The organism is Achromobacter sp. HNDS-1 (genome assembly GCF_040084795.1).
GTDB lineage: Bacteria > Pseudomonadota > Gammaproteobacteria > Burkholderiales > Burkholderiaceae_B > Achromobacter > Achromobacter ruhlandii.
Genome location: NZ_CP157584.1, coordinates 3,327,690 through 3,778,532 on the forward strand (window position 1 = coordinate 3,327,690; position 450,843 = coordinate 3,778,532).

A 450,843-nucleotide genomic window follows, 5' to 3' on the forward strand; every position below is an offset into this window, starting at 1 on the left:
GCGCGCCGGGGCCTGGCCCTGGCCGGCCTGCAGCACGTTGCCCATGATGACTTCTTCGATCTGCTCCGGCTTGAGGCCGGCGCGTTCGACGGCCGCCTTGATGGCGACCGAGCCCAGCTCGTGCGCGGCCAGGCCGGACAGGCTGCCGAGCATGCCGCCCATGGGCGTGCGGGCGACGGAAACGATAACGATGGGATCTGACATGACTAGCTCCTGTGAGGGTCGGGACAGCGTGTTTTATGCGGTGGCGCCAGCGGGTGCCGGACGCAGCCGTCTGTCCGTATCGTAAGGGAAAAATTCTTCGATCCGGCCTTGCGCCACGTGGGCGCGACAGGCCTGCCACCATTCCGGTTCCAGCAGGTCGGCATGGTGGCGCAGGAAGGCGCCGCGCACACGCGCGTCGCCCAGCAGGAAGCGGCCGAATTCCTCCGGAAAGACGTCGTTCGGTCCGACGGCATACCAGGGTTCGGAGGCCATTTCCGCTTCCTCGTTGGGGGCGGGAGGAATCCGTCGGAAATTCATTTCGGTCATGCGCTGGATTTCGTCGTAGTCGTAGAACACGACCCGGCCCAGCCGCGTCACGCCGAAGTTCTTGTAGAGCATGTCGCCGGGGAAGATGTTGGCGGCGGCCAGCTGGCGGATGGCGTCGCCGTATTCGCGCACGGCCGGCTCCAGCAGCGCGTCCGGCGCCTGGCTCAGGTACAGGTTCAGCGGCGTCATGCGCCGTTCGATGTAGACGTGGCGGATGACCACCGTGTCCCCGGTTTCTTCGATCAGGCTGGGCACCAGGCGCCGCAGTTCGTCTAGCAGCCGCGGCGCGAAGCGGGCGCGCGGCAGCGCCACCTGCGAGTATTCCCAGGTGTCGGCCATGCGGCCGACGCGATCGTGCAGCTTGACCATCTGGTACTTGCGCCGCACGGTGGCGTGGTCCATGCCGTCTTTGTCGATATGGTCCTTGATCAGCTTGAACACGTAGGGATAGGACGGCAGCGTGAACACGCACATCACCATGCCCTTGATGCCGGGCGCGATGTCGAAGGCGTCGCGCGAATGCGCCAGGTGGTGCAGGAAATCGCGATAGAACAGCGTCTTGCCCTGCTTCTGCAGGCCGATCATGGTGTACAGCTCGGCCTTGGGCTTGCGCGGCAAGAGGCTGGCCAGGAAGTTGACCACCGCGGCGGGCGTCTCCATGTCCACCAGGAAATACGCGCGCGTGAAGCTGAACAGCGTGCTCAGGTCGTCCGCGCCCAGCAGCAGCGCGTCCAGGTTCACCTGCCCGGCCGGGTTGCGCGTGAGCGCCACGGCGAAGGGGTAGACGGTGCCCTGGTTGATCAGGCGGCCGACGATGTAGGCGCCCTTGTTGCGAAAGAACAGCGAACCCAGCGCATGCACCTGGCAGTCGCTGGCGATGCGGCGGCCGACGTGGCGCGGCAATTGCCGGCGCAGCTGGCCGATGGCGGCGCGCGCCAGCAGGCGGGTGTCGCGCGGCAGGTCCTCGAACGGCAGCGCCAGGCCGAAGTCGGCCACCATGCGGATGAGGCTTTTGTGCAGGCCCTCGGTCACCGGGTAGTAGACCCGGTACGACGGCATGCGGCTGTCCAGGTAGTCGGTGGCTACGGCCGGCCGCACGAACAGGAAATCGTTGTGGAAATAGTCGCGGTGCAGCAGCCGGCACGACACCGAATTGAAGAACGTCTCGGCGCATTCGGGCTGGCGGTGCTCGCCCAGCAGGCCGACGAATTCCTGCTTGATCTGCTGCCAGTAGGCGGTCTGCGCATCTGTCAGCGCGGCGCCCGCGGCGCCGTTCGCGCCGTTGGGGGCATGGGCGCCGACCGCGCCCTCGGGCCGGCCGCGCAGCACGCCTTCGAGCTGGCTGGCGCATTCGCGCACCCGCATGTCGTAGTACTCGATGCGCTCGCGCGACAGGTGCTGGATGCCGTGCCAGTCGCCCGATTCGAACAGCGCCTTGGCGCGCTGCGCGCTGTAGCGGAACAGCGCGTAGTGGCGGTCGAAGCCGGCCAGGATGCGGCGCGCGACGTCCAGCGGCGAGGGGCCCCGGACGGGCGCCTGCTCGATGTGCTGGACGTCGGACGTGCGGATCATGGCAAACGACTTCCGGGGGGACTCAGGCCGTCTCGGCGAACAGCTCGCGGCCGATCAGCATGCGGCGGATCTCGCTGGTGCCGGCGCCGATTTCGTACAGCTTGGCGTCGCGCCACAGGCGGCCCACCGGGTATTCGTTGATGTAGCCGTTGCCGCCCAGGATCTGCACGCCCTCGCCGGCCATCCAGGTGGCCTTCTCGGCGGTGTACAGGATCAGCGCGGCGCAGTCCTTGCGCACTTGGCGCACGTGCTCGGCGCCGAGGCGGTCGAGGTTCTTGCCGACCTGGTAGCAGAAGGCGCGGCTGGCCTGCAGCGTGGTGTACAGGTCCGCCACCTTGCCCTGGATCAGCTGGAATTCGCCGATGGCCTGGCCGAACTGCTTGCGGTCATGGATATACGGCACCACCACGTCCATCACGGCCTGCATGATGCCGACCGGGCCGCCCGACAGCACGGCGCGCTCGTAGTCCAGTCCGCTCATCAGCACCTTGACGCCGCCGTTGACCTGGCCCAGCACGTTTTCCTCGGGGATCTCGCAGTCCTGGAACACCAGTTCGCCGGTGTGGCTGCCGCGCATGCCGAGCTTATCCAGCTTCTGCGCCACCGAGAAACCCTTGAAGCCCTTTTCCACCAGGAACGCGGTGATGCCGCGCTGGTGCGCCTCGGGGTCGGTCTTGGCGTAGACCACCAGGGTGTCGGCGTCGGGGCCGTTGGTGATCCACATCTTGGAGCCGTTCAGCACGTAGCGGTCGCCCTTCTTGTCGGCGCGCAGCTTCATGCTGACCACGTCCGAGCCGGCGCCCGGTTCGCTCATGGCCAGCGCGCCGATGTGTTCGCCGGAAATCAGCTTGGGCAGGTACTTGGCCTTCTGGGCGGGGGTGCCGTTGCGGTTGATCTGGTTGACGCACAGGTTGGAGTGCGCGCCATAGGACAGGCCGATCGAGGCGCTGGCGCGGGAAATTTCCTCCATCGCCACCATGTGGGCCAGGTAGCCCATGTTGGCGCCGCCGTATTCCTCGCTGGCCGTCATGCCCAGCACGCCCAGGTCGCCAAACTTGCGCCAGAGGTCCATGGGGAACTGGTCGCTGCGGTCGACTTCGGCCGCGCGCGGCGCGATCTCGGCCTGCGCGAAAGTGCGCACCGCGTCGCGCAGCATGTCCAGGTCTTCGCCCAGATCGAAGTTCAGGCCAGGAAGGTTCATCGCTGTCTCCGTGATAGTGGGTACTTACATTCTTATGGGCGCCTGCGATCGCGCCGGATCCCGCCGCGTGGCCCCATGATGCGCTGATCGACGCTGGCTACGCAATGATGCAGCGCAAATATTACGTTTACGTAAACGTAAATATGAGTCGGGTTTTCCCTAGGCAAATGTTTGCGTCCACGGGAAGCGCCCTGGGTACTATTCCCCGGGTCCTTGAAACTTCAAATTTTGTTACGGAGTCAGCGGTGTCCGACCTGGCCAATCTTGACGATATCGTGGCGCTGCGGCGCGATCTGCACGCCCATCCCGAGCTCTGCTACGAAGAGCACCGCACCGCCAAGGTGGTGGCCGACGCCCTGCGCGGCTGGGGCATCGAGACCCACACCGGCATCGCCAAGACCGGCGTGGTCGGCGTCATCAAGCGCGGCGCTTCCGACCGCGCCATCATGTTGCGCGCCGACATGGACGCCCTGCCGATGCAGGAAGAGAACCAGTTCGAACACCGTTCGCGCCACGACGGCAAGATGCATGGCTGCGGCCATGACGGCCACACCGCCATGCTGTTGGCCGCCGCGCGCCACCTGCAACAGCAAGGCGGTTTCGACGGCACGGTCTATTTCTGCTTCCAGCCGGCCGAGGAAGGCGGCGCCGGCGGCCGCGCCATGATCCAGGACGGCCTGTTCGACCGCTTCCCCTGCGAGGCCGTGTTCGGCATGCACAACTGGCCCGGCCTGGAGGCCGGCTCGTTCGGCGTCTGCGCCGGCCCGATGATGGCGTCCGCCAACGGCTTCAAGATCACCGTGCGCGGCAAGGGCGGCCACGCCGCCGCGCCGCACGATTGCGCCGACCCGGTGCCGGCGCTGTTCGCCATCGGCCAGTCGCTGCAGACCATCCTGACCCGCAGCAAGCGCCCGCTGGACGCCGCCGTGCTGTCCATCACCCAGGTGCAGGCCGGCGGCAGCGTCATCAACGTGATCCCGGGCAGCGCCTGGCTGGGCGGCTCGGTGCGCGCCTACAGCACCGACGTGGTCGACCTGATCGAGCGCCGCATGCACGAGATCGCCGGCAGCATTGCCGCCGCCCATGGCTGCGAGGCCGAGGTCTATTTCGAGCGCCGCTATCCGGCGCTGATCAACACGCCGGCCGAAACCGCGTTCTGCATGGAGGTCATGCGCGAGGTGGCCGGCGCCGACCACGCCCGCGTGATCGAGCCGGTGATGGCCTCGGAGGACTTCGCCTTTCTGTTGCAGGCCAAGCCCGGCTGCTACGTGTTCCTGGGCAACGGCGATGGCGACCACCGCATGGCCGGCCACGGCCTGGGCCCGTGCATGCTGCACAACACCAGCTACGACTTCAACGACGCCCTGATCGCGCCGGGCGCGAGCTACTGGGTGCGGCTGACGCAGCGCTACCTGGCCGGCTGATTCACGCGCGGCCGTCGCGACGCGCGTGTCGCCTTCGCGGTGACTGCCTTTGTCGCCACCACAAGTTTTCCTTTTGCCTTACCCGTTTCACGCATTACCTCACGCAGTGCTACGCAACACCACAAGGAAGCTATGAAAAAGAAGATGCTGTTCACGGCCGCGGGGGCGGCCCTGGCGATCATGACGGGCGGCGCCGCGCTGGCGCAGGGCTGGCCCGCCAAGCCCATCACCCTGGTCGTGCCCTACACCGCCGGCGGCAGCGCCGACGCGATCGGGCGCCGCCTGGGCGACGTGCTGCGCAAGGAGACCAACGCCACCGTCATCGTCGAAAACAAGCCCGGCGCGGGCGCCTCGGTCGGCACCGACTTCGTGGCGCGCGCCCAGCCGGACGGCGCCACCCTGCTGCTGGCTTCCACCAGCCCGCTGACCATCTTCCCGCACCTGGCCAAGACCAACTACGACCCGATGAAGGACCTGACGCCGGTGGCCAGCGTGGCCGTGGCGCCCGTGGCCATCGTCGCCACCAAGGCCCTGCCGGTGAAGGACTTCGCCGGCCTGATCGACTACGCCAAGTCGCACCCGGACGGCGTGCGCTACGGCACGCCGGGCCAGGGCACCGTGGCCCACATCGGCATGGCGGCGCTGACCACGCAGACCGGCACCAGGATGCTGCACGTGCCCTACCGCGGCAACAGCCAGGCGCTGACCGACGGCCTGGGCGGCGTGGTCGAACTGCTGGTGGTCAACACCGACGTGGTGCTGCCGCACGTGGCCAGCGGCGCGCTCAAACCGCTGGCGGTGATGGCGCCCGAGCGCCTGGCCGCCTGGCCCGACGTGCCCACCATGGCCGAACTGAAGCTGCCGCAGGCGCAGTACTACTCGAACTTCGGCATCTTCGCGCCGGCCAACCTGCCGCCGGCGGTGTCGGGTCCGCTGCAGGCCGCGCTGGCCAAGGCCGTGGCCAGCGCCGAGTTCAAGGACCTGCTGACCAAGTCCTACCTGCAGCCGGGCACCGCGTCCGGCGACGCCTTCGCCAAGCAGGTGCAGGCCGAGTTCGCCAACAACGCCCGCATCATCAAGGAAGGCAACATCAAGGCGGAATGACGCCGGCGCCGCGCATCCCGGCCGGGATGCCGCGCAGGCAATGCAAAGCGCGCTCCACGGGGAGCGCGCTTTTTCATTTTCGGAGAGGCGGGCCGGCGTCGCGCCGCGTGAGTCGGACCCGCCACCGCGCGCTGGCCCGTCGTGCGCCCACGCGCCTTCGCGGCAATCGGTCAGGCCGTCTTGGGCCCGAACATGATCACCAGCATGCCGGCCAGGCACAGCCCCACGCCGACATAATCGCTGACGCTGGGCCGCACGCCATCGACCGCCCACAGCCACAGCAGCGCCATGCCGATGTACACGCCGCCGTAGGCCGCATACACGCGTCCCGACGCGGTCGGGTGCAGCGTCAGCAGCCAGGCGAACAGCGCCAGGCTGACGGCGGCTGGCGCCAGCAGCCAGATGGAATGACCGCGGCGCAACCACAGGTACGGCAGGTAGCAGCCGATGATCTCGGCCAGCGCGGTCAGGACGAACAGCGCGAAGGTTTGCAGCATCGCCATGTCAGGCGCTTCAGGCTCGTTGCTGCGCCAGCAGCTCGCGGCACTGGCGTTCCTGCACCGCGATCTCCTGCAGCGTATCCTCGATGTCGCGGCGCTGCTGTTCCAGCGTGGCCCGGTGCTGGGCCAGCACCGCCAGGTACTGGCGCAACTGCACCTCGGTGTCGCCGGGGCCGTCGTACATGTCGATCAGCGTCAGGATCTCCGACAACTGCAGGCCCAGGCGCTTGCCGCGCAGGGCCAGCTTCAGGCGCGTGCGGTCGCGCGGCCCGAAGATGCGGTTGCGGCCCTCGCGCGCCGGGCTGACGATCCCCTGGTCTTCATAGAAGCGGATCGTGCGGGGCGTGACGTCGAACTCGCGGGCGAGCTCGGAGATGGTCCAGGTTGACGGGGACATGCGACGTGTGGCAGTTTACGTAAACGTAAATTATGATGACTTGACGCGATCGTCAAGCGTGGAGAGCGAGGCAATGAACCCCAACGAACAGAAGCTGCAGTATCCCTGGGCCGATTTCCAGCCCGAAGCCGGCCGCGCCCACCCGGTGGCCGAGGGCGTCAAGTGGATCCGCATGCCGCTGCCGTTCGCGCTGGATCATATCAATCTCTGGCTGCTGCGCGATCGCATCGACGGCCGCGACGGCTGGACCATCGTCGACTGCGGCATCTCGCGCGACGAGGTCAAGACGCTGTGGGAACAGGTGTTCGAGAACGAACTGGACGGCCTGCCGGTGCTGCGCGTCATCGTCACCCACATGCACCCCGACCACATCGGCCTGGCCCACTGGCTCTGTGAACGCTGGGACGCGCGGCTGTGGATGACCATGACCGACTTCATGGTCGCGTCGCTGTGGTCGTCGCGCCGCAATGACGCCGGCGCCGGTCCCGGGGGCCAGTCGGCCGTCGACCACTTCGCCCGCCACGGCCTGACCGATCCGGACGCGCAGGAACAGATCCGCCAGCGCGCCAACTACTTCCCCAACCTGGTGCCGGCCGTGCCGTCGCGCTACACGCGCATCATGCATGGCGACGCGGTGCGCATCGGCGCGCACGACTGGCGCGTCATCGTCGGCTACGGCCACGCGCCCGAGCACGCCTCACTGCATTCGCCCGACCTGGGCGTGCTGATCTCCGGTGACATGGTGCTGCCGCGCATCTCCACCAACGTCAGTGTGTTCGACTACGAGCCCGACGCCAACCCGCTGCCGCTGTACCTGCGCTCGCTCGACGGCTACGCCGACGTGCCGCGCGACACGCTGGTGCTGCCGTCGCATGGCCGGCCTTTCAAGGGCCTGCACGAGCGCATCGCGCAGCAGCACGAGCATCACCGCGACCGTCTGGCCGAAGTGTTGGAGGCCTGTAAGGCCGGACCGCAATCGACCTCCGACATCGTGCCGGTGCTGTTCAAGCGCAAGCTCGACCTGCACCAGCTGACCTTCGCCATGGGCGAGGCGCTGGCGCACCTGCATGCGCTGTACTTCGAAGGCAAGCTGACGCGCGGCACAGGCGCGGACGGCATCGTGCGCTTCAAGGCGGCCTGACGCCGCTCCCAGCCACGTTGCGCGGCGGCGTCCCGCGGGCGCGATCCGGCGCGCGTGGCTGCGCCGGGGCGGCCCTTGCCAGGCTCGCGCCGGCCGGCGGCCTTAGCGCGTGGCCGTCGCCAGCCGCACGGCCAGCCCCACGAACACCAGCGCCGCGACGCGGTTGAGCCAGCGCTTGGCCGTGACCGAGCGCTGCAGCAGTTCGCCGAACGCGCCCGAGAAGAAGGCGATGGCGCCGAACACCAGCAGCGTGGCCAGCATGAACACCGCGCCCAGTTGCACCGTCTGCCAGCCCACCGAACCCAGTTTGGGCGAGGTGAACTGCGGCAGGAAGGCGAAGAAGAACAGCAGCACCTTAGGATTGGTCAGGTTCATGACGATGCCGCGCCGGTACAGCGCGGAGGTCTTCATCGGCTCGGGCCGCTGGCCGTCCTCGGCATGCACCGGCGCCCGCAGGATCTGCCACGCCAGGTAGGCCAGATACGCCGCGCCCGCCAGTTTCAGCGCCGTGAAGGCCACAGGGGAAGCCGCGAACACGGCGGCCAGCCCCAGCGCCACGGCGGCGGTGTGGCCCAGCAGCCCGGTGCACAGCCCCAGCACCACGAACAGCCCGGCCTTGCGGCCCCAGATGGCCGATTGCATCAGCACGAACAGGTTGTCGGGCCCGGGCGTGAGGGCCAGCAATACGGCAATGCCGAAGAACGCGATCAGGGAATCGAGGGGCAGCATGGGGTCTCGCCAGGGTCGGGCGGCGCCTTGCGCGCCGGCAATCAAGTGGCATCATACGAGGAAACCAAGGAGACACCATGTCCGCCGTACCCGAATCCGCCGCCGCGCGCCCCGACGCCGCGCTCGAAGACTGGCTGCGCGCGCGCCACAGTTGCCGCGCCTTCCTGCCCGAGCCGGTGCCGCGCGCCACCATCGAGCGCATCCTGACGCTGGCGCAGCGCACCGCGTCCTGGTGCAACTGCCAGCCGTGGCAGGTGACGGTGGCCTCGGGCGACGGCGCGCGGCGCCTGAGCCGGGCCCTGGTGGAACGCGCCGGGCAAGCGGGCTTCACGCCCGACTTCCCGTTCCCGCGCGAGTACCGGGGCGACTACCTGGCGCGGCGCCGCGAGTCGGGCTTCCAGTTGTATGGGGCCGTGGGCGTGGCGCGCGGCGACCGCGAGGCCTACCGGCGGCAGGAACTGCGCAACTTCCAGTTGTTCGACGCGCCGCACGTGGCCATCATCACCACCGACGAGGCGCTGGGCGAATACGGCGCCATCGACTGCGGCGGCTATGTCGCCAATTTCCTGCTGGCGGCGCAGGCCAACGGCGTGGCCACGGTGGCCCAGGCCTCGCTGGCGATGTATCCCGAGGTGCTGCGCGAACAGCTCGGCATCGGCTCCGAGCGGCGCGTGGTCTGCGCCATCTCGTTCGGCTATGCCGATACCGCGCATCCGGCCAACAGCTATCGCACCAGCCGCGCCGACCTGGACGCGGCGGTGCGCTGGATCGACTGACCCGGATCGGGGGCGCGACAGCCGCGCGCGTTCCTGCTACGGTTCGGGTTCTCCCAATACGCACGCATTCCCTCTTGAAGATGGCTACCAAACACATCGATACGGTTCTGCAGCACGCGGGCACCGCCCCGTTCAACCCCGAGACGGGCACGGCCCCGGTGCCGCTGCCGCCGATGCGGGCCAGCACGGTGCGCTTCGAGAACCTGGCGGCCCTGGAAAAGGCCCAGCGCAGCAAGGCCGCCGGCGGCCGCGCCACCACCTATGGCCGCATGGGCATGGACACGCACGCGGCGCTGGAGCAGGTTTTCGCGCAGCTCGAAGGCGGCACCCACGCGTATCTGGCGCCGTCGGGCCTGTCGGCCATGACGATGGTGATGCTGGCGCTGTGCTCGGCCGGCGACCACGCGCTGATCTCCGATTGCGTCTACGGCCCGATGCGCGAGCTCGACGATGCCGTGCTCAAGCGCATGAACATCGCCGTCACCTACTTCGCCGCCGGCGAGGACCTGGACGCGCTGGTGCAGCCCAACACCAAGCTGCTGTACGTGGAATCGCCCGGCTCGCTGCTGTTCGAGATGCTCGACATGGGCGCCATGGCCGCCATCGCGCAACGCCACGGCCTGGTGCTGGCTACCGACAACACCTGGGGTTCGGGCTACATCTACCGGCCGCTGACGCTGGGCGCGCAGGTGTCGGTCATCGCCGGCACCAAGTACGTGGGCGGCCATTCCGACCTGATGCTGGGCGCGGTCGTCACCAATGACGAGGCGATTGCCAAGAAGCTGAACCGCACCCAGTACGCCATGGGCTACTCCATCAGCGCCGACGATGCCTGGCTGGCGCTGCGCGGCGTGCGCACCATGCCGATCCGCATGGCGCAGCACGCGCGCCACGCGCTGCAGGTCTGCGAATTCTTCAAGCAGCGCCCCGAGACCGTGCGCCTGTTCCACCCGGCCTGGCCGCAGGATCCGGGCCATGCGCTGTGGCAGCGCGACTGCACCGGTTCGAACGGCATGCTGTCGGTCGAGCTGCGCCTGTCGCCGGCGGCCGCGCGGGTGTTCGTCGACGAACTGGAACTGTTCGGTATCGGTTTCTCGTGGGGCGGCTACGAAAGCCTGGTGCAACTGGTGTCGCCCAAGGACCTGTCGCACCATCGCTATTGGGGCGAGGGCGACAACGCGCTGGTGCGCCTGCATATCGGCCTGGAGTCGCCGCAGGACATCATCGCCGACCTGACCCAGGCGCTGGAGAAGGCCGCGGCGGTCAAGGGCTGACCCGGGCGTGACCGCCGGCCGGGCCCGGCCGGCGCGCCAGCCCCACCCGCCCCGCCCGGTATGAAGGCCGGCGCAAGGCCCGTGCGGCAAGGCGCCGCCGTATGTCAGGCGTTGGCGCGGATCCACGCGCCGATGCGCGCGGCGATGTCGTCGCTGTTGTCGTCCATCATCGGCATGTGCGAATTGCCGCGGATACCCATGTCGGCCAGTCGCCAGCGGGTAACGCGGCCGCCCCGTGCCGCCAACTGGTCGGCGTAGGCCTGCCCGGCGGCATCCAGCCTGGCCCATAGCGGCGTGGCGTCGAGATAGTCGCCATAGACGAACAGAAAGGGCTTGCCCGCCACCGCCGCCGCGTTCACTTCCGCCGAGAACCCCGACGGCTCGATGCCGATGACCCCGCGCACCAGTTCCGGCCGCGCCTGCAGCGCGCGGTAGGCCACTTCGCCGCCATGGCTGTGCGCCAGCACCAGGCACGGGCCGATGCGTTCCAGCGCGGCGCACAAGCCCGCCAGCGCCGCATCGTTGTTGCCCAGCCAGCGCGGCACGGCGTGGCGGATGAAATCGTCGAAGGCCGCCAGCGGAAAGCGCTGGCCGTCGAAGGCGCGGCGCTGCGCGTAGTCCTCGGCGCGGCCCAAGCGGAACAGCGACCAGCTTTCCTCGGCGTTGCGCACGATCGGCGCATCGGGCCAGACCTCCTCGAACGGCGTCCAGCCGGCGCGGCCGCGCTCGACGTTGTCGACCACGTAGACCGCGTGGCCCTGCCGCACGAAATGCTGCAGCCAGCCATGCCGGCCGTCCGGCGTCTGTTCCCACATCGCGCCGGTCATGCCGCCGCCGTGCAGCAGCACCAGCGGCAGCGGATGGCGGCGTTCGGCCGGGATGAAGTACTGCACGTACGCCTGTTCGACGTGGTACAGCCCGTTGGGGTCGTACGTCAGCGAGGCGGTCTTGGTGAAGGCGATCTCGCGCACCGGGCGGCCGCTGATATGCGCCTGCCGCCCGCCCGCGTAGAAGCTGCCGAAATCGGCAAGCGCCAGGGGGCCTACTTCTTGACCAGCGGACATTGGCTTTCCGACAGGGGCCAGGCGAGCGAGTCGCCGGGAATGGTGCGCACGATGTTGTAGTAGTCCCAGGGCGCCTTGGACTGGTCGGGCGATTTCACCTGTGCCAGCATCATGTCGCGCACCACCAGGCCGTCTTCGCGAATGCGCGCGTTCAGGCTGAACGGGTCGTCGATCGGCATCGACTTCATCTTCGCCATCACCGCGTCCGAATCGGTGGTGCCGGCCGCCTGCACCGCGCGCAGGTAGTGGCGCACCGAGCTGTACACGCCGGCCTGCAGGAAGGTGGGCGGGCGGCCCAGGCGGGCTTCGAACTTTTTGGTGAAGGCGCGCGTGCCGTCGTTCATGTCCCAATAGGACGGCACCGTCAGGTAGGTGTGCTGCGCGGCCTGCAATCCCAGGCTGTGCACGTCGGTCAGCAGCAACAGCATTGCCGCCAGCTTCTGGCCGCCGCTGGCGATGCCGAATTCGGCCGCCTGCTTGATCGCCGAGATGGTGTCGCCGCCGGCGTTGGCGACGGCGATGATCTGCGCCTTGGAGGCCTGCGCCTGCAGCAGGAACGAGGCGAAGTCCGAGGCGTTGAGCGGGTGGAACACCGTGCCCACCACTTCGCCGCCGTTGGCCTTGACCACGGTCTCGGTGTCGGCGGCCAGTTGCTTGCCGAAGGCGTAATCGGACGCCAGGATGAACCAGCGCTTGTTGCCTTCCTTGACCACGGCGGTGGCGGTGCCGCGCGACAGCGCGTAGGTGGTGTAGGTCCATTGCACGCCATAGGGCGAGCATTGCGCCTGCGTCAGCGCGGTGGTGCCGGGGCTGGAGAACAGCACCAGCTTCTTCTTTTCGCGCGCGATGCCCTGCACCGCCAGCGCCACCGACGAATTGGGCACGTCCACCACCACGTCGACGCCGTCGGTGTCGTACCACTTGCGCACCATGCCGCTGCCGATGTCGGGCCGGTGCTGGTGGTCGCCCGATACTAGCGCCACGGGCTTGCCGAGCACGCTGCCGCCCAGTTCCTCGATCGCCAGGCGCGCGGCCTCGACCGAGCCGCGCCCGGTGGCATCGGCGGTGACGCCGGCCATGTCGGTCAGGACGCCGATCTTCACGCCGTCGGCGTCATTGGCTTGCGCTGAAAGGCCGGCCAGCGCCAGGCTCACGCCCAGCGCCGCGCGGCGCAGGAATTGCTGTCTCATCTTCCACCCCTTGTAGGCCGCGCGTGGCGGCGAATAATTATGGGAGGAAGTGTATATCGCGGCGGGCGCTTTGCCGCGTCCGCGCGCCTTGGGGATGACCCCATGAAAAACGCCCCGGCCAACTGAACTGCCCCGAAAGCTGGATATTGGCCAACGTCCGGATCAGAACCGGTATGCCACGGTCGCCTGGACCGCCTGCGATTGCGTGGCACCACCGTAGCGGCCGTAGTAGCCGATCTGGCCACTCCAGGACGCTCCGCTTGAGAAGGCTAATCCCGCCGTTGCCAGCAGCGTATCGGCGGCTGCCTGCGGCATGGTTTGGGCGAAGCTGCCGGCCATGTCACGCACGTGCGCCCGAACCTCGCGGGTGTCGTGGTTGAACTCATGTTCCCAGGCTAGGCCGCCGTAGGGTTGCCACAGATAGTCGCCTTGCCGCAGATCGGCTTGCAGACGCAGGCCCAGTGTGGATGCGAGCGAACGCCGTTGTTGTTCATGATAGTTCATGCTGGTTGCGGTGCGTCCGCCATCGCGCGATTCGTTGTAGCCCCGCACGCTGACGTTCTGCAAGGTGACGCCGGCCGATGGCGTCAGGGTGAATACGCCTGCGTGCCAGTCATACTGGGTCAGCATGGACAAGGCCGACGCCATGCCGGTGGTCGAACCTTCCTCGCGCAGACGGGCGGAGCCGATGGAAAAGTCGCGCGACACATTGCGATAGCTCAGGTAGCCGGCGCTACCTATCAACGCCGTCGACCAATCGCCCAGGCGATAGCGCGCATAGGCGGACACCTGCGTCTGGCCCAGGCGGAACGATCCCGCATCCTGGCCAAGCGTGGCATTGTGCTGGATTTGCGCCGCATTCACGCCAAGCGTCCAGTGCTGGCCGACGCCACCGTCCACGCCCATGGACAGAAGGTCCATCTGGTTGCCCAGTCCGGGTTTCCAGATGCCGTCATCGCGCCGACGGTCGTTGACATGCTGGTACGAGGCGTAAGTTTGCACTGCCGATGAGTCATCGCGGTTGCGCAAGCGCGTCTCGATGACTTGCAGGCCGCTTCGCGTGCCGGCCAGCGGCGCCTCGGCGAGCAGACCGATGCGCGCGGGTGCTTGCAGTACCGACAATGCATAGTCAGCAATGAACTCATGTCCGATGCCGCTGGGGTGGATGTCGTCAGCGAACAGATAGGTACGGTTTGCGCCTGGTTCCACCAGTGTGCTGGTGTTGCACCAGATGGCGCTGACCTTGCCGCAGGCAGGCTCGGTGACATTGCGCAGGCCGTAGCGTGCCGGTCGGTCGATCAGTTCGTCTAGCATGGCGCGAGCATCCAGCATGACGAGGTTGCCTTTGTAGTCCGCCAGTTGACTGTTGAGCGAGTCATTGAAGCGGGCAGTCATGTAGCTCATCAAATTGCGGGTATCGGTCGGGAAGGCGAGAGCCCGAGGCGTGCGGCCGATGTCCGGCAGGTTCAAGGCGAGTACGGTTCCGGCGCCGGCACTGCCCAGGCGTTGGATCTGGGCGGCCACTTCGGCACCGGAAAGGCTGGAGAGGCCGAGCACTTGTTCGATCGCTTGCGCCTGTGTCTCGGACGAGATCAACATGTCCCTGTGCGTGGTCAGCGTTTCGATCAAATCGTTCGCGCCGGCCCATACCGTGTACAGACCTGTGCTGCGCAGGCCTGAAGGCCGTTGCAGGATGAAGCTGATTTGCTCCTTTACAGAGGGAATAAGGAAGTGAAGGGGCGGTGTGGCGAGACCCAGGAAGTTTGTTGATGGAAAGTCATATGTGACGCTTTGTGTTGCACGCGCGCCGCCCCAGGCCTGGTTGTTGCCTCCATCTCCCGCCGCTCTCCAGGCGTTGATATTGTCGCCGCCGAGTTTGGTGGCTAGGTGGAATGCCCAGGTTGGATCGGGGTTCGTTGTATGGGCAGACTGTATCTGATCGCCTTTCAGGGCAAGAATGACATTGGCAACGGTCGATGCAGACGTCAGGCGTGACAATGGAGATGCGAGATCGTAGGCGGCCAAGGAAGAAGATATTCTGCTGGTTGCCGTAGCGCGTATTTGAGGCATGGCTTTTTCAACCGCCCAATCTAATAAGCCGGGGACATTGATTATGCGCTTCCAATCACCCATCCATTTACTAATGGCAGCGGCGAGCGGCGCCTTTGCCGCAACGATCGTCTCTTCGAATTTCTTGGCAATTAGCGAAGCGATTTGTGGCGGCAGGGTGCTACGCAGGGACTCCGTGAACGGCGTTCCGTCAGGACCGAGGATCTTGTCCGCGGTGAAAGCCCGGGACGTCATCGCGCCGCTGTCCGTGAGTGAGTCCCCGAAGAAAATGACTTCATCGTAAGGCGAGGCCTGAGCCTGGACCCCGGTAGTCAAGACGATCACCGATGCGGCAACGGCCGCTAACGCCGGTCGCCGTTGCTTCGAGCGAATTTGTTCAGCCATATTGGAAGTCTCCTATGAATTTTCTTATGCAGCACCCAATTTCCGATGAGCGCTGAGGCTTTCGGAATGGGCCGTCGTAATGGTTTTCGATCGACCGTGGATGCGCCGTTTTGCCGTGAATTTGAAATTGATACGGCGTTTGTTTTCGACGCCAAATTAATCAAACTTCTTTTAAAACATTGAATGAAAATTGATTAATGTTGGCGTTCATAAAATCTATCACTCGCAAAACCAGCACGGGTTTCGAGGGAGAAAATCCGGAATCATCTGAGGGTGGTTACCCTTACTGGCGTGAGCGGCCGCGCTCAGCGGAGGGAACGGCATCAGCCAAAGAACACGCTCTATGCCTGGATCGAAGCGGAAAGGATCCAAGCGCTTGTTGGAAAGCGTAGGTGGTTCAAGGATCGAGCCAGGCGCATGGGCTGGAACGACTGCTGTGCGGCCGGGTTGTTTCGCAGCACGTTCTACTTTCAGTGCTTGAAGGCGCAGGGGCCTGTACAACGGTGAGATCGTGGCCTACGAGACCAGCCGTCGGTCGGTGTTCAACCTTGTGAAGTCACTCAAGGACCTGCCTGGACAATGTCGCCAAGGAAAGCTCCTTCGGCGCGCTCAAGGTCGGGTTCTTCCGCATGAACCGCTTCGAGAGCGTCGACCCATTGCAAGCCGGCACCAGGCAGTACATCCATTACTACATTCAATCACGACAGCATCAAGCACAAGCCAAAAGGCCTGAGTTCGGTGCAATACCGAGCTCAGGCCTTCGGGCTTTGGCTTTGACTGTCCAACGTCCCGGGGCAGTTCACTGCCGCGAGGCGTCTCGCTGTCAGGCGCGGCGGGGAATTACTTGCCGCGGGCCATCGGGATCAGCTTGTTCACTTCCTGCAGGGCGCCTTCGTAGCTGTTGCCCGCCATGACCGGCGAGGTCATGAACTTGCCGCCGACGGCGAACGACGGCGTGCCTTCGATGCGATAGGCTTCGGCCAGCTGGTTGGCGCGCTGGACCTGGGTCTGCACGCTGAACGAATCGAACACCGAGTCGAACTTGGCGCGGTCCACGCCCTGCGCGGCGGCCCACTCGCCCATGGCCTTCTTGTCGATCAGGCGCTTGTGCTCGCCGTGGATGGCGGTGAAGACCTTGGCGTGCAGGTCGGGGCGATCCAGGGCCACCAGGGTGTAGTACAGCTGTTGCAGCGGCTTCATGCCGGCGTTGAAGGCGATCGGCACCTGCTTGAGCACGACGTCGTCGGGCTTGGTCTTGGCCCAGTCCTCGACCATGGGTTCCATGGCGGCGCAGTGCGGGCAGGTGTAGGCGAAGAATTCCAGGACCTCGATCTTGCCCGGGGTATCCGACGGCAGCGGCGGATTGATCGGCACATAGGCCTGGGTGCCCTGGGCGTGGCTGACCGGGCTGAAGAACGCGGTGGCGGTCAGCGCGGCGGCTGCCAGGATGCGGATGAGCTTGGGGGACAGCATGATGGGGTGAGGTTCCTGAACAAAGAGGTTACAGACAGGGCCAGGCCCGGATTAGTTCAATCAAAAACCATGATGCGGGCGCCGTGTTACTGGCGCACCACCGCCGTTTCGATCTTGTTTTCGCCCAGGCGGCCGCGGGCGCGGTTCATGTCGTCCAGGCGGGCGAACGGACCGACGCGCACACGGTTGATCGGCTTGCCGTTGACCTCGGCTTTCTGCACCGCCACCGGCAGGCCCAGCAGGATGATGCGGGCCTTGAGCGATTCGGCGTCGTCCTGGCCCCGGAAGGCGCCAGCCTGCAGGTAGTACGAGCCATTGGCCGAAGCGGTCGGGGCGGCGCTGGCGACCGGCGCCTTGGCCGCGGGGGCCGGGGTCGGCGCCACCTTGGCGATGGGCGTGGGCGGCGCGCTGGCGGCCGGCGCGGGGGCGGCCGCGGGCGTGTTGTTGGAGGTCGGCAGGGTGGCGATCAGCGCGCCCAGGTCGTCCGACTTGCCCGCCGGCGCGGTGCCGCCCGCGCCCGGCAGCGGCGCGGGCGCCGTGGCGGTCGGGCCGGTGGGCGGGGAGCCCGCCGCGCCGTCGCGGCCGTACAGGCCGGCGTTGGGATCCGGCGCCTGGCGCGGATCGGGCAGCTTGCCGGCGTCGCCCTGGCGGGTGGCGCGATCGACAAAGGGCACGGGCGCCTTGGTGACGTAGAACGCCACGACGGCGGCGACGATCAAGCCGAGGAGCAATCCGGCCAGCGCCCCGTACAGGGTGCTGCCGCTTTCGCCGGACCGGCGGGTGGGTTTGCGCTTGGTGGCCATGTACCGATGTTACATCCGCTCGGGGGCGGACACGCCCAACAGCGCCAGGCCGTTGGCCAGCACCTGGCGCGTGGTCGCGGCCAGGCGCAGGCGCGCCAGCTTGAGCGCGGTGTCGTCGACCAGCACGCGCTCGGCGTTGTACCAGCCGTGGAAGTCCGCGGCGCAGTCGCGCAGCCAGAAGGCGATGTGGTGCGGGGCCAGTTCCTGGGCGGCCAGCGCCACCACGTGGGGGAACTCGGCCAGGCGCTGCATCAGCGCGAATTCGCTGGGGGCGGTCAGCAGGGACGCGTCGGCAGCGGCCACGTCGGCCGCGGGCATGCCGGCGTTGTTGATCACCGAGCAGATGCGCGCGTGGGCGTACTGGATGTAATAGACCGGGTTCTCGTCGCTCTTGGACAGGGCCAGGTCGACGTCGAACACGAATTCGGTATCGGCGCGGCGCTGGATCAGGAAGTAGCGCACGGCGTCGCGGCCGACCCAGTCGATCAGGTCGCGCATGGTGACGTAGCTGCCGGCGCGCTTGGAGATCTTGACCTCCTGGCCGCCGCGCATCACCTTGACCATCTTGTGCAGCACGTAGGACGGGTAGTCCTTGGGAATGCCCTCTTCCAGCGCCTGCAGGCCGGCGCGCACGCGCGCCACGGTGCCGTGGTGGTCGCTGCCCTGGATGTTCACGGCGCGGTGGAAGCCGCGTTCCCACTTGGCCTTGTGGTAGGCCACGTCCGGCACGAAATAGGTGTATCCGCCCTCGCTCTTGCGCATGACGCGGTCTTTGTCGTCGCCCGTGCCCAGCTCGGTGGTGCGCAGCCACAGCGCGCCGCCTTCTTCATAGGTATGGCCGCCGGCGATCAGCGCCTTGACGGTGGCCTCGACCCGGCCCGAGGTGTACAGCGAGCTTTCCAGGTAATAGTTGTCGAACTTCAGCCCGAACGCCTGCAGGTCCAGGTCCTGCTCGCGGCGCAGGTAGGCCACGGCGAAGGCGCGGATGTCTTCCAGGCTGTCGATGTTGCCGGTGGCGGTGACGGGCTCGCCGTCCGAGGCCTGGATGGTCTTGCCGGCCTGGAAGTCGCGGGCGATGTCCAGGATGTAGTCGCCCTTGTAGCCGTCGGCGGGCCACTCGGGCGAGTCGGTCGTCAGGCCGCGGGCGCGCGCCTGCACGCTGATGGCCAGGTTCTCGATCTGGTTGCCGGCGTCGTTGTAATAGAACTCGCGGGTCACATCCCAGCCGATGGCGTCGTACAGGCGGCACAGGGCGTCGCCCAGGGCGGCCTGGCGGGCGTGGCCGACGTGCAGCGGGCCGGTGGGGTTGGCGGACACGAATTCCACCAGGATCTTCTCGCCGCTGCGGGCGGCGCGGCCGAAGGCCTCGCCCTGTTCGGCCACGGCCGTGATGACGGCCTGGCGGGCGGCGGCGGTGACGCGCAGGTTGATGAAGCCGGGACCGGCGATTTCCGCGCTTTCGACCAGGTCGCGGGCGCCCGGCAGGGCCAGCAGGGCCTCGACGATGGCCTGGGCCAGTTCACGCGGATTGCGCTTGGCCGGCTTGGCCAGCTGCATGGCCACGTTGGTGGCGACGTCGCCGTGGGCGGCGACCTTGGGGCGCTCCAGCAGCACGTTGGCTCGGGCCGCATCGGCCTGGGCATCGGGCAGGCTCTGCGCGACGGCGGCCTGGATCAGGGAGATAAGCTGTTTTTGTTGCTCGGGGAGCATGGGCGTCTGGAGAAGTTCTGGGTGGGTGACGAGGGCGGCGGGCCGTGGGCTCGCGCGCGGCGCCAGGGGGGCGGGATCGGCCGGCTGGCGGGCCTCGGGGGCATGACCGCGCGAGGCGCCGGATTCTCGGCCGCTGCGGATCCTGCCGTCACGGGAATCTCCTGAATCATAGCTTGATTTGGCGGCCGTTACCGCGCGGGGGCGCGGCCGGCCGGGCCGCCCGCCGACCCTCGCCCGGGGGCGCCAGTTGGCATCCCCAGGGTGTTGCGGTAGTGTATTGAGGGTATTCAATCCGTAGGAGACCGGAATATGCTGATTACGTTTCACTCCAAGGTCGTGGCCGAAGTCCTGATGCTCACCGACCACGCCGGCGTCCTGCTGCAAGCCGCGGGCAAGTCCTTTGGCGACAAGATCCCCGAGCGCGGCGTGTTCACCGTCGACCAGCTCGGTCCGGCCATCCAGGGTATCGAACGGGCCATTGAAGAATCCCAGGGCAATCCCGCCGAGGACGAGGAAGACGAGGACAAGCCGGCGGTGGCGCCCATGGCGCGCGCGGTCGGCCTGAAGGAGCGCGCCTTCCCGCTGCTGGACATGATGCGCCAGTCGCAGGCCGCCGGCGCCGAGGTCACCTGGGAAGTGTCGCGCGGCTGGTAAGCCAATGTCGCCGGACGGACAATCTGCCCGGCGTTTTTTGCCTACCCTTTGCGGCTGACGCCATTTCAAGGAATCCCCGCCATGCGCAGCGACATCACCATCGTTTTCGACACCCGGCGCTCGCTGGACCTGTCGGCCAACGTCGAACCCAGCCCGCAGCGCCAGAACGACGCCCGCGACTGGTTCGACGGCGCCTGGGAAACCCTGGGCTGTGAACCCCTGCGCCCCAGCGGCAAGGTGCTGCTGCTGGACAAGGTGCTGGGCGTGGCCGACGCGCTCGGCTACGACATCCTGTCCACCGACGCCAAGGAAGCCCGCGAGTTCGCCGAGCACCTGGCGCTGGCGCTGGAACGCCCGCGCATCACGGTGGACCTGCCCGGCCTGACGGTCGGTTACTGACCGCCTGGCCGCGCCAACGAAAAGACCCCGCGCGGTGCGGGGTCTTTTGCTTTCCAGGGAAGGCTCAGCGGATGCCGGCGCGCATGAACGATTGCACGAACTGGCGCTGGAACAGCAGGAAGGCAATCAGCAGCGGCGCCGCCGACATCAGCGTGGCGGCGGTGATCACCGACCAGTCGATGCCCTGGTCGGTCGACGAGAACACCTGCAGGCCCACCGTCAGCGGCCGCGATTCCACCGAGTTGGTGATGATCAGCGGCCACAGGAAGTTGTTCCAGTGGTGGCTGACCGACACCAGCCCGTAGGCCACGTAGATCGGCTTGGCCAGCGGCACGTAGACCTTCCACAGCACCTGCAGCGCGTTGGCGCCTTCCATGCGCGCGGCCTCCTCCAATTCGCGCGGCACCGTCTTGAAGGTCTGGCGCAGCAGGAAGATGCCGAAGGCCGAGGCGAAGTACGGCAGGCCGATGGCGAACACCGTGTCGCGGATGCCGAGCTGGCTCATGGAGCGGTAGTTCTCCACCAGCAGCACGTCCGGCATGATCATCAGCTGCAGCAGCACCAGCATGAAGACGAAGTCGCGGCCGCGGAACTCGAAGCGCGCGAAGGCGTAGCCGGCCAGCGTCGACAGCACCAGCTGCGCCGCCAGCACCATCGTCACCAGCAAAAACGTGTTGGCGAAGTAGCGCGGGAACGGCGCGGCCTGCCAGGCCCGCGCGAAGTTGTCGAGCGTGAGCGGCGCGAACAGGTCGAAGCGGGTGGCGTAGGCCGGCGGGTGAAACGCCGCCCACACGGCATACGCCAGCGGCAGGATCCACAACAGGCCAAGCGCCCACGCGCCCAGGGTATCGAGCTTGTCTTTCATTGGTAGTGCGTCCTGCGGTCCAGCCAGCGGAACTTGACCAGCGCCGTCAGCGCCAGCACCACCAGCAGCACGACGGTCAGCGTCGCGGCGTAGGCGGTGTCCCAGAAGCTGAAGCCGACCTGGTAGATGTAGTACAGCAGCAGCGTGCTGGCGTTGTCGGGCCCGCCGCGGGTCATGACCACTACGTGGTCCACCAGCCGGAAGGCGTTGATCAGCGCATTGATCAGCACGAACAGCGTCGTCGGCATCAACAGCGGCCACAGCACGCGCCGGAAGTACTGCCAGCGTGAGGCCCCTTCCAGCATCGCCGCCTCGCGCAGCGACGGCGACACCGTCTGCAGCGCGGCCAGGTAGAAGATCATGAAGAAGCCGGATTCCTTCCACACCGTCACCAGCATCAGCGCCGGCAGCGCGGTTTCGCGGTTGCCGAGCCAGTTGGGACCTGGCGAGCCGAACAACTGCATCACCTGCGCGATCAGGCCGTACTGCGGGGTGTAGAAGAACAGCCAGATATTGGCCACCGCCACCATCGGCAGCACCGTCGGCGTGAAGTACGCCATGCGCAGGAAACCGCGCCCGCGCAGGTTGCGGTTGACCCACAGCGCCATGACCAGCGCGATGCCGATCGAGGTCGGGATGGTGCCCAGGGCGAACCACAGGTTGTTCCAGAGCGATTGCCAGAACACCGGGTCGTCGCGCATGACGGCGTAGTTGTCCAGCCCGACGAAGCGGGCCGGGCGCGCGCCCTTGGGAGTGGAATAGAAGCTGTGCCAGAGCGTCGCCAGCGCCGGGTAATGCGTGAACGCGGCGAGCAGCACGATGGCTGGCAGCAACAGCAGCCAGCCATAAAGCGCATTCAAGGAGCGGCTCATCGTGCTTGCGGATTTACTTGTAGGAACGCAGTATGCGGTCGGCTTCGCGCTGGGCGTCGGTCAGCGCCTGCTGCGGCGTCTTCGAACCCGTCAGCGCCGCCTGCAGGGCGTCGTTCAGGGTCTTGGTGACGCGCTGGTTCTCGTGGGTCGAAAATTCGGCCACGCTCACCTGCAGCTGGTCGCGCGCCACGGCGGCGGCCGGCACATCCTGCGCGTACTTCTTCATCTTCTCGGTCTGCCAGGCGGCCGGCGTCACGGCCACGTAGCCGGTGGCGATGCTCCAGTCGGCGGCGCGCTCGGGCGTGGTGGCCCACTGCGCGAACTTGAGCGCGGCCTGCTGTTGTTCAGGCGTGCCGCTCTTGAAGATGTAGAAGTTGCCGCCGCCGGTCGGGCTGCCCCCGCGCTTTTGCTGCGGCATCATCGCCACGCCGAACGGGAAGTCGGCGTTCTTGCGGATGTTGGTCAGGTTGCCGGTGGTGGTCCAGATGATGGCGGCCTTCTTTTCCAGGAAGTCCTTGGGCGTGGTGCCCCAGTCGATCGTGCCGGTCGGCATGACCTTGTGCTTGGCCGACAGGTCGCGCCAGAACTGCGCGGCCTCGACCACGGCGGGCTTGTCCAGGTAGACCTCGTTGCCGGCCTCGTTCATCAGGATCGCGCCGTTGGGCGTGGTCAGGGCCTGGAACAGCCAGTAGGCGAAGGCGCCGCCCGACGGGATCTCGATGCCCCACTGGGTGGTGTTGCCGCTGGCGTCCTGCTTGGTCAGTTTCTTGCCGTACTCGACCAGCTCGGCCCAGGTGGCCGGCGCGCGCTCGGGATCCAGGCCGGCGGCCTTGAACAGATCCTTGTTGTAGTACATCACGATGGTCGAGCGCTGGAACGGCACGCCCCAGGTGTGGCCGCCGGTGCGGCTGTTCTGCATGAAGGCGTCGTAGAAGCCGCCCAGCCACTGCTTGTCGGCGTCGCTTTTGGCCAGCGAGTCGATCGGCACGATGGCGTCTTCGTCGATCAGCGTGAACATGTCGGTCGACAGCAGCACGGCCAGTTGCGGCGGCGTGCCGCCCTTCAGGGCGGTCAGCGCCTTGGCGATCGAGTCCTGGTACGAGCCGGCGTAGATCGGCTTGATCTTGATGCCGGGGTTTTCCTTTTCGAAGTCCGTCACCATGTCATCGACGATCTTGGTGATCGGGCCGCCCACGGCGACCGGATAGTAGAACTCCACTTCGACGGGCTTTTGCTGCGCCTGCGCGGGCAGCGACAGGCAGGCGGCGGCAAGGCTGGCGGCCAGGGTCTTGAGTACGATGCGTCGCATGATTGCGTTTCCTTTCCTGTGGATTGGGCGTCTTCAGCGCCCGACGGTGTCGATGACCGCCGAGTCGGCGGCAAAGAAATGCTGTTGTTCGGCCGGCCACGACAGGCGCAGCGCCTCGCCGGCGCGGGCTCGCAGGTGGCCGCCCACGCGCACCGCCACGCCGCCGCTGTCGCCGATCCGGCAGACCACGATGGAATCGGCGCCGAAGTACTCCACGCTTTCCACCGTGGCGGCGATGCCGTCGCTGTCGATGCGGATGTGCTCGGGGCGCACGCCCAGCTTGGCGGCGCCCTCCGGCGCGCCGGCGATGGCCGGACCGTGGGTGCCGGCGATCACCGTGGCGCCCTGGAGCGGCATCAGGTTGATCAGGTTCATGGGCGGCGTGCCGATGAAGCGCGCCGCGAATTCGCTGGCCGGACGGGCGTACAGGCCGTCCGGCGTGTCGTGCTGTTCGATCTGGCCGCCGCGCAGCAGCACTACCTGGTCGGCCATGCTCATGGCCTCGGTCTGGTCGTGCGTGACGTACACCATGGTGATGCCCAGGTCCTGCTGCAAGGCGCGGATCTCGCGCCGCATCTCATGGCGCAGCTGCGCGTCCAGGTTGGACAGCGGCTCGTCCATCAGGCACACCGGCGCCTCCGAAATCACCGCGCGGCCCAGCGCCACGCGCTGCTGCTGGCCACCGGACAGTTGCGACGGCTTGCGGTCCAGCAGGTGCCCCAGGCCCAGCAGCGAAGCCACGCGTTGCAGGCGGCGGTCGTAGTCGCGCGCCGGTTCCTTGCGCACCTTCAGGCCGAACAGAATGTTCTCGCGCACCGACAGGTGCGGAAACAGCGCGTACGACTGGAACACCATGGAAATGCGGCGCTTGGCCGGCGGCAAGTGGGTGACGTCGCGGTCGCCGATGCGGATGGTGCCGGACGTGGGCGTGTCGAGCCCGGCGATCATGCGCAGGGTGGTCGACTTGCCGCAGCCCGACGGGCCCAGCAGCACGGTGAAGCTGCCGGCCGGCACGGTGAAGCTGACGCCGTGGATCGCGGCCGCGCCGCCGTATTGCTTGGTGAGGTTATCCAGAACGATGGATGACATGCTGTCTCTTGGATCTAGTTTTCTGATCCGTCTGCGGCGCGTGCGATGAAAACCTTTTCATTGTGCAGCGCAAACATGACGGAGATATGGCAGGGCATAGTGTTTGTAATCGAGATCGGGGGCTCAGGCGAAGGGATAGGGCCCGGGGTATTCCCCAATCACGGCGTGGTGGGTGACCAGCGCGCCATCGTGCCACCAGTGCAACTGGTAGCCCGGCGGCTCCATGATGTATTGCAGCGTCGGTCGGGGCCCCAGCTCCAGCGCCAACTGGTGCGCGGTGCCGGGACAGGTCGAGGCAATGGTGCCGCCGAAGCGGCGGAAGATGGTGCGGTGCAGGTGGCCGCACAGCACGCGCTCGACGCGCGGATAGCGCGCCACGATGCGTTCAAGTTCCGCGCCGCCCGCCAGCAGGCCGATGTCGTCCATGTGCTCGATGCCGGTCTGGAACGGCGGGTGATGCATCAGCACCAGCGTCGGCCGGTCGGGTTGCTCGGCCAGGCGCGCGGCCAGCCAGCCCAGGCGTTCGTCGCACAGCTCGCCGTGGCTCTTCATCGGCACCACCGTGTCCAGCGCCAGCAGGCGCAGCGGATACGTTTCCACCGCGTACTGGATGAACGGCCCCTGGCCTTGCAGGTAGCCGTGGTCGGGGAAGGCGGCGCGCAATTGCGCGCGGTCATCGTGGTTGCCGGGCAGCAGGAAATAAGGAATTTCAAGCGCCTGCAACTGCTCGCGCAGCGCCTGGTATTCATGCGGACGGCCCAGGTCCGTCAGGTCGCCCGTGATCAGCACGCAGTCGGGCCGCGGCGTCAGCGCGTTGAGCGCGCGCACCGCCGGGCCGAGGAAGGCGGCCGGGTCGATGATGCCGTAGGCCTTGTCGCCCGGGGTGCGCATGTGCAGGTCGGTAATCTGTGCGATGAGCATGACGCGTGTCTCGATCGTTATTTTTGTGGATGAAGTTCAGCGGCGCACCGGCGCCGCGGTGCCGCCGACCACGATGCAGTGCGGCAGGCGATTGGATTGGGGCGGCTGGCCGTGGATCTGCGCCAGCAGGTTGGAGCAGGCGGCCTGGCCGATGCCGTCGCTGGGTTGCGCCACCGTGGTCAGCGGCGGCGTCAGCAAGGCGCCGAAGCGCATGCCGTCGAAGCCGCAGACGGAAATATCGGACGGAACCGAAAGACCCAACGCCACCAGATCGGCAATCACCGCGGTAGCCAGCAGGTCGTTGGAGCAGAACAGCGCCGTCGGCGCCTGCTTGCCGCGCAATGCGGACTTGAGCGCATCGGCGTCGCTGCCGGTGTGCGAACCCATGGCGATGTGCTGGATCGGTTCCAGGCCCAGCTTCTTGGCGCAGGCGCGCGCGCCCGACAGGCGGCGGCGGGCACGATCCGATGCCGTCAGCGGGCCGGTCACGATGGCGATGCGCCGATGCCCCAGCGCCGCCAGGTGCGAGACCATGTCGATGGCGGCGGCGCGGTTGTCGACCGAGGCATAGGGGTGGTCGGTGGATTCGTTGTAGACCAGCACGTAGGGCATGCCGGCGCTGTCCAGGTCGTCCAGCGTGGCGCTGCGGGCCGCGTCGGCCACCGTCAGGATCAGGCCATCGACCTGGTGGTCGATCAGGCCCTGGACCGCGGCCGATTCCACCGCCGGGTCATAGCCGGTGGCGGTCAGCATCACGCTGTAGCCGGACTCGCGGGCGCGCCGTTCGGCGCCCTCGAAGCACTCGGCGAATACCGGATTGGACAGCGTCGGCAGAATCAATCCGATCGTGCGCGTGCTGCCCGAACGCAGGCTGCGGCCGACGCGATTGGGCCGGAAGCCCGCGCGCTTGGCGATGGCGCGGATGTGCGCCAGCGTATCCGGATGGACGATTTCGGGCTGGTTGAACGCGCGCGAAACCGTGGCGGGGGAAACCCCCGCCTTACGGGCCACTTCGATGATGGAAAAGCGGGGCGATGCGCGCGACGCCATGGCTACATTGCTGCCGGTTTGCTGAAAACGTTTTCATCTTACAAGACAAATATGACCTTTGTGTTGCACCCGTTTGCGCTATGCTGATAACAACGCAACAACATAAGGCCAAGGCGCGACGCGGCTCGAAATCCCTGTGAAAACGCGGTTTTTTCAGTGGTTTTCCCAATTGACGCGGCGCGCACAATGGCTGGGTTTGTCATGATTGGCACGCACCATCGGGCGCGCCGTATCCGGACAAACCCCAGGTCAAGGGGACCGGGTGCGGAAGTCAGTACCGCGCATCTCGCGCGGCTCCGGGAAAGAGGAAAGGATCATGTCTACTGCCTTAAACAGACTTGGCGCGCTTGACGCGGCGCGCAAGCTGCAACGGCGCGAATTGACCGCGGTGCAATTGGTGCGCGCCTGCTTTGCGCGCATCGAACAACGCGAAAACACCATCCATGCCTGGACGGCGCTGCAAAAGCAGGCTGCCCTGGACCACGCGGAAATGCTGGACCGCAGCCCGCTGCGCGGCCCGCTGCATGGGCTGCCGATCGGCGTCAAGGACCTGTTCGACACCGTCGACCTGCCCACCCGCTACGGATCTCCCATCTACGAGCGCCACCATCCCGGGCTGGATGCGGCCGCCGTGGCGCTGTGCCGCCATGCCGGCGCCATCGTGATCGGCAAGACCGTCACCACCGAATTCGCCACCTACCAGGCCGGCCCGACGCGCAATCCGCGCAACGAGGCCTACACCCCCGGCGGCTCCTCCAGCGGCTCGGCCGCGGCGGTGGCCGACGACATGGTGCCGTTCGCGCTGGGCTCGCAGACCGCGGGCTCCATCATCCGCCCCGCTTCGTATTGCGGCATCGTCGGCTACAAGCCCACGTTCGGCGCGATCCCTCGCGCCGGCGTGAAGAGCCTGGCCGAATCGCTCGACACCGTGGGCGGCTTTGCCCGCTCGGTGCCGGACGTGGCCCTGTTCGCTTCGGTCCTGATGCGCGATCCGCGCCTGCTGAACCTGAGCTACGACGCCAAGCCACGCATCGGCATGTACCGCAGCCTGCAATGGCGTCACGCCCAGTCCGAAACCAAGGAAGCCTTCGCCCAGGCCGCCGCCACGCTGTCGCGCGCGGGCGCCCATGTCGAAGAGGTGCCGCTGCCGCCCGAGCATTGCATGCTGGTGCAACTGCACGCGGACATCATGGCGTTCGAATCGTCGCAGTCGCTGGCCTACGAACGGCTGGAACACGCCGCGCAACTCAGCCCGAAGATCCAGGCAATCCTCGAGGCCGGCGCGCAGATCTCCGCCGAACAGCACATCAACAACCTGGCGCGCGCCGCCGAATCGCGCGCGCGGGTGGATGGCTGGTTCGACAAGTACGACGTGCTGCTGGCGCCCGCGGCCAGCGGCGAGGCGCCGTTCGCCGACCTCGGCACGGGCGATCCGCAGTTCTCGCGCGCCTGGACGCTGTTCGGCCTGCCGTGCCTGAACCTCCCGTTCGCCACCGGCCCGCAGGGCCTGCCGGTGGGCCTGCAACTGATCGGCAAGCGCCACGATGACCACCGCACCCTCGCGATCGCCGCCTGGGTCCACGAGCGGCTGCTGGCCGCGCGCGAACCCGACATCGGCGCTTCCGACATGTGGCCGCGCGGTTGACCCGACCCGCTGCGCCTGTCGTGGCGCGGTCGAATGCGTCGCGCAAAAGAAGAAAGCCCGCCGGATAAAGGCGGGCTTTGTTTGTGCGGAGCGGCTTCACCGTAAGAAGCGCGCGGGGGACGCGGCGGCGGTAACCGCCACGCCCGCGGCCTGGCGGCGGATCACGCGGCCTCGGCGGCTTCCTGTTCGGTGGTGACGGCGCCGGCGTTGATGTGGCGGTTCACCGCGCTCAGCACGGCCTGGAACGAGGCCGTCACGATGTCGCGGTCGATGCCCACGCCGAAGCCCGTGCTCGAATCGCCTACGCGCAGTTCCACGTAGGAGGCGGCGCGGGTGTCGGTGCCGGTGCCGATGGCATGCTCGTGGTAGTCCATGATGCGCACCGGCACGTCCAGCGCGGCCACGAAGGCCGAGATGGCGCCATCGCCCTTGCCCGTCACCACGCGGCGTTCGCCGTTGTATTCGAGTTCGGCCTCGATGCTGAAGTGCTGGCCTTCGCCGGCCGACGGATTGCCGTCGATGCGGTGACGCACCAGTTTCCACGGGGCCTTCTGTTCCAGGTACTCGCGGTTGAAGATGGTGTGCACGTCGTCGGCGGTGACTTCGCGGCCGGTCTCGTCGGTGACGCGCTGGATGGCGCGGCTGAATTCGATCTGCAGGCGGCGCGGCAACACCAGGCCGTGTTCCTGTTCGAGCAGGTACGACACGCCGCCCTTGCCCGACTGGCTGTTGACGCGGATCACGGCGTCGTAGCTGCGGCCGAGGTCGGCCGGGTCGATCGGCAGGTACGGCACTTCCCAGACGGCGTCCGGCTGTTGCTGCGCGAAGCCCTTCTTGATGGCGTCCTGGTGCGAACCGGAGAAGGCCGTGAAGACCAGGTCGCCGGCATACGGGTGGCGTGGGTGCACGGGCAACTGGTTGCAGTACTCGGCGCAGCGGCGCACTTCGTCGATGTCCGAGAAGTCCAGGCCCGGGTGCACGCCCTGGGTGTAGAGGTTCAAGGCCAGCGTGACCAGGTCGACGTTGCCGGTGCGCTCGCCGCTGCCGAACAGGCAGCCTTCGATGCGGTCGGCGCCGGCCATCACGGCGAATTCGGCGGCGGCCACGGCGGTGCCGCGGTCATTGTGCGGGTGCACGCTCAGGACGATGCTGTCGCGGCGCGCCAGGTTCTTGTGCATCCACTCGATCTGGTCGGCGTACATGTTCGGCGTGGTGGCCTCGATGGTGGCGGGCAGGTTCAGCACCATCTTGCAGTCCGGCGTGGGCTCCCATACGTCGGCCACGGCGTTCGAGACTTCCAGCGCGAATTCGGGTTCGGTCGTGCTGAAGACTTCGGGCGAGTACTGGTAGCGCCACTTGGTTTCCGGGTGCTTGGCCATGTACTGCTTGACCAGGCGCGTGCCGGTCGTGGCGATGTTCTTGATTTCGTCCTTGGTCATGTTGAACACGACCTTGCGGAACGCCGGGGCGCAGGCGTTGTACAGGTGGACGATGGCCTGCTTGGCGCCGGCGGCCGATTCCACCGTGCGGCTGATCAGGTCTTCACGCGACTGCGTCAGCACGATGATGGTGACGTCGTCGGGGATGCGCTTTTCGTCGATGAGCTTGCGCACGAAATCGAAGTCGGTCTGCGAGGCCGACGGGAAACCCACTTCGATTTCCTTGAAGCCGATCTTGACCAGCTGTTCGAAGAAGCGGAGCTTGCGCTCGACGCTCATCGGTTCGATCAGGGCCTGGTTGCCGTCGCGCAGGTCGGTGCTCATCCAGATCGGCGGCTGCGTGATGCGGCGGCTGGGCCAGGTGCGCTCGGAAAAGTCGCGAGTGAACGGCGTGAAGGGGACGTATTTGGCGGCGGGGTTGGCAAGCATCATCACTACACCTCGATCGGTTTCTTGTGAATCCCGGGATCGGTTTCCTCGGCCGGCATGCGGCCGGATGGCGGCCTGGTGCCAGGGTTGGCCGCATTCGCGCGGCGCAAGATTCAGTTTTGAAAAAGGGAAATCGCGTGTGGCAAGCGTGGCTGCCGAGCTACCACGGGGACACTAGGCCCGGCAACCGATCGGTAGGTATAGCGATAGCGCGATGAAGGCGGTGCGAGCGCGCAGGCCGGCAACCGGAGCGGCGGAGCGTCCGGTGGCAATCGCGAGGGAGGTGCGGTAAGCGGCCATAGGTTGCTAGTCAAACATACTTTTGCGGACAGCGCAATCGGAAAGGCGATAAAAAAAGCCGGGGACGGATCCGTCCCCGGCGTGTTCGGCGCCTGCGGCCATCGATCGCGCGAAAGATCCCGCGAAAGATCGCGCGAAAGGCTCGGCAGGCGCGTGGCCGACGCCCGGGGCCCTTTCGCCCTGGGGCGATTGCCGAATGGCGCGGCAGGCGTGAAGGGCGCGACAGGCGTTATTGCGTCTGCATGTGCCCGTTCTTGACCACCTGGCCCAGGCGCTCGCGCTCGCTCTTGGCGAACTCGACGAAGCTGGCGCGCGAACCGCCGCCCGGCTCGATGCTGCTCTGGCGCAGCGCGTCCTGCACTTCCTTGGTCTGCAGCGATTGCTCGACGGCGGCGTTCATCTTGTCGAGCACGTCGGCGGGCGTGCCGGCGGGCGCGTACAGGCCGGCCCAGTGGCCGATGCGGATGGCGGGGAAGCCCAGTTCGGCGGTGGTGGGGATGTCCGGCGCGCTGGCCATGCGCTTGTCCCAGGTGGTGGCCAGGGCCTTGAGCTTGCCGCTTTGCACCAGCGGCAGCGTGACGATGCTGGCTTCCGAGGTGGCGTCGACCTGCTTGCCGATCACCGCGGTCACGCCTTCCGAGCCGCTCTTGTAGGCGATCGGTTCGACCGGCAGGCCGGTGGCTTCCTTGACCATCTCGGCCACGAAGTGCGGCGTGCTGCCGTTGCCGGCGGTCGAGAACGTGATACGGTCGGTCTTGGCCTGCTTGGCGCGTTCGACGAAGTCCTTCAGGTCCTTGGCCGGGTTCGACGGGTTGGCCACGATCACCGACGGCGTGATCGACAGCAGCGCGACCGGGGTCAGTTCTTCATCCTTGTAGGGCTGGTCCGAGCGGATCAGGCTGTTGGTGACCGTGCCGTTGCTGCCCACCAGGTAGGTGTAGCCGTCGGCCGCGCTGCGCGCGACGTGCGCGGCGCCGACCACGCCGCCGGCGCCGGGGCGGTTTTCGACGATGACGGGTTGGTTCAGGGTCGTGCCCACCGCCTTGGCGATGATGCGGGCGACCAGGTCGTTGGCGCCGCCGGCGCTGAAGGGCGCGACGAAGGTGATGGGTTTGTCGGGCCAGGCGGCGGATGCCGGGGCGGCGACGAAGGCGGCCGAGCAGGCCAGCAGAAGGCCGGCGGCATACCGGACGGGGGTACGGAACATGTAAAGCAACTCCAGGGGGCCGGCCGCGCATCCGACTGGTCTCTGCAGTCGGCTTGGTCTGGTTCTAAAGGTGCGCGGCCCGCGGTTGCGCGAGCCTGGAGGGGCAGTATAGGGGAGCCCGGCTGGCAGGGGACTGAAACAAACAGGCCGCCTGACGGCGGCCTGCAAGGATCGGACGAACGGCGATGCGCGCCGTTCAGCGGGCGGGGCCGCCGATGCGCGGCTCGATGTAACGTTGTTCGCGGGAATCGCGGCGGTCGTCGTCGCGGCCGTCACGCGATGGCCGGGCGGCCTTGCCGTCGAGGATCTCGGCCTGTTCGGCCACCATGGCGATCTTGCCGATGCGGTTGTGGCGGATTTCCGACAGCGAGCGATGCAGGTCGCCGACGGTGAAGGGTTCTTCGCGGTCGCCCCAGGTCCAGCGCAGCACGCCCAGGGATTCGTCCGACAGTTGCGGCGCCAGGTCGGCCAGCACGCCCGTGCCGACCGGCGTGGCGCGGCCCGAAGCCAGGCTGGCCGACAGCCAGGCGCGCAGGATGAAGAAGACGATCAGGGTCCAGATGCCGGCCACGACCCACCAGATGTACGGGTTGACCTTCTGCACCATGTCCATGGTGGGCTGGCCGAGCGAATGCAGGAATTCGTAGTTGACGCGCTTGCCGAAATCCAGGATCCAGGAGGCGGCGAGATACCAGACGATCACGGCGACGGCGATCACGATCGCGCGCACGAGAAGCCTGGGAAGCGCCAGTTTGAGCAGGGTCTGGCCGATAAGACGGCAATCCTGGCGAACGCGTGCGGGCGAAGTCTGATTCATCATGCAAAATATTGTACCTATGACCCGTCCTATTTTAGAACTGCGGCCCGGTCAGCATCTGACGCTGACCCCTCAACTGCAGCAATCCATCCGGTTGCTGCAGCTGTCCACGCTCGAGCTCGAGGCGGAAATCTCGCAAGTGCTCGCGGACAATCCGTTGCTGGAACGCGACGATGAACCCTCCTCGGTCGAGACCCAGGCCGAATCCGAGCGTGAATCATCGGTGCAGGACGACGAACCCGCGCCCGAACGCGACACGCCGGTGGAGGAGATGCCGGGGTCGGGCGGCGTCTATCCCGATGACGATTCCAGCATGCCCGAGGCGGCCCGGCCCGATACCCTGCGCGAACACCTGCTGGGCCAGCTGGTGCTGACGCGCGCGGCGCCGCGCGATGCCGCGCTGACCGCGCTGCTGATCGACGAATTGGACGAGAACGGCTATCTGGGCTCGCCGCTGGAGGAAATCCTGGGCTGGCTGCCGGCCGAGATGGAGCCGGACCTGGATGAGCTGCGCGCGGCCTTGTCGCTGTTGCAGTCGTTCGACCCGCCGGGCATCGGCGCGCGCGACATGGCCGATTGCCTGCTGTTGCAACTGCGCAACCCCGACCCGGCGCGACTGCCGGAGGCCGCCGACCCGAAGGTGCTGGCCTGTGCTCGTCAGGTCTGCGCCCAGCATCTTGCGCTGCTGGCCACGGGCAACACCGCCAAGCTGTGCGCGGCCACGGGTTGTGACGAGGCGACGCTGCGCGCCGCCCATTCCCTGATCCTGCGCCTGGAGCCGCGTCCGGGCCGCGCCTGGACGGTGCCGGCGGCGGACTACGCCGTGCCCGACGTCATCGTGCGCAAGACGCGCCGCGGTTGGCAGGTGACGCTCAACAGCGCGGCCGTGCCGCGGCTGCAGATCAACGGGCTGTACGCGCAGATGCTGGGCAACCAGAAGGAGTCCGCCCACGCCGGCCTGCAGTCGCAGTTGCAGCAGGCCAAGTGGATGATCCGCAACGTCGAGCAGCGCTTCGACACCATCCTGCGCGTGGCCCAGGCCATCGTCGATCGCCAGACCGCCTTCTTCAGCCAGGGGCCGGCGGCCATGCGGCCGCTCATCCTGAAGGACATCGCGGGCGAACTGGGCCTGCACGAGTCCACGATTTCACGCGCCACGACACAGAAGTACATGCTCACTCCGTTTGGCACGTTGGAACTCAAGCGCTTCTTCGGGACAGGGGTGTCGACCGATGGCGGCGACGCCACCTCGGCCACGGCGGTGCAGACCTTCATCCGCCAGATGGTGGCCGAGGAGAACCGCGCCAAGCCACTGTCGGACAGCCAGATCATGGAAAAACTGGCCGACCAGGGCATCGTCATCGCCCGCCGCACCGTGGCCAAATACCGCGAGGCGCTGCGGATTGCGCCAGCGGCATTGCGCAAGGCGCAGGCTGCCGCGCGATGAAATAAGGGACGTTTCTTCGCAAAAATGTCCCTTATTTCAACAAGTTAGAAGATCGCGTGGTTGCAAATTATTTACGCTGAGTACTTGCCATTGCATGAACAAATGCCGATAATTATTCTCATGTACATTTGCGTATGTAATGCCATCACCGAACGCCAAGTCCGCGCCAGCGTGGACGCGGGCGCGACGTCGCTTTCCGACCTGCAGTTCGAGCTGGGCGTGGCCACGTGCTGCGGCTGCTGCGCGGCCACCGCCGCCGAATACCTGCCGGGCGGCCGCTGCTCCAGCGTGTGCGATGTGCGCTCGATCGCCGTTCCGGTCAACCCGCCGGCCACCATGGCCGAGCCGGGCGCGTCCGCGGCGAACAGCAGCTATCCGGTCATCCAGGTCGCCGTCGCCTGAGCGGCATCGCCACCTGCCACGGCTTGCAGGCCCAGCCCTGCAAGCCGTTGTGTTTCCGTTTCACAAAAATCCCTGATCATTCCCGCCAATTGGCGCACTGGCTCGCGTGCCGGTTCCGACAGGCATAGCGCCAGTTCGGACGGCGGCACCGCCGGCAGCATGTCGTCGACCAGCCGATGGCCGGCTGCGATGCAGCGGCGTTCCAGCAAGGCCACCCCCAATCCTCCCGCCAGCGCGGCCTGGATTCCCATGAGGTTGGGACTTTCGTAAGCGATGCGCCAGCGCCGTCCTGCGCGTTCCAGTGCATGGATGGCGCGGTTGCGGTAGATGCAGCCCTGCGGAAAGGCCACCAGCGGCACCGGTTCGGTGCTGGCGGGAAGCGCGTGCGAGCCGGCGATCCAGTGCAGGTGTTCCGACCAGGTCGTCAGCGCCGGACCGGCGCCGGGTTCGCGCTTGAGCAACGCCAGATCGAGGTCGCCGCGTTCCAGGCCGCGCGTCAGGGCCACGGTCAGGTCGCAGCGCACCGACAGCCTGACCGCCGGCCGGGCGCGGGCGAACTGCGCCACGATGGCCGTCAGCGTGTCCGCCGCGAAATCGTCGGGGATGCCCAGCCGGATCACCTCCACCCGCTTGCGGCCGCTGACCGCTTCGCGCACCTCGCTGGACAGCGCCAGCATGCGCCGCGCATAGCCCAGCAGACGCTCGCCGTCCTCGGTCAGGTGGACCTGGCGGCCTTCGCGCACGAACAGCGTGCATTCGAGCGTTTCCTCCAGCTTGCGGATCTGCTGACTCACGGTGGACTGGCTGCGGTGCACCCGTTCGCCGGCGCGGGTGAAGCCGCCCGCGTCGACGACAGAGACGAAGCTGTGCAATAGATCGAGATCGAGCATGGGAGGCGCCTTTGCATCGGTTTTTCAAATACTTTTGATCCAAATAAAGCGTTTGTCAATGGATAGGGCCGCGCCCAGAATGGGCTCCTCTTCCTTTGCCCGGACCTGCTGCCATGAAGGCGTCATCGACTTTGCCCGCCACCGCCCTGCCCACAGACGCGCCAATGGGGGTGGCCTGGGCGCCCATTGCGGCGTTCTGTTTTCTGTGGAGTTCGGCGTTCGCGGCGGCCAAGATCGCGGTGCGCGACTGCCCGCCGCTGACCCTGCTGACCATCCGCTTCCTGATCGCCGGGGCCCTGATGCTGGGCGTGGCGGCGGCCAGCGGCCGGTGGTCGCGGCCCAGCGCCCGCGATCTGGCGGCGCTGGTGCTGCTGGGGGTGTTGAACAACGGGGCCTACCTGGGCCTGAGCTGGAGCGGCATGACGACCGTGTCGTCCGCGTTCACGGCGGTGCTGATCAGCACCAATCCGCTGCTGATCGGGGTGCTGGCCGGGCCCGTGCTGGGCGAGCGGCTGGGCTGGCGCAAGATGCTCGGGCTGTGCCTGGGCCTGGCGGGCGTGGCGCTGGTGCTGCGCTCGCGGCTGTCGGGCATGCAGGAGGATCTGTATGGCACCCTGCTGGTGACGGGCGGCCTGGTGGCGCTGGTGGCGGGCACGCTGCTCTACAAACGCCTCAAGCCGTCGACGGGACTGTGGATGGCGACGGGCATCCAGTCGCTGGCCGGCGCGGTGGCGCTGATGCCGGTGGCGCTGCTGCACGAGAGCATTGGTGACGCGCGCATGACGGCCAGCCTGTTCTGGAGCATGGCCTACATGATCGTGGCGGTGTCCATCGGCGGCTATTACCTGTGGTTCATGATCCTTGGACGCGCCAGCGCCACCGCGGCCAGCGCACTGCATTTCCTGATGCCGCCGCTGGGCCTGCTGTTCGGCTGGGTGGTACTGCGCGAGTCGGTGTCGTGGCTCGACCTGCTGGGCATCGTGCCGATCGCGTTCGGTATCTGGCTGGCGACGCGGCGCGCCGCCTAGGCGAGGACAGCGCGCGCGTCACGCGTGCCGAGGCCGGGACGTGCGCCTGGCGCGGGGGCTCGCGCGGTGGCCAGGGTTGGGTCTGCACATCGCGGCTTGATGTCGGAACGGTCTGATAGATTCATGGCGTCATCGCGGCATTCACGCGGTGCGGCGCGCATGAAATGCCACGGTGAATGCGCCACCCGTGTCCGCGCAGGCCGCGAAACCGCGATGCGCCGCCTGCGGGACATCGCGCATGCATACTCATTCTCATTCGTCTGTCGCTTTCTTGTAGCGCTCGTAAAGCGGTTTACCAAATGCGCGCCAAGGCTAGTCGCGGCCCCGCGGCCGATGTTAGTCTGCCGGGGTTGCGTACTCGCGGCATCGTGCGCTTCTTGTCGCGATGCAGTGCGCGTCGCGCCTGACTGCAAGGAGTCCATCATGAAAGGCGATAAAACCGTCATCCAATTCTTGAACAAGCAGCTGACCAACGAGCTGACGGCGATCAACCAATACTTCCTGCATGCGCGCATGTTGAACCACTGGGGTTTCGACAAGCTGGGCAAGCACGAATACGAAGAATCCATCGGCGAAATGAAGCATGCGGATCGCCTGATCGCGCGCATCTTCATGCTCGACGGCCTGCCCAACCTGCAGGACCTGCACAAGCTGCTGATCGGCGAGGACGTGCCGGAACTGCTGGCCTGTGACCTGAAGCTGGAGCAAGGCGCCCAGGCCACCGTCAAGGAAGCCATCGCCTATTGCGAATCGGTGCGCGACTACGTGTCGCGCGATCTGTTCCAGGACATCCTGGACGATACCGAAGAGCACATCGACTATCTGGAAACCCAGATCGACCTGATCGACAAGGTCGGCCTGCAAAACTACCTGCAAAGCCAGATGTCCGTGCCCGATTGATCCATCGGCCCGGCATGAAAATGGCGCCCCTCGGGGCGCCATTTCTTTTGGTGACCGCGCGTGGCGCGATCCGGGCGAGGCGGCCTATTGCGGGCGCGCCGGGCATTCGGCCATCGTGCCCCAGGCCCGGTTGGGACCACAGTACTTGTTGCGGGCTGCCCACGAGCACGAGGGGCGCTCGAAGAAGCCTTGCGTGGCACAGTGGGCCAGTTCGCGCTTGAGCGCGTCCTGCCAGCCGGGCGCGCCGGGCGCGGGCGACGAATTGGGCGGGGGCGGCGCCTGCACCATCTGGGTGTTGCCATAGCCGGCAGCCTGTTGACCCGGGGCCTGGCCCTGGCCGCCATTGACGGCGGCGCCGGTGCCCGGCGCCTGCAGGTCCAGCGTGCTGACGTCGGAGCCGCCTTGCGGCAGCGGCACTTGCGAGGCGGCGGCGATTTCGCGGGCCTGTTCCTGGCTGATGCGTTCGCGCGAGATTTTCACGGCCGGATCGCTGACGGTGTCGAACAGCGAGACGGTGTTGATGGCCCATTCGCGGTCGGCGGGCTTGTCGGGCACGCCGAGCGTGCCGTCGATGCGCGGCTGCGGCGGCTGGGCCACGTAGGGACGCCCGTTGGCGTCGAGCACGGGCTGCTGCGACGCGGCCGCATCCTGGCCGGGCGCAGGCGCGGCGGGCGGCGCATGCGCCACCAGCCAATCACCCAGTTGAATGCCGCCCCAGGCCGACGCGCCAAGCGCCAGCAGGAGCGTTGCGAATAATAAACGCCAAGACATTGCTACCCTCATCTGCCGTGCGGTACCCGAACGGGTCTACGCCTTGTCTCCGAAGACCTTGCCGCCGTGCTCCCGCATGGCGTGGAATTTCACATCCGGATACAGTTCCTCGGCCACGCGCAACTGCGCGGGGGAACTGATCAAAAACGCCGCCGCATCGACCACATCATAGGCGATATGGGCGGCATTGGCATCCATGAACTTGCGCAGCGCCTTGGGGTTATCAGAAGTAATCCAACGTGCCATTGTGTAGCGCGAAGGCATCATCCGGGCGTCCACGCCGTACTCGGTCTTGAGGCGGTGCGCGACCACTTCAAACTGCAGCTGGCCGACCGCGCCCAGCAGCAGCGAGCCGCCGGCGGCCTCGGGGCGGAACACCTGGATGGCGCCCTCTTCGCCCAACTGCGTCAGGCCGGTGCGCAACTGCTTGGTGCGCAGCGGGTCCTTCACTTCGACGGCCTGGAACAGTTCCGGCGCGAAGAACGGCAGGCCGGTGAATTGCAGCGTTTCGCCTTCGGTCAGCACGTCGCCCAGTTGCAGCACGCCGTGGTTGGGAATACCGATCACGTCGCCGGCATAGGCCTCGTCCAGCAGTTCGCGGCGTTGCGACAGGAACGACACCACGTTGTTGGGGCGCATTTCCTTGTTGGTGCGCGCGACCTTCAGGCGCATGCCGCGCTCGAAGCGGCCGGAGCTCACGCGCACGAAGGCGACGCGGTCGCGGTGGGCCGGATCCATGTTGGCCTGCACCTTGAACACGACGCCGGTGAACTTGGGTTCCTCGGGCTGCACTTCGCGTTGCAGCGCGACGCGCGGGCCGGGGGGCGGGGCCTGCTCGACCAGCGCGTCCAGCACTTCCTGCACGCCGAAGTTGTTGATGGCCGAGCCAAAGAACACCGGGGTCTGCTTGCCGGCCAGGAATTGATCGCGGTCGAACGCGGGCGCGGCTTCGTTGATCAGCTCGATCTCGCCGCTGGCCTGGTCGAAGGCCGAGCCGAAGCGGCGCGCGATCTCGGGGTTGCTCAGGCCTTCGATGAAGTCGTCGTTGTCGGAACGGCGCTCCTGGCCGGGGCGGAACACGCGCATGCGGTCGCGGCGGATGTCGAACACGCCGCCGAAGGCCTTGCCCATGCCCACCGGCCACGAGAACGGCACGGCGTCCATGCCCAGGTGGCCTTCGATTTCCGACAGCAGCTCGAGCGGCTCGCGCACTTCACGGTCCATCTTGTTGATGAACGTGATGATGGGCGTGTTGCGCGCGCGGCAGACCTGCAGCAGGCGGATGGTCTGCGGCTCGACGCCGTTGGCGGCGTCGATCACCATCAGCGCGGCGTCGACCGCCGTCAGCACGCGGTAGGTGTCTTCCGAGAAGTCCTGGTGGCCCGGGGTGTCGAGCAGGTTGATGACGCAGTCGCGGTATTCCATCTGCATCACCGACGACGCCACCGAAATGCCGCGCTGCTTTTCGATTTCCATCCAGTCGGACGAGGCGTGGCGCGAGGCCTTGCGCGCCTTGACGCTGCCGGCGATCTGGATCGCGCCTGCGAACAGCAGCAGCTTTTCGGTCAGCGTGGTCTTGCCCGCGTCAGGGTGGGAAATGATGGCGAAGGTACGGCGCCGCGCTACTTCTTGTGGGATGTTCATGATCGGAGGATTCAACCTGACGCCGCGGCCTGGGCCCGGCGCGGTCCGGTATCGTGCATCGAAACAAGCGGGGCACGCGCCGTTGCCGGCGCATGCCCCGCGCGTGGAAATTCAGGAATGGCGGCGGAACGACGCCAGGAACACGCCGGCCAGGATGAACAGCGAACCGAAGGTGCGGTTCATCCAGCGGATGTGCTTGGCATCGCGCAGCAGGCGCAGCACGCGCGCCGCCAGCAGCGTGTACACGCCCATCGCCACCAGGTCGGTGAACGCCAGCGTGCCGGCCAGCGCCGCGTACTGCGGCGTCAGCGGCAAGGCGGTGTCGACGAACTGCGGCACCACGGCCAGCAGGAACACCGTGCCCTTGGGGTTCATGGTGTTGATCAGGAAGCCGCGCATCACCAGCTCGCGGATCGAGGCCTGCTTGGGATCGCCGGCATCGACCGCGACCGGCGCGGCGTCGGTGCGGATCTGGCGCACGCCCAGGTAGATCAGGTAGGCGACGCCGAGGTACTTGACCACGTTGAAGGCCATCTCGGAGGTGGCCAGCACCGCGCCCAGGCCGACCGCGACCACCACGAACTGGAACAGGATGCCCAGGATCAGGCCGGCCGTGTTCCAGTAGCCGCGGGCAAAGCCGTACTTCAGTCCGGAGGACATCGCGGAGATGGCCCCCGCGCCAGGCGAGAACGAAATGGCCCAGGAGGCCAGGAAGAACGTCAACCAGGTGGAAAGAGGCATGATGGCGCGGGTCCGTGGGTCGCAGTAACAGAAATGCCGCTGATATTACTTGGAGAGCAGCGCCGCGCGCGGGCCGCCGGCCGGGCGGCCGCCGTTGCCGCTGCCGGCGGGACGGGCGCTGCCTTCGGGGCGGCGGTGGTTCTGCTGCGGGCGGGCGTCGCCCCGGCCGGCGTGGGCCGGACGGTCGGACGGCTTGCCGTCGCGCTGGCCCTGGCCGCCGCGGTTGTCGCCGCCGGCACGGGCCGGCGCCGGGGCGCGGCCGCCGTTGGCGTTGCGCGGCGCGGCGTTGGCCGGGCGCGAACGGGGCGCGCCGGCGTTGCCGCCGCGGCCGCCGTTACGGCCGCCGCCGCCACGCGGCTGGCGCGAGTCTTCGTCGCGTTCCTGGCGTTCGAAGGCGGCGGCGCTGGTGGCGGGCGGGGTCCAGTCGGCCACCGGCTTGCGCTCGATGGTCTTCTTGATCAGGCGCTCGATGTCCTTGAGCAGCTTGATTTCGCTGTTGTCCACCAGCGAGACCGCGGCGCCGGTGGCGCCGGCGCGGCCGGTGCGGCCGATGCGGTGCACGTAGTCTTCCGGCACGTTGGGCAGTTCGAAGTTCACCACCTGGGGCAACTGGTCGATGTCCAGGCCGCGGGCGGCGATGTCGGTGGCCACCAGCACCGTCACGGTGCCGTCCTTGAAGCCGGCCAGCGCGCGGGTGCGGGCCGACTGGCTCTTGTTGCCGTGGATCGCGGCGGCGGTCAGGCCGTCCTTGACCAGCTTTTCGGCCAGGCGGTTGGCGCCGTGCTTGGTGCGCGTGAACACCAGCACCTGGTGCCAGCCGCTTTCGCGGATGATGTGGCTGATGAGGTCGCGCTTGTGGTGCTGTTCGACCAGGTGCACCGTCTGGGTGACCAGTTCGGTGGCGGTGTTGCGCGGGGTGACCGAGACTTCGCCCGGGTTGTTCAGCACGCCGCGCGCCAGCGAACGGATCTCATCCGAGAAGGTGGCCGAGAACAGCAGGTTCTGGCGCTGCTTGGGCAGCAGGGCCAGGATCTTGCGGATGTCGCGGATGAAGCCCATGTCCAGCATGCGGTCGGCTTCGTCCAGCACCAGGATCTCGACGCCGGACAGGTCGACCGTCTTCTGGCCGCAGTGGTCCAGCAGGCGGCCGGGAGTGGCCACCAGGATGTCCAGCGGCTTGCGCAGGGCGGAGATCTGGGGGTTGATGTTGACGCCGCCGAACATCACCATGGACGTCAGCGAGGTGTGCTTGCCGTAGGTCTGCACCGATTCGGCCACCTGCGCGGTCAGTTCGCGCGTCGGCGTCAGGATCAGGCAGCGCGGGCGGCCGGCCTTGCGGGCTTCCGGCTTGCGCTGCATCAGCAGATGAAGGATGGGCAGCGTGAAGCCGGCGGTCTTGCCGGTGCCGGTCTGGGCGGCGGCCAGCAGGTCGCCGCCCTTGAGGACCTGCGGAATCGCCTGGGCCTGGATGGGGGTGGGCGCGGTGTAGCCGGTATCGGCAATGGCGCGCAACAGGGAATCGGCCAGCCCGAGGTCGGCGAAAGAGGAAGAGGTAGTCAAAACAACTCCAGCGGCAGCCCGTCGCTCAAGTTGAGAGACTCCAATCCAGGCGGACGAATAAGGAGAAAAGGGAAGCGCCCCTGAGGGCGAAGCTTGGCGGCGAAGTGCCTAGCGGACGCGTGCGGATTGGCAAAGCACGCGAAGCGATTGTAGCCGATGCGGCGCTGCGGCACGCATGGGCCGCCGGGCATGGTATTGCAGGGTAACAATTTGCATAACAATCGCACGAAATTAGTGTAATCCCTAGGCTGCCCTCCCTATAATCCGTCGGCTTACCTCCACCAAAAGAATCAAGGGTTGCTATGAAAAAGGCGGCAATAGCGGGTCTGGTCGTTGCACTGGGCGCAATCTGGACCGGCACGGCCTGGTACACCGGCCAGAAGGCCGAGGCGTTCGTCAAGCAGTCGATCGAAGACGGCAACGTCGAACTGCGCAAATTCGGTGAAAAGTGGGGCGTGACGCCCGTGATCGAACTGATGTCGTTCGAGCGCGGCGTGTTCTCGTCGACCGAGCGCTATCGCGTCAAGTTCACCCTGCCCGCCAAGGATGGCAAGCCGGCGGAGGAGCGCGAGCTGCAGTTCGTCGAACACCTGTCGCACGGCCCCTTCCCGTTCTCGAACCTGGCCTCGGGCAAGCTGGCTCCGGCCATGGTCGCGAGCCGCTTCCAGATCGAGGAAACCCCGGCGATCAAGGGCTGGTTCACGGCCACCAAGGGCGCCACGCCGCTGTCCGGCGCCTATAGCGTCAGCTACGGCAAGCAGGTCACCGGCAGCTTCAATCTGGCGCCGGCCGAAGCCTCCAGCAACCAGACCAAGCTGACCTTCTCCGGCATGACCGGCGATGTCGACTTCGACACCAACACCAAGCATGGCGTCCTGGCGCTCAAGAGCGACAGCCTGGCGCTGGACGGTCCGGCCGGCGAGAGCGATATCGTCGGCATGGCGGTCAAGGGCATCACGCTCAACAGCGACCTGACGCCGGGCAAGAGCGATATGGCCATGGGCAGCCAGAAGCTGGTCTTCAAGGAATGGACCATCACGTCCAAGACCCAGCCGCCGGTGCTGTTCAAGGACACCAGCATCGCCGTGGACCTGGCCGAGGCCGACACCGGCGTGAACGCCAAGATGGTGCTGGATTTCGGCATGATCAATGTCCGGGAAAAGGACATGGCGGGCCTGCAGCTGGCCATCGGCATGAAGAACATGGACCCCAAGGCGCTCAAGGCGCTGAATGACGTCTATGAGGCGTCCTCGCGCCGCATGATGCAAAGCGGCGACGACGAAGCCAAGCCCGAGTTCACGCCCGAAGAGCAGCAGATCCTGAAGACCAACGTCGAACTGCTGCTGGCCGGCAATCCCAGCCTGTCGGTGTCGCCGCTGCAGGTGCGCACCGCCAACGGCACCTCGACCTTCAACCTGGACGTGGACCTGGCCAAGCCGGCCTCGACCGACAAGCCGGCCAGCGATGTGGCCATGGAAGCCATCCGCAAGCTCAACGCCAAGCTGGTGCTGTCCAAGGCCAATCTGGCCGACCTGATGGCGATCGAGCCGCAGATGCGTGGCGTGCCGGCCGACCGCGCGGCCCAGACCGCCAAGGGCCAGGCCGAAATGGTCGGCACCATGGCGGTGGCGATGGGCGTGGCCAAGGCGGAAAACGACAACATCGTTTCCTACCTGAACTACGCCGACGGCCAGGTCGACTTCAATGGCAAGAAGATGCCGCTGCAGCAGTTCGTGATGATGGTCATGAGCGGCGCGATGGGCGGCATGCGCTGAGGCGCGGACGACACCCTGGCGCCGGCATGATGCCGGCGCCCAATGCGGGCTGCGGCGCCATCGGGCGTGGCAGCCCGTTTTTCATGCGCGGCGTATGCTTGCGGAGCCGGCCCATGGGGGGCCGCACGGATGCGGGGGCGGGACGGACATCATGCGGAAATGGGTAGCGGCGGGTTGCACCGCGCTGGCGTTGGGCGTTATCTGGACGGGGACGGCCTGGTACACCGGCAGGCAGCTGGAGACCGGCATGGCGCAGTTGGCCGAAAGCGCCGCCGAACAGGCGCGGCTGATCGGCGCGAAGCTGGGCGAAACGCTGTCGTTCGAGCAGCTGTCGTACGAACGCGGCGTCTTCACGTCGCGGGGGCGCTACCGCCTGAAGGCGACGCCGTCGCCCAAGGACGGCCCCGGCGCGGCAGGGCGCGATTTCGAGGTGGTGGTGCGCCTGGACCACGGCCCCTTCCCCCTGTATCGCCTGGCGCGCGGACAGCTGTTCCCGGCGATGGTGGCGGCCCGCGCCGACCTGGCGCAGACGCCGTCGGTCGAAACCTGGTTCATGGCAGCCGGGGGCGCCGTGCCCATGACCGCCGAGGCCGTGGCGGGCTATGGCCGCGACATCCGCGCCACGCTGGAACTGGCGCCGGTCGAGCGCGCGCGCGACGAGTCGCGCTTCAGCTTTTCGGGCCTGACGCTCGAGGCCGACGTGGCCGCCGGCGGCAGGCACGCCGCGGTGGACATCCGCGCCGACCGCGCCGACCTGTTCGAACCCTACACCGAGGACGGTCAGCGCCATACGCGCCGCCTGGCCATGCGCGATCTGGCGATCAGGTACGACGCGAGCCGCGCCGCCGATGAGGCGGGGACTGCGGCTACCCGCGCGAACCTCAAGCAATGGACCATCGAGATCGACGGCGAACCGGTCACGCTGCGCGATGTCGCCGTGACCGCCGACGCCAGGGGCGCCGAGAGCGCGATGAACGCCAAGCTGGCCGTGCAGGTCGCGGGCATCGACACGCGGGCTGGCCAGGCGGCCAACCTGCGCCTGGCCGCCGAGGCGCGCAACTTCGACATCGTGTCGTTCCGCGCATTCCAGGCGTCGGTGGAGGCGACCCGAGGGAACGCCAGCCTGGGCGACAAGATGGTGGGCGTGGGCCACCTGATGAAGTTCCTGCTGGCCCAGCCGGGCTTTTCGCTGTCGCCGCTGCAGGTGGATACCGCCAACGGTTCCGCGACCCTGCGGCTGGATCTCGACCTGAGCGCGCCCACGCTGTGGAACCACTCGCCCGGCGCGGTCGTCAAGGAAACCGTGCGCAAGCTCGATGCGCGGATGTCGGTGCCGGTCGTCAGCCTGGCCGACCTGATCGCGGTGCGGATGCAGGCCGAGGGCATGCCCGAGGCCGCCGCGCGCGAGGCGGCTGGCCGGCGGGCCGACGAGATGCGCGATCGCTTCCTGCGCGGCCAGTGGGGGCGCCTGGAGGACGGCAAGCTGGTCGCGAGCCTGAACTATGAGGGCGGCCAGGTGGACCTCAATGGCGAACGCATGCCGGTCGAGAGTTTCCTGAGCTGGCTGATGGCGCGTGGCGTGAAGTAAGGCGCCGGCGCGCGTTGCCGTTCAGGCCGGCAACGCGCCGGCCATGACTTCGCCATTGCGTAGCACCGCCACATGGAAGCGCTTGTCGGCGGCCCGCATGATGTCCTCGGTGGGGTCGCCGCGCACCAGCAGCAGGTCCGCCACGGCGCCCGCCTCCACCACGCCGTGACCGGCCATGCCCATCAGGTCATGGCCGCGCGAGGTGGCGGCAATCAGGGCGTCGACCGGCGTCATGCCGAATTCCACCATGTAGGCCAACTCCATCGCGTTCTCGCCATGCAGGTTGAACGGCGTGCCGGCATCCGTGCCCAGCGCGATGCGCCCTCCCGCCTTGTAGTACATCTGGATCGATTCGCGATGGCGCTGCTCCACCGCGCGCGCCTTTTCCACGGCATAGGCGGGAATGCCGTTGTCGGCGTTGGCGACGATGTTGCGCACGGCCGCGATGGTCGGCACCAGGTAGGTTTCGGCCGCCAGCATTTCCTCCAGGCACTGTTCGTCCATGAAGATGCCGTGCTCGATCGAGTCGATGCCGGCGCGCACCGCGTTCAGGATGCCCTGCGTGCCTTGCGCATGGCTGGCGGTGCTCTTGCGAAAGCGCTTGGCTTCGTGCACGCCCGCCTTCATTTCGTCGAAGCTGTAGTGCGCATCCATCGGGCTCACGCCCGGCGTCATGACGCCGCCGGTGGCCATGATCTTGACCAGGTCGCAACCGGCGTGGACCTGCTCGCGCACGGCCTTGACCACCTCTTCGCAGCCGTCGGCGACACGGCCGATGCGGTTGCCGTGGCCCCCCGTCATGCAGATGATGCGGCCCGAGGCCTTGATGGTCGGGCCCGGGAACACGCCGCGCGCGATGGCGTCGCGCACGCCGAACTCCAGGTAGTCCTTGCCGCCGCAATCGCGCAGCGCCGTGAAGCCGCCGCGCAGCGCGGCCTGCGCGTTCTCCAGCGCGGTCAGCGTAATCTGGGCCGGGCCTTGTTTCGACATCTGTGTCTGCGGGTCGGCGCCGCCGGTGTAGACCAGGTGCACGTGGCAGTCGGCCATGCCGGGCATCAGCGTCATGCCCGTGGTGTCGATGCGCCGCCCGGCGAAGCCGTTGAATTCGGCGGCCGGCGCCACCCGCGTGACCTGCTTGCCCTCGACCAGCACGCCATGGCCCGGCAGCATTGCGCCATGTCCGTCGAACACCTTGCCGCCGATGAACAGGGTCTGTGGCAACGCACTCATGTCTCGCTCCTTGTCGTGTGGGTGGGGCTCAGCCTTCCACCTCCAGTCCCTCGCGGGACATGGATTGCAAGCGGGGCATCAGCCCCAGCAGGTGCTGGCTGTAGGGATGTTGCGGATGCTCGAACAGCGCCTCGGTGTCCGCCACCTCCAGCAGTTCGCCGTAGCGCATCACGCCGACGCGGTCGCACATCTGGCGGATCACGGGCAGGTCGTGGCTGATGAACAGCATCGTCAGGCCCAGCTGTTCCTGCAGGTCCTTGAGCAGGTTCAGGATCTGCGCCTGGATCGACACGTCCAGCGCCGAGGTCGGTTCGTCGCAGATCAGAAAACGCGGCCGCGTGGCCAGCGCCCGCGCGATGCAGATGCGCTGGCGCTGGCCGCCGGAAAACTCGTGCGGGAAGCGCTCGGCGGCGCGCTCGCCCAGCCCGACCACGTCGAGCAGGTCCGCCACCACGCGGCGCGTCTCGGCCTCGCTGGCCGCCAGCTTGTGGAAGCGGATCGGCTCGGCCACGATGTCCAGCACGCGCATGCGCGGATTGAGCGACGAGAACGGATCCTGGAAGATCATCTGGATCTGGCGCCGGAACGGGTTGAGCTGCTTTTCGCCCTTGAGCGCGGTCAGGTCGGTGCCGCCGAACGTGACCGAACCGCCGCTGGGCGTGTACAGGCCCGAGATCAGCCGCGCCACGGTCGACTTGCCCGAGCCGGATTCGCCCACCAGGCCGAATACCTCGCCTTCGCCGATCGAGAAGTTGACGCGCTTGACGGCATCCAGCGTGCGCTGGTTGCGCTTGAACAAGGCGCTCTTGAGCACGAAGCGCATGCTCAGGTCCCGGACCTGCACCAGCGGGCCTTCGCCGCGTGCGCCGAAGTCGCGCCGCTGGCCGAGCCAGTGCGTGGCCAGGTCGAGCGGCTGGGCCGGCGTCTTGACGTCCTCGATGTAGGTGACCAGCGGAAAGCGCTTGAGCTTGATGTCCGGGCGCGGCACGGCCGAGATCAGGCTGCGGGTGTAGGGATGATCGGGATCGCCCAGGATCTTGGCGGTGGGGCCCTGCTCGACCAGCTTGCCGTGGTACAGCACCGCCACCCGGTCGGTGACGTCCGCGATCACGCCCATGTCGTGGGTGATGATGATCATGCCGACCTGTTCCTGGCGGCAGAGCTTTTTCAGCAGCTCCAGGATCTGCGCCTGGATCGACACGTCGAGCGCGGTGGTGGGTTCGTCGGCAATGATGACCTCGGGTTCGCAGCACAGCGCCAGCGCGATCACCACGCGCTGCCGCATGCCGCCCGAGAACTGGTGCGGATACTGTTGAACGCGCAGCTCGGGCTGGTCGATGCCGACCTGCGCCAGCAATTGCACCGCGCGCTGCCTGGCCTGGTCGTGCGTCAGGTCCAGGTGCACCAGCATGGTTTCGACCAGCTGGCTTTCCACGGTCTGCAGCGGGTCGAGCGAGGTCAGCGGATCCTGGAAGATCATGCCGATGCGGCGTCCGCGCACCTTGCGCTTCTGCGCCGGGGTAAGGGTGTCGATGCGTTCGCCGTCGAGCAGCACCGCGCCGCCGGCCAGGCGGCCGGGCGCTTCGAGCAGGCCGATCACGGCGTTGCCGATGGTCGACTTGCCGGCGCCGGACTCGCCAACCACGCCCAGGATCTCGCCTTTCTCCAGCGACAGCGACACGCCGTCCACCGCCACCAGCGTGCCGCGGCGGCTTGGGAATTCAATGCGGATGTCTTCGATGTTCAACAGGGCCATGGCATCCTCAGCGCAGCTTGGGGTTGAGCGCGTCGCGCAGCCAGTCGCCCAGCAGGTTGACCGACAGCACCAGCGCGACCAGCGCGATGCCGGGGAAGATCGAGATCCACCACATGCCCGAGAACAGATAGCTGTTGCCGATGCGGATCAGCGTGCCCAGCGACGGCGCGGTGGGCGGCACGCCCACGCCCAGGAACGACAGCGTGGCTTCGGTGATGATGGCGATCGCCAGGTGGATGGTGGCGATCACCAGCACCGGTCCCATGACGTTGGGCAGGATGTGGCGGCGCAGGATGGTGACCGGGCCGATGCCGATCAGCCTTGCCGCCTGCACGTATTCCTTGTTGCGTTCCACCAGCGTCGAGCCGCGCACGGTGCGGGCATACTGGACCCAGCCCGAGATGCCGATGGCGAAGATCAGCACGTACAGGGCCAGCTGGTCGTGCATGTCGCGCGGCAGCAGGCCGCGCGCCACGCCGTCGATCAGCAGCGCCACCAGGATGGCGGGGAACGATAGCTGAACGTCGGCGATGCGCATGATGAAACTGTCGACGCGGCCGCCGGCGTAGCCGCTGATGAGACCCAGCGTGACGCCCAGCACCATCGAGAACAGCACCGAGGCGAAGCCTACCAGCAGCGACACGCGCGAGCCATACAGCACGGCCGAGAGGATGTCGCGGCCCTGGTCATCGGTGCCGAGCAGGAAGTCGGGGCTGCCGCCCTCCTGCCACGCTGGCGGGGTGTTGGCGTCCATGATGTTCAGGGAAGCCAGGTCGAAGGGGTTGTGCGGCGCGATCACCGGCGCGAACAGCGCGCCCAGCAGGATGGCCAATGTGACCACGGCGGCGATGATGGCGCCGGGCGAGCGCTTGAAGCTGTGCCAGAGGTCGCTGTCGGCGGCGCGCGCGAAGAAGGGAGCGATGCGGGCGTTCATGAGGCGGTTCCCTTATTTGCTCTGCACGCGCAGGCGCGGGTCGACGGCGAAATACAGCAGATCGACCACCAGGTTGATGACGACGAACATGAAGGCGATCAGCACCAGGTAGGCGGCCATCACCGGGATGTCCACCATGCTGATGGCCTGGATGAACAGCAGGCCCATGCCGGGCCACTGGAACACCGTCTCGGTGATGATGGCGAAGGCGATGATGGAGCCCAGTTGCAGGCCGGTGATGGTAATGACCGGCACCATGGTGTTCTTGAGCGCATGGCGGAAATTGATCAGCCGCTCCGGCAGGCCGCGGGCGCGCGCGAACTTGATGAAGTCGGCGCGCAGCACTTCCAGCATCTCGGCGCGCACCAGCCGCATGATCAGGGTCATCTGGAACAGCGCCAGCGTGATGGCCGGCATGATCAGCGCCAGCAGGCCGGATTTGGTCAGAAAGCCCGTGGTCCACCAGCCCAGCCCGACCACGTCGCCGCGCCCGAAGCTGGGCAGCCATCGCAACTGCACGCCGAAGAACAGGATCAGCAGGATGCCGATGAGGAAGGTGGGCAGCGAGATGCCGGCCAGCGAGATCGCCATGAAGGTCTTGGACAGCACGCCGTGGCGCTTGAGCGCGGTGTAGATGCCCATGGGGATGCCGAGCGCCAGCGCCATCACGGCGGAGACGAACGACAGCTCCAGCGTGGCCGGCAGGCGTTCTTCGAGCAGTTCGCTGACCGGCCGGCGGTGGCGGTAGGAAATGCCGAAGTCGCCGCGCACCGCGTTGGCGACGAAATGCGCGTACTGCACCACGAAGGGATCGTTCAGGCCCAACTGTTCACGCAGCTGTTCGCGCTGTTCGGGCGTGGTGTCCTGCCCCACCATGCTGGCGATCGGGTCGCCGACATACCGGAACATGGAGAACGCGATCAGCGCCACCGTCAACATCACCAGCACCGACTGGATCAGCCGCTGCGCAATAAAGGAAAGCATGGTTGGATGCCCTCTTGGTCGGATAACGCCGGGCCGCGCGTTGCCGGTCGCGGCAAGCGGGGCTGGGCCGGGCGCGCCCGGACGGCTGGCGCCGTCGCGGGGGTCGCATCAAACACGGCGCCGTGCACGCCCTGCGGCGTGGCGCGGCGCCCGGGGACTACGGCAGGACCACGTCGCGCAGGTCGAGCACGTCGTCGGCGCGCTGGATGACCTTGATGTTGTCCTTCACGCCCCACGACATCGGCTGCTGGTGCAGCGGCAGGTAGCCGAAGTCGCTGCGCACGATGCCGAAGGCTTCCTTGATCATCGCGTTGCGCTTGGCCTGGTCGGTCTCGACGCCGATCTTGGCGGTGAGGTCATCGACCTTCTTGTTGCAGTAGCCGCCCAGGTTGAACTGGCCCGCCGCCGTCTTGGCGTCGCGGCACGCGGCCAGGTTCAGCAGCGTGTTGTGCGCGTCCGTCGAGCTGGGCGTCCATCCGAGCATGTACATGCTGGTCTGGTTGCCGGCCTGCAGCAGGATCTTGCCGAAGTACTTGGACTTGGTCTGCGCCAGCAGGTTGATCTTGATGCCGACGCGCGCCAGCATGCCGGCCACCGCCTGGCAGACCTTTTCGTCATTGACGTAGCGGTCGTTGGGGCAGTCCATGGTGACGGTGAAGCCCTTCGGGTAGCCGGCCTCGGCCAGCAGCTTCTTGGCGCGTTCCGGGTCCGGTTTGTAGGGCGCGCCGAACGATTCGTCGTAGCCGTTGATGGCGGTGGCGATCAGCGAACCCAGCGGCTTGGCGGCGTTGCGCATGATCTTTTCATTGATGGCCTTGGTGTCCACGGCCAGCACCACCGCTTCGCGCACCTTCGGGTCCTTGAAGGGGTTCTTGCCCTTCACGTCCGAGAACAGCAGTTCGTCGCGGTCCTGGTCCATGCCGATGAAGATGGCGCGGGCCTCGGGCGCGGTCAGCGGCTTGACGCCCTTGGCGTCTTCCAGGCGCTTCCAGTCCTGCACCGGCACCGGCTGCACCAGGTCCATCTCGCCGGAGATCAGCGCGGCCACGCGCGTGGCTTCCTGCGTGATCGGCTGGAAGATGACCTCATCGACGTTGGTCTTGATGTTCTTGTTCCAGTAGCCGTCGTAGCGCTTGAGCACGGTCTTTACGTCCGGCTGGCGCGACACCAGCATGAAGGGGCCGGTGCCGTTGGCGTTGAGGTTGGCGTAGTTGCCCTGGTTGTCGCCCTTGACGTTGGTGGCTTCGGTGGTCTTGTTCTTTTCCGACCACGACTTGCTCATGATGTAGAGGAACACCCATTCGCGCGGCAGGATCGGGTTGGGCGTGGGGGTGGTGACCTCGATGGTGTAGTCGTCGATCTTCTTGATGTCGGAGGCCTTGGCGCCGTAGCCCTTCATGTCGGAGCCCGGCGTCAGGCTGCGCTTCCAGGAGAAGATCACGTCATCGGCGGTGAACGGCGAGCCGTCGTGGAACTTCACGCCCTTGCGCAGCTTGAAGACCCATTTGGTGGGCTCCGGGTTTTCCCAGCTCTCGGCCAGCAGCGGCGTCAGTTTCAGGTTGCCGTCATAGCCGGCCAGCGTTTCGTAGATGTTGCCCTGGAAGCCCAGCGTGAAGGTTTCGTTCAGCGCCATCGGGTCCATCGACGTGGCGTCGCCCTGGTATGACCAATGGAAGGTCTTGGCGGCCGCGCCGGCGCTGAATGCCAATGAGGCAGTCAGCGCAGCCGCCAGCGCCGCTTGTTTCAGGTGGGGGAAAGTACGCATAGCCCTCATGCTCCGTAATGCGCGGATAGCGCGACAGAAGTGATAGGGCCCTGGCCCCACGGGGAGCCGGGGCATGGCGTTGCTGCTTACGACGAAAGGCGGTTCACGGTAGATCCAACCCCTTGTGATTGTCATGGCGGGATGGACCGCACCGATGCAGAACGAATCTTATAGATCGATTCGTTTAAGCGTCAATCGGTTTGGATTGGGGTTAGTACTTGCTTGCTTCGCGTTGCGAATGGTGGGTTTGGCGCGCCATCGGACGGCCGGCCTCAGGCCCTGGGCGCGGGATCGGCGGCCAGGGTCCGCGCCAATTCGCGCACGATCTGCTTGCGCCGTTCGCTGTCTTCATGGCCCTTGGCCAGCGCCGACCATTCGGGCCGGCTGCGCGCTTCCTTCAGGACCTCGGGCAAGGGGCCGCGGCGCAGCGCCTCGTCGTCGGGACGGTCGAGCCGCAGCGGCGCGCGGGCGGCGTGGCCGCGGCGTTCCAGTGCGTCGATCAGCTGCCGCTGGCGCAGCGCCAACAGGCGCAGCACCGCGTCGTCGACGCTGATCTCGCGCCAGCCGCGCAGTTTGCCGGCAACGCGTTTGCCAAGCTTTTCCACGCCCTGCCACAGTCCGCCGGCGGCGGCCCCGATCAGCATGCCGGTGCCCAGGCTGAGGCCGGCGCTGAGCAGGTCCACCGCCGCGCCGGCCATGGCGCCGGCCGCGGCGCCCATGCCGACCTGCACGCCCATGTCCTTGAGGGCCTGAGGGTGGAACAGGTCCATGCCCCAGCGTTCGCCTTGCAGCGGCAACGCATCATCGTCGTAATCCGACGCGCGGAAGTTGTACAGCGCCAGCAACGCGGTGACGCAGGCCTGCTCGCGCTGGCGCACTTGCTCACGCAGTTGCCGCGCCGCGGCCGCCAGCGCGGCTTCGTCGCTGGCGCTGGCGATATGCAGCGCGGCGACATCGACCAGCAGGTCGGCCAGCAGTTCGCAGGCGGCGGCGTGGCGCTCGCGGCGTTGGCGCGCCAGATTGTCGGCCAGGCGCGCCAAGGTGTCGGCGTGGCGGTCCAGCAGCACGCCGAGCTTGGCATACAGCTGTTGTTCGCCATCGAGCGGCGGCGCGACGGTATCGAACTCGACGGCGGCGTGCAGGCCCAGCCGCGCCAGCGCCTCGCGCCACTCGGCGGCGCGATGCGCTGGCGCATTGACGAAATTCAGCACCGGCAGCAAGGGCCGGCCGCAGGCCGCCAGGATGGCGAGTTCGTCGCGATGCTTGCCCAGCACCGGATCGCGCGCATCGATCACGTACAGCGCGGCGTCGCAGTCCAGCATCTTCTTCAGGACTCGGGCTTCCTGCTCGTAGCGGCCGTGCGCTTCGGGCGTGTCGAGAAAGCGCCGGATCCGGGCCGGCCCGTCCAGCCGCTCGCCCGGCGCTTCCAGCCGTTCCAGGTATTCGAGCAGCGCGATGCTGTCTTCCATGCCGGGCGTGTCGAACCATTCCAGCACGGCGCGCCCGTCGAGCCGCAGGCGCGCGCCCTCGACGTGGCGGGTGGTGCCGGGCTGGTCGGCGACCTCGCCGAAACGGGTATCGCGGGTCAGCGTTCGCAGCAGCGAGGTCTTGCCGGTGTTGGTGTGGCCCACCACCGCAATGTTGATGAGGCGTTCAGTCATGGCCGTGCTCCAACCACGCCAGCGCGGCGCCTTGGGCGCCAATGACGGCCTGGGCATCCATTCCCAGGGCCGCCAGCCGCTCGCGCCAGAGCGGTTCGCGCGTGTCCGCGCCGGCCGGCGCCAGCAACCAAACCCGGGTCAGCGCGGCATGCGCGGCCAGCTCGGCGATCAGCGCCAGCGTGCCGCGATCGGGCGTCTGGCGCGCGTCGCAGGCGATCACGAGGCGCGAGGCGGCCGCGCGCGACAGCGCATCGAGCAGCTGATTGCGCTGCTCGCGGGTATCCAGCGTGCCCGCCATGCGGACCGAGGCGGGCAGGTCGGGCGGCGGCCAGGACAGGTCCGCGGGCAGTTCCAGGCCCAGCAGCACGGGCTGGCCCCCCAGGCCCTGCGGCGCCGATGAGGCCACGCGGGGCTGATGCAGCGGGTCGACCGGACGATCGATGCCGGTGGACTGCGCGGGCGGATCGAGCCGGTCGCGCAAGGCGGCATGGCCAGCCAGCGTGGGATCGATGGCGATGGCGCGCAGCGCGCGCCGGGCGGCGGCCATGCAGGCGAGCCAGGCCGCCAGCCGAGGCAGGATGCCGTAGGTCACCAGCACGCCGATCAACCATAGCGACCATTGCACCTGGGCATCGGCGGCCAGGGCCTGGCTGCCGTCGCTGGCCCGCACCATGGCGGCGTCGGGCAGCGGAAAGCCCAGTTGCGCCGGCAGCCAGCCCATGGCGTGCGTCAACCAGACAAAGGTGTCGGGCGCCAGCAGCGTGGTGGCCCAGACGAAGCGGTAGCTGGCGGTGGTCAGCAGCGCCAGCAGGGTGGCCAGCGCCGCGCCCAGCCCGGCCAGCCAGAGGCCATGGCTGACCGAACCGAACAGCCAGCGCAACGCGCCGGCGCGGCCGAGCAGGTTGAGGAACGCCTGCGGCACCAGGGCGCCGTCGGGGCCGCGGGCCAGCTTGCGCGTCGCCCAGAGCCAGAGCCGTCCCAATGGCGTCATGGCCGCCGGCCGCAGCAGGAAGCTGGCCAGCCACAGCAGGAAGGTGATGGCGTGCAGGCCCAGCAGCGCGCCCAGCGCCCACAGCACATTGACCGGACGGCTGCCGTCGCCCAGGGCGCCGGCGGCCACGCCAGCGCCCGACAGCAGGGCCAGCAGCACCAGCACGACCAGCACGGCGGCGGCGCTGCGGCGCCAGCCGTCGACCAGCGGCGTCAACTGCTCGCGTTGCGCCAGCAATTGGGCGCGGGCCAGGATGCGTTGCGGCAGGGGGACGTCGAGCTGGCGCACCTGGCGCACCACGCCGCTGTCTTCCAGCGGTCCCCAGTGCGCTTCGCGCAATCGGACCAGTTCGGCCAGCCAATGGGCGCGCAGCGGCGTCTGGCCGGCGGCATCGAGGGGGATGGAAACGTCGCGGGAAGTCGGCGATGGCATCGCGGGCGGGGCAGGCGATCAGGCCGCGAAGGGCGATGCGCCATTGTAGACCGCGCGGCCCGCGCGCTTACTGCCGGCGGTGGGCGGCGCGGTACTGGCCGGGCGTGACGCCGATGGCGTCGCGGAACACCCGCGACAGGTGGCTGGCGTTGCCGAAGCCGGCCGCCTGCGCGACGCCGGCCAGATCGCCCCTGCCGCTGGCCAGCAGGCCGCGCGCGTGGGCCAGGCGCCGGGCGCGGACCCAGGCGTGCGGCGGCTCGCCGAACGAGGTGTGGAACATGCGGGCGAAGTGGTAAGTGGACAGCGCCGCCACGCCGGCCAACTGGTCCAGCGTCAGGGGCTCGGCGAGGTGCGCGTCGATGTAGTCCATGATCCGACGCCGCACCGCCGGCGCCAGGCCGCCGCGCGCGGGCGTCGCGGCCTTGCGCGACACGCCCTGGCGCAACAGGTGGTGCAGCACCGTCTCGGCCGCGCTGCTGGCCGCCAGGCGGTCGGCGGGCGCGTTCCAGTCGGTGTCCAGCAGGGCCCGGCAGACATCGGTCAGCGAGGCGTCATGGATATAGGTGCGGTCGCGCAGTTCCAGCGCACGCGGTTCGCAGTCGAGCCGCAGCACGGCCTCGCGCGCCAGGCGTTCGGGCGCGATGTACAGGTGCAGGAAATGCACCGTGTCGTTCATGCACCAGCGCGAATGGTGTTCGGCGGGCAGCACGCAGAACTTGCCGGCGCCGCCATGCAGCGGATTGCCGATCCGGAATGATTTCTCGCCGCCATGCAGGTAAAGCGACAGCGTGTGGTGTCCGGGCGTGTCATAGCCCAGCGTTTCGTGGGCGCTACGGCCCCACTGCGAAATGGCGATGCCATCGCCCAGCGAAGCGGCCCGTGCCAGCGTCGCACTGGACGCGGACAGCGTGCGAAAAACGGAGAAGTCGGACGGAGCCGAAGCGGTGGTGCCCATGGAACCGAAATGCTACTGCGATCCCCGCGCGCGTGGCAGGCGCAGGTGCGGAAAAACCGCAAGAACCGGCAATTTTTCCGTCCGCGGCAGGCGCAGACTGGGCGCCGGAGCCCGCGATTTTCGCGGTCCTGGATGTCATGTCCTTTTTGGCCCTGCCGAGCGTCCCAAAGTGAATCTCTTCCTGTATTTCCTGACCGTCATCATCTGGGGCACCACCTGGATCGCCATCAAGCTGCAGCTTGGGGTCGTGGCGATTCCCGTGTCCATCTTCTACCGTTTCGCGCTGGCCGGCCTGGTGCTGTTCGCCGCGTTGCTGCTGACCCGCAAACTGCAGCGCCTGGATCGTCGCGGGCACCTGTTATGCCTGGGCCAGGGGCTGTGCCTGTTCTGCCTGAATTTCCTCTGCTTCTACACGGCCACGCAGTGGATTCCCAGTGGCCTGGTATCGGTGGTGTTTTCCGCCGCCACGCTGTGGAACGCGTTGAACGCGCGGCTGTGGTTCGGTACGCGGATCGCGCCGCGCGTCATGGTCGCTGGCGCGGTGGGCTTTTCCGGGCTGGTGTTGCTGTTCTGGCCCGAGCTGTCCGGCCAGGAGGCCAGCCACGAGACGTTGCTCGGGCTGGGCTTCGCGTTGCTGGGCACGTTCTGTTTTTCCACCGGCAACATGCTGTCGTCGCTGCAGCAGCGCGCCGGCATCCGGCCGCTGACGGGCAACGCCTACAGCATGCTGTACGGTGCCGCGGTGTTGCTGGCCGGTTGCGCGGCGGCAGGCGTGCCGTTCCGCTTCGATACCTCGTCGGCCTATGTCGGCGCCCTGCTCTACCTGGCGATTCCCGGATCGGTCATTGGCTTCACCGCCTACCTCACGCTGGTCGGGCGCATGGGCCCGGCGCGCGCCGCCTACTGCACGGTGCTGTTTCCGGTGGTGGCGCTGAGCGTGTCCACCTTCGCCGAGGGCTACCAGTGGACGCCGGCCGCGCTGCTGGGCCTGGGGCTGGTGATGTTCGGCAACCTGCTGGTCTTCACCAGGTGGTCGCCGTTCACGCGGCGGTTGGCGGCATAGGGATCAACGCGCTTGCCGCGCCAGGGTGCGCAAGGCATCGAGCAGGCGCTCGATCTCGTCGTCGCGGGTCAGGTAGCTGACCGAGGCGCGCGCGATCTGCGCCAGGCCGCGCGCCTGCATGTCGAGCGGCGTGTACGGCACGCCGTTGCTGCCGATAGTGATGCCTTGCGCCGCCAGGGCGCGTTGGACGGCGCCGGCTTCCAGTCCGGCAAGATTGAACGACACCAGGCCGGAGCGTTCGCGGCCCTGGTCCAGCACCTCGATGCCGTCGATCGCGGTCAGTCCGGCGCGCAAGGCTTGCGCCACCGTATCGATGCGCGCGCGGATGGCGTCCAGCCCGATATCGAGCGCCTCGCGCAACGCATTGGCCAGGCCGGCGCGCAACGCCAGCGAGGCTTCGGCCGATTCGAAGCGCGCCGCGTCGCCGCGCAGTTGCGGCTGGCCATCGGCGCCCAGCGGCGCGGAATAGGTGTCGACGAAGGCAGGCGCCAAGCGCGGCAGGAAATCACGCCGCACATACAGCAGGCCGGTGCCACGCGGGCCGCGCAAGGCCTTGCGGCCGGCGCCGCTGAGCACGTCGCAGCCTACCTCGGCCACGTCCACCGGCAATTGCCCCACCGCTTGCGCCGCGTCGATGAAATACGGCACGCCGGCCGCGCGCGTGACGCGGCCGATGGCGGCGGCCGGGTTGATCAGGCCGCCATTGGCGGGCAGCCAGGTCAGGGCCACCAGCCGCACCCGTTCGTCCAGCATGGCCTGGAGCGCGGCCGGATCGACACAGCCGCTGTCGTCCGACGGAATTGTCTCGATCGAGGCGCCGGTGTGTTGCGTGGCCAGCCGCATGGCAGCGAGATTGCCGCCCCATTCATGGCGGCCCACCAGGATGCGATCGCCGTCACGCCAAGGCCCGAGCGCCGCGAACGCCGCGCCCCAACCGGGCGAGTTGCCGCCGGTCAGGGCGATTTCGTCGGGTTGGGCATTGAGCAGGCGCGCGGCCAGTTGGCGCGCCTGGTCGGTCTGCGCGCGCGCGGCGACACCCGCTTCCATCGGCCCTTGTTCGGCTTCGCGCCGCAGGTGGGCCAGAATGGCCTCGAGCGTGGCCGTGGACGGCAGCGACGCGCCGGCATGGTTGAAGTGGACGGTGGTGCGCGTGCCGGGCGCGGCGGCGCGCAACGCGTCGAGGGCGGCGGGTGTCAGGATGGGGGCGGTCATGGCGATTCCAGGAAGGGCGCGCCGGGCGTGGCCCGGCGCCAGAGGGGCATCAGGCGGGCGTGAGGGCGACGACCGCTTCCACTTCCACCGCCACGCCCTGCGGCAGCGAGGCCACGCCGACCGCGCTGCGCGCGTGGCGGCCGGCGTCGCCGAACACTTCCACCATCAGGTCCGACGCGCCGTTGGCGACCGCGCTCTGGCGGTTGAAATCCGGCGTGCTGGCGACGAACACGCCCAAGCGCACCACCCGTGCCACGCGGTCGAGACGGTCGCCGGTGGCGGCGGCGATCTGCGCCAGGAGGCCCAGCGCCGACAGGCGCGCGGCGGCGACGCCGTCGGCCTCGGAGACCTGGTTGCCCAGCTGGCCCAGGAATGCCGGCTTGCCCCCCGTCCGTGAAATCTGGCCGGAGATGTACAGCAGGTTGCCCTCCTGGACGAAGGGAACGTAATTGGCGGCGGGCGCGGCCGCCGCTTCCAGCGCAAGGCCGAGTTCGGCCACGCGGCCGGAGATCGTACGGGTCATGGGGTCACCTGTGAAATGGACGAGGGAATAAGTGATTCCCATGCTATCGGCGCGCGCGGCGCCTGACCAATCAATTCTTGCGCACTACGTATGAGCAAAAGTAATGCGTCAATCGGCGGCCGCGGCCCGCGCCAGCCATGCGTGGAAGGCCTGCGCGGTGGCATCGGCTTTGCCGCGCGGGCTGACGAACCACCAGCCGATGCGCGGATCGTCCAGCGCCGTGCCGGGCAGCGCTTCCACCAGGGCGCCGCTGGCCAGTTGCGCGGCGATCAGGCGGTGGCGGCCCATGGCAATGCCCTGTCCCGCCAGCGCCGCCTCCACCACGATGTTGTAGTCGTGCAGGTGCACTGTCTGGGCCCGGCCCAGGTCCAGTCCATGCTGGCGGGCCCAGGCATCCCACTCGAACGGCAACTGCGCGTGCGAGACCAGCAAGGGGTAGCGCAACAGGTCCGCCGGCACGCGCGGGCGCCGCCGTCCCGCCACCAGCGCGGGCGCGCACACCACCGACAGCCGTTCCGGCATCAGGCGCCGTGCCCGCAGGCCCGGCCAGGTGCCGCGGCCATAACGTATGGCCACGTCCACTTCGCCCGCCGCCACGTCGGCCAGCCCGATCGCCGGCAGCAGCTGCAGGTCGATGTCCGGATGCGTGGCGGCGAAGTCCGGCAGGCGCGGCGCCAGCCAGCGGGTGGCGAACGAGGCCAGCAGGCCGACCCGCAGCGTGCGTCGCGCGACGGTCGGCGCGCGGATCGCATCCGTACCCTGGCGCAGCAGCTCGAAAGCGGCGTGGACCCGCTCGTAATAGGCCTGCCCGGCCGGCGTCAGCGCCACCGCGCGGGTCCGGCGTTCGAACAGCGGCACGCCCAGCTCGGTTTCCAGCCGCTGGATATGGTGGCTGATGGCGCTTTGCGTGACGAACAGTTCCTCGCCCGCCAGGCTGAAGCTCAGGCGCCGGGCGGCCGCCTCAAAGGCGCGCAGCGAGACCAGGGCGGGCAGGGAGCGGTGGGAACGCATGAGGCGGGTATGGGAGGCCTGAAACCGGGGGAGCCCCCATTCTCGCAAATCAGGCGCGGGCGTGGAAACGGTTCAGCGCGGCTGGGCGGTGATCGGCGTGCTGCGCAGGATTTCGTGCCGCACGATCTGCAGCGCCTGGACATGCGGCGGCTGGTCAACGGGGATTTCCCAGGCGCGGGCCGCAAACGGCGACGCCGGATCGAGCAGCCTGAAGGCCAGGTCCGTCAGCAGGTAGGACGCCGTGGCCCGGGTGTCGCGTTGTGTTTGCGTCGGCCAGCCGGTCAGGTCGCCGGTTTCGCAGATCCAGAGAATCGCGTTGACCGCATCGGCCTGATGGGCCTTCATTACCGCGACTTCCGGCAGCGCCCGCGAGGCATCGCGAACCAGCCAGGGCATGCCCTGCAACAGGCCGAACACAAGTTCAAAGGCGGTGGTCGAGTCGACGTTCTTCGTACGTTGGGGCATGCGCGGATCCAGGCTGGGACCAAGGCTTTGGCGATGATTCAACCGCAATCGTAAAACCTTTCGGCCGCGTATCCGGGCCCTTGTCAGCGCTTGAAGGGGTGATCGCGTCCGAGTTCGCGCGTGCCGCAAGCCCCGGGCGCGGGACCCTGCCCTGATGCGCGGCCCCAGATGCAAAAGGCCCGCAACCAGGTTGCGGGCCTTTCAGTACTGCATTCTTTGGCTCCCCGAGCTGGGCTCGAACCAGCGACCTGCGGATTAACAGTCCGTCGCTCTACCGACTGAGCTATCGGGGAACAGGTAGAGGGGGCGAATTATGCACAAATTTCGCGGGGAATGCAAAACGGCCCGGATGACCGCAGGGGTTATGACGGTTGGGCGTCAGGGCGATCCCTTATCATGGCAACCAGAAGGTTCGCGACCTCTCACGTTTTTTCCGGATTTCATACATGTCTTCGTTCGACATCCAATTGTTGCTTACCGCCCTGGTAAGCGTGCTGGTGCTGGTCGCACTCATTGTCTCGCGCATCCGCATGCATCCGCTGCTGGCGCTGCTGATCGTGTCCATCGGCGTCGGTTTCGCCACCGGCATGGAGCCCACCGCCATCGTCAAGAACCTGACCGACGGCGCGGGCAAGACTCTGGGCGCGGTGGGCGTGGTGATCGCGCTGGGCGCCATGCTCGGCAAGATCCTGGCGGATTCGGGCACCACCGAGCGGCTGGCCAATGCGATCCTGGCCCGCACCTCGCCTCGCCTGATTCCGTGGACCATGACGCTGGTGGCGTTCATCATCGGCATCCCGATGTTCTTCGAAGTGGGCCTGGTGGTGATGCTGCCGCTGATCTTCAGCGTGGCCCGCAAGCTGGAAGGCCAGGAACGCTTCAAGGGCTCGGCCTACGTGTACGTGGGGGTGCCGGTGATCTCGGCCCTGGCCGCCATGCACGGCATGGTGCCGCCCCATCCTGGCCCGCTGACGGCGATCGCGAGCCTGAAGACCACGGTCGGGCCGACCATGATCTACGGTTTTCTCGCGGCCCTGCCCGCCATGATCCTGGGCGGCCCGCTGTACGGCGCCTTCATCGCCCCGCGCATGACGACCCGCCCGGACGAAGCGCTGCTTGAGCAATTCACCGCCGTCCGCGCGGCCGATGCCGGCCATTCGGTGCCCGGCGTCGGCCTGGGCGTGCTGGCGGCCCTGCTGCCGGCGTTGCTGATGCTGCTGCACGCGGTGGCCGAGATGCTGTTGCCCAAGGCCTCGCCCCTGATGCACGTGGCGGCCTTCCTGGGCAATCCGTTGGTGGCCATGCTGCTGGGCGTGCTGTTCGCGGCCGTGGCGCTGGTGCTGGCGCGGGGCGGCGACGCCGAGAAACTGCGCGACGCGCTCGGCAAGAGCCTCAAGCCCATTGCCGGCATCATGCTGATCATCGCCGGCGGCGGCGCCTTCCAGCAGGTGCTGACCAGCGCCAAGGTCGGCGACGCCATCGTCCACCTGACCCACCAGTTCGCATTTCCGCCGCTGGTGCTGGGCTGGCTGATCGCCATGCTGCTGTCGGTGTCCACCGGCTCGGCCACCGTCGGCATCGTCGGCGCCGCCGGCCTGCTGGCGCCGCTGGCCGGCGCCGATCCCTCGCTGAACCTGCCGCTGCTGGCGCTGTCGATCGGCTGCGGTTCGCTGTTCTTCAACTACGCCAATCACGCCGGTTTCTGGATGGTGAAGGAATCGTTCGGCATGACCATGGGCGAGGCCACCAAGACGATCTCGGTGGTGCAGTCCATCGTGTCGGTGGCCGGCCTGGTCATGGTGCTGTTGTTCAACATGCTGCCGGCGCTGGGGTGAGCCGCGGCACGGGCGGGCCGGAACGCGGCCGCTGCCTGCGTGCAAGGAAACGCAAAAAAACGGCCGAATGGCCGTTTTTTTGTCGGCTGCACGCCGGAACTCCATTAGACAACGCGCAAGCGCGGGAAAATCAGGTCTTCGATAGCAACAGCCGGATGCCGGCATAGGCGAAGGCCGCAGACAGAATGCCCTCTATCCAGCGCCGTGATCTCTGGTAGGCCCGCACCATCAGCGGCGTGGAAAACACCACCGCGTATCCACCGAACACGAAAAGGCCGAGCGCGGCGCAACCCATGACGATGGCGGGGAACGTATAGGAGGGCGAGTCGGCGCGCAGGCCGAGCGACATGATGGCAATCCAGGCCAGCACGGCCTTCGGATTGGTCAGGTGCAACAGGACGCCGCGGCGATAGAGTTGCCATGCGTTCGCGGTCGCGCCGCCAGCCTCGGGCGCGGGGCGCCGCGGGGCGAGCGCCGAGCGGGCCGCCTTGCAGGCTAGATAGAGCAGATACAGGCCGCCGGCGACCTTGATGATGAACAGGGCTTCGGCATAGCTCGCCAGGATCGCCGAAACGCCCGTGGCCGCGAGGACCGCCCAGAACAGGCTGCCCGTCGTGACGCCAAGCGCCAGGGCCAGCGCCGATGCCCGGCCCTGGCTCATTGCCACGCCCATGATGGCCATGTTGCTCGGCCCGGGACTCGCCGTGGCGATCAGATAGGTCGCGTAAACCAGCAGCAGCTGGTACAGGTGTTCGGGCGCCATTGGCATCAGGGATTCACCCTGCCGGTAGTTGACGTCTCGGCGTCCTGGACGATATCGCCTCGATAGACGAGGTGGATCTTGTTGCCGTCGGGGTCGCGCAGGTAGGCGCCATAGTAGCCGTTGCCATAGTGGGGGCGCGGGCCCGGAGCCCCCTCGTCCACGCCTCCCGCGGCAAGCCCGAGGGCATGCGCGTGCCTCACCGCCTGCTCGTCGGGGGCGAGGAACGCCACCATGCTGCCGTTACCCGCGGAGCAGGGCTTTCCATCAAACGGCGCGTATGCGTAGAACCGAGGCAGCGTGGCGCCGGGAACCACCCAGCAGAGCGATGCCGGCCCGCCGTCGGGTGTGACCTGCCGTTGGCGCAGGCCAAGGGGTGCGAGGATCGCATCGTAGAAAACCGAGGCGCGGGCCAGATCGCTGACGCCGACCGTGATGTGACTGAACATGGATCTGCATTTCCCCAATCAAGTGCTTCACAGGCAAGCGATCCTCGCTGCCATGGCCCATCGTGTTACCGCGGCGTTCGGCCCTGTGCGCGGGACCGGGACAAGTATAGCCACGCCGGACTGGCCGGATGGCCGCACTTTCATCGAATCGATCATTTACCGGTGGCACGGCACGCGACGCAATCGCGTGATTGGCGAACTGGGACGTTCGGCCTGACCTTGTGCGCTGAGGGAGGATCCCGGGGGATGCTGATGGTGCCGGTGAAAGGAATCGAACCCTCGACCTTCTCATTACAAGTGAGCTGCTCTACCAACTGAGCTACACCGGCACGGCGCGCCCGGGGGGGGGGGGCACGCGCAGGGACTGCATTGTAATGAAAAAAGGAGATTCTTTCCGGCTCCTGGCGCGCATGCAGGACGGGTGCGGGATCGTCATGCCTGCCGGGTAGCCGTGGCGCAGCGCCGCCTGGCTTCCCAGCCGTGCAGGCGTTCGGCGCGCAGGGCGCGCCACAATTCGTCCGAGCAGAAATAGCCGCTGATGCCGCTGTGCGCAGAGGCCGGCCTGACACCGAATTGGCGCGGCAGCCGCCAGAAGCAGCGGTTCGCGATGGCGGCCTGGTCCAGCACCAGCGGCGTGCCCTTGAGGAACGAGAAGCCGGCGCTGATTTCGTAGCCGGCCCGGCCCATGCCCTTGGAGAATTCGGTCTTTTCGATGATCACGGCGTCGACGCGGGGCGGGCACAGCAGCAGGTGGTAGGTGCGGAAGGGCCGGCTCTTGCGGCCCGGGAGCATGGTTTCGACGTCGATCGGCAGGAAGCGATGCGTATCGGGCTCCAGCGTTTCCATCAGGTGGCGCACCCTCGCGCTGACCACGAACGGCCCGTCTTCCCAACCCAGGATCGCGGGCGCGCGGCTGGCGCCGCGCAGCGTGAGGCGGATCTGTCGCGGGACCTGTGCCAGATCCTCTTCGGACAGGCCGTCGAACAGGCACAGCTTGGCGAGCAATTGGCGGTCGATCTGCGGGACGAATTGCGTCGACGGGCCGCCGGCGGGTGGCATTCCGATCAGGTACGGCATGGGTCTGTGGCGGCTCCTGGCGGGCCGGGCGGTGCGTTGCGCGCGGACAGCGGGCCCGGGTTCAGGCGTATGAGACCGGATTACGGCGATATTTGCAAATGATACGCACTATCGTTACAGGTTTCAAAGCCACCGCGTCGGGTCCGCTCCGGCCCGGATCCGCGGCCGCGAGGCGGCTATGGCGCGGGGTTGGCCGCGAGCCAGTCGCGGGCCGGGCCATGGCCGCGCTCGGCCGCCGCCTGCATCAGCTGGCGCCCCATGGCGGCATCCTGCGGCACGCCCCAGCCCCGCAGATACAGCTCGGCCAGGTTGCCGAGCGCCTGCGGGTTGCCCTGCCGGGCGGATAGTTCATACCAGCGGGCCGCCTCGGCGTAGTCGCGGGGCACGCCAAGCCCCGCGGCGTAGATGTGGCCCAGGTAGAGTTTGCCGAGATCGTCGTTGCCGTCGGCGGCCTGCCGGTATAGCCGCGCCGCCTCGGCGTAGTCCTGGGTCACGCCCTGCCCGGTGCGATACAGGTCGCCCAGTCCCACATAGGCCTGCGTACCGCCCTGCGCTGCCGCCAACCGGTACAGGCGCAGTGCCTCGGCGTCGTCCTGGCGCACGCCCCAGCCGCGCGCGTAGAGCACGGCAAGATTGGTCTGGGCGTTCATGTGGCCCTGCTCGGCGGCAAGGCGATACAGGCTCGCCGCCGCGGCCGGATCCTGTGGGACGCCGCGCCCTTCGATATGGAGATCGCCCAGGTTGGCCTGGCCCGCGCTGCTGCCACGATCGGCGGCGTAACGGAACAGCCGGGCGGCCTCGGCATCGTCGCGCGCCGCGCCCATGCCGTGCAGCGAGAGCAGACCCAGTCCGACATGGGCGGGAACGTCACCCTGCGCGACGGCCCGCCGGAACCACCCTGCCGCTTGCGGCAGGTCTTGCGCCAGGCCGGCCACGAGGCTGTGCTCGCTGGCGTAGATGAAACCAAGCAGCGCCTGGGCCCGGGCATTGCCCGATTCCGCCAGCGCGCGATAGTCGGCCAGTGGCGCCGCGTTGGCCAGCCGGGCCAGCATGTCGTTGTGCATGGCCACCCATTGCGCGTGCGTCACGGCGTCGAGCGCGGCCCGCGCCGTGGCGCTGTCCGCGGCGTTGGCGGCGGGCGCCGGCCGCGGGGAGGCCTGCGCCATGACGGCGGGAGGAAGGCCTCCCGCCAGCGCCACGCAAAGCCATGCGGTCGGGAGGTGTCTCATCGTTCTCTCCGATCAGGGCGGACATCGAAAACGGACGGAAATGCCTGTCGCGCCCCGCCGTCCGCCCGGCGGGGCGAGGACGATGAGGGACGAAGAAACGCCCCTCGGGAGGGGCGTGCAAGATCGGCCAGGTGGCGCCGGCGCGACTGGCCGGAGCGGTGCGCGGGGATGGCCTGTCGGTTCAAGAGAGCCCGGTCCCCGCGCGGCGCGTCATTTGACGATTGTCAGGCGCGGGCGCTTGGGTTCGTCGTCGCCGCCATCGTCACCCGGCGCGGTGTCCGCGTCGGCTTCGGTCGTGGCCAGGTCGGACGCGCCCGGCGTACCCGGGGCCGGCGGTTCGTAGGGCTGCACTTCGAAGCCCATGCCGGCGCCGGTTTCGCGCGCATAGATGGCGCTGACGGCGCCCACCGGCACGTAGACGTTTTCGGTCACGCCGCTGAAGCGGGCCTGGAATTCGATGAATTCGTTGCCCAGCACCAGGCGGTTGGTGGCCAGCGTGCCCACGTTCAGGGTGATCTGGCCGTCGCGCACGTGGGCGACGGGCACCATGGTGTGCTCGTCGACCTGCACGGTGATGTACGGCGTGTAGCCGTTATCGGTGCACCATTCGTGCAGCGCGCGGATCAGATACGGTTTGGTCGAAGTTTCACCCATCACGCAACAGCCTTAGCGACGCATCACTTTTTCCGAAGGCGTCAGCGCTTCGATGTAGGCCGGGCGCGAGAAGATGCGTTCGGCGTACTTTTGCAGCGGAGCCGCGTTCTTGGGCAGTTCGATGCCGTAGTGGTCCAGGCGCCACAGCAGCGGGGCCACGGCCACGTCGAGCATGGAGAATTCCTCGCCCAGCATGTACTTGTTCTTGAGCAGCATCGGGGCCAGCTGGGCCAGGCGGTCGCGGATGTTCTGGCGGGCGTTGGCCAGCTTCTTCTCGTCGGGCTTGGCGCTGCGGTCTTCCAGCGTCGAGACGTGGACGAACAGCTCTTTCTCGAAGTTGTACAGGAACAGGCGGGTGCGCGCGCGCATGACCGGGTCGGCCGGCATGAGCTGCGGGTGCGGGAAGCGCTCGTCGATGTACTCGTTGATGATGTTCGACTCGTACAGGACCAGGTCGCGCTCGACCAGAATGGGCACTTGACCGTACGGATTCATCACCGAGATGTCTTCGGGCTTGTTGTACAGGTCGATGTCGCGGATCTCGAAATCCATGCCCTTTTCGAACAACACGAAGCGGCAGCGTTGCGAAAACGGACACGTGGTTCCGGAATAGAGCACCATCATGGCGAAAAATCCTTTATGAAAAACGAAAGGCCAGCGCCCTAATCTAGCAGGCGCTGGCCCCGATTGCCAGGCGGGGGGTAGGCATACAGCCCTAACCCGCCATTATCCACCCTGGAGAAAATGGGGGCGGATAAGCCTGGCGGGGCGTTGCGGTTAGCGCACGTGTTTCCAGTAAGAGGCGTTCAGGCGCCACATCACCAGGAAGAACAAGAGCAGGAACAACATGACACCGACGCCCAACTGGACGCGGAAAGTCTGGACGGGCTCGGCCATCCAGGACATGAACGCGGTCAGGTCGGCGACGTCGTTGTCGTATGTTGCGGTTTGGGCCGGGTTGGCGGCCTTGAATTTGGCCTCGAAGGTGGCATGGCCGTGGTAGCTGGCTACCGGCTCGGCCTTGACCGTGGCAAAACCTTGCGCATCGTACACCGTCGTGACCCGTTCCCACGACTTCGGCGCGCCGTCCTTGCCTTCGACCTCGTGCATCGCCACCGTGGTCAGCTCGCGCGGACCCTGCCGTTCCCACAGCGCGTGCGGCATGCCGACGGCCGGGAACACCAGGTTGTTCCAGCCCGTGGCACGCGAGGTGTCGCGGTAGAACGTGCGCAGGTAGGTGTAGATGTAGTCGGAACCCGAGGGGCCGGCGTTGACGGATTTGGCGCGCGCGATCACGGACAGGTCCGGGGGCGTGGTGCCAAACCACTTCTTGGCGTCCTTGGGCGTCATGGCGACATTCATCATGTCGCCGACCTTCTCGCCGGTGAACAGCAGGCTTTCCTTGATTTGCTGGTCGGTCAGGCCAATGTCCTTGAGCTTGTTGTAGCGCATCGACGATGCGCTGTGACAGTTCAGGCAGTAGTTGACGAACAGCTTGGCGCCGTTTTGCAGCGACGCCATGTCGTTGACGCGGTAAGGCGCCTTGTCCAGCGGATAGCCGCCCTCGGCGGCGAACGTGGCGGTACACGTGAGCAGCATCAACGCCACGGCACCAATCAGCTTCTTGATCATGGTCAGTCCGTTATTTTCGTGGGGCTCAGTGGGCGTGGAACGTCACGCGGTCAGGCACTTTCTTGAAAGTGCCCAGGCGGCTCCAGACCGGCATCAGGAAGAAGAATGCCAGGTACAGCAGCGTGCCGATCTGCGACGTGATGTTCAACGGCGGACTGGGCGGCTGCGTACCGATGTAGCCGAGCACCAGGAAGTTGACCATGAAGATGCCGTAGATCCACTTGTGCCAGGTGGGGCGGTAGCGGATCGACTTGACCGGGGAATGGTCCAGCCACGGCAGGAAGAACAGGATGACCACGGTGCCGCCCATGGCGACCACGCCCCAGAACTTGGCGTCGATCACGCGCAGCAGCACGGCCACGACGATCAGGATGCCGGGCACGGCGATGCGCATGAAGCCCTTCAGGTTGCTCTTGACGAGCAGCGCGATGGCGCCCAGCACCGAAGCGCCGGCCAGCACCCACGTGAACTCGTCGGTGGTGGCGCGCAGCATCGAGTAGAACGGCGTGAAGTACCAGACCGGGGCGATGTGCGGCGGCGTCTTGAGCGAGTCGGCCGGGATGAAGTTGTTGAACTCCAGGAAGTACCCGCCCATTTCCGGCGCGAAGAACACGATGAAGGCGAACACCAGCAGGAAGCCCGCGACGCCGACCAGGTCGTGCACCGTGTAGAACGGATGGAACGGAATGCCGTCCTTCGGGCGACCGTACTTGTCCTTCGGGCCTTCCTTGATCTCGATGCCGTCCGGGTTGTTCGAGCCGACTTCGTGCAACGCCACCAGGTGGGCCGCCACCAGGCCCACCAGCACCAGCGGAATGGCGATGACGTGGAAGGCGAAGAAGCGGTTCAGCGTGGCGTCGGAGACGACGTAGTCGCCGCGGATCCAGATCGACAGCTCGGGGCCGATGAACGGGATGGCCGCGAACAGGTTCACGATCACCTGTGCGCCCCAGTAGGACATCTGGCCCCACGGCAGGAGGTAGCCGAAGAATGCTTCGGCCATCAGACAGAGGAAGATCGCGACGCCGAAGATCCAGACCAGTTCACGCGGCTTGCGGTACGAGCCGTAGAGCAGGCCGCGCAGCATGTGCAGGTAGACGACGACGAAGAACATCGAGGCGCCGGTCGAGTGCATGTAGCGCACCAGCCAGCCCCACGGGACTTCGCGCATGATGTATTCGACGGATTGGAACGCGCGTTCGGCGTCCGGCTTGTAGTGCATGACCAGGAAGATGCCGGTCACGATCTGCAGCACCAGCACCAACAGCGCCAGTGAGCCGAAGAAATACCAGAAGTTGAAGTTTTTCGGTGCGTAGTATTCGGACAGATGCGCTTTCCAGGTGGAGGTCACCGGGAAGCGCCGATCCAGCCAGCCCAACAGGCCTGTCGTCTCGACGGTTTTCTCGCCAGCCATGTAACGGCTCCTTCTCTAATACGTGGCGTATTTGTTTTACTTACGTAATTCGGGAAAAAAGCGCGACGCGAGCGTCAGGCCTTGTTGTCTTCATCGACGCCCACGATGATGCGGGAGTCGGTGAGATACTGGTACGGCGGGACTTCGAGATTATCGGGAGCGGGCTTGTTCTTGTAGACCCGGCCTGCCAGGTCGAACGTGGAGCCGTGGCACGGACAGAGGAATCCGCCTTGCCAGGAGGCGCCCATGCCGCCACCGCCGCCCGTTTCGAAGTGCGAGGTGGGCGAACAGCCCAGATGAGTACAGATGCCAACACAGACGAAGATCTCGGGCTTGCGCGAGCGACCTTCGTTTTCTGCGTATTTGGGAGTGAAGCCGGGGCGTTTGGATTGAGGGTCCGCCAGGAGCGCGTCCTGGGTCTTGAGGCCGGCGATCTGTTCAGGAGACCGGTGGATGATCCAGACCGGCTTGCCACGCCATTCCACGGTTTTCATGGTGCCGACCGGGATATCGCCGATGTCGACTTCGACGGGGGCGCCGGCCGCGCGGGCTTTTTCAGAAGGGGAAAACGTGCTCACAAGCGGTATTGCCGTTGCGACACCTGCTACGCCACCCACAGCACAGGCGGTGGTTACCCAGAAACGTCGCGAAGGATCGGGCGGCAGATTTGGATCAACCGCACCGTCATCATCATGCACCAGCGTATCCTGACTCATCTTCCTATCCTTGTTGATGCGCCCGCTCTACGAGTAGCATCACTTCTGCGGCATCGGCTTCGCGGGAATATGTAACAACATAGCAACCGCGTATTATAGCGCCAGCCTACTGGTGGGCGTATCACGAAGGGAGTGCTTTTATGAGCAAAGCGACTGGTTTCGTCAAAGAATTCCGAGATTTCGCTGTCAAAGGCAATGCGGTTGATTTGGCGGTTGGTGTGATCATCGGCGCGGCATTCGGGAAGATTGTCGACTCGCTGGTCAAGGATATCGTCATGCCGCTGGTGAACTTCGTGCTTGGCGGATCCGTCGATTTTTCGAACAAGTTCCTGGTGCTGTCGATGCCGGCCGGTTACAACGGGCCGATGACGTATGCCGATCTGACCAAGGCGGGGGCCAACGTTTTCGCCTGGGGGAACTTCGTCACGATCATCATCAACTTCGTGTTGCTGGCGTTTGTGATCTTCTGGATGGTGAAGGCGATCTACAAGGCGCGCACCAAGGCCGAGGAAGCGCCGGCCCCGGCCGCTCCGGCCGCGACGCCCGAGGATGTGGCGTTGTTGCGCGAGATTCGGGATTTGCTGAAGAAGCAGCCTTGAGGTGAATGGAAGAGCGCCCTGCGGGGCGCTTTTTTATTGGTTCAGTGGGGTTGTTTGCTTGCGGGGGGGGCTTCGTAGGCCGCCCGGCGCGGGTGGTCGCGGGCGGGGCGCGCCTGCGATTGCGGTCCGGAGCGTTCGCTCCGGACTGCCCCGAGCTCAACCTCGTTGCCGCCTGCCGGCGGCTGCCTTCGGTTTCCGCCGGGCGCATCTGACGGCGCGCCCCGCCCGCGACCACCCGCGCCGGGCTACCGGTTTCGAGGTTTCATGCGCTGCTGGACCGAGGGGGCATGGGAGAGGCTTGGGTTGCCCGCCACAACCGGCTGCGCGGGCAGCCGGTTGTGGCATACGTGCTTCTGGGGAGTGGTAGGGGGTGCGCTGCGCGCTGGCGGTGAGTGTCGCGGGTGGCCCGGCGGCGTTCAGACGCTGCGTGGCTGCGGGTGGGCGAGTACGCGCACGGATCAGCGTTGCGGCCATACCCTTTCGTTGCCGTTACACCGGGTTGTCCAGGTCCACGAATTCCACCTTGATGCCGAAGCGCTCGGCCACGGCCTGGCCCAGGGCCTGGACGCCGTAGCGTTCGGTGGCGTGGTGGCCGGCGCCGAGGAAGGCGACGCCGGTTTCCTGCGCCAGGTGGAAGGTGGATTCGGAGGCTTCGCCGGTGATGTAGGCGGTGGCGCCGGCGTCGATGGCGTCGGCGAGCATGCCCTGGGCGCCGCCGGTGCACCAGGCGATGCGGGCGACGGGCTGGTCGGGGTTGCCGACGACCAGGGGCTGACGGCCCAGGCGTTGCTGGATGCGGGCGGCGAGCTGGCCGAGCGTGGCGACGTCGGGGGCGGTGCCGAGCCAGACCAGGTTGTCGGGGCCACAGGTGCGCGGGGCGCCGTCGTCGCGGCGTTCGGGTTCGAGGCCGAGGACGCGGGCCAGCTGGGCGTTGTTGCCCAGGGTGGGATGGGCGTCCAGGGGCAGGTGGTAGGCGAAAAGGTTGAGGTCATTTTTCAGCGCCAGCGCCATGCGGGTGCGGCGCGTGCCGATGACGCGGCGGTCCTCGTTGCGCCACATCCAGCCGTGGTGGACCAGCACCGCGTCGGCGCCGCGTTCGACGGCGATGCGCAACAGCGCTTCGCTGGCGGTGACACCGGTGATAATGTGTCCGACTTCGGATCGGCCTTCCACCTGCAGCCCGTTGGGGCAGTAGTCCTTGAAACGGGCGGCTTGCAGGGTGTCGTCCAGCCAGGCGGCCAGGACGTGGGAGTCCACTTTACTCATTGCTAGTCCTATCAGAAACATGCGCCGATATTGGCTGATCTTCGCTCAGGCCGTCACGGTCTGCCTGGCTATTCTATTCGTCGTCACCACCTTGCGGCCGGATCTGCTGCGGCTGGTCGGGCCGGACGCCGCGCCGGCGGCGACGCCGCAGGCGGTCCAGGCCCCCGCCAGGCCGCTGGCGGGGGCGGTGTCCTATGCCGATGGGGTGGCGCGCGCCGCGCCGTCGGTGGTCAACGTCTACACCACCAAGCACGTGGATGTGCCGCTGGTGCCGCTGCCGGACGATCCGATCCTGCGCCAGCTGTTCGGCCAGGTGCCGGGCGTGAGCCGGCGGCAGGCCAGCACCAGCCTGGGCTCGGGCGTGGTGGTCAATCATGATGGCTACGTGCTGACCAATTATCACGTGGTGCAAGCCGCGGATGCCATCGAGGTGGCGCTGGCGGACGGGCGCAAGGACTCGGCCAAGGTGGTGGGGGCGGACCCGGACACCGACCTGGCGGTGCTGAAACTGGCGACGCTGCGCAACCTGCCGGCGGCCACGCTGGCGCCGGACCGCGGCCTGCGGGTGGGCGATGTGGTGCTGGCCATCGGCAATCCATTCGGCGTGGGGCAGACCACCACACAGGGGATCGTGTCGGCGCTGGGCCGCAACGGGCTGGGCCTGAATACGTACGAGAACTTCATCCAGACCGATGCCGCGATCAATCCGGGCAATTCGGGCGGCGCGCTGGTGGACGCGCAGGGCAACCTGGTGGGCATCAACACGGCCATCTATTCCGAGTCGGGCGGCTCGATGGGCATCGGTTTCGCCACGCCGATCGACATCGCGCGCAAGGTAATGGACGAGATCGTCAAGACCGGCGGCGTCAAGCGCGGCTGGCTGGGGGTGGAGCCGCAGGACCTGACGCCGGAGCTGGCGCGCGCCTTCCAGATGGACCGCGAAGTCCGCGGCGTGATCATCGCCGGCGTGCTGCGCGACGGGCCCGCCGCCAAGGGCGGCCTGCGGGTTGGCGACATCGTGCAGACGGTGAATGGCAAACCGATGATGGATACTTCCGGGCTGCTGGCCGCGATCGCGCAGTTGACGCCGGGCCAGCGCGCGACGCTGGGCGTGCTGCGTGGCGGCAAGGTGACCGAGGTGACGGTGATGGTGGGAACGCGGCCGGGGCTGCCGCGCTAACGGCGCTGCCGCGCTACGGGACCGCAGGGCTTCGGGATAGCAGGGCTAACGGGACTGCCGAGACGGCCCGGGACGACGTGGCCGGCATGGAGTGTCGAGCACCAGGCGCACGACCTGCAGCACGCGCTTGCGGGTGGTTTCGGGTTGGTGCCGCAGCAGCGCGCAGATTTCGGCGCAATAGGCATCGGTTCGTTCTTCTTCGCGCGGCTCGGGCATGGCGGCGGCCTGCGCCACCATGCCATCGGCCAGCCAGGGGACCTGCGTATCCAGCGCCCGCGCCAGCCGTTGCAGCGTGGCGCGGGTGGGCGCGTAGTGTTCATCGCGGGTAAGGATGCGGTGGATGCAGGACTGCGGCACGCCGGAGATGCGGGCAAGCTGGTTCTGGCTTTTGATGCCGCGCCACCGCATCAGGGTGCGCAGGCGTAGGGCGAGCGACATGGCTGCAATGTAAGTTTGCAGTCACCACCGGACAAGCGGAAACGGTCCGTTTATGCAATGACAACGGGGCCCGCAAGGGGCCCCGTCAGGATCGGCAACGAGGGTTCAGTGGCGCTCGGTCAGCGAGCCGTCGTTCACGGCTTCGTCGGCGCCGGGCTTGGGCGTGACCATGCGCGCGCAGATCAGTCCCAGCTCGTACAGCAGGCACAGCGGCACCGCCAGCATGAACTGGCTGACTACGTCGGGCGGCGTCACCACCGCGGCGATGATGAAGGCGCCGACCACCACGTAGCCGCGCGCGCTCTTGAGCTTGGACAGTTCCACCACGCCCATGCGCACCAGCAGCACCACGGCCACCGGCACCTCGAAGGTGATGCCGAACGCCATGAACATGGTCATGACGAAGCTCAGGTAGGCCTCGATGTCCGGCGCCGGCGTGATCGATTGCGGCGCGAAGGTGGCGATGAAGTGGAAGACCGTGCGGAACACCACGAAATAGCAGAACGCCATGCCCGCGATGAACAGCAGCGTGCTGGAGATGATGAGCGGCAGCGCCAGGCGCTTCTCGTGCTTGTACAGGCCGGGCGCGACGAAGGCCCAGGCCTGGTACAGCACCACCGGCAACGCGACGATGAAGGCGGCCATCATGGTGACCTTGACCGGCACCATGAAGGGCGTGATGACGCCGGTGGCGATCATGCGGGTGCCTTGCGGCAGCGAGGCCAGCATGGGCTGGGCCAGCACGTCGTAGATGGCGGACGCGCCGGGGTAGATGAACAGGATGATGAACACCGCCACCACCGCGCCGACGGCGCGCAGCAGGCGGGTGCGCAGTTCGACCAGGTGGGAGATGAAGCTTTCCTGCTGGCCGTCTTCTTGGGAGGCGTCCTGGGTCACGTTGTCGTTCCGGAGGGCGTGGCGGGCTTGTTGGCCGGCGGGGTCTCGCTGGCGGCCGGGACGCCGGGCGCCGGCGCCGGTTGCGGGGCGGGCTCGGGCTGGGCGGCCGGCGCGGCGGCGGGCGGATCCAGGTCCAGGCTCAGGTTCGGGTTGGGCGGCGCGATGGTGCGCGGCGGCTCGGCCGGCTGGGCCGCGTGCGGCGTCATCAGCGGTTCGGCCGACGCGGCGGGCGCGGCGCCGGCGCCAGCCGTATTGGCGGGCGCGGCGTGCGGGTCGGCGGCGGCGGTGGTTTCGGCGCCGACCGTCAGCGCGGGCTTGCCGCTGGCTTCGCGGGCGACTTCGTCGAGTTCGGCGCGGAATTGCTGCACCGGCTCCTGCAAGGCGTTGTGGGTATCGTTCAGCGACTGGTGCACATCCTGTGCCGCGGTCTCCATTTCGCTCTTGAATTTGCGCAGCTCGTCCAGCTCGATCTCGCGCTGGATATCGGATTTCACGTCATTGACGTAACGCTGCGCGCGGCCCAGCAGGTGGCCGACCGTGCGGGCGACCTTGGGCAGGCGTTCGGGGCCGATGACGATCAGCGCGACGACGCCGATCACCATCAGTTCAGTGAGGCTGACATCAAACATTCGACGGCCGCTCGGGAATTGAGGCTATGAGGGCCGGCCGGTGCAGGCCGGGCCCGGGGGCGCGCAGGCGCTCAGGAGTTGGACTTTTCCTTGGCCTGCACGTCGATGGTGTCGCCGGCCACGCGCTGCTGGGCGATGGGTTCGGCCGGCTTGTCGCTGTTGGCATCCTTCATGCCTTCCTTGAAGCCCTTGACGGCGCCGCCCAGGTCCGAGCCGATGTTGCGCAGTTTCTTGGTGCCGAAGATCAGCGCCACAATGACCAGAACGACCAGCCAATGCCAAATGCTAAAGCTACCCATGATGGTTCTCCGTATTACGCAGTGGGGGCCATGCGCCCTTTCCAGGGTCGCTGACCGCCGATGATGTGGAAATGCAGATGCGGGACTTCCTGGCCGCCTTCGACGCCAGAATTGATCATGATGCGAAACCCGCCATCAGGGCCCGGGGTGCAACCGTTTTCAGCGGCAAGCCGCGGCGCCAATGCCATCATTCTACCCAACCAACCTGCGTCCTCGGCCGTAATATCCTGCATGGATGTGACATGACGTCGAGGGATCAGCAATAAATGCACCGGCGCGGCCGGGTTGATATCGTGGAATGCAACAAAGTCCTCGTCCTCGTAGACCTTCTTGGACGGGATCTCGCCGGCGGCGATCTTGCAGAAAATACAGTTGGCGCTCATTTTTCCGGTTCCGTGTCAGTCCTGGGGACGGCTGGCCTTCTCGGCCAGGCCCGACAGCCCTTCGCGGCGGGCCAGTTCGGCCAGCACGTCGTCGGGGCGCAGGTTGAAGTGCGTCAGCGCCACCAGGCAATGAAACCACAGGTCGGCGGTTTCGCTGACGATGCGTTCGGGCACGCCGTCCTTGGCGGCCATGACCAGCTCGGTGGCTTCCTCGCCGATCTTCTTGAGGAAGGCGTCGGGGCCCTTGGACAGCAGCTTGGCCGCGTACGAGGCCTTGGGATCGCCGCCATTCTCGGGGCGGCGGGTCTCCAGCGTGTCGGCGATGCGGGCCAGGACGTCGTGGGCGGTCGGGGGCGAGTCGGTCATTTGTAGATCAGTTCGGGGTCTTTCAGCACCGGGTCCACGGTAACCCAGGCGGCCTGGTCGGTCTGCCCTTCCAGGCGGCGGTAGAAGCAGCTGGCGCGGCCCGTGTGGCAGGCGATGCCGCCTTCCTGGTGCACCTTGAGCAGCACCACGTCGCCGTCGCAGTCCAGGCGCAGCTCGTGCACCTGCTGCACGTGGCCGGATTCCTCGCCCTTGCGCCACAGGCGCTGGCGCGAGCGCGACCAGTACACCGCGCGGCCGGTGGCGGCGGTCTCGGCCAGCGATTCGCGGTTCATCCAGGCCACCATCATGATCTGGCCGTTGTCGGCGTCCTGCGCGATGGCGGGGATCAGGCCGTTCTCGTCGAAGACGACGTCGGCCATCCAGCTGGGTTCGTTGCTCATCGTCATATCCTTACTTCGATGCCCTGCTCGGCCATGAAGCGCTTGCATTCCCCGACCGTGTGCTGGCCGAAGTGGAAGATGCTGGCGGCCAGCACGGCGCTGGCGCGGCCGGTGGTGACGCCGTCGGCCAGGTGCTGCAGGGTGCCGACGCCGCCCGAGGCGATGACCGGCACCGGCACGGCATCCGACACGGTGCGGGTCAGTTCCAGGTCGAAGCCGGATTTGGTGCCGTCGCGGTCCATGCTGGTCAGCAGGATCTCGCCGGCGCCGTAGGCGGCCATGCGGCGGGCCCAGGCCACGGCGTCCAGGCCGGTGGCCTTGCGGCCGCCGTGGGTGAAGACTTCCCAGCGCGGCGCTTCGCCCGCGGCCGAGACCCGGCGCGCGTCGATCGCCACCACCACGCACTGCGAGCCGTGGTAGTCGGAGGCCGCGCGCACCAGTTCCGGATTGGCCACGGCGGCGCTGTTGATGCTGATCTTGTCGGCGCCGGCGTTCAGCAGGCGCTGGATGTCGGACACCTGGCGCACGCCGCCGCCCACCGTCAGGGGGATGAAGACCTGCGAGGCGACCTGCTCGATGATGGGCAGGATCAGGTCGCGGCCATCGCTGGTGGCGGTGATGTCCAGGAAGGTGAGCTCGTCGGCGCCCTGCTCGTTGTAGCGGCGGGCGATCTCGACGGGGTCGCCGGCGTCGGCCAGGTTGACGAAGTTGACGCCCTTGACGACCCGGCCGGCGGTGACGTCAAGGCAGGGAATGATGCGGCGGGTCAGCGCGCTCTGGGCGGGCGCGCCCGCCCCGGAGGTACTGCTGGAGGTGGTCATTTGGCCAATTCGTCGGCGCGGGCCTGCGCCGCCTGGAAGTTGAGCGTGCCTTCGTAGATGCTGCGGCCCAGGATGGCGCCTTCGACGCCCTCTTCCTCGACGGCGCACAGCGCCTCGATGTCCTGGATGCCGGCGATGCCGCCCGAGGCGTACACGGGGATGCGCACGTGCTGCGCCAGGCGCACGGTGGCCTCGACGTTCACGCCCGACAGCATGCCGTCGCGGCCGATGTCGGTATAGATGATGGCTTCGCAGCCGTAGTCCTCGAACTTCTTGGCCAGGTCGAGCACGTCGTGGCGGGTCAGCTTGCTCCAGCCGTCGGTGGCGATCTTGCCGTCGCGGGCGTCCAGGCCGACGATGATCTGGCCGGGGAAGGCACCGCAGGCGTCCTGCAGGAAGCCCGGGTTCTTGACCGCGGCGGTGCCGATGATCACGTAGGAGATGCCGGCGTCGAGGTAGCGCTCGATGGTGTCGAGGTCGCGGATGCCGCCGCCGATCTGGACGGGGATGTCGTCGCCGACGGCGTCCAGGATGGCCTTGATGGGCGCTTCGTTCTTCGGTTTGCCGGCGACGGCGCCGTTCAGGTCGACCAGGTGCAGGCGGCGGGCGCCCTGTTCGAGCCATTTGGAGGCCATGGAGGCGGGGTCTTCGGAGAACACCGTTGCATCGTCCAGGTCGCCCTGGCGCAGACGCACGCAGCGTCCGTCTTTGAGATCGATGGCGGGGATCAGCAGCATGGTGGGCAGCGGGAAAATATGGGGTTGAACGGGCTGGCGCGCGTCGGCCGGATCGGCTTACGGCTGCCAGTCTACAAAATTGCGATACAGGCGCAAACCGTGCTCGGCGCTCTTCTCGGGGTGGAACTGCACCGCGAAAATGTTAGCTGCCGCCACCGCGCAGGTAAAGGCGACGCCATAATCGGTTTCACCAACGGTCAGGCTCGTATCGGCCGGGTCGGCGTAATAACTATGGACGAAATAGAAATGCGTGTCGTCCGGAATGCCGTCCCAGATAGGGTGAGAGCGCGTCTGGCGCACTTTGTTCCATCCCATGTGCGGGACTTTCAGGCGTTCAGGGCGGACATCGACCGGGCCGGCCGTGCCGGTGTCGGCCTCGCAGGCCGCGTCGTCGGCCGCGACCGGGTCGGCGAAGCGCGGACCGGCAAAGCGGCGCACCACGCCGGGGAACAGGCCCAGGCACGGGGTGGCGCCCTCTTCGCTGGAATCGAACAGCATCTGTTCGCCCACGCAGACGCCCAGCAGCGGCTTGGCGCGGGCGGCCTTGACGACCGCTTCGCGCAGGCCGGATTCGTTCAGGGTGCGCATGCAGTCGGCCATGGCGCCCTGGCCCGGGAACACCACGCGGTCGGCCGCGTCGATTTCATGGGGCTGGTTGCAGATGCGGATGTCCGCGTCCGGGGCGGCGTACTTGAGCGCGCGCGCGACGGAGTGGAAGTTGCCCATTCCGTAGTCGACGATGGCGATAGTGGTCACTTCGGTTTACCTGATGCGTGGCGGGAGGTCGCGCAGCTTACAGCACGCCCTTGGTCGAGGGGACGACGTCGCCCATGCGCGGGTCGACTTCGATGGCCATGCGCAGCGCGCGGCCACAGGCCTTGAAGACCGTTTCGCATTGGTGGTGGGCGTTGGTGCCGCGCAGGTTGTCGATGTGCAGGGTGATTAGCGCGTGGTTGACCAGGCCCTGGAAGAATTCGCGCGTCAGGTCGACGTCGAAGGCGCCGATGTGCGAACGGGTGAACGGGATGTGGTATTCCAGGCCGGGACGGCCGGAGAAATCGACCACCACGCGCGACAGCGCCTCGTCCAGCGGCACGTAGGCGTGGCCGTAGCGGCGCAGGCCGGCCTTGGTGCCGACCGCCTTGGCGATGGCCATGCCCAGCGTGATGCCCACGTCTTCCACCGTGTGATGCGCATCGATGTGCAGGTCGCCCTCGGCCTTGATGTCGAGGTCGATCAGGCCGTGGCGCGCGATCTGGTCCAGCATGTGGTCCAGGAAGGGCACGCCCGTGTCGATCGTCTGCTTGCCGGTGCCATCCAGGTTGATGGCCACGCGGATGCGGGTTTCGTTGGTGTTGCGGGTGATCTCTGCGGTACGCATGTCAGGACTCGATTAGGCACTCAGGATGTCTTGCAGTGCCGATAGCAAAGCGGCGTTCTCGTCCGGGGAACCTACCGAGATGCGGAGGCAGCCGGCCAGGAGCGGATGGGCGTTGGAGAAGTTTCGAACCAATATTTTGCGCTGTTTCAGGGCAAGATGCACGGCGTTGCCGTCCAGCTTGCCGGAAAAGCGGGCGAGGACGAAGTTGGCGGCGGACGGGAATACCCTGACGCCGGGCAGCGCCGCCAGGGCCGCGGCCAGCGGCTCGCGGTCGGCGCGCAGGCGGGCGGCCTGCTGGTCCAGCACCGGCTTGTGGCGCAGCACGGTCAGCAGCGCGGCCTGGGTCAGCACGTCCAGGTTGTAGGGCGGACGCACCTTGTCCAACTCTGCGACCCAGTCGGGATGGCCGGCCAGGTAGCCGAAGCGCAGGCCCGCCAGGCCGATCTTGGACACCGTGCGCATCACCACCACGTTGGGCGCGTCCAGCAGGCGCGGCATCCAGCTGCGGTCGGTGAAGGGCTGGTAGGCCTCGTCCACCACCACCAGGCCGGGGGCGGCTGCGATGATGGCGGCCATGTCGGCGTCCGACCAGGCGCCGCCGGTGGGGTTGTTGGGCACCGCCAGGAACACCACCTTGGGCTGGTGCTCGCGGATCGCCGCCAGCATCGCCGGAAGATCCAGGGACAGATCTTCCGTGAGCGGCACGCCGACGAAGCGGGCGTGGTCGAAGCGCGCCGCCATGTCGAAATAGACGAACGACGGCCACGGCGCCAGCACCACCTCGCCCGGGTTGCAGCAGGCCTGCACCACGATGTGGATCAACTCGTCCGAGCCGTTGCCGAACAGCACGCCGGCGTCAGCCGGCACGCCGAAGGCCGCTTTCACGGCCTGGCGCAGTTCGGACAGGTCGGCGGCCGGGTAGCGGTTCAGCGGCGTATCGCGCAGCACCCGGGCCAGGTCGTCGCGCACCGCCTCGGGCAGTTCGTAGGGCGATTCCATCGCATCCAGCTTGATGCAGCCTTCGGCGTGCGCCACCTGATACGCGGTCAGTTCACGGATATCGGGCCGGATGGTGCCGGCGATGCGGCCGGCGACCTCGCTCATGGCTGGTCGATCCGGTACTGGGCGCTGGCGGCGTGGGCCTGCAGGCCTTCGCCCAGCGCCAGTTCGGCGGCGATGCGGCCGAGTGTCTGGGCGCCCTGGTGCGAAACCTGGATCAGGCTGGAGCGCTTCTGGAAGTCATAGACGCCCAGCGGCGACGAGAAACGGGCCGTGCGCGAGGTCGGCAGCACGTGGTTGGGGCCGGCGCAGTAATCGCCCAGGGCCTCCGAACTGAAACGGCCCATGAAGATGGCGCCGGCGTGGCGGATCCTGGCGGTCCAGATTTCCGGTTGCTCGGTGGAGATCTCCAGGTGTTCCGGGGCGATGTCGTTGGCGATGCGGCAGGCTTCGTCCAGGTCGCGCACCTGGATCAGCGCGCCGCGGTTGGCCAGGCTGGTGCGCAGGATGTCGGCGCGCGGCATGGTCGGCAGCAGGCGCGCGATGGCGGCCTCGACCTCGGCGATGAAGGCGGCGTCCGGGCACAGCAGGATGGACTGGGCCAGTTCATCGTGCTCGGCCTGCGAGAACAGGTCCATGGCGATCCAGTCGGCCGGCGTCTTGCCGTCGCAGATCACCAGGATTTCGCTGGGGCCGGCGATCATGTCGATGCCGACCACGCCGAACACGCGGCGCTTGGCGGCGGCCACGTAGGCGTTGCCCGGGCCGACGATCTTGTCCACGGCCGGCACGGTGGCGGTGCCGTAGGCCAGCGCGCCGACGGCCTGCGCGCCGCCGATGGCGAACACGCGGTCGACGCCGCTGATGGCGGCGGCGGCCAGCACGATCGGGTTGCGCGCGCCGTCTGGCGTGGGCGTGACCATGACCAGTTCCTGCACGCCGGCGACCTTGGCCGGGATGGCGTTCATCAGCACGGACGACGGATACGCGGCCTTGCCGCCCGGCACGTACAGGCCGACGCGGTCCAGCGGCGTGACCTGCTGGCCCAGCACCGTGCCGTCGGCTTCGGTGTAGGTCCAGGTCTCGGCGCGCTGGCGTTCGTGGTAGCGGCGCACGCGCTCGGCGGCGGCCTGCAGCGCGTCGCGCTGGGCGGCCGGCAGCGCCGCCAGGGCCGCATGCCAGTCGGCCTTGGGAATTTCCAGCGTGTCCGCGGACGCGTGCGGCATGCGGTCGAAGCGCTGGGTGTATTCCACCAGCGCGGCGTCGCCGCGGGCGAGCACGTCGGCCAGGATGCCGGCGGCGGCGCGGTCGATGGACTCGTCCTCGGTGGCCTCGAAGGCCAGCAGCTTGGACAGGGCGGATGCGAATCCGGGATCGCGGGAGTCGAGACGATTGATCAGGGCCATGGCGTTCAGGCGGGTGGCGGTCGCCGCGCGGGGGCGGCGAGCCGGTTTCAGGCGTTGCGGGAAGCGGCGCGCTCGAAGGCGTCCAGCAGCGGTTGCAGGCGTTCGCCGCGGGTCTTCAGCGCGGCCTGGTTGACGATCAGGCGCGAGGAGATCGGCATGATGTCCTCGACCGCGACCAGGTTGTTGGCGCGCAGCGTGCCGCCGGTCGACACCAGGTCCACGATGCAGTCGGCCAGGCCCACCAGCGGCGCCAGTTCCATCGAACCATACAGCTTGATGATGTCGACGTATACACCCTTGGAGGCGAAGTGTTCACGGGCTGACTGCACGTACTTGGTGGCCACGCGCAGGCGCGCGCCCTGGTGCACCGCGGCTTCGTAGTCGAAGCCGTTGCGCACGGCCACGGCCAGGCGGCACTTGGCGATGTTCAGGTCGATCGGCTGGTACAGGCCGCCGGGCTGCTGCGCGGCGTGCTCGATCAGCACGTCCTTGCCGGCGATGCCGAGGTCGGCCGCGCCGTACTGCACGTAGGTCGGCACGTCGGAAGCGCGCACGATGATCAGGCGCAGGCCGGGATCGCTGGTCGGCAGGATCAGCTTGCGCGAGCTTTCCGGGTTCTCGGGCACCTCGATGCCGGCTTCCGCCAGCAGAGGCATGGTTTCTTCGAAGATGCGCCCTTTGGACAGAGCCAGGGTCAGGGGGGGGAGCGGGGCATTGCTCATGCCGATTCCTTACCGCTAGTGCGTTCAACGACGCGTTGAATATTGGCGCCCAGGGCGCGCAGCTTGACTTCCATCCGATCGTAGCCGCGATCCAGATGGTAGATGCGGTCGACCAGCGTGTCGCCATCGGCGGCCAGGCCGGCGATCACCAGGCTGGCCGAGGCCCGCAGGTCGGTGGCCATCACGGTCGCGCCCGACAGGCGGGCGATGCCGCGGACGACGGCGGTGTGGCCGTCGATGTCGATGTCCGCGCCCATGCGGCGCAGTTCCTGCACGTGCATGTAGCGGTTCTCGAAAATCGTTTCGACGATGACCGAGGTGCCCTCGGCCACGGTGTTCAGGGTCATCAGCTGGGCCTGCATGTCGGTGGCGAAGCCCGGGTATTCATGCGTCCGGAAGCCCACGGCCTTGGGGCGTTTCGACATGGCGCCGCGGATCCAGTCGGGGCCGGTCTCGATGGTCAGGCCGGCCTCGGCCAGCTTGTCGAGCGTGGCGCCGAGGATGCCGGCATCGGTGTTGCGCAGCACGATGTCGCCGCCGGCCGCGCCCACGGCGCACAGGAAGGTGCCGGCCTCGATGCGGTCGGAGATCACGCGGTGTTCCGCGCCGTGCAGGCGCTCGACGCCGTCGATCACGATGCGGTCGGTGCCGTGGCCCTGGATGCGGGCGCCCATCTTGATGAGCAGTTCGGCCAGGTCGACGACCTCGGGCTCGCGCGCGGCGTTTTCCAGCACGGTGCGGCCTTCGGCCAGCACCGCGGCCATCAGCAGATTCTCGGTGCCGGTGACGGTGACCATGTCGGTGCGGATCGAGGCGCCCTTCAGGCGTTTGGCGCGCGCCACCACGAAGCCGTGCTCGATGCTGATGTCGGCGCCCAGGGCGGCCAGGCCCTTGATGTGCTGGTCCACCGGCCGCTGGCCGATGGTGCAGCCGCCCGGCAGGCTGACGCGGGCTTCGCCGAAGCGCGCCACCAGCGGGCCCAGCACCAGGATCGAGGCGCGCATGGTCTTGACCAGGTCGTACGGCGCTTCAAGGCTGTCGACGCGGTCGGCCTGCAGGGTCACGATGCCGTCGTTGGCGCGTTCGGCGCGCACGCCCATGCGCCCCAAGAGGCGCAGCATGGTGGCGGTGTCATTCAGGTGCGGCACGTTGGCGATGGTCAGCGGGTCCGCCGTCAGCAGGCCGGCGCACAGGATCGGCAGGGCCGAGTTCTTGGCGCCGGAGATGGTGACTTCGCCGTGCAGGCGCGCACCGCCGGTAATGCGTAGCTTGTCCATGGTTACTTGCCCGCCTGGGCGTATTCGGCGGGGGTCAGGGTGCGCATCGACAAGGCGTGGATCTCGGCCTTCATGCGGTCGCCCAGCGCCGCGTAGACCAGTTGGTGGCGCTGGATCAGGCGCTTGCCTTCGAAGGCCGTGCTGACGATGACCGCGTCGAAATGCGAGCCGTCGCCCTGTACGTCGAGGTGTTCACAGGGCAGGCCGTCCGCGATGTATTGGCGGACTTGCGCGGGAGTGGGAAGCATGGACGTCAGTTCCTGAGTTTGTAGCCGCTGGCCAGGAGCCGCAGCGCATAGATCGAAAGCGCGAGGAACACCCCCGTCACCACCGCCAGGCTGCGCCAGGGGGAGACGTCCGACACCGAGAAGAATCCGTAGCGGAAACCGTCGATGGTGTAGAAGATGGGGTTCCAGTGGGACACGCCCTGCCAGAAGGCCGGGAGCGTGTGGATGGAATAGAACACGCCGGACAGGAAGGTGGCCGGCATGATGAGGAAGTTCTGGAACGCCGCCAGCTGGTCGAATTTCTCGGACCACAGGCCGGCGATCAGGCCCAGCACGCCCATGATGCCGCAGGCCAGCACCGCGAACACCAGCAGCCACAGCGGGTTGGACGGCACCAGCGAGACGAAGAACAGCGCCACCACCCACACGCACAGGCCCACGGCCAGGCCGCGCACCACGGCCGCCAGCACGTAGGCGGCGAAGATGTCGCGGTGCGACAGCGGCGGCAGCAGCATGAACACCAGGTTGCCGGTGATGCGGCTCTGGATCAGTGACGACGACGGGTTGGCGAAGGCGTTTTGCAGCATGCTCATCATCATGAGCCCGGGGATCAGGAACGCGGTGTACGGCACGCTGCCGTAGACCATGACGCGTCCTTCCAGCACGTGGGCGAACACCAGCAGGTACAGCAGCGCGGTGATGACGGGCGCGGCGATGGTCTGGAAGCTGACCTTCCAGAAGCGCAGCAATTCCTTGCGCAGCAGGGTCGGAAAGCCCGAGCCCGCGTCCAGGCGGGGCTGCACCAGCGGCTGGCTGGCATTGGCGGCGGGCTGCGTCATTGCGGAATCTCTTCGGGTTGCGGAGCGTCGTCCTGGTGCATGATGCGCACGAAGGCGTCCTCGAGGTCGACGCCGCCGACGCGGGCCAGCAGCGCCTGGGTGGTGTCCAGCGCCACGATGCGCCCGCCCTTGAGCATGGCGATGCGGCCGCACAGGGCTTCCGCTTCTTCCAGGTAGTGGGTGGTCAGCATGATGGTGTGGCCGGCCTTGTTCAGGCGCGAGATGAATTCCCACAGGGTGCGGCGCAGGTCGACGTCGACGCCGGCGGTGGGCTCGTCCAGCACGATCACCGGCGGGCGGTGCACCAGCGCCTGCGCCACCAGCACGCGGCGCTTCATGCCGCCGGACAGCGCGCGCATGTTCGAGTTGGCCTTGTCGGCCAGGCCCAGGTTGAAGAGGATCTCGTCGATCCAGTCGTCGTTCTTGCGCAGGCCGAAGTAGCCCGACTGGATGCGCAGCGTCTCGCGCACGGTGAAGAACGGGTCGTAGACCAGTTCCTGGGGCACGACGCCCAGTGCCCGCCGTGCCGACTTGTAGTCGGCCACGACGTCGTAGCCACAGACGGTGGCGCGGCCGGCGGTGGCGTGCGCCAGTCCGGCCAGGATGGAAATCAGGGTGGTCTTGCCGGCGCCGTTGGGGCCGAGCAGGCCGAAGAACTCGCCGTGCTCGATGTTCAGGCTGACATTGTCCAGCGCCTGGAAGCCGGCGCCAGGCGCGCGCCCGGTGAGCCTGCCCCAGCCGCTGCGGCGCGGCGAGTAGATTTTGGAGACGTTCTCAAGACTGACGGCAGACATGACGGCGGCGAGGGTGCCCGGCAAAGAGCGAATTGATCATTATATAAGCGCCCCGTTACGCGAGGCGCCGATAGCCCCGGCGGCCGTGGGGGCGTGGCGCGATGGTCTGTCCCCAAAAATGACAGGCCCGGCGGACCGCAGGGGCGCGCCGGGCCGGGACAAGCCGGACGGGATCGTTACTTGTTGCGCTGGTTCAGCGCCTGGATCAGGCCGTCGATGCCGTTCTGGTTGATCTGCTGGGCGAACTGGTTGCGGTAGTTCTCGATCAGCCAGATGCCTTCGACGTTCATGTCGTAGATCTTCCAGCCCTGGGGCGTCTTTTCCAGGCGGTAGTCGACGCCGACCGGCTGGCCGTTGGGCTGGCTGATGAGCGTGCGCACGACCGCGTCGTCGGCCTTGGGGTCGCCGCGGAACGGCAGGGCCGTAATGGTGGTGCCGGACGTGACGCGGGTCAGCGCGCCGCTGTAGGTGCGCACCAGGGTGCCGCGGAAGGCGTCGGCCAGCGCCGTCTTCTGCTGCTCGGTGGCCTGGCGCCAGTAGCGCCCGGCGGCCAGGCGCGTGGTCTTCTGGAAGTTGACGTAGGGCAGGATGTGCTCGTTCACGACTTGGTTGATGCGGGCCGTGTTGCCGGCCTTGACGGCGCCGTCGGCCTTCAGGACGTCCAGCGCCTCATTGGCGGCGGCCAGCACGAACTCGTTGGGCGTGCCGTTCGCATTGGGTTGCGCCTGCACGGCGGGCGTTGCCGCCAGTCCCAGCAGCCCGGCAAAGGCCAGGCGTTGGAGCAGGGGGAAAAAAGAAAACCGCATGGAAACTCCTTGCTGTACTGAAATCGCAATCCGACAGCTTACTTGGTTGCGGGGTTGGCGACCGGAGCGGGCGCGCCCTTGGCCTTGGCGGCGTCGTCCTCGTCGTCTTCGTAGTTGGGCAGGCTGGATTCGTCATCCACGCGCTGGCCGGCGACCATGGCGGCGCGGCGCTGCAGGTAGGCATCGCGCACGAAGCTGTACGGATCCAGCGCGACGCGGTCGACGGTGTCGGTGGCGTTGAGCAGGCTGGCGCGGGTATCGACCACTTCCAGGCCCCACAGCGAGTTGCGCAGCGCCACGTTGTCGATGGCGCTCACGCCCATGTAGCCGTGCATGCGGCCCTGCCAGTCGCCAACCAGGCCGACGCCGTCGCGCACGCTGGCCGAACCGAAGAACGGCAGCACCAGGTACGGGCCCTGGCCGAAGCCCCACACGCCCAGCGTGGTGCCGAAGTCGTTGGGGATCTTGCGCGCGCCATTGGCCGAGGCGACGTCGAAGCAGCCGCCCACGCCCATGGTGGTGTTGAACAGGAAGCGGCCGAGCGTATTGACGAAGTCGTGGCCGCGGCCCTGCAGGAAGCTGTTGGTGCCCGACCAGAGGTCGCCGACGTTGCTGAAGATGTTGTGCACGCAGCTGCGCACCGGTTCCGGCGTGACGTAGGTGTAGGCCTGCGCCACCGGCTTGAAGACGGCGCGGTCGACGGTGTCGTTGAACTTGTAGACGCCGCGGTTGAAGCCTTCCCAGGGATCGCGCGGATCCGGGTGTTGCGGCGCGGCGCAACCCGCCATCAGCGCGCCGGCGGCGGCCACGGTGGCGATTCGGGAGAGAGCTTTCTTGTTCATGATCAGGGCATCCCTATCAACAGATTTGTATTCTTATTGCAGCGTGCGTCAAGCGTCCGATTGTTGCCGGGGGTGACGCATCCTCTTTAATTTGCCGGGGCTTTCGTTTCCGGCGCGCCAGCCGCGTTCGAGCCTTCTTTTTCCGCCGAGCCATACAGGAACTTGCTGATCAGCTGTTCCAGCACCACGGCGCTCTGGGTATAGCGGATCTTGCCGCCGTCGGCCAGGTTGTCCTCTTCGCTGCCCGGGGTCAGGCCCAGGTACTGCTCGCCCAGCAGGCCGGACGTCAGGATCGCCGCGGACGAGTCCTTGGGGAACTGGTAGGCGGTTTCCAGGTTGATCGCGACGACGGCCTGGAAGGTCTTGTCGTCAAAGGAAATCTTGGCGATCCGGCCCACCACGACCCCGGCGCTTTTCACCGGGGCGCGCACCTTGAGGCCGCCTACGTTATCGAAATTGGCCGTCAGCGTATAGGTGGGCGCGAAAGAAAAGGTGCTCAAGTTGCCGGCGCGCAACGCCAGGAACGCCAGCGCGGCCGCGCCCAGCAAGACGAACAGGCCTACCCAGAAATCGGTTTTTTCACGAGACATGATCGATCCGTAATCAGTTTCCAAACATCAAGGCGGTCAGCAGGAAGTCCAGCCCCAGCACCGCCAGCGAACCCACCACGACCGTGCGGGTGGTGGCGCGGGCGACGCCTTCGGGCGTGGGCTTGGCCTGCCAGCCTTCGTAAAGCGCCACCAGCGTCACCGTGACACCGAACACCAGGCTCTTGATGACGCCGTTGACGACGTCGTTCCAGACATCCACGCCGCCCTGCATCTGCGACCAGAAGGCGCCGGCGTCCACGCCGATCATCAGCACCCCGACCACCCAGCCGCCCAGGATGCCCACCATGGAGAACACGGCGGCCAGAATCGGCATGGCGATGATGCCGCCCCACAGGCGCGGCACCAGCACGCGGCGCATCGGGTCGACCGCCATGACTTCCATGGCCGACAGTTGCTCGCCGGCCTTCATCAGCCCGATCTCGGCGGTCAGCGACGTGCCGGCGCGGCCGGCGAACAGCAGCGCCGTCACCACCGGCCCCAGTTCGCGCACCAGCGACAGCGCCACCAGCAGGCCGAGCGATTCCTCGGCGCCATAGCGGTTCAGCGTGTAGTAGCCCTGCAGGCCCAGCACGAAACCCACGAACATGCCGGACACGGCGATGATCAGCAGCGAGTAGTTGCCGATGAAATGGATCTGCTGCGACACCAGCCGCGGCCGCGACAGGGCGATGCCGCTGCGCGCCAGCATGGCGCCGAAGAAACGGGTGAAGTAGCCGATGCCGGCGATGCGGGTGCGCACCCAGCCGCCCAGCGCGCCGATGGCGTTGTTGGATCCGCTCATGCCTTGCGCCCTTGTTGTTGCGAAAGCCACTTCTGGAAAGCCGGCGTTTCGGGATACTGGAACGCGACCGGGCCGTCGGGTTCGCCCTTGAGGAACTGCTGCACGTACGGGTCCTGCGACGCCGACAGGCTGTCGGGCGTGCCGGCGGCCTTGAGCTGGCCCTGACCGACCAGGTAGACCTGGTCGGCGATCGCGAACGATTCGTGCACGTCGTGGGTGATCAGCACCGAGGCGCAGCCCAGGCGGTCGGCCAGGTTGCGGATCAGGCGGGCGGTGATGCCCAGCGAGATCGGATCGAGCCCGGCGAAGGGTTCATCGTACAGGATCAGTTCGGGTTCCAGCACCACCGCGCGGGCCAGCGCCACCCGGCGCGACATGCCGCCGGAGATCTCGGCCACCTTCAGGTGGGCGGCGGCGCGCAGGCCGACGGCGTCGAGCTTGTCCAGCACGCGGGCGGTGATCTCGGGTTCGGCCAGCTGGGTGTGTTCGCGCAGCGGGAAGGCGACGTTCTCGAATACGTTCAGGTCGGTGAACAGCGCGCCCTGCTGGAACAGCACGCCCATGCGCTTGCGCAGCGATTGCAGTTCGGCGGGCGTGGCGCGGGCGATGTCCTGGCCGAACGCCAGCACGGTGCCCTGCTGCGCCGTGAGCTGGCCGGTGGCGGCCCGCAGCAGCGTGGTCTTGCCCGAGCCCGAGCCGCCCATGATGGCGACCACCTGGCCCGGACGCGCTTCCATGGAAATGTCGCGCAAGACGGTGAAATCACCGTAGCCTAGCGCCACACCTTCCAGGCGCAGGGCGAATTCCGAGGTGCTGCGGGTTTGATCGGGCATGGGCAACAAAAGGGTGTTTCGGTGGCGGATGCCCCGCCGCCACGCTCATGCGCGGGCGGGGAACCGGCCGGCGCGAGCGAGGCGGGCTGCGTCGGGAAGCGCCCTGTTACTCATAAGCCGGGGACGTGAAAAGACCCGTCGTACCCGGCGGCGAGGGGCCATTGTAGCCCGATGAATTGTCACCGCAGTGGGATATGGCTGTCCGTGGAACAGTGTTTTCGCCTGGGGGAACAATCCGGGGACGCTCCGGATCCTCTCCGGGAAGGCCGGGCGTCAGCCCCGGCCGCGCGCGGCGGCGGTCTCGCGCGCCAGCCGCGCCACCAGCGCGGCCGTGCTTTCGCGCCGGGCGAGCGGCGCGCCCTGGCCGGCCCATAGCGACAGGACGGCGATGTTGCCGGCCTTGCCGCCCGCCGTGCGCATGGGGCGGGTCAGCGCGTTCTGCAACGGGTACGGCAGGATATCGTCCGATAGTTGGTCGGCGTCGCGCATGAAGGCATTCACGATGCCGCGCGCCGGCCGGCCGGAAAAGGCCCGGGTGATGCGCGATTGTTCCGGCCGGGACGCCGGCAGTGCCGCCTTGTAGGCATCGCCGATGCCGGCTTCGTCCGTGGCCAGGAAGGCCGTCCCCATTTGTGCGGCATCCGCGCCCAGGGTCAGCGCGGCGGCGATGCCGCGGCCATCCATGATGCCGCCGGAGGCGATCACCGGGATCGACACCGCGTCGGCCACCTGGGGCACCAGGGCCATGGTGCCGATCAGCGAATGCTCGAAATCGTCCAGGAAGGTGCCGCGATGTCCGCCCGCCTCGGCCCCCTGGGCCACGACGGCGTCGACGCCGTCCTGCTCCAGGGCCACGGCTTCGCGCACGGTGGTGGCGGTGCCGACCGTCAGGATGCCCAGTTCGCGGCAGCGCGCCAGCACGTCCGCCGGCAGGCGGCCGAAGGTGAAACTCAGGACCGCCGGTTTCACGCGCAGCACGGCCTCGATCTGGCCGGGCAGCGGGTCGGCCTGCGGGCCGGGCGCGACGGGCGCTGGCAGGCCCAGCTGGGCGTGGTAGCGCGCCAGCAGCGCCAGCATGCGGCTGGCGTCGCCCTGGTACGGTTGCTCGGGCACCGCCGCGAACAGGTTGATGCCGAACGCCCGGTCGGTGCGCGCGCGGATCCCGGCGGCCGCCGTCTCGATCTGCTCGGGCGTCAGGTAGGCCGCGCCCAGCGAACCCAGGACACCCGCCTTGGAGGCCTCCGACACCAGTTCCACCGTCGTCGCGCCGCCCGCCATGGGCGCCTGGATGATGGGGTGGTCAAGCTTGAGCAGATCGGAAAGGCGGGATGTCATGGGGAAACCTCCTGGTTGGCTTATTGCAGCTGGATGTTTCCAGCCTGGATGACGTGCGCCCACTTGGCCGTTTCGCTCTTGATGAAGGCGCCGAATTCCTCGGGCGTGCCGCCGCCGGCCTGGCTGCCGGTGTCGGCGATGGCCTTCTGCACGTCGGGTTCCTTCAGGATGCGGTTGAACTCGGCATTGAGCTTGGCGATGATGGGCGCGGGGGTCCCGGCGGGAGCGACGATGCCCTGCCAGTTGTACGACTCGAAGCCCGGCAGGCCGGATTCGGCCATGGTCGGCACGTCCGGCAGCACCGCGAGGCGCTTGGCGGAGGTCACCGCGATCGGGTGGATCTTCTGGCCCTGGATGGCCGGCAGCGCCGAGTAGCCCATCTCGAACATCATCGAGATATGGCCGCCCATCAGGTCGGTCGCGGCCAGGCTGCCGCCTTTGTAGGGGACGTGCACGATGTCGATCTTGGCCTGCTCGCGGAACATCTCGCCGGACAGGTGATGGGCGCCGCCCACGCCGGACGAGCCGAACGACAGCTTGCCCGGCTGCTTCTTGGCCATGGCGATCAGGTCGGCCAGGGTCTTGACCGGCAGTTCGTTGTTCACGCTCAGCACCAGCGGGCTGTTCTCGATCAGGATGACCGGCGCCAGATCCTTTTGCGGGTTGTACGGCATGTCCTTCATCAGCGACGGGTTGACCGCCATCGGCGCCAGGTTGCCGGTGCCGATGGTGTAGCCGTCGGGCGCCGCCTTGGCGATCAGGTTGGTGCCGACCACGCCGCCCGCGCCCGCCTTGTTCTCGACCACGATCGGCTGGCCCAGCGATTCGCCCAGCTTGCGCGCCAGCAGGCGCACGCGGGTATCGGCAAAGCCGCCCGGGGCGTAGGGCACGATCATGGTGATGGGCTTGGCGGGCCAGTCGGCGGCCTGGGCGTGGGCGGTGCCGCTCAGGGCGGCAAAGGCGGCCAGGGCGGCGACCAGGGGGCGTAGCGATTTCATGCTGGGTGACTCCTCTTTCTCTTAATGTGATGGTTCCCGGGAACCGATCGCATTATGCCCAGCGTTGCCGCCCGTGGTGCTGATTTTCCCCAAGCGCCAGGCCGACAGCGCCAGCAATGCCGCGCCTGCCGCCAGCACTTGCGGCAGCGTGGCGCCCCAGCGCGCGGTGGCGGAGGCCAGCAGCGGCCCCACGATCTGGCCGGCGGCGAAGGCCGAGGTCATGACGGCCGCGGCGCGCGGCGCGGCATTGCCGGCCAGCCGCTGCGCCACCAGCATGCCCGATTGCGTGATGACCATGAAGGTGCCGCCCACCAGCAGCGCGGCGACGATGATCGCGGCGATGTCGTGCCATAGCGCCACCGCCAGCATGCCCAGCGCCATCAGCGCCTGCGCGCCGCGCCACACCGACTTGTCGTCGCGGGCCTGCGCCACGCGCGGCGCCACCAGGCAGGAGAGCGCGGCGGCCAGGCCGAACAGCGGCCAGGCCCAGCCGAACACCGCGGGATCGGGGATGATCTCGCGCGCCATGGCGGGCAGGAAGGTGGCGGGAATGATGTAGCCGGCGCCGAACACGCCGTAATGCAGCGCCAGGCGGCCGATGCCTGGCGGCAGGCGCCCGGGCGCGGGCGCGGCGGCCAGGTGGCGGGCCGGCCCGGGGCGCTTCAGCCCGGGCCAGGCCAGGGCCGACAGCAGCAGCGCCAGCGCGCCCAGCGCGATCCAGTTTGCGTTGGCGCCGGCGCCGGCGGCCATCAACCCCAGGCAGGCCAGGCCGGTCAGCGCGATGCCCGCGCCGACGCCGGCGTAGGTGATGGCCGACACCGCTGGCGCGCGCGGGTCGCCCGGGGTGACCGCGCGCGACGCGGCCACGCAGATGAAGGCGCTGGCGCTGCCATAGCCCGCCGCCAGCCGCAGCAGGCTCCAGGCCAGGACGCCGTGGAATGCCGGCATGGCCAGCGTCAGGACGGCCACGGCCAGCAGGCTGATGGCCAGCATGACGCGCGGATGGCGCGGCGGCCGCACCGCCGCCGCCAGCGCGCCCAGCAGGTAACCCGCGTAATTGGCCGACGCCAACCAACTGCCCTGAGCCAACGACAAGCCGGCTTCCTGCGCCATCAACGGCCAGACCGGCGTGAAGGCGAAGCGGCCGATGCCCATGGCGGCGGCCAGCGCCAGCGCGGCCGGCAAGGCCAGGCTGAGGGCGCCGCGCGGGGGCGCGGGATCGGGGTGGGCGGCTATTGACATGGCTCCCACTCTACGGCTGTACTAATATCTTGAATAGTGAATTATTCAGAACATGAGTTCTTGAAATGAGAAACTTAGACCTCGACGCGCTGCAGATCTTCAAGGCGGTGGCCGACCACGGCGGTGTGGCGCGCGCCGCGGCCCACTTGAACCGGGTGCAGTCGAATGTCTCGACCCGCCTCAAGCAGCTGGAAGCGACGCTGGAGGCGCCGCTGTTCCGTCGCCAGAACCGGCGCCTGGTGCTGTCGGAACAGGGGCGCGTGCTGCTGTCCTACGCCGACCGCATGCTGCGCCTGTCGGCCGAGGCCCAGGCGGCCGTGCGCGACGGCGCGCCGCAGGGCCTGCTGCGCATCGGCACCATGGAAAGCACGGCCGCGGCGCGCCTGCCCCCTATCCTGGCGGCGTATCACGCGGCCTGGCCGAAGGTGCGGATCGAACTGGTCACGGGCACGTCGGGCGCGTTGGCGGCCATGGTGCGCAACTACGAGATCGAGGCCGCCTTCGTGGCGCAGCCCTTCGACGCGCAGGGTCTGGCGCAGCAACCGGCTTTCGAGGAAGAACTGGCGCTGATCTCGCCGCTGGCCTGGCCCGAGATCCGTGGCCCCAAAGACGTCGGCGATCGCAGTGTCATCGCGTTCGCGGCGGGCTGCTCGTACCGCCGCATCCTGGAATCCTGGTTCGGCCAGGAAGGCGTGGCGCCGGGCAAGGTGATGGAATTCGCGTCGTACCACGCCATCGTCGCGTGCGTGGCGGCAGGCTCGGGCGTGGCGATCGTGCCGCGCTCGGTGCTGGCGCTGCTGGGCGCGGAGCCGTCGCTGCGCGTAACGCCGCTGGCTGGCAGGCATGGCCGCGCGCAGACGCGATTGATCTGGCGCGCGGACGACGAAACGCCTGCATTGCAGGCGTTGCGGCAGCTACTGGCGCAGCGGCGCCAGTAGCCGATGGGGCGTGGGTATCAGAAGCGGTAGCCGACGCCCAGCGTGGCGACCCACGGGTTGATGCGGGCGGTGCCGATGTGTTCGCCGTTGAGCTTCACCTTGGACTTGATGTCGATGTAGCGGATGTCGGCGTTCATGAACCAGCGTTCGCTGATCTTGATGTCCGCGCCCAGTTGCGCGGCCACGCCCCAGGAATCGCCCATCTTCAGGTCGGAACCCTTGAGCGCGCCTTCGGCCTTGGTGTCGAAGAACTTGGTGTAGTTGATGCCGACGCCGATGTAGGGCTGCACCATGCTGTCGGGCAGGATGTGCCATTGCAGGCTGAGGGTCGGCGGCAATTGCTTGCTGGAGCCGATCTTGCCCAGGCCGCTGCCGCGCACGTCGTGCTGGAACGGCCAGGCGCCCAGCAGTTCGATGCCGATGTTGCGCGTGGCCATGTAGGCCAGCGTGAAGCTGGGGCGCACGTTGTTGTTGGCGTCGAGCTTGACGGTGCCATCGAGCACCGTGCCGTTGTTGGACGCGGGGCGTACCTGGGTCGCGCCGACCCGGAGCAGGATGTCGCCGGCTTCGTGGGCATGGGCGGGGGCGGCAAGCATCAGGGGGGCGCCGCAGGCAGTGGCCAGGGCAAGGGCGCGCAGGCGCCGAGACATCGCGAACATTTTCCTCTCTCCGTGTATTGCATGAATGCAGGCATTCAGGTTCGCAGAGGCGGGAAAAGCGGGCCTTGACGTGTATCAAGCGGCAACGCGGCGCGTGGTAGCGGCGCCACAACTACGTACGAATCGGACTCAACGCAAGTTGTCGGTGCCGCGCGGCACGGCATAGGCGTGGCGGAAATAATCGCGCACCGCGCGCATCGGGCCGGTGATGTCCGCGCCCTTGCGCCACGCCAGCCCCACGTTCATCGGCGGAATCGGGTCCTTCAACTGGATGGTCTCGATGCGCCGGCCTTCCAGCGACCACGGCCGATAGACCATGTCCGACAGCACCGCCACGCCGCCGCCGTTGGCCACCATGCTGCGCACCGCTTCCACCGACGAAGTGCGCAGGCGCACGTCGGGGCGGAACGGCGTCTCGCTCCAGTACCGCAGCGCGGTGTGCGCGGCCTCGTCGACGGTCAGCATGATGAATGGTTCATGCGCCACGTCTTCCAGCGTGACGGTGTCGCGCGCCAGCAGCGGATGGCGCGCCGGCACCCACAGCCGCCGCGGCGAACCGAAGAAGTGCTCGACCGCCAGTTCCGGGTTCACCACGTTCGAGGTCAGCAGCACCGCCATGTCGTAGCGGTGCGCGATCAGGCCTTCCTCGATGGCGTTGCGGTTGAGCTCGTGCAGCTGGATGTCCAGGTTGGGATAAAGCTGCGACAGGCGCTGCAGGTGGTACGGCAGGAAGTAGCCGATCACGGTATAGGACGCCGCCAGCAGCAGGCGCCCGCTCTCGCGCCCGTCGGCGCTGGGCATGCGCAGCGCCTCGTCGACCGACGACAGGATGTTGTAGGCGTGGTTGAGGAAGCCGCGCCCGGTCTCGGTCAGCGCCACGCCGCTGGCGCTGCGCTGGAACAGCGGCGAGCCCACGATCTCTTCCAGTTCGCGGATGGCGGTGGTGACGGCGGATTGCGAGATCGCCAACTGGATCGCCGCCTGCGAGATCTGCCCGAGTTCGGCGGCCGCGACGAAATATTTGAGCTGCCGGAGGGTAAGCGACATGGCGGCAATATCTGATTAATAGATAGTCAGCCACCAGAATATCTGTTTATCCGCGCCATGGGGGTGCGCCGAATCTCAGGGAAATCCCTGAAATTTCATAGGAATCCGGTAATCGCCCTGATTTGGTGCGCAACGCGGGGCATCAAAAATTCAGATAACCATTGATCCGAAAAAAGAACTTTTTATCCCCCGGGCGCTTCGCTACTGTGCAGGCATTGCACGGGCCACCGGCCCGCAAACGGAAGGAGATCCTGTTTCATGAGCAAGGCGACGATAGACCTGAACTCCGATATGGGCGAGGGCTTTGGTTCCTGGAAGATCGGCGATGACGTGGACGACGCCATCATGCCGCTGATCAGCTCGGCCAACATCGCCACCGGCTTTCACGCCGGCGATCCCAACATCATGAACCGCACCGTGGTGATGGCGCGCGAGCATGGCATCGGCATCGGCGCGCATCCCGGCTTTCGCGACCTGGTCGGCTTCGGTCGCCGCGACCTGAACGAGAACGCCGAGGGCCTGGTCAACGACATCGTCTACCAGGTCGGCGCGCTGCGCGAATTCGCCCGCCTCTATGGCCTGCGGCTGCAGCACGTCAAGCCGCATGGCGCGCTCTACATGCGCGCCGCGCGCGACGAAACCCTGTCGCGCCGCCTGGTGCAGACGCTGCGCGACCTGGAGCCCACGCTGATGCTGTATTGCATGGAGAACTCGCTGACCTGCAAGGTGGCGCGCGAGCTGGGCCTGCCGGTGGTGCGCGAGTTCTACGCGGACCGCGACTACGACGCCAGCGGCTCGATCGTGTTCACGCGCTACACCCAGGCGCTCGATCCGGAGCAGGTGGCCGACAAGGTGCTGCGCGCGTGCACCGACGGCAAGGTGCGCACCGTGGACGGCCGCGACATTCCAATCGGCTTCGACTCCGTCTGCATCCACAGCGACACCCCCGGCGCGCTGGCGCTGGTGCAGGCCACCCGCGCCCGCCTGGAGGCGCACGGCATCCGCATCGCGCCGCCGCGGCTGTCCTGATCCGTCCATCATTCCCATACATTCCAAGGAGAAAACCCATGTCGCAGCAAGAAATCCAGAGCCCCCTGCCCGGCACCTTCTATCGCCGTCCCAGTCCCGACGCCGCGCCGTTCGTCGAGGTGGGTGCCGCCATCCAGCCCGGCGACGTGGTCGGCATCGTCGAGGTGATGAAGCAGTTCAACCAGATCGAGGCCGAGATCGGCGGCGTGGTCGCCGAGATCCTGGTGGCCGACGGCGACCCGGTCGAACCCGGCCAGGCGCTGCTGCGGATCGAGGGCTGAGGCATGGGCGTGCATTCCTTCTACCGGCCGCGCCGCATCCACACCCTGCTGGTCGCCAACCGCGGCGAGATCGCGCTGCGCGTGATCCGCGCCGCGCGCGAACTCGGCATGCGCACGGTGGCGGTCTACAGCGACGCCGACCGCGACGCCCTGGCGGTGCGCCTGGCGGACGCGGCGGTGCACATCGGACCGGCGCACGCCACGCGCAGCTATCTGAACGCCGAGGCCCTGCTGGCGGCGGCGCGCGACAGCGGCGCCGACGCGATCCATCCGGGCTATGGCTTCCTGGCCGAGAACGCCGACTTCTCGCAGGCCGTGACCGACGCCGGCCTGGTGTTCGTCGGGCCCGATGCCCGCACCATCCGCGGCATGGGCGACAAGGCCGCGGCGCGCGCCTGCGCCAAGGCGGCGGGCGTGCCCACCGTGCCGGGCAGCGAGGGCGTGGTCGGCTCGCTGGACGAGGCCCTGAGCCACGCGGCGCAGATCGGTTATCCCCTGATGATCAAGGCGAGTGCCGGCGGCGGCGGACGCGGCATCCGCGTGGCGGCCGACGAGGCGCAGCTGCGCGAGGCCATCCCGATGGCCCAGGCCGAGGCGCGCGCCGCGTTCGGCGATGGCGGCGTTTACCTGGAGCGCTACCTGCCGCGCGCCCGCCATATCGAGGTGCAGGTGCTGGGCGACGGCGAGCGCGCGGTGCACCTGTTCGAGCGCGAATGCTCGCTGCAGCGCCGCCGCCAGAAGGTGTTCGAGGAAGCGCCGTCGCCGGCGCTGAGCCCCGCGCTGCGCCAGGCGCTGTGCGAATCGGCGCTGCGCCTGACCGAATCGGTGGGCTATCGCGGCGCCGGCACGCTGGAATACCTGTACGACGAGGCCCGCGGCGAGTTCTACTTCATCGAGATGAACACGCGTATCCAGGTCGAGCATCCCATCACCGAGGCCATCACCGGCATCGACCTGGTGCGCGAGATGCTGCGCATCGCCGACGGCGAGCCGCTGCGTTTCAAGCAAGCGGACATCGTCATGCGCGGCGCCGCCATCGAATGCCGCCTGAACGCCGAAGACCCGGCGCGCAACTTCGCGCCCGGCCCCGGCACCGTGTCGCACGTGCGCTGGCCGGCCGGTCCGGGCGTGCGCATCGACTCGATGGTGTATGCCGGCAGCGTGGTGCCGCCCTACTACGATTCGCTGCTGGCCAAGTTGATCGTATGGGACGAGGACCGCGACGCCGCGCTGGCGCGGATGGCGCGCGCGCTGGATGAAACCGAATTCGAAGGCGTGCCGTCGACGCTGGCCCTGCACCGCGCCCTGGTGGCCGATGCGGGCGTGCTGGCCGGCGACTATCACACCAACTATCTGGAAAGCTGGATGCAGCAGCGGGAGGGGACCCAATGACGGTGCGCTACACCCATGGCGGCGATGAATTCATCTTCGCCGAGATCAGCGAATCGATGTCGCTGGCGGCGTTCTTCAAGGGCATGGCGATCACGCGCGCGCTGCGCGAACGCGCCGTGCCCGGCGTCAGCGAGATCTGCCCGGCCAACGCTTCGTACCAGATCCGCTACGACCCCGAGCAGGTCGCGCCCGAGGCCATGCTGGCCATCCTGCGCGAGATCGAGGCCACCATCGATCTGGACAACCTGCGGCTCGACACCCGCGTCATCCAGGTGCCGGTGCTCTACAACGACCCCTGGACCCACGAGACGCTGATGCGCTTTCGCGAGCGCCATCAGGACCCGGACTCGACCGACCTGGAATACGCGGCGCGCATCAACGGCTTTGCCGATACCGATGCATTCATCGCCGCGCATTCCAGCGCGCCGTGGTTCGTGTCGATGGTCGGCTTCGTGGCCGGGCTGCCGTTCATGTTCCAGATGGTCGAACGTGAACGCCAGCTGGAAGTGCCCAAGTACCTGCGGCCGCGCACCGACACGCCCAAGCACACGGTGGGACATGGCGGTTGCTTCGCCTGCATCTATTCCGTGCGCGGCGCGGGCGGCTACCAGATGTTCGGCGTGACGCCCGCGCCGATCTTCGAGCCCGCGCAGCGCCAGGCGCACCTGCGCGACTCGATGGTGTTCTTCCGTCCCGGGGACATCGTCAAGTTCAAGCCGATCAGCCGCGCCGAGTACGACGCCGCGGTGGCGCGGGTCGAGGCCGGCACCTTCCAGCTCGACATCCGTCCCGTGTCGTTCTCGCTGTCCGAATTCATGGCGGCGCCCGACCAGTACAACGCCCGCCTTCTGGAGACGCTCCATGTCGCATGACGAACCGCTCATCGAAGTAATCAAGCCCGGGCTGGCGACGTCGGTCCAGGATCGTGGCCGCCAGGGCTACTACCACCTGGGCATTCCGCCCTCGGGCGCGCTGGACCAGTACGCGCTGGCCGCCGCCAATCTGCTGGTGGGCAATCCCGAGGACGCGGCGGTGCTGGAATGCACGCTGATGGGCCCCGAATTGCGCTTCACCCGCGCCGCGGTGATTGCCGTCACCGGCGCCACCATGACGCCCAAGATCGATGGCCAGGCACAGGCCTGCAACACCGCGCTGGCGGTGCCGGCCGGCGCCCGGCTGTCGTTCGATTTCGTGCAGGCAGGCGCGCGCGCCTGCCTGGCGATCGCCGGCGGGATCGACGTGCCCGAGGTGCTGGGGAGCCGTTCGACCTACACGCTGGGCGCCATTGGCGGCTTCGAGGGCCGCCGCCTGCAGGCCGGCGACCGCCTGCGCGTGGGCGCGCCGCGCCCCGGGACGCGGGTCGGCCGCGCGCTGCCGGCGGCGCTCGCCAGCGAGTGTCCCAAGGAACAGGTGCTGCGCGTGGTGCCGGGCCTGTACGACCATCGCCTGATGCCGGAATCGGCCGCCTCGTTCTACGAGGACGCCTGGAGCGTGACCTCGGAAGCCGACCGCATCGGCTACCGCTACAAGAAGGGCCGCGCGCTGAAGTTCCAGCCGCGCGAACAGCCGTTCGGCGCTGGCGCCGATCCGTCCAACATCGTCGACGCCTGCTATCCCATTGGTTCGATCCAGGTGCCGGCGGGGGTGGAACCCATCATCCTGCATCGCGATGCCGTGTCCGGCGGCGGCTACGCCATGATCGGCACCGTGATCAGCGCGGATCTCGACAAGGTCGGCCAGATGCAGCCCAACCAGCAGGCCCGCTTCGAGCGGGTCACGTTGGAGACGGCCTTGCAGGCCCGCAAGGACTACCGCGCCCGCCTCGAGCGGCTGCGCGCCGCCCTGGGCTGATCCCCGCCCCGCTTTCCCGTTGATTGCTGTTTTCCTTCCGGCCCGTTCCGACGGGCCGGACGGGCGCGCTCGCGCCTGTGCATTTAAGTCTCACACGCTGCACGCCGTACCCGTCCGCATTCCGCGGTTCTTCAGCACGTCAGGAGAGCCTCCATGGCCAACCTTGCTTCCAGCTCCTCGTCCTCCGACCGGGACACTTCCCTAGCCACCGTGGCCGATGCCGATCGCATGGGCCGATTCCCGCTCACCATGGCCTGGTGGGCCGTGTGCAGCGCCATCTTCTACATCGTGGTCGGCGCCACGCTGGCGCTCAACTACGGCGCCCGCAACGCCATCATCGGCATGGTGCTGTCGGTGATTTCCTATGGCCTGATCAACGCCGTGATCTCGCGTTACGCCATCCGCACCGGCCAGTCGGTGGCGCTGTTCTCTCGCAGCGTGTTCGGCACCTCGGGCGCGGCGCTGGCCACCCTGATCTTCTTTGCCACCGCCATCTACTACGCCGTGTTCGAGGGCTCGGTGATGGCGGTCGCCGCGCACCACATGTTTCCGGCCGTGCCCTATTGGGCCTTCGCGCTGCTGGTGGTCGTCTACAGCGTGCTGCTGATCTTCGGCAGCGTGCAGCGCTGGCTCGACAAGTTCAACGGCGTGCTGCTGCCGTTCTACCTGGGCGGCCTGCTGCTGGCGGTGGCGCTGGCCACGCGCGAGTACGGCTACAGCGACGCCTGGCTGGCGTTCGGCCCGGCCGGCGGGCCGGTGGCGGGCGGCTGGTGGGACGCCTACGTGTACTACATGGGCGTGTGGATCCTGATGATGTTCACCTTCGACTACGCGCGCTTCGGCCGTCGCGAAGACGCGCGCTACCACGGCCGCTACAACTTCGGCATGCCGTTCTACCTGGTGACCTTCCTGCTCAACGGCGTGGCCGGCATCTACCTGGTCGCCATCATTCCCGGCGACGGCGCCCTGAGCGAGGTGTCGGTAGTGCTGGCGCTGCTCAAGCTGATGGGGCTGGGCGGCCTGTTCTTCGTCTGGGTGACGCAGACCCGCATCAATACCGCCAACTACTACCTGGCCACCATCAACATGCAGGCCTTCTTCGCGCGCTTCGGCCAGGCGCGCCTGTCCAAGGCCGCCTGGGCGGTGATCGTGGGCGCGGTGTCATACGCGCTGATGCTGTTCGACGTGTTCGCCTATCTGCTGCAGGCGCTGGCCTACCAGGGCATCTTCGTGGTGGCGTGGGTCGCCGTGGCGCTGGTGCACATCCTGGCGGTGGACGAAGCCGCGCCGGCGCCAGGCGGGGGCAGCGCCTACAACCGCCGCGGCCTGGGCGCCTGGTTCGCGGGCGCGGCCAGCGGCCTGGTGCTGATGCACCTGAACGGTATCGCCGCGACCTTCGCGGCGCCGGCCAGCTTTGTGGTGGCGGGCGCGGTGTACTGGCTGGGGCAGGCGGCGGTCTCGGGGCCGCGCATGCAGCGCGGCGGCGCCTAGCCGCGCGGCGTCCGGCGCTGGTTGGGGCGCCGGCTCAGGCCAGCGCGGCCAGGAATACGAGCGCGCCCAATGCCAGCATCAGAAACGGGCTGACGCGGGTATAGACCAGCGCCAGCGTGGAAGCCGCGGCCATGCCCCAGGCCCAGGCGCCGCCTTCGGCGGCCCGCAGTACCGTGCACGACGAGGCCAGGATCATGCCGGCGGCCACCGGCACCAGGCCCGCCTCGATGGCGCGGACGCAGGTGGCGTGGCGGTAGCGCGCCCAGACCCGCGCCAGCGCGTAGATCAGCAGCGAGCAGGGCAGGAAGATCGCGATCGAGGCGGCCATCGCGCCCAGCCACCCGCCCACCTGCCAGCCGATCAGCGTCACCAGCAGTGACGCCGGGCCCGGCGTGATGCGGGACAACGCAAAGTAATCCAGGAACTGCGATTCGCTGATCCAGCCATAGCTGTCCACCGCCTGGCGGTGGATGTCGGGCAGGATGCTCTGGCCGCCTCCGACCGTCAGGAAGGACAGCGGCGTGAACACCGAGAACAGGTCGTGCAGCGTGGCCAGGTCCATGGTTGCCGCTCCCGGCGCCGCAGTCGCGCGTAGGCGATGCCGATCGACAGGGGCGCCATCGCGCCCACCACCCACAGCAGCGGCAGGCGCAGCAGGAAGATGGCGGCGAAGGTCACGCCCATGACGGCGGCCGGCACCCAGCCCTGCAACGCGCGCCGGGCGGCGCGCAGGCCGGTCTGCAGCGACACCCCGACCGCCGCCGCCGCCACGCCCGCCATGGCCACGTGCAGGCCCTGCGACTGCGCCATGCTGGTGGCGAACAGCGCGGCCGCGCCGATCGCCACCAGCATGGGCGGCACGGTGATGCCCAGTCCGCCCAGCAGCGCGCCGGCGCCGCCGCGCAGGCGAAAGCCGATCCAGATGGCCAGGTTCACCACGTTCACCCCCGGGAACGACTGCGCCAGCGCCAGGCCGCTGAGGAAATCGGCTTCGGACAGCCAGCGCCGCTGCTGCACGAATTCGCGCATCATCCAGCCGCTCAGGCCGCCGCCGAAGCTGGTCAGGCCGACCTTGGCGAAGGCCAGGAAAATCTGCGGCAGTGTCGGCGGGGCGGCAACGGCGGGGTCAGCGGAGGACATGGCAGGCAGCGCGATGGGGCGATGACCGCATCTTACGCAATGCGAAATGTCGGCTGGCTGAAAGAATTTCGCCGCCGAGCACGACGTGCCGGGCGGCGAAAGCGGGGGCCGGTCGGTGACCGGCGCGGCAGCGCGGCGCGCTCAGCGCGGCAAGTCGCTCGACCCCATCAGGTAGGCGTCCACCGAGCGCGCGCACTGGCGGCCTTCGCGGATGGCCCAGACCACCAGCGACTGGCCGCGACGCATGTCGCCGGCGGTGAAGACCTTTTCCACGTTGGTGCGGTAGTCGTCGGTGTTGGCGCGCACGTTGCCGCGCGCGTCGCGGTCGACGCCGAAGGCATCCAGCACGGCCTGCACCGGCGACACGAAGCCCATGGCCAGCAGCACCAGGTCGGCCTTGATCTCGAATTCCGAGCCCTCGACCTCGCGCATCTTCATCTGGCCGGTCGATTCATCCTTGAACCACTCGACGCGGGCGCCGACCAGCTTCTCGACCTTGCCGTTGCTGCCCTTGAGCAGCTTGGTGGTCACCGACCAGTCGCGTTCGCAGCCTTCCTCGTGCGAGGACGAGGTGCGCATCTTCAGCGGCCAGTAGGGCCAGGTCATGGCCTTGTTCTCGGACTCGGGCGGCTGCGGCAGCAGTTCGAACTGGGTGACCGAGGCGGCGCCATGGCGGTTGCTGGTGCCGACGCAGTCGGAACCGGTGTCGCCGCCGCCGATCACCACCACGTGCTTGCCCTTGGCCAGCGTCTGGTTGGTGAGGCGGTCGCCCGCCACGGCCTTGTTCTGCTGGCGCAGGAAGTCCATGGCGAAATAGACGCCCGACAGCTCGCGGCCCGGCACCGGCAGGTCGCGCGGGGTTTCCGAACCGCCGCTCATCACCACGGCGTCGAATTCGGCCAGCAGCGAGTCGGGGGTGCGCACGGTCAGGCCGTCGGCCACCGGGTCGGACGGGTTGCCGACGTAGGTGGAGGGCGCGAATTCCACGCCTTCGGCTTCCATCTGCGAGATGCGGCGGTCGATCTGGTGCTTTTCCAGCTTGAAGTCGGGGATGCCGTAGCGCAGCAGCCCGCCGATGCGGTCGCTCTTCTCGAACAGCGTCACCGAGTGGCCGGCGCGCGCCAGTTGCTGCGCGCAGGCCAGGCCGGCGGGGCCGGAGCCCACCACGGCGACCTTCTTGCCGGTCTTGCGCGCCGGCACTTGCGGCGTCACCCAGCCCTCGGCCCAGCCCTTATCGATGATGGCGTGCTCGATGGACTTGATGCCCACGGCGTCGCTGTTGATGTTCAAGGTACAGGCGGCCTCGCACGGCGCCGGGCAGATGCGGCCGGTGAATTCCGGGAAGTTGTTGGTGGAGTGCAGCACGTCCAGCGCGCGGCGCCAGTCCTGCTTGTACACCAGGTCATTCCAGTCGGGGATGATGTTGTTGACCGGGCAGCCGTTGTTGCAGAACGGGATGCCGCAGTCCATGCAGCGCGCCGCCTGCTGCTTGGCCTGGTCGTCGGTCAGGTGCAGCACGAATTCGCGCCAGTTCTTCAGCCGCTTCTGCGGGGCCTCGGCGGCCTCCTGCAGGCGCTGGTATTCCATAAAGCCGGTAATCTTTCCCATGGTATCCCTCACGCAGCCAGTTGTTGCGGGTTGGCTGCACGCCACATTTCACCCAATGCGCGGCGGTAGTCCGTCGGCATGACCTTTACGAATTTGCCGCGCGAGGCTTCCCAGTCGCCCAGGATTTCGCGGGCGCGGAAGCTGCCGGTGTAGCGGAAGTGGTCTTCCACCAGGCGGCGCAGGATGGCTTCATCCGTCTCGCGCTCGCCGCCGCGCTGCGCGCTGTGCCAGACGTCGATGTTGTTCTGGGCCTGCTGTTCCGCGTGCGGCAGCACGGCTTCCAGTTCGACCATCGACAGGTTGGCGCGCTGCTTGAGCGTGCGTTCCGGATCCCACACATAGGCCACGCCGCCCGACATGCCGGCGGCGAAGTTGCGGCCGGTGGCGCCCAGCACCACCACGGTGCCGCCCGTCATGTATTCGCAGCCGTGGTCGCCGGTGCCTTCCACGACCGTGGCGGCGCCCGAGTTGCGCACCGCGAAGCGTTCGCCGGCCACGCCGTTGAAGAAGGCCTCGCCCGCCAGCGCGCCGTACAGGACGGTATTGCCGGCGATGATGTGGTCGGGGCCGAAGCCGCGGAAGTCATTGGGCGAGCGCACGATGATGCGGCCGCCCGACAGGCCCTTGCCGACGTAGTCGTTGCCTTCGCCCACCAGGTCCATGGTGATGCCATGGGCCAGGAACGCGCCGAAACTCTGGCCGGCGGTGCCGTTGCACTGGATGTGGATGGTGTCGTCCGGCAGGCCGTCGTGGCCGTAGCGCGCGGCCACGGCGCCCGACAGCATGGCGCCGATGGTGCGGTTGCGGTTGCGCACCGGCACGATGAACGAGACCTTCTCGCCGCGCTCCAGCGCCGGCTTGCTGCGTTCGATCAACTGGTGATCGAGCGCGCCGGCCAGGCCGTGATCCTGTTCTTCGGTCTGGCGCACTTCGGCGTCGGACTGCGTCTGGTGGAACACGCGGGTGAAGTCCAGGCCCTGCGCCTTCCAGTGCTCGACGCCCGAGCGCATGTCCAGCAGGTCGGCGCGGCCGATCAGGTCGTCGAACTTGCGGATGCCCAGCTGGGCCATGATCTCGCGCACTTCCTCGGCAATGAAGAAGAAGAAGTTGACGACGTGCTCGGGCTTGCCCTGGAACTTCTTGCGCAGCACCGGATCCTGCGTGGCCACGCCCACCGGGCAGGTGTTCAGGTGGCACTTGCGCATCATGATGCAGCCTTCGACAACCAGCGGCGCCGTGGCGAAACCGAATTCGTCCGCGCCCAGCAGCGCGCCGATGACGACGTCGCGGCCGGTCTTCATCTGGCCGTCGGCCTGCACGCGGATGCGGCTGCGCAGACGGTTCAGCACCAGCGTCTGCTGGGTTTCAGCCAGGCCCAGTTCCCAGGGCGTGCCGACGTGCTTGATGGACGAGACCGGCGAGGCGCCCGTGCCGCCGTCATGGCCGGCGATCACGACGTGGTCGGCCTTGGCCTTGGCCACGCCCGCGGCCACCGTGCCGACGCCGACTTCCGACACCAGCTTGACCGAGATCGAGGCCTTGGCGTTGACGTTCTTCAGGTCGTGGATCAGCTGCGCCAGGTCTTCGATCGAGTAGATGTCGTGGTGCGGCGGCGGCGAGATCAGGCCCACGCCCGGCACCGAGTAGCGCAGCTTGGCGATGTATTCGGAGACCTTGTGGCCGGGCAACTGGCCGCCTTCGCCGGGCTTGGCGCCCTGCGCCATCTTGATCTGGATCTGGTCGGCCGACGACAGATACTCGGCGGTGACGCCGAAGCGGCCGGAGGCCACCTGCTTGATCTTCGAGCGCAGCGAGTCGCCCTTCTTGAGCGCGACGTCGGCTTCGATGCGATCGGAACCGAGCACCGAGGCCAGCGTGTCGCCGTCCTTGATGGTGCTGCGGCCTTCGCGCATTTCGGCGCGGTAGCGCAGTTCGTCTTCGCCGCCTTCGCCGGTGTTGGACTTGCCGCCGATGCGGTTCATGGCCACGGCCAGCACCGAGTGGGCCTCGGTCGAGATCGAGCCCAGCGACATGGCGCCGGTGGCGAAGCGCTTGACGATGTCCTTGGCCGGCTCGACGTCATCGAGCGGGATGGCGCGCGACGGATCGAAGCGGAACTCGAACAGACCACGCAGCGTCATGTGACGGCGGCTCTGGTCGTTGATGATCTGCGCGTACTCCTTGTACGTGCGGTAGTTGTTGGCGCGCGAGGCATGCTGCAGCTTGGCGATGGAGTCGGGCGTCCACATGTGCTCTTCGCCCCGCACGCGGTAGGCGTACTCGCCGCCCGCTTCGAGGTCGTTCGCCAGGACCGGGTCGCTGCCGAAGGCGGCGCGGTGCTGGCGCAGCGCTTCCTCGGCCACCTGGAAGATGCCGATGCCTTCGATGTTGGAGGCGGTGCCGGTGAAGTACTTGTTCACCAGGCTGCTCTGCAGGCCGACCGCTTCGAAGATCTGGGCGCCGGTGTAGGACATGTAGGTGGAGATGCCCATCTTGGACATCACCTTGTTCAGGCCCTTGCCGATCGCCTTGATGAAGTTCTTGACGGCCTTTTCCGGGTCGCTCATCTTGCCCAGCGATTCCAGCGCCAGGTAGGGGTGGATGGCTTCGGCGCCATAGCCGCCGAGCAGCGCGAAGTGGTGCACTTCGCGGGCCGATCCGGTTTCCACCACCAGGCCGGTGTTGGTGCGCAGGCCGGCGCGGATCAGGTGCTGGTGCACCGCCGAGGTGGCCAGCAGCGCCGGAATCGCCACGCGCTCGCTGTCGACCAGGCGGTCCGACACGATCAGGATGTTGTAGCCGCTTTGCACGGCGTCCACGGCGCGCGCGCACAGCGCGGCCACGCGGGCTTCGATGCCCTCGGGACCCCAGGCGGCCGGGTAGGTGATGTCCAGCTCGAAGCTGCGGAATTTCTTGCCCGTCACCTGCTCGATGTCGCGGATCTGCGCCATGGCGGCGAAGTCCAGCACCGGCTGCGACACTTCCAGGCGCAGCGGCGGGTTGACGTTGTTGATGTCCAGCAGGTTGGGCTTGGGGCCGATGAACGACACCAGCGACATCACCATCTGCTCGCGGATCGGGTCGATCGGCGGGTTGGTGACCTGGGCGAACAGCTGGCGGAAATAGTTGTAGAACGGCTTGGCGCGGTCGGACAGCACGGCCAGCGGGGCGTCGTTGCCCATCGAGCCGATCACTTCCTCGCCGGTCGAGGCCATGGGTTCCAGGATGAACTTGTAGTCTTCCTGGGTCCAGCCGAAGGCCTGCTGGCGATCCAGCAGCGACACCGAAGATTGCGTGGCGACGGCGGCCTGGCGCGGGGCCGGCAGCGATTCCAGCTTGATCTGCAGGCGTTCGATCCACTGGCGGTACGGACGGCTGTTGGCCAGTTGCAGCTTGATCTCGGCGTCGTCGATGATGCGGCCCTGTTCCAGGTCGATCAGGAACATCTTGCCCGGCTGCAGGCGCCACTTCTTGACGATGCGGTTCTCGGGGATCGACAGGGTGCCGGCTTCCGAGGCCAGGATGACCATGTCGTCGTCGGTCACCAGGTAGCGCGCCGGGCGCAGGCCATTGCGGTCGAGCGTGGCGCCGATCTGGCGGCCGTCGGTGAACGCGACCGCGGCGGGGCCGTCCCACGGCTCCATCATGGCGGCGTGGTATTCATAGAAAGCGCGGCGGCTTTCGTCCATCTGCGTGTGCTGTTCCCAGGCTTCCGGGATCATCATCATCATGGCGTGGGCCAGCGAGTAGCCCGAGTTCACCAGCAGTTCCAGGCAGTTGTCGAACGTGGCGGTGTCCGACTGGCCTTCATAGACGATGGGGTAGAGCTTTTTCAGGTCGTCGCCCAGCACGGCCGACTGCATCATGCCTTCGCGGGCGCGCAGCCAGTTGAAGTTGCCCTTGACCGTGTTGATTTCGCCGTTGTGGGCGATCATGCGGTACGGGTGGGCCAGCGGCCAGGCCGGGAAGGTGTTGGTCGAGAAGCGTTGGTGCACCAGCGCCAGCGCCGACACGGTGCGCGGATCGGCCAGGTCGCGGTAGTAGCGGCCGACCTGGTCGGCCAGCAGCAGGCCCTTGTAGACCACGGTGCGCACCGAAGCCGAGGGCACGAAGTATTCCTTGCCGTGCGCCAGATGCATGTTCTGGATGGCGTGGCTGGCGGTCTTGCGGATCACGTACAGCTTGCGTTCGAGCGCGTCGGGCACCATCACATCGGCGCCGCGGCCGATGAACAGCTGGCGGATCACGGGTTCGCAGTCGCGCACGGTGGGCGACATGGGCATGTCGACGTCCACGGGCACGTTGCGCCAGCCCAGCACGACCTGGCCCTCGGCGCGCACCGAGCGCTCCAGTTCCTGTTCGCAGGCCAGGCGCGAGGCGGTTTCCTTGGGCAGGAACACCATGGCCACGCCGTATTCGCCGGGCGGCGGCAGGGTGATGCCGTGCTGGGCGAACTCGTCGCGGTAGAGCGTGTCGGGGATCTGGATCAGGATGCCGGCGCCGTCGCCCATCAGCTTGTCCGCGCCCACCGCGCCGCGGTGATCGAGGTTTTCCAGGATCTTCAGGCCCTGCTGGATGATGGCGTGGCTTTTCTTGCCCTTGATGTGCGCCACGAAGCCCACGCCACAGGCGTCATGCTCGTTGTTGGGGTGGTACAGGCCCTGGGCCGGCGGCAGGCCGATGCGGCTGGCATCGATCGGGGTCGCCTTGGGGGTGGGACAGGATTCGTTCGGGGTGATTTGGGGCATGGCGCGCTCCGCAGTAAGACTGCGTTCTAATGTTGCAGTGCAGGAACGGACAATACCCCCGCGCGCAGTAGGGTGCAATAGGAATATAAGGGGTGCGACCCTAAATAATACGCCGCACCATCATAGAGCATTAATATGGGGACAAAACAACGGCCGCGCCAATAAAGGCTCTCCCGGTGGCGTAGTGTGGGGGTCGGGTGCCGAGGGTAGTGAAACCCCTATTTTTCCTGTTTTGTGTCCCCATTTATTTTGATGTTTTTTGGCTGATCGAGTAACGCTCGCCCGCAGGCGCCGGCCGTGCCATCACCTCGCGCAGGCTCGCGCGAAGCGGGCATGAAAAAAGCGCCCGAAGGCGCTCTGTCAGGAAGTGGAGCCGGGGTTGCCGGTCCCGGAGCCAGTACCGGGCCCATTGCCAGGGCTGGTCGGCGCCGGCGATGGGGCCGGTGAGGGGGGAGCCGCCTGATCGGTGTCGGCCGTGGCCGGCGCGGCGGGCTTCTTGCGCGGGCGTCCGCGCTGGCCAGGGGCCACGCGCCGGCTGGCGGTGTGGGCCAGGCTGGCGATGAAGCTCGGGCCGCCCAGCGCCCATTGGCCCGAGACGGCTTGATCAATGCGCTGGGTTTCCTCGCGCGACAGGCCGTCCTGCAGGCGCTTGCGATAGTTGGCCTGGCGGTCGAACGGCGTATTGCCGCAGGCCCAGTAGTCGGCGTGGTCGGACTGCCACTGCGCCGGAGCGGCGGTGGTGTTGCCGGTATGGCTGGAGGCCGACGACCAGGGCCAGGAATCGGGGTCTTGGGAAGCGCCGCTACGCACCGGGTAGGTTTCCAGCCAGACCAGCGCCGGCAGCACCCACGCGCCGGGCTCGAGCAGGGCCGAGCGGTAGCGGCCGGCGAACACGCGGCCGCCCCGCAGGCGCGCGGCCAGGTTGCGGCCCAGCGTCTGCATCAGGCGCGGCAGGCCTTCCTCGTCGGCCGGGGTGGCCAGCAGCAGGATGCGGTCGTTGGCCAGCAGCCAGCCGTGCACCGACACCCGATGGCGCTGGGCGGATTCGCCCAGCCACGCGGCCAGTTGGTTGAGGATATCGGCCGGGGCGGGCTGGGACGGCGCCGCCAGCGGCTGAATGAAGTTGGCCTGCACCAGTTGGGGCAGCCCAGGGGCGTACAGACGGGGCAGACGGGCCATAGTGTCAGGGCTTGCGCTTCCAGAAGAACGGGTTGTCTTCTCTCACGTATATAAATAGTGCCACGGTGGACGCTGGTCAAGCCCCGTGATCACAATATGGGCACGGAATCGATACTTTTTGTGGGAAGGACTCCGTTTCGGGCAGGTTAACATTCGGCGACGGATCGTCGTAACGTGGATATACCCTAATCCCGCCCGAATTTTCTTCACTTTCAGACCCGGAGACCCCCGCCATGCCCGCCGCCCTGGAACTCATTTCCCAGCATCGCTGTTTCGGGGGCTCGCAGCGCTATTACCGCCACGAGTCGGCCGAGATCGGCCTGCCGATGCGATTTTCCGTGTTCGTGCCGCCGCAGGCCGAACAGGGCAAGGTGCCGGTGCTGTTCTACCTGGCCGGCCTGACCTGCACCGAGGAAACCTTCATGATCAAGGCGGGTGCCCAGCGCCTGGCCGCCGAGCTGGGGGTGATGCTGGTGGCGCCCGACACCAGCCCGCGGGGGGCCAACGTGCCCGGCGAAGATGAAAGCTGGGACCTGGGCACCGGCGCCGGTTTCTACCTGGACGCCACCACCGGCCCGTGGCGCGCCCATTACCGCATGGACAGCTACGTGACGCGCGAGCTGCACGCCCTCGTTACCAGCGCCCTGCCCGGCGACGCCGACCGGGTCGGCATCTTCGGGCATTCGATGGGCGGCCACGGCGCGCTGGTGCTGGCGCTGCGCAACCCGGGCAAGTACCGCTCGGTCTCGGCCTTTGCCCCGATCGCGGCGCCCAGCCTGTGCCCTTGGGGCAAGAAGGCGTTCGGCGCCTACCTGGGCGACAACCCCGACGATTGGGCCGCCTACGACGCCTCGGCGCTGATGCGCGGCCTGCGCCAGCCGTTTCCGGCAGGCATCCTGGTCGACCAGGGCACGGCCGACCAGTTCCTGGCCGAGCAGTTGTATCCCGAGGTATTCGAGGCCGCCTGCGCCACCGCCGGCCAGCCGCTGGAACTGCGCCGCCAGGATGGTTACGACCATGGCTATTACTTCATCTCGACGTTTATCGAGGATCACATCCGGTTTCACGTCGAACGGCTTGGAAAACCGGCCGCCTGACGCCCCGCTTCTATACTGGGCGGCCTGTCGTGGCAGGCCCGGTGCCCGGCCACGGCGTTCCCTGCATAGGATCGCCTGATTTGATCAACGGAATCGCTCCCTTCGTCTGGATCCTGCTGGCCGCGGTGATCGTGTTCCTGCCGGGCCTGGCGATGCTGCTGGGCCGGGGCGGCCCGCGCGACGAGCGCGGCCGGCGGACCTTCCAGTTCCGCCCGGTGCGGCGCCTGTTCGGCCTGATGCTGTTGCTGCTGGGCGGCGTGTCGGGGCTGCTGGCCCTGTCGCTGGTGCAATTCTTCCGCTTGACCACCGACGAGCCCGTGGCCCGTATCGAGGTGCGCCAGCAGGCCGAGGGCCAATACCAGGTCAACGCCACCGCGCCCGGGGTCGGCGCCAAGCAATATGTGCTGTACGGAGACCAATGGCAGATCGACGCTCGCGTGGTGCGCTGGCGCCTGCCCGCCCTGATGGCCGGCGCGCCGCCGCTGTACCGCCTGGAACGCCTGTCCGGCCGCTATAGCGACGCCGCGCGCGAAGCCACGGCCACGCGCTCGGTCCATGCCCTGGATGACTGGCCGGCGCCTGACCTGGGCTCGCTCAAGCAGAGTTTCCCGAACTGGTTCCCCTTCGTCGATGTCCAATTCGGCAGCGCGGCCTACATGCCGCTGTTCGACGGCGCCAAGTACCAGGTGTTCATGGATCCCCGCGGCGCGCTGTTCGTGCGCCCGGACGGCGAAGCCACCGCGGCGGGATTGAAGCGCCTGGGGTGGTAGCCAGCGGCGTCCAGCTCCGTGGCGGACCCGCCCGGCGAAGGCGGCATAGCCCTGGGAACAAGTCGGAAATTAAAATGGGGTCGCATTGCGTGGAGGAAACTTTGACGCGCCGCAATAGTCGAATTAGCACTCCCTTTACTAGAGTGCTAACATCGAATCCATGTCTTTACCCCTTCGCCTTCCGGAGACCGCCGCAATGAAGCAACCCAGTACCTCGTTGGCCACGTCCGGCAACGCCCTGGCGTTGGCCATCGCCAATCCGGGCGCGCTCGGCACCATCGACGCCTACATCTCGGCCGTGAACCGCCTGCCGGTCCTGTCGGCCGAACGTGAAACCGAACTCGGTCGCCGCCTGCGCGACAGCGAAGACCTGGGCGCCGCGCGCGAACTGGTGCTGTCGCACCTGCGCCTGGTGGTGTCGGTGGCGCGCCAGTACCTGGGCTATGGATTGCCCCACGCCGACCTGATCCAGGAAGGCAACGTCGGCCTGATGAAGGCCGTCAAGCGGTTCGACCCCGAGCGCGGCGTGCGCCTGGTGTCGTTCGCCGTGCACTGGATCAAGGCCGAGATCCACGAATACATCATCCGCAACTGGCGCCTGGTCAAGGTGGCCACCACCAAGGCGCAGCGCAAGCTGTTCTTCAACCTGCGCAGCATGCGCCCGGACGGCCAGACGCTGGATCCGGAACAGGTGGACCACATCGCGCGCGAACTCAACGTGCGCCGCGAAGACGTCAGCGAAATGGAAGTGCGTCTGTCCGGCCGCGACATGTCGCTCGAGAACCAGGACGACGATGACGACAGCTACGCGCCCATCGCCTACCTGTCCGACGAAGGCCGCCAGGAACCGACCCGCGTGCTGGAGCGCGCCGCCCGCGACCAGTTGCAGAGCTCGGGTCTGTCGAGCGCGCTGGAAGCGCTCGACCCGCGTTCGCGCCGCATCGTCGAGGCCCGTTGGTTGCAGGACGACGGTGGCGCCACGCTGCACGAACTGGCGCAGGAATTCGGCGTGTCGGCCGAACGCATCCGCCAGATCGAGGCCGCCGCGTTGAAGAAGATGCGTGGCAACCTGGCCGCCTGAATCTCCCCGCCGCAAGCATGCACAGGGCCGCGAATTCGCGGCCCTTTTTCTTGCGACGGCCGCATGGCGGCCGGATTGGACGTCGAGGCGGGGTTATCCTGGCGCGCCAATAAATTGATACAAATTCGCCTCGAATTAACGCGCAATTTCAGAAACTTAATGAAGTTCGGGCCGCCTAACTTCACGTAGACCGCGAACTTCGGTTAGCAGTCTTGTCATCCGTCTCGGCTTCTCCTCTTTCCCCTCCCCTATGAGACGGATGCTTGCGGGGCACCACGCATATGGTGCCCCGTTTTTTATTGCGCGCGCGCAACGCGCGCGGCCGGTTCAGGCCGCCTGCGCACTGTCCGGCCCGGCCTGCGCCGCCTGCCACAGCGCGTCCTGCACGCGTCGCACGCCGGTCGCCATGGAGCCGTCCTGGTAGAGCTTGATCCAGCGGTAGCCGGGCGCGAGGTTGTCGACCACATGCTTGCCGTCGCGGATGCTGAACTGGAAGCAGGTGGACGGCGTGGCCAGCAGGCGCAAGTTGTGGCGGCGGCGATCGAATTCGTGGTGCACATGGCCCCACAGCAGTACCCGCACCTGCGGCCAGCGGGTCAACCGCTTGAACAGCGCCTGCGGGTTGTCGATCATCATCGAGTCGTGCCAGTGGCTGTCGATCTGCATCGGGTTGTGGTGCATGGCCAGCAGCGTATGGCGTCCCGGGGCTTCGGCCAGGGCAGCCTCCAGCATGTCCAGTTCGCTGTCGGGCAGGTGGCCGGCGTTCGAGCCGGGCACCGTGGTGTCCAGCGAGATCACGCGCCAGGCGCCGACGTCGCTCACCGGCGTCGACCATTCGGGCAGTTCCTGGCGCATCGCGGACGGCAGGTCGTGGTTGCCGGGCAGGCAGCGGATGCGGGCGCGCTCCAGCGCGGGCGCGGCCTCCAGCAGCGCGGCCAGGCGTCGGTAGGCGGCGGGTTCCCCATCCTGGGACAGGTCTCCGGTGGCCAGGAGCAGGTCGGGGTGCTTGCCGTCGGCTTCGATCTGGCGCAGCACGGCACGCAGGCTGGCGTCGGTATTGACGCCCAGCATCACGGTGTCGGGCTCGCCGAACAGATGGCAATCGGTCAATTGGACAAGCATGGCCGGGGCATCGTTGCGCCGGGCCAGGGTGTGGACGCGTGCCAAGTGCGGCTCCTGCGAAGTTTCTGCACGGCCCCCTACCTTACCGAAAAATCGCGTCGCGGCGCGTATCGCGTGGCCCGATCGGGGTAACGAAACGTGCGTCCGAACAATCTGTTCGCCGGAATCGACCGGAAAACCCGCTATTCTTGTCGAACTTCTCACAAGCTTCATGATCGGGACGCGGCGCTATCCATGGATGTAGGTTTTCTCGTATTCGGCCTGGCCGGGCTGTTGACCCTGGTGTGCTTCATGCCGCCGCTGGCTGGTCGCCTCAAGCTGCCGTACTCGGTGCTGCTGGCGATCGTCGGCTGCCTGCTGGGCATCATCGTGCACGTCCATGGCTGGGCGCCGAGCTGGATCGGCGATTTCCTCGACTCGCTGGAACGATTCGAGATTTCCTCCGAGACCTTCCTGATGGTGTTCCTGCCGGTGCTGCTGTTCGAGACCGCGCTGTCCATGAACGTGCGGCGCCTGATGGACGACATCGGCCCGATCCTGATGATGGCGATCGTGGCCGTGGTGGTGTGCACCGTGGTGGTGGGCGTGACGCTGAACGCGATCTCGCCCTATGGCCTGGTGGTCTGCCTGCTGCTGGGCGCCATCGTGGCGACCACCGATCCGGTGGCGGTGGTGGGCATCTTCCGCGAGGTGGGCGCGCCCAAGCGCCTGACCACGCTGGTGGAAGGCGAAAGCCTGTTCAACGACGCCGCGTCCATCGCCTTGTACTCGGTGCTGCTGGCGGTGCTGGGCGGCCATGGCGAGTTGACGGCCAGCGGCATCTTCAATGATTTCATCGTGCACTTCATCGGCGGCGGCATCGCCGGTTTCGCCATGGGGCGCCTGGCCTGTTTCCTGTTCGCCTGGCTGCGCGGCTTTCCCACGGCCGAGATCACGCTGACGCTGACGCTGGCCTATCTGTCCTTCTTCATCTCCGAGCACTACCTGAACGTGTCGGGCGTGGTCGCCACGGTGATCGCCGGCCTGGTGGTGGGGTCGACCGGCCGCACCCGCATGTCGCCCACCACCTTCGAGTACCTGTCGAGCGCCTGGGAACAATTCGGCTTCTGGGCCAACTCCCTCATCTTCCTGTTCGCGGCCATGCTGATCCCCAAGCTGATGGCGGCGGCCGACTGGCAGGAACTGGTGCTGGTGGCGGTGGTGTTCGTGGCGACGCTGGTGGCGCGGGCCATCGTGGTGTTCGGGCTGCTGCCGTTGCTGGGGCTGACCAAGTTGGGCACCAAGGTCAGCAATCCCTACAAGGTGGTGATGCTATGGGGGGGCCTGCGCGGCGCGGTGTCGCTGGCGCTGGCGCTGGCCGTGACCGAGCAGACCGGCGTGGCCGAAGAGGCGCGCCAGTTCATCGCGGTGGCCACCACCGGCTTCGTGCTGCTGACGCTGTTCGTCAATGGCATCAGCCTGCGCCCGCTGATCCGCATGCTGGGGCTGAACCAGCTGTCGCCGGTCGAGCGCACCATCCGCAACCAGGCGCTGGCGGTGGCGCTGGAGGACCTGCAGGGCAAGACCGAGGAAGTGGCCAAGACCGAGCACATCGGCAGCGAGGTGCGCGACCGCATCCGCGCGGTGTTCGACGCCAGCCTGACCAGCGTGCACGACGGCCAGGTCAGCCAGATGAGCGACGAGCAGCGCGTGGCCGTCGGGCTGGCGATCGTGGCGCAGCGCGAGGAGGAAATGTTCTTCGACATCCTCAAGGCGCAGATCGTCGACTGGCGCATGGCGGAAACGCTGCTGGCGCGGGCCGAACGGCTGGAGGACGCGATCCGCATGGGCGGGGTGCCGGGCTTCGAGCGCGCCATCGTCGCCGACGTGCGCTATTCCACCGGCTTCCGGCTGGCCCTGCGGGTGCACTACCTGTTCGGTTTCCAGGGCTGGCTGGCGCGCGAACTGGGCCAGCGTTTCGCCAACCTGATGAGCAAGCGGTCGGTGGCGCAGCGCCTGATCGTGTTCGCGCGCGAACAGATTACGCCGCTGCTGGGCGAGACCGCCACACAGCGCATCGTGGCGCTGCACCAGCGCCGCCTGGACCTGATCGAGAACGCCATGCAGGCGCTGAACCTGCAATATCCGTCGTACGCGCAGTGGTTGCAGGAAAGCTATCTGGGCCGGGTGGCGCGCGAGCTGGAGCGGATCCGCTACCGCGACATGCTGGAACAGTTCCTGATCAGCGGCGAGGTCTACGCCGACCTGATGGCGCAGTTGAAGAGCCGCTGGGCGCACATCGACACGCATCCGCCGCTGGACATCGAGATGAGCGCGGCCGACCTGATCAAGCGCGTGCCGCTGTTCGAGGGGTTGTCGGCCGATTCGCTGCGCGCCATCAGCAAACTGCTCAAACCGCGCCTGTCGTTGCCCGACCAGCGCGTGCTGACCAAGGGCCGGCATGGCGAAGAGATGTGTTTCGTGGCGTCGGGCGCGGTGGCGGTGCACCTGCCGGACAACACCATGATCGAGCTGGGCAGCGGCGAGTTCTTCGGCGAACTCGGGCTGTTGGGCGAACAGCAGATCGCGCCCGAGGTGACCTCGCTGGGCTACAGCAAGCTGCTGATGCTGTCATCGCGCGATTTCCATGCCCTGCTGGCGCGCGACGAACATCTGCGCGAGCGCATCCAGGTGGTGGCCAAGCAGCGCCTGCGCGCCATCGAGGTGTGGAAGCAGTTCTCGCAGGCCAATGCGGCGCAGGCGCAGGCGCCCGTCCAGGCGCCGGTGCCCTCGCCGGCGCAGGCGGCGGAAGCGGCCGAGGCCGCGGGCGCCGACAGCGAGCTGGATACGCGGGCGGTGCAGGCGCTGCGGGCGGCCGAACCGGGCGCGCCCCGCGCGTCCGAGGCACGGCCGGCCGTGCCGCAGCAGGTCGAGACCCATGTCGCCACGCCGCGGCAGGTCGAGACGCAGCCGGCCGAAACGCCGTCGGCCACGCCGCGGCAGGTCGAGACGCGCCAGGTTGAAACGCGTGAATCGGACGCGGCGCCGGGGGGCGCCAGCGCCTGACGGCGGGCGGCGCGCCGGTTCAGATTTCGCCGGCCGCGCGGCGCCGCATGATGTCTTCGAGGATCACCAGCGCCGCTTCCAGCGTGAATTCGCCTTCGGCCACGCGGCGCACGACCGTGTCGACGTCGGCCGCGTCGATTTCCATGACTTCGCCATCGCGGTTCGCCGGCCGGGCGTCGGCCGCCAGCACACAGGTGCTGGTGAGCACGTCCTCGACCTGGTAGCCCTCGGGCAGCCGGCGATGGATGCGCAGGATGGTGCGCAGCGGCGTGCGCTGCGTCAGGTCCGGCGCGTCCAGGCCGGCTTCCTCCCCGCATTCGCGCACCAGGGCGGTTTCCAGGGATTCACCGCTGCCGGCCAGTCCGCCCACCAGGGTGTCCCACATGCCGGGGTCGGTGGACTTGCTGAGCGCGCGCCGGGCGATCCAGATGCGGCCGTCCGGGGTCCAGGCGTTCAGGTGCACGGCCTTGGTCAGCAGGCCCAGCGGCCGCACCGCGGCGCGCTCGATGACGCCCAGCGCGGCATCGCCATCCAGCACGTCCAGCAGTTCATCGCGCCAGCCGCGCAGGCAGTTGGCTTGGCGCAACAGTTGCGCGACCTGTTCGAGCGCCGCGTCCAGGGCCGCGCCGGGCGACAGCCTCGCGCCGATGTGCAAGGCGTCGGCATCGGACTCGATATGGGCGGCGCCCTGCAAGGCATCGCAGGCGGCATGCGTGGCCCAGCCGCAGCGGCGCCCCGCTATATAGAGCGCGTGCGCGCCAACCGGGGCGGGCTCCTGGGCCCGTGCGCTCAGGGCGGCATACAGATCGGACAACTGTTTGGGCATCGTGAGGCGGTGTTAATAAGACTGTCCGCGATTTTATGCCACCCCTGTTTACCCTGGGTCGTGAACGAACGCGCGCAGATGGGGGCGGGCGGTATGAATTCAAGAGCACAAACTTACATCCATTTGCGCGTCCGCTATAATCCGCCAGTTTCTTTGTGATTTCGAGTGGGAACGCGGGGGCCGCTCTATCTCCCCCTGCCTAACCCTGCCATCTAATAATTGCGCGTAGTCCTGTTGCAGTGACATCCGTGCCAACAGGCGACAAGGGCCCTCGCGCCGTGTTTCGAGGTAAGCATGAAGAAGTGGAGAGGGATACTGGGCGCTTGTGCGCTGCTGATTGGCAGCGCGGCCATTGCCCAGGTGCAAGACATGCCCGGCGGCCCGAAGGTCAATCAGCTGAACCTGCATGAAGGCGTTACGCAGATCACGCGTGATGTCATGTGGTTGCACTGGCTACTGCTCACGATCTGTATTGTGATTTTCGTGGGCGTCTTCGGAGTGATGTTCTACTCCATCTGGGCGCACCGGAAATCCCGCGGACACAAGGCCGCGACCTTCCACGAACACCTCGGCGTGGAAGTGGCCTGGACGGTCATCCCCTTCATCATCGTCATCGCCATGGCGCTGCCGGCCACCAAGACGGTCGTCGCCATGAAAGACACTTCCAGCGCCGACCTGACCATCAAGGTCACCGGCTACCAGTGGAAGTGGGGCTACGAATACCTCGACGGCCCCGCCGCTGGCGTCAAGTTCCTCGCCACCCTGTCCACGCCGCGCGCCCAGATCGAAGGCCGCGAGCCCAAGGGCCAGTTCTACCTGATGGAAACGGACAACCACATGGTGGTGCCCGTGGACAAGAAGGTGCGCGTCGTCCTGACCGCCGCCGACGTCATCCACTCCTGGATGATCCCGGACTTCGGCGTCAAGCAGGACGCGATCCCCGGTTTCCTGCGCGACGCCTGGTTCCGCGCCGAAAAGCCCGGTATCTACCGTGGCCAGTGCGCCGAACTGTGCGGCAAGGACCACGCCTTCATGCCCATCGTCGTGGAAGTCCTGGCGCAAGCGGACTACGATAAGTGGGTTGAGGACCAAAAGAAGAAGATGGCGGCAAACGCCGACGATCCCAATAAAGAGTGGACGGAAGCCGAACTGGTTGCCCGTGGCGAGAAGGTCTTCGCCGCCAATTGCGTGGCCTGTCACCAGGCCAACGGCAAGGGCATCCCGGGCAGCTTCCCCGCCCTCGATGGAGACAAGGTTGTGCTGGGCCCGAAAGCCGCCCAGATCAACACCGTGCTGAAGGGCAAGCCCGGAACCGCCATGGCGGCGTTCGGTCCCCAGCTCAATGATGTCGAGATCGCCGCGGTCATCAGCTATACGCGCCATGCCTGGAGCAACGCCGGCAAGGGGCAGGACCCGACAGTGATGCCGAAGGACGTGGCGGCCGCGCGTTGATCGCGCCCGCTTCCCAACGCAGAGCTGGTTCCGTTTAGTCAGAGATACCCTGCCGGTTCCGTGGAACGGAGCCGGCACTCAGCAGGAAGGAGTCCATCATGAGCAGCGTCACTGTAGACCACGTGTCGCCGGGCCACGGCCACGGTCACGATGACCACCACCACGCCACCCCCACCGGCTGGCGCCGCTGGCTTTTCGCCACCAACCACAAAGACATCGGGACGATGTATCTCATCTTCTCGTTCGTCATGCTGCTCGAAGGCGGCACGCTGGCGCTGCTGCTGCGTACCGAGCTGTTCGAGCCGGGCCTGCAGTTCTTCCGCCCCGAACTGTTCAACCAGTTCACCACCATGCACGGCCTGATCATGGTGTTCGGCGCCATCATGCCGGCGTTCGTGGGCTTCGCGAACTGGATGATCCCGATGCAGATCGGCGCGTCCGACATGGCCTTCGCCCGCATGAACAACTTCAGCTTCTGGCTGCTGCCGGTAGCCGCGATCATGCTGACGGCCTCGTTCTTCGTGCCGGGCGGCGCCACCGCCGCCGGCTGGACGCTGTACGCGCCGCTGTCGCTGCAGATGGGTCCGGGCATGGACCTGGCCATCTTCGCCATGCACATCATGGGCGCGTCCTCGATCATGGGCGCCATCAACATCATCGTGACCGTGCTGAACATGCGCGCGCCGGGCATGACGCTGATGAAGATGCCGCTGTTCTGCTGGACCTGGCTGATCACCGCGTTCCTGCTGCTTGCCGTGATGCCGGTGCTGGCCGCCGCCATCACCATGGTGCTGACCGACCGCCACTTCGGCACCGGCTTCTTCAACGCCGCCGCCGGCGGCGACCCGGTGCTGTACCAGCACGTGTTCTGGTTCTTCGGGCACCCCGAGGTCTACATCATGATCCTGCCGGCGTTCGGTATCGTGTCGGCCATCGTGCCCGCGTTCGCCCGCAAGAAGCTGTTCGGCTACGCCTCGATGGTGTATGCCACCGCCTCGATCGCCGTGCTGTCGTTCATCGTCTGGGCCCACCACATGTTCACGACGGGCATGCCGGTGACCGGCCAGCTGTATTTCATGTACGCCACCATGCTCATCTCCATCCCGACCGGGGTGAAGGTGTTCAACTGGGTCGCCACCATGTGGCGCGGCTCGATGACGTTCGAGACGCCGATGCTGTTCTCGATCGGCTTCATCTTCGTGTTCACCATGGGCGGCTTCACCGGCCTGATCCTGTCGGTGGCGCCGATCGACATCCAGGTTCACGACACGTATTACGTGGTGGCCCACTTCCACTACGTGCTGGTGGCCGGCTCGCTGTTCGCGCTGTTCGCCGGCACCTACTACTGGCTGCCCAAGTGGACCGGCCGCATGTACAGCGAAAAGCTGGGCAAGCTGCATTTCTGGTCGACGCTGATCTCGTTCAACGTGACCTTCTTCCCGATGCACTTCCTGGGCCTGGCCGGCATGCCGCGCCGCTATGCCGACTACGCCGCGCAGTTCACGACGTTCCACCAGATCGCCACCATTGGCGCCTTCTGGTTCGGCCTGTCGCAGCTGATCTTCCTGTGGGCGGTGCTGCGCTGCTACATGGGCAAGGGCGAGAAGGCCACCGCCAAGCCGTGGGAAGGCGCCGAAGGCCTGGAATGGACGGTGCCGTCGCCCGCCCCGTTCCACACTTTCGAAACGCCGCCCGAAGTCAAGTGAGCGCCGATTCCAACCCCGCAACAGGCAGCATGGCAATGACCCCCGAGCAGCGCCGACGCAACAAGATCGCAGGACTGATTCTGCTGGTATTCGTCATTGCCGTGTTCGCCTGGACCGTGTTCCGCGGTTCGGCGTTGTTGACGGGCAAGGCCATCGGCGGCTAGCGAACCATGAGCGACGACCTGCGTGAATCCGCCCAGCGCAAGCTGAGTTTTCTTCAGACGATGAAGGCGGTGGCGTGGGGGTTTTTCGGCGTCCGCAAGGGCGCGGGCTACCGCGAGGACAGCGCCAGGCTCAATCCCGTGCACGTGATCGTGGCGGGACTGTTGGCGGCGGCGATCTTCGTGACCGTGCTGGTGTTAATTGTGCGTTGGGCGGTTTCCAGCCTGACTTGAATCACTTAATTCTATAAATCAGTACCAGGGAGAAAGCCATGAGTGCAAGCCACTCGGTTCAAGGTAAAGAGGCACCCTATTACTACGTGCCCGCCGATTCGGGGCATCCCGTGCGCACGGCGGTGGCGCTGCTGCTCATGGGCCTGGGCGCCGCCGGCTGGATCAACGGCGTGAGCTGGGCCAAGTGGTCGGTGCTGGCCGGCTTCATCGCGCTGATCGTGGTGCTGTACTACTGGTTCGGCGACGCCATCCAGGAATCCGAGGCCGGCATGAACAGCAAGCGCATCGACGGGTCGTACCGTTGGGGCATGAGCTGGTTCATCTTCTCGGAAGTGATGTTCTTCGCGGCGTTCTTCGGCGCCCTGTGGTACGTGCGCACCATCACCACGCCGTGGCTGGGCGACATGGACCACCGCCTGATGCTGTGGCCCGATTTCCAGGCGGTGTGGCCCAACTTCGGCCCGGCCGGCGTGGTCGAGCACTTCCAGACCGTGGGCCCCTTCTGGCTGCCGACGATCAACACCGCGCTGCTGCTGAGCTCGGGCGTGACGCTGACCATCGCCCACCACGCGCTGCGCGAGAACCATCGCGGCAAGACCATGTTCTGGCTGGCCGCCACGGTCATCCTGGGTTTCATCTTCGTGGCCTGCCAGGCCGCCGAATACCACCATGCGTACACCGAGCTGAACCTGAAGTTCAATTCGGGCGCCTACGGTTCGCTGTTCTATATGCTGACCGGCTTCCACGGCTTTCACGTGATCCTGGGCGCCACGATGCTGACGGTCATCCTGATCCGCCTGATGCGCGGCCATTTCCGGCCCGATCACCACTTCGGCTTCGAAGGCGCCGCCTGGTACTGGCACTTCGTGGACGTGGTGTGGCTGGGCCTGTACCTGTTCGTCTACTGGTTCTGAGGCGCGAGCCCGGCGCTGCCGGGCCGGCGGCTGGACGGGGCGAGGCTGGCGGGCCGCCGGGAAACCGGCGCCGCGGGCCTCGCCCTTCGCTCGACGGCGGTCCGTGTTCCAATAGGCGGCTGGACGCGCGCCGGGAACCGGCGGCCAGCGGGGCTATCTAAGCCCGGTGCTTTCGATCCAGCCCATGTGGTGGGCGAACAGCACGAACAGAAACAGGGCCACCGACAGGCCGATGCGCACCGTCAGCGCGTTGACCGTGCGGTTGGTGCTGCCTTTGTCCCGCATCAGGTAGACCAGGGCGGATGCCAGACTGGCCAGGATACCGATGAAGGCCAGTACGACGAAAACGCGCATGATGGTCTCCGGACAAAATCGATTGATTCAATACAGATGGCCCGACCGCATTCAACCCGCTACACGGTAGCCGCTTTGCTCCTGCTGGGGATCGCCGTGGTGATCCTGGCCTCGCTGGGCCAATGGCAACTGCGGCGGGCCGACGAGCGACGCGACATTCTGGCGGCTATCGAGGCCGGCCGCAAGCAAGCGCCGCTGGTGCTGGCGCCGTCAACCGCGCCGGCCGACCTGAAGCCGTGGCGCGTGGCGCAGGCCAGCGGCACCTGGCTGCCTGAATTCAGTGTACTGCTGGACAACCGCAACCACGATGGCAAGCCGGGCTACTGGCTGGCCACGCCGCTGCTGCTGGATGCGGAAAAGCGCACGGCGGTGCTGGTGCTGCGCGGCTGGCTGCCGCGGGTGATCCAGGGCCAGGGCGCTCCGGTGCTGCCCGCCGCGCCTGAAGGCGTACAGACCATCAAGGGCGAGCTGTCGCCGCGCGTGCCGCGCATGTTCGAGCTGTGGTCGCTGGGCGGCCAGGACGCCTCCAGCCTGCCTGCCACGCTGCCGGCGCCCGGCGGCGTCGTGCCGCAGGTGCAGAACCTGCCGCTGGAGGCCTACGCAAAGGCCACCGGACTGACCCTGCTGCCCACGGTGGTGAGCCAGTTTGGCCTGGGCGAGGACGACGGGCTGGTGCACGACTGGCCGCAGCCGTCGGTGAATTTCCAGCAGAACACGATCTACGCGGTAGAGTGGTTCTCTTTTGCCTTGTTCGCCGCGATTGCGTGGCTGGTGGTGCTGGGGGGCGCCATCAAGCGCATGCGCCAACGCGCGGCCAACGACCCGGCGGCCTGAACGGCGGCCTTCCCGACAACAGGATTTCGAATCAACGTGGCTCGCGACATGACTGCTTCCCAACCCGCCCGGCGCTCGCTGACGCCGATGGTGCTGGTGTTCCTGTGCACGCTGGCGCCGATCGTGGCGGCCTTCGTGGTCTATATGAACCCGCAATGGTGGCCGGCCGACGCCAGCAACTACGGCCGGCTGGTCGAACCGCAGCGGCCCGTCCCCGCGCCCGAGGCGCTCAAGCTGACCACGCTGGACGGCAAGCCGTTCGACCTGCAGAGCCTGAAGGGCAAGTGGCTGCTGGTCGCGGCCGACGGCGCGGCCTGCCCGGAAAGCTGCGCCCGCAAGCTCTACATCACCCGCAATACCCACGCCAGCCAGGGCAAGAACGTCGATCGCCTGGCGCGCGTCTGGTTTATCACCGACGACGGCCCGGTGCCGGACAAGGTGTTGGAGGCCTACCAGGGCACGATCATGCTGCGCGCCGATCCGGACCAGCTGGCGCGCTTCCTGCTGGCGCGCGACGCCGCGGCCGGCCAGCCCGGCCTGGCGCAGCCGATCTGGGTGATCGATCCCCTGGGCAACCTGATGATGCAGTATCCCGCCGACGCCGACGGCGTGAAGGTGCGCAAGGACATCAGCAAGCTGGTCTATAACTCGCGCATCGGTTGAATCGGTATTTCGTTGATTTCCATGGAACGCATCAAAGCGCGGTATCGCAAACTCGTCTTCTTCACCTGGTTCCTGACGCTGGACCTGATCATGTTCGGCGCCTTCGTGCGCCTGACGGACTCGGGCCTGGGCTGCCCGGACTGGCCCGGCTGCTACGGCAGCGTCACGCCGCTGGGGGCGATGGGCGATATCCACGAGGCCTCGCAGGCCATGCCGTTCGGGCCGGTGACCTTGTCCAAGGCCTGGATCGAGATGATCCACCGCTACGTCGGCTCGATCCTGGGCATGCTGATCATCGGCATCGTCTACATGGCCTGGCGCTACCGCCGCGAACTGGGCCGCTCGCCGGCCCTGGCGGTGACGACGCTGGTGGCCGTGTGCGTGCAGGGCGCGTTCGGCGCCTGGACCGTGACCCACAAGCTGATGCCCGCCGTGGTCACGGCGCACCTGGTGTTCGGCCTGTCGGTGCTGGCGCTGATGACCTGGCTGTCGGCGCGCGAACGCCCGCACCATGCGGTGGCCGCCGCGGCGCGGCGCTTCAAGCCCTGGGTGATCGGCGGCTTCGTGCTGCTGCTGATCCAGGTGACGCTGGGCGGCTGGGTCAGCACCAACTACGCGGCGCTGGCCTGCATGGATTTCCCCATGTGCCACGGCAAGTGGGTGCCGGACATGGACTTCCATGGCGGCTATTCCATCATCCGCGGGCTGGGCGAACTGCCGTCCGGGGAAATGATTTCGCAGCCGGCGCTGACGGCGATCCACTGGGTGCACCGCAATTTCGCCTTCGTCGTGTTTGCCTACCTGGGCGTGCTGGCCTGGCGCCTGCGGGCCGACCGCGGCCTGCGGGGACCGGCCACGCTCATGCTGGCGCTGCTGGGCGCCCAGTTGCTGACCGGCCTGACGACGATCTTCTTCCAGTGGCCTTTGTTGATCGCGGTGTTGCACAATGGCGGGGCCGCCGGCCTGACGCTGGCCGCGGTGGTCCTGATGGTGCGCCTGTCCACCGCGGGCGGGGCGCCGGCCGGGGGCTACGGCCCCAATTCGGTGCGCGTTTAAAATAGGGTGCATGATGACCAGTCTTGCCGCTCCCCAATCCGGATTGCTCCGCCAGTATTTCGTTCTCACCAAGCCGCGCGTCACCCAATTGGCGGTGTTCTGCGCGGTGATCGGCATGTTCCTGGCCGTGCCGGGCGTGCCGGACATGCGTCGCGTGCTGTTCGGCACCCTTGGCATCTGGCTGCTGGCCGCGGCCGCCTTCGCCATCAACTGCCTGATCGAGCAGGAAGTCGACGCCCGCATGCTGCGCACGGCGCGGCGCGCCACCGCGCGCGGCACCATTTCCGCCTTCCAGGTGCTGAGCCTGTCGGGCCTGCTGGGCGGCGCCGGCATGTTCGTGCTGTACACGCTGGTCAACCCGCTGACCATGTGGCTGACCTTCGCCACCTTCGTCGGTTACGCGGTCATCTACACCGTCATCCTGAAGCCGCGCACGCCGCAGAACATCGTCATCGGCGGCCTGTCGGGCGCCATGCCGCCGGCGCTGGGCTGGGCGGCGGTGGCCGATTCCGTGCCGGCCGAGGCCTGGCTGCTGGTGCTGATCATCTTCATCTGGACGCCGCCGCATTTCTGGGCGCTGGCCCTGTATCGCAACCATGACTACGTCAAGGCCGGCCTGCCGATGCTGCCGGTGACGCATGGCCAGCAGTTCACCCGCCTGCAGATCCTGCTCTACAGCATCGCGCTGGTCGCCACCACGCTGCTGCCCACCGCGATCCGCATGAGCGGCGCGCTGTACCTGGCGTCGGCGCTGGTGCTGGGCGGCATGTTCGTGTCGTACGCCTGGCGGCTGTACCGCAACTACAGCGACGAGCTGGCGCGCAGCATGTTCCGTTTTTCCATTCTCTACCTGGCGCTGCTGTTCGGCGCCCTGCTGGTGGACCACTGGGTCGCGCTGATCTGACCCCCTGGAGAGAGTCGATGTCCGTATTTTCCGCCAGCCGGCGCCTGGCCCTGCGCCTGGCCACGGCCGCCGCGTTCACCGCCGCCCTGGCCGCCTGCGGCGACAATGCGCCCCAATTCAAGGGCAGCGACATCAGCGGCACCCAGCTGGGCCGCGGCCTGGAGCTGTCCGACTACAACGGCAAGACGCGTACGTTGCAGGACTTCGCCGGCAAGGCGGTGGTGGTGTTCTTCGGTTTCACGCAATGCCCGGACGTCTGCCCGACGTCGCTGGCCGAACTGACCGAAGTGATGAAGAAGCTGGGCCCGGACGCCGACCGCGTCCAGGTGCTGCTGATCACGGTGGATCCCGAGCGTGACACGCCGGAAGTGCTCAAGCAATACGTAACCGCGTTCGACCCGCGTTTTCTGGGTTTGACCGGCACGCCGGACCAGGTGAAGAAGGCGGCGGCCTCGTTCAAGGCCTATTACGCCAAGGCGCCGACCAAGGACGGCAACTACACCATGGACCACACCGCGGCCTTCTACCTGCTGGACGGCAAGGGTGAATCGCGGGTGCTGGCCAACAACAACATCGGGGTCGATGCCCTGGTGCACGACATCCAGGTCCTGCTCAAGGGCTGAACCAGCGGCCAGGGGCCGCGCCCGGCGCGGTTTTCAGGCGCCGCCGGCGGCGACCCAGCCCGCCAGCGCGGCGCGCGCCTTGTCGCCGAGTTCCCCGGCCGGGATTTCGCGGCGGTGCGACATGATCATCAAGGCATAGGGCGCCGCCAGCGCGGCCGCCTCGGGGCACAGGCGGGATTCGTCGCCGGTCGAGGGCGAGAGATTGCGCCAATAGTTGATGGCCGCTTCGATCTGAGGCATGGTGATGACATTCATGGTCCTATTTTCCACGAATGGCGCGGCCTGTCCAACCGCACGCGTGCAGCAATGAAGCGTCACCATCGCAACATGCCGAAACCGCATCCGGGTGCTATACCACTGCCGGTTAGTAACGATGGAGCATCGTCATGAATTATCCCGCCCCTACCGAATCTCCCCGCCGTGGCCTGCATCCCCTGTTCGCGGCCGCCGCCATTGCCGTGATCGTCATGTGCTCGGTCGGCGTGGCCGCCGTGATGGGCTGGCTGCCGACGCCGTCAGCCACGCCGCACCCCGAGGATCCGGCGCTGGTCCAGGCCGGTCCCGAGGGCGCCAACCTGGCCCCGGCCCAGCCCGGAGCCCCCGGCCAGCCGCAGGCGCCGGCCGCGCGACCGCCGGCGGCCCAGGCCCAGGCTCCCGCCCAGGCGCAGGGCCGGCCAGCGCCCGCGCCGGCGCCGGCCGCGCAGGCCTGCCGCACTTGCGGCGTGGTGGAAACCATTCGCCAGGTGCCGGTCAAGGACAATAGCGACCACCTGGTCGGCACTATCGCCGGCGGCGTCGCCGGGGGCGTGGTCGGCAACCAGTTTGGCGGCGGCAACGGCAAGACGGCGCTGACCGTGCTGGGCGCGGTGGGCGGCGCTTTGGCAGGCCGTGAAGTTGAGCGTAATATCAGGCAGCAACAAACGGTGACGCACTACGAGCTCACGGTACGCATGAACGACGGCAGCACGCGCCAGTTCCGCAGCGCGCAGCCGTTCGCCTTTGCGTCCGGCGACCACGTGCGCGTGGAGAATAATCAGCTGCTGCCGGGATGACCGTGCCGGCCGGCAGCGTTTTGGGATCTATGGGAAGACAGGAATGAGCGATCAACACACCAACCCGTTCGTCCTGCCCGGCATGGGCCAGAATTCCGACCTGTCGGGCAACCCGCTGCTGGCCAGCATGGAAATGATGCGCCAGGCCTGGGCAGGCCTGACCGGGCCGGGCGGGCTGGCGAGCAGCCTGCCGATGGCGCCGCCCATGAACCTGGAAGACCTGGATCGCCGTATCGCCGAGCTGCGTTCGGTGGAGAACTGGCTGCGCATGAACCTGTCGATGCTGTCCAGCACGATCCAGGGCATGGAAGTGCAGCGCTCCACCATCAGCACGCTGCGCGCGTTTGTCGATTCGGCCGCCAACCTGGACCTGGGCGCGGTGCGCGACAGCGGCGCGGCGTCGCCGCTGGAAGTGGTGCTGGGCCTGAAGCCGGCCCCGGCCGCCAAGAGCGCGCCGAAAGGCGCGTCGCAAGATTCGGCGGGCGCGGCGCAGGCCGAGGCCAAGGCGTCCGAGGCCGAAGGCGGCGATGCCCGTGCCCAGCCCGGCATGAGCGAGCAGATGGGCGCGGCGGCGCAGTCGGCCTCCAAGGCCTGGTGGGACCTGCTGCAACAGCAGTTCAACCAGATCGCGGCGGCCACGGCCGCATCGATGCCGGGCAGCCAGCCTGCCCCCGCGGCCGACAAACCCAAGGCCAAGCCGGGCGGGCCGCAGGCCGCGGCCGCCCCGGCGGCCAAGGCCGCCAAGACGGTCGCCAAGCCCGCCCGCAAGGCCGCGCGCAAACCGGCCGCCAAGGCGGCCGCCAAGAACAGCGGGCCTGCTGACGGCAAGCCCTGATATTTTCAATCCAGTCCCGGACCGTCGGACGGCGGTTGCGGGCGCATTCACATACCGGAACCTATGCTCAATGTAGTGATTCTCGCAGCCGGACTCGGCAAGCGCATGCAGTCCGATCTGCCCAAGGTGCTGCACACCCTGGCCGGCAAACCCATGCTGGCGCACGTGCTGGACAGCGCCCGCCAGCTCGAGCCGGCCCGTATCATCGTGGTGGTCGGCCATGGCGCCGACCGCGTCAAGCAGGCTTTCGCGGGCCAGGACGACCTGCAATTCGCGTTGCAGCAACCGCAGCAAGGCACCGGCCACGCGGTCCAGCAGGCCGTGCCGCTGCTGCGCGAGGGCGACGGCAAGGACGACGTGACCCTGGTGCTGTACGGCGACGTGCCGCTGGTGCAGCCCGAGACGTTGCGCCGCCTGCTGCAGGCGCGCGGCGCTGGCGCCGCGGTGCTGACCGAAGTGCTGGCCGATTCCACCGGCTACGGCCGCATCGTGCGCGACGCCGCCGGCAACGTCTGCCGCATCGTCGAGCACAAGGATGCCTCCGAGGCCGAACGCGCCATCAAGGAAGTGAACACCGGCATCCTGGCCGCGCCGACCGCGCGGCTCAAGGACTGGCTCTCGCGCATCGACAACAACAACGCCCAGGGCGAGTACTACCTGACCGACGTGGTCGGCCTGGCCGTGGTGGACGGCGTGCCGGTGGGCGCGGCCCAGCCGGGGGCATCGTGGGAGACGCTGGGCGTGAACAGCCGCGTGCAGCAGGCCGAACTGGAGCGCCGCTGGCAGGGCGAGCAGGCGCGTCGCCAGCTCGAGGCCGGCGTGACGCTGGCCGATCCCGCCCGTTTTGACGTGCGCGGCACGCTGACCTGCGGCCGCGACGTGTTCATCGACGTGGGCTGCGTGTTCGAGGGCCAGGTGACGCTGGCCGACGGCGTGCGCGTCGGCCCCCATTGTGTGCTGCGCGATGTGAGCATCGGCGCGGGCACGCAGATCGAGGCCTTCAGCCATCTGCAACAGGCCCAGGTGGGCGGCGATGCGCGCATCGGCCCGTATGCCCGCCTGCGGCCGGGCGCCGAGCTGGGCGACCGCACCCATGTGGGCAACTTCGTCGAGATCAAGAAGAGCGTGCTGGGCGCCGACAGCAAGGCCAACCACCTGGCCTACATCGGCGACGCCGACATCGGCGCGCGCGTGAACGTGGGCGCGGGCACCATCACCTGCAACTACGACGGCGTCAACAAGCACCGCACCGTGATCGAGGACGACGCCTTCATCGGTTCGGACACGCAACTGGTGGCCCCGGTGCGCGTGGGCCGCGGCGCCACGCTGGGCGCGGGCACCACCCTGACCCGCGACGCGCCGGCCGACAAGCTGACGGTGTCGCGCGGCAAGCAGGTCACTGTCGACGGTTGGCAACGGCCGGTCAAGAAGTCGTGACCGGGCCGGCGTCCCAGGCGGCGGCGGGCAGCGCCAAGCCCGCCGCCGCCGACGGCCTGCCGGCGCCGCGCCGCTACTGGGCGGCCGCGACCGTGATGACGGGCATCAGCCTGTCAGTGCTGGACACCACCATTGCCAACGTCGCCCTGCCGACCATCGCGGCCGATCTGAACGCCTCGCCGGCACAGGCGGTGTGGGTGGTCAATGCCTACAACCTGGCGGTGGTGATGATGCTGCTGCCGTTGTCGGCCCTGGCCGAGCGCATCGGCTTTCGCCGCATGTTCACCTTCGGGTTGATGCTGTTCACGCTGGCCTCGCTGGGGTGCGCGCTGGCCGGCACGCTGGCGCAGCTGACGGCGGCGCGCGTGTTCCAGGGCGTGGGCGCGGCGACGCTGATGTGCCTGTTTGGCGGCCTGGTGCGCAACATCTATCCGCTCAAGATGCTGGGGCGCGGCATCAGCATCAACGCCACCACGGTGGCGGTGATGTCGGTGCTGGGTCCCACCATCGGCTCGGCGATCCTGTCGGTGGCGCCGTGGCCGTGGATCTTCGCGGTCAACCTGCCCATTTGCGTGCTGGCCATGTTCGGCCTGCGCCACCTGCCGGAAGTGCCGCGCAACGATGTGCGGCTGGACGGGATCAGCGCGCTGCTGTGCATGGCGACGCTGGGCGTGTTCATTTCCGGCGTCGACATGATGGGCGAGGACCTGCTGCGCGGCATCGGTCTGGTGGCGATCGCGGCGGTGGCCGGCCTGGTGCTCGTGCGCCGCGCCAGCCGCCAGCCCGCGCCGCTGGTGCCGGTGGACCTGCTGCGCATCCGGCCGCTGGCGTTCGCGGTGGGGGCGTCGGCCTGCACCTTCGCGGCGCAGATGGCCTCGTATGTGTCGCTGCCCTTCTATTTCCAGCAGGTGCTGGGCCGGCCCTACCTTGAGGTGGGCATGCTGATGGGCGCCTGGCCGGTGGGCACGGCCCTGATCGCGCCGCTGGCCGGACGCCTGTCGGACCGCTATTCCGCCGCCACCCTGAGCGGCATCGGCGCGGCCACCATGGTGGCCGGCATGCTGTGGCTGGCGGCGCTGCCGGCCGCGGTGGGCAACGTGCCCATCATTGCCGGCATGTTCGTGGCCGGCGTGGGCTTCGGTTTCTTCCAGACGCCGAACAACCGCGCCATGCTGTCGGCGGCGCCGCGCGCCCGCAGCGGTGCCGCGGGCGGCCTGCAGGCCACCACCCGGGTGTTCGGGCAGAGCTTCGGCACCGCGCTGGTGGCGATCGCCTTCAGCGTCAGCGCGGCGCATGGCCCGGGGCTGGCGCTGGTGCTGGGCACGATCTGCGCCGGCCTGGCGGTGGTGGTGAACACGGTGCGCTTCAGCAAGCTGCGGGCGCCCTAGCGCGTAGCGGCCGCCGCGCGCCGGGCGGCCGGCCCGCCCTTCTATAATGGCCACCGGCGCCGGGGCGGGATGTCCCGGCGCGATGATTACCTATTCTTAAGGCGTTCAGGCATGAAAATCACGGTCGTGGGTACCGGTTACGTAGGGTTGGTGTCGGGAGCGTGCCTGGCCGACATGGGCAACGACGTCATGTGCCTGGACGTGGACGCGGCCAAGATCGCCCTGCTGCGCCAGGGTGGCATCCCCATCTACGAGCCCGGCCTGGAAGACCTGGTGCGGCGCAACGTGCAGGCCGGCCGCCTGCATTTCACCGACGACGTGGCCCAGAGCGTGGCCTTCGGCGACGTGCAGTTCATCGCCGTGGGCACACCGCCCGGCGAGGACGGCTCGGCCGACCTGAAATACGTGCTGGCCGCGGCCCGCAACATTGCCCGCCATATGACCAGCCGCAAGCTGATCGTGGACAAGTCCACCGTGCCGGTCGGCACCGCCGACAAGGTGCGCGCCGCGGTGGCCGAGGAATTGGCCAGGCGCGGCGTCGAGGTACCGTTCAGCGTCGCCTCCAACCCGGAATTCCTGAAGGAAGGCGCGGCGATCAACGACTTCATGAGCCCGGACCGGGTCATCGTCGGTGCCGACGACGACTACACCATCGGCGTCATGCGCCGCATCTACGAGCCGTTCCAGCGCACCCACGATCGCCTGATGGTGATGGACGTGCGCTCGGCCGAGCTGACCAAGTACGCCGCCAACGCCATGCTGGCCACCCGCATCTCGTTCATGAACGAGATGGCCAACCTGGCCGAAGCGTTGGGCGCCGACATCGAGCAGGTGCGCCGCGGCATCGGCGCCGATCCGCGCATCGGCTATCACTTCCTGTATCCGGGCGCCGGCTATGGCGGCTCGTGTTTCCCCAAGGACGTGCAGGCGCTGGTCAACACCGCCGCCGAGAATGCGTTGCCGATGCGCGTCATCGAGGCGGCCGAGGCCGCTAACCACGCGCAGAAGTTCCGCCTGTCGGAAAAGCTGGTGGCTCGCTATGGCGAGGACCTGAGCGGCCGCAGGATCGCGCTGTGGGGCCTGTCGTTCAAGCCCAACACCGATGACATGCGCGAGGCGCCCAGCCTGACCGTGATCGCCGAGCTGACGCGCCGCGGCGCCACCGTGCGCGCCTACGATCCGGTGGCCATGCACGAGGCCGCCCGCGTCCTCGACGGCAAGCCCGGCGTGAGCTTCGCCACCGACATGTACGACGCGCTGGACGGCGCCGACGCGCTGCTGATCGCCACCGAGTGGAAAGTCTTCCGCGCGCCCGACTTCGACCGCGTCAAGGCCCTGCTCAAGACCCCGCTCATCATCGACGGCCGCAACCTCTACACGCCGGCCGACGTGCGCGCGCAGGGCTTCGAGTACTCGGGCATCGGCCGCGCATGAAGATCCTGCAGCTCAACTTCGAAAAGGGTTGGCGCGGGGGCGAACGCCAGACGCTGTACTGCATGCGCGCGTTCCGCAACGCCGGCCACCAGGTCGAAGTGCTATGCCGCGAAGGCGGCCCGCTGGCCGAGCGCGTGCGCCAGGAGGGCTTCGTGGCGCACACCGTCCGCAACGTGCCGGCGCAGCTGGCGTTCCTGGCGCGCGCGGGCAGCGGCTACGACATCATCCACGCCCAGACCGCCAACACCGTCACCTGGGCGGTGCTGACCAAGTGGCTGCACCGGCGCCCGGTGGCGTTTTCACGGCGCACCTCGTTCGTGGTCAAGCCCAACGAGGAATGGAAGACCGGCTTCAAGTGGCGCCACACCGACCTGTTCGTGGCGATCAGCGACATGGCGGCCAGCGAGCCGCGGCGCCTGGGGCTGGACCCGGTCATCATCCGCAGCGCGGTCGAGCCGCACCAGATCAACCAGGAGAACGTCGCCGCGCTGGTGCGCGAGTTCGATCTGGAAGGCAAGACGGTCATGGCCACGTCGGCCGCGCTGATCCGCGACAAGGACCCGGTGACGCTGGTGCGCGCGGTGGCCGAACTGGCCAGGACGCGGCGCGATTTCGTCTTCCTGCATTTCGGCGCCGGCGGCGACCGCGAACAGCAGGCGCGCGACGAGGCGCGCGCGCTGGGCGTCGAGGACATCTACCGTTTCGCGGGCTTTCGCAAGGGCGTCGAGGATTTCTACAGCATCCTCGACGTGTTCGTCATGAGTTCCGAGGAAGAGGCGCTGGGCAGCAGCGTGCTGGACGCCTTCCTGCAGCGGGTGCCGGTGGTGTCCACCGACGCTGGCGGCTTGAAGGAAAGCCTGGCCGACGGGCGCGGCGTGCTGTGCGCGGTGGCCGATTTCCATGCCATGGCCCAGGGCATGGCGCGTTGCCTGGACGATGCCGCGTTCCGCCAGGAGATCACCGACCGCGCCTATGACTACGTGCGCGACGAGCACGACGTGCAGAAGATGGGCAATCGTTATCTGGCGCAGTTCGAGCGGTTGCTGGCGGCCCGCTGAGGCGCGTCGCTATGGCGTCCGCACGTCGATGCGGGTCTCGAACTTGGCGCGGTGCACCGAGAAGAACGTGCGCACGTTGCGCACGTTGGCGTGCGCGGTGAAGGCGCGGTGCGCCAGCGCGTGATAGGCGGGCATGTCCCGGACCTGCGCGATCACCACGAAATCCGGCCCCGGCGACACGCGGTAGCACTGCAGCACCGCCGGTTCCGCCAACATGATCTGTTCGAAGGCGTCCAGGCTTTCTGCCGCCTGCACGTCCAGCGTGATCTCGACGATGGCGGTCAGCGTGCTGCCCAGCTTCCCGGCCGCCAGGATGGCCACCTGGCGCGCGATCACCCCTTCTTCCACCAGGCGCCGCACCCGCCGCAGGCAGGTCGGCGGCGAAGCGTGCACGCGCGCGGCCAGCTCCTGGTTGGTCAGCGAGTTGTCGTCCTGCAGCTGTTCCAGGATGCGCAGGTCCAGATCGTCCAATTCCGGCAGGGTGATCGACTGGTTTTGCATGATTAATTCATGAATGGATGATTGGTGAAATATTATTTAATCACAAATATGTAAGTGAATAAACTGTCAAATATACGCAGATAAAGAAATCAAATTTCTTGTGGCTGCGCGCACAATGCGTTCCGTACTCGAACTTTCCGGAGTCTCTCCTATGTGCGGCATTGTTGGCGCCGTCGCCCAGCGCGACATCACCCCGATCCTGGTCGAAGGCCTGAAGCGGCTGGAATACCGCGGCTATGACTCCTGCGGCGTCGCCGTGTACGCCGACGGCCACCTGCGCCGCACGCGCAGCACCCAGCGCGTGGCCGAGCTGGCCGAGCAGGTCGCGCAGGACAAGGTGCAAGGTTTCACCGGCATCGCCCATACCCGCTGGGCCACCCACGGCGTGCCGGCCACGCACAACGCCCACCCGCATTTCTCGCATCTGGGCAACGACGAGCCGCGCATCGCGCTGGTGCACAACGGCATCATCGAGAACCACGACGAACTGCGCGCCGAGCTGCAGGCCGTGGGCTACGTCTTCGAAAGCCAGACCGACACCGAAGTGATCGCGCATCTGGTCAACCACCTGTACGCCGGCGACCTGTTCGAAGCCGTGCAGAACGCCGTGCGCCGCCTGCATGGCGCCTACGCCATCGCCGTGTTCTGCCGCGACGAGCCGCACCGCGTGGTCGGCGCGCGCCAGGGCTCGCCGCTGGTGGTGGGCGTGGGGCAGAACGAGAACTTCCTGGCCTCGGACGCGCTGGCGCTGGCCGGCACGACCGACCAGATCATCTACCTGGAAGACGGCGACGTCGTCGACCTGCAGCTGTCGCGCGTCTGGATCGTGGACGCCAACGGCAAGAACGTGGAACGCCAGGTGCACACGGTGCAGGTGCATACCGGCGCGGCCGAACTCGGCCCCTACCGCCACTACATGCAGAAGGAGATCTTCGAGCAGCCGCGCGCCGTGGGCGACACGCTGCAGGACATCGAGGCCATCACGCCCGAACTGTTCGGCGACGACGCCTACAAGATCTTCAAGGACATCGATTCGTTGCTGATCCTGGCCTGCGGCACCAGCTATTACGCCGGCCTGACCGCCAAGTATTGGATCGAATCGATCGCCAAGATCCCCGTGGCCGTCGAAATCGCCAGCGAATACCGCTACCGCGACAGCGTGCCGAATCCGCGCTCGCTGGTGGTGACGATCTCGCAGTCGGGCGAGACCGCCGACACCCTGGCCGCGCTCAAGCACGCCCGTTCGCTGGGCATGGAAAACACGCTGACCATCTGCAACGTGTCCACCAGCGCCATGGTGCGCGAGTGCAAGCTGTCGTACATCACGCGTGCTGGCGTCGAAATCGGCGTGGCCTCGACCAAGGCTTTCACCACGCAGTTGACCGCGCTGTTCCTCTTGACGCTGGCGCTGGCGCAGGTGCGCGGCCGCCTGACCGACGAGCAGGAGGCAGAACACCTGAAGGCGCTGCGCCACCTGCCCGTGGCCATCGGCTCGGTGCTGGCGCTGGAACCGCAGATCATGGCCTGGGCCGACCGCTTTGCCTCGAAGGAAAACGCGCTGTTCCTGGGCCGCGGCATGCATTACCCGATCGCGCTGGAAGGCGCGCTCAAGCTCAAGGAAATCAGCTACATCCACGCCGAGGCCTATCCGGCCGGCGAACTCAAGCACGGCCCGCTGGCCCTGGTGACCGAGCACATGCCCGTGGTCACCATCGCGCCCAAGGACGAGCTGCTGGAAAAGCTGAAGTCCAACATGCAGGAAGTGCGCGCGCGCGGCGGCGAGCTGTATGTGTTCGCCGACGCCGACAGCAAGATCCAGAGCGCCGAAGGCATGCACGTGATCCGCATGCCCGAGCACTACGGCAAGCTGTCGCCGATCCTGCACACGGTGCCGCTGCAGCTGCTGTCGTACCACACGGCCTGCGCCCGTGGGACCGATGTGGACAAGCCGCGCAACCTGGCCAAGAGCGTGACGGTGGAGTGATATCGCGGCGTGGGCTTGGGGCCGCCGCCGTGGCGGCCCTTTCCATTGCCGGGCGGCGCCGACCCGAGCCGGCCCCGGCGGCTAGTCGATAATCGGGACGTGCGCGGCGGCAGTTCTCGGCAAGTCGCCGCTCAACCTCGGATCTCTCTGCACTTCCACGCGGATTGCGTAGGGTTTGAAGCCCGCTTTCATGTAGAAGCGCAGGGCCGAGGGATGGTCGTAGGTGCAGGTGTGGACCCACATCCGGCTGATGGGCCGCGCCCAGGCCAGTTCTACCGCCTTGCTCATCAGCGCGCGGCCGACACCCCGGCCCGTGCAGTCCGCGGTGAGCCCCAGGAACGCCAACTCGCATTCCCCTTCCGTGCGGAAGTCCAACTCCAGAATGCCAACGTCCCCGAGTCCGTTCCGGACAATGTGGATGTCGACGTCGGGGTGCGCCAGGATGGAGGCCAGCTCGCCGTCTTCCATGAAAAGGCGCGAAAACCACAGCCAGTCGGCCCCGACCTTGCGGAACAGCGCGCGGTAGGCATCCAGGCCGATTTCGGCAACCGGGGCCAGCTCGAAACCTTGGGGCAAGGAAGCGCCGGGCAAGTTGGGCCTGGACAGCATTTCGAGGTCGGTGACGACACTGGCAATGTGTCCGCGGGGGATGGCGGTGTAGCCGATGGGAATGGGCGAAGAGGCGGCGGTCATAGTCTGCTCGTTCAGTAACGGCAGCACTATGCCCGCGGGCGCGCGGCCCTGTCTTGAACGCTATTTCAGCCGTTGCGCCATTGGCCGGGCGGGACGCCGACGACGGCCCGGAACCTGCGCGTCAGGTGGGACTGGTCGGCAAATCCCAGGTCCAGCGCCACCGCCGCAATGTTCTCGCCTTGGGCGATTCTCTTGCGCGCTTCGACAACCCGTTGGTTCCAGCGCCACGCCAGCGGGGGCATGCCATAGACCCTGGAAAAGGCCCGAACGAGCTGCACGGGCGTCATCCCCGCCGATGCCGCCAGGTCCGTTAGCGTCGGCAAGGCAGGGTCGTCGCGCAGGCGGTCGGCGATGCCGCCGATGGACGCCGGCACGTGCCTGGATGTCGCGGGTCCGCCCGATCCCGCCATCTGCAACAGTTCGTCGAAAACGTGGACCAGCCCTTCCTGCGCCACGCTCTCGGGCGTGTTCCGGTTCAGCGCTGACAGGATGGCGCCGCGCAGCCTGGCTGCAATGCCTGGCGCTTGCAGCAGGGGCTTGTCGAAAACGGTTTCCGGGTGGATGCCGAGCAGGACCGGGAGGGCGGCCGGGTCCACATACATGCTCGCGAATTGCCACGACTCACTGATGACATGGGAGCTTTGGACCTGCGCCGGGTTGTAGAGCGTGACGTCGCCCTCGGCGGCGTCGAAGCATTTCCTGTCTAGCTTGATTTTTTCCCAGCCCCGCACATTGACGCTGATCACGAATTCGTCGTGGAAATGGGGCGCAAAGCCGCGCGTGCCGTCCGCGATGTGCGCGACCTCGATACCGGTGAATTGACGGCGATTGAACGACCCCATGGCGGCCATGTTAGCGCGACGCCCTGGCGCGCCGCGCGGCCGGGCGCTGCCCTGCCGGACCATGCCCCGCCGGCATGGGGGCGCCCGGCCTCGGCCGGAGCATGAGCGGAACTAATGATTTGATCCAAATAAAATCATTTTTATTCATGGAAGGCGCAACATAAAATACGGCTCGAATATTGAAAGTGTCAAGACTGCCAAATCAAAAATCCGAAGAAATTTGGAAATAAATGACGGCGGAAAATAGACGCGAGCTTTTTGTCAGAAATTTGAGCGCCGGATCAGAATGAGTAAAGAGTTTACATTTGCCATCAAGAGCATTTGTTTCGATGAGGATTATCGTCCCGCGGACAATACGCGAATCACGACCAACTTCGCCAATTTGGCCCGGGGAGCGAGCCGTCAGGAGAATCTGCGCAATACGCTCAGGATGATCGACAATCGCTTCAACGCCTTGGCGCACTGGGATAATCCCAAGGGCGATCGCTATTCCGTAAATCTCGAGATCATTTCCGTCGAATTGAATATCGAAGGCCAAAGCAGCGGTAACGGCCTGCCGCTGATCGAAGTGCTGAAGACGAGCATTTTCGACCGGCACACCAATGAACGCTTCGAGGGCATCGTAGGCAATAACTTTTCCTCGTACGTGCGGGATTACGACTTCAGCGTGCTGCTGCTGGAACACAACAAGAACACGACCGCCTTCAGCACGCCGGAGAATTTTGGCGACCTGCACGGCAAGCTCTTCAAGAGCTTCGTGAATTCGAGCACCTACAAAGAGAACTTCCACAAGGCGCCCGTCATCTGCCTGAGCGTTTCGAGCAGCAAGGTCTATCAGCGCACCGAAAACCAGCATCCCGTGCTGGGCGTCGAATACCTGCAGGACGAGTATTCGTTGACGGACGAGTATTTCAAGAAAATGGGCATGAAGGTGCGCTACTTCATGCCGCCCAACAGCGCCGCGCCGCTGGCGTTCTATTTCACCGGCGATCTGCTGGGCGATTACACCAATCTCGAGCTGATCAGCACCATCAGCACGATGGATACCTTCCAGAAGATCTATCGGCCCGAGATCTACAACGCCAACTCGGCTGCCGGGAAGTCCTACCAGCCGAGCCTGAAGCACCAGGATTATTCCCTGACCCGCATTGTCTACGATCGGGAAGAGCGTAGCCGGCTGGCTGTCGAGCAGGGCAAGTTCGTCGAGGAAAACTTCATCAAGCCGTATCAGACGGTTCTTGAGCAGTGGTCCGCGGCCACCCCACATTGATTAATAAAGAGCATCAGGTCTTATTGTGAAAAAACTGCTTCCCACCTCCACCGCCGGCAGCCTGCCCAAACCTTCCTGGCTGGCAGAGCCCGAGACCCTGTGGTCGCCCTGGAAATTGCAGGATGGCGGACTGATCGAGGGCAAACAGGATGCCCTGCGCCTGTCGCTGCAGGAACAGCAGCACGCGGGCATCGACATCGTCAGCGATGGCGAACAGACGCGCCAGCATTTCGTGACGACGTTCATCGAGCACCTGGACGGCGTCGATTTCGAGAACCGCAAGACCGTCCGTATCCGCGACCGCTATGACGCGAGCGTGCCGACGGTGGTGGGCGCGGTCGCGCGCAAGAAACCGGTCTTCGTCGAGGATGCCAAGTTCCTGCGCCAGCAGACCAAGCAGCCGATCAAGTGGGCCCTGCCCGGTCCGATGACGATGATCGACACGCTGTATGACGATCACTACAAGAGCCGCGAGAAGCTGGCTTGGGAATTCGCCACGATCCTCAACCAGGAAGCCAAGGAGCTGGAAGCGGCCGGCGTCGACATCATCCAGTTCGACGAGCCCGCCTTCAATGTCTTCTTCGACGAGGTCAATGACTGGGGCGTCGCCACGCTGGAACGGGCCATCGAAGGGCTGAAGTGCGAAACCGCCGTCCACATCTGCTATGGCTATGGCATCAAGGCCAACACGGATTGGAAGAAGACGCTGGGTTCGGAATGGCGGCAATACGAGGAAGCCTTCCCCAAGCTGCAGAAGTCCAACATCGACATCGTTTCGCTGGAGTGCCACAACTCGCACGTGCCGATGGAGCTGATCGAACTGATCCGTGGCAAGAAGGTGATGGTGGGGGCCATCGACGTGGCATCCAACACCATTGAAACCCCCGAGGAAGTGGCCGACACGCTGCGCAAGGCGCTGCGGTTCGTCGATGCCGACAAGCTCTATCCTTGCACCAATTGCGGCATGGCTCCGCTGTCCCGCGCCATCGCGCGCGCCAAGCTGAGCGCCCTGAGCGCGGGCGCGGAAATCGTCCGCCAGGAACTCTCGAACTGATTCCGAGGCGGAAATGGCCGTCGCAAGCGGTTTGCGGCGGCCAGCCTCCCGGGGCTTTCCTGGGCTCTCGCGCAGCATCCTAGTATTCCGTACCTACCATGTCATTCCCCAGCACGGCCATCGAACCATCGCGCTTTCGCGAAGCTCTCGGGCACTACGCATCCGGTATCACGGTGGTCACTTCACACCTCGATGGCGAGCGGGTCGGATTCACCTGCCAGTCGTTCCATAGCGTGTCGATGAGTCCGCCGCTGGTGTCATTCAGCGTCATGTCCAGTTCGGCCAGCTATCCCAAGATTCGCCAGGCGGGTCGCTTCGCCGTCAATATCCTGTCGGATGGGCAGGTCGAGGTGTCCAACCAATTCGCCCGGCGAGGCACGGACAAGTGGCACGGCATCGAATGGCGGGAATCGCCTTTGGGCAATCCGCTGATTGCCGGCTGCCTGCACTGGATCGATTGCGAAATCCATGCCGAACACGCCGCGGGCGACCATGTGATCGTGATTGGTGAAGTGAAGGCGTTGAACCTGCAGGAAGCAGGGACCGCGCAGCCCCTGCTGTATTTCAAAGGGCAGTATCGCAACATCGCCGCGCACGGCGCGGCCTGAGCGCTTGCCGCCACGGGGCTCGCGCCGATCCGCGCGAGCCCCGTGGCGTTTCTTTGATTGATACGGTATCGAGCTGTCTTGAATTCATTGAAACAGGCGCTGGACGAAAAACGCTTCGCCTGCGTGCTGGAGGTCATTCCCCAACAGTCCCCTGCGCGCCTGGCCGCGCTTGAGCCGATCATGCGGCGCGGGCAACTGGCCGGCTGGCCGTTGCTGCCGGCCTTCGCGGACCGTGTCGGCCCGCACGCTGACTTGAGCCCTCTGCAAGGCGCTGGCGCGTTGGGCGATCCGGCCTCGTCCCTGCTGCACTTTTCCGGCAAGGACCGTGAGCGTGCCGATTTGTTGCGCCAGATGGCGGCGATGGGCGCGCGCGGCCTGAAGCAATTGTTGCTGCTCAGCGGCGATCGCTTGTCGGGCCACGATCCGGGCCGGGCGCCGGTGCGCTATCTGGAGTCGGTGCCCGCCTTGCAGATTGCCCGCGAGCATGGCCCGGACTGGTTGCTCGGCGCTGCCTTGAACCCGTTCAAATACCGCGAGGAAGAAGGCGGCGCCCAGTATCTGAAGGCGCGCAAGAAACTGCTGGCCGGGGCCGATTTCCTGACCCTGCAGCTGGGTTTCGACGCCGCCAAGCACATCGAAGCCCAGGCCTGGATGCGCGCCCAGCCCGGCGCCAAGCCCATGCTCGCCTGCGTGATGAACCTGAGCGAAAGGCGCGCTGACGTTCTTCAGGCCGTGCCCGGCATCGTCATCACCGAATCCATGCGCCAGCTGCTGGGCAAGGAGCGAGAGGTGTCCCACGCCTATGCCAGCGCGCGTAGCCTGGCGCGCCTGGCGTTGCAGATCGTGGGCCTGCAATGGATGGGCTATGCCGGCGTGCACCTGTCGGGCGTGCATACGCTGGACGAACTGCTGCTGCTGGAGCAGGCCATCATCGAGCAGCGAGGCAAGGTGACCTCGCTGGCCGACTGGAGCGAGCGATGGCAAGCGGGTTGGCGGCTGCCCGGGGCGCCCGAGGTCCGCTTCACCCCCGGCATCGACGCCTGGACGCTGGGGCAAGCCGATGTCGTCGCCACCCGCCGCGAGCGCCTGCGCTACGCGCTGCTTGCCACGGCGCATGAACAGTTCTTCGATCGCGCCGGGTGGTTCAGCCGCGCCTTCGGCTGGAGCGTGACGCGGCCGTTGTGGCAGGCAGGCGTGGCGGCGAATGCGTTGCGCGCGGTCGAGCGGACGATCAAGCGGCCTCTGGTCGGCTGCGATACCTGTGGCAGCTGCCGCTTGCAGGACACGCTTTATGTGTGCCCCGAGACCTGCCCCAAGGGCCTGGCGAACGGCCCCTGTGGCGGCACCCGGCTCAATCGCTGCGAATTCGGCGACCGGGAATGCGTGCACAGCGTCAAGTATCGGATCGCCAAGTCCACCAATCAGCTGCCCGCGCTGGCACAGACCTTGATTCCCGGTGTCGAAGCGCAGGACAGGCACCGCAGTTCCTGGCCGGAATGGTTCAAGCGGGAGGATTCCGCGCCGGGGTCATGATTGCGAATCATGGCCAGAGCTGGTCGGCGCCCGGGCGGTCCCCCGCAGATTGCTTACAGCGCTCCAGGCGCGGGCGGCCCGGGCCGTGATCGGTTGCGCGGCTTGAGTCCTAGTCGACGACATTGCCTTGCAGGTCGATCGACTGCCAGCGGCCTCCCGACCACCAGCGGTGTTCACCATCGCTCTCATTCTTGCAACCGTATCCCACCCTGGCCCTGCCGTTCTTGAACGGAAAGGCGCAGTCATAGACCGGGGCGACGACGATGGCGCCGGTTTCCTCGTCCGCGAAGCCGATCTTGCCGTCCAGGCGGATGCGATAGCGTCCGTCTTGCGGATAATCCGGGCCGTTGTCGAACAGATATACCTGGTAAGGCTCGCGCAGTTGCGCGTCGACGACGCGGAATGCGCCGGCGTCCTTGTCGAGATAGATGCAATACCGGAAGGGATTGCCGGCGACGAAGCAATCATCGATCCATTCGGGTTCCGTGGCGCGCTGTTTCAGGGTTGCGCGGGCTTGCGCGGGGTCGATGTCGGCGCGCGCCAGCGTTGTCAGCGGCAGGGCCAGGAGAGTGAGCAGAAGCGGACGGATGAGGCGCATGCGAGGGGCGGGACCGGCCGCCGTGGCAAATGGGGAAGGATTGCCATCATAGGCCGATTGTCGCGCGCGATGCGCCCGGCGTGTATCAGGCGGAGGCGGCCATGGCGCCGCCGGCATCCGCGCCGCCGACGTTCATGGCGCCGCCCTGGACGCCATCGAGGCCGCCGTCTTCGATCGCCTGGGCCGTCTTGGTCGCTTCGTCCAGGTCGTGCTGGATCTCGTGGACCTGCTTCTGGGCGTCTTTGTCGTGCTGCCGCAGTTTGCTCTTGAGCATGGCGAGCAGTTCCTTCATGGCGCGAATGGCCTCGCGCACGGCCTGGGCGTCGTTCTGGCGGCGCTTCTGCGCGGCCTGCGGGTCCTGGCGGGATTCGGCGGTGGCGGCGGCCTTGTCGGCCTGGTCGTCCGCCTTGTCGGTTTCGCCGGGCACGGATGCGCCCTTGGCGGCGTCCGCCCTGGCCGCGGCGGCGGCGCCTTGGGCCGCGACATCGGCCGCGGGGGGGGCGGCGTCGGCGTCGACGGCCGTGGCGGTGTCGCCGACGGTGGCGTAGGCCGCCAGGGCGCGGGCCGTGGCGGCGGTGGACGCGGCCGGGCCGGCTTCGGCACTGGCGGCTTCGGCGCCGTCGGCGTCATTGGCCGTGTCGGCCGGGGAGACCGCCTGGGCGCCGTCGCTGACGCCAGGCGCGGCCGGGCCGTCCGCGCCGTGCACCACGGGAGCGGCCGCGCCAGACGCGGCGCCGGTGGCGGCCGGGGCGCCGCCGCTGTCCTTGAGCGCGCTGGCGGCCTGCCCGAGTTCACCGGCCAGTTGGCGCAGTTCGCGCAGGATGGCCTTGGCGGCGGCCGCGCCCAGGAACATCAGCATCTTCTTGAGCGTGTCGATGCGCTGCTTGATCTGCGCGACGCGGGCGCGCGCCAGATCCTGGCGCGACTGGGCCGCGTCGGTGGCCATCTGGAAGGCGGCCTTGCGTGCCTTGGCGGCGCGTTCCAGGGCCTCGTCGCTGAGGATCACGCGGATCGAGACGGGTTTTTCCGCGGACTGCGCGGCGTCGCGGTCTTGTGCCGCGTCGGCGTCGCGCCTGACGGTGGCGCGCGGGTCGTTGCCCGTGGGGGCGGGCGAAGGAAGGAGGGTATCGGTGAGCAGGGACTGCATGGCAGGTTCCGGTAAAGCGGTACACGTGGCGTCGTGGCCGGGCCGCAATGGCCGGGGCGACGGCGAGGTGACAACGATATGTACGGCACCCCGGCCGCGCTTCTTTAACCGGGCCGGCTGGGAATTCGTCCGAGAACACGGGCTGGCCCCGCGGCGGCGGTGGTATCTTCTGCCCCATGTCCGTCCGAGATCCTTCCCCGTCCCTGTCCAGCGCGCCGGTGGCGCCAGATGCCGCCAGCGGCGCCGCGCCCGCCGCCCTGCCCTATGTGCACGCGTCCGGCACCACACGCAGCCTGCATTTTTCCGACAAGGTCATCCAGAGCCGCATGTCCACGCTCAGTCCGGACGCGCTCGACCTGGAATACACGCGGATGATGATGGGATTCGTGCTGTTCGCGCCGGCGCCCGCGGACATCCTGATGGTGGGACTGGGCGGCGGATCGCTGGCCAAGTTCTGCCATCGCTACCTGGCGCAGTCGCGCATCGAGGTGGTCGAGATCGATCCCGGGGTCATCGCGCTGCGCGATGCCTTCATGGTGCCGCCCGACGGCGCGCGCTTCAAGGTGATCCAGGCCGACGCGGCCGATCATCTGCGCGGCCTGCGCGACGCCGCCGACGTGCTGCTGCTGGACGGCTTCGACGATGCCGGCATTCCGCCGGCCCTGTGCTCGGCGGATTTCTACGCGGATTGCCATCGCGCGCTGCGCGACGACGGCATCCTGGTGATCAATTTCCATGTGAACCATCCGCTGCACCACCACTACCTGGAGCGGGTGCGCGCCGCGTTCGGCGGCGCGATGTTCGAGGTGGTGGACGACGACATGACCAACAGCATCGTTTTCGCCTGCAAGGGCGATCTGCTGGATGATCCTGCGGCGGCCGACCTGAAGCGGCCGGCGGTCATTCCCAAGGATGCCTGGCGCCAGCTGATGCCGACCTTGCGCGTCATCGGCGCGACGCGTGAATTGAAGTGAGGCTGCGGGGGCGTCGTTAACGTCCGGTAGCGCGCGGCGGGGTTTTGTTGCACATGGCGGGACAGCGCCGGCCGGCGCCTTGCTAGCATCCTCGCTTTCCCAGCATCGCCAGGATTGCGCCCATGAGTATCTTTTCCCGTTTCTTCGGTCGTTCCGAATCGCCCGCCGACGCCGTCGCCCTGACGGCCAATCCCGACATGAAGGACGGCCCGAGCCTGCAGGTGGTGTTCGCCGCGCCGCTGGCGCCGCGGGCCGAGGCGCTGACGGCGGCGCTGCGCGCCTATCACCCCGAGATGCGCGAGGCGCGCGCGGAGATCGAACCGGACATGCCGGAATTGCTGGCCCTGGTCGGCTGGGGCAAGCACGTGGTGCGCGTGGTGGGTTTCAACGCGCCCTTCCCCCAGGACGCGCTGGAGGCGTGCGTGGCGCCGGCGCATTATCCCGCCGAGGTCAAGGAGCAGGTACGCAACCATGCCAGCCACGCGCTGCTGTACTACGCCGGCTTCGAGGAAGACCCGCTGGAGCAGTACGTGGCGCTGGCGGCGGTGGCCGGCGCGCTGACCGAACTGCAGGCCGTCGCGGTGTTGAACGAGGATGCCCACACCTCGTTGCCGGCCGCGGTGTTCTCGCGCGAGTCGATGGGCGACGAGAGCCTGGAACTGCTGCGTTCGCTGCCCTTGAACATGTTGTACTGCGGCTTCGTGAAGTACGAGGTGGAAGGCACGCAGGGCGTGTGGATGCGCACCTATGGCGCCGGCCGTTTCGGTCTGCAGGATTTCGCGGTGCTGGCCGAGGGCCATCACCAGGGCGAGCAGTATTCGAACATGTTCAACAACATCATGGCGTACCAGCTGGACAGCGGCGCCGAGCTGGCCGCCGGCCACACCATGCAGATCGGCGAGGCCCGCTACATGAAGCTGCGCGAGCCGCTGGAGGCCGAATATTTCCTGCACGGCCCGGGCGCGGTGCTGGTGACGGAGATCATCGACGCCTCCGAGATCAATCAGCCCGATACGCCGGCATAGGCGCCGGCGGCGGGCCGGGGCGGTCCACGTTGAAATGGGCGCCGCGGCTTTCCCGCCGCGCGCGCGCGTCGCGCACGATCAGGGCGGCGACCGTCGCCAGGTTGCGCAATTCCCGCAACGCCGGGCCATCATCGATTCGCCTGGCGAGCGCGCGCCGCAGTCGGGCGATATGCCCGGCCGCGCGGCGCAACGAGGCGTCGCTGCGCACGATGCCGGCATCGCGCGTCATGATGGCGCGCAGCGTTTCGCGGCGGGACTGGATCCAGGCGGCCGGGGTGACATCGAGGCTGGCTTGCGCCGTGTCGCCGGACGGCGGGGCGGGCACGGACGCGGGCGGCGGGCCGGCCAGGATGTCGCGCGCGGCGGCGCGGCCGGTGACGACGCATTCCAGCAGCGAATTGCTGGCCAGCCGGTTGGCGCCGTGCAGGCCGGTGCAGGCCGCCTCGCCCACCGCATACAGGCCGGCCACGCTGCTGCGGCCGCGGGTGTCGGTGGCGATGCCGCCGCAGGTGTAATGCGCGGTGGGCGCCACGGGGATCGGCGTGGTCGTGATGTCCAGGCCCAGCGCCAGGCAGTGCGCGTGGATCGCGGGAAAGTGCGCCAGCAGGAAATCGCGCGGGCGGTGGCTGATGTCCAGGTAGACGCAATCGAGCGCATGGCGCCGCATTTCGGCATGGATGGCGCGCGCGACGATGTCGCGCGGCGCCAGCTCGGCGCGGGGATCGTGGGCCGGCATGAAGCGGCTGCCGTCCGGCAGGCACAGCCGCCCGCCCTCGCCGCGCACGGCTTCGGAGATCAGGAAGCCGCCGCCGCGCGGATGATGCAGGCCGGTGGGGTGGAACTGGGTGAAAGCCAGGTTGGCGGTGCGGGCGCCGGCGCGCGCGGCAAGCGCGATGCCGTCGCCGGTGGCGCCTGGCGGCGCGGTGGTGGTGGCGTAGACCTGGCCGGCGCCGCCGCTGGCGATCACCACGTGGTTGGCGGCGACGTCGCGCTGCAGGCGCCGGTCCAGGTCCAGCAGACGCACGCCTTGGCAGCGGGCGCCGGGGGTGGCGGGCAGCAACAGCTCGACGGCGCAGTGCCGCTCCAGCACCGTGATGGCGGTTTGCCGGCGTACCTGCGCGCCGAGCGCTGCCATGATGGCGCGGCCCGTGGCGTCGGCGGCGTGCGCGATGCGGCGCTGGCCATGGCCGCCTTCGCGGGTCAGGTGCAGTCCCGCGCCTTCCATCGAGAAGGCCACGCCTTGCGCCTGTAACCAGGCGATGGCGGCGCAGGCTTGGTCGATGATGGCGCGGGCGGCGTTCGCATCGCACAGGCCGGCGCCGGCGTCCAGGGTGTCGCGCAGGTGGTCGGCCACGCTGTCGCCGGGCCCTAGCGGCGCGGCGATGCCACCCTGCGCGTGGGCGCTGGCGCCGGCCAGCAGCGCGCCTTTGCTGACCAGCGCGACGCGCCGGTGCGGCGCCAGTTCCAGCGCGGCGGCCATGCCGGCCAGGCCGCTGCCGATGATGATGACGTCGAAGGACATGGCGCCGCTCCTGTGGTGTTGGCGTGTGTTGGCTGGCGCGCGCTTCAGGCCGGTCCGACCCGCTGGAACAGCGCGCCATCGCGGGCCAGGTCGCCGCTGGCCCGCACCGGGCGCTTGCGCGCGTCGGCGAAGTCGAGCATGCGGTCGATGGGGGCCTTGGCGCGCTGCGCCAGGTCCGGGTCGAGCAGGATTTCGTTGGCGCCGTGCTCCAGGGCGTCGATCATGCCGGCCAGGCCATTCATTGCCATCCAGGGGCAGTGGGCGCAGCTCTTGCAGGTGGCGCTGTCGCCGGCGGTGGGGGCGGCCAGGAAGGTCTTGGCGGGCGCCCGCTGGCGCATCTTGTGCAGGATGCCCTGGTCGGTGGCGACGATCAGGCGCTGTGTGTCCAGTGCATGCGCGGCCTCGATCAGCTGCGTGGTGGACCCGATTACGTCGGCCTGCGCCAGCACGGACGCGGGCGATTCGGGATGGGCCAGCACGCGGGCGTCGGGATACTCGGCGCGCATCAGCGCCAGTTCGGCGCCCTTGAATTCGTCATGCACCAGGCAGGCGCCCTGCCACAGCAGCATGTCGGCGCCGGTCTGGCGCTGGACGTAGCGGCCCAGATGGCGGTCGGGGGCCCACAGGATTTTCTCTCCGCGCGCGTGCAGGTGGGCGATCAGTTCCAGCGCGATCGACGACGTTACGACCCAGTCGGCGCGCGCCTTCACCGCGGCGCTGGTGTTGGCATAGACCACCACGGTGCGGTCGGGATGGGCGTCGCACCAGTCGGCGAAGGCCGGCGCGGGACAGCCCAGGTCGAGCGAGCAGGTGGCTTGCGGGTCCGGCATCAGCACGCGCTTGGCGGGGCTGAGAATCTTGGCGGTCTCGCCCATGAAGCGCACGCCGGCCACCAGCAGCGTCGCCGCCGCATGGTCGCGGCCGAAGCGCGCCATTTCCAGGGAATCGCCGACGCAGCCGCCGCTGGCTTCGGCCAGTTCCTGGATGTCGGCATCGACGTAGTAATGCGCCACCAGCACCGCGTTCTCGCGCGCCAGGAGCGCGCGCACGCGTTGCGCCGCCGCGGCGCGTTGCGGGGCGGACAGCGGCGCGGGCACGCGGGCCCAGGCCTGGCCGACCGCGCCGGGATGGCCCACGGCGGGCAGGTCGAATGCGACGGAGCGGACGGGGACGTCGGTCATGGCGGATTCCTTGGGAGATATAAGTGCTCAAAATGAGCATTTATGGGGCAAAAAAAGAGCCGATCCATTTATGCTTTTATTGAGCATAAAGCAGATCGGCCGGATTTTCATCCCTGTTTTCCCGGGGGGCAGGTCCAGGAACGGGGCCAGCCCCCCTCCCGGGACCCTGCAGGCGGGAGCGGGCCGGCCGTGAGGGGGGGCACCGCGTGACCGGGGGCTGTCACGGGCCGGCGGCGTCCTGCGCGGCCGCCGGCGCGGGCGCTCACGCCGGGCAGCCGGCGCGTTGGCGACGCGCCCGCAGGCTGGGCCAGATGCGCAGAAGCAACGCGCCGCCGGCCGCCGCCGTGGCCACCAGGGTCACGCCGGTCCAGCCCCACCGCGCCAGCGCCAGGCTGCCCAGCGCGCCGCCGGCGGCCATGCCGATGAAAACGCTGACCATCAACACGGCGTTGAGCCGGCTGCGGGCGGCAGGGTCGATGCCGTAGACGATGCTCTGATGCGCGATCAGCGCCACCTGGATGCCCAGATCGAAGCCGATGGCGCTGGCGGCGATCAGCCACAGGCCTGACTGCGCGGACAGCAGCGGCAGCAGCGCCATGGTCGCGAACGAGACGGCGGTGAGCGCGGCGCCCAGGCGGCTGACGGCATGGGGGCCGCGCCGGTCGGCGTAGCGTCCCGCCAGCGGCGCGGCCAGCGCGCCCGCGGCGCCCGCCAGGCCGAAGGCGCCGGCCGCGGCCGCGCCCAGATGGAACGGCGCGCCGTGCAGCATCACCGCCAGCGTCGACCAGAAGGCGCTGAAACCCAGCGACAGCAGGCCCTGCGCGGTGGCGGCGCGGCGCAGTTCGCCGTGCTGGCGCCACAGCCGCGGCAGCGAGCGCAGCAGTTCGGCATAGGGCAGCGTGGTGGTGGGCGTGAACGCCGGCAGGCCGCGCCACAGCGCCGCGCCCAGCGCCAGGATCGATACCGCCGCCACCAGGAACATCGCGCGCCAGCCGAACTGTTCGGCCACCACGCCGCTGATGACGCGCGATAGCAGGATGCCCAGCAGCAATCCGGTCATCACGGTGCCGACGATGCGGCCGCGGTGCGCGGGGGGCGCCAGGGTGGCGGCGGCCGGGACAATGTCCTGCGCCAGGGTGGCTGACAGCCCAATGGCGAAACTGGCTGCCAGCAGCACGCCGATGGCGGGCGCCATGGCCGCCAGCAGCAGCGCCGCGCTGAGGGCGCCGGCCTTGATCAGGACAATGCGCTTGCGATCGTAGCGGTCGCCCAGCGGAGCGAGCGTCAATATGCCGAACGCATAACCGAGTTGGGTCAGCGTGGGAATCCAGCCGAGCGCGCCGGGGGTGGCGCCCAGGTCCGCGCCCAGGATGCCGAGCATGGGCTGGTTGTAATAGAGCGACGCGACCGCCAGGCCGGCGCCGATGGCCAGCAGCAGTACCAGTCCGGCGGACAGGTCGGTGGATGGTGGCGCGGGGTGCGCCCGGGTATCAGGGGACATGATGGGAATCCGTTCAGGGGAAGGCACCATGAGGTGCGTACGGCGCAGATTCTGAGCGTGTGGCGGGGCCTTGGGTAGCCGTCCGCCGGGTAGATCCGTTATACGATAGGCGTATGACCATTCCCGCCCTGGCCGCCGCGACCGGCACCGACCGCATGCTGTTGATCGAGACCTTCGTGCGCATCGTGGAGGCCGGCAGCCTGTCGGCCGCCGCGGCGCAGCTGGGCGGCACGCAGCCTACCGTCAGCCGCCGCCTGCAGTTGCTGGAACGGACGCTGGGCGTGCGGCTGCTGCAGCGCTCGACCCATGCCATCCGGCTGACCGAGGACGGCCGGCGTTGTTACGAGCGCGCCAAGGAACTGCTGGCCAGCTGGCAATCGCTTGAGAACGACGTGCGCGGCGCCGGCGAGGAACTGGCGGGCACGTTGCGCGTGGTCGCGCCCCACGCTTTCGGCCAGAACCAGTTCATGGACGCGTTGGCGCAATACCTGCGCCAGTATCCGCGCATGCGGGTCGAATGGTTGCTGCACGACCGCGTGCCGGATTTCATCGCCGAGAACATCGATTGCGCCATCAAGGTCGGGCCGGTGCAGGATCCTTCGGTGGTGGCGGTCAAGCTGGGCGAAGTGCCGCGCAGCGTGATGGCGGCGCCGTCGCTGCTGGCCGGCGGACCGGTTCCCGAGCACCCGTCGGAACTGGCGCGCCTGCCCTGGCTGGCGCTGCGCACGTTCTACCGCGACGAGGTCAGCCTGACGCACGTGGACAGCGGCGAAGTGGCGTGTTTCGAGATCCAGCCGCGCCTGTCCACCGATGGCCTGTATGCCCTGCGCAAGGCCGCCCTGCTGGGCCTGGGGGCGGGCATTGCGTCGGCCTGGGCGCTGCGCGACGAACTGGCCAGCGGCCAACTGGTGCAACTGGCGCCGGCATGGCGCGCCGCGCCCCTGCCCGTGTACCTGGTCTATGCGCCGTCGCGCTTGCAGCCGGCGCGCCTGCGGCGTTTCATCGAGATCATGCGCGAGCACCTGCCGGTCGAACTGCGCGCCGGGCAGGACGCGGCCTGACGGCCGGTGCGGACCCTGCGCCGTCTTTCGCGGCCGCTTTGCGACAAGTGGCAAGGGCCGTTGCCAGAATGGCAGGTTCCTTGCGTTTTGTGTGGAAAGTGGGCGCTAGGCATTGACCTGGGCATCGGACAGAATTTCTGTATCGAATCATCAGGGGAAAACAATGACGACACTGCTCACCACCACAGACGTTGCGAAGATCGTGGCCGCACAGGGCCCGCGCAAGGTATTCGAGGACTTGCTGGATTATCTGCTGGCCGATTTCCTGCGCTGGCCGGAGTTCGACAAGAGCGCGCGCGTCGCCAATCATTCGGCGACCGGCGTGATCGAGCTGATGCCCACCGCCGACCATGATCTCTACAGCTTCAAGTACGTCAACGGCCACCCCGGCAATCCGGCGGCCGGCCTGAGCACCGTGATGGCCTTTGGCGCGCTGGCGCAGGTCAACACCGGCGAACCGCTGTTGATCAGCGAACTGACCCTGACCACCGCGCTGCGCACCGCCGCCACCTCGGCGCTGGCCGCGCGCGCCCTGGCCCGTCCGGGTTCGCGCAGCATGGCCTTGATCGGCAACGGCGCGCAGAGCGAATTCCAGGCGCTGGCGTTTCACCACATCCTGGGCATCGACACGCTGCACCTTTACGACGTCGATCCCGCCGCCAGCGACAAGCTGGCGCGCAATCTGGCCGACGTGCCGGGCCTGCGCCTGCGCCGCTTCGGCAGCGCCGCCGCCGCCGTCAAGGGCGTGGATATCGTGACCACGGTGACGGCCGACAAGGCCTACGCCACCATTCTCACCGCCGACATGGTCGAGCCGGGCATGCACATCAATGCCGTGGGCGGCGATTGTCCCGGCAAGACCGAACTGCATGCGGACGTGCTGCGGGCTGGCGCCGTGTTCGTGGAATACGAACCGCAGACGCGCATCGAGGGCGACCTGCAGCAGATGCCGGCCGACTTCGCGGTGACCGAGCTGTGGCGCGTGCTGACGGGCCAGAGCGCCGGCCGCCAGGACGGACGCGACATCACCGTGTTCGACTCGGTCGGCTTCGCGCTGGAGGATTTCTCGGCCCTGCGCTGGCTGCGCGACTGCGCCGTCAGGCACGGCATCGGCACGCGCGTCGAAGTGGCGCCGCGTCTGGCCGATCCGAAGAACCTGTTCGACCTGGTGCGGGGCCGCCAGGCCGCCGCGCAGGCCGCGGCCCGCGCCAGCCAGGCGTTGCTCAGGGATTGAGGCGCCGCGCCCCTATTCGGAGCCTGGCGGTTCGTGCGACACCGGCCGGCCCAGCAGGAAACCCTGGAAATGCGAGCAGCCTTCCTGGGTCAGCCGTTCAAGCTGGGCCGCGGTTTCGACGCCTTCGGCGGTGGTGGGGATGTCCAGGCTGCGGCCGATGCCGTTGATGGCGCGGATGATGGCCAGCGCTTCCCTGCTCGACTCCACGTCCTGGGTGAACGACTTGTCGATCTTGATCTTGTCGAACTCGAAGCTGCGCAGGTAGCCCAGCGATGAATAGCCGGTGCCGAAGTCGTCCAGCGCCACTTTCACGCCGAGCTGCTTGAGCCGGTTCAAGGTATTCAGGTTGCTCTCGGAGTTGGCCAGCAACACCGATTCGGTGATCTCCAGTTCCAGCCGGCTGGCCGCCAGGCCGGAGGTGGCCAGCGCCGACTCGACCAGCGAGACCAGGGCGTTGTTGGTGAACTGCGTGGCCGACAGGTTCACCGCCACGGTTTCGTGCGCGTCCCAGGTCATGGCCTCGCGGCACGCTTCGTGCAGGGTGAAGGCGCCCAGTTCGTGGATCAGCCCGGTTTCCTCGGCGATCGGGATGAAGTCGTTGGGCATGATCAGCCCCTTGACCGGATGCCGCCAGCGCATCAGGGCCTCGCGGCCCACGGTGCGCACGTGGCTGGTGTCCTTGATGGGCTGGTAGTACAGCTGCAGCTGCTGCGACAGGATCGCCTGGCGCAGATCCATTTCCATTTCGTGGCGCTTGAGCGCGGCGGCTTCCATCTCGGGCTTGAAGAACGCCAGGCAGTTGCGGCCGTTGCGTTTGGCTTCGTACAGTGCCATGTCGGCGTAGCGCAGCAGATGGTCGGCGCCATCCTCCTGGGCGGTGGCGACGGCGATGCCGATGCTGACGCTGACCGGCACGGTGTGGCCATCCACCTGGAACGGTTCGCGCATCGCGTCGATCAGGCGCTGCGCCATCTGGCGCAGGTCGTCGGTTTTCTCGATGCCGGGCAGCACCACCGCGAATTCGTCGCCGCCCAGGCGCGCCAGCGTGTCCTGTTCGCGCAGATTCCTGGCCAGGCGCCGCGACAGCTGGCGCAGCAGTTCATCGCCGCACTGGTGGCCGAGCGTGTCGTTGACGCTCTTGAAGTTGTCCAGGTCCAGGCACAGCACGGCGGCGCTACGTTCGCGGCCGTCGGGCGCCAGCGCCTTGAGCAGCCGTTCGCGGAACAGGCGGCGGTTGGGGATGCCGGTCAGGGTGTCGTGGTGCGCCATATAGCGCACCTGGGCCTGGGCCGCGTTCTCGTCGGTGATGTCGTCGGCGATCAGCAGCACGTAGCGCGAACGGGGGTCGCTGCTATGGAACACCAGCGTGCGGCTGCGCAGCGTGCGCGGGCCGCGCTCGGTGACCACTTCCTCCTGCCCGGCCTCGCGCAGCGCGCCGTCCGAGCGCAGCGCGTCGTTGGTCAGGCGCTCGAAGAACTCGTGCACGCCGGGCGGCAGGCATTGCTGGATGGTCTGCCCCTGCATCCGCTCGCGGCGCGCGCCGAAGGCGGCTTCGGTCTGCCGGTTGGCCAGCAGGATGCGGCGCGACACGGCATCCAGCACCAGGACGCACGAGGGAATGTGCGAAACCACCGCCTCCAGGAAGCTCGACAACGAGGTCAGTTCGCTGTTGTAGCGTTCGGCCAGTTCCTTGGCGTGCAGCAGCTGCAGTTCGCGTTCGCGGCGTTCGGTGCAGTCGCGCGTGATCTTGGCGTAGCCGATGAGCGCGCCGGCGTCGTCCTGGATGGCGTCGATCACCACATGCGCCCAGAACGGCGTGCCGTCCTTGCGGATGCGCCAGCCTTCGGCCTCGAAGCGGCCCTGCTCGCGGGCGGCTGCCAGACCGCGCGCGGGCAGGCCGGCGGCCTGGTCGGCGGGGCTGTAGAAGCAGGAAAAATGCCGCCCCACGACCTCTTCGCGGGTATAGCCCTTGGCGCGTTCGGCCCCGGCATTCCAGTTGGCGACGGTGCCGTCGGGGTTCAGCATGTAGATTGCGTAGTCAACCACACCTTGCACAAGGTGACGGTACATCACGTCGGAATTGTCGATGATCATGGGGGATTGGGGGGGGGCGTTGCGGGATTCGCGGCTTTACGTTTACGTCGTGCCGCCGCGATTATTTACCGCCGCCGCGCGAAAAGGCCGATCCTGGCGGATTAAGTCCAATCTTTGCGCGTTGTTGCGCGCTCAGGGCTTCAGGCGTTGCTTCAGGGCCTGTGTGATCATCGGGATGTCGAGGTCCTGGCCCGGATGTTTCTGGCAGAAGTCGTACAACACCGCGATGTAGGCGTTGCCGAGCAGTTTGGTGATGGCGCCCGCCGTGGTGGCGGCGATGGTGCCGCCCACGGCGCTGCCGGCGCCGGGAATGAACTTGAGCAGGCTCGATACCACCGAGCGCCCCACCAGCGTGGCGGCGGACGCGCCCAATGACGAGGTGACCAGCGTGCTGATGGCGGCGGTGTTCAGTTCCATGCCGAAGGTAATGCCGATCTTGGCGATCATGCCGACCTGGATCGGCACCAGGGCCACGGCGTCCGAGAACGGGATCGGCGCGGCGGCGGCCGACGCGGCCAGGCCGGCGGCCACGTTGACCTCTATTTCAGCCCGCTTTTTTTTTACTTCCAGGGCCTTCAGGTTGCGGGTCGAGAGTGCGTTGGCATAGGCGCGCTGCTGGGATTCGGGGATGTACCGCGCGGTGGCTTCGATCAGGGCGTCCAGGCCCATCGGCGGCAGGTCCGCGCCCAGTTCCTCGATGTGCTCGGGCAGGGCGCGCACCGCCACCATCTGCCGCGCGCGCGGCAGCAGCGCGCGGGCCTGTTCCAGGAACGGGCTGTTCTTGCGAGCCTTGGTGAGCACGCCGATGACCGGGATGCCGGCGTCGGCCAGCAATGCGCTCAGTTCGACTTCGGCGTCCTCGACGCGGTGGCTGCTGTCCTGGATGCAGAGCCAGGCGACGTGCAGGTGCCGGTCCTGGTCTTCGGCGGCCGCGCGTTCGCGGATCAGGTCGGCCAGCTGCTGGCGCGAGCGCGCGTAGTCGCCCACTTCCAGGCCACGCGTGTCGATGATGGTGAGCGGGTGGCCGGGGCGCGAGAATTCCTGCGTGGTCTGCGTGACCGGCTTGCCGGCGCCGGTCCGGGCCAGGTCGCCGCGGAACACCGCGTTGATCAGCGTGCTCTTGCCCACGCCGGTCTTGCCGGCCACCAGGATGTTGACGCGGCCCGCGCCGCGCGTGGCGGTGCTGATCGCATCGGCGATCGCGTCCTGCAACTGGGGCGTGTCCTGGCGGGGCGGCGTCATGGCTGGCGGGAAGCGTGGAAATCGGGCATGGCTTGATTCTAGCGAGAAATCCGCGACGGGAAATGCCCGGTCTCAGCCATACAGGTGCGCCGCTTCGGGGAAGCGGCGCGCGCGCACGTCCGCCGCGTAGCCGCGGGCGGCGGCCTGGATGCGGTCGGACAGGGCGTCATAGCGTTTGACGAAGCGCGCGGTGCGATCGAACATGCCCAGCATGTCGTCCACCACCAGCACCTGGCCGTCGCAGCCGGCCGAGGCGCCGATGCCGATGGTGGGGCAACCGATGGCCTCGGTGATGGCCAGCGCCAGCGGTTCGACCACGCCCTCGATCACCACGGCGAAGGCGCCGGCTTCAGCCACCGCCGTGGCATCGGCGGCGATGCGGGCGTACTCGGCCTCGCCCCTGCCGCGCGCGCCGTAGCCGCCAAGGATGTTGACGGCCTGCGGCGTCAGGCCGATGTGCGCCATGACGGGAATGCCGCGCGCCGAAAGATAGGCGATGGCGGGCGCCATGGCCTGGCCGCCCTCCAGCTTGACGGCGCTGGCGCCGGTTTCCTTGAGGACGCGGGCGGCCGAGCGGAAAGCCTGTTCCGGGCTTTCCTCATAGCTGCCGAAGGGCATGTCGACCACCACCAGCGCCTGGCGCGCGCCGCGCACGACGGCGGCGCCGTGCGCGATCATCATGTCCAGCGTGACGGGCACGGTGGACGGCAGCCCATAGATGGTCTGCGCCAGGCTGTCGCCCACCAGCAGCGCGTCGCAGTGGGGATCGAGCAATTCGGCCATGCGCGCGGTGTAGGCGGTGAGCATGACCAGCGGCTCGGCGCGCTTGCGGGCGCGGAAGGCCGGGACGGTCATGCGGCGCGGCGTGGCGGCCGCGGAATTCAGGGTGGCGGTGGTGGACATGCAGGGCTCCTGGGATGCGGTGCGTCGGGCCCGTGGGCGGGCGCGGCGCGCGGCACAGGTATATCACGGCGTGGCCTCGGGCGTAGTCAGCAGGGCCGCGCGCATGTCTTCGAGAAAGGCCGCGGCGATGTCGTCGAGCTGGCCGCGACGCTTGGCCACCATGCTGATCTCGACGTCGTAGTGGTAGGTGTCGGCATCCAGCGCGTGCAGCAGGCCGGCCGCCACGTAGGGCGCGGCATAGTGTTCGGGCAGGTATCCCAGGTGCGCGCCCGACAGGATCAGGATCAGCGCGGCCTCCATGTTGTCGGCCTCGGAGGTGATGTGGCGCGGCCGGCCGGCGAACGAGGACTCCGGCAAGGGGTAGGTGCGCCAGGTCCAGTCGGCGTCGGCCAGGTCCTGCTCGGTGACGCGGCCGGCGCGCGCCGCCAGCGGATGGGTGGCGCCACAGTAAGCGATCTGGCGTTCCTGGAACAGCGTGGTGTAGTCCAGCATCGGCACCCGGTGCAGGAAGTAGCCGATGGCGACCTGCATCTCGTCCTTGAGGATCAGATCTTCCAGCTCGCGCGGACTGCGGATCAGCACCGACAGGCGCACGGCCTCGTCGCGCCGGCGGAATTTCTGAATGGCCTGGCCGATGCGTGCGTTCTGCGCCATGGTGGCGTTGCCGATCAGGCCCAGCGTCAGGTTGCCGACCAGTTGCCGGTGCATGTTGCGCGCCTGCGCGCTGAAGTCGTCCAGCGAGGCCAGCGCGCGCCGCGCCAGCTTGTCGAAGCGCTGCCCCTTGGCGGTCAGGCGAAAGCCGCCGCGGCCGCGTTCGCACAGCGTGAAGCCCAGGCGGGTCTCGAGCGTGGCGAGCTGGCTGCTGATGGTGGACTGGCCCACGCCCAGCAGGGCCTGCGCGGCCGACACGCCGCCCGCGTCGACGATGGTGAGGAAGACGCGGATCAGTCGCAGGTCGAGGTCGGAAACGGTCGAGAGCATAGGGTAATCACGGACGAAACATTGATGGATATCGATGTGAATTTTCCGAACTAGGCATGGATGGAAAAAGTCCGGATTCCTATTATTCCACCGGAGTTGCCGATTCATCCCGGCGCTGGTGCCGCCGGCGGCCGAGGGGCGATCGGCGGTCCGGAAAACCGATTTTTTCCAGATTCACTTCTACGTAAATAGTTGTTTGGCCGGCGGCGGTGATTCAGCGCGCGGATCGCGCGCGACGAGACAAGGGGAAGGACATGTTTGTCGACATCGGCGTGGTCGTGGCCTATCTGGCCGCGATGCTGCTACTGGGCTGGTACGGCATGCGGCGGGCCAGGACGCACGAGGATTTCCTGGTGGCGGGCCGCAATCTCGGACCGGCCTTCTACATGGGCACCATGGCGGCCACGGTGCTCGGCGGCGCCAGCACCGTCGGCACGGTGCGGCTGGGGTATGTGCATGGCATCTCCGGCTTCTGGCTGTGCGCCATGCTGGGCCTGGGCATCATCGTGCTGAACGTGTTCCTGGCCCGACCGCTGCTGAAGCTGCGCATCTTCACCGTGACGCAGATCCTGGAGTTCCGCTACAGCGCGCGCACCCGGCATGTCAGCGCGCTGGTGATGATGGCCTACGCGCTGATGCTGGCCGCGACCTCGGTGATCGCGACCGGCACGGTGATGCAGGTGCTGTTCGACATGCCCTTCTGGCTGGCGATCCTGGTGGGCGGCGGCGTGGTGGTGGTCTATTCGGCGGTGGGCGGCATGTGGTCGCTGACCCTGACCGACATCGTGCAGTTCCTGATCAAGACCGTCGGCCTGATGGCCGTGCTGCTGCCGATCTGCCTGTCGCGGGTCGGCGGCTGGGACCAACTGGTGGCGAAACTGCCGGCGGCCAGCTTCGCGCCGACCGCGATCGGCTGGCCCACCATCGTGACGTATTTCCTGATCTATTTCTTCGGCATCCTGATCGGCCAGGACATCTGGCAACGCGTCTTTACCGCCCGCAGCGAGGGGGTGGCGAGGCTGGCGGGGGCGGCGGCGGGGCTGTATTGCATCGTCTATGGCCTGGTGGGCGCGCTGATCGGCATGACGGCGAGGGTCTTGCTGCCCGACCTGGACAACGTCAACAACGCTTTCGCCGCCATCGTGCAGGCCGAGTTGCCCGCCGGCATCCGCGGCCTGGTGATCGCGGCGGCGCTGGCGGCCATGATGTCCACCGCCAGCGCGGCGATGCTGGCGTCTTCCACCGTGTTGGCCGAGGACCTGCTGCCGGCCTTGCGCGGCGGCCGCGGCTTCACCCACGTGCGCAGCCATCGCCTGATGACACTGCTGGTCGGCCTGGCCACGCTCGGCATCGCGCTGGTGGTCGATGACGTGCTGGACGCGCTTACCTGCGCCTACAACCTGCTGGTCGGCGGCATGCTGGTGCCGATCCTGGGCGCCATCTGGTGGCGCCGTGGAACGACCACCGGCGCGATCGCCAGCATGCTGCTGGGCTGCGCCACGGCGATCGGCTTCATGATCCGCGACGGCCTGGCCGCCAACACGCCGATCTACGCCAGCCTGGCCGTCAGCGCCGTCAGTTTCATCATCGTCAGCCTGATGGGACAGGCGGCGGCGCCGGTTCACGGCGATTCATCTTCCAGGAGCACCCCATGAGTTTCACCCCCGAGAAGCTGGCCGCGTTGCGCGCCCGGTTCGGCGGCGCCAACGAAGCCGTCATCCACGATCCGCACTTTCGCGCGGTGGCGGCCAACGTCATCGACGACAGCGGCACGCGCAGCGCGCCCTATGCCGGGATGCCGACACTGCTGGACGCGCCGGCCCGGCAGATCGACTGGAGCCGGCCGGATTTCGGCGACCTGCAGGTGGCGCTGCTGGGCGTGCCGATGGATCTGGGGGCCAGCAATCGCAGCGGCTGTCGCTTCGGGCCGCGCGCGCTGCGCGCCATCGAGCGGGTCGGGCCGTACAACCACGCGCTCAAATGCACGCCGGTGCGCGAGCTGCGCGTGGCCGACATCGGCGACGTGCCGATGCGCAGCCGCTACAGCCTGGAACAGTCGCACGAGGACATCCACGCGGCCTACGAGAAGATCGTGGCGGCCGGCGTCACGCCGCTGTCGGTCGGCGGCGACCATTCCGTGACGCTGCCGATCCTGCGCGCGCTGGGGGCACGGCAGCCGGTGGCGCTGGTGCATTTCGACGCGCATTGCGACACCGGCGGTCCGTTCGACGGCAGCCGCTTCCATCATGGCGGGCCGTTCCGGCAGGCGGTGCTGGAAGGCGTGCTCGACCCGACCCGCACGATCCAGATCGGCATCCGCGGCTCGGCCGAGTACCTGTGGGAGTTCTCGTACGAATCCGGCATGACCGTGATCCATGCCGAGGACATTCCGCGCCTGGGGGTGGACGCCATCATTGCCCAGGCGCGGGCCGTGGTCGGCGACGCGCCCGTGTATGTGTCGTTCGACATCGATTGCCTGGATCCGGCTTTCGCGCCCGGCACCGGCACCCCCGAGGTCGGCGGCGTGACGGTGCGCGAGGCCCAGGCCATGCTGCGCGGATTGGCGGGCCTGGACATCGTCGGCGGCGACCTGGTGGAGGTGGCGCCGTCCTACGATGCCACCGCCAACACGGCGCACGCGGGCGCGCAGATCCTGTTCGAGATCCTGAGCCTGATGCGCCTGCGCGGCGCGCGCTGATGCGCCGGCGTCAGGGCGCCGTGGCGCCCTCGCCTGCCACTTGCAGCAAGGTGTAGCGCCGGCTCGAGTACAGCGGCGTGACCTGTCCGCGCCAGGTCGCCAGCAAGGTGGTCGCCTCGCGCCTGCGCACGGCGAGGAATACCCGCTGGCCCGGGGCGGGCAGCACCGCGGTCAGGGCTTGCGGACCGTCCACCAGGCCAGCCGTGTCGCGCGAATAGTACCGGGCGGAGAACGGGCGGCTGCCGACGAAATAAAGCCGATCGCCGCTTTGCATGGCGGCTTCGGCGCGCTGCACCAGTTGCTTTTCCGTCTTGTAGTGCGTCGGCAGCAGCCAGGCCAGCAGGGCCAGGACCAGCGCGGCGGCGGGCGCCAGCGTCATGCCCGCCAGCATCAGGCGTCCCTGGCGCGCGTCACGCCATTGCGCCACCCGCATGCCGAGCGCCAGCGCAACGGGCGGCAGCGCCGGCAGCACATAGGTCCACAGGATGTTGCCCGACAGCGTGAAGAACGCCGGCGTGGCCAGTGCCCACGTCAGCAGATAGGTCTGGTCGGGGTCGCGCGCCGCCGCGGCCACGCGGCGCCCCAGCGGCGCGTCGCGCCGGGGCCACAGCAACAGGCCGAGCCAGGCGGCGCCCCACGGCATGGTCGCGAGCAGCCAGTCCAGCCAGATGCTGCCGTAGGGGCGCTCGTGGGCCGAGCCGTAGCGGTCGCCTTCCCACCCTGGATCGACGAAGCGCAGGATGTGCTCGCCGAGGATGAAGTAGCGCAGGAATCCCGGCGTCTTCAGCTCGGCCGCGATGTACCAGGGCAAGGTCAACGCCAGCGTCAGGACGATGCCGGCCGCCCACGGCAATGCGCTCAACTGCGCGCGCGCGTTGCGGTGCCACAGCATCCAGGGCACGATCGCGCCGCTGGTCAGCACCAGCGCCAGCGGCCCTTTGGCGAGCAGGCCGATGGCCAGCCCGGCGAAGAAGCCGTAGCGCCAGAGCGGCCGCGGATCGCGCGGCGCCAGCAGGAACGACACCATCGACAGCGTGATGCCCAGGGCCAGGAAGGCGTCGGTCAGCACCGCGCCGGCGCTGGCGTACGGCAGCAGCATGGTGGCGAACAGCAGCGTGGCCCAGCGCGCGGCCTGTTCGCCGCGCAACTGCCGCGCGCAGCGGTGGACCAGCGCCAGCACCCCCAGCATCGCCAGCCAGGACGGCAGGCGCACCGCCAGTTCGGACAGGCCGAACAGGCGGATGGACAGGGCCTGGGCCCAGAAGGCCAGCGGCGGCTTGCCCCAGAACGGTTCGCCGGGTTCGAACCAGGGCGTGATCCAGTCGCCGGTCGTCGCCATCAGGCGGGCGATCTCGGCGTAGCGCGGCTCGGACGTGTCCGCGAACGGCATTGCCGCCATGGCCAGCAGCCGCAGCGCCAGGATGCCGATCAGGCCCAGCAGCAGGCCCTTAGCAGTTAACCGCATGCGGACCCTTTGCGGCTTCGGCCAGCGGCATGGCCATCGTGGCGCTGCCTTGTACGTCGCGCACCAGGTAGACCGGGCGCTGCTTGGTTTCCATATAAGTCTTGCCCATGTACTCGCCCAACAACCCGATGGTGATCAGCTGGATGCCGCTCAGGAACGTGATCATGGCCATCAGCGAGGGATAACCCTGGACGTCGTGGCCATAGATCAGTGTCTTGAAGATGATGATGATACCGAACAAGGCGCCCAGCAGCGCGGCCGTCATGCCCGCGATCGTGGCCCAGCGCAGCGGGGCCGTGGAGAACGACGTGATGCCCTCCAGCGCGAGCCGCAGCAGCGCAAAGACGTTCCACTTGGTGGCGCCGGCGGCGCGCGGCGCGCGGTCGTAGTCGATGACGCGCGTGGGCATGCCGATCCAGGCATACAAGCCCTTCATGTAGCGGCAGCGCTCAGGCAGCCGCAGCAGCGCGTCGACCGCGCGCCGGCTCATCAGGCGGAAATCGCCGGTGTCCGCCGGGATCGCGGCCCGGCTCAGGCGGCTGAGCAGGCGGTAGTAGGCATAGGCAGAGGCGCGCTTGAACCAGTTTTCGCCGGCGCGGCTGCGGCGTCGCATGCAGACCACGTCGGCGCCTTCGCGCCAGGCCCGCACCATGTCCGGGATCAGCTCCGGCGGATCCTGCAGGTCGGCATCCAGCAGGATCACGGCGGCGCCCGAGGCATGCTCCAGGCCGGCCGTCATGGCGGCTTCCTTGCCGAAGTTGCGGCTCAGCCGCACCAGTTTCAATCCGGCTTCGCGCGCCATCAGGCCCGCCAGGTATTCGGCGCTGCCGTCCTGGCTGCCGTCGTCGACGAACACGATCTCCCACGGCTCGCCAAGCGCGTCCAGGACCTGCCGCAGCCGCGCGTGACACAACGGCAGCACTTCGCGTTCGTTCAGGAAAGGGATGATGATGGAGATTTGCACCGGGCGCGGCTGGGCGCGCGGCGGGGTCGGGATATCGAGATAGGGACGCATGGTCTGGGTACTTTTCAGTCGATCGGGCGGGCCGCGCCGGCCGTGCGGCGCCGACGTGCCACCACTCTATTGAGCCGCCCTCGACAGCGCGCTGACGGTCACATTACATTTGCGCAAGCTCGGGCCCGCCACGGCGATCATCCGGCCGCCGGCCGCTCCTGGCGCCGCGCCTCGCTCTCGGCCAACTCCACCTCTTCGGCATCCTTGCGGTGCATCAGCCGGTACAGCGCCGGCAGCACCAACAGCGTCAGGATGGTCGAGGAAATGATGCCGCCGATGACCACCGTGGCCAGCGGCCGCTGCACCTCGGCGCCGGTGCCGGTGGCGATTGCCATGGGCACGAAGCCGAGCGAGGCCACCAGCGCGGTCATCAGTACCGGCCGCAGCCGCGTCAGGGCGCCCTCGCGCACCGCCTGGTCGAGCGGCTTGCCGGATTCGCGCAGCGAGCTGATGAACGACAGCAGCACCAGGCCGTTCAGCACCGCCACGCCGCACAGCGCGATGAAGCCCACCGCCGCGGTAATCGACAGCGGAATCCCGCGCAGCCACAACGAGATGACGCCGCCGGTCAGCGCGAAGGGAATGCCGGTGAATACGATCAGGCCGTCTTTGATGTTGCCGAACATCGCGAACAGCAGCCCGAACACCAGCAGCAGTGCCGCGGGCACGACGATCCGCAGGCGCTGCGCCGCCGATTGCAGCTGCTCGAAGGTGCCGCCCCAGGCGGTCCAGTAGCCGGCGGGCACCTTGATCTTCTCGGCCAGCGCCGCCTCGGCGTCGGCCACGAACGAGCCCAGGTCGCGGCCGCGCACGTTGGCGCTGACCACGATGCGGCGCTTGCCGTCTTCGCGCGAGATCTGGTTGGGGCCGGGCGCCAGGTCGAAGGTGGCTACTTCCGACAGCGGGATGTAGGCGGTCTGGGTCTGTCCTTCGCTCCGGGGCAGCGCGATGGGCAGCTTGCGCAGCGCCGGGATGCTCTCGCGCACGGTCTCCGGCAGGCGCACCACGATGTCGAAGCGGCGGTCGCCCTGGAAGAAGGTGCCGGCCTCGCGGCCGCCGATGGCGATGCCCAGCGTGTCCTGCACGTCGGCCAGATTCAGGCCGTAGCGGGCGGCGCGGGCGCGGTCGATGTTGACCGTCAGCACCGGCAGGCCGGTGGTCTGCTCGATCTTGACTTCGGAGGCGCCGGGAATCGCCTGCAGCACCTGGGCGACCTCGGCGGCGGAGCGGTTCAGCACCTCGTTGTCGTCGCCGAATATCTTCACCGCCACGTCGCTGCGCACGCCGGAGATGAGCTCGTTGAAGCGCAGCTGGATCGGTTGCGAGAACTCGTAGTTGTCGCCCGGAATCCGCGCGGCCTCTTCCTGGATCGCCTGCAACAGCTCGGCCTGGGTCTTGCGCGGGGCGGGCCACTGATCGCGGGGCTTGAGCATGATGTAGCCGTCGGAGATGTTGGGCGGCATCGGGTCGGAGGCGATCTCGGCGGTGCCGGTGCGGGCGAACACGCGTTCGATCTCGGGGAATTTCTGCTTCAGCCGGGTCTCCAGCTGCTTCTGCATTTCCAGCGACTGGCTCAGGCTGGTGCCGGGAATGCGCAGCGCCTGGATGGCGATGTCGCCCTCGTTCAGATTGGGGATGAATTCGCTGCCCATGCGCGCGGCGATCACGCCGCACACCGCCACGAACAGGGTGGCCGCGGCCAGCACCAGCGGCCTGCGGCGCAGGGCCAGGTCCAGCAGCGGCGCGTAGCGGCGCCTGGCCCACAGCATCAGGCGGTTTTCCTTTTCCGAGACCTTCTTGCCGATGAACAGCGCCACCGCCGCCGGCACGAAGGTGACCGACAGGATCATCGCGCCCAGCAGCGCCAGCACCACGGTCAGGGCCATGGGATGGAACATGCGCCCCTCGACCCCGCTGAGCGCGAAGATCGGCAGGTACACCACCATGATGATCAGCTGGCCGAACAGCAATGGCCGGCGCGCCTCGCGCGCGGCGGCGAAGACCTCGTGGAAACGCTCGCTGCGTGTCAGGGGCCGGCCCTGCTGTTCCTGCGCGTGGCTCAGGCGCCGCACGCAGTTCTCGACGATCACCACGGCGCCGTCGACGATGATGCCGAAGTCCAGCGCGCCCAGGCTCATCAGGTTGGCGCTGACCTTGTAGGTGACCATGCCGGTGAAGGTGAACAGCATCGACAGCGGGATCACCATGGCGGTGATCAGCGCGGCGCGGATGTTGCCCAGGAACAGGAACAGGATCACGATCACCAGGGTCGCGCCTTCCAGCAGGTTCTTCTTGACCGTGGCGATGGCCTTGTCGATCAGGTTGCTGCGGTCGTACACGGTGACGGCCTGGATCCCGGCCGGCAGGGTCTTGTTGATGGCGTCGATGCGCGCCGACACCGCCCGTGACACCGCGCGGCTGTTCTCGCCGATCAGCATGAAGACGGTGCCCAGCACCACTTCCTGGCCGTTGTCGGTGGCCGCGCCGGTGCGCAGCTCGCGGCCGATGCCGACCTCGGCCACGTCGCGGATGCGGATGGCCTGGCCGTCCACGGCGGTTAGCACCACGTCGCGGATGTCGTCGATGGAGCGCACCTGGCCCGGCGCGCGGATCAGGTACTGCTCGCCCTTGCGTTCGATGTAGCCGGCGCCGACGTTGGCGTTGTTGCGGTCCAGCGCCGTCATGATGTCGGTCAGCGACAGGCCGTAGGAGGCCAGCCGCTCGGTGTCGGGCGCCACCTGGTATTCCTTGGCGAAGCCGCCGATCGAGTTGATCTCGGTGACGCCGGTGATGTTGCGCAGCTGCGGCTTGATGACCCAATCCTGGATCTCGCGCAGGTCGGTCGGCGTGTAGGGCGTGCCGTCTTCCTTCTTGGCGCCCGGCTCGGCCTCCACCGTCCACAGGTAGATCTCGCCCAGGCCGGTGGAGATCGGCCCCATGGTCGGCGTGATGCCTTCCGGCAGGCTCTCCTTGGCTTCCTGCAGCCGCTGGTTGACCAGCTGGCGGGCGAAGTAAATGTCGGTGCCGTCCTGGAAGATCACCGTCACTTGCGACAGGCCGTAGCGTGACAGCGAGCGGGTCTGCTGCAAACCGGGCAGGCCGGCCATGACGGTTTCGATCGGATAGGTGATGCGCTGCTCGGTCTCCAGCGGCGAATAGCCCGGCGCGCCGACGTTGATCTGCACCTGCACGTTGGTGATGTCCGGCACGGCGTCGATGGCCAGCCGGGTGTAGTTGTAGACCCCGATGGCGGCGACGCCCAGGGTGACGAAGATGACGAGCCAGCGCTGCTCGATGGCGAAGCGGATGAGGCGTTCGAACATGTCTGCGTGCTCCGGCTCAGTGCGCGTGGCTGGCGCTGGCCTTGCCCTGCTCGGCCTTGAGCACGAAGGCATTGCGGGCGACGTAGCGGGTGCCGGCGGCCAGGCCCGACAGCACTTCGACCTGCTCGCCCGTGGCGCGGCCCAGCTTGACCGGCCGCGCCAGGAAGCCGTCCGGCACTTCCACGTACACCACCGATTCGTTCTCGACGGTCTGGACCGCGTCGGCCGCCACCACCACCGCGGCGTCGGCGCTGCTGGTGACGACGTTGACCGAGACGAACAGGCCCGGGCGCCAGGCCATGTCGGGGTTGTCGAGGGTGACGCGGGCCGTGGCGGTGCGGGTCTGCTGGCCCAGCAGCGAGCCGATGTACGACACCTCGCCCCTGGCGCGGCCCGAGAACGCCGCGGAGTCGACGCTGGCGGCCTCGCCCACGCGCACGTCCTGCAGGTCCTTGGGCGCGATCACGAACTCCGCCCAGACGGTGCGCAGGTCCGATAGCGTGAAGATGCTGGCGGTGTCGGCCAGCGCCTCGCCCAGTGCGATGTGTTTCTCGACCACCACGCCATCGAACGGCGCGCGGATCTCCAGCCGGCTCAGGTCATTGGACTGTGGCGGTGCGCCAATGGCCGCCAGCTTCTGCGCGGCGTTCTGCACCGCGATCTGGGCTTCCTGCAGCGCGGTGCGCGCCTGCTGGTAGTCCTGCTCGGCCGAGACTTTCTCGCGCCACAGCTTGAGTTCGCGCTGGTGGGTGGCGGCGGCCAGGTCGCGGCGCTTGCTGGCGGCCAGCCATTCGCTGCGCAGCTCCGACAGCGCGGTGCTGGACAGCGCCGCCAGCAGGTCGCCCTTTTTCACTTGCTGGCCCAGGTCCGCCGATACCTCCTGCACCACGCCGGCCAGTCGCGGCACCACGTGCGCGGTGCGGTCGGCGTTGAACTTGATCTCGCCGGGGAAACGCGACGCGGTTTCCAGTTTGGCGGGGCCGGCCGTTTCGATCCCGAGGCCGGCGGCCTGAATCTGCTCGGCGCTCAGCGTGATCTTGTCTTCATTGTGATCGGCGGCCGCTTCGGCGTCGCCGGCCTTGGCCTGCGGCGCGGCGTCGGCGGCCGGGTGACGGTGTCCGTCGCCGGCGGCGTCGGCCTGGGCCGGGCGTGGCAGGGCCAGCGCCAGCAGGCAGGCGGCGGACAGGGCGGCGGCCAGCGCCGGTCGGGAAAAGGCGGAAAGCGCGGTGTGCATGGTCATGAGAGGAATAAGGTCAACGGCCGAGAATGCGATCGATGTCCGCCGCCGCCTGATAGGCGCTGGCCAGGACGTTCAGGTAAGCGATGTTTCCTTGCGACAGCGTGCGCTGCGCGTCCAGCACTTCCAGGAAACTGACCTTGCCGGCCTCGAAGCCCTTGCGAGCGCTCTCGTAGGCCTCGTTGGCGCCGGGCAGCACGGTGCCGCGGTACTCGCGCACCGAATTGGCGGCCAGGTCGAATCGCGACACGGATTGCAGCAGGTCGGCGGTCAGGCGCGACTCCAGCTCGCGGTACAGGTCCTGCGCCTTGTATGACTGCATCGTGGCCGAATAGACGTTGCCCTGGTTGCGGTCGAACAGCGGCAGGGGGATCGATACGCCGAACTGCGCCTTGTTGCGGCCCTGTTCGTTGTCGCGCGCGACGCCGGCGCTGAGCGTGATGTCGGGATAGCGCTTGCTTTTCTCGACCTCCAGCTGGGCCCGTCCCAGTTCGACCGAGAGGCGGCCCGCCTCCATGCGCGGCGAGGCGGCCAGCGCGGCGCGCAGGTCGTCGATGGCGTCGCGCCGTGGCAGGGCCTGAAGGTCCGCGCTGACCCGCGCGAAATCCGCTTCCGGCGCGCCCCACAACTGCCCCAGCTTGCGCCGCGCCGCGTCCAGCGCGGAGTCGGCGGCGCGGGCTTCGATGCGCGAGTTGGCCAGTTCGACGCGGGCCTTGCTGCTTTCCAGCGGCGGCGCCTTGCCAGCCGCCACGCGCCGTTCAGCCAGGCGCAGGGCGTTCTGGGCAATCTCGACCGTGCCCTGCGCCACCCGTACCGTTTCCTGCGCCACCGCTACGTCGAAGAAGGCGGCGATGACGGCGGCGCGCAGGTCGGCGCGCGCGCTGGACAGATCGCGCCGGGCGATGTCGCGCGCCAGGCCGGCGGCCGTGATGCGCGCGCCGCGCTTGCCGCCCAGCTCGACCGGCATGCTCAGGGCGGTGGTGGTGGTGCGGGTGCTGCGGCGGTTGTCGTCGATGCCGACTTCGAGGCTGGGGTTGGGGATGACGCCGGCCTGCGTGACCTGGCCTTCGCTGGCCGCGGCCTCGTTGCGCGCGGCCGCCAACAGCGGGTTGCGTTCATAAGCGGCGGCCAGCGCCTGTTCCAGGGTCAGGGAGGGCGCGACGCGGGAGGCCGGCGCGGCCGCCCCGGGGCCCGCCTGGCTCCAGGCGGGCGAGAGGAAGACGGCGGCCGCCACGAGGAGCGGTATCGGGGATAAACGCATGAGGTCAACCAAGGGAGGGAAGCCACGGACTCGGGCTGAGACAGGCATTGGTGGGCACTCTATCCAACGGGCCTCGTCAGATCCTCGACAGAAAAATGACATTTCCGTAAGGTTCGCGCGCCTTACGAATTCGTAATCGGCGTGTTGGCGAATTGACGCGGTCGTGTCCGTAGAGTGTCTTCACCGCTTAACAAAAAGCGTGCAGGCGCGGCGTCCTGGCCGCCCCGGCAAGTCACCGAAACTGGGAGATATCCTCATGAAGCAACGCATCGTCGCCACCCTTGCCCTGTGCGGCGCCCTGGCCGTGCCGGCCCTGGCCAGCGCCAACAGCACCTGGCACCCGACCAACACCGAGATCGGCTACAGCATCGCGCCGGACCATGCGGCCATGGGCAAGACCGGCGAGCAGGTCGCCAGCGAACTGGCCGCCGCCAAGGCCGACAGGCGCCAGTGGTTTTTCACCTACTACAACCTGGGCAAGCCGGGCTGGGCCAAGCAGGGCACGTCGCGCACCCGCGCCGACGCGCTGGCGGAAGTCGAGGCGATGACGCCGGCCGAGCGCGCCCGGCTGGACGCGATCTATACCCCCGGTTGAACGCGCCCCGTCGTTTCCGCGCCGTTCGCGGCCAGCGCGCCGCGGGCGGCAACCGGTGCGGCCCGGCCGCCGCCGCCGTCCCGCGCCCTGGCGCGTGGACGGCGGCTGTCGTATTCCGACGCCGCGAACGTAGAATAGGGTGGCACTGCGTCGCGGTTCGTCCCTTTCTCCATCCGGGGCCTCATGAAAATACTGGTCATTGAAGACGAAAAGAAACTCGCCGAATACCTGCGCCGCGCGCTCACCGAGCACAGCTACGTGGTCGACGTGGCGATGGACGGCGTCAGCGGCCTGCACCTGGCGCGCGAAAGCCAGTACGACCTGATTCTGCTGGATGTGATGCTGCCGGGCATGGACGGTTTTTCGGTGCTGCACGAACTGCGCAAGACCGACCGCGTGCCGGTGCTGATGCTGACCGCGCGCGACAAGCTGGAAGACCGCGTCAAGGGGCTGCGCGATGGCGCCGACGATTACCTGGCCAAGCCTTTCGCCTTGTCCGAACTGCTGGCGCGGGTGCTGGCGCTGGGTCGTCGCAGTGGCCACAACGTGGCCGAGGCCGGCGGCCAGAATGTGCTGCGCATCGGCGACCTGGAACTCGACCTGCTGCGCCGGCGCGCCTATCGCGCCGGCACCCGGCTGGACCTGACCGCCAAGGAATTCACCCTGCTGGCGCTGCTGATGCGCAAGCAGGGCGAGGTGCTGTCGCGCCTGGAGCTGGCCGAGCAGGTCTGGGACATCAACTTCAACAGCAACACCAACGTGGTCGAGGTGGCGGTGCGGCGCCTGCGCGGCAAGGTCGACGACCCGTTCGAAAAGAAGCTGCTGCACACCGTGCGCGGCATGGGCTACGTGCTGGAAACGCGGGACGACTGATGCCGGCGCCGCGTCCCAGGTCATTGCGCCGCTGGCTCACGCGCTGGCTGGCGATCCTGACGTTCGCCGGCCTGGGCCTGGTGTGCGTGGCGGTCTATTGGGCCACCAATCGCAATCTGTCGACCCGGCAGGAAGCGCTGCTGGCGCAGAAGATGGAAGTGATCAAGCACCTGGTCGAGGAGAACGCGGCCAAGGGCGATTCGGCCTCGCTGCGGCATAAGCTCGATGACTTCTTCTACGGCCGGCCCGATTTTTCGCTGGCGCTGGAGATCGATGGCAGAAGGGTGGTTTATGGCCTGCCCGATGACAACGACGCCGGTCACGACAGACGCATCAATTTCACGCTGCCGGTGCCGGGCTCGCCCGGGGGCTCCATGAATGCGGAACTGGTGCTGGATATCACTTCCGACCTGCACCTGCGGGCCGCGCTGGCCTGGACCCTGTTCGCCTGCGCGCTGGCCGGCGCCATCGTGGTGTCGGCGCTCGGCACGCGGCTGGTGCGGCGCGCCATGGCGCCGGTCGACGAACTGGGCCGCCAGGCCGCGCGGCTGTCGCCCGACCGCATCGGCGAGCGGCTCGACGAAAGCCACCAGGCCGAGGAGATCCGGCCGCTGGTGCACCAGTTCAATGCGGTGCTGCAGCGGGTGGAGCGCGCCTATGTGCAAATGGAAGGTTTCAACGCCGACGTGGCGCACGAGCTGCGCACGCCGCTGGCGACGCTGATCGGCGAGACCGAACTGGCGCTGAGCGGCCGGCGTTCGGAGCAGGAGCTGCGCGAAATCCTGGGATCGAACCTGGAGGAACTGCAGCGGATGTCCGGCATCGTCAACGACATGTTGTTCCTGTCGCAGGCCGACCGCGGCGCGCAAGCGCGCGGCGCCTGGATCCCGAGCCTGGCGCAGGTGTTGTCGGAGGTGGCGGACTACCATGAAGCGGAAGCCATGGACGCGGGCCTGTCGTTCGCGGTCTCGGGCGAGGCGGCGGCGCAGGCCGATCGCTCGCTGCTGCAGCGGGCGGTCTCCAACCTGGTGTCCAATGCCGTGCGCTATGCGCACCGGGGCAGTCGCGTCGATCTGCTGATCGACCGGGGCGAGGCGGGCATCCGCGTCGCCGTGCGCAACCAGGGCGATCCCATCGGCCAGGAGCATCTGCCGCGGCTGTTCTACCGCTTCTACCGCATGGACGCGGCGCGGCCCTTCGATGCCAATCACCATGGGCTGGGACTGGCCATCGTCGCCGCCATCGCCCGCATGCACGGCGGCAGGCCGTTCGCGTGCTCGGAGGGCGGCGTCGTCACCATCGGCTTCTGGATTGCCGACCGCCACATTACAGAAAACTAATCTTCCTGTGCGGCTTCTGTTGGCATGCCTTGCCTAGACTGCTTCTGTACGCCGGCCGCGCCCCTGTGAGGGTGCGCGGGTCCGAGCGCGATGGAGCGTTTATGCAGCGATGGAAGCGGGCGGCATGTGCCGCCATGGTGACGGCGGGCCTGGCCGCGGCCTGGCCCGCATCGGCGGCCCGGCCGGCGCCTGGCCTGGACGGCGCCGCGGCGGTGGACTGGCAATGCGACGTGCCGGCCGAGGCGCGGCGCGAGTTCGCCGCGCGGCGCGCGCAGGGCGCAACGACGCGCGAGGAAGTGCGCGCCGACGTCGAGGTCTGGCGCGCATCCGGCATGGCGCAGCTGTCGCGCGCGCGTCCCTTGCCCGACGTCTTCAGCGAGCGCTATCGGCAACACTACGCGACGTATCTGCGGATGCGCGGCGGACCGGAATTCGAGGCCGCGCTTTGCAGGGAGTTGCAGGATGCGCGCTGAACCGGCGCCGCCGGCGGCGCGGCCATGCCGCACAGCATGGCCTGCCTGGGCTAGCGTGGTTACTCGCTATACGTCTTGGTGCTGTAGAGGCTGATCGGCAGCAGGTTCAGCACCGGCAGGCCGGACACCGGATCCTTGGCCTGCTTGTCGATGTAGGCCTGCAGCACGTCGGCATCCAGCACGCCGATGTCCTGGCGCCGCGCCGCCGGCACGTTGGCAAGGGTCTTGTAGCCATCGCCGCCGGTGGCGTTGAAGCTCAGCACGAACAGCTTGTAGGTGCGGTTCAGGTCCAGCGGCAGCCAGTTGCCGCTGGCGCTGTCCAGCACTTCGATGTTCGACACCCGGCTGCCCTGGGCCAGGGCGGCATTCACGTCCCAGCGCAGTCCGCCCGCGTACGGGTAAGGGCCGGTGGAGCCGCCCGGGCCGTAGACCGCCTGCATGCCGTCTTCCAGCATGCCCTTGACCTCGGCGCCGGTGATATCCAGGCGCCAGAGCATGTTGCCGAACGGCACGACCTCGATCACGTTGGCCGCCGTCACATTACCCAGCAGCGGCACGCGCACGCCGCCACCGCTTTGCAGGGAAATGTCGGCGCCGCCGTAGCTGGCATTGGCCACTTCCAGGTAGGCCTGGGCCACCAGCTGCTGGATGTCGCCGCCGTGCAGGCTGACGTTGCCCAGCGTGTTGCAGGCGACACTGGAACGGCCATAGTCGCGCGAACCGGGGCCGCCGGGCACGCGCCGCGAGCACAGCTCCTGCGGCACCGTGGCCACCAGGCTGGCGCTGAACGCGTCGACCTTGGCCTTGAAAGGCTGCAGCACGGCGGTGGCTTGCGGGTCCGGCGCCTGCACCCGCAGGAAGCCACTGGCGGCCACGTCCGCCAGGATGGCGGCCTGGTCGGCCGCGGCGGGCGTCGCGCCGCCGATCTTGAAGGCATCGCCCACCAGCACGTGCGGCGTGCCGGCGCAGGCCGTGACATCGCCGTTGGCGTCGAAGCTGACCTTCAGTTCGCCGACCACCTGCGAGTATTCCCAGGCCTGCACCAGACAGACGCGTTTGCCGTCCTTGTTGCGCAGTTCGGTGGGGTATGGGCCGGCGGGCGAGCCGACGCCATAGGTCGACAGGGCGGCCGGTCCCAGCAGGGTGTGCGAATCTCCACCCACCACCACGTCCACGCCGCTCAGGTTGGGGATGATCTGCTTGTCGTACTCGTAGCCGATGTGGCTCATCACCACGATCTTGTTCACGCCCTGCGCGCGCAGGGCATCGATCTGTTGCTGCGCGGCGGCGGTTTCGTCGGAGAATAGCGTGCCGGGGTCGGGGCTGGACGACTGCTGCGTCTTGTTGGCGATGGTCAGGCCGACCAGGCCGATCGGCTGGTCGTCGCGCCGCAGCACGATGGAAGGCTTGACCATGCCGGGCGCGCGCGCCGGGTTCAGCGCCGAGTTGGCGCCGAACGTCACGTTGGCGCTGAGCACGGGCGTCTGGCAGGTGCCTGCATGCAATAGTTCGATGAAGCGCTTCAGGCCGCTGTCGCCCTTGTCGAATTCATGGTTGCCCAGCGTCATGGCGTCGAAGCAGACCGTGTTCATCAGGGCCGCGTCGGCCTCGCCCGGCTCGCCGGCGCGATTGAAGTACAGCGTGCCGGTGGTGGCGTCGCCGGCGTGCAGCTTGAGCACGTTGGGCGCCTGCGCCGCCAGCGCCTGGAACGCGGCGGTCACGCGCGGGAAGCCGCCGATGTCGTCATTGACCGCGACGCGCGAACCCGCGGCGTTCAGCAGCTTCAGGTCTTTCTTCTTGCTGTCCAGGTTGGAATGATGATCGTTGATGTGCAGGATCGTCAGTTCCATCGGCCGGCTGGCGACCGGCGCCGGCTCGGGCGGGGGACTGGCCGGCGTCTCGTCGTCGTCGCCGCCGCCGCAACCGGCCAGCAGGGCCACCAGGCTCAATGCGGCCGCGCCGGCCGTCCTCTTCCACGTGATCATTCGCGCGCATCCCTCTGTCTTCGGAGGGCGCATGGTCGCGGGCCGAGATTACGCGAAGATGAATGACGGGCCTGTCATATTTGGCGCGGCGGCTGTCGCCGACTTGTCATGAAAGAAAACGGGCCCGGCGCATGCGCGCCGGGCCCGCGGGAACCTCAGCCGGGGCGTCAGTAGTGGATCACGGTGCGGATCGACTTGCCTTCATGCATCAGGTCGAAGGCTTCGTTGATGCGTTCCAGCGGCAGCGTGTGGGTGACGAACGGATCCAGGTCGATCTTGCCGCTCATGGCATCCTCGACCATGCCCGGCAGCTGGGTGCGGCCCTTGACGCCGCCGAAGGCCGAGCCGCGCCAGACGCGGCCGGTGACCAGCTGGAACGGGCGCGTGCTGATTTCCTGGCCGGCGCCGGCCACGCCGATGATGATGCTCTCGCCCCAGCCCTTGTGGCAGCATTCGAGCGCGGCGCGCATCACGTGCACGTTGCCGATGCACTCGAACGAGAAGTCCACGCCGCCGTCGGTAAGCTCGACGATCACTTCCTGGATCGGCTTGTCGTGGTCCTTGGGGTTGATGCAGTCGGTGGCGCCCATGGCGCTGGCCAGCACGAACTTGTTCGGGTTGGTGTCGACCGCGATGATGCGGCCGGCCTTGGCCTGCACCGCGCCCTGGATCACCGCCAGGCCGATGCCGCCCAGGCCGAACACGGCCACGGTGTCGCCTTCCTTGACCTTGGCGGTGTTGTGCACCGCGCCCAGCCCGGTGGTGACGCCGCAGCCCAGCAGGCAGACCTTTTCGTGCGGCGCGGCCGGGTTGATCTTGGCCAGCGAGATCTCGTTGACCACGGTGTACTCGCTGAAAGTGGAGCAGCCCATGTAGTGGTAGAGCGGCTTGCCTTCATAGCTGAAGCGCGAGGTGCCGTCGGGCATCACGCCCTTGCCCTGGGTGGCGCGCACCTTCTGGCACAGGTTGGTCTTGCCCGACAGGCAGAACTTGCACTCGCGGCACTCGGCCGTATACAGGGGAATGACGTGGTCGCCCGGCTTGAGCGAGGTCACGCCTTCGCCGACCTCGACCACCACGCCAGCGCCTTCGTGGCCCAGCACGGCGGGGAACAGGCCTTCGGGGTCGTCGCCGCTCAGGGTGAAGGCGTCGGTATGACAGACGCCGGTGTGGGTGATCTGCACCAGCACTTCGCCGCGTTGCGGCGGGGCGACGTCGATTTCAACGATTTCCAGCGGCTTGCCAGGGCCGAATGCGACGGCTGCGCGTGATTTCATGAGGGGCTCCAGAAGGTCGGATGGGTTATTTGAGATAAGAGCGGACGATGCGCATGACCTGGTCGATCTCCGCTTCGGGTTCGAGCGCCGCGCCGGGTCGTGCGCCCTGGGCGGATTGCAGGAAGGTCTCGCGCAGGTGGCTTTCGAGCACTTCGGCCATCAGCCCCGTGGCCGCGCCGCGCAGGGCCGCCAGCTGCTGCAGCAGCGCGCCGCATTCCGTGCCTTCGTTGACGGCGCGCTCGAGCGCCAGGGCCTGGCCCTGGATGCGGCGCAGGCGCGTGGTGACGCGCTTTTTTTCTGCGGGGGAATGGGGCACGGCGGCCTCCGGATGGATACAGGGGGGGAGTATAAGCCGGCTGACCGGGTGCGTCCAGCGCGGGCTGCCTGTCTGTACATGTCCAGCCGACCCCTATAATCGGCATTCGTTCCACGGCACGACACAGGATACCCCTTGGCTTCTCCCCCGCCCCGTTTGCCGGCCCAGCCCTCGGCCCCGCCGGCGCCGCTGTACGCACAGCTCAAGCAGATGATCGCCCAGCAGATCCGCAGCGGCGCCTGGCCGGCGCACTACCGCGTGCCTTCGGAAAGCGAGCTGGTGCAGGAGCTGGGCTACTCGCGCATGACGGTCAATCGCGCGCTGCGCGAACTGACGGCCGAAGGCCTGCTGGTGCGCATGCAGGGCGTGGGCACGTTCGTGGCCCAGCCCAAGACCCGCTCGGCGCTGTTCGCGGTCAACAACATCGCCGACGAGATCAGCGCGCGCGGGCATCGCCACCACGCGCGCGTGGTGCGGCTGGCCGAGGAACCCGCCGGCAGCGAGCAGGCCGCCGCGCTCGACATCCGCGAGGGCCAGCCGGTGTTCCATTCGCTCATCGTGCACTACGAGGACGACGTGCCGATCCAGCTCGAAGACCGCTACGTCAATGTGCGCCTGGCGCCAGACTATCTGAAGCAGGACTTCACCCAGCACACGCCCTATGAGTACCTGACGCGCGTGGCGCCGCTGACCGAGGGCGAGCACGTAGTCGAGGCCATCGTCGCCAAGCCGCGCGAGTGCCAACTGTTGCAGATCGAGCGCAGCGAACCCTGCCTGCTGATCCGCCGGCGCACCTGGTCGGGCGAACGCGCCGTCACCCTGGCGCGCCTGATCCATCCCGGTTCGCGCCATCGCCTTGAAGGAAAATTCTCCACATGATCCCGTTCGATGTGCGCCTGTACCGGGCACAGGATTACCCGCGCATGCCCTGGCGCAATGGCGGCGGCACCACCCAGGAAGTGGCCTGCAACGATGGCGGCGACAGCGCCGCGTTCGAATGGCGCCTGTCCATCGCCGACGTGGCCCAGGATGGCGGGTTCTCGTCGTTCAATGGCCTGCAGCGCATCATCACGGTGCTCGAAGGCGCCGGCATCGCCCTGACCGTCGACGGCCAGGCGCAGGCGCCGCTGCGGCCGCGCCAGGCCTACGCGTTTTCCGGCGATGCGCGGGTCGACTGCCGCCTGCTGGACGGCGCCATCCGCGACTTCAATCTGATCTACTCGCCGCGTCACTACCGCGCCCGGCTGCAGTGGATCGGCGGCGTGCGCGAGTGGGCGTTCCATAGCGCCGCCAGCACGGTGTTGCTGCTGAACGCGGGGCAGGCGCTGACCGTCCGGCGCGACGGCCGCGCCTTGCCCGAACCGGCGCGCTACGACTGCCTGCACATCGAACAGCAGGCCGCGGCGCGCGAGGACGGCCGCGATGATCTGGCCGAGTACCGGCTGGCGTCGGCGTCGATGCTGGACGCCTGCCTGATCGAACTGCAGCGGCGCCACGGTTGAACGGCCTCAGCCACTGATCGGTCGTTTTTGTACGGGAAATCCCTGACCTTAAAACAACTCCATCGGACTTGTATATACAAGCATAGGCATCCTATGATTCGGCATCCGCCGCGTTTCACCGCGCGCCGCCCTCGAACACGGAGACTGCCTTGGAAAAATCGAACCGATACCGCGACGTCGAGATCCGCGCCCCGCGCGGCAACCAGCTGACGGCCAAGAGCTGGCTGACCGAAGCGCCGCTGCGGATGCTGATGAACAACCTCGACCCGGACGTGGCCGAGAATCCCAGGGAGCTGGTGGTGTACGGCGGCATTGGCCGCGCCGCGCGCGACTGGGACTGCTACGACCGGATCGTCGAGACGCTCAAGCGCCTGGAGGACGACGAAACCCTGCTGGTACAGTCGGGCAAGCCGGTGGGTGTGTTCAAGACCCACGCCAACGCGCCGCGCGTGCTGATCGCCAATTCCAACCTGGTGCCGCACTGGGCCACCTGGGAACACTTCAACGAGCTGGACGCCAAGGGCCTGGCGATGTATGGCCAGATGACCGCCGGCAGCTGGATCTACATCGGCAGCCAGGGCATCGTGCAAGGCACCTACGAGACCTTCGTCGAGGCCGGCCGCCAGCACTACGGCGGCGACCTGGCCGGCCGCTGGGTGCTGACCGCCGGCCTGGGCGGCATGGGCGGCGCGCAGCCGCTGGCCGCGACGCTGGCCGGCGCCTGCTCGCTGAACATCGAGTGCCAGCAGGCCAGCATCGACTTTCGCCTGCGCACCCGCTACGTCGACGAGCAGGCCCGCGACCTGGACGACGCGCTGGCGCGCATCGCTCGCTACACGGCGGAAGGCCGCGCGGTATCGATCGCGCTGTGCGGCAACGCCGCCGAGGTGCTGCCCGAGCTGGTGCGCCGTGGCGTGCGTCCGGACATGGTGACCGACCAGACCAGCGCCCACGATCCGCTCAACGGCTATCTGCCCGCCGGCTGGACCTGGTCCGAGTACCGCGAGCGCGCCCAGCGCGAGCCTGCGGCGGTGGTCAAGGCGGCCAAGCAGTCGATGGCCGTGCATGTCAAGGCCATGCTCGACTTCCAGAAGCAGGGCGTCCCGACCTTCGACTATGGCAATAACATCCGGCAGATGGCCAAGGACGAGGGCGTGGCGAACGCCTTCGATTTCCCGGGCTTCGTGCCCGCCTACATCCGGCCGCTGTTCTGCCGCGGCGTCGGTCCGTTCCGCTGGGCCGCGCTGTCGGGCGACCCGCAGGACATCTACAAGACCGACGCCAAGGTCAAGGAACTGATTCCCGACGATGCCCACCTGCATCGCTGGCTCGACATGGCGCGCGAACGCATCCGCTTTCAGGGCCTGCCGGCGCGCATCTGCTGGGTCGGCCTGGGCCAGCGCGCCAGGCTGGGCCTGGCGTTCAACGAGATGGTGCGCAGCGGCGAACTGTCGGCGCCCGTGGTGATCGGCCGCGACCACCTGGACTCCGGTTCGGTGGCCAGCCCCAACCGCGAGACCGAGGCCATGCGCGATGGCACCGACGCGGTGTCCGATTGGCCGCTGCTCAACGCCCTGCTGAACACCGCGGGCGGCGCCACCTGGGTCTCGCTGCATCACGGCGGCGGCGTGGGCATGGGCTTCTCGCAGCACGCCGGCATGGTGATCGTGTGCGATGGCACCGACGCGGCGGCCGAGCGCATCGCCCGCGTGCTGACCAACGATCCGGGCACCGGCGTGATGCGCCATGCCGATGCCGGCTACGACATCGCCATCGACTGCGCCCGCGAACAGGGCCTGGACCTGCCCATGATCAACGCCACCCGCTGAGCCGGCGGCACGCTGTGGAACAACCAGGGCGCCGCCGGACGGTGTCCACGAGGAGACCTCGCATGCAGCAGGACCGCGCGGCGCAAAAAGGGGCGTTGATCGAACGACGCTCCATCGACTACATCCCGGAGAGCGAGCGCCACGGCCGGCTCTACAGCCAGTTCACGCTCTGGCTCGGCGCCAACCTGCAGATCACCGCCATTGTCACGGGCGCGCTGGCGGTGGTGCTGGGCGGCGATGTGTTCTGGTCGCTGATCGGCCTGTTCCTCGGCCAGGTGTTCGGCGGCGCCGTGATGGCCCTGCACGCGGCGCAGGGGCCCAGGCTGGGCCTGCCGCAGATGATCTCCAGCCGGGTGCAGTTCGGCGTCTACGGCGCGGCGATCCCCATCGTACTGGTGTGCCTGATGTACCTGGGCTTCACCGCCACGGGCACGGTGCTGTCGGGCCAGGCCATCGGCCAGCTGCTCGGGGTCAGCGACAGCGCGGGCATCCTGCTGTTCGCCGCCGTCATCGTGCTGGTGACCGTGTTCGGCTACCGCATGATCCACATCATCGGCCGCGTGGCCAGTGTGCTGGGGCTGGTCGCCTTCGTTTACCTGTTCAGCCGCGTGGTCACGCTGGGCGACCTCAGCCAGTTGCTGCGGATCCGCCATTTCAGCTGGACCGCGTTCCTGCTGGCGGTATCGCTGGCGGCCTCCTGGCAGATCGCCTACGGCCCCTACGTGGCCGACTATTCGCGCTACCTGCCCAGCCGCACGTCGCCGCTCAGGACCTTCCTGGCGGTCGGCGCGGGCTCGGTGCTGGGTGCGCAGATCGCCATGACCCTGGGCGTGCTGGCGGCGGCCATGGCGGCCGGACAGTTCGCCGGCCGCGAGGTGGCCTACATCGTCGGCCTGGGCGGCGCGGGCGCCACGGCGGCGCTGCTGTACTTCAGCATCGCGTTCGGCAAGGTCACCATCTCGACGCTGAATTCGTATGGCAGCTTCATGTGCATCGCCACCATCATCAGCGGCTTTCGCGGCCATGTGGACATCTCGCGGCGCCAGCGGCTGGTGTTCGTGCTGCTGATCGTGGGCGCGGCCACCTGTGTGGCGCTGGCGGGGCAGCACTCGTTCCTGAACGCCTTCAAGTCGTTCATCCTGTTCCTGCTGGCCTTCTTCACGCCCTGGAGCGCCGTCAACCTGGTCGACTACTACTTCATCAACCGCGAACGCTACGACGTGGCCGCGCTGTCGGACCCCGATGGCCGCTACGGCCGCTGGAACTGGCCCGGCATCCTGGTCTACGTGACGGGCGTGCTGGTGCAGATGCCCTTCATCTCGACCAAGCTCTACACCGGTCCGATGGTCGCGCACCTGGGCGGCGTGGATATTTCCTGGATCATCGGGCTGGTGGTGCCCGGCATCCTCTACTTCATCTTCGCCCGCCGCGCCGGGCAACCCGCGCACCTGCCGGCGCGGCGCGGCCACGATATCGCATGACACCGAAGCCTCATCCTGGAGAACAAGAAATGGATCTGCACCTCAAGCCCGGCCACCTGACGCTGGCGCAATTGCGCCAGGTGTACCAGCAGCCCGGCCGCCTGACGCTGGACCCTGCCGCCCATGGCCCGATCGACGCCAGCGTCGCCTGCGTGGACCGCATCATCGCCGAAGGCCGCACGGCCTACGGCATCAATACCGGCTTCGGCCTGCTGGCCTCCACCAAGATCGCCCGCGAAGACCTGCAGGCGCTGCAAAGCTCGCTGGTGCTGTCGCACGCGGCCGGCGTGGGCGAAGCGCTGGACGACGCCATGGTGCGCCTGATCATGGTGCTCAAGATCAACAGCCTGGCGCGCGGCCGCTCGGGTATCCGCCGCAAGGTCATCGACAGCCTGATCGCGCTGGTCAACGCCGGCGTCTATCCGCATATCCCGCTGAAGGGGTCGGTGGGCGCTTCCGGCGACCTGGCGCCGCTGGCGCACATGTCGCTGCTGTTGCTGGGCGAAAGCCGCGCCCGCTGCGACGGCGAGTGGCTGCCGGCCAAGGCGGCGCTGGCCCGCGCCGGACTGGAGCCGCTGACGCTGGCGGCCAAGGAAGGCCTGGCGCTGCTGAACGGCACCCAGGTGTCCACCGCCTACGCCTTGCGCGGACTGTTCGAGGCCGAGGACCTGCTGGCCGCCGGCCTGGTTTGTGGCAGCCTCAGTGTGGAAGCCATGCTCGGCTCGCGCGTGCCGTTCGACGCCCGCATCCACGAGGCCCGCGGCCAGCCGGGGCAGATCGACGTGGCCGCCGTGTACCGCGACCTGCTGACCGAAGACAGCGAGGTCGGCCACTCGCATGCCGACTGCGACAAGGTGCAGGACCCCTACTCGCTGCGCTGCCAGCCGCAGGTGATGGGCGCCTGCCTGACGCAGATCCGTCACGTGGCGCAGGTGCTGCAGATCGAGGCCAACGCTGTCTCCGACAATCCGCTGGTGTTCGCGGAACAGGGCGACGTGCTGTCGGGCGGCAACTTCCATGCCGAGCCGGTGGCGCTGGTGGCCGACAACCTGGCCCTGGCGCTGGCCGAGATCGGCGCGCTGTCCGAACGCCGCATTTCGCTGATGATGGACAAGCACATGTCGCAGTTGCCGCCGTTCCTGGTGAGCAATGGCGGCGTGAACTCCGGCTTCATGATCGCGCAGGTGACCGCGGCCGCCCTGGCCAGCGACAACAAGGCGCTGGCCCACCCGGCCAGCGTCGACAGCCTGCCGACCTCGGCCAACCAGGAGGACCACGTGTCGATGGCGCCCAACGCCGGCAAGCGTCTCTGGCCCATGGCCGATAACGTGCGCGACATCCTGGCGATCGAGTGGCTCGGCGCTTGCCAGGGCCTGGACTTCCGCGCTGGCCTGAAAACCTCGCCGAAGCTGGAGCGCGCGCGCGGCCTGCTGCGCGAGAAGGTCGCGCACTACGAGAAGGACCGCTTCTTCGCGCCCGACATCGAGGCCGCCAGCCAGCTGATCGCCGGCCGGCAACTGAACGCGCTGATGCCGGCGGGTCTGCTGCCCAGCCTGTGACGCTTCCGGGCGGCCGGCGCGCGCCGAGCGGGGCGCCGGCTCCCTGACGCTGGCCGTCCACGGGCGGCCGGCCGCCGCTCGGCCAGAAAACGATACGGAGACAAGGATGGAAACTCAGGAGCGGGATCTCAGGCGAGGCCTGTCGGCGCGGCACATCCGCTTCATGGCCCTGGGGTCGGCCATAGGCACCGGCCTGTTCTATGGCTCGGCCAAGGCCATTCAGGAGGCGGGACCGTCGGTGCTGCTGGCCTATCTGATCGCCGGCGCGGCGGTCTACATGGTGATGCGCGCGCTGGGCGAAATGGCGGTGCGCACGCCCGTGTCCGGCTCCTTCGGCCAGTACGCCACCAGCTATCTGGGACCGGTTGCCGGTTTCGTCACCGGCTGGACCTACACTTTCGAGATGATCATCGTCTGCCTGGCCGACATCACCGCGTTCGGGCTGTACATGGGCTTCTGGTTTCCCGACGTGCCGCAGTGGATCTGGGTGCTGTCCATCGTGTTCTTCATCGGCGGGCTCAACCTGTGCGCCGTGAAGGTGTTCGGCGAAATGGAGTTCTGGCTGTCGCTGGTCAAGGTCGCGGCGATCATCGCGATGATCGCCGGCGGCCTGGGCATCATGCTGTTCGGCATCGGCCTGGGCGCGGACAGCGCGGCCACCGGCGTGCACAACCTGTGGCAGCACGGCGGCTTCATGCCCAATGGCCTGGGCGGCCTGGTGGCATCGCTGGCGGTGGTGGTGTTCGCGTTCGGCGGCATCGAGATCATCGGTATCACCGCAGGCGAGGCCAGGGACCCGGCGCGCGTGATTCCGCGCGCCATCAACGCGGTGCCCTTGCGCATCCTGCTGTTCTACGTCCTGACGCTGCTGGTGCTGATGTCGATCTTTCCGTGGAACCAGATCGGCAGCCAGGGCAGTCCGTTCGTGCAGATCTTCGATAGCCTGGGCATCGGCTCGGCGGCCCACATCCTGAACCTGGTGGTGATTTCGGCGGCGGTGTCGGCGATCAACAGCGACATTTTCGGCGCGGGCCGCATGCTCTACGGCATGGCGCGGCAAGGCCAGGCGCCGCAGGGCTTTGCGCGCGTGTCGCGCGGCGGCGTGCCCTGGATGACGGTGGTGGTGATGACGCTGTCGCTGCTGATGGGCGTGCTGCTGAACTACCTGATTCCCAAGGACGTGTTCGTGCTGATCGCCTCGATTGCCACGTTCGCCACGGTTTGGGTATGGTTGATGATCCTGCTGTCGCAGGTGGCCATGCGCCGCGCCATGCGGCGCGAGGAAGTGGCGGCGTTGAAGTTCCCGGTGCCGTGGTGGCCGGTGGCGCCGATCGCGGCCATCGTGTTTATGCTGTTCGTGCTGGGCGTGCTGGGCTATTTCCCCAAGACGCAGGCCGCCCTGGTCGTGGGCGCGGTGTGGCTCGCGCTGCTGTGCGTGGCTTATCGCCTGTGGGTGTGGCCGAAGGGCCCCGGCGGCGGCATCGGCTTGCCGGCCGCCGAGGGCGCGGATTGAGCCGCCGGCATGGCGGAGGACAGGAGTCTTGCGATGAAACAGGTATGGCGCAATTGCCAGGCGGCGACGATGGCCGGCGGGCGGTATGCGGTGATCGAGCGGGCCGCGCTGGTGACGCGCGGCGAGCGTATCGAATGGATCGGCCCCGAACAGGCGCTGCCCGGTGGCATCGATGCGCCCGAGCATGACCTGGGCGGCGCCTGGGTGACGCCGGGGCTGATCGACTGCCATACCCATCTGGTGTTCGGCGGCAATCGCAGCCAGGAGTTCGAGCAGCGCCTGCAGGGGGTGGACTACGCGGCGATCGCGGCCCAGGGCGGCGGCATCGCCAGCACGGTGCGCGCCACCCGCGAGGCCACCGAGCAGGCGCTGTATGCCAGCGCCCGATTGCGCGCGCTGCACCTGCTGCGCGACGGTGTCACCACGCTGGAGATCAAGTCCGGCTATGGCCTGGACCTGCCCAACGAGCGCAAGATGCTGCGGGTGGCGCGCCAGCTGGGGCAGACGCTGCCGCTGACCGTGCGCGCCACTTGCCTGGCGGCGCACGCGCTGCCGCCGGAATTCGCCGGCCGCGCCGATGACTACATCGACGAGGTCGCGCGCCGCATGCTGCCGGTGCTGGCGGCCGAGGGTCTGGTGGATGCCGTGGACGCGTTCTGCGAGCACCTGGCGTTCTCGCCCGCGCAGGTGGAACGGGTGTTCCAGGCCGCGGCCCAGCTGGGCCTGCCGGTCAAGCTGCACGCCGAGCAGCTGTCGTCGCTGCACGGCGCCAGCCTGGCCGCGCGTCATGGCGCGCTGTCCGCCGATCACCTGGAATACCTGACCGAAGCGGATGTGCGCGCCATGGCCGCGGCCGGCACGGTGGCGGTGCTGCTGCCGGGCGCGTTCTATGCCCTGCGCGAAACGCAAGTGCCGCCCGTCGACCTGCTGCGCCGCCATGGGGTGCCCATCGCGATCTCCAGCGACCTGAATCCGGGCACGTCGCCGGCCCTGTCGCTGCGGTTGATGCTGAGCATGGCGTGCACGCTGTTCCGGCTCACGCCCGAGGAGGCGCTGGCCGGCGCCACCGTCCATGCGGCGCGCGCGCTCGGCCTGCAGGCCAGCCATGGCGTGCTGGCTGCCGGCATGGTCGCGGATTTCGTGGCGTGGGAGATCTCGCATCCGGCCGAGCTGGCGTACTGGATCGGCGGCGAGCTGCCCAAGCGGGTCATCCGCCATGGCCAGCAGGTCTGCGCGACCACGCTGGCCTGAAGCGGGCGCACGGCCGCGCCGGCGACGCCGGCACGGCCGCAACGGCGTTTCAGGCCGACAGCGCCAGCCGCTCGCGCACCGGCAGGGTCCGCTGTTCGTGGTCGAGCCCGCTGGCCGGCAGCCGGAAGATGCTGACCGAATGCTGCAGCCGCTGGGCCTGTGCTTCCAGCGACGCCGCGGCGGCGGCGGCCTGTTCGACCAGCGCCGCGTTCTGCTGCGTGACCTGGTCCATCTGCGTCACCGCGGTGTTGACCTGGTCGATGCCCGTGACCTGTTCGTGCGAGGCGGTGGCGATGTCTCCGACCAGCATGGTGAGGCGTTCGATGGCTGCCTGGATTTCCGCCATGGTGCGGCCGGCCGTCTCCACCTGCGCCGCGCCGGCCTGCACCGTCGCGCCCGAGGCGCCCAGCAGTTGCTTGATCTCCTTGGCGGCGCTGGCGCTGCGCTGCGCCAGCGAGCGCACTTCGCCCGCCACCACCGCGAAGCCCTTGCCTTGCTCACCGGCGCGCGCGGCTTCCACGGCGGCGTTCAGGGCCAGGATGTTGGTCTGGAAAGCGATGCCGTCGATCACGCCGACGATGTCCTCGATGCGCCCGGAGTCCTGTGCGATCTCGCGCATGGTGGCCACCGCGCTCTGCACCGCCGCGCCGCCGCGACGGGCGACGTCCGACGCTTCGGCGGCCATGGCATTGGCCTGGCGCGCGTTGTCGGCGTTGCTGGTGACGGTGGACAACAGTTGCTCCATGCTCGCCGCGGTTTCCTCGAGCGACGCGGCCTGCTGTTCGGTGCGGCTGGACAGGTCCTGGTTGCCGGCCGCGATTTCGCTGGAACCGGTGTTGATTTCGGCCACGCCGTCGCGCACCGCGTGCACGGTGCGCACCAGGCTGGACTGCATCTCCTGCAGATAGGGAATGAGCTGGCCGACGCAGTTGCCGCCGAAGGGGGCGATGGGCGCGGTCAGGTCGCCGCTGGCGATGTGCTGGAAGTGCCGCTTGATATCGTTGAGCGGCTGCCGCACGAAGCGCACCACGTAGCGGTCGCCCAGGAACAGCAGCAGCAGGGTGATCCCCAGCAGGATGCCGATGCCGAGGTAGGCGCGCTGGCGCGCGGCGACCGCGCTGATGATCAACGTGTCCTCGCGCTCGCGGGCATAGGCTTCATACTTTTCCATGCTCTCGCCAAAGGCCCGGCTGGCCGCAATGATCGGACCGGCGGCGTGGGCGCGCGCCTTTTCGATGTCATCCGCCGCAAGGAATTTGCGTTGCATGGCTATGCCTTCGACAAGGCTGTCGAATCCACGCTGCAGCGGCTCCAGGATGTCGGCGGGGGTGTCGTCACGCGCCGTTGCCAGGAATGCGGCCCGGTGCTTGCGCGCCAGGTCCAGTGCCGCGTCGATGCCGCGGTTTTCCTCGGCGGCGGGGCCGGGCAGGCCGTCGCGCGCGTATTCCAGCTGGCGGGATAGGCGCAGCCGCGCCCGCATGATCTGGTCGTTCACGCGGGAAAGTGATGAAACTTCGTTCAGGAGTTCATAGCTGTCGGCGAGCGCCTCGCCCGCGCCACGCAGCCCATTTACGCTGATGGCCGACTGGCCTGCCAGCAGGACGCTGATGATGAGCAGGGTGCTCAGGATCATGCGGCGGATGGTGATGTCTTTCAGGAACTGTGTCATACGCGTCGTTCTGGGGTGTAGGAGACTGCTACACCCCGGACAACGGCCCCGCCCGATCGATATTTAGCCGGTGTTGCACATCTTACGTATATGTCTGGCGGCCCATGATTTATAACGCCACAAAGCGCAATAAATGCCGAGAATTCAGCGGGCGGCGGGCAATTCGGCCGGCTCGACCGCGCCGAAGCGCAGCCGCGCGAAACTGGCCAGGCTGGCCAGCGCGGCGCACAGCCCGCCCAGCCACAGCGCCATCACGGCGCCGTGGCTGCTGGACACGTTGAAGCAGGCCGCCACCAGGGCCGCGCCGCTGGCCTGGCCCAGCAGCCGCACGGTGCCGATCATGCCGCTGGCGCCGCCCGCGCGCGAAGGCGGCGCCGAGGTCATGATGGCGCGCAGGTTGGGCGACTGGAAAAAGCCGAAGCCGGCGCCGCACAGCGCCATGCGCCACGAGATATCCCAGGCCGATGGCGCCGCCGGCAGCAGGGCCAGCGAGGCCATGCCCAGGGCCAGCAGCGCCAGCCCCACGCCGCCCAGCATGCCCGCCGGATAGTGGTCCGACAGGCGCCCGGCGATGGGCGCCATGAACGCCACCACCACCGGCCAGGGCGTGATGAGGAAACCGGTATGCACCTGGGTGTAGCCAAGCCCCGTCTGGAACAGGAACGGCAGCGACACGAATGCCAGCGCCTGCGCCGCGAAGGCGCAGACCGCGGTGGCGGCGGACAGGGCGAACAACGGGCGGCGCAGCAGGTCGACCGCCAGGATCGGCGCCGGGTGGCCGGCCTGGCGCCGCATCAGCAGCCACAGGCTGGCGGCCGCCAGGCCCCACTCCAGCGTGACGCGCTGCCACGGCGCGCTGTGCGCCAGTTCGTTCGAGCCCAGTACGAACAGCCCCAGTGTCAGCGCGCACAGCGCCGCCGCCAGGCCGTCGAAGCCGTGCGGCGCGCGCGTGGTCTGCGGCAGCCCGCGCAGGCCCAGCCCCACGGCCAGCAGGCCGATCGGCACGTTGATCAGGAACAGCCAGTGCCATGACCCCAGCAGCAGGATGGCGGATGCCGCGGTCGGCCCGGCGGCGAACGACAGGCCCACCACCATCGCGTTCAGGCCCATGCCGCGCCCCAGCACCGGCGCGGGATAGATGAAGCGCAGCAAGGCCGCGTTCACGCTCATGACGCCGGCCGCGCCCAGCCCCTGCAGGATGCGGGCCGCGACCAGCACCGGCAGCGACGGCGCCAGCCCACAGGCCAGCGAGGACAGCGTGAACACCACGATGCCGACCATGTAGACGCGGCGATGCCCGAGGATTTCGCCCAGCGCCGCGGCCGGCAGCAGGCCCGCGACCATCGCCAGCTGGTAGCCGCTGATGACCCAGATGGAGCCGGCGTCGCTGGCCCGCAGGTCGCGCGCGATGGTGGGCAGCGCGGTGTTGGCGATGGCGGTGTCCAGGCTGGCCATGCAGACGGCCAGCATCACGGCCAGCAACGCGCCCAGGCGTTCTGACGCAGGCAGGCCCTGGCCCGCGGGGTGGATGGTGTTGCGTGAGAAGGAGAACATGGGATGCCGCGGCAAGGCGCCGGGGCGCGGGAGGCCGCCGGCTGTGGGGGTGAGCGTTGATTCTAGTGCGACATGCCGATTCAACGCTTCGTCAGGCGCGGCCGTGCCGCCGGCGCGTGTCCGTGGCCGCGGCGCCTGATTATCAGATCGTCCGCGGATAATGCGACCGGGCGGTCACTTTCCCCTGCGGCGGGATAATCATCGAAGCATAATATCCTTGCCGGAAAGCTCTCGAGCATTTGAATATCTGTTACTAATTGAAATTCTCTAGTGTGCTGAATTACAACAAATTATCCAATCTCGCCTTAATCGTGTTTTCATAGGGAAAATTCAGTTTATTGCCCTTGTTTTTTAATCCGATTGGTGAGAAGTGGTAAGTGCCAGGGGGTTTGGTTTAAACAGATTGTGCCGCGCCGGTTTATTGGCCTTACCATGATTCTTCACGCAGGTCTGACAGTGCAGCAGTAATTCGTGGGAGTGATTCATGAAACGCTTGTCCTTGTGCGCGACGACTCTGACTTTGACACTGGCGCTGGCCGGGGCGTTGCCGGGGGCCGCGCAGGCCCAGACCACGGCCAACATGACCGTGACGCTGACCATTACCGCGAACTGCACCATCGGCGCGAATAATCTGAATTTTGGCAGTCATGGGGTGCTAAGCACGGCGCTGACCAACACCACCACGGTCAATGTCACCTGCACCAACACCACGCCGTATACCGTGGGCCTGAGCGCCGGCACCGGCACCGGCTCCACCTTCGCCACTCGCTATATGCAGGGCACCACCACGGGTAACACGACGTCCGTCGTGTCTTATCAGCTGTACCAGCCCGCGCCCAACCAGACCGTGGTCTGGGGCGACACGGGCACCGCGGATCGGGTCGGCGGCACCGGCAACGGTTCGGCGCAGGCGTTGACGGTGAATGGCACCGTGCCTGCGCAGACCACGCCCGCGCCGGATACCTATTCGTCCACCGTCACCGCCACGGTGTACTTCTAGTGGCCCGCGCGCTCCGCAGGCTGGCCGGCGCGATATTGACGGTGGCGATCAGCCTGGCGGCCCAGTCCGTCCAGGCCGCCACCCTGCAGATTTCCCCCGTGCTGGTGGACCTGGCGCCGCAACAGGGCGCCACCGGCATCCTGTTGCGCAACCCGGGCACGACGCCGATCTACGGCCAGGTGCGCGTCTATGCCTGGGATCAGGCGCAGGGCGACGATGTGCTGACGCCCACTCAGGAGATCCAGGCCAGTCCGCCGATCATCCAGGTGCCGCCCAATGGCGAACAGCTGGTGCGGCTGGTGCGGCTCGGCAAGGACCTGGCGCCGGTCGAGCAAAGCTACCGGCTGGTGATCGACGAGATTCCCGATCCCTCCACGCCGCTGGTCAATGGCGTGGTGCTGCGCATGCGCTATTCCGTGCCGGTGTTCGTGGCCGGCGCCACGCCGGAGCCCGCGCCGGCCTTGGCCTGGCACCTGTCGCGGCAGGGCAGGGAATGGGTCCTGCGGCTGGACAACAGCGGTACCCGCTATGCGCAGGTGGCGTCGCTGCAATTGCTGTCCGGCGCCGACGCGCCGCTGGCGAAAGTGGACGGCCTGCTGGGATACGCCCTGGCCCGCCGCGAGCGGCAGTGGCGCTTTCCCGCCAAACACGACGCGGCCGGCCAGATCAGGATCCGGGCCCTGGTGAACGGCAGCCCCGTCACCATCACGCCGCGAGTCGACTGACTGATTGCGTCCCGCGCCGCCTGCGCGCGCGGGGTAAGAGAAGGCAGCCCATGGCAGTACGCGCGATCCGTGCTTGCGGGCGCTGCGCCTGCCGCCTCGCGCTCACACTGTCCGGCGCGACGGCGGTGGCGGCGGATTTGCCCATCCAACTGGTGTCGTTCGGCAATATCGCCGAGCGCGATGTCTATTTGGAGGTGAGTATCAACGGCGTCAACACCACGCAACTGCTGCGCTTTCGCGACGCGCAGGGCCGGCTGTCCGCCAGTCCCGGCGCGCTGGGTTCGGTCGGCGTGGATGTAAGCAAGCTGGGCGCGCCGCGCGACAGCCAGGTCCCGCTCGATGACATCGCCGGCCTGCGCTATACCTACAACGCCGCCATGCAGACGGTGAACCTGGTGGTGCCGGACGCGCTGCGCCGGCCGTTCGAGGTGGACACCCGCGGCTTGCCGCGGACACCGCGCGCGACCTCGGGCCGCGGGCTGATCCTGAACTACGAGGCCTATGCGCAGACTGATGCCTACAGCAAGGTGTCGATGTACACGGAGCAGCGCTATTTCGATCCACATGGCACCTTGAACAACACCGGCACCGCCTACCTGGGGGGGCGCGCCGACCGCTACATCCGCTACGACACCTACTGGACCCATTCCGACCAGGACAGCCTGCGCACCCTGCGGATCGGCGACACCATCACCTCGTCGCTGAACTGGTCGCGCTCGGTGCGCGTGGCCGGCATCCAGTGGGGGCGCAACTTCGCGCTGCGCCCCGACCTGGTGACGTTTCCCGTGTCGTCGCTGAGCGCCTCTTCGGTGGTGCCCTCCTCCGTGTCGCTGTACGTCAACGGCGTGCAGCAGTATTCGGGCAACGTGCCGGCCGGCCCGTTCGTGGTCAACCAGATTCCGGGCATCACCGGCTCGGGCCAGGCCACGCTCGTCACGCGCGATGCGTTGGGACGCAGCGTCAGCACCTCGGTGCCGCTCTACATTGATACGCGCATGCTGGCGGCCGGCCTGTCCAGTTACTCCATCGAAGCGGGCGTGGCGCGGCGCCAGTTCAGCGTGCGCTCGTTCGACTACGACAAGCGCCCGGCCCTCACCGCGTCGGGGCGCTACGGCCTGGACGACGCGCTGACGCTGGAAGGGCATACGGAGATGAGCGCCGGCGTCTACAACGTCGGCGCCGGCGCGTTCGTCAGGCTGGGGCAGGCCGGCGTCATCAACGGCGCGCTGTCCGGCAGCGCTGGCCACGACAACGGCGGCCAGGTCAGCCTGGGCTACCAATACGTGGAGCCGGCCTTCAGCGTGGAATTGCAGACGGTGCGCGCCCTGGGGGACTACGGCGACCTGGGTTCGCGCGAGGATGTGCCAGTGCCGCGGCAGACCGACCGGGTCACCTTCTCGCTGCCGCTGACCCAGTCGCAGAGCGTCGCGCTGAGCTACATCGGCTTTCGCATGCCGCAGGTGCCGGCCGCCCGTATCGGGTCGGCCTCGTACACCGCCAACCTGCACAGCCGGGTGTCCATGAACGTCAGCGCGTACAACGATTTCGCGCAGGCCAATTCGCACGGTGTCTATCTGGGCTTTTCCATCCTGCTGGGCGACAACACCCAGGTGAATGCCTCGGTCGGCCGGCAGGGTGAGCAGGGCATCTACAGCGTCGGCGCGCAGCGCAATGTGGACTACGGCGGCGGCTGGGGCTGGGGCGTCGAGAACGGGCGCAGCGGCGCCATGCAGTACAACCAGGGCAAGGTGCAGTTCCTGGGCCGCTATGGCCAGCTGACCGCGCTCGGCCAGGACTACGGCGGACGCAGCCAGGCCGCGGTGCAGGCGGTCGGCGCGCTGGTGTTGATGGACGGCGCCTTGACGCCATCGCGCCGCATCAACGACGGCTTCGCGCTGGTCAGCACCGACGGCACGCCGGATGTGGCGGTGCTGCACGAGAACCGCAAGCTGGGCCGGACCAACAGCGCCGGCCATCTGTTGGTGCCGGACCTGAATTCCTACCAGGCCAACCGCCTGTCGATCGATCCGGACGAGCTGCCGGTGGACATGAAGCTGGAGACGACCAAGGCCGTGGTGGTGCCGCAGGCGGGTTCCGGCGTGCTGGTCAAGTTCGAACTGCAGCGCTATGCGGCGGCGTCGGTCATCCTGCACCTGCCGGACGGCGGCGTCCTGCCCGTGGGCGCGCGCGTGGCGCACGTCGAAAGCGGCAAGCAGTCGGTGGTGGGCTACGACGGCATCGCTTTCGTGGAGGATCTGCAGGCCGACAACCACCTGCGCGTCCAGGGCGGCGGGGTGTCGTGCGCGGTGGATTTCCCGTACCGGCACGACCCGGCGCGGCCGCTGCCCACGCTCGGGCCATTCATCTGCCAGCCGTTCAAGGAACCGGGCCAATGAAGTCGATTCTGTTGATCCTGTCGCTGCTGCTGGGCGCGGGCGCAGCCGCGGATGCCAGGGCCACCTCGTGTTCGCTGGGCGCCGCGACCACCGGCACGGTCAACTTCGGCGCCGTCAATCCGCTGCTCTCCGCCGATACCTTCGCCGACAGCAACAGCGTGGCGGTGACGTGCAATTTCACGGCGCTGGCGTTCGGCGCGCGGCTGTGCTTTTCGGCGGGCGTGGGCACCACCAGTCCCTCGACGGCCGCGCGCGCGCTGGGCGCGGGCAGCTATCGCATGAATTACAACCTGTACACCGACAGCGGCCATAGCCAGGTCTGGAGCAGCGCGACCACCTCCGCTCCGACCTCCGTCCTGCTGGCCGGTCCGGTATTGACGACCGGTCCGGCGTCGACCTCGTTCTCCTACTACGCGAAGCTGCCGGGCGGACAGACCACCGTTTCGACCATCGGCAATGCCAACACCCTGTACAGCGAGACCTACAGCAACACTGTCCGTGTCGACATCGCCTGGGGGTTGCTGTCGACCCTGCTGGTGAACTGCCCCATCGCGGCGCCCAGCCAGACCTTGTTCGTGCCGCTGACCGTGCAGGCCACGGTGCAGAAGAACTGCAGCGTCAATACCGCCAGCAATCTGACGTTTCCACCGCAGGGTCTGCTGAACCAGGCGGTGACCGGCAGCGGACAGATCACCGTGCGTTGCACCAACAACAATGCCTTCGCGGTGGCGATCAACGGCGGCACGGTGGCCAACAACGTGATGGCGCGCAAGATGAAGCACGCGACCGCCGCCGACACGGTCGGCTACCAGCTGTACCAGGATGCCAACTACGCGACCGTCTGGGGCGACGGGGTGACCGGCGGCACGACGTTCAATGGCACGGGCACTGGCGCCAACCAGGCGTTCACGGTCTATGGCCGGGTGCCCGCGCAGGCCACGCCTCGCCCCGGCAACTACAGCGACACCGTCCTGGTCACGATCACGTTTTGAGGTCCGCGCGCGGCTTGACCGGCCAGAACAGCGTGGCCGGCCGTTGCCAGATGCGGCGGCGCACGCCCAGCGCCAGCGCCTTGCGGTCGCCGCGGCGCAGATTGCGCGAACGCAGCGCCACGTTGAAGGCCAGCGCGAAGCTCACGCCCACGTTGAGGATGCCGGTCAGGGCGGTGCCCGCCACGGCCATCCAGAACGCGTGCGTATGCACCACCTCCCAGCCCAGCGCGCCGATGGCCGAGCCGATCTGGCCGGCGCTCAAGGTGACGTGGCGGACCTCGACGGGCGGGCCGAAGAAACTGACGATGGCCGGTCCCAGGCCCAGCATCAGGCCCAGCGAGACGTTGCCGGCGATGCCGGAGATATTGCGCTGCCAGAAGCCGGCCCAGCGCGCCGCGCTGCGCGCGCCCACCAGGTGGCGCAGGCGCCGGTCGTAGGCCATGACGTCGTGCACGCGGTGCAGCGCGAACCAGTTGTCGGCCCAGCCCGCGATCAGGCTCGACAGCCACAGCAGCACGCCGGTGGCGGCGGCGTAGATCGGCGTCGGCCCCCAGGCGGAAAACGAATCCAGCGTCGCCTGCGCCTTCTGCGCGTCGATCAGGGGCCGCTGCAGCCAGTGCTGCGCCACCCATTGCACCGCCCAGGCCAGGGGGAACACCACCGCCAGGTTGCCCAGGATGGCCGCCGCGTTCGAGCGGATCATGGACAGCGTGTCGTCCAGGAAGGCTTCGCGGCCCTCAGGGGTATTGGCCTCGTCCAGCCGGTGCGCCAGGGCCGGGCCGGTCATCGCCGGCTGCTTGGTGGCCAGGGTGAAGTGGGCGAAGTGGATCGCCAGGAAACCGCCGGCGTAGTTCAGCGAGGCCAGCAGCCCTTCGATGAACTTGTCCAGATGCAGCGAGACGATGAAGAATTTCAGGTAGACGGTCAGCACCATCACCAGTCCGCCGCCGGCCGAGGCCTTGAGCATCGAGAGATACTCGGCCGGATCGCGCGCGATGTAGTGTTCACCGGTCTCGGCGGTGCGTTCCATCACGCGCCGCGCCAGCTGCGCGAACGACGAAGCCGCCAGGTGACGGATGCTGCTGCGCGCCTGGGTCGAGCGGATCAGCTCGGCAATCAGGTGCACGTACTTGTGACGCTGGGTCGGGTCCACCCACACGCCCAGCAGCAGTTCGATGCGCGCCAGCCGCAGCTTCATGCGCTCGATCTGGAACACCACTTCGACCGACACGCCGTTCTGTTCCAGTTCGGCGTAGACGTGCTGCGAGGCGGCGCGGCAACTGTCGAGCAGCGCGCGGAACACGTTGAGGCGGCGCGCGAAGACCTCGCGCGGCGTGTCGGGCGGGCTGTCGCAGAGCTCGGCGGCGGCCGCCGCCAGCGCGAAGAACGGGCTTTCGCGCACCCGGCCCGGCAGGCGCGAGCGGATGTCCTGGCTCAGGCCGGTGGCGCGCACCTGGCTGGCCAACACCTGGATGCTGCTGGTGAGCGCCTCCACCAGATGCCGCGGCGGCGGTTCCGGGGCGTCCGGGTCGGCGCGCTCAATGCTGTCGCCGTGGCGCAGCAGGCGCCGCATGCGGGCGCGGGTGTCGTCGTCCAGGGCCTCGATCCAGCTGGCGTCGTGGTCGTTGCGGAAAATCAGCGAGAACAGCCCGAACATGTCGCTGCGGTTCGGCGGCGGCGGCAGCAGCCGCGCCTGGGCCCGCTCCCAGAACTCGCCCCAGAAGCCGGGGTGCGATGCCACGCCCGTATCGCATAGCAGCGACGTGGGATCGTTGTCGCGGACCAGCGAGCGCAGGGTGGCGGCCACCGGCGCCGCCAGCGCCGGATTGTTTTCCAGCACCTGCAGCACGTAGCGCAGCCGCGCATGTTGCGGATGGCGGCCGTCTTCGGCGGGGTCGCGCCCGGGGCGGTCGATCCAGCGGCACAGGTCGACCATCCACAGGTTGCGCTGCGCCAGCGGCGCCTGCGGATCGGCGCCGGCCAGGATCGTATCGAGCTGCGGCCCGCCATGCCGCGATGCGCGCCATTTACGCCAGAGGGAAGTCAGCATGATCGCACCTCGCGGGTCAGAGCGATTCGGGTTCGCGGCGCAGCGAGAAACCCTGCGCCTCGTTCATGGCCAGGTAGCTGACATTGCGCGACACCACCGGCGGCTTGTCGCCGTCATGCAGCGCCAGCAGCCCGTCCAGCACCATTTTGTCGGCCAGGGTCATGCGGTCGATCATGCGCAGGTACTGCATCCAGCTTTCCACCAGGAACACCTCGCGCCACACGCCCTCGCGTTCCAGGTCGCGGAACAGCTGCCATTGCTGCGCGCCATTGCGCAGCCGCAGCAGGCGCAGCGGCCGCGCCGCATCAATCAGGGCGGACAGCTTTTCCCTGGGGATCAGGTATTCCACCGCCACCAGCACCGCGCCGTGCTGGGTGTTGAAGCCGGCCGCCGACAACGCCGGTTCGGTGGTGTCGGCGCGCGCCAGCGACTGCGTGTTGACCTGTTCTGGCAGGCGCGAGCGGTACAGCAGCGCGACGGTGATGGCCAGCATCACGCCGGCGGCCGACAACGCCCCGGATACGCCCATGGTGCCCGCGAAGTGGCCCCACATGAACGAGCCGGCCGCCAGGCCGCCGAAGATCGCCGTCTGGTACAGCGCCAGCGAACGCGCCTTGACCCAGTCGGGTACCAGCATCTGCACCGTGGTGTTGTAGGTGGCCAGCACGCCGATCCAGCAGGCGCCGGACACAAGCAGGGCCGGAAACGCCAGCCACAGCGTGCTGGTCAGCCCCAGACCCAGCAGGCAGGCGGCCAGCAGCCCCGCCGCCACGCTCACCAGGCCGCTGGCGCCCCAGGCCGCCTGCAGCCGCCGCACCACCGCACTGCCCAGGATGGCGCCCACGCCCAGCGCGCCCAGCATGTAGCCATACAGCAGCGCGTCGCCCTGTTCATGGGCGTAGGCCAGCAGCGGCAGCAGCGCCCATAGCGCGCTGGCCGACAGGCCGAAGGCGAAGGCGCGCAGCATCACCACCCGCGTCACCGTGGAATGCTGGGTATAGCGCAGGGCCGCCACCACGCCTTCGAACAGCCGTTCCGGCGGCAGCCGCCGCGCCGGCACGTCGCGGCGCCAGCGCCAGATGGCCCAGATCAGGCTGCCGTAGCAGACGCAGTTCAGCAGGAACACGGTGGGCGCGCCGGCGGCGCCCAGCAGCAGGCCGCCGATGGCCGGTCCGACCGCGCGCGCCACGTTGTAGTTGACGCTGTTGAGCAGCACCGCGCTGCCGATATGCTCGCGCGGCACCTGTTCGCCCACCGCGGCCTGCCAGGCGGGCGTGACGATGGCGCTGCCGATGGCGATGCAGAACACCGAAATGATCAGCGTGATGGGATGCAGCAGGCCGATATAGGCCAGGATCGTGATGAAGATGCCGCCGGCCAGCTCCAGCAGCATGCCGACCAGCATGACCTTGCGGCGGTCGTAGTTGTCCGCCAGCACGCCGGTCAGGATCGACAGCGCCACCAGCGGAAAGGCCGCGGCCACCTGGATCATGGCGACCATCAGCGGGCTGCTCTGCTCGGTGGTGATGACCCAGGCCGCCGCCACCGACTGCGCCCAGGTGCCGAGATTGGCGAACAGGTTGGCGATCCAGATGATGCGGAACGCGGGGAAGGCGAAGGGCGATAGCGTGCTGACCCGCAGCACGGGCTGGGGCGGCGCGGCGGGGGTGCCCGGCGAGGTGGGGGGAAGATCGTTGTTGGCCGAGACGGGCTGGAGCATGGAGGCCTCTGTGATCACCCGGACAGGACGGGCGGGGGCCGTCCAATGGTACGCCTATTGCGCGGCGTCAGGATGAAGGCGAGGCGATGCGGCGACGCCGCGCGCCCGATGGGGCGCGCGGCTGGGGTCAGGGCTTGGCGCGCGGCGCGGGCGGCGGATAGGCCTGGTTCAGGTACTCGACGATCAGCGGCACCTGCTCGGCCGGGATCGGCGCGCCGTAGGTGCCGATCATCTTCTTGACCTCGGCGTCCCAGAAGCCCGGCGGCATGGGCGGCTGCGACGAAATGTAGTCGACCGAGTGGCACATCAGGCACAGCGTGGCGCCCTGGGCGCCTGGACTGGCGCCGGGGCGCAGGGTGGCGGTTTCCGGTGGCAACTGGATGTCCAGGGCCAGCGCGGGGACGCAGGCGCCAGCGGCGGCCAGGGCCAGGGCGAGGCGGGCGAGTCGGATCATGGCGGTCTCCTCAGGCGGCGTCGACGCGCACGGTTTCGACCACGTTGCGCATGTAGCCAGCCGGGTTCCACAGCGGTTCCAGGGGCTGGGTGTCGCCGGCCATGTTGGTGGCGCGCGCCTGCAGCTGATACGCGCCGGCCTGCGCCGGGGTGAACTCGGCGTGCCATTCACGGAACGAATAGCGGCCCAGGTCGCGGCCCAGCGTGGCGGCGCGCCAGGTCTTGCCGCCGTCGGCCGAGAACTGCACGTCGCGGATGCCGCGGCCGCCGTCGAAGGCGATGCCGCGCACCCGCACCCGCGCGCCCTTGGCGACGCGGGCGCCGTCGGCCAGGCTGGTGATGAAGCTGCGCACGTTGTAGCGGCCGATAGGACGCGTCTTTTCCGGCGCCTTGCCTGCCGGCGTACAGGCGCAGTCGTTGTCGGGGATGCGGTAGGCCTTCTGCATCCAGAAGCCGTCGAATTCCTTGTCCAGCACCTTGATGTCGGCCAGGTGCTTGACCCAGTAGGTGCCGTAATAGCCCGGCACCACCAGGCGCACCGGGTAGCCGTTGAGCAGGGGCAGGTCGGCGCCGTTCATGGCGTACGCCAGCATGACCTCGCCGTCGAGCGCGTGGGCCGCGTCCAGCGCCTTGACGAATTCGGGCGTGCCTTGCAGCACCGGCCGGTCCAGGCCCTCGAACGTCACCTGGCGCGCGCCGGCCTGGATGCCGGCCTTTTCCAGCACGCGCTTGAGCGGAATGCCGAGCCAGCGGGCGTTGCCCATGGCGCCGTTGCCCAGCTGGCCGCCGCCCACGCGCGGTTCGAAGAAGCCGCGGCTGTTGCCGGAGCACTGGGTCACCGCCACCAATTCGACCGGCGCGCCGAATTGCTGTTTCAGGTCGGTCAGCGACAATTCCAGCGGCTTGCCCACCCGTCCGCCCACGCGCAACCGGTAGGCGGCGGGGTCGATGGCGGTGGGGATGTTGCCCAGGTGATAACGCACGAAGAAGGCGTCGTTGGGCGTGATCAGGTCTTCGTTGAAGACCGCGAACGGGGTTTCCAGTTGCGGCGGCCGCGAGGTCTGGCGGATCAGGGGGCGTTTCTGCGGATAGGCGACCAGGTCGCGCTCGCCATTGGCGAAAGGCAGGGTGACGGTGGCCGGGGCGGCCAGGCTGGTCAGGGCATGGCCGGCCAGCGTGCCGGTCGCGCCCAGCGTACAGGCCTGGCGCAGGAAGCGTCGGCGCCCATCCGGATCGAATGCGCTCATGCTTGTCTCCTCTTGTTTTCTAGTACCCTCGCCTGCGGCGCGGTCGAATCAGGCTACGCCCGCCGGCCTGACAAATGCGTTAACAGTTGCATCGGCCGTTCCAATAACCGTGTTTTCCGCGCCTGGTGCGCACGACCCCTTCATGAAACTGACTTTCAACCGATCGGCCTTCGCCGCGCTGCTGGCCGTGACCGCCGTGGAAGCGCTGATCGCCACCCTGGGCAAGCCCTATCCGCTGCTGCGCGGCTTCGTGGGCGACGTGGTGGCGGTGGGCTGGGCCTATCTGGTGTATCGCAGCTTCATCCGCGCCGGCGTGCTGCCGCTGGCGCTGGCGGCGTTGTTGACCGGCTACGCGGTCGAACTGGGCCAGTACCTGGCGCGCCACTACGGCTGGCGCCTGGAGCAGCCGGTGCTGCGCGTGATCCTGGGCAGCGTGCCAGACTGGTGGGACATGCTGGCCTACACGCTGGGGTTCCTGCTGGTGCTGCTGCTGGCCGGCGCGCGCCGGATGCGCGGTCCGGATCGCACGCGCGGCAGCGGCGCTCGGGCCGCCGGGGGCGCGGCCAAGCCTTGAGCGAGGAATATGGCCGGGGGCGTGCCGGGTCGGGGGCGGGGTCGGATTGTGTGGCGCCTGGCTTGCGGCAACCTTCAACAAGCGGCCAGGCCACGGCCACGCGGCCAGGCACGGGCCAGGGCAGGGACGTCTGACATCGCGCGGCCTCCTGGCAACCACTGCGAGCGGTCCCGAGGCCGGCGGCGCGCCCAGGCGGGCGTGGCAGGGGGAGCGCCCGGACGCGACGCCGGGCGGGCTTAGCCGGCCTGGCCGACCGCTGCGCTCTCGCCGCGCTGCGGGGCGGCTTTTGCCTGCGGGCGCAACCGTGCGTTGCGGAAGGGGGCCAGACATTCGGCCCAGGACGACGGGAACAGGGGCGTGGCATGGCGAACGGCATCGCGGGCGGCGTAATGCGCTAGCAGCTGCTGGCCGATCGGGGCGTCTCCCAGGGGGTGGCGGGTCTTCATGGTATTTCCGGATTGCATTGAAAGTGTATTCATTGTACCAGGGTAAACCCTGACGTCCAACCCGCGCAGGTTGCGCCAAGTCATTGAAATGATGGGGACCGTCCCCCTTGGTGTGCGCGGCAACGGGAATACCCTAGTCGAACAAAACGGTAGACGGTATACAATGTTCTGCATCGGTCGAGGTTTTCGGCCGGCCCCTCCCCCATAGACCTGGAGCGCGTCATGGCAGAACTGATGAACCGAGATGAATTCCGCACCGCGTTGGAAAACGCGATCAAGGGCAAGAGCGCCAACGCCTCGCCCTTTTCCATTGCCTGGGCCGAAGGCAAGCTCAGCCGTGAGCACCTGTCGCGCTGGGCCGAAAACCACTACCACTACGTCGGCCCGTTCGCCGACTACCTGGGCTATCTGTACGCCCGCACGCCCGACACCTATACCGAGGCCAAGGACTTCCTGCTGGCCAACATGTACGAAGAGGAAATCGGCGGCGACCGCCATACCGACCTGCTGATCCGCTTTGCCGAGGCCTGCGGCACCACCCGCGAGCGGGTCACCAACCCCGACAACATGTCGCCCACCACCCGGGCGCTGCAAAGCTGGTGCTACGCCGTGGCCATGCGCGAAGACCCCATCGTGGCCGTGGCCGGCCTGGTGGTGGGCCTGGAATCGCAGGTGCCGTCGATCTACCGCAAGCAGACCCCGACGCTGCGCGAGAAGTACGGCTTCACCGACGAAGAGGTCGAATTCTTCGACCTGCACATCGTGTCCGACGAAATCCATGGCGAACGCGGTTACCAGATCGTGCTGGAGCATGCCAACACGGTCGAGCTGCAGCAGCGCTGCCTGAAGATCTGCGAGATCGGCGCGCAGATGCGGCTGCTGTATACCACCGCGCTCTACACCGACTACGTGCAGCAGGAAATCGCGCTGCCGGAGCTGGGCCTGGCGGCCTGACACCCGCCGCCGGCGGCGTCGCGCGCGCACGTCGCGCGGGCGGCCGCGGCGGCCCATCGGATGACCGATACATGCCTACCGTCACATTCCACAAAGGCGGCCAGACCTACACCGGCGAGGTGCCGGACAACGCCAATCTGGTGGTGCGCGCCGGCATCCGGCAGTTTCCGTTCCCGCACCTGCGCTACGAGTGCGGCATGGGCAAGTGCGCCAAGTGCGCCTGCCGCGTGCTGGCGGGGGCCGAGCACCTGCCGCCGGTGAACTGGAAGGAAAAGAAACAGCTGGGCGAGCGCATCGAGTCCGGCTACCGGCTGGCCTGCCAGCTATGGCTGGGCCACGACATCGAGCTGGCGCAGGACGCCGAGGTGGCGCCAGCGCGCGAGCCCGCGGCAGCGGTCGGGCAACCCTAGCGCCCGCGCCGCGTGCCACGGGGCGTCACCGCGTCCCGGCCCCCAAACCCCGATGCAAAGGAACCGCGCATGACCCGCGACGCGAATGACGCCGTGTTCGTGATCCTGACCTCCAAGCCCGGTGTGTACCGCACCGAGGTGGACGCGCAGGCCGAGATCGTCGAAACCTACGACTACGCCTGCGACGGCAGGACGCGCGCCGTGTTCAGCATCGCCCGCTTGCGGGGGCCGGCGCGATTGCTCGTCACCGAGGAAACCCCGCCCTACATCGTCAACCGCGTGCCGTCCAAGTTCCTGGAATCGTTCGTCTCGCTCGAGGCCGCGCGCCGCGAGCTGGCGCACCTGAGCCGTTTCGGCAGCATGCAAACCACCTTGACGCGGCGTCCCGGCCCCGTCGCGGAGCATTGAGCAGCATATGGTCAAGATCACGTTTCTATCGAATGGCGGCAAAGTCGCCAGCGCGCCCGAGAACAGCAACCTGCTGCGGGTGTCGCTGAAGGAACAGGGCGGCATTCCGTTCAAGTGCGGCGGCGGCCTGTGCGGCACCTGCAAGTGCCGTATTGAACAGGGGCTGGAGCACACCGACGCCATCAAGCCCAAGGAACGCAAGCATCTGCGGCCCGAGGATTTCGAGGCCGGCTACCGCATGGCCTGCCAGACCTTCGTGCTGGGCGACGTGGCGGTGTCTTGGGTGGTGCGAGACGGCAAGGGCGTGGTGGTGGACGGCGCCAGCCAGCCGGCGCCGGCGGCGTCCTGATCGCGTGGCCGGGCGGCCGCGCTCAGGCGGCCGAGGAATGCGCCTGGCGCGTGTCGGTGTAGGCCTTGGCGGCGTTGTGCACGTGCTGGCTGGCCAACAGCGCGGCCAGGTCGCCGTTGCCGGCGATGACGGCATTCAGGATCTGCGAGTGCTCGTCCCAGTTCTGCTTGGCGCGGTGCATGTTGCTGGGCGCGAACAGCAGCGCGGTGCGATCGCGCAGCGAGCGCATCAGGTCGGTCAGCACCACGTTGCCGCCGATGGTGGCCAGCATCTCGTGGAATTGGGAATTCAGCGCCAGGAACTTGTCCAGCTGCTCGCTGCGCGCGGCTTCGGTGCCTTCGCGCAGGAACGCCTGCAGGCGTTCGACCGTCTTGTCGTCGCGCCGCTGCGCCGCCAGCTTGGCGTTCAGGCCTTCGAGCGTGGCGCGCACTTCCACCATGTCGTAGGCCACCGCGTCCGACAGCACCGACACCGAGGCGCCGCGGCGCGGCTCGATGGTGACCAGCCCTTCGGCGGCCAGCGCCCGCAGCGCTTCGCGCACCGGGATGCGCGACACGCCCATTTCCTCCGACAGCCGCCCTTCGACCAGGCGGTCGCCGGGCGTGAATTCGCCGCTGAGGATGCGCTCGCGCAGCTTGTCGCGGATGACCGCGAACAACTGCGGATGCTGCTCGCCGATCTTCAGCGGGGCAGATTGCTGCGTGTCTACGGCTTGCGAGCTGACGGGCGTGGTGGTCATGGCGAGCAGGTCTGGCGGAATGGATACAGTCTTCATTGTATTACCGGGCGGCGCGCCGGCGACGGGGGCAAGCGGTTTCAACCGGCCCACAGGGCCTTGGCGATCACGCCCAGCGCGCCCACCGCGCAGGCCCCCAGCAGCACGCCGCGCACCGCGCGCGGCGGCAGGCGGTGGCGCAGGCGTCCGGAAACGGCGAAGCCGGCCAGCAGGAACGGCGCCAGGCTGAGCGCCAGGCCGGCGTGGTAGCCGGTGTAGCGCCGCGCCCAGGCCAGCATCGCCAGCGAGAAGATCGAACCCAGGAACAGCACCATGCCCAGCGTGGCGCGCAGCCGTGGCGGGTCGGCGTGTTGCAGCACCAGGGCGATGGGCGGGGCGCCGACCGAGGTCATTGTGCCCATGATGCCGGAGGCCACCCCCGCGCCGGAAACCCGCCCCGGCGTGGCGACAAAGCGCAGGCCGGCCGCGCTGAGGGCGACCGCGGCGAGGATCATGGCCGCGAACAGCAGGCCCAGCGTCTGCGGCGCGAAGCGCGCCATGGCGTAGATGGCGATCAGGGTGCCGGCGGCGCGTCCGCCCAGGGCGTAGGCGACCGCGCGCCAGTCGATCGCGGCGCGCTCGCGCAGCGCCGTCAGCAGCGAGATGAAACCGCCCAGCGTCAGTAATGGGCCGGGGGCGAGCTGGGGGAAGCACAGCGCCGCCACCGGGGCTGCGAACATGGCGAAGCCGATGCCGCCCACGCCCTGCGCCAGCGCGGCGCCGAACACCACCGCAGCCATGGCGGCGTAATGCCAGAGATCGGGTAGGGAAGCCGTCATGCCGAATTCGTTTTTTTGTATACGGTAGTCTATTGAAATATCGGCGATGCACCAAGCCAGGGCTTATGCCCCAAGTTAATGCACTGATTTTCCTCGAATATTCATGGAAATTTCAGAATTATCGCTTTCCCTAGGCGCTGCATATTTCGGTTGGTATAGCCCCAAACGAAATATAGTATACCGAAGTGGCGACCCAACAGCCACGTCGACAAGGGGAATAGCGCATGCAATCGGACGTCGTGCTCAACGCCGCTCACTGGATGTACCTGATCAGCGTTGCCGCGATCATTCTGACGATGATCCTGCGGGCAAACGTGGTGGTGCCATCGGTGATCGGCACTTTCCTGGTGGTGCTGGCCATCACCGGCAACCCGATCAGCGCGCTGATCGGCATCTTCTCGGCCAGCTTCGTGGCCGCCAAAGAGCTTTTCAACATCTTCCTGGTCATCACCTTCATGACCGCCCTGCTCAACGCGCTCAAGACGCTGCAGGCGGACGTGCGCATGGTGCAGCCGTTCCGGCGGGTGATGCGCGGCGGCCATTCGTCGTTCCTCATCATTGCCCTCTGCACCTATGTGATCTCGCTGTTCTTCTGGCCGACGCCGGCGGTGCCGCTGGTGTCCGCGATCCTGCTGCCGGCGGCCATCGCGGCCGGGCTGCCGCCGCTGGCCGGGGCCATGGCGATCGCCATCGCCGGGCAGGGCATGGCGCTGTCGTCCGACTACGTGATCGGCGTGGCGCCCGGCATCAGCGCCAAGGCCGCCGGCGCGGCGGTCAGCGCCGCGGTGGTGGCGGACCGCGCGCTGGTGCTGTCGCTGATCACCGGCGCGGTGGCGCTCACCGTCGCCTACCTGCTGATCCGCAAGCACATCGTGCCGGCCGATGCGGGGCTGCTGTCGGCCTGGCAGGCGCGGGCGCAGGACGGCAGCCTGGCCGAGATCGAGCAGTCCGGCTCGTTCGACAAGGCCGAACTGGCGCGCGGCACCATGGGCGCCAACCCGGCGCTGCCGCGCGGCCCGGGGCTGGACGACGAGGAACGGCGCCGGGTGCGCTGGTCGCGCGTGTTCGCGGTGGTGACGCCGCTGGCGTTCCTGGGCGTGATCGCGGTGATGGTGCTGCCGCGGCTGTTCCCGTCGCTGCCTGCGCTGCGCGGCGGCGATGCGGCGGCCCTGGTGGGCGGCGTGGCGTTCGTGGTGATGATGCTGGTGACGCTGGCGGCCGAAGGGCCGCGCAAGATGCTGGATGTTTGTCCCGAGCACGTCACCGACGGTTTCGTGTTCGCCTTCAAGGCGATGGGCTCGGTGCTGCCGATCGCCGGCTTTTTCTTCGTCGGCGCCAATGAGACGGCCGCGCAGATCCTGGGCATGCCGCAGGCCCAGGCCCCCGGGCTGTTGTTCGAAGTGATCTCGGCGGGCCAGCACCTGATCCCGGAGAACCACTTCCTGGTGGCTTTCGGCGTGCTGCTGGTGGGGATGATCACCGGCATCGACGGTTCGGGTTTCGCCGGCCTGCCGTTGACCGGCACGCTGTCGGGCGCGCTGGGGCCGGTGGTGGGGGTGGATCCGGCGACGCTGGCGGCGGTGGGCCAGATGGGCGCGGTGTGGACCGGGGGCGGCACCTTGATCGCCTGGTCGTCGCTGATCGCGGTGGCGGGGTTCGCGCGGGTCCATGTGCTGTCGCTGGTGCGGGCGCTGCTGCTGCCCGTATTGCTGGCGCTGTTTGTATCCACGATCTGCGCCGTGCTGATCTGGCATTGACGCCGGTTCGGGTTTACGTGGATCGAACCATTTGGATTAAAGTATACAATGTTCAGAAATTACCTCAGACGGCCAATTTCCGGGCATTCCGGCCAGCCCGGCAAAGGAAGGACTTCCGTGGACGAGCTTTCGCAGCAGGAATTTCTGAATCACATCGGCGGCGAATGGGTTGCCTGCGCCTCGGGCGCGACAGTGCCGAACCTGAACCCGGCCGACAGCGCCGACGTGGTGGGACGGTTCCAGCAATCGGACGCCGCCGATGGCGCCCGCGCCGTGGCGGCGGCCGCCGCCGCCTTTCCCGCCTGGCGCGACACGCCGATCTCCAAGCGCGCCGCCATCCTGTTCCGCGCGGCGCAACTGCTGGAGGACCGCGCCGACAGCGTGGCGCGCGAACTGACCCGCGAGGAAGGCAAGAGCCTGGCGCTGGCGCGCGACGAAGTGCTGCGCTCGGCCCAGACCCTGCGCTTCTACGCGGTGGAAGGGCAGTCGTTCACCGGCGAGACCTTCGTCAACGACGATCCGGACATGGTGGTCTACAGCCAGCGCGAACCGCTGGGGGTGGTGACGGTGATCTCGCCGTGGAACTTCCCGATCTCGATTCCGGCGCGCAAGATCGCGCCGGCGCTGATCACTGGCAACACCGTGGTGTTCAAGCCGTCGTCGGACGCGCCGCTGTCCGGCTACCGGCTGGCGCAGGCACTGGTCGAGGCGGGCCTGCCGCCGGGCGTGCTGAATTTCGTGACGGGACCGGCCTCGAAGGTGGGCCAGGCCATCACCGCCGCGCCGGCAGTGCGCGCCATTTCCTTCACCGGCTCGACCGCCGCCGGCGAGCAGATCCACCGCGGCGCCGGCCTGACCACGCGCACGCAGATGGAGCTGGGTGGCAAGAACCCGCTGATCGTGCTGGCCGACGCCGACCTGGAGCGCGCGGTGGACCTGGCGGTCAAGGGCGGGTTCTCGCTCAGCGGCCAGGCCTGCACCGGCACCAGCCGGCTGCTGGTCGATCGCAAGGTGCTGGCGGCGTTCACCGACAAGCTGCTGGCGCGCATGCGCAAGCTGACCATCGGCAACGGCCTGGAGGGCAATTTCGACCTGGGTCCGCTGGCCACGCGCAAACAACTCGACACGGTGCTGAGCTACATCGCGCTGGGCAAGCAGGAAGCCACCCACCTGATCGGCGGCGAGCGCCTGGACGGTCCGGGCTTCGAGCGCGGCTATTACGTGACGCCGGCCCTGTTCACCGACGTGACGCAGCAGATGCGGATCGCGCGCGAAGAGATTTTCGGGCCGGTGCTGGCGCTGATCGCGGTGGATGGCTATGACGAGGCCATCGCCTGCGCCAACGACACCGAATATGGCCTGTCCGCCGCCATCGCCACCAGCGACGCGCGCTACGCCCATCGCTTCGCCCGCGACATCCAGGCCGGCACCGTCAAGATCAACCGCACCACCACCGGCAATCTCATCAACGCGCCGTTCGGCGGCCTGAAAAGTTCCAGCACCTCGACCTTCCGCGAATCGGGCCGGGTCGGGCTGGAGTTCTACACGCAGATCAAGACCGTCTACCGCGCAGGCTGACGGCCCTACCTGGAGTCAAGCAACATGAAGCAGATCTATCGCCTGGAACTCGAAGAAGCGCGTCTCATGGTGCGCGCCGCCATCGCCCGCTCGGAGCAGATCGGCGTGCTGGAATCGGTGTGCATCGTCGATGACGGCGGCTATCCGATCGCGCTGGAGCGCATGGACGGCGCCCGCATCACCGGCCCGCAGATCGCCTGGAACAAGGCCTTCACCGCCGCCGGCCACAAGCGTTCTACGCACCTGTTCACCACGCCGCCCAACGGGCCGGCGCTGCCCGGCAACGAGGCCTTCGGCATCCAGTGGAGCTTCGAAGGCAAGTTCGCCGCGTTCGTGGGGGGCTTTCCCATCGTGGTCAATGACGAGGTCATCGGCGGCGTGGGCCTGAGCGGCGGCAACGGCGAACAGGACACCCAGGCTGGCCTGGCGGCGCTGGGCGCGCTGGCCGAACTGCTGGAGCCGCGCGGCCTGAAGGTGCTGGTGCAGGCGGACATCAAGAAATAGGCGCCGAAACCCCATGGCATATCGTGTTCATCTGCTGGAGACCGGCCAGACCTTCGAGGCCGAGGCGGGCGAATCCGTGCTGGCGGCGGCCGAGCGCGCCTCGGTGCGGCTGCCGCACGAGTGCACCTTTGGCGGCTGCGGCACCTGCCGCATCAAAGTGGCCGAAGGCGCCGTCGACTACGAGGAATTCCCGATGGCGCTGACGCCGGAGGAGGCGGCCCAGGGTTACGCCCTGGCCTGCCAGGCGCGGCCGCGTGGCGACCTGAGCATCAGCGTCGCCAACAGCCGGCAGTTCGCCGCGCCGCGCCGGCTGGGCGCCACCGTGCACCGCATCGCCGCGCTCTGCGACGACGTCATCCACCTGACGCTGGCGCTGCCGCCGGACACGCCGCTGGACTACGCGCCGGGCCAGTACATGAACGTGGTGTTGCCCGACGGCGCCACCCGCAGCTTTTCGATGGCCTCGGCGCCGGCCGGCAACCTGGTGGATTTCCACGTGCGCCGCATTCCGGGCGGCCGCTACACCGACCAGTGGCTGGGGCAGGCGCGGCCGGGCGCGGCGCTCGAGATCGAGGCGCCGCTGGGCGTGTTCAGCTATCACGAGGAAGATTGGCGGCCGATGATCATGATGGCCACGGGCACCGGCATCGCGCCGATCAAGGCGATCCTGGAGTCGCTGCTGGACAACGACGACTGCCCGCCCGTGACGCTCTACTGGGGCATGCGGACCGAGGCCGACCTGTATCTGCGCGACCAGATCGCGGGCTGGGCCGAGCGCCTGTACGAATTCAACTTCGTGCCGGTGCTGTCGCGCGCCGGCGCCGATTGGCGGGGGCGGCGCGGCCACGTGCAGCAGGCGGTGCTGGCGGACCACGGCGACCTGTCCGAACACGCTTTCTATCTGTGCGGCGCGCCGGCTATGGTCAGCGAGGCCACCGCGCTGCTGGCCGGGCGCGGCGCCAGCCTGGATCACCTCTACGCCGACAGCTTCACCTTCCAGCACGCGCCAGCCGCGGCCGCGATGCCCTAACGGCGCCCGCGGGCCGCGGCGTGAGCCCGCCTAGCGGAACACCAGCACCGGCAGCTTGGTGCGCGCCAGCACGCGCTGGGTCTCGCTGCCGAGCAGGAAGCCGGTCATGCCGTGGCGGCCGTGCGACCCCATCACAATCAGGTCGCAGCCGCGCTTTTGCGCCGTATCGACGATGGCCTCGTGCGGATGGTCGTTGACGGCGACGGCGGTTTCGCACGGCACCAGGGCGTGGCGCGCCTCGGTTGCCAGCCCGTCGAGATAGGCGGTGGCGTTCTTGCGGGCCTGGTCGGTGTGCTGGGCCTGGTGCGCGCCCAGCATCTCAGCCTGGTAGACCGTCAGATGATCTTCCGGGATGGCGCGCAACAGGGTGATGGAGGCGTTCATTTCCTTGGCGAAAACGAGCGCCTTCTTGAACGCCGACTCGGACAGCAGGGAGCCGTCCACGGCGATGAGCAGATGCCTGTACATGTTGCGTCTCCTTTGGGAAAAAGGAACGTCCAGCAAGGGCGAATTCAGTATAGGCCCGCCCCTGCCCGCAATCCAGTACCGCATTCGGATGAACGCCGGGCTCCTTCCACGCGCTCCCTGTCAGGCGCGGCGGCGCAGGGTTTCCCCTTCCCCCTCCAAGCCGCGCGGCAGCGCGTCGATCAGGCTGCGCGTGTAGGGATGGCGCGGCGCGCGCCACAGCGTGGCGTTGGGGCCTTCCTCGACGATGCAGCCGGCGTGCATCACCAGCACCCGGTCGGCCAGGTAGTGCACCACCGACAGGTCGTGCGAGATGAACAGGTACGACAGGTTGAACTCGGCCTTCAGGTCGACCAGCAGGTTCAGGATCTGCGCTTGCACCGAGACGTCCAGCGCCGATACCGGTTCGTCGCAGATCACCAGCGACGGCCGCAGCACCAGGGCGCGGGCGATGCCGATGCGCTGGCGCTGGCCGCCCGAGAATTCGCTGGGGTAGCGCGCCAGGGCGCCGGAGGGCAGGCCGACCGCGTCCAGCATGTGGGCGATGCGGCGGCGCCGTTCCTGGCGGTCGGCGATGTGGTGGATGCGTAGCGCCGATTCCAGGATGTCGCCGACGGTGTGGCGCGGGTTGAGCGAGGCGTAGGGGTCCTGGAAGATCATCTGCACGTTCTGGCGGTAGGCCGCCAGGCCGCGCCGGTCCAGGCGCGCGGTGTCGTGCCCGCGCAGCAGGATCTGTCCGGCGGCGGGGGCCAGCAGTCGTACGAGGGTGCGCGACAGGGTCGATTTGCCGCAACCGGATTCGCCCACCAGGCCCAGCGTCTCGCCGGCGGCGATCTGGAACGACACGCCGTCCACGGCGCGCTTGGCGCCCTGGCGCGTGGCGTAGTCGACCCGCAGGTCGCGCACCTGCATCAAGGGCAGGGGATGGGGGTCGCCCACGGCGGCGTCGTTGGCGGCCGCCACGCGCGGCGGCGTCACCAGGCCGAAGACCGGCCGCCCCGAGGCCGGATCCAGCCGGGAGCGGATCTCCGGCAGGCGTCGCTGGCGGTAGTGGGTGGCGTCGTCCAGCCGCAGCGAAGCGCCCAGCAGACCCTGGGTATAGGGATGGCGCGGCCGCGCCAGCAGCGTGGCGGCGGCGCCTTCCTCGACCTTCTCGCCGTTCACCATGACCGCGACGCGGTCGGCCCAGTCGCCGACCACCGCCAGGTCATGGGTGATCAGCAGCAGGCCCATGCCCAGCGCCGAGCGCAGGTCGTCCAGCAGCCGCAATATCTGCGCCTGCACCGTCACGTCGAGCGCGGTGGTGGGCTCGTCGGCCACCAGCAGCGCGGGCTCGCAGGCGATGGCGGCGGCGATCATGGCGCGCTGGCGCTGGCCGCCCGACAGCAGGTGGGGGTAGTCGTCGACGCGCCGCTGCGGCTCGGGCACGCGCACCAGGTCCAGCAGTTCGATCGCGCGTTGCCGCGCGGCCCGGGCCGAGGCGCCGCGATGCAGCCGCAGGGCCTCGCCGATCTGCTGGCCCAGCGTCAGCACCGGGTTCAGGCTGGTCATGGGTTCCTGGAAGATCATGGCGATGCGGTCGCCGCGCAGGGCGCAGCGCTGGCGCTCGGGCAGCGCCAGCAGGTCGCGCCCCTCGAACAGGATGCGGCCGCTGGCGCGGGCGTGGCGCGGCAGCAGGCCCAGCAGCGCCAACGCGGTGGTGGACTTGCCGCAACCGGATTCGCCCACCAGCGCCAGGGTCTCGCCGGCGGCGATGCGCAGGTCCAGTCCGTTGACGGCCTGATGGCCGGGGAAGGCCACGTTCAGCCCTTGGATGTCGATCAGTGTGCTCATGGGGAGGCAGTCGGTAGCGGGGCGGCGGGCGCCACGGCGGCGCGCCGCCGCAGCTTGGGATTGAGCGCGTCGTTGATGGCGTCGCTCAGCAGGTTCAGGGCCAGCACGGCCGCCATGATGGTCAGGCCCGGCAGGGCGGTCATGTACCAGGCGGTGCGCAGCGCCTCGCGCCCGGCGCCCACCATGCTGCCCCAGCTGACTACGTTGGGGTCACCCAGGCCGAGGAACGACAGGCCGGCTTCGGACAGGATGGCGTTGGCCACCAGAACGGCGGTGGTCACGATGATGGGCGGCAGGGCGTTGGGCAGGATCTCGCGGAAGATGATGCGGGCGTGGCCGGCGCCCAGCGCCTGCGCGGCGCGCACGAATTCGCGTTGGCGCAGGGTGATGAACTCGCCGCGCGTCAGGCGCGCGATGCCGGTCCAGGAGGTCACGCCCAGCGCGAAGATGATGGTCGACAGCGACGGCCCCAGGATCGCCACCAGCACGATCGCCAGCAGGAACGAGGGCACCGTCTGGAACAGCTCGGTCAGGCGCATCAGCACCGCGTCCACGCGCGGCCCGGCGTAGCCGGCGATGGCGCCCACCAGCAGCCCCAGCGCCAGCGCGATGGCGGCGGAGGCGCCGCCCACCAGCAGCGAGACTCGGGCGCCGTGGAACAGGCCGGCCAGGATGTCGCGGCCCATCAGGTCGGTGCCGGCCGGAAATTCCGCGTCGGTGCCGGGCCAGGTGAAGGGCGCGCCCACCATTTCCAGCGGGTCGCCCGGATACAGCCAGCCGGCCGTGGCGGCGGCGGCCACCAGCAACAGCAGCACAGCCGCGCCGATGGCGGCGGAAGGCGCCCGCAACAGGCGCGCCAGGAACGTCAAGGCGTGCTTCATGCTTTCCTCACGCGCGGGTCGAGCAGGCCGTAACAGGCATCCACGACGATGTTCATCACCGCCACCAGCGCCGCGCTCATCAGCAGAATGCCCAGCAGCAGGTTGACGTCGCGGCTGGCGATGGCCTCGAACGACAGCTGGCCCAGGCCGGGCCAGGCGAATACGGTCTCGACCACGATGCTGCCGCCCAGCAGCGCGCTGCTCTGCAGGCCGAGCATGGTGACCACCGGCAGGATCGCGTTGCGCAGCGCGTGGCGCCAGATCACCCGGCCCTCCCCATTGCCGCGGGCGCGGGCGGTGCGGATGTAGTCTTCCTGCAGCGTCTCGATCATGGACGCGCGCGACAGCCGCGCGTAGATGGCGACGTAGTAGATCGCCACCGTGGCCACCGGCAGCACCAGGTGCCGCGCGTAGTCCAGCCACAGCGCGCCGCCGGTATGGGCGGCGCCGACGTCGCGGATGCCGCCGACCGGCAGCCAGTCCAGGTGCACGCCAAAGCCGACGATCAGCATCAACGCCGTCCAGAACATCGGCGCCGAATAACCCGCCGTGGCCAGGCCGGACAGCAGCGTGTCCAGCAGCCCGTGCGGCCGCCGCGCCGCCAGCACGCCCAGCAGCACGCCCAATGCCACCGACAAGGCCAGGCCGGTGCCGATCAGCGCCAGGGTGGCCGGCAGGCGGCCGAAGATCAGGTCGGCCACCGGTTCGCCATAGCGGAACGAATAGCCCAGGTCCAGCGAAGCCAGGCTCTTGAGGTAGTAGCCCAGTTGCGCCAGCAGGCCCCGGTCCAGGCCGTAGGCCTGGCGCAGCTCGGCCACGTGGGCGGGAGTGATGCCGCTGTTCTCGGCGGCGATCACGTCCACCAGGTCGCCCGGCACCAGCTTGAGCAGGAAGAAATTGGCGACGCCCGTGGCGGCCACCACGAACAGGATCTGCAGCAGGTAGCGGACGGGACGGGGCAGGCGCGCAAGCATATCGCCGGCCCCTCAGGCCTTGCCGAGCCAGACGTGGGCGAAGTTGTTGCGCGAGTGCGACGACGCGTCGGTCACGTTGCGCAACTGCTTGTCCCACACGCCGAACCAGCGGAACTCGAACAGGCCGATCAGCGGCAGGTCGCGCTGCGCCAGCCGTTGCAGCTCGTTGTAGTGTTCGATGCGCTTCTGTGGATCGGTCTCGACCTGGGCCGCCTCGATGACGCGGTCCATGTCGGGATTCTTGTAGCCGGACACGTTGTACCAGGGGGTGCCGCGCGCCTCCGCCTTGCTCCAGTAGCGCGTCTCCACGCCCAGTTGCGGGTCGATCAATACCGTGCCCCACGAACTGATGAGCTGGAAGTTGTAGTCGGTGAAGACGTTGCGCGTCCAGGTGGCCAGGTCCAGGCCGCGCAGCGTCACGTCGATGCCGATCTTGCGCAGCGCCTGCCGCACGAATTCGCCGGTGCGGCGATAGTCGTCGCCGAACGGGATGTAGTCGTGCGTCAGCGCGAAGCGCCAGCCGCCGGCGCCGCGCGGGTAGCCGGCCTCGTCCAGCAGTTTCTCGGCCAGCGCCGGGTCGTAGGGATACTGCTGCACGTTGGGGTTGTGATAAGGCTTGACCAGCGACGGCACCGGGCTGACGAAGGGCTCGGCATAGCCGTTCCACACGGTCTTGACCAGCGCCTGCTTGTTGACGGCGTGCGCGATGGCCTGGCGCACCTTGAGGTTCGACAGGATCGGGTCGCGCAGGTTGGTTTCCAGCCATAGCCAGGCCGCGAAGCCGTTGTAGCCGGCGGTGTCCACCGCCAGCTTGGGCAGTTTGGCGAGCCGGGTGGCGTCGGTGAAGGCGACCGGATTGCGCTCGCCATACGAGACCGCGCCGGTCTCCAGCGCCGTCGCGCGGCCGGAGACGTCGGGCACGATCTTCCAGACGATACGGTCCAGGAACGGGCGCTCCGGCTGCCAATAGCGCTCGTTGCGCTCAAGCACGATGTAGTTGCCGCGATTCCATTCCTTGAAGACGAACGGCCCGGTGCCCACCGGTTTGTTGTTGTAGGGATTGTTCTGGATGTCGGTGCCTTCAAACAGGTGGCGCGGCAGGATCGGCGCGCCCAGCGAGTCGATGGCATTGAGCGCCACCGGCGTGGGCTGCGACAGGTGCAGCACCACGGTGTGGTCGTCGGGCGTCTCGATCCGCTGCAGGTACTGGAACACGCGGCGCGCGCTGGGCGCGTGCTTGAGCCAGACCTCTTCGGCCGACCATTTCACGTCGGCGGCGGTGAACGGCTTGCCGTCGTGCCACAGCACGCCCTGCCGCAGCTTGAAGGTGAGGGTCTTGCCGTCTTCCGACACGCTCCAGCTTTCCGCCAGGACCGGCCGCGGCTTCAGGTCGGGGCCGTATTCCACCAGGCCGTCGAAGATCTTGCTCGCGACCGCGCCGGTAGGGGTGGAGGAGTTCAGGTAGAAAGCCAGCGTGGGCGGCTCGGGGTGCACCACCGCGTTCAGCACGCCGCCCTTGACCGCGCCGTCCAGCGTGTTCGGCAGGCTCTGCGTGTCGGCATGGGCGGGCGCCATGATCACATTGGGAAAGAGGGCGCCGACGCCCATCAGCGCGCCGGCGCCCATCAGCCAGCGACGCAAGGGGTTGACGGTATCCTGCGGCGCGTCGGTCTCGTGCGCCGGGGGCAAGGGCTGGGTCATGCGGATTCCTTCGGTCGTAAGGGGAGCGGCCGCGTCAGGCGGCCAGGCTGGTCAGGGAAGGCAGGTCGTCGGGCGCCACGCGCAGCAGGGTGGCGAGCAGTTCGCGCCGCCAGGCGTCGTACAGCGCCACGTGGTTGCGCGTGTCCAGGCCGGTGGCGCGCAGGTTCAGTTGCCAGGAGTCGCGCAGGTAGGGGCCGAGCAGGCGCTGCACGTCCTCGTCGGCCTGGACCAGGCCTTCGGTCCAGTCGTGGCGCTCGCTGTCGCCGGCGCCGGCCAGCTTGCGCAGCCACCATTGCGTGATGCGGATGCGGTGGGCTTCCTCATCGGGCAGGATGCGGTTTTCGCCGAACTCGCGGTGGCCGAAGTCCAGCACCTTCGCGGTGCGGCGGTTCACGAACAGCCGCGCCAGGATGTAGTGCTCGTAGTGGAACTGCCAGGCCAGGAAGTTCTGCCAGTTGCGCAAAGCGAAGCCGCCGACCAGGTCCCAGGCGTCGCGCACGCCCTGCTCGACCTCGGGCCTGGCATCGCGGCCCAGCAGCAGGGTGGCCCGCGCCAGCGAGAACTCCGCATGGGCCGCGTCATCGCCCAGCTGGCGCGCAAGCGCGAACTGGAACTCGGTGTCGTCGCGGAACAGGCCGGCGATGGCGTGCGCCGCGACCTGCGTGATGAACAGGTCGTGCACGGTGTTCCAGACGGCGTACTCGCCGGCCGCGCGCCGTTCCTCGGCGCTGGCCAGGTCGCGCGGCGGGTCGTCGCGCGCGGCGGGAATGTTGGGGGCCACCGCCAGGCGGATGTCGTCGAACAGGCGCGCTTCCAGGGCGCCGTCGTAGTCCAGGGCAATGGGTAGATCCAGTTCGGGCATGGGGCGGCGCGGGGCGTTCGAGGAAAAACTCGACTCTAAGCAAGCGCCGAAGCGCGCCGCAAACACTCTTTCGTGATTTGGATATGCCGGCTTGCGGATCGCTAATAGAGGCGCATGACGCGATCGCGGCGCATATACCGATTCCAAATATCCGCATGAGAAATCCGTCCTTCCGTGCGTCGCGGCGTGTCGATAGGCTGATCTTTTCCCCTCCGTGCGCAACCTCCCATGCCGCAAGCCGCGAGTTTTTCCCAGCCCATCGATGATGACGACGCGCCGCGCGTCGTGCCCGCCGCCCGCATTCGCGATGACGCCGAAGCCATCGACGCCGCGCGCATCCTTGCCGCCGATTTCGCCCAGGGCGCGGCGCACCGCGACCAGACCCGCAGCCTGCCGTGGCGCGAGATCGAGCGCTATTCGGCCAGCGGCCTGGGCGGCATCACGGTGCCGCGCGAGTACGGTGGCGCCCAGGTATCCCATGTGACCCTGGCGGACGTGTTCCGCATCCTCAGCGCGGCCGATCCGTCGCTGGGCCAGATTCCGCAGAACCATTTCGGTTCGCTCAACCTGCTGCGGCAGGTCGGCACGCCGGGGCAGAAGCGGCGCTACTACGAGGGCGTGCTGGCCGGCCGCAGGCTGGGCAACGCCGGGCCCGAGCGCCACACCCGCCATGCGCGTGACGTGCAGGCGCGGCTGGTGGCCGATGGCGACGGCTATCGCCTGTCCGGGCGCAAGTTCTATTCCACTGGCGCGCTGTATGCGCACTGGATTCCCACCAAGGCGCTGGACACCGAAGGCCGCCTGGTGACGGTGTTGCTGGAACGGGACGCCGCCGGCCTGACGGTGGTGGACGACTGGTCCAGCTTCGGCCAGCGCACCACCGCCAGCGGCACGGTGCTGCTGGACAACGTGCGGGTCGAGGCGGACAGCGTGCTGCCCGCCTGGCGAGTGCAGGAAGCGCCAGCCTTGCAGGGCCCGTTCGCGCAACTGATGCAGGCCGCCATCGACGCCGGCATCGCCGAAGCGGCCCTGAACGACACTGTCAAGTTCCTGCGCGAGCGCGCCCGGCCCTGGGCCGAGGCCGGCGTCGAACGCGCCACGCAGGATCCCTACGTGATCGGCGACGTCGGCCGGCTGTTCATTGACCTGCACGCGGCGCAGGCGGTGCTGGCCGAGGCCGCGGCGCACCTGGACGAGGCCACCCCGCGCGCGCTGGATGCCGACGACGTGGCCGCCGCGTCGATCGCGGTGGCGCGGGCCAAGGCGCTGACCACGGAAATCGCCCTGGCGGCCAGCGAGACGCTGTTCGAATTGTCCGGCGCCCGAGCCTCGCTGGCGGAGTTCAACCTGGACCGTCATTGGCGCAACGCCCGTACCCATACCTTGCACGATCCGGTGCGCTGGAAATACCACGCGGTCGGCAATTACCTGTTGAACGGGCGTCGCCCCAACCGCCATTCCTGGATCTGATGCCATGACCGACATCGCCATCTCGACCCTGGCGCCGCGGCGCGCCGCGATCATCGACAGCGACGCGCAAGCGATCGAGGTCGCGCGCGAACTGGCCGCGGACTTCGCCCGCGACGCCGCCGTGCGCGACCGCGAGCGGCGCCTGCCGCTGCCCGAACTGGAGCGCTATTCGCAGTCCGGCCTGTGGGGCATCACGGTGCCGCGCGAGCACGGCGGCGCCGGCGTGTCGCGAGTGACGCTGGCCGAGGTCACCGCGATCATCTCGGGCGCCGACGGCTCGCTCGGGCAGATCCCGCAGAACCATTACTACGCGCTGGAGGTGCTGCGGGTCAACGGCAATGCCGACCAGCAGCGCCGCTTTTACGCCCGCGCCCTGGCGGGCGAACGCTTTGGCAACGCGCTGGCCGAGATCGGCACGCGCACCGCCGCCGAGCGCCGCACAAGATTGTCGGCCGATGGCCGGGGCGGCTGGCGCATCAACGGCAGCAAGTTCTATTGCACCGGCGCGCTTTACGCGCAATGGATTCCCACCGCCACCGTGGGCGAGGACGGCCTGCAGCGGCTCGCCTTCGTGCGCCGCGACAGCCCCGGGGTGGAGGTGATCGACGACTGGTCGGGCTTCGGCCAACGCGTGACCGGCAGCGGCACGGTGCTATTCCAGGACGTGGCGGTGCCGGCGGAGGACGTGATGGTGCTGGTCGACCCTTCCGCGCCGCCCAACACCATCAAGCCGCTGGCGCAGATCATCCATGCGGCCATTGACCTGGGCATCGGCCAGGCTGCCCTGGCCGATGCGCTCGATTTCGTGCGGGAGCGTTCGCGGCCGTGGATCGACGCGGGCGTCGAGCGCGCCGCCGATGATCCCTTGACCATCAGCGAGTTCGGGCGCCTGTCGATCCGCCTGGACGCCGCCCGCGCGCTGGTGGCGCGCGCCGGCCGCATCCTCGACGTCGCTACCGCCGACCCGCAGCCGCATCTGGTGGCGGCCGCCGCCATCGCCGTGGCCGAGGCCCGGGCCCTGACCACGGAATCGGCCCTGGCCGCCGGCACCAAGCTGTTCGAGCTGGCGGGCACGCAAGCCACGCTCGATCAACTCAATCTTGACCGCCACTGGCGCAATGCCCGCACCCACACGCTGCACGATCCGGTGCGCTGGAAGCGCCACGCGGTCGGCAACTACTACCTGAACGACGCCGCGCCCGGCCGCGTCGGCACCACTTGATTCCCTCGGAACGGCACGCTATGGCGAAAAAACAGATCCTCCTGAACGCGTTCAACATGAACTGCGTCGGCCACATCAACCACGGCCTGTGGACCCACCCGCGCGATACCTCGACGCAGTACAAAACGCTGGACTACTGGACCGACCTGGCGCGCCTGCTGGAGCGCGGCCTGTTCGACGGCCTGTTCCTGGCCGATATCGTCGGCGTCTACGACGTGTACCAGGACTCGGCCGACCTGACGCTGCGCGAGTCGATCCAGCTGCCGGTCAACGACCCGCTGCTGACCGTCTCCGCCATGGCCGCCGCGACCCGCCACCTGGGCTTCGGCGTGACGGTGAACCTGACCTACGAGGCGCCGTACCTGCTGGCGCGCCGCTTTTCGACGCTGGACCACCTGACCGATGGCCGCATCGGCTGGAACATCGTCACCGGCTACCTGGAAAGTGCGGCGCGCGCCATGGGCCTGTCCGAACAGATCGCGCACGACGAGCGCTACGACCGCGCCGACGAGTTCCTGGAAGTGGCCTACAAGCTGTGGGAAGGCAGCTGGGACGACGACGCGGTGCGCGCCGACAGGCGCGCGCGTGTCTACGCGGACCCGGCCGCCGTGCGGCGCATCGATCACGAAGGCAAGTACTACAAGGTCCAGGGCTACCATCTTTCGGAGCCGTCGCGCCAGCGCACGCCGGTGCTGTACCAGGCCGGTTCCTCGGGCCGCGGCCAGGCCTTCGCGGCCCGCCACGCCGAATGCGTGTTCGTGTCGAGCCAGACCAAGGAAGGCCTGCGCAAGCTGGTGGCGGGCGTGCGCGAGTCGGTGGCGCGCGAGGGCCGGGATCCGCGCGACATCAAGTTCTTCATGGGCGTGACGGCGGTGGTGGGCCGCACCGAGGCCGAGGCGCGCGAGAAGCACGCGGAGTACCTGCGCTATGCCAATCCGGAAGCCGGCCTGGCCCACTACGCCAGCTCCACCGGCATCGACTTTTCACGCTATGCGGCGGACGAGCCGATCCGTTATGTGAAGAACAACGCGATCGAGTCGGCGGTAAAGAACCTGACGGTGGCGCGCACGGACCGCACTGTGCGCGATCTGTTGGCCGACATGGCGCTGGGCGGACGCTATCCGGCGCTGGTGGGCAGCGCGTCGCAGGTGGCCGATGAGCTGGCGTCGTGGGTCGAAGAGACGGACATCGATGGCTTCAACCTGGCGCGGACGGTGACGCCGGAGTGCTATGCGGATTTCGTCGATCTGGTGGTGCCGGAGTTGCAGGAGCGCGGGGTTTACAAGACGGCTTATGCGGAGGGGACGTTGCGGGAGAAGTTGTTTGGGGCGGGGCGGGCGTTGCTGGCGGGGGGGCATGCTGCTGGGGAGTATCGGCGGGTGGTGGCTTAGGTTTTTGGGGGCTGGGGGCGGAGCTTCGTAGGTCGCCCCTCGGTCGGGCGGACCCGATGGCGGGCGCCCGCGATTGCGGTCCGGAGCGTTCGCTCCGGACTTCCCCTTCGTCATCCTCGTTGCCGCCTGCCGGCGACTCCTTCGGATTCCCTCGGGCGCATCGAGGTTGCCCGCCATCGGGTCCGCCCGCCCGAGGGGCTACGAGCGTCTGGGCTTGTCGCGCTGCTAGAGCCGGGTGCGGGGAAGGGAATTTGCGGGGTTGCCCATCGCGGCCGCGCGGGCGGCCACGATGGGCGTCTGTGCATCTGAAATTTAAGCGGGTGCGCTGCGCGCGGGTGGCGAGCGGTTTTCTAGGGGATCCGCTCCGAAGGAGAGGGGGGTAATGGCGGCGCGGTGGGGGCTGGCTTGCGCGTGACGAGCGCGTGCGCCGCCGACAACAGTCGTGGTGCTGGCAGCCGCGCAATAGCACCGGATAGCGCCCTTTTCGTGGTGCCGGCAGCCGCGCAATCGCGTCGGATGGGCCCTTTCCACCCGCGAGGGGAGTGTCAGTATTTTTGCGGTTAAGGCATTAAAAACCTGACCGCCGTCTAGATCAGGCCTGTTGATGCTATCGCAGCGAGAGGGGTCAGTGCGGCGCCCTACAGGGAGCGTCATCATCCCGACGCAAGACACCACGTAAGCCGCAAAAGGCCGCCCGCGCGGCCGGCTTGCGGCGGGCCCCGCAAGACCTTTCCCTCCCCCCCGCTGTGCGCCAGAACGCCAAGCACACCGCCCGCCCCTGAGACCGTCATTACGTCTCATCGCGAGCGCGTGGCGGGGTCGGTGGGGGATGGCGGGGCGTGTAGATGCGCCCGAGGGAAACCGTAGGGAGCCGAAGGCGTACGAGGTTGACAACGGGGAAGTCCGGAGCGAACGCTCCGGACCGCAATCGTAGCCCCGCCATCCCCCACCGACCCCGACACGCGCGCCTTAAGAACCCAACTTCACCGCCCAACACATCAATCCAAACTCCCCGAAATAACCTCATATTTCCAAAACCCCAAAACCGGAAAAAAAACCAACCCTCACCACATATCCTCATACCCACTAAGTATTTTTCCCAAGGATTTCGCAATGACAGAATCCAGTCATCCCATTCGAATTCAGCCGGAAAGACACGATGTCCCTCACCCGCCACCTGCTCACCGCGACCACCCTCGCCCTGACCCTGATCGGCACCGCTCACGCCGACACGCAGGAAAAAAAGACCATCACCGTCGGCATCTCCGTCGGCACCACCGAAAAGATCTTCGACGTCGTCAAGCAGGTTGCCGCCCGTGAAGGCCTGGAGATCAAGCTGGTCAAGTTCAACGACTACCAACTTCCGAACGCCGCCCTCAACGCCGGCGACCTCGACGCCAACGCCTTCCAGCACAAGCCGTTCCTCGACAACCAGATCAAGGCGCGCGGCTTCGACATCGTGCCCGTCGGCCTGACCGTCACCGCGCCGCTGGGCTTCTACTCGCGCAAGATCAAGTCGCTCAACGACCTGCCCGAAGGCGCGTCGGTGGGCATCCAGAACGATCCCTCCAACGGCAACCGCGCCCTGCGCCTGCTGGCCGCCTACAAGCTCATCACCCTCAAGCCGGAGGCCGAGCAGAAGAACAACGCCACCCCGCTGGACGTGGTGTCCAACCCGCGCAAGCTCAAGCTGGTGGCGCTGGACGCGGCGCAGCTGCCGCGCTCGCTCGACGATCTGACGGCGGCGTCGATCAACAACGACTACGCCACCCAGGCCGGCCTGGTGCCGGCGCGCGACGCCATCGGTCGCGAGGCTGCCGACGGCCCTTATGCCAACGTGATCGCGGTGCGCACCAAGGACCGCGACCAGCCCTGGGTCAAGAAGCTGGTGGCCGCCTACCAGTCGCCCGAAGTCCGCACCTTCATCGAAACCGAATTCAAGGGCTCGCTGATTCCCGCCTTCTGAGCCGGCCTGCGCCGCGCACGATTCTCCAACGCAACACCGGCATCCAACATGAGCATTCTTACCCTGGCGGGCAGTCCGTCGCAGCGTTCCCGTTCCTCCGCACTGCTGCGCCATGCCGCGCAATTGCTGCGCGCGCGCGGGTTGGGCATCAGCGAGCTGGGCCTGCGCGACGTGCCCGCCGAAGACCTGGTCGAAGGCCATTACGCCGGGCCGGCGGCCCATGCGCTGCGGGCCCGCGTGGCGGCGGCCGACGCCGTGCTGATCTCGACGCCGGTCTACAAGGCCTCGTTTTCCGGCGGCCTGAAGGCCGTGCTGGATCTGTTGGACGAGAAGGCGCTGGCCGGCAAGGTGGTGCTGCCGATCGCCACCGGCGGCAGTCCGGCGCATTTGCTGGCGCTGGAATACGGGCTCAAGCCGGTGCTGTCGGCGTTGGGCGCGCGCCACATCCTGGCCGGGGTCTACGCCACCGACAAGCAGGTGCGCGTCGATGACGATGGCGTCAGCCATATCGATGACGACGTGCGCACGCGGCTGGAGGATTCGGTGGAGCGCCTGGCCGAGCAACTGCGCCCGCGCGGCGTGGTCGTCAATGAAGCCTTCGATCTCGGCCGGCTCGCGCTCGCGGGCGGCTTCAGCGTCTGAACCAAAAAGGGGTTTCCATGCGCAGCATGATCTGGATGTCGCGTCTTTCCGTCTTCCGCTGGCTGGCGGTGCTGCTGTGCGCGGCGTTGCTGTGGCCCGCCGCGCAGGCGCAGGACGCCAAGACGTTGCGCATCGGCTTCCAGAAGTACGGCACGCTGACCATCGTGCGCGCCCTGGGCGACCTGGACAAGCGACTGGCGGCGCAGGGCATCACGGTGAAGTGGACCGAGTTTCCCGCCGGCCCGCAGCTGCTGGAAGGACTGAACGTCGGCTCGATCGACTTCGGCACGGTGGGCGAGGCGCCGCCGGTATTCGCGCAGGCCGCCGGCGCGGCGCTGGTGTACGTCGGCAACGAACCGCCGTCGCCCACCAGCGAGGCGATCCTGGTGCCCAAGGATTCGCCGATCAAGAGCGTCGCCGACCTGAAGGGCAAGAAAGTCGCGCTGAACAAGGGCTCCAACGTGCACTACCTGCTGGTCAAGCAGCTCGAGCGCGCCGGCGTGCCCTATGCCGACGTGAACGTGGCCTACCTGACGCCGGCCGACGCCCGCGCGGCGTTCGAGCGCGGATCGGTCGACGCCTGGGTGATCTGGGATCCGTTCCAGGCCGCGGCCGAGAAGCAATTGGGCGCGCGCGTGCTGGCCGATGGCACCGGCGTGGTCAAGAACTATCAGTTCTTCCTGGCCGCGCGACCGTACCAGCAAGCGCATCCCGAAGTGATCCAGACCGTGCTGGAGGAAATCCGCAAGGGCGACCTGTGGGCGCGCGATCATCGCGCGGAGGCCGTGGCGCTGCTGCAGCCGGTGCTAGGACTGGACAAGGCGGTGGTCGAACTGGCCGCCGAGCGGCTGGCCTACGGCGTGCAGCCGATCACGCGGGAAGTGCTGCTGGAACAGCAGCAGGTGGCCAATGCGTTCCACGCGCTCAAGCTGATTCCCAAACCCCTCAACGTGTTCGACGCCGCGCCGTCGGGCCTGAAATAGACAAGGGCAGGTATTCCATGGACGTCTTCTGGTTCATTCCCACCCACGGCGATTCGCGCTATCTCGGCACCAGCCGCGGCGCGCGCGCGGCCGGCTACGACTACTTCCGCCAGGTGGCGGTGGCCGCCGACACGCTGGGCTACGACGGCGTGCTGCTGCCCACCGGCCGCTCCTGCGAGGATGCGTGGGTGGTGGCGTCGAGCCTGATCGGCGCCACGCGCCGCTTGAAATTCCTGGTGGCGATCCGTCCCGGCGTCAGCTCGCCGCAGTTCTCGGCGCGCATGGCCGCCACTTTCGACCGCCTGTCCGAAGGGCGGCTGCTGGTCAATGTGGTGACCGGCGGCGACCCCGGCGAGCTGGAGGGCGACGGCGTCTTCGTCAGCCACGACGAGCGCTACGCCATCACCGCCGACTACCTGCGCATCTGGCGCGGCATCCTGGAGAACAGCCACGAGGCCGAGGGCTACAGCTTCGAGGGCGAACAACTGGTGTCCAAGGGCGGCAAGGTGATCTACCCCCCGGTGCAGAAGCCGTATCCGCCGCTGTATTTCGGCGGCTCATCGGAGGCCGCGCACGAACTGGCCGCCGAGCAGCTCGACGTGTACCTGACCTGGGGCGAGCCGCCCGAGGCCGTGGCGAAAAAGATCGCCGACATCAAGGCGCGCGCCGCGCGGCATGGGCGCACGGTTCGCTTCGGCATCCGCCTGCATGTCATCGTGCGCGAGACCGAGGCGGCCGCCTGGGCCGCCGCCGACGCCCTCATCAGCCACCTGAGCGAGGACGCCGTGCGCGCCGCGCAGACGGCATTCTCGAAAATGGATTCCGAAGGCCAGCGCCGCATGGCGGCGCTGCACGGCGGCAAGCTCAACGACGAGCATGGCGGCCGCAAGCACCTGGAGATCTCGCCCAACCTGTGGGCCGGCGTCGGCCTGGTGCGCGGCGGCGCGGGCACCGCCCTGGTGGGCGATCCCAAGACCGTGGCCGCGCGCATCCAGGAATACGCCGACCTGGGCATCGAGACCTTCATCTTCTCCGGCTATCCACACCTGGAAGAGTCGTACCGCTTTGCCGAGCTGGTGTTCCCGCTGCTGCCCGGCAAGGGCGGCAAGCAGGTCGGCAACACGGTGCTCACCGGGCCGTTCGGCGAAGTCATGGCCACCGAACTGGTGCCCAAGGAAGCGGCCAGCTGATGGCAGCCGCCCGCAAGCCCGGCGGCTGGCGCGCGGCGCTGGCGCCCTGGCTGGTCCCCGCCCTGATCCTGGGCCTGTGGCAGCTGTCCGCGCAGGCCGGCTGGCTGTCGTCGCGCATCCTGCCGGCCCCGTCGTCGGTGGCGGCCGCGGCCTGGTCGCTGGCGGCGTCGGGCGAGCTCTGGCAGCACGTGCGGGTGAGCGCGCTGCGGGCGCTGTGGGGCCTGCTGCTGGGCGGCGGGCTGGGCCTGGCGCTGGGCCTGTTGAACGGTTCCTCGCGCACCGCCGAGACCTTGCTGGACACCACCTTGCAGATGATCCGCAACATTCCGGTGCTGGCGCTGATTCCGCTGATCATCCTGTGGTTCGGCATCGAAGAGACCGCCAAGCTGGCGCTGCTGTCGCTGGGCGTGTTCTTCCCGGTCTACCTGAATACCTTCCACGGCATCCGTTCGGTCGATCCGGCGCTGATCGAAATGGGGCGCTCCTACGGCCTGACGGGCTGGCGCCTGTATCGCGACGTGATCCTGCCGGGCGCGTTGCCGTCGATCCTGGTCGGCCTGCGCTTCGCGCTGGGGCTGGTGTGGGTGATCCTGATCGTGACCGAGACCATCTCGGCGCAATCGGGCATCGGCTACATGACGATGAACGCGCGCGAATTCCTGCAGACCGACGTGGTGCTGCTGGGCATCCTGCTCTACGCGTTGCTGGGCAAGGTGGCCGACACCCTGGCGGGGCTGCTGGAGCGCCGCCTGCTGCGCTGGAACCCGGCCTACCGGCCGGCCTGACCCGCCTTTTCCACCACGAGATTCCATGGCCAAGATCCAGACCGACCCCGATACCGCACGCGCGCCTGCCGCCGGCGCCGCGCCGGCGCGCGCGGCCGACGACATCCCGCGCGCCGTCCAGGCCCTGGCCGATCAACTGGCCGTCACCGCCGTCGAGCGCGACCGCCAGGGCGGCCACGCCGCCGCCGAGCGCGAACAGATCCGCGCCAGCGGCCTGCTGCGCCTGTCGGTGCCGACCCCATACGGCGGTGCCGGCGCCAGCTGGTCGACCGTGCTGGCGGCGGTGCGCACGCTGGCCGAGGCCGACAGCGCGCTGGCGCACGTGTTTGGCTTTCACCATCTGCAAGTGGCAGGCGTGCTGCTCTATGGCACGCCTGAACAGCACGCGTATTTCCTGAAACCCACGGTCGAACGCAATCTGTTCTGGGGCAACGCGCTCAATCCGCTGGACCGGCGGGTGGTGGCGCGGCCCGAGCTGGACGGCTACCGCATCGACGGCGTCAAGAACTTCAGCTCCGGCTCCGTCGGCTCCGACCTGCTGACATTCTCCGCCTGGCACAAGGCCTCGGATACGGCGTTGATCGCCGCGCTGCCGACCCGCGCCGAGGGCATCACCGTCAATCCCGATTGGGACGCCTTCGGCCAGCGGCAGACCGACAGCGGCACCGTGCGCTTCGACCACGTGCGCCTGGAGCCTGTGCAGGTGCTGCAGGCGCCTGGCGTCGCGCCCACGCCGCGCGCCACGCTGCGCTCGCAGGTGGCCCAACTGATCATGACCAACCTGTACCTGGGCATCGCCCGCGGCGCCTTCCGCGAAGCGCGCCGCTATGTGCGCGACGACGCCCGGCCCTGGTTCGCGTCGGGCGTGCAGCGCCATGCCGACGACCCCTACGTGCAGGAGCGCTTCGGCGAATTCTGGCTGCGGGTGCAGGCGGCGCAGGCGCTGGCCGACGTGGCCGGCCTCAGGCTCGACGCCGCGCTGGCGCGCGGGCCGTCGCTGACGGCGGACGAGCGCGGCGAGGTGGCGGTGGCCGGCGCCCAGGCCAAGGTGCTGGCGCATCGCGCCGCGCTGGAGGTGGGCAACGGCCTGTTCGACGTCACCGGCGCCTCGTCCACCGCGGCGCGCTATGGCTACGACCGCTACTGGCGCAACGCGCGCGTGCACACCCTGCACGACCCCGTGGCCTACAAGATCCGCGACCTGGGCCGCTACGCGCTGCTGGACCAGATCCCCGAACCCACCGCGTATTCCTGATGCGCATGACTCTCACCCTGATTCGCCGATGACCGATCTTTCCTCCCTACCCGAACCGGCCTCGCTGCCGCAGCCGCTGATCCGGCTGGACGCGGTGAGCAAGTCGTTCGCCACCCGCGCCGGCCGCTTCGACGCGGTGCGCGACGTGTCGCTGTCGATCCGCGCCGGCGACACCTTCGGCATCATCGGCAAGAGCGGCGCCGGCAAGTCGACGCTGCTGCGCCTGATCAACCTGCTCGAACGTCCCGACCAAGGCACGGTGCGGGTCGGCGGCACCGAGTTGACCGCGCTTGGCAAGCCGGCGCTGCGCGCCGCGCGCCAGAACATCGGCATGATCTTCCAGCAGTTCAACCTGCTGCAGAACGAGACCGTGTTCGAGAACGTGGCCTTCCCGTTGCGGGTGCATGGCGGCCGCGGCCGCGAACAGATCGCGGCGCGGGTGCGCGAGTGCCTGGAAATTGTCGACCTGACGGACAAGACCGCCAGCTATCCCGCGCAGCTGTCCGGCGGCCAGAAGCAGCGCGTGGCGATTGCGCGCGCGCTGGCCAGCGAGCCGGCGGTGCTGTTGTGCGACGAGCCGACCTCGGCGCTCGACCCCGAGACCACGCGCTCGGTGCTGAGCGTGCTGCGCGACATCAACAAACGCCTGGGCGTGACCATCGTCATCGTCACGCACGAATTGGCGGTGGTCCGGGCGCTGTGCCGCCACGTCGCCGTGATGGAGAACGGCCAGGTGCTGGAGCAGGCCGAGATCTCCGGCGCCGGCGTGCACCTGACCTCGGCGCTCGGCCGCGAGCTGATCCGCGAAGCCTCCCATCCCTATGAAGAGGTCGCCTGATGCTGGACACCTTTGTGCAATTGCTGCCCGAACTGGGCGTGGCGGTCGGCCAGACCTTCCTGATGCTGGGCATCGCGCTGGCCGCGTCGATCCTGCTGGGCGGACCGCTCGGCGTGCTGGTGTTCCTGACCGGCCCGGGCCAGTCGCTGGACCGCCCGCTGGCGCACCGGCTGCTGAGCTGGACGGTCAATACCGTGCGCTCATTCCCCTTCATCATCCTGCTGGTGGCGCTGGTGCCGTTCACCCGCGTCATTGCCGGCACCTCTATCGGCCCGGTGGCGGCGGCGGTGCCGCTGTCGTTCGCGGCGATTCCGTACTTCGCCCGGCTGGTCGAGCAATGCCTGCGCGAAGTGCCGCGCGGCGTCATCGAGGCCGCGCACGCCGCCGGCGCATCCGAACTGCAGATCGTGCGCCGGGTGCTGCTGGTGGAAGCGCGGTCCGGGCTGGTGCTGGCCCTGACCGTGCTGGCGGTGAGCTTCCTGTCGTATTCCGCGGTGGCCGGCGTGGTGGGCGGCGGCGGCATCGGCGACCTGGCCATCCGCTATGGCTATTACCGCTTCCAGACCGACGTGATGGTGCTGACCGTGGCGCTGCTCGTGGTGCTGGTGCAGATCATCCAGTTCGCCGGCAATACCGTCGCGCGACGCATCGACAAACGTTGATCCCGAGAGGAATCCCATGTCCGTCAAACGCAATCTCCTGAGCCTGGCGCTGGCCGCCACCGTCCTGTCGCTGTCCGGCGCCGCGCTGGCCGCCGATCCCGCCAAAAAGGAAATCGTCTTCGGCGCCACCGCCGGCCCCTACAGCGACCAGATCAAGCTCGGCATCAAGCCGATCCTGGAGAAGCAGGGCTACACCGTGCGCATCGTCGAATTCAACGACTACGTGCAGCCGAACTTCGCTCTGGCGCAAGGCGCGCTGGACGCCAATGCTTTCCAGCACATCGTGTACCTGCAGAACTTCGCCGCCAAGAACAAGCTGGAGCTGTCGGAGCTGGTCAAGGTGCCGACCGCGCCCATCGCCATCTACAGCCGCAAGTACAAGAGCGTGGACGCCGCGCCCGAGGGCGTGAGCGTGGCGGTGCCGAACGATCCGACCAACCAGGCGCGCGCGCTGGTGGTGCTGCAGGAACTGGGCTGGATCAAGCTGCGCGAAGGCTACGACCCGTTGCGGGTATCGGAGAAGGACGTGGCCGTGAACGTGAAGAAGATCAAGCTTATCCCGCTGGAGGCGGCGCAGTTGCCGCGCTCGCTGGAGGACACCGACTACTCGTTCGTGAACGGCAACTTCGCGCTGGCCTCGGGCCTGAAGCTGACCGAGGCGCTGGCGCTGGAGAAGACCACGCCCACCTACCAGAACCTGGTGGCGGTGCGCACGGCCGACCTGGACAAGCCGTTCGTCAAGGACATCGCCGCGGCCTACGCCTCGCCCGAGTTCCTGGCGGTGACCGAGAAATCGTTCGCCGGCTTCGTCAAGACCGACTATCAGCAGAAGCTGGCGGCGTCCCGCTGAGGACGCGGCGCCCGGAGGCCACGCCATGTTCGTCAACCCCAACGAGTTCGAGCTGTTGCAGCACCTGGACGTGCCCGGGCGCGCCGATCGCGAACCGGCCGCCGACGAGGTGATGCCGGCCCGGGCCGCGCTGCGCGTGACCCTGCGGCAGCTGTCCAAGCGCTATGGCGAGCGCCTGGTGCTCAAGGGGCTGGACCTGGATATCGCGCCGGGCGAGTTCGTGGCGGTGGTGGGACAGAGCGGCTGCGGCAAGAGCACCCTGCTGCGCCTGCTGGCCGGGCTGGAGACGCCCAGCGCGGCGCAGGGCGGCGTGCCGTCGCGCTCGCCGGTGCTGTTCGACAACTTTCCGCAATGGTCGGCCGACAGCCGGGTGCGGATGATGTTCCAGGACGCGCGCCTGCTGCCTTGGAAAAGCGTGGCGCAGAACGTGGCGCTGGGCCTGCCCGGCCAGGCACGGGCCCAGGCGGCCGAAGTGCTGCGGCAGGTGGGCCTGGGCGACCGCGGCGGCGACTGGCCGGCGCAACTGTCCGGCGGCCAGCGCCAGCGCGTGGCGCTGGCCCGCGCGCTGGTGCACCGGCCGGGCCTGCTGCTGCTGGATGAGCCGCTGGGCGCGCTGGACGCGCTGACCCGCATCGGCATGCAGCAACTGATCGAGGACATCTGGCGTCGCGACGGCTTCACCGCGGTGCTGGTGACGCACGACGTGGGCGAGGCGGTGGCGCTGGCCGACCGCATCCTGGTGATCGACGAGGGCCGCGTGGTGCTGGACGAGCGCGTCGAGCTGGCGCGGCCGCGTTCGCGGGGCTCGGCCGCCTTCGCGGCGCTGGAGGCGCGGGTGCTGCGGGTGGTGATGAAGCAGGAGGCGCCGGCGGCGGGGGACAGGCCCCTTGCGCCGGTCATACAGATACGGCACCTGCGGCTCGCGGTTTAGTCCGCGGCCGCGGGGGCGGTTTTCCTGGCAAGCGCCGCCCGGGCGCGAGCGGGACCCAACGGAAATCCTTCCATTTTTTCAGGAGCAGGACCATGAGCATTCAATCCATCAACGCCCGCAACCAGTTCCGCGGCAAGATCAAGGAAATCATCCTGGGCCCGGTGGTCTCGGAGGTCGACGTGGACACGCCCGCCGGCATCGTCACGTCCGTCATCACGACCCGTTCGGTCAAGGAACTCGACCTGCAGGTCGGCACCGAGGTGCTGGCCTTCGTCAAGGCCACGGAAGTCTCGGTCGCCAAGCTGTAGGCATGCGCTGCCGGAATCGGCGCCTTTCCGGCGCCGGTTTCGGTACATGTCGCCGGCCACGCCAAGGGCCCGGTGTGTCGTTCGGAACCTGGAATAACATCACGCCGCAACCCATTGGCGCCAAATGTTTTTTTACGATTGTTGCAGGTGTGGCGGCGCGAGCGTTGTAGCGGTGCCGCAACCTGCCTGCCGCGCGGCCCGGTCGGCCGGGGTTTACGGTTTTTTGACAGTTGGCTATGCCAAAATGGCGAGCACTGGGATCGGCGCCCGATCCCCTTTTGTCGGACCTGGAAATTGAATCCCTTGCATTTTGTCCGCTGCGCCATTTTCGGCGCAGGGATGGCGCTCAGCGCCGCCGCGGCGTCGGCCCCGATCTTCGTCCTGAACTCCCTGGACGCCAACGTCAGCATCGTCGATCCCGCCACGTACACGGAACTGCGGCGCGTCCCCACGGGCAAGGAACCGCACCACCTGTATCTCACGCCTGACAAGAAGTCGCTGATGGTCGCCAACGCCACCGGCGACTCGATCACGCTGATGGATCCCAAGACCGGCGAGGTGCAGCGCACCCTGACCGGCATCGTCGATCCCTACCAGTTGCAGTTCTCGCCGGACATGAAGTGGTTCGTCACGGCCGCCAATCGCCTGGACCACATCGACATCTACGCCTGGAAGCCGCTGGAAAAGGGCTTTGACCTGACGCTGGTCAAGCGCATCCCGGCCGGCAAGACGCCCAGCCACATCATGATCGACGCCAAGAGCACCACGGCGTACGTCACGCTGCAGGACAGCGACCAGCTCATCGCCATCGACCTGGCCACGCAGACGCCCAAATGGACCGTCTCGGTTGGCAAGACCCCGGCCGACGTGTTCCTCACGCCCGACCAGAAGACGCTGCTGGTGGCGCTGACCGGCGATTCCTACGTCGAGGCCTATGACGTCAGCAAGGGCCCGGCCAAGCTGATCTCGCGCATCAAGACCGCCGCCGGCGCGCACGCCTTCCGCGCCCAGGGCGACCAGCGCCACCTGTTCGTCAGCAACCGCACCGCCAACTCCATCAGCCGCATCGACCTGCAGACGCTGGCCGTGGTCGACACCTTCCCGGTGCCGGGCGGTCCCGATTGCATGGACGTGCTGGCCGACGGCAAGACCCTGCTGGTCACGTCGCGCTGGGCCCGCAAGCTCACCGTGGTGGACCTGGAGCAGAAGAAGGTCGTCAAGCAGGTCAACGTCGGCAAGTCGCCGCACGGCGTCTGGACGCTGAACCATGCGGCGACCCGCTAAACGGCAACTGGCCGCCGCCGTCTGCCTGGCGCTGGCGGCGCAGGCCGCCACGGCGGCCCCCGCGTCCTGTGACAAGCCGGTCTACCTGACCTTCGACACCGGCCACATGGGCGTGGCGCCGCTGATCGCCGACGTGCTGGCGCGCCACCACGTCAAGGTCACGTTCTTCCTGGCCAACGAGCGCACGCTGACCGACGGCAGCAGCCTGGACGACCAGTGGGCGCCGTGGTGGAAGGCGCGCGCGGCCGAGGGCCACGTGTTCGGCTCGCACACCTACGACCACGTCTACTGGCAGGGCGACCTGCCGGACGGCAAGTTCCGCGTCAAGCCCAGCGCCGGCCCCGACACGGGTAAGCGCGAGACCTGGACCGCCGAGCAGTACTGCGCCGAGATCAAGCGCTCCGCCACCCGCTTCACGCAGATGACCGGCAAGCAGATGCTGCCGCTGTACCGCGCGCCGGGCGGCAAGACCTCGCCGGCCCTGCTGCGCGCCGCCAAGGCCTGCGGCTTCGAGCACGTGGGCTGGGCGCCGGCCGGTTTCCTGGGCGACGAACTGCCCAGCGACAAGTACCCCAATGCCAAGCTGCTGGACCAGGCGCTGCGCACCATCAAGCCCGGCGACATCCTGCTGGCGCACCTGGGCATCTGGTCGCGCCAGGACCCCTGGGCGCCCGCCGTGCTGGAGCCGCTGATTGAAGGCCTGCAGCGCAAGGGCTATTGTTTTGCTACCTTGGATACGCATCCGGCTTACCGCGACTGGATCGCCACGCATCACTGATCATGGATACGCTTAGTCAATGGTTCGGGAACTGCCAGCAATGGCTGTTCGAAACCCTGGTGCAGCCGGCGCTGTTCCACCTGGGCCTGAGCAATTTCATCGAGGACGGCTACGACGCCACCATGTGGCTGCTGGTCGGCCTGCTGCAGGTGGCCGTGCTGCTGCTGGTGTTCGGCCCGCTGCAGCGCCTGCGCCCGGTCGAGCCGGTCACCGACCGCCGCCAGATCGGCATCGACGTGCTCTACACGCTGATCCATCGCCTGGGCGTGTTCCGCCTGGCGTTGTTCTTCACCATCGACCCGTTCTGGGACAGCATCTTCGGGCAGCTGCACATCTGGGGCTTCGCGCCGTTCCAGCTCGACCAGTACTGGCCCGGCGTGACCGACCAGGCCTGGGTCAGCCTGATCATCTACCTGCTGCTGTTCGACCTGGTGGACTACCTGTACCACCGCGCCCAGCACCGTTTCGCCTGGCTCTGGGCGCTGCACGCGGTGCACCACAGCCAGCGCCAGATGACCATGTGGAGCGATGACCGCAACCACCTGCTGGACGACATGCTGCGCGACGTCGTGGTGGTGTTCGTGTCGCAGCTGGTGGGCGTGCCGCCCGCGCAGTTCGTGGCGATCGTGGCCATCACCCAGCTGGCGCAGAGCTTCTCGCACGCCAACCTGCGCATGCACTTCGGCGCCATTGGCGAACGCCTGCTGGTCAGCCCGCGTTTCCACCGCCATCACCATTCCATCGCCTATGACGCGTCGACGCCGGGGCCGGCCGGCGGCTATAACTTTGCCGCGCTGTTCCCGATCTGGGACGTGTTGTTCCGCTCGGCGCGCTTCGGCGTCGGCTACGGCCCCACCGGCATCCATGACCAGCAGCCGGAACTGGGCGGCCGCGACTACGGCCAGGGCTTCTGGTCGCAACAGTGGCTGGGCCTCAAGCGCATGGTCGGCCGCGACCGTGAACCGGCCGTGACGGCGCCGCCGTCGCGCCCGCCGGGCGCGGCCGAAGGCGCGTGACGCGCCGCGTTGCGCCGTCGCCCAAAAAAACCGGGCCTCAAGGCCCGGTTTTCATGTCCGCTCACCTGCGACCTGGACGCCGCTCATCGCAAGAATAGCCGCCCGCCCGCCGGGCCGCCCCAAGGGCGGGCAGCCCCCTTGGGGGGCAGCTAGCGTGCGAAGCGCGCGCGGCGTGGGGGTCCGTTCCTTCCGCCCGCCGGGCCGCCCCAAGGGCGGGCAGCCCCCTCGGGGGGCAGCTAGCGCGCGAAGCGCGCGCGGCGTGGGGGTCCGTTCCTTCCGCCCGCCGGGCCGCCCCAAGGGCGGGCAGCCCCCTCGGGGGGCAGCTAGCGTGCGAAGCGCGCGCGGCGTGGGGGCGTTCACCCCTCATGGGTGGTTTCGCGCTTGATCTCGTCGTGGCGCCGTTCCATTTCCTGGCGCAGTTCGCGGCGCAGGCGGGCGGCCTCGAAGCGCTGCTTTTCCTCGAGGTTGCGCGGCGCCAGCGGCGGCACCGCGGTGGGGGCGCCGTTGTCGTCCACCGCCACCATCGTGAAGTAACAGCTGTTGGTGTGGCGCACCAGCTTCTTGCGGATGTCCTCGGTGACCACCTTGATGCCGATTTCCATCGAGGTACGGCCGGTGTAGTTCACCGCCGCCAGGAAGGTCACCAGCTCGCCAACGTGAATCGGCTCGCGGAATACGACCTGGTCGACCGACAGGGTCACCACGTACTGGCCGGCGTAGCGGCTGGCACAGGCGTAGGCGACCTGGTCCAGGTACTTGAGGATGGTTCCGCCGTGCACATTGCCTGAGAAGTTCGCCATATCGGGCGTCATCAGGATGGTCATCGACAGTTGGTGGCTAAAGGCTTCGTCCATGGCGGGCGTTCTACTCGGCGACAAAACGCCTATGGTAGTGGCGAAACCCTGTCATGGCGCCGTCGGCGGCGGGTTTGTCAGGGTTTCTTCGCGGGGCCGGGGACGGGAGCGCCGGGCGGCGTCGTGGCGGGCGTTGCGACGGGCGCCGGCGCGGCCCCCGCCCGGGGTTCCGCCTCGGGCGCGGATTCCGGTTCGGCCTCCGGTTCGTCGCGCACGGCCGGCGGTGGCGTCCACAGCCCGTCCAGCAGGGCCGGACCCGGGGCATAGACCCGCAGCAGCACGTATACCGGGCCGCTGGCCGCCACCGGCAGCCAGTTGGCCTGCGCGCCGGGCTCGGGGGCGGCGTGGCTGATCAGCAGGTCGAGCGAGCCGTCGGCGTTGTACTGCAGCGGATCGCGTTCGCCCAGCGCGTAGCGGTCGATGGGATTGGCCACCGGCAGGCCTTGCGCGTCGTAGGCGGCCAGCGACCACCGCGCGCCGGCTGGCGGCAACTGGCCGCTGTCGAAGTGCAGCGTATAGCGATGGGCGCCATCCAGCGGCCGGCCCTGGCTGTCGGCGGCCAGCAGCAGCGCCGACAGGTCCTCGGGCAGCCCCGCGCCCGGCTGGGCCTGGGCCGACAGCGCGCGCCGCAGGTAGGCGTTGCCGTAGACGCCGGCGCTGGCCGTCTCGCGCTGCCAGCCGTTGACGCTGGCCAGGCTGACGCCGGCGGCCGCCAGCATGCGTTCGCGCGCTTCGCGCAGGCCGCGCCGCAGGCCCTGCTTGACCGGGTGGTCGAGCTTGTCGAAGTCGAACGGCCGGCCGGGGATCAGCCCGACCCGGCGCAGCTTGGCCAGCACGGGCTGGTCGGTGGCATGCGCCGGATTGCGGCGCAGCAGCTCGGCGGCATAGGTGAAGAAGGCGTCGGTCGGCATCGATTCGACCTGCTCGCGCACCGGCGTCTTCAGGTCCAGCGACGGATCGGCCTTGATGCGCTGCGACTGCGGCGGCAGGTTCCACTGCGCCAGGGGCGTCAGAGTGAAGCCATCCTGCAGCGCGTGGACCGCCGGATAGTCAGCCGGGCCGTCGGTCTGGACCAGTGAGCGGGCCCAGACATACGCCGTGGGCGCGTCGATGCGCGGCATGCCCGAAGGCAGGGTGCCGGACCAGCCCGGCGGCACGATCGCGGTATTGCCGCGGGCGGTGCCCGTGCTGCGCTTGCCAACCGTGGCGAAGGCCTCGTTCCACAGATCCAGCAGCGTCAGGGTATACGGGCGTCCCTGACTGTCCGGCACCGACAGCACCACCGGCCCGGCGCTCAGGTCGATCCAGGCGGTGCTGCGCAGCATGTCAGGGTTGCCCCAGGGCGTGGCCGCGCCCGGCCGGGGCAGGGCGCGGGTGTGCAGGAAGGTGTTGGCGGGCGCGCCCAGGCCGCCCTGCGACGGATGCGTGAACTGGCGCCGGGTCAGGTCCAGGGTGAGCAGCGGGTAGAAATACAGATAGCCTTCCATTGCCGCCTCGCGGGCGGATTCGGTGGCCGCCGCCGCCGGGGTCGGCGCCGGCGCGGCGACGGCTGGCGCGGGCGACAGGCCGTGCGCGGCCAGCGACAGGGACAGGACCAGGGGGGCAAAACGGCGCATCGGCGCTCCAACGGGCAGGCAAGAAGGGCGTAAAAGCGGGCCGGAACCCGCCGCGAGCAATGGTAGCAGTCTCGCGATCATCCAAAATCCGCGAAAAAGCCCGATCCTGGCGGTAAATCGTTCTCATTGCCCGATTTTGTGTTCAGGGGACGCAAGGCATGGCAACTCGCTCGCGCTGCGCCTATACTTGCTTGCATATCCTTGGAATTCGTAGGGCTTTTCCCCCGGACCGGCCCGCGCTTTCCTCCTATTCACCCGGAGAGGAGTGCTTCATGGTCAACATGAACCGCCGCCAGTTCTTCAAGGTGACCGGTACCACGCTGGCTGGCTCGAGCCTGGCATTGCTGGGGGTAGCCCCTGGCACGGCCATGGCCGAGGTGCGCCAGTACAAGCTTGCGCGCATGACGGAAACGCGCAACACCTGTCCCTACTGTTCGGTCGCCTGTGGTCTGCTGATGTATGGCCTGGGCGATGGCGCCAAGAATGCCCGCGCCAGCATCATGCACATCGAGGGCGACCCCGACCACCCCGTCAACCGCGGCACGCTCTGTCCCAAGGGCGCGGCCCTGATCGACTTCATCCACAGCCCCAACCGCCTGAAGTACCCGGAATACCGGGCGCCCGGTTCGGACAAGTGGGAACGGATCTCCTGGGACGACGCGCTCACGCGCATCACCAAGCTCATGAAGGCCGACCGTGACGCCAACTTCGTCGAAAAGACCGAAGACGGCAAGACGGTCAACCGCTGGCTGACCACCGGCATGCTGGCCGCCTCGGCAAGCAGCAACGAGGTCGGCTATATCACGCACAAGACCGTGCGTAGCATGGGGATGCTGGCGTTCGACAACCAAGCCCGTGTCTGACATGGCCCGACGGTGGCAGGTCTTGCCCCGACGTTTGGCCGTGGAGCGATGACGAACCATTGGGTCGACATCAAGAACGCGGACGTAGTACTGATCATGGGCGGCAATGCCGCCGAGGCCCACCCCTGCGGGTTCAAATGGGTCACGGAAGCGAAAGCCCATAACAAGGCGAAGCTGATCGTCGTGGATCCGCGCTTCACGCGCTCGGCATCCGTGGCGGACTTCTACGCGCCCATACGCACCGGCACCGACATCATCTTCCTGGGTGGCGTCATCAAGTACCTGTTGGATCACGACAAGATCCAGCACGAGTACGTGCGCAACTACACCGACTTTTCCTACATCGTGCGCGAGGACTTCGCGTTCGACGCGGGCCTGTACTCCGGCTACAACGCCGAGAAGCGGACCTACGACAAGGCCAGTTGGGACTACGAGCGCGGCGACGACGGCTACGTCAAGACCGATCCGACGCTGGCGCATCCGCGTTCGGTCTACCAACTGCTCAAGAAGCACTACTCGCGCTATACCGAAGAGATGGTCGAACGCGTCTGCGGCACGCCGCGCGACAAGTTCCTGAAGGTCTGCGAGATGCTGGCGTCCACCGCCACCACCGACCGGGCCGCCACCATCCTGTACGCGCTGGGCTGGACGCAGCACTCGATCGGTTCGCAGATCATCCGCACCGGCGCCATGGTGCAGCTGCTGCTGGGCAACATCGGCATCGCCGGCGGCGGCATGAACGCGCTGCGCGGGCACTCGAACATCCAGGGCCTGACCGACCTGGGCCTGATGTCGAACCTGCTGCCCGGCTACATGACGCTGCCCAACGAGCCCGAGCAGGACTACGGCAAGTACATCGCCGCGCGCGCGCTCAAGCCGCTGCGGCCGAACCAGCTCAGCTACTGGCAGAACTACGGCAAGTTCCACGTGAGCCTGATGAAGGCCTGGTGGGGCAAGGCCGCGACCGCCGAGAACAACTGGGCGTTCGACTACCTGCCCAAGCTCGACAAGCTCTACGACATGCTGCAGGTCTACGAGCTGATGAACCAGGGCAAGATGAACGGCTACCTGGCGCAGGGCTTCAACCCGCTGGCGGCCGCGCCCAACAAGGCCAAGCTGAACGCCGGTTTCGCCAAGCTCAAGTTCCTGGTCATCATGGACCCGCTGGTCACCGAGACCTCGGAATTCTGGCGCAATGCCGGCGAGGCCAACGACGTCGATCCCAAGCAGATCCAGACCGAAGTGTTCCGCCTGCCCACCACCTGTTTCGCCGAGGAAGACGGCGCGCTGGTGAACTCCGGGCGCTGGCTGCAATGGCACTGGAAGGGCGCCGAGCCGCCGGGCGAGGCCAAGAGCGACATCGAGATCATGTCGCTGATCTTCACGCGCCTGCGCAAGATGTACCAGGAAGAGGGCGGCAAGTACCCCGACCCCATCGTCAACCTGTCCTGGCCGTATTCCAACCCGCAGAGCCCGACCGCGGAAGAGCTGGCCAAGGAATACTCGGGCAAGGCGCTGGTGGACCTGGTCGACCCCAAGGACCCGACCAAGGTCACGCGCAAGGGCGGCGAACAACTGGCCGGCTTTGCCGAGCTGCGCGACGACGGTTCCACCGCCAGCGGCTGCTGGATCTTCGCCGGCGCCTGGGGGCCCGGCGGCAACCTGATGGCGCGCCGCGACAACAGCGACCCGACCGGCATCGGCCAGACGCTGAACTGGGCCTGGGCCTGGCCGGCCAACCGCCGCATCCTGTACAACCGCGCCTCCTGCGACGTCGCGGGCAAGCCGTTCAACCCGCGCCGCAGCCTGATCTCGTGGAACGGCAAGGCCTGGGTCGGCGCCGACATCCCCGACTTCAAGGGCGATGAAAACCCCGACGGCGGCATGGGCCCGTTCATCATGAACCCCGAGGGCGTGGCGCGCTTCTTCGCGCGCGCCGGCATGGCCGAAGGGCCGTTCCCGGAACACTACGAGCCGTTCGAGACGCCGCTGGGCTACAACCCGCTGTATCCGAAGGCCAAGGGCGTCACCAGCAACCCGGCGGCGCGCGTGTTCAAGGACGACCTGGCGGCGATGGGCACGGTGGACAAGTTCCCCTACGTGGCCACCACCTACCGCCTCACCGAGCACTTCCACTACTGGACCAAGAACGTCCGCATCAACGCGATCCTGCAACCCGAGCAGTTCGTCGAGATCAGCGAGGTCATGGCCAAGGAACTGGGCATCGCCAACGGTTCGCGCGTGAAGGTGTCGTCCAACCGCGGCTACATCAAGGCGGTGGCGCTGGTCACCAAGCGCCTGCGCCCGCTGACCATCGAGGGCAAGACGGTCTACCACGTCGGCATCCCGATCCACTGGGGCTTTGTCGGCATTGCCAAACCGGGCTTCCTGACCAACACCCTGACCCCGTTCGTGGGCGACGGCAATTCGCAGACACCGGAATTCAAGTCGTTCCTGGTGCAGGTCGAGAAGATCTAGGAGAGCGCTCATGTCTATGCAATCCCTCGACATCAAACGGCGCTCGGCCACCACCACGCCGCCGCCGGGCGTGCGCGAACCCATCACCGGGTCCGTGGCCAAGCTGATCGACGTCTCCAAGTGCATCGGCTGCAAGGCCTGCCAGAGCGCGTGCATGGAGTGGAACGATCTGCGCGACGAGATCGGCACCAACGTCGGCGTCTACGACAACCCGGCCGACCTGACCGAGCATTCCTGGACCGTCATGCGCTTCTCGGAATACGAGAACCCGCAGGGCGACCTGGAGTGGCTGATCCGCAAGGACGGCTGCATGCACTGCGAAGATCCGGGCTGCCTGAAGGCCTGTCCGTCGCCGGGCGCCATCATCCAGTACAACAACGGCATCGTCGACTTCCACGAAGAGAACTGCATCGGTTGCGGCTACTGCATCACCGGCTGCCCGTTCAACGTGCCGCGCATCAGCAAGAAGGACCACAAGGCGTACAAGTGCACCCTGTGTTCCGACCGCGTGGCCGTCGGCCAGGAGCCGGCCTGCGTCAAGTCCTGCCCCACCGGCGCCATCGTGTTCGGCACCAAGGACGACATGAAGCAGCACGCGGCCGAACGCATCGAGGACCTGAAATCGCGCGGTTTCGAGCAGGCCGGCCTGTATGACCCGCAGGGCGTGGGCGGCACCCACGTGATGTACGTGCTGCATCATGCCGACCAGCCCGGGCTGTACCACGGGCTGCCGAAGGACCCGCAGATCAGCCCGATGGTCTCGCTGTGGAAGGGCATCGCCAAGCCGCTGGGCGTGGCCGCCATGGCGCTGACGGCGCTGGCTGGCTTCTTCCACTACGCCCGCGTCGGCCGCAACGAGGTCGACGAGGAAGACGAACGTCGCGCCGAAGAGGAGATCCGCCATGAGTGACGACCGCCATCACCGCCGGATCAAGCGCTATTCCCCCGGCGAGCGCACCAACCACTGGATCATCGCCCTCACGTTCATCCTGTTGGCGCTGTCCGGGCTGGCGCTGTTCCATCCCTCGATGTTCTGGCTCACCAACCTGTTCGGCGGCGGTCCCTGGACCCGCATCCTGCATCCGTTCATCGGGCTGGTGATGTTCTTCTGCTTCGTGGTGTTCGCCGGCCACATGTGGCGCCACAACCTGATGACCAAGGCCGACCGCCAGTGGCTCAGCCAGCTCAACGACGTGGTCGAGAACCGCGAGGACAAGCTGCCGGAAGTCGGCAAGTACAACGCCGGCCAGAAGCTGCTGTTCTATGTGCTGATCCTGTGCATGCTGGGGCTGTTCGTCAGCGGCATCGTGATCTGGCGCGAGTTCTTCGCCTTCTATTTCCCGATCTGGGTGGTGCGCGCCGCCTCGGTGCTGCATGCCGTTTGTGCATTGGTGCTGATTTGCGCGATCATTGTGCATATTTATGCGGCGATCTGGGTCAAGGGCTCGCTCACGGCGATGCTGCGCGGCTACGTGACCGCGGGCTGGGCATGGAAGCACCACCGCGCCTGGTTCCGGGAACAAATCGGCAAGCAGTCCACGACGAAGTAAGCGGGCCCCGCGCGGCGGGCGCCACCTGGCGGTGGCGGCGCCGCCGGGTGGATCCCGCCCGATCCCACCGCACGGCTGCCTCCCCCTGTCGGGGCGGCAGCCGTGTTTGTTTATCTGGAGACGCAATTGCAGCGAATTCTTCCGCGTGGCGAGATCGAGGCGCTCGATCACAACACCATCCCCCGCATCCAGCTGCCGGCGCGCGATTCGGTTTTCGCGACGCGCGCGGCGCGCCTGCGGCAGCTGGCCGTGGATAGCCCGGTGGCCGACTACCTGCTGCTGATGGCGCGGCTGGTCGACGCCCAGCAGAACGCCCTGCGCGGCTGCAACGCGCCGCCGGCCTCGGAAGACCGCATCGCCCTGGCGCAGGCCCATGGCATGCCGCCGTTGCAGGCGGTGGGCTGGCCGCGCGACCCGCTGTGGCGCGACATCCTGCGCCAACTGGTCGGCGAGGTTGCCGGCGGCCAGGACGTGCCGGCCGAGGCCCTGGATGTCTGCGCGGCGTTGCGCCGCGCGCTCGACGAAGACACCGAATCGCTCGAAGACCTGGCCGAGGCGGTGCTGTCGGAACAGCATCGCGGCGTCGACGGCGCCGCCGCGCCGTTCGTCATGGCTGCCCTGCAGGTGTACTGGACCGACCTGGCCAGCCGCTTCGACGAAAAGCAATTGCCGGTGGCCTCGCCCTTCGGCGTCTGCCCGGTGTGCGCCAGCCTGCCGGTGGCCAGCGTGGTGCGCGTGGGCGGGCAGTTCGAGGGCTACCGCTACCTGTGCTGCAGCCTGTGCGCGACCCAGTGGCACATGGTGCGGGTCAAGTGTTCGCACTGCGAGGACGTCGAGTCCGTGGCCTACCAGGCCATCGAGGGCCGCGCGCCCGCCATCAAGGCCGAGACCTGCGACCGCTGCCATACCTACCGCAAGATCTTCTACCAGGACAAGGACCTGCACGTGGAGCCGGTGGCCGACGACCTCGCCAGCCTGATGCTGGACGTGCTGGTGGGCGAGGCCGGCTATTCGCGCGCCAGCGGCAATCCGCTGCTGTGGCACGGCGCCGAGGAGGAATAGCCATGACCGGGTTCGCCGCCGCCGCCGACATCCCCGCGCTCGACCGGCTGCTGAACGCGCCGGCGCTGGCCGCGGCGCTGGACTCGCATGGCCGCACGCAGGTGGTGGCGGCCCTGCGCCGGCACCTGGACGTCCTGCGCCAGCGCGCCCTGGCCGGCGAGCTGCCGCGCGCGGACCTGGCGGAAGCCGCCGTGGCCGCCGCCGTCGACAGCGCCCTGGCGCGTGCCGCCGCCCCGCGTCTGCGCGCCGTCTACAACCTGACCGGCACTGTGCTGCACACCAACCTGGGCCGCGCGTTGCTGCCCGACGAGGCGGTGGCCTCGGTGCTGCGCGCGCTGACCACGCCGGCCAACCTGGAATTCGACCTGGACAGCGGCGGCCGCGGCGACCGCGACGACCTGATCGACGACCTGCTGTGCGAACTGACCGGGGCCGAGGCCGCCACGGTGGTCAACAACAACGCGGCCGCCGTGCTGCTGATGCTGAACGCGCTGGCCGACCGTCGCGAGGTGGTGGTGTCGCGCGGCGAGCTGGTCGAGATCGGCGGCGCCTTCCGCATCCCGGACATCATGAAGCGCGCCGGCGCCAAATTGGTCGAGGTCGGCACCACCAACCGCACCCACGCCGCCGACTACGAGAACGCCATCGGCCCGCGCACCGCGATGCTGATGAAGGTGCATTGCAGCAACTACGCCGTCACCGGCTTCACCAAGAGCGTCGGCGTGGCCGAGGTGGCGGCACTGGCGCATGCGCGCGGCCTGCCGGCCACGGTGGACCTGGGCAGCGGCACGCTGGTGGACCTGACCCAGTTCGGCCTGCCGCGCGAGGACACGGTGCGCGAGACCATTGCCGCCGGCGCTGACCTGGTCACCTTCAGCGGCGACAAGCTGCTGGGCGGCCCGCAGGCCGGCCTGCTGGTCGGGCGCGCCGACCTGATCCGCAAGATCAAGAAGAACCCGCTCAAGCGCGCCCTGCGCGTGGGCAAGCTGACGCTGGCCGCGCTCGAACCGGTATTGCAGCTGTACCGCGCGCCGGAATTCCTGGCGCAGCGCCTGACCACGCTGCGCCTGCTGACGCGGCCGCAGCGCGAGATCCAGCCGCTGGCCGAGCGCCTGCGCGGCGTGCTGGCGCACGCGGCGGGCGCGGACTACGAGGTCGAGGCGGTGCCGATGTTCAGCCAGATCGGCAGCGGCGCATTGCCGGTGGACCAGTTGCCCAGTTACGGGCTGGCGGTGCGCTATCGCGGCAAGGGCCGTCCCGGCCGCCATCTGGACCGCCTGGAGACGCGCTTGCGCAACCTGCCGGTGCCGGTGATCGGCCGTATCGCCGATGATGCGCTGTGGCTCGATCTGCGCTGCCTGGAGGCGCGCGACGAGGCCGCCTTCACCGCACAACTCGCCGAAAGACTCGCTGAAGCCTCCGCCGCGTCATCGGCGCCGCAATCCGTGGAGCCGCGGGCATGATCGTCGGCACCGCCGGCCATATCGACCATGGCAAGACCACGCTGGTGCGGGCGCTGACGGGGGTCGACACCGACCGTCTCAAGGAAGAGAAGGCGCGCGGCATTTCAATCGAACTGGGCTACGCCTACACGCCCCTGCCCAACGGCGACGTGCTGGGCTTCATCGACGTGCCGGGCCACGAGAAGCTGGTGCACACCATGGCGGCGGGCGCCAGCGGCATCGACTTCGGCCTGCTGGTGGTGGCGGCCGATGACGGCGTCATGCCGCAGACCCGCGAACACCTGGCCATCCTGGCGCTGCTGGGCGTGGCGCGCGGCGCGGTGGCCTTGACCAAGGCCGACCGCGCCGACCCGGCCCGGCTGGCGGCGGTGCGCGGCGAGATCGCGGCGCTGGCGGCCGACACCTTCCTGCGGGACGCGCCCGTGTTCGAAGTGTGCGCGGCGCGCATCGGCGACGATGGCGTCGCGCGCCTCAAACAGCATCTGGATGAGACGGCGCAGGCGCTGGGCGCGCGCGACGGCGCGGGCCTGTTCCGGCTGGCGGTGGACCGCGTCTTCACGCTGGCCGGCCACGGCACCGTGGTCACCGGCACCGCGCACGGCGGCCGCGTCCGCGTCGGCGACGACGACGCCGACCTGCGCCTGATGCCGGCGGGCACGCGGGTGCGGGTGCGCGGCATCCACGCGCAGAACCAGCCCAGCGAGACCGGCGCGGCTGGCCAGCGCTGCGCGCTGAACCTGGCGGGCATCGACAAGAGCGCCATCACGCGCGGCGACTGGATTGCCGATGCGCGCTGCTTTCTGCCGTCGCGCCACGTCGATGTGGCCTTGACGCTGCTGCCCTCGGCCGACGCGCCGCTGCGGGCCTGGACGCCGCTGCACGTGCACATCGGCGCGGCGCGCCACGTGGGGCATGTGGTGCCGCTGTCGGCCGATGCCTTGGCGCCGGGCCAGTCGGGTTGGGTGCAACTGGTATTCGACGAATTGGTGTGCGCGATGCCGGGCGACCGCTACATTGTGCGCAATGCGCAGGCCACGCGCACGGTCGGCGGCGGCCGCGTGCTCGATCCGAACGCGCCGGACCGCAAGCGCCGCGCGCCGGCGCGGATGCAATGGCTGCGAGGCGTGGCGGAGATGCTGGACGGCGGCGGGCTGCAACCGCTGCTGGCGCAGGCCGTGCTGGGACTGGACGAGACGGCGCTGCAACGCCTGGCAGGCCGGCCGGTGCGCGAGCTGGCGGCGCCCGATGGCGCGATCTGGATCGAGCCGCGCGCGCCGCAGGGCGCGCGCACGCTGATCCTGGCCACGCACTGGGAAGCGCTGCGGGCGCGGGTGGAGCAGGCGCTGGCGACCTTTCACCAGGGCGCGCCGGACGAACCCGGGCCGGACGGCTCGCGCCTGCGCCGCATGGCGCTGCCGGCGGCGCCGGAGGCATTGTGGCAGGGGCTGCTGGACGATCTGCAGCAGCAGGGCCGGGTGTTGCGCAACGGGCCGTGGCTGCATCTGCCGGGCCACACCGCGGCGCTGGCCGAGGCCGAGGCGCAACTGGCGCAACGCCTGTTGCCGCTGCTGGCCGCGGGCGCCTACGACCCTCCCTGGGTGCGCGATCTGGCGCGCGCGCAGGGCGAGCCCGAGGAGCGCGTGCGGCAGGTGCTGCGCAAGCTGCTGCGGCGTGGCGAGGTGGCGCAGGTGGTGAAGGATCTGTTCTATCACCGCGAGCGGGTGGCGGAGCTGGCGGCGCTGGCGGTCGCGCTTGCCGGCAAACCCGAAGGGTTGAACGCGGCGGCCTTCCGGGATGCCACCGGCCTGGGGCGCAAACGCGCGATCCAGATCCTGGAATTCTTCGATCGGACGGGGCTGACACGGCGGCTGCGTGACACGCATGTGCTGCGCACGGACAGCGCGTACCTGGGGGCCGGGCAGGCGGTATCATAGGCGGGTTTTCGAGGAAGGCATCCGTGTCCGGTGGCACGGCCGGGCTTCAAACCCGGTTGGGGGCGTCAGACGTTCCCAGGTAGGTTCGACTCCTGCTGCCTTCCGCCATTCGTTCCCGCGATGGTCGTTCGGCCAAAAACAGGCGGACCGGTCTTGTATTGATGAGTCTGGTCCCTGTGGCCTCGTAATCCAGCGTAGTTTACCGATCCACCCGCGCCTGTTGGACGATGGATCGAATAATCGAAGACCCATGGCAAGACCCGGTTCAGGGCGCGAGGATTCACGCGCCTACGCATTACCGGATATGAACCACGTCGACCCCATTGCGCCACAGATCAGCCTGATCGTCCCTGTCTATAACTGCGAGCGGTATCTTGCCCACCAACTGGATGCGCTGTTGGGCAATGCCGCGATGAACATGGAGGTGATCGCGGTCGATGATGGTTCCGCCGATGGCGGCATGGCGATCCTGCAGGCCTATGCCGCCAAGGATGCGCGCCTGCGCATCATCAGGCAGACCCATCTCGGGCAGGGCGCCGCAAGGAATGCCGGCTTGCAGGCGGCGCGTGGTACCTGGATCGCATTCGCCGATGCCGATGACGTGTTGCCCGTGGCGGGGCTCGCTGCGTGGTACGAACAGGCCGTCTCGCAGGATCTGGACGTGTTGATCGGTAACGCATATCGCTTCACGGACACACCCCCTCCCGCGCCCCGGCCCGCGGTCCTGACACGGCAGCCGGTCGCGCGGACGATGGCCGGCACGGACTGGATCGTCCACTGTGTAGGCGTCGGGGAATGGCCGCACTACGTTTGCCTGCAACTTATCAGGCGTGACCTCATCTGCCGGCACCGGCTGGCATTCGAACCCACGATATTCCACGAAGACATTCTCTGGACTACCGAGCTCGCCCTTGTTGCCAAGCGGATCGGCTTCGCGCCCGAACCTGTGTATGGCTATCGCCGCAACCCCGATTCGACAACGCTGTCGACTTCGCCTCAGATCCGCCAGCGGCGCGGCATCAGCTATGTCCATATCATCGGCAGGTTGCTTGTCCTGTCCTCGCGACGAGAACTCGGCCGCAGGACTCGCATTGCCCTCGTCCGCCACGTTGTGCATGAACTTCTGTGCTTCGTAAGTCTGCTTCGCAATGACGTGGGCGATCCGCAGATGCGGGCCCACCTTGCGCGCGCCATGCTCGATCTTCGCGCCTGGCCGCGGCTGGTTCGCCACGCACGCGGTATTACCCAACTTCGACGCCTGCTCAAGGCGTATTGGCGCCTGCGACGGATGGTCCGCGCGGAAAGTCTCGCCGTGGCGGACGTGTCCACCAGCCGGTAGCCAATGCCTACGCGCGCAACATCCGCGTGACGACGCTGCTGACGTTCTCGGCTTTCCAGTCCAGCGCGCCCAGGTGCCAGTGGCGGATGCTGCCGCCGCGATCGACGAGGTAGTTTGCGGGCAGGCCGACGGCGTCCCATTTCTTGGAAGCGGTGCTGTTGCGGTCGTGCAGCACGGCGCCGGCGACGGGCCATTTGGCCAGGAAGGTGGTGATCTTGCCGAGGGCTTCGCCGACGTTGACAGCGACCAGGCGCAGGCCTTCCTCGCGGTGGCGCCTGGCCATGGCGGACATCAGGGGGATTTCGTCGCGGCAGGGGTCGCACCATGTCGCCCAGAAGCTGACGATGACGACATTGCCGCGCCAGTTGGCGAGTTTCTGTTCGCGGCCGGAGAGGTCGGGCAGGGCCAGGGGCGGGGTGGCGGCGGTCCAGGGCGCCCAGTCGGGGCCGGTGGCGAGCTTGAGGGCGCTGTCGCTGGCGGCGCCCGCCCAGGCAGGCAGGGCCGCCAGCGACAGGGCGGATTGCAGCAGTTGGCGGCGGCTGAGCATGGCGTGGCCCGCTCAGGTGGACAGCGGGCGCGCGGTCAGGGTGTAGCGGAAGCTGTCGGGGTCGAGGCTGTCCAGGCGGCCGTCGGCGGTTTCGCCGTTGGGGTACATCAGGAAGGGCACCGGGCCGTGGGCGGTGCCGGGCAGGGCGACGTCGTGGCCGTGGTTGTAGGCGACCCAGTTCATTTCCCAGGCGCCGAACAGCATGACGCGGGCGCTGCGCACGCGGGCATCGGTGGCCGGCAGGTCGCCGGGCGGCTCTTCCAGCATGACCTTGCGCACGTCCGCCGGGTCGACCGGGATCCAGCCGTAGCCGTCGGCGTAGAACTCGGCGCGGCAGTGCTGTGCTTTCGTCACGTCGCCGGCCTTGCCCAGGCTCTTGAAGCCGAGCTGCGAGTCGGCCACGCGCAGGCCGTAGGCGTCGCGTGCCGGGATGCCGGAAGCGCGCGCCAGGGCCACGAACAGCGCGTTGATATCGGCGCATTTGCCGTTCAGGTCGTTGGCGGTGAGCATGTAGCGCACGTCGCCGGTGCCGCAGCCGCGGGTGGAGGCGGTGCGGCAGGTGTTGTCGACCACCCAGTCATAGATCGCCCGGGCCCGCGCCAGCGTGCCGTGGTGACCCTGGGTGATGCGGTCGGCGGTGGTCTTGACGATGCCGTCGGTGGGCAGCAGCGCGGTCGGCTTGAGGAATTCGCGCAGCGTGGCGGCGCTTTCACGCGGCGCGCCGGGGGGCGGCTGGGTCAGGTCGACGCGGCGGTTGCGGGTCTGGAAGCGGCTGGTCACCGTGACCTCGCGCGGCGCCTGGGCGTCGGGCCATTGCACGGCGAGCATGCGCACGTCGTAGCCGGGGGCCTGCACCAGCTGCGCGGCCCCGCCGCCGCTGACCAGCCAGGCGCTTTGCGCGCCGCGCTGGTAACCGGTGTCGGTGGCATAGGGCAGCGGAATCCAGAGGCGCGGGTGGGCGCCGGGATCGCGGACCTGGATGTGGGTGGTCAGTTCGAAGCCGCGCCAGTCGGCGCTGACGGGCGCCTGTTCGGCGCGGGCGGCCAGGGGCAAGGCGGCCTGGGCGGCGCACAGCGCGCCCGAGAAACGGAGAAAGTGTCGGCGATCCATGAAGCCCTCACGCACGGTGAAGTTTGGCTGTCGGTGCGCCCGGTGGCGGGCGGCCGTCCGTTGCTGCCCGATCATCATAGGGCCATTCGGGGGCGCGATGCTATCCTTTTCCCATCACTTACGGAGAGACTGACATGACCCAGGATGCAGCGTCCGCGGCGGTGCCGCGCTTGACTTCGCTGTCGCACGGCGGCGGCTGTGGCTGCAAGATCGCGCCCGGCGTGCTGTCGCAATTGCTGGCCCGCTTCGGGCCGGCCGCCAGCTACCCCAACCTGCTGGTGGGCACCGAGACGGCCGACGATGCGGCGGTCTACCGGCTCAACGACGAGCAGGCCCTGATCGCGACCACCGACTTCTTCATGCCGATTGTCGACGATCCCTACGACTTCGGCCGCATCGCCGCGACCAACGCGCTGTCGGACGTGTACGCCATGGGCGGCACGCCGATCATGGCGCTGGCGATCGTCGGCATGCCCATCAACGTGCTGCCGCACGATGTCATCGCCGAGATCCTGCGCGGCGGCGAATCGGTGTGCAAGGACGCGGGCATTCCGGTGGCCGGCGGCCACAGCATCGACTCGGTCGAGCCGATCTACGGCCTGGCGGCGATGGGGCTGGTGCATCCGGACCGCATCAAGCGCAACGCCGACGCGCGCGCCGGCGACGTGCTGGTGCTGGGCAAGGGGCTGGGCGTGGGCATCCTGTCGGCGGCGCTCAAGAAGAACCGGCTGGACGCCGATGGCTACCGCGTGATGATCGACAACACCACCCGCCTGAATCGTCCGGGCGCGGCATTGGCCGCGATGGACGGCGTCCATGCCATCACCGACGTCACCGGCTTCGGCCTGCTCGGCCACGCGCTGGAGATGGCGCGCGGCGCGGGGCTGACCGCCGTGCTGCGGCGCGACACGCTGCCGTGGCTGCCGGGCGTGCAGGCCTTCGCCGCCGAGGGCGTGATCACCGGCGCGTCGGGCCGCAACTGGGCCTCGTATGGCGAGTCCGTGCGGCTGGGCGCGAGCGTGAGCGATGTCGAGCGGGCCCTGTTGACCGACCCGCAGACTTCGGGCGGCCTGCTGGTGGCCTGCGCGCCGGAAGCGGCGCAAGCGGTGCTGGCGCTGTTCCGCGAGCAGGGATTCGCGGATGCCGCGGTGGTCGGCGAGATGGCCGCCGGCGAGCCGCTGGTGCGCGTCGACTAGTCCGCGCCATGGGCTGCGCGGCGCGCCGGGCGGCCCAAGCCTGCGCGGTGGCGGACAGTCTTACGGCCGGTCCGGCCGCGCTGACGTCTGGTTCTGCACCTGGTAGTTGATCTGCCATTGCAGCAGCGGACCGTATGCCCCGAGCCGCGCCTGCTCGGCCGCCTGCGCGGGCGAAGCGGCCTGCTCCGGCGCCAGGGCCAGGCCGGTGGAGCCAGCCCATGGCTGGATGCGGCCGGGGCGATCGCGCTGATAGGCACCGTCGCGCGTGATCACCAATCGCGGATTGTTGAAGCCGAAGCACCATCGCGGATCGGGCCGCGCGGCCAGCAGGTCGCAGCCGCTGCGGAAATAGGGGGTGTCGGGCAGGCTCAGGTGGTACAGCGTGGGCAGGATGTCCTTGTGGCTGCCCGGCCGCGACGGGTCATACGTCGATTGCCCGCGGTAGCCGGGCGGCACATACAGGTAGAAGGGCACCGCGCGCGCCAGCGCGATGTCGCTGTCGGCGGCATAGTCCACGCCCAGGATGTTGTGGTCGCCGGTCACCGCGACGATGGTGCGGGCGCCCTGGGCCGAGGCTTTCAGGCCGGTCAGGAAGCGCCCCAGCTGGTCGTTCGCATAGCGCAGCGTGTCGAAGGCTTCGTCCAGGCCGGACCAGCTGTCATAGTAGGGCAGTCGTTCGATATCGCTCAGGTCCAGGCCGCCGCGCTGGCCTCCTTCGGGCACCAGGAACGGCGGATGATGGGTGGTGGACAGGGCGACGACGAACAGCGGTTCGCCGTCGCGGTCGGCCCGCGCCAGGCGCTCGGCGATGTAGCGGAACATGTATTCGTCGGGCACGCCCCAGGCGCCCGGCTGCGCCTCGGGGTAGCGCTGCCTCAGCGTCAGCTGGTCGGCGAATTCCTGCGCGCCCAGGTGCGTGGCGAAGCGGCCCAGATTGCGCCAGGTGGCCGCGCCCGAGGTGACGAAGACCACCCGGTAGCCGCGCGCCAGGAACGGCGTGAAGGCATTGCTGGCGAAGGTGGCGCTGGCCGCCGACGACTGGCTGGTGGCCAGCACCGGGCTGCGCACCAGCAGCCGGCTGAGCGAATCGATGGTGCCATTGCCTTCCGACAGGAATCGGTCGAAGCGCCAGTCCTGCTGCCAGTGCGGCCGCAGCGCGCCCAGCAGGTCGCGGCCTGGACGGTCGTACATGTTCATGTGGTAACCCATGCTTTCCATCACTTGCAGCACCACGTGCGGCGGGCGGGCGCGGGCCTGCGGGTTGGCGCCGGTGCTGGCCATGAAAGGCTGCAGCCCGTGGCCAGGTCGTCCCAGGAAGCGCTGGTAGAGCTGTTCGCCCTCTTCGGCGGTGACCGGTTTGAAGCGCTTGTCGTTGTCGCGCTCGGACAGGGCCCAGAAGAACGCCGATATGCCGTTGGGCGCGATGTCGTTGAGCAGGCGCAGCGAGGAAATGCCGGTGTCGTCCCTGTTGAGCGGGAAGGGTCCGAGCGAACCCCGGCAGGCCAGCACGGTGATGGCGATGATCAGCGACAGCCTCAGCGCGCTGGGCGCCAGCGCCCGGCGCGCCAGGCGCGTGCGCAGGATGAGGGCGCTCCAGCGCCGCGCCAGCCAGTAGGTGGCGCCCAGCACCGCCGCCAGCAGCGCCAGCGTCCGCAGCACCGGATAGCCGTGCCACAGCGTCACCAGGATGGCATGGGTATCGTCGTCCATCAGGCCGAACACGAAGATGTCGATCGAGCGCGAGAACGTGGCGAAGTAGCACACGCTGATCACGGTGCTGGCGGTGAACAGCATGGCCAGCACGGCGGCCAGCCAGGGCAGGGCGCGCAGCCACAGGGCGTACGCCGCTGGCCGCGCGGCCAGCAGCAGCGCGGCCAGCAACGGCACCGAGAACGCGATCGCCGCGACCTTGATGTCGAATAGCAGGCCGATCACCAGGGTGCGGTTGATGTCCTGCGGCAAGGCCGCGTAGGCGCCCGGCGGCGCGTACGCCGCCAGCAGGTAGGCGCGGCCCAGGCCTTGCGCGATTACGGACACCAGCCAGGGCGCCAGCAGGATGAGGAAGGAACGCTGGAAATTGAGAAACCAGTCTTGCCAGGCGTCGGCGGAACGGAAAAGCTTCATCTGCACCATGAATGGATAGCGTCGGTGCGCGTCGGACCAGGGCGGACGGCGCACGAATCAAGCGCGGGAAGCCGGGTCCGGACCCATGACTTGTCATGCAGGCGCAATCTACAGCAGGGCGCGGCCGAATCTGTGAAGGTTTGTATAGTTCTTGTAGCGCGGCGCTCCGGACTGGCCAGTGTCGGTCGGTCCGAAAACCTCGGCACACCCGTGGGGCGTGGCGTTTATCGGCCCGAATCCGCCGTCAGCAGTTGTGCCGTGGTCGCGGCCTGCCGTACCAGCCAGCGCGTCACGATCTCGGCGTCAGGCGTGCTGCGGCGCGCGTTGCGCACCAGCCAGTAGGCATGCTCGGTGGCATCGGCCGGCTGGCCGTCGACCGCGGCCAGGCGCCGGTCCGCCAGCATCGGCGCGATCAGCGCCAGCCGCCCGAGCGCGATGCCATGGCCGGCCAGCGCCGCATGCACGATCTGGTCGTACTGGTTGAAGCGCAACATGCCCTTGGGCCGCACCCGGCCCAGGCCGCGCGCGTTGAGCCATTCCGACCATTGCAGCCAGGGCCGGGTGGGGTCGTCGAATTCCAGCAGCACGTGGCGCTGCAATTCGCGCGCATCCAGGGCGCGCGCCCGCAGCGACGGGTGGGCCACCGGCACCACCGACTCCCCGAACAGCCAGACGGCGCCGTCCGGCACCGTGTCGCGCAGACTGTAGCGGATGGCGATGTCGACGCTTTCACGGTCGATGTCGATGACCCGGTTATCGGCCGCCACCCGCACGTCGATCTGCGGATGGGCGGCCTGGAAGTCGCCCAGGCGCGGCAGCAGCCACAGCGAGGCCACCCCGATGGTGGTGGTGACGGTGACCGGCGTGCGGCGTTCGGGCGCGCGCAATTGCTCGGTCAGGTCGCCCAGCTGGCCCAGCCAGGCGTCGGCCATGCGGAACAGCTGCGCGCCTTCGGACGTGAACGAGACGCTGCGAAAGCCGCGCACCAGCAGCGGCACGCCCAGGTGGGCCTCCAGCGCCCGGATCTGCCGGCTGACGGCCGACTGCGTCACGTGCAGGTCCTGCGCCGCCAGCGTGATGCTCATGCGGCGGCCCACGGCGACGAAGCCTCGGACCAGGTCGAGCGGGGGAAGTTTGGCCAGGGGATATGACATTCTTTAAAATCATGCGTATGCGGCGGAAATGTCGCTTGTGCAATATAACGCCTGCGGCGTCCAATATGCCTCAGACGACGGGTGACGCGGTGCCAAGGCGCCGATGCCCGGCAGGCTGGCCGCCAAGGCGGCGTGGGATGCGCCATGATCCGACTATGTTGCACTGCGGGAATGTCATTCCGTTTGGCGCGGGGTTCGACTATGCTGCTCAGGCGCGCGTCGGGCCTGCGGATCGAGTGCCAGGCCGGCACGGTGTGGCTGTCCGCCTACCGCCGCCCGGACGACAGCGTGCTGCAAGCCGGCGAGTCCATCATCGTGGACAGCGATCGCGACGTCGTTCTCAGCGGCCTGCCGGATGCGCAGGTCGCCCTGGTTTCCCAGGTTTCCCAGCCGTTGGAGCTTTTGTCATGAATGCGCCCCTGCCCGCCACGCCCCGCCTCGAGATGTGGTTCGATTTCGCCAGTCCCTACAGCTACCTGGCGATCGAACGCATCGGCGACCTGGCGGCGCGGGCCGAGGTGCGGGTCGACCTGCGGCCATTCCTGCTGGGCCCGATCTTCCAGGCCCAGGGCTGGAACGACACGCCGTTCCGCCTGTTCCCCGGCAAGGGCGCCTACATGATGCGCGACATCGCGCGCCTGGCCGAAAAGTATGGCGTGCCCTATAACCGGCCGCGCCTGTTTCCGCGCATGAGCGTGCTGCCGGCCCGCATTGCGCTGCTGGGCCAGGACGAGCCCTGGGGCCGTGACTTCTGCCTGGCCGTGTTCCGCGCCAATTTCCAGCACGACCAGGACATCCAGGCCGAGGATGTGGTGCATGCGCTGCTGACCGACCTGTCGCTCGACGCCGACGCGCTGATCGCGCGCGGCAAGTCCGAGGCCGCCAAGGAGGCGCTGCGCCGCCGGGTCGACGAAGCCCGCCACCTGGGGCTGTTCGGCGCCCCGACCTTCCTGGTGGACGGCGAGATGTTCTGGGGCAACGACCGCCTGGAAGACGCGCTCGAATGGACCCGCCGCGCGCCCGTCAGCGCCTGGGCCGCCGCGGCGGGTTGATGCCCGTGGCCGCGCCCGTCCTTTTCGTCATTGCCGCCGGCGTGGCCGGCGACGCAAGGCAACCGTAGAGTTTTTCCGCCAACGCTTTTCCCGCAATGAAAAACACCAGCAGTCCGCTACGCGGCGCACCCATGCCGGGTGGCCGTTCGTTCACGCAATTCCGCGCCGCGCGCATCCGCCGCGTCTCGTTCCAGTGGCAGCAACAGGCCGGTGGCGCCGAACCGCCCGGCAAGGACGGCGCGCCGCGTCGCGCGTGACGCGGCGCGTTCGCGCAGCGGGACGCGGCCTCAACCGCGCGTGACCGGGGCCACGCCGGCCCATTCCTCGTCCGAGTACAGCCGCGAGCGCAGCAGGAAGCGCTTGCCCTCGGCGCTGTCCAGCGAGAACGCGCCGCCGCGTCCGGGCACCGCGTCGATGATGAGCTGAGTGTGCTCCCAGTAGGCGAACTGGTCTTCGCCCATGTAGAACGGGCAGCCCTCCAGTTCGCCCAGCAGCACGTCCGAGCCGCCCACCATGAATTCACCCTGCGCGTAGCACATGGGCGAACTGCCGTCGCAGCAGCCGCCCGACTGGTGGAACATCAGCGGGCCGTGCTTGGCGCGCAAGGTTTCGATCAGCGCGCGCGCCGCGTCGGTGGCGACCACGCGCGGAGTGGGTCCTGGCATGATGCAACTCCCGCGACGCCACGCCGGCGCGGCGCGGCCGACCCGGCATGGGTCGATCCGCGACGCACCGGCGGGCATCGCCTGTGGGTCAGAAGAAACCCAGTTTCTTGGGCGAGTAGCTCACCAGCAGGTTCTTGGTCTGCTGGTAGTGGTTGAGCATCATCTTGTGGTTCTCGCGGCCGATCCCGGACTGCTTGTAGCCGCCGAACGCGGCGTGCGCCGGATAGGCGTGGTAGCAGTTGGTCCAGACCCGCCCGGCCTTGATGGCGCGGCCCATGCGATAGCACGTGTTGGCGTCGCGCGACCAGACCCCCGCGCCCAGGCCGTAGAGCGTGTCGTTGGCCAGCGCCAGCGCGTCGTCGGCGTCCTTGAACGTGGTCACCGCCACCACCGGCCCGAAGATCTCTTCCTGGAACACGCGCATCTTGTTGTGGCCCTTGAAGACGGTGGGCTGCACGTAGTAGCCGCCTTCGAGCGCGCCCGGCAACTGCGCGCGCGCGCCGCCGGCCAGCACCGCCGCGCCCTCCTGCTTGCCGATGTCGAGGTACGACAGGATCTTCTCCAGCTGCTCGGTGGAGGCCTGCGCGCCCAGCATGGTGTCGCCATCGAGCGGGTTGCCCTGCTTGATCTCGGCCACGCGCTTGAGCGCGCGCTCCATGAACCTGTCGTAGAGCGATTCCTGGATCAGCGCCCGGCTGGGGCAAGTGCAGACTTCGCCCTGGTTCAGCGCGAACATGACGAAGCCTTCGATGGCCTTGTCGAGGAAGTCGTCGTCCTGCGCCGCCACGTCGGCAAAGAAGATGTTGGGCGACTTGCCGCCCAGCTCCAGCGTCACGGGGATGATGTTCTGCGACGCGTACTGCATGATCAGGCGGCCCGTGGTGGTCTCGCCGGTGAAGGCGATCTTGGCGATGCGCTTGCTGGAGGCCAACGGTTTGCCCGCTTCCAGGCCGAAGCCGGTGACCACGTTGACCACGCCCGGCGGCACCAGGTCGCCGATCAGTTCCATCAGCAGCAGGATGCCCAGCGGCGTCTGCTCGGCCGGCTTGAGCACCACGCAGTTGCCCGCCGCCAGCGCCGGCGCCAGCTTCCACGCGGCCATCAGGATGGGGAAGTTCCACGGGATGATCTGGCCGACCACGCCCAGCGGCTCGTTGAAGTGGTAGGCGACGGTGTCGTGGTCGATCTCGGACAGCCCGCCTTCCTGGCTGCGGATGCACGAGGCGAAGTAGCGGAAGTGGTCGATCGCCAGCGGGATGTCGGCGGCGCGGGCCTCGCGGATCGGCTTGCCGTTGTCCCAGGTCTCGGCGGTGGCCAGGCGTTCCAGGTTGGCCTCCATCACGTCGGCGATACGCATCAGGATCTGCGCGCGCTCGGCGGCCGGGGTCGCACCCCATTTGGGCGCGGCGCGATGCGCCGCATCCAGCGCCAGCTCGATGTCGCGCTCTTTCGAGCGGGCGTTGCGGGTCAGCACCTGGCCGGTGACCGGCGTGACGTTGTCGAAGTATTCGCCGTCGGCGGGCGCCTGCCATTTGCCGTCGATGAAGTTGTCATACTGCGTCCTGAGGTCCAGGCGCGTGCCATAGGATTCTGGGGTGACGCGGGTCGCGATGTCCATGCTTGTCTCCGTATAGTCGGTGTAACGGCAGTCGGGTGCCTGCTTCGTATCAAGCAAACCGCGTGCCATGTCGGGGGACGCGGCTGGACAAGCGCGCATGCCGCGTGCGAAAGTAGATTGCCACGCGCCGGCAGGGGCGTGGGCGGCGTTTCGCCGCTACCGGGTGTCGCGTTTCGCGACACTGTCGCGGAACAGGTGTCGCAGAACACCGTCCAAGGAGACATGCATGGCCACTCAATCCGGTCGGCACCCGCTGACGCAAGCGCGCCAGCTGTTCAACCAGCAGGGCGTGGTGCCCGGCGGCCTGGTCGCCGAACCCATCCTGCGATCCTGGCGCCGCTGCGCCGACCTGGGTTTCGACATGCGCGGCAAGCGCCGCGCCGAGCCCATGACCGCCGCCGAACTGCGCGAGGCACGCCAGCGCAACGAGGCCTTGCGGCGGCTGTCCGAACCCGCCATGTCGCTGCTGCGCCGCGAAGGCGGCAGCGACGGCCTGGTGATCCTGTCGGACGCCCAGGGCCTGGTGCTGGACAGCGACGGCGACATCGATTTCGCGCAACGCGCCTCGCGCGTCGCGCTGATGCCCGGGGCGGCCTGGGACGAGGCCGGCGCGGGCACCAACGCCATCGGCACCGCGCTGGTGGAAGGCCGTTCACTGGTGGTGCACGGCGCCGAACACTATTTCGAACCCAACCGCATCCTGACCTGCGCCGCGGTGCCGATCACCGACAGCGAAGGGCGCATGCTGGGCGTGCTGGATCTTTCCAGCCCCGCGCGCGAGGTGCGCCCCGACGTGCTGGCGCTGGTGCGGGCCGCCGTCGACCTGATCGAGCACCGGCTGTTCGACAGCGCGCACGAATCCTGCGCGGTGCTGCGCCTGCATGCCGACCGTTCCGCGTTGGGCACGCCGGGCGAGGCCTTGCTGGCCTTCGAGGGCGACCTGCTGGTGGGCGCCAACCGCCGCGCCCTGCAGGTGCTGGGCCTGGCGTCCACGGCGCTGGGCGTCTATCGCTACGCCGACCTGTTCGAGGGCGTCATGGAACAGGCGCCCGACGCGGCCGGGCGGGTGCAGGCGCGCGGCGGCGCGGTCTACCACGCGCGCCTGCGCCTGCCCCGGTCGCGGCCGACGGTCGCCCCGCAACCGGCGCTGCGCCTGCCGGCCACGGCCGCGCTGCCGGCGCCCCAGACTCAGCGCGATGCCGCCAGCTTCGACGCGGCCACGCTGGGCGCGCTGGCGCGCGCGGTGCATCTGTCGGACGCGGGCGTATCGATCCTGTTGCAGGGCGAGACCGGCGCGGGCAAGGAGGTCTTCGCGCGCCAGCTGCATGCGCGCAGTCGGCGTGCGGCCGGCCCGTTCGTGGCGGTCAATTGCGCCGCGCTGCCCGAAAGCCTGATCGAATCCGAACTGTTCGGCTATGAAGACGGCGCCTTCACCGGCGCGCGCCGCCAGGGCAGCAAGGGCCTGCTGCGGCAGGCGCATGGGGGCGTGCTGTTCCTGGACGAGATCGGCGACATGCCGCTGGCGCTGCAGGCGCGCCTGTTGCGGGTGCTGCAGTCGCGCGAGGTGTCGCCGCTGGGCGCGGCGCGGCCGGTGGCGGTGGACTTCGCGCTGGTGTGCGCGACCCATCGCGCGCTGGCGCATGATGGCCCGGACGCGCCGGTGCGCCCCGATCTGTACTTCCGTATCGCCGAATACACCGTGACGCTCGCGCCGCTGCGCGCCCGCCCCGACCTGCGCGAATTACTGCGCACGCTATGGGCCGCGCAGGGCAGCGGGCCGGCGCTGCCGGGCGGCATCGAGGACGCGCTGGCGCAATACGCCTGGCCCGGCAACTATCGCCAGATGGCCGCGGTGCTGCGCACGCTGCACGTGCTGGCGGGCGCGTCCGGCAGGGTCGATGAAGAAATGCTGCCGGCGGACATCCGCGGCATGCCGGCGGCGCCGGCGTCCGCCGGCGCGCCCAGCCTGCAGGCCATGGCCGACGAGGCGATCCGCGCGGCGCTGGCCGCGCACGCCGGCAACGTCAGCGCCGCGGCGCGCGCCCTGGGCGTGCATCGCAGCACGTTGTACCGACGCGCGGCGGCGCTGGGGCTGGCACGGCCGGGTTGAATCGACGCGCAAGAGCACGCATGCATGAACACGCATGCATGAACACGCATGCAACAACACGTATGCAACATCACGCATGCATGAGCATGGATGAACATGCAAGGACGCCGTGGCGCGCCGCGCCCCGGGTCGTGCATGGCGCGGGACCGGCGGCGGCTCAGCCGACCACGCGGGCCAGCTCGGCGCCCGGGTCCTGGGCGCGCATGAAGGCCTCGCCCACCAGGAAGGCGTCGACCTTGTGCGCTCGCATCAGCTTCACGTCTTCCGGCTTGAGGATGCCGCTTTCCGTCACCACGCGCTTGCCGGCGGGAATGCGCGGCAGCAGGTCCAGCGTGTTCTGCAGGCTGGTCTCGAAGGTGCGCAGGTTGCGGTTGTTGATGCCCAGCAGCGGCGTCTTCAGCGTCAGCGCGATGTCCAGTTCCTGGGCGTCGTGCACTTCCACCAGCACGTCCATGCCCAGTTCCATGGCCAGCGTTTCCATCTCGCGCAGCTGCGTGGGCGTGAGCGCGGCGACGATCAGCAGCACGCAGTCGGCGCCCATCGCGCGGGCGGCGATGATCTGGTAGGGATCGATCACGAAGTCCTTGCGCAGCACCGGCAGCGAGCAGGCGGCGCGCGCCTGGCGCAGGTGGTCGTGCGAGCCCTGGAAGAACTGCACGTCGGTCAGCACCGACAGGCAGGCGGCGCCATGCACGGCATAGGAGGCCGCGATTTCAGCGGGCTGAAAGGTCTCGCGCAGCACGCCCTTGGACGGCGACGCTTTCTTGATTTCGGCGATGACGCCGGCCTTGCCCTGCGAGATCTTGTCTTCGATGGCCTGGGCAAAGCCGCGCACGTCCTGGCGCGCCTGCGCTTCGCGCAGGACTTCGGCTTCGCTGCGCATCTGGCGCGCGGCGGCGACTTCCTCGGCCTTGACGGCGAGGATCTTCGCGAGAATATCGTTCATTTCTGGAATTTCCGGGTATATGCGCAGAAATCTTCCAGCTTGGCTCGCGCCGCGCCGGTGGAAATCAGTTCAAATGCTAGCGCTAACGCTGCGGGAATGGAATCGGCTTTGTTGCCTGCGTAAATGGCGAGACCCGCATTCAGCGCGACGATGTCGCGGGCGGTGCCCTCGACATTGTCCAGCGCCTCTATGACAAGCTCGCGCGACTGTTCGCGATTGGACACCTTGATGCTGCGATTGGACATCATGGATAGCCCGTAGTCCTCGGGGTGGATCTCGTACTCGCTGACCTTGCCGTCCTTGAGCTCGCCCACCATGGTGGCGCCGCCCAGCGAAGCCTCGTCCATGCCGTCCTTGCCGTGCACCACCAGCACGTGGCGCGAGCCCAGGCGTTCCAGCACGCGTACCTGGATGCCCACCAGGTCGGGGTGGAACACGCCCATCAGCTGGTTGGCGGCGCCGGCCGGGTTGGTCAGCGGGCCGAGGATGTTGAAGATGGTGCGCACCGCCAGTTCCTTGCGCACCGCGGCCACGTTCTTCATGGCGCCGTGATGGGCGGGCGCGAACATGAAGCCGATGCCGGTGGCCTGGATGCACTCGGCCACCTGTTCGGGCGTCAGCACCAGGTTGGCGCCCAGCGCTTCCAGCACGTCGGCGCTGCCGCTCGACGAGGACGCGCTGCGGTTGCCGTGCTTGGCGATCGGCACGCCGGCCGCCGCCGCCACGAACATGGCGGTGGTGGAGATGTTGAAGGTGTGGCTGCCGTCGCCGCCGGTGCCGCACATGTCGAGCAGGTCTTCGGGGTTGGGCGTGACCACCGGCGTGGCGAACTCGCGCATGACCTGCGCGGCCGCGGTGATTTCACCCACCGTTTCCTTTTTCACGCGCAGACCCATCAGCAGGGCGCTTGCGATCTGCGGCGACATCTCGCCGCGCATCAGCATGCGCATCAGATGCAGCATTTCGTCGTGGAAAATTTCGCGGTGTTCGATACAGCGCGTCAGCGCTTCGGAGGGGGAGATCGTCACGGTGCGTCCTTCTTAGGCGAGGTTCAGGAAATTGCGCAGCAGGGCGTGGCCGTGTTCGCTGAGCACGGATTCGGGGTGGAACTGTACTCCGTACAGGGGCAGCGTCTTGTGGCGCACGCCCATGATGTCGCCGTCCGGCGCCGTGGCGGTCACGGCCAGGCACTCGGGCAGCGTCGCCGGGTCGATGGTCAGCGAGTTGTAGCGGATGACAGTGTACGGCGTCGGCAGGTCGGTGAAGATGTCCGTCCCGGTATGCGAGATGCGCACGGTCTTGCCGTGCATGATCTGCTGGGCGCGGACGATGTTGCCGCCGTAGGCGGCGCCGATGGCCTGGTGGCCCAGGCACACGCCCAGGATCGGCTTCTTGCCGGCAAAGGCCTGGATGACGGGCACCGAGATGCCGGCCTCGGCCGGCGAGCACGGGCCGGGCGACACGCAGATGCGGTCGGGGTTGAGCGCGGCGATCTCTTCCAGGGTGATCTGGTCGTTGCGCGCCACGCGCACGTCCTCGCCCAGTTCACCGAAGTACTGGACCAGGTTGTAGGTAAACGAGTCGTAGTTGTCGATCATCAACAGCATTTTTTTCTCCAGGCGGGCCGATTCGCGGCCCGGGGCGGTCATTGGGGCGGCGGGCGTCTCAGATGGGCTCGTCCAGGCCGTGCTGGACCTGCTCGGCGGCGCGCAGCACGGCGCGGGCCTTGGCCTCGGTCTCGGCCCATTCGGCTTCGGGGTTGGAGTCGGCCACGATGCCGGCGGCGGCCTGCACGTACAGCGTGCCGTCCTTGATGACGCCGGTGCGGATGGCGATGGCCACATCCATTTCGCCGCCGTAGCTGAGGTAGCCGGCCGCGCCGCCGTAGATGCCGCGGCGCACGGGCTCGAGCTCGTCGATGATCTTCATGGCCTCGACCTTGGGCGCGCCGGTCAGGGTGCCGGCCGGGAACGAGGCGCGCAGCACGTCCATGCTGCTCATGCCGGGATTCAGGTTACCGGTGACGTTGGACACCAGGTGCATCACGTGCGAATAGCGCTCGATCACCATGGTGTCGCTGACCTTGACCGACCCCACCTCGGCGACGCGGCCGACGTCGTTGCGGGCCAGGTCGATCAGCATCACGTGCTCGGCCACTTCCTTGGGGTCGGCCTTGAGCTCGGCGGCCAGGGCGGCGTCTTCCTCGGGCGTGGCGCCGCGCTTGCGGGTGCCGGCCAGCGGGCGGATGGTGACCTGCGACTTGGGCGCGCCGTCCACCACCACGCGCTCCTGGCGCACCAGGATCTCGGGCGACGCGCCCACCACCTGGAAGTCACCGAAGTTCCAGAAGTACATGTAGGGGGAGGGGTTGAGCGACCGCAGGGCGCGGTAGAGGGAGAGGGGGGAGTCGCGGAACGGCTTGGCGATGACCTGGCCGATCTGCACCTGCATCAGGTCGCCGGCGGCGATGTGTTCCTTGGCGCGGTGCACGGCCGCCAGGTAGTCTTCTTTCTTGAAGTCGCGCCGCTCTTCGGTCTGCATGCTGGCGTGGCTGTAGGGAATTTCCACCGGGCGTCGCAGGCGCGCGCGCAGGTCGTGCAGGCGCTGCTGGGCGCGGCTGTAGCTTTCGGGCTGGCCCGGATCGGCGTAGACCATCAGGTAGATGCGGCCGGCCAGGTTGTCGACGATGACCAGTTCGTCCACGTGCATCAGCATCAGGTCGGGCGTGCCGCCTTCCATGCCGGCCGGGAACGGCTTCACGGCGGGACCCAGGCACGGTTCGATGTGGCGCACGGTGTCGTAGCCGAAGTAGCCGGCCAGGCCGCCGCAGAAGCGCGGCATGCCGGGGCGCAGGGCCACCTTGAAGCGGGCCTGGTACTGCTCGATTAAGGCCAGCGGGTCGCCGTCATGGGTTTCCACGACCTTGCCGTCGTGCAGCACTTCGGTGCGGGTGCCGCTGGCGCGAATCACCGTGCGGGCCGGCAGGCCGATGAACGAGTAGCGGCCGAAGCGCTCGCCGCCCACCACCGACTCCATCAGGCAGGTCATGCGGCCGGCCTGCGGGCCGGCGTGGGCCAGCTTCAGGTAGATGCCCAGGGGGGTGTCCAGGTCGGCGTAGGTCTCGGCCACCAGCGGGATGCGGTTGTAGCCTTGGGCGGCGAGGGCTTTGAATTCGATTTCGGTCATGTCGGTCTCGGGGCGATGGGTATCTGCTGGGGACCGGGCACACAGCAAAAAGCCCGGTCCAGGTTACTGGTTCCGGGCTTGGCTCTGTGTTCTACACAGTATCGGCGCTGGGAGGCGGGGACGCGTCCAGGGCCGGGAAGGGAATCATCGCCACCCGGAAGACAAACGCCACCAGCGCCACGAGGCGCCGAGCATTTGGTTCTGGATGGAAACGTTCATCAGGTGATAGCGGTTCGATGTTCAAGTGGGCCGTCAAGGGCGCGGACCCCGGCTTCAGGCCTGGGCTTTCGCGGCGTTCTGGTTCTGATTCCAGAGCTCCACCCACTGGGCGGCGTTGACAAGCGTGTCCACTATACCATCGACATCGAGCTCGCGCACGTCACGGCCTTCGTTGTAACCATACGGCACCACCAGCACCTGGGTGCCGGCGCTGCGGCCGGCCTGGGCGTCGTTGATGGAATCGCCGATGGTGACGGCCTCGGCCACCGTCACGCCCAGCAGTTCGCAGGCGTGCAGCACCTGGTCGGGGTCGGGCTTGCGGCGGGCGCAGGTGTCGCCGCACACCACCGCGTCGAAGAACCCGGCCAGGCCGGTGCGTTGCAGCAGCGGCAGGGTGAATTCGGTGGGCTTGTTGGTGACCACGGCCAGCTTCAGGCCCTGGTCGCGCATGTGCTTGAGCCCTTCCATGACGCCCGGGTAGACCTGGGCGCGTTCGCCGTTGACCAGGTGGTAGTGGCGGTAGAAGGCCTCGCGCGCCCGGGCGAAGTCCTCGGGCGACGGATCGGCGGCGTCCAGGCTGCCGGCCAGGCTGCGGCGCACCAGGTTGTCCACCCCCTTGCCGACGAAGGTGGCCACGACATCCTCGCGCAGCGCGATCATGCCGAGTTCCACGCGCATGGCGTTGGCCGCGAAGGCCAGGTCGGGGATGGAGTCGAGCAGGGTGCCGTCCAGGTCCAGCAGCGCGGCGCGGAAGGGAGTCATGGCGGGTATTCCTCAGACGGCGGTGGTTTCGCCGATGGCGATCTGCTCGCGCATGGACTTGATGATGCCGGGGTAGTCGGGCTTGCCGAAGATGGCCGAGCCGGCCACGAAGGTGTCGGCGCCGGCGCGGCGGATTTCGGCGATGTTGTCGATCTTCACGCCGCCGTCCACCTGCAGCACGATTTCGTGGCCGCCGGCCTGGGTCCAGGCGTCGATGCGGGCGCGGGCCTCGCGCAGTTTGGTCAGCGCGCCGGGGATGAAGCTCTGGCCGCCGAAGCCGGGGTTGACCGACATGATCAGCACCAGGTCGACCTTGTCCATGACGTGGTCCAGGTACGACAGGGGCGTGGCGGGGTTGAAAACCAGGCCGGCCTTACAGCCGTTCTCGCGGATCAGCGACAGGGTGCGGTCGACGTGGCGGCTGGCTTCCGGGTGGAAGCTGATGTAGTTGGCGCCGGCCTTGGCGAACATCGGCACCAGGGCGTCCACCGGCTCGACCATGAGGTGCACGTCGATCGGCACGGAAACATGGGGACGGATCGCCGCGCAGACCATCGGGCCGATGGTCAGGTTGGGCACGTAGTGGTTGTCCATCACATCGAAATGGATCCAGTCGGCGCCGGCGGCGACCACGTCACGCACTTCCTCGCCCAGGCGGGCGAAGTCGGCGGACAGGATGCTGGGGGTGATGCGGGTGGTGGTAGACATGGTGTTCGGGGTGGGTGAAGGCATAATGTGCCATTATTGCAGCTTGCTCGTGCCACACAGGAAAGGACTGTGAAACCCTACGACCTGAGCGTCTCTGTCACTCCGCGCTTCGTGCCTGAACAGTCCGATCCCGGCGAGCAGCAATTCGTGTTCGCCTATACCGTGCGCATCACCAATACCGGGGAACACCCGGCCCAGGTGATCAGCCGCCACTGGATTATCACCGATGGCAACCAGCGCGTGCAGGAAGTGCGCGGGCTGGGCGTCGTGGGCCAGCAGCCCCTGCTGGCGCCCGGCGAGACCTTCGAATACACCAGCGGCTGCCCCTTGCCCACGCCGGTCGGCACGATGCGCGGCACCTACCATTGCGTCGGCGAGAACGGCATTCCGTTCGAAGTGCCGATTCCCGAATTCGTCCTGGCCATGCCGCGTACCCTGCATTGACGCGGGGCGCGGCCATACGTTGTACGGTTTTCCATCTGCTCATGAAGCGCATTCTTAGCCTGTCCGTGCTGTCGGTCCTGCTGGCGGCATGTACCACCCCCTCGGAGATCCCGCCCGAATCCGGCGAACCCGGCGCTGGCGCGCGCCCCACGGCCGTCGATGGCCCGCTGGTGGTGCCGGCGCTGTCGGCCCTGCCCGATACGCCGCCCCGCGCGCTGGCCGGCAAGTACAAGGCCGGCACCTGGGCCGAGATGCCGGGCTGGACCAATGACGATCTGGCCCAGATCTGGCCCCTGTTCCTGCGCAACTGCAAGGGGCTGATGCGCCCGACCAGCGGCAACCTGGCCGCGCCGGCGCGCGCCACCCCGCGCGCCTGGCAGCCGGTGTGCGCCGCGGCGGCCGATCCGTCGCGGGCGCCGGCCGCCAACGACCCCGAGGGCGTGCGCCGCTTCCTGCAGACCTACCTGCAACCCTGGCGCCTGAACGCCGCCGACGGCAAGCCGGCCACCAATACCGTCACCGGCTATTACGAGCCGCTGGTGCGCGGTTCGCGCCGCCAGGGCGGCAACTATCAATGGCCCCTGTACGCGGTGCCGGCCGACCTGCTGACCATCGACCTGGGGTCGGTCTATCCGGAACTGGCTGGCAAGCGCGTGCGCGGCAAGCTCGACGGCAAGCGCGTGGTGCCCTATGACACCCGCGCGGCCATCGAGTCGACCGGCCGCCGTCCGCCGGTGGTGGTGTGGGTCGACGACCCGGTCGACAACTTCTTCCTGCAGGTGCAGGGTTCGGGCCGCGTGCTGTTGACCGATGGCCCCGACAGCGGCAAGACCATCCGCGTGGCCTACGCCGACCACAACGGCCAGCCCTACGTGTCCATCGGCCGCTGGCTGGCGGACCGCGGCGAGCTGTCGGCCGACCAGGCCTCGATGCAAAACATCCGCGCGTGGGCGCAGCGCAATCCCAAGCGCGTGCCCGAGATGCTCAACGCCAACCCGGCGGTGGTGTTCTTCCGCGAAGAGCCGGTGATCGATCCCGAACTCGGCCCCAAGGGCGCCTATGGCGTCAACCTGGCGCCGAAACGCGCGATCGCGGTGGACGCCGGCTTCGTGCCGCTGGGCACGCCGGTGTTCCTGGCCACCACCTTCCCTGCCTCCGACCGACCGTTGCAGCGCCTGGTGTTCGCGCAGGACACCGGCACCGCCATCCGCGGCGCGGCGCGCGCCGACTTCTACTGGGGCTACGGCGACGAGGCCGGCCAGCAGGCCGGGCGCATGAAGCAGCGCGGCCAGATGTGGCTGCTGTGGCCGAAACAGGCCGGGGAGCCGAGCGCAAGATGACACACCAGATCGTGGTTTGCGGGGCCGGCATCGTCGGCCTGTCCTCCGCCCTGGCGCTGGCCCGCCGCGGCCAGCGCGTGGCCCTGCTGGCGCCGCGCATGAGCGTGCCGCCGGCCGATCCCAACCATTACCACGCCCGCGTCTACGCCATTTCGCCCGCCAGCCAGCGTTTCCTGGCCGAGCTGGGCGTGTGGGACGCGCTGCCGTCGGCCCGCCTGACGCCGGTGCAGGCCATGGAGATCCATGGCGACGCCGATGGCCTGGTACACCTGAACGCCTGGCAGGCGGCCCTGCCGCAACTGGCCTGGATCGTCGAATCCGGCGAGATCGAGCGGGTGCTGATCCAGGCCGTGCGCATGTTCGGCATCCCCTGGCTTGAAGACCGCTGCACCGGCTACCAGGCCGGCACGGTGGAAACCGAGAGCGGCGCCCGCATCCAGGCCGAATTGTTCGTCGGCGCCGATGGCGCCGCTTCGCCACTGCGCACCGCCGCCGGCCTCAAGCACGACGCCGTGTCCTACCACGACACCGGGCTGGTGGTGAACCTGGACGCCGAGCGCGCCCACCAGGGCACCGCCTTCCAGTGGTTCCGCGACGACGGCGTGCTGGCGCTGCTGCCGCTGCCGGACACGGCGGACGGCCCGCAGGTGTCGATGGTCTGGTCGATGCGCGACGCGCAGGCCCGGGAATTGCTGGCCCTGCCGCCCGAGGAACAGGCCGCGCGGCTCGAATCGATGCTGGAACACGCGGCGCAGGGCCGCCTGGGCCGCCTGAAGGTGCGCAGCACGCTGCACGGTTTCCCGCTGACGCTGGAGCGCGCCCAGATGGTGGCGCCCGGCATCGCGCTGGCCGGCGACGCGGCGCATCGCCTTCACCCGCTGGCCGGGCAGGGCCTGAACCTGGGCCTGGGCGACGTCGAGGCGCTGGCCCGCACCGTGGCCGGACGCGAACCCTACCGCCAGGCCGGCGACCTGCGCGTGCTGCACCGCTACCAGCGCGCCCGCGCCGAGCCGGTGCTGGCGTTGCGGCTGGCCACCGACGGCCTGCACAAGCTGTTCGGCTCGCGCGCCACGCCGCTGGTGTGGCTGCGCAATGCCGGCATGCACTGGGTCGAGCGCGCGCCGCTGGTCAAGCGGCGCCTGATCGCCGGCGCATCGACGAATTAGGGACCGGTCCCGGGACGGAACCCGCCCGCGGCGGGCGTGTCTGATTCCCGGAAGGCCGGCCCGGGCCGGGCGCCGGATCGGTTACGCTTTCGGCCATCGAAGGCGAGACGTCACAAATACAGGAGTCCCCATGAATTTCCGTTTTTCCGCCGTGCTGGCGGCCTGCTTCATGGCCGCCGGGCTGGGCCTGTCGGCCGGCGCCCAGGCGCAGGCCAGCGGCGACAAGTCCGTCTCCACCAATTCGGTCGGCAAGGCGGACAAGGGCGGCAAGAGCTATTCCACCACCCAGGTGGCGCCGGCGGACCCCGTGGCGGACGCGGTCAAGGAACGTTTCAAGCAACGCTTCACCGGCATGGACGTGACCGCCGTGCGCCGCACGCCCTACGGCCTGTTCGAGGTGCAGCTGGGCATGGACCTGCTGTACACCGATGAAAAGGTGACCTGGGTCATGGAAGGGCCGTTGATCGACGCCATGACGCGCCGCGACGTCACCCGCGAGGCGCAGGAAAAGCTCGGCTCCATCCCGTTCGACCAGTTGCCGCTGGACCTGGCCATCAAGCAGGTCAAGGGCGACGGCTCGCGCAAGGTCGCCATTTTCGAAGACCCCAACTGCGGCTACTGCAAGCAGTTGCGCAAGACGCTCGAAGACGTGGACAACCTCACCGTCTACACCTTCCTATACCCGATCCTGTCGCCGGACTCGAACACCAAGGTGCGCGATGTCTGGTGCGCGCCGGACCCGGGCAAGGCCTGGGACGACTGGATGCTGCGCGGCCAGAAGCCGGCCACCGCCAATTGCAGCGTGCCCGAGGACAAGCTGCTGGCGCTGGGCAAGCAACTGATGGTGCGCGGCACCCCCACCTTGTTCTTTGCCGACGGCACGCGCATCAGCGGCGCGCTGCCGCTGGACCAGCTCAAGGCACGACTGAACTGACCGGCGCGGGTCGCGTCGGCCGGGCGGCTGGCGCGGCAAGCGCCACGCCACCCGGAGACAGACTTGAAAATCGCAATACTCGACGATTACCACGACGTTGCCAAACGCTACGCGGACTGGGGTTCCCTGGGCGGCGACGCCGACGTGCGGATCTTCAACAACTTCATCCCCGACGACCAGGTCGAGGCGACGCTCGAACCGTTCGACGTGATCGTGGCCATGCGCGAGCGCACGCCGTTCCCGGCCGACCGCATCCGCGCGCTGCCCAACCTGCGCCTGCTGGTCACCACCGGCATGCGCAACAACGCCATCGACATGCCGGCCTGCGCCGCGCAGGGCATCGTGGTCAGCGGCGCGCCTGGCAGCGCCGACGCCAACACCGCCACCGCCGAACTGGCGTGGGCCCACATCCTGGCCCTGTTCAAGCACCTGCCCGCCGAGGACGCCGCCATGCGCCGCGGCATGTGGCAGACCGGCATGCCCGAGCCGCTGGCCGGCAAGCGCCTGGGCGTGCTGGGGCTGGGCAAGTTGGGCGCGGCGGTGGCCAAGGTGGGCCTCGCGTTCGGCATGGACGTGGTGGCCTGGAGCCCCAACCTGACCGACGAGCGCGCCGCCGAGGCGGGCGTCAGGCGGGTCGATAAGCACGAGCTCTTCGCCACCTCCGACGTGGTCAGCCTGCACCTGATCCTGTCCGACCGCAGCCGCCACATCGTCGACGCCGCGGCGCTGGCCGCGATGAAGCCGACGGCCTACCTGGTGAACACCTCGCGCGCCGGGCTGGTGGACCAGGAAGCCCTGATGGACGCGCTGGTGAAGTTCCGCATCGCCGGCGCCGGCCTGGACGTGTATCCGGAAGAGCCGCTATCGCCCACCGACAGCGTGCGCGACCTGGACAACGTCATCCTGACGCCGCACCTGGGCTACGTCAGCCGCGAGAACTTCGAGGCCTTCTACCGCAACGCGCTGGAGGCCGTGAAGGCCTGGCGCGCCGGCCAGCCGGTGCGGGTGTTGAACGGCTGAGCCGCCAGGGGAAAGGCGACCCCCACGCCGCGCCTTCGGCTTGCTGCCCCCCGAGGGGGCGTTTTCATCTTGAGGCGGCTCGGCGATGAAAGGGCCCCCCACGCCGCGCCTTCGGCTTGCTGCCCCCCGGGGGGGCGCCTTTCATCTTGAGGCGGCTCGGCGATGAAAGGGCCCCCACGCCGCGCCTTCGGCTTGCTGCCCCCCGAGGGGGGCGTTTTCATCTTGAGGCGGCTCGGCGATGAAAGGGCCCCCCACGCCGCGCCTTCGGCTTGCTGCCCCCCGAAGGGGGGCGTTTTCATCTTGAGGCGGCTCGGCGATGAAAAGGCCCCGGCGCTTCGTCCCACGCGGGTCGGAAGATCGGGGCCTTTTGCTGTCCGCGCCGGGCGCGGACGGGGGTGTTCAATTGCGGGTGAACACCACTTTCTTTTCGACGATGCCAGCCGCGTCGGGCGTGGCGGGCGTATCGCCACAGGCTTCGTCCGCCTCATCCGACGGATCGACCGCGTCGAAGGCGGTGTCGCCGTTGGCGTCCGGCACGCCGGTCGGCTTGAGGCCGACGAAGTCGAACAGGTCGCGGTCCATCAGGTGCGACGGCACCACGCGCGACAGCGCGTTGAAGACGTTCCACGAGCGGCCCGGGTGCTGCTTGTCCCACTCCTTGATCATGCGGCCGACTTCCTTGCGCTTCAGGTTTTCCTGGGAGCCGCACAGGTTGCACGGAATGATCGGGAACTGCTTGAGTTCGGCGTAGGCGATCAGGTCGGTTTCCGGCACGTAGGCGAGCGGGCGGATGACGGTGTGGCGGCCATCGTCGGACACCAGCTTGGGCGGCATGCCCTTGGCCTTGCCGCCGTAGAACAGGTTCAGGAAGAACGTGCCCAGGATGTCGTCGCGGTGGTGGCCGAGCGCGATCTTGGTGGCGCCCAGTTCCGAGGCCACGCGGTACAGGATGCCGCGGCGCAGGCGCGAACAGAGCGAGCACATCGTCTTGCCCTCTTCGAGCACGCGCGTGACGATGGAATAGGTATCCTGCGTCTCGATGTGGAACGGCACGCCCAGTTCGGTCAGGTAGCGCGGCAGGATGTCGGCCGGAAAGCCGGGCTGCTTCTGGTCCAGGTTGACCGCGATCAGTTCGAACCGGAACGGCGCGCGCTTTTGCAGCTGGAGCAGGATGTCCAGCATGGCGTAGGAGTCCTTGCCGCCCGACAGGCACACCATGACGCGGTCGCCCGCCTCGATCATGTTGTAGTCGGAGAGGGCGCGGGTGGTCTCGCGCGCCAGGCGCTTGGTGAGCTTGTTGCCTTCGTGGCGGGCCTTCTTGTCGTCGGGGCCGGCCACGGAGACGGCGCGGGTCGGCGCCGCCGCGTCGGGAGAGTCCGCCACGGCGCGGATGTCGGGGGAGGCGATATCGTTCATGGTCAACGCGAGATCTGGATTTCCACGCCCACCGCCGCACAGTCGGAGAAGGCCATGGGCTTGCTGATGCGCAGGCGCAGCGAGCGGATTTCATGGAAGTCGGCCAACAGGCGCGCGGCGACTTGTTCCACCAGGGTTTCGATCAGGTTCACGTGCGCCTGGGTGCACTCCTCGACGATGGCCTCGCGCAGGCGGCGATAGTCCAGCACGCTGTGGATATCGTGATCGTCGACCGAGCGCTGGATATCGACGTCGAACTCGGCGTCGACGTGCAGCGGCTGGGTGGCGCGGCGTTCATGTTCGAGGATGCCGATGCGGGCGTCGAGCGCGAGCCCGGATAGGATGATGCGGCGAGTGGGCATGATGAAAACCTGGGTGGAATCCCGGAATTGTAAGGCGGCGCCGAACCGGGCCGGCGCGCTGGCTACAATTCGGCCATGGCCGGACGCCCGCGTGGGGGCGGCGACGGCAAACAAGGGATGAAATGCAACAGATGCACGATGCGGTCATTGTAGGCGGCGGCCCGGCCGGCGCCTCCTGCGCCCTCTGGCTGGCCCGGCTCGGCCTGGCGCCGTTGCTGGTCGAGGCCAGCGGCCGCCTGGGCGGGCTGGCCGTGGACAACCCCTTCGCCGACGACTGGATCGCGGTGCTGCCCGGCATGACCGGCCAGCAGGTGGCCGCCAATATCGATACCAGCGTGCGCGCCGCCGGCGTTCCGCTGCGCCTGGACACCCGGGTGACGGCGGTGCGGCCCTGCAAGGGCGGCATCGAGGCGACCCTTTCCGACGCCAAGGGGGACGTATCGCTGGCGCGCGGCCGCACCCTGGTGATCGCCTCGGGCGTGCGCGCCAAGGGCTTTCCGGAACATCCGCCGGGTTCTCAGTGGCCGGGGGTGCTGATCGGGCCGGGTTCGCCGATCGTGGCGCAGGATTACTCCGGCCTGTCGGTGGCGGTGCTGGGGGGCGGCGACAACGCCTTCGAGAACTACGTCTATGTGCGCAACCGCGGCGCCCGCGCCGTGCACCTGTACGCCCGCAGCGTGCGGGCCCAGCAGCAGTGGGTGCTGCGCGCCGGCAAGGAAGGCGTGCGCATCGGCCCGTACCAGGTCGATCCGGCCACCCGCAGCGTCGACGGCCAGCGCTACGACCTGATCCTGGTGTTCTACGGCTGGGAGCCGCAGGCCGCGTTCGCCGACGGCCTGCAACTGGCGCGCGATGAGCGTGGCTACATCCGCACCGATTTCGCCACCGCCGAGACCAGCGTCCCGGACATCTACGCTATCGGCGAGGTGGCCCATCGCATGCATCCCTGCGTGGTCACGTCGCTGGCGGACGGCGTGGTGGCGGCCAAGGCGATCCAGCGGCGCTGGGAACGCGCCGGGGAATAACGCCGGGGCCGTTGTGCGGCGCCGCTGACATCACGCCCGTCGACGCCGCCATCGCGTCGCCGAATGTCCGCCCCTGCAAATGGCCGTAGCCGGCATCGGGCGACGCGCCCGGGCCTCAGCGCGCCAGCAGGAATCCCAGCACCGCGTCGCGGAATTCATCCGGCCGCTCGATGTTGGACAGGTGCACCGCCTCCAACAGCAGCCACTGCGCGCCCGGCACGGTCGCGGCGATCTGTTCGCCGTGGCTGGCGGCCGTGACGGTGTCGTCGCGGCCCGCGATCACCAGCGTCGGCCGCGGAATCAGCGCGATGGTGCGGCGCAGGTCCGTGTCGCGCACCGCCGCGAATGCGCCCGCCAGGCCTTGCGGATCGGTGTTCAGCAGCATGTCGCGGAAGGTGTCGATGACCGGCCCGCCGGCGCGCAGCATCGCGGCCGGGAACCAGTTCGCCAGGAACGTCTCGGCGGCCTGTGTCATGTCCGGCGCCCGCAACGTGGTGGCGATGCGTTCATCCCACTGCGGCGCGGGGCCGAGATAGGGCGAGGTGTTGGCCAGGATCAGCCGGTCGATGCGGTCCGGCGCATGCACGCCCAGCCATTGGCCGATGATGCCGCCCAGCGACAGGCCGAGGAAGTGGGCGCGCGTCACGTCCAGCGCATCGAACAGCTCCAGCACGTCGCGGCCGAGCCGGTCCAGCGAGTAGGCGCCGGCCGGCACGCTGGAACTGCCATGCCCGCGGGTATCGAAGCGCAGCACGCGGAAATGCCGCGCCAGCGCCGGCACCAGGTCGTCCCACATGTGCAGCGTGGTGCCGATGGAGTTGGACAAGGCCAGCAGCGGCAGGCCGGCATCGCCGTCCCAGCGGTAGGCGATGCGGGCGCCGTCGCCCGTGGTGATGAAAGTCGTGTTGGCAGGCATGATGAGCGTCCTGTTTATGAAGGGGATGCGAGGCCTGGAGCGGATGTCGCGCTCATCTGCCGGGCCGGGCAACGGGGTAGCCGTTGAAGACATCGTAGTTGCCGCCCGGCCTGAAAGAAATTACAAAGATCGCACCGTCACTGTAGGAAAACCTGACATGAGCGAATTCACCCTGCACGACCTGCAGTGCTTTGACGCGGTGGTGCGGGCCGGCGGCTTCCAGGCCGCCGCCGAGACGCTGCACCGCTCGCACCCAGCGGTATTCGCCGCCGTGGCCAAACTGGAACGCCAATTGGACCTGGCGCTGCTGGACCGCAGCGGCTACCGGGTGCGGCTCACCGCCGCGGGCCAGTCGTTCCATCTGCGCGCGCAGGCCCTGCTGCGCGAACTGGCCGGCCTGCGCGCCCACGCCGAACAGCTGGCGATGGGCCAGGAAAGCGAGTTGAACGTGGTGATTGGCGACTTCTGTCCGCGTCCGCTGCTGCTGGGGCTGCTGGGCCAGTTCTTCGCGCAGTGGCCGGCCACCCGCCTGAACCTGCACTTCGAGGCCGTGACCGGGCCGTGGGAACGGCTGCTGGACGGCGATGCCGACCTGATCCTGCACCGCGTGGAGCCGGGCGATGCGCGCGTCGAATGGCTGGAACTGGGCAGCGTGCCGTTCGTGCCGGTGGCCGCGCCAGGGTATCTGGCGGCGTCGCCGCGCGCCCCGCGGCCCGAGCACCTGCGCGACTACACCCAATGCGTCATGCGCGACACCGCCCGCCACACGCCGGCGCGCGATTACTTCATGGTGGCGGGGGCGCGTCAGTGCACCGTGGCCGACCAACTGATGAAGAAGGAGATCATCCTGCAGGGGCTGGGCTGGGGCCACATGCCGCGCTTCCTGGTGGAAGACGAGTTGCGCGATGGCCGGCTGCGGTCGCTGGCCAATCGTCACCTGCCGGGCAGCACCGAGACGCTGGCGGCCGCGCGCCGCGCCGACCGGCCGCAGGGACCGGTCATGACGCGCTTGTGGGACACGTTGCGCGCCCACGCGCCCGCCATTCGACAGGCTGTGTCGCCGGCAAAAAAGCGCAAGCCCTGATCCCGCATCCGAAAGCCGTTTCCTTGCCCGCTGCGCAGGGGGCAGGCCGCGCCGCTCAGTACTTGCCGGTCAGCAGTTCGCCGGCGTCGGGCACGCGCGTCTCCAGGTCCAGCACCTTGAGCATGCGATAGACCGTGGCCGCGGCGGCGGTCACCACCGGCAGGCCCAGGCGGTCCTGCACCGGCTGGATCGACGCCAGCGACGGCATCTGCACGCAGGCCGACAGCACCACCGCGTCGACGCCGCGCGTGTCCAGGCGCGCGACATGGCTGGCGGGCGCCATTGGGTCCTGCGCGCCCACCTTCAGGTTGTCGGCGATCTCCAGCGACAGGCTGTCGTGCACCTCGATGCCTTCGTGTTCGATATAGTCCACCACCAGCTTGGTCAGCGGCTTCATGTAGGGCGTCAGGATCGCGACCTTGCGCGCGCCGATGGCGTGCAGGCCCTCGACCAGCGCGCCGGCGCTGGAGACGATGGGCGCGGGCGCGCCATTGTCTACGGTGGCCTGGTGCAGCCGTTCCTGCGAGGCGCGATGGTAGCCCAGGCCCTGCGCCATGATGGCCACCAGGCAGGCGTAGCCCAGCACGTCGACGCGCGCGTCCGACAGTTCCTGCGCGCAGCGGTCGGACTCGCGATCCATCGAGGCCAGCTCGGCCGCCGTAACCTGCTTCATGCGCATGCGGCTGGAATGGAAGGTGAAGCGCTCGGGCGCGATGGTCTCGCGTCGGCGCAGCATCGCGGGGATCTCCGTTTCCATGGTGGTGTTGGAACTGGGAACGATCTGGCCGATGCGCAGGACGCGGGGCGACGGGGTCATGGCGGGTCTCCGATAAGCGTTGTCAGCGCCCGGGAGGGCGCGAGAAGCCGATTCTGCTCGCCGCGAACGATAGTTTCCAATATAGTTTTTGTCTGGTTTCATATCTTTCGCAAATCATTGGCCGCCATGGAAATCCGCCAACTCCGCTATTTCGCCGTGCTGGCCGAAGAACTCAACTTCACCCGCGCCGCCGCCCGGCTGCACATTTCGCAGCCGCCGCTGAGCCTGCAGATCGCCCAGCTCGAGCGCGAGCTGGAGGTCAGGCTGTTCGACCGCACCAACCGGCGGGTGACGCTGACCGAGGCCGGCGCCGCGTTCCTGAACGACGTGCGCGCCACGCTCGCGGGCCTGAAGGACGCCACGGTGCGGGCGCGCGCCGTCGACCAGGGCAGGGCGGGGCGGGTCGAGATTGGCCTGTCCGGCTCGCACTTCCTGGGGCCGGTGCCGGCGCTGATCGCGCGCCATGCGCAGACCCACCCGCAGGTGTCGGTGCTGCTCAATGAAATGAATCCTGCCGCGCAGTTGGACGCGGTGCGCGGCCACCGGATCGACGTCAGCATCTCGCGCACCGCCGTGGACGACGACGAACTGCAATCGCTGGCGCTGTGGCCCGATCCGGTGGTGGCGGCGCTGCCGCCCGGGCACCGCCTGGCCGGACGCAAGCGCCTGGCGCTGGCCGACCTCAGGCAGGACGCGTTCGTGATGCTGCGCACCGAGACCTCGGCCTTCGCCCGCGAGCTGGCCGATACCTGCGCCCGCGCCGGCCTGGCGCAGTCGGTGGCGCAGCGCGTGGCCGAAGTGCCGGCGCAGCTGGCGCTGGTGGCGGCCGGGCTGGGCGTGGCCCTGGTGCCGGCCTCGGCGTGCGGCCATTTCGGCGCGCGCATCGCGGTGTGCGCGCTGCCGGCCGCGGTCGGCAGCGGCACGGTCTACGCGGTCACGCGGCGCGACGACGGCAACCGCGCGCTGCAGGCGTTCCTGCGCACGGCGGCGCAGATCGCGGCGCGCCCGCCGCGCTGAGACGCGCGCTCTTTTGCGTAGGCGAAGCCGCTCCTCCAGATTCCGGAATAGGCATTTCGCGGCAGCGCGGCCACACTTTCCCGCACAAGTTGATTCGCACCAGGATCGCGCAGGGAGACAAGCATGCCGCACCCGCAACGCTGGCTGGCCGCCAGCGCGCTGTCGCTCGCCATGGCGGGCCCCGCCCTGGCGGCGTGGCCCGAACGGCCCATCACCCTCATCGTGCCGGCCTCGCCCGGCGGCACCACCGACATCGCGGCGCGCCTGATCGCCGACAAGCTGGCCACGAAGCTGGGCCAGCAGGTCATCGTGGAGAACCGCGCCGGCGCCGCCGGCATCATCGGCGCGCAGACCCTGGCGCGCGCCAAGCCTGACGGCTACACGGTGCTGATGGGCAACATCGGCCCCAACGCCATCAACTACGCGCTCTACAAGACGCTGCCCTACAAGCCGGCCGACTTCGCGCCGGTGACGCTGGTGATTTCCGTGCCCAACGTGCTGGTGGTCAACGAGGCCTCGCCCGCGCGCAGCGTGGCCGACCTGCTGGCGCTGGCTCGCAAGGACCCGGGCAAGGTGTCGTTCGGCAGTTCGGGCAGCGGCCAGTCGCCGCACCTGTCGGCCGAGCTGTTCAAGCAGCGCGCCGGCATCGGCGGCACGCACGTGCCCTACAAGGGCGCGGGCCCGGCGGTGGCGGCGCTGCTGGGCCAGCAGTTCACCTTCATGATCGACAACCTGCCCAGCTCCATGCCCTACATCCAGTCGGGCAAGCTGCGCGCGCTGGCCGTCACCAGCGCGCGGCGCCTGGCGGAACTGCCCGACGTGCCGACGATGGCCGAGGCCGGCGTGCCCGACATGGTGGTCACCGCCTGGTTCGGCCTGGTGGCGCCGGCCGGCACGCCCGCCACCGTCATCGACACGCTTTATGCCGCCACCCGCGACGTGGTGCGCAGCCCCGACATCGCCGAGCGCTTTCGCGCCATGGGCGGGCAGGCCGGCGGCAACACGCCAGCCGAGTTCGCCGCCTTCATCGACCAGGAACGCACGCGCTGGAAACAGATCGTGGACGCCGCGGGCATCGCGCAGGAGCAATAAGTGATCGACAAGATTCAGGCTTGCATGAGGGACGCCGTGGCCGTCATTCCCGACGGCGCCAGCGTGCTGGTGGGCGGCTTCGGCGAGGCCGGCGTGCCGTACGAACTGCTGCACTGCCTGGCCGAGCTGGGCCGGCGCGACCTGACCCTCATCGCGAACAACGCCGGCACCCATGACCGCGGCATCGCCGCGCTGCTCAACCGGCGGCAGGTGCGCAAGATCATCTGCTCGCATCCGCGCCCGCCCAATTCCGAGGCCTTCGCCCGCGCCTTCCGCGCCGGCGAGGTGGAGCTGGAATGCGTGCCGCAGGGCACCCTGGCCGAACGCCTGCGCGCGGCCGGCGCCGGCCTGGGGCCGTTCTACACGCCCACCGGCTACGGCACCGAGCTGGCGCAAGGCCGCCGCCAGGAAGTGATCGACGGCGTAGGCTACGTGCTGGAGCAGCCGCTGCGCGGCGACTACGCGCTGATCCGCGCGCACCAGGGCGATCGCTGGGGCAACCTGATGTACCGCCACGCCGCGCGCAATTTCAATCCCGTGATGTGCATGGCCGCCGGCCACGCCATCGCCCAGGTCGACGAGGTCGTGCCGCTGGGCGCCTTCACGTCCGAGCACGTCATGACGCCCGGCCTGTTCGTGAAAACCGTGGTGCGGGTGGAGACCTGACATGCCGACGATCACCCCCATGACCCGCCAGCAGGTCGCGCAACTGCTGGCCGGCGATATTCCCGACGGCTCGGTCGTCAACCTCGGCATCGGCATGCCGACCCTGGTGGGCGACTACCTGCCGCCCGACAAGGACATCCTCTTGCACAGCGAGAACGGCATCACCGGCATGGGGCCCGCGGCGGCTGGAGACGCCATCGATCCGGACCTCATCAACGCCAGCCGCCAGCCCATCACGCTGCTGCCGGGCGCCTCCATCACCGAGCACACCGTGTCGTTCGCCATGATGCGTGGTGGCCATCTCGACTACGCCGTGCTCGGCGCCTTCCAGGTCTCGGAACGCGGCGACCTGGCCAACTGGAAGACCGACGCCGCCGACGCCATTCCCGCCGTTGGTGGCGCCATGGACCTGGCCGTGGGCGCGCGCCAGGTGCTGGCCATGATGGAACACCGCGGCCGCGACGGCGCGCCCAAGATCCTGCGCCAGTGCCGCTACCCGCTGACGGGCGCTGGCGTCGTCACACGCATCTACACCGACCTGGCCGTGATCGACGTTACGCCCGACGGCCTGCGCGTGCACGCCATGCTGCAAGGCATCAGCGCCGACGACCTGCAGGCCGCCACTGAAGCGCCTTTGCGATTTCCCGACGCGCCCTGGGTTATCGCCCTGGACGGCGCGGGTGCGCCGCGTTATGTGCGCGGCTGAGACAAGCCGTCCATGTCTCGATCGTGGCGGCCATCGCCGGGGCGTTGCCGCATCGTTCCTCCGCGCAGCGTGTTGTCGCGTTGGATGCCGCCAGCATTCCCCGCCCTAGCCGAGCCATTCCGGAGTCCACCATGCACCGTCCTGTCCTTGCCGTCCTGGCAACTGCCAGCCTGTTGTTCGCCGCGTCGACCACCGTGCACGCACAACCGGCGGATGCCGCACCTCCCGGCGCCTACCCCGACAAGCCCATCACGCTGCTGATCCCGTACCCGCCCGGCGGCAGCGCCGACATGCTGGCCCGCCCGCTCGGCGCGGCCCTGCAGAAGAAGTGGAACCAGCCGGTGGTGCTGGAATACAAGCCCGGCGCCGGCGGCGCCATCGCCTCGTCGCAGCTGGCGCGTGCCAAGCCCGATGGCTATACCCTACTGATGGTGCTGGCCGCCCACGCCATCAACCCCAGCCTCTACCCCTCGCTGCCCTACGACACCCGCAGCGACTTTGCCCCAGTCTCGCTGGTCGCGACCCTGCCCATGCTGGTCTCGGCCCCGCTGTCCACCCCCGCCAATAGCATCCCGGAACTCATCGCCTACGCCAGACAGCATCCCGGCAAGCTCAGCTTCGCCTCCGCCGGCAACGGCAACACCAGCCACCTGGCCGCCGAGATCTTCAAGCACCGCACCGGCGCCGACATGCTGCACGTCCCCTACAAAGGCAGCGGCCCCGCCGTCGTCGCCCTGCTGGGCGGCGAGGTCTCCCTGATGTTCGACAGCATCTCCACCTCGCTCCCCCAAGTGCAGTCCGGCAAGCTCAAGGCCCTGGCCGTCACCGGCGAACACCGCTCCCCCTTGCTGCCCGACGTCCCCACCGTCGCCGAAGCCGTCCCCGGCTTCGTCATCAACGGCTGGTACGGCATCCTGGCCCCCGCCAACACGCCACCCGCCATCCTCGACACCCTCAGCACCGCCATCGCCGCCGCCATCAACACTCCCGACCTGAAGGCCCAACTGAACAGCTACGGCTACGAAACCGTAGGCTCCACCGCCGCCGCCTTCGCCGACCACATCAACAACGAACTCGACACCTGGAAACAAGCCGTCGAAGTCTCCGGCGCGAAGTTGAACTGACCCGGCAGGGCGCTTCGCGCCCACCGTGTGCAACCGGAAAAAGTCACTGTAGGCGCAAGCGAGACAGCCCCCCAAAGCCCCACATACCCGAGAAAACGCTCGCGCAAGACGCAAATCCCCGCATACGCGACAGCGCCCTCATCGCGACGCAAGACACAACGTAAGCCGCAAAAGGCCGCCCGCGCGGCCGCCTTGCGGCGGGCCCCGCAAGACCCTCCCCACCCCACACCTAGACGGCAAAAAAAGCCAAGCAAACAGCCCGCCCCAGCAACGGCCGTTAAGTTTCAACGCGAGCGTGTGGCGGGGCAGGCGGGGGAGGGCGGGGCGTGTAGATGCGCCCAAGGGAAACCGAAGGGAGCCGAAGGCGTACGAGGTTGACGCAGGGGCAGTCCGGAGCGAAGGCTCCGGACCGCAATCGTAGCCCCGTCCTCCCCCGCCTGCCCCGCCACACGCGCCTAAAGAAGAACCCCACCGCCCCAATGCAACAAGGGCCTTCCAATCAAGAAGAAGGCCCTAAAAAAATACTCACCCAACCGACAACACACAATCCAACGCCTCAGGCCCATTCAAACGAACCTGAAACACCCGCAACTCATCCCGCCTGAACACATGCACGCTCACGCGATCCCCCACCCGATACTGCCCCAGCAACACTTCGACGCCCGCGGCCCCTTCCACCTTCAAGCCATCGATCGCCACCAGCACATCCCCGGCAGACAACCCGCCCTTATGTCCCGCGCCGCCCTCCAGCACCGTCGCCAGCACCAGTGAATCCCCCTGCTTGCGCGTGCGCACGTCCAGCGAAGGAATGTTGACCGAGGCTTTCCATTGCAGCTTGATGCCTTGAGCGGCCAGCAGCTCGGCCAGCGGCACATCCGCCGTCCCATAGGCATGCCGCGCGATGAAGCGCCGCGCATCCACCCCGGTCGCCTCCTTGATCAGCGCCGGCAGCCCGTCTTCCGGCAGCCCCTGCGCCTTGCCGCGATAGAAGTCGCGCCCGTACCGCTGCCACAGCAGCCGCATCACATCGTCCAGCGAATGCGCGCCCGCAGACTCCTGGCGGATCAGCAGATCCAGCCCCAGCGCCACCAGCGCGCCCTTGGTGTAATAACTCACCAGCGCATTGGGCGAATTCTCGTCCTGCTTGTAATAGCGCGTCCACGCGTCGAACGAACTTTCCGCCACCGACTGCTTGTGCCGCCCCGGCGTGCGCGCCACGCTGGTGATGGTCTTGGCCAGCAGGCGCAGGTAATCGTTCTGTGTGATGACGTTGGAGCGCAGCAGCAGCAGATCGTCGTAGTAGGACGTGAACCCCTCGAACACCCACAACAGCCGCGTCAGGTCCGGCTGCGCCAGGTCGTAGGGAACGAACGCCTGCGGCTTGATGCGCTTGACGTTCCAGGTGTGGAAATACTCGTGGCTGACCAACCCAAGAAAGCCGCGATAGCCTTCGCCCTGGCCCTGCTGGCCCAGCACCGGCAGGTCCTTGCGCGCCGTCATCAGCGCCGTGCTGGCGCGGTGCTCCAGGCCGCCGTAGCCGTCGCCCGTCACCATGGTCATGAAGACATAGCGATCGCTGCTGTCCAGGAAGGGCGCGCGCTTGCCGCGCGGTTCGAAAAAGGCGATCTGGGTTTCGCAGATCCTGCGCACGTCGTCGGTGATGCGGGCCAGGTCCAGGTTGGGCGCCACGCCCGTGAACACCAGTTCGTGCTCGGCGCCATGCGCCGTGAAGCTGGCCACCTGCGGCGTGCCCATTTCAACGGGATGATCGATCAGCGCGTCGTAGTCTGGCGCCAGGTACAGGCCGAAGCCGTGGCGGCGCGCCGCGCCCTTGTGGCCGCGGGCCTCGGGCAGGCTGGTGTAGACCTTCCAGCCGTCGATGCCGCGCGGCGGCGCCAGGTCCACCAGGCAGGGCAGGTGGTCCTGCCCATGCACGCGCAGGAACACGCTGGTGCCGTTGAAGAAACCGTGCGCTTCGTCCAGGTGCGCGCCGCGCACCGACAGGTCCCAGGCGTAAACCGTGTACTCGACCCGCAGCGGGCCGTCGCAGGGCGCGGCCTGCCAGGTGTGATTGTCTATTTTGTCGACAGCCACGCGGCGGTTGCCGCAATGGGCCGTCAGCGACTCGATCTGGCGCGAAAAATCGCGGATCAGGTAGCTGCCCGGAATCCAGGCCGGCAGCGACAGGCGCTGGCCGTCCGGCGAGGGGGCCTGGATGGTTAGGGTTATCCGGTAGCGGTGCCCCGCGGGGTCGTGGGGCGCGAGGCGGTAAAGTATGGGGAAAGCATCGGTTTTTTCCATGCGTATATCTTATTTCATCCCATCCTCTGGAGACAGGTAATGAGCGAGTCGTTTGTGCTGGTCGAAACCCGCGGCCGCGTCGGTCTGCTGACGCTGAACCGCCCCAAGGCGCTCAACGCGCTCAACGATCAACTGATGAACGAACTCGGGGCGGCGCTGCTGGCTTTCGAGGCGGATGCGGACATCGGCGCGGTCGTCATCACCGGCAGCGAAAAGGCCTTCGCCGCGGGCGCCGACATCGGCGCCATGAAAGACTGGTCGTACATGGACGTGTACGGCAGCGAATACATCACCCGCAACTGGGAAACCCTCAAGCGCATCCGCAAGCCCGTGATCGCCGCGGTCGCCGGCTACGCGCTGGGCGGCGGCTGCGAACTGGCGATGATGTGCGACATCATCATCGCCGCCGACACGGCCAAGTTCGGCCAGCCCGAGATCAAGCTGGGCGTCATTCCCGGCGCCGGCGGCACCCAGCGCCTGCCGCGCGCGGTGGGCAAGGCCAAGGCCATGGACATGGCCCTGACCGCCCGCATGATGGGCGCCGAGGAAGCCGAGCGCGCCGGCCTGGTGTCGCGCGTGGTGCCGGCCGACAAGCTGATGGACGAAGCCCTGGAGGCCGCCACCGTGATCGCGTCGATGTCGCTGCCGTCGGTCATGATGGCCAAGGAATGCGTCAATCGCGCCTTCGAGAGCTCGCTCAACGAAGGCCTGCTGTTCGAGCGCCGCGTCTTCCATTCGCTGTTCGCCACCGAGGACCAGAAGGAAGGCATGGCCGCCTTCACCGAAAAGCGCAAACCGGACTTCAAACACCGTTAAGCCTTGTTACGCCGGCCCGATCCCGCTCGGGCCGGCTATCGCGGGTGCGAGGACCCTGGCGTCCGGCCCTGTTTTCCCGTGCGCGCCCTTACCGGGCGCGTTTTTCATGCCTGCGCGATCGGGTTGGCGCGTTGCGCCTTGAAACTTTTGGACAGCACCTTGTTGCAGTGATCGGCCCTATCCTGAAAAGGCGTCACTCTGAAAACGAGATGTCGCGCCAGAGAGGCTTGCCCGAACTGGTAAGCCCCAAGCGCGGCGGCTCGTCTGCAAACAATAGCAACAAGGAGCCTTGCATGCGTACTTCCCCCTTCAATCGCCGGTGGTCCGCCGCCGTGCTCGCGGGCGCCCTCAGCGCCTGCTTCATGACCGCTACGCAAGCCCAATCGCCGCAGCCGACGCTGCGGCTGGTATCGGAAACGCCGTATCCCGCCGCCAACGCGCCCGCGCCGCAGATGAGCGCGCAGGAGCTGCGCGAGATCGCCATCGATGCCTACGTCTACGCCTATCCGATGGTGCTGATGGAGCTGGCGCGCCGCAAGGCCACCGCGGTGCAGTCGCCGCTGGACGGCAAGGCGCCGGTCAACCAGTTCGGCCACAAGGCCGCGTTCCCCGATCCGCGCGCGGCTGACACGCCGTGGCCCAGCGCCGACGCGCTGTATTCGAGCCTGTGGTTCGACGTGTCGCGCGCGCCGCTGATCGTGCGGCTGCCCGATACCGGCAAGCGCTACACCGTGCTGTCGGCGCTGGACATGTGGAGCGATGTGTTCGCCTCGCGCGGCACGCGCACCAATGGCCCCGGCGCCCAGTCGTTCGCCATCGTCGGCCCCAACTGGCAGGGCGCGCTGCCGCCGGGCATGGACGTGATCCACAGCCCGACCTCGACCGGCTGGCTGATCGGCTGGACCCAGACCGGCGGTCCGCAGGATTACGCCGCGGTCAACCAGCTCCAGGCCAACATGACGGCCAGCCCGATGGTGGCGCCGGTGGCGCCGGTCCCCGGCCGTCATCGCGGCGCCAGCGGCGCCACGCCCTATCCGCAGACCGGCCCGGGCGTGGGGTCGGCGCCGATCGGCAGCGACGTGCCGATGCCGATGCCCGTGACGGTGCCCGATGGCACCCCGGCCGAGCAGGCCGCGAGCATGGACGCCGCGTCATTCTTCACGCTGTTCTTCGACGTGCTGCGCAACAATCCGCCGCACGCCAACGACACGCCGATGCTGGACCGCATGCGCCGCATCGGCCTGGATGGCCGCCAGCCGTTCTCGTATGGCCGCCTCAGCCCCACCGTGCAGCAGGCCCTGGCCGACGCGCAGCCGCTGGCCGGCCGCCGCATCGCCGACGGCGTGTCGCGCCTGGCCACGCCGATCAACGGCTGGAACACCGTGCTCACCGGCATCGGCACCTACGGCACCGACTACACCCGCCGCGCCGCCATCGCCTACGCCGGCCTGGGCGCGCCGACGCCGGAAGACGTGCTTTATCCGGTCACGGTCGCCGACAGCAAGGGCCGCGCGCTCAACTCGAACGAAGACTATGTGCTGCACTTCGAGAAGGGCCAATTGCCGCCGGCCAATGCCTTCTGGTCGCTGCATGTCTATAACGACAAGCACGCCTTCCCCGACAATCCCGCCAACCGCTACGCGCTGCGCAGCACCGACGGCCTGAAGTACAACGCCGACGGCTCGCTGGACATCTACATCCAGCGCCGCGATCCGGGCGAGCGCAAGCGCTCCAACTGGCTGGCCACGCCGGCCGCCGACGGCCCGTTCCTGCTCAGCATGCGCCTGTACTGGCCACAGGACGTCGCGCTCGACGGGCTGTGGGCGCCGCCGCCGGTCAAGGAAGACTGACGCGCCGCGGCGCGGCCGGGGCGGGTGGGCGCCATCGGCCGGGCAGCACCCTGGCGGCTCCTTCGGGAGCCGCTTTTTTTTGTTCCGGCCGTTCGCGCTTTGGCGCGGCGGCAGGCCGCATTCACGTCCCCAATTTCCGTCCCGACACGCCGTCCGGCAAGGCCTGTTGCCGCCTTACAAACCGCCGAAAGTTCATTTGCTCGGGTAAAAAAAAACACGCTATACTCTGCGGGTTTGACGCTTGCGGGATAAGAACACAGGGCGATGATTTCGCCGGTTCTGACGGGGGCAAGGCGGGCCGGTTAGGCCAATTCCGTTTAGGCCAATTCGTACGGCCGGTTCGTACGGCCACGGCCAGTGGCGGCTTTGGCATGACGGCATTGGTACGGCTTTAAGCGGGGAAGTTTGATGCAGCAGAACACAGTGCGGCACGAACCTGCGCGCGGTTGGAATGAAGCCCGGGAGCAATCCTGTGGAATGAATCCGCAACCTGCGCAACAGGGCAAGGCACGCCAGGTTCTGGCGGATCAGGATCCGGTGGACCGGGTGCTGGTTCTGAGCGACGCGGATCGCGCGGCGCTGAATGCACAGGCTGGCCGCGGTCTCCTGTTGGCACTGGCGGCGCAAGGCGCCATGGGGCTCGCAGCAGCAGTAATAGCGGGGGTTGTCGGAGGGGCGGCGGCAGGTTGGTCGGCGCTGGCGGGGGCAGGAGCGTATTTCATACCCAATGCGTTGTTCGCATTGCGCCTGGCTGTCAGTGTCCGGACCGGCAAGGCCAGTCCCTTTACCTTTCTCTCTGGTGAGTTGATCAAGTTGTTCGCAACGGCACTGCTGTTGTGGCTGCTTTCGCGTGTGGCGCAGGACAGTCTCGTCTGGCCTGCCGCGCTGCTGGGCTTGATACTCACGCTGAAGGGATATCTCCTGCTTTTGATGTTCCGCAAGTTGTCATAGCGCGCCGGGTAGGTAACGGCAAACGGAATCGTGGAATCGTCCGGCTCGCAAGGGCTCGGGCATACAGCAAATAGGGTAGGATTCAAATGGCTGCTGCCAGCGACGTGTCGCCTCAGTCCGCTTATATTCAGCACCACCTGGTGCACCTGAACAATACGGGCGAAAAACAGACTGCAATTGCTCAGTTTGACATCATCAACTACGACTCGTTGTTCTGGTCCGGCCTGACGGGCCTGATCGTCATCTTCTTCCTGTGGCGCGCCGCCCGCCGTGCGACCGCCGGCGTCCCGGGCCGCTTCCAGGCCTTCGTGGAAATGATCGTCGACATGGTCGACGACCAGGCCAAGGGCATCGTCCACAATGCCAAGAGCCGCCTCTTCATCGCTCCGCTCGCCCTCACCGTGTTCCTCTGGATCATCCTGATGAACGCGCTGGACCTGCTGCCCGTCGACCTGATGCCGTCGATCTGGCGCCTGACCGGCCTGGGCGCGCACCACGGCGACCCCCTCTACTACCACCGCGTGCTGCCGACCGCCGACCTGAACGTGCCGATGGGCATGTCGCTGGGCGTGCTGCTGCTGATGTTCTACTACGGCATCAAGATCAAGCACCCGGGCGGCTTCGTCAAGGAACTGTTCACCGCGCCGTTCCATGCGCATGGCCTGGGCGCGCTCGTCCTGGCGCCGTTCAACCTGCTGCTGAACCTGATCGAATACGCCGCCAAGTCCGTGTCGCTGGGCATGCGGTTGTTCGGCAACATGTTCGCCGGCGAATTGATTTTCATGCTGATCGCCCTCTTGGGCGGTGCCTGGACCGGTTTCAACGGCGCCAGCATCGGCTTGGGAATCGGCCACGTGCTGGCCGGCTCGATCTGGGCCATCTTCCACATCCTGATCGTGTTGCTCCAGGCCTTCATCTTCATGATGCTGACCCTGGTGTACCTCGGCCAGGCGCACGAAGGCCACTGATCCCCCGAATTTCCGGCGTCGGCCTCCGGGCCGGCGCTGGATAGCAAGATCCTCTTGCATTGAGCAGTACCCCAATCTTTTATTTTTTTGACTTCAGATTTCTAACCAAGGAGTTGTCATGACCAACGTCGCTTTCGTTGCTCTCGCTTGCGGTCTTATCATCGGTCTGGGCGCTATCGGCGCTTGCATCGGCATCGCACTGATGGGCGGCAAATACCTGGAAGCTTCGGCTCGTCAGCCTGAACTGATGAACGCTCTGCAAACCAAGATGTTCCTGCTGGCTGGCCTGATCGACGCGGCATTCCTGATCGGCGTGGGTATCGCCATGCTGTTCGCCTTCGCCAACCCGTTCGTCGGCTAAGGCACGCCCGCCGGCGAAAAGGCGGGTCATGACGCTGGCGGCGATGCGGGCCTGAGCCCCGTCGCCGACCGGCAAAGTATCGAGTGCTCCGCGTTGCCCGCCCCGGGTGTCGTCGGAGCCGCAAGGTGTTAAAGGAACGACCGTGAATCTGAACGCGACGATCATTTTCCAGATGCTCGTGTTCTTCGTTCTGGGCTGGTTCACGATGAAATTCGTGTGGCCTCCTCTGACGAAGGCGATGGACGAGCGCCGCCAAAAAATCGCCGACGGCCTTGCCGCCGCGGAGAAGGGCAAGGCCGATCTGGCCCAGGCCCAGGCGCGTGTCAGTCTGATCGAGGCTTCTGCCAAGTCCGAAAACCACGCCCGCATCATCGAGGCCGAGAAGCAAGCCGCCTCCCTGATCGAGCAGGCCCGCCGTGAAGCGGAAGCCGAGCGTGCCCGCATCGTGGCGCAAGCTGCACAGGATGCCGCGCAGGAAGTCCAGCGCGCCCGTGATTCGCTGCGCGACGACGTCGCCGCGCTGGCCGTCAAGGGTGCTGAACAGATCCTCAAGCGCGAGGTTGACGCCCGCGCCCACGCCGAGCTGCTGAACCAGCTCCGCGCGCAGCTTTAATCCGGGACCGTCATGGCTGAACTTTCCACTGTTGCCAGGCCCTACGCCGAAGCCTTGTTCGCCGCCGCGCGCGACGACAAGGCCGGCCTGCAGGCTTGGGCCGACCTGGTCAGCGAGCTGTCGCAGGTCGCCTCCAACCCCGACGTGCGCGAGGCCATGGCCGATCCGCGTCTGGGCGACAAGCAGCGCGTCGAGCTGTTTACCGGCCTGGTGAAGGCCGAACTGCCCCAGGCCGCCCGCAATTTCATCGAGCTGCTGGTCGAAAACGACCGGTTGCTGCTGCTGCCCGAGATCGCCACGCAATTCGTGGTGCTGCGGAACCGTCACGACGGCACGGCGCAGGCGGAAATCACCAGCGCGTTCGAGCTGAGCGACGCCCAGGTCCAAGAACTGGTCGTTGCCCTCGAGAAGAAATTCGGCCTGAAGCTCAAGCCCGTCGTCACCGTCGACCAGTCGTTGATCGGCGGCGTGCGCGTGGCCGTCGGGGACCAGGTGCTCGATACTTCCGTACAAGCCCAATTGGCCCGCATGCGCGATACGCTCGCCGCTTAAAGGCAGCACTAACAGGATTCCAGGAGTCAATATGCAACTCAATCCCTCCGAGATCAGCGAACTGCTCAAGAGCCGCATCGAGGGCCTGGGCGCTTCGGCTGATGTCCGTACTCAGGGCACCGTCGTGTCCGTGACCGACGGTATTACCCGCATCCACGGCCTGTCCGACGTGATGCAGGGCGAAATGCTCGAATTCCCCAACAACGTCTTCGGTCTGGCGCTCAACCTCGAGCGTGATTCCGTCGGCGCCGTTATTCTCGGTGACTACACCGGCGTGTCCGAAGGCGACGCGGTCAAGACGACCGGCCGCATTCTGGAAGTGCCGGTCGGCCCCGAGCTGAAAGGCCGCGTGGTCAACACGCTGGGCGAGCCGATCGACGGCAAGGGCCCCGTGAACGCCAAGGCCACCGACATCATCGAAAAAGTGGCCCCCGGCGTTATCGCCCGCCGCTCGGTGTCGCAGCCGCTGCAAACCGGCATCAAGGCTATCGACTCGATGGTTCCCATCGGCCGTGGCCAGCGCGAACTGATCATTGGCGACCGCCAGACCGGCAAGACCGCCGTGGCCGTCGACACCATCATCAGCCAGAAGGGCAAGGGCGTCACCTGCGTGTACGTCGCCATCGGCCAGAAGGCTTCGACGATCAACAACGTGGTGCGCAAGCTGGAAGAGCACGGCGCGATGGAATACACCATCGTCGTGGCCGCCTCGGCTTCGGACTCCGCCGCCATGCAGTACCTGGCCGCCTACGCCGGCTGCACGATGGGCGAATACTTCCGCGATCGCGGCGAAGACGCCCTGATCGTCTATGACGACCTGACCAAGCAAGCCTGGGCCTACCGCCAGGTCTCGCTGCTGCTGCGCCGTCCGCCGGGCCGCGAAGCCTACCCGGGCGACGTGTTCTACCTGCACTCGCGCCTGCTGGAACGCGCCGCTCGCGTGAACGAAGACTACGTCGAGAAGTTCACCGGTGGCGCCGTCAAGGGCAAGACCGGCTCGCTGACCGCGCTGCCGATCATCGAAACCCAGGCGGGCGACGTGTCGGCCTTCGTTCCGACCAACGTGATCTCGATCACGGACGGCCAGATCTTCCTGGAAACCGACCTGTTCAACGCTGGTGTGCGTCCCGCCATCAACGCCGGTATCTCGGTGTCGCGCGTGGGCGGCGCCGCCCAGACCAAGGTCGTCAAGAAGCTGTCCGGCGGTATCCGTACCGACCTGGCGCAGTACCGTGAACTGGCCGCCTTCGCGCAGTTCGCCTCGGACCTGGACGACGCCACCCGTCGCCAGCTCGAGCGCGGCAAGCGCGTGGTCGAACTGCTCAAGCAGCCGCAATACCAGCCGCTGCAAGTGTGGGAACTGGCCGTCACGCTGTACACGGTCAACAACGGCTACCTGGATGACGTGGACGTGGCCCAGGTGCTGTCGTTCGAAAAGGCGCTCAAGGACCAGCTCAAGGCCAAGCACGCGGCCCTGATCCAGCGCGTCGAAGACACCAAGGAACTGTCCAAGGATGACGAAAGCGAACTCGCCGCCGCCATCCAGGAATTCAAGAAGCACGGTGCTTTTTAAGAAAGTGATGGGTTAGGCGCGCAAGCGCCTCACCCATCCTTATCGGATGGTTGAGGCGCAAGCGACAACCCATCGGCCAGTCTTCACAGGAAAGCGCAATGCCCGGAATTAAGGAAATCCGAACCAAGATCAAGAGCGTGCAAAACACGCGCAAGATCACCAAGGCGATGGAAATGGTCGCCGCATCCAAGATGCGCAAGGCGCAGGAGCGGATGCGCGCGGGCCGTCCGTACGCCACCAAGGTGCGCGAGATCGCCGCGCACCTGATGCAGGCCAACCCCGAGTACAGCCACCCGTACCTGGTCGAGCGCGAAATCAAGGCGGTCGGCGTGGTCATGGTGACGACGGACAAGGGTCTGTGCGGCGGCTTGAACACCAACATCACCCGCGTGGTGTTGACGAAGCTGAAAGAGTTCGAGAAGAACGGCATCGCCGTTCAGGCGACCGCTTTCGGCAACAAGGGCGTGGGCGTGCTGTCCCGTATCGGCGCCAAGCTGGTTTCCCAGGAAGTGCAACTGGGCGACAAGCCGCAACTGGATCGCCTGCTGGGCGCGATCAAGGTGCAGCTGGACGCCTACCTGGAAGGCCGTATCGACGCGCTGTACGTGGCTTCGACCCGCTTCGTCAACACGATGAAGCAGGAGCCGCTGTTCCTGCGCCTGCTGCCCCTGGCCAGCGGTTTGGAAGATCCGTACCAGACGGGCGCCGAAAGCCTGGCCAAGACTTCGGAAGTGAAATCGGATTACAGCTGGGATTACATCTACGAACCCGACGCTCGTAGCGTGATCGACGACCTGCTGCAGCGTTACGTGGAAGGCCTGCTGTACCAAGCCGTGGCCGAGAACATGGCTTCGGAGCAGTCGGCCCGGATGGTCGCCATGAAGGCGGCGTCGGACAACGCCAAGAAGGTCATCGGCGATCTGCAGCTGGTCTACAACAAGACCCGCCAGGCCGCGATCACCAAGGAAATTTCGGAAATCGTAGGGGGCGCTGCCGCCGTCTGAGGCAGGCAGCATCCCGTCAAAAGCTATCAAGCAAGGAATCGACATGAGCAACGGAACCATCGTTCAGTGCATCGGCGCCGTGGTGGATATTCAGTTCCCCCGCGATCACATGCCCAAGATCTACGAAGCGCTTACTCTGGTCGACGAGGGTTCCTCGTTCGCCGAAAAGGGTCTGACGCTGGAAGTGCAGCAACAGCTGGGTGACGGCGTGGTGCGTACCATCGCCCTGGGCTCCAGCGACGGCCTGCGCCGCGGCATGAAGGTCGCCGGCACCGGCGCCCCGATCTCGGTGCCGGTCGGCACCGGCACGCTCGGCCGCATCATGGACGTGCTGGGCCGCCCGATCGACGAAGCTGGCGAAATCCAGCACGACGAAAAGCGTGGCATCCACCAACCGGCTCCCCGTTTCGACGAGCTGTCGCCGTCGGTGGAACTGCTGGAAACCGGCATCAAGGTTATTGACCTGGTGTGCCCGTTCGCCAAGGGCGGCAAGGTCGGCCTGTTCGGCGGCGCCGGCGTGGGCAAGACCGTCAACATGATGGAACTGATCAACAACATCGCCAAGCAGCACAGCGGCTTGTCGGTGTTCGCCGGCGTGGGTGAGCGTACCCGTGAAGGCAACGACTTCTACCACGAAATGGAAGAGTCGAACGTTCTGGACAAGGTCGCCATGGTGTTCGGTCAGATGAACGAACCCCCGGGCAACCGTCTGCGCGTGGCGCTGACCGGCCTGACGATGGCCGAGAAGTTCCGCGACGAAGGCCGCGACATCCTCTTCTTCGTGGACAACATCTACCGCTACACCCTGGCCGGTACCGAAGTGTCGGCACTGCTGGGCCGTATGCCGTCGGCGGTGGGCTACCAGCCCACGCTGGCCGAGGAAATGGGCAAGCTGCAAGAGCGCATCACGTCCACCAAGACCGGCTCGATCACCTCGATCCAGGCCGTGTACGTGCCCGCTGACGACTTGACCGACCCGTCGCCCGCCACCACCTTCCAGCACTTGGACTCGACCGTCGTGCTGTCGCGTGACATCGCCGCCCTGGGTATCTACCCGGCCGTGGACCCGCTGGATTCGTCCAGCCGCCAGCTCGACCCGCAAGTCGTCGGCGAAGAGCACTACGCCGTGGCCCGTGGCGTGCAGCAGACGCTGCAGCGCTACAAGGAACTGCGCGACATCATCGCGATTCTGGGCATGGACGAACTGTCGCCGGAAGACAAGCAGGCCGTGGCCCGCGCCCGTAAGATCCAGCGTTTCCTGTCGCAGCCGTTCCACGTGGCCGAAGTGTTCACCGGTTCGCCCGGCAAGTACGTGCCGCTGGCCGAAACCATCCGTGGTTTCAAGATGATCGTGAACGGCGAGTGCGATGCGCTGCCGGAACAGGCCTTCTACATGGTCGGCTCGATCGACGAGGCCTTCGAGAAGGCCAAGAAACTGCAATAAGGAACCGATATGGCTACCCTGCATGTGGATGTCGTCAGCGCAGAGGAAGCGATCTTCTCCGGTGAGGCGAAGTTCGTGGTGCTGCCTGGCGAGGCGGGTGAGCTGGGCATCCTGCCCGGTCACACCCCGCTGATTTCGCGCATACGCCCCGGGACGGTCAAGATCGTTCGTGCCGACCAAGGCGAGGAAAACATCTTCGTCGCCGGGGGCATTCTGGAAGTGCAGCCGGGCAGCGTGACGGTCCTGGCCGACACGGCCATCCGTGCCGCCGACCTGGACGAGGCCCGTGCCCTGGAAGCGCGCAAGCGCGCCGAAGAGGCCCTGGCCAACGCCAAGGACAAGGCCGACATCGCGGTTGTCGAAGCCGAGCTGGCGATGCTGGCGGCGCAAGCCGTCGCCGCGCGCAAACTGCGTCAAGGCGGTCGCTCGCACTGAGCGCACGACCAGCCGGGGTTCGCCCCGGATCCGGAAAAAGCGGCCCTGGGCCGCTTTTTTTTCGCGCGCGCTGGTCGGTGGCCCCTCGGTCAACCGCAGGCCGGCTTGCGTTCGCTACGAATGGCGAGCGGAATGGCGCGCCGGTAGCCTTCAGGGATTGCAATTTGAACCTGGAGGAACGGCGTGCGAGAAACCATGGATTGCGGCGTGCTGCTGGCCCCGGGCCACGAAGCCGCCATGGGCGACTGGGTGGCCCGTGCCCAGCCGAGGCTGGCGCGGGTGCGCTTGCACCTGGTGCCGCTGCGGCAATCGGGAGGCGGCCCGTGCGGCCCGGATACCCACGCGCTGGCCGGGCTGGCCGTCGGCCTGCGCCGATACGATCATTGCGTCCTGCCGGTCGCGCCGGCCTCGCTGGCCTGGACCCGCCTGTCGCTGCAGCAGGCGCGCGATGCGCTGGCAACCCCGATCCTGCTGCTGGTGCACGACATGACGGCGCCCGCCATCGAAGATCTGCTGCGGTTGGGCGCCGCCGATTTCATCGCCGCGCCGTATTGCCTGGAGAGCCTGCGCGTGCGCCTGGGGCGGCTGGCGCGGCGCGCGCCCCTGGCGGGCGAACGCCTGGAAGAGCCCGGCCTGGTGTACGCCGCCCGTGCGCCGCGGCCCCCCGGAGGCGCCGGCGCCCGGCCGCGGGTGCCGCGGCAGGTGCTGCAGCAGGGCCTGGCCGGGCTGCGCTACCAGCCGCCGCGCGATGCGCAGGAACCTTTCCGGCAGGCCAAGGCGCGCGTCGTCGACGGTTTCGAATCCGACTACATCCGCCTGGCGCTGTCACGCCACCAGGGCAACGTGGCGCGCGCCGCGCGGGCTTCCTCCAAGCACCGGCGGGCATTCTGGGCGCTGATGCGCAAACATGGCATCGACGCCTCGCCATACCGCCGCCAGGCCCAGGAGGCGCGCATCTGACTGGTGCCACGGCGGCTGGCGGCGAGGCGCGACCGACGTCACCCGGCCGGCGCCACGTGGCGGGGCCCGTCACAAAGGCGGCGCGACTTGCGCCCCGGCAAGCCCGGGCCGGATGGGCGTCGTGCCCTGTCAGCTTGGGGCAGTAAAATCATGGCTTCCGATCATCGAGGATAGTCGTGTCCGCTTCCGTCTTGAAGAACGATGTGTTCTTGCGCGCCTTGTTGCGCGAGCCCGTGCCCTACACCCCGATCTGGCTGATGCGCCAGGCGGGCCGTTACCTGCCCGAATACCGCCAGACGCGGGCCCGGGCCGGTTCCTTCATGGGCCTGGCTCAGAATCCGGACTACGCCTGCGAAGTCACCCTGCAGCCGCTCGCGCGCTATGACCTGGACGCGGCCATCCTGTTTTCCGACATCCTGACCGTGCCGCATGCCATGGGGCTGGGCCTGGACTTCGCCGAAGGCGAGGGCCCGCGTTTCGCCCGTCCGGTGCGCACCGAGGAAGACGTGGCGCGCCTGGCGGTGCCCGACATGGACAAGCTGCGCTATGTGTTCGACGCCGTCGGCACCATCCGCCGCGAGCTGGACGGCAAGGTGCCGCTGATCGGCTTCGCCGGCAGTCCCTGGACCATCGCCTGCTATATGGTCGAGGGGCAGGGCAGCGACGACTACCGCCTGATCAAGACCATGCTGTATTCGCGCCCGGACCTGCTGCACCGCATCCTGGAAATCAATGCCGAGGCCACGCTGCAATATCTGAATGCGCAGATCGCCGCCGGCGCCCAGGCCGTGATGCTGTTCGACAGCTGGGGCGGCGTGCTGGCCGACGGCCTGTTCCAGCAGTTCTCGCTGGCCTACACCCGCAAGGTAGTGGCTGGCCTGACGCGCGAACACGACGGCCGTCGCGTGCCGGCCATCGTCTTCACCAAGGGCGGCGGCCAGTGGCTGGAAGACATCGCCGCCTGCGGCTGCGATGCCGTGGGCCTGGACTGGACCGTCGACCTGGCCGCGGCGCGACGCCGCACCGGCGACTCGGTCGCGTTCCAGGGCAACCTGGATCCGATGGCCTTGTTCGGTGGTGGTGAGGCCATTCGCGCCGAGGCGCGTCGTGTGCTGGATGCGTTCGGGCCAGTGGGCAAGGGCGGCCATGTGTTCAACCTGGGCCATGGTATTTCGCGCTTCACCCCCCCTGAAGCCGTAGCCGAATTGGTCGATGAAGTCCACCGTCACAGTCGCTCGCTGAGAGGGTAAGTGAGTGAACGCTTCGGCCCGCAGGGCCGGGCGTCGAGGGCCCTCGGACGCAGTTGTGCACAGCAAGATTGCGCTCGGGGAAAACCCTTTATAAGCTGGTTTACAATCTTGGAAGTTTGTTCAAATTATTGTTTTTATTGGAATAAAATGGGTTTTCAACAGGATTGCAAGAGTTGATGCAATCTTGCCTTATTCCAATTTCTGACGTTGCTCTCGCCTTTTCCCCAAAGTTATCCACAGGCCGGGACTGGAGTTCCGGACCTGGTTGCGGTGACAATCCTTCATGGCCCGGACAGCCCAGGCCTGTCATCCTGATTCCGTCTGTCCCGGCCCTGGCCGGGCCGCCCAGCCCATGTTGTGTTTCCTGATCCATGTCTGAAGTTTTCGCGCTGGTCGAATCCACGCCGGCCGCGCACGCGGCGGCTTGCTGGGTGCGCGTCGCGCTGGACGTGCCGCTGCCCGGCCCATTCGATTACCGTCACCACGAGCCGATCGAGCCGGGCCTGCGGGTGATCGTGCCGTTCGGCCGCCGCAAGCTGATCGGCGTGGTGGTGGACAATCCGGCAGCGCCGTCCTATGAGCCGAAGCAGATCAAACCGATCGAGGAAGTGCTGCGCGACCTGCCGCCCTTCGACGAGGCGTGGCTGCGCCTGGCGCGTTTTGCCGCCGAGTATTACCAGCGGCCGTTGGGCGAGGTGATGCTGCCGACGTTGCCGCCGCCGCTGCGCAAGCCGACCGCCTATCAGGGCAAGCGCTCGGCCGGCGGCCCGGTGGCGCGGCTGGACGGACGCAAGCGCAAGGCGGTCCGCAACCCGGCCGAGGCCGACCAGCCACCCGAGCTGAACGATGCGCAGCGCGAGGCCGTGGACACCATCGCCGGACTCACCAAGTTCAAGCCGGTGCTGCTGTACGGCGTGACCGGCAGCGGCAAGACCGAGGTCTACCTGCGCGCCGCCGAGAAAGTGCTGGCCGCCGGCCGCCAGGTGCTGCTGCTGGTGCCGGAAATCAACCTGACGCCGCAGCTGGAAGGCGCGTTGCGCGCCCGCCTGGAAGGCCTGGTCGGGCCGGACGGCCTGGCGGTGCTGCACAGCGGCCTGTCCGATGGCGAGCGCCTGCAGGCCTGGGCGCGCGCGCAGCGTGGGCAGGCGCGCATGCTGCTCGGCACGCGCATGGCGATCTTCGCGCCCATGAGCGAGCTGGGCCTGATCGTGGTGGACGAAGAACACGACGCCTCGTACAAGCAGCAGGACGGCCTGCGCTATTCCGCGCGCGATCTGGCGGTGTGGCGCGCGCATGACCTGGACATCCCGGTGGTGCTGGGCTCGGCCACGCCGTCGCTGGAGACCTGGCAGCATGCCGAGCGCGGCCGCTACCTGCGGCTGGCGCTGCCGGCGCGCGCCCGCGCCAGTTCGCTGCCCGCCATGAAGCTGGTGGACACGCGCCGCCTGCAGATGAAGCACGGCATGTCGCCGCAGCTGCTGGAGGCCCTGGGCGAACGGCTGGCGCGCAAGGAACAGTCGCTGATCTTCCTGAACCGGCGCGGTTTCGCGCCCGTGCTGCATTGCCAGTCCTGCGGCTGGGTCAGCAACTGCCCGCGCTGCACCGCGTTCACGGTGTTGCACCGCACGGCCGGACGCGGCCATCGCCTGCAGTGCCACCACTGCGGCTACCAGGCGCCGGTGCCGCACGCCTGCCCCGAATGCGGCGACCAGGACCTGGCGCCGATGGGGCGCGGCACGCAGCGGGTCGAGGAGCACCTGGCCGAACTGTTTCCCGAGGCGCGCATCCTGCGCATCGACGCCGACAGCACCCGCAAGAAGGGCAGCGCCGAGGCGCTGTTCGCGTCGGTGCACGCGGGCGAGGTCGACATCCTGGTCGGCACGCAGATGGTGTCCAAGGGGCATGACTTCGCGCGGCTTGGCCTGGTGGGCGTGCTCAATCCCGATTCCGCCTTGTTCGCGCATGACTTCCGCGCGCCCGAACGGCTGTTCGCCCAATTGATGCAGGTGGCCGGCCGCGCCGGCCGCCACCAGGGAAACGGCCAGGTCATCATCCAGACCGGCTATCCCGAGCAGCCGGTGTACCAGGCGCTGCTGCGCCATGACTACGCGGGCTTCGCGCGCCATGCGCTGCAGGAACGCGAAAGCACCGGCCTGCCGCCGTTCGCCTACCAGGCGCTGTTGACGGCCGAGGCGCGCGAACTGGCGGTGGCGCAGGCCTTCCTGCAACAGGCCCGCGCCCTGCCCGAAGGCGAATGGGCCGCGGACTTCCCGGGGCTCGACGCGATCATGCTGTACGACCCGGTGCCGCTGCGCGTGGTGCGGGTGGCCAATATCGAGCGCGCCCAGTTGCTGGTGGAAAGCACCAGCCGTCCGGCGCTGCAGGCTTTCCTGGCGTCGTGGTCGCACCACCTGCCGTACCTGGCCAACGAGGCCCGGGTGCGCTGGCAGCTGGAGGTCGACCCGCTGGAAATCTGACAGGCGCCGCGCATTCGTCCGTTTACTCTATGTCGTTCCCCTTTCCCCGACTCCCATGTCCGCACACGAACCCATCGGCCACGGCCTGAACCCCGCGCAGAAAGAGGCGGTGCTGTACCTGGACGGCCCCTGCCTGGTGCTGGCCGGCGCCGGCAGCGGCAAGACGCGCGTCATCACGCAGAAGATCGCCTACCTGCTGCGCGAATGCGGCTACATGGGCCGCAACGTGGTGGCGCTGACCTTCACCAACAAGGCCGCGCGCGAGATGGATGAGCGCGTCAAGACGCTGGTGGACCGCAAGCTGGGCAAGGGCCTGACCATCAGCACCTTCCACTCGCTGGGCGTGAAGCTCTTGCGCGAAGAGGCGCGCAACGCGGGTCTCAAGCCGACCTTCTCGATCCTGGACGCCGATGACGCCATGGCGATCATCCAGGAGCTGCTGGCCACCACCGACAAGGGCCGCCTGCGCCACGTGCAGGGCATCATCTCGCTGTGGAAGAACGCGCTGATGGAACCCGACGACGCCGCGCGCGAAGCCATCACGCCGGGCGACGTCGAGGCCGCCAACGTCTATCGCAGTTACGCCGCCACGCTGGCCGCCTACCAGGCCGTGGATTTCGACGACCTGATCCGCATCCCCGCCATCCTGCTGGCCAACAACGAAGAGGTGCGCACGCGCTGGCAGAACCGCGTGCGCTACCTGCTGGTCGATGAATACCAGGACACCAACGTCTGCCAGTACCGCCTGGTGCAGCTGCTGACTGGCCCGCGCGCCATGTTCACGGCGGTGGGCGACGACGATCAGGCCATCTACGCCTGGCGCGGCGCCACCATCGAGAACCTGGCCAAGCTGACCACCGACTATCCCAATCTCAAGCTCATCAAGCTGGAGCAGAACTACCGCTCGGTGCAGCGCATCCTGGCGGCGGCCAACCAGGTGATCGAGAAGAACCCCAAGCTGTTCGAAAAGAAGCTGTGGTCGGACCTGGGCGTGGGCGAGCCGATCGTCGTTTCGGCGATGGACGGCGAGGAGCACGAGGCCGAGTCCATCGCCATGAAGATCTCGGCGTCGCGTTTCGAGCGTCAGGCGCAGTGGAAGGATTTCGCCATCCTGTATCGCGGCAATCACCAGTCGCGCATCCTGGAGCAGGCGCTGCGCAACCTGAAAATCCCGTACACGATCGCGGGCGGGCAGAGTTTCTTCGACAAGGCCGAGGTGCGCGACATCCTGGCCTACCTGCGGCTGCTGGCCAACGACGAGGACGATCCGGCCTTTATCCGCGCCGCCACCACGCCCAAGCGCGGCATCGGCCAGGCCACTTTGCAGACGCTGGGCCAGTATGCCGCCAGCCGCGAACTGTCGCTGCTGGCGGCGGTCGACGAAACCGGGCTGGAGAGCCTGCTGGCGCCGCGCCAGCTCGAACCGCTGCGCACCTTCACCGAATTCATCCGCCGCATGCAGTGGCGCGCCGGCCGTGGCGCCACCGCCGGCACCGATGGCGCGCCCGCCGAACCCGCCGGCGTGATCCTGGACGATCTGGTGCAGGCGATCCAGTACGAACGGCATCTGTTCGAGCTGTTCGACGAACGCCCGGCGCAGACCCGCTGGCAGAACGTGCTGGAGCTGACCGGCTGGCTCAAGCGCAAGGCCGAAGAGGACAACATGTCGCTGTTCGAGCTGGTGCAGCACGTTGCGCTGGTGACGATGCTCGAACGGGGCGAGGAAGAGGAGCCGGACGCGGTCAAGATGTCGACCCTGCATGCCTCCAAGGGCCTGGAGTATCCGCACGTGTATCTGGCGGGGGTCGAAGAAGGCCTGCTGCCGCACCTGGGCAAGGACGACGAGGTGGGCGATCCGGCGCGCGCCGCGGAGAACCTGGCCACCCGTATCCAGGAAGAGCGGCGGCTGATGTACGTGGGCATCACACGCGCCCAGCGCAGCCTCAACCTGAGCTGGTGCAAGCGCCGGCGCCGGGCGCGCGAGGACCTGGTGCGCGAGCCGTCGCGCTTCATCGAGGAAATGGGCCTGGACGCTCCGGGCATCCAGGAAGACGAGACCACCGCCGCCATGAATCCCAAGGAACGCATGGCCATGCTCAAGGCCTTGCTGAAGAAATAGCCCCGCAATAAATTACATGACGGGGGGAGCGTCCAGGATCTATACCTGCCGCTTTGCATCATGGCGCTGATGATGAAGGATGACGTGCGTTACCAACCGGTGCCCGGCACGCCGGGCCTGGTGCTGGGCGTGGCGCGGCTGGTCGATTTCCAGTTCGACCGGCACTACCATGTCGATTACCACATCGGCCTGGTGACCCAGGGCGTGCAGCGCCAGACCTTCCGTGGCCGCAGCACGCTGCTGGGGCCCGGTGGCATCGCCCTGATGCCGCCCGGCGAGGTCCACGACGGCGCCGGCGTGGCCGACTATGGCCAGTCCTACACCCTGAAGACCTTCCGTCTGTCGCCCGATCTGATGCGCGATTTCATCGCCGAAGTCTCGGGCGGCGCATCTGACGAGCGGTTCCTGGGCACCTTGATCGAGGAACCCGCGCTGGCGGCCCGCTTCAAGGCGTTGCACGCTTCCTGGATGGCGGATGCGGCCGCCGGGCCGTTGGCGCACGAGTCCGCCTCGCTGGCCCTGATGGGGGCGCTGTTCGCGCGCACGGGGGGCGTGACGCCCCAGGCGGTGCGCGGCGGCCTGTCGCTCGCGCACCAGCGGGTCGTGCGGGAGTATTGCCAGGCCCACCTGGGCGACAAGATCGGTCTGGAAGACCTGGCGCGGCTCTGCGGCCTGAGCCGCTACCAGTTCCTGCGCCGCTTCGCGCTGTCGGTGGGGCTGACGCCGCACGCCTGGCTGACGCGGCTGCGCCTGGAGCGGGCCTGCGCCGCGCTGGCGCGAGCGCGCGCTTCGATCGCGCAGGTGGCGGCCGATGTGGGCTTCTACGACCAGAGCCATTTCAACCGCGCCTTCCGCACGGCCTATGGGGTGCCGCCCTCGGCCTACCGGCGCGCGGCCTGAGCGCACCGATTCCCGCGTCGTCCTGGCGCTGGCGCGCGGCGCGCCGGAGGAACGGCGCGGGTCGTTATCGCACCAGCGCGCGCAACGCCGCCAGGAAGTGATCGACGTCCTGCTCGTGCGTGGTGAACGACGTCACCAGCCGCGCCACGCCCGGGCCCCAGCGGTCGTGGTAGAAGCGAAAGCCCTGCGCCAGCAGGCCGTCAATGGTGGCGATCGGCAGCCGGCAGAACAGGATGTTGGCCTCGACCGGACCCTGGAGTTCAACGCCTGGCAGGTTCGCCATGCCCGCCGCCAGCCGCGCCGCCATGGCGTTGGCCTGGCGCGCGTTGCGCAGCCACAGGTCGTCCGCCAGATAGGCTTCCATCTGCGCCGACAGCAGCCGCATCTTCGAAAACAGGTGGCCGCCGCGCTTGCGCCGGTAGGCCAGTTCTGCGGCGCGTCTGGGTTCGAACAGCACGATGGCCTCGGCGCCCAGCACGCCGTTCTTGGTGGCGCCGAACGACAGCGCCGCGACGCCGGCCTTCCAGGTCATTTCCGCGGGCGTGCAGCCCAGGCTGACCAGGGCGTTGGCGAAGCGCGCGCCGTCCATGTGCAGGGGCAACCCGGCCTCGCGGCAGACGTCGCCGATGGCCGTGATCTCGTCGCGCGTGTAGACGCTGCCGGTTTCAGTGGCCTGGGTAATGCTGACGCAGGCGGGCGGCATCGAATGCACGTCACCGGCCTTGCGGCGCGCTTCCACGGCGAGCTGGGCGGGGTCGAGCTTGGAGGCGGCGCCCTCCAGCAGCGCCAGGCGCGCGCCGCCGCTGTAGAACTGCGGCGCGCCGCATTCGTCGTTGGCGATGTGGCTGTGCGCATGGCACAGCACGCTGCCCCAGGGCGGCGTCAGCGCCGCCAGCGCCAGCGAATTGGCGGCGGTGCCGGTGGGCACCAGCAGCACGTCGACCTCGCGTTCGAAGATCTCGGCCAGGCGCCGTTCGACGCGCTGGGTGATGTCGTCGGCGCCATAGGCGGGGGCCTGTCCCTCATTGGCGCGCAGCAGCGCGGCCAGGATCTGGGGGCTGGCGCCGGCGGTGTTGTCGCTGGCGAAACCCTGTTGGGGCGAGGCGGCGGCGGGGGTGTCCAATACGGGGCTCCGGTGAAGACAGACAGGTCCTCACTATGCCCGCCGGCGCCGGGCCGGGCTTGTAGAAAATTGCGCCTCGCTCCTACACTGGGGCGGACCCGGCGAGCCCGCGCCGGGCCGGTTTTCAAGGAGCGCATCATGTGCCGCTGGCTGGCTTACACCGGGAGTCCCCTGCAAATGGAGAGCGTGCTGTTCAAGGCCACGCACTCGCTGATCGACCAGAGCCTGCATGCGCGCATGGGCGCCACCACCACCAATGGCGACGGTTTCGGCCTGGGCTGGTACGGCCGGCCGCCCGAGCCGCCGTTCCGCTACCGCAGCGTGCATCCGGCCTGGAACGACCGGAACCTGCGCGAGGCCGCGCGCGCCATCCATTCGCCGCTGTTCGTGGCGCACATCCGCGCCGCCACCGACACGCCAGCCCAGGAAACCAACTGCCATCCGTTCCGCCATGGCAACTGGCTGTTCGTGCACAACGGCGTGATCCGCGACTATCCGCTGCTGCGGCGCGACCTGATGCTGATGATCGCGCCGGCCTACTTCGGTTCACTGGAAGGGTCGACCGATTCCGAAGTGATGTTCCTGCTGGCGCTGACCTTCGGCCTGGAGGAAGACGCCTTGCCGGCGCTGGCGCGCATGGTCGGCGCGGTCGAGGAGACCGGCCGGCGCCACGGGGTGGCCCGGCCCATCAACATGACCGTGTGCGCGCTGGATGGCGAGCGCCTGATCGCGGTGCGCTATTCCAGCGAGCGCGATTCGCGCACGCTGTTCCACAACACCTGCGTGCGGCACCTGCGCGAGCTTTATCCCGACGATCCGAAGGTCGCGGCGCTGGACGATGACGCATTCCTGTTGCTGTCCGAGCCGCTGAGCGAGATGCCGGGCGCCTGGGAAGAGGTGCCCGAATCCACCGCCATCATCGCGGGCCGGGGCCGCGTCGAGCACTATCCGTTCGTGCCGGTGCCGCCGGGCGCCTGAATGCCATAGCGCGCCGCCGGCGTGTTGCGCGACAGTTCCGGCCCCAGGGCCTGGCGTGCCGCTTCCAGGCGTTCCAGCAGCGCCGGGTCGGTCAGCGACGGGATGGTGACGAACTCGCCCTGGTCCAGGCCCGCCAGGGCGCTGCGCACCATGTCGTCCGCGCTCATCACGATGGCGGACGGCAACTCGCTGGCCGGCTTGCCGGCCAGGTCCCAGAACTCGGTGCCGGTGGCGCCGGGCAGCACCGCCTGGACGCGCAGGCCCTTGTCCGCCAGTTCGTGGCGCAGCGACTGCGAGTAGGCCAGCACATAGGCCTTGCTGGCGCCGTAGACGCCGTTGAGCAGCTCGGGGTGCAGGCCGACGATCGACGCGATATTGATGATGGTGCCGCCGCCGCGCGCCACGAAGGCGGGCGCGGCCGCCATGGTCAGGTGGGTGAGGGCGCTGATGTTCAGGTCGATCATGGCCTGCATCTGGGCGGGATCGGATTGCAGCAGCGGCGCCACCGCGCCGATGCCGGCGTTGTTCACCAGCAGGGTCAGCGAGTCGTCCTCGCGCAGCGCTTGCGCCACGCGTTGCACGCCGTCGGCCCGCGACAGGTCGGCTGGCAGCACGCGCACGTCACGGCCGGTCTCGGCGCGCAGTCGCGCGGCCAGGGTTTCCAGGCGTTCGACGTTGCGCGCCACCAGCGTCAGGTCGTGGCCGCGATGGGCCAGGTGGTGGGCGTAGCGCGCGCCGATGCCGGACGAGGCGCCGGTGACCAGGGCGCGGCCGGGGGATTTGCCAGACGGGGTGTTGCTCATGAAGGACTCCGAAATGGGGACGGCGGGTAGTGCCGGTACGCTTGCAGAGTAGAACCGGGATGGAATATCCTCAATGACATAGAAACGTCTTTTCAGGACATGCGATGAAAGCAGACGGTCCAGCCATGAAAACCATTGCGATCCTGTTGCACCCCGGCTTCCAGCTCATGAGCCTGGCGGCCAGCGCCGTCTTCGAGATGGCCAACCGCCAGTGCGGCGAACCGGCCTATCGCGTCGTCCTGGTGTCCGAGCACGGCGGCCCGGTGGCCAGTTCGCTGGGGTTTGCGCAGGACACGCAGAAGCTGGGGCGGCGCACGTTCGACACGTTGATCGTCGCCGGCGACAACACCGGCGAGGGCGCGTCCGAGAGCCTGTTGCGCGCGCTGCGCGGCGCCAGCGAACGGGTGCGCCGTTGCGCCTCGATGTGCACCGGCGCGTTCGTGCTGGCGCAGGCCGGCCTGCTCGACGGCCGCCGCGCCACCACTCACTGGTTCTATGCGCGGCGCCTGCAGCGCGAGTATCCGCGGGTCAAGGTGGACGAGGACCGCATCTTCGTGGCCGACGGCCCGATCTGGACCTCGGCGGGCATGAGCGCCGGCATTGATCTGGCGCTGGCCATGGTGGAGGCGGACCTGGGGGCGGACATGGCGCGCGCGGTCGCGCGCAAGCTGGTGCTGACACAACGCCGGGCGGGCGGACAGTCGCAGTATTCGGCGTTGCTGGAGCTGGATGCGAAGTCCGATCGGGTGCAGACGGCGCTGGCCTACGCCAAGGCCAACCTGAAGGCCGAATTGTCGGTGGACGAGCTGGCGCGCGCCGCGCACCTGAGCCCGCGCCAGTTCAGCCGTGTGTTCCGCCAGGAAACGGGCCAGTCTCCGGCCAAGGCGGTGGAACATCTGCGCCTGGAGGCGGCGCAGGACATGATGCAGTCCGGCCGCCACGCGGCCGAGGTGGTGGCGCGCGAAACCGGCTTTGGCGACCGCGACCGCATGCGCAAGGCTTTTCTGCGCGCGTTCGGCCAGTCGCCGCAGGCGATGCGGCGGTTGCTGCACGCCTGACGACGGCGCCGCGCCGCGGGCCCGCGACGGGCCCGCCCGTTCAGTGCCCGGTGTGCAGCGCCGGGTTCAAGGTGCCCCAGGCGGCCGTGCGCACCAGCGTTTCGACCGCACCGGTCTGCGAATTGCGGCGGAACAGCAGCCCGTGCTGTCCGGCCAGTTCCACGGCCTTGACCACCGCGCCCTCCGGCGTCAGCACGCGCGTGCCGGCGGTGATGTAGCAGCCCGCTTCCACCACGCAGTCGTCGCCCAGCGAAATGCCGATGCCGGAGTTGGCGCCCAGCAGGCAGCGCTTGCCAATGGCCACGACCTGCTTGCCGCCGCCGGACATGGTGCCCATGATGGAGGCGCCGCCGCCGATGTCGGTGCCGTCGTCGACGATAACGCCGGCGCTGATGCGGCCCTCGACCATCGACGCGCCGAGCGTGCCGGCGTTGAAGTTGCAGAAGCCTTCGTGCAGCACGGTGGTGCCGGCCGCCAGGTGCGCGCCGAGCCGCACGCGCGCGGTGTCGGCGATGCGCACGCCAACGGGCACGACGTAGTCGGTCATGCGCGGGATCTTGTCGACGCCGCGGATTTCGAGGATCTGCCCGGTGGCGCGCAGTTGCCAGCGCAGCGCCTCGACCTGGTCGACGGCGCAGGGGCCGGCGGAGGTCCAGGCGACGTTGGCAAGCACGTTGAACAGGCCGTCGAGGTTGGCGCCGTGCGGCCGGATCAGCCGGTGGCTGAGCAGATGCAGGCGCAGGTAGGCGTCGTGCGCGTCGGCGGGCGGCTGGTCGAGCGAGGCGATGGCGGTGCGCACGGCGACGATGTCGACCTTGCGCCGGGTGTCGCGTCCCAGCGAGGTGGGCACGTGCTCGCCGAGCGCGGCGCGGGCTTCTTCGGGCGTCAGGTGCCGGGTTCCGCCCGCCGGCGTCTTGTCGGTCAGGGACGGGCGCGGATACCAGGTATCGAGGACGGTGCCGTCGGCTGCGATCGTGGCCAGGCCGTAGGCGATGGCGCTGGTGGCGGTGGGTGCATGCATGGGCATTCTTGCTGAGCTTCTCCGGCGGATATTCTAGGCGAAGCCGGAGCTGGTCGCGTCTTGCCGGGTAGCACCCGGCGTGGCCAGGACCACGCCGGCCTCGCTGTCTTCAGCGACTGATCGCGGCCGGACCAGTGGTAGCCGTGGCGGCGCTTGCCTGAGCGCTGGGCAGTTTATCTTTCGTCCAGAGGACGAAGGCATTGAGCATGGGGCGGAACATCGGCACATCGAGGCCGTCCCAGTTGAAGGCTTGAACCGAGCTCTTGAACATGGTCTTGCCGGTGCTCGCGTCGATTGCCTGTAATGTACTCTCGAAGTTGTAGCTGCCCTTCCATTGGCTGTCCACATCAATGATAAGAAAATTGCCGATCTGCTTGCTTAGGAGATTCAGCCCCAGCAGATCGGAAACATTCGTCACTTTTTCCTGTAACTGCTTTTCGATGATCATTGGCTCGATCTCGGCTTTAGTCACGACCTGTTCGAATACCTCCATGTTTTTGATGGAGGTCTGGAAGTACGCGACGAATTGCGGATTCGGCCGATCGGCGTTGAACTTGAGGAACGCCATGTGGCGGTAGGCTGGATTGAATGGCTCGGCAACCTGGATATGAGACGGCGTGACGGCGACGGTCGTCGGGAACAAACCGGTTTGAGCGTTGGGCTTGACGGGCTTCAACGTGGTCCCGCATCCGGCGAGACTGAAGAACAGGGCAATCGCGAGCAGGTGGCGCAGCATGGTTTGGCAGGAGGTGAGTGAAAGGGGAGTAATGTATCATTTTATAAAAAATGTAAATACTCCGAAACACGACCCATGTCCGCTTTCTCCGGCTCCCCCATCTGGCCCTGCGTGAGTCTCAAGCCGACCCGGGCGTTTCATTATGCCCAGCCCTCCGCGGCGCCAACCTCCTGGAGACGCCGCGGTAAGGCAGTAGTTAAGCAAGTTCCTTCAACAACAACTCCCAGAACTTCAGGCGCTGTTCCAGCGTCGACACCAGGATGTACTCGTTCAGCGTGTGCGCGCCGTCGCCGTCCGCGCCCAGGCCATCCAGCGTCGGGATCCCCATGGCCGAGGTGAAGTTGGCGTCGCTGCCGCCGCCGGTCATCGGCGCGTCTTCCAGCAGGAAGCCGGCGCGTTCCGCGTAGCCTTGCACCAGCGCCAGCAGCGCGGCGGCTTCCTCGGTCTTCACCATCGGCGGGCGGTTCAGTTCCACGTCGATGTCCAGTTCCACGTCCGGTCCCACCGCGCACAGCTCGCGCATGCGGCGCAGCACGTCTTCGGCCGCGCCCATGTCGGGCACGCGGAAGTCCACCACGCAGCGGCACAGCGCCGGCACGGTGTTGGTGACGGTGCCGCCGGCGATGGTGCCCACGCTCACGGTGATGCCGCGCTCGTAGTCCGTCATCGCTTCCAGCGCCAGCACCTGGTGCGCCATTTCGCGGATCGCGCTGCGGCCCTTCTCGTGCTGCATGCCGGCGTGGGCCGGGCGGCCCTTGACGTTCAGGTTCAGCATGCCGGTGCCCTTGCGCGCCGTCACGCACTTGCCGCCGTTGGGGCGGGCCGGTTCGCACACCAGGGCGTACTTGGCATTGGCGGCGAAGCGTTCGATGTGCGCGCGCGAGGCATGGCTGCCGGTTTCCTCGTCGGGCACCACCAGGAAGTCCACCGGCAGTTGCGTCGCGCCGGGGCGGGCCACGCTGGCCAGCGCCGTCAGCGCCAGGTAGATGCCGGCCTTCATGTCGTAGCTGCCGGGGCCGTAGAGGCGGTCGCCCTCGATGCGCACCGGGTTCTCCAGCAACGTGCCGACCGGATGCACCGTGTCCATGTGCGCCAGGATCAGGATGCCGGGGCGGGTGTCGCCGGGGGCGCGGTTGGTGGCGTACAGCAGCGGGCCGGTGGCGGGACCGAGGGAGGACAGTTCCACCGTCAGACCGGCCGCGGCGGCGTAGTCGGCGATGATGCGGGCCATCGCGGCGATGCCGTCGGGGAAGTTCGAAGGCGATTCGCATTGCAGCCAGCTCTGGATGCCGGCGACGAGTTGTTCAGTGCGGGAAGTGGAGGACATGGCGATTCTGCTAGCGGAAATGAAAGGGAACGTTCAGGCGACCTGCTGGCCGGCCAGGCGGGCCAGTTCGGCGTCGCTCGGCATGCCGCCCTCGAACCACAGGCTGGCGCAGACCGCGGACATGGCGCGGCCGTCGTGGCCGATGCCGGGCACCACCTGCAGCGTCCAGTTGAACGGCACGCCGCGGCGCTCGGCTTCCTTGCGGCCGGCCTCGAAATAGTTGTGGGCGCGGGCGAAGCGGTGCGGGCCCTGGCGCATGGCGGCCGGTTCCGACGGCAGGTTGGGATCGTCGGTGGCGATGTCCTGGTCGCCGGCCAGGATCGTCATCGGGTACGCCAGCAGCTTGACCAGGTGGTCTTCGGTCAGGCCGACGCCGTCCATGCCTTCGGGGAAGGGGTAGTCGAAGGTCGGCAGGGTGTACCAGCCGGGGTTGCCGGCCGTCACGGCCTTGAACGGCGCGTGCGACTGGCTGCTCATCAGGCGGTGCACGAACTGGCCGCCGGCCGAGTGGCCGAACAGGTAGACGTTCTCGCCATCGGTGATCTCGGCCGCGATCATGTCGCGAATCACGTTGCCCACCAGCGCGTAGGTCCAGCCGTCGATGTGGCGCGGATTGCCGCCGGCCGAGAACACGCGGCCATTGTTGTAGCTTTCCACGCCGGGCCAGATCTCGTTGGAGAAGGTCAGCGCCACGATCAGCAGCTTGTGCTTGTCGGCGGCCTCGACCCAGAAGTCGCGGTATTCGTCGCCGTTGCGCAGCACGCCGTGCTGCACGATCACCACCGGGCGATCCGGGGTGTAGCCGTAGGGGCGGTAGGTCTGCAGCTTGAACGGGCGATCGGAATTGCGATCCTCGTCGATATAGGTGATGGCGTTGCGGCCGGCATGGCCCATTTCGATGGCGATGCGGTCCACGTTGGACATGTCAGAGGGTTTCATGGCGTTCAGGCGGTGGCTTCGTTCAGGTGGCAGGCCGACCAGTGGCCCGGAGAGATTTCCTTCAGCGTCGGCGCCTGCTCGCGGCAGCGCGGCATGGCGTGCGGGCAGCGCGGGTTGAAGGTACAGCCCGACGGCGGATTCAGCGGCGACGGGATCTCGCCCTTGATCGGCGTGAACTTGCGGCCGCGGCGCGCCACGTCCGGCACCTCGGCCATCAGGGCCTGGGTGTACGGATGGTTGGCGCGCGCGAAGATCTCGGCCGAGGTCGAGATCTCGACGATCTTGCCCAGGTACATGATAGCCACGCGATCCGAGATGTGGCGCACCACGCCCAGGTCGTGGCTGATGAAGAGGTAGGTGAAACCGTGCTGCTCGCGCAGGTCCATGAACAGGTTGATCACCTGCGCCTGGATCGACACGTCCAGCGCCGCCACCGGTTCGTCGCACACCAGGAACTTGGGCGCCACCATCAGCGCGCGGGCGATGCCGATGCGCTGGCGCTGGCCGCCCGAAATCTGGTGCGGGAAGCGATCGCGGTACTCGGTGTCCAGGCCGACTTCCTTCAGGGCCTGGTCGATGCGCGCGGGAATCTCGGCCGGCGGCGCCAGCTTGTGCACCTTGAGCGATTCGCCCAGGATCTGGCGCAGGCGCTGGCGCGGGTTGAGCGAGGCCTGCGGATCCTGGAAGATCATCTGCACGCCCAGTGTGTAGGCCAGCTTGTCGGCGCCGCGCAGTCGACGCGCGTCCTGGCCCTGGTAGAGCAGGTCGCCTTCGGTCTGGTGGTGCAGGCCGGCAACGACGCGGCCCAGGGTGGACTTGCCGCAGCCGGACTCGCCCACCAGGCCGACGACTTCGCCGCGGCCGATGCGCAGGTCAACGCCGTTGACGGCGTACACGGTGCGGCGGTCGATCGGGCGGCCGCCCAGGGCCAGGATGCGCTGGGCCAGGTCGGGACGCTGTTCGAAGCGCTTGTGGACGTTCCTGAGCTCGATGACGGGGGTATCGGCTTGACTCATGCTTGCTCGGCCTCGCGGGCGATCGGGACGTAACAGCGATAGCTGCGCGAACCTTCGGTGGTAACGGTGGGGGCTTGTTCGGTGCAGCGCGTGACCGCGTGGGTGCAGCGCGGCCGGAAGGCACAGCCCGACGGGCGGCCGGCCAGGCTGGGCGCCATGCCGTTGATCTGGTGCAGGCGCGCGCCCGGGGTGGTGGCGCCGGGCATCGAGTCCAGCAGGCCGCGGGTGTACGGATGGCGCGGCGCGTCCAGCACCTGTTCGACCGGGCCGCTCTCGACGATGCGGCCGGCGTACATGACCGCGACGCGGTCGGCCAGCTCGGCCACCACGCCCAGGTCGTGGGTGATCCAGATCAGCGCCGTATTGTGCTCGCGGCAGATCTCCTGCATGCGGTACAGGATCTGGCCCTGGATGGTCACGTCCAGCGCCGTGGTCGGCTCGTCGCAGATGATCAGGTCCGGCTTGTTGAGCATGGCGATGGCGATCGCCACGCGCTGGCGCATGCCGCCCGAGAACTCGTGCGGGTAGCTCTTCAGGCGCTTCTCCGGCGACGGAATGCCGACCATGGCCAGCGCCTCGCGGCAGCGTTCCAGCGCTTCGGCGCGCGGCACGTCCTCGTGCGTCAGGATGGCTTCCATCATCTGCTCGCCGATGCGCAGCACCGGGTTGAGCGTCATCAGCGGGTCCTGGAAGATCATGGCGATGCGGTTGCCGCGCAACTGGCGCATCTGCTCTTCGGAGAGCTTGCGCAGGTCGTTGCCCTTGAACTTCACTTCGCCGTCGACGACTTCCCCGGGCGGATCGATCAGGCCCAGCAGCGAGAAGCCGGTGACCGACTTGCCCGAGCCGGACTCGCCGACCAGGCCCACGATCTCGCCGCGGCGCACGGTCAGGTCGACGCCGTCGACCGCCAGCCAGGCGCCGGCCTCGGTATGGAATGCGGTGCGCAGGCCGCGCACTTCTAGAAGCGTGTCACTCATATCATTTGTCCATTGCGCCAGCCGCCAAGCAGGCGGGAGGCCTTGCCCAATCGGGATGCCGCGGAGCCGGCTCCGCCGGTCCGCTGGCATGCCCCCTTGAGGGGGGAGCGCGAAGCGCTTCGGGGGTGGGTCATTTCCTCGGATCCAGGCTTTCGCGCAGGCGGTCGCCCACGATGTTGATAGAGAGAATCAGCAGCAACAGCGCAATGCCCGGGAACAGGCTGATCCAGTAGTCGCCCGACAGCAGGTACTGGAAGCCGTTGGAGATCAGCAGGCCCAGCGACGGTTCGGTGATCGGCACGCCGACGCCCAGGAACGACAGCGTCGCCTCCAGCGCGATGGCGGTGGCGATCTGGATGGTGGCGAACACCATGACCGGGCCCAGGCAGTTTGGCAGCAGGTGGAACACCATGATGCGCCAGGCCGGGAAGCCCAGGTTGGCGGCGGCCTCGACGTACTCCTTGCGCCGCTCCTGCAGCGCGCGGCTGCGCATGATGCGGGCATAGTGGCCCCACTGCACCAGCACCAGCGCCAGGATCACCTTGTCGACCCCGCGCCCCAGCACCACCAGCAGCACCAGCGCCACCAGGATGGTCGGGAAACCCAGGATGAAGTCGACGATGCGCATCAGCACGGTGTCGACCAGGCCGCCGACGTAGGCGGCCACCAGGCCGACCGCGCCGCCCACGGCGGTGGCAAGCACCACGGCCGACAGGCCCACCATCAGGCTGATGCGCAGGCCGTAGAGAATGGCGCTGAGCATGTCGCGGCCCTGGTCGTCGGTGCCGAGCCAGGCGATGCTGCCGTCCATCAGCGCCTGGCGCGGCGCCAGCCGGCCGTCCATCAGCGACAGGTTGGCCAGATCATAGGGATTCTGCGGCGCGAAGTAGGGCGCGAACACCACCAGCAGCACCAGGATGGCCAGCGCGATGACCGAGCCGCGCACGGTCGGGCGGGCCCGCAGTTTCTTCAGGATCGAGGCGCGCTTGGGCGTATCGGCCAGGGGCTGGACGGTACGGGTGCGGCCGGTATTGGGAGATTGAGCCATGACGATTATTGAGCAGGGGTCACGAGCTGCACGCGCGGATCGAGCGCGGCGTACAGGATGTCCACAACCAGGTTGATGACCACGAAGATCAGGGTGACCAGCATCACGTACGCGACCACCACGGGCCGGTCGAGCTGGTAGACGCTGTCGATGAGTAGCTTGCCCATGCCGGGCCACGCGAACACGGTCTCGGTGATGGTGGAATAGGCGATCAGGCTGCCGAATTCCATGCCGATGACAGTGACCACCGGGATCAGGATGTTGCGCAGGATGTGGCGGCGCACGATGCGGCCGGGCTTGATGCCCTTGGCGCGCGCGAACTTCACGTAGTCCTGGCTGCGGGCCTCGACCACGCCGGAGGCGGTCAGGCGCAGCACCAGCGCGATGTTGGCCAGCGCCAGGTTGATGGCCGGCATGATCAGGTGCGACCAGCCGTCGGCCGTCAGGATCGACAGGCGCACGCCCAGCACCGTCACGGTGTCGCCGCGGCCGGTGGCGGGCAGCCAGCCGAGCCACACCGCGAACAGCAGGATCAGCATCATGCCCTGCCAGAAGTTGGGCAGCGAGAAGCCCAGCACCGACGACGCCATGATGCCGCGGCCCAGGGGCTCATCGCGGTACAGGCCGGCCACCAGGCCCAGCGGAATGCCGATCACACAGGTCAGGCCGATGGCCACGATCACCAGCTCGAAGGTGGCGGGGATGCGCTGCACGATCAGCTCGATGGCCGGGATGCCGTGCACGAACGACGTGCCCAGGTCGCCGTGCAGCGCGCGCCACAGGAATCCTGTGTATTGCTGCCACACGGGCAGGTCCAGGCCGAGGCGGGCGATCATCGCCTCGCGCGCCGCCTGGCTGGCTTCGGGGCTGACCAGCAGTTCGATCGGGTCGCCCACGGCATACACCGCGAAGAAGACCACGACCGAGACGGCCAGCAGCACGAACAGACTTTGGATCAGTCTGCGTAGGATGAAAAGGGCCACGTGATATTTCCTTGGTGGGCTCGGGGTTGCAGGCGCCGGAAACGGCGATCTTAATTAGCGGGCTTGGCCGACATGGCCAGGGTGTATTGGTCGGCGCGGCCTTCGTAAGTCAGGCCCTTGCGGAACGCCCAGATGCTGCTTTCGAAATGCAGCGGAATGCTGGGCAGGTCGGCCAGCGCCAGGGTCAGGGACTCCTGCAGCAGCTTTTCGCGCACCGCCGGATCGACGGTGGTCAGGGCGCGCTTGAAGACCTTGTCGAAGGCCGGATTGTCATAGCCGCCGTAGTTGCTGGTGCCCAGGCCGTGTTCCTTGTCGAAGGCGCTGACCCAGTACTGCAGGAACGACGAGGCCTCGCCGGTTTCCGACGACCAGCCGCCCATGGCGAAGCTGAACTCGCGCTTGGCGCGCTTGGGGAAGTAGACCGAGCGCGTCATGGCATCCACGGTCGTCTTGATGCCCACGCGCGACAGATATTGGGCCACGGCCTGCGAGATCTGCGCGTCGTTGATGTAGCGGTCGTTGGTCGACGAGATGGTCAGCTCGAAGCCGTCCGGGTAGCCGGCCTCGGCCAGCAGCTTTTTGGCGGCGGCCGGATCGTACTTCAGTTCTGGCGGCGGCTGCAGCGTGCCGAACATGCCGTCGGGCAGGAACTGGTTGGCCGGGGTGGCGGCGCCGTCCATGATGCGGGCGGTAATGGCCTTGCGGTCGATCGCCATCGAGATGGCGCGGCGCACGCGCACGTCCTGCAGCGGGTTCTTGCCGTCGGCGGCGCGCACCATCGGGCTGGGGCTGCGCGCCACGTCGAACTGGAAGTACACCACCCGCACCGACGGCGTGATGACGTAGCCGAAGCCCGGCGTTTCCGAGATGCGCTTGACGTCGCGCGCGGCGGGGTTCTCGATCAGGTCGAAGTCGCCGGCCAGGAGGCCGGTCAGGCGCGGGCCGGCGGCCGGCACCGGGATCAGCCGCACGTTCGGCCAGGCCGGTTTGTCGCCCCAGTAGGCGTCGTTGCGCGCCAGCTCGATGGCGCTGCCCTTGACGTACGACTTGAGCGTGTACGGGCCGGTGCCGATGGCGGATTTGCCGCTGTTGAAGTCGCTGATGGTGGGCCAGGGGCCGGTCACGCCGCAACCATTCTTGGGATCGAAGCGGATCGGCCCATGCTCGACGATGCCGCTCCACAGCATGGCGTTGCGGGTCAGGTCGTTGGGCAGCAGCGGGTAGGGCAGGTGGGTCTTGATGACCAGCACGTTGCCGTCGCGCACGTCGATGCTGGCCAGCTTCTGCACCACGCTCAGGTACGAGCCGCCGATCGACTGCTCGTTGTGGAACGCGCGGCACAGCGTGAAGATCACGTCCTGGGGCGTGAACGGCTGGCCATTGGAGAACTTCACGCCGTCGCGCAGCGTGAATTCCCAGGTGGTGTCGTCCACCGCCTTCCAGGCGGTCGCCAGCCGCGGCACCAGATTCATCTTGGCGTCCTGGCCGATCAGCGTCTCGAAGATGTGCGAGGTCATCGCGTCGTTGGGCGTGACCTGGTGGTAGTGCGGGTCCATCGCCGTGGGTTCGGACGACAGGCCGATCCGCAGCGTCTGCGGGGCCGACTGGGCCTGGGCCATGGCGCCAGCGGCCAGGGCGGCCGCCAGCGTACAGGTCGATAACGCGCTGCGGATGAAAACGTTTGCGGACATGCTGCTTCCCTTGGTGGTTTTTTTATATGAGGCGGCGCGCCAGCAAGGGCGCGCCGCGCGATGCATCAAACGATCGGTTGCGCCAGCCGCACCACCGTCACCCCGGCCCGCAGGTTGGCGGTCGACGGCATGATCAGGACGCAGTTGTCGTACGGCGTGGTCACGGCCTCGCCCTCGGACCAGCCGATGACGGTGCCGGCGCGCGCCAGCGTCTCCAGGCCCTTCCAGGGCTCGGCGAAACGGAAGTCGGCGCTCTTGGCGGCGATCGCGTGGGTCACGCGCAGCGCGCGCTGGGCGCTGGCCTGGGGGGCGAACCAGGCGGCGGGCAGGTCGGCCTCGTCCACGGTGCCGGCCGCCACCAGGAAACGCGCCATCTGGTCGACCGCCACGCCGCGCGCCTCGGGCGCGCCATGGAAGCCGCATTCGATCAGCAGCGAACGGGTGCCGTTGTCGCCGGCCTCGCCGAAACGGCCGTAGTCGCGCATGCGCACGCCGGCGGCATGGCCGGCGTCGGCGATGATCGTGGCGGGGTTGCCCAGCGACAGGGCCAGGTCGATGTTGCGCTGTTCCATGCCGGTCAGCTGCAGCGGCACATCGGAATTGCTCATCGAGTGGAAGTCCAGCAGCCAGTCGGCCTGCGCCACCCACGGGCGCAGGGCGGCAGCGCGGCGGCGTTCCTGGCTGATGGGCTGGGCCAGCTTGTCGTCGCTCCAGACGCGGTTCATGTCTTCATCGACGAAGCGCGCCGGCGCGTAGTTGGCGGGGTCGAAGCGGTCGAACGCGGCCAGGTTGCAGAACGCCAGCGTCAGCGAACCACGGCGCGGCCGCAGGCCGGCCGCCAGCGCATCCTTCAGGGCCCAGGCGCCGCACAGCTCGTTGCCGTGGACCAGGGCGCTGAGCATCACGCGCTTGCCCGGCACGCCGGAGTCGAAATGCCAGACGCCGGGGGTATCCGTGTTGCCCACGCGCTCGGCCGCCAGATCCGGACAGGCGAGCAAAAAGGGGCGCGGACGGGACGCGGTAGGGGACGAGGACATGGGAACTCCGATCAAGCGAGGGGGATTGTATAAGGGATGGCGCCCGAAGGCGGTCAGGTGGCGGTCAGGCGCTCGCGTTGCGCGGCCACGGCCGCGCCCTGTTCGCCCAGGTCCCAGAACAGGCCGGCCATCACCGCCGCGCCTTCGCGCGCCACGGAGGCGAGCAGGTGTTCGTCGGGGCCATGCTGGCAACAGGCGGGATAGGAATGCGGCACCCAGATGGTGGGCAGCCCCAACACTTCCGAGAAAGCGTCGTTGGGCACGGTGCCGCCCAGGTTCGGCAGCAGCGCGGGCGTCTTGCCGGTGGTGGCGGCCAGCGAGGCCACGGCCCAGCGCGCCCACGGATCGTCCGGGTCCAGCCGGGTGGCCGGCGTGCCGCGCCGCACGCGAACCTGGACCTGCCGCAGGCCCTGCGCGTCCAGGTGCTGGCGCAGGATGCCCTCGGCCTGGCGCCAGTCGGTGCCGACCACGAAGCGCAGGTTGCAGGTGGCGCTGGCGCGAGGCGGAATCGCGCCCACCGGGTTGTCGGGGTTGCCGGTCTTGTAGGCCAGCACTTCCAGCGTGTTCCAGCCGAACAGGCGCTCGGCCAGCGACAGGCCGGGCTCGCCCCAGTCCGGGTCGATCTCGGGGGCGTCGTCGTCCTGTCCGACCTGGATGTCCGCCAGCGCCTGGCGCACGGCGGGCGGAATCGCCGGCGGACGCAGGCCGTCGACCAGCAATCGGCCGCGCGCATCCACCAGGCTGGCCAGCGCGTGCGCCAGGATGAGGCCGGGATTGGGCAGCACGCCGCCCCAGTTGCCGGAGTGGTGGGCGTGGCCGCGCAGGTCCACCGTCAGGTCGAACAGCAGCGTGCCGCGCGACCCCAGGAACAGCGTCGGCAGGTCGGCCGCCAGCCGCGGCCCGTCGGAGGCGATAAAGACATCCGCCGCCAGCGACTCGCGCCACGCGGCGCAGGCCTGGTGCAGGCCGGGCGAGCCGACTTCCTCGCCGCATTCCACCAGCATGCGCAGGTTGAAGCCCAGGCGCCCGCCGCGTTCGGCCCGGACCTGCTCCAGCGCGGTCATGTTGACGCAGTACTGTCCCTTGTTGTCGGCGGCGCCGCGGCCGTACCAGCGATCGCCCTCGGCCGTCAGGCGCCACGGCGCCAGGCCGGCGCGCCATTGCTCGTCATAGCCGCGCACCACGTCGCCGTGGGCGTACATCAGCACGGCGGGCAGGGCCGGGTCCTCGATGCGCTCGGCCAGCAGGAACGGCGGACCGCCGGCGACGGGGTTGTCCTCCACGCGCCAGGAACAGCCCAGCGCTTCCAGGCGCGGCGCGACCGCCGCGCGCAGGTAGTCGTAGAGCGCGGCGCGCTGGTCCGGGTTCTGGCTTTCGGTGCGGTGCGCGACCAGCTCCGCCAGATCGCGCTGCAAGGCGCCGCTATCTGCATATGCGACCGCGCGGCCGATGGCGGCGGCGCGGCTGGCGCTCGTGACTGCTGCTGGCACGGACTTCCCCTTGTCTGGCAGGGCGCGTCATTGCGCACCCTGCTGAATCGTTGCGCAAATTCTAGGATCAGGGAAGCTTTCTCTACAATTAGAATATTTATCGGAAGCTTTGCAAAAAAGGCAAAGCTATTTTCATCGGCGTCAGGCCCCAGCGAGGGGGAAACATGCACGGCATCGCCCTGCGTTACTTTGTCGAGGTCGCCCAGGCGGGCAGCCTGAGCGGGGCGTCCGAACGCCTGCACGTGGCGGTGTCCGCCATCAGCCGCCAGATCGCCAAGCTGGAGGAAGAAGCGGGCGCGCCGCTGTTCGAGCGCGCCGCGCGCGGCATGGTGCTGAGCGAGGCCGGCCGGCTGCTGCTGGCCCACGCGCGGCGCACGCTGCTGGAATCGGATTCGGTGCTGCAGGAGATCGCCGCGCTCAAGGGCATGGCGCGCAACGAGATCCGCATGGCGGCGGTCGAGGGCGTGGCGCGCATCTTCCTGCCGTCGGCCATGGCGCGCTTTCGCCGCGACTGGCCCGAGGCGCGCTTCGATCTGCATGTGGGCACGCCGGCCGATGTCGCCCGCCGCGTCGCCGAAGGCAGCGTCGAACTGGGCATGACCTTCAACGTCGAACGGCTCAGCGGCGTCAGCGTGCGCTATTCGCGGCGCGCGCCGGTGCACGCCGTCATGGCCGCGGGCCACCCGCTGGCCGGCCGCAAGAGCGTCAGCCTGCAGGACCTGGGCCGCTACCCGCTGGCGCTGACCGGCCCTGGCACCACCACCCGCCATCTGTTCGAGATGGGCTGCCTGCTGGAATCGGTGCAGCTCGAACCGACCTTTACCTGCAATGATTCCTCGCCGCTGCATGGCTTCGTGTTTGGTTCCGACGCCATCATGCTCAGCGGCTACATCTCGGTGGCCTGGAGCCTCAAGCGCGACGAGCTGGTGGCGGTGCCGATCTCCAACGCCCAGTTGCAGTCGCGCACCTTGCAGTTGCACGTCATGCAGGGGCGCCAGCTGCCGCCCAAGACGGAAGCCTTCATCGACCTGTTGTCGCGCGAGCTGGACGTGCTGCTGGCGCAAGGGCCGGGCGCCTGAGACCGCCACGGCCGCCCGGTGGGGACGCGACGCGCATCCAAAGAAAAACGGCTGCCCGAAGGCAGCCGTTTTCCTGTCGCGCGCGCCGGATTACTTGGCGTCGGGCTTGACCGAGGTGGCCAGCGTGAACTGGTCGCGTCGGCCTTCATAGGAGATGCCCTTGCGGAAGGCCCAGATGCTGCTTTCGAAGTGCAGCGGAATCAGCGGCACGTTGTCCAGCGCGATCTGGGTGGCTTCCTGCAGCAGCTTCTCGCGCTTGGGCGCGTCGACGGTGACGATGGCCTGCTTGTAGACCTTGTCGAAGTCGGCGTTGGTGAAGCCGCCGTAGTTGCTGGTGCCCAGGCTGTTGGGCGAGTCGAGCGAGGCGACCCACAGCTGGAACAGCGCCGAGGCTTCGCCCGTTTCCGCCGGCCAGCCGCCCATCGAGAAGCTGAACTCGCGCTTGGCGCGCTTGGGGAAGTAGATCGAGGCGGTCATGGCGTCGACGTTGGTCTTGATGCCGACGCGGGCCAGGTACTGGGCCACGGCCTGCGCCACCTGGCCGTCATTGACGTAGCGGTCGTTGGTCGACGACAGCGTCAGCTCGAAGCCGTTGGGGTAGCCGGCTTCGGCCAGCAGCTTCTTGGCGCCTTCCGGGTCGTACTTGATTTCCGGGGCCTTGGGCAGCGCGCCGAACATGCCGTCGGGCATGTACTGGTAGGCCGGGGTGGCCATGCCGTCCATGATGCGGGCGGTGATGGTCTTGCGGTCGATGGCCATCGAAATCGCGCGGCGCACGCGCAGGTCCTGCAGCGGGTTCTTGCCGTCGGCGCTCTTGACGAACGGGCTCGGGTTGCGCGCCACGTCGGGCTGGAAGAACACCAGGCGGGTCGAGGGCGTGGCCACGAAACCGAACTTGGGGTTGTCCTTCAGGCGCTGCAGGTCGCGCGCGGCGGGGTTCTCGATCATGTCGAAGTCGCCCGACAGCAGGCCGGTCAGGCGCGGGCCGGCGGCCGGCACCGGCACGAACTTCACTTCCTTCCAGTAGGGCTTCGGGCCCCAGTAGTTCTCGTTGCGCACCAGCTCGATGCCGGTGCCCTTGACGTAGGACTTCAGGGTGTACGGGCCGGTGCCGATGGCGTCCTTGCCGTTGTTGAAGTCGGCCACCGTCGGCCAGGCGCCGGTCACGCCGCAACCCTTCTTCGGGTCGAACGTCAGCTTGCCGTGCTCGACGATGCCGTTCCAGATGATCGGCAGCGAGCGCGCCATTTCGGCGGGCATCAGCGGGAAGGGGGCGCCGGTCTTGATGATGACGGTGTGCGCATCCGGCGTCTGCACGTCGGTGATCAGCTTGGTCGTGTCCATGTAGGACTGCGACACGTTGGTCTCGTTGTTCAGCGTGCGGCAGATCGTGAACAGCACGTCTTCGGACGTGAACGGCTTGCCATTGGAGAACTTGACGTCGTCGCGCAGCTTGAATTCCCAGGTCAGGTCGTCGAGGTTCTTCCAGGACGTGGCCAGCGCGGGCACCAGCTTCATGTCGGCACTGCGACCCACCAGCGAACTGTAGACGTGCGCGGAGAACGCGTCGTTCTGCGTCATCTTGTGGTAGTGGGGGTCGGCCGAGGTGGGTTCGGCGGACAGGCCGATCTTCAGCGTCTGGGCCTGGGCAGCGGCCAAGGGAATGGCGGCGGCCACAAGGGCCAGGGTGGTGCGCAACTTCATGGTGACAACTCCGGATGGGGAACGAACCGGATCGTGCTGGCGGGGGGAAACAGCGGCGGGGCCAACCGGGGGAACGCAACGTCGGCCGGGGGGCTTGCGGTGTTTTTGGCGCCAGGCACGACGGCAAGGGGCCGATTATCGATAGGGGCTTCGCGCGCTGTCAATGCGCGCCGGGCCGGCGTCAGGGTAAACGCCGAGAGGGGGAATAGCGGGCGAAGCCGTGCGAAAAATGCCGATCGCCCCAGTTCGAGGCGGTCCCGCTTCGGGACGGCTTCGCACTGGGGCGATCGAGTATTGCGTCGTGGAGGGCGTCGCGGGGGCCCCGCAAGTGGGGCCGGCGCGGCGCGATGGCGCCCGGTGATGAAGACCCGGGCGCCGGGTCCGATGCAGCGGGCGCCGCGTGGGCGGCGGGCGTCGCACCGGCAGCGTGCCAGGCTGAATCGCGGGAGATCGGTCGCGACTCAGGCCGGCACGGCTGGTCTTACCACTGCGAACCGGAGAAGCGCGAGCTGGCGGCGCGGGCCTTGTTCATCGACTCGTTGACTTCGTCGATGAAGGCGAACACGCCAGCAACGGCGGCGGCGATCGCCTTGCCAGCCTTCTTCAGGTTGGTCAGCGGGTGGGAATTCGGTTGGTTCTCGAGGGCGCCGCGGAGCAGGTCGCGCTCCAGCGCGTCGGTCAGGCGGGCAGTGTGGTTCAGGGTCAGTTCGCTCATGGTTTTCTCCAGTCCGTTTCGTCTTGGGGTAAACCATTATAGGGATAACCCTAAATCAAAAGCAACGCGTTTTTAGGGGAAAACCCTAGTATGTTGTAAAAATGTTTTTGCCCCCAGGGACTTAGGCGGTCGGCCCGCCGTTGCGCAGTCCCCGGGCGGCGTCCGCCAGTTCGCCTGCAGTCAGCCCGATCGGCCCGATGCCCCGGGCCACCAGGGCGTCGGCCGCCGCGCCGTGCAGCCAGACCGCGCCGGCCACGGCTTGCGCCAGCGGCAGGCGCTGGGCCAGCAGCGAGCCCAGGATGCCGGCCAATACGTCCCCGGTTCCGGCCGTGGCCAGGCCGGGGTTGCCGCTGGTATTGCGCCACCAGGTGCCGTCCGGCGCGCAGACCACGGTGCCCGCGCCCTTCAGGACCACCCAGGCGCCGAAGCGCCGCGCCAGCGCCTGGGCGGCGGCGGGGCGGTCGGCCTGGATGCCGGGGGTGTCCAGGCCGAGCAGCCGGCCGGCCTCGGCCGGGTGAGGGGTCAGCACCACCGGGCCGTCGCCCCAGTTGGGCTGGATGCCGCCGTTGGCCAGCAGGTTCAGGCCGTCGGCGTCCAGCACCAGCGGCGCGCCATGGCGCAACACGAACAGCTCGGACAGGGCGTTGGCCGCGCCCGGGCCGGCGCCGATGCCGCACCCGGCAACCCAGGCGGTCACGCCCCAGTCCGTGTCGAGCAGCGAGCGCGCGTCGCGCAGCATCAGTTCGGGTTGCAGCGGATCGCAGGGCAGCGGCGCCGCGTCCTGGGCGAAGCCCACCAGCACCTTGCCGGCGCCGGTCTTGAGCGCGGCGCGCGCGGCCAGCAGCGCCGCGCCTTCCATGCCGCGCCCGCCGCCCACCACGCCAACGGTGCCGAAACTGCCCTTGTGGGTGTCCGGATCGCGCACGGCGAACAACGCCGGCAGGTCGTCGCGGCGGATCTCGCCGGCAAAGGAGGGGGCGGGGGTGTTCATGGGCTGAGGCTCCGGGATCGGCGGCGGGCGCTGGGGATGGGGCTATCCACTATAGTGCCCCAAAACGCGCGGCCTTCCGCCCGCGCCACCGGAGACGACGATGACCGATATCACGCTGGAACACTATTCCGCCTACGAGTCCCTCAAGCTGCGCCGCCATCCCAATGGCGTGCTGGAGCTGATCATGGGGTCCAAGGACGGCAAGCCGGGCAAGCTGTCCACCGCCGACGACCGCATGCACCGCGAGCTGGCCGACATCTGGCGCGATATCGACACCGACCCCGACACCCGCGTGGTGGTGATCCGCGGCGAGGGCAAGGGTTTCTCGGGCGGCGGCGACCTGGACCTGGTGCAGCAGATGGCGGACGACTTCGACGTGCGCACCCGCGTCTGGCGCGAGGCGCGCGACCTGGTCTACAACATCATCAACTGCAGCAAGCCGATCGTGTCGGCGATGCACGGCGCCGCCGTGGGCGCGGGGCTGGTGGCCGGCTTGCTGGCCGACATCTCGATCGCCGCGCGCGACGCCCGCATCATCGACGGCCACACCCGCCTGGGCGTCACCGCCGGCGACCATGCCGCCATCGTCTGGCCGCTGCTGTGCGGCATGGCGCGCGCCAAGTACTACCTGATGCTGTGCGAAACCGTGAGCGGCGAAGAGGCCGAGCGCATCGGCCTGGTGTCGCTGTGCGTGGACGAGGCCGAGTTGATCGGCCGCGCTTTCGAGGTGGCCAACCGCCTGGCGGCGGGCTCGCAGACCGCGATCCGCTGGACCAAGTATTCACTGAACAACTGGCTGCGCATGGCCGGCCCGACCTTCGATACGTCGCTGGCGCTGGAGTTCATGGGATTTGGCGGCCCGGACGTGCGCGAAGGCGTGCAGTCGCTGCGCGAGCGGCGGGCGCCGAACTTCCGGCCCGACTCGCCCTTCTGACAAGGACGGCTGCCGGCCGCGTCCGGCCCCGCGCCGGGCGGGATCTGGCCAAGCGTCCCGGCCCAGGCGTCGCATGCGGCGGCGCGGGCGCGCAAGGCGCCCGGCCGTGCCGGATTCACTTCTTGAAGAACGCCGCGAACGCCGCCTGCGCCTCTTCCGTCTGCAGGCGGGCGCGGAACTGCTGCGCCTCGTAATCGAGCGTGTCCTGGATCGCCTGCCGGTCCGGGCGCTTGAGCATGGCCTTGGTCAGCCGCAGCGCGGCCGGCGGTTGTTTCGCCAGGCTGGCGGCGGTGGCCTGCGCGGCCGCCAGGGCGCCGCCCTTGGCGGTGACCGCGGTGGCCAGGCCGGCCTCGCACGCTTCCCGTGCCGAGAACGCCTTGCCCTGCAACAGCCATTCGGCGGCCCGGCGGGCGCCGGCCAGGCGCGGCATCAGCAGGCTGGACGCGCCCTCCGGGCACAGGCCCAGCGCTACGAACGGCATGCGCAGGGTGGCGCCTTCGCCGATGTAGACGAAGTCGCAATGCTGCAGCAGCGTCACGCCGATGCCGATGGCGTAGCCCTCGACGGCGGCGATGACCGGCACGTCGGCCTGCGTCAGCGCGCGCAGGAAGGTCAGGCCGGCGCTGTCGCCGGCGCCGCGTTCGGCCTGGAAATCGCGCAGGTCGTTGCCGGCAGTGAAGTGTTCGCCGGCCCCGGCCAGGATCACCGCCGACACGCCGGTGTCGGCGCTGGCCAGCGCGATCTGTTCGGTCAGCGCCGTGTAGGTGGCCGTGTCGAGGGCGTTGCGGCGGTCCTGGCGGTCGATCACCAGCGTCAGCACCGCGCCGTCGCGCGTGACCCGCAGCCCGGCGCTCATGCGAAGGTCCTGGCGGCCAGTTGCGTCTTGGCCTCGGCGTATTCGCGGCGCAGCGTGTCGACGATCTGGCGCGTCGGCTGCACGCTGCCGATGTTGCCCACGCCCTGGCCCGCGCCCCAGATGTCCTTCCACGGCTTGACGCGGCTGGAGCCGAAATTGGAGGCGCTGCTGTCCGGCTGCGGCAGGTTGGCCGGATCGAGGCCGGCGGCGCTGATGCTGGCCTTCAGGTAGTTGCCGGGGATGCCGGTGAAGAACGGGGTGTAGAGGATGTCGGCGGCGCTGGCCTCGACGATGGCGGCCTTGTAGCCCTCGCTGGCGTTGGCTTCCTCGCTGGCGATGAAGCGCGTGCCCATGTAGGCGAAGTCCACGCCCATGGCGAGCGCGGCCAGCACCTGGGCGCCGGAGGTGATGGCGCCCGACAGGATCAGCGGGCCATCGTAGAAGCGGCGCACCTCGGACACCAGCGCGAACGGGCTGAGCGTGCCGGCATGGCCGCCCGCGCCCGCGCACACCAGGATCAGGCCGTCCACGCCCGCTTCCAGCGCCTTTTCGGCGTGGCGGATGGTGGTGACGTCGTGGAACACCTTGCCGCCCCAGTCGTGGATGCCTTTGACCAGGTCGCCGGGGGCGCGCAGGCTGGTGATGATCAGCGGCACGCGATGGCTGGCGCACACAGCCAGGTCCTGGTCGAGCCGGTCGTTGGACTGGTGGATGATCTGGTTGACGGCGTAGGGCGCGACGGCGGCGCCGGGGTTGGCCTCGCGGTACGAGGCCAGGCCGGCCTGGATCTCGTCCAGCCAGTCGGTCAGCAGGCTCTGCGGACGCGCGTTCAGCGCCGGAAACGAACCGACGATGCCGCTCGTGCATTGGGCGACGACCAGCTTCGGGTTGGACACGATGAACATGGGGGCGCTGATGACCGGCAGGGACATCTGGCCATACAGATCTGTCACTAGGGAGTGGGGCATAACGGCGTCACGTGTGGTTTCGGGTTGAGCGCCCAAGCCGCGCTTGCATGGCGGAAAGGGATGTGCCTACAATTACCTACCGACCGTCCGGTAATTAATTAATCTTTATTTAACGGCAAGCGTCGAACCGCTGTCAATGGAACGGAACCGCCCGTGGTCCGGCATTGCCTGCCTCGACGCCGCCTTACCAGGTTCCCTCATGGCGACTTCCGCAGCCCCCGCCACCAAACGCGCCCGCGCCGGCCGACCGCCAACGCTGGCGGCCCCGCGCGAACGCATCCTGGCCGAAGCCGCCAAGCTGTTCGCGCGCAGCGGCTACGACGGCAGTTCGGTGTCGGACCTGGCCGCCGCCATTGGCGTGTCCAAGGCCGCCATCTATCACTACTTCACCACCAAGCAGGACATCTACGACGCCATCATCCTGGCGGTGCTCAATGGCCTGAACCAGAGCGTCGGCCAGGACGTGGCGCGCGCCGAGGGCGGCGCCGCCCGCCTGCGCGCCTTCATGGTCGGCCACGCCCGCTATTTCGAGCAGCACCACGCCGAGTTCGTCACCATGCTGATCGGCTATTCCGGCATGGCGCTGCCCGAGCGCGAGGACGCCGCCCGGCTGCGCGACGGCTACGAGAAGCGCCTGCGCGACCTGATCGCGCAGGGCGTGGCCGAGGGCGCGTTCCGGCCGCTGGACGTGCCCGCCACCGGCCGCGCCGTGCTGTCGATGCTGAACTGGATGGTGCGCTGGTACAAGCCCGGCCAGGGCGACAGCGCCGAGACCATCGCCGCCGGCTATTTCGATTTACTGGTTGGCGGCATGCGCCCCTGAGCGCCGCCGCCCCGCACTCCCGAGAGACTGACATCATGGCCCTGGATACCGAAACCCTGACCCTGTTGCTGGACGCCGTGCGCCGCTTCGTGCACGAACGCCTGATTCCCGCCGAGGACGAACTGGCCGCCAGCGGCCAGGTGCCGCCGGACATCGTCGCCGAAATGCGCGAGCTGGGCCTGTTCGGCCTGTCGATCTCGCCCGACCACGGCGGCCTGGGCCTGACGATGGAAGAAGAAGTGAAGGTGGTGTTCGAACTGGGCCAGACCTCGCCCGCGTTCCGTTCGCTGGCCGGCACCAACATCGGCATCGGCTCGCAGGCCATCGTGCTGGCCGGCACGGACGAACAGCGCGCCCGTTACCTGCCGCGCCTGGCCAGCGGCGAACTGATCGGCTCGTTCGCGCTGACCGAACCCGATGCCGGCTCCGACGCCATGGCGCTGCGCCTGTCGGCCGAACGCGACGGCGACCATTACGTGCTCAACGGCACCAAGCGCTACATCACCAACGCGCCCATCGCCGGCCTGTTCTCGGTGATGGCGCGCACCGCGCCCGAACGCCGCGCCAATTCCATTTCGTGCTTCCTGGTCGAAGCCGGCACGCCCGGCCTCATCATCGGCAAGCCCGACAAGAAAATGGGCCAGGCCGGCGCGCTCACCAGCGACGTGGTGTTCGACAACTGCCGCGTCCCCGCCTCGGCCCTGCTGGGCGGCGAGGAAGGCAATGGTTTCCGCACCTCGATGCGCGTGCTCGACAAGGGCCGCCTTCACATCTCGGCCCTGTGCGTCGGCATCGCCGACCGCCTGCTGCGCGACGCCGTCAAGTACGCCACCGAACGCAAGCAGTTCGGCCAGCCCATCGCCGAGTTCCAGCTGATCCAGGCCATGATCGCCGACAGCCAGGCCGAACTCTACGCCGCCCGCTGCATGGTCCTGGACGCCGCCCGCCTGCGCGACCGCGGCGAGAACACCACCATGCAGGCCGCCTGCTGCAAGCTCTACGCCACCGAAATGGTCGGCCGCGTCGCCGACCGCGCCGTCCAGATCCACGGCGGCGCCGGCTACATGTCCGAATACGCCGTGGAACGCTTCTACCGCGACGTGCGCCTCTTCCGCATCTTCGAAGGCACCTCGCAAATCCAGCAACTGGTCATCGCCCGCGAGGTCATCAAGGCCAACAGTTAAGCAGGGAGAAGGTGTGGCGGGCATCCACCCGCCACCCCCGATGCCGACACCTCAACACTGGAGCAATAGGGCAGGGCGCCATGCCTCGTGTGCCGCCAGGCGCTCATGCAACGTGAAGGTCCTCCACCCCCGCGCAGCGTCATCACCCAACCGCAAAACAGCATGTAAGCCAAAGAAGGCTGCCCGCGCAGCCGCCTTTGGCGGGCCCCGCACTACCTCTCCACCCCCCCGATGGTCGCCATCAAAATGCCAAGCAAACCGTCCGCCCCAGCACCCGCCATGAACCTTCAGCGCAGCCCTTTGCGGTGTGGCGTGGGGAATGGGGGGCGTGTAGATGCGCCCGACGGAATCCGAAGGAGTCGCCGCAGGCGAGGACGAGGATGAGTAAGGGGCAGTCCGGAGCGAACGCTCCTGACCGCAATCGTAGCCCCCCATTCCCCACGCCACACCGCAAAGGGCGTCTAAAGAACCCACCCGCGTCCCCCCAAAACGACCACCCCAACACACCCAAGCCCCCACCGGCTAATATCCCCACTGACCTAATACTCTTTGGCGAAAAGATAAAAGATGTCGCAACGTCCCGCTCCCCTGACAGGCATCCGCGTCCTGGACCTGACCCGCGTTCTCGCCGGCCCCTGGTGCACCCAGAACCTGGCCGACCTCGGCGCCGAAGTCATCAAGATCGAGCGCCCCGGCGCCGGTGACGACACCCGCGCCTGGGGCCCCCCGTACCTGAAGGACGCGGCCGGCAACGACACCACCGAAGCCGCCTACTACCTCTCGGCCAACCGCAACAAGTTCTCCGTCGCCCTCGACATCGCCTCGCCGCGCGGCGCCGAACTGGTGCGCGAACTGGCCCTGCAGAGCGACATCCTGGTCGAGAACTTCAAGGTCGGCGGCCTGGCCAAGTACGGCCTGGACTACGCCAGCCTCAAGGAAGCGAACCCGCGCCTGATCTACTGCTCGATCACCGGCTTCGGCCAGACCGGTCCGTACGCCAGCCGCCCGGGTTATGACTTCATGATCCAGGGCATGGGCGGCCTGATGAGCATCACCGGCGAGCGCGACGACCTGCCCGGCGGCGGCCCGCAGAAAGCGGGCGTGGCCGTGGCCGACCTGATGACCGGCATGTACTCCACCGTCGGCATCCTGGCCGCGCTGCACGAGCGCTCGGTCAGCGGCCTGGGCCAGCACATCGACATGGCGCTGCTGGATTGCCAGGTCGCCATGCTGGCGAACCAGAACCTGAACTTCATGACCTCCGGCAACGCGCCGCGCCGGGCCGGCAACGCGCACCAGAACCTGGTGCCGTACCAGGTATTCGCCGCCAGCGACGGCCACCTGATCGTCGCGGTCGGCAACGACAGCCAGTTCCGCAACTACTGCGGCGCCATCGGCCTGCCCGAGCTGTCGGCCGATCCGCGTTTTTCCACCAACCCGCAGCGCGTCAAGAACCGCGAGGCGCTGGTGCCGCTGCTGGCCGAACGCATGGCCACCGGCGCGCGCGATCACTGGCTCGCCTCGCTCGAGGCCGTGGGCGTGCCGGCCGGCCCGATCAATACGCTCGACCAGGTCTACGAAGACCCGCAGGTGCTGGCGCGCGGCATGAAGCGCGAATTGCCGCATCCGACCGCGGGCACCGTGCCGATGGCCGCCAGTCCGCTGAAGTTCTCGGGCAGCCCGGTCGAATATCGCCGCGCGCCGCCCATGCTGGGCGAACACACCGCGCAGGTGCTGGCCGAAAAGCTCGGGCTGTCGGCCGCGGAAATCCAGGCGCTGGCGCAAAGCCCGTCCTGATCCGCGCGCGCCATCCCGTCGCCGCGCTGGGCGCGGCGCACACACCATTCCAATGACAGGCAGGAGAAGTTGATGACGGAGATTCAAACCATCGGCGTCGTGGGCGCCGGGGCCATGGGGCGGGGCATCGCCCAGATCGCGGCGCAGGCCGGCCTGCGCGTGCGCCTGTACGACACCAGCGCCGACGCCGTGGCCGCCGCGCGCGAGTCGCTGCGCCAGACCTGGGACAAGCTGGCCGAGAAGGGCAAGCTGACCGCCGCCGACGCGCAGGCCGCGCTGGCGCGCGTCGAGTCCGCCACGGCGCTGACCGACATGTCGCAATGCCAGTTGGTGGTCGAAGCCATTGTCGAGCGCCTGGACGTCAAGCGCGACCTGTTCGCCGCCCTGGAGGGCGTGGTGGCCGACGACTGCATCCTGGCCTCGAACACCTCGTCGCTGTCGATCACCGCCATCGCCGCGGCTTGCAAGCTGCCGCAGCGCGTCGCGGGCTATCACTTCTTCAACCCGGTGGCGCTGATGAAGGTGGTCGAGGTCATCGACGGCCTGCGCAGCGCGCCCGAGACCGGCGACGCGCTGGCCGAACTGGCGCGCCGCATGGGCCACACGCCGGTGCGCGCCAAGGACATGCCCGGCTTCATCGTCAACCACGCCGGTCGCGGCATGAACACCGAAGGCCTGCGCGTGGCGCAGGAATCGGTGGCGAGCTTCGCGCAGGTGGATGCCATCATGCGCGAGCAGGCCGGTTTCCGCATGGGCCCGTTCGAGCTGCTGGACCTGACCGCGCTGGACGTCTCGCATCCGGTGATGGAATCCATCTACCGCCAGTTCTTCGACGAACCGCGCTTCCGTCCGTCGCCCATCACCACCGTGCGCCTGGCCGGCGGCCTGATCGGCCGCAAGGCCGGCGAGGGCTTCTACAAGTATGTGGACGGCCAGAAGCAGGTGCCGGCCGAGCCGCCCGTGCCGGCGCTGCCGCAAGGCCTGAAGGTCTGGGTCAGCCCGCGCCACGCGGAAGGTTACGCGCGCGCCACCGCGCTACTGGAAAAGCTGGGCGCGCCGCTGGTGTCCGGCGCCACGCCGGCGGCCGATGCGCTCATCATCGTCACGCCGTTCGGTGAAGACGTATCCACCACGGTGTCGGCGCAAGGGCTGGATCCGGCGCGCTGCGTCGGCCTCGATACGCTGCACGCGTTCGACAAGGCCAAGCGCCGCACCCTGATGGTGTCGCCGGGAACCGACGCCAAATGGCGCGATGCCGCGCACGCGGTGCTGGCCGGCGACGGCGTGCCGGTGTCGGTGGTCGAGGATTCTCCCGGCTTCGTCGCGCAGCGCATCGTGGCCATGATTGTCAACATCGCCGCCGATATCGCGCAACAGCAGATCGCCACCCCCGAGGACATCGACCGCGCCGTGACGCTGGGCCTGGGGTATCCGGTGGGCCCGCTGGCCCTGGGCGACGCGCTGGGCGCGGAGCGCATCCTGGAGATCCTGAAGAACATCCAGCGCGTCACCGGCGATCCGCGCTATCGTCCCAGCCTGTGGCTGCAACGCCGCGTGCAGCTGGGCATGTCGCTGCTCAAGACCTCGGCCGCCGACTGACGGCGCGGCCCCAAACAAAAAGCCCCTCGATGCATCGAGGGGCTTTTTTTTCGACCGGCGCGGCGCCGCGCCCGGGGTGTGCGCGGCTTACTTGGCCGCGTCCACCATGTATTGCACGGCCGCGCGGATGTCGTCTTCCGAGGCGTTGGCCGCGCCGCCCTTGGGAGGCATCGGCGGCTTGCCCTGCATCGCGACCTTGACCATGGCGTCCATGCCGGTCTTGATGTACGGCTCCCAGGCGGCCTTGTCGCCGAACTTGGGAGCGTTGGCCACGCCGGTGGCGTGGCAGGCGAAACAGACGCTCTTGTAGAGCTTCTCGCCAGCGGGGTTGACCGCGGCGGCCTGTTGCGGCGCGGGCGCGGCGGCGGGAGCGGGAGCCGGCGCAGCGGCAGCGGGCGCGGCAGCAGCAGGAGCCGCGGCAGCCGGTGCGGCGGCGGGAGCGGCACCGGCGGGCGCGGCCGGCGCGGCGTCGGCTTCCTTCTTGGCGCCTTCTTCAGCGGGGGCGGCCGGCTCCGGCAGCGAGCCGCCGGATTTGTTGGCCATGTACACCACGGCGCGCGCAACCTCGAAATCGGACAGAGTCGGGTTGCCGCCCTTGGCGGGCATGCCGCCCTTGCCATGCAGGGCGACGTTCATCATCGCGTCGAAGCCGGACTTGATGAAGGGGGCCCACGCGGCGTTGTCGCCGACCTTGGGCGCGCCCGCCACGCCGGCGGTATGACAGGCCGTACAGACGGCCTGGAAGACCTGTTCGCCGGTCTTGAAGACCTTGGGCGCGTTGGCGTCGACCAGTTCGAATCCCGCGACGGGGGCGATGCGTTTCGTGACGGCTTCCGTGGACAGGGTATCCGAGCCGGCGCCGACCTTGGCGCCCGAGGCGACCATGTTCACCAGTAGGATGATGATGGCGATAGGCACCACGAAGGCCAGTATGACCGTGACGATCAGTTGCTTCGGGGTCTTGATGGGGGAGGAGTGCTCTTCTATGTGTTCCTGCTCGTTGCTCATGACCAAATCCTGCTAACGGGTACCGGGGCGCCTGGCGGCGGCAACAGAAAATCAGTACTGCACAAAGGGCGGCAAAAAGCAGACCGCCTTGCAAGCAAACGCTGGATTATATAACGGTGTCAGGGACGCGCGTCCAACGGACGGACGGGGTTTTCACGCAGTTTGCCCGGCGAATCGATCCACTTCATGCAGATTGCGCAAAACTAGGTACAATACCGCCTCCTTGCGCTGCGCCCGTAGTTCAATGGATAGAATGAGAGTTTCCGAAGCTCTTGATACAGGTTCGATTCCTGTCGGGCGCGCCATCAGATCAAGCACTTGCGTTTTTTCGGGTCCACTTCGGATCCAGGCTGCGCCCATCAGCGCGAGTGCTTCGCCTCTTTTTTGTTCCCTTCCTTGCCCCCCAAGTCTGGCGACAGCGCCGAATGCTCGGCGTGGCGGCAGCCTCTTTCGTCTTTTCCTGCTGGTCGGCTTCGCCATGAATCCACTTGCCGCGTGCGGAGCTCACAGGCGTCTGCAGGCGGGAGCCGTCGACCTCGCCCTCTGCGCCGACACCCTGCCCGCGGGGCTGCCGGCGACTCCCGTCGAATAACCCCGGCTGTCCGGTCTTTCCCGATTGACGCGGCATTGCCGCGTTCCGTATCCTGCCCGCACGACCGGCTTTCCGGCACAGTCCGTGGTTGCCTGGTTCATCCGCACGGGGCGAAACGTCGCAGCATGGATTCCAGAGCAAAGCGCTTGAACAGCATGACCCTGGATGGCGTGATCCACGACATCTACATGGCCGGACTCGGCGAACATGGCTGGGACGTGCCGCTGCACAGGATCCGGCGCCTGGCCGATGGACGCCTTGCCGTCCTCATGGCGTTGGACCAGACCTCGTTGCGCCCATCGGTGAATGTCGCGGCGGGCGACGATGACGCCTGGACGGTCACGTTCCAGCAAGCCTATGGCGGAGAGTTCTTCGCGCTCGACCCGGTGGTGCCGGTCGTGTCCGCGTGGCGGGCCGGACGCTGGTTCGAGGACACCAGGGCCTTTTCGCAACGCCAGCGCCAATCCCATCCCTATTACCAGGAGTTCCTGCGGCCGTATGGACTGGGCGGCCTGTCGGGGCTTTTCCTGCATCGCGGCGCGTTCGACAGCGCCTACCTGAGCCTGAGCGGCGCGACGGATTCACGCGGGCTGTCCGACGGACAGCGGCGCGCCATCGATACGCTCTACCCGCATGTCAGCCGCGCCCTGCGCCTGCGGGCGCGGGTGGGGCACCTGGAAACACGGCTGGCCATCGCCGAGTCCGTCCTGGACGGCATCGGAACGCCGTTGTTGATCCTGGACGAATACCGCCGGCTCGTCATGACGAACCGCGCGGCCGAGAGGTTGATGGCCGCCGAGCCCGAGCTGCGCATCGTCGATGGCCGCCTGGCTGTCCGGCATTGCGGCAGCGACGCCGAATGGCATGCGGCCTGCCTGGCCGGCGGCCTGCTGCTGCGCAAGCGTTGCGGTGCGCCCTTGCCGTTGGCGCTGACGCCGGTCCCGGAAGGATCGCGCCTCGCGGGCCTGGCGCCAGGGCGCCTGACGCTGATGAGCGGCGCGGCACTCGCCGCACCCGCCGCCAGGGCGCGGCGCCTGCGGTTGTTCCACGGCCTGACCCAGGCCGAGGCCGAGCTGGCCCTGCTGCTTTGCCGCGACGGCCTGTCGCCACGCGAATGCGCCGAGGCGCGGGGCGTGACGCTCGGAACGGTGCGGTTCCAACTGAAGGCGATCTACGCCAAGACCGGCGTCACGCGGGCCGCGCAGTTGAGCGCGCTGGTGCTGGGGGCGTAGGGCGTTCGGCCGCATCCCCCATCCTGGAGATGCGCACGCCGGTCGCTTGCGAATACTGTCTCCATCCGTCCGTCTTTCGCTGGAAGGCCTTATGCGCGCCCTGATCCGCAAGCTTCTGCTCCGTTCGTCCCTGGTCCTGCCCGGCCTGCTTGCCGCGCACTCCGCGCTGGCCGCATCCGCTTTTTGCGAGGCCCGCATCCAGCTGGCGCGGGTGGGCGATGGAATCGGCCGCGACCAGTACCAGTACTACCGGACGGCGGTCTTCCAGGTCGACCGCGCGGAGGGGGCCAGATTGAAGGCGCTCAATGCGCAGTGGATCGACTATCTCAAAAGTAGCGGTGTCTACCGCGAAGACAATGGCGAGCGCGACGGCAATCCGCACTCCTATTTTTGTCATATCGCGGGACTGGGTGAGGATAGCGATGAAGCCGAGTTGCGCTCCGAATACGAAAACCGCATCCGCACGCTGCGCCAGAACGGCTATCCGCCCCAGATCGTCCAGTGGGTGCCGGCGACATCACCATCGACCGCCACGGCCGGCGCCAAGGCGGACGCCGCGGTAAAGCCGGTGTGCGAAGCGGAGATCCGGCAGACGTACGGACCCGGCAACACCGCCGGCGCCACCGCTTCCATTGCCCGGCATGCCAGGCAGTTGAGCAGCGCCAACCTGGCCGAAGCGCGGGAAAGCCTGCGCCAATATGAGTCGCTCCAGACGGGAGGCGCGGGGGCGCCCATGGTGGCGTGCCTGAAGAGCGCCTGGGCGCGGCGGGTGGCACAGTTGTCCGGCACTGCGGCGGCGCCAGTCAAGCCGGCGGCCGGGGCGCCGGGGGCCACGTCTGGCGGCGCCGGGCCGGCCGCCGATACCAAGGGGCTCGCGTACGGGCCTAACCAGGGCGAGTGCCTGAAGCGGGGCATGACGTCCGAAGGCTACATCACCTACACCAACGTCTGCGGCGCATCCGTGACCGTGGGATATTGCAACGTCGTTCCGGCCAAGGGCGCCCATGATGGCACCGTGTGCCGGCCGCACGACAGCGAATTCTCGCGAACTGGAAAAACCTATGTCACGCAGGGCCTCGGCCTGGCGCCCGGGGCCACCCACCGGATGGCGTACCGATACGACACGCAGTCCACCTTCATCGTGGCCTGCGTGGGTGGCCAGCCCTTGATCGAGTCGTTCGACACGACCACGATCACCACGGGCAGCAAGGCTCGGACGGCGTGCTGGCGCTTTGCATCGCGCAAGCGATAGCGGGCGCGGCCCGTGCTGATTGTTGCCGCCAAGGCAACATCGTGGTCCCTTGTCAGGGCCTACCGCGGCCGGCGGGGCCGACCTACGATCTGGTCGTTGTTCCAGCGGGCGCGCTGTCCGGCGCCGCACGGGCTGGAGCTGTCCATCCACCGAGGAAGTCACCATGAGTCAACGCCTGAACGCTTTCGCCCAATCGCCCGAACTGTTCAAGAAATTCGTCGAATTCGGCATGCTGGTGCGGTCCGGGGCCATCGAGCCGTCGATCCTGTCCCTGGTCGAGATCCGCGCCTCGCAGATCAACGGCTGCGGCTTCTGCCTGGACATGCACGTGAAAGAAGCCAAGATCCATGGCGAGCGCGAACTGCGACTGCACCACGTCGCGATCTGGCGCGAGTCGACCGAGTTCTCGCCGCGTGAGCGCGCCTGCCTGGCATGGACCGAGGCGCTGACCACGCTGGGCGCGCACGGCGTGCCCGACGAGGTCTACGAGCGCGTGCGCACGCAACTGTCGGAAAAGGAGATATCCGACCTGAGTTTCGCCATCATGGCGATCAATGGCTGGAACCGCCTCAATGTGGGCTTTCGGACCGTGCCGGGTTCGGCCGACAAGGCCTATGGCCTGGACAAGGCCAAGTTCAACTGAGGAGGCGGCATGAAGATCCTGGTAATCGGTGGTACCGGCCTGATCGGCTCCAAACTCGTCCGGCTGCTCGTCGAGCGCGGCCATGAAGCGATCGCCGCCTCGCCCGCGACGGGCGTCAACACAATCACCGGCGAAGGGCTGGACGCCGCGCTGGCCGGCGTCGATACCGTGGTCGACGTGGCCAACTCGCCGTCGTTCGAGGACAAGGCCGTGCTGGAGTTCTTTCAGACCTCGGGGCGCAACCTGCTGGCCGCCGAGGCCCGCGCCGGTGTGCGCCATCATGTTGCGTTGTCGGTGGTGGGAACGCAGCGCCTGGCGGAAAGCGGCTATTTTCGCGGCAAGATCGCGCAGGAAGAACTGATCGAGGCGGCCGGCATTCCCTACACCATCGTGCACAGCACGCAGTTCTTCGAGTTCCTGAGCGGCATCGTGCAGTCGGGTGCCGAGGGCGACCGGGTACGGCTGTCGCCAGCCTACGTACAGCCGATTGCTTCCGACGACGTGGCGCTGGCCATGGCCGACGCCGCCCTGGCCGCGCCGGTCAATGGCATCGTGGAAATCGCCGGGCCCGAGCGCGTGCGCCTGGCCGAGCTGGCGCAGCGCTACCTGGCCCGCATCGGCGATCCGCGAAGCGTGCAGTCGGATGCGGGGGCGCGCTACTTTGGCGCCCGCCTTGATGACACGACGCTGGTGGCGGCCGCCGGCGCACGCCTGGGCGCGATCGACTTCGATACCTGGTTCGCGCGCTCGGGCGCGCGTCGGTAGCGGCAGGCCCGAAGACCGCCATGCGCAAGCCGCGGCCACCTTCGCAGGCGCTTCTGGACAAGTATCGCGGTCGGGATTTCCAACCCCTGTACGCCGCCAGCGTGACGGTGCGTGGCGGCGAGGCCGAGCATGGCCGCGCGTCCGGCATCGCCATGTCGGATGACGGCGAGCTGGCGGTCGAACTGCGGCTGCCAGTCGAGCTGGGTGGCGCGGGCGGGGGCACCAACCCTGAGCAGTTGTTCGCCGCCAGCTACGCGGCGTGTTTCCACGGCGCGCTGGCCTTGCTGGCCGGGCGCGCCGGCATTGCTGTCGCCGATGCCTCGGTGACGGTCACCATCGCGTTCGGCCGCGATCCGGTCGACGGCCTGTTCACGTTGAGCGCGGACGTCAACATCCATCTTCCCGGCGTCGACGAGGCGGTGGCCGCGGCGCTGGTGCGCGATACCGAGCGCCTGTGCCCCTACGCCAAGATGGCACGGGGCGGCATCGACAGCGTGGTTGCGCTGACGCAATGAGGGTCACGCGGCGCGCGGCGACAGGCTGTCGATGATCTGCAGGTCCATCGCGCGGATGCATTCGGTCATGTAGTCGATGAAGACGCGCATGCGCGTTGGCAGGTGCTGCCGGCTCAGGAAGCACAGGTAATGGCCGCGGTCGTCCGGCGCATATTGCTGCAAGCAAGACACCAGCCTGCCGGCGCGCAGGTGTTCACAGGCCTGGTAGCCGGCGATCTGCGCCAAACCGTGGCCATCCAACACCGACTGCAGCACCAGGTCAGCATCGTTGAACGTGAGCATGGCGGGCGGGGCCACTTTGCGCAGGTGCCCGTCGACCTTGAATTCCCACTCGTACACCCGGCCTGAAGCCAGGCGGAAGTTGACGCAGCGGTGGCGGCCGATGGCGTCGACGCTGTCCGGCAGGCCGTGGCGTGCCGCATAGTCCGGCGAAGCGCACAGCATCATCTGCATGGGGATCACCTTGCGGGCGATCACCTGGCTGTCTTCCATGCGGCCGTTGCGGAACGAGATGTCGACGCGGTCGGTGGTGAAGTCGGTGGGGCCGTCATCCAGCAGCAGTTCCACCGAAATTCCCGGATGGGCGGCGCGGAACGCCTGCAGCAGGGGCGCGACCACCTTGCGGCCGAAACCCACGGTAGAGCACACCCGTAACTGGCCGGCCGGCGGCCCCTCGCGCAGCTCGCGCATGTCGTCCAGGGCCCGCAAGATGCTCTCCACCCCGGGATGGCACTGTTCATAGAAGCGTTTGCCTTCGACGGTCAGCGAAGTGCTGCGGGTGGTACGCAGGAACAGGCGAATGCCCAACTGGTCTTCCAGCTTCTGGATGCTGCGGCTGACGGCTGAACGGCCGATGCCCAGGCGGTCGCCCGCCTTGGCGAAATTGCCCTCGGCGGCGACGGCGATGAAGGCCACCACGCCGGCATAGCTGGTGGCGAAACTGTCGGCCAGCGAATCCGGTGCGGCGCAGGGGGGGGAAGACGACGAGGCGGGAGAGGAGATCGACATGGTGGCGGCTCGGCGAGTGGGTGGGTCCTACCCTCCAAGACGCGGCGCCCGCCGGCTTTGTGACATCGTCCCTGAAAAAAATGCGCCAGCGGCCAACCCGCCGCGCGCCGGGGCAGGCGGTGGTATCGCCTACTGGATGGGAACCAGCGCGGGCGCGCCGGGGTTCTTGATCAGTACCACCAGAAAGCGGGCGGGCCGGGTCTGGCTCGCGTTGCGGCCCACCGTGTGGATATCGTCCGGGCCTTCGTAGTAGGTCTGGCCGGCATTCAGCGTGACCTCCCTGCCCCCCTTGACCTGCATGACGATGCTGCCTTCGAGCACGTAGACGAAGGCGGAGGCGTCATGGCGGTGGATGGGGTCGGCCGCGCCGGGCGGGTAGTCGACGGTGATCATCAGCGCTTCCTTGCCGGGGATGCCTGGCAACGCCTTGCTCATCAGTTCCGTGACGACCGGATCGGCCGCGCCGCCGGCATGCGGAGGATTGGGGGCGACGGCCTGCGCCAGCGGGCCCAGCAGCGACCCGCCGGCGAAGGCAAGGGTGATGGCGATTTTCTTGGGCTTTGACATGGCCTGTCCTCGATTCAATGGCGACAGGCGCATCGTAGGAGTGCCGCCCGCCCGGCGGTAGTACCCTGCGAGGGATCACCATGTTGCCCGCCACGCACCAACGCGGGCGCTCAGGCGTGGGCCAGCGCGGCGGCGATGCGTGCGAGTTTGTCGGGATTGCGCTGCACCAGCACGCGCGTCAGGCGTTCGCCGTCCGTCTCGTAGGACTGCACGGATTCGAGCTGGCCGTCGATGAAGCGCAGCAGGGTCCATTGCCCATTCACTTCGACCACCTCGGTGCGCAGCGCGTCGCGGTAGCGGCGCTTGCCCGCATAGAACAACTGCGCCAGCCGTTTTCCGCCCACCAGGCTGGCGAAGCTGCCGACCTTGCCGCCGCCATCGCCGATGAGTTCGGCGTCATCGCTCAACAGGGCATGCAGGCCATGGAAATCGCTGCGCTGCATGGCGTCGGCGAAGGCCAGCAGCAGGCGCCGCAGCGTGGCTCGCGGCACGGCCTCGCGCGGGGTGCCCTGGCGCAACTGCAAGCGGGCCCGGTGCACTAGCTGGCGGACCGCGGCCGGACGCTTGCCCAGGGTCTGCGCGATGTCTTCGTAGTCGGCGTCGAAGACATCGCGCATCAGGAAGGCGGCGCGGGCGTCCGGCGACAGGCGTTCCAGCATGAACAGGAACGCCACCGACACGTCGTCGGCGAGTTCGTGGATCTGCTCGGGCGTGGCGGGGGGCGGCGCCATCAACATGGGTTCGGGCAGCCACACGCCCACGTAGCGCGCGCGCTCGGCCTTGGCCAGGCGCAGACGGTCGATGGCTAGGCGAGTGGTGGTGGTTACCAGCCACGCCTCGGCGTTGTCCACGCTGGCGCGGTCGGTGCCGTGCCAGCGCAGCCAGGCATCCTGCACGACGTCTTCGGCCTCGGCCACTTCACCGAGCATGCGGTAGGCGATGGCATACAGGCGGGGGCGATGACGGTCGAACAGGGTCACCGAATCGATCATGGCGGGAAGGGGGGAGGGAAGGCAGGGTACGAACATTTTGCCGCAGCCGGCCGGGGCCGGACAAGCCGCGCGTCGCGCATATTGGTGCGCGCCACACAACAGCATGCTTCCCGCCGCGGGCCTACCGCCCGCGCCGGGCCATCCCTACGATGGCCGCACCTTTCCCCGTCAACTCGAGGTATTCATGAACGACTTGCACAACCCCGCCCGCAGCAGCCTGCCATCCCTCGGCGATTCCGCCGCCGACCTGGTCCCGTCTCGCTATGCGCTGCGGATCGGCGCGATCGATGCGCTGGTGGTCAGCGATGGCGTGCTGCCCTTGCCCACCGCGACCATGGCCACCAATGCGGAGCCGGCCGCGCTGGCCGGCTGGCTGGAACGCATGTTCATGCCGCCGGATGCGTTCGACTGGCCGTTGAATGTGATGGTGGCGCGCAGCGGCGGGCAGACCATTCTGATCGATGCGGGCCTGGGGGGCCAGTTCCCGGGCTTTCCGCGCGCTGGGCAGTTCCCGCAGCGGCTGCAAGCGGCTGGCATCGCGCTGGAGTCGGTGACGGACATCATCATCACCCATATGCACATGGATCACGTGGGCGGATTGCTAGTCGATGGCGTGAAGCAGCGCCTGCGGCCCGACGTGCGCATCCATGTGGCGGCGACGGAGGTCGCGTTCTGGACCGATCCGGACTTTTCGCACACGGTCATGCCGCGGCCGGTGCCCGACGTGCTCAGGTCCACCGCCACCCGCTTCCACAGCGAATACCGTGACCGGCTTTGCCTGTTCGAGGACCGGCGCGAGGTCGCGCCGGGCGTGGTCGTGCGCCTGACGGGCGGACACACGCCGGGGCACAGCGTGGTTGACCTGATTTCAGGCGATGAGCGCCTGACCTTTGCCGGCGATGCCATGTTTCCGGTCGGCTTCGACCATCCGGAGTGGCACAACGGCTTCGAGCATGATCCCGAGGAATCGGCGCACGTGCGCATCGGCCTGTTCCGGGAACTGGCCGCCAACCGCGGGTTGCTGGTGGCTGCACACCTGCCATTTCCCTCGGTCGGCCGGGTGGCCGTGGATGGCGATGCCTTCCGTTGGGTGCCCGTTATCTGGGACTATTGATCCTGTCCTTCATAGCACACCGCCATGACAGGCAGCGGCGCGAGGGAGATGTCCGGGCGGATGTCGGTCTCGCGCCACAACCAAGTCCGATTTCCGTTGATCTCCAGACTTTGCGGCAGTGCGAAAAAAGGCTGACATACAGCGTTCCTAGAATCCGTTCCGGTCATGCGCGGAAGTTGCCGCCTGGGCGGCGTGCCGATCCGCATGCGCATGTCTGTTCAATCAACGGGAATCTGTAATGAAAAAGACTCTGTTCGTCACCGCTCTGTTCGCCGCGCTGTCCGGTGTTGCACATGCTGAAACCTCGGTGACGCTGTACGGCCTGATCGATACCGGCATCGGTTTCCAGCGCATCAAGGGCAACGACGGCTACAAGGAATCGAAGGTTGGCATGTCCAACGGCCTGTCCAGCGGTTCGCGCTGGGGCCTGCGTGGCGCCGAAGACCTGGGCGATGGCCTGAGCGCCGTGTTCACGCTGGAAAGCGGCTTCAACTCGGCCAACGGCCAGTCGGGCCAGAGCAGCCGCCTGTTCGGCCGCCAGGCCACCGTTGGCCTGAAGGGTGATTCGTGGGGCCTGCTGGAATTCGGCCGCCAGACCAACATCGCCTCGAAGTACATCGCCGCGATCGATCCGTTCGGCGCCAGCTACGGCCAGGCCAACGTGGGTGCGGCCTTCGGCGCCGCCAACACGGTCCGCCACGACAACATGGTCATGTACCAGACCCCGTCGTTCAGCGGCTTCCAGTTCGGCCTGGGCTACTCGTTCAACGTGGCCGACACGACCGCCGCGCAAACCGGCTTCAAGACCGCCAACAACACCCGCGCCATCACCACCGGCCTGCGCTACGTCAACGGTCCGCTGAACCTGGCGCTGACGTATGACCAGCTGAACATGGCCAACCAGCTCGGCACCGACGAGAAGCCGAAGCAGTGGATCATTGGCGGTTCGTACGACTTCGAAGTGGTCAAGCTGGCGCTGGCCTACGGCCAGACGCGTGACGGCTGGTTCACCGGCCAGTCGCTCAACAACTTCAGCAGCGCCGCCAACCCGTCGGGCAAGAGCTTCAGCTCCAACGTCGTGGCCAAGGACTTCAAGTCGAATTCGTACCTGGTCGGCCTGTCGGCTCCGGTCGGTGGCGCGGGCAGCATCCTGGCCTCGTGGCAGCGTGCCGACGCCAACAACACTTCGTTGACCGGCGACGACGCGACCATGAACATCTACAGCCTGGGCTACACCTACAACCTGTCCAAGCGCACCAACCTGTACGCGCTGGGTTCGTACGCCACGAACTTCGCGTTCGTCGACGGCCTGAAGAGCACCGTCGGCATGGTCGGCGTGCGTCACCGCTTCTAAGCGGCGATTCGCCTCGTCCGGCGGCGCGCGCGGGTTGCGCGTCGCCGGACGCCGCGGTTGCAGTGAGCGGACTGGGCGTCTTACCCGGCCACAGACGCGAAAAAAGCGGCCACCTCCCTAGCTCCACTCTCAGTCCGCTCACCCCAACCCTGTGTGGGATGAGCTCCCCGAAGCGGCATGCGCGCCGCCGGCATGCAGATGCCGGCGGCGTTTTGCTTTGCGCGCGGCGGTCAGTCGTCGAGCGACGGCACCGTGCCGATCTGCGCGAGGATGCGCGGCGATTCCATGTCGCCGGTTTCCTTGTCGATCATGACTTCGTAGGCGGCGACGCCGGCGAACTTGCCGGCCATGGAGTTGGCGATGCGGATGGCGCCGAACTCGCTGCTGGCGGGCCGGATTTCGCCGGGGGCCACGCCATTGGCGGCGGCGCGGTAGGGAACGACGATGTATTGGACGACGTGGGTCTGGGCGATTTGAGCGGCTTCGGACACAGGAGTCTCCTGGAAGACGTTTTTCGGGCGAGCGCAATGTAGCACGTCGCACTGTGTTTTTGTACAGTATTTTCGGATTCGTCGCTGGTTTTTTTCCAGGCGGATGACGGGCCCCAGGAAAACCCCTAGCGCGCAATCATTGCCCGATTCGGCCGCCACCTCTAATATTTTCGAAAATCTTTTGATTTTTATAAAAAGAGGCAAGGGATGGAAGCGAACAGGTACGACGCCTATCGGGAAGACACCGCTGGCCGCGCCAACGTGGCGGATTCGCCGGAGCGCATCGCCTATTACCAGGATCTGGCCCGGCTCGAGACCGGCGCGCTCTGGACGGTGGCCAACAAGATCGAGCCCTGGGCGCCGCGCTCGGCCTCGGTACCGGTGGTCTGGCGCTACCAGGAACTGCGCGGCCACGTGCTGCGCTCGGCCGAGCTGGTGTCGCCCGAGGAAGCGGGCCGCCGCGTGATCTACCTGAACAACCCGGGCCGGCGCGACGTCGCCGCCGCGGTCGGCTGGCTGTATTCGGGCCTGCAGGTGATGCGGCCGGGCGAGCTGGCGTCGGCGCACAAGCATTCGCATTCGGCGCTGCGCTTCATCATGGAAGGCAAGGGCGCGTTCACGGTGGTGGACGGCCACAAGATGACGCTGGGCGCGAACGACTTCGTGCTCACGCCCAATGGCACCTGGCACGAGCACGGCGTGGCCGAGGATGGCACCACCTGCATCTGGCAGGACGGCCTGGACATTCCGCTGGTCAACGCGTTCGAGGCCGGCTTCTACGCCGTGCATCCCGACCTGAACCAGACCGTGACGCACCCGGTGGACGACACCAGCGCGCTGTGGGGCAGCGCGGCGCTGCGGCCGCAGACGACGGGCTGGACCAAGCCGTATTCGCCGCTGTTCAAGTACGAATGGGAACCCACCTACGAGGCGCTGCGCCGCCACGCGCGGGTGTCGGCGGGCAGCCCCTATGACGGCATCCTGATGGAGTACGTCAACCCGGCCACCGGCGGCCCGGTCATGCCGACCATCGGCGCCAGCATGCAGCTGCTGCGCCCGGGCGAGCACACCAAGGCCCACCGCCACACCGGCAGCTTTCTCTACCAGGTGGCCAAGGGCAGCGGCTTTTCGGTCATCGACGGCAAGCGCTACGACTGGACCGAGCGCGACATCTTCTGTGTGCCGTCGTGGGCCGTGCACGAGCACGCCAACCTGTCGTCCAGCGACGACGCGTGCCTGTTCTGCTTCAACGACCTGCCGGTGATGCGATCGCTGGCGCTCTACCGCGAGGAAGCGGTCAAGGACAACGACGGCCACCAGCAACTGATCTAGCGGCTGGCGCCAACCCCCACTGAATTTTCATCCGCCGCCCGGCGCAGGCCGGGCGCCTGTCTCAACTCGTCTTGAATTTCCTGGAGTTCCTATGCGCTTGGTAACTTTTCGCGCCCATCCCACCGCCGCCGCCCGCCTGGGCGCGCTGGCCGAAGGCTATGTGATCGACCTGGCCCTGCTGGGGCAGGCCGGCGGCGTGGCGCTGCCGGACGACATGCTGGCCTTCATTGACCTGGGCCCGGTGGCCGTGGCGCAGGCCTCGAAGCTGATGGAGTCGTACCGCGGCGCCTGGCCCGTGGGCACCGCGCTGCCGCAGGAGAACGTCAAGCTGCTGGCGCCGATTCCGCGTCCGCGCAAGAACATCTTCGGCATCGGCCTGAACTACGTCGAGCACGTGGCCGAGTCGAGCCGCACGCTCGATACCTCGGCCGACCTGCCCAAGCAGCCGGTGATCTTCTCCAAGCCGCCCACCACCGTGATCGGCCCGGGCGACGCCATCGAGCACAACGCCAAGATCACCCAACAGCTGGACTGGGAAGTCGAGCTGGCGGTGATCATGGGCCGCCGCGCCACGCGCGTGGCCGAGGCCGACGCGCTGTCGTATGTGTTCGGTTACAGCGTGATGCTGGACATGAGCGCGCGCGACTGCCGCCGCGCCGGCCAGTGGATCTATTCCAAGGGCCAGGATACCTACGCGCCGTTCGGCCCCTGCATCGTCACGGCCGACGAGATTCCCGATCCGCAGGTGCTGGATCTGTGGCTGACGGTCAACGGCGAGAAGAAGCAGGGCTCGAACACGCGCCACATGCTGTTCAAGGTGCCCTTCCTGATCTCGGACATCAGCGCCGGCATCACGCTGGAGCCGGGCGACATCATCGCCACCGGCACGCCCGAGGGCGTGGGCGCGGGCCGCAAGCCGCAGGAGTGGCTGTGGCCGGGCGACGTGGTGGTGGCGTGCGTGGAAGGCATCGGCACGCTGCGGCATCCGGTGGTGGCGGTCTAGGCGAAATTCCAGCGCCCGCCACGAGACGGCGGGCGCGGCGGTCTCCAAGGGGAAAACAATGATCAAGCAAACCATGTTGGCGGCGGGCCTGGCCTGGACGCTGGGGGGCATCGCGCACGCCGCGGAGCCAGTCAAGATCGGCTTCATCGCCACGCTGTCGACGCCGGCCGGCTACATCGGCGAGGACGAGCGCGACGCCTTCAATCTGGCGATCAAGCAGGGCGGCGGCAAGCTGGGCGGGGTGCCGGTGCAGTTGGTGATCGAGGACGATGGCCTCAAGCCGGCCAACGCCAAGCAGGCGGCCGACCGCATGCTGCAGTCGGGCGTCAAGCTGTTCACCGGCGTGAACTTTTCGAATGTGCTGGCGGCGGTGGCGCCGGGCGTGGTCAAGTCGGGCGCGTTCTACGTCAGCCTGAACCCCGGCCCGTCGAGCTTTGCCGGCGAGAAGTGCGACCCGAACTATTTCGTGGCCTCGTACCAGAACGATGCCTTCCACACGGCGGGCGGCGTGGCCGCCAATGAGCTGGGCTACAAGCGCGTGGCGCTGCTGGCGCCGAACTACCAGGCCGGGCGCGACGCCATCGAGGGTTTCAAGCGCACCTACAAGGGCGAGGTGGTGGCCGAGATCTACACCAAGCTGGACCAGTCGGACTTCTCGGTCGAGCTGGCGCGGGTGCGGTCGCTGGCGCCCGATGCCGTCTACCAGTTCCATCCGGGCGGCACCGGCATCAACTTCGTCAAGCAATACGCCGCGGCCGGCCTGAACAAGACCGTGCCGATGCTGATGCCGAGCTTCTCGATGGATGCGCGCATGATCAAGGCCACCGGCGACGCGGCGCAGGGCGCTTACATCACCGGCATCTGGTCGCAGGACTTCGACAATCCGCAGTCCAAAGCCTTCGTGCAGGCGTTCAAGGAAGCCTATGGCCGCGTGCCCACCGATTACGCGATGCAGGCCTATGACACGGCGCAGCTGATCGGCGTCGGCCTGAAGGCCACCGGCGGCGACCTGTCGCGCCAGGCCGAGTTCCGCGCCGCGCTGCGCAAGCCCGAGTTCGCCTCGCTGCGCGGCAAGTTCAGCATGAACACCAACCAGCATCCGGTGCAGGACCTGTACCTGATGCGCATCGAGAAGGACGCCGACGGCGGCCTGTCGCCGCGCCTGGTGCGCAAGCTGGTGTCCGATGACAAGGACGCCTACGCCCAATTCTGCAAGATGCCGTCATGACATTGCTCTTCGAACAGTTGCTCAACGGGCTGCAGTTCGGCGCGATGCTGTTCCTGCTCGCCGCCGGGCTGACCCTGATCTTCGGGATCATGGGCGTGGTGAACCTGACCCACGGCTCCTTCTACATGGTGGGCGCATATTGCGCGGCCTATGCCATCGGCACCACCGGCTCGTTCCTGGCGGGCGTGCTGGCGGCGTTGCTGGGGGCGGGGCTGTACGGCCTGTCGGTGGAGGTGCTGGTGATCCGCAAGCTGTACAAGCGCGACCACCTGTACCAGGTGCTGGCCACCTTCGGCCTGCTGCTGTTCTCGAACGAGGCGGTCAGCCTGATCTTCGGCCGGCGGCCGCCGCTGGTGGGCATCCCGTCGTTCCTGGAAGGCGCGGTGACGCTGGCGCCGGGGTTCCAGTATCCGCTGATCCGGCTGTCGTTCATCGCGGTCGGCGCGCTGGTGGCGGTGGGGCTGTGGTGGCTGGTGAACCGCACCCGCATCGGCATGCTGATCCGCGCCGGCGCCGACGACCGTGAAATGGTCGATGCGCTGGGCGTGGATATCAAGAAGCTCTACACCCTGGTGTTCGGCCTGGGCGCGCTGCTGTGCGGACTGGCGGGCGTGATGGCGGCGCCGCTGCTGGCCGTCGAGATCGGCATGGGCGAGCGCATCCTGATCACCACCTTCGTGGTCATCGTGATCGGCGGCGTGGGCTCGGTGCGCGGCGCGCTGGCGGGGGCGCTGCTGGTCGGCATGGTCGACAGCATGGGGCGGGCCTTCCTGCCACAGCTGCTGGGCGCGGTGTTCTCGCCGGCCACGGCGGATCCGCTGGCGGCGGGCCTGGCCTCGGCCAGTATCTATGTGTTGATGGCGATCGTGCTGATCGCCAAGCCGGGCGGGCTGTTCCCGGCGCGAGGATGATGATGGCAAAGACACTTTCGAATCGTGCGCGCTGGGGGCTGGCCGGGCTGATCCTGCTGCTGGCGCTGCCGGGCGCGGCGGCGGCCACCGACACGCCGTTCCTGATCGGCGTGGTGACGCGCTTCCTGATCTACGGCCTGGCCGCGGTCAGCCTGGACCTGGTGATCGGCTACGGCGCCATGGTCAGCTTCGGCCACGCGATGTTCTTCGGGCTGGGCGGCTATGCGGTGGGCATCATCGCCTTCCACACCACCGAAGCCGGGCCGCTGTTCGGCTGGGCCGGCAGCAACGCCGCGCTGGTGGTGTGGCCGATCGCGCTGGCGGTGTGCGCGCTGGCGGGCTGGCTGTTCGGCTACCTGGCGCTGCGCACGCGCGGTGTGCAGTTCATCATGATCACACTGGCGTTCGGGCAGATGGTGTACTTCATCCTGGTGTCGCTGCAGTTCTATGGCGGCGACGACGGGCTGATGATCTCGCAGCGCAACGTGCTGCCGGGCCTGAACCTGGAGAACCCGCTGACGTTCTACTACGTCTGCCTGGCGCTGCTGACCCTCTGGACGCTGCTGTGCATCCGCGTTACCAACTCGCGCTTCGGCATGGTGCTGCAGGCGCTGCGCCAGAGCGAACGGCGCGCCATCAACCTGGGCGTGGCGCCCACGCCCTACCGCCTGAGCGCTTTCGTGCTGTCGGCGGTGGGCACCGGGCTGGCCGGCGTGCTGTGGGCCAACTATGCCGGGCTGGTGACGCCGGACATGGCGGCCTGGACCAAGTCGGGCGAGCTGATGGCCATCGTCATCCTCGGCGGCGTCGGCACGCTGCTGGGCCCGATCGCGGGGGCGGCGGTGTTCCTGGGGCTGGAGCAGATGTTGTCGTCGCTGACCGAGCATTGGCTGCTGTACATGGGGCCGGTGCTGGTGCTGGTGGTGCTGTGGGGACAGAAGGGCCTGTTCGGCCGCCTCCTGGAGACGCGCCATGCGGATTGAGACCACCCCCGGAGCGCTGCGCGCTTCCCCCTCAAGGGTGCATGCCGGCGGACCGGTGGAGCCGGATCCGCGGCATTCCGATGAGGCATCGACAGTGGGGACGACTGATATGCAGACGCTGTTGCGTCTATCCGGGCTGCGCAAGGCCTTCGACGCGGTCGTCGCCACCAACGGCGTCGACCTGGACGTGCGCGCCGGCGAGATCCACGCCATCATCGGCCCGAATGGCGCCGGCAAGTCGACGCTGATCGCGCAGATCTGCGGCGAGATCCGGCCCGACTCGGGCACCATCGAACTGGACGGACGCGACGTGACGGCGCTGCGCGCCTTCGAGCGCGCCCGGCTGGGGCTGGGCCGCTCGTTCCAGATCACCGAGCTGTGCCAGGAATACACCGCGCTCGAAAACGTCATCCTGTCCAGCATGCTCAAGGGCGGCCGCGCCTTTGGCGCCTGGTCCGATCCGCGCCGCGACGCCGGCCTGAAGGCGCAGGCGATGCAATGGCTGACCCATGTCGGCCTGGCGGACCGGCGCCACGTGCGCACCGCCGATCTGGCGCACGGCGAGAAGCGCCAGCTGGAACTGGCGGTGGCCCTGGCGCGCTCGCCGCGCCTGTTGCTGCTGGACGAGCCCATGGCCGGCATGGGGCCGGAGGAATCGGCGCGCATGACGCGCCTGCTGCTGGGCATGAAGGGCGACTACGGCATCCTGCTGGTGGAGCACGACATGGACGCGGTGTTCGCGCTGGCCGACCGCATCAGCGTGCTGGTCTACGGCAAGGTGGTGTTCAGCGGCGCGCCCGACGAGGTGCGGCGCCATCCGGAAGTGCGCGCCGCCTACCTGGGAGAAGAACATGTTGAAGGTTGAGGGCCTGACCGGCGGCTACGGGTCGAGCAAGGTGCTGTTCGGCATGGCCTTCGAGGCCGCCGAGGGCGAGGTGATCTCGCTGATCGGCCGCAACGGCATGGGCAAGACCACCACCATCAAGACGCTGATGGGCATGCTGCCGGCCACCGGCGGGCAGGTCCGGTTCCGCGGCCAGACGCTGTCGCGGCCCGCGCCCAGCGCGGTGGCGCGGCTGGGCGTGGGACTGGTGCCGGAAGGGCGGCGCGTGTTCGGCTCGCTGACGGTGGAGGAGAACCTGGTGGCGACCTCGCGCGCCGCGCCTGGCGGCTGGGACCTGGCGCGGGTCTACGCGCTGTTCCCGCGCCTGAAGGAGCGCCGCGCGCAGTCGTCGCGCACGCTGTCGGGCGGCGAGCAGCAGATGCTGGTGGTCGGCCGCGCGCTCATGACCAATCCCAAGCTGCTGATCCTGGACGAGGCCACCGAAGGGCTGGCCCCACTGATCCGCCAGGAAATCTGGCGTTGCCTGCGGGCGCTGAAGGCCGAGGGCCAGACCATCCTGGTGATCGACAAGAACCTGCCCGAGATGGCGACGCTGGTGGACCGTCACTACATCGTCGACAAGGGCCGCGTGGCCTGGTCGGGCGCGCCCGCGGAACTGTCCGCGCAGCCCGACCTGGCGCAACGCTATCTCGGCATCTGACCGCAATAGGAGCACACGCATGTTGAACCTGCCCGTTTTCAAGGCCGCCGCCGTCCAGGCCGCGCCGGTGTTCCTGGACACCGACGCCACCGTCGACAAGACCTGCGCGCTGATCGCCGAGGCCGCCGGCAACGGCGCCAGCCTGGTGGCCTTTCCCGAAGTGTTCGTCTCGGCCTATCCCTACTGGAGCTGGGTGATGAACCCGGTGCAGGGCAGCCCGTGGTTCGAAAAGCTCTGCAAGAGCGCCATCGAGCTGCCGGGGCCGGAGATCCGCCGCATCGCCCAGGCCGCGCGCCAGCACCGCGTCAACGTGGTGGTGGGCGTGAATGAGCGCAGCCGCCATGGCGTCGGCACGATCTACAACACCATGGTCTTCATCAACGAAGAGGGCCGCGTCCTGGGCCGCCACCGCAAGCTGGTGCCGACCTGGGCCGAGAAGCTGACCTGGGCCCACGGTGACGGCGAGTCGCTGCGCGTGTATGACACGTCCGTCGGCAAGCTCGGCGGCCTGGCCTGCGGCGAGAACACCAACACGCTGGCGCGCTTCTCGCTGTTGGCGCAGGGCGAGATGGTGCACGTCGCCAGCTATATCTCGCTGCCGGTGGCGCCGCCCGACTACGACATGGCCGAGGCCATCCGCCTGCGGGCGGCAGCCCACTCGTTCGAGGGCAAGGTGTTCACGGTGGTGTCGTGCTCGACCATTTCCACCGAGATCCAGGACGCCATCAGCGCCAGCCATCCGGAAGCGCGCGAGATGCTGGCGCGCCGCAACAGCGCGTTTTCGGGAATATTGGGGCCGGACGGGCGTGTCATCGGCGAACCGCTGATCGACGACGAAGGCATCGTCTACGCCGAGATCGACCTGTCGCGCTGCATCCAGCCGCGCCAGATGCATGACATCGTCGGCCACTACAACCGCTTCGACGTGTTCGACCTGCGCGTGAACCGGCGGCCGCTGCAGGCGGCGCGCTACGACGACCTGGCCGAATCGGGCGCCGCCGAGCTGGACGCAGACTTCGAGCCGTTGCCCGAGGCGCGCGGCTAGGGGCGACCGGGCCGCGGGTAGAATGGGCCGCCTGAGCGCCCGCCGGCCCCGGCCTCAAGGCCGCTGACATCTGGAGAGCACGTTGAAGCCAAGAATCAAAGCTTCCCGCCAGGACGAGCCCGGCGCCGACGGGAACGCCGAGGTAGAGGAAATCACGCTGTCCGAGCAGGTCTACCGCCTGCTCCGGCGCGACATCATGAGCGGGGCGTTCGCGCCGGGCCAGTCGCTGCGCCTGGAATTGCTCAAGCAACGCTACGGCAGCAGCTTTTCCCCGATCCGCGAAGCCCTGAACCGGCTGCGCAGCGAACGCATGGTGATCACCACCACCTCGCGCGGTTTTCGCATCGCGCCGCTGTCGGTCGAGGAAATGTGGGACGCCTGCGAGACCCGCATCCTGATCGATTGCGACGCCCTGCGGCGCTCGCTGGCCAACGCCGATGACGCCTGGGAGGCGCGGCTGGTCGGCGCCTACCATGCGCTGACGCTGGCGGCGCAGCGCGCCGGCGAGGCCGTGCCGCCCAGCCAGGAGCTGGAGGAGTCGCTCGAGGCGCGCCACCTGGACTTCCACCACGCGCTGATCGGGGCCTGCCGCTCGCACTGGCTGCTGGACCTGTCCACGCAGCTGTATGCGCAGACTGAACGCTACCGGCGCCCGGCGCGCGCCGGCGCCACCGCCTACGGCCCCGAGCGCAATGTCGACGACGAGCACCGCCAGTTGCTGGACGCGGCGCTGTCGCGCGACGTCGAAGGCTCGGTGGCGATGCTGGCGGCGCATTACCGCAAGACGGCGCAATTCATCGAACACATCATTTCCCAGGACGACAGGCAGGCCATTCATGCGTGACGCGGACATCGATCTCTTTTTCCCCACCATCGCCGAGCGCGAGGTGCAATACAACGCCCGCGAGTCGGTGGCGGACTTCGACGCCTGCGTGCGCCGCTACGCCGAGTCGGCCGCCGCGGTGAAGTCGCGCCGTCCCGGCCTGCTGAACCTGCGTTACGGCATGGGCCAGGACGAGCGGCTGGACCTGTTCCTGCCGGCGGCGAATCGCGGCCCGGCGCCGCTGTTCGTGTTCATCCATGGCGGCTACTGGCGCGGCCAGCGCAAGGAAGACGCGCCGGTGATGGCCGAGGCCTTCAACGCCGCCGGCGCGGCGGTGGCGGTGCCGGAATACACGCTGGCGCCCGAAGCGACGCTGCCGGAAATCGTGCGCGAGATGCGCTCGGCGCTGGCCTGGCTGTACCACAATGCGGCGACGTACGGCGTCGATCCCGAGCGTATCTACGTGGGCGGCAGTTCGGCGGGCGGTCATCTGGCGGCGATGCTGGCCGCGCCGGCCTGGCCGGCGCGCTACGGCGTGCCGGACGACGTGATCAAGGGCACGCTGGCGCTGAGCGGCCTGTTCGACCTGCGGCCGCTGTGCGACGTCCTGCCCAATACCTGGCTGCAACTGACGCCGGAGCAGGCGGCGCGCCACAGCCCGATCTTCAACCTGCCCGAGCGCGCCGGCCCCATGTTGCTGGCCGTCGGCGGCCTGGAGACGCAGGGTTTCAAGAACCAGACCGAAGCCTTCGAACGCGCCTGGACCGGCGCCGGCCTGCAGGCCACGCGCATCCCGACGCCGCATTGCAATCACTTCGACCTGGTGAACGAGCTGGAGGACCCGGCCAGCGACCTGACCCGCGCCACCCTGGCGATGATGGGCCTGGCGCAAGCCTGAGCGCGTTCACGGACACGGGCGCGCCATGGCCGACCTGAAACTGCTCGAAGACCTGATCGCGCTGGCGCAGAGCGGCAGCTTCGTGCGCGCCGCCGAGGCGCGGCACGTCACGCATCCGGCCTTCGGGCGCCGCATCCGCGCGCTGGAGGCCTGGGCCGGCGCGCCGCTGGTGGAACGCCAGCGCGTGCCGGTGACGCTGACCGCCGAGGGCGAGGCCCTGCTCAAGACCGCCACCCAGGTGGTCGAGCAGATGGGCCTGGTGCGCCATCGCATCCGCAGCTCCGGCGCGGGCGGCGAGGCGGTGCTGCGCATCGCCACCGGCCGCAGCCTGTCGCGCACCGTGGTGGGCGACTGGATCGCGCGGCTGCGCCATCGCGCGCCGAAGGTGCTGGTCGAAGGCACGCAACTGGAGATCTCCACCGGCAAGATGGAAGACATGGCGATGCGGCTGGAGCAGGGCAAGGTCGACCTGCTGTGCTGTTACGAGCATCCGGCTCTGTCCATGCAGCTCAACCCGGTGCGCTACCGCTACATGACGCTGGGCACCGACAAGCTGGTGCCGGTCAGCCAGGCCGATGGCCGCGGCCGCGCCCGCTATGTGCTGAGCGAGGGCGGGCAGCCGGCGCCGCTGATTACCTACGCCGGCGGCCTGTCGATGGAGCGCATCCTGGGCGACAGGCTCGAATCCACGCCCTATGCGCTGACGCCGTTCGTGCGCATCGATTCGCTCGATGCCGCGCATGGCGCGGCGCTCAAGGGATTGGGCGTGGCCTGGCTGCCCTGGTCGATGGTGGCGGCCGACTGTCGCCGCGGCGTCCTGGTGTCGCTGGGCGGCCGCAGCGACGAGATCGCCTTCGAAGTGCGGCTGTACCGCTCGCGGGCGCGCCTGGCCGACCTCGCCGAGGCGGCTTGGGAAGCCACCGCCAATCGCAAGGCCTGAAGCGGCGCGTCATTGCTCGCAGGGGCGGGCCGGCGGCGATCTGAATTAGCACGGAAATGTGCCGACTTGGCACATCATGCCGCCGGCCCACGCGCAGAATGTCTCCCGAAACTCGAACGAGACGGCGCCGCCGTCCACCTCAGCACCCCAGGGAGAAATTCATGAAATTCGTTCCGCACGCCTTGCGCGGCGCGTCGGTCGCGCTTTGTGCCGCCGTTTCGTTGATCGCCTCGCCGGCCATCGCCGCCGGTTACCCCGACCACCCGGTCTCGTTGATCGTCGGCTACCCGGCCGGCGGCAGCGTCGACCTGACCGCCCGCCTGTTCGGCGAGGAGCTGGCCAAGCGTATCGGCCAGAGCGTGGTGGTGGAGAACGCCGGCGGCGCCGGCGGCACCATCGGCGCGCAGCGCGTGGCCCGCGCCACGCCCGACGGCTACACGCTGTTGCTGGGCTCGACCAATGAAATGGTCGTCGCCCGCATGATCAACAGCGCCGTCAAGTACGACGGCGCCAAGGACTTCACCGCGCTGGGCGTGATTGCCTCGCAACCCATGGTGCTGGCGGCCAGCAAGAATTCCGGCGTGAAGAGCGCCGCCGAATACCTGCAGAAGCTGCGCGCGGCCGCGCCGGGCAGCTTCAACTACGGCTCGTCGGGCGTTGGCACCACGCTGCACCTGGCCGGCGAGATGATCAATCAGGAGACCAGGACGCGCGCCGAGCATGTGCCGTATCGCGGGGTCTCGCCGCTGGTGACTGACCTGATGAGCGGCCAGCTGGACTTCGGCATGCTGGTGCTGTCCTCGGGCCTGCCGCAAGTGCGCGCCGACAAGATCGTGGCGCTGGGCGTGACGCAGCCCAAGCGCTCTCCGGTGGCGCCGGACATTCCCGCTTTGGCCGAGACGCCGGGCTTCGAGGCCGTCGATCTCAGCATCACGTTCTCGCTGTACGGGCCGGCCGGCCTGCCGGAGCCGGTGGCCGCCAAGCTGCGCGAGGCCCTGGCCGATACGCTCAAGTCGGAACAATTCCGCGCCAAGATGCTGGAGGCCGGCGGCGTGCTGGCGCAGCCGGGCGTGGATCCGGTGGCCTCGCAGGCGGCCGAGACGCGCAAGTATGGCGAGCTGGTCAAGGCGGCCAAGATCGAAGCGCAATAAGCGCGATGCCTTCCCGCGCCGGCGGCCGCCCCAGCGCGGCCGCCGGCGCATCCGGATCCATTCCACACCCTATCAACGCAGGCCGTTCCATGGATTTCACGCTTTCCGTTCCCGACCTCGCCGCCGAGCGCCTGGGCAACACCGATACGCCGGGCGTCTGGCATTTCGACTCGGGCCTGCCCGGCCGCACCCTCATGCTGTCCGCGCTGGTGCACGGCAACGAGCTGTGTGGCGCCTGGGCGCTGAAGGACCTGCTGGCCGCGGGCCTGCGGCCGCGCCGCGGCCGCCTGACGCTCGCGTTCTGCAACCTGCCGGCGTTCGACCGTTTCGACCTGGCGCGCCATGACGCTTCGCGTTTCGTCGACGAGGACATGAACCGGGTCTGGAGCGCCGAGCGCCTGGACAATCCCACGACCCGCGACCGCCAGCGCGCGGCGCAATTGCGGCCATGGGTCGAGCGCGCCGATTGGCTGCTGGACCTGCATTCCATGCACGAGCCGGGCGCGCCGCTTTTGTTGACGGGCCTTCTGCCGCGCAATATCGCCCTGGCGCGGCGCCTGAAGGCGCCGCGGCACGTCATCGTGGACGCCGGCCACAAGGACGGCGTGCGCATGCGCGATTTCGCGCAGTTCGGCGATCCGGCGCGCGAGGACGCCTGCGCGCTGCTGATCGAATGCGGCTTTCACGGCGATCCGGCGGCGCGCGACGTGGCGCGCGACATGGTGGCGCGGATGCTGGTCGCGGCGGATGTGGTGGATGCCGCCGACATCCCGGCCGGCTGGCTGCGCCCCGACGCCGCGCAGCGGGTGCTGGAAGTGACCGACGCCGTGGTGGCGCCGTCGATGGACGTGAGCTTCGCGCAGCCCTGGCAGGGCCTGGAGACACTGGAAAAGGCGGGATCGGTGATCGGCTGGGCCGACGGCCGGGCGATCGTTTCGCCTTATGACCGCTGCACGCTGGTGATGCCGTCGCTGCGCCAGCTCAAGCCGGGCGTGACGGTGGTGCGATTGGCGCGCGACTACGCGGGCTGACGGCGCGGACGGTTGGCGCGGCCTGATCGCCGCGCCGATCCGCCCGGCCGGGCGTCGCGTCGCATGCCCTCCGGGCATTGCGACGCCGGGCCGGCCGTGTCGTTACTTCTGCGGCGTATAACGCAATTCGTCGAGTTGATAGCCCTGCGCCGTAGCGGCGGCCAGGGCGCGGTCCAGGTCTTCCTTGGGCAGTTGCGGCGAGCGCGACAGGATCCACAGGTACTTGCGGTCGGGCGTGCCGACCACCGCCCAGCGGTAGTCCGGGTCCAGTCCGATGACCCAGTAGTCGCCCTTGAACGGCTTGAAGAACGAGACTTCGAGCTTGGCGTTGTTGCTGCCTTCGACCACCGTGGCGGTGCCCGAGGCCGAGTCGATGTCGCCGTCCTTGGTGCGGCAGCGGTTGTTGACTCCCACGGTGCCGTCCGGATGCAGCGTGTATTCCGCGGTGGTGTCGCCCACGCAATTGCGCTGGAAGAACATCGGGAAGTTGGCGATCTCGTACCACATGCCGGCATAGCGCTTCAGGTCGACCGACTCCACGGTCTGCATGGGCGGCGGCGCGGCGTGGGAGATTCCGGCCGCGCTGGCGGCGACGGCCAACAGTAATGTTGCAATGCGGCGCATGGGGAAAGCCTCCTGATCCAAAACCCTAACGATACGCCTTATTTGCGCGGCGCCTTCAGCGCGGCGTGGTAGCGGGCGACGTAGGTATCGAAATCGACGTCATCGGATTGCTCGATGCGCCGCTGTTCGGCGCTGGAGTCCAGCGCGGCCTGGCGGTATTCGGCCGCCACGTCCGCCGGCAGCGGCTGGGCCCGCAGTGACTGCGCATGCTCGCGGCTCTGGCGCAGCGAATAGTCGTGGAACGATTCGCCGCTGTCGACCAGCGCGGCCAGCAGGCGCGCCGACGGCGTGGCGTCGGGCCGGCCCAGCTTGGCGCGCTGCGCGGCCAGGCTGTCGGCATAGGCGCTGCCGCCCAGGGCCGAGTCATACAGGGCCGCATAGGGCGCGATCTGGTCCAGCAGTTCCTGGCCCCATTGCGCCAGGCCGATGGCCTTGCCGTCGCGGTCCAGTTGCAGGCCGGGCTTGCGGCCTTCCTTGACCACGGTGGAGAAGTTGTCGGCGCTGCGCTGACAGTAGCCGTTGGCGGGGAAGAAGGGGCTGTCGGAGGCGGCGCAGAACAGCAGGAAGGCGTCGACGAAGCGGCTGGTGTCGGCATCGATGCCCACCGGCGATTCGGGGTTGATGTCCAGGCAGCGCACTTCCACGTACTGCACGCCGCGCTCGGCCAGCGCGGTGATCGGGCGCTCGCAGCGGCCGGTGGCGCGCTTGGGGCGGATGCTGGAGTAGTACTCGTTTTCGATCTGCAGCACGTTGGTGTTGAGCTGGATCCATTCGCCATTGCGATGCGTGCCGAGCTTCTGGTAGTCGGGCCACGGTTGCGTGACCGCGTCGTACAGGCGGCCCAGGAAGGTATCGAGATCGTTGTAGCAGAGCTTGAGCTGCGACTGGGCCTTATTCTGGTAACCCAGGTCGCTCATGCGCAGGCTGGTGGCGTGGGGCAGGTACAGGGTGTGGTCGCCCAGGCGTTGCAGGCCGTGTTCGCCATCGCGCAGGAAATCGCGGGCCAGCGCCGGCGCGGCGCCGAACAGGTACATCAGCAGCCAGGAGTAGCGCGTGAAATTGCGGATCAGGCCGATGTAGCCGCGCGAGCGGCGGTCCTGGTCGGTGCCGGGCTGGGTGTCGAGCACCGACCACAGCGCTTCGGGCAGCGAGAAGTTGTAGTGGACGCCGGCGATGCATTGCATGGTCTTGCCGTAGCGCTCGGCCAGGCCGCGGCGGTAGACGTGCTTGAGCATGCCGGTGTTGGACGTGCCATACCAGGCGATGGGAATGTCGGCCTCGGCCGGCAGCGTGGCCGGCATCGACTGGTTCCAGATCAGCTCGTGGTCCAGCACGCTGTAGACGTGGCGGTGGGTGGCGGTCAGTTCGGCCAGCAGGGCGTCGACGTTGTCGTGGGTGCCGGTGATCAGTTCGAGCAGCGATTCCGAATAGTCGGTGGTGACGTGTTCGTTGGTCAGCGCGGAACCGAGCCCGGCCGGGTGCGGCGTGCGGGCCAGGATGCCTTGCTCGTCGACGCGCAGGCCTTCTTTCTCGATGCCCCGCAGGGTCTGGGTCAGGAGCGAGCGGTTGGCCTCCAGGCGGGAGAGGCGTTGGGCGGCGGTATCAGTCACGGAATCTTCTCGATGGGGTCTGTCGCCGGATTTTACGGGGTGCTGGCCTCCTCTGCCGAGGGAGCCTGTACTGGGGACAGGGACAATTGCGCGGCGGTGCGCGCCAGCCACTCGTCCAGGTCGGCGTAGACCGGGTCGGCGATGGGGGCGGTTTCGTTGAAAATCTCGTGCCAGGCGGTGTCGTACCAGCGCAATGTCAGCAATTCGGCGGGCGCGCGCTGGGCGAACTGGCGGCTGCCCTCGGCCGCCACGATGGAATCGTCGCCGGCCACCATCAGCAGGGTGCGGCAGGCCAGGAGATGGGCTTCCCGCAGGGAATCGCGGCCGCCGTCATCGACGAAGCGGGCCAGCCGGCCGGTCATGCTGCGCCGCACCAGGGGGTCGGACCGGTAGGCCTTGACCACCGCCCGGTCGTGCGAGATGCGGGCCGGCGCCAGGCCGTGAGGAACCCGCAGGTCCGGCGCGTGCAGCGACATCCAGGTCAGGGTACGGCGCACCCACAGGGGCACGTTGACCACGAAGGGCGGCGAACTCAGCACCAGGGCGTCGATCGGGGCCAGCCGCTGCAGGGCGATCCGCACCGCCACCAGGGCGCCCAGGCTGTGGCCCAGCAGGATCGGCGGGCGGCCGTGGGCGGCGGTCCAGTCGGCCAGGCGCGCCACGGCGTCGGTTACCAGGTCCTCCTGGCGCGCCAGGGTGGCGGGCCGGCCGCCGGAGCGGCCATGGCCGCGGTGGTCGTGGGCGCCCACCGTCCAGCCGCGCGCGGTCAGCCAGCGCGCCAGCCGGTCATAGCGCCCGGCATGCTCGCTCAGGCCATGCAGCAGGTAGATGCCGGGCGTGCCGGGGCCGATGATCGGCGGGGGCACATTCGGGGCGGCGGGCCAGACATAATTGGCCAGGGGCGTGCCGTCGGGCGCTGGGGTGGTCGAAATCGGCGACAATTTGGGGCTGTCCTCGAAATGAAAAGACCGTGGGGTCTTTACGGTAATGACGATTTCATCGCTGTTTCGTTTCATGTTCAAGAAAGCCGGCCTGATTCTTGTGGTGGCCCTGCTGGCCAGCGCCTGCTCGCCCCGTTACAACTGGCGCGAAGTGGACGTGGCGGACGGCCGGGTGCGGGCGGCGTTCCCGGACCGGGTGCAGACCGAGACCCGCCAGCTGCGGCTGGACACCCATACGCTGTCGTTCACGCTGGCCACCGCCACTGTGGGCGAGGCGGTGTTCGCGATCGGATCGGCGCCGCTGCCGCCGGAGATCGCGGCCGACCCCGTGGCGCGGCAGGCGCTGGGCATGGCCCTGATGCGCTCGCTGTACGTCAACATGCAGGCGCCGCCGCCCACCGAATGGCCGCCCTACGGGCAGGACATCGACGTGCAGGGCAAGGCCATGGGCAAGCCTGGCTGGCTGCGGGCGCGGGTGTGGGTGACCGACACCATGCTGATCGAGGCGGTGGCGGCGGGCACCGAAGCCAGCCTGCCCGAGGAACGGGCGCGTGAATTCCTGAGGTCGGTCGTGGTCAAGCCGTGACGGTTCACACCAATCCCCGCCGGATCGCCGCCGCCACCGCGGCGCGGCGGCCGCGCACCTGCAGCTTGCGGCAGGCGTTGCGCAAATGGAAATTGACGGTGCTTTCGCTGATGTCGAGGATGCGGGCGGTTTCCCAACTGGTCTTGCCGATGGCGCTCCAGTGCAGCGAGGCCGATTCTCGCGGCGACAGGCGGATGGCGGCGGGCGCCCGCGGCGGGGCGAAAGCGGGTTTGGCGGACATGGCGGATACGGCGTGGTGCGACTGGCAAAAGACAACCCATGCTCCGGCCCGGGATGGCCGACGGACAAGCGCCGATGCCGCTACGTATCTCACTTTGAATCTCTGATGGAATAAACGGATGCTGGCCATCGCGCAGTTCTATTTGTCGGCCATCGTGCTGATGCTGCCCCTGTTGTCGTGCGTCGGCATCGGCGTGTTCTGGGGCAAGCGCGACCTGCCGTTCGGCGGCGCCTTCATCACCACCCTGGTCACGTCCGTGACCACGCCGGCGCTGGTGTTCCATACCTTCGTCACCACCCACCTGGACGACCGCGCGCTGGCCGACGTGGCGGCGGCCACGCTGCTGGCGCTGCTGCTGTGCGCGCTGGCCTGCGCCGCGCTCCTCAAGCTGGGCCGCCTGCCGGTGCGCACCCTGTTGCCGACGGCCTTCCTGCCCAACGCCGGCAACCTGGGCCTGCCGATCTCGCAACTGGCGTTCGGCGATGCCGGACTGTCGGTGGCGGTGGCGTTCTTTGCCGTCAATTCTTTCGTGATGCACACCATCGCGGTGCGGCTGCTGCCCGGCGTCAACACCAAGGGCAGTTGGAAGAGCCCGATCCTGTTGGCCTCGGTGGTGGCCGTGGCCATGCGCCTGCTGCACGTTCCCGTGCCGGCCTGGCTGATCGAGACCGCCCGCATGCTGGGCGCGGTGACCGTGCCGCTGATGCTGCTGAGCCTGGGGCATGCATTGGCGCTGATCCCGGCCAATGGCCTGCGCGATGGCGCCAAGGTGGCGGCGATGCGGCTGGTGACCGGACTGGCCGCGGGCCTGGCGATCGTGTGGATCCTCGATCTGGAGCCGGTGCTGGCCGGTGCGCTGACGCTGCAGATGGCCATGCCGTGCGCGGTGGTCAGCTACATGTACGCCAAGCGCTATACCGAAATGGGCGATACGGCCGCCGGCGCGGTGCTGGTGTCGACCGTGGTGTTCCTGTTGCTGGCGCCGCTGATGCTCTGGTTCAGCCACGCCGGCCCATAGGGTCTGTTCACTCTGGCAAGAGCCTCACACAGGCAGGCAATCAGGCGCCTGGCCTGGCGGGGGCGCCACCGCGCGGCGCCGGGCAACGGCGGCCGCGTTTTTTTTGCGTGCGCTCATGCGGTCCGCGCCGCCGGAATGTGATGCCTCGTGTCATTTTTCCGCCCCGATTTTCGCCCTTTGAGGACTGCGCATTCCGGCCGTCCGATTCTGGATAGCGCGCGCTTCTTTCGCCGCAGGCATTCAGATACTTTGCTTATCCAAAATTGACCGTGGTGGTCGATTCGCTCACTTAATTTTGTGCGTCGGCCGCGCGGTCTTTTCGTCCATTTCAGGTACCTGGAATCAACGCATTCCTCGTGATTCAGGTTCCGGCGACATCGTCGCGGCCGATGTTGGAAGTATCAAAATGCCTCAGCCCGTTCCCTTGCGGAAATCCATCGCCCATCGCGCGGCCCATTCCAATACGGAATCGTCTCCTGGCAAGATGCCTGCCGACCGTGGCGGGCCCCTGTCCTGCCACGGCATGCGGGCGCTGCTGCTAGCGCTGGCCGCGGCCTTCGCCTCGCCCACGCCAGCCAGGGCGGCCGGGTTGCCCGACTTGCCGGCGCCGCAAGCCGGCGACAAGCGCGAAATCGAACGGGCCTTCGCTTCGTTCCTGCAGGACTCCGCGCGGGCCGAGCAGGCGCGGCGCGATGCCCGCGGCAATCCCATGATGGCCGCGGCGGCCGACACGCGCATGGGCGCGTCAAATGCGAACCTGACCGTGCCCGTGGGCGACGGCACCCTGGCGCTGGGGCGGGATTCCTTCGCGCTGTCCACGCCCGATTCGCGTTTCCGGGTCGGCGGCGGCGCCATGGACAACGCGCCGATCGGCCGCATCGAATATTCCCGGCTCATCACCGATCGTTTCGCGCTCGGCGCGAGCGTGCAGCTCGGTGAATACCAGCGCGAACTGATCGGCCGCGGCATTTTCGTCGACGCCAGCAAGCAATACGAATTCGACGCCGCGGTGTCGCTGATGAAGGGCCGGCCGTCGTTCGATTTCGATTCCGGCAGCGCGCGCGTGCCGGTCACCCAGTTGGCGGGCATCGTGGCGGCGCGCCGCCTGTTCGCACCGGAATCGGGGCTGGGACTGCATGCGCTGGGCGCATCCGCGTGGGGCGCGCGCGCCCACAGCCCGAACGACCTGTCCAGCCGCACGGTGGTCGAGGACTACGCCAGCTACACCCGCGTGCTGTACGATCCGCGCCGCATCTCCACGGGCCGCTTGTTCGGCGCCAGCGTCGACATGCAATACGCGCCGTTCTCCACGCTGGTGCTCAACACGTCGCTCGGCTTGGAACACGAACGCTATCCGATGGGCGACGGCTCGGTCGAGAGCCGCCACCGTCCCTATCTGTCCGGCGGCGTGAAGTTCGCGGTCTACAAGGACTACCTGTTCGACATGCGCGTATCGACCGGCGTGTCGCGCGACCTGGTCGCCAGCCTGTCGGGCGACAAGGCGCGGCTGTCGTTCGGCATGTCGCGCGGCCGCGATGGCGCGCTCAACAGCAAGACGGTCATGGTCTACGTCGACCTGATGAAGCTGATCTCGCCGTCGCGCTATAGGTCCGACGGCAGCTCGCTGGCCATGCGCGAATCGCTGCGGCAGTACACCGGCGAGCGCCTGCTGGACAAGGCCGTCACGCGGCCCGACCGCATTCCGCAGACGTTCCTGGCCAAGGTCGACCGCACCGGCGTGCAGGAAGTCTTCATCGAGAAGGCCGGCCTGCCGCCGGGCGCCAAGGTCAGCGCCGATGGCCAGCGCCTGACCATCGCCGTGGGCAGTGGCGCGCTGACGCTGGCGGCCGTGCAGAAAAACGGCGCCGCGGTGGCGATGCTGCCGCAGTTCGCGGTCGCGCCCGCGCAACTCTCGGTCGACCTGTTCAGGCTGCCTGTGCCGGCGCAGACCGACGAGTACGTGGTGCGTGTCAGCGACGCCACCATGGCGACCTACAACGTCAAGATCACCGTTGGCCGCAAATGAACGGCCGGATGAAGATGTCAAAATACCTCCAAACCCTTTCCGACCTGGTCGCCTACTTCCTGGCCGGGGTCTGCCTTGTCCTGGGCCTGTCCTGGACCGGCGCGACATTTGCGCAGTCGCGGCTGAGCGTGATCAACGTTGTCGTCGAGAGGGCCACCGCGACTCCGACGCTGAGCTTCGCGCAACCGGCGCTCACCCTGACGCTCGGCGACACGGCCGCCAATCCCGCGCGCAGCGACCAGCCGGCCAGCAAGGGGGCCATCACCTACCGTTCCAGCGATGACGCCATCGCGCGCGTCGCCGCCGATGGCACGGTCACCGCGGTGGCCCCGGGCACCGCCACCATCACCGCCACGCAGGCGGCCGACCTGCCCGCGTTCGAGGCGGGCACCGGCAGCTATCAGGTGGCTGTCGTGGGGCCCCTGTCGGCCAGCGCCAACTTCACCTCCAGGACCTGGCTGGTCAACGAACCGGTCGGTGTCGCTGTGGTTCCCGTGAGTGGCAGCGGTGGGATCGGCAAGCTGCGTTATGCCGTCTCCCCGGCCTTGCCCGCGGGGTTGGATTTCTCGGTGGACTCCGGCACCCTGACGGGTAGCGCCAGCGCCCAGTCGCCGCTGACTACCTATACCGTGACAGTGACCGACGGCGCCACGCCGCCGGGATCGGCCACGGCCACATTCAACCTGGAGGTCGGGCCGGCCATGCGCTCCTTCATCAACAGCGCCACCTTGACCTGGGTGGCGCAGGTAGGTGATGCGCTCAGTGGCACGCCAATGTTGGCCGACGGGGGAATCGGTACGCTCAGCTACGCCGTTGCGCCGGCGCTACCGGAGGGGCTGACAATGAATGCGGCAAACGGCCTCATCACAGGGTCGGCCGCGGTTGCATCGCCCCTGACCGAGTACACCGTGACGATCACTGATAGCGCCTCGCCCGCGCACCAGGTTAGCAGTACCTTCACGTTGGAGATCAGGGGCGCGCTGACGGCGGTTCCTTTCTCCTCGGAGAGAACGCGGGCGGCCGTGGGCTATAAGCTCAGCTATCAGCCGGTGAGTGCCGCGGGCGGTGTGGGCGCGCTTCATTACGCCATTTCCCCCGCATTGCCGTCGGGACTGAACCTGGATGAGGCGACTGGGGCGTTGACAGGAGCCGCGGTCGCGGTAGCGCCCTTGACTACGTACACCGTCACGGTTACCGATAGCGATACGCCGGCGCATACGGTCACGGCCAGTTTCATGATGGAGATTGATGAAATGCTCCTGGCGACGTCTCGGGTCGATTTGGTCTCCGTGATGGCGGAAGATCCCGTGACGGTAACGGCTCCGGTCAATGCTTCTGGGGGTGTGGGTACGTTCCATTTCGAGATTTCACCTGCGTTGCCGCCCGGCCTGGCCATGAATGCGAGCGACGGCAGCATCTCCGGTTCCGCCGTTGGCGAGTCGGCCGAGACCGTTTACACCGTCACCATCAGCGACAGCATCGCGCAGAGGGCCAGCGCGACCTTCTCGCTCCGGGTTTTTCCGACGCTCAAGACGTTCGTATTCAATGCCAGCGAAACGCATCGGGTAAATGACACGGTTTCCTATACGCCGGCCACCACCTCGGGCGGCTTGCGTCCGTATCACTACACCGTGACGCCGGCGTTGCCGGCGGGGCTGGTCATGAATGAGGGAACCGGCGCCGTCACCGGGATCGCCACTGCGGCGTCCGCGTTCACCACATATACCTACACCGTGATGGATGGCCTCGGGCATTTTGTGACTGGCAAGTTCTCTCTGCTGATCGAACCGGAACTGTCCGCGATCACGGTGACTCCGACGATCTCCGTGGTGGCCGATGCCAACGTCATGGAAATCCCGATCAAGGCCGAGGGCGGCCTGGGCCTGCATCATTTCAGCGTGCAGCCTGCCTTGCCGGCCGGGCTGACGATGGATGAACTGAGCGGCGCGATCAAGAATATTCCCGGCACGCGGATCGAGCTGTCGCCCGAGACCGTGTATTCCGTCACGGTCACGGACAGCGCCAATCCCCGGCAGTCGGCATCTGCCACCTTCAAGCTGGGCGTATCTCCCAATCCGGGCATCGCCATTACACTGAATGCGCCGGCAAAGCCCCAGCGCGTCAATCAGGCCTTCCCGCCCTACGCGCCGGTGACGGCGTCCAGCGGCGTCGGCAGCGCGCTCACGTACAAGGTGGCGCCAGCGCTGCCGGCCGGGCTGTCGATGGATTCCGCCACCGGCATCATCTCCGGCATGCCGACTGTCGAACAGATTGATGACGACGCCGCCAGGTACACCGTCACGGTCACCGACAGCGCTTCGCCTGCGCATGAGGCCGAGGCCCGTTTCGGCCTGGTGACGTACCAGTTGCCGACGGCGACGGTCCTGGAGTCGTCGAAGACGTATCAGGTCGGGGAAGCCGTCAATTATCAACCCGCGTCAGGCGTCAGTGCCGCGGGGCGGCCGGTCACCTATCGCGTGGCGGGAGGCGGATTGCCCCCCGGGTTGAAGATGGATCCCAACACGGGTGTCATTACTGGCATGGCCCGCGAGAAAATGAAGAACGAATTCTTCGTTTATATCTCCGACCTTGCCGTACCAGGCGTTGTGTCCGCCTCGGCTTTCTTCTCGCTGGAGATCGTGCAGCCGGCGGTGCCGTGATCGTCTGCGCGGCAGTGGATGGGGGGGCGGACCAAGGGTTGGTCAGCCCGAGTGGCGATCGGGCCGCCGCCACAGGGGCGCCGGCCAGATCGTCACGGGTCATGCCGAAGAGGGGTCATGGCGAGGAGCGTCGGGCCGGCTGTGCCCGGCGGCCGGTGCGATCCCGGGGAGCAGCCGCCAGGGACAATATCAAGCCACGCCCGCCATCGCGCGCAACTGCGCCATCAGCGCCTCGGGAATCTCCACCCCATGCTTGAGCGCTTCGTCGCGCAGCTTGCGGCGGCGATCGCCGGGCAGGCGCACGCCGTCGTCTTCCAGCATGGCCTCCACCAGCGTTTCGACTCTTTCCAGGTAGGCCTCGTTGCCCGCCAGCGCGCCCGGGTCGATGGCCATGAAGGCCTGCCCCAGCCGCGCCGGGCCACCCTCGTCGACGAAGAACGACTCGGTCTCGAAACCGAAGTGCGAGCCGGTCAGGGCGCAGGCCAGCAGTTCGATGATCAGCGCCAGCATCGCGCCCTTGACGCCGCCGGCCGGCAGCATGCTGCCGGCCAGGCCGGCCTTGGGATCGGTGGTGGGCTGGCCGTCGGCGTCCAGCGCCCAGCCCAGCGGGATCGGCTGGTTGTCGCGCGCCGCGATCATGAGCTTGCCGCGCGCCACCTGCGACAAGGACAGGTCGATGACGATGCGGCCGCCGCCGCGACGCGGAAAGACGGCGGCGATGGGGTTGGTGCCAAACAGCGGACGCTTGCCGCCCCAGGCCGGCATGGCGGCGGGCGAGTTGCTCAGCGCCAGCGCCACCAGGCCGGCATCGGCCAGGGCTTCCAGGTGATAGCCGGCCTCGCCGAAATGGTGGCTGTTGGCCACGCCGATGAAGGCCACGCCGTGTTCGCGCGCGCGGCGGCCGGCTTCGGCCACCGCCAGCGCGCACGCCGGGAACGCCAGGCCCGAGCCGGCATCGATCAGCGCCGCGCCGCCGCGCTCGTGCACGATGCGCGGCACGGCGTTGCCGATGGCGCGTCCGGTGCGCAGGTGGCCGGCGTAGAACGGCACGCGCGACAGGCCGTGGGAACTGAGTCCCTGGCTTTCGGCGAAGACCAGCGCGCGGGCGGTGCTGTCGGCCATGGCCGGGTTGGCGCCCGCGGCGGCCAGGCTGGCCGCGGCCAGGTGTTGGAGTTCGTCCAGATAAATGTGAGCCATATCCTTCCTGTCAGGGAGGCGCGCCGCGCTTCATCGGGCACCGCCGGTAAGCGCTATTGTCACACCGGCGGCCACCATGTCGGAAACGCGGGTGTTGGCTTCCCGCGTCAGGCCGGCGATGTGCGGGGTCAGGATCAGGTTGGGCGCGCCGGCCAGCGGGCCGCCGGCGGGCAACGGTTCCTGTTCGAACACGTCCAGCGCCGCGCCGCCCAGGTGCCCGCCGCGCAAGGCCGCCGCCAGCGCGGTCTCGTCGACGATGCCCCCGCGCGACGTGTTGATCAGCACCGCGCCCGGCCGCATGCGGGCGATGCGGGTGGCGTCCAGCAGGTGGCGGGTGCCGGCGGTCAGGGGCACGTGCAGGGTGACGGCGTCGGCCTGGGCCAGCAGGTCGTCCAGTTCCAGCCGCGTGGCGCCGGTTTCGGCCCAGGCGGGATGATCTGCCGGCAAGGCGGCGTCACAGGCGACGATGCGCATGCCCAGCCCGGCCGCGAGCCGCGCGGTCAACTGGCCGATGCCGCCGAACCCCACCACGCCCAGGGTGCGGCCGTGCGCCTCCAGGCCCTGCGACAAGGCCGCGCGCGGCCACTGTCCGCCGGCCACCTCGGCACTGGCGGCATAGGCGCCCCGCAGCAGCGCCAGCAGCGTGCCGATGACGTATTCCGACACCGCGCGCGCGTTGGCGCCGGTGGCCGGCACCACCTGGATGCCACGCGCGGCGCAGCCGGGCAGGTCGATGTTATCCAGCCCCACGCCCAGCCGGCCGACTGCCCGCAGGCGCGGCGCGGCCGCCAGCAGCGCCGCGTCCACCTGGCTGCGGTTGCGCACGATGAGGGCGTCGGCCTGGCCGGCAGCGCGCAGCAGGGCTTCGCGCCGCTCCACCAGGTCGGGGGCGTAGCGCACGTCGAAGCGCTGGCGCAGCGCGTCGACCGCGGGCGCGTCCATGAATTCCGAGATAAGCACGTGCATGGCGGCTCCGGCGTCAGGCGATCTGGATGTTGGCGTCGCGGATGATCCTGGCCCAGCGGTCGACCTCGGATCGCAGATAGCTGCCGAATTCCGCCGGTCCGCGCGGCTGCGGCACGAAGCCCAGTTGTTGCAGGGCCTGCTGCATGGCGGGCTGCGAAATCTGTTTGACGATGGCATCGCCGATGCGCTGCACCAGCGCCGGCGGCGTGCTGGCGGGCGCCATGACGCCGGTGAAATTCTCCACGATCAGGTCCGGCAGGCCGGCCTGCGCCACGGTGGGCACGTCGGGCAGATCCCGGCTGCGCTCCCGGGTCGTGATGGCCAGCGCCCGCAACGATCCGTTCTTCACGTGCGACAGGGATTCGGGATAGTTCGAGAACACCACGTCCAGGTGGCCGCCGATGAGGTCGGTCAGCGACGGCGCGCCGCCCTTGTAGGGCACGTGCATCAGCGGCGCGCCGGTCAGCTTCTGGTACAGCGCCAGCGTCAGGTGCGGCGGCGTGCCGTTGCCGCTGGAGCCGGCCGCCAGCGGCTTGGCGGCCGCCGCGCGGGCCAGGTCGTCCATGGTCTTGATCGGGCTCTTGGCGTTGACCACCACCATGATGGGCGAGGACGCCAGGCCGGCCACCGGTGTCAGGTCGCGGGTCAGGTCGTAGCCGGCCTTGCCGGCGAACAGGGTGGCATTGGCGGCGTGCGACAGGGTGATGGCCAGCCAGGTATAGCCGTCAGGCGCGGCGTGCGAGACGTGAGCGGCGCCGATGTTGGCGCTGCCGCCGGGCTTGTTCTCCACCACCACGTTCCAGCGTTCGGCGTCGCCAAGCGCCTTGCCCACCTGGCGGGCGGCCACGTCGGTCAGGCCGCCGGGCGGGAAGGGCACGACGTAGTTGATGGGGCGATCGGGCCAGTTGCCCTTCTGCGCCAGCGCCTGTTGCCACGGCGCCAGCGCACAGAGGCCGGCGGCGCCCAGCGCGCCGAGTACGCGCCGGCGTTGCGCGTCGTCGATAGGGGGGTGTTGCTCGCGGTTCATCGGTCTTCCTCCTTGGGGATGGGCGCCCGGGTAGGAATGCTTGCGCCTGTGCTGCCGTGGCGGCTTGCGCCCGGGTCTGCATGCATTTTTTCGCGTGTGCTGCGAGGGACTGCGGGTGCTGCGCGAGAGCGGGGTGTTGCAAGGACTGCGGGTGCTGCGCGAGAGCGGGGTGTTGCAAGGACTGCGGGTGCTGCGCGAGAGCGGGGTGTTGCAAGGACTGCGGGTGCTGCGCGAGAGCGAGGTGTTGCAGGGACTGCGGGTGCCGCGCGAGAGCGCGGTGTTGCAAGGACTGCGATTGCGGCAGGGCCGCCGCCGCGACGGTCCCGCGCGCGGCGGCGCGGACGGCCGCCGCGCGTCGGGCCGGGACCCCGTCAGGCGCTTTCGAAGATGCGGGTCAGGACGAACTCGCGGTGCCCCAGGGCCTCGGCCGCGGTCCAGCGGCCGTTGGCGGTGGCCAGCATGCATTCGAGCAGCTTGTCGCCGGCCTGGTTCAGGTCGATTTCGCGTTGCAGCAGGGCGCTGGTGTCGACGTCGATGTGTTCCGACATGGTGCGCACCGTGCGCGGATTGGCGCAGATCTTGATGACCGGCAGGATCGGGTTGCCGATGACGTTGCCCTGGCCGGTGGGGAAGAAATGCACCGCGTAGCCCGAGGCCGCGCACAGCGTCACCATCTCGGCGGCGGCCGAGGACGAGTCCATGAACCACAGGCCCGGGCCGTCGGGAATCTCGGCCTTGTCGATCACGCCGTCGACGCGGCACTGCTTGCCGATCTTCTGGATGTTGCCCAGCGCCTTTTCCTCGATGGTGGTCAGGCCGCCGGCGATGTTGCCCTTGGTGGGCTGCGATTCGGACAGGTCGCTGGTCTTCCAGCGGTCGATCATGGCCTGGTAGCGGTCGAACATGAACATGAAGCGTTCCCGCACGGCGTCGTTGGCGCAGCGCTCGGCCACGATGTGCTCGCCGCCGGTCAGTTCCGAGGTCTCGCCGAACACCAGCGTCGAGCCCAGCGCGTAGAGTTTGTCGAAGGCGTTGCCGACGGTGGGGTTGGCGCCACAGCCCGAGGTGGTGTCCGACTCGCCGCACTTGGTCGAGACCCACAGGTCGGAGATGGGACACGTGCTGCGGGTGAGCGCGGTGGCGTAGTGCACGAATTCCTTGGCGCAGCGCGAGGCGCGCATGATGGTGTCGTGGTCGCCGTGCAGTTCGATGCTGAAGCCCATGACCGGCTTGCCGGTGGCGGCGATGCCGTCGACCACGCGCTTGGTCCAGCCTTCCTCGATGCCGATCACCACCACCGCCGCGACGTTGGGGTTGCAGCCGGTGCCGATGAGGGTGCGGAAGTGCAGTTCCAGGTCTTCGCCGAATTGCAGGCGGCCGTAGGGGTGGGGCAGGGCCAGCGTGCCCTTGATGTTGTTGGCGACGGCCTCGGCCGCGGCGTTGGAGATGTCGTCCACGGGCAGCACGATGACGTGGTTGCGCACGCCGACCCGGCCGTTGTCGCGGCGGTAGCCCTGGAAGGTGGTCTGAGCATTGATGACGGACATGATGGTTTCCTGTGTGGGCGAAGGATCGGCTTACCAGCGCTTGGTCTTGATGTTGTGCACGTGGGCGTGCTGGCCGGCCTGGATCGGCGCGACCACGCGGCCGATGTCCACGCCGTACTTGTAGACCGTGTCGCCCACGGCCATGTCCTTCATCGCGACCTTGTGGCCGATGGGGATGTCCTGCGAGGCCCGCACATGGATGATCTTGTCCTCGTCCATGATCCAGGCATTGAGCTCCGTTCCAGCGGTCAGGCCTTCCACCACGGCGACCGCCACCGTGTCCTTGGCATCGTGCAATACGGCGTGAATCATCGTCTTCCTCTCCTGGGTGAGCGCCGCGGCGGAGTGCCGCGGGCGCTTCGGATCACAACGTCCGGCAAATCTTATGGCGGGCTTTTTTGCATGTCAACTAAATCATATATATGAATTGTATGACTTGAGCCGAGGCCGTTCGCGCCGCTACACTGGAGGCCCGGATTTATTGCGATGCACCCATGAACACCAGCCTGTCATCGACTGTGCCTTTGGGCAGTCCCTTGTACGAGCAGGTCAAGCAGGCCGTGCTTGCCGCGCTGGCCCAAGGCGAATGGAAGCAGGGCGAGGCGATTCCGCCGGAAAAGAACCTCGCCGAGCGTTTCGGCGTGTCGATCGGCACGCTGCGCAAGGCGATCGACGAACTGGCCGCCGAGAACATCCTGGTGCGGCACCAGGGCCGCGGCACCTATGTGGCGGTGCACACCCGCAACCACCACTTCTTCAAGTTCTTCCGCATCCTGCGCCAGGACGGCCACAAGTCGTACCCGACCACCGAGCTGCTGCGCTTTCGTCGCGTCAAGGCCTCGGTCGAGGCGCGCGACAAGCTGGGGCTGCCGGCCGGCGCCTACGTGTTCGAGTTCCTCAACATGCTGTCGCTGAACGGCGACGTGGTCATGGTCGATGACATCTGCCTGCCGGAATCGCGCTTTCCCGGCATGACCGAGGCGCACCTGCGCGAGCGTGCCAGCACGCTGTATGCGCTGTACCAGGACGTCTTCGGCGTCAATGTCATCGCCACCGACGAACGCCTGCGCACCTGCCTGGCGGACCGCGCCCATGCCCGCTGGCTCGGCGTGGCCGAGGGCGCGGCGCTGCTGGAGATCCGCCGCGTGGCTTATTCGTACAACCGCCAGCCGGTCGAATGGCGCATCTCGCGCGTCAATACCGAACGCTACGAGTACCTGGGCCATGAGCCCTGGGAGGCGGGGGCCTGAGGCGCCTGCCGCCCCGCAGCGGAAGGAGGCGGCCGGCGGGGAAGGGGGCTGGCATTCCGATGCGGGCCTTCCCGCGATCACGGCGCTGACGGCCACGGCCGTTCCCGGCCGCTTGCCGTCCCTGCCGCCAGCAGTGCTAGAATTCCTGCCGCACTACCCAATTTTCGGCGCCGATTTGCCTGATCCGCTTGCGGGCGCCTTCCAATAAATCCAGCTAAAGAGGTCCGTATGACCACTCCTGCCCAACATTTGGCCGGTGATTCGGCCAGCGCCGCGCTCGCGACCCTGCCCGCCGCCGCCATCACGCAGTCCGACGCCGCTGATCCCGGTTCCGTCGGACTCGTCGCTCCCATCTTCCTGCGTTTCGACGAGCCGCTGCCGCTCCTGAGCGGCCAGTCGCTGGCCAGCTACGAGCTGGCGGTCGAGACCTATGGCACGCTCAACGCCACGCGCAGCAATGCGGTGCTGATCTGCCATGCCCTGAACGCCTCGCACCACGTGGCCGGCCAGGCCGCGGACAGCCCCAGCGACGTCGGCTGGTGGGACAACATGGTGGGCCCCGGCAAGCCGGTCGACACCAACGTGTTCTTCGTCATCGGCGTCAACAACCTGGGCTCGTGCTTTGGCTCGACCGGCCCGGCCAGCATCAATCCCGAGACCGGCAAGCCCTGGGGCGCCGCCTTTCCGGTGCTGACGGTGGAGGACTGGGTGCAGGCGCAGGCGCGGGTCGCGGACCACTTCGGCATCGAGCGCTTCGCCGCCGTGATGGGCGGGTCGCTGGGCGGCATGCAGGCCCTGAGCTGGGCCATCACGCTGCCCGAGCGCGTGGCCCATTGCGTGGTCATCGCCAGCACACCGCGCCTGTCGGCGCAGAACATCGGCTTTAACGAAGTGGCGCGGCGCGCCATCATCACCGATCCGGATTTCCATGGCGGCGACTATTACGCGCAGGAAACCGTGCCGCGCCGCGGCCTGTCGGTGGCGCGCATGATCGGCCACATCACCTACCTGTCCGACGACGACATGGCCGAGAAATTCGGCCGCGCCCAGCGCGAACCCGCCGCCAATGGCGCCTACCGCTACGGCTACGACGTTGAGTTCGAGGTCGAGTCGTATCTGCGCTACCAGGGCGAGAAGTTCACCCGCTATTTCGACGCCAATACCTACCTGCTGATCACCCGCGCGCTGGATTATTTCGATCCGGCGCGCAAGACCGGCGGCGACCTGGCGCGCGCGCTGGCGCCGGCCAAGGCCGACTTCCTGCTGGTGTCATTCACCACCGACTGGCGTTTCCCGCCGGAGCGCTCGCGCGAGATCGTGCGCGCCCTGCTCAAGAATTCCAGCCCCGTCACCTATGCCGAGATCGACGCGCCGCATGGTCACGATGCCTTCCTGCTGGACGACGCGCGCTACCATGCCGTGGTTCGCGGCTATTACGAGCGCATCGCCCGCGAATTGGGGCTGACCGGCGCCGCTCAGACCGAAGGACGCTCCGCATGAATCCCGTGACTCCCCGTCCCGCCGTCAATACGCTGCGTCCCGACCTGGCGCGCATTGCCAGCTGGATCGAACCCGGCAGCCGGGTGCTGGACCTGGGCTGCGGCGACGGCGCGCTGCTGGCGCACCTGCGCGACCATCGCCAGGTGCGCGGCGCTGGCGTCGAACTGGACGACACCTGCGTCATCGCCTGCGTGCGGCGCGGCGTCGAGGTGATCCAGCAGAACCTGGAAGACGGCCTGGCGCTGTTCGACGACAAGCAATTCGATACCGTGGTGCTGTCGCAGACGCTGCAGTCGATGCATCGCACCGAGCACATCCTGCGCGAAATGGCGCGGGTGGCACGCCATGGCGTGGTGTCGTTTCCCAACTTCGGCTACTGGCCGCACGGTTGGGCCATCCTGCGCGGCCGCATGCCGGTGACGGGCCAGATGCCGTATCAGTGGTACAACACGCCCAACATCCACCTGTGCACGCTGCGCGATTTCGAGCAGCTGGCTGGCGAACTCGGCCTGCGCATCCTGGAGCGCGCCACCTTCAACGAGGGGCGCGAGATCAAGGCCTTTCCGAGCTGGCGCAGCACGCTGGCGGTGTACCGCTTCGCCTCGCCCTGACATTCTGAAACGCAGGCTGACGGCCCGGGCGCCAGCGCCTAAAATGCCGCAAGCCCGCCGCGCCCGTCCGTGCGCCCGCCCGGGCCGTTTCAGGAGACCGTCATTACCGCTGTATCCAACGTCTACACCAGTCCCCGCGTCGCGCCCCTGCTGGTCCTGGGGTTCGCCAGCGGATTGCCGCTGGCGCTGACCAGCGGCACCCTGCAGGCCTGGGCCACGGTGGCCGGCGTGCCCTTGCAGCAAATCGGTTTCCTGACCCTGGTGGGCACGGCCTACACGCTCAAGTTCCTGTGGGCGCCGCTGGTGGACCGCTATGCGCCGCCGCTGCTGGGCCGGCGCCGCGGCTGGATGCTGGTGACGCAGGTGCTGCTGGGGCTGGCGATCATGGTCATGGGCACGCTGTCGCCGTCCTCGGCGCTGCAGACGCTGGCCCTGCTGGCCGTGCTGGTGGCGTTCCTCTCGGCCACCCAGGATATCGCCTTCGACGCCTATTGCACCGACGTGCTGCGCAAGGAAGAGCGCGGCGCGGGCGCGGCCATCAAGGTCATGGGCTACCGGGTGGCGATGATCGTCTCGGGCGGGCTGGCGCTGATCCTGGCCGACCAGTGGATCGGCTGGGGCAATACCTACGTGGTGATGGGCGGCCTGATGCTGCTGTGCGCGCTGGCGACGCTGTGGGCGCCCGAGCCGGAGCACGTGGCCAAGCCGCCGCGCAGCCTGGGCGAGGCCGTGTCGGCGCCCCTGCAGGAATTCTTCACCCGGCGCGGCGCGCTGGCGGTGCTGCTGCTGATCGTGCTGTACAAGCTGGGCGACGCCTTTGCCGGCGCGCTCTCGACCACCTTCCTGATCCGAGGCGCGGGCTACACGCCCACCGAGGTCGGCGCGGTCAACAAGGTCATGGGCATGGCCGCGACCGTGGTGGGGGCGCTGGCCGGTGGCCTCGTCATGTCGCGCTGGACCTTGTACCGGTCGCTGATGGTGTTCGGCCTGCTGCAAGCGGTGTCCAACCTGGGCTACTGGCTGATCGCCGTCACCCCCAAGAGCATCTGGCTGATGGGCGCGGCGGTGGGGCTGGAAAACCTGTGCGGCGGCCTGGGCACGGCGGCCTTCGTCGGGCTCTTGATGGCCCTGTGCCGCCAGCGCTTCTCGGCCACGCAGTTCGCGCTGCTGTCGGCCTTGTCGGCGGTGGGCCGGACCTATCTGGCCGGGCCTTTGACGCCGCCATTGGTGGAGCATCTGGGCTGGCCCGGATTCTTCCTGGTGACGGTCGTCATCGCGCTGCCGGGTCTGTTGCTGCTGTATCTGCTGCGTGGCCGCATCGAGGCCATGATGCAGGACGGCGACGCCTGACGCCAGGCCCGCCAGGACCCGGCGCCAGGGCGGTGGGCTACGCCTCGTCGGTCAGGCGCACGATCAGCACGTCGCTCGGCAGGGCTTCCAGCAGGCGCTCGGCAACGCTGCCGATGGCCGTGCGCAGCAGGCCGGTGCGGCCATGGGTGCCCGTGACGACCAGGTCGGAACGGTGGTTGAACGAGTATTCCGACAGCACCGTTTCCGGCTGGCCGCATTCCAGCACCACCTTGGGCGGCGCCACGTTGGCCAGTTCCGGCGTTTCGGCGATGAATTCGCGCGAGCTCTGCTCGGCCGCGTGATAAAAGCTGCGGGTCACCGCATCGTCCGGCACGTTCTTGCCCTGGAACGGCACATCGTAGGCATGGAACAGCGTCAGGTCGGCGTTGGGCACCAGTTGCAGCGCGGCGCGCAGCGCCCGGCGCGAGCCGGCCGAGAAGTCGGTGGCCACCAGCACGTCGCGGTACGGCTTGCGCGGCCGGTTCTTGACCACCAGCACCGGCTGGCGCGCCTGGCGAACCAGTTTTTCGACCGTGGTGCCCAGCAGCAGACGGCCCAGGGTTTCGTCGCGGGCGAGGCCGGCGATGATCAGCGAGCAGCCGAAGCTGTCGGCGGTTTCCATGATGCGCACCAGCGGATCGCCCGAGACCACCACGACTTCGGTGGCGACGCCGGCGTTGGCGAGGTCCTCGGCCAGCTCGCGTTCGGCCACCGCCTTGTGGTCGGCGGCCAGGCGGCGCCAGACCGGCGTGGTCAGGCGCGGCGACACGCCGTGACTTTCCATCACGTGCAGCACGACCAGCTTGGTATCGAGTTCCTTGGCCAGTTGCAGCGCGCGATCGAGGGCGCGATCGCCCCGCGCGCTGAGGTCCGTGGCCAGTAGGATGGGGCCAGGTTGTTGCGACATACGTTTCTCCCGATATGGGGCCCGCCGGTGGCTCCCGCTAGCCCGCCGGTGGCCGAAATCGCCCTTGCGGGCACATCCCCATTGTCCCGCCGGGGCATGGACAGGGGCTTGACCGATATCAACGCGCTTCCAGGGTAAGGGAGGATCGGGCGGGGAGCAATCGCCCGGCCCGTGGGCTGTCAATACAATGGGGCCTGCCGCGCCGCGGCTTCGTCCATCGCCCACCTGTTTCATGTTCTACGACCTTTCTCCTGCCCTGCTGCACACCCTGTACCTGGTCGCCATCGTGGCCGAAGCCATGACGGCGGCGCTGTCGGCCGGCCGGCGCGACATGGACTGGATGGGCGTCTGCATCATCGCCTGCGTCACCGCGCTGGGCGGAGGCTCGCTGCGCGATGTGCTGCTGGGTCACTATCCGCTGACCTGGGTGGTGCATCCCGAATACCTGTGGATGACGGCGGGCGCGGCCTTGCTGACCGCCCTGATCGCGCCGGTGATGCGGCGCCTGCGCAGTGTGTTCCTGCTGGCGGACGCGCTGGGCCTGGTGGCATTCACGGTTATCGGCTGCCAGGTGGCGCAGCTGATGCAGCTGCCGATCACGGTCGTGCTGATCAGCGGCATGATCACCGGCTGCGCCGGCGGGGTCTTGCGCGACGTGCTCTGCAACGAGGTGCCGCTGCTGTTCCGCAAGGAGCTGTATGCCAGCGTGTCGGTGGTGACCGGAGCGCTCTACCTGGGCGCGCAGTCCCTGGGACTGCCGGCCAACGCGGCCGTGCCCATCGCGCTGGCGGTCGGGCTGGCGCTGCGCCTGCTGGCCCTGCGCTTCAATTGGCAGATGCCGAAGTTCGTATACCGCGACGACTGGCACTGAGATTTCCCGGCACGCGCTCCTGCAACAATTTTCCTATTTGTGTTTCAATAGATTTCTAGTATCTTGTCGCTGTCGCAATACTTGCATCACGCAGTACAAGGGGAGCCGATTGGACGTCAAAGCGCCCGCCACGATTCCGTATTTCCTACAGGAACAGATTCGTGAGTTGATAGTGGATGGCACTATCAGGCCCGGGCAGCCATTGCGGGAACAGGAACTGGAGCAGCGTTTCGGCACCAGCCGCAGCCCCATCCGGGAAGCGCTGCGTCTGCTGGAACTGAGCGGCCTGGTGACCCACGTCCAACGCAAAGGCTTCCGGGTCACCCTGTATTCCGAAACCCAGATCCGCCACCTGTACAAGCTGCGCGCGGAGCTGGAGGCTTATTGCATCCGCCAGGTCGCCGAGATCGACGACATCTCGCCCCTGGTGGCCGAGCTGCGCACCTATGACGAGGCGATCGCCGCCGCCATGGCCAAGCGCGACGTGCGCGCCTATATCGCGGCGTTGCGCGAGTTCTACCTGGCCGGCGCGCGCTTCACCGGCAACGCGCCGCTGGCGGACGTGCTGACCAAGCTTTACGAGCAGGTCGAGCCGCTTCGCTACCTTTTGGCGCGGCAGACCATGGCATCGAACAACCTGCAGACCTATACGCAGGGCATCACGCAGGCCCTGGCCAGCCGCGATTTCGACCGCGCCGCCGAGCTGACGCGCAATTACGTGATCGATGTGCTGCCGGGCATCCTGCGGGCCTACCATGAGGCCTCGCTGCAGGACGCCGAAGAGGCCGCGCCGCGCTACGGGCGCGCCTAAGCCCGTGACCGTGCCCGGCGCTTGAGGTGCCGACGCGGCCCCGACCCTGCGCGGTGAAGCACGACGGTCCGCCACCCGCGTCCGCGGATGGCGGCGCCGACGGGTTTCAGGCGTGCGCGGCCGGCGTGCGCACGGCGATGCCGGCCCGTTCCAGCGCTTCGCGGATGGCGCGGGCGAACACCAGCGCATTGGGCTGGTCGCCGTGGATACAGAGCGTGTCGGCCTGCACGGGCACGTCCTTGCCGTCGACCGAGCGCACCTTGCCTTCCCGAACCATGCGCACCACTTGCGCCACCGCCTGGTCGACGTCCTCGATCATGGCGCCGGCGCGGGTGCGCGGCGTGAGCGAACCGTCGTCCTGGTAGGAACGGTCGGCGAAGACTTCGTTGGCCGCCGCCAGCCCGATGGCGCGCGCGGCGTCGATCAGCTTGCTGCCGGCCAGCCCGTACAGCAGCAGCGAGGCATCCACGTCCTTGACCGCCTGGCAGATGGCGCGCGCCAGGCCCTCGTCCTTGGCGGCCATGTTGTAGAGCGCGCCGTGCGCCTTGACGTGGTGCAGCCGCGCGCCTTGCGAGGCGGCCACGCCGGCCAGCGCGCCGATCTGGTAGACCGTGATGTCATAGGCTTCGTCCGGCGTGATCGGAATCGCGCGGCGGCCGAAGCCGACCAGGTCCTGCAGGCTGGGATGCGCGCCCAGCGCCACGCCCTGCTTGAGGGCGGCGGCCACGGTCTTGCGCATGGTGGCGGGGTCGCCGCCATGGAAGCCGCAGGCAATGTTGGCCGAGCTGACGAAGGCCAGCACCGCGGCGTCGTTGCCCATGCTCCAGGCGCCATAGCTTTCGCCCATGTCGCAGTTCAGGTCGATGCTTGTGCTCATGATGAGGTTCCTGTGGAGGTTCGGGCTGTTATTCGGGGGCGCGTGCGAGCAGGCCTCAAGGGTGGCCAGGCCCCAGCAGCGCGCGCAGCGGCGCCAGCGCGTCCAGCAACTGGGCGAAGGCGCGTTCGCGCTCGCCGTCCAGGCGTTGCGCCTCGTCGAGTTCGATCATGGCGAACCGCAGCGTGCGTCCCGGCGCATACTGCGCCAGCAAGGGCAGGTCGACGCTGGCGATCTGCGCGATCTTGGGATAGCCGCCGGTGGTCTGCCGGTCGGCCATGAGAATGATGGCCTCGCCGCCCGAGGGCACCTGCACGGTGCCGAAGCAGGCGGCCTCCGACAGCATCTGGCGCGGCTGGCTCATGGACAGCGCCGGACCCTGCAGGCGGTAGCCCATGCGGTCGGACTGCGGGCTGATGCGGAATTCCGCGCCGCCGAAGGCATGGCGGGAGGCTTCGGAGAATTCCTGCCACTGCATGCCGGGCAGGAAGCGGATGGTGTCGCGTTGCTTGTTGCCGAGCGCGCCGGGCAGGTAGATGCGCAGGTCCCACAGGGCCTTTTGCAACGCATCGAGGTCGCGGCCGGCAAGCGTGTGGCGCAGGCCGACCTGGTCGCCCTTGGCCAGCGCGCGGCCTTCGAAGCCGCCGAAGCCGCTGCGCAGATAGGTGGTTTCGCTGCCCATCACCGGCGCCAGCGCAAAGCCGCCGTGCACCGCCAGATAGGCGCGCACGCCGTTGGCCGGCCGCGCGCCAAAGGCCAGCGTGTCGCCGGCGCGGGCGACCAGCGGCCGGTGCCGGGGGATATCCTGGCCGTTGAGCGTGGCGCCCAGGTCGGCGCCCGCCAGCGCGAAGCAGGCCGGCGCGTCGAAGCGCAGCGTCGGGCCGGTCAGGGTCATTTCCAGGGTGGCGGGATCGCCGGTGTTGCCGGCGAGCGCGTTGGCCAGGCGGTGGGCGCGTTCGTCCATGGCGCCGGCGGCCGGGATGCCCTGGTGCTGGTAGCCCTCGCGGCCGCGGTTCTGGAAGCTGGACAGCATGCCCGGCTTGATGACGGCAACGCTCACGGCCGCGCCTCCCGCAGGCGTTGGAATTCGTCGGGGGTGATGGGCACGAAGCGCACCGAGTCACCCGGTTGCAGATACGCGGCGGGGTCGCGCGCGGGGTCGAACATGGTCAGCGGGGTGGTGCCGATGATGTGCCAGCCGCCGGGCAGGCGGTTGGGGTAGATCACGGTCTGGCGGTTGGCGATGGCCACCGCGCCGGGAGGCACGGCGGTGCGCGGCGAGGCGCGCCGCGGCAGGTTCAGTTTTTCGTCGTGCACGCCCAGGTAGGCGTGGCCGGGGGCGAAGCCCAGCATGAACACCATGCTGCGCGGCCCGCTGTGCAGCGCGATGACGTCGTCGGCAGTCAGGCCGGCGGCGCGGGCGACGTCGTCGAGGTCGGGCCCGTGCTCGCCGCCGTAGCAGACCGGCACGTCGACCTCGCGGCCAGCGGCGGCGTCGGCCTGGATGCCGTCGGCCAGCAGCGCCTCGATGCGTTCGGCCAGGTCGGCGTAGGTGGGGCCGTTGCCCAGGCCGTCGGGCCGGTAATGCACCGCCACCGCCACGAACGACGGCACCACGTCGGTCACGCCCGGCAGGCCGGCGTCGCGCAGCTTGCGCGCCGCCGCCAGGCAGGTGCGGCCGATGGCGGCGTCGATCTGGTCACCGAATGAGACGATCAGGCAGCGGTCGCCCTGGGGCTGGATGCGCCAGGCGGTTTCGGCCGGAGAAGAAGTGTCTGATGTAGCGTTCAACGGCACGAAACCTGTAGAGACGGATTACTTGGCGAACAACGAATCCAGGTTCTTGAACGCCTTGAATTCCAGCGCGTTGCCCGACGGATCCAGGAAGAACATGGTGGCCTGTTCGCCGACTTCGCCCTTGAAGCGGATGTAGGGCTCGATGACGAACTCGGTGCCGGCATCGGTCAGGCGCTTGGCCATGGCTTCCCATTGTTCCATGGAAAGCACCGCGCCGAAATGGCGCACGGGCACATTGTGCGAATCGACCGCGCTGGTGGCCTTGTGGCCGCACTCGCTGGGCGCCAGGTGGGCGACGATCTGGTGGCCGTAGAAGTTGAAGTCGATCCATTCGGACGAGCTGCGGCCCTCCGGACAGCCCAGCTTTTCGCCATAGAAGGCGCGGGCTTCGGCCAGGTCGCGGACCGGGAAGGCCAGGTGGAACGGCGGCAGGTTGGTTTGAGCGGTCATGAAAAGCTCCGGATAAGGCGGAAAAGGTAATTCAGAATGCGGACCGTCACCATCGGGGCGTGTCCGGAGTCGATAGTTTATGAATTGTTTTTTTGATTGAAAAACGATATTTTTTGTGTCTTAGCATCGAAAATATTGATCGTGATCAAAGAATTCAAGACCTTCATCGCCGTGGCGCGCGACGGCACCTTCACCGGGGCGGGCGCGCAGTTGGGCCTGACCCAGTCCGCGGTCAGCGCCCAGATCAAGCGCCTGGAGGACTACCTGGGCGTGGCGCTGTTCGACCGCAGCGCGCGCGCCGCCGTGCTGAACGACCATGGCCGCGAGATGCTGCCGCAGGCCGAGGAACTGGTGGCCATGGCCGAGCGCATGGCGTCCACGGCCGGGGCCGGCCACGTCAGCGGTTCGCTGCGCATCGGCGCCATCGCCTCGGTACAGCAGGACCTGCTGGTGCGGGCGCTGGGCGAGTTCCGCGCCGGCTATCCCGACGTGCGGGTGCGCATCGTGCCCGGGGTGTCGCTGTCGCTGCTGGGACAGGTGGACGCCGGCGAGGTCGACATGGCGCTGCTGATCCGGCCGCCGTTCGCGCTGCCGCCGGAGCTGGGCTGGCAGCCACTGCTGCGCGAGGAAGTGGTGCTGGCGATGCCGGCCGCGATGCCGCCCGCGCCGTGGCGCGAGGCGCTGGCCGCGCAACCCTTCATCCGCTACGACCGCGCCTCCTTCGGCGGGCGCGTGGTGGACCTGTTCCTGAAGAAGCAGCGCATCACGGTGCACGAGGCGGTGGAGCTCGATGAGATCGAGGCCATCGCCAACCTGGTGCGGCACGGTCTGGGCGTGGCGCTGTTGCCGCGATTGCGCGGGCTCGATCTGGACGGCCTGCGGCTGGTTTCGCTGGGCGAGGCGGCGTTTCACCGCGAGATCGGCCTCATCGGGCGGTTGCCGTTCGATGCGGGCAGCGTCCGCGGCAAGATGGCCGAGTGCCTGGCGCGGGCGGCGGGGGCCACGCTGGCGCCCTGAGCCAGCCGGGTGGCCGAGCACCGCACGGCAAGGTCCCGCGGCGGCCGGGGCATGGCCATGCCTTCCGGCCGCGTTGTCCGCGACCGCGCCGCCTTGGCGTCGTTAACGCCATGCATGAAAAAGAAAGGCCCGCGCAAGCGGGCCTTTTGCTGGCTTGAACCCGTTTACAGCCGGTCGCAACGCACCGTGATCGGGTGATCGCGCAGCGTCGTCATGACCAGGTCATCGACCTGGCCTTCGACGTCGGTGATCACGTAGCCGATCTGGCCCTTGGTCTGCAGCGTCTGGCTGACGATGTTCAGGCCGTGCTGCGCCATCAGGTTGTCCAGCGTGCCGAGCGCGCCGGGGGCGTTGCGGTGCACATGCAGGATGCGGGTGGCGCCGGCCGGCTCCAGGTAGGGCAGCTCGGGGAAGTTGACCGCGCCCTTGGTGGTGCCGGCCTGCAGGAAGCGCACCAGCTTCTCGGCCACTTCGCGGCCGATGTTCTCTTGCGATTCCTGCGTGCTGCCGCCGATGTGCGGGGTCAGGATGACGTTGGGCAGGCCGATCAGCGGACTGGCCAGGGGTTCGTCGGCGCCCTTGGGCTCGGTGGGGAACACGTCGAGCGCGGCGCCCGCCAGGTGGCCGGACTTGAGCGCGGCGTGCAGGGCGTCGATGTCGACCACGGTGCCGCGGGAGGCGTTGATGAGGATGGCGCCGCGGCGCATGCGCGCGATGGTCTCCGCATTCATGATGTTCTCGGTGGACTTGCCGCCGGGCACGTGCAGGGTGACCACGTCGGCCTGTTCCAGCAGGTCGTTGAGCGAGCCGGCCGGGCGGGCGTTGCCCAGCGGCAGCTTGGCTTCGACGTCGTGGTAGATGACGCGCATGCCGAGGCCTTCGGCCAGCGTGCTGATCTGCGAGCCGATGTTGCCGTAGCCGACGATGCCGAGCGTCTTGCCGCGAGTCTCGAAGGCGCCGGCGGCGCTCTTGTCCCAGTGGCCGAGATGGACGCGGGCGTTCTTCTCGGGAATGCGGCGCAACAGCAGGATGGCTTCGCCCAGCACCAGCTCGGCGACCGAGCGGGTGTTGGAGAACGGCGCGTTGAACACCGGGATGCCGCGTTGCATGGCGGTGTCGAGGTCGACCTGGTTGGTGCCGATGCAGAAGCAGCCGACCACGCGCAGGTCGGGGCTGCCGGACAGCAGGGCGGCATCCAGGTGGGTACGAGAACGGATGCCCGCGACGTGGGCGCCGCGCAGGGCGTCCTGCAGCTGCGCCGGCGGCAGGGCCGCGGCATGCGTGACGATGTCGGTGTAGCCGGCGGCTTCGAAGACGGCGCGGGCGCTCGGGTGGATGTTCTCGAACAGGACGATGTGTGCCATGACTGCCAGGGGTCGGGTGAAGAATGCGTTTTATTTATTGTGGCGCATTTTTGCTGCGGTGCAAGAGGTACCCATTGCCCGGGTGGGGATGAATTGTTTCAGGCGGGTGGCCGGGGCTTGCCCCGGCCCGGTGCTTCAACGATACGCCTGGAACACCTTGGCGCCGCCGCGCTTGTCCACCAGCAGGACATCGTGCGGGGTCTTGCGGCCGCCGTATTCGGGGCCGTCCATGCCGGGCGAGCCCAGCGGCATGCCGGGGGCGGCCAGGCCGGCGGCATCGGGCTTTTCGAGCAGCAGGCGGCGCACGTCGCTGGCCGGCACGTGGCCCTCGATGGCATAGCCGTCCACCATGGCCGTGTGGCAGGAGCCATAGTCGGCCATGCCGGCGTTGCGGCGCACCGCGCCGGTGTCCTGCACGTCGTGGGTGGTGACCTCGAAGCCGTTGTCGCGCATGTGCTTGACCCAGTCTTCGCAACAGCCGCAGGTGGGGGTCTTCCAGACCTGCACCTTGGGCGCGGACTGGGCCTGTGCGAGGAGCGGCGCGTACAGGGGCAGGGATAGCGTGGCCGCCAGCAGCAGGCGGGCAGGGGTGAGGATTCTTTTCATGGGTCTCCGCGAGAAGGATCAGAACCAGAAGCGCACGCCCGCCAGCACGGCGGCCTGCGAGCGACCTTGGCCGGCGGCGGAGGCATAGTCCGCGGTGCGGCCGAACTTACGTTCGAAGGATACCCCGACGTAGGGCGCGAACTGGCGCGTGACCTCGTAGCGCAGCCGCAGCGACAGCGAACCGCTGGACAGGCCCGCGCCGATGCCGCGCGCGGGGTCGTTGCGGCCGTAGGCGCTGGCCTCGATTTCGGGCGTGAAAATCAGACGTTGGGTAAGCAGCAGGTCATACTCGGCCTTCATGGCCAGCGCAGTGCGGCCGGACGGGCCGGCGTAGGCGGTGGTCTCGAACTCGATGTTGTAGGGCAGCACGCCCTCGATGCCGAGCGCGGCCCAGTTGCGCTTGGGGCCGGCGCCGACGTCGCGGCGCGCGCCCAGTTGCAGGTCCCAGAACGGCGAGATGGCGTGGCTCCAGAAGGCTTCGACCTTGGCTTCGGAGCCGCCGCCGCTTTCGCGCGCGCCTTCGCTCTTGACCACCAGCCGGTCGGTGGCGGTGCCCCACCAGAAGCGGCCGTCCCATTCCAGCGCGTTCTGGCCGTCGCGGTTGCGCGACCAGCCGAACTTGTCGAACAGCAGCCGCGATGACGCATCCTTGTCCATCATGTGCGGGTGGATGCCGTAGCTGTCGTAGCCGCGCGGGCCGGCGCCGTCGCTGGACGGCAGGCTGCCGACCGGCGGGGCGGCGGCGGGCGCGCCGTGGTCCATGCCGGGCATGGCGGAATGATCCATGGCGGGCGGCATCGCGGGCTGTGGCTTGGCGCCGTCGTGATTCATGCCTGGCATGGAGGAATGATCCATGGCGGGCGGCATTGCCGGCTGTGGCTTGGCGCCGTCGTGATTCATGCCTGGCATGGAGGAATGGTCCATGGCGGGCGGCATCGCCGGCTGTGGCTTGGCGCCGCCGGGATTCGTGCCGGGCATGGGCGAATGGTCCATGCCGGGTGGCATCGCGGGCTGGGGCGGGGCGCCGCCGGGGTTCATGTCCGGCATCGAGCCATGATCCATGCCGGCGTGGTCGCCCGCGGCCTGGCCGAGGGCCGGCTGGCCGGCCAGGGCCGCCAGCAGGGCGGTGGCCAGCGCGGCGTGGCGGAACGGGGGAAAGGGGGGGCGCATAGTCCGGTTTCTCATCGCCTACTCCACCACGACCGCCCTGAACATGCCGGCCTCCATGTGGTACAGCAGGTGGCAGTGGTAGGCCCAGTTGCCGCGCGCATCGGCGCTGACGCGATAGCTCAGGCGCTGCGCGGGGTTGAGCGACAGGGTGTGCTTGCGCACCTGGAAGGCGCCGTCGGGCGATTCCAGGTCGCTCCACAGGCCGTGCAGGTGGATGGGGTGGGTCATCATGGTGTCGTTGACCAGCACGAAGCGCACGCGCTCGCCATGGCGCAGCACGATGGGCTTGGCGTCGGAGAACGTCACGCCGTTGAACGACCACATGTAGCGCTCCATGTTGCCGGTCAGGTGCAGTTCGATCTCGCGGGTCGGCGCGCGGTTGTCGTCGGGTTCGCGGATCGAGCGCAGGTCGGCGTAGGTCAGCACGCGGCGGCCGTTGTCGCGCAGGCCGATGCCGGGGTCGTCCAGGCGGGTGGACACCACGTCGGGCAGCATCGAGTTGCCGGGGCCGCGCTCCTCGGGATAGGGGTGCCTGACCTCGACGATGCCTCCCTGGCCGGCGCCGCTGTCGTGGGAGCTGCCATGGTCCATGCCGGGCATGGCGTCGTGGTTCATGCCGGCCATCGCGGCGGGGGCGGCGGCCGCGGCGCCGTGGTCCATGCCAGTCATTGCGTCGCCGGGCGCCGCCGTCGCCGCGCCGCCATGATCCCTGCCGCTCATGCCCGCCATGTCGTGGCCGCCTGCGCCCATACCGTGCTTCATGCCCATGTCCATCATGCCGAGCAACTGCACGCGATCGACGGCCGGCACCTCGGCCTGCATGCCGGGGCGCGGCGCCAGGGTGGCGCGGGCGTAGCCGGAACGGTCCATGGCCTGCGAGAAGATGGTGTAGGCGCGGTCCTCGGCGGGCTCGACGATCACGTCGTAGGTCTCGGCCACGGCGATGCGGAATTCCTCCACGTCGACCGGCCGCACGTCCTGGCCGTCGGCCGCCACCACCGTCATCTTCAGGCCGGGGATGCGCACGTCGAAGTAAGTCATGGCCGAGCCGTTGATGAAGCGCAGCCGCACGCGTTCGCCCGGTTTGAACAGGCCGGTCCAGTTGCCGGCGGGCGTCGCGCCGTTGGTCAGGAAGGTGTAGGTGGCGCCCGACACGTCCGCCAGGTCGGACGGGTTCATGCGCATCCGTTCCCACATCAGGCGCTCGGACAGCGCCGCGCGCCAGCCCTTCTCATCCGCCTCGCGCATCAGGCCCTGGACGCTGGGCTGGTTGCGGTTGTAGTAGTCGGGCATGGCCTTGAGCTTGTCGAACACCCGCATCGGGTCTTCGTCCGTCCAGTCCGACAGCAGCACGGTGTAGTCGCGGTCCGCGGCGATGGGGTCGCGCCGCTTCGGGTCGATGACGATGGCGCCGTACAGGCCGGTCTGCTCCTGGAAACCCGAATGGCTGTGATACCAGTAGGTGCCGCTCTGGCGCACGTCGAAGCGGTAGGTGAAGGTCTGGCCAGGATCGATGCCCGGGAAGCTCAGGCCCGGCACGCCGTCCATTTCCGTGGGCAGCAGGATGCCGTGCCAGTGGATCGAGGTCTGTTCGCGCAGGCGGTTGGTGACGTGCAGCGTGACCGTGTCGCCCTCGCGCCAGCGCAGCAGCGGGGCCGGCACTTGGCCGTTGACGGTGGTGGCGATGCGGGCGGCGCCGGTGAAGTTCACCGGGGTCTCGCCGATCTCCAGGTGGAATTCGGTGCCGCGCAGTTCGGCGGGCAAAGCGGGGGCCGCGTGCCGGCTCGCGGCGGCGGCGCGCCAGCCGCCCAGCGCCGCGAGCGCGCCGCCGGCGGCCAACCCCTGCACGAAGCGGCGGCGGGCGGGAATGAGGAAGGCTGTCATGACGGATCCGCGGCGGCGCTACTGCACCGACACCGCGCCCTTCATGCCGGCGGCGTAGTGGCCGGGTTCCAGGCAGCCGAAGGACACGGTGCCGGCGCGGTCGAACTTCCAGACGATCCGGCCGCTCTTGCCGCCGTCCAGCGACACGGCATTGGCCTCTTCGTGGCGCATGCCGGGGTCCTTCATCATCATGGCGTAGTGGGCCTGCAGGTCGGCGTCGCTGCCCAGCACCATTTCGTGGCGGATGCGGCCCGAGTTGCGCACGTTGAAGCGCACGGTCTCGCCGGCCTTGACCTGCACCTGCGCCGGCGTGAAGCGCATGGCGTCGGTCATGTCGATGTCGATGCTGCGGGTGACGCGGGCGGCGTCGCCGGGCGTGCCGATGGGGGCGGAGGCCGCCGGCATGGCGTGGCCGGCGTGTTCGCCGTGGGCGCCGGCCGCGAAGGCGGTGCCGGTGCCGAGCAGGGCGGCCAGGGCCGTGATCTGGGTGATGCGGAGCAAAGTGCCGTTCATGCTGTTCCCTTGATGGGGGTTGACCATGGGGGGCACTTTAGGAAAACCGGGGTGACCCGGTTCTGTCGCGAAGATTACTTCTTTGTAATGTGGCCGCCGGCGGTGTCCGGGTCCGACCCGCGCAGGGTGATGCCGACTACGGTGCCGCCGGGGCCGGAGGCCGCGTCGACCTCGCCGCCGTGCATGCGGGCGATGGCGCGCACGATCGCCAGGCCCAGCCCGTGACCCTCGCTGCGCGGCGCGCGCGCCTGGCCCGAGCGGAAGAAGCGGTCGAAGATGCGCGGCAGGTCGGCCTCGGGGATCGGCGCCCCGGGGTTGCGCACTTCGACCCGCGCGCCGGCCGGCCGCGGCTGGCAGGCCAGCACGATCTCGCCGCCGCGCGGCGTGGCCTTGATGGCGTTGGAGATCAGGTTGGCCAGCGCGCGGCGCACCAGCCCCGGATTGGCGGCGACGACGGCGTCGCCGTCGCAACGCAACGTGACGCCGCGGTCTTCCAGCGCCGCCTCGTAGAAGTCGGCGACGCGCCGGGCTTCGGCGGCCAGTGATACCGGCGCCAGGTCGGCGGCGCGTTCGCCACGGTCGGCGCGCGCCAGGAACAGCATGTCGTTGACCAGCGTTTTCAGGTCTTCCAGCGTCTCCAGGTTGGATTCCAGCGCATCGCGCAGCTCGGCCGCGTCGCGGCCGCTGGACAGAGTCACCTGGGTGCCGTTGATCAGCGTGGCCAGCGGCGTGCGCAGTTCGTGCGCGACGTCGGCGTTGAAGCCTTCCATCTGCTGGTAGGCGGCCTGCAGGCGCTCCAGCGTGCGGTTGAACGACAGCACCAGCTCGTGCAGCTCGCGGTCGGTGTCGCGCAGCGGCAGGCGCACGGCGAGGTTGTCGGGCTGGATGCGGGCGGCCTGTTCCGACAGGCGGCGGGTGGGCGCCATGCTGCGGCGCACCGCCCAGGCCGCCAGCACCACGGTGGCGCCGACCCACAGCGCGCAGATCAGCGCCAGCGCGGTGCCGTAGGCGTATAGGAACTGCGAGCTGGTGCGGGTGCTGACCGCCACGGTAAGCTGCGCGCCCGGCAGGATGCGGTCGTCGACCGCGACGCGCAGGCCGCGCATGCGGCTGCCGTCGGCCAGTTGCAGCAGCACCTGCCGGTCGGGCAGCGTCTGCAATGTCAGGGGCGCGTCGCCGCCGTAGACCGGATGCCCCTGCGCGTCGACGATCCAGATGCCCAGCTGGCTCTGGCCGGTGCGCATGTCGTCGAACGTGGCGGCCAGGTCGTGCAGGCCGCGCGCGTTGTTCTGCATGTCGATCAGGTGGTTGATGAGCTCCAGCTTGCCGCTGACCTCGGTGATCTCCTGGCGTTCGACCTCGCGCTTGAGGGCCCAGAACAGGGTGGCGCCGGCCAGGCTGGAAACCAGCAGGGCGATGGCGCCCAGCAGCAGGGTCAGGCGCGCCTGCATCGAGCGCACGCGCGGCGCTTTCATTCGCGCGCCGGCTCCGGCCGCGATTCGAGCACGTAGCCCATGCCGCGCACGGTGTGCAGCAGCTTGGCCTCGAACGGGTCGTCCAGCTTGCCGCGCAGGCGCCGCACGGCCACGTCGATGACGTTGGTGTCGCTGTCGAAGTTCATATCCCAGACCTGCTCGGCCAGGGTGGTTCGCGACAGCACCTGGCCCTGGCGCCGCAGCAGCAGGGCCAGCAGGTTGAATTCCTTGGCGGTCAGGTCCAGGCGCCGGCCGCCGCGCGCGACCTTGCGGCGCGCCAGGTCCAGTTCCAGGTCGGCCAGGCGGAACACGGTGGGCTCCTGCGAACGGCCGCGCCGCAGCAGGGCCTGCACGCGCGCCAGCAACTCGGAGAAGGCGAAGGGCTTGACCAGGTAGTCGTCGGCGCCGCCTTCGAGCCCGCGCACGCGGTCCTCGACGGCGTCGCGCGCGGTCAGCATCAGGATCGGGGTGTCCTTGGTGGCGCGCACGGCGGCCAGGATGCCGAAGCCGTCCACGCCGGGCAGCATCACGTCCAGCACGATCAGGTCGTAGGCGCCTTCCAGCGCCAGGTGCAGGCCGTTGACGCCGTCGCGCGCCAGGTCGACGACGTGGCTTTGCTCCGACAACCCTTTCTTGAGGTAGTCGGCCAGCTTGGGTTCGTCTTCGATGACCAGGATGCGCATGGCGGGAAATTTACCATCCGCGCCGCGATTGCGGCGCGGATCCCGCGCGTGGCGTGACGCCGCTTCAGGCGGACGGATCGACGGCGATGCGGTCGGGCGGGAAGCGCAGCGCGAACACGCTGCCCTTGCCAGGTTCGCTGGTGATGAACAGTTCGGCGTCGTGGCGCATGGCGATGTGCTTGGTGATCGCCAGCCCCAGCCCGGTGCCGCCGACGGCGCGCGAGCGGCCGCGGTCGACGCGGTAGAAGCGTTCGGTCAGGCGCGGGATATGGCGGGCGGGAATGCCGATGCCGGTGTCCTGCACGCTGTAGCGGCCGCTGCCATCGGCCTCGCGTTCCCAGCGCACGGTGATGGTGCCGCCGTCGGGCGTGTAGCGCACGGCGTTGGTCAGCAGGTTCGACAGGGCCGAGGTCAGCTCGGTCTCGGCGCCCAGCACGTCCAGGGTTTCGTCGATGTGCCATTCAATCACATGGCGCCCGCCGGACAGGGCCTCGATCTGCTGGCGCGCCTTCTGCAGCAGCGCGCCCATGTTGACCGCGCGCGGGTCGCTGCCCGGCGACGATTCCAGCGTCGACAGCGTCAGCAGATCCTCGACGATGGCCTGCATGCGCTGGGCCTGCTCGTGCATCATGTCCAGGTACTGCGCGCGCTGCTCGGGCGGCAGGGCGTCGGCGGGCATGTCGCGCAGCGTTTCCAGGAAACCGGCCAGCACCGTCAGCGGCGTGCGCAGTTCGTGCGAGACGTTGGCGACGAAATCGCGGCGGGTGGTCTCCAGGCGCTCGATCTGGGTGACGTCGCGGGTGATGAGCAGGCGCTGGTTGCTGGCGTAGGCCGTCAGCTGCATCATCATCAGCCGTTCCTGGCCGTTCTGGCCCAGGCGCACCAGGATCGGATCGGGCCAGGAGGCGCGGTGGGCGTATTCGACGAATTCCGGCGCGCGCAGCAGGTTCAGCAGGTTGTGGCCGCGATCGGCCGGCAGGCGCAGGCCCAGGTGCTGGCGCGCCATGCGGTTGCACCAGTCGATCTGGAAGTCTTCATTGAGCGTGACCGCGCCGTCCGGCAGCGCCTGGGCGGCCGCCAGCATGCCTTGCATGGTGTCGCGGGTCTCGGCCAGTTCGCGGGCGCGGGCCCGGGTGTAGCGGTAGAGGGGGGCGAGGATGTCGTCCCAGGGGCCGACCGAGGCGGGAGGGGAGGTGTCGGGGTGCCGGGCCCAATGGGACACCAGGTGCAGGCGCCAGCTGCGCCACAGCAGCATGGTGACCAGCGCGGCGCTGAACAGCGCCCAGCCCGCCGGGTCGCCGATCAGCCATTGCGCCAATAGCGCGATCGCCGCCCACAGGGCGACCAGGACAAGGGTGCGCAGCCAGATCATCGTGCGGGTGTTTTACCGCGCCGGGACCTGTGCCGTAAACCGGTAGCCGCTGCCGCGCACCGTTTCCACGTGCGCATCGTGGCCGCTGGGCTCCAGCGCCTTGCGCAGGCGGCGGATGTGCACGTCGACGGTGCGTTCCTCGACGAACACGTGATCGCCCCAGACCTGGTCCAGCAGCTGCGAGCGCGAGAACACGCGTTCCGGGTGGGTCATGAAGAAGTGCAGCAGGCGGAATTCGGTGGGGCCGATCTGCAGCGACTGGCTGTTGCCCGACAGGCGGTGCGTGACGGGGTCCAGCTTGAGGCCGCCCACGTCGATCACGTCGTCGGTCAGCTGCGGCGCGCGGCGGCGCAGCACGGCCTTGATGCGGGCCATCAGCTCCTTGGGCGAGAAGGGCTTGGTGATGTAGTCGTCGGCGCCGGCTTCGAGGCCGTCGACCTTGTCCTGCTCGGAACCCTTGGCGGTCAGCATGATGACCGGGACGGCGCGGGTGCGCTCGTCGTTGCGCAGCTTGCGCGCCATGGCCAGGCCGGAGGTGCCGGGCAGCATCCAGTCCAGCAGGATCAGGTCGGGCAGCTCGGCGCGGATCAGCGTCTGGGCCTGGTCGGCGTCGAAGGCGCGCAGCACTTTGTGGCCGGCGAAGGACAGGTTGACGGCGATCAGTTCCTGGATGGCGGGTTCGTCTTCGACGACGAGGATGGTGCTGGACATGGCGGATAGGGCACGCTTCGGAGCGCCGGCGCGGCGCGAACATTGCGATAGTATGGCCGCAATATTTCAGGTATGTGACCGCAGGGTGCCTTGCGCCGCCCGCGGGCGGCATCCGGCGGGCCCCGATAGGCTACCATTGGACGATATATCGGGAATTCACCATGCAAAACCCCTCCGAATCGCAACATTCCGCGGATTCCGCGTCCCAATCGACGCATTTCGGCTTCCAATCGGTGCCGGAAAGCGAAAAAGCCCGCAAAGTCGCCGAAGTCTTCCATTCGGTGGCGCAGCGCTACGACATCATGAACGATTTCATGTCGGCCGGCCTGCACCGCGTCTGGAAGGCCTTCACCATCGGCCGCGCCGCCATCCGACCCGGCATGAAGGTGCTGGACATCGCCGGCGGCACCGGCGATCTGGCCAAGGCTTTCGCCAAGCGCGCCGGCCCCACCGGCGAGGTCTGGCTGACCGACATCAACGATTCCATGCTGCGGGTCGGCCGCGACCGCCTGGCCGACGCCGGCCTGCTGGTGCCCACCGCTGTCTGTGACGCCGAGCGCCTGCCGTTCCCGACGGGGTATTTCGACCGCGTCAGCGTGGCCTTCGGCCTGCGCAACATGACCCACAAGGACCGCGCGCTGGCCGAGATGGCCCGCGTGCTCAAGCCGGGCGGCAAGCTGCTGGTGCTGGAATTCTCCCGCATCGCCAAGCCGCTGGCGCCGGCCTACGACTGGTACTCCTTCAACGTGCTGCCCTGGCTGGGCAAGACCGTGGCCAAGGACGAAGCCAGCTACCGCTACCTGGCGGAATCGATCCGCATGCACCCCGACCAGGAAACCCTGGCGGACATGCTGCGCACCGCCGGCCTGGAGCGGGTGCAGTACTTCAACCTGACGGCCGGCATCGCCGCCCTGCATGAGGGCGTGCGCCTGGGCTGACCTGCCCTGGGTCCGATACGGCTTTTCTTTGCCCCGGGGGAACTTGTGGGGCGACGGCTTGTCCGTTATTCTTACGTCATTCAGATTATTGTAAGAAAGTCGCGCTGAACGGCCGCACGATCCGTGCGGCTTTCCGCTGCTCGGGGCAGCGGGAAGCGCGGGTACGAGGGAGCAAATCCATGACCAAATTCTGTTTCTCGCGGTTTGTCGCCGCGGCGCTCATCGCCATCTCCGGCGCTGCGCTGGTGACGGCGTCGTTTGACGCCGAAGCCCGCCGCGCCGGCGGCGGCAGCAGCGTCGGCCGCCAATCCTCCAATGTGACCCAGCAGCGCCAGGCCACCACGCCGCCGACCGCCGCCAGCAACACCGCGGGCGCCACCGCGGCCCCGGCGGCCGCCGGCGCCGCCACGGCCGGCGCCGCGGGCGCGGCCGCCAAGAGCGGCGCGTCGCGCTGGCTCGGTCCCATCGCCGGCATCGCCGCCGGCCTGGGCATCGCCGCGCTGCTCTCGAGCATGGGCCTGTCGGGCGCCTTCGCCGAATTCCTGTCGTCCGCGCTGCTGATCGCCGTGGTCGTGTTCGCCGTGATGTTCATCATCCGCCGCCTGCGCGGCGCGGCGCCGCGTCCGGCCACGCAGGGCGCCTTCGGCGGCGCCAACAACGCGCCTGGCCAACCGCAGCAGCAGCCCATGTGGCGTGAGGCGCTGAAGCCGGCCGCCCCGGCGGCGGCGCCGGTCGCAGCCGCCGCTGCCGCCCCGGCCGCTGTGCTGCCCAAGGCGGGTGACGACAACAACTGGTTCGTGCCCGGCGACTTCGATACGCCCAACTTCCTGAAGCAGGCCAAGGAACAGTTCGTGCGCATCCAGGCCGTGTGGGACAGCGGCAGCACCGACCGCCTGCGCGACTACCTGACCGATGACCTGATCACCGAGCTCAAGCCGCAGCTGGCAGAGCGTGGCGCCGCGCCCAACAAGACCGAAGTGGTGCTGTTGAACGCCGAGCTGCTGGGCATCGAAACCGTGTCCGACGGTCACCTGGCCAGCGTGCGCTTCTCGGGCATGCTGCGCGAAACCCCGGGCGCCGAAGCCTTCCGCTTCGAGGAAGTCTGGAACCTGTTCAAGCCCGCCAACGGCGGCTGGCTGCTGGCCGGCATCCAGCAGATTCCGGTGGAATACGCCAGCTGATCCGGCTGGCGCCATCTCCCTGATCTCGCGGCGGCCTCGCGGCCGTCCGTCCCAACCGGCCCCTCAGGGCCGGTTTTTCCATGCGCGGGCGCAAACCGCGCCCAGACTGCCCGGAACACACCCCCATCCAACCCGGTACACTCCCGATTTACCCATCAACTTCGTCAGCCCCGTTGCGCGGGGTCGCGGACTGTCATGTTGCCTTTTTCGTTTCTGCCCACTCCTGCACGGCTGGCCGTCGGCGCGCTCAACGCCCTGTTGAAGCGTGAGGACTGGGCGCGCGAACGCCTGGCCCGCCACGCCGGCAAGACCGTGCGCTTCGCGCTGGGCGGCTTCACCCTGGGCCTGACCATCGACAGCGAGGGGCTGGCGGCCCAGGCCGATGCCGCCGTAGTGCCCGACGTGACCCTGACGGTGGCGCCCGAGAAGCTGCCGCTGCCGCGCCTGGGCGCGGGCGGCGCGGCGCCCGATTTCGCCGAAGCCACGCACATTTCCGGCGACGCCGCGCTGGCGCAGGTGGTGGCGGACCTGTCCAGGCAGTTGCGCTGGGACCCGGAAGACAGCCTGGCCAGGATGGTGGGCGACATCCCCGCGCTGCGCATCGCTGGCGGGCTGCGCGCGGCTGCCGGCGGCGCGCGCCAGGCCGGCCAGCGCATGGCCGAGAACGTATCCGAGTATCTGGCCGAGGAAAGCGGCATGCTGCTGGGCCGCCCGGCGCTGGAGCAATGGCGCCTGGACCTGGCCGAGCTGAACGCCCGCGCCGATGCGCTGGCGCGTTCGGCCGCCACCCTGTCCACCCGGCTGGCCTCGGCCGCCGCCAAGCGGGGCGCCTGACCTATGTTTCCGTTGCTGCGCCTGTTCCGCATCATTCTGGTTTCGCTGCGCTATGGCCTGGACGAGCTGGTGCTGTCCAGCCTGAACCATCCGTTGGCCACCTGCCTGCTGCGCGTCATCCGCCTGGGCACCCGGCCGCGCAAGCCGCGCGGCCTGCGGCTGCGCCTGGCGCTGGAATCGCTGGGCCCGATCTTCGTGAAGTTCGGCCAGGTGCTGTCCACCCGCCGCGACCTGATTCCGGCCGACATCGCCAACGAGCTGGCGCTGCTGCAGGATCGCGTGCCGCCGTTCCCGTCGGCCCAGGCCGCTGCCTGCATCGAGGCCGCGCTGGGCGCGCCGCCCGAAAAGCTGTTCGCGCAGTTCCAGGTGGACCCGGTGGCGTCGGCCTCCATCGCCCAGGTGCACTTCGCGGTGCTGCACGACGGCCGCGAGGTGGCGGTCAAGGTGCTGCGCCCGGGCATGCTCAGCATCATCGAGAAGGACCTGTCGCTGCTCAAGATCGTGGCCCGCATCATCGAGCGCCTGGGCGCCGACGGCCGCCGGCTCAAGCCGCGCGAGGTGGTGGCCGAGTTCGACAAATACCTGCACGATGAACTCGACCTGGTGCGCGAGGCTTCCAACTGCAGCCAGCTGCGCCGCAACTTCGGTCCGGAATCGGGCCGCGGCGACATGCTGATGGTGCCCGAGGTGATCTGGGAATACACCGCGTCCACCGTGTTCACCATGCAGCGCATGTATGGCGTGCCGGTGGGCCAGGTCGAGCGCATGCGCGCCGCCGGCATCGACATCCCGACCCTGGCGCGCACCGGCGTCGAGATCTTCTTCACCCAGGTGTTCACCGACGGCTTCTTCCACGCCGACATGCACCCGGGCAACATCTACGTGTCCGACCGGCCCGAGACGCTGGGCAGCTACATCGCCCTGGACTTCGGCATCGTCGGCTCGCTGTCGGAATTCGACAAGAACTACCTGGCGCAGAACTTCCTGGCCTTCTTCCACCGCGACTACCGCCGCGTGGCGCAATTGCATATCGAGTCCGGCTGGGTGCCGCCCGACACGCGGGAGGAAGAACTGGAGGGCGCGGTGCGCGCCGTCTGCGAACCCTATTTTGACCGGCCGTTGTCCGAGATTTCCCTGGGCCAGGTGCTGTTGCGCCTGTTCCAGACCTCGCGCCGGTTCAATGTGGAGATCCAGCCGCAGCTGGTGCTGCTGCAGAAGACGTTGCTGAACGTCGAAGGCCTGGGGCGGCAGCTCGACCCCAACCTGGATCTCTGGAAGACCGCCAAGCCCTATCTGGAACGCTGGATGCGCCAGCGTGTCGGAATCAAGGGCCTGCGGCAGAGCCTGGAAAAAGAAGCCGCGCAGTGGTCGCAGATGCTGCCGGCGCTTCCCAGGCTGGTCCACGACCACCTGAACCGCCCGAACCTCTCGCCGGCGCTGCTGGCCGAGATGGCGCAGCTGCGGCGGGCCCAGGAACAGAACAACCGGCTCGTCGCGGCGCTGGTTGGCGTGCTGGCCCTGGCCATCGGGGTGGCGTTGTGGGCATTGACCCGATAGGCGGCGCGATGGTGTAAGTGCGATCCCCTGTCATGTTTCATTCATGAAACGGTCATCATAGCTTCGCGGGAGACGGCGAAAAATAGCGCTGGGCAGACCTCTGTGCAGCGTCGCGCCGGCAAGCGCGTGCGCCATTCATCAATTTCTATAGCCCCACTAGCGGGACGAAAACAAGGGCAGAACATGCTTTATCCTGAACTCTTCAAGACCATGGAAGCGGTGCGCTGGAACATGGCGCACGATATTCCCTGGGGCGACTTCGATCGCAGCAAGCTCTCGGACGAGCAGGCGCATACGATCAAGATGAACGCCATCACCGAATGGGCCGCGCTGCCGGCCACCGAGATGTTCCTGCGCGACAATCGCGGCGACAGCGATTTCTGCGCGTTCATGTCGGTGTGGTTCTTCGAAGAACAGAAGCATTCCCTGGTGCTGATCGAATACCTGCGCCGCTTCCGTCCCGACCTGGTGCCCACTGAGGAAGAGCTGCACAACGTGCGCTTCGAATTCGACGTCGCGCCCGAGCTGGAAACGCTGATGCTGCATTTCTGCGGCGAAGTGCGCCTGAACCACTGGTATCGCCGCGCCGCCGAATGGCATACCGAGCCGGTCATCAAGGCCATCTACAAGACCGTGGCGCAGGACGAGGCCCGCCATGCCGGCGCCTACCTGCAGTACATGCGCCGCGCCCTGCACAACCGTGGCGAGGACACCAGCGTGCAGGCGCGCCTGGCGTTCTCCAAGATCGGCGTGCTGATGGCCTCGGCTGGCCGCACCCAGCAGGCGCTGCACCCGACCAACCTGCACGTCAACAAGGACCTGTTCCCCAACGACACGGTGCAGTCGCGCCTGCCCGAGCCGGGCTGGCTGGAGCATTGGCTGGACACCCAGATCCGCTTTGACGGCGTGTGGGAACAGAAGGTCGCCACCCGCATCCTGCACATCCTGTCCAAGCTGATGGACCGCAGCTTCGAGACGGTCAAGGACCTGAACCGCTACCGCAAGGAAATGACGGCGCTGATCGTGCCCAAGGAAAAGGAAATCGTGCTGGCCGGCGCCTGACCGGGCGCCACGGCGGCGGGCGCCGGCCCTGTCCGGGGGCGTCAGATGACCGATGACGGCGGCCACGGCCGCCGTCGTACAATCGCGGCATGCCAGCCGCCCGTTTCGAATCCAAAGTCCTGTCCCGCGACGACTGCGTCGCCGCCGTTGCCGCCGGCCGCCTGCCGCGGCCGCTGGTGTTCACCAATGGCGTCTTCGACATCCTGCATCGGGGCCACGCCACCTACCTGGACCAGGCCGCCCAACTGGGCGCCACGCTGGTCGTGGCGGTCAACACCGATGAATCGGTGCGCCGCCTGGGCAAGGGCGCCGAGCGCCCGCTGAACCGCATGGAAGACCGCGCCGCGCTGCTGGCGGCGCTGGGTTTTGTCACCGTGGTCACCTCGTTCCACGAGGACACGCCCGAGGCGCTGATCGGCCAGCTCAAGCCGGACCTGATCGTCAAGGGCGGCGACTACGACATGGAAAAGCTGCCCGAGACCGCCCTGGTCAAGACCTGGGGCGGCCGCGCGGTGGCCATTCCGTTCGAGTTCGAGCGTTCCACCACGGCGCTGGTCAAGAAGATCCAGGGCGCCTGAGACGCTGCCGCGCGCTTAGCGCGGTTCGCGCAGCAAGCGGTTGATGGCTTCCAGGTCGGACTCGGCCAGGATGCCGCTGGTGGCCTTCAGGCGCAGCCCCGACAGCACCGTGCTGTAGCGCGCCAGCGCCAGGTCGCGCTGGGTGGCGTAGAGCTGCTGCTGGGCGTTGAGCACGTCCAGGTTGATGCGCACGCCCACTTCATAGCCGGTGCGGTTGGCCTCGACCGCGGCGCGGCTGGACTTCTCGCCGGCTTCCAGCGCCTGGATGCGCGCCAGGCCGCTGGTGACGCCGGTGTAGTACTGGCGCGCGGCCTGCACCGCCTGGCGCCGCGCGGCCTCGAAATCGTGGCGGGCCTTTTGCTCCAGCTGCACCTTTTCCGTGACCTGCGAGGACACCCCGCCGCCCGAATACAAGGGAATCGACAGCACCACGCCGATGGTGCTGTCGATCGGCTTGCCGGGGGTGGCATTGCGCATCACCGCGTCGCTGGCGCTGCCGCTGGTGGCGCGCAGGTTCAGGGTGGGGTAGTGGCCGCTCTTGGCGATCTGGATCTCGCGGCCGGCGATGCGCGTCAGCAGCTGGGCGCGCAGCACCTCCAGACTGGAGGATTCGGCCTGGTTGCTCCAGTCGGCCACGCGGGCCGGCTGCGGCGCGGGCAACTGCACACCCGGCGGCAGTTCGGCCAGCGCGCCGGGGGCGGTGCCGATGATCCTGGCCAGTTCATCGCGGCGCACGTCCAGGTCGTTCTGCAGGCGCAGTTCCTGCGCCACCACCAGGTCGTAGCGCGCCTGCGCCTCGTAGGTGTCGGTGATGGTGGCGTTGCCCAGCTCGAAGTTGCGCTTGGCCGACTCCAGCTGGCCGGCCACGGCGGCCTTTTCGGCCTCGGTGGCGGTCAGGGCGTCCTGGGCATACAGCACGTTGAAATAGGCGTCGGCCACGCGCAGCAGCAGGTCCTGGTAGGCCTGCTGCAATTGCACCTCGACATCGGCGACGATGAGCTTGGACTGTTCGTGGTTCTGCCAGCGGCCCCAGTCGAACAGCGGCTGCGTCAGCGCCAGGTCCCAGACGCCCCGGCCGCCGCTGTAGGCCATGCTCAGGCCGCGGGTGCTGCGGGTTTCCTGGTAGGCGCCGCCGACCCCGGCCGAGACCTCGGGCAGCAGCAGGGCGCGCGCCTGCGGTTCCTTTTCCAGCCCGGCGCGGTAATTGGCGCGGGCCGCCGCATAGATGGGGTCATTGCCCAGGGCGGATTGCCACACCTGCAGCAGATTCTGCGCGCACGCGACAGACGGGCCGACACTTGCGGCGGAGGTAAAAACCAGTAAAGCCGTAAGCAGTCGGACGCGCATGATCTGTCAGGGGGAGGGGTGCTGCTCCAGGGGATCCAGGGCGTGGGCCCGTGTGGCCGGGCGGGCCGGCGTGGCGGGGCCGCACGGCCCCGCCTGGGAACTCAGAACTTGAACTGCGACACCGTGGCGCCGCGCAGGGGCTTGATGACCGTTTCGAACAGATTGACGGTCTCGAAGCTGGCGGCGGTGGTGCGGGTGATGCGACAGGCCGTCATGACGGGGGCCTGGCCGACGACGACGACCAGGCGGCCGCCCACGCGCAGCTGGTACTTGAGCGCGTCGGGCACGACCGGCACCGAACCCGTCACCAGGATCGCGTCGTATTCGGTGGAACCCCAGCCGTTGCGGCCGTCGCCGGTTTCGACCTTGACGTTGGTGACGTTGTTCATCTGCAGGTTCTGCTGCGCGAACGTGACCAGGCGGCTGTCGATCTCGACCGAGGTGACCTGCTGCGCCAGGTAGCCCAGCAGCGCGGCCTGATAGCCGGAGCCGGTGCCGATTTCCAGCACGCAGTCGGATTTGCTCAGTTGCAGTTCCTGGGCGAGGCGGGCTTCGACCTTGGGGGCGAGCATGGTCTGGCGGGTATTGACCGCGTTGATTTCCAGCGGCAGTTCCAGGTCGGAAAACGCCAGGGCGCGCAGGGCCGGCGGAACGAACTGTTCGCGGCGCACATCGAACAGTGCTTGCAGCACGTTGGCGTCCAGGACGTCCCACGGGCGGATCTGCTGTTCCACCATGTTGAAGCGGGCTTGTTCTACGTCGGGCAGGGTCGAAGCGTTCATGACGGTCAGGAAAAAAGCGGAGGAATCAGCCGACCATTGTACCGATTCGTAGCGTCCTGTGACGCCGGGGAGCGGGCCGCCTGGTTACACGCCCGGAAACGGGCCGGCGGTCGCGGCGCTTTCGGACGCAATCACGGCCAGCCGGGCGGACGGGAGGAGAGCGCGGGGAGCCGGGTTACATCGGCCCTGGCGGCCGGCCGGGGCGGGTGACCGGATGCGAAGTCCGATACCGCCCCGCCGGTCTCACCACCAGGCGTGGAAGTGGTGCACCGGGCCGTGGCCGGAGCCGACCGACAGGCGCTCGGCGTGGCGGATGGCTTCGGTCAGGTAGGCCTTGGCGCGGCGCGCCGCCTCGGGCACGTCCTCGACCTGGGGCAGCAGGGCGGCCAGGGCGGCCGACAGGGTGCAGCCGGTGCCGTGGGTGTTGGCGGTCTCGATGCGGTGACCCGGCAGCTCGATCATGCGGTCGCCGTCGTGCAGCAGGTCGATGGTGTCGTTGCCGGGCAGGTGGCCGCCCTTGACCATGACCCAGCGCTGGCCGGAATGCGCCAGCTTGTTGCGCAGGCGTTCGGCCACGCGCCGCATTTCCTTGACCGTCTCCACCGGGCGCTCTTCCAGCAGCACGCCGGCCTCGGGCAGGTTCGGGGTCAGCAGCGTGGCCTGCGGCAGCAGCGCTTCGCGCATGGCGCCGACGGCATCGCGTTCCAGCAGCAGGTCGCCGCTCTTGGCAACCATGACCGGGTCCAGCACCACGTGCGCCGGGGTCCACTTGGCCAGCTTTTCGGCCACCACCTGGATCACCGGCTGCTGGCCCAGCATGCCGATCTTGACCGCGTCGATGCGCACGTCGGCGAACAGGGTGTCGATCTGCTGGCCGACGAAGGCCGGCGGCACCGGCGAGATGCCGCTGACGCCCTGGGTGTTCTGCGCGGTGAGCGCGGCGATGACGGCGCAGCCATAGGCGCCCAGGGCGCTCATGGCCTTGACGTCGGCCAGGATGCCGGCGCCGCCGGACGGGTCGACGCCGGCGATGGTCAGCGCGTTGGGGATCGGGCGGCCAGTGGCGGCCGGCTGGCGGCTGCTCATTTGGCGGCGCCGGGGGCGGCGGTGATCAGGCCTTCGGTCGGCGAGCTGGGCGCGCCGCTGTAGAGCTTTTTCGGCATGCGGCCGGCCAGGAAGGCCTCGCGGCCGGACTCGACGCCCTTTTTCATGGCGCTGGCCATCAGCACCGGGTCGCGCGCGGCGGCGATGGCGGTGTTCATCAGCACGGCGTCGCAGCCCAGTTCCATGGCGATGGCGGCGTCCGAGGCGGTGCCCACGCCGGCGTCCACCACCACCGGCACGCGCGCCTGGTCGATGATCAGGCGCAGGTTCCAGGGGTTCAGGATGCCCATGCCGGAGCCGATCAGCGAGGCCAGCGGCATCACGGCCACGGCGCCCATGTCTTCGAGCATGCGGCACTGGATGGGATCGTCGGTGCAATAGACCATGACCTGGAAGCCCTCATCCACCAGCGTCTTGGTGGCCTTGAGCGTTTCCGGCATGTTGGGGAACAGCGTGTGCGGATCGCCCAGCACTTCCAGCTTGACCAGGGCGTGGCCGTCCAGCAGCTCGCGCGCCAGGCGCAGCGTGCGCACGGCGTCGTCGGCCGAATAGCAGCCGGCGGTGTTGGGCAGCAGCGTGAACTTGGACATCGGCACGTAGTCGAGCAGGTTGGGCTCGCCCGGGTTCTGGCCGATGTTGGTGCGGCGGATGGCGACCGTGACGATCTCGGTGCCGCTGGCATCCAGCGCCGCGCGGGTCTGTTCGAAATCCTTGTACTTGCCGGTGCCGACGAGCAGGCGCGACGAGTAGGCGCGGCCGGCGATGGTGAGAGTGTCTTGAGTGGTCATGGCGATGCTTCAAAGGGCGGGCGCGCGCAGCGGGACCCGCGGGGGCTGGCTGATCATCGGGCGGATCAATGGGTTGATCCCGGTTAGGCGAATCATAAAGCACGGCGCGGCGCGCCTGCGCGAAAGGCCACGTTGGCGCGTTCCAGAAATCGCGCTTGCCGCGCAGCGGTGGCCGGTGCGAATGACCGGGACGCGGGCAGGGGTATCCGGGGAGCGCGCCGCGCTGCATGGGGATGGCGATAGCGCGGCCGCGCGCGGCGGCCCGCGGGTGCCGCGATGCCCAGGGCCTGCGCGAGACGCTCCTGGATGCCGCTACGCCTCAGGGCTGGCGCAACCGGTCCAGGTCGGCGCACAACTGTTCGGCCGCATCGATCAGGCGCGGACCGGGACGGTACAGCGCGTCGGCGTCAATGCCGTAGACGTGGCCCGCCAACGCCGCCGGCAGGCCCATGGCGCGCCAGGCGGCCAGGTTGCGGGTGGTGTCGGCGGGCGCGGAGACGCCGGCCAGCACCGCATCGGGCCGCGCCGCCAGCACGCTTTCCAGGCCGACCTGCGGCGCCACCACCGGCGCCTGGGCGAAGACGTTGACGCCGCCACACAGGCGCAGCGCGTCGCTGACGATGCTGGCGTGGTTCAGCGTGTAGATGGGGTCCAGGCCCGCCTGCACGAAGACCCGCACCGGCGCGCGGCCGGCGTAGCGCGCGGCCAGCGCGTCCAGGCGCGCGCGCAGGGCCTGGGCGGCGGGGCCGGCCTGCGCCTCGGTGCCGAACAGCACGCCCAGGCGTTCGACCGCGTCGGGAATGGCCGCGAGCGTCTGCGGGTCGCTGTAGTAGACCGCCACGCCCAGCTTGTCCATCACGCGCGCCAGCGGCGCGGCGGCGGAAGGCTGCCAGGCGATCACCAGGTCCGGACGGGTGGCGGCCACGCGCTCGGGATCGGGCTGGGTGCCGTCGCCGATGACCGGCAGGGCGCGTGCCGCGGGCGGATAGTCGCTGCCGCGGATCGTGGCGACCAAGTAGGCGCCGGCGCCGGCCGCGTAGACCAGCTCGGTGGCGTGCGGCGCCAGGGTCACCGCGCGCCGCGCCGGGGCGGCCAGGGTGACGTCGCGGCCGCGGTCGTCGCGCGCGTGGACCGCCGCCGGGGCTTCGACCGAGGTCGCGGCTGCAGTCTTGGGCGAGGGGGCGGCCGCCGCCGGCCCCGGGGCGCACAGCAGCCCCAGGACGGCGAACGGAAGGGCGCGGACGAACGTCATGCGAGGGATCGATACGGTCGGCGTGGAGGAACGCCGACTATATCGGATCGCCGCTTAGTAGCGCACCGTGAGGGAGGCGTAGAAGTTGCGGCCGGGCGCGGGGTACAGGTTGTAGTTGGCAACCGGGCCCAGCATCTGGAACGAGGCATCGCCGCCACGGATGCCGTAGGTGGCGTACTTGCGGTCCAGCAGGTTGTTGATGCCGAACGCGCCTTCGATGTTGCGGGTGAACTTGTAGGCCACCTTGGTATTGAAGAGCACGTAGGCGTCCAGCTGCGTGTCGAACTGGTTGGCCTGGTCGTTGTCCATGCGCGACTTGCCCACGTACTGCGCCGTCACGTTCCACAGGAACGCGTCGGTGGGGCGCCAGGTCACGCCGGCGTTGGCCAGCCACTTGGGCGCCAGCGGCACGGTCTTGCCCGCCAGGTCGACGCCGCCATAGGTGCCCGAGCGGAATTGCGCTTCCATCCAGGTCAGGTTGGCGTCCAGCGTCAGGCTGCTGGTCAGCTTGTGGTGGCCTTCCAGTTCGATGCCCTGGCGACGGGTCGGATCCAGGTTGGTGTTGGCGCCGGTGCCCGGGCCCCACATGCCGTCGGCCAGCGGGTTGTACTGGATCTCGTTGGTCAGGTCATAGCGGAACCACGACAGGCGCGCGCTGGTGCTGTCCGAGGCCCAGGTCACGCCCAGTTCCTTGTCGGTGGACGTCTGCGGCGCCAGCGGCGATTGCACCGACAGGGCTTCGTCGGCATTGGGCAGGCGGAAGCTGCGGCCGACCTTGCCGTACAGGCCGAAGCCGGCGGGCAGGTCCTGGCGCACGCCGAGCTGCCAGGCGGTCAGGTGGTGGCCCTTGTCGGATTCCTCGCCCGAGCCGGAAATCACTTCCAGCTTGTCGGAGGCGTACTGGCGGCGCGCGCCCAGGGTGACGTAGGTGCTGTCGGTGGCGCGGATCTGGCCTTCGGCGAACAGGCCGTACTGATGCTGGCGCGACTGCCACTTGGAGGGGGCGAAGTCGTAGTAGGCGTTCTGGTCGGCGGAGGTCTTTGCTTCCTGCGCGTCGGCGCCGAACACCACGCTGTGGCCGCCGTTGATCGGCAGGCGGTAGCGCAGGCTGGCCAGGTTCTCTTCCAGCTTCTGCTGGCGCAGCGTGTCGCCGAAACCGTCGTACGACAGGCCGTTGAGCTTCTTCTCGCGGGTCGAGGCGTCGGCGTACAGCGTGCCCACGCCGAGCTGCTGCTCGACCTGCAGGCCGAAGGTGGTGGTGGTGGTCTTGACGAAGTCGACCTTGTTCTTGGCGCCGCGCGGGTCGCTTTCGAACTGGTTCTCGCCCGTGGTCGGGTTGATCAGGCGCGGGCCCGGCAGGTCCAGCTTCTGCGTGGTGGTGTTGCCATACAGGCGGATCGAGCCGTTGTCGTGGCGGAAAGTGATGCCGCCGCCGCCGCCCTCGCGGCTCTCGCCGCTGTGCTCGCGGTAGCCGTCGCTGTGCAGCGACTGCATGTAGGCGTCCACGCCCACCTTCTGGTTGTTCAGCGCCACGGCGGCGTCGTACTGGCGCAGGCCGTAGCTGCCGAAAGTGGCGGTGGCGCGGGCCGTGACCGGCTCCTTGGCGAAGTCCTTGCGGGTGATGATGTTGATCACGCCGCCGGTGGTGCCGCCGCCGTATTGCACCGAACCGCTGCCGCGCACGATTTCGACGCGTTCGACCTGGTCCAGCGGCACCACGCCCAGGCTGGGGGCGGACAGATCGTTGGTGTTCTGCTTGACGCCGTCGATCATGATCAGCGTGTTGCTGGCGCCGGTGATGCCGAAGCCGCGCAGGTCGACGATGGCGTTGTCGCTGGCGCTGGTGGTGTTGACCAGGTGGATGCCGGCCTGCGTCGACAGCAGGTCCTGCATGGTGCGGGCGCTGCTGGCGGCGATGTCTTCGGCGGTGATGACGGAGATCGATACCGGCAGGGTGCGGCCATCGCTGGGCACGCGCTGGGCGGTGACGGTGACGGTGTCGAGTTCGGGGGTGGCGGCTTGCTGGGCGGCCGAGAGGGCCGGGGCGGAACAGAGCAGGGCGCCAGCGTAGCGCCGGATGGAGCGGGATTTCATCTACAAGACCTCGATGCGACCCGCGACCCCGCAGGTCAATCACGATGGGGAGGAAACCCGGGCCACGCCGCGATCCCTGGGGAGCGGGCGCCGGACGGGCGTCCTGGCGATCGAACAGGCCGGTATCGGGCTGCCATGGGCGCATCGCGCGCATGGGGACCGTTGCGGGGGCAGCACAGGCTGGATGTCCGGGCCGGCCGGCCTTGTGGGCGGCGGGGCGGATGTCTTCCTGTTTCCCGTTTACCTTTCGCGCGCGGACCGGCAAGTGTTGCGTTCTTGCCTGTCCCTGTGCGCCGAAAGCACCGGTTCGGGGCCGAAACTGTATCACCGGAGGGCGAAACAGGGCCTGTTTTGTTACGATCAGGGGTTGATTTTTCGGCCTTTATCGTTTTTTAGCGACATTTGCGCGGCCGCTTTCGTTGCCCAACCCTCCTTTCGGACCTGAACGTGTCGTATCCCCGCCTGCCTTACCCGCCCGAGAGTTTCACCCGCGGCGGCGATTTCGCCCGCCTGCTGGGCCAGCGCATCCTGATCCTGGACGGCGCCATGGGCACGATGATCCAGCGCTACAAGCTGGGCGAGGCCGATTTCCGCGGCGAGCGCTTCGCCGGCCATGGCAAGGACCTGAAGGGCGACAACGAACTGCTGTCGCTGGTGCGGCCGGACGTGATCTCGGAGATCCACCGCCAGTACCTGGAAGCCGGCGCCGACGTCATCGAGACCAACACCTTCGGCGCCACCTCGATCGCGCAGGGCGACTACGACCTGCCGGAACTGGCCTACGAGCTGAACCTGGTGTCCGCGCAACTGGCGCGCCAGGCCTGTGACCAGTACAGCACGCCGGACAAGCCGCGCTTCGTGGCCGGCGCGCTCGGCCCGCAGCCCAAGACGGCGTCGATCTCGCCCGACGTGAACGACCCGGGCGCGCGCAACGTCACCTTCGACGAGTTGCGCGTGGCCTACGTTGAACAGCTCAACGGCCTGCTCGATGGCGGCATCGACATCGTCCTGATCGAAACCATCTTCGACACGCTCAACGCCAAGGCCGCGATCTTCGCCACCGAGGAAGTGTTCGAGCAGCGCGGCATCCGCCTGCCGGTGATGATCTCGGGCACCGTCACCGACGCCTCCGGCCGCATCCTGTCGGGCCAGACCGTCGAGGCCTTCTGGAACTCGGTGCGCCATGCGCGGCCGGTCACCATCGGCCTGAACTGCGCGCTGGGCGCGGCGCTGATGCGCCCGTACGTGGCCGAGCTGTCCAAGATCTGCGACACCTACGTCTGTGTCTACCCCAACGCCGGCCTGCCCAACCCGATGGCCGAGACCGGCTTTGACGAGACCCCGGCCGACACTTCCGCGCTGCTGGAGGAATTCGCCCGCGCCGGGCTGGTGAACATGTCCGGCGGCTGCTGCGGCACCACGCCCGACCACATCCGCGCGATTGCCGACAAGGTCGCGGCGCTGACGCCGCGGGTGGTGCCGGAGATCCCGGTCAAGACCCGCCTGTCGGGCCTGGAGCCGCTGAACATCGACGAGGACACGCTGTTCGTGAACGTGGGCGAACGCACCAACGTCACCGGCAGCAAGATGTTCGCGCGCCTGATCCGCGAAGAGAAATACGACGAGGCGCTGGCGGTGGCCCGCCAGCAGGTCGAGAACGGCGCGCAGATCATCGACATCAACATGGACGAGGCCATGCTGGATTCGGTGGCGTGCATGCACCGCTTCCTGAACCTGATTGCCTCCGAGCCCGACATCGCGCGCGTGCCGGTGATGATCGACAGCTCCAAGTGGGACGTGATCGAGACCGGCCTGAAGTGCGTGCAGGGCAAGCCGGTGGTCAACTCGATCTCCATGAAGGAAGGCCTGGAGCCGTTCCGCCACCACGCCCGCCTGTGCCGCCGCTACGGCGCGGCGGTGGTGGTGATGGCGTTCGACGAATTGGGCCAGGCCGACACGCTGGAGCGCCGCAAGGAAATCTGCGGCCGCGCCTACAAGATCCTGGTCGAGGAAGAGGGTTTCCCGCCGGAAGACATCATTTTCGATCCCAACGTGTTCGCGGTCGCCACCGGCATCGACGAGCACAACCATTACGCCGTCGACTTCATCGAGGGCACCCGCTGGATCCGCGAGAACCTGCCCCACGCCCGCATCTCGGGCGGGGTCTCGAACGTGAGCTTCTCGTTCCGCGGCAACGAGCCGATGCGCGAGGCCATCCACACCGTGTTCCTGTATTACGCGGTCAAGGAAGGCATGACGATGGGCATCGTCAACGCCGGCCAGCTGGGCGTCTACGCCGATCTGGATCCCCAGCTGCGCGACCTGGTCGAGGACGTGGTGCTGGACCGCGCCGAGCCGGTCGGCAAGACCGACCCGGCCGACGAACGCACGCCGACCGAGCGCCTGGTGCAGTTCGCCGACACGGTGAAGGGCTCGGGCGCCAAGAAGGAAGAAGACCTGGCCTGGCGCAATGCGCAGGTCGAGGCGCGCCTGTCGCACGCTTTGGTGCACGGCATTACCGCTTTCATCGTCGAGGACACCGAAGAGGTGCGCCAGAAGATCGCCGCGCGCGGCGGCCGTCCGATCGAGGTGATCGAAGGCCCGCTGATGGACGGCATGAACGTGGTGGGCGACCTGTTCGGCGCCGGCAAGATGTTCCTGCCGCAGGTGGTGAAGTCGGCGCGCGTGATGAAGCAGGCCGTGGCCCACCTGATCCCCTTCATCGAAGAGGAAAAGCGCCAGATCGCGGCCGCCGGCGGCGACGTGCGCGCCAAGGGCAAGATCGTCATCGCCACCGTCAAGGGCGACGTGCACGACATCGGCAAGAACATCGTGTCGGTGGTCCTGCAGTGCAACAACTTCGAAGTGGTGAACATGGGCGTGATGGTGCCCTGCGCCCAGATTCTGGAGAAGGCCAAGGAAGAGAATGCCGACATCGTCGGCCTGTCCGGTCTGATCACGCCCAGCCTGGAAGAGATGGCCTACGTCGCCTCGGAAATGCAGCGCGACGAGTATTTCCGCAGCCGCAAGGTGCCGCTGATGATCGGCGGCGCCACCACCAGCCGCGTGCACACGGCCGTGAAGATCGCGCCCAACTACGAAGGCCCGGTGATCTACGTGCCGGACGCCAGCCGTTCGGTGGGCGTGGCCACCAGCCTGATGTCCGACCAGGCGGACGCCTACCTGGCGGAGCTGGCCGAGGAATACGAGGACGTGCGCCGCCGCCACGCCAACCGCAAGGCCACGCCGATCCTGCCGCTGGCCGAGGCGCGCGCCTCGCGCCCGCGGATCGACTGGGACAGCTACACGCCGCCGCGCCCCAAGTTCATCGGCCGCCGCACCTTCAAGAGCTATGACCTGGCCGAGATTGCCAAGTATGTGGACTGGGGCCCGTTCTTCCAGACCTGGAGCCTGTTCGGGCCGTTCCCGGCGATCCTGGACGACAAGGTGGTGGGCGAGCAGGCGCGCAAGGTCTACGCCGACGGCCAGGCCATGATGAAGCGCATCGTCGAGGGCCGCTGGCTGACCGCCAACGGCGTGGTCGGCTTCTATCCGGCCAACAGCGTCAACGACGAGGACATCGAGGTCTACAAGGACGAGAGCCGCAGCGAGGTGCTGTTCACCTATCGCAACCTGCGCCAGCAGGGCGCCAAGCGCGAGGGCGTCAGCAACAAGTCGCTGTCGGACTTCATCGCGCCCAAATCCAGCGGCAAGCTCGACTACATCGGCATGTTCGCGGTGACGGCCGGCATCGGCATCGAGAAGAAGGAAGCCGAGTTCGAGAAGGCGCTGGACGACTATTCCGGCATCATGCTCAAGTCGCTGGCCGACCGCCTGGCCGAAGCCTTCGCCGAATGCCTGCACGCCCGCGTGCGCCAGGACCTGTGGGGCTACGCGCCGGACGAGGCGCTGTCCAACGACGACATGATCGCCGAGAAGTACGTCGGCATCCGCCCGGCGCCGGGCTATCCGGCCTGCCCGGAGCACGTGGTCAAGACCGACATGTTCCGCGTGCTGGACGGCGCCGACATCGGCATGATGCTGACCGACAGCTACGCCATGTTCCCGGCCTCGAGCGTGTCGGGCTTCTACTTCAGCCATCCGCAGTCGCAGTACTTCAACGTCGGCATCATCGGCGAAGACCAGTTGCAGGACTACGCCGCGCGCAGCGGCCGCAGCATCGAGGATCTGAAGCGCACGCTGGCGCCGAACCTGGGCTGACGGCCGGTTCCGCCGCCGCGCCGGGCCCGCCCGGCATCTTAGTGCCACCCCAGCGCCGCCCCGGCTCGTCCGGCGCGGCGCTTTGTTTTATTCGGACGGTTTACCAAATGGATAGTGGTAAACCATGATGTGCCAAATTGGTAAACCACATAATATTTGGTCCAACCACTTTCAACCGACATGACACTACAACTGATCCCCAAGCCCGAGGAACCCGCCAGCAAGCCGGTGGCCGACCGCGCCTACCTGCGGCTGGCCGCGCAGATCCAGGCCCTGGTCGCGCAGGGCGAGTTCGCGGTGGGCAAGCGCCTGCCGGCCGAGCGCGCGCTGGCCGAGCGCTTCGACGTCAGCCGCACCTCGCTGCGCGAGGCCATCATCGCGCTGGAACTGCAGGGCGTGGTGGAAGTGCGCGGCGGCTCGGGCATCTACGTCTGTGAGCCCAAGCCGGGCGTGGCGCGCCTGCCGGCCGCGCAGGAGCCGGGCGCCGGTCCGTTCGAACTGCTGCGCGCGCGCTGCCTGGTGGAATCCGAGATCGCGGCGCTGGCGGCCACGACGCGCAACGACGCCGACCTGGACCGCATCTTCGAAGCGCTGACCACCATGCGCGAACAGATGATGCACAAGGAAGAGAACCAGGAGGCCGACCGCCGTTTCCACCTGTACATCGCGCAGTCCACCGGCAACAGCGTGCTGCTGGGCACGGTGACGGCCATGTGGGACCAGGCGCAAGGCCCCATCTGGGAAAAGATCGAACAGCATTTCCACACGCAGGAATTGCGCCAGGCCTCGCAGGAAGACCATCAGCGCATCTTCAGCGCGCTGGTGGCGCGCGATGCGGATGGCGCGCGGCAGGCAATGCGCAATCACCTCGAACGCGTGATCGGCGAGTTCGCGCAGGGGTGGCGTTGACGTAATACCGGCAGGCGGCCCCCGGCTGAGCGCGGAAGATACCGCGCCCCGGAACCGGGCGACACACATCAGGAGACAACAGGATGCAGCAAAGGAACAAGGGGAGCCGCGCCTGGCACAGGGCGGCGGCGATGTTGTCGGCGTGCGCGCTGACGGCCTATGCGCTGGCGGCGCCGGCGATGGCGCAGGAAGCGCCCGCGGCGGGCCAGAGCGCGCGCATCGATGCGATCCGCAAGGCGGGCGAGCTGCGCGTCGGCGTGCTGCAGAATGCGCCCTGGCTGCTGCAGGACGTGTCCGGCAAGGGCGGCGAGGGCTGGAGCGGCCCGGCCTGGCTGCTGGCCAAGGAATACGCCCGCCTGCTGGGCGTGAAGCTGACGCCGGTGCAGGTCTCGCACGAGACCAAGGTGCCGGTGCTGGCGGCCAACCAGGTCGACATGACCATCAGCCCGCTGGCCGAGACGCCGGAGCGCCTGAAAGTGGTGGACTTCGTGCTGTATTCGTCCACCAGCGTCTGCCTGTTCGGCCTGGCGTCCAATCCCAAAATGGCCGCGGCCAAGTCGGTCGATGACCTGAACCGGCCCGGCGTCACCATCGCCTACTTCACCGGCGGCGCCGAGGAAGCCTGGGTCAAGCAGCGCTTTCCCAACGCCACGCTGCGCGCCGTGGCCAACTCGGGCGCCACCGCGCCGATCGAGGAAATCATGGCCAAGCGCGCCGACGCGGCGCCGATCAACCGCGTGCCCTGGGTCGGCCTGAGCCGCAAGGTGCGCGGCCTGACCGCGCTGCCCGCCGAGGCCAACTGCCAGCAGAGCACCGAAAAGGCCTCGCCGGTGGGCCTGGCGATCGACAAGAACCAACCCGAATACCTGGCCTGGCTGCGGCAGGTGGCCGCCGGCATGAAGACGCGCCTGGACGCCGACGAAATGCGCATCATCGAACAGACCCCGTAGGCCGCTCCGGCCTTTCCCCACCCCACTGGATTCACCGACCCCGCGCAAGGCGCGCGGCCCGGGCGACTGCCCGCGGCCTCGCGCGCCCGCATCCGGCGTCCGCCGCCGGGCTTGCCTCCAAGGAGACCGCAATGCAACCGTCCTTCCTCACCCGTTTCGCCGCCACCGCCCTGCTGCTGGCCGGCGCCGCCACCGCCCAGGCGCAAACGCCGCCCGCGCCCGGCGAGAGCCCGCGCATCGACGCCATCCGCAAGGCCGGCGTGCTGCGCGTGGGCGTGGTCAACAACCCGCCGTGGCTGGTGCAGAACACCACCGGCTCGGGCGAGCCCTGGATGGGCTCGTCGTGGCTGCTGGGCAAGGAATTCGCGCGCCTGCTGGACGTGAAGATCGTGCCGGTGCAGGTCAGCCACGAAACCAAGGTGCCGGCGCTGATCGCCAACCAGATGGACATCATGATCGGGCCGCTGAACCAGAACGCCGAGCGCGCCAAGATCATCGACTTCGTCACCTTCTCGAACACCAGCGTCTGCATGTTCGGCCTGGCGTCCAACCCCAAGTTCACCAGCGCCACCAAGGTCGAGGACTTCAACCAGCCCGGCATCACCATGGCGTACTTCTCGGGCGCGGGCGAAGAGCCGCTGGTGCTGGAGAACTTCCCCAAGGCCAAGCTGCGCGGCGTCACCAACTCGGGTTCGGTGGCGCCGATCGAGGAAGTGCTGGCGGGCCGCTCCGACGTGGCGCCGCTGAACCGCATGCTGTGGCCTAACATCAGCAGGAAGGTCAAGGGCCTGGCCGTGTTCCCCAAGGAAAACGACTGCCAGGACAGCAAGATCTTCGCGATCGACGCGGGCATGGGCGTGGCCAAGAACCAGCCGGTGTACCTGGAGTGGCTGCGCAAGGTGGAAGCGCGCATGCATCCCGAACTGGTGGCCGAAGAGCGCCGCATGACGCAGAACCTGAAGTAAGGCGGACACACCATGCTCAATTGCGCGATTCATGGGGCCGAGGACTTGCGGCTGGTGGAACAGGCGCCCGAGCCGCTGGGCCCGACGCAGGTGCGCGTCGGCGTCAAGGCGGTCGGCATCTGCGGTTCGGACCTGCATTACTACCGCCACGGCCGGGTCGGCGACTTCATCATCCGCGAACCGCTGACGCCGGGCCACGAGGCCTCGGGCCAGGTGCTGGAGGTCGGTTCGGCGGTCACCGCCGTCAAACCCGGCGACCGCGTGGCGCTGGATCCGGCCCGCACCTGCGGCGTGTGCCGCTACTGCCGCCAGGGCGATTCCAACCACTGCGAGGCGGTGTTCTTCTTCGGCAGCGCCAGCCGTTATCCGCACATGCAGGGCGCGATGCGCGAGCAGGTGGTGGTGCAGGAAAAGCAGTGCGTGCCGGTCCCGGACAGCCTGTCGTTCGAGCTGGCCGCCTTCGGCGAGCCGCTGGCGGTGGCGCTGCACGCGGTGCGCAGCGCCGGCACGCTGCTGGGCAAGACGGTGATGGTGGTGGGCGCCGGGCCGATCGGCGCGCTGGTGCTGATGGCGGCGCGCCTGGCCGGCGCCAGCCAGGTCATCGTGGTCGACATCGTCGACCAGACCCTGGCGACCTGCGCCAAGGTCGGCGCCACGCGCACCATCAACGCCGCCACCGAGCCGGCCGCGCTGGACGAGCTGGCGGCGGGCAAGGGCACGGTCGATGTGTGCTTCGAGGCTTCCGGCAACTACGCCGGGCTGGCCAACTGCATCCGCGCCACGCGGCCGCGCGGCACCATCGTCACGGTGGGCACGCTCAATGGCAGCAGCGAGCAGTGCCCGTTCAACCAGATCATGGTCAAGAGCCTGAACGTCATCGGCAGCTTCCGCTTCGTCGATGAATACGCCTGGGCGATCGACTACCTGGGCCGCGGCCTGGTGGACGTGGCGCCGCTGCTGACGGCGGCGGTGCCGGCGCGCCAGGCGCACGAGGCCTTCGCGCTGGCGGCGGACCGGCGCCAGGCCATGAAAGTGATGGTGACGTTCTGAGCCCGGCCGCGCTCGCGACCGCACGGAGATTCCATGGACTTCGATTTTTCCCCCATCGTCGATAACTGGCGCTTCTTCGCCAGCGGCCTGGGCATCACGGTGGCGCTGAGCGCCGTCACGGCGGTGTCCAGCATCCTGCTGGGCCTGGTGATCGCGCTGCTGCGCCTGTACGGGCCGCGCTGGCTGCGGGTGCTGCTGGTGTTCTACATCGACAGCATGCGCGCCATTCCGGTGCTGGTGGTGCTGGTGTGGATCTACTTCGCCTTCCCGCTGCTGGCCGGGGTGACCTTCGCGCCGTTCTGGGCGGCGCTGGTGGCGTTGACGCTGCACATCGCGGCCTATTCGGCCGAGGTGATCCGCGCCGGCATCGAGTCGGTGCGCCCGGGGCAGATGCGCGCCGGCCTGGCGCTCGGCATGTCGCGGGCCCAGGCGCTGCGCAAGATCATCCTGCCGCAGGCCACCATCCGCATGCTGCCGGCCTTCGGCTCGGTGCTGACGGTGGCGATCAAGGACACCGCCATCGCCACGGTGATCGCGGTGCCCGAGCTGATGCACAAGGCCGAGACCATCGCCGGGCAGAGCTACCGGCCGATCGAGGTGTTCACCGCGGTGATCGTGGCGTACTTCGTGATCCTGTTCCCGGTGACGCGCGGCGTGGACCGGCTGTACCAACGTTACGCACACCTGGGGCGCTCATGAATCTGGACTGGGGAATTATCTGGGATTCGCGCCAGGTGCTGCTGCAGGGCGCGGCCATGACCGTGATGCTGACGGTGGTGACGATGGCGCTGGCGGTGCCCGGCGGCATGGTGCTGGCGCTGATGCGGCTGTCGTCGAACCGCGTGGCCAATGGCATCGCCGTGGCGATCGTCGAGTTCTTCCGCAACCTGCCGCTGATCCTGGTGATCTATTGGGCGTTCTACGTGATGCCGATGGCGCTGGACGTGCAGTTCTCGGCGGTGACCACGGCGCTGGTGGCGCTGGTGCTGAACGTGTCGGCCTACAACTCCGAGACCTTCCGCGCCGGCATCAATTCGATCCGCAAGGGCCAGATGGAGGCGGCGCTGGCGATGGGCATGTCGCGCCGCCAGGCCATGTTCAAGGTGCTGGTGCCGCAGGCGGCGCGGCGCATCCTGCCGGTGCTGGCCAGCACCTGGATTTCGCTGTTCAAGGACACCTCGCTGGTATCGGTGATCGCCGTCAGCGAGCTGGCCTATGCCTCGATGCAGGTGCGCGCGCAGAGCTTCCGCGTGCTGGAAATGCTGACCGCGATGGCGGTGATCTATTGGCTGATGGGCTATCCGCAGGCCAAGCTGGTCGACTGGATCCACCGCAAATACGGAGTCAAGGAGTGAACGAGATGATCCTGGAACAAGTGGCCGGCACGGCCGGCGCGGCGGCGGCCGCCGCAACAACGCCTGCCGCAACAACGGCCGCCGCGCGCAAGGGCGCCGACCAGCCGCCGGTGCTGGTGTACGAGCACGTGCGCAAGGTCTTCGGCGATTTCGTGGCGTTGAACGACGTCTCGCTGCAGGTCAACAAGGGCGAGGTGATGTGCCTGATCGGCCCGTCCGGCTCGGGCAAGTCCACGCTCCTGCGCTGCACCAATGCATTGGAGAAGATCGACGGCGGCCGCGTGCTGCTGGATGGCGTGGCGGTGCCGGAGGCCGAATCGGAAGTGCGCAAGGTGCGCCAGCGCATGGGCATGGTGTTCCAGAGCTTCGAGCTGTTCCCGCACAAGTCGGCGCTGGACAACGTCGCCATGGGGCCCATCACCGTGCTCGGCATGGCGCCGGAACTGGCGCGGGCCCGCGCCATGGCGCTGCTGGAGAAGGTCGGCCTGGCCAGCAAGGCCGGCAACTTTCCCGCCAACTTGTCCGGCGGCCAGCAGCAGCGCGTGGCCATCGCCCGCGCCCTGGCGATGGAGCCGGAAGTGATGCTGTTCGACGAGCCGACCTCGGCGCTCGACCCCGAGACCGTGGGCGAGGTGCTGAACGTCATGAAGAAGCTGGCGCAGGAAGGCATGACCATGATCGTGGTCACGCATGAAATGAGTTTCGCGCGGCGCGTGGCCAACTGGGTAGTGGTTTTCGAGAACGGCGCCATTCTGGAACAGGGCCCGCCCGCGCAGATTTTCGACAACCCGCAGGTCGCCCGTACCCGCGACTTCCTCAGCCACCTGGGCTGGGAAGGCTGAACACCCTCCCGTTTCACGGAATCCATGATGAAAATTACGAACGCACGCGTCATTGTTTGTTCGCCGGGCCGCAATTTCGTGACCCTGAAGATCGAGACCGACCAGGGCCTGACCGGCATCGGCGATGCCACCCTGAACGGACGCGAGCTGGCCGTGGCGGCCTACCTGACCGAACACGTGGTGCCTTGCCTGATCGGCCGCGACGCGCACCAGATCGAGGATATCTGGCAATACCTGTACAAGGGCGCCTACTGGCGCCGGGGCCCGGTCACCATGACCGCCATCGCCGCAGTCGACACCGCGCTGTGGGACCTGAAGGCCAAGGCCGCCGGCCTGCCGCTGTACCAGCTGCTGGGCGGCAAGAGCCGCACCGGCGTCATGGTCTACGGCCACGCCAACGGCAGCGACATCGAACACACCGTTGACGAGGTGCTGCGCTATGCCGACATGGGCTACCGCGCGATCCGTGCGCAGAGCGGCGTGCCGGGGCTGGACAAGGTCTACGGCGTGGGCCGCGGCAACCTGTTCTACGAACCCGCCGACGCCGACCTGCCCAGCGAGCACGACTGGTCCACGGAGAAGTACCTGCGGCACACGCCCAAGCTGTTCGATCGCATCCGCGAAAAGCTCGGCTTCGAGCACCACCTGCTGCACGACGTGCACCACCGCCTGACGCCGATCGAGGCCGGCCGGCTGGGCAAGTCGCTGGAGCCGTACAACCTGTTCTGGATGGAAGACGCCACGCCGGCCGAGAACCAGGAGGCCTTCCGCCTGATCCGCCAGCACACCACCACGCCGCTGGCGGTGGGCGAGATCTTCAATTCGATCTGGGACTGCAAGGACCTGGTGCAGAACCAGCTGATCGACTACATCCGGACCACCGTGGTGCACGCCGGCGGCATCACGCACCTGCGCCGCATCGCCGACCTGGCCTCGCTGTACCAGGTGCGCACCGGCTGCCATGGCGCCACCGACCTGTCGCCGGTGTGCATGGGCGCGGCGCTGCACTTCGACCTGTGGGTGCCGAACTTCGGCATCCAGGAATACATGCGCCACACCGAGGAGACGGACGCGGTGTTCCCCCACGCCTACACCTTCTCGCAGGGCATGCTGTATCCGGGCGACGTGCCGGGTCACGGCGTGGACATCGACGAGAAGCTGGCCGCCAAGTATCCGTACAAGCGCGCCTACCTGCCGGTGAACCGCTTGCAGCAGGACGGCACGCTATGGAATTGGTAGCCCCCGCGGCCCTCCGGCTGCATCCGGCGCGCCTGCCCGCGCTGGCGCCGGGCGTGGCGCGGCCGGCCTACGATAGGGGCGCGTTGCGCGCCGGCATCGTGCACCTGGGGCTGGGCGCGTTCGCGCGCGGCCATCTGGCGGCGGTGAATGAGGCGGCCATCCACGCCAGCGGCGACCCGCGCTGGGGCATCTGCGGCGTGTCGCTGCGCCAGGCCGACACCCGCGACGCGCTGGCGCCGCAGGACGGGCTGTACACGCTGGCGCTGCGCAGCGCCGACGCCGAGGGCCGGCCGCGACAGCAACTGGCCGTGATCGGCTGCCTGCTGGAAACGCTGGTGGCGCCGGAGGATCCGCAGGCGGTGCTGGCGCGCATCGCCAGCCCGTACACGCGCATCGTGAGCCTGACCGTGACCGAGAAGGGCTATTGCCACGATCCGGCCAGCGGCGCGTTGAACCTGGCGCATCCCGACATCGTGCACGACCTGGGCCAGCCGCTGGCGCCGCGCAGCACCATCGGCTTCCTGGTGTGGGGGCTGCAACGGCGCCGCGCCTCGGGCCTGGGCCCGGTGACGCTGCTGTCGCTGGACAACCTGCCCGGCAACGGCCATCTGCTGCGCGGCCTGGTGCTGGCGTTCGCCGCGCAGGTCGACGCCCGCCTGGCCGAATGGATCGGCCAGGCCTGCACGTTTCCGTGCTCCATGGTGGACCGCATCGTGCCGCGCACCACCGATGAGGATCGCGCCGCCGTGGCGCAGGCGCTGGGCATGACGGACGCCTGGCCGGTGCAGGCCGAGCCGTTCCTGGAATGGGTGGTGGAAGATCGCTTTGCCGCCGGTCGGCCGGACTGGGCCGTGGGCGGCGCGCGCTTTGTCGACGAGGCGGCGCCGTTCGAGACCCTCAAGCTGCGCATGGTGAACGGCGCGCATTCGGCGCTGGCCTACCTGTCGGTGATGGCGGGGTGGGGCACGGTGGATCAGGCCGTGGCGCAGCCGGCGCTGCGGCGCTATCTGGCGGACCTGATGCGCATGGAAATCGCGCCGACCCTGCCGGTGCTGCCGGGCCTGGACCTGGCGGCTTACCAGGAGCGGCTGTTGCAACGCTACGCCAATCCGGCGCTGCGGCATCAGACGCGGCAGATCGCCATGGACGGGTCGCAGAAGATGCCGCAGCGCCTGCTGGGCACGGTGCGGGCGCGGCTGGCGGCGGACCGGCCGATCGCCGGGCTGGCGCTGGCGCTGGCCGGCTGGCTGCATTTCCTGCGCGGGGTGGATCAGGCAGGACGGCGTTATCCCATCGATGACCCGTTGGCCGAGACGCTGGCGCAGCGGCTGGCGCAGGCCGAGCAGGCGGCGCGCGATGCTTCGCCCGGACCGGCCGCCGCGCTGGCCTGGGCGCGCGAGATGACGGCCCTGACCGCCGTGTTCGGCGACCTGGGCCGCGACGAGCGTTTCGTGCGCGAGGTGGCGCAGGCGGCGCAGTCGTTGCGCACGCTGGGCGTGGCGGGCGCGCTGGAGGCGACCCTGGCCGCGATGCGCGCGGACGCCGGCTAGGGCGGCGTCCGCGTCAGGCAGCCGGCGGCGCCAGCCGGCCCAGCAATGGTTCGATTGCCATGCCAATGGCGAGGATCTGGCGGTCCTCGCCCGGCAGGCCATCCACCTCCAGTCCGATCGGCAGGCCGCCGTCCGACAGGCCGGCGGGCAGGCTCAGGCCGGGCAGGCCCGCGTTGCTGCCGGGGTCGACGTTGCGCGCCAGCCGCAGGAACGACTCCAGGCTGCTGGCCTCGGGCGCGGCGAGCGGCGCCAGCACCGGCACCGTGGGGAACAGCAGCCCGTGCAGCCCGTGCCGCGCGAACGCACGGCGGTAGACGTCGATGAGCGCGTTGCGATGTTCCGCGATGGCGCTGTCGTAAAGCGGTTGCAGCGGCAGCAGCTCGCCCGATGGCGTGGGCAGCACGCCCGGCACGACCAGGTCGTCGAAGATGGCTTTCACGTCGGGGCTGGAAATCCGAGCCACCAGTTCCTCGAATGACACGCCCGCGTCGTGGCGTTGCAGATAGGCGATCAGATCGTGCTTCTGCTCGTACAGGCACAGCGGCATGCCGGTCGCGGCGTTGCTGGCTTCCAGGCCGGGCAGGTCCAGCGGGACCAGGGTCACGCCGGCCGCGCGCAGACGCTCCAGGGCGGCCTGCGCCTTGGCCTCTACCCGCGGGTCCAGGTCCTGCCAGAAATAGCCGGGCAGGCCCAGGCGCAGGTCGGCGGCGCGCAGCGCCGGCAGTGGCGTGTCATCGCCGGTCAGGACGGCATCCAGCAGCGCGATGTCGGCCATGCCGGTGGCGATGGGTCCGGGCGTATCGCGGGTATGCGAAATCGGCGTAATGCCCGAACCGTCATAGCGACCCACGGAAGGTCGGAAGCCGACGGCGCCATTGAGGGCGGCGGGCAGGCGCACGGAAGCGCCCGTGTCGGTGCCTAGCGCGGCCGGCACCAGGCGCGCGCCCACCGCCGCGCCGCTGCCCGAGGACGAGCCGCCGGCGATGCGTTCGGCGTCATAAGCGTTGCGCGTGCCCGCGCCGCGCGGGCCGGGGTAGGCGGTGTTGTAGCCGGACACGCCGAAGGCCAGTTCATGCATGTGCGCCTTGCCGACGATGACGGCGCCCGCCTCGCGCAACCGGCGCACCACCGGCGCGTCTTCCTTGGGGATGAAGCCATGCAGGGCCGGGGTGCCGGCGGTGTTGGGCAGCCCCGCCACATGGATGTTGTCCTTGATCGCCAACGGCACGCCCTCCAGCGGCCGGGGCGCGCGGCCGGCGGCGCGCCCGGCGTCGGCGGCCCTTGCCTGGGCCAGCGCGCCCTCGGCGTCGACGGTGATGAAGGCATTGAGGTCCTGGCGGGACGCGATGCGGTCCAGACAGGCCCGGGTGAGGGCCTCGCTGGTGATCTGGCCGTCGCGGAACAGCGCCGCGGCCTCGGTCACGGTGGGGCAGCTCGAGGACGTCTGGTGGGCGGTCATGGCGGGGTTGTCTCCTTGGTTTTGGGGCGGTTGCGTCGGGTCGATACCGTTCTGTGCAGGGTTGACCGTAGCGCGGCCGGGCGCCGTTCGTCGATATGGCGGTCCGGCCCGTGGTCGCCCGCGGGCGGGGCGCGGTACCGCGGGGGCGGCCAGGCGCTAAGATAGGTGGAGCTTATACACGTACAAGTCCCTCTCTTATCCTGGTATGAACACTTCCCCCCAGGCCGGCGCCGCCGGCCACGAAGGCTCCCGCTTGCGCCGCCAGGCGCTGGGCGAATTCGTGCGCAGCGCCCGATCGCGCATCACGCCGCAGATGGCCGGCCTGCCCGAGGGCATGCGCCGGCGCACGCCGGGGCTGCGGCGCGAAGAGGTGGCGCAGCTGTGCGGCATCAGCGTCACCTGGTACACCTGGATCGAGCAGGGGCGCGAGGTATCGGTGTCGCCCTCGGTCTGGTCGCGCATCGCGGGCGTGCTGCAACTGGCGCGGGCCGAGCGGGCCTATCTGTTCGATCTGGCCGACTGCGCCGATCCGCAGCATGCGCGCGACGACGCGATGGGGGCACCGGGTTCGCTGCGCGAGTGCGTGGACGCCATCACCGCGCCGGCCTACGTGCTGGACCGGGCCTGGAACGTGCTGGCCTGTAATGAACCGCTGCGGGAACTGTTCGACGACTGGCCGACCCGGGATCCGGAGCCGAACCTGCTGCGCTACATCTTCCTGGACCCGGCGGCGCGCGAGCTGGTGGTGGATTGGGAGCAGCGCGCGCGGCGCGTGGTGGCGGAGTTTCGGGCCGACGCGGGCGCGCATCTGGACGAGCCGGCGGTGCTGGCGCTGATCGACGCCCTGAACCGGCAGAGCGCGGTGTTCGCGCATTGGTGGAACCGGCACGCGGTGGTCGAGCGCGAGGGCGGCCTGCGTGAATTCGCGCATCCGCGGCGGGGGCGGATGGCGTTTCAGCAGATTACCTTCCGCCTGGCGACGCACCTGGATCTGAAGCTGGTGATGTTGCTGGGGGATGAGTGACGGGTGGGTTCTTGAGGCGCGAGTGGCGGGGCAGGCGGGGGATGGCGGGGCTACGATTGCGGTCCGGAGCGTTCGCTCCGGACTGCCCCGTGCTCAACCTCGTTGCCGCCTACGGCGGCTGCCTTCGGTTTCCGCCGGGCGCATCTACACGCGCCGCCATCCCCCGCCTGCCCCGCCACTCGCTCGCGTCGTGACTTAACGGCGGCTGTTGGGGCGGGTCTTGTGCTTGGCATTTTTGCCTGCAATCGTGGGCGGGGCAGGAACCTTGCGGGGGCGCCAAAGGCGGCCGCACGGGCGGCCTTCTTTGGCGTTTGGGTGTCTGGCGTCGGGGTGGTGACGCTGCGCGCGGGGGGCGGTCGGAGGGCGCTACTTGCTGTTGGCCAGCAGGTCGCCGGGGAGGCCGGCGTCGATCAGGCCCAGCAGGAGTTTCTTGACGGGGGCGGGCAGGGCGGTGTCGGGGAGTTCGGCCTGGGTGACCCAGCGTTCGGGTTGCGTGGGTTGGCGCAGCGAGGCGCTGCGCACGGGCACATACCAGGGGCGGATGTGCAGGCGGTAGTGGGTGAAGGTGTGGGCGAAGGCGGCGAGTTCGAAGCGCTGTTCGGGGTCCAGGCCGAGGGCGCGCGAGGCGGCCAGGGGGTCGCCGGCGGCGTCGAATTCGGGCAGGCTCCAGAGGCCGCCCCAGATACCGGGTTCGGGCCGTTGCTGCAGCAGGAACGCGCCCTGGTGCTGCAGCACCAGCATCGCGGTCTCGCGTTCCGGGATCGCCTTGCGCGCCTTGGGCGTGGGCAGTTCGGCCTGGCGGCCGTCGCGCTTGGCGACGCAGGTGTCGGCGACCGGGCAGCGTTCACAGGCCGGCTTGCCGCGCGTACAGAGGGTGGCGCCCAGGTCCATCAGGCCCTGCGTGTAGGCGGCCATGTCCAGGCCGGGCGCGGCCTCGACCTGGGCGTCGGCCAGGGCCCACAGGCGCTGTTCGACCTCGCGCCTGGCGGGGTCGCCGGCGATGCCGAAGTGACGGGTGAAGACGCGTTTGACGTTGCCATCCAGGATGGGCGAGCGCTCGCCGTAGGCGAAGGCGGCGATGGCGGCGGCGGTCGAGCGGCCGATGCCGGGCAGCGTGGCGATGGCTTCGGCGCTGGGCGGGAAGCGGCCGTTCCAGTCGCGCGCGATTTCCTGGGCGCAGCGGTGCAGGTTGCGGGCGCGGGCGTAGTAGCCCAGGCCGGCCCAGTAGGGCATCACCTCTTCCTGGGCGGCGGCGGCCAGCGCGGCCACGTCGGGGAAGCGCTGCAGGAAGCGTTCGTAGTAGGGGATCACCGTGGCCACCTGCGTCTGCTGCAGCATGATCTCGGAGAGCCAGATGCGGTAGGGATCCCGGGTGTTTTGCCAGGGGAGATCGTGGCGGCCGTGCTGGCGCTGCCAGGCGACGATGCGAGAGGCGAAGTCCATGCCCGCAATTATCGCATCGCCCTATTGCCGGGGGTGGGGCGAGCGGTTACAACCGTGGGACAGAGGCGCATCGAGCGCCCGGAATTCACCTCCCGCCGCTTGCCTGCATGCGCTTCAAGAGGGCGTGGTGCGTTGGCTGCCGCGGGCGTTCCACGACCCTCGGAGTAGACATGAATGCCCCCCTCACGCCCGCGCTGCGCGCGGCGCTCGAATCCGTCCAGCTGGACGACAAATACACCCTGGAAAGCGGCCGCGCCTGGATGAGCGGCATCCATGCCCTGGTGCGCCTGCCGATGATGCAGCGGCTGCGCGACCTGCGCGCGGGGCTGAACACGGCCGGGTTCGTGTCGGGCTACCGGGGCTCGCCGCTGGGCGGGGTCGACCAGAACATGTGGAAGGCGGCCAAGTACCTGAAGGCGCACCACGTCGAGTTCCAGCCGGGCATCAACGAGGACCTGGCGGCCACCGCGGTGTGGGGCACGCAGCAGGTCAACCTGTTCCCGGGCGCCAAGTACGACGGCGTGTTCGGCATGTGGTACGGCAAGGGGCCGGGCGTGGACCGCTGCGGCGACGTGTTCAAGCACGCCAACGCCGCCGGCACGTCGCCGCACGGCGGCGTGCTGGTGGTGGCCGGCGATGACCATCCGGCCAAGTCGTCGACGCTGCCGCACCAGAGCGACCACATCCTCAAGGCCTGCATGATCCCGGCGCTGTTCCCCTCCAGCGTGCAGGAAGTGCTGGACTACGGCCTGCACGGCTGGGCCATGAGCCGCTATGCCGGCGTCTGGGTCGGCATGAAGTGCATCACCGACATCGTCGAAGTGTCGGCCTCGGTGGACGTGGATCCGTACCGTGTGCAGATCGTGCTGCCCGGGGATTTCCAGCTGCCGCCGGACGGCCTGAACATCCGCATCCCGGACACGCCTTTGCAGCAGGAAGCGCGGCTGCTGGATTACAAGCTGTACGCGGCGCTGGCCTACGCCCGCGCCAACAAACTGAACCGCGAACTGTGGCAGGTGCCGGCGCGCGACGCGCGCTTTGGCATCATGACCTCGGGCAAGGCCTACCTGGACACGCGCCAGGCGCTGTCCGACCTGGGGTTGAGCGAGGCGGTGTGCCAGCGCATCGGCCTGCGGCTGTTCAAGGTGGGCATGGTGTGGCCGCTGGAGTCCACCGGCATGGCGCGCTTCGCCGATGGCCTGGACGAGATCCTGGTGGTCGAGGAAAAGCGCCAGGTGCTGGAATACCAGTTGAAGGAAGAACTGTTCAGCTGGATCGGCAGCGGCAAGAAGATCCCGCGCGTGGTCGGCAAGTTCGACGACAAGGATGGCGGCGAGTGGGCGGTGCCGCAGGGCAACTGGCTGCTGCCGGCGCACTACGAGTTTTCGCCGGCGATGGTGGCCAAGGCCATCGCCGCGCGCCTGCTGCGCTTCGAATTGCCGGCCGACGTGCGCGCCGGCATCGAGGCGCGCCTGGCCTTCATCGCCGATCGCGAACAGGCGCTGGCGCGCCCGCGCGTGGTGGAAGACCGCAAGCCGTGGTTCTGTTCGGGGTGTCCGCACAATACCTCGACACGGGTGCCGGAAGGCTCGCGCGGCATGGCCGGCATCGGCTGCCATTACATGGTCACCTGGATGGGCCGCAACACGCAGGTGTACACACAGATGGGCGGCGAGGGCGTGCCGTGGCTGGGACAGGCGCCGTTCACCGAAGAGAAGCACGTGTTCGCCAACCTTGGGGACGGCACCTACTTCCATTCCGGCCTGCTGGCGATCCGCGCGGCGGTGGCGGCCAAGGCGCCGATCACCTACAAGATCCTGTTCAACGACGCGGTGGCCATGACCGGCGGGCAGCCGGTGGACGGCCCCATCAGCGTGCCGATGATCAGCCGCCAGGTGGCGGCCGAGGGCATCGACAAGATCGTGGTAGTGACCGACGAGCCGGAGAAATACCAGGGCATGGCCGGCATGGCGCCGGGCGTGCCGGTGAAACACCGCGACGAGCTGGACGCGGTGATGCGCGAGTTGCGCGAGCACCCCGGCGTATCGGTGCTGATCTATGACCAGACCTGTGCCACCGAGAAGCGCCGCCGCCGCAAGCGCGGCGCCTATCCCGATCCGGCGCGGCGCGTGGTCATCAACGAGCGCGTGTGCGAAGGCTGCGGCGACTGTTCGCAGAAATCGCACTGCCTGTCGGTGGAACCGCTGGAGACCGAGTTCGGCCGCAAGCGCGCCATCAACCAGTCCAGCTGCAACAAGGACTTCTCCTGTCTGAAGGGCTTCTGCCCCAGCTTCGTCACGGTGGAAGGCGGCAAGCTGCGCAGGCCGCGCGCGCTGGCGCCGGAAGGCGCGGTCGACGACGACGTGCCGCAACCGGCGCTGCCGGCGCTGGCGCAGGCCTATGGCGTGTTCATCGCCGGCGTCGGCGGCACCGGCGTGGTCACCATCGGCCAGTTGCTGGGCATGGCCGCGCACCTGGAAGGCAAGGGCTGTTCGGTGCTGGACATGGCCGGCCTGGCGCAGAAGGGCGGCGCGGTGTATTCGCACGTGGTGCTGGCGCAGACGCCGGACCACTTGATGAACACGCGCGTGGCGATGGGCGAGGCCGACCTGATGCTGGCCGGCGACCTGGTGGTGGCCACCAGCGCCGACGCCATGGCGCGGCTGCGTCCAGGCCGCTCGCGCGCGCTGCTCAACAGCGACACCGCGCCCACCGCGGCATTCGTGACCAATCCCGACTGGACGCTGCCGGGCGCCAACCTGACGGCCGACCTGCAGGCCGCCTGCGGCAAGGACAACCTGCACATGGTGGACGCGTCGGCGCTGGCCGTGGGCCTGCTGGGCGACGCCATCTATTCCAACCCGCTGATGATGGGCTACGCCTACCAGAAGGGCTGGCTGCCGCTGTCGCGCGAGTCCTTGCTGCGCGCCATCGAACTGAACGGCCAGCAGGTGCCCAACAACCTGGCGGCGTTCGCCTGGGGCCGCCGCGCGGCGCATGACCTGGCCGGCGTGACGCGCCTGCTGGCAAGCGGCGGCGCGCCCGCGCATCCGGAGGGCATCATCGAGATCCGCCGGCCGCGCGTGGCCCAACCCGTGGCGGAACTGAAGAAGCCGGCCGGCGAGCTGGCGCGCCTGGTCGAAACGCGCCGCGCGTTCCTGACGCAGTACCAGGACGCGGCTTACGCCAAGCAGTACACCGACCTGGTGGACAAGGTGGCGCACGCCGAGCGCGAGGCCACCGGCACCCAGCGCCTGGCGCTGGCGGTGGCGCGCTACTACTTCAAGCTGCTGGCCTACAAGGACGAGTACGAGGTGGCGCGGCTGTACACGGACGGGGAGTTCCTCAAGCGCATTGGCGAGCAGTTCGAGGGCGACTGGAAGCTGCGCTTCCATCTGGCGCCGCCGCTGTTCGCGCGGCGCGGCGCGGACGGCCATCTGGTCAAGAAGGCCTACGGTCCCGGCATGCTGCGGGTGTTCCGCCTGCTGGCGCGCATGAAGCGCCTGCGCGGCACGCGCTTCGATCCGTTCGGCTACACCCGCGAGCGCCGCGCCGAGCGCGAGCTGGCGCGCGAGTATCGCGAGACGCTGAGCGCGATCCTGTCCAAGCTCAATCGCGGCAACCTGGATCGCGCGGTCGCCCTGGCCAGCGTGCCGGAGGAGATCCGCGGCTACGGCCACGTGAAGGAGGCGGCGATGGAGAAGGCCGCCGCGCGGCGCGAGGCGCTGCTCAAGGACTTCAGCGCCAGCGTGGTGTCGATCGGCGGCGCGCGGGCGGCGTGAGACACGCGGGCCGGTGCCGCTCAAGGCCGTGGCCTTTTATCGCGGCTTGCGCGAAGTTTCCTGCGGCGGCCGGGTGTGCCGTCCAGCCAACGCCGCGCCAGCTTCGGCCGTTGACGCGGATCAGCCGCCCGCGGTCTCGGGCTTGCGGCGGCGGGTGACGCCGGTGTCGAAGCGTTCGACGCCGGGACGCGAGGCAGGGCGATCGAAACGCTCGACGCCAGGACGATCGAAGCGCTCCACGCCTGGGCGCGTGGCGGGGCGGTCGAAGCGTTCCACGCCGGGACGCGCGAAGCGTTCGACGCGCGGCGGGCTCTGGGTCTTGGCCTGCACGCTTTCGGCGGCGGCCTGTTCGCGCTTGGCGATGATTTCTTCGGCGCGCTGGTGGTGCGGCGCCATCTTGCGCACCATCACGCGGCCGTCGCGCGGGAAATAGTTGATGCGGCGGGCGTGCACGTCGCCCAGGTCCTGGGCCTTGACCGGGATGCCTTCGGTGCGCAGGTAGTTCAGCACGAACTGGCCGTTGCGTTCGCCGATGTTCATCTGCTGCATGGCCGACAGCACCGCGCCGCCGCCGAACACCTTGGCCTCGAGGCGGTCGCGCACCGCGCCGGCCTTGAGCAGTTCGTTGATCAACACTTCCATGGCGAAGGCGCCATAGCGCATGGTGGCCGAGGCGGGCGACTGCATGTCGCCCTCGGGCAGCATGAAGTGGTTCATGCCGCCGACCCCGTTGACCGGGTCGTGGATGCAGGCGGCCACGCACGAACCGAGCACGGTCGAGATCATGATGTCTTCGTCGGTGACGTAGTACTCGTTGGGGAGTACTTTCACCGCCTGGGACTGGAACGCGCTATCGAAATAGTGGCGCGTCGCGCGGGCTTCAAGACGGGCGACCATGGGGCGGAATCAAGGGCAAGGACAACGGTTGGAACACGAAGGCGGCGCTCGGTAGGACGGAAAACGTTTCAAAATATGTAAAAACATGTCGCTTTATTCTTACACATTTGTCCTGAAATGGGGTGAAAACCTGTGTAACCGCAACTTTGTTATGTCCCTGAAAAATATGGTGGTTTGCACGCGGCGCGAGCCTTTCGGCGCCTGTCCTGGCGCGCCCCAGGGGCTCCGAAGCGGAGCGCCCCATGCGGGTGCCACGATCCCGGCGCCGGGCCGGATGGGGCCACGACGGGGCAGGTGCAGCCATCGTACCCACGGCGGGACGCGGCCGTTCCCCGGATCACGGGGACGAACGGGGGCTATACGTGGCTTTAGGCGGATCGGTCTTCAGGGAAATCGGACGAAGACCGATGCCTTTCAGAAGCGCGTGCTGCGCGTAACGGACCAGCGCGCCGACAGCGCGCCCAGGGCGGCCGAGGCGACGATGGCCGCCAGCAGCACGGGGGCGCCGGGCAAATGCAAGGCGAATTCAGCCCCATAACTGCGGGCCAGGCCGAGCAGGGCGTTGTTCAGCGGCGACAGCGCCACCGCCGCCACGCCGATGGCCAGCAGCGAGGCCAGGGCGCCGGACAGCGCGCCCAGGTACAGGAAGGGCCGCCGCACGAACGACTCGGTGGCGCCCACCAGCCGTGCCACGGCGATCTCTTCGCGCTGTGACAACGCCTGCATGCGCACCGTGTTGAATACCGTGGCCAGCACCACCACCGCCACGCAGGCGGCCAGGAAGCCCAGGCCGATGCGGGCGAAGCGCAGGATGGCCTCGAGGCGCTGGACCCAGGCGCTGTCCAGCTGCACCAGATCCACCTGGTCCCATTGCTTCCAGGCGCGCGCCAGCTTGTCGGCGCGGCCGGCCAGATCTTCGCCGTCGGCCAGCGTCACCACCACCGCGTCGGGCAGGGGATTGCCGGGCAGCACGGCCAGCGCCTGCTGCCAGGCGGGATTGGCGCGCAGGTCGGCCAGGGCGTCGTCGCGGCCAACCACGCGCACCGCGCGCACGTCGCTGGCGTACTCGCCCTGGATGCGCTTGGCGATGTCGGCGGCGGCGCCGGCCGGCGCGTCGACCCGCAGGAAGACGGTGACCTCGGGGGTGACGGACATCTGCCGCGCCACCGGCTGCACCGACACCAGGATGGCGCTGCCCAGCAGCGGCAGGGCCAGCGCCAGCGCCATCACCAGCAGGTTGGCGAGCGAGGAGAACGGCTGCTTGAGCAGCCGGCGCAGGGTGACCATGAGGGCATAGCGATGCTGCCGCAGCCAGGCGTTCATGCCGGTTCTCCGGCGATGCCGTGGCCGGCATCGGCCGGCGGCGTGGCCGGGCCGTGCGAATCGGCGAACTTGCCCGGGTCGATGCGCAGGGTGCGGGTGGCGTAGCGCGCCATGAGTTCCTGGTCGTGCGAGGCGATCAGCGTGGTGACGCCGACGCGGTTGAAGTCGCGGAACACATTCATGATGCGTTGGGCGTTGTCGTGGTCGAGGTTGGCGGTGGGTTCGTCGGCGATCAGGATGGCGGGCCGGTTGACGATGGCGCGCGCGATCGCCAGGCGCTGCTGCTCGCCGCCCGACAGTTCGATGGGGTTGAGGTCTTCCTTGCCCGACAGGCCGACCTTGTCCAGCGCGGCGCGGGCGCGCGCGGCGGCCGAGTCGCGCGGGTGGCCGGTGACCGCCAGCGGCAGCATCACGTTTTCAAAGGCGCTGCGATCGAACAGCAGGTGGGTGTCCTGCAGGATCACGCCGACAGCGCGGCGCAGGTAAGGCCGGGCGCGGGCGGGCAGCTTGTCGAGCCGCTGGCCGTTGACCTGGATCGAGCCGCGGCTGGCGGGCTCGAGCCCGCCGATCAGCTTGAGCAGGGTGGACTTGCCGGCGCCGGACGGGCCGGACACGAAAACGAACTCTCCCGCGCTGACGCGGAAGTTGATGTCGGCCAGGATATTGCGGCCGCGGCCATACGATTTGAAGACGTGCTGGAATTCGATCATGGCGGCTGTCGGATGAAGCCGCAATAGTAACTCGGGGACAGTAAGCTGGCCTAAAACGGCGTGGCGCGCACGCGGGAAAAAGTGTCCCGATGTGACGGCATCGGGCCGGGAAAGGTGACCAGTTGGACACGTTCTTCGCGGATTTAAGATCGTCCCCGTTTTTGGTGCCAAACCCCGTTTGATTTCATCCAGTGTCCCTATATTTCAAGGGAATTCCCGGATGCGGAGGCCGCTTTGCGGACGCTACCATCCGCCCCATGCGTAAAGCCCAACCCGGCCTTGCGTTCGGCTTCGCAACACCCCTACGGAGATCAAGATGAAAGTACTGAAACTCGCTGCCATTGGCACCGCCCTGTTCGCTGCGTCCGCGGCTGCCAATGCGGGTGCGACCTTCGATAACGTCAAGAAAAAAGGGTTTGTCCAATGCGGCGTTTCGACCGGCATTCCGGGATTCTCGATCGCGGACAGCAAGGGTGAATACAAGGGCCTGGACGTTGATCTGTGCCGCGCCGTCGCCGCCACCATGTTCGGCGACGCCAGCAAGTTCAAGGTCACGCCGCTGAACACGCAGCAGCGTTTCACCGCCCTGCAATCGGGCGAAGTGGACGTGCTGACCCGCAACACCACCGTCACGCTGACGCGCGACACCACCCTGGGCCTGATCGGCGTGGGCGTGAACTACTACGACAGCCAGGGCGTCATGGTCTCGAAGGACCTGAACGTCAAGAGCGCCAAGGAACTGAACGGCGCCACCATCTGCGTGCAGCCGGGCACCACCACCGAGCTGAACCTGGCCGACTGGTTCCGTGGCCAGAAGATCGAATTCAAGCCCGTCGTGATCGACAAGTACGACGAAATCATCCGCGCCTTCTCGGCCGGCCGTTGCGATGCCTTCACGACCGACAAGTCGCAGCTGGCCTCGACCCGCACCACGCTGGAGAATCCGGACAAGTACATCATCCTGCCGGAAGACTTCTCCAAGGAGCCGCTGGGCCCCATGGTGCGCCAGGGCGACGAGCAATGGTTCAACGTGATCCGCTGGTCGCTGAACGCGATGCTGGAAGCCGAGGAATACGGCATCACGTCCAAGAACGTCGATGAAATGACCAAGAGCACCAATCCCAACATCCAGCGCATCCTGGGCGTGACCCCGGGCATGGGCAAGAACCTGGGCGTGGACGACAAGTGGGCGTATAACATCATCAAGCAGGTCGGCAACTACGGCGAAAGCTTCGAAGCCACGCTCGGCAAGAGCAGCGCGATGAAGCTGGAGCGCGGCCTGAACGCCAGCTACAAGCAAGGCGGCTTGATGTACGGCTGGCCGGTGCGCTAACACACGGCTGCCCGGCATGGCGTCCGCGTGGCGCCATGCCTAGCCCGCCTTCGAGCGGGCGGCAGGAGTGGGCGGCGCGGTCTTTCGGGCCAGCCGCCCGGTGTCCGACTTCTGTAGATTCATTCATGACGACTCCCAACAAAAACGCCCCGATTTCGGCACCCCCCCGGCGTCTGAACTGGAACGATCCCGGCGTGCGCGCCGTGGTCTATCAAGTGATCGCACTGGCCGCCGTCGCCCTGGCGGTGTGGTTCCTGGTTTCAAACACGCTTCACAACCTGTCCGTGCGCAACATCGCCACGGGCTTCGGTTTCCTGCAACGCGAGGCCGGCTTCGCCATCGGCGAAACGCCCATCGCCTATACCCCCGCCGACACGTATGGCCGCGCCATCTGGGTGGGCCTGCTCAACACGCTGCGCGTGGCCGTGCTCGGCATCGTGCTGGCGACCATCCTCGGCACGCTGATCGGCGTCGGCCGGCTGTCCAAGAACTGGCTCGTGGCCAAGATCACCTCGGTCTACGTCGAAGTGATGCGCAACGTGCCGCTGCTGCTGCAGCTGTTCTTCTGGTATGCGCTGATCACCGAGAACATGCCGGGTCCGCGCCAGGCGCACAACCCGCTGCCGGGCGTGTTCATCTCCAACCGGGGCCTGAAGGTGCCGGCGCTGGAGGGCAACTCGCTCGACTGGATGCTGGCCGGCCTGGGCCTGGCCATCGTCGCCATCCTGTTCCTGGGCCACTGGGGCAAGAAGCGCCAGGAAGCCACCGGCCACGTGTTCCCGCTGGGCCGCGCCGCCATCGGCCTGCTGATCGGCTTGCCGATCGTCGGCTGGCTGGTCAGCGGCGCTTCGTTGACGCTGGACATGCCGGAGCTGAAGGGCTTCAACTTCAGCGGCGGCCTGACGCTGTCGCCGGAGTTCGCCGCGCTGCTGGCGGGCCTGGTGATCTACACCTCGGCCTTCATCGCCGAAGTGGTGCGCTCGGGCATCCAGGCGGTCAACAATGGCCAATGGGAAGCGGCCGGGGCCCTGGGCCTGCGCCGCAAGCAGGTGCTGCGCCTGGTGGTGCTGCCGCAAGCGCTGCGCGTGATCATCCCGCCGATGACCAGCCAGTTCCTCAACCTCACCAAGAACAGCTCGCTGGCCGTGGCCATCGGTTACCCGGACATCGTGTCGGTGGTCAACACCACGCTGAACCAGACCGGGCAGGCCATCGAGGGCATTCTCATCATCATGGGCGCGTACCTCACGGTCAGCCTGTCGATCTCGATCTTCATGAACTGGTACAACAAGCGCATCGCGCTGGTGGAGCGTTGATATGAGCAGCACTACGCATATCCCCAGTGAAGGGCTGCCGCCGCCCAAGACCCATGTCGGCGCGTGGGCGTGGCTGCGCTCGCGCCTGTTTTCCTCGCCGCTGAACATCCTGATCACGGTGCTGCTGGCGTGGTTCCTGTTGATGTCGGTGCCGGCGCTGGTCGAGTGGGCCTTCATCAAGGCCAACTTCACCGCCGCCAACGCGCAGGAATGCCGCGCCTCGGTGGGCGGGGCCTGCTGGGCCTTCATCATCGAGAAGCACCGGCTGATCCTGTTCGGCACCTATCCGTACGACGAGCAATGGCGGCCGCTGATCGCGACCATCATCCTGGTCGCCGTGATCGTGTGCAGCGGCATCCGTCGTTTCTGGAACTGGAAGCTCGCCATCATCTGGACCGTCGGCCTGACCGCCGTGGCGATCCTGATGTGGGGCGGCGTGCTGGGCCTGACCTACGTCGAGAACGCGCGCTGGGGCGGCCTGCCGCTGACGCTGATCCTGTCGACGTTCGGCATCGCCTTCGCCTTCCCGATCGGCGTGCTGCTGGCCCTGGGCCGGCGCTCGAAGATGCCGGCCATCAAGGCGCTGTGCGTCGTGTACATCGAGCTGATCCGCGGCGTGCCGCTGATCAGCCTGCTGTTCATGTCGTCGGTGATGCTGCCGCTGTTCCTGCCCGAAGGCTTCTCCATCGACAAGCTGCTGCGCGCGCAGATCGCGATCATCATGTTCGCGGCCGCGTACATCGCCGAAACGGTGCGCGGCGGGTTGCAGGCGATCCCCAAGGGCCAGTACGAAGGCGCCGACTCGCTCGGCCTGAACTACTGGCAGCAGATGCGCAAGATCATCCTGCCGCAGGCGCTCAAGATCGTGATCCCGCCGCTGGTCAGCATTTTCATCGCGCTGTTCAAGGACACGTCGCTGGTGGTAATCATCGGCATCTTCGACCTGACGCTGGCGGCCAAGGCGGCCCTGTCCGACGCGGCATGGCGCGGATTCGGGGTGGAGGCGTATCTATTCATCTCGCTGATCTACTTCGTCTTCTGCTTCTCCATGTCCAAATACAGCCAGGCGCTGGAAAAACGTCTGGCCACCGGTCACGCACGATAGAACCTTGCCGCGGGCCCGCCACGGGCGGGCCCGCAACGCGATATTTACGGGAGTACAGGCATGTCTGATGCCATCATTCGACTGCAGGACGTGAACAAGTGGTACGGCCAGTTCCACGTGCTGCGCAACATCAACCTGGACGTGGCGCCGGGTGAGCGCATCGTGGTGTGCGGGCCGTCCGGCTCGGGCAAGTCCACCATGATCCGCTGCATCAACCGGCTCGAAGAGCACCAGAAAGGCCACATCATCGTGGACGGCACGGAGCTCACCAACGACCTCAAGCACATCGAGACCATCCGCAAGGACGTCGGCATGGTGTTCCAGCACTTCAACCTGTTCCCGCACCTGACGGTGCTGGAGAACCTGACGCTGGGCCCGATGTGGGTCTTGAAGAAGCCGCGCGCCGAAGCCGAGGCCACGGCCATGAAATACCTGGAACGCGTGCGCATCCCGGACCAGGCCAAGAAATTCCCCGGCCAGCTCTCGGGCGGCCAGCAGCAGCGCGTGGCCATCGCCCGTTCGCTGTGCATGAGCCCCAAGATCATGCTGTTCGATGAGCCGACCTCGGCGCTGGACCCGGAAATGGTCAAGGAAGTGCTGGACGTGATGGTCAACCTGGCCCAGGAAAGCGGCATGACGATGCTGTGCGTGACCCACGAAATGGGCTTCGCGCGCAAGGTCGCCAACCGCGTCATCTTCATGGACCGCGGCGAGATCATCGAGCAGAACAGCCCGGACGAGTTCTTCGACCACCCGCAGAACGAGCGCACCAAGCTGTTCCTGAGCCAGATCCTGCATTGAGGCCGGGCGCCGCCGCGCGCCGCGACCCCAACCGGAGCCGCCTTCCCTGGAAGGCGGCTTTTTTTTAGGCGTCGGCCGTTGGCGAGGCGGCGCGAAAGGGAAAGCGCCGAGCACGCCGGGGTGGCCGGCGCACGTTGTTTCCAGTCGGCCGGGGCGCGCCGTTCACGGGAAAAGCGCTCGGTTCTCCCGGTAGCCCTTTGTTACGCCGTTCACCCCGCTGCGGTATGCTACCGACCGCCATCGATGCAATGAGAGGAGCAAACCAGATGAAACAGACCCCCCGCGGCGCGATGCGCCGCGTCCTGCTGGGCGGCGCCGCGGCCCTGGCCGCCACGCTGACCCTGGGCGCGCCCGCGCTGGCGCAGAACACCGATTTCCCCACCAAGCCGCTGCGCTTCGTGGTGCCTTACCCGCCCGGCGGCCCGCTCGACACCATGGCCCGCATGCTGGCCGAGAAGGTGCGCGGCTCGCTCGGCCAACCCGTCGTGGTGGAAAACCGCTCGGGCGCCGGCGGCAACATCGGCGCCGACCTGGTGGCCAAGGCCCCGGCCGACGGCTACACCCTGGTGATGGGCGCCGTCGCGACCCACGCCATCAACCCCTGGCTGTTCGCCAACCTGCCCTATGACCCGGTGAAGGACTTCGCCCCGGTCACCATCGTGGCGTCGGTGCCGAACGTGCTGGTGATGAACGTCGAGTTCGCCGCCAAGAACAAGATCGAGAAGCTGTCTGACCTGATCGAGTACGCCAAGAAGAATCCGGGCAAGCTGAACTACGGTTCCGGCGGCAACGGCAGCGCCGGCCACCTGTCGGGCGAGCTGCTCAAGGCGCGCGCCGGCATCAACGTCGAGCACATTCCCTACCAGGGCGCGGCCCCGGCGCAGCTGGCGCTGCTGTCGGGCCAATCGGACTTCATGTTCGACAACCTGGCGGCCTCGGCTCCGCTGATCAAGGACGGCAAGGTCAAGGCGCTGGCCGTGACCACGGCCAAGCGCTCGTCGCTGCTGGCCGACGTGCCGACGGTGGAAGAGTCGGGCATCAAGGGCTTCGACCTGGGCACCTGGTTCGGCGTCTTCACGACTGGCGGCACGCCGGCGCCGGTGGTGGCCAAGCTGAACAAGGCCTACGCGGAAGCGATGCAGCAGCCCGACGTCAAGCAGCGCCTGCTGACCATGGGTTCGGAAGCGCCGCCCATGACGCCCGAAGCCTTCGCCGAGTTCGTCAAGAACGAGAAGGCCAAGTACCAGGAGATCGTGAAGATCTCCGGCGCCAGCCTGAACTGAGGCCGGCGCGCCTGGCGCGTTCTGTCGGGAACGCGCCTGTCCGCATGACGCCCGCCGCGAGCGGGCGATGCATCCGCCGGGGGCCGCGATCGCGGCCCTCGCGCTTTGTTCCTGTCTTGTGGTTATCCGCGCGGTGCGGCCAGCAGGCCGTCCACCAGCCGCGCCAGCAGCTTGCGGTCGGTTTCCAGGTCGGTGCAGCCGTACTGGTCGGCCTCGCGGTTCACCCAGGCGTCATGCGCGCGCCACTGGTCGCCCACGGCGTCCAGCCGCAGGGCGTAGATCCAGATGCCGGTCCAGCTGCGATGAAAACGCAGCACGCCATCATCCAGGTAGATGAACCACTTGTCTTCCATCTCCGCGGGGATGCGCCCCTGGCGCAGCCGCGCGTATTGCTCGGCCGTGTAGACGGCGTCGAACGGCAGCTTGGCGCGCTTCTTCGGCGCGGGCAGGTGTTTCCAGGATGCGGCTTGGGCGTCGGGCATGGCGAGCGGTTTGATTTATGCTGGCAAGATGCGCGCATGCACGATGGTCAGCCTGCGCGACCCCTTGAATACTAAGGCCTGATCATGCATTTGTCCCCCGCCATTCCCATCCTGCGCATCTTTTCGGTCGAGAAGGCGCGCGAGTTCTACCTGGATTTCCTCGGCTTCGAGTGGGACTGGGAACATCGCTTCGAACCGGGCCTGCCGCTGTACGCGCAGGTGCATCGGGGCGAGCTGGTGCTGCACCTGAGCGAGCACTACGGCGATGCCACGCCGGGCGCGGCCATCTTCGTGCGTACCACCGGCGTTGACGATTACCAGGCCGAGCTGATCGGCAAGCAATACGGCTACGCCCGCCCGGGCGTCGAGGATGCGCCCTGGGGCCGGCTGCTGAAGGTCACCGACCCGTTCGGCAACCGCCTGACGTTCTGCGAATCGCAAGACTGAGTCCGCGGGCCGCGCTACCCGGGCGCGTGGCGCACACGTCCAGGTAGCGCCGCGCGCGCTCCAGCGTTCCCGGCGGATCCGCGACGCCAGGTCCTCGGCGGCTACATCTTGCAGTCGGCCGCGTGCACGTCGGTGTGGTCGCGGGCGATGACCTTGAGATTCCTGTAGACCAGCTTGCCGTCCGCGCCGGCCTCGATGTGCAGCAGATACCAGTCCTGCACCGGATGCTGGTTGGGGCCGAACTTGAACTTGCCGCGCACGCTGGGGAAGTCGGCGCGGCGCAGCGCGTCGCGGAACGCGTCGGCCTTGCCGGTGATGTCGCCGTCCACGGCCTTCAGGCCCGAGGCGATCAGGTTGGCGGTGTCGTAGGCCTGCGCCGCATAGGCGGTGGGCGCGCGGTTGTAGGCCTTGGTGAAGGCCTCGACGAAGTGCCTGTTCTGCGGGTTGTCCAGGTCCGCGCTCCACAGCGAACTCAGGTAGAAGCCCTTGCCGGCGGTGCCGGTGGCGGCCAGCATGCGTTCGTCCATCGAGTAGATGGGCGTGATCATCTTGATCTTGTCGGCCAGGCCGGAGTTGGCGTATTGCTTGGTCAGGTTGATGCCGGCGCCGCCCGGGTGGAACTGGAAGATGGCGTCCGGGTTGAGCGAGCGGATGCGCGCCAGCTCGACCGAGAAGTCGGCCTGTTCGAGCTTGGTGTAGATCTCCTCGGCGATCTCGCCCTTGTAGGTGCGCTTGAAGCCGGCGACGGCGTCGCGCCCGGCCTGGTAGTTCGGCGCCATGACGACGACGCGCTTGGCGCCCAACTCGTTGGCGGCGATGCCGGCGGTGTCGGCGTACGAGTCGTTCTGGAAGGCGACGGCGAAGTAGTTGGGGTTGCAGGCCTTGCCGGCGTAGTTGGAGGGACCGGCGTTCAGGCTGACGTAAAAGCCGCCGGCGTTGAGCACCGTCGGCCCGACCGCCGCCATGACGTTGGAGAAGTTCACGCCGGTGAACAGGCGCACGCCGCCCTGCACCATCTTGTCGGCGATCTGCTTGGCGTTGGCCGGCTTGAGCGCGTCGTCCTCCACGCGCACGTTGACCGGCACGCCGCCGAGCTTGCCGCCGCCTTCCTTGACCGCCAGCATGAAGGCGTCGCGCTCGTCCTCGCCGATGTAGCCGGCCGGCGTGGACAGCGTGCCGATGAAGCCGATGTCCACGGGTTTCTGCTGGGCCTGGATGCCGCCGGCGGCCAGTGCCAGCAGCAGCGCGGCGCCGCCGCGGGTGATGCGTGTCGTCATGGTTGTCTCCTCCTGTGCCTGCTTTTTTTTATGGCTGGATGGGTCCCGCGAGACAGTTCTCCACCTTCCAGCCGTAGAGCCACTGCAACGCGTCGTAGAACTGGGACTGGCCGCGGCCGGTCCACAGCATGTTGCGCACGGTGCGTTCGACACCGCGCGCGTGATAGAGCCTGCCCATTTCGCGGGTCGACCAGACCACGCGCGCGCTGCGCGGGATGCGCACCGATTCGTACAGGCGGAAGGCGGCTTCCAGGTCGTGGTCGCAGCGCTTGACGGCCTCGCCCAAGGTCACCGCGTCTTCCAGCGCCATGCAGGCGCCCTGGGCCATGTACTGGGTCATCGGGTGGGCGGCGTCGCCCAGGATGGTGAGGCGGCCCTGGCCCCACTGTTCGACCGGCTCGCGGTCGGCGGTGGCCCAGCGCTTCCACGACGTGGGGCGGTCGAGCATCTGGTGCGGGCGCGGGTGGATGCCCTGGAAGTACGACAGCACTTCCTCCTTGCTGCCTTCGCGCACGCCCCATTGCTCCTGCTCGCGACTGTGGAAGGTCACCACCAGGTTGTATTGCTGGCCGCCGCGCAGCGGGTAGTGCACCAGGTGGCAGTGCGGGCCGGCCCACAGCACTGGCGCGTTGATGCGCAGTTCCTCGGGCATGTTGTCGCGCTCGACCACGGCGCGGTAGACCACGTGGCCGGTCACGCGCGGCGGATCGCCGATCAGGTGTTCGCGGATCACGGACTTGACGCCGTCGGCGCCCACCACCGCGTCGGCCTGGTAGCGGTTGCCTTCGGTATCCGTGACTTCCACGCGCTTGCCGTCCTGCGCGACGCTGGCGATCTGCGTCGAGGTGCGAAAGCGGATCAGCGGGTTCTGCTGCACCGCTTCCAGGATGGACAGGTGGATGTCGGCGCGGTGGATCACGGCGTAGGGGCCGCCGAAGCGTTCGCGGAAGGCCTCGCCGGTGTCGATGCGCACCACTTCGCGCGCGTCGACCGCGTCCATCATGATGATGTGGTCGGTGAACACCGCGCGCTGGCGCGCCGTGGCGCCCACGCCCAGCGCATCGAGCGCGGCGAAGGCGTTGGGGCCGAGCTGGATGCCGGCGCCGATCTCGCCGATGTGCGCGGCCTGTTCCAGCAACTGCACGGCGATGCCCTGGCGCGTCAGCGCCAGCGCCGCGGCCAGGCCGCCGATGCCGCCGCCCACGACGATGACGGATTGGGGCGGGTTCTTTGCGGGGGTTGCATTCATTGCCAGGTTCCTTGCGTGTTCATTCTTGGCGGCCGAGGAAGGCGCCTTGCCGTTGCAGCTGCGCCTGCAGCGCCGCCACCGGCACGTCGGCGGGCGCGTGGCCGCCGCGCAGCGCCATGGCGGCCGCGGTGCCGGCGGCCTCGCCCATGACAAAGCAGCTGCCGCTGACGCGGGCGGCCGACTGGCCTTCGTGCGTCATCGAGGCGCAGCGGCCGGCCACCAGCACGTTGCCGGCCACGCCGGGGCCGCGGCGCGGCACCATCATGCGGAACGGCAGCTGGTTGTAGCCGCGCGATTCGGGAATCGGCGGCCACAGCCATTGCACGTCGCCGGCGGTGTGCATTTCCAGCGGCCAGCCGTTCACGCCGATGCTGTCCTCGAAGTCGGCGCAGCCCAGCACGTCCTCCTTGGTCAGCATGGCCTCGCCGACGATGCGGCGGGTTTCGCGGATGCCGAGCTGCGGCGCGATGTCGAGCACATAGGCGTTCTCAAAGCCCGGCACCTTGGCGCGCAGGAACTTCAGGTATTCGGTGATCTGGCGGCGGCCTTCCAGCTCGCCGGCCGAGAGCGAGGCGGCGTCGGTGCCGTCGGCCGCGCTGCCGTCGGCGTTGGCCAGTTGCGTGACGTTGACGCGCCACTCGTAGTCATGCTTTTGCGGCCGCACGATGGCGCCGCGCCGCGGGAAAGTGAATTCGCCGCTGGCGGCGGCCTGGTCCATCAGTTGGGGAATGGTCTTCCAGGCCTCCTGGGCGCGGGCGCCGTCGACGTTGCCGACCTTGAACATCAGCGTGGGGTAGAGCAGGTGGCCGTGCGCGTCGCCCTTTTCGAACGGCAGGCCGCCCCATTGCGCGATGTCGGCGTCGCCCGAGCAGTCGATGAAGACCTTGCCGCGCACCGCGCAGCGGCCGGACTTGGTCTCCAGGAACAGCGCGTCGACATTGCCGGCGGCGTCGCGCGCCAGGCCGGTGGCCAATGCGTGGAACAGTATTTTTGCGCCGCTGTCCTGCACCATGCCGTCGGCGGCGCACTTGAAGGCCGAGATGTCGTAGGCCTGGGCGTGGATCTTGCCCAGGATCAGGTGCGGGTCGTTCAGGCCGTCCAGCGCGCGCATGCGGTCCAGCAGCTCGTCCGTCATGCCGTGCACCACCTGGCGGATGGCGCCGCGCACGTTGGCGTGCAGGCCGCAAAAGTTGGAGACGCCCGCCGCCGTGCCCATGCCGCCGAGAAAGCCATAGCGTTCCACCAGCAGCACGCTGGCGCCGTTGCGGGCGGCGCTGGCGGCCGCTAGGATGCCGGCGGGGCCGCCGCCCAGCACGACGACGTCGTATTCGCCGTAGAGCGGCACCTGGCGGGCGGGTTCGGTGAGGGTCATGCTTGTCTCCTTGCTGTCCTGCTTGACTGTCTGGTGTTGCGAAATGCGAAATGCCGGGCGGCGAGGCCGCCCGTTCACAGGCCTGCTTATTGGCCCTTGATGCCGAGCTTGGTGATCAGCGGTTCCCAGCGCTTGAGCTCATCGTCCATGTAGGCGCGGAACTCGGCCGGTGTGCTGCCCACCGGATCCATGAACTGCGCCTGCAGGCGCTTGACCACCTCGGGGTCGCGGATCGCCTGGATCAGCGCGTCCGACAGCTTCTTCTGGATGTCGGCGGGCACCTTGGACGAAATCACGAAGCCGATCCAGGCCGAGCCCTCGATGCCGGGCACGCCGACTTCGGCCAGCGTGGGGATCTCGGGCAGCAGCGTGGAACGCTTGGACGAGGTCACGGCCAGCGCCTTCAGGCGGCCGTCCTTGACCATGCTCATGACCGCGATCGGCGGCAGCGCGGCGAACTGCGTGTCGCCCGACAGCAGCGAAGTCAGCGCGGCCGGCGACGATGGATACGGCACGTGCGTGGCGCGCGCGCCGATCCGCTGCAGCAACAGTTCCACCGCCAGGTGCGAGACGGTGCCGGCGCCCGGCGAGGGGAAGTTGTACTTGTCCGGGTTCTTCTTGAGCGCTTCCAGCAATTGGCCGACGTTGTCGATGCCGGAGTTGGCCGGCACCACCAGCACGTTGGGTTGGTGCACCGCCAGCGTCAGCGGCGCCAGGTCGGTGGCGGGCGCGTAGGGCAGCTTGTCGAACAGCAGCGTGTTGTTCACCAGCGGGCCGGTGATCGAGACGCCGAAGGTGTAGCCGTCGGGCTTGGCGTTGGCGATGGCGAAGGTGCCGATGTTGCCGCTGGCGCCCGGTTTGTTCTCCACCACCACGGTCTGGCCGAGGATGGCGCCGGCTTTCTCGCCGACGATGCGCGCCACCTGGTCGGGGCTGGAGCCCGGACCGAACGGCACCAGCGCCTTGAGCGGCTGCGACGGCCAGGCGTCGGCGGCCTGCGCCGCGCCCAGCGGCGCCAGGGCCACCAGTCCCAGCGCCAGCGCGCGCGCCGTCAAAGCGCGCGCCCGCGCCAGGGTTGAGGGCTTATGCATGCTTGTCTCCCGCGATCTTCATATTGTTGAAATAGGTCTGCTCATTGGCGATGAAGGCCGCCACCATGGCGCGGTAGGCGGCGTCCACCACCTGGTCCAGGTTCTCGAAGCCCTGGTTGTGGCGCTCGGCCAGGCGCCGCACTTTCTCGAATACCTCGGCCTGGCGCGCCGGCGCGCTGACCTGGAAGGCGTCGCGCTTGAAGCGCGCGGCGTCCTTGACGTACATGGCGCGCTCGGCCATCAGGCGCACGATCTCGTCGTCCAGGCGGTCGATGTTGGCGCGCACTTCGGCCAGGTTGGCGCACAGCGGGCGGTAGGCCGGATCGGTGTATTCGCGCAGCGGCGCGCCCAGGGTGTCGGGCTCCTGGCCCGGGGAAGCTTGCGAGTTCACTTGATGTAGTCCGGTTGGTTGGCGGGCGCGGCCTGCTGGAAGGCGGGTTGCGCGAGGCAATGTTCGTAGACGCCTACAAGGCGCGGGTAGGCCGACAGGTCGCAGCCCATGCGCTGGGCGTTGGCGACCTGCGGCACGACGCAGCAGTCCGCCAGCGTCGGCGCGTCGCCAAAGCAATAGGCGCCGTGGCCATGGCGCGTCAACAGGGATTCGACCGCGGTCAGGCCTTCGCGGATCCAGTGGTGATACCAGGCATTCTTCTGCGCGTCGGTGGCGCCCAGCTCTTCCTGCAGATAGCGCAGGATGCGCATGTTGTTGACCGGATGGATGTCGCAGGCGATGGCGTTGGAAAGCTCCAGCACGCGGGCGCGTTCGCGCGGCGCGGCCGGGATCAGGCGCGGCTCGGGGTGGGTGGCGTCCAGGTAGTCGATGATGGCGAGCGATTGCGACAGCTGGAAATCGCCGTCGGTCAGCAGCGGCACGCCGGCCGACGGATTCCGCGCGACGTAATCGGCGGCGCGCTGTTCCTGCTTGCGCAGGTTCACCGGCACGACGTCGAACGGCAGGCCCTTGAGCGCCAGCGCGATGCGCACGCGGTACGAGGTGGAGCTGTTGAAGAAGCTGTGCAGTTGCATGGGCGGGTTTCCTCAGGCGATCCGCACGCTCAGCGTGCCCAGGCCGTCGACGCCGCCGACCATCGTGTCGCCGCGCACCACCGGGCCCACGCCTTCCGGCGTGCCGGTATAGATCAGGTCGCCCGCTTCGAGGCGGAAGTACCGGGACAGATAGGCGATGGTTTCGGCAACGGACCAGATCAGCTTGCCGATGTCGCTGCGTTGCTTGTCGGCGCCGTTGACCTGCAGCCAGATGCCGGCCCGGTGGATGTCGCGGGCCTGTGCGGCGGGCACCAGTGGACCGATCGGCGCGCTCTGGTCGAAGGCCTTGCCCAGTTCCCAGGGGCGGCCGGCCTCGCGCATCTTCATCTGCAGGTCGCGGCGCGTCATGTCCAGGCCGACGGCGTAGCCCCACACGTGTTCCAGCGCGGATTCGACCGCGATGTTGGCGCCGCCCTTGCCGATGGCCGCGACCAGCTCGATCTCGTAATGCAGGTTGGCGGTCTCGGGCGGGTAGGGCAGCGACAGCGTGCTGCCCTCGGCCACCGGCACCACGGCGTCGGCCGGCTTGCAGAAGAAGAAGGGCGGTTCGCGGTCGGGATCGAAGCCCATTTCGCGGGCGTGGGCGGCGTAGTTGCGGCCGACGCAATAGACGCGGCGCACCGGGAAGCTGTCCTGGCTGCCGGCGACGGGCACGGCAACGGGGGCGGCGGGATCAAACACAAAAGACATGGGTCACCTTTCTGGAATGCGGCGCCGGGGCCCGCGCGGGCCCTGGCCGGAATGGAAATGATGGGAGGGAGCCGCCTTCAGGCGGTGCGTTCTTCGCGCCACAGGCCCAGCGCGTCCTGCACCGGGCGGTCGGAATAGCTGAACAGGGTGGCGTCTTCCAGCGCCGCCAGCTGCACCGGCTGCCACGACGGCGCCACGAACACGTCGCGCGGGCCGAAATGGAATTCGGCGTCGCCGATGCGAGCAATGCCGCGGCCTTCCACCACGCTGTAGACGGTGGAGTCGGTGCTGCGATAGGGCTTGCCCTGGAAGCCGGCCGGCAGCAGCTGCATGAAGGTGGCCATGGTGGGCATGGGATAGCCGCCCGTGGCCGGGTTCAGGTAGCGCAGCTTGACGCCGTCCCAGGGGTCGAGCTCGCCGTGGCGGTAGAGCGCGTCCAGCGCCTCGCGGCTGCGCTCGTAGGGATAGTTGAAGATCGGCGAGGTGCCGCTGGTGGCGCGATGCCGCACCGGCGCCATGTTGTGGCCGTAGCGCGCCATGCTGTCGCCTTCCGGGCGCGTGACCGGCTGGGTGGCGGACGGATAGTTCTCGGCGAAGCCGGCGTCCAGGAAGCGCAGCAGCGGGATGTCCAGGCCATCCAGCCAGACCACCGGTTCGCCGCCGTCGACGGTCTCGGCGTTGCCGTGGTCGTGCCAGGTCCAGGACGGCGTGATGATGAAGTCGCCCGGATGCATGGTGGTGCGCTCGCCGTTGACGGCGGTGTAGGCGCCGCGGCCCTCGACGATGAAGCGCAGGGCGGACTGGGTGTGGCGGTGGCTGGGCGCGATCTCGCCCGGCAGGATCAGTTGCAGGCCGGCGTACAGGCTCTGCGTGATGCTGGCCTGGCCGGGCAGGCCCGGGTTCTCCAGGATCAGCACGCGCCGCACGGCTTCCTCGGCGCTGATGAGCGAGCCGGAGGCCAGCACGTCGTCGCGCACCTCGTCGTATTTCCAGATGGCGGGCACGCAGCGCGGCGCGGGTTGGCGCGGCACCAGGTTGTGCAGCGACTCCCACAGGGGGGCCATGTGCTTCTGGGCGATGCGGGCGTAATAGGCGGCGCGATCCGCGCCGGGGGGGTGACCGTCGGGCATGTTTGTCTCCTGGGGCCGGCGTCGGGGCCGGCTTCTGTGGGCCCGTCGCGGCGGGCGCGGCGGGGCCTGATATGGAGACGATTATGCGGAACGAGCTATGTGTTTTGAAATGAAATTATCTTATTATCCATACCAATAACAATATGGATAAGAGACAAAAGAGGGCTCCATGGACTGGACTCACCGGTTGCGCCTGCGCAATCTGAAAATGCTGCTCAGCCTGGCCCAGACCCGCAACATCAGCCACTCGGCCGCCATGCTCAACACGACCCAGCCGGGCTTGTCGAAATGGCTGAAGGATCTGGAAGACGACATCGGCCTGCCGCTGTTCGAGCGCCATGCGCGCGGCCTGCGGCCGACGCCGCACGGCGATGTGCTGATCGCGCACGCGCAGCGGGTCGAGGCGCAGCTGGACCGCGCCAGCGCCGACATGGCCGCCTTGCGCGAAGGGGGCGGCGGGCGGGTGGTGATCGGCGCGTCCGGCGCCTCGGCGTCGGATACCGTGCCGCTGGCGGTGATGAAGCTGCTCGAACGCATGCCGCAGGCCCGCGTGAAACTGGTGGAAGGCACCACCGACCGCCTGCTGGCGCAACTGGCGCAGGGCGACCTGGACATCGTGGTGGGCCGCTCGGCGCCCGAGCATCACGATCCGGCCATCCGCTTCGAGGCCCTGTACCTGGAGCCGATCCACCTGGTGGCGCGGCCGCGCCATCCGCTGTTCGCGCGGGAGCAGCCGGGCTGGCCGGAGTTGCTGTCATACCGCTGGATCCTGTGGCCCAAGGGCACGCCGATCCGCAACGCGGTCGACGCCGCGCTGGCCGCGGCCGGCCAGGCGCCGCCGGCCGACCATATCGAATCCAATTCGGTCACCATCAATCTCACGCTGATCAACAACAGCGACATGATCGGCGTCGCTTCGCACCGCGCCGCGCTGCGCTTCACGCAGATGAAGGCGATGCGCATCATTCCGATGCGGCTGTCGGGCTTCGGCTCGGTGGCCATGTACTGGCGCGAGGATGCGTTCCGGCCGACCGCCGTGCAGGAGGCGATGGCCGCGCTGCGCAACACGGTGGCCGAACACGCGCCGGGCGTGACGAGGCTGTGATGGCGCCGTCCGGCCCCGGCCTGAATGCGCTGATCGCGCAATGCCGCCGCCTGGAGGCGGCGCTGCGCGACGAGGCGGGCGCGCCGGACGCGTCCGCGGCCATGCACCGTTTCGTCGCCGAGATGGATGCGCGCGCCGCGCCGCCGGGGCTGTGGTCGCCGCTGGCGCTGGCGGTGCTGACCATGGTCGGCGGCATCGGTGTCGGCATCGGCCTGCTGAGCCTGTTGCTGCGCCCGGCCGGCCCGGCGCTGGCGGCCTTCGCGCTGGTGCTGGCCTGCGCCGTCACGGCCCTGGCGCTGGCGATCGGCGTGGTGGCCTTCATGGGCGGCTACAGCCTGGGGCTGGTGCTGCTCAAGCGCACCGCGCTGGCGTTGGCCACTGCCGGCGTGCTGGGCCTGATCGCCTGGTCGCAGGGCGACATGCGCGCGGTCGGCCCGGTGGTCGCGCTGCTGGGCGGCGCCGGCGCGTGGCTGCTGATGAACAGCAATGCGTTCTATGTGTTCGCCGGCTATCGCGTGGCGTTGCGAGTGATGCAGGCGCAGGCGCGGCGGCCGTAAGCGGCCGGCTGCGTGCGCGTGATGGGCGGCGGGGGAGCGCCGATGCCTCGCGGCGATCCGCGCGCAGGCAGCCGGCGCGTGTCAGCGGCGCGCCGGGCGGCCTCCGTTCACTTCGCGGTGTTGGACCAGCCCTTGGACAGTTCCACCGCCTGGCGCCAGCGCCGCATGCGGGCCTCGCGCACCGAGTCCGGCCAGGACGGTTCGAAGGTGCGTTCGGCCTGCCACTTGGAGGCGAACTCGTCCTGATCCGACCAGAAGCCGACCGCCAGGCCCGCCAGGCCGGCCGCGCCCAGCGCGGTCGATTCGGGCACCCGCGGGCGCACCACCGGCACGCCCAGCAGGTCGGCCTGCATCTGCATCAGCAGGTCGTTGCGGGCGGCGCCGCCGTCCACCCGCAGCTCGGTCAGCGCGATGCCGCTGTCGCCGTTCATGCAGGTCAGCAGTTCGGCGCTCTGCAGGGCGATGGATTCGAGCGTGGCGCGGGCGATGTGGGCGCGGGTGGTGCCGCGCGTCAGGCCCACCAGGGTGCCGCGGGCGTAGGGGTCCCAGTGCGGCGCGCCCAGGCCGGCGAAGGCCGGGACCATGAAGACGTCATCGGTGTCGGCCACGCTGGCGGCCAGCGATTCGATTTCCTCGGAACGCTGGATGATGCCCAGGCCGTCGCGCAGCCATTGCACCGCGGCGCCGGCGACGAACACGCCGCCTTCCAGCATGTAGGCCGGACGCCAGCCTGGCTGGCCTTGCGCCGGCAGGCCCCAGCCGACGGTCGACAGCAGGTGGTTGTGCGACTGCACCGGCTTGTCGCCCACGTTCATCAGCATGAAGCAGCCGGTGCCGTAGGTGTTCTTGGCCATGCCCGGCTTGAAGCAGGCCTGGCCGAAGGTGGCGGCCTGCTGGTCGCCGGCCACGCCGGCGATGGGAATCGAGCCGCCCAGCCATTCGGGCAGGGACTCGCCCACCACCGCGCTGCTGGGCGCGATGGAGGGCAGCACGCTGCGCGGAATGTTGAGCAGCGCCAGGATCTCGTCGTTCCAGTCCTGCGTGTGCAGGTCGAACAGCATGGTGCGCGAGGCGTTGCTGGGGTCGGTGCTGTGCACCGCGCCGCCGGTCAGCTGCCAGATCAGCCAGGTGTCGACGGTGCCGAAGGCCAGTTCGCCGCGCTCGGCCTTCTGGCGCGCGCCGGGCACGTGATCCAGCAGCCAGGCCAGCTTGGTGCCCGAGAAATAGGCGTCCAGCACCAGCCCGGTGCGCGATTGCAGGAAGTCGGCGTGGCCGTCCTGGCGCAACTGGTCGCACATCGGCGCGGTGCGGCGGTCCTGCCAGACGATGGCGCGGGCCAGGGGGCGGCCGCTGGCGCGGTCCCAGATCAGGGTGGTTTCGCGCTGGTTGGTGATGCCGATGGCGGCCACGTCGGCGGCGCTGGCGGCGGCGTTGCGCAGGGCCTCGCGCGCCACGTCCAGCTGGCTGTGCCAGATCTCGCCGGGGTCATGTTCGACCCAGCCCGGCCGCGGATAGTGCTGGCGGAATTCACGTTGGCCGATGCCGCGCACCACGCCATCGCGATCGAACACGATGGCGCGGGAGCTGGTGGTGCCCTGGTCCAGGGCTAGGACAAATTCATTCGTCGTCACTGTTCTTGGCGCCGTTCAGGTGTGCCCCGGCCAGCGGGTCGAGGCGTCTAAAGGAAAAGACCGAAGCCGCGCACAGCAGGCCGATGACGATGAAGCCGACGATCACGTCGCCCACCACCAGGCTTTCCGCCCCGCGCAGGGTCATGCTGATGTTCAGGGTCACCGCGGCCACGCCCACGCCCAGGCTGATGCCGAGCTGCTGCGCCATGGCGGCGAAACTGCTGGCGCGGCTCATCTTGGCCGGGGGAATGTCGGCATAGGTTAGCGTATTTACGCCGGTGAACTGCAGCGAGCGGAAGAAGCCGCCGACCAGCAGGATGGCGATCATCAGCCAGACCGGGGTGGTGGGGGTGAACGTGGCGCAGACCACGATGAAGGCGCCGGTCAGCACCGCGTTCACGGTCAGCACCCGGCGAAAGCCGAAATGCCTGACGATGGGCGTGGCGACGAATTTCATCAGCAGCGCGCCGGCGGCGCTGGCGAAGGTGATCAGGCCGGCCGAGAACGGCGACAGGCCGAAGCCCACCTGCAGCAGCATGGCCAGCAGGAAGGGCGTGGCGCCGACCGCGAAGCGGCACAGGTTGCCGCCCAGCGTCGAGATGGCGAAGGTCGGGATGCGCATCAGCGCCAGATCGATGATGGGGTGTTCGGTGCGGCGCGCATGCCAGCCGTAGAGCAGGCCGCAGACGATGCCGACCGCGATCAGGCCCAGCAGCATCGGCAGCGGCATGACGTCGCGGCCGATGGCCTCGAAGCCGCTGACCAGCGTGGCCAGGCACACCGCGCTGAGCAGGAAGCCCAGCCAGTCCAGGCGCGGCGCCGATTCTTCCTTGATCTCGGCCACGTAGCGCAGCACCAGCGCGATGCCGAGCACGCCAATGGGGATATTGATCAGGAAGATCCAGTGCCACGACATGTACGTGACCATGAAACCGCCCAGTGGCGGCCCGATCACCGGCCCCAGCAGCGCCGGGATCGACAGGAACGACATGGCTTTCAACAGATCCTGCTTGGGCACCGTGCGCAGCAGGATGATGCGGCCCACCGGCACCATCATGGCCCCGGCCATGCCCTGCACCACCCGGGCGATGACCAGCTGCGGCAGGTCCTGCGACAGGGCGCAGGCCACGGAACTGAGGGTGAACAGGCCGATGGCGGCGATGAACACGCGGCGCGCGCCGTAGCGGTCGGCGGCCCAGCCGCTGACCGGCACGAACACGGCCACCGACAGCAGGTAGGAGGTGATGGCCACGTTCAACCGCACCGGGGTCGATCCCAGTGCCCGCGCCATGGCCGGCAGGGCGGTGGCGACCACCGTGGCGTCCAGCATCTGCATGAACAGCGCACAGCCGACGATGAAGGGAATCATGCGCGCCGCGCGCACCGCGTCCGGGGTTGAGGGAGGAGCGGGATTGGCTGCGGCTGCGGATTCGGCTGACATGGCGGAGGGGGGCGGTGGGACCCGGAAGATTGTAACGCCGGCTCCCGGCCCCGCGTGCAGTAAACTCCGGGTATCCGAAACCCACTGAAATTGGTGCCATGGCAACCAACTACGAATCCGAGATCACCAAGTTCCTCAAAGACTACAAGCAGTCGCACCCTGGCACCGAAGAGCGCCAGCGCGAGGGCCGCGCCCGTCTGTGGGACAAGCCGCAGGACGCGGAACTGCTGGAAGGCTTCCGCGCCGCCCGCGTGCCGCAAAAGCCGTACGTGTATCAGGCCGACTGATACCGTTGCGGCAGCCATGGCCCACACCCCCTCCGTCCCGGGCGACGCCCTGGCCGCGCTAGTGGAACCCCCCGTCGACAGCACGCCCGACACCGTTGACAGCGTCGCGTTCGCGCGCCTGTACGGCGAGCCGCTGTTCCAGATGCCGACGGATCTGTATATCCCGCCGGACGCGCTGGAGGTGTTCCTCGAAGCCTTCGAGGGACCGCTGGACCTGCTGCTGTACCTGATCCGCAAGCAGAACTTCAACGTGCTGGACATCCCCATGGCGGATGTCACGCGGCAGTATCTGTCCTATGTGGAACAGATCCGCATCCACAATCTGGAGCTGGCCGCCGAGTATCTGCTGATGGCGGCCATGCTCATCGAGATCAAGTCGCGCATGCTGCTGCCGGTCAAGAAGACCGACACCGGCGAAGAGCCCGAGGATCCGCGCGCCGAGCTGGTGCGCCGCCTGCTCGAATACGAACAGATGAAGCTGGCCGCGCAGAAGCTCGACGCCATGCCGCAGCTGGGCCGCGACTTCGTCAGCAGCCACGCGGTCGCCGACCTGAGCGTCGAACGCATGCTGCCCGAGGTCAGCGTCGACGACCTGCGCGCCGCGTGGGCCGACATCATGAAGCGGGCCAAGCTCAACCAGCACCATCACATCACCCGCGAACAGCTGTCGGTGCGCGATCACATGACGCACATCCTGCGGCGCCTGAACGACGTGCGCTTCATGGAGTTCGGCGACCTGTTCATGGAACGCGTGCGCGAGGGCGCGCCGGCCGCGGTGGTGGTGGTGCACTTCATCGCCATGCTGGAACTGGCGCGCGAATCGCTGCTGGAAATCACGCAGGCCGAGCCTTACGCGCCCATCTACGTGCGCCTGGCCTACACCAGCGTCGCGGCGGTCGCGGCCTGATCCGATTCCCCCCGGGCTGTGCGCCCAATCCCGGAGATCCCCCTTGAAAGTCGTCCACACCATCCAGGAATTGCGCGACCACCTGCGCGGCCAGAACCGCGTCTCGTTCGTGCCCACCATGGGCAACCTGCACGAGGGCCACCTGGCGCTGATGAAGCTGGCGCGCCAGCACGGCGACCCGGTGGTCGCCAGCATCTTCGTGAACCGCCTGCAGTTCGGGCCGAACGAGGATTTCGACCAATACCCGCGCACCCTGGCCGCCGACATCGAGAAGCTCGAACGCGAGCGCGACGTGTACGTGCTGTTCGCGCCCAACGAGCGCGAGATGTACCCCGAACCGCAGAACTACCGCGTGCAGCCGCCGGACGACCTGGGCGACATCCTCGAAGGCGAGTTCCGACCGGGCTTCTTCGCCGGCGTCAGCACCGTGGTGCTCAAGCTGTTCTCCTGCGTGCAGCCCAAGGTGGCGGTGTTCGGCAAGAAGGACTACCAGCAGCTGATGGTGGTGCGCAACATGTGCCGCCAGTTCCAGCTGCCGGTGGAAGTGCTGGCGCACGAGACCGTGCGCGCCGACGACGGCCTGGCGCTGTCCTCGCGCAACCGCTACCTGAGCCAGGCCGAGCGCGCCGAGGCGCCGGCCCTGTACGCCGCGCTGCGGGGCGTCGGCCAGCGGCTGGCGGCCGGCGAGCGCGATGCCGCCGGGCTGGAGCGCGAGGCCACTCAGCACCTGACCGATCGTGGCTGGAAGGTGGACTACATCGCCCTGCGTCGCCAGCGCGACCTGAAGCGTCCGGAAGCCGCCGACCTGCAGGCCGGCGAGCCCGTGGTGGTGCTGGCCGCCGCCAAGCTGGGCGCGACGCGCCTGATCGACAACCTGGAACTGTCCTACACGGCCTGATGCCAGGCGCCGCCGCCGGCCCGTTTGCCGCGGGCCGCGCCGTCGCCCCTGGCAAAATTGCCAGCTTACGTCGCCGCCGGCGGCGGGGCAGACTCTCTGCAACCTTTCATTGCAGAGCCGTTCCATGCCCGTTCCCCGCCCCGATCTTCCCGCCATCCTGGCCGTCCTGACGCCGCGCGAACGCGAGATCGTCGACTACATCGTCGCCGGACGCCCCAACAAGGTCATCGCCATCGACCTGGGTATCTCGCTGCGCACGGTCGAGGCCCATCGCGCCCGCATCTTCACCAAGCTGGGGGTGCGCAACGCCATGCGGCTGGCCTGCCGGCTATGCGCCTACGGACACCTGGACGGCGGACCGCCGTTGCCGGTCGGGCCCGCTGGCCACGTTCAGGATGCGGCGGCCGGTGACGGCCCGGCCAGGGCGGAGACGGGGTGCCCGGGCTCGGGCGCGTATGCCGTCCATCCCAGGCCGATCGCCACCGTGATCGCGGATTGTTCCGCGATGCTGATCAACAAGGGGTTGTGGGGTAAGTAGGCGCTCACATCGAGCGTGTTCGCTGGCGGCGTTCGCGAGTCCGGCCGGGCGCGGGCGGCGGAAAGCACAAGGGCCTGGCGGACGCGGTGTCCGGCAGGCCCTCGGGGCGGTGGGCGGTCGGTCAGGCCAGAGGCAGTGTCTGGCCTGCCGGCCTTACGGGCACTGGGGCGCGTTGGCCTTGGCCAGTTCGTCGATCGGATCCAGGTCCGGCTGGCGCGTCAGGTTGTAGTTCAGGTTCGGCGTCTGGCCGCCGATGGAGCGCACGCGCAGCACGTTGTTGGCGGCCACCACGAATTCGACCCGCACATTGCCCTTGCCGTCGAGCAGGATGACGCGCGGCGGGCGCTCGTCGGTGGCATCCCAGCAGCCCTGCTCGACCACCGGGGCGGCCTTCTTGGGATCGTTTTCGAGGTAGGCGGTGCGGCCGCGCCAGCGGCCGTTGGGCGCCAGGGTCAGCGTGACGCGCTGCGCCGTGCACTGCATGGCGGGCGAGAAACACGGCAGGGTGCCCATGTAGGTCTGCGGTTGGGGCACCAGGCTGTTGGCGGCCGCGCTTTGCATGGAGGCCGGGGCCGGAGCGGGCGCCGGGGCGGCCGCGGCGCCGCCGCTGTCGGCGCCTTCCGGCACGGCCTGGCCGTCCTCGGTGGTGGCGCCCTGGCTGGCCGCGGCCTGGTTCGGGGTCTTTTTCTGGTCCGGCTTGAGCGCGATCTGCACCTGCGACGGCGCCCGCAGCACGGTGCGGTAGCCGGCGCCGGAGCCCTGGTACTGGGCGTCGGTCACGGTGCTTTCCGCCGGAGGATCGTAATAGCCTTCGGTGCGTTGCTGGGCGCAGCCCGCGGCACCCAGCGCCGTGCCCGCGAGCAGCAGCCCCAAGATGCCGAGTTTGCGGGGGCGGGTAAGGAGTTCGACGCGCGCGGCCATGGCAGCTGATCCGTAAATTGAGTCTGTCTCCGATTTTACGCACTTATGCGAAGATTCGATACGTTCCCCCACACCCTGAAAGGCGTAGCCGGCACTTTATGCACAAATTACGACACGGCCCCGCACGGCCCGGCCGCCGCCGCGCCCGCCGCGCCGCGCCGCGAGGGCGCGCATGACCACGCTGTGGCATGTCCTTCCCGTGCCGCTGGCACTGTTCGTCGCGCTGGCCGCGCTGGGCGGTCTGGCCGTCGGCGGCTGGCTGACGCGGGTAACTCACCGCCTGCCGCGCATGATGGAACGCGAATGGCAGGCGCAATGCCAGGAGGCGGCGGGCCAGGCCCGGCCGGCCGCCAGCTATGGCCTGTGGGCGCCGGCCGCGCACTGCCCGCGGTGCGAAGCGCCCGTGACCGGCTGGCGCCGCCTGCCGCTGGCGGGCTGGCTGGCGCTGCGCGGCCGCTGCGCCGCCTGCCGGGCGCCGATCGGCTGGCGCTATCCCGCCATCGAGGCCATCACCTGCGTGCTGTTCGCGGCCTGCGCCTGGCGCTTCGGCGCCACGCCTATCGCGCTGTGCGCCATGGGGCTGTCGGCGGCGCTGGTGGCGCTGGCCTGGATCGATCTCGAATCGACCCTCCTGCCCGATGCCATCACTCTGCCACTGGCCTGGGCCGGCCTGCTGGTGAACCTGTTCGATGCCTTCACCCCGTTGTCGATGGCGGTGGTGGGCGCGGTGGCCGGCTATTCGTTCCTGTGGGTTATCTTTCATGCATTCCGCCTGCTGACGGGGCGCGAGGGCATGGGCTACGGCGACTTCAAGCTGCTGGCGGCGCTGGGCGCCTGGTTCGGCGTCGGCGCGTTGCCGATGCTGCTGCTGGCCGCGTCGGTGGCGGGGGTGGTGGTGGGCGGCGCGTTGACGCTCAGCGGCCGCGCCAGTCGCGGCCAGGCGCTGCCGTTCGGGCCCTACCTGGCGCTGGCGGGCGTGGCCGTGCTGCTGCTGGGCGGCGAGCAGGGCCTGGGATGGTTGCTGCATTGAGGGCGCGCGGGGCGCGCCGGTCCGGCCGGATCGCGGCCGCGAGGGAATGAAGAGCATGTTCAAGATTGGTCTGACAGGAGGCATCGGCTCGGGCAAGTCGCGCGTGGCCGACATGCTGGGCGAATGGGGCGCGTCGGTGGTCGACACGGACGAGATCGCGCGCGCGCTGACAGCGGTCGGGGGCGCGGCCATGCCCGCCATCGAACGCGAGTTCGGGCCCGACGCGTTGACACCGGATGGCGCCCTCGACCGCGACTGGATGCGGGAACGCGCCTTCGCCGATCCGCGAGTCCGCCTGCGCCTTGAGGCCATCCTGCACCCGGCCATCGGCCATGAAACCGAACGCCAGGCCGAGGCCGCGCGCGGCGCCTATCTGGTGTTCGTGGTGCCGCTGCTGGTGGAGTCGATCACGCGCTGGCGCGACCGCGTCGATCGCATCTGCGTGGTCGATTGCGATCCCGAAACGCAGGTGGCGCGCGTGCAGTCGCGCAGCGGGCTGACGGACTCCGCCATCCGGCGTATCATGGCGGCACAGGCTGCGCGGGCCAGCCGGCTCGAAGTCGCGGATGACGTCATCGACAATGGCGGCGCGACCTCGCCGGAGCAATTGCGCGCGCAGGCGAAGACCCTGCATGACCGCTGGCTTGCGCTGGCGGCCGCGACGGGCCGGCAAGCCCCGGGCTTGGCCGGCACCCCTGAATAATCTCGGCCCGCGGGTCGACCTCTGATGGGCCTGTTTACAAGCGTGATTGTTTTCGAATATCCCTTCAATGAGCGCATCCGCGCTTACCTGCGGCTCGAATACCTGTTCGACAGGCTGTTCTTCTTTGCCCGCGAGGGGGATTCACGCCTGCACCAGGTCGCGGTCACCTCGTTGTTCGATCTGCTCGACGTCTGCGAGCGCACCGACGTGAAAGGCGCGGTGCTGCAGGATCTCGAACGCCAGCGCGTGGCGCTGGTGGGCCTGCGCGATCACCCCGGGGTGGCGCAGGACGCGCTCGAAGGCATGCTGCGCGAACTCGAAAAGGTCTCCTCGACCCTGGCCGCGCCCGGCAAGACCGGCCAGTCGCTGCGCGAGAACGAATGGCTCACCAGCCTGCGCGGCCGCCTGGCGGTGCCCGGCGGCGCCACCCAGGTGGACATGCCGTCGTACTACGCCTGGCAGCAAAAGCCCGAGGCCGCGCGCTGCGCGGACCTGCAGGCCTGGCTGGCGCCCTTCATCCCCCTGTTCGACGGCCTGACCATGGCGCTGCGCCTGCTGCGCGAGTCCGGCCGCAAGACCGACATCGTGGCCGAACAGGGCGCCTACCAGCAGATGCTGGGCGGCAAGCAGTACCAGTTGCTGCGCGTGTGGGTCGACCAGGCCCAGGGCGTATTCCCCGAGATCAGTGCCAACAAGTACATGATCTGGATCCGCTTTTCGACCCAGGACGGCGAGTTCAAGCCCCAGCAGGTGGCCCGCAGCATCCCGTTCCAGATGACCCTCTGCAATTCCTGATC

General features: G+C 68.2%; 418 protein-coding genes, 4 tRNA genes, 1 pseudogene and 1 riboswitch (1 of these 424 cut by a window edge). Of the genes and pseudogenes, 213 read left to right on the top strand and 210 right to left on the bottom strand.

Annotated elements, in window-relative coordinates; all coding sequences use genetic code 11:
- The 3 genes in view from ABFG95_RS15410 to ABFG95_RS15420 are tightly spaced (at most 33 nt apart) and all read right to left on the bottom strand, a layout consistent with a single transcriptional unit that may run on beyond the window.
- Window positions 1–204, bottom strand: partial view of an acetyl-CoA C-acetyltransferase gene (locus tag ABFG95_RS15410; protein ID WP_054495587.1) — the 5' portion only. The gene continues 978 nt to the left of window position 1, outside the view; the window shows 204 of its 1,182 coding nt (coding positions 1–204); its start codon is at window positions 202–204; its stop codon lies beyond the left edge, outside the window.
- A gap of 33 nt (window positions 205–237) precedes the next feature.
- Entirely contained in the window at window positions 238–2,103 is a 1,866-nt protein-coding gene (aceK, locus tag ABFG95_RS15415; RefSeq protein WP_068951096.1) for a bifunctional isocitrate dehydrogenase kinase/phosphatase, read from the bottom strand.
- A gap of 22 nt (window positions 2,104–2,125) precedes the next feature.
- Window positions 2,126–3,304, bottom strand: a complete 1,179-nt coding sequence (locus tag ABFG95_RS15420; protein ID WP_049070460.1) for an isovaleryl-CoA dehydrogenase — start codon at window positions 3,302–3,304, stop codon at window positions 2,126–2,128.
- Between the two features lie 245 nt (window positions 3,305–3,549).
- Here ABFG95_RS15420 and ABFG95_RS15425 point away from each other — a divergent pair, with 245 nt between their 5' ends.
- Window positions 3,550–4,728: a M20 aminoacylase family protein gene (locus ABFG95_RS15425; protein ID WP_348994741.1), complete on the top strand. Its 1,179-nt coding sequence runs from the start codon at window positions 3,550–3,552 to the stop codon at window positions 4,726–4,728.
- A gap of 132 nt (window positions 4,729–4,860) precedes the next feature.
- Window positions 4,861–5,832: a tripartite tricarboxylate transporter substrate binding protein gene (locus ABFG95_RS15430; RefSeq protein ID WP_049070464.1), complete on the top strand. Its 972-nt coding sequence runs from the start codon at window positions 4,861–4,863 to the stop codon at window positions 5,830–5,832.
- Between the two features lie 170 nt (window positions 5,833–6,002).
- Here ABFG95_RS15430 and ABFG95_RS15435 read toward each other — a convergent pair whose 3' ends face one another.
- Together ABFG95_RS15435 and ABFG95_RS15440 are read right to left on the bottom strand one after the other, a co-directional pair.
- Complete coding sequence (locus ABFG95_RS15435; protein WP_006386964.1) at window positions 6,003–6,335, bottom strand: YnfA family protein; 333 nt, start codon at window positions 6,333–6,335, stop codon at window positions 6,003–6,005.
- A gap of 10 nt (window positions 6,336–6,345) precedes the next feature.
- Window positions 6,346–6,729 carry a MerR family DNA-binding transcriptional regulator gene (locus ABFG95_RS15440; protein ID WP_049070466.1) on the bottom strand — a complete coding sequence of 128 codons (384 nt, stop codon included), beginning with the start codon at window positions 6,727–6,729 and terminating at the stop codon, window positions 6,346–6,348.
- Between the two features lie 73 nt (window positions 6,730–6,802).
- Here ABFG95_RS15440 and ABFG95_RS15445 point away from each other — a divergent pair, with 73 nt between their 5' ends.
- The gene (locus ABFG95_RS15445; RefSeq protein ID WP_059268849.1) at window positions 6,803–7,870 is read left to right on the top strand and encodes an MBL fold metallo-hydrolase; all 1,068 of its coding nucleotides are present in this window, start codon (window positions 6,803–6,805) and stop codon (window positions 7,868–7,870) included.
- 102 nt (window positions 7,871–7,972) lie between these two features.
- Here ABFG95_RS15445 and ABFG95_RS15450 read toward each other — a convergent pair whose 3' ends face one another.
- On the bottom strand, window positions 7,973–8,599 hold the full coding sequence (locus tag ABFG95_RS15450; protein ID WP_049070470.1) for a LysE family translocator: 627 nt from the start codon (window positions 8,597–8,599) through the stop codon (window positions 7,973–7,975).
- A 77-nt stretch (window positions 8,600–8,676) separates the two neighbouring features.
- Between ABFG95_RS15450 and ABFG95_RS15455 the strand changes: the two genes are divergently transcribed.
- Together ABFG95_RS15455 and metC are read left to right on the top strand one after the other, a co-directional pair.
- Window positions 8,677–9,375: a nitroreductase gene (locus ABFG95_RS15455; RefSeq protein ID WP_336730132.1), complete on the top strand. Its 699-nt coding sequence runs from the start codon at window positions 8,677–8,679 to the stop codon at window positions 9,373–9,375.
- A 74-nt stretch (window positions 9,376–9,449) separates the two neighbouring features.
- Complete coding sequence (gene metC, locus ABFG95_RS15460) at window positions 9,450–10,649, top strand: cystathionine beta-lyase (RefSeq protein ID WP_100503070.1); 1,200 nt, start codon at window positions 9,450–9,452, stop codon at window positions 10,647–10,649.
- 104 nt (window positions 10,650–10,753) lie between these two features.
- Here metC and ABFG95_RS15465 read toward each other — a convergent pair whose 3' ends face one another.
- The 3 genes from ABFG95_RS15465 to ABFG95_RS15475 form a co-directional block, all read right to left on the bottom strand.
- Window positions 10,754–11,713, bottom strand: a complete 960-nt coding sequence (locus ABFG95_RS15465; protein WP_348994742.1) for a hypothetical protein — start codon at window positions 11,711–11,713, stop codon at window positions 10,754–10,756.
- Complete coding sequence (locus ABFG95_RS15470) at window positions 11,692–12,903, bottom strand: ABC transporter substrate-binding protein (protein ID WP_063569664.1); 1,212 nt, start codon at window positions 12,901–12,903, stop codon at window positions 11,692–11,694. Before ABFG95_RS15470 ends, ABFG95_RS15465 begins: the two co-directional genes overlap by 22 nt.
- Before the next feature lie 162 nt (window positions 12,904–13,065).
- Entirely contained in the window at window positions 13,066–15,357 is a 2,292-nt protein-coding gene (locus tag ABFG95_RS15475) for an autotransporter domain-containing protein (RefSeq protein WP_278990233.1), read from the bottom strand.
- Window positions 15,358–15,850: 493 nt separating this feature from the next.
- Here ABFG95_RS15475 and ABFG95_RS15480 point away from each other — a divergent pair.
- A pseudogene (locus tag ABFG95_RS15480) lies at window positions 15,851–16,134 on the top strand (IS3 family transposase); the annotation flags it as partial.
- A 63-nt stretch (window positions 16,135–16,197) separates the two neighbouring features.
- Here ABFG95_RS15480 and ABFG95_RS15485 read toward each other — a convergent pair.
- The 3 genes from ABFG95_RS15485 to argS all read right to left on the bottom strand — a co-directional run bounded on the left by ABFG95_RS15485 (window position 16,198) and on the right by argS (window position 19,343).
- Window positions 16,198–16,830: a thiol:disulfide interchange protein DsbA/DsbL gene (locus ABFG95_RS15485; RefSeq protein WP_026383974.1), complete on the bottom strand. Its 633-nt coding sequence runs from the start codon at window positions 16,828–16,830 to the stop codon at window positions 16,198–16,200.
- Window positions 16,831–16,916: 86 nt separating this feature from the next.
- Window positions 16,917–17,633 carry an SPOR domain-containing protein gene (locus tag ABFG95_RS15490; RefSeq protein WP_049070479.1) on the bottom strand — a complete coding sequence of 239 codons (717 nt, stop codon included), beginning with the start codon at window positions 17,631–17,633 and terminating at the stop codon, window positions 16,917–16,919.
- A 9-nt stretch (window positions 17,634–17,642) separates the two neighbouring features.
- On the bottom strand, window positions 17,643–19,343 hold the full coding sequence (gene argS / locus ABFG95_RS15495) for an arginine--tRNA ligase (protein WP_049070481.1): 1,701 nt from the start codon (window positions 19,341–19,343) through the stop codon (window positions 17,643–17,645).
- 309 nt (window positions 19,344–19,652) lie between these two features.
- Between argS and ABFG95_RS15500 the strand changes: the two genes are divergently transcribed.
- Both ABFG95_RS15500 and ABFG95_RS15505 read left to right on the top strand, forming a co-directional pair.
- On the top strand, window positions 19,653–19,997 hold the full coding sequence (locus ABFG95_RS15500; protein ID WP_054433931.1) for a DUF1840 domain-containing protein: 345 nt from the start codon (window positions 19,653–19,655) through the stop codon (window positions 19,995–19,997).
- An 81-nt stretch (window positions 19,998–20,078) separates the two neighbouring features.
- Window positions 20,079–20,396, top strand: coding sequence for a hypothetical protein (locus tag ABFG95_RS15505; RefSeq protein ID WP_006386976.1), 318 nt, complete (start codon window positions 20,079–20,081; stop codon window positions 20,394–20,396).
- Window positions 20,397–20,460: 64 nt separating this feature from the next.
- On the opposite strand, the gene ABFG95_RS15510 is transcribed toward ABFG95_RS15505, so the two are convergent.
- The 6 genes from ABFG95_RS15510 to ABFG95_RS15535 form a co-directional block, all read right to left on the bottom strand.
- On the bottom strand, window positions 20,461–21,261 hold the full coding sequence (locus ABFG95_RS15510; protein WP_006386977.1) for a carbohydrate ABC transporter permease: 801 nt from the start codon (window positions 21,259–21,261) through the stop codon (window positions 20,461–20,463).
- On the bottom strand, window positions 21,258–22,133 hold the full coding sequence (locus ABFG95_RS15515) for a sugar ABC transporter permease (RefSeq protein WP_026384938.1): 876 nt from the start codon (window positions 22,131–22,133) through the stop codon (window positions 21,258–21,260). The genes ABFG95_RS15510 and ABFG95_RS15515 overlap by 4 nt, the downstream gene beginning before the upstream one ends.
- A 13-nt stretch (window positions 22,134–22,146) precedes the next feature.
- On the bottom strand, window positions 22,147–23,442 hold the full coding sequence (locus ABFG95_RS15520) for an ABC transporter substrate-binding protein (protein ID WP_348994743.1): 1,296 nt from the start codon (window positions 23,440–23,442) through the stop codon (window positions 22,147–22,149).
- 33 nt (window positions 23,443–23,475) lie between these two features.
- Entirely contained in the window at window positions 23,476–24,531 is a 1,056-nt protein-coding gene (locus ABFG95_RS15525) for an ABC transporter ATP-binding protein (RefSeq protein ID WP_175147165.1), read from the bottom strand.
- Window positions 24,532–24,654: 123 nt separating this feature from the next.
- The gene (locus ABFG95_RS15530) at window positions 24,655–25,452 is read right to left on the bottom strand and encodes a phosphodiesterase (RefSeq protein ID WP_348994744.1); all 798 of its coding nucleotides are present in this window, start codon (window positions 25,450–25,452) and stop codon (window positions 24,655–24,657) included.
- Window positions 25,453–25,488: 36 nt separating this feature from the next.
- The gene (locus tag ABFG95_RS15535) at window positions 25,489–26,502 is read right to left on the bottom strand and encodes a LacI family DNA-binding transcriptional regulator (protein ID WP_175147163.1); all 1,014 of its coding nucleotides are present in this window, start codon (window positions 26,500–26,502) and stop codon (window positions 25,489–25,491) included.
- A gap of 316 nt (window positions 26,503–26,818) precedes the next feature.
- Here ABFG95_RS15535 and ABFG95_RS15540 point away from each other — a divergent pair, with 316 nt between their 5' ends.
- The gene (locus ABFG95_RS15540; RefSeq protein ID WP_063584852.1) at window positions 26,819–28,147 is read left to right on the top strand and encodes an amidase; all 1,329 of its coding nucleotides are present in this window, start codon (window positions 26,819–26,821) and stop codon (window positions 28,145–28,147) included.
- Window positions 28,148–28,308: 161 nt separating this feature from the next.
- Here the strand turns inward: ABFG95_RS15540 and leuA are convergent, their stop codons facing one another.
- From leuA to ABFG95_RS15555, 3 genes are all read right to left on the bottom strand, one after another.
- Window positions 28,309–30,018 (bottom strand): 2-isopropylmalate synthase, encoded by a 1,710-nt coding sequence (leuA, locus tag ABFG95_RS15545; protein ID WP_348994745.1) that lies wholly within the window; start codon window positions 30,016–30,018, stop codon window positions 28,309–28,311.
- Window positions 30,019–30,544: 526 nt separating this feature from the next.
- The gene (locus tag ABFG95_RS15550; protein ID WP_100503075.1) at window positions 30,545–31,522 is read right to left on the bottom strand and encodes a tripartite tricarboxylate transporter substrate binding protein; all 978 of its coding nucleotides are present in this window, start codon (window positions 31,520–31,522) and stop codon (window positions 30,545–30,547) included.
- A 196-nt stretch (window positions 31,523–31,718) separates the two neighbouring features.
- On the bottom strand, window positions 31,719–32,342 hold the full coding sequence (locus tag ABFG95_RS15555) for a hypothetical protein (RefSeq protein ID WP_059268861.1): 624 nt from the start codon (window positions 32,340–32,342) through the stop codon (window positions 31,719–31,721).
- On the opposite strand from ABFG95_RS15555, the gene rpoN reads away from it, so the two are divergent.
- Both rpoN and ABFG95_RS15565 read left to right on the top strand, forming a co-directional pair.
- Window positions 32,341–33,786, top strand: coding sequence for an RNA polymerase factor sigma-54 (rpoN, locus tag ABFG95_RS15560; RefSeq protein WP_049070495.1), 1,446 nt, complete (start codon window positions 32,341–32,343; stop codon window positions 33,784–33,786). The genes ABFG95_RS15555 and rpoN overlap by 2 nt on opposite strands.
- Before the next feature lie 102 nt (window positions 33,787–33,888).
- A complete protein-coding gene (locus tag ABFG95_RS15565; protein WP_100503077.1) occupies window positions 33,889–34,188 on the top strand; it encodes a (2Fe-2S)-binding protein in 300 nt (99 codons plus the stop codon).
- On the opposite strand, the gene ABFG95_RS15570 is transcribed toward ABFG95_RS15565, so the two are convergent.
- Entirely contained in the window at window positions 34,158–35,078 is a 921-nt protein-coding gene (locus ABFG95_RS15570) for a LysR substrate-binding domain-containing protein (protein ID WP_063569657.1), read from the bottom strand. The genes ABFG95_RS15565 and ABFG95_RS15570 overlap by 31 nt on opposite strands.
- 164 nt (window positions 35,079–35,242) lie before the next feature.
- On the opposite strand from ABFG95_RS15570, the gene ABFG95_RS15575 reads away from it, so the two are divergent.
- Both ABFG95_RS15575 and bfr read left to right on the top strand, forming a co-directional pair.
- A complete protein-coding gene (locus ABFG95_RS15575; RefSeq protein WP_278990339.1) occupies window positions 35,243–36,106 on the top strand; it encodes a DMT family transporter in 864 nt (287 codons plus the stop codon).
- 423 nt (window positions 36,107–36,529) lie between these two features.
- Window positions 36,530–37,006 (top strand): bacterioferritin, encoded by a 477-nt coding sequence (gene bfr / locus ABFG95_RS15580; RefSeq protein WP_006386993.1) that lies wholly within the window; start codon window positions 36,530–36,532, stop codon window positions 37,004–37,006.
- 84 nt (window positions 37,007–37,090) lie between these two features.
- Here the strand turns inward: bfr and ABFG95_RS15585 are convergent, their stop codons facing one another.
- The 4 genes from ABFG95_RS15585 to ABFG95_RS15600 form a co-directional block, all read right to left on the bottom strand.
- Window positions 37,091–37,789 (bottom strand): hypothetical protein, encoded by a 699-nt coding sequence (locus ABFG95_RS15585; RefSeq protein WP_100508066.1) that lies wholly within the window; start codon window positions 37,787–37,789, stop codon window positions 37,091–37,093.
- 24 nt (window positions 37,790–37,813) lie between these two features.
- Window positions 37,814–39,421 carry a peptide chain release factor 3 gene (locus tag ABFG95_RS15590; protein WP_020925644.1) on the bottom strand — a complete coding sequence of 536 codons (1,608 nt, stop codon included), beginning with the start codon at window positions 39,419–39,421 and terminating at the stop codon, window positions 37,814–37,816.
- 111 nt (window positions 39,422–39,532) lie between these two features.
- Window positions 39,533–40,162, bottom strand: coding sequence for a LysE family transporter (locus ABFG95_RS15595; RefSeq protein ID WP_049070507.1), 630 nt, complete (start codon window positions 40,160–40,162; stop codon window positions 39,533–39,535).
- 45 nt (window positions 40,163–40,207) lie between these two features.
- Window positions 40,208–41,722, bottom strand: coding sequence for a DEAD/DEAH box helicase (locus ABFG95_RS15600; protein WP_059268869.1), 1,515 nt, complete (start codon window positions 41,720–41,722; stop codon window positions 40,208–40,210).
- Between the two features lie 302 nt (window positions 41,723–42,024).
- Between ABFG95_RS15600 and ABFG95_RS15605 the strand changes: the two genes are divergently transcribed.
- Entirely contained in the window at window positions 42,025–43,497 is a 1,473-nt protein-coding gene (locus tag ABFG95_RS15605; RefSeq protein WP_054515606.1) for a YdgA family protein, read from the top strand.
- Window positions 43,498–43,648: 151 nt separating this feature from the next.
- A complete protein-coding gene (locus ABFG95_RS15610) occupies window positions 43,649–45,085 on the top strand; it encodes a YdgA family protein (protein WP_348994746.1) in 1,437 nt (478 codons plus the stop codon).
- Between the two features lie 21 nt (window positions 45,086–45,106).
- Here ABFG95_RS15610 and ABFG95_RS15615 read toward each other — a convergent pair whose 3' ends face one another.
- The 8 genes from ABFG95_RS15615 to ABFG95_RS15650 all read right to left on the bottom strand — a co-directional run bounded on the left by ABFG95_RS15615 (window position 45,107) and on the right by ABFG95_RS15650 (window position 55,793).
- Window positions 45,107–46,315, bottom strand: coding sequence for an amidohydrolase family protein (locus ABFG95_RS15615; RefSeq protein ID WP_059268873.1), 1,209 nt, complete (start codon window positions 46,313–46,315; stop codon window positions 45,107–45,109).
- A 28-nt stretch (window positions 46,316–46,343) separates the two neighbouring features.
- Window positions 46,344–48,071: an ABC transporter ATP-binding protein gene (locus ABFG95_RS15620; protein WP_049070514.1), complete on the bottom strand. Its 1,728-nt coding sequence runs from the start codon at window positions 48,069–48,071 to the stop codon at window positions 46,344–46,346.
- Between the two features lie 7 nt (window positions 48,072–48,078).
- Window positions 48,079–49,005 (bottom strand): ABC transporter permease, encoded by a 927-nt coding sequence (locus ABFG95_RS15625; RefSeq protein ID WP_054418367.1) that lies wholly within the window; start codon window positions 49,003–49,005, stop codon window positions 48,079–48,081.
- A 12-nt stretch (window positions 49,006–49,017) separates the two neighbouring features.
- The gene (locus ABFG95_RS15630; RefSeq protein WP_024067408.1) at window positions 49,018–49,989 is read right to left on the bottom strand and encodes an ABC transporter permease; all 972 of its coding nucleotides are present in this window, start codon (window positions 49,987–49,989) and stop codon (window positions 49,018–49,020) included.
- 157 nt (window positions 49,990–50,146) lie between these two features.
- Window positions 50,147–51,754 (bottom strand): ABC transporter substrate-binding protein, encoded by a 1,608-nt coding sequence (locus ABFG95_RS15635; RefSeq protein ID WP_348994747.1) that lies wholly within the window; start codon window positions 51,752–51,754, stop codon window positions 50,147–50,149.
- A 272-nt stretch (window positions 51,755–52,026) separates the two neighbouring features.
- Window positions 52,027–53,415 (bottom strand): GTPase/DUF3482 domain-containing protein, encoded by a 1,389-nt coding sequence (locus ABFG95_RS15640; RefSeq protein ID WP_348994748.1) that lies wholly within the window; start codon window positions 53,413–53,415, stop codon window positions 52,027–52,029.
- Window positions 53,408–54,838, bottom strand: a complete 1,431-nt coding sequence (locus tag ABFG95_RS15645; RefSeq protein WP_049070518.1) for a DUF2868 domain-containing protein — start codon at window positions 54,836–54,838, stop codon at window positions 53,408–53,410. Before ABFG95_RS15645 ends, ABFG95_RS15640 begins: the two co-directional genes overlap by 8 nt.
- A 67-nt stretch (window positions 54,839–54,905) precedes the next feature.
- The gene (locus ABFG95_RS15650; protein WP_348994749.1) at window positions 54,906–55,793 is read right to left on the bottom strand and encodes an AraC family transcriptional regulator; all 888 of its coding nucleotides are present in this window, start codon (window positions 55,791–55,793) and stop codon (window positions 54,906–54,908) included.
- Window positions 55,794–55,962: 169 nt separating this feature from the next.
- Between ABFG95_RS15650 and ABFG95_RS15655 the strand changes: the two genes are divergently transcribed.
- Window positions 55,963–56,856, top strand: a complete 894-nt coding sequence (locus tag ABFG95_RS15655; protein WP_049070520.1) for an EamA family transporter — start codon at window positions 55,963–55,965, stop codon at window positions 56,854–56,856.
- 3 nt (window positions 56,857–56,859) lie between these two features.
- Here the strand turns inward: ABFG95_RS15655 and ABFG95_RS15660 are convergent, their stop codons facing one another.
- The 5 genes from ABFG95_RS15660 to ABFG95_RS15680 all read right to left on the bottom strand — a co-directional run bounded on the left by ABFG95_RS15660 (window position 56,860) and on the right by ABFG95_RS15680 (window position 60,360).
- Window positions 56,860–58,068 (bottom strand): aminotransferase class V-fold PLP-dependent enzyme, encoded by a 1,209-nt coding sequence (locus ABFG95_RS15660; protein WP_348994750.1) that lies wholly within the window; start codon window positions 58,066–58,068, stop codon window positions 56,860–56,862.
- A 49-nt stretch (window positions 58,069–58,117) separates the two neighbouring features.
- Window positions 58,118–58,591, bottom strand: a complete 474-nt coding sequence (locus ABFG95_RS15665; protein ID WP_059268883.1) for a RidA family protein — start codon at window positions 58,589–58,591, stop codon at window positions 58,118–58,120.
- A 108-nt stretch (window positions 58,592–58,699) separates the two neighbouring features.
- A complete protein-coding gene (gene gcvA, locus ABFG95_RS15670) occupies window positions 58,700–59,602 on the bottom strand; it encodes a transcriptional regulator GcvA (protein ID WP_175146198.1) in 903 nt (300 codons plus the stop codon).
- 72 nt (window positions 59,603–59,674) lie between these two features.
- Window positions 59,675–60,067, bottom strand: coding sequence for a hypothetical protein (locus tag ABFG95_RS15675; RefSeq protein WP_348994751.1), 393 nt, complete (start codon window positions 60,065–60,067; stop codon window positions 59,675–59,677).
- A gap of 217 nt (window positions 60,068–60,284) precedes the next feature.
- A tRNA-Asn gene (locus ABFG95_RS15680) sits at window positions 60,285–60,360 on the bottom strand.
- 153 nt (window positions 60,361–60,513) lie between these two features.
- Here ABFG95_RS15680 and ABFG95_RS15685 point away from each other — a divergent pair.
- Entirely contained in the window at window positions 60,514–61,902 is a 1,389-nt protein-coding gene (locus ABFG95_RS15685) for a gluconate:H+ symporter (RefSeq protein WP_049070542.1), read from the top strand.
- Window positions 61,903–62,032: 130 nt separating this feature from the next.
- On the opposite strand, the gene ABFG95_RS15690 is transcribed toward ABFG95_RS15685, so the two are convergent.
- Window positions 62,033–62,665: a LysE family translocator gene (locus ABFG95_RS15690; RefSeq protein WP_238908790.1), complete on the bottom strand. Its 633-nt coding sequence runs from the start codon at window positions 62,663–62,665 to the stop codon at window positions 62,033–62,035.
- Between the two features lie 5 nt (window positions 62,666–62,670).
- Window positions 62,671–63,111 carry a VOC family protein gene (locus ABFG95_RS15695; RefSeq protein WP_059268892.1) on the bottom strand — a complete coding sequence of 147 codons (441 nt, stop codon included), beginning with the start codon at window positions 63,109–63,111 and terminating at the stop codon, window positions 62,671–62,673.
- On the opposite strand from ABFG95_RS15695, the gene ABFG95_RS15700 reads away from it, so the two are divergent.
- The gene (locus ABFG95_RS15700; protein ID WP_175146200.1) at window positions 63,110–63,328 is read left to right on the top strand and encodes a hypothetical protein; all 219 of its coding nucleotides are present in this window, start codon (window positions 63,110–63,112) and stop codon (window positions 63,326–63,328) included. The genes ABFG95_RS15695 and ABFG95_RS15700 overlap by 2 nt on opposite strands.
- A 36-nt stretch (window positions 63,329–63,364) precedes the next feature.
- Here the strand turns inward: ABFG95_RS15700 and ABFG95_RS15705 are convergent.
- The 8 genes from ABFG95_RS15705 to petA all read right to left on the bottom strand — a co-directional run bounded on the left by ABFG95_RS15705 (window position 63,365) and on the right by petA (window position 69,833).
- Window positions 63,365–63,440 (bottom strand) — tRNA-Thr (locus tag ABFG95_RS15705).
- 103 nt (window positions 63,441–63,543) lie between these two features.
- On the bottom strand, window positions 63,544–64,188 hold the full coding sequence (locus ABFG95_RS15710) for a DUF1629 domain-containing protein (protein ID WP_175146201.1): 645 nt from the start codon (window positions 64,186–64,188) through the stop codon (window positions 63,544–63,546).
- A 176-nt stretch (window positions 64,189–64,364) separates the two neighbouring features.
- A complete protein-coding gene (locus tag ABFG95_RS15715) occupies window positions 64,365–65,417 on the bottom strand; it encodes a tetratricopeptide repeat protein (RefSeq protein WP_348994752.1) in 1,053 nt (350 codons plus the stop codon).
- A 210-nt stretch (window positions 65,418–65,627) separates the two neighbouring features.
- A complete protein-coding gene (locus ABFG95_RS15720; RefSeq protein WP_049070547.1) occupies window positions 65,628–66,071 on the bottom strand; it encodes a ClpXP protease specificity-enhancing factor in 444 nt (147 codons plus the stop codon).
- A 12-nt stretch (window positions 66,072–66,083) separates the two neighbouring features.
- On the bottom strand, window positions 66,084–66,695 hold the full coding sequence (locus ABFG95_RS15725) for a glutathione S-transferase N-terminal domain-containing protein (protein ID WP_006388039.1): 612 nt from the start codon (window positions 66,693–66,695) through the stop codon (window positions 66,084–66,086).
- A gap of 153 nt (window positions 66,696–66,848) precedes the next feature.
- Complete coding sequence (locus ABFG95_RS15730; protein WP_049070548.1) at window positions 66,849–67,703, bottom strand: cytochrome c1; 855 nt, start codon at window positions 67,701–67,703, stop codon at window positions 66,849–66,851.
- Window positions 67,704–67,728: 25 nt separating this feature from the next.
- Window positions 67,729–69,117 carry a cytochrome bc complex cytochrome b subunit gene (locus ABFG95_RS15735; RefSeq protein WP_049070550.1) on the bottom strand — a complete coding sequence of 463 codons (1,389 nt, stop codon included), beginning with the start codon at window positions 69,115–69,117 and terminating at the stop codon, window positions 67,729–67,731.
- A gap of 74 nt (window positions 69,118–69,191) precedes the next feature.
- Window positions 69,192–69,833 carry a ubiquinol-cytochrome c reductase iron-sulfur subunit gene (petA, locus tag ABFG95_RS15740; RefSeq protein WP_006388042.1) on the bottom strand — a complete coding sequence of 214 codons (642 nt, stop codon included), beginning with the start codon at window positions 69,831–69,833 and terminating at the stop codon, window positions 69,192–69,194.
- 140 nt (window positions 69,834–69,973) lie between these two features.
- On the opposite strand from petA, the gene mscL reads away from it, so the two are divergent.
- Window positions 69,974–70,432, top strand: coding sequence for a large conductance mechanosensitive channel protein MscL (gene mscL / locus ABFG95_RS15745; RefSeq protein ID WP_020925624.1), 459 nt, complete (start codon window positions 69,974–69,976; stop codon window positions 70,430–70,432).
- 489 nt (window positions 70,433–70,921) lie between these two features.
- On the opposite strand, the gene ABFG95_RS15750 is transcribed toward mscL, so the two are convergent.
- Window positions 70,922–71,698, bottom strand: a complete 777-nt coding sequence (locus ABFG95_RS15750; RefSeq protein WP_348994753.1) for a Nif3-like dinuclear metal center hexameric protein — start codon at window positions 71,696–71,698, stop codon at window positions 70,922–70,924.
- 19 nt (window positions 71,699–71,717) lie between these two features.
- On the opposite strand from ABFG95_RS15750, the gene ABFG95_RS15755 reads away from it, so the two are divergent.
- A complete protein-coding gene (locus ABFG95_RS15755) occupies window positions 71,718–72,878 on the top strand; it encodes a trypsin-like peptidase domain-containing protein (RefSeq protein WP_100503093.1) in 1,161 nt (386 codons plus the stop codon).
- 45 nt (window positions 72,879–72,923) lie between these two features.
- Here the strand turns inward: ABFG95_RS15755 and ABFG95_RS15760 are convergent, their stop codons facing one another.
- The 26 genes from ABFG95_RS15760 to ABFG95_RS15885 all read right to left on the bottom strand — a co-directional run bounded on the left by ABFG95_RS15760 (window position 72,924) and on the right by ABFG95_RS15885 (window position 92,942).
- The gene (locus ABFG95_RS15760) at window positions 72,924–73,316 is read right to left on the bottom strand and encodes a helix-turn-helix transcriptional regulator (protein WP_054418384.1); all 393 of its coding nucleotides are present in this window, start codon (window positions 73,314–73,316) and stop codon (window positions 72,924–72,926) included.
- 105 nt (window positions 73,317–73,421) lie between these two features.
- Window positions 73,422–74,213 carry a twin-arginine translocase subunit TatC gene (gene tatC, locus ABFG95_RS15765; RefSeq protein WP_049070557.1) on the bottom strand — a complete coding sequence of 264 codons (792 nt, stop codon included), beginning with the start codon at window positions 74,211–74,213 and terminating at the stop codon, window positions 73,422–73,424.
- A complete protein-coding gene (gene tatB, locus ABFG95_RS15770) occupies window positions 74,210–74,842 on the bottom strand; it encodes a Sec-independent protein translocase protein TatB (protein WP_348994754.1) in 633 nt (210 codons plus the stop codon). The genes tatC and tatB overlap by 4 nt, the downstream gene beginning before the upstream one ends.
- Window positions 74,843–74,913: 71 nt before the next feature.
- On the bottom strand, window positions 74,914–75,141 hold the full coding sequence (gene tatA / locus ABFG95_RS15775; protein ID WP_049070561.1) for a Sec-independent protein translocase subunit TatA: 228 nt from the start codon (window positions 75,139–75,141) through the stop codon (window positions 74,914–74,916).
- Window positions 75,142–75,155: 14 nt separating this feature from the next.
- A complete protein-coding gene (locus ABFG95_RS15780) occupies window positions 75,156–75,524 on the bottom strand; it encodes a histidine triad nucleotide-binding protein (RefSeq protein ID WP_049070563.1) in 369 nt (122 codons plus the stop codon).
- A 15-nt stretch (window positions 75,525–75,539) separates the two neighbouring features.
- Entirely contained in the window at window positions 75,540–75,890 is a 351-nt protein-coding gene (locus ABFG95_RS15785; RefSeq protein WP_348994755.1) for a phosphoribosyl-ATP diphosphatase, read from the bottom strand.
- The gene (gene hisI, locus ABFG95_RS15790) at window positions 75,887–76,291 is read right to left on the bottom strand and encodes a phosphoribosyl-AMP cyclohydrolase (RefSeq protein ID WP_025139940.1); all 405 of its coding nucleotides are present in this window, start codon (window positions 76,289–76,291) and stop codon (window positions 75,887–75,889) included. Before hisI ends, ABFG95_RS15785 begins: the two co-directional genes overlap by 4 nt.
- Before the next feature lie 2 nt (window positions 76,292–76,293).
- Entirely contained in the window at window positions 76,294–77,112 is an 819-nt protein-coding gene (hisF, locus tag ABFG95_RS15795) for an imidazole glycerol phosphate synthase subunit HisF (RefSeq protein WP_006388053.1), read from the bottom strand.
- On the bottom strand, window positions 77,109–77,849 hold the full coding sequence (gene hisA / locus ABFG95_RS15800) for a 1-(5-phosphoribosyl)-5-[(5-phosphoribosylamino)methylideneamino]imidazole-4-carboxamide isomerase (RefSeq protein ID WP_049070564.1): 741 nt from the start codon (window positions 77,847–77,849) through the stop codon (window positions 77,109–77,111). The genes hisF and hisA overlap by 4 nt, the downstream gene beginning before the upstream one ends.
- A gap of 57 nt (window positions 77,850–77,906) precedes the next feature.
- Complete coding sequence (gene hisH, locus ABFG95_RS15805; protein WP_049070566.1) at window positions 77,907–78,605, bottom strand: imidazole glycerol phosphate synthase subunit HisH; 699 nt, start codon at window positions 78,603–78,605, stop codon at window positions 77,907–77,909.
- A 37-nt stretch (window positions 78,606–78,642) separates the two neighbouring features.
- A complete protein-coding gene (hisB, locus tag ABFG95_RS15810; protein ID WP_006388056.1) occupies window positions 78,643–79,230 on the bottom strand; it encodes an imidazoleglycerol-phosphate dehydratase HisB in 588 nt (195 codons plus the stop codon).
- 12 nt (window positions 79,231–79,242) lie between these two features.
- Window positions 79,243–80,334 carry a histidinol-phosphate transaminase gene (gene hisC / locus ABFG95_RS15815; RefSeq protein WP_238908784.1) on the bottom strand — a complete coding sequence of 364 codons (1,092 nt, stop codon included), beginning with the start codon at window positions 80,332–80,334 and terminating at the stop codon, window positions 79,243–79,245.
- Entirely contained in the window at window positions 80,331–81,635 is a 1,305-nt protein-coding gene (gene hisD, locus ABFG95_RS15820) for a histidinol dehydrogenase (protein WP_348994756.1), read from the bottom strand. The genes hisC and hisD overlap by 4 nt, the downstream gene beginning before the upstream one ends.
- A gap of 47 nt (window positions 81,636–81,682) precedes the next feature.
- Window positions 81,683–82,357, bottom strand: coding sequence for an ATP phosphoribosyltransferase (gene hisG, locus ABFG95_RS15825; RefSeq protein WP_348994757.1), 675 nt, complete (start codon window positions 82,355–82,357; stop codon window positions 81,683–81,685).
- A complete protein-coding gene (gene murA, locus ABFG95_RS15830; protein WP_054418394.1) occupies window positions 82,354–83,634 on the bottom strand; it encodes a UDP-N-acetylglucosamine 1-carboxyvinyltransferase in 1,281 nt (426 codons plus the stop codon). The genes hisG and murA overlap by 4 nt, the downstream gene beginning before the upstream one ends.
- 2 nt (window positions 83,635–83,636) lie before the next feature.
- A complete protein-coding gene (locus ABFG95_RS15835) occupies window positions 83,637–83,882 on the bottom strand; it encodes a BolA family protein (protein WP_049070574.1) in 246 nt (81 codons plus the stop codon).
- 5 nt (window positions 83,883–83,887) lie between these two features.
- On the bottom strand, window positions 83,888–84,700 hold the full coding sequence (locus ABFG95_RS15840; protein WP_006388063.1) for an ABC transporter permease: 813 nt from the start codon (window positions 84,698–84,700) through the stop codon (window positions 83,888–83,890).
- Complete coding sequence (locus tag ABFG95_RS15845; protein WP_049077371.1) at window positions 84,697–85,494, bottom strand: ABC transporter ATP-binding protein; 798 nt, start codon at window positions 85,492–85,494, stop codon at window positions 84,697–84,699. The genes ABFG95_RS15840 and ABFG95_RS15845 overlap by 4 nt, the downstream gene beginning before the upstream one ends.
- Window positions 85,495–85,670: 176 nt before the next feature.
- The gene (locus ABFG95_RS15850; RefSeq protein ID WP_049070577.1) at window positions 85,671–86,300 is read right to left on the bottom strand and encodes an ABC transporter substrate-binding protein; all 630 of its coding nucleotides are present in this window, start codon (window positions 86,298–86,300) and stop codon (window positions 85,671–85,673) included.
- A gap of 38 nt (window positions 86,301–86,338) precedes the next feature.
- The gene (locus ABFG95_RS15855) at window positions 86,339–87,142 is read right to left on the bottom strand and encodes a VacJ family lipoprotein (RefSeq protein ID WP_049070579.1); all 804 of its coding nucleotides are present in this window, start codon (window positions 87,140–87,142) and stop codon (window positions 86,339–86,341) included.
- An 86-nt stretch (window positions 87,143–87,228) separates the two neighbouring features.
- Window positions 87,229–87,732 carry an outer membrane lipid asymmetry maintenance protein MlaD gene (gene mlaD / locus ABFG95_RS15860; RefSeq protein ID WP_049070581.1) on the bottom strand — a complete coding sequence of 168 codons (504 nt, stop codon included), beginning with the start codon at window positions 87,730–87,732 and terminating at the stop codon, window positions 87,229–87,231.
- Between the two features lie 13 nt (window positions 87,733–87,745).
- Window positions 87,746–88,534: a lipid asymmetry maintenance ABC transporter permease subunit MlaE gene (gene mlaE / locus ABFG95_RS15865; RefSeq protein WP_020925611.1), complete on the bottom strand. Its 789-nt coding sequence runs from the start codon at window positions 88,532–88,534 to the stop codon at window positions 87,746–87,748.
- Entirely contained in the window at window positions 88,531–89,367 is an 837-nt protein-coding gene (locus ABFG95_RS15870) for an ABC transporter ATP-binding protein (RefSeq protein WP_049070585.1), read from the bottom strand. Before ABFG95_RS15870 ends, mlaE begins: the two co-directional genes overlap by 4 nt.
- A gap of 273 nt (window positions 89,368–89,640) precedes the next feature.
- Window positions 89,641–90,702: a nitronate monooxygenase gene (locus ABFG95_RS15875; RefSeq protein WP_049070588.1), complete on the bottom strand. Its 1,062-nt coding sequence runs from the start codon at window positions 90,700–90,702 to the stop codon at window positions 89,641–89,643.
- 20 nt (window positions 90,703–90,722) lie between these two features.
- Complete coding sequence (locus tag ABFG95_RS15880) at window positions 90,723–91,700, bottom strand: tripartite tricarboxylate transporter substrate binding protein (protein WP_059268905.1); 978 nt, start codon at window positions 91,698–91,700, stop codon at window positions 90,723–90,725.
- Window positions 91,701–91,721: 21 nt separating this feature from the next.
- A complete protein-coding gene (locus ABFG95_RS15885) occupies window positions 91,722–92,942 on the bottom strand; it encodes a YbfB/YjiJ family MFS transporter (RefSeq protein WP_278990324.1) in 1,221 nt (406 codons plus the stop codon).
- 65 nt (window positions 92,943–93,007) lie between these two features.
- Between ABFG95_RS15885 and ABFG95_RS15890 the strand changes: the two genes are divergently transcribed.
- The gene (locus ABFG95_RS15890) at window positions 93,008–93,880 is read left to right on the top strand and encodes a LysR family transcriptional regulator (RefSeq protein WP_059268909.1); all 873 of its coding nucleotides are present in this window, start codon (window positions 93,008–93,010) and stop codon (window positions 93,878–93,880) included.
- A gap of 17 nt (window positions 93,881–93,897) precedes the next feature.
- On the opposite strand, the gene ABFG95_RS15895 is transcribed toward ABFG95_RS15890, so the two are convergent.
- Window positions 93,898–94,539 carry an OmpW family outer membrane protein gene (locus tag ABFG95_RS15895; RefSeq protein ID WP_059268910.1) on the bottom strand — a complete coding sequence of 214 codons (642 nt, stop codon included), beginning with the start codon at window positions 94,537–94,539 and terminating at the stop codon, window positions 93,898–93,900.
- Window positions 94,540–94,668: 129 nt separating this feature from the next.
- Complete coding sequence (locus ABFG95_RS15900) at window positions 94,669–95,586, bottom strand: LysR family transcriptional regulator (protein WP_049070599.1); 918 nt, start codon at window positions 95,584–95,586, stop codon at window positions 94,669–94,671.
- A 258-nt stretch (window positions 95,587–95,844) separates the two neighbouring features.
- On the opposite strand from ABFG95_RS15900, the gene ABFG95_RS15905 reads away from it, so the two are divergent.
- The 6 genes from ABFG95_RS15905 (at window position 95,845) to ABFG95_RS15930 (ending at window position 101,630) form a co-directional block, all read left to right on the top strand.
- Entirely contained in the window at window positions 95,845–96,615 is a 771-nt protein-coding gene (locus ABFG95_RS15905; protein WP_049070601.1) for a 5-oxoprolinase subunit PxpA, read from the top strand.
- Between the two features lie 38 nt (window positions 96,616–96,653).
- Window positions 96,654–96,896 carry an acetyl-CoA carboxylase gene (locus tag ABFG95_RS15910; RefSeq protein WP_049070603.1) on the top strand — a complete coding sequence of 81 codons (243 nt, stop codon included), beginning with the start codon at window positions 96,654–96,656 and terminating at the stop codon, window positions 96,894–96,896.
- Between the two features lie 3 nt (window positions 96,897–96,899).
- On the top strand, window positions 96,900–98,288 hold the full coding sequence (locus ABFG95_RS15915; RefSeq protein ID WP_348994758.1) for an acetyl-CoA carboxylase biotin carboxylase subunit: 1,389 nt from the start codon (window positions 96,900–96,902) through the stop codon (window positions 98,286–98,288).
- Window positions 98,285–99,160, top strand: a complete 876-nt coding sequence (locus ABFG95_RS15920; RefSeq protein ID WP_068957215.1) for a carboxyltransferase domain-containing protein — start codon at window positions 98,285–98,287, stop codon at window positions 99,158–99,160. Before ABFG95_RS15915 ends, ABFG95_RS15920 begins: the two co-directional genes overlap by 4 nt.
- On the top strand, window positions 99,150–100,139 hold the full coding sequence (locus ABFG95_RS15925) for a biotin-dependent carboxyltransferase family protein (protein ID WP_049070609.1): 990 nt from the start codon (window positions 99,150–99,152) through the stop codon (window positions 100,137–100,139). Before ABFG95_RS15920 ends, ABFG95_RS15925 begins: the two co-directional genes overlap by 11 nt.
- A 153-nt stretch (window positions 100,140–100,292) precedes the next feature.
- The gene (locus tag ABFG95_RS15930; RefSeq protein ID WP_049070611.1) at window positions 100,293–101,630 is read left to right on the top strand and encodes an allantoin permease; all 1,338 of its coding nucleotides are present in this window, start codon (window positions 100,293–100,295) and stop codon (window positions 101,628–101,630) included.
- Window positions 101,631–101,664: 34 nt separating this feature from the next.
- On the opposite strand, the gene ABFG95_RS15935 is transcribed toward ABFG95_RS15930, so the two are convergent.
- From ABFG95_RS15935 to ABFG95_RS15955, 5 genes are all read right to left on the bottom strand, one after another.
- Entirely contained in the window at window positions 101,665–102,192 is a 528-nt protein-coding gene (locus tag ABFG95_RS15935) for a chromate transporter (protein WP_348994759.1), read from the bottom strand.
- Entirely contained in the window at window positions 102,135–102,770 is a 636-nt protein-coding gene (locus tag ABFG95_RS15940; protein WP_348994760.1) for a chromate transporter, read from the bottom strand. Before ABFG95_RS15940 ends, ABFG95_RS15935 begins: the two co-directional genes overlap by 58 nt.
- Before the next feature lie 141 nt (window positions 102,771–102,911).
- Window positions 102,912–104,378 (bottom strand): glutamate synthase subunit beta, encoded by a 1,467-nt coding sequence (locus tag ABFG95_RS15945; RefSeq protein ID WP_049070617.1) that lies wholly within the window; start codon window positions 104,376–104,378, stop codon window positions 102,912–102,914.
- Window positions 104,379–104,386: 8 nt separating this feature from the next.
- A complete protein-coding gene (locus ABFG95_RS15950; RefSeq protein ID WP_063582464.1) occupies window positions 104,387–109,126 on the bottom strand; it encodes a glutamate synthase-related protein in 4,740 nt (1,579 codons plus the stop codon).
- A gap of 360 nt (window positions 109,127–109,486) precedes the next feature.
- A complete protein-coding gene (locus tag ABFG95_RS15955; protein WP_049070621.1) occupies window positions 109,487–110,305 on the bottom strand; it encodes a hypothetical protein in 819 nt (272 codons plus the stop codon).
- A gap of 233 nt (window positions 110,306–110,538) precedes the next feature.
- Here ABFG95_RS15955 and fghA point away from each other — a divergent pair, with 233 nt between their 5' ends.
- The 3 genes from fghA to rpoH all read left to right on the top strand — a co-directional run bounded on the left by fghA (window position 110,539) and on the right by rpoH (window position 113,253).
- A complete protein-coding gene (gene fghA, locus ABFG95_RS15960) occupies window positions 110,539–111,402 on the top strand; it encodes an S-formylglutathione hydrolase (protein ID WP_054418414.1) in 864 nt (287 codons plus the stop codon).
- An 80-nt stretch (window positions 111,403–111,482) separates the two neighbouring features.
- Window positions 111,483–112,172, top strand: coding sequence for a hypothetical protein (locus ABFG95_RS15965; RefSeq protein WP_054418416.1), 690 nt, complete (start codon window positions 111,483–111,485; stop codon window positions 112,170–112,172).
- A gap of 196 nt (window positions 112,173–112,368) precedes the next feature.
- On the top strand, window positions 112,369–113,253 hold the full coding sequence (gene rpoH, locus ABFG95_RS15970; protein ID WP_006388088.1) for an RNA polymerase sigma factor RpoH: 885 nt from the start codon (window positions 112,369–112,371) through the stop codon (window positions 113,251–113,253).
- 327 nt (window positions 113,254–113,580) lie between these two features.
- Here the strand turns inward: rpoH and ABFG95_RS15975 are convergent, their stop codons facing one another.
- Complete coding sequence (locus ABFG95_RS15975; RefSeq protein ID WP_312477983.1) at window positions 113,581–114,420, bottom strand: phosphodiesterase; 840 nt, start codon at window positions 114,418–114,420, stop codon at window positions 113,581–113,583.
- 189 nt (window positions 114,421–114,609) lie between these two features.
- Here ABFG95_RS15975 and ABFG95_RS15980 point away from each other — a divergent pair, with 189 nt between their 5' ends.
- The gene (locus tag ABFG95_RS15980; RefSeq protein ID WP_348994761.1) at window positions 114,610–117,420 is read left to right on the top strand and encodes a cation:proton antiporter; all 2,811 of its coding nucleotides are present in this window, start codon (window positions 114,610–114,612) and stop codon (window positions 117,418–117,420) included.
- A 19-nt stretch (window positions 117,421–117,439) separates the two neighbouring features.
- Here the strand turns inward: ABFG95_RS15980 and ABFG95_RS15985 are convergent, their stop codons facing one another.
- Entirely contained in the window at window positions 117,440–118,246 is an 807-nt protein-coding gene (locus tag ABFG95_RS15985; RefSeq protein WP_278990335.1) for a DUF4743 domain-containing protein, read from the bottom strand.
- Between the two features lie 294 nt (window positions 118,247–118,540).
- Between ABFG95_RS15985 and coxB the strand changes: the two genes are divergently transcribed.
- The 5 genes from coxB to ABFG95_RS16010 all read left to right on the top strand — a co-directional run bounded on the left by coxB (window position 118,541) and on the right by ABFG95_RS16010 (window position 122,713).
- Window positions 118,541–119,698: a cytochrome c oxidase subunit II gene (gene coxB / locus ABFG95_RS15990; RefSeq protein ID WP_049070634.1), complete on the top strand. Its 1,158-nt coding sequence runs from the start codon at window positions 118,541–118,543 to the stop codon at window positions 119,696–119,698.
- A gap of 98 nt (window positions 119,699–119,796) precedes the next feature.
- The gene (gene ctaD, locus ABFG95_RS15995) at window positions 119,797–121,404 is read left to right on the top strand and encodes a cytochrome c oxidase subunit I (RefSeq protein ID WP_049070636.1); all 1,608 of its coding nucleotides are present in this window, start codon (window positions 119,797–119,799) and stop codon (window positions 121,402–121,404) included.
- 35 nt (window positions 121,405–121,439) lie between these two features.
- Complete coding sequence (locus tag ABFG95_RS16000; RefSeq protein WP_006392370.1) at window positions 121,440–121,568, top strand: cytochrome oxidase small assembly protein; 129 nt, start codon at window positions 121,440–121,442, stop codon at window positions 121,566–121,568.
- A 6-nt stretch (window positions 121,569–121,574) separates the two neighbouring features.
- Entirely contained in the window at window positions 121,575–121,799 is a 225-nt protein-coding gene (locus tag ABFG95_RS16005; RefSeq protein WP_006392371.1) for a DUF2970 domain-containing protein, read from the top strand.
- A gap of 38 nt (window positions 121,800–121,837) precedes the next feature.
- Window positions 121,838–122,713: a cytochrome c oxidase subunit 3 gene (locus ABFG95_RS16010; protein WP_024067442.1), complete on the top strand. Its 876-nt coding sequence runs from the start codon at window positions 121,838–121,840 to the stop codon at window positions 122,711–122,713.
- 153 nt (window positions 122,714–122,866) lie between these two features.
- Here ABFG95_RS16010 and ABFG95_RS16015 read toward each other — a convergent pair whose 3' ends face one another.
- Complete coding sequence (locus ABFG95_RS16015) at window positions 122,867–123,067, bottom strand: twin transmembrane helix small protein (protein WP_006392373.1); 201 nt, start codon at window positions 123,065–123,067, stop codon at window positions 122,867–122,869.
- 36 nt (window positions 123,068–123,103) lie between these two features.
- On the opposite strand from ABFG95_RS16015, the gene ABFG95_RS16020 reads away from it, so the two are divergent.
- The 5 genes from ABFG95_RS16020 to ABFG95_RS16040 are packed head-to-tail and all read left to right on the top strand — an operon-like array spanning window position 123,104 to window position 127,147.
- Window positions 123,104–123,901, top strand: coding sequence for an SURF1 family protein (locus tag ABFG95_RS16020; RefSeq protein ID WP_348994762.1), 798 nt, complete (start codon window positions 123,104–123,106; stop codon window positions 123,899–123,901).
- Between the two features lie 48 nt (window positions 123,902–123,949).
- Window positions 123,950–124,564, top strand: coding sequence for a membrane protein (locus ABFG95_RS16025; RefSeq protein ID WP_049070640.1), 615 nt, complete (start codon window positions 123,950–123,952; stop codon window positions 124,562–124,564).
- 21 nt (window positions 124,565–124,585) lie between these two features.
- Window positions 124,586–125,620: a COX15/CtaA family protein gene (locus ABFG95_RS16030; RefSeq protein ID WP_049070642.1), complete on the top strand. Its 1,035-nt coding sequence runs from the start codon at window positions 124,586–124,588 to the stop codon at window positions 125,618–125,620.
- A gap of 13 nt (window positions 125,621–125,633) precedes the next feature.
- A complete protein-coding gene (gene cyoE / locus ABFG95_RS16035) occupies window positions 125,634–126,524 on the top strand; it encodes a heme o synthase (RefSeq protein ID WP_278991900.1) in 891 nt (296 codons plus the stop codon).
- A 17-nt stretch (window positions 126,525–126,541) separates the two neighbouring features.
- Window positions 126,542–127,147 (top strand): SCO family protein, encoded by a 606-nt coding sequence (locus tag ABFG95_RS16040; protein ID WP_238908760.1) that lies wholly within the window; start codon window positions 126,542–126,544, stop codon window positions 127,145–127,147.
- 33 nt (window positions 127,148–127,180) lie between these two features.
- Here ABFG95_RS16040 and ABFG95_RS16045 read toward each other — a convergent pair whose 3' ends face one another.
- Window positions 127,181–127,402, bottom strand: coding sequence for a DUF3717 domain-containing protein (locus tag ABFG95_RS16045; protein ID WP_054418430.1), 222 nt, complete (start codon window positions 127,400–127,402; stop codon window positions 127,181–127,183).
- A 131-nt stretch (window positions 127,403–127,533) separates the two neighbouring features.
- Between ABFG95_RS16045 and ABFG95_RS16050 the strand changes: the two genes are divergently transcribed.
- The 6 genes from ABFG95_RS16050 to ABFG95_RS16075 all read left to right on the top strand — a co-directional run bounded on the left by ABFG95_RS16050 (window position 127,534) and on the right by ABFG95_RS16075 (window position 134,351).
- Window positions 127,534–128,199 carry a glycine zipper 2TM domain-containing protein gene (locus ABFG95_RS16050; protein WP_348994763.1) on the top strand — a complete coding sequence of 222 codons (666 nt, stop codon included), beginning with the start codon at window positions 127,534–127,536 and terminating at the stop codon, window positions 128,197–128,199.
- A 43-nt stretch (window positions 128,200–128,242) separates the two neighbouring features.
- Complete coding sequence (locus ABFG95_RS16055) at window positions 128,243–129,034, top strand: PhaM family polyhydroxyalkanoate granule multifunctional regulatory protein (RefSeq protein WP_049070647.1); 792 nt, start codon at window positions 128,243–128,245, stop codon at window positions 129,032–129,034.
- Between the two features lie 63 nt (window positions 129,035–129,097).
- Window positions 129,098–130,471 carry a bifunctional UDP-N-acetylglucosamine diphosphorylase/glucosamine-1-phosphate N-acetyltransferase GlmU gene (glmU, locus tag ABFG95_RS16060; RefSeq protein WP_049070648.1) on the top strand — a complete coding sequence of 458 codons (1,374 nt, stop codon included), beginning with the start codon at window positions 129,098–129,100 and terminating at the stop codon, window positions 130,469–130,471.
- The gene (locus ABFG95_RS16065; protein ID WP_348994764.1) at window positions 130,468–131,859 is read left to right on the top strand and encodes an MFS transporter; all 1,392 of its coding nucleotides are present in this window, start codon (window positions 130,468–130,470) and stop codon (window positions 131,857–131,859) included. The genes glmU and ABFG95_RS16065 overlap by 4 nt, the downstream gene beginning before the upstream one ends.
- Window positions 131,860–131,970: 111 nt before the next feature.
- Complete coding sequence (locus ABFG95_RS16070; RefSeq protein WP_063582477.1) at window positions 131,971–133,293, top strand: UDP-glucose/GDP-mannose dehydrogenase family protein; 1,323 nt, start codon at window positions 131,971–131,973, stop codon at window positions 133,291–133,293.
- Window positions 133,290–134,351 carry a glycosyltransferase family 4 protein gene (locus tag ABFG95_RS16075; protein WP_348994765.1) on the top strand — a complete coding sequence of 354 codons (1,062 nt, stop codon included), beginning with the start codon at window positions 133,290–133,292 and terminating at the stop codon, window positions 134,349–134,351. Before ABFG95_RS16070 ends, ABFG95_RS16075 begins: the two co-directional genes overlap by 4 nt.
- Before the next feature lie 9 nt (window positions 134,352–134,360).
- Here the strand turns inward: ABFG95_RS16075 and ABFG95_RS16080 are convergent, their stop codons facing one another.
- Window positions 134,361–134,852, bottom strand: coding sequence for an Lrp/AsnC family transcriptional regulator (locus ABFG95_RS16080; RefSeq protein WP_068951043.1), 492 nt, complete (start codon window positions 134,850–134,852; stop codon window positions 134,361–134,363).
- A gap of 151 nt (window positions 134,853–135,003) precedes the next feature.
- Between ABFG95_RS16080 and glmS the strand changes: the two genes are divergently transcribed.
- Entirely contained in the window at window positions 135,004–136,836 is a 1,833-nt protein-coding gene (gene glmS / locus ABFG95_RS16085; protein WP_049070654.1) for a glutamine--fructose-6-phosphate transaminase (isomerizing), read from the top strand.
- A gap of 81 nt (window positions 136,837–136,917) precedes the next feature.
- Here glmS and ABFG95_RS16090 read toward each other — a convergent pair whose 3' ends face one another.
- Together ABFG95_RS16090 and ABFG95_RS16095 are read right to left on the bottom strand one after the other, a co-directional pair.
- Entirely contained in the window at window positions 136,918–137,529 is a 612-nt protein-coding gene (locus tag ABFG95_RS16090) for a GNAT family N-acetyltransferase (protein WP_348994766.1), read from the bottom strand.
- Window positions 137,530–137,594: 65 nt separating this feature from the next.
- Complete coding sequence (locus ABFG95_RS16095; RefSeq protein ID WP_348994767.1) at window positions 137,595–138,380, bottom strand: AraC family transcriptional regulator; 786 nt, start codon at window positions 138,378–138,380, stop codon at window positions 137,595–137,597.
- A gap of 277 nt (window positions 138,381–138,657) precedes the next feature.
- On the opposite strand from ABFG95_RS16095, the gene ABFG95_RS16100 reads away from it, so the two are divergent.
- The 4 genes from ABFG95_RS16100 (at window position 138,658) to ABFG95_RS16115 (ending at window position 142,836) form a co-directional block, all read left to right on the top strand.
- Window positions 138,658–139,641 (top strand): DUF1852 domain-containing protein, encoded by a 984-nt coding sequence (locus tag ABFG95_RS16100; RefSeq protein WP_054495597.1) that lies wholly within the window; start codon window positions 138,658–138,660, stop codon window positions 139,639–139,641.
- 25 nt (window positions 139,642–139,666) lie between these two features.
- Window positions 139,667–140,695 carry a methionine synthase gene (locus ABFG95_RS16105; protein WP_063568560.1) on the top strand — a complete coding sequence of 343 codons (1,029 nt, stop codon included), beginning with the start codon at window positions 139,667–139,669 and terminating at the stop codon, window positions 140,693–140,695.
- Window positions 140,696–140,793: 98 nt separating this feature from the next.
- Window positions 140,794–141,303 carry a flavin reductase family protein gene (locus ABFG95_RS16110; RefSeq protein ID WP_049070674.1) on the top strand — a complete coding sequence of 170 codons (510 nt, stop codon included), beginning with the start codon at window positions 140,794–140,796 and terminating at the stop codon, window positions 141,301–141,303.
- A gap of 78 nt (window positions 141,304–141,381) precedes the next feature.
- Window positions 141,382–142,836 (top strand): methylenetetrahydrofolate reductase C-terminal domain-containing protein, encoded by a 1,455-nt coding sequence (locus ABFG95_RS16115; protein WP_348994768.1) that lies wholly within the window; start codon window positions 141,382–141,384, stop codon window positions 142,834–142,836.
- 109 nt (window positions 142,837–142,945) lie between these two features.
- Here the strand turns inward: ABFG95_RS16115 and ABFG95_RS16120 are convergent, their stop codons facing one another.
- Both ABFG95_RS16120 and ABFG95_RS16125 read right to left on the bottom strand, forming a co-directional pair.
- Window positions 142,946–143,434 (bottom strand): WG repeat-containing protein, encoded by a 489-nt coding sequence (locus tag ABFG95_RS16120; RefSeq protein ID WP_063568561.1) that lies wholly within the window; start codon window positions 143,432–143,434, stop codon window positions 142,946–142,948.
- Window positions 143,435–143,519: 85 nt separating this feature from the next.
- Window positions 143,520–144,581 carry a hypothetical protein gene (locus ABFG95_RS16125; protein WP_348994769.1) on the bottom strand — a complete coding sequence of 354 codons (1,062 nt, stop codon included), beginning with the start codon at window positions 144,579–144,581 and terminating at the stop codon, window positions 143,520–143,522.
- Between the two features lie 176 nt (window positions 144,582–144,757).
- On the opposite strand from ABFG95_RS16125, the gene ABFG95_RS16130 reads away from it, so the two are divergent.
- Window positions 144,758–145,555: a fused MFS/spermidine synthase gene (locus ABFG95_RS16130; RefSeq protein ID WP_348994770.1), complete on the top strand. Its 798-nt coding sequence runs from the start codon at window positions 144,758–144,760 to the stop codon at window positions 145,553–145,555.
- Between the two features lie 122 nt (window positions 145,556–145,677).
- Complete coding sequence (locus ABFG95_RS16135) at window positions 145,678–146,580, top strand: DUF4261 domain-containing protein (RefSeq protein WP_068951031.1); 903 nt, start codon at window positions 145,678–145,680, stop codon at window positions 146,578–146,580.
- On the opposite strand, the gene nadB is transcribed toward ABFG95_RS16135, so the two are convergent.
- The 3 genes from nadB to ABFG95_RS16150 form a co-directional block, all read right to left on the bottom strand.
- A complete protein-coding gene (nadB, locus tag ABFG95_RS16140) occupies window positions 146,555–148,102 on the bottom strand; it encodes an L-aspartate oxidase (RefSeq protein ID WP_348994771.1) in 1,548 nt (515 codons plus the stop codon). The two genes, ABFG95_RS16135 and nadB, sit on opposite strands and share 26 nt — an antisense overlap.
- Before the next feature lie 44 nt (window positions 148,103–148,146).
- Window positions 148,147–149,283: a quinolinate synthase NadA gene (nadA, locus tag ABFG95_RS16145; RefSeq protein ID WP_348994772.1), complete on the bottom strand. Its 1,137-nt coding sequence runs from the start codon at window positions 149,281–149,283 to the stop codon at window positions 148,147–148,149.
- Window positions 149,284–149,545: 262 nt separating this feature from the next.
- Window positions 149,546–150,784 (bottom strand): MFS transporter, encoded by a 1,239-nt coding sequence (locus tag ABFG95_RS16150; protein WP_054419030.1) that lies wholly within the window; start codon window positions 150,782–150,784, stop codon window positions 149,546–149,548.
- A 113-nt stretch (window positions 150,785–150,897) separates the two neighbouring features.
- On the opposite strand from ABFG95_RS16150, the gene ABFG95_RS16155 reads away from it, so the two are divergent.
- Together ABFG95_RS16155 and ABFG95_RS16160 are read left to right on the top strand one after the other, a co-directional pair.
- On the top strand, window positions 150,898–151,845 hold the full coding sequence (locus tag ABFG95_RS16155) for a LysR family transcriptional regulator (RefSeq protein WP_054419032.1): 948 nt from the start codon (window positions 150,898–150,900) through the stop codon (window positions 151,843–151,845).
- Between the two features lie 163 nt (window positions 151,846–152,008).
- A complete protein-coding gene (locus ABFG95_RS16160; RefSeq protein WP_059268958.1) occupies window positions 152,009–153,079 on the top strand; it encodes an ornithine cyclodeaminase in 1,071 nt (356 codons plus the stop codon).
- Window positions 153,080–153,091: 12 nt separating this feature from the next.
- On the opposite strand, the gene ABFG95_RS16165 is transcribed toward ABFG95_RS16160, so the two are convergent.
- The 4 genes from ABFG95_RS16165 to ABFG95_RS16180 form a co-directional block, all read right to left on the bottom strand.
- Window positions 153,092–155,173, bottom strand: a complete 2,082-nt coding sequence (locus ABFG95_RS16165) for an EAL domain-containing protein (protein ID WP_081330373.1) — start codon at window positions 155,171–155,173, stop codon at window positions 153,092–153,094.
- 132 nt (window positions 155,174–155,305) lie between these two features.
- Window positions 155,306–156,415, bottom strand: a complete 1,110-nt coding sequence (locus ABFG95_RS16170) for a GTPase (RefSeq protein ID WP_049070698.1) — start codon at window positions 156,413–156,415, stop codon at window positions 155,306–155,308.
- Window positions 156,416–156,487: 72 nt separating this feature from the next.
- Entirely contained in the window at window positions 156,488–157,270 is a 783-nt protein-coding gene (gene panB, locus ABFG95_RS16175) for a 3-methyl-2-oxobutanoate hydroxymethyltransferase (protein ID WP_348996050.1), read from the bottom strand.
- Between the two features lie 111 nt (window positions 157,271–157,381).
- Window positions 157,382–158,299, bottom strand: a complete 918-nt coding sequence (locus tag ABFG95_RS16180) for a LysR family transcriptional regulator (protein ID WP_348994773.1) — start codon at window positions 158,297–158,299, stop codon at window positions 157,382–157,384.
- A 254-nt stretch (window positions 158,300–158,553) separates the two neighbouring features.
- On the opposite strand from ABFG95_RS16180, the gene ABFG95_RS16185 reads away from it, so the two are divergent.
- Together ABFG95_RS16185 and speB are read left to right on the top strand one after the other, a co-directional pair.
- Entirely contained in the window at window positions 158,554–159,954 is a 1,401-nt protein-coding gene (locus ABFG95_RS16185) for a sodium:solute symporter (RefSeq protein WP_348994774.1), read from the top strand.
- Window positions 159,951–160,997 (top strand): agmatinase, encoded by a 1,047-nt coding sequence (gene speB, locus ABFG95_RS16190; protein ID WP_063582496.1) that lies wholly within the window; start codon window positions 159,951–159,953, stop codon window positions 160,995–160,997. The genes ABFG95_RS16185 and speB overlap by 4 nt, the downstream gene beginning before the upstream one ends.
- Before the next feature lie 10 nt (window positions 160,998–161,007).
- Here the strand turns inward: speB and ABFG95_RS16195 are convergent, their stop codons facing one another.
- The 5 genes from ABFG95_RS16195 to ABFG95_RS16215 form a co-directional block, all read right to left on the bottom strand.
- Window positions 161,008–162,462 (bottom strand): glycosyltransferase family 39 protein, encoded by a 1,455-nt coding sequence (locus ABFG95_RS16195; protein ID WP_068951154.1) that lies wholly within the window; start codon window positions 162,460–162,462, stop codon window positions 161,008–161,010.
- Window positions 162,446–163,477, bottom strand: coding sequence for a glycosyltransferase family 2 protein (locus ABFG95_RS16200; RefSeq protein ID WP_312478060.1), 1,032 nt, complete (start codon window positions 163,475–163,477; stop codon window positions 162,446–162,448). The genes ABFG95_RS16195 and ABFG95_RS16200 overlap by 17 nt, the downstream gene beginning before the upstream one ends.
- A gap of 137 nt (window positions 163,478–163,614) precedes the next feature.
- A complete protein-coding gene (locus tag ABFG95_RS16205; RefSeq protein ID WP_348994775.1) occupies window positions 163,615–166,800 on the bottom strand; it encodes a CusA/CzcA family heavy metal efflux RND transporter in 3,186 nt (1,061 codons plus the stop codon).
- A gap of 16 nt (window positions 166,801–166,816) precedes the next feature.
- A complete protein-coding gene (locus ABFG95_RS16210; protein WP_278991892.1) occupies window positions 166,817–168,040 on the bottom strand; it encodes an efflux RND transporter periplasmic adaptor subunit in 1,224 nt (407 codons plus the stop codon).
- A gap of 13 nt (window positions 168,041–168,053) precedes the next feature.
- Complete coding sequence (locus ABFG95_RS16215; RefSeq protein WP_348994776.1) at window positions 168,054–169,271, bottom strand: TolC family protein; 1,218 nt, start codon at window positions 169,269–169,271, stop codon at window positions 168,054–168,056.
- 283 nt (window positions 169,272–169,554) lie between these two features.
- Here ABFG95_RS16215 and ABFG95_RS16220 point away from each other — a divergent pair, with 283 nt between their 5' ends.
- The 4 genes from ABFG95_RS16220 (at window position 169,555) to ABFG95_RS16235 (ending at window position 172,579) form a co-directional block, all read left to right on the top strand.
- Entirely contained in the window at window positions 169,555–169,893 is a 339-nt protein-coding gene (locus ABFG95_RS16220) for a DUF4148 domain-containing protein (RefSeq protein WP_049070714.1), read from the top strand.
- A 183-nt stretch (window positions 169,894–170,076) separates the two neighbouring features.
- Entirely contained in the window at window positions 170,077–170,766 is a 690-nt protein-coding gene (locus ABFG95_RS16225) for a heavy metal response regulator transcription factor (RefSeq protein WP_020925543.1), read from the top strand.
- Complete coding sequence (locus tag ABFG95_RS16230) at window positions 170,766–172,106, top strand: heavy metal sensor histidine kinase (protein WP_348994777.1); 1,341 nt, start codon at window positions 170,766–170,768, stop codon at window positions 172,104–172,106. The genes ABFG95_RS16225 and ABFG95_RS16230 overlap by 1 nt, the downstream gene beginning before the upstream one ends.
- A gap of 101 nt (window positions 172,107–172,207) precedes the next feature.
- Window positions 172,208–172,579 (top strand): hypothetical protein, encoded by a 372-nt coding sequence (locus ABFG95_RS16235; protein WP_278991897.1) that lies wholly within the window; start codon window positions 172,208–172,210, stop codon window positions 172,577–172,579.
- Window positions 172,580–172,638: 59 nt separating this feature from the next.
- On the opposite strand, the gene ABFG95_RS16240 is transcribed toward ABFG95_RS16235, so the two are convergent.
- The 3 genes from ABFG95_RS16240 to ABFG95_RS16250 all read right to left on the bottom strand — a co-directional run bounded on the left by ABFG95_RS16240 (window position 172,639) and on the right by ABFG95_RS16250 (window position 176,157).
- A complete protein-coding gene (locus ABFG95_RS16240) occupies window positions 172,639–174,564 on the bottom strand; it encodes a 5'-nucleotidase C-terminal domain-containing protein (RefSeq protein WP_175145120.1) in 1,926 nt (641 codons plus the stop codon).
- A 167-nt stretch (window positions 174,565–174,731) separates the two neighbouring features.
- Window positions 174,732–175,841, bottom strand: coding sequence for an S-(hydroxymethyl)glutathione dehydrogenase/class III alcohol dehydrogenase (locus ABFG95_RS16245; RefSeq protein ID WP_049070720.1), 1,110 nt, complete (start codon window positions 175,839–175,841; stop codon window positions 174,732–174,734).
- Window positions 175,842–175,866: 25 nt separating this feature from the next.
- On the bottom strand, window positions 175,867–176,157 hold the full coding sequence (locus ABFG95_RS16250) for a metal/formaldehyde-sensitive transcriptional repressor (RefSeq protein WP_049070722.1): 291 nt from the start codon (window positions 176,155–176,157) through the stop codon (window positions 175,867–175,869).
- A 135-nt stretch (window positions 176,158–176,292) separates the two neighbouring features.
- On the opposite strand from ABFG95_RS16250, the gene hutC reads away from it, so the two are divergent.
- The 7 genes from hutC (at window position 176,293) to hutI (ending at window position 185,292) form a co-directional block, all read left to right on the top strand.
- Window positions 176,293–177,036, top strand: coding sequence for a histidine utilization repressor (hutC, locus tag ABFG95_RS16255; protein WP_059268985.1), 744 nt, complete (start codon window positions 176,293–176,295; stop codon window positions 177,034–177,036).
- Window positions 177,033–177,659, top strand: a complete 627-nt coding sequence (locus tag ABFG95_RS16260; protein ID WP_049070725.1) for a HutD family protein — start codon at window positions 177,033–177,035, stop codon at window positions 177,657–177,659. Before hutC ends, ABFG95_RS16260 begins: the two co-directional genes overlap by 4 nt.
- A gap of 149 nt (window positions 177,660–177,808) precedes the next feature.
- Window positions 177,809–179,488, top strand: coding sequence for a urocanate hydratase (gene hutU, locus ABFG95_RS16265; RefSeq protein ID WP_063569091.1), 1,680 nt, complete (start codon window positions 177,809–177,811; stop codon window positions 179,486–179,488).
- Window positions 179,489–179,550: 62 nt separating this feature from the next.
- Window positions 179,551–180,969, top strand: a complete 1,419-nt coding sequence (locus tag ABFG95_RS16270) for a cytosine permease (RefSeq protein ID WP_348994778.1) — start codon at window positions 179,551–179,553, stop codon at window positions 180,967–180,969.
- A gap of 29 nt (window positions 180,970–180,998) precedes the next feature.
- Complete coding sequence (gene hutH, locus ABFG95_RS16275; protein ID WP_049070730.1) at window positions 180,999–182,528, top strand: histidine ammonia-lyase; 1,530 nt, start codon at window positions 180,999–181,001, stop codon at window positions 182,526–182,528.
- A gap of 106 nt (window positions 182,529–182,634) precedes the next feature.
- Entirely contained in the window at window positions 182,635–184,041 is a 1,407-nt protein-coding gene (locus ABFG95_RS16280; RefSeq protein ID WP_348994779.1) for an amino acid permease, read from the top strand.
- 33 nt (window positions 184,042–184,074) lie between these two features.
- On the top strand, window positions 184,075–185,292 hold the full coding sequence (hutI, locus tag ABFG95_RS16285; RefSeq protein WP_348994780.1) for an imidazolonepropionase: 1,218 nt from the start codon (window positions 184,075–184,077) through the stop codon (window positions 185,290–185,292).
- Between the two features lie 49 nt (window positions 185,293–185,341).
- Here the strand turns inward: hutI and ABFG95_RS16290 are convergent, their stop codons facing one another.
- Both ABFG95_RS16290 and ABFG95_RS16295 read right to left on the bottom strand, forming a co-directional pair.
- A complete protein-coding gene (locus ABFG95_RS16290) occupies window positions 185,342–186,961 on the bottom strand; it encodes a methyl-accepting chemotaxis protein (RefSeq protein WP_348994781.1) in 1,620 nt (539 codons plus the stop codon).
- Between the two features lie 144 nt (window positions 186,962–187,105).
- Window positions 187,106–188,515, bottom strand: coding sequence for an MFS transporter (locus ABFG95_RS16295; protein ID WP_049070737.1), 1,410 nt, complete (start codon window positions 188,513–188,515; stop codon window positions 187,106–187,108).
- 580 nt (window positions 188,516–189,095) lie between these two features.
- Here ABFG95_RS16295 and ABFG95_RS16300 point away from each other — a divergent pair.
- From ABFG95_RS16300 to ABFG95_RS16315, 4 genes are all read left to right on the top strand, one after another.
- A complete protein-coding gene (locus tag ABFG95_RS16300; RefSeq protein WP_348996051.1) occupies window positions 189,096–189,515 on the top strand; it encodes a spore coat protein U domain-containing protein in 420 nt (139 codons plus the stop codon).
- Window positions 189,515–190,240 (top strand): molecular chaperone, encoded by a 726-nt coding sequence (locus ABFG95_RS16305; RefSeq protein ID WP_197487194.1) that lies wholly within the window; start codon window positions 189,515–189,517, stop codon window positions 190,238–190,240. Before ABFG95_RS16300 ends, ABFG95_RS16305 begins: the two co-directional genes overlap by 1 nt.
- A 137-nt stretch (window positions 190,241–190,377) precedes the next feature.
- Window positions 190,378–192,636, top strand: a complete 2,259-nt coding sequence (locus tag ABFG95_RS16310) for a fimbria/pilus outer membrane usher protein (protein ID WP_348994782.1) — start codon at window positions 190,378–190,380, stop codon at window positions 192,634–192,636.
- Complete coding sequence (locus ABFG95_RS16315; protein ID WP_348994783.1) at window positions 192,633–193,628, top strand: spore coat U domain-containing protein; 996 nt, start codon at window positions 192,633–192,635, stop codon at window positions 193,626–193,628. Before ABFG95_RS16310 ends, ABFG95_RS16315 begins: the two co-directional genes overlap by 4 nt.
- On the opposite strand, the gene ABFG95_RS16320 is transcribed toward ABFG95_RS16315, so the two are convergent.
- The 4 genes from ABFG95_RS16320 to ABFG95_RS16335 all read right to left on the bottom strand — a co-directional run bounded on the left by ABFG95_RS16320 (window position 193,618) and on the right by ABFG95_RS16335 (window position 199,098).
- On the bottom strand, window positions 193,618–195,678 hold the full coding sequence (locus ABFG95_RS16320) for a site-specific recombinase (protein WP_348994784.1): 2,061 nt from the start codon (window positions 195,676–195,678) through the stop codon (window positions 193,618–193,620). The two genes, ABFG95_RS16315 and ABFG95_RS16320, sit on opposite strands and share 11 nt — an antisense overlap.
- Before the next feature lie 16 nt (window positions 195,679–195,694).
- Entirely contained in the window at window positions 195,695–197,398 is a 1,704-nt protein-coding gene (locus ABFG95_RS16325; RefSeq protein ID WP_059272885.1) for an MFS transporter, read from the bottom strand.
- A gap of 127 nt (window positions 197,399–197,525) precedes the next feature.
- A complete protein-coding gene (locus ABFG95_RS16330; RefSeq protein WP_063584059.1) occupies window positions 197,526–197,852 on the bottom strand; it encodes a hypothetical protein in 327 nt (108 codons plus the stop codon).
- Window positions 197,853–197,862: 10 nt separating this feature from the next.
- Complete coding sequence (locus tag ABFG95_RS16335) at window positions 197,863–199,098, bottom strand: molybdopterin-dependent oxidoreductase (protein WP_063584060.1); 1,236 nt, start codon at window positions 199,096–199,098, stop codon at window positions 197,863–197,865.
- Window positions 199,099–199,240: 142 nt separating this feature from the next.
- Between ABFG95_RS16335 and ABFG95_RS16340 the strand changes: the two genes are divergently transcribed.
- Window positions 199,241–199,672, top strand: coding sequence for a DUF2809 domain-containing protein (locus tag ABFG95_RS16340; protein ID WP_054419086.1), 432 nt, complete (start codon window positions 199,241–199,243; stop codon window positions 199,670–199,672).
- A 236-nt stretch (window positions 199,673–199,908) separates the two neighbouring features.
- On the opposite strand, the gene ABFG95_RS16345 is transcribed toward ABFG95_RS16340, so the two are convergent.
- Window positions 199,909–200,118, bottom strand: a complete 210-nt coding sequence (locus ABFG95_RS16345; protein WP_059269006.1) for a hypothetical protein — start codon at window positions 200,116–200,118, stop codon at window positions 199,909–199,911.
- Window positions 200,119–200,340: 222 nt separating this feature from the next.
- Between ABFG95_RS16345 and ABFG95_RS16350 the strand changes: the two genes are divergently transcribed.
- The 4 genes from ABFG95_RS16350 to ABFG95_RS16365 all read left to right on the top strand — a co-directional run bounded on the left by ABFG95_RS16350 (window position 200,341) and on the right by ABFG95_RS16365 (window position 202,239).
- Window positions 200,341–201,072, top strand: coding sequence for an iron-containing redox enzyme family protein (locus tag ABFG95_RS16350; protein ID WP_006387284.1), 732 nt, complete (start codon window positions 200,341–200,343; stop codon window positions 201,070–201,072).
- A 71-nt stretch (window positions 201,073–201,143) separates the two neighbouring features.
- Entirely contained in the window at window positions 201,144–201,482 is a 339-nt protein-coding gene (locus tag ABFG95_RS16355; RefSeq protein WP_049070750.1) for a 2Fe-2S iron-sulfur cluster-binding protein, read from the top strand.
- A gap of 69 nt (window positions 201,483–201,551) precedes the next feature.
- On the top strand, window positions 201,552–201,890 hold the full coding sequence (locus ABFG95_RS16360; protein WP_081330393.1) for a ferredoxin: 339 nt from the start codon (window positions 201,552–201,554) through the stop codon (window positions 201,888–201,890).
- Between the two features lie 7 nt (window positions 201,891–201,897).
- Window positions 201,898–202,239 carry a 2Fe-2S iron-sulfur cluster-binding protein gene (locus ABFG95_RS16365; RefSeq protein ID WP_049070752.1) on the top strand — a complete coding sequence of 114 codons (342 nt, stop codon included), beginning with the start codon at window positions 201,898–201,900 and terminating at the stop codon, window positions 202,237–202,239.
- A gap of 22 nt (window positions 202,240–202,261) precedes the next feature.
- Here ABFG95_RS16365 and ABFG95_RS16370 read toward each other — a convergent pair whose 3' ends face one another.
- Window positions 202,262–202,978: a GntR family transcriptional regulator gene (locus ABFG95_RS16370; protein ID WP_049070754.1), complete on the bottom strand. Its 717-nt coding sequence runs from the start codon at window positions 202,976–202,978 to the stop codon at window positions 202,262–202,264.
- A gap of 77 nt (window positions 202,979–203,055) precedes the next feature.
- Entirely contained in the window at window positions 203,056–203,793 is a 738-nt protein-coding gene (locus ABFG95_RS16375; RefSeq protein WP_054419089.1) for a sulfite exporter TauE/SafE family protein, read from the bottom strand.
- A 224-nt stretch (window positions 203,794–204,017) separates the two neighbouring features.
- On the opposite strand from ABFG95_RS16375, the gene ABFG95_RS16380 reads away from it, so the two are divergent.
- The 4 genes from ABFG95_RS16380 to ABFG95_RS16395 all read left to right on the top strand — a co-directional run bounded on the left by ABFG95_RS16380 (window position 204,018) and on the right by ABFG95_RS16395 (window position 208,662).
- Window positions 204,018–205,550 carry a hypothetical protein gene (locus tag ABFG95_RS16380; protein WP_054419093.1) on the top strand — a complete coding sequence of 511 codons (1,533 nt, stop codon included), beginning with the start codon at window positions 204,018–204,020 and terminating at the stop codon, window positions 205,548–205,550.
- A gap of 117 nt (window positions 205,551–205,667) precedes the next feature.
- Window positions 205,668–207,128 carry an aldehyde dehydrogenase family protein gene (locus tag ABFG95_RS16385; protein WP_348994785.1) on the top strand — a complete coding sequence of 487 codons (1,461 nt, stop codon included), beginning with the start codon at window positions 205,668–205,670 and terminating at the stop codon, window positions 207,126–207,128.
- Window positions 207,129–207,152: 24 nt separating this feature from the next.
- Entirely contained in the window at window positions 207,153–207,632 is a 480-nt protein-coding gene (locus ABFG95_RS16390) for a heme-binding protein (protein ID WP_054419096.1), read from the top strand.
- Window positions 207,633–207,645: 13 nt separating this feature from the next.
- Complete coding sequence (locus ABFG95_RS16395; protein ID WP_059269012.1) at window positions 207,646–208,662, top strand: 2Fe-2S iron-sulfur cluster-binding protein; 1,017 nt, start codon at window positions 207,646–207,648, stop codon at window positions 208,660–208,662.
- Window positions 208,663–208,692: 30 nt separating this feature from the next.
- Here ABFG95_RS16395 and ABFG95_RS16400 read toward each other — a convergent pair whose 3' ends face one another.
- From ABFG95_RS16400 to ABFG95_RS16425, 6 genes are all read right to left on the bottom strand, one after another.
- Window positions 208,693–209,130, bottom strand: a complete 438-nt coding sequence (locus ABFG95_RS16400; RefSeq protein WP_175145138.1) for a universal stress protein — start codon at window positions 209,128–209,130, stop codon at window positions 208,693–208,695.
- Between the two features lie 120 nt (window positions 209,131–209,250).
- Window positions 209,251–210,960, bottom strand: coding sequence for an ABC transporter ATP-binding protein (locus ABFG95_RS16405; RefSeq protein WP_348994786.1), 1,710 nt, complete (start codon window positions 210,958–210,960; stop codon window positions 209,251–209,253).
- Window positions 210,957–211,841 carry an ABC transporter permease gene (locus ABFG95_RS16410; protein ID WP_059269018.1) on the bottom strand — a complete coding sequence of 295 codons (885 nt, stop codon included), beginning with the start codon at window positions 211,839–211,841 and terminating at the stop codon, window positions 210,957–210,959. The genes ABFG95_RS16405 and ABFG95_RS16410 overlap by 4 nt, the downstream gene beginning before the upstream one ends.
- Window positions 211,838–212,815, bottom strand: a complete 978-nt coding sequence (locus tag ABFG95_RS16415) for an ABC transporter permease (protein ID WP_054482314.1) — start codon at window positions 212,813–212,815, stop codon at window positions 211,838–211,840. Before ABFG95_RS16415 ends, ABFG95_RS16410 begins: the two co-directional genes overlap by 4 nt.
- A gap of 12 nt (window positions 212,816–212,827) precedes the next feature.
- Window positions 212,828–214,516: an ABC transporter substrate-binding protein gene (locus tag ABFG95_RS16420; RefSeq protein WP_054515557.1), complete on the bottom strand. Its 1,689-nt coding sequence runs from the start codon at window positions 214,514–214,516 to the stop codon at window positions 212,828–212,830.
- Window positions 214,517–214,550: 34 nt separating this feature from the next.
- Window positions 214,551–215,378, bottom strand: coding sequence for a hypothetical protein (locus tag ABFG95_RS16425; RefSeq protein ID WP_348994787.1), 828 nt, complete (start codon window positions 215,376–215,378; stop codon window positions 214,551–214,553).
- Window positions 215,379–215,606: 228 nt separating this feature from the next.
- On the opposite strand from ABFG95_RS16425, the gene ABFG95_RS16430 reads away from it, so the two are divergent.
- From ABFG95_RS16430 to ABFG95_RS16510, 17 genes are all read left to right on the top strand, one after another.
- Window positions 215,607–216,848 (top strand): SfnB family sulfur acquisition oxidoreductase, encoded by a 1,242-nt coding sequence (locus ABFG95_RS16430; protein WP_059269022.1) that lies wholly within the window; start codon window positions 215,607–215,609, stop codon window positions 216,846–216,848.
- A gap of 4 nt (window positions 216,849–216,852) precedes the next feature.
- A complete protein-coding gene (locus ABFG95_RS16435; RefSeq protein ID WP_336729933.1) occupies window positions 216,853–218,070 on the top strand; it encodes an SfnB family sulfur acquisition oxidoreductase in 1,218 nt (405 codons plus the stop codon).
- A gap of 20 nt (window positions 218,071–218,090) precedes the next feature.
- On the top strand, window positions 218,091–219,461 hold the full coding sequence (locus tag ABFG95_RS16440) for an LLM class flavin-dependent oxidoreductase (protein ID WP_020925504.1): 1,371 nt from the start codon (window positions 218,091–218,093) through the stop codon (window positions 219,459–219,461).
- A 1,159-nt stretch (window positions 219,462–220,620) separates the two neighbouring features.
- Window positions 220,621–221,427 carry a MetQ/NlpA family lipoprotein gene (locus tag ABFG95_RS16445; RefSeq protein ID WP_175145150.1) on the top strand — a complete coding sequence of 269 codons (807 nt, stop codon included), beginning with the start codon at window positions 220,621–220,623 and terminating at the stop codon, window positions 221,425–221,427.
- 48 nt (window positions 221,428–221,475) lie between these two features.
- The gene (ssuE, locus tag ABFG95_RS16450; RefSeq protein WP_054419216.1) at window positions 221,476–222,069 is read left to right on the top strand and encodes an NADPH-dependent FMN reductase; all 594 of its coding nucleotides are present in this window, start codon (window positions 221,476–221,478) and stop codon (window positions 222,067–222,069) included.
- 17 nt (window positions 222,070–222,086) lie between these two features.
- A complete protein-coding gene (locus tag ABFG95_RS16455) occupies window positions 222,087–223,052 on the top strand; it encodes a sulfonate ABC transporter substrate-binding protein (RefSeq protein ID WP_348994788.1) in 966 nt (321 codons plus the stop codon).
- Between the two features lie 17 nt (window positions 223,053–223,069).
- Window positions 223,070–224,242 (top strand): FMNH2-dependent alkanesulfonate monooxygenase, encoded by a 1,173-nt coding sequence (ssuD, locus tag ABFG95_RS16460; RefSeq protein ID WP_054419213.1) that lies wholly within the window; start codon window positions 223,070–223,072, stop codon window positions 224,240–224,242.
- The gene (gene ssuC, locus ABFG95_RS16465; RefSeq protein WP_348994789.1) at window positions 224,242–225,027 is read left to right on the top strand and encodes an aliphatic sulfonate ABC transporter permease SsuC; all 786 of its coding nucleotides are present in this window, start codon (window positions 224,242–224,244) and stop codon (window positions 225,025–225,027) included. The genes ssuD and ssuC overlap by 1 nt, the downstream gene beginning before the upstream one ends.
- Window positions 225,028–225,052: 25 nt before the next feature.
- Window positions 225,053–226,282, top strand: a complete 1,230-nt coding sequence (locus tag ABFG95_RS16470) for an acyl-CoA dehydrogenase family protein (protein ID WP_238910194.1) — start codon at window positions 225,053–225,055, stop codon at window positions 226,280–226,282.
- A 28-nt stretch (window positions 226,283–226,310) separates the two neighbouring features.
- Entirely contained in the window at window positions 226,311–227,120 is an 810-nt protein-coding gene (locus ABFG95_RS16475; protein ID WP_348994790.1) for a methionine ABC transporter ATP-binding protein, read from the top strand.
- Window positions 227,120–227,782: a methionine ABC transporter permease gene (locus ABFG95_RS16480; RefSeq protein ID WP_006387310.1), complete on the top strand. Its 663-nt coding sequence runs from the start codon at window positions 227,120–227,122 to the stop codon at window positions 227,780–227,782. Before ABFG95_RS16475 ends, ABFG95_RS16480 begins: the two co-directional genes overlap by 1 nt.
- A 16-nt stretch (window positions 227,783–227,798) precedes the next feature.
- Window positions 227,799–228,632 (top strand): MetQ/NlpA family ABC transporter substrate-binding protein, encoded by an 834-nt coding sequence (locus ABFG95_RS16485; RefSeq protein WP_175145158.1) that lies wholly within the window; start codon window positions 227,799–227,801, stop codon window positions 228,630–228,632.
- Window positions 228,633–228,744: 112 nt separating this feature from the next.
- Window positions 228,745–229,563, top strand: coding sequence for an ATP-binding cassette domain-containing protein (locus tag ABFG95_RS16490; protein ID WP_232734961.1), 819 nt, complete (start codon window positions 228,745–228,747; stop codon window positions 229,561–229,563).
- Window positions 229,564–229,655: 92 nt separating this feature from the next.
- Window positions 229,656–229,871: a molybdopterin-binding protein gene (locus ABFG95_RS16495; protein ID WP_006227327.1), complete on the top strand. Its 216-nt coding sequence runs from the start codon at window positions 229,656–229,658 to the stop codon at window positions 229,869–229,871.
- Between the two features lie 339 nt (window positions 229,872–230,210).
- On the top strand, window positions 230,211–231,155 hold the full coding sequence (locus ABFG95_RS16500; protein ID WP_049070767.1) for a beta-propeller fold lactonase family protein: 945 nt from the start codon (window positions 230,211–230,213) through the stop codon (window positions 231,153–231,155).
- The gene (locus tag ABFG95_RS16505; protein ID WP_059269041.1) at window positions 231,139–231,933 is read left to right on the top strand and encodes a polysaccharide deacetylase family protein; all 795 of its coding nucleotides are present in this window, start codon (window positions 231,139–231,141) and stop codon (window positions 231,931–231,933) included. The genes ABFG95_RS16500 and ABFG95_RS16505 overlap by 17 nt, the downstream gene beginning before the upstream one ends.
- A 2-nt stretch (window positions 231,934–231,935) precedes the next feature.
- Window positions 231,936–232,949 (top strand): sterol desaturase family protein, encoded by a 1,014-nt coding sequence (locus ABFG95_RS16510; RefSeq protein WP_063582522.1) that lies wholly within the window; start codon window positions 231,936–231,938, stop codon window positions 232,947–232,949.
- A gap of 356 nt (window positions 232,950–233,305) precedes the next feature.
- Here the strand turns inward: ABFG95_RS16510 and ABFG95_RS16515 are convergent, their stop codons facing one another.
- Together ABFG95_RS16515 and ABFG95_RS16520 are read right to left on the bottom strand one after the other, a co-directional pair.
- Window positions 233,306–233,803, bottom strand: a complete 498-nt coding sequence (locus ABFG95_RS16515; protein WP_054420021.1) for an acyl-CoA thioesterase — start codon at window positions 233,801–233,803, stop codon at window positions 233,306–233,308.
- A gap of 77 nt (window positions 233,804–233,880) precedes the next feature.
- On the bottom strand, window positions 233,881–235,419 hold the full coding sequence (locus ABFG95_RS16520) for a DUF1254 domain-containing protein (protein ID WP_348994791.1): 1,539 nt from the start codon (window positions 235,417–235,419) through the stop codon (window positions 233,881–233,883).
- 272 nt (window positions 235,420–235,691) lie between these two features.
- Here ABFG95_RS16520 and fdnG point away from each other — a divergent pair, with 272 nt between their 5' ends.
- The 8 genes from fdnG (at window position 235,692) to ABFG95_RS16560 (ending at window position 246,108) form a co-directional block, all read left to right on the top strand.
- On the top strand, window positions 235,692–238,760 hold the full coding sequence (fdnG, locus tag ABFG95_RS16525) for a formate dehydrogenase-N subunit alpha (RefSeq protein ID WP_139122155.1): 3,069 nt from the start codon (window positions 235,692–235,694) through the stop codon (window positions 238,758–238,760).
- Between the two features lie 10 nt (window positions 238,761–238,770).
- A complete protein-coding gene (fdxH, locus tag ABFG95_RS16530) occupies window positions 238,771–239,670 on the top strand; it encodes a formate dehydrogenase subunit beta (protein WP_063582523.1) in 900 nt (299 codons plus the stop codon).
- The gene (locus ABFG95_RS16535) at window positions 239,663–240,310 is read left to right on the top strand and encodes a formate dehydrogenase subunit gamma (RefSeq protein ID WP_049070779.1); all 648 of its coding nucleotides are present in this window, start codon (window positions 239,663–239,665) and stop codon (window positions 240,308–240,310) included. The genes fdxH and ABFG95_RS16535 overlap by 8 nt, the downstream gene beginning before the upstream one ends.
- 126 nt (window positions 240,311–240,436) lie before the next feature.
- The gene (fdhE, locus tag ABFG95_RS16540) at window positions 240,437–241,372 is read left to right on the top strand and encodes a formate dehydrogenase accessory protein FdhE (protein ID WP_348994792.1); all 936 of its coding nucleotides are present in this window, start codon (window positions 240,437–240,439) and stop codon (window positions 241,370–241,372) included.
- 2 nt (window positions 241,373–241,374) lie between these two features.
- Window positions 241,375–242,835: an L-seryl-tRNA(Sec) selenium transferase gene (gene selA / locus ABFG95_RS16545; RefSeq protein ID WP_348994793.1), complete on the top strand. Its 1,461-nt coding sequence runs from the start codon at window positions 241,375–241,377 to the stop codon at window positions 242,833–242,835.
- Entirely contained in the window at window positions 242,832–244,769 is a 1,938-nt protein-coding gene (selB, locus tag ABFG95_RS16550; RefSeq protein ID WP_348994794.1) for a selenocysteine-specific translation elongation factor, read from the top strand. Before selA ends, selB begins: the two co-directional genes overlap by 4 nt.
- Before the next feature lie 12 nt (window positions 244,770–244,781).
- Window positions 244,782–244,877, top strand: a tRNA-Sec gene (locus tag ABFG95_RS16555).
- A 196-nt stretch (window positions 244,878–245,073) separates the two neighbouring features.
- Complete coding sequence (locus tag ABFG95_RS16560; RefSeq protein ID WP_068956169.1) at window positions 245,074–246,108, top strand: glycosyltransferase; 1,035 nt, start codon at window positions 245,074–245,076, stop codon at window positions 246,106–246,108.
- A 7-nt stretch (window positions 246,109–246,115) separates the two neighbouring features.
- Here ABFG95_RS16560 and ABFG95_RS16565 read toward each other — a convergent pair whose 3' ends face one another.
- A complete protein-coding gene (locus ABFG95_RS16565; protein WP_049070788.1) occupies window positions 246,116–246,655 on the bottom strand; it encodes a TlpA disulfide reductase family protein in 540 nt (179 codons plus the stop codon).
- 12 nt (window positions 246,656–246,667) lie between these two features.
- A complete protein-coding gene (locus ABFG95_RS16570; protein WP_068951397.1) occupies window positions 246,668–247,765 on the bottom strand; it encodes a transglutaminase-like domain-containing protein in 1,098 nt (365 codons plus the stop codon).
- A 134-nt stretch (window positions 247,766–247,899) separates the two neighbouring features.
- Here ABFG95_RS16570 and selD point away from each other — a divergent pair, with 134 nt between their 5' ends.
- Window positions 247,900–248,961: a selenide, water dikinase SelD gene (gene selD, locus ABFG95_RS16575; RefSeq protein ID WP_348994795.1), complete on the top strand. Its 1,062-nt coding sequence runs from the start codon at window positions 247,900–247,902 to the stop codon at window positions 248,959–248,961.
- A gap of 60 nt (window positions 248,962–249,021) precedes the next feature.
- Here the strand turns inward: selD and ABFG95_RS16580 are convergent, their stop codons facing one another.
- The gene (locus tag ABFG95_RS16580; RefSeq protein ID WP_348994796.1) at window positions 249,022–251,094 is read right to left on the bottom strand and encodes an LTA synthase family protein; all 2,073 of its coding nucleotides are present in this window, start codon (window positions 251,092–251,094) and stop codon (window positions 249,022–249,024) included.
- Window positions 251,095–251,309: 215 nt separating this feature from the next.
- Entirely contained in the window at window positions 251,310–252,239 is a 930-nt protein-coding gene (locus tag ABFG95_RS16585; protein WP_049070793.1) for a LysR substrate-binding domain-containing protein, read from the bottom strand.
- 171 nt (window positions 252,240–252,410) lie between these two features.
- Here ABFG95_RS16585 and ABFG95_RS16590 point away from each other — a divergent pair, with 171 nt between their 5' ends.
- The 3 genes from ABFG95_RS16590 to ABFG95_RS16600 all read left to right on the top strand — a co-directional run bounded on the left by ABFG95_RS16590 (window position 252,411) and on the right by ABFG95_RS16600 (window position 253,548).
- Window positions 252,411–252,650, top strand: coding sequence for a DUF2917 domain-containing protein (locus ABFG95_RS16590; protein ID WP_100509006.1), 240 nt, complete (start codon window positions 252,411–252,413; stop codon window positions 252,648–252,650).
- Window positions 252,647–253,291, top strand: a complete 645-nt coding sequence (locus tag ABFG95_RS16595; RefSeq protein ID WP_049070796.1) for a 2-hydroxychromene-2-carboxylate isomerase — start codon at window positions 252,647–252,649, stop codon at window positions 253,289–253,291. The genes ABFG95_RS16590 and ABFG95_RS16595 overlap by 4 nt, the downstream gene beginning before the upstream one ends.
- Window positions 253,292–253,386: 95 nt before the next feature.
- Complete coding sequence (locus ABFG95_RS16600; protein WP_167385901.1) at window positions 253,387–253,548, top strand: hypothetical protein; 162 nt, start codon at window positions 253,387–253,389, stop codon at window positions 253,546–253,548.
- Between the two features lie 30 nt (window positions 253,549–253,578).
- Here the strand turns inward: ABFG95_RS16600 and ABFG95_RS16605 are convergent, their stop codons facing one another.
- Both ABFG95_RS16605 and adh read right to left on the bottom strand, forming a co-directional pair.
- Entirely contained in the window at window positions 253,579–253,956 is a 378-nt protein-coding gene (locus ABFG95_RS16605; RefSeq protein WP_049070798.1) for a DUF779 domain-containing protein, read from the bottom strand.
- Between the two features lie 88 nt (window positions 253,957–254,044).
- Entirely contained in the window at window positions 254,045–255,574 is a 1,530-nt protein-coding gene (gene adh, locus ABFG95_RS16610; RefSeq protein ID WP_348994797.1) for an aldehyde dehydrogenase, read from the bottom strand.
- A gap of 226 nt (window positions 255,575–255,800) precedes the next feature.
- Between adh and ABFG95_RS16615 the strand changes: the two genes are divergently transcribed.
- Window positions 255,801–257,684, top strand: a complete 1,884-nt coding sequence (locus tag ABFG95_RS16615; RefSeq protein ID WP_348994798.1) for a sigma-54-dependent Fis family transcriptional regulator — start codon at window positions 255,801–255,803, stop codon at window positions 257,682–257,684.
- 157 nt (window positions 257,685–257,841) lie between these two features.
- Here the strand turns inward: ABFG95_RS16615 and trpC are convergent, their stop codons facing one another.
- The 6 genes from trpC to rpe all read right to left on the bottom strand — a co-directional run bounded on the left by trpC (window position 257,842) and on the right by rpe (window position 263,529).
- The gene (gene trpC, locus ABFG95_RS16620) at window positions 257,842–258,630 is read right to left on the bottom strand and encodes an indole-3-glycerol phosphate synthase TrpC (RefSeq protein ID WP_054419334.1); all 789 of its coding nucleotides are present in this window, start codon (window positions 258,628–258,630) and stop codon (window positions 257,842–257,844) included.
- Complete coding sequence (trpD, locus tag ABFG95_RS16625; RefSeq protein WP_049070803.1) at window positions 258,627–259,658, bottom strand: anthranilate phosphoribosyltransferase; 1,032 nt, start codon at window positions 259,656–259,658, stop codon at window positions 258,627–258,629. Before trpD ends, trpC begins: the two co-directional genes overlap by 4 nt.
- A 12-nt stretch (window positions 259,659–259,670) precedes the next feature.
- Complete coding sequence (locus tag ABFG95_RS16630) at window positions 259,671–260,237, bottom strand: aminodeoxychorismate/anthranilate synthase component II (RefSeq protein ID WP_049077392.1); 567 nt, start codon at window positions 260,235–260,237, stop codon at window positions 259,671–259,673.
- 58 nt (window positions 260,238–260,295) lie between these two features.
- Window positions 260,296–261,816 (bottom strand): anthranilate synthase component I, encoded by a 1,521-nt coding sequence (trpE, locus tag ABFG95_RS16635; protein ID WP_278992854.1) that lies wholly within the window; start codon window positions 261,814–261,816, stop codon window positions 260,296–260,298.
- A gap of 273 nt (window positions 261,817–262,089) precedes the next feature.
- On the bottom strand, window positions 262,090–262,797 hold the full coding sequence (locus tag ABFG95_RS16640; RefSeq protein WP_026385137.1) for a phosphoglycolate phosphatase: 708 nt from the start codon (window positions 262,795–262,797) through the stop codon (window positions 262,090–262,092).
- A gap of 12 nt (window positions 262,798–262,809) precedes the next feature.
- Window positions 262,810–263,529, bottom strand: a complete 720-nt coding sequence (rpe, locus tag ABFG95_RS16645) for a ribulose-phosphate 3-epimerase (protein ID WP_049070804.1) — start codon at window positions 263,527–263,529, stop codon at window positions 262,810–262,812.
- Window positions 263,530–263,574: 45 nt separating this feature from the next.
- Between rpe and apaG the strand changes: the two genes are divergently transcribed.
- From apaG to ABFG95_RS16670, 5 genes are all read left to right on the top strand, one after another.
- Window positions 263,575–263,949, top strand: coding sequence for a Co2+/Mg2+ efflux protein ApaG (gene apaG, locus ABFG95_RS16650; RefSeq protein ID WP_049070807.1), 375 nt, complete (start codon window positions 263,575–263,577; stop codon window positions 263,947–263,949).
- A 41-nt stretch (window positions 263,950–263,990) separates the two neighbouring features.
- Complete coding sequence (locus tag ABFG95_RS16655; protein WP_049070809.1) at window positions 263,991–265,289, top strand: murein transglycosylase A; 1,299 nt, start codon at window positions 263,991–263,993, stop codon at window positions 265,287–265,289.
- A complete protein-coding gene (locus tag ABFG95_RS16660; RefSeq protein ID WP_068951391.1) occupies window positions 265,286–266,455 on the top strand; it encodes a UbiH/UbiF family hydroxylase in 1,170 nt (389 codons plus the stop codon). The genes ABFG95_RS16655 and ABFG95_RS16660 overlap by 4 nt, the downstream gene beginning before the upstream one ends.
- 130 nt (window positions 266,456–266,585) lie before the next feature.
- Window positions 266,586–267,389 carry a DsbC family protein gene (locus ABFG95_RS16665; protein ID WP_049070812.1) on the top strand — a complete coding sequence of 268 codons (804 nt, stop codon included), beginning with the start codon at window positions 266,586–266,588 and terminating at the stop codon, window positions 267,387–267,389.
- A 63-nt stretch (window positions 267,390–267,452) separates the two neighbouring features.
- Window positions 267,453–268,409: a D-2-hydroxyacid dehydrogenase family protein gene (locus ABFG95_RS16670; RefSeq protein WP_054419330.1), complete on the top strand. Its 957-nt coding sequence runs from the start codon at window positions 267,453–267,455 to the stop codon at window positions 268,407–268,409.
- A 399-nt stretch (window positions 268,410–268,808) separates the two neighbouring features.
- Here the strand turns inward: ABFG95_RS16670 and ttcA are convergent, their stop codons facing one another.
- The gene (gene ttcA, locus ABFG95_RS16675) at window positions 268,809–269,825 is read right to left on the bottom strand and encodes a tRNA 2-thiocytidine(32) synthetase TtcA (protein ID WP_054419328.1); all 1,017 of its coding nucleotides are present in this window, start codon (window positions 269,823–269,825) and stop codon (window positions 268,809–268,811) included.
- Between the two features lie 2 nt (window positions 269,826–269,827).
- On the bottom strand, window positions 269,828–270,187 hold the full coding sequence (gene folB / locus ABFG95_RS16680; protein WP_006392515.1) for a dihydroneopterin aldolase: 360 nt from the start codon (window positions 270,185–270,187) through the stop codon (window positions 269,828–269,830).
- Window positions 270,188–270,309: 122 nt separating this feature from the next.
- Here folB and ABFG95_RS16685 point away from each other — a divergent pair, with 122 nt between their 5' ends.
- On the top strand, window positions 270,310–271,212 hold the full coding sequence (locus ABFG95_RS16685; RefSeq protein WP_278992855.1) for an NAD(P)/FAD-dependent oxidoreductase: 903 nt from the start codon (window positions 270,310–270,312) through the stop codon (window positions 271,210–271,212).
- Window positions 271,213–271,327: 115 nt separating this feature from the next.
- On the opposite strand, the gene pcaD is transcribed toward ABFG95_RS16685, so the two are convergent.
- Entirely contained in the window at window positions 271,328–272,128 is an 801-nt protein-coding gene (gene pcaD / locus ABFG95_RS16690) for a 3-oxoadipate enol-lactonase (protein ID WP_278992857.1), read from the bottom strand.
- 157 nt (window positions 272,129–272,285) lie between these two features.
- Here pcaD and ABFG95_RS16695 point away from each other — a divergent pair, with 157 nt between their 5' ends.
- Window positions 272,286–273,212: a LysR family transcriptional regulator gene (locus ABFG95_RS16695; RefSeq protein WP_175145189.1), complete on the top strand. Its 927-nt coding sequence runs from the start codon at window positions 272,286–272,288 to the stop codon at window positions 273,210–273,212.
- Window positions 273,213–273,267: 55 nt separating this feature from the next.
- On the opposite strand, the gene ABFG95_RS16700 is transcribed toward ABFG95_RS16695, so the two are convergent.
- The gene (locus ABFG95_RS16700; RefSeq protein WP_100503811.1) at window positions 273,268–274,029 is read right to left on the bottom strand and encodes an aspartate/glutamate racemase family protein; all 762 of its coding nucleotides are present in this window, start codon (window positions 274,027–274,029) and stop codon (window positions 273,268–273,270) included.
- 126 nt (window positions 274,030–274,155) lie between these two features.
- Between ABFG95_RS16700 and ABFG95_RS16705 the strand changes: the two genes are divergently transcribed.
- The 5 genes from ABFG95_RS16705 (at window position 274,156) to ABFG95_RS16725 (ending at window position 278,634) form a co-directional block, all read left to right on the top strand.
- Window positions 274,156–275,046 carry a LysR substrate-binding domain-containing protein gene (locus ABFG95_RS16705; RefSeq protein WP_068980351.1) on the top strand — a complete coding sequence of 297 codons (891 nt, stop codon included), beginning with the start codon at window positions 274,156–274,158 and terminating at the stop codon, window positions 275,044–275,046.
- A gap of 123 nt (window positions 275,047–275,169) precedes the next feature.
- A complete protein-coding gene (locus tag ABFG95_RS16710; protein WP_278992858.1) occupies window positions 275,170–276,138 on the top strand; it encodes a tripartite tricarboxylate transporter substrate binding protein in 969 nt (322 codons plus the stop codon).
- Window positions 276,139–276,804, top strand: a complete 666-nt coding sequence (locus ABFG95_RS16715) for a 3-oxoacid CoA-transferase subunit A (protein WP_278992859.1) — start codon at window positions 276,139–276,141, stop codon at window positions 276,802–276,804.
- Between the two features lies 1 nt (window position 276,805).
- Window positions 276,806–277,510, top strand: a complete 705-nt coding sequence (locus tag ABFG95_RS16720; RefSeq protein WP_059269077.1) for a 3-oxoacid CoA-transferase subunit B — start codon at window positions 276,806–276,808, stop codon at window positions 277,508–277,510.
- Window positions 277,511–277,641: 131 nt separating this feature from the next.
- Entirely contained in the window at window positions 277,642–278,634 is a 993-nt protein-coding gene (locus tag ABFG95_RS16725; RefSeq protein ID WP_278992860.1) for a tripartite tricarboxylate transporter substrate binding protein, read from the top strand.
- Window positions 278,635–279,159: 525 nt separating this feature from the next.
- Here ABFG95_RS16725 and ABFG95_RS16730 read toward each other — a convergent pair.
- Complete coding sequence (locus ABFG95_RS16730; RefSeq protein WP_278993516.1) at window positions 279,160–280,935, bottom strand: PDZ domain-containing protein; 1,776 nt, start codon at window positions 280,933–280,935, stop codon at window positions 279,160–279,162.
- 39 nt (window positions 280,936–280,974) lie between these two features.
- Between ABFG95_RS16730 and ABFG95_RS16735 the strand changes: the two genes are divergently transcribed.
- The 16 genes from ABFG95_RS16735 to ABFG95_RS16810 all read left to right on the top strand — a co-directional run bounded on the left by ABFG95_RS16735 (window position 280,975) and on the right by ABFG95_RS16810 (window position 299,208).
- Complete coding sequence (locus ABFG95_RS16735) at window positions 280,975–281,751, top strand: enoyl-CoA hydratase (RefSeq protein WP_278993517.1); 777 nt, start codon at window positions 280,975–280,977, stop codon at window positions 281,749–281,751.
- 293 nt (window positions 281,752–282,044) lie between these two features.
- Window positions 282,045–283,601, top strand: coding sequence for a DUF1254 domain-containing protein (locus tag ABFG95_RS16740; protein WP_063584564.1), 1,557 nt, complete (start codon window positions 282,045–282,047; stop codon window positions 283,599–283,601).
- Between the two features lie 537 nt (window positions 283,602–284,138).
- Window positions 284,139–284,552: an ATP synthase subunit I gene (locus ABFG95_RS16745; RefSeq protein ID WP_053086034.1), complete on the top strand. Its 414-nt coding sequence runs from the start codon at window positions 284,139–284,141 to the stop codon at window positions 284,550–284,552.
- Between the two features lie 86 nt (window positions 284,553–284,638).
- Entirely contained in the window at window positions 284,639–285,520 is an 882-nt protein-coding gene (gene atpB, locus ABFG95_RS16750) for a F0F1 ATP synthase subunit A (protein ID WP_006386764.1), read from the top strand.
- A gap of 118 nt (window positions 285,521–285,638) precedes the next feature.
- Window positions 285,639–285,881, top strand: coding sequence for a F0F1 ATP synthase subunit C (atpE, locus tag ABFG95_RS16755; protein ID WP_003815363.1), 243 nt, complete (start codon window positions 285,639–285,641; stop codon window positions 285,879–285,881).
- A 142-nt stretch (window positions 285,882–286,023) separates the two neighbouring features.
- Window positions 286,024–286,494: a F0F1 ATP synthase subunit B gene (locus ABFG95_RS16760; RefSeq protein ID WP_006227275.1), complete on the top strand. Its 471-nt coding sequence runs from the start codon at window positions 286,024–286,026 to the stop codon at window positions 286,492–286,494.
- 12 nt (window positions 286,495–286,506) lie between these two features.
- Complete coding sequence (locus ABFG95_RS16765; protein WP_049070834.1) at window positions 286,507–287,046, top strand: F0F1 ATP synthase subunit delta; 540 nt, start codon at window positions 286,507–286,509, stop codon at window positions 287,044–287,046.
- A 31-nt stretch (window positions 287,047–287,077) separates the two neighbouring features.
- A complete protein-coding gene (gene atpA, locus ABFG95_RS16770) occupies window positions 287,078–288,619 on the top strand; it encodes a F0F1 ATP synthase subunit alpha (protein WP_049070835.1) in 1,542 nt (513 codons plus the stop codon).
- 98 nt (window positions 288,620–288,717) lie between these two features.
- Complete coding sequence (gene atpG, locus ABFG95_RS16775) at window positions 288,718–289,623, top strand: F0F1 ATP synthase subunit gamma (protein ID WP_049070836.1); 906 nt, start codon at window positions 288,718–288,720, stop codon at window positions 289,621–289,623.
- Between the two features lie 43 nt (window positions 289,624–289,666).
- Complete coding sequence (gene atpD / locus ABFG95_RS16780) at window positions 289,667–291,067, top strand: F0F1 ATP synthase subunit beta (RefSeq protein WP_006386768.1); 1,401 nt, start codon at window positions 289,667–289,669, stop codon at window positions 291,065–291,067.
- A 9-nt stretch (window positions 291,068–291,076) separates the two neighbouring features.
- Window positions 291,077–291,502 carry a F0F1 ATP synthase subunit epsilon gene (locus tag ABFG95_RS16785; protein WP_049070837.1) on the top strand — a complete coding sequence of 142 codons (426 nt, stop codon included), beginning with the start codon at window positions 291,077–291,079 and terminating at the stop codon, window positions 291,500–291,502.
- Between the two features lie 183 nt (window positions 291,503–291,685).
- Window positions 291,686–292,462 (top strand): hypothetical protein, encoded by a 777-nt coding sequence (locus tag ABFG95_RS16790; protein WP_238923875.1) that lies wholly within the window; start codon window positions 291,686–291,688, stop codon window positions 292,460–292,462.
- A 176-nt stretch (window positions 292,463–292,638) separates the two neighbouring features.
- Window positions 292,639–293,712, top strand: a complete 1,074-nt coding sequence (gene hemE, locus ABFG95_RS16795) for a uroporphyrinogen decarboxylase (RefSeq protein WP_175145199.1) — start codon at window positions 292,639–292,641, stop codon at window positions 293,710–293,712.
- A gap of 371 nt (window positions 293,713–294,083) precedes the next feature.
- Entirely contained in the window at window positions 294,084–296,189 is a 2,106-nt protein-coding gene (locus ABFG95_RS16800) for a primosomal protein N' (RefSeq protein WP_063584566.1), read from the top strand.
- A 55-nt stretch (window positions 296,190–296,244) separates the two neighbouring features.
- On the top strand, window positions 296,245–298,308 hold the full coding sequence (locus ABFG95_RS16805; RefSeq protein ID WP_348994799.1) for a UvrD-helicase domain-containing protein: 2,064 nt from the start codon (window positions 296,245–296,247) through the stop codon (window positions 298,306–298,308).
- A gap of 72 nt (window positions 298,309–298,380) precedes the next feature.
- Entirely contained in the window at window positions 298,381–299,208 is an 828-nt protein-coding gene (locus ABFG95_RS16810; protein ID WP_263899868.1) for an AraC family transcriptional regulator, read from the top strand.
- Window positions 299,209–299,272: 64 nt separating this feature from the next.
- Here the strand turns inward: ABFG95_RS16810 and ABFG95_RS16815 are convergent, their stop codons facing one another.
- A complete protein-coding gene (locus ABFG95_RS16815; protein WP_348994800.1) occupies window positions 299,273–300,331 on the bottom strand; it encodes a low specificity L-threonine aldolase in 1,059 nt (352 codons plus the stop codon).
- 138 nt (window positions 300,332–300,469) lie between these two features.
- On the opposite strand from ABFG95_RS16815, the gene ABFG95_RS16820 reads away from it, so the two are divergent.
- Window positions 300,470–301,309, top strand: coding sequence for a class II glutamine amidotransferase (locus ABFG95_RS16820; RefSeq protein ID WP_049070845.1), 840 nt, complete (start codon window positions 300,470–300,472; stop codon window positions 301,307–301,309).
- On the opposite strand, the gene ABFG95_RS16825 is transcribed toward ABFG95_RS16820, so the two are convergent.
- Window positions 301,276–302,112, bottom strand: a complete 837-nt coding sequence (locus ABFG95_RS16825) for an SDR family oxidoreductase (protein ID WP_049070847.1) — start codon at window positions 302,110–302,112, stop codon at window positions 301,276–301,278. The two genes, ABFG95_RS16820 and ABFG95_RS16825, sit on opposite strands and share 34 nt — an antisense overlap.
- Window positions 302,113–302,237: 125 nt before the next feature.
- Between ABFG95_RS16825 and ABFG95_RS16830 the strand changes: the two genes are divergently transcribed.
- Window positions 302,238–303,170, top strand: coding sequence for a GlxA family transcriptional regulator (locus tag ABFG95_RS16830; protein ID WP_348994801.1), 933 nt, complete (start codon window positions 302,238–302,240; stop codon window positions 303,168–303,170).
- A 40-nt stretch (window positions 303,171–303,210) separates the two neighbouring features.
- On the opposite strand, the gene dapD is transcribed toward ABFG95_RS16830, so the two are convergent.
- The 11 genes from dapD to ABFG95_RS16885 form a co-directional block, all read right to left on the bottom strand.
- On the bottom strand, window positions 303,211–304,191 hold the full coding sequence (gene dapD / locus ABFG95_RS16835) for a 2,3,4,5-tetrahydropyridine-2,6-dicarboxylate N-succinyltransferase (RefSeq protein ID WP_100508989.1): 981 nt from the start codon (window positions 304,189–304,191) through the stop codon (window positions 303,211–303,213).
- Between the two features lie 109 nt (window positions 304,192–304,300).
- Window positions 304,301–304,927 carry a hypothetical protein gene (locus ABFG95_RS16840; protein WP_100508988.1) on the bottom strand — a complete coding sequence of 209 codons (627 nt, stop codon included), beginning with the start codon at window positions 304,925–304,927 and terminating at the stop codon, window positions 304,301–304,303.
- A 196-nt stretch (window positions 304,928–305,123) separates the two neighbouring features.
- Complete coding sequence (locus tag ABFG95_RS16845) at window positions 305,124–306,254, bottom strand: M20 family metallopeptidase (RefSeq protein ID WP_238909767.1); 1,131 nt, start codon at window positions 306,252–306,254, stop codon at window positions 305,124–305,126.
- A 33-nt stretch (window positions 306,255–306,287) separates the two neighbouring features.
- On the bottom strand, window positions 306,288–307,193 hold the full coding sequence (locus tag ABFG95_RS16850) for a hydrolase (RefSeq protein WP_026385153.1): 906 nt from the start codon (window positions 307,191–307,193) through the stop codon (window positions 306,288–306,290).
- A gap of 5 nt (window positions 307,194–307,198) precedes the next feature.
- Window positions 307,199–308,209 carry an ABC transporter ATP-binding protein gene (locus tag ABFG95_RS16855; RefSeq protein WP_278992571.1) on the bottom strand — a complete coding sequence of 337 codons (1,011 nt, stop codon included), beginning with the start codon at window positions 308,207–308,209 and terminating at the stop codon, window positions 307,199–307,201.
- Entirely contained in the window at window positions 308,206–309,189 is a 984-nt protein-coding gene (locus ABFG95_RS16860; protein ID WP_049070854.1) for an ABC transporter ATP-binding protein, read from the bottom strand. The genes ABFG95_RS16855 and ABFG95_RS16860 overlap by 4 nt, the downstream gene beginning before the upstream one ends.
- A 130-nt stretch (window positions 309,190–309,319) precedes the next feature.
- Window positions 309,320–310,237 carry an ABC transporter permease gene (locus tag ABFG95_RS16865; RefSeq protein ID WP_026385154.1) on the bottom strand — a complete coding sequence of 306 codons (918 nt, stop codon included), beginning with the start codon at window positions 310,235–310,237 and terminating at the stop codon, window positions 309,320–309,322.
- A gap of 5 nt (window positions 310,238–310,242) precedes the next feature.
- Window positions 310,243–311,220 (bottom strand): ABC transporter permease, encoded by a 978-nt coding sequence (locus tag ABFG95_RS16870; RefSeq protein WP_006392551.1) that lies wholly within the window; start codon window positions 311,218–311,220, stop codon window positions 310,243–310,245.
- Window positions 311,221–311,270: 50 nt separating this feature from the next.
- Window positions 311,271–312,911, bottom strand: a complete 1,641-nt coding sequence (locus tag ABFG95_RS16875; protein ID WP_049070855.1) for an ABC transporter substrate-binding protein — start codon at window positions 312,909–312,911, stop codon at window positions 311,271–311,273.
- Window positions 312,912–312,976: 65 nt separating this feature from the next.
- Window positions 312,977–313,948 (bottom strand): succinylglutamate desuccinylase/aspartoacylase family protein, encoded by a 972-nt coding sequence (locus ABFG95_RS16880; RefSeq protein ID WP_049070857.1) that lies wholly within the window; start codon window positions 313,946–313,948, stop codon window positions 312,977–312,979.
- Between the two features lie 53 nt (window positions 313,949–314,001).
- Complete coding sequence (locus tag ABFG95_RS16885) at window positions 314,002–315,438, bottom strand: M20 family metallopeptidase (protein ID WP_278992570.1); 1,437 nt, start codon at window positions 315,436–315,438, stop codon at window positions 314,002–314,004.
- A gap of 164 nt (window positions 315,439–315,602) precedes the next feature.
- Here ABFG95_RS16885 and ABFG95_RS16890 point away from each other — a divergent pair, with 164 nt between their 5' ends.
- On the top strand, window positions 315,603–316,517 hold the full coding sequence (locus tag ABFG95_RS16890) for a LysR family transcriptional regulator (protein ID WP_049070861.1): 915 nt from the start codon (window positions 315,603–315,605) through the stop codon (window positions 316,515–316,517).
- Between the two features lie 90 nt (window positions 316,518–316,607).
- Here ABFG95_RS16890 and ABFG95_RS16895 read toward each other — a convergent pair whose 3' ends face one another.
- The 3 genes from ABFG95_RS16895 to ABFG95_RS16905 form a co-directional block, all read right to left on the bottom strand.
- The gene (locus tag ABFG95_RS16895) at window positions 316,608–318,221 is read right to left on the bottom strand and encodes an ABC transporter substrate-binding protein (RefSeq protein WP_054433099.1); all 1,614 of its coding nucleotides are present in this window, start codon (window positions 318,219–318,221) and stop codon (window positions 316,608–316,610) included.
- Window positions 318,222–318,702: 481 nt separating this feature from the next.
- The gene (locus ABFG95_RS16900; RefSeq protein WP_049070864.1) at window positions 318,703–318,936 is read right to left on the bottom strand and encodes a hypothetical protein; all 234 of its coding nucleotides are present in this window, start codon (window positions 318,934–318,936) and stop codon (window positions 318,703–318,705) included.
- 121 nt (window positions 318,937–319,057) lie between these two features.
- A complete protein-coding gene (locus tag ABFG95_RS16905; protein ID WP_059269108.1) occupies window positions 319,058–319,927 on the bottom strand; it encodes an NAD(P)H-hydrate dehydratase in 870 nt (289 codons plus the stop codon).
- 100 nt (window positions 319,928–320,027) lie between these two features.
- Here ABFG95_RS16905 and ABFG95_RS16910 point away from each other — a divergent pair, with 100 nt between their 5' ends.
- Window positions 320,028–320,861 carry an enoyl-CoA hydratase/isomerase family protein gene (locus tag ABFG95_RS16910; RefSeq protein ID WP_006392559.1) on the top strand — a complete coding sequence of 278 codons (834 nt, stop codon included), beginning with the start codon at window positions 320,028–320,030 and terminating at the stop codon, window positions 320,859–320,861.
- A 115-nt stretch (window positions 320,862–320,976) separates the two neighbouring features.
- On the opposite strand, the gene ABFG95_RS16915 is transcribed toward ABFG95_RS16910, so the two are convergent.
- Window positions 320,977–321,717, bottom strand: a complete 741-nt coding sequence (locus ABFG95_RS16915; RefSeq protein WP_049070868.1) for an enoyl-CoA hydratase-related protein — start codon at window positions 321,715–321,717, stop codon at window positions 320,977–320,979.
- The gene (locus ABFG95_RS16920; RefSeq protein WP_278992567.1) at window positions 321,714–322,685 is read right to left on the bottom strand and encodes a nitronate monooxygenase family protein; all 972 of its coding nucleotides are present in this window, start codon (window positions 322,683–322,685) and stop codon (window positions 321,714–321,716) included. The genes ABFG95_RS16915 and ABFG95_RS16920 overlap by 4 nt, the downstream gene beginning before the upstream one ends.
- Window positions 322,686–322,884: 199 nt before the next feature.
- On the opposite strand from ABFG95_RS16920, the gene ABFG95_RS16925 reads away from it, so the two are divergent.
- From ABFG95_RS16925 to ABFG95_RS16940, 4 genes are all read left to right on the top strand, one after another.
- Window positions 322,885–323,508 carry a TetR/AcrR family transcriptional regulator gene (locus tag ABFG95_RS16925; protein WP_020925435.1) on the top strand — a complete coding sequence of 208 codons (624 nt, stop codon included), beginning with the start codon at window positions 322,885–322,887 and terminating at the stop codon, window positions 323,506–323,508.
- 35 nt (window positions 323,509–323,543) lie between these two features.
- The gene (locus ABFG95_RS16930) at window positions 323,544–324,692 is read left to right on the top strand and encodes an acyl-CoA dehydrogenase family protein (RefSeq protein WP_006386797.1); all 1,149 of its coding nucleotides are present in this window, start codon (window positions 323,544–323,546) and stop codon (window positions 324,690–324,692) included.
- Between the two features lie 567 nt (window positions 324,693–325,259).
- Window positions 325,260–326,489, top strand: a complete 1,230-nt coding sequence (locus ABFG95_RS16935) for a CaiB/BaiF CoA-transferase family protein (protein WP_054503595.1) — start codon at window positions 325,260–325,262, stop codon at window positions 326,487–326,489.
- Window positions 326,490–326,501: 12 nt separating this feature from the next.
- Window positions 326,502–328,088: a 3-hydroxyacyl-CoA dehydrogenase gene (locus ABFG95_RS16940; protein ID WP_341461528.1), complete on the top strand. Its 1,587-nt coding sequence runs from the start codon at window positions 326,502–326,504 to the stop codon at window positions 328,086–328,088.
- Between the two features lie 87 nt (window positions 328,089–328,175).
- Here the strand turns inward: ABFG95_RS16940 and ABFG95_RS16945 are convergent, their stop codons facing one another.
- The gene (locus ABFG95_RS16945; protein ID WP_278993192.1) at window positions 328,176–329,096 is read right to left on the bottom strand and encodes a c-type cytochrome; all 921 of its coding nucleotides are present in this window, start codon (window positions 329,094–329,096) and stop codon (window positions 328,176–328,178) included.
- Window positions 329,097–329,326: 230 nt separating this feature from the next.
- On the opposite strand from ABFG95_RS16945, the gene ABFG95_RS16950 reads away from it, so the two are divergent.
- From ABFG95_RS16950 to ABFG95_RS16975, 6 genes are all read left to right on the top strand, one after another.
- Window positions 329,327–329,401 (top strand) — tRNA-Arg (locus ABFG95_RS16950).
- A 442-nt stretch (window positions 329,402–329,843) separates the two neighbouring features.
- Window positions 329,844–330,920, top strand: a complete 1,077-nt coding sequence (locus ABFG95_RS16955) for a helix-turn-helix transcriptional regulator (protein WP_278993196.1) — start codon at window positions 329,844–329,846, stop codon at window positions 330,918–330,920.
- Between the two features lie 91 nt (window positions 330,921–331,011).
- Window positions 331,012–332,172 carry a hypothetical protein gene (locus ABFG95_RS16960; protein WP_278993190.1) on the top strand — a complete coding sequence of 387 codons (1,161 nt, stop codon included), beginning with the start codon at window positions 331,012–331,014 and terminating at the stop codon, window positions 332,170–332,172.
- A 163-nt stretch (window positions 332,173–332,335) separates the two neighbouring features.
- Complete coding sequence (locus tag ABFG95_RS16965) at window positions 332,336–332,815, top strand: carboxymuconolactone decarboxylase family protein (protein WP_054418918.1); 480 nt, start codon at window positions 332,336–332,338, stop codon at window positions 332,813–332,815.
- Window positions 332,816–332,824: 9 nt separating this feature from the next.
- Complete coding sequence (locus tag ABFG95_RS16970; protein ID WP_238909778.1) at window positions 332,825–333,580, top strand: SDR family oxidoreductase; 756 nt, start codon at window positions 332,825–332,827, stop codon at window positions 333,578–333,580.
- Between the two features lie 20 nt (window positions 333,581–333,600).
- Window positions 333,601–334,095 carry an Ohr family peroxiredoxin gene (locus ABFG95_RS16975; RefSeq protein WP_054418922.1) on the top strand — a complete coding sequence of 165 codons (495 nt, stop codon included), beginning with the start codon at window positions 333,601–333,603 and terminating at the stop codon, window positions 334,093–334,095.
- 3 nt (window positions 334,096–334,098) lie between these two features.
- Here the strand turns inward: ABFG95_RS16975 and ABFG95_RS16980 are convergent, their stop codons facing one another.
- The 3 genes from ABFG95_RS16980 to sigJ form a co-directional block, all read right to left on the bottom strand.
- Entirely contained in the window at window positions 334,099–335,103 is a 1,005-nt protein-coding gene (locus ABFG95_RS16980) for a LysR family transcriptional regulator (RefSeq protein WP_348994802.1), read from the bottom strand.
- Between the two features lie 129 nt (window positions 335,104–335,232).
- The gene (locus ABFG95_RS16985) at window positions 335,233–335,670 is read right to left on the bottom strand and encodes a cupin domain-containing protein (RefSeq protein WP_063584579.1); all 438 of its coding nucleotides are present in this window, start codon (window positions 335,668–335,670) and stop codon (window positions 335,233–335,235) included.
- A gap of 110 nt (window positions 335,671–335,780) precedes the next feature.
- Window positions 335,781–336,662, bottom strand: coding sequence for an RNA polymerase sigma factor SigJ (gene sigJ, locus ABFG95_RS16990; RefSeq protein ID WP_278993188.1), 882 nt, complete (start codon window positions 336,660–336,662; stop codon window positions 335,781–335,783).
- A gap of 184 nt (window positions 336,663–336,846) precedes the next feature.
- On the opposite strand from sigJ, the gene ABFG95_RS16995 reads away from it, so the two are divergent.
- On the top strand, window positions 336,847–337,776 hold the full coding sequence (locus ABFG95_RS16995) for an MBL fold metallo-hydrolase (protein WP_278993186.1): 930 nt from the start codon (window positions 336,847–336,849) through the stop codon (window positions 337,774–337,776).
- A 238-nt stretch (window positions 337,777–338,014) separates the two neighbouring features.
- Window positions 338,015–339,130, top strand: coding sequence for a porin (locus tag ABFG95_RS17000; protein ID WP_100503886.1), 1,116 nt, complete (start codon window positions 338,015–338,017; stop codon window positions 339,128–339,130).
- Between the two features lie 230 nt (window positions 339,131–339,360).
- On the opposite strand, the gene ABFG95_RS17005 is transcribed toward ABFG95_RS17000, so the two are convergent.
- Complete coding sequence (locus ABFG95_RS17005; protein ID WP_049070880.1) at window positions 339,361–339,621, bottom strand: hypothetical protein; 261 nt, start codon at window positions 339,619–339,621, stop codon at window positions 339,361–339,363.
- A gap of 207 nt (window positions 339,622–339,828) precedes the next feature.
- On the opposite strand from ABFG95_RS17005, the gene ABFG95_RS17010 reads away from it, so the two are divergent.
- The 13 genes from ABFG95_RS17010 (at window position 339,829) to ABFG95_RS17070 (ending at window position 352,510) form a co-directional block, all read left to right on the top strand.
- On the top strand, window positions 339,829–340,953 hold the full coding sequence (locus ABFG95_RS17010; protein WP_049070881.1) for a cupin domain-containing protein: 1,125 nt from the start codon (window positions 339,829–339,831) through the stop codon (window positions 340,951–340,953).
- Between the two features lie 91 nt (window positions 340,954–341,044).
- Complete coding sequence (locus tag ABFG95_RS17015; RefSeq protein ID WP_020925409.1) at window positions 341,045–341,956, top strand: fumarylacetoacetate hydrolase family protein; 912 nt, start codon at window positions 341,045–341,047, stop codon at window positions 341,954–341,956.
- 58 nt (window positions 341,957–342,014) lie between these two features.
- Complete coding sequence (locus ABFG95_RS17020; RefSeq protein ID WP_063579951.1) at window positions 342,015–343,184, top strand: ABC transporter substrate-binding protein; 1,170 nt, start codon at window positions 342,015–342,017, stop codon at window positions 343,182–343,184.
- Window positions 343,181–344,095, top strand: coding sequence for a branched-chain amino acid ABC transporter permease (locus ABFG95_RS17025; protein WP_006392582.1), 915 nt, complete (start codon window positions 343,181–343,183; stop codon window positions 344,093–344,095). The genes ABFG95_RS17020 and ABFG95_RS17025 overlap by 4 nt, the downstream gene beginning before the upstream one ends.
- Window positions 344,092–345,078, top strand: a complete 987-nt coding sequence (locus tag ABFG95_RS17030; protein ID WP_049070885.1) for a branched-chain amino acid ABC transporter permease — start codon at window positions 344,092–344,094, stop codon at window positions 345,076–345,078. Before ABFG95_RS17025 ends, ABFG95_RS17030 begins: the two co-directional genes overlap by 4 nt.
- 109 nt (window positions 345,079–345,187) lie before the next feature.
- Window positions 345,188–345,943: an ABC transporter ATP-binding protein gene (locus ABFG95_RS17035; RefSeq protein ID WP_049070886.1), complete on the top strand. Its 756-nt coding sequence runs from the start codon at window positions 345,188–345,190 to the stop codon at window positions 345,941–345,943.
- Window positions 345,930–346,622, top strand: a complete 693-nt coding sequence (locus ABFG95_RS17040) for an ABC transporter ATP-binding protein (protein ID WP_278990634.1) — start codon at window positions 345,930–345,932, stop codon at window positions 346,620–346,622. The genes ABFG95_RS17035 and ABFG95_RS17040 overlap by 14 nt, the downstream gene beginning before the upstream one ends.
- A 19-nt stretch (window positions 346,623–346,641) precedes the next feature.
- On the top strand, window positions 346,642–347,667 hold the full coding sequence (locus tag ABFG95_RS17045; protein WP_059269129.1) for a carbon-nitrogen hydrolase family protein: 1,026 nt from the start codon (window positions 346,642–346,644) through the stop codon (window positions 347,665–347,667).
- Window positions 347,668–347,749: 82 nt separating this feature from the next.
- Window positions 347,750–348,511, top strand: a complete 762-nt coding sequence (locus ABFG95_RS17050; RefSeq protein ID WP_049070888.1) for an FCD domain-containing protein — start codon at window positions 347,750–347,752, stop codon at window positions 348,509–348,511.
- Window positions 348,504–349,388, top strand: a complete 885-nt coding sequence (locus tag ABFG95_RS17055) for an alpha/beta hydrolase (RefSeq protein ID WP_049070889.1) — start codon at window positions 348,504–348,506, stop codon at window positions 349,386–349,388. The genes ABFG95_RS17050 and ABFG95_RS17055 overlap by 8 nt, the downstream gene beginning before the upstream one ends.
- Window positions 349,389–349,413: 25 nt before the next feature.
- Window positions 349,414–350,328 carry a LysR family transcriptional regulator gene (locus tag ABFG95_RS17060; RefSeq protein ID WP_059269135.1) on the top strand — a complete coding sequence of 305 codons (915 nt, stop codon included), beginning with the start codon at window positions 349,414–349,416 and terminating at the stop codon, window positions 350,326–350,328.
- A 161-nt stretch (window positions 350,329–350,489) separates the two neighbouring features.
- Entirely contained in the window at window positions 350,490–351,479 is a 990-nt protein-coding gene (locus ABFG95_RS17065; RefSeq protein WP_278990635.1) for a tripartite tricarboxylate transporter substrate binding protein, read from the top strand.
- A gap of 89 nt (window positions 351,480–351,568) precedes the next feature.
- Entirely contained in the window at window positions 351,569–352,510 is a 942-nt protein-coding gene (locus ABFG95_RS17070; protein ID WP_278990636.1) for a succinylglutamate desuccinylase/aspartoacylase family protein, read from the top strand.
- Window positions 352,511–352,612: 102 nt separating this feature from the next.
- Here the strand turns inward: ABFG95_RS17070 and ABFG95_RS17075 are convergent, their stop codons facing one another.
- Genes ABFG95_RS17075 through ABFG95_RS17085 form a run of 3 tightly spaced genes read right to left on the bottom strand, consistent with a single transcriptional unit; the run spans window position 352,613 to window position 355,685 of the window.
- Complete coding sequence (locus tag ABFG95_RS17075) at window positions 352,613–353,134, bottom strand: lipocalin family protein (protein WP_049070897.1); 522 nt, start codon at window positions 353,132–353,134, stop codon at window positions 352,613–352,615.
- Between the two features lie 38 nt (window positions 353,135–353,172).
- A complete protein-coding gene (gshA, locus tag ABFG95_RS17080) occupies window positions 353,173–354,744 on the bottom strand; it encodes a glutamate--cysteine ligase (protein WP_175145229.1) in 1,572 nt (523 codons plus the stop codon).
- Window positions 354,745–354,776: 32 nt separating this feature from the next.
- Complete coding sequence (locus tag ABFG95_RS17085) at window positions 354,777–355,685, bottom strand: alpha/beta hydrolase (RefSeq protein ID WP_063584589.1); 909 nt, start codon at window positions 355,683–355,685, stop codon at window positions 354,777–354,779.
- A gap of 46 nt (window positions 355,686–355,731) precedes the next feature.
- Between ABFG95_RS17085 and ABFG95_RS17090 the strand changes: the two genes are divergently transcribed.
- A complete protein-coding gene (locus ABFG95_RS17090; RefSeq protein ID WP_049070903.1) occupies window positions 355,732–356,271 on the top strand; it encodes a hypothetical protein in 540 nt (179 codons plus the stop codon).
- 4 nt (window positions 356,272–356,275) lie between these two features.
- On the opposite strand, the gene ABFG95_RS17095 is transcribed toward ABFG95_RS17090, so the two are convergent.
- The gene (locus tag ABFG95_RS17095) at window positions 356,276–356,512 is read right to left on the bottom strand and encodes a helix-turn-helix transcriptional regulator (protein ID WP_054418955.1); all 237 of its coding nucleotides are present in this window, start codon (window positions 356,510–356,512) and stop codon (window positions 356,276–356,278) included.
- A gap of 118 nt (window positions 356,513–356,630) precedes the next feature.
- On the opposite strand from ABFG95_RS17095, the gene ABFG95_RS17100 reads away from it, so the two are divergent.
- The 3 genes from ABFG95_RS17100 (at window position 356,631) to ABFG95_RS17110 (ending at window position 362,216) form a co-directional block, all read left to right on the top strand.
- Window positions 356,631–357,530: an AEC family transporter gene (locus ABFG95_RS17100; RefSeq protein ID WP_278990637.1), complete on the top strand. Its 900-nt coding sequence runs from the start codon at window positions 356,631–356,633 to the stop codon at window positions 357,528–357,530.
- Window positions 357,531–358,014: 484 nt separating this feature from the next.
- Entirely contained in the window at window positions 358,015–359,556 is a 1,542-nt protein-coding gene (locus ABFG95_RS17105; protein WP_348994803.1) for a hypothetical protein, read from the top strand.
- Window positions 359,557–359,570: 14 nt separating this feature from the next.
- Window positions 359,571–362,216, top strand: coding sequence for a putative Ig domain-containing protein (locus tag ABFG95_RS17110; protein ID WP_348994804.1), 2,646 nt, complete (start codon window positions 359,571–359,573; stop codon window positions 362,214–362,216).
- A gap of 189 nt (window positions 362,217–362,405) precedes the next feature.
- Here the strand turns inward: ABFG95_RS17110 and ABFG95_RS17115 are convergent, their stop codons facing one another.
- From ABFG95_RS17115 to ABFG95_RS17135, 5 genes are all read right to left on the bottom strand, one after another.
- Entirely contained in the window at window positions 362,406–363,413 is a 1,008-nt protein-coding gene (locus ABFG95_RS17115) for an Ldh family oxidoreductase (RefSeq protein WP_175145237.1), read from the bottom strand.
- A gap of 30 nt (window positions 363,414–363,443) precedes the next feature.
- Window positions 363,444–364,379 carry a hydroxyacid dehydrogenase gene (locus ABFG95_RS17120; RefSeq protein WP_348994805.1) on the bottom strand — a complete coding sequence of 312 codons (936 nt, stop codon included), beginning with the start codon at window positions 364,377–364,379 and terminating at the stop codon, window positions 363,444–363,446.
- A 13-nt stretch (window positions 364,380–364,392) separates the two neighbouring features.
- Window positions 364,393–365,406, bottom strand: coding sequence for a tripartite tricarboxylate transporter substrate binding protein (locus ABFG95_RS17125; protein ID WP_049070912.1), 1,014 nt, complete (start codon window positions 365,404–365,406; stop codon window positions 364,393–364,395).
- Between the two features lie 371 nt (window positions 365,407–365,777).
- Complete coding sequence (locus tag ABFG95_RS17130; RefSeq protein WP_054433131.1) at window positions 365,778–366,953, bottom strand: UxaA family hydrolase; 1,176 nt, start codon at window positions 366,951–366,953, stop codon at window positions 365,778–365,780.
- Window positions 366,954–366,983: 30 nt separating this feature from the next.
- On the bottom strand, window positions 366,984–367,265 hold the full coding sequence (locus tag ABFG95_RS17135) for a UxaA family hydrolase (protein ID WP_026385179.1): 282 nt from the start codon (window positions 367,263–367,265) through the stop codon (window positions 366,984–366,986).
- 182 nt (window positions 367,266–367,447) lie between these two features.
- Between ABFG95_RS17135 and ABFG95_RS17140 the strand changes: the two genes are divergently transcribed.
- The 4 genes from ABFG95_RS17140 to ABFG95_RS17155 all read left to right on the top strand — a co-directional run bounded on the left by ABFG95_RS17140 (window position 367,448) and on the right by ABFG95_RS17155 (window position 371,664).
- Window positions 367,448–368,203 carry a GntR family transcriptional regulator gene (locus ABFG95_RS17140; RefSeq protein WP_336729778.1) on the top strand — a complete coding sequence of 252 codons (756 nt, stop codon included), beginning with the start codon at window positions 367,448–367,450 and terminating at the stop codon, window positions 368,201–368,203.
- Between the two features lie 157 nt (window positions 368,204–368,360).
- A riboswitch (SAM riboswitch) is annotated at window positions 368,361–368,442 on the top strand.
- The gene (locus tag ABFG95_RS17145; protein ID WP_049070916.1) at window positions 368,432–369,703 is read left to right on the top strand and encodes a homoserine O-acetyltransferase; all 1,272 of its coding nucleotides are present in this window, start codon (window positions 368,432–368,434) and stop codon (window positions 369,701–369,703) included. (Overlaps the previous riboswitch by 11 nt.)
- Window positions 369,700–370,314 carry a methionine biosynthesis protein MetW gene (gene metW / locus ABFG95_RS17150; protein ID WP_049070919.1) on the top strand — a complete coding sequence of 205 codons (615 nt, stop codon included), beginning with the start codon at window positions 369,700–369,702 and terminating at the stop codon, window positions 370,312–370,314. The genes ABFG95_RS17145 and metW overlap by 4 nt, the downstream gene beginning before the upstream one ends.
- 102 nt (window positions 370,315–370,416) lie before the next feature.
- On the top strand, window positions 370,417–371,664 hold the full coding sequence (locus tag ABFG95_RS17155; RefSeq protein ID WP_054419010.1) for a muropeptide transporter: 1,248 nt from the start codon (window positions 370,417–370,419) through the stop codon (window positions 371,662–371,664).
- Between the two features lie 37 nt (window positions 371,665–371,701).
- On the opposite strand, the gene ABFG95_RS17160 is transcribed toward ABFG95_RS17155, so the two are convergent.
- Window positions 371,702–372,571, bottom strand: a complete 870-nt coding sequence (locus tag ABFG95_RS17160; RefSeq protein WP_049070920.1) for a universal stress protein — start codon at window positions 372,569–372,571, stop codon at window positions 371,702–371,704.
- A 232-nt stretch (window positions 372,572–372,803) separates the two neighbouring features.
- On the opposite strand from ABFG95_RS17160, the gene ABFG95_RS17165 reads away from it, so the two are divergent.
- Both ABFG95_RS17165 and ABFG95_RS17170 read left to right on the top strand, forming a co-directional pair.
- Window positions 372,804–373,442, top strand: coding sequence for a trimeric intracellular cation channel family protein (locus ABFG95_RS17165; protein ID WP_049070921.1), 639 nt, complete (start codon window positions 372,804–372,806; stop codon window positions 373,440–373,442).
- Window positions 373,443–373,551: 109 nt separating this feature from the next.
- Complete coding sequence (locus tag ABFG95_RS17170; RefSeq protein ID WP_080977307.1) at window positions 373,552–374,253, top strand: GntR family transcriptional regulator; 702 nt, start codon at window positions 373,552–373,554, stop codon at window positions 374,251–374,253.
- 106 nt (window positions 374,254–374,359) lie between these two features.
- Here ABFG95_RS17170 and ABFG95_RS17175 read toward each other — a convergent pair whose 3' ends face one another.
- The 4 genes from ABFG95_RS17175 to ABFG95_RS17190 are packed head-to-tail and all read right to left on the bottom strand — an operon-like array spanning window position 374,360 to window position 377,374.
- Window positions 374,360–375,130 carry a 5-oxoprolinase subunit PxpA gene (locus tag ABFG95_RS17175; RefSeq protein ID WP_054418976.1) on the bottom strand — a complete coding sequence of 257 codons (771 nt, stop codon included), beginning with the start codon at window positions 375,128–375,130 and terminating at the stop codon, window positions 374,360–374,362.
- 55 nt (window positions 375,131–375,185) lie between these two features.
- Window positions 375,186–376,187 (bottom strand): biotin-dependent carboxyltransferase family protein, encoded by a 1,002-nt coding sequence (locus ABFG95_RS17180; protein ID WP_238909793.1) that lies wholly within the window; start codon window positions 376,185–376,187, stop codon window positions 375,186–375,188.
- Window positions 376,184–376,918 carry a 5-oxoprolinase subunit PxpB gene (gene pxpB, locus ABFG95_RS17185; RefSeq protein WP_238909794.1) on the bottom strand — a complete coding sequence of 245 codons (735 nt, stop codon included), beginning with the start codon at window positions 376,916–376,918 and terminating at the stop codon, window positions 376,184–376,186. The genes ABFG95_RS17180 and pxpB overlap by 4 nt, the downstream gene beginning before the upstream one ends.
- A 24-nt stretch (window positions 376,919–376,942) precedes the next feature.
- A complete protein-coding gene (locus tag ABFG95_RS17190; RefSeq protein ID WP_049070928.1) occupies window positions 376,943–377,374 on the bottom strand; it encodes a VOC family protein in 432 nt (143 codons plus the stop codon).
- 141 nt (window positions 377,375–377,515) lie between these two features.
- Between ABFG95_RS17190 and ABFG95_RS17195 the strand changes: the two genes are divergently transcribed.
- A complete protein-coding gene (locus ABFG95_RS17195; protein WP_169538067.1) occupies window positions 377,516–378,391 on the top strand; it encodes a LysR substrate-binding domain-containing protein in 876 nt (291 codons plus the stop codon).
- A gap of 164 nt (window positions 378,392–378,555) precedes the next feature.
- Here ABFG95_RS17195 and serA read toward each other — a convergent pair whose 3' ends face one another.
- From serA to phoB, 9 genes are all read right to left on the bottom strand, one after another.
- The gene (gene serA / locus ABFG95_RS17200; protein ID WP_049070930.1) at window positions 378,556–379,755 is read right to left on the bottom strand and encodes a phosphoglycerate dehydrogenase; all 1,200 of its coding nucleotides are present in this window, start codon (window positions 379,753–379,755) and stop codon (window positions 378,556–378,558) included.
- A 135-nt stretch (window positions 379,756–379,890) separates the two neighbouring features.
- Entirely contained in the window at window positions 379,891–380,361 is a 471-nt protein-coding gene (locus tag ABFG95_RS17205; protein ID WP_263899753.1) for a DUF411 domain-containing protein, read from the bottom strand.
- An 18-nt stretch (window positions 380,362–380,379) separates the two neighbouring features.
- The gene (locus tag ABFG95_RS17210; RefSeq protein ID WP_348996052.1) at window positions 380,380–381,201 is read right to left on the bottom strand and encodes a copper resistance protein B; all 822 of its coding nucleotides are present in this window, start codon (window positions 381,199–381,201) and stop codon (window positions 380,380–380,382) included.
- A 348-nt stretch (window positions 381,202–381,549) separates the two neighbouring features.
- Window positions 381,550–383,415: a copper resistance system multicopper oxidase gene (locus ABFG95_RS17215; RefSeq protein WP_278990643.1), complete on the bottom strand. Its 1,866-nt coding sequence runs from the start codon at window positions 383,413–383,415 to the stop codon at window positions 381,550–381,552.
- An 18-nt stretch (window positions 383,416–383,433) separates the two neighbouring features.
- Complete coding sequence (locus ABFG95_RS17220; RefSeq protein ID WP_175147269.1) at window positions 383,434–383,928, bottom strand: cupredoxin family protein; 495 nt, start codon at window positions 383,926–383,928, stop codon at window positions 383,434–383,436.
- A gap of 74 nt (window positions 383,929–384,002) precedes the next feature.
- Window positions 384,003–385,403 carry a heavy metal sensor histidine kinase gene (locus tag ABFG95_RS17225; protein WP_059269178.1) on the bottom strand — a complete coding sequence of 467 codons (1,401 nt, stop codon included), beginning with the start codon at window positions 385,401–385,403 and terminating at the stop codon, window positions 384,003–384,005.
- On the bottom strand, window positions 385,400–386,086 hold the full coding sequence (locus ABFG95_RS17230; protein WP_054418990.1) for a heavy metal response regulator transcription factor: 687 nt from the start codon (window positions 386,084–386,086) through the stop codon (window positions 385,400–385,402). The genes ABFG95_RS17225 and ABFG95_RS17230 overlap by 4 nt, the downstream gene beginning before the upstream one ends.
- Before the next feature lie 64 nt (window positions 386,087–386,150).
- Window positions 386,151–387,458, bottom strand: coding sequence for a phosphate regulon sensor histidine kinase PhoR (phoR, locus tag ABFG95_RS17235; protein WP_049070940.1), 1,308 nt, complete (start codon window positions 387,456–387,458; stop codon window positions 386,151–386,153).
- Window positions 387,459–387,470: 12 nt separating this feature from the next.
- Complete coding sequence (gene phoB / locus ABFG95_RS17240) at window positions 387,471–388,169, bottom strand: phosphate regulon transcriptional regulator PhoB (RefSeq protein ID WP_006386862.1); 699 nt, start codon at window positions 388,167–388,169, stop codon at window positions 387,471–387,473.
- A 161-nt stretch (window positions 388,170–388,330) separates the two neighbouring features.
- Here phoB and ubiE point away from each other — a divergent pair, with 161 nt between their 5' ends.
- The 6 genes from ubiE (at window position 388,331) to ABFG95_RS17270 (ending at window position 394,319) form a co-directional block, all read left to right on the top strand.
- Window positions 388,331–389,107: a bifunctional demethylmenaquinone methyltransferase/2-methoxy-6-polyprenyl-1,4-benzoquinol methylase UbiE gene (gene ubiE, locus ABFG95_RS17245; RefSeq protein WP_054418993.1), complete on the top strand. Its 777-nt coding sequence runs from the start codon at window positions 388,331–388,333 to the stop codon at window positions 389,105–389,107.
- 179 nt (window positions 389,108–389,286) lie between these two features.
- Window positions 389,287–390,288: a TIM44-like domain-containing protein gene (locus ABFG95_RS17250; RefSeq protein WP_049070943.1), complete on the top strand. Its 1,002-nt coding sequence runs from the start codon at window positions 389,287–389,289 to the stop codon at window positions 390,286–390,288.
- 195 nt (window positions 390,289–390,483) lie between these two features.
- Complete coding sequence (locus ABFG95_RS17255) at window positions 390,484–391,122, top strand: SCP2 sterol-binding domain-containing protein (RefSeq protein WP_175146421.1); 639 nt, start codon at window positions 390,484–390,486, stop codon at window positions 391,120–391,122.
- Between the two features lie 3 nt (window positions 391,123–391,125).
- On the top strand, window positions 391,126–392,679 hold the full coding sequence (ubiB, locus tag ABFG95_RS17260; protein ID WP_054418997.1) for a ubiquinone biosynthesis regulatory protein kinase UbiB: 1,554 nt from the start codon (window positions 391,126–391,128) through the stop codon (window positions 392,677–392,679).
- A gap of 183 nt (window positions 392,680–392,862) precedes the next feature.
- Window positions 392,863–393,741, top strand: a complete 879-nt coding sequence (locus tag ABFG95_RS17265; protein ID WP_049070947.1) for a ferritin — start codon at window positions 392,863–392,865, stop codon at window positions 393,739–393,741.
- A gap of 89 nt (window positions 393,742–393,830) precedes the next feature.
- A complete protein-coding gene (locus tag ABFG95_RS17270; protein ID WP_054503333.1) occupies window positions 393,831–394,319 on the top strand; it encodes an adenylyltransferase/cytidyltransferase family protein in 489 nt (162 codons plus the stop codon).
- A 15-nt stretch (window positions 394,320–394,334) separates the two neighbouring features.
- Here the strand turns inward: ABFG95_RS17270 and ABFG95_RS17275 are convergent, their stop codons facing one another.
- The 6 genes from ABFG95_RS17275 to ABFG95_RS17300 form a co-directional block, all read right to left on the bottom strand.
- Window positions 394,335–395,666 carry a TolC family outer membrane protein gene (locus tag ABFG95_RS17275; RefSeq protein ID WP_049070950.1) on the bottom strand — a complete coding sequence of 444 codons (1,332 nt, stop codon included), beginning with the start codon at window positions 395,664–395,666 and terminating at the stop codon, window positions 394,335–394,337.
- A 101-nt stretch (window positions 395,667–395,767) separates the two neighbouring features.
- A complete protein-coding gene (locus ABFG95_RS17280) occupies window positions 395,768–396,448 on the bottom strand; it encodes a protein-L-isoaspartate O-methyltransferase (RefSeq protein WP_006386870.1) in 681 nt (226 codons plus the stop codon).
- A gap of 243 nt (window positions 396,449–396,691) precedes the next feature.
- The gene (thiD, locus tag ABFG95_RS17285) at window positions 396,692–397,534 is read right to left on the bottom strand and encodes a bifunctional hydroxymethylpyrimidine kinase/phosphomethylpyrimidine kinase (RefSeq protein ID WP_054419002.1); all 843 of its coding nucleotides are present in this window, start codon (window positions 397,532–397,534) and stop codon (window positions 396,692–396,694) included.
- Window positions 397,531–398,340: a thiazole synthase gene (locus ABFG95_RS17290; protein ID WP_006386872.1), complete on the bottom strand. Its 810-nt coding sequence runs from the start codon at window positions 398,338–398,340 to the stop codon at window positions 397,531–397,533. Before ABFG95_RS17290 ends, thiD begins: the two co-directional genes overlap by 4 nt.
- Window positions 398,341–398,659: 319 nt before the next feature.
- Complete coding sequence (locus tag ABFG95_RS17295) at window positions 398,660–399,592, bottom strand: cobalamin-binding protein (RefSeq protein WP_348994806.1); 933 nt, start codon at window positions 399,590–399,592, stop codon at window positions 398,660–398,662.
- Between the two features lie 54 nt (window positions 399,593–399,646).
- Window positions 399,647–401,686, bottom strand: a complete 2,040-nt coding sequence (locus ABFG95_RS17300; RefSeq protein ID WP_063580547.1) for a TonB-dependent receptor — start codon at window positions 401,684–401,686, stop codon at window positions 399,647–399,649.
- Between the two features lie 447 nt (window positions 401,687–402,133).
- On the opposite strand from ABFG95_RS17300, the gene metH reads away from it, so the two are divergent.
- From metH to ABFG95_RS17350, 10 genes are all read left to right on the top strand, one after another.
- Window positions 402,134–405,907, top strand: a complete 3,774-nt coding sequence (gene metH, locus ABFG95_RS17305; protein ID WP_068980454.1) for a methionine synthase — start codon at window positions 402,134–402,136, stop codon at window positions 405,905–405,907.
- Between the two features lie 180 nt (window positions 405,908–406,087).
- Complete coding sequence (locus ABFG95_RS17310) at window positions 406,088–406,816, top strand: FadR/GntR family transcriptional regulator (RefSeq protein ID WP_006386875.1); 729 nt, start codon at window positions 406,088–406,090, stop codon at window positions 406,814–406,816.
- An 83-nt stretch (window positions 406,817–406,899) separates the two neighbouring features.
- Window positions 406,900–407,766, top strand: a complete 867-nt coding sequence (locus tag ABFG95_RS17315; protein ID WP_054503339.1) for a transporter substrate-binding domain-containing protein — start codon at window positions 406,900–406,902, stop codon at window positions 407,764–407,766.
- Window positions 407,767–407,897: 131 nt separating this feature from the next.
- Entirely contained in the window at window positions 407,898–408,731 is an 834-nt protein-coding gene (locus tag ABFG95_RS17320; protein ID WP_024067608.1) for a transporter substrate-binding domain-containing protein, read from the top strand.
- Between the two features lie 12 nt (window positions 408,732–408,743).
- Window positions 408,744–409,781 (top strand): L-idonate 5-dehydrogenase, encoded by a 1,038-nt coding sequence (locus ABFG95_RS17325; RefSeq protein ID WP_348994807.1) that lies wholly within the window; start codon window positions 408,744–408,746, stop codon window positions 409,779–409,781.
- A 33-nt stretch (window positions 409,782–409,814) separates the two neighbouring features.
- Window positions 409,815–410,480, top strand: a complete 666-nt coding sequence (locus ABFG95_RS17330; RefSeq protein ID WP_006392647.1) for an amino acid ABC transporter permease — start codon at window positions 409,815–409,817, stop codon at window positions 410,478–410,480.
- On the top strand, window positions 410,477–411,136 hold the full coding sequence (locus tag ABFG95_RS17335) for an amino acid ABC transporter permease (protein WP_049070959.1): 660 nt from the start codon (window positions 410,477–410,479) through the stop codon (window positions 411,134–411,136). The genes ABFG95_RS17330 and ABFG95_RS17335 overlap by 4 nt, the downstream gene beginning before the upstream one ends.
- A 5-nt stretch (window positions 411,137–411,141) precedes the next feature.
- Entirely contained in the window at window positions 411,142–411,978 is an 837-nt protein-coding gene (locus ABFG95_RS17340) for an amino acid ABC transporter ATP-binding protein (RefSeq protein ID WP_348994808.1), read from the top strand.
- A 27-nt stretch (window positions 411,979–412,005) separates the two neighbouring features.
- The gene (gene manD, locus ABFG95_RS17345) at window positions 412,006–413,217 is read left to right on the top strand and encodes a D-mannonate dehydratase ManD (protein WP_054495775.1); all 1,212 of its coding nucleotides are present in this window, start codon (window positions 412,006–412,008) and stop codon (window positions 413,215–413,217) included.
- Window positions 413,205–414,767: a mannitol dehydrogenase family protein gene (locus ABFG95_RS17350; protein ID WP_348994809.1), complete on the top strand. Its 1,563-nt coding sequence runs from the start codon at window positions 413,205–413,207 to the stop codon at window positions 414,765–414,767. Before manD ends, ABFG95_RS17350 begins: the two co-directional genes overlap by 13 nt.
- A gap of 13 nt (window positions 414,768–414,780) precedes the next feature.
- Here the strand turns inward: ABFG95_RS17350 and iaaH are convergent, their stop codons facing one another.
- Window positions 414,781–416,226 carry an indoleacetamide hydrolase gene (iaaH, locus tag ABFG95_RS17355; protein WP_336729737.1) on the bottom strand — a complete coding sequence of 482 codons (1,446 nt, stop codon included), beginning with the start codon at window positions 416,224–416,226 and terminating at the stop codon, window positions 414,781–414,783.
- Window positions 416,227–416,431: 205 nt separating this feature from the next.
- On the opposite strand from iaaH, the gene ABFG95_RS17360 reads away from it, so the two are divergent.
- Entirely contained in the window at window positions 416,432–417,250 is an 819-nt protein-coding gene (locus ABFG95_RS17360; RefSeq protein ID WP_054495765.1) for a helix-turn-helix transcriptional regulator, read from the top strand.
- A gap of 366 nt (window positions 417,251–417,616) precedes the next feature.
- Here ABFG95_RS17360 and mutY read toward each other — a convergent pair whose 3' ends face one another.
- Entirely contained in the window at window positions 417,617–418,702 is a 1,086-nt protein-coding gene (gene mutY, locus ABFG95_RS17365; RefSeq protein ID WP_348996053.1) for an A/G-specific adenine glycosylase, read from the bottom strand.
- Between the two features lie 161 nt (window positions 418,703–418,863).
- On the opposite strand from mutY, the gene ABFG95_RS17370 reads away from it, so the two are divergent.
- Window positions 418,864–422,475: an indolepyruvate ferredoxin oxidoreductase family protein gene (locus tag ABFG95_RS17370; RefSeq protein ID WP_348994810.1), complete on the top strand. Its 3,612-nt coding sequence runs from the start codon at window positions 418,864–418,866 to the stop codon at window positions 422,473–422,475.
- A gap of 120 nt (window positions 422,476–422,595) precedes the next feature.
- Here ABFG95_RS17370 and cheD read toward each other — a convergent pair whose 3' ends face one another.
- The 3 genes from cheD to ABFG95_RS17385 all read right to left on the bottom strand — a co-directional run bounded on the left by cheD (window position 422,596) and on the right by ABFG95_RS17385 (window position 425,405).
- The gene (gene cheD / locus ABFG95_RS17375) at window positions 422,596–423,372 is read right to left on the bottom strand and encodes a chemoreceptor glutamine deamidase CheD (protein WP_063581831.1); all 777 of its coding nucleotides are present in this window, start codon (window positions 423,370–423,372) and stop codon (window positions 422,596–422,598) included.
- Between the two features lie 414 nt (window positions 423,373–423,786).
- Entirely contained in the window at window positions 423,787–424,695 is a 909-nt protein-coding gene (locus ABFG95_RS17380; RefSeq protein WP_049070971.1) for a permease-like cell division protein FtsX, read from the bottom strand.
- Window positions 424,692–425,405, bottom strand: a complete 714-nt coding sequence (locus ABFG95_RS17385) for an ATP-binding cassette domain-containing protein (RefSeq protein ID WP_175146433.1) — start codon at window positions 425,403–425,405, stop codon at window positions 424,692–424,694. The genes ABFG95_RS17380 and ABFG95_RS17385 overlap by 4 nt, the downstream gene beginning before the upstream one ends.
- Before the next feature lie 316 nt (window positions 425,406–425,721).
- Here ABFG95_RS17385 and ABFG95_RS17390 point away from each other — a divergent pair, with 316 nt between their 5' ends.
- The 5 genes from ABFG95_RS17390 to ABFG95_RS17410 all read left to right on the top strand — a co-directional run bounded on the left by ABFG95_RS17390 (window position 425,722) and on the right by ABFG95_RS17410 (window position 431,243).
- Entirely contained in the window at window positions 425,722–426,738 is a 1,017-nt protein-coding gene (locus ABFG95_RS17390; RefSeq protein WP_006386905.1) for an amino acid ABC transporter substrate-binding protein, read from the top strand.
- A 125-nt stretch (window positions 426,739–426,863) separates the two neighbouring features.
- On the top strand, window positions 426,864–428,054 hold the full coding sequence (locus ABFG95_RS17395; RefSeq protein ID WP_054483562.1) for an amino acid ABC transporter permease: 1,191 nt from the start codon (window positions 426,864–426,866) through the stop codon (window positions 428,052–428,054).
- Between the two features lies 1 nt (window position 428,055).
- The gene (locus ABFG95_RS17400; protein WP_059269209.1) at window positions 428,056–429,159 is read left to right on the top strand and encodes an amino acid ABC transporter permease; all 1,104 of its coding nucleotides are present in this window, start codon (window positions 428,056–428,058) and stop codon (window positions 429,157–429,159) included.
- Window positions 429,160–429,219: 60 nt separating this feature from the next.
- Window positions 429,220–429,960 carry an amino acid ABC transporter ATP-binding protein gene (locus ABFG95_RS17405; RefSeq protein WP_049070976.1) on the top strand — a complete coding sequence of 247 codons (741 nt, stop codon included), beginning with the start codon at window positions 429,220–429,222 and terminating at the stop codon, window positions 429,958–429,960.
- A gap of 266 nt (window positions 429,961–430,226) precedes the next feature.
- Window positions 430,227–431,243 carry a tripartite tricarboxylate transporter substrate binding protein gene (locus ABFG95_RS17410; RefSeq protein ID WP_059269210.1) on the top strand — a complete coding sequence of 339 codons (1,017 nt, stop codon included), beginning with the start codon at window positions 430,227–430,229 and terminating at the stop codon, window positions 431,241–431,243.
- 122 nt (window positions 431,244–431,365) lie between these two features.
- On the opposite strand, the gene ABFG95_RS17415 is transcribed toward ABFG95_RS17410, so the two are convergent.
- Window positions 431,366–431,725 carry a hypothetical protein gene (locus ABFG95_RS17415; RefSeq protein WP_054419136.1) on the bottom strand — a complete coding sequence of 120 codons (360 nt, stop codon included), beginning with the start codon at window positions 431,723–431,725 and terminating at the stop codon, window positions 431,366–431,368.
- 84 nt (window positions 431,726–431,809) lie between these two features.
- On the opposite strand from ABFG95_RS17415, the gene ABFG95_RS17420 reads away from it, so the two are divergent.
- Window positions 431,810–432,172 (top strand): glyoxalase superfamily protein, encoded by a 363-nt coding sequence (locus tag ABFG95_RS17420; RefSeq protein WP_049070980.1) that lies wholly within the window; start codon window positions 431,810–431,812, stop codon window positions 432,170–432,172.
- 101 nt (window positions 432,173–432,273) lie between these two features.
- Here ABFG95_RS17420 and ABFG95_RS17425 read toward each other — a convergent pair whose 3' ends face one another.
- From ABFG95_RS17425 to gtdA, 8 genes are all read right to left on the bottom strand, one after another.
- Window positions 432,274–433,449, bottom strand: a complete 1,176-nt coding sequence (locus ABFG95_RS17425) for an ABC transporter substrate-binding protein (RefSeq protein WP_175146435.1) — start codon at window positions 433,447–433,449, stop codon at window positions 432,274–432,276.
- A 28-nt stretch (window positions 433,450–433,477) separates the two neighbouring features.
- Window positions 433,478–434,698 (bottom strand): 3-hydroxybenzoate 6-monooxygenase, encoded by a 1,221-nt coding sequence (locus ABFG95_RS17430; RefSeq protein WP_312487528.1) that lies wholly within the window; start codon window positions 434,696–434,698, stop codon window positions 433,478–433,480.
- Window positions 434,699–434,717: 19 nt separating this feature from the next.
- Complete coding sequence (locus tag ABFG95_RS17435; protein WP_348994811.1) at window positions 434,718–436,070, bottom strand: FAD-dependent oxidoreductase; 1,353 nt, start codon at window positions 436,068–436,070, stop codon at window positions 434,718–434,720.
- Window positions 436,071–436,156: 86 nt separating this feature from the next.
- A complete protein-coding gene (locus tag ABFG95_RS17440) occupies window positions 436,157–437,161 on the bottom strand; it encodes a tripartite tricarboxylate transporter substrate binding protein (RefSeq protein ID WP_054419149.1) in 1,005 nt (334 codons plus the stop codon).
- Window positions 437,154–437,552, bottom strand: coding sequence for a chorismate mutase (locus ABFG95_RS17445; RefSeq protein ID WP_348994812.1), 399 nt, complete (start codon window positions 437,550–437,552; stop codon window positions 437,154–437,156). Before ABFG95_RS17445 ends, ABFG95_RS17440 begins: the two co-directional genes overlap by 8 nt.
- Complete coding sequence (gene maiA, locus ABFG95_RS17450; protein WP_049070989.1) at window positions 437,549–438,187, bottom strand: maleylacetoacetate isomerase; 639 nt, start codon at window positions 438,185–438,187, stop codon at window positions 437,549–437,551. The genes ABFG95_RS17445 and maiA overlap by 4 nt, the downstream gene beginning before the upstream one ends.
- Window positions 438,188–438,199: 12 nt before the next feature.
- Window positions 438,200–438,898 (bottom strand): fumarylacetoacetate hydrolase family protein, encoded by a 699-nt coding sequence (locus tag ABFG95_RS17455; protein ID WP_063580452.1) that lies wholly within the window; start codon window positions 438,896–438,898, stop codon window positions 438,200–438,202.
- Window positions 438,899–438,975: 77 nt separating this feature from the next.
- Entirely contained in the window at window positions 438,976–440,028 is a 1,053-nt protein-coding gene (gtdA, locus tag ABFG95_RS17460; RefSeq protein WP_054419152.1) for a gentisate 1,2-dioxygenase, read from the bottom strand.
- A gap of 169 nt (window positions 440,029–440,197) precedes the next feature.
- Here gtdA and ABFG95_RS17465 point away from each other — a divergent pair, with 169 nt between their 5' ends.
- Together ABFG95_RS17465 and ABFG95_RS17470 are read left to right on the top strand one after the other, a co-directional pair.
- Window positions 440,198–441,133 (top strand): LysR substrate-binding domain-containing protein, encoded by a 936-nt coding sequence (locus tag ABFG95_RS17465; RefSeq protein WP_049070997.1) that lies wholly within the window; start codon window positions 440,198–440,200, stop codon window positions 441,131–441,133.
- A complete protein-coding gene (locus ABFG95_RS17470; RefSeq protein WP_064526622.1) occupies window positions 441,133–441,690 on the top strand; it encodes a hypothetical protein in 558 nt (185 codons plus the stop codon). Before ABFG95_RS17465 ends, ABFG95_RS17470 begins: the two co-directional genes overlap by 1 nt.
- 107 nt (window positions 441,691–441,797) lie before the next feature.
- On the opposite strand, the gene glpK is transcribed toward ABFG95_RS17470, so the two are convergent.
- Both glpK and ABFG95_RS17480 read right to left on the bottom strand, forming a co-directional pair.
- A complete protein-coding gene (gene glpK, locus ABFG95_RS17475; protein ID WP_049071000.1) occupies window positions 441,798–443,321 on the bottom strand; it encodes a glycerol kinase GlpK in 1,524 nt (507 codons plus the stop codon).
- On the bottom strand, window positions 443,308–444,762 hold the full coding sequence (locus tag ABFG95_RS17480; protein WP_049071001.1) for a DHA2 family efflux MFS transporter permease subunit: 1,455 nt from the start codon (window positions 444,760–444,762) through the stop codon (window positions 443,308–443,310). The genes glpK and ABFG95_RS17480 overlap by 14 nt, the downstream gene beginning before the upstream one ends.
- Before the next feature lie 98 nt (window positions 444,763–444,860).
- Between ABFG95_RS17480 and ABFG95_RS17485 the strand changes: the two genes are divergently transcribed.
- The 4 genes from ABFG95_RS17485 to ABFG95_RS17500 all read left to right on the top strand — a co-directional run bounded on the left by ABFG95_RS17485 (window position 444,861) and on the right by ABFG95_RS17500 (window position 447,392).
- Entirely contained in the window at window positions 444,861–445,049 is a 189-nt protein-coding gene (locus tag ABFG95_RS17485) for a DUF3460 family protein (RefSeq protein ID WP_006386935.1), read from the top strand.
- A 16-nt stretch (window positions 445,050–445,065) separates the two neighbouring features.
- Entirely contained in the window at window positions 445,066–445,956 is an 891-nt protein-coding gene (locus ABFG95_RS17490; protein ID WP_049071003.1) for a ScpA family protein, read from the top strand.
- 43 nt (window positions 445,957–445,999) lie between these two features.
- Window positions 446,000–446,854, top strand: a complete 855-nt coding sequence (gene panC, locus ABFG95_RS17495) for a pantoate--beta-alanine ligase (RefSeq protein ID WP_238910164.1) — start codon at window positions 446,000–446,002, stop codon at window positions 446,852–446,854.
- Window positions 446,855–446,978: 124 nt separating this feature from the next.
- Window positions 446,979–447,392 carry a helix-turn-helix transcriptional regulator gene (locus ABFG95_RS17500; RefSeq protein WP_175146440.1) on the top strand — a complete coding sequence of 138 codons (414 nt, stop codon included), beginning with the start codon at window positions 446,979–446,981 and terminating at the stop codon, window positions 447,390–447,392.
- 153 nt (window positions 447,393–447,545) lie between these two features.
- Here the strand turns inward: ABFG95_RS17500 and ABFG95_RS17505 are convergent, their stop codons facing one another.
- On the bottom strand, window positions 447,546–448,313 hold the full coding sequence (locus ABFG95_RS17505) for a copper resistance protein NlpE N-terminal domain-containing protein (protein WP_175146441.1): 768 nt from the start codon (window positions 448,311–448,313) through the stop codon (window positions 447,546–447,548).
- A 172-nt stretch (window positions 448,314–448,485) separates the two neighbouring features.
- On the opposite strand from ABFG95_RS17505, the gene ABFG95_RS17510 reads away from it, so the two are divergent.
- Genes ABFG95_RS17510 through zapD form a run of 3 tightly spaced genes read left to right on the top strand, consistent with a single transcriptional unit; the run spans window position 448,486 to window position 450,841 of the window.
- Window positions 448,486–449,343, top strand: coding sequence for an A24 family peptidase (locus ABFG95_RS17510; protein WP_049071007.1), 858 nt, complete (start codon window positions 448,486–448,488; stop codon window positions 449,341–449,343).
- Between the two features lie 55 nt (window positions 449,344–449,398).
- Window positions 449,399–450,046 (top strand): dephospho-CoA kinase, encoded by a 648-nt coding sequence (gene coaE, locus ABFG95_RS17515; protein WP_049077416.1) that lies wholly within the window; start codon window positions 449,399–449,401, stop codon window positions 450,044–450,046.
- 42 nt (window positions 450,047–450,088) lie between these two features.
- A complete protein-coding gene (gene zapD, locus ABFG95_RS17520) occupies window positions 450,089–450,841 on the top strand; it encodes a cell division protein ZapD (RefSeq protein WP_049077418.1) in 753 nt (250 codons plus the stop codon).
- Window positions 450,842–450,843: the final 2 nt, after the last annotated feature.

Bases quoted from the DNA above. Each gene is read 5' to 3' on its own strand.
- ABFG95_RS17310 (WP_006386875.1), top strand. From the start codon at position 406,088: ATGACACTACAACTGATCCCCAAGCCCGAGGAACCCGCCAGCAAGCCG.
- ABFG95_RS16975 (WP_054418922.1), top strand. From the start codon at position 333,601: ATGCGCAAGCCGCGGCCACCTTCGCAGGCGCTTCTGGACAAGTATCGC.
- ABFG95_RS15590 (WP_020925644.1), bottom strand. From the start codon at position 39,421: ATGAACATCCCACAAGAAGTAGCGCGGCGCCGTACCTTCGCCATCATT.
- ABFG95_RS16960 (WP_278993190.1), top strand. From the start codon at position 331,012: ATGCGCGCCCTGATCCGCAAGCTTCTGCTCCGTTCGTCCCTGGTCCTG.
- ABFG95_RS15980 (WP_348994761.1), top strand. From the start codon at position 114,610: ATGGATGTAGGTTTTCTCGTATTCGGCCTGGCCGGGCTGTTGACCCTG.
- ABFG95_RS16900 (WP_049070864.1), bottom strand. From the start codon at position 318,936: ATGAGCGAACTGACCCTGAACCACACTGCCCGCCTGACCGACGCGCTG.
- ABFG95_RS15605 (WP_054515606.1), top strand. From the start codon at position 42,025: ATGAAAAAGGCGGCAATAGCGGGTCTGGTCGTTGCACTGGGCGCAATC.
- ABFG95_RS17110 (WP_348994804.1), top strand. From the start codon at position 359,571: ATGTCAAAATACCTCCAAACCCTTTCCGACCTGGTCGCCTACTTCCTG.
- ABFG95_RS15950 (WP_063582464.1), bottom strand. From the start codon at position 109,126: ATGCCCCAAATCACCCCGAACGAATCCTGTCCCACCCCCAAGGCGACC.
- selD (WP_348994795.1), top strand. From the start codon at position 247,900: ATGACCCAGGATGCAGCGTCCGCGGCGGTGCCGCGCTTGACTTCGCTG.
- ABFG95_RS16930 (WP_006386797.1), top strand. From the start codon at position 323,544: ATGGCCCTGGATACCGAAACCCTGACCCTGTTGCTGGACGCCGTGCGC.
- ABFG95_RS15570 (WP_063569657.1), bottom strand. From the start codon at position 35,078: ATGCTCGATCTCGATCTATTGCACAGCTTCGTCTCTGTCGTCGACGCG.
- ABFG95_RS17230 (WP_054418990.1), bottom strand. From the start codon at position 386,086: ATGCGCATCCTGGTCATCGAAGACGAACCCAAGCTGGCCGACTACCTC.
- ABFG95_RS16205 (WP_348994775.1), bottom strand. From the start codon at position 166,800: ATGTTCGAACGCCTCATCCGCTTCGCCATCGAGCAGCGCTGGCTCGTC.
- ABFG95_RS17420 (WP_049070980.1), top strand. From the start codon at position 431,810: ATGCATTTGTCCCCCGCCATTCCCATCCTGCGCATCTTTTCGGTCGAG.
- ABFG95_RS16180 (WP_348994773.1), bottom strand. From the start codon at position 158,299: ATGCTCTCGACCGTTTCCGACCTCGACCTGCGACTGATCCGCGTCTTC.
- ABFG95_RS17135 (WP_026385179.1), bottom strand. From the start codon at position 367,265: ATGATTCACGCCGTATTGCACGATGCCAAGGACACGGTGGCGGTCGCC.
- ABFG95_RS16050 (WP_348994763.1), top strand. From the start codon at position 127,534: ATGAATTATCCCGCCCCTACCGAATCTCCCCGCCGTGGCCTGCATCCC.
- ABFG95_RS15555 (WP_059268861.1), bottom strand. From the start codon at position 32,342: ATGATGAATCAGACTTCGCCCGCACGCGTTCGCCAGGATTGCCGTCTT.
- ABFG95_RS15650 (WP_348994749.1), bottom strand. From the start codon at position 55,793: ATGGGCACCACCGCTTCGGCTCCGTCCGACTTCTCCGTTTTTCGCACG.
- fdxH (WP_063582523.1), top strand. From the start codon at position 238,771: ATGTCTATGCAATCCCTCGACATCAAACGGCGCTCGGCCACCACCACG.
- ABFG95_RS17010 (WP_049070881.1), top strand. From the start codon at position 339,829: ATGGAAGCGAACAGGTACGACGCCTATCGGGAAGACACCGCTGGCCGC.
- ABFG95_RS16400 (WP_175145138.1), bottom strand. From the start codon at position 209,130: ATGTACAGGCATCTGCTCATCGCCGTGGACGGCTCCCTGCTGTCCGAG.
- ABFG95_RS15625 (WP_054418367.1), bottom strand. From the start codon at position 49,005: ATGAACGCCCGCATCGCTCCCTTCTTCGCGCGCGCCGCCGACAGCGAC.
- ABFG95_RS16210 (WP_278991892.1), bottom strand. From the start codon at position 168,040: ATGACCATGCACACCGCGCTTTCCGCCTTTTCCCGACCGGCGCTGGCC.
- hisI (WP_025139940.1), bottom strand. From the start codon at position 76,291: ATGAGCAACGAACCCAGCTGGATGGCCGACGTCGTCTTCGACGAGAAC.
- thiD (WP_054419002.1), bottom strand. From the start codon at position 397,534: ATGAGCAGCCGCCAGCCGGCCGCCACTGGCCGCCCGATCCCCAACGCG.
- ABFG95_RS15730 (WP_049070548.1), bottom strand. From the start codon at position 67,703: ATGATCAAGAAGCTGATTGGTGCCGTGGCGTTGATGCTGCTCACGTGT.
- ABFG95_RS15675 (WP_348994751.1), bottom strand. From the start codon at position 60,067: ATGCCCCAACGTACGAAGAACGTCGACTCGACCACCGCCTTTGAACTT.
- ABFG95_RS15465 (WP_348994742.1), bottom strand. From the start codon at position 11,713: ATGTCCGCTGGTCAAGAAGTAGGCCCCCTGGCGCTTGCCGATTTCGGC.
- ABFG95_RS16915 (WP_049070868.1), bottom strand. From the start codon at position 321,717: ATGAGCGCCGGGCTGCGGGTCACGCGCGACGGCGCGGTGCTGACGCTG.
- ABFG95_RS15455 (WP_336730132.1), top strand. From the start codon at position 8,677: ATGTCCGCCGTACCCGAATCCGCCGCCGCGCGCCCCGACGCCGCGCTC.
- ABFG95_RS15725 (WP_006388039.1), bottom strand. From the start codon at position 66,695: ATGATGGTGCTCTATTCCGGAACCACGTGTCCGTTTTCGCAACGCTGC.
- folB (WP_006392515.1), bottom strand. From the start codon at position 270,187: ATGCCCACTCGCCGCATCATCCTATCCGGGCTCGCGCTCGACGCCCGC.
- ABFG95_RS16955 (WP_278993196.1), top strand. From the start codon at position 329,844: ATGACCCTGGATGGCGTGATCCACGACATCTACATGGCCGGACTCGGC.
- ABFG95_RS15880 (WP_059268905.1), bottom strand. From the start codon at position 91,700: ATGAAATCGCTACGCCCCCTGGTCGCCGCCCTGGCCGCCTTTGCCGCC.
- metW (WP_049070919.1), top strand. From the start codon at position 369,700: ATGAATCCCGTGACTCCCCGTCCCGCCGTCAATACGCTGCGTCCCGAC.
- ABFG95_RS17340 (WP_348994808.1), top strand. From the start codon at position 411,142: ATGATCCTGGAACAAGTGGCCGGCACGGCCGGCGCGGCGGCGGCCGCC.
- ABFG95_RS16700 (WP_100503811.1), bottom strand. From the start codon at position 274,029: ATGACCCCGTCGCCCCGCGTCCTGCGCATCGGCCAGATCGTTCCCAGT.
- ABFG95_RS16220 (WP_049070714.1), top strand. From the start codon at position 169,555: ATGAAGCAACGCATCGTCGCCACCCTTGCCCTGTGCGGCGCCCTGGCC.
- ABFG95_RS15870 (WP_049070585.1), bottom strand. From the start codon at position 89,367: ATGCCCGATCAAACCCGCAGCACCTCGGAATTCGCCCTGCGCCTGGAA.
- ABFG95_RS16090 (WP_348994766.1), bottom strand. From the start codon at position 137,529: ATGACCGCCGCCTCTTCGCCCATTCCCATCGGCTACACCGCCATCCCC.
- ABFG95_RS17430 (WP_312487528.1), bottom strand. From the start codon at position 434,698: ATGAATGCAACCCCCGCAAAGAACCCGCCCCAATCCGTCATCGTCGTG.
- ABFG95_RS16765 (WP_049070834.1), top strand. From the start codon at position 286,507: ATGGCTGAACTTTCCACTGTTGCCAGGCCCTACGCCGAAGCCTTGTTC.
- ABFG95_RS16580 (WP_348994796.1), bottom strand. From the start codon at position 251,094: ATGGTGCAGATGAAGCTTTTCCGTTCCGCCGACGCCTGGCAAGACTGG.
- ABFG95_RS16120 (WP_063568561.1), bottom strand. From the start codon at position 143,434: ATGCGCCTCATCCGTCCGCTTCTGCTCACTCTCCTGGCCCTGCCGCTG.
- ABFG95_RS15470 (WP_063569664.1), bottom strand. From the start codon at position 12,903: ATGAGACAGCAATTCCTGCGCCGCGCGGCGCTGGGCGTGAGCCTGGCG.
- ABFG95_RS16470 (WP_238910194.1), top strand. From the start codon at position 225,053: ATGGCCAAGATCCAGACCGACCCCGATACCGCACGCGCGCCTGCCGCC.
- fghA (WP_054418414.1), top strand. From the start codon at position 110,539: ATGCCCGCCGCCCTGGAACTCATTTCCCAGCATCGCTGTTTCGGGGGC.
- ABFG95_RS16390 (WP_054419096.1), top strand. From the start codon at position 207,153: ATGAAGCAGATCTATCGCCTGGAACTCGAAGAAGCGCGTCTCATGGTG.
- rpoH (WP_006388088.1), top strand. From the start codon at position 112,369: ATGAAGCAACCCAGTACCTCGTTGGCCACGTCCGGCAACGCCCTGGCG.
- ubiB (WP_054418997.1), top strand. From the start codon at position 391,126: ATGTTTCCGTTGCTGCGCCTGTTCCGCATCATTCTGGTTTCGCTGCGC.
- ABFG95_RS15645 (WP_049070518.1), bottom strand. From the start codon at position 54,838: ATGCCATCGCCGACTTCCCGCGACGTTTCCATCCCCCTCGATGCCGCC.
- ABFG95_RS17435 (WP_348994811.1), bottom strand. From the start codon at position 436,070: ATGACCCTCACCGAACCCGCCCGCCAGGTGCCGCTCTACGGCGAATAC.
- phoB (WP_006386862.1), bottom strand. From the start codon at position 388,169: ATGTCCAGCACCATCCTCGTCGTCGAAGACGAACCCGCCATCCAGGAA.
- ABFG95_RS17000 (WP_100503886.1), top strand. From the start codon at position 338,015: ATGAAAAAGACTCTGTTCGTCACCGCTCTGTTCGCCGCGCTGTCCGGT.
- ssuC (WP_348994789.1), top strand. From the start codon at position 224,242: ATGGCAGCCGCCCGCAAGCCCGGCGGCTGGCGCGCGGCGCTGGCGCCC.
- ABFG95_RS17145 (WP_049070916.1), top strand. From the start codon at position 368,432: ATGACCACTCCTGCCCAACATTTGGCCGGTGATTCGGCCAGCGCCGCG.
- ABFG95_RS17190 (WP_049070928.1), bottom strand. From the start codon at position 377,374: ATGACCGCTCAAACCAACCTGCCGCCGTTCCACCTGGCCTTCCCGGTC.
- ABFG95_RS17060 (WP_059269135.1), top strand. From the start codon at position 349,414: ATGGCCGACCTGAAACTGCTCGAAGACCTGATCGCGCTGGCGCAGAGC.
- phoR (WP_049070940.1), bottom strand. From the start codon at position 387,458: ATGATCTGGCTGCGCACCCTTGTCCTGGTCGCCCTGTGGGCGGCGATC.
- ABFG95_RS16730 (WP_278993516.1), bottom strand. From the start codon at position 280,935: ATGGAAAAAACCGATGCTTTCCCCATACTTTACCGCCTCGCGCCCCAC.
- ABFG95_RS16370 (WP_049070754.1), bottom strand. From the start codon at position 202,978: ATGACCACCACGCCCGTCAGCTCGCAAGCCGTAGACACGCAGCAATCT.
- ABFG95_RS16345 (WP_059269006.1), bottom strand. From the start codon at position 200,118: ATGAAGACCCGCCACCCCCTGGGAGACGCCCCGATCGGCCAGCAGCTG.
- ABFG95_RS17485 (WP_006386935.1), top strand. From the start codon at position 444,861: ATGGCAACCAACTACGAATCCGAGATCACCAAGTTCCTCAAAGACTAC.
- ABFG95_RS16015 (WP_006392373.1), bottom strand. From the start codon at position 123,067: ATGCGCGTTTTCGTCGTACTGGCCTTCATCGGTATCCTGGCCAGTCTG.
- ABFG95_RS15500 (WP_054433931.1), top strand. From the start codon at position 19,653: ATGCTGATTACGTTTCACTCCAAGGTCGTGGCCGAAGTCCTGATGCTC.
- ABFG95_RS17275 (WP_049070950.1), bottom strand. From the start codon at position 395,666: ATGCGCGTCCGACTGCTTACGGCTTTACTGGTTTTTACCTCCGCCGCA.
- ABFG95_RS17280 (WP_006386870.1), bottom strand. From the start codon at position 396,448: ATGAACGCTTCGACCCTGCCCGACGTAGAACAAGCCCGCTTCAACATG.
- ABFG95_RS17350 (WP_348994809.1), top strand. From the start codon at position 413,205: ATGGAATTGGTAGCCCCCGCGGCCCTCCGGCTGCATCCGGCGCGCCTG.
- ssuD (WP_054419213.1), top strand. From the start codon at position 223,070: ATGGACGTCTTCTGGTTCATTCCCACCCACGGCGATTCGCGCTATCTC.
- ABFG95_RS16125 (WP_348994769.1), bottom strand. From the start codon at position 144,581: ATGCAGTCCCTGCTCACCGATACCCTCCTTCCTTCGCCCGCCCCCACG.
- ABFG95_RS16070 (WP_063582477.1), top strand. From the start codon at position 131,971: ATGAAAATCACGGTCGTGGGTACCGGTTACGTAGGGTTGGTGTCGGGA.
- ABFG95_RS17165 (WP_049070921.1), top strand. From the start codon at position 372,804: ATGTTCTACGACCTTTCTCCTGCCCTGCTGCACACCCTGTACCTGGTC.
- ABFG95_RS17500 (WP_175146440.1), top strand. From the start codon at position 446,979: ATGCCCGTTCCCCGCCCCGATCTTCCCGCCATCCTGGCCGTCCTGACG.
- ABFG95_RS16095 (WP_348994767.1), bottom strand. From the start codon at position 138,380: ATGGCCGCCATGGGGTCGTTCAATCGCCGTCAATTCACCGGTATCGAG.
- selB (WP_348994794.1), top strand. From the start codon at position 242,832: ATGATCGTCGGCACCGCCGGCCATATCGACCATGGCAAGACCACGCTG.
- ABFG95_RS16240 (WP_175145120.1), bottom strand. From the start codon at position 174,564: ATGATCACGTGGAAGAGGACGGCCGGCGCGGCCGCATTGAGCCTGGTG.
- ABFG95_RS16970 (WP_238909778.1), top strand. From the start codon at position 332,825: ATGAAGATCCTGGTAATCGGTGGTACCGGCCTGATCGGCTCCAAACTC.
- ABFG95_RS16075 (WP_348994765.1), top strand. From the start codon at position 133,290: ATGAAGATCCTGCAGCTCAACTTCGAAAAGGGTTGGCGCGGGGGCGAA.
- ABFG95_RS15840 (WP_006388063.1), bottom strand. From the start codon at position 84,700: ATGACGCAGCCCGCCGCCAATGCCAGCCAGCCGCTGGTGCAGCCCCGC.
- trpE (WP_278992854.1), bottom strand. From the start codon at position 261,816: ATGACCGAAATCGAATTCAAAGCCCTCGCCGCCCAAGGCTACAACCGC.
- ABFG95_RS15435 (WP_006386964.1), bottom strand. From the start codon at position 6,335: ATGGCGATGCTGCAAACCTTCGCGCTGTTCGTCCTGACCGCGCTGGCC.
- ABFG95_RS16905 (WP_059269108.1), bottom strand. From the start codon at position 319,927: ATGAACACCCCCGCCCCCTCCTTTGCCGGCGAGATCCGCCGCGACGAC.
- ABFG95_RS16360 (WP_081330393.1), top strand. From the start codon at position 201,552: ATGACCCGCGACGCGAATGACGCCGTGTTCGTGATCCTGACCTCCAAG.
- ABFG95_RS16440 (WP_020925504.1), top strand. From the start codon at position 218,091: ATGGCGAAAAAACAGATCCTCCTGAACGCGTTCAACATGAACTGCGTC.
- ABFG95_RS15910 (WP_049070603.1), top strand. From the start codon at position 96,654: ATGTCGCAGCAAGAAATCCAGAGCCCCCTGCCCGGCACCTTCTATCGC.
- ABFG95_RS15935 (WP_348994759.1), bottom strand. From the start codon at position 102,192: ATGGACCTGGCCACGCTGCACGACCTGTTCTCGGTGTTCACGCCGCTG.
- ABFG95_RS15445 (WP_059268849.1), top strand. From the start codon at position 6,803: ATGAACCCCAACGAACAGAAGCTGCAGTATCCCTGGGCCGATTTCCAG.
- ABFG95_RS17325 (WP_348994807.1), top strand. From the start codon at position 408,744: ATGCTCAATTGCGCGATTCATGGGGCCGAGGACTTGCGGCTGGTGGAA.
- ABFG95_RS17040 (WP_278990634.1), top strand. From the start codon at position 345,930: ATGTTGAAGGTTGAGGGCCTGACCGGCGGCTACGGGTCGAGCAAGGTG.
- ABFG95_RS16710 (WP_278992858.1), top strand. From the start codon at position 275,170: ATGCCGCACCCGCAACGCTGGCTGGCCGCCAGCGCGCTGTCGCTCGCC.
- ABFG95_RS17415 (WP_054419136.1), bottom strand. From the start codon at position 431,725: ATGCCCGACGCCCAAGCCGCATCCTGGAAACACCTGCCCGCGCCGAAG.
- ABFG95_RS16785 (WP_049070837.1), top strand. From the start codon at position 291,077: ATGGCTACCCTGCATGTGGATGTCGTCAGCGCAGAGGAAGCGATCTTC.
- ABFG95_RS16565 (WP_049070788.1), bottom strand. From the start codon at position 246,655: ATGCTCAGCCGCCGCCAACTGCTGCAATCCGCCCTGTCGCTGGCGGCC.
- ABFG95_RS16185 (WP_348994774.1), top strand. From the start codon at position 158,554: ATGTTTGTCGACATCGGCGTGGTCGTGGCCTATCTGGCCGCGATGCTG.
- hutI (WP_348994780.1), top strand. From the start codon at position 184,075: ATGAAACAGGTATGGCGCAATTGCCAGGCGGCGACGATGGCCGGCGGG.
- ABFG95_RS17210 (WP_348996052.1), bottom strand. From the start codon at position 381,201: ATGCCAGGCATGAATCACGACGGCGCCAAGCCACAGCCCGCGATGCCG.
- ABFG95_RS16355 (WP_049070750.1), top strand. From the start codon at position 201,144: ATGCCTACCGTCACATTCCACAAAGGCGGCCAGACCTACACCGGCGAG.
- ABFG95_RS17330 (WP_006392647.1), top strand. From the start codon at position 409,815: ATGGACTTCGATTTTTCCCCCATCGTCGATAACTGGCGCTTCTTCGCC.
- ABFG95_RS16995 (WP_278993186.1), top strand. From the start codon at position 336,847: ATGAACGACTTGCACAACCCCGCCCGCAGCAGCCTGCCATCCCTCGGC.
- ABFG95_RS15850 (WP_049070577.1), bottom strand. From the start codon at position 86,300: ATGCGGTTTTCTTTTTTCCCCCTGCTCCAACGCCTGGCCTTTGCCGGG.
- ABFG95_RS15440 (WP_049070466.1), bottom strand. From the start codon at position 6,729: ATGTCCCCGTCAACCTGGACCATCTCCGAGCTCGCCCGCGAGTTCGAC.
- dapD (WP_100508989.1), bottom strand. From the start codon at position 304,191: ATGCATGCACCCACCGCCACCAGCGCCATCGCCTACGGCCTGGCCACG.
- glmS (WP_049070654.1), top strand. From the start codon at position 135,004: ATGTGCGGCATTGTTGGCGCCGTCGCCCAGCGCGACATCACCCCGATC.
- cheD (WP_063581831.1), bottom strand. From the start codon at position 423,372: ATGGTCGCCCGTCTTGAAGCCCGCGCGACGCGCCACTATTTCGATAGC.
- ABFG95_RS16490 (WP_232734961.1), top strand. From the start codon at position 228,745: ATGCCGGCCCGGGCCGCGCTGCGCGTGACCCTGCGGCAGCTGTCCAAG.
- ABFG95_RS16455 (WP_348994788.1), top strand. From the start codon at position 222,087: ATGCGCAGCATGATCTGGATGTCGCGTCTTTCCGTCTTCCGCTGGCTG.
- ABFG95_RS17070 (WP_278990636.1), top strand. From the start codon at position 351,569: ATGGATTTCACGCTTTCCGTTCCCGACCTCGCCGCCGAGCGCCTGGGC.
- ABFG95_RS16505 (WP_059269041.1), top strand. From the start codon at position 231,139: ATGCGGCGACCCGCTAAACGGCAACTGGCCGCCGCCGTCTGCCTGGCG.
- glmU (WP_049070648.1), top strand. From the start codon at position 129,098: ATGCTCAATGTAGTGATTCTCGCAGCCGGACTCGGCAAGCGCATGCAG.
- ABFG95_RS16435 (WP_336729933.1), top strand. From the start codon at position 216,853: ATGACCGACATCGCCATCTCGACCCTGGCGCCGCGGCGCGCCGCGATC.
- mscL (WP_020925624.1), top strand. From the start codon at position 69,974: ATGAGCAAAGCGACTGGTTTCGTCAAAGAATTCCGAGATTTCGCTGTC.
- ABFG95_RS16510 (WP_063582522.1), top strand. From the start codon at position 231,936: ATGGATACGCTTAGTCAATGGTTCGGGAACTGCCAGCAATGGCTGTTC.
- ABFG95_RS16330 (WP_063584059.1), bottom strand. From the start codon at position 197,852: ATGATCCGACTCGCCCGCCTCGCCCTGGCCCTGGCCGCCGCTGGCGCC.
- ABFG95_RS15915 (WP_348994758.1), top strand. From the start codon at position 96,900: ATGGGCGTGCATTCCTTCTACCGGCCGCGCCGCATCCACACCCTGCTG.
- ABFG95_RS17055 (WP_049070889.1), top strand. From the start codon at position 348,504: ATGCGTGACGCGGACATCGATCTCTTTTTCCCCACCATCGCCGAGCGC.
- ABFG95_RS15430 (WP_049070464.1), top strand. From the start codon at position 4,861: ATGAAAAAGAAGATGCTGTTCACGGCCGCGGGGGCGGCCCTGGCGATC.
- petA (WP_006388042.1), bottom strand. From the start codon at position 69,833: ATGAGTCAGGATACGCTGGTGCATGATGATGACGGTGCGGTTGATCCA.
- ABFG95_RS15575 (WP_278990339.1), top strand. From the start codon at position 35,243: ATGGGGGTGGCCTGGGCGCCCATTGCGGCGTTCTGTTTTCTGTGGAGT.
- ABFG95_RS15955 (WP_049070621.1), bottom strand. From the start codon at position 110,305: ATGGCCCGTCTGCCCCGTCTGTACGCCCCTGGGCTGCCCCAACTGGTG.
- ABFG95_RS16280 (WP_348994779.1), top strand. From the start codon at position 182,635: ATGGAAACTCAGGAGCGGGATCTCAGGCGAGGCCTGTCGGCGCGGCAC.
- ABFG95_RS17295 (WP_348994806.1), bottom strand. From the start codon at position 399,592: ATGACGTTCGTCCGCGCCCTTCCGTTCGCCGTCCTGGGGCTGCTGTGC.
- ABFG95_RS16810 (WP_263899868.1), top strand. From the start codon at position 298,381: ATGAAGGATGACGTGCGTTACCAACCGGTGCCCGGCACGCCGGGCCTG.
- ABFG95_RS16660 (WP_068951391.1), top strand. From the start codon at position 265,286: ATGACACACCAGATCGTGGTTTGCGGGGCCGGCATCGTCGGCCTGTCC.
- ABFG95_RS16480 (WP_006387310.1), top strand. From the start codon at position 227,120: ATGCTGGACACCTTTGTGCAATTGCTGCCCGAACTGGGCGTGGCGGTC.
- ABFG95_RS16165 (WP_081330373.1), bottom strand. From the start codon at position 155,173: ATGATCATCGACAATTCCGACGTGATGTACCGTCACCTTGTGCAAGGT.
- tatA (WP_049070561.1), bottom strand. From the start codon at position 75,141: ATGGGTAGCTTTAGCATTTGGCATTGGCTGGTCGTTCTGGTCATTGTG.
- ABFG95_RS17410 (WP_059269210.1), top strand. From the start codon at position 430,227: ATGAAACAGACCCCCCGCGGCGCGATGCGCCGCGTCCTGCTGGGCGGC.
- ABFG95_RS17120 (WP_348994805.1), bottom strand. From the start codon at position 364,379: ATGCACGTGCTTATCTCGGAATTCATGGACGCGCCCGCGGTCGACGCG.
- ABFG95_RS16130 (WP_348994770.1), top strand. From the start codon at position 144,758: ATGTCCGTCCGAGATCCTTCCCCGTCCCTGTCCAGCGCGCCGGTGGCG.
- ABFG95_RS16005 (WP_006392371.1), top strand. From the start codon at position 121,575: ATGAGCGACGACCTGCGTGAATCCGCCCAGCGCAAGCTGAGTTTTCTT.
- hisD (WP_348994756.1), bottom strand. From the start codon at position 81,635: ATGGCCCTGATCAATCGTCTCGACTCCCGCGATCCCGGATTCGCATCC.
- ABFG95_RS16425 (WP_348994787.1), bottom strand. From the start codon at position 215,378: ATGCCCGAACTGGATCTACCCATTGCCCTGGACTACGACGGCGCCCTG.
- ABFG95_RS16420 (WP_054515557.1), bottom strand. From the start codon at position 214,516: ATGACCCAGCCCTTGCCCCCGGCGCACGAGACCGACGCGCCGCAGGAT.
- ABFG95_RS15900 (WP_049070599.1), bottom strand. From the start codon at position 95,586: ATGTCGCTTACCCTCCGGCAGCTCAAATATTTCGTCGCGGCCGCCGAA.
- ABFG95_RS15515 (WP_026384938.1), bottom strand. From the start codon at position 22,133: ATGAGCCGCTCCTTGAATGCGCTTTATGGCTGGCTGCTGTTGCTGCCA.
- ABFG95_RS16515 (WP_054420021.1), bottom strand. From the start codon at position 233,803: ATGGACGAAGCCTTTAGCCACCAACTGTCGATGACCATCCTGATGACG.
- ABFG95_RS15940 (WP_348994760.1), bottom strand. From the start codon at position 102,770: ATGTCCTCCGCTGACCCCGCCGTTGCCGCCCCGCCGACACTGCCGCAG.
- ABFG95_RS16725 (WP_278992860.1), top strand. From the start codon at position 277,642: ATGCACCGTCCTGTCCTTGCCGTCCTGGCAACTGCCAGCCTGTTGTTC.
- ABFG95_RS15785 (WP_348994755.1), bottom strand. From the start codon at position 75,890: ATGACCGACTCGCCCCCGACCGCCCACGACGTCCTGGCCCGCATCGCC.
- ABFG95_RS17395 (WP_054483562.1), top strand. From the start codon at position 426,864: ATGACGACTCCCAACAAAAACGCCCCGATTTCGGCACCCCCCCGGCGT.
- ABFG95_RS16590 (WP_100509006.1), top strand. From the start codon at position 252,411: ATGTCATTCCGTTTGGCGCGGGGTTCGACTATGCTGCTCAGGCGCGCG.
- ABFG95_RS16080 (WP_068951043.1), bottom strand. From the start codon at position 134,852: ATGCAAAACCAGTCGATCACCCTGCCGGAATTGGACGATCTGGACCTG.
- aceK (WP_068951096.1), bottom strand. From the start codon at position 2,103: ATGATCCGCACGTCCGACGTCCAGCACATCGAGCAGGCGCCCGTCCGG.
- hisC (WP_238908784.1), bottom strand. From the start codon at position 80,334: ATGAGCGAGGTCGCCGGCCGCATCGCCGGCACCATCCGGCCCGATATC.
- bfr (WP_006386993.1), top strand. From the start codon at position 36,530: ATGAAAGGCGATAAAACCGTCATCCAATTCTTGAACAAGCAGCTGACC.
- ABFG95_RS15585 (WP_100508066.1), bottom strand. From the start codon at position 37,789: ATGAGGGTAGCAATGTCTTGGCGTTTATTATTCGCAACGCTCCTGCTG.
- nadB (WP_348994771.1), bottom strand. From the start codon at position 148,102: ATGTCCTTCGACGTCATCATCATCGGCAGCGGCCTGGCCGGCATGGCC.
- adh (WP_348994797.1), bottom strand. From the start codon at position 255,574: ATGGACATCGCGACCCGCGTCACCCCAGAATCCTATGGCACGCGCCTG.
- ABFG95_RS15450 (WP_049070470.1), bottom strand. From the start codon at position 8,599: ATGCTGCCCCTCGATTCCCTGATCGCGTTCTTCGGCATTGCCGTATTG.
- ABFG95_RS15475 (WP_278990233.1), bottom strand. From the start codon at position 15,357: ATGGCTGAACAAATTCGCTCGAAGCAACGGCGACCGGCGTTAGCGGCC.
- ABFG95_RS16230 (WP_348994777.1), top strand. From the start codon at position 170,766: ATGCCGGCGCCGCGTCCCAGGTCATTGCGCCGCTGGCTCACGCGCTGG.
- ABFG95_RS15660 (WP_348994750.1), bottom strand. From the start codon at position 58,068: ATGACCGCCCCCATCCTGACACCCGCCGCCCTCGACGCGTTGCGCGCC.
- manD (WP_054495775.1), top strand. From the start codon at position 412,006: ATGAAAATTACGAACGCACGCGTCATTGTTTGTTCGCCGGGCCGCAAT.
- ABFG95_RS16840 (WP_100508988.1), bottom strand. From the start codon at position 304,927: ATGCTGCGCCACCTGCTCGCGATTGCCCTGTTCTTCAGTCTCGCCGGA.
- ABFG95_RS16805 (WP_348994799.1), top strand. From the start codon at position 296,245: ATGTCCGCACACGAACCCATCGGCCACGGCCTGAACCCCGCGCAGAAA.
- ABFG95_RS16830 (WP_348994801.1), top strand. From the start codon at position 302,238: ATGAAAACCATTGCGATCCTGTTGCACCCCGGCTTCCAGCTCATGAGC.
- ABFG95_RS16920 (WP_278992567.1), bottom strand. From the start codon at position 322,685: ATGCCCCACTCCCTAGTGACAGATCTGTATGGCCAGATGTCCCTGCCG.
- ABFG95_RS16025 (WP_049070640.1), top strand. From the start codon at position 123,950: ATGACTGCTTCCCAACCCGCCCGGCGCTCGCTGACGCCGATGGTGCTG.
- atpD (WP_006386768.1), top strand. From the start codon at position 289,667: ATGAGCAACGGAACCATCGTTCAGTGCATCGGCGCCGTGGTGGATATT.
- ABFG95_RS15620 (WP_049070514.1), bottom strand. From the start codon at position 48,071: ATGGCCCTGTTGAACATCGAAGACATCCGCATTGAATTCCCAAGCCGC.
- ABFG95_RS16665 (WP_049070812.1), top strand. From the start codon at position 266,586: ATGAATTTCCGTTTTTCCGCCGTGCTGGCGGCCTGCTTCATGGCCGCC.
- ABFG95_RS17470 (WP_064526622.1), top strand. From the start codon at position 441,133: ATGGCGCCGTCCGGCCCCGGCCTGAATGCGCTGATCGCGCAATGCCGC.
- ABFG95_RS16945 (WP_278993192.1), bottom strand. From the start codon at position 329,096: ATGAGCAACGAGCAGGAACACATAGAAGAGCACTCCTCCCCCATCAAG.
- ABFG95_RS16570 (WP_068951397.1), bottom strand. From the start codon at position 247,765: ATGGATCGCCGACACTTTCTCCGTTTCTCGGGCGCGCTGTGCGCCGCC.
- ABFG95_RS16270 (WP_348994778.1), top strand. From the start codon at position 179,551: ATGCAGCAGGACCGCGCGGCGCAAAAAGGGGCGTTGATCGAACGACGC.
- ABFG95_RS16160 (WP_059268958.1), top strand. From the start codon at position 152,009: ATGACGACACTGCTCACCACCACAGACGTTGCGAAGATCGTGGCCGCA.
- ABFG95_RS15925 (WP_049070609.1), top strand. From the start codon at position 99,150: ATGTCGCATGACGAACCGCTCATCGAAGTAATCAAGCCCGGGCTGGCG.
- iaaH (WP_336729737.1), bottom strand. From the start codon at position 416,226: ATGACCGCCCACCAGACGTCCTCGAGCTGCCCCACCGTGACCGAGGCC.
- ABFG95_RS16605 (WP_049070798.1), bottom strand. From the start codon at position 253,956: ATGCCAGGACCCACTCCGCGCGTGGTCGCCACCGACGCGGCGCGCGCG.
- ABFG95_RS17425 (WP_175146435.1), bottom strand. From the start codon at position 433,449: ATGACGACACGCATCACCCGCGGCGGCGCCGCGCTGCTGCTGGCACTG.
- ABFG95_RS15755 (WP_100503093.1), top strand. From the start codon at position 71,718: ATGCGCCGATATTGGCTGATCTTCGCTCAGGCCGTCACGGTCTGCCTG.
- ABFG95_RS15930 (WP_049070611.1), top strand. From the start codon at position 100,293: ATGGCCAACCTTGCTTCCAGCTCCTCGTCCTCCGACCGGGACACTTCC.
- ABFG95_RS15485 (WP_026383974.1), bottom strand. From the start codon at position 16,830: ATGCTGTCCCCCAAGCTCATCCGCATCCTGGCAGCCGCCGCGCTGACC.
- ABFG95_RS16735 (WP_278993517.1), top strand. From the start codon at position 280,975: ATGAGCGAGTCGTTTGTGCTGGTCGAAACCCGCGGCCGCGTCGGTCTG.
- ABFG95_RS17390 (WP_006386905.1), top strand. From the start codon at position 425,722: ATGAAAGTACTGAAACTCGCTGCCATTGGCACCGCCCTGTTCGCTGCG.
- ABFG95_RS16860 (WP_049070854.1), bottom strand. From the start codon at position 309,189: ATGAGTGACACGCTTCTAGAAGTGCGCGGCCTGCGCACCGCATTCCAT.
- ABFG95_RS17130 (WP_054433131.1), bottom strand. From the start codon at position 366,953: ATGTCCGTCATCAATGCTCAGACCACCTTCCAGGGCTACCGCCGCGAC.
- ABFG95_RS16315 (WP_348994783.1), top strand. From the start codon at position 192,633: ATGAAGTCGATTCTGTTGATCCTGTCGCTGCTGCTGGGCGCGGGCGCA.
- ABFG95_RS15750 (WP_348994753.1), bottom strand. From the start codon at position 71,698: ATGAGTAAAGTGGACTCCCACGTCCTGGCCGCCTGGCTGGACGACACC.
- ABFG95_RS16560 (WP_068956169.1), top strand. From the start codon at position 245,074: ATGAACCACGTCGACCCCATTGCGCCACAGATCAGCCTGATCGTCCCT.
- ABFG95_RS16055 (WP_049070647.1), top strand. From the start codon at position 128,243: ATGAGCGATCAACACACCAACCCGTTCGTCCTGCCCGGCATGGGCCAG.
- ABFG95_RS16135 (WP_068951031.1), top strand. From the start codon at position 145,678: ATGAGTATCTTTTCCCGTTTCTTCGGTCGTTCCGAATCGCCCGCCGAC.
- ABFG95_RS16800 (WP_063584566.1), top strand. From the start codon at position 294,084: ATGTCTGAAGTTTTCGCGCTGGTCGAATCCACGCCGGCCGCGCACGCG.
- ABFG95_RS16685 (WP_278992855.1), top strand. From the start codon at position 270,310: ATGCAACAGATGCACGATGCGGTCATTGTAGGCGGCGGCCCGGCCGGC.
- ABFG95_RS17315 (WP_054503339.1), top strand. From the start codon at position 406,900: ATGCAGCAAAGGAACAAGGGGAGCCGCGCCTGGCACAGGGCGGCGGCG.
- ABFG95_RS17440 (WP_054419149.1), bottom strand. From the start codon at position 437,161: ATGCATAAGCCCTCAACCCTGGCGCGGGCGCGCGCTTTGACGGCGCGC.
- ABFG95_RS17020 (WP_063579951.1), top strand. From the start codon at position 342,015: ATGATCAAGCAAACCATGTTGGCGGCGGGCCTGGCCTGGACGCTGGGG.
- ABFG95_RS15420 (WP_049070460.1), bottom strand. From the start codon at position 3,304: ATGAACCTTCCTGGCCTGAACTTCGATCTGGGCGAAGACCTGGACATG.
- ABFG95_RS16195 (WP_068951154.1), bottom strand. From the start codon at position 162,462: ATGCGGTTAACTGCTAAGGGCCTGCTGCTGGGCCTGATCGGCATCCTG.
- ABFG95_RS17105 (WP_348994803.1), top strand. From the start codon at position 358,015: ATGCCTGCCGACCGTGGCGGGCCCCTGTCCTGCCACGGCATGCGGGCG.
- ABFG95_RS15505 (WP_006386976.1), top strand. From the start codon at position 20,079: ATGCGCAGCGACATCACCATCGTTTTCGACACCCGGCGCTCGCTGGAC.
- rpe (WP_049070804.1), bottom strand. From the start codon at position 263,529: ATGCCTTCACCCACCCCGAACACCATGTCTACCACCACCCGCATCACC.
- cyoE (WP_278991900.1), top strand. From the start codon at position 125,634: ATGACCAGTCTTGCCGCTCCCCAATCCGGATTGCTCCGCCAGTATTTC.
- ABFG95_RS16485 (WP_175145158.1), top strand. From the start codon at position 227,799: ATGTCCGTCAAACGCAATCTCCTGAGCCTGGCGCTGGCCGCCACCGTC.
- ABFG95_RS16395 (WP_059269012.1), top strand. From the start codon at position 207,646: ATGGCATATCGTGTTCATCTGCTGGAGACCGGCCAGACCTTCGAGGCC.
- ABFG95_RS15530 (WP_348994744.1), bottom strand. From the start codon at position 25,452: ATGCTCATCGCACAGATTACCGACCTGCACATGCGCACCCCGGGCGAC.
- ABFG95_RS15715 (WP_348994752.1), bottom strand. From the start codon at position 65,417: ATGAGACACCTCCCGACCGCATGGCTTTGCGTGGCGCTGGCGGGAGGC.
- coxB (WP_049070634.1), top strand. From the start codon at position 118,541: ATGAAGAAGTGGAGAGGGATACTGGGCGCTTGTGCGCTGCTGATTGGC.
- ABFG95_RS17455 (WP_063580452.1), bottom strand. From the start codon at position 438,898: ATGTCTTTTGTGTTTGATCCCGCCGCCCCCGTTGCCGTGCCCGTCGCC.
- ABFG95_RS16020 (WP_348994762.1), top strand. From the start codon at position 123,104: ATGGCCCGACCGCATTCAACCCGCTACACGGTAGCCGCTTTGCTCCTG.
- ABFG95_RS15490 (WP_049070479.1), bottom strand. From the start codon at position 17,633: ATGGCCACCAAGCGCAAACCCACCCGCCGGTCCGGCGAAAGCGGCAGC.
- ABFG95_RS15700 (WP_175146200.1), top strand. From the start codon at position 63,110: ATGGATCTGCATTTCCCCAATCAAGTGCTTCACAGGCAAGCGATCCTC.
- ABFG95_RS17400 (WP_059269209.1), top strand. From the start codon at position 428,056: ATGAGCAGCACTACGCATATCCCCAGTGAAGGGCTGCCGCCGCCCAAG.
- ABFG95_RS16340 (WP_054419086.1), top strand. From the start codon at position 199,241: ATGAAACTGACTTTCAACCGATCGGCCTTCGCCGCGCTGCTGGCCGTG.
- hutH (WP_049070730.1), top strand. From the start codon at position 180,999: ATGGATCTGCACCTCAAGCCCGGCCACCTGACGCTGGCGCAATTGCGC.
- ABFG95_RS15610 (WP_348994746.1), top strand. From the start codon at position 43,649: ATGCGGAAATGGGTAGCGGCGGGTTGCACCGCGCTGGCGTTGGGCGTT.
- atpE (WP_003815363.1), top strand. From the start codon at position 285,639: ATGACCAACGTCGCTTTCGTTGCTCTCGCTTGCGGTCTTATCATCGGT.
- mlaD (WP_049070581.1), bottom strand. From the start codon at position 87,732: ATGTCTCGTGAAAAAACCGATTTCTGGGTAGGCCTGTTCGTCTTGCTG.
- ABFG95_RS16045 (WP_054418430.1), bottom strand. From the start codon at position 127,402: ATGAATGTCATCACCATGCCTCAGATCGAAGCGGCCATCAACTATTGG.
- ABFG95_RS17335 (WP_049070959.1), top strand. From the start codon at position 410,477: ATGAATCTGGACTGGGGAATTATCTGGGATTCGCGCCAGGTGCTGCTG.
- ABFG95_RS16430 (WP_059269022.1), top strand. From the start codon at position 215,607: ATGCCGCAAGCCGCGAGTTTTTCCCAGCCCATCGATGATGACGACGCG.
- ABFG95_RS17030 (WP_049070885.1), top strand. From the start codon at position 344,092: ATGATGATGGCAAAGACACTTTCGAATCGTGCGCGCTGGGGGCTGGCC.
- ABFG95_RS17160 (WP_049070920.1), bottom strand. From the start codon at position 372,571: ATGTCGCAACAACCTGGCCCCATCCTACTGGCCACGGACCTCAGCGCG.
- ABFG95_RS17205 (WP_263899753.1), bottom strand. From the start codon at position 380,361: ATGAAAAGAATCCTCACCCCTGCCCGCCTGCTGCTGGCGGCCACGCTA.
- ABFG95_RS16980 (WP_348994802.1), bottom strand. From the start codon at position 335,103: ATGTCGATCTCCTCTCCCGCCTCGTCGTCTTCCCCCCCCTGCGCCGCA.
- ABFG95_RS17510 (WP_049071007.1), top strand. From the start codon at position 448,486: ATGACCACGCTGTGGCATGTCCTTCCCGTGCCGCTGGCACTGTTCGTC.
- ABFG95_RS16500 (WP_049070767.1), top strand. From the start codon at position 230,211: ATGGCGCTCAGCGCCGCCGCGGCGTCGGCCCCGATCTTCGTCCTGAAC.
- ABFG95_RS17505 (WP_175146441.1), bottom strand. From the start codon at position 448,313: ATGGCCGCGCGCGTCGAACTCCTTACCCGCCCCCGCAAACTCGGCATC.
- ABFG95_RS15640 (WP_348994748.1), bottom strand. From the start codon at position 53,415: ATGACTGAACGCCTCATCAACATTGCGGTGGTGGGCCACACCAACACC.
- ABFG95_RS16235 (WP_278991897.1), top strand. From the start codon at position 172,208: ATGCAGCGATGGAAGCGGGCGGCATGTGCCGCCATGGTGACGGCGGGC.
- mlaE (WP_020925611.1), bottom strand. From the start codon at position 88,534: ATGAGCGGATCCAACAACGCCATCGGCGCGCTGGGCGGCTGGGTGCGC.
- serA (WP_049070930.1), bottom strand. From the start codon at position 379,755: ATGGCACACATCGTCCTGTTCGAGAACATCCACCCGAGCGCCCGCGCC.
- ABFG95_RS15780 (WP_049070563.1), bottom strand. From the start codon at position 75,524: ATGAGCGCCAACTGTATTTTCTGCAAGATCGCCGCCGGCGAGATCCCG.
- ABFG95_RS15540 (WP_063584852.1), top strand. From the start codon at position 26,819: ATGTCTACTGCCTTAAACAGACTTGGCGCGCTTGACGCGGCGCGCAAG.
- ABFG95_RS16170 (WP_049070698.1), bottom strand. From the start codon at position 156,415: ATGACGCCGCCCCGCCAGGACACGCCCCAGTTGCAGGACGCGATCGCC.
- ABFG95_RS16335 (WP_063584060.1), bottom strand. From the start codon at position 199,098: ATGAGCGCATTCGATCCGGATGGGCGCCGACGCTTCCTGCGCCAGGCC.
- ABFG95_RS15920 (WP_068957215.1), top strand. From the start codon at position 98,285: ATGACGGTGCGCTACACCCATGGCGGCGATGAATTCATCTTCGCCGAG.
- ABFG95_RS17215 (WP_278990643.1), bottom strand. From the start codon at position 383,415: ATGACAGCCTTCCTCATTCCCGCCCGCCGCCGCTTCGTGCAGGGGTTG.
- ABFG95_RS16030 (WP_049070642.1), top strand. From the start codon at position 124,586: ATGGAACGCATCAAAGCGCGGTATCGCAAACTCGTCTTCTTCACCTGG.
- hisF (WP_006388053.1), bottom strand. From the start codon at position 77,112: ATGACCACCTCCAGCAGTACCTCCGGGGCGGGCGCGCCCGCCCAGAGC.
- ABFG95_RS16380 (WP_054419093.1), top strand. From the start codon at position 204,018: ATGCAATCGGACGTCGTGCTCAACGCCGCTCACTGGATGTACCTGATC.
- ABFG95_RS17290 (WP_006386872.1), bottom strand. From the start codon at position 398,340: ATGACCACTCAAGACACTCTCACCATCGCCGGCCGCGCCTACTCGTCG.
- ABFG95_RS17270 (WP_054503333.1), top strand. From the start codon at position 393,831: ATGCCAGCCGCCCGTTTCGAATCCAAAGTCCTGTCCCGCGACGACTGC.
- ABFG95_RS17015 (WP_020925409.1), top strand. From the start codon at position 341,045: ATGCGCTTGGTAACTTTTCGCGCCCATCCCACCGCCGCCGCCCGCCTG.
- coaE (WP_049077416.1), top strand. From the start codon at position 449,399: ATGTTCAAGATTGGTCTGACAGGAGGCATCGGCTCGGGCAAGTCGCGC.
- ABFG95_RS17380 (WP_049070971.1), bottom strand. From the start codon at position 424,695: ATGAACGCCTGGCTGCGGCAGCATCGCTATGCCCTCATGGTCACCCTG.
- ABFG95_RS17175 (WP_054418976.1), bottom strand. From the start codon at position 375,130: ATGAGCACAAGCATCGACCTGAACTGCGACATGGGCGAAAGCTATGGC.
- ABFG95_RS16405 (WP_348994786.1), bottom strand. From the start codon at position 210,960: ATGAGCACACTGATCGACATCCAAGGGCTGAACGTGGCCTTCCCCGGC.
- ABFG95_RS17125 (WP_049070912.1), bottom strand. From the start codon at position 365,406: ATGAACCGCGAGCAACACCCCCCTATCGACGACGCGCAACGCCGGCGC.
- ABFG95_RS17265 (WP_049070947.1), top strand. From the start codon at position 392,863: ATGCTTTATCCTGAACTCTTCAAGACCATGGAAGCGGTGCGCTGGAAC.
- ABFG95_RS16445 (WP_175145150.1), top strand. From the start codon at position 220,621: ATGTCCCTCACCCGCCACCTGCTCACCGCGACCACCCTCGCCCTGACC.
- rpoN (WP_049070495.1), top strand. From the start codon at position 32,341: ATGCAAAATATTGTACCTATGACCCGTCCTATTTTAGAACTGCGGCCC.
- ABFG95_RS15595 (WP_049070507.1), bottom strand. From the start codon at position 40,162: ATGCCTCTTTCCACCTGGTTGACGTTCTTCCTGGCCTCCTGGGCCATT.
- ABFG95_RS16365 (WP_049070752.1), top strand. From the start codon at position 201,898: ATGGTCAAGATCACGTTTCTATCGAATGGCGGCAAAGTCGCCAGCGCG.
- ttcA (WP_054419328.1), bottom strand. From the start codon at position 269,825: ATGAACGATATCGCCTCCCCCGACATCCGCGCCGTGGCGGACTCTCCC.
- ABFG95_RS16865 (WP_026385154.1), bottom strand. From the start codon at position 310,237: ATGGCTCAATCTCCCAATACCGGCCGCACCCGTACCGTCCAGCCCCTG.
- ABFG95_RS15720 (WP_049070547.1), bottom strand. From the start codon at position 66,071: ATGGGTGAAACTTCGACCAAACCGTATCTGATCCGCGCGCTGCACGAA.
- ABFG95_RS16740 (WP_063584564.1), top strand. From the start codon at position 282,045: ATGCGTACTTCCCCCTTCAATCGCCGGTGGTCCGCCGCCGTGCTCGCG.
- ABFG95_RS16225 (WP_020925543.1), top strand. From the start codon at position 170,077: ATGAAAATACTGGTCATTGAAGACGAAAAGAAACTCGCCGAATACCTG.
- ABFG95_RS16600 (WP_167385901.1), top strand. From the start codon at position 253,387: ATGAAAAACACCAGCAGTCCGCTACGCGGCGCACCCATGCCGGGTGGC.
- pcaD (WP_278992857.1), bottom strand. From the start codon at position 272,128: ATGCCTGCCAACACGACTTTCATCACCACGGGCGACGGCGCCCGCATC.
- ctaD (WP_049070636.1), top strand. From the start codon at position 119,797: ATGAGCAGCGTCACTGTAGACCACGTGTCGCCGGGCCACGGCCACGGT.
- atpB (WP_006386764.1), top strand. From the start codon at position 284,639: ATGGCTGCTGCCAGCGACGTGTCGCCTCAGTCCGCTTATATTCAGCAC.
- ABFG95_RS15845 (WP_049077371.1), bottom strand. From the start codon at position 85,494: ATGTCTGCCGTCAGTCTTGAGAACGTCTCCAAAATCTACTCGCCGCGC.
- ABFG95_RS16880 (WP_049070857.1), bottom strand. From the start codon at position 313,948: ATGTCCTCGTCCCCTACCGCGTCCCGTCCGCGCCCCTTTTTGCTCGCC.
- ABFG95_RS15855 (WP_049070579.1), bottom strand. From the start codon at position 87,142: ATGAACAAGAAAGCTCTCTCCCGAATCGCCACCGTGGCCGCCGCCGGC.
- ABFG95_RS16290 (WP_348994781.1), bottom strand. From the start codon at position 186,961: ATGACACAGTTCCTGAAAGACATCACCATCCGCCGCATGATCCTGAGC.
- ABFG95_RS16965 (WP_054418918.1), top strand. From the start codon at position 332,336: ATGAGTCAACGCCTGAACGCTTTCGCCCAATCGCCCGAACTGTTCAAG.
- ABFG95_RS16850 (WP_026385153.1), bottom strand. From the start codon at position 307,193: ATGAAACCCTCTGACATGTCCAACGTGGACCGCATCGCCATCGAAATG.
- ABFG95_RS15665 (WP_059268883.1), bottom strand. From the start codon at position 58,591: ATGACCCGTACGATCTCCGGCCGCGTGGCCGAACTCGGCCTTGCGCTG.
- ABFG95_RS16875 (WP_049070855.1), bottom strand. From the start codon at position 312,911: ATGTCCGCAAACGTTTTCATCCGCAGCGCGTTATCGACCTGTACGCTG.
- ABFG95_RS15565 (WP_100503077.1), top strand. From the start codon at position 33,889: ATGCCGATAATTATTCTCATGTACATTTGCGTATGTAATGCCATCACC.
- ABFG95_RS16260 (WP_049070725.1), top strand. From the start codon at position 177,033: ATGATCCCGTTCGATGTGCGCCTGTACCGGGCACAGGATTACCCGCGC.
- ABFG95_RS17405 (WP_049070976.1), top strand. From the start codon at position 429,220: ATGTCTGATGCCATCATTCGACTGCAGGACGTGAACAAGTGGTACGGC.
- ABFG95_RS16985 (WP_063584579.1), bottom strand. From the start codon at position 335,670: ATGTCAAAGCCCAAGAAAATCGCCATCACCCTTGCCTTCGCCGGCGGG.
- leuA (WP_348994745.1), bottom strand. From the start codon at position 30,018: ATGATGCTTGCCAACCCCGCCGCCAAATACGTCCCCTTCACGCCGTTC.
- tatB (WP_348994754.1), bottom strand. From the start codon at position 74,842: ATGTTTGATGTCAGCCTCACTGAACTGATGGTGATCGGCGTCGTCGCG.
- ABFG95_RS17465 (WP_049070997.1), top strand. From the start codon at position 440,198: ATGGACTGGACTCACCGGTTGCGCCTGCGCAATCTGAAAATGCTGCTC.
- ABFG95_RS15735 (WP_049070550.1), bottom strand. From the start codon at position 69,117: ATGGCTGGCGAGAAAACCGTCGAGACGACAGGCCTGTTGGGCTGGCTG.
- murA (WP_054418394.1), bottom strand. From the start codon at position 83,634: ATGGACAAGCTACGCATTACCGGCGGTGCGCGCCTGCACGGCGAAGTC.
- ABFG95_RS16325 (WP_059272885.1), bottom strand. From the start codon at position 197,398: ATGCTCCAGCCCGTCTCGGCCAACAACGATCTTCCCCCCACCTCGCCG.
- ABFG95_RS16695 (WP_175145189.1), top strand. From the start codon at position 272,286: ATGAGCGAATTCACCCTGCACGACCTGCAGTGCTTTGACGCGGTGGTG.
- ABFG95_RS17370 (WP_348994810.1), top strand. From the start codon at position 418,864: ATGAATGCCCCCCTCACGCCCGCGCTGCGCGCGGCGCTCGAATCCGTC.
- ABFG95_RS16415 (WP_054482314.1), bottom strand. From the start codon at position 212,815: ATGCTTGCGCGCCTGCCCCGTCCCGTCCGCTACCTGCTGCAGATCCTG.
- selA (WP_348994793.1), top strand. From the start codon at position 241,375: ATGACCGGGTTCGCCGCCGCCGCCGACATCCCCGCGCTCGACCGGCTG.
- ABFG95_RS17140 (WP_336729778.1), top strand. From the start codon at position 367,448: ATGAACACCAGCCTGTCATCGACTGTGCCTTTGGGCAGTCCCTTGTAC.
- ABFG95_RS17225 (WP_059269178.1), bottom strand. From the start codon at position 385,403: ATGAAAGCGCCGCGCGTGCGCTCGATGCAGGCGCGCCTGACCCTGCTG.
- ABFG95_RS16640 (WP_026385137.1), bottom strand. From the start codon at position 262,797: ATGACTCCCTTCCGCGCCGCGCTGCTGGACCTGGACGGCACCCTGCTC.
- ABFG95_RS17035 (WP_049070886.1), top strand. From the start codon at position 345,188: ATGCAGACGCTGTTGCGTCTATCCGGGCTGCGCAAGGCCTTCGACGCG.
- atpG (WP_049070836.1), top strand. From the start codon at position 288,718: ATGCCCGGAATTAAGGAAATCCGAACCAAGATCAAGAGCGTGCAAAAC.
- ABFG95_RS16615 (WP_348994798.1), top strand. From the start codon at position 255,801: ATGGCCACTCAATCCGGTCGGCACCCGCTGACGCAAGCGCGCCAGCTG.
- ABFG95_RS16585 (WP_049070793.1), bottom strand. From the start codon at position 252,239: ATGTCATATCCCCTGGCCAAACTTCCCCCGCTCGACCTGGTCCGAGGC.
- ABFG95_RS15945 (WP_049070617.1), bottom strand. From the start codon at position 104,378: ATGGGAAAGATTACCGGCTTTATGGAATACCAGCGCCTGCAGGAGGCC.
- ABFG95_RS15510 (WP_006386977.1), bottom strand. From the start codon at position 21,261: ATGAAAGACAAGCTCGATACCCTGGGCGCGTGGGCGCTTGGCCTGTTG.
- ABFG95_RS15615 (WP_059268873.1), bottom strand. From the start codon at position 46,315: ATGAGTGCGTTGCCACAGACCCTGTTCATCGGCGGCAAGGTGTTCGAC.
- ABFG95_RS15690 (WP_238908790.1), bottom strand. From the start codon at position 62,665: ATGGCGCCCGAACACCTGTACCAGCTGCTGCTGGTTTACGCGACCTAT.
- ABFG95_RS16495 (WP_006227327.1), top strand. From the start codon at position 229,656: ATGAGCATTCAATCCATCAACGCCCGCAACCAGTTCCGCGGCAAGATC.
- ABFG95_RS16845 (WP_238909767.1), bottom strand. From the start codon at position 306,254: ATGTCCTCCACTTCCCGCACTGAACAACTCGTCGCCGGCATCCAGAGC.
- ABFG95_RS16720 (WP_059269077.1), top strand. From the start codon at position 276,806: ATGCCGACGATCACCCCCATGACCCGCCAGCAGGTCGCGCAACTGCTG.
- ubiE (WP_054418993.1), top strand. From the start codon at position 388,331: ATGCAAAACCCCTCCGAATCGCAACATTCCGCGGATTCCGCGTCCCAA.
- ABFG95_RS17385 (WP_175146433.1), bottom strand. From the start codon at position 425,405: ATGATCGAATTCCAGCACGTCTTCAAATCGTATGGCCGCGGCCGCAAT.
- ABFG95_RS15550 (WP_100503075.1), bottom strand. From the start codon at position 31,522: ATGTTCCGTACCCCCGTCCGGTATGCCGCCGGCCTTCTGCTGGCCTGC.
- ABFG95_RS15905 (WP_049070601.1), top strand. From the start codon at position 95,845: ATGAGCAAGGCGACGATAGACCTGAACTCCGATATGGGCGAGGGCTTT.
- ABFG95_RS16295 (WP_049070737.1), bottom strand. From the start codon at position 188,515: ATGTTCTCCTTCTCACGCAACACCATCCACCCCGCGGGCCAGGGCCTG.
- hisA (WP_049070564.1), bottom strand. From the start codon at position 77,849: ATGCTGCTGATCCCCGCCATCGATCTCAAAGACGGACGCTGCGTGCGT.
- panB (WP_348996050.1), bottom strand. From the start codon at position 157,270: ATGACCGTCCCGGCCTTCCGCGCCCGCAAGCGCGCCGAGCCGCTGGTC.
- ABFG95_RS16655 (WP_049070809.1), top strand. From the start codon at position 263,991: ATGAAGCGCATTCTTAGCCTGTCCGTGCTGTCGGTCCTGCTGGCGGCA.
- ABFG95_RS16150 (WP_054419030.1), bottom strand. From the start codon at position 150,784: ATGTCCCCTGATACCCGGGCGCACCCCGCGCCACCATCCACCGACCTG.
- ABFG95_RS16200 (WP_312478060.1), bottom strand. From the start codon at position 163,477: ATGCGTCCCTATCTCGATATCCCGACCCCGCCGCGCGCCCAGCCGCGC.
- ABFG95_RS15885 (WP_278990324.1), bottom strand. From the start codon at position 92,942: ATGTCAATAGCCGCCCACCCCGATCCCGCGCCCCCGCGCGGCGCCCTC.
- ABFG95_RS15685 (WP_049070542.1), top strand. From the start codon at position 60,514: ATGTCTTCGTTCGACATCCAATTGTTGCTTACCGCCCTGGTAAGCGTG.
- ABFG95_RS15520 (WP_348994743.1), bottom strand. From the start codon at position 23,442: ATGCGACGCATCGTACTCAAGACCCTGGCCGCCAGCCTTGCCGCCGCC.
- ABFG95_RS15835 (WP_049070574.1), bottom strand. From the start codon at position 83,882: ATGCTTCCCACTCCCGCGCAAGTCCGCCAATACATCGCGGACGGCCTG.
- ABFG95_RS17095 (WP_054418955.1), bottom strand. From the start codon at position 356,512: ATGTCCGCCAAACCCGCTTTCGCCCCGCCGCGGGCGCCCGCCGCCATC.
- ABFG95_RS17255 (WP_175146421.1), top strand. From the start codon at position 390,484: ATGTTGCCTTTTTCGTTTCTGCCCACTCCTGCACGGCTGGCCGTCGGC.
- ABFG95_RS16910 (WP_006392559.1), top strand. From the start codon at position 320,028: ATGACCGATATCACGCTGGAACACTATTCCGCCTACGAGTCCCTCAAG.
- ABFG95_RS16895 (WP_054433099.1), bottom strand. From the start codon at position 318,221: ATGAAGTTGCGCACCACCCTGGCCCTTGTGGCCGCCGCCATTCCCTTG.
- ABFG95_RS15695 (WP_059268892.1), bottom strand. From the start codon at position 63,111: ATGTTCAGTCACATCACGGTCGGCGTCAGCGATCTGGCCCGCGCCTCG.
- speB (WP_063582496.1), top strand. From the start codon at position 159,951: ATGAGTTTCACCCCCGAGAAGCTGGCCGCGTTGCGCGCCCGGTTCGGC.
- ABFG95_RS16110 (WP_049070674.1), top strand. From the start codon at position 140,794: ATGTCATTCCCCAGCACGGCCATCGAACCATCGCGCTTTCGCGAAGCT.
- ABFG95_RS16595 (WP_049070796.1), top strand. From the start codon at position 252,647: ATGAATGCGCCCCTGCCCGCCACGCCCCGCCTCGAGATGTGGTTCGAT.
- argS (WP_049070481.1), bottom strand. From the start codon at position 19,343: ATGCTCCCCGAGCAACAAAAACAGCTTATCTCCCTGATCCAGGCCGCC.
- nadA (WP_348994772.1), bottom strand. From the start codon at position 149,283: ATGACCGACGTCCCCGTCCGCTCCGTCGCATTCGACCTGCCCGCCGTG.
- ABFG95_RS15895 (WP_059268910.1), bottom strand. From the start codon at position 94,539: ATGTTCGCGATGTCTCGGCGCCTGCGCGCCCTTGCCCTGGCCACTGCC.
- ABFG95_RS16410 (WP_059269018.1), bottom strand. From the start codon at position 211,841: ATGAAGCACGCCTTGACGTTCCTGGCGCGCCTGTTGCGGGCGCCTTCC.
- ABFG95_RS17065 (WP_278990635.1), top strand. From the start codon at position 350,490: ATGAAATTCGTTCCGCACGCCTTGCGCGGCGCGTCGGTCGCGCTTTGT.
- ABFG95_RS17115 (WP_175145237.1), bottom strand. From the start codon at position 363,413: ATGGCTCACATTTATCTGGACGAACTCCAACACCTGGCCGCGGCCAGC.
- ABFG95_RS16520 (WP_348994791.1), bottom strand. From the start codon at position 235,419: ATGCGCCGTTTTGCCCCCCTGGTCCTGTCCCTGTCGCTGGCCGCGCAC.
- gcvA (WP_175146198.1), bottom strand. From the start codon at position 59,602: ATGCGTTCCCACCGCTCCCTGCCCGCCCTGGTCTCGCTGCGCGCCTTT.
- gtdA (WP_054419152.1), bottom strand. From the start codon at position 440,028: ATGCCCGACGGTCACCCCCCCGGCGCGGATCGCGCCGCCTATTACGCC.
- ABFG95_RS16820 (WP_049070845.1), top strand. From the start codon at position 300,470: ATGTGCCGCTGGCTGGCTTACACCGGGAGTCCCCTGCAAATGGAGAGC.
- ABFG95_RS16000 (WP_006392370.1), top strand. From the start codon at position 121,440: ATGACCCCCGAGCAGCGCCGACGCAACAAGATCGCAGGACTGATTCTG.
- ABFG95_RS16320 (WP_348994784.1), bottom strand. From the start codon at position 195,678: ATGCTGACTTCCCTCTGGCGTAAATGGCGCGCATCGCGGCATGGCGGG.
- ABFG95_RS17220 (WP_175147269.1), bottom strand. From the start codon at position 383,928: ATGAACGGCACTTTGCTCCGCATCACCCAGATCACGGCCCTGGCCGCC.
- ABFG95_RS17480 (WP_049071001.1), bottom strand. From the start codon at position 444,762: ATGTCAGCCGAATCCGCAGCCGCAGCCAATCCCGCTCCTCCCTCAACC.
- hisB (WP_006388056.1), bottom strand. From the start codon at position 79,230: ATGCGTACCGCAGAGATCACCCGCAACACCAACGAAACCCGCATCCGC.
- ABFG95_RS16155 (WP_054419032.1), top strand. From the start codon at position 150,898: ATGACCATTCCCGCCCTGGCCGCCGCGACCGGCACCGACCGCATGCTG.
- ABFG95_RS16010 (WP_024067442.1), top strand. From the start codon at position 121,838: ATGAGTGCAAGCCACTCGGTTCAAGGTAAAGAGGCACCCTATTACTAC.
- atpA (WP_049070835.1), top strand. From the start codon at position 287,078: ATGCAACTCAATCCCTCCGAGATCAGCGAACTGCTCAAGAGCCGCATC.
- ABFG95_RS16100 (WP_054495597.1), top strand. From the start codon at position 138,658: ATGAGTAAAGAGTTTACATTTGCCATCAAGAGCATTTGTTTCGATGAG.
- ABFG95_RS16475 (WP_348994790.1), top strand. From the start codon at position 226,311: ATGACCGATCTTTCCTCCCTACCCGAACCGGCCTCGCTGCCGCAGCCG.
- ABFG95_RS15535 (WP_175147163.1), bottom strand. From the start codon at position 26,502: ATGGCGTCGCGCGCATCGCCCCGCTTTTCCATCATCGAAGTGGCCCGT.
- ABFG95_RS15710 (WP_175146201.1), bottom strand. From the start codon at position 64,188: ATGCCGTACCTGATCGGAATGCCACCCGCCGGCGGCCCGTCGACGCAA.
- ABFG95_RS16855 (WP_278992571.1), bottom strand. From the start codon at position 308,209: ATGAGTCAAGCCGATACCCCCGTCATCGAGCTCAGGAACGTCCACAAG.
- ABFG95_RS15630 (WP_024067408.1), bottom strand. From the start codon at position 49,989: ATGCTTTCCTTTATTGCGCAGCGGCTGATCCAGTCGGTGCTGGTGATG.
- hisG (WP_348994757.1), bottom strand. From the start codon at position 82,357: ATGAGCAATGCCCCGCTCCCCCCCCTGACCCTGGCTCTGTCCAAAGGG.
- ABFG95_RS15890 (WP_059268909.1), top strand. From the start codon at position 93,008: ATGAGAAACTTAGACCTCGACGCGCTGCAGATCTTCAAGGCGGTGGCC.
- ABFG95_RS17360 (WP_054495765.1), top strand. From the start codon at position 416,432: ATGAACACTTCCCCCCAGGCCGGCGCCGCCGGCCACGAAGGCTCCCGC.
- ABFG95_RS16350 (WP_006387284.1), top strand. From the start codon at position 200,341: ATGGCAGAACTGATGAACCGAGATGAATTCCGCACCGCGTTGGAAAAC.
- ABFG95_RS16935 (WP_054503595.1), top strand. From the start codon at position 325,260: ATGTCGCAACGTCCCGCTCCCCTGACAGGCATCCGCGTCCTGGACCTG.
- ABFG95_RS16300 (WP_348996051.1), top strand. From the start codon at position 189,096: ATGACCGTGACGCTGACCATTACCGCGAACTGCACCATCGGCGCGAAT.
- ABFG95_RS16535 (WP_049070779.1), top strand. From the start codon at position 239,663: ATGAGTGACGACCGCCATCACCGCCGGATCAAGCGCTATTCCCCCGGC.
- ABFG95_RS17300 (WP_063580547.1), bottom strand. From the start codon at position 401,686: ATGAAATCCCGCTCCATCCGGCGCTACGCTGGCGCCCTGCTCTGTTCC.
- ABFG95_RS17090 (WP_049070903.1), top strand. From the start codon at position 355,732: ATGACGATTTCATCGCTGTTTCGTTTCATGTTCAAGAAAGCCGGCCTG.
- ssuE (WP_054419216.1), top strand. From the start codon at position 221,476: ATGAGCATTCTTACCCTGGCGGGCAGTCCGTCGCAGCGTTCCCGTTCC.
- trpC (WP_054419334.1), bottom strand. From the start codon at position 258,630: ATGAACGATATTCTCGCGAAGATCCTCGCCGTCAAGGCCGAGGAAGTC.
- ABFG95_RS16705 (WP_068980351.1), top strand. From the start codon at position 274,156: ATGGAAATCCGCCAACTCCGCTATTTCGCCGTGCTGGCCGAAGAACTC.
- ABFG95_RS16375 (WP_054419089.1), bottom strand. From the start codon at position 203,793: ATGACGGCTTCCCTACCCGATCTCTGGCATTACGCCGCCATGGCTGCG.
- ABFG95_RS15525 (WP_175147165.1), bottom strand. From the start codon at position 24,531: ATGTCATCCATCGTTCTGGATAACCTCACCAAGCAATACGGCGGCGCG.
- ABFG95_RS16825 (WP_049070847.1), bottom strand. From the start codon at position 302,112: ATGAGCAACACCCCGTCTGGCAAATCCCCCGGCCGCGCCCTGGTCACC.
- ABFG95_RS15635 (WP_348994747.1), bottom strand. From the start codon at position 51,754: ATGCGTACTTTCCCCCACCTGAAACAAGCGGCGCTGGCGGCTGCGCTG.
- ABFG95_RS15760 (WP_054418384.1), bottom strand. From the start codon at position 73,316: ATGTCGCTCGCCCTACGCCTGCGCACCCTGATGCGGTGGCGCGGCATC.
- ABFG95_RS17025 (WP_006392582.1), top strand. From the start codon at position 343,181: ATGACATTGCTCTTCGAACAGTTGCTCAACGGGCTGCAGTTCGGCGCG.
- ABFG95_RS16925 (WP_020925435.1), top strand. From the start codon at position 322,885: ATGGCGACTTCCGCAGCCCCCGCCACCAAACGCGCCCGCGCCGGCCGA.
- maiA (WP_049070989.1), bottom strand. From the start codon at position 438,187: ATGCAACTGCACAGCTTCTTCAACAGCTCCACCTCGTACCGCGTGCGC.
- ABFG95_RS16890 (WP_049070861.1), top strand. From the start codon at position 315,603: ATGCACGGCATCGCCCTGCGTTACTTTGTCGAGGTCGCCCAGGCGGGC.
- ABFG95_RS17250 (WP_049070943.1), top strand. From the start codon at position 389,287: ATGACCAAATTCTGTTTCTCGCGGTTTGTCGCCGCGGCGCTCATCGCC.
- ABFG95_RS17100 (WP_278990637.1), top strand. From the start codon at position 356,631: ATGCTGGCCATCGCGCAGTTCTATTTGTCGGCCATCGTGCTGATGCTG.
- ABFG95_RS15875 (WP_049070588.1), bottom strand. From the start codon at position 90,702: ATGACATCCCGCCTTTCCGATCTGCTCAAGCTTGACCACCCCATCATC.
- ABFG95_RS17490 (WP_049071003.1), top strand. From the start codon at position 445,066: ATGGCCCACACCCCCTCCGTCCCGGGCGACGCCCTGGCCGCGCTAGTG.
- ABFG95_RS17075 (WP_049070897.1), bottom strand. From the start codon at position 353,134: ATGCGCCGCATTGCAACATTACTGTTGGCCGTCGCCGCCAGCGCGGCC.
- ABFG95_RS17320 (WP_024067608.1), top strand. From the start codon at position 407,898: ATGCAACCGTCCTTCCTCACCCGTTTCGCCGCCACCGCCCTGCTGCTG.
- ABFG95_RS16630 (WP_049077392.1), bottom strand. From the start codon at position 260,237: ATGCTGTTGATGATCGACAACTACGACTCGTTTACCTACAACCTGGTC.
- ABFG95_RS16040 (WP_238908760.1), top strand. From the start codon at position 126,542: ATGTCCGTATTTTCCGCCAGCCGGCGCCTGGCCCTGCGCCTGGCCACG.
- ABFG95_RS16245 (WP_049070720.1), bottom strand. From the start codon at position 175,841: ATGAAATCACGCGCAGCCGTCGCATTCGGCCCTGGCAAGCCGCTGGAA.
- ABFG95_RS17045 (WP_059269129.1), top strand. From the start codon at position 346,642: ATGTTGAACCTGCCCGTTTTCAAGGCCGCCGCCGTCCAGGCCGCGCCG.
- ABFG95_RS15985 (WP_278990335.1), bottom strand. From the start codon at position 118,246: ATGCCCAAACAGTTGTCCGATCTGTATGCCGCCCTGAGCGCACGGGCC.
- sigJ (WP_278993188.1), bottom strand. From the start codon at position 336,662: ATGATCGATTCGGTGACCCTGTTCGACCGTCATCGCCCCCGCCTGTAT.